The 455123-nt window shown below is 67.1% G+C and carries 437 protein-coding genes, 8 tRNA genes, 3 rRNA genes, 1 other RNA gene and 6 pseudogenes (1 of these 455 only partly in view); 275 read left to right on the plus strand and 180 right to left on the minus strand.

Features of this window, described 5'->3' with window-relative positions; genetic code table 11:
* Positions 1–30 precede the first annotated feature (30 nt).
* The gene (locus JOF55_RS15200) at positions 31–1215 is read left to right on the plus strand and encodes an ROK family protein (RefSeq protein WP_310274777.1); all 1185 of its coding nucleotides are present in this window, start codon (positions 31–33) and stop codon (positions 1213–1215) included.
* A gap of 45 nt (positions 1216–1260) precedes the next feature.
* Here JOF55_RS15200 and JOF55_RS15205 read toward each other — a convergent pair whose 3' ends face one another.
* Both JOF55_RS15205 and JOF55_RS15210 read right to left on the minus strand, forming a co-directional pair.
* Positions 1261–2469, minus strand: coding sequence for an Rv3212 family protein (locus JOF55_RS15205; protein WP_310274779.1), 1209 nt, complete (start codon positions 2467–2469; stop codon positions 1261–1263).
* Positions 2470–2611: 142 nt separating this feature from the next.
* The gene (locus tag JOF55_RS15210; protein WP_310274781.1) at positions 2612–4417 is read right to left on the minus strand and encodes a DEAD/DEAH box helicase; all 1806 of its coding nucleotides are present in this window, start codon (positions 4415–4417) and stop codon (positions 2612–2614) included.
* A 633-nt stretch (positions 4418–5050) separates the two neighbouring features.
* Here JOF55_RS15210 and JOF55_RS15215 point away from each other — a divergent pair.
* Positions 5051–5740 (plus strand): ferritin-like fold-containing protein, encoded by a 690-nt coding sequence (locus tag JOF55_RS15215; protein ID WP_310274783.1) that lies wholly within the window; start codon positions 5051–5053, stop codon positions 5738–5740.
* 106 nt (positions 5741–5846) lie between these two features.
* On the plus strand, positions 5847–6074 hold the full coding sequence (locus JOF55_RS15220; RefSeq protein ID WP_310274785.1) for a DUF3107 domain-containing protein: 228 nt from the start codon (positions 5847–5849) through the stop codon (positions 6072–6074).
* 64 nt (positions 6075–6138) lie between these two features.
* Here the strand turns inward: JOF55_RS15220 and JOF55_RS15225 are convergent, their stop codons facing one another.
* Both JOF55_RS15225 and JOF55_RS15230 read right to left on the minus strand, forming a co-directional pair.
* Positions 6139–6477: a DUF4873 domain-containing protein gene (locus tag JOF55_RS15225; RefSeq protein ID WP_310274787.1), complete on the minus strand. Its 339-nt coding sequence runs from the start codon at positions 6475–6477 to the stop codon at positions 6139–6141.
* A gap of 17 nt (positions 6478–6494) precedes the next feature.
* Entirely contained in the window at positions 6495–7280 is a 786-nt protein-coding gene (locus tag JOF55_RS15230) for a TetR/AcrR family transcriptional regulator (RefSeq protein WP_310274789.1), read from the minus strand.
* Positions 7281–7358: 78 nt separating this feature from the next.
* Between JOF55_RS15230 and JOF55_RS15235 the strand changes: the two genes are divergently transcribed.
* From JOF55_RS15235 to JOF55_RS15245, 3 genes are all read left to right on the plus strand, one after another.
* Positions 7359–8258, plus strand: coding sequence for an AurF N-oxygenase family protein (locus JOF55_RS15235; RefSeq protein ID WP_310274791.1), 900 nt, complete (start codon positions 7359–7361; stop codon positions 8256–8258).
* On the plus strand, positions 8255–9166 hold the full coding sequence (locus tag JOF55_RS15240; RefSeq protein WP_310274793.1) for an alpha/beta fold hydrolase: 912 nt from the start codon (positions 8255–8257) through the stop codon (positions 9164–9166). The genes JOF55_RS15235 and JOF55_RS15240 overlap by 4 nt, the downstream gene beginning before the upstream one ends.
* A gap of 126 nt (positions 9167–9292) precedes the next feature.
* On the plus strand, positions 9293–9655 hold the full coding sequence (locus JOF55_RS15245; RefSeq protein WP_310274795.1) for a hypothetical protein: 363 nt from the start codon (positions 9293–9295) through the stop codon (positions 9653–9655).
* A 192-nt stretch (positions 9656–9847) separates the two neighbouring features.
* Here the strand turns inward: JOF55_RS15245 and JOF55_RS15250 are convergent, their stop codons facing one another.
* Positions 9848–10483: a TetR/AcrR family transcriptional regulator gene (locus tag JOF55_RS15250; RefSeq protein ID WP_310274798.1), complete on the minus strand. Its 636-nt coding sequence runs from the start codon at positions 10481–10483 to the stop codon at positions 9848–9850.
* 479 nt (positions 10484–10962) lie between these two features.
* On the opposite strand from JOF55_RS15250, the gene JOF55_RS15255 reads away from it, so the two are divergent.
* From JOF55_RS15255 to JOF55_RS15275, 5 genes are all read left to right on the plus strand, one after another.
* Positions 10963–11799 (plus strand): DUF3152 domain-containing protein, encoded by an 837-nt coding sequence (locus JOF55_RS15255; protein WP_310274799.1) that lies wholly within the window; start codon positions 10963–10965, stop codon positions 11797–11799.
* Positions 11800–12033: 234 nt separating this feature from the next.
* Positions 12034–13236, plus strand: a complete 1203-nt coding sequence (gene moeZ, locus JOF55_RS15260; RefSeq protein WP_310274801.1) for an adenylyltransferase/sulfurtransferase MoeZ — start codon at positions 12034–12036, stop codon at positions 13234–13236.
* A gap of 137 nt (positions 13237–13373) precedes the next feature.
* Positions 13374–13604 (plus strand): hypothetical protein, encoded by a 231-nt coding sequence (locus tag JOF55_RS15265; RefSeq protein ID WP_310274804.1) that lies wholly within the window; start codon positions 13374–13376, stop codon positions 13602–13604.
* Positions 13605–13719: 115 nt separating this feature from the next.
* Positions 13720–14526 (plus strand): TIGR02569 family protein, encoded by an 807-nt coding sequence (locus tag JOF55_RS15270; protein WP_310274806.1) that lies wholly within the window; start codon positions 13720–13722, stop codon positions 14524–14526.
* A gap of 25 nt (positions 14527–14551) precedes the next feature.
* A complete protein-coding gene (locus JOF55_RS15275) occupies positions 14552–15385 on the plus strand; it encodes a uroporphyrinogen-III synthase (RefSeq protein ID WP_310274808.1) in 834 nt (277 codons plus the stop codon).
* 19 nt (positions 15386–15404) lie between these two features.
* On the opposite strand, the gene JOF55_RS15280 is transcribed toward JOF55_RS15275, so the two are convergent.
* Positions 15405–15695 carry an MGMT family protein gene (locus tag JOF55_RS15280; RefSeq protein ID WP_310274809.1) on the minus strand — a complete coding sequence of 97 codons (291 nt, stop codon included), beginning with the start codon at positions 15693–15695 and terminating at the stop codon, positions 15405–15407.
* Positions 15696–15826: 131 nt separating this feature from the next.
* Here JOF55_RS15280 and JOF55_RS15285 point away from each other — a divergent pair, with 131 nt between their 5' ends.
* From JOF55_RS15285 to JOF55_RS15295, 3 genes are all read left to right on the plus strand, one after another.
* Positions 15827–19048 (plus strand): ATP-dependent helicase, encoded by a 3222-nt coding sequence (locus tag JOF55_RS15285; protein ID WP_310274811.1) that lies wholly within the window; start codon positions 15827–15829, stop codon positions 19046–19048.
* Complete coding sequence (locus JOF55_RS15290; RefSeq protein ID WP_374727284.1) at positions 18991–22416, plus strand: ATP-dependent helicase; 3426 nt, start codon at positions 18991–18993, stop codon at positions 22414–22416. The genes JOF55_RS15285 and JOF55_RS15290 overlap by 58 nt, the downstream gene beginning before the upstream one ends.
* 108 nt (positions 22417–22524) lie before the next feature.
* Complete coding sequence (locus tag JOF55_RS15295) at positions 22525–23139, plus strand: hypothetical protein (protein WP_310274815.1); 615 nt, start codon at positions 22525–22527, stop codon at positions 23137–23139.
* A gap of 64 nt (positions 23140–23203) precedes the next feature.
* On the opposite strand, the gene JOF55_RS15300 is transcribed toward JOF55_RS15295, so the two are convergent.
* The gene (locus tag JOF55_RS15300) at positions 23204–23743 is read right to left on the minus strand and encodes a hypothetical protein (RefSeq protein ID WP_310274816.1); all 540 of its coding nucleotides are present in this window, start codon (positions 23741–23743) and stop codon (positions 23204–23206) included.
* Positions 23744–23939: 196 nt separating this feature from the next.
* Here JOF55_RS15300 and JOF55_RS15305 point away from each other — a divergent pair, with 196 nt between their 5' ends.
* The gene (locus JOF55_RS15305) at positions 23940–25028 is read left to right on the plus strand and encodes a potassium channel family protein (RefSeq protein ID WP_374727514.1); all 1089 of its coding nucleotides are present in this window, start codon (positions 23940–23942) and stop codon (positions 25026–25028) included.
* Positions 25029–25123: 95 nt separating this feature from the next.
* Entirely contained in the window at positions 25124–25576 is a 453-nt protein-coding gene (locus JOF55_RS15310; protein WP_374727515.1) for a hypothetical protein, read from the plus strand.
* 67 nt (positions 25577–25643) lie between these two features.
* Here JOF55_RS15310 and JOF55_RS15315 read toward each other — a convergent pair whose 3' ends face one another.
* Complete coding sequence (locus tag JOF55_RS15315) at positions 25644–26663, minus strand: neutral zinc metallopeptidase (RefSeq protein WP_310274821.1); 1020 nt, start codon at positions 26661–26663, stop codon at positions 25644–25646.
* Between the two features lie 408 nt (positions 26664–27071).
* Here JOF55_RS15315 and JOF55_RS15320 point away from each other — a divergent pair, with 408 nt between their 5' ends.
* The 4 genes from JOF55_RS15320 to nudC all read left to right on the plus strand — a co-directional run bounded on the left by JOF55_RS15320 (position 27072) and on the right by nudC (position 32806).
* Complete coding sequence (locus tag JOF55_RS15320; RefSeq protein WP_310274822.1) at positions 27072–28781, plus strand: DUF2207 family protein; 1710 nt, start codon at positions 27072–27074, stop codon at positions 28779–28781.
* A 328-nt stretch (positions 28782–29109) separates the two neighbouring features.
* Positions 29110–30438, plus strand: coding sequence for a M16 family metallopeptidase (locus JOF55_RS15325; RefSeq protein WP_310274824.1), 1329 nt, complete (start codon positions 29110–29112; stop codon positions 30436–30438).
* Positions 30435–31802, plus strand: coding sequence for a M16 family metallopeptidase (locus JOF55_RS15330; protein ID WP_310274826.1), 1368 nt, complete (start codon positions 30435–30437; stop codon positions 31800–31802). The genes JOF55_RS15325 and JOF55_RS15330 overlap by 4 nt, the downstream gene beginning before the upstream one ends.
* A gap of 50 nt (positions 31803–31852) precedes the next feature.
* Positions 31853–32806: an NAD(+) diphosphatase gene (gene nudC, locus JOF55_RS15335; protein WP_310274827.1), complete on the plus strand. Its 954-nt coding sequence runs from the start codon at positions 31853–31855 to the stop codon at positions 32804–32806.
* A gap of 50 nt (positions 32807–32856) precedes the next feature.
* On the opposite strand, the gene JOF55_RS15340 is transcribed toward nudC, so the two are convergent.
* The 4 genes from JOF55_RS15340 to JOF55_RS15355 form a co-directional block, all read right to left on the minus strand.
* A complete protein-coding gene (locus JOF55_RS15340) occupies positions 32857–34461 on the minus strand; it encodes a sulfurtransferase TusA family protein (RefSeq protein WP_310274828.1) in 1605 nt (534 codons plus the stop codon).
* Between the two features lie 14 nt (positions 34462–34475).
* Positions 34476–34838 (minus strand): DsrE family protein, encoded by a 363-nt coding sequence (locus JOF55_RS15345; protein WP_310274830.1) that lies wholly within the window; start codon positions 34836–34838, stop codon positions 34476–34478.
* Between the two features lies 1 nt (position 34839).
* On the minus strand, positions 34840–35052 hold the full coding sequence (locus JOF55_RS15350; RefSeq protein ID WP_310274832.1) for a sulfurtransferase TusA family protein: 213 nt from the start codon (positions 35050–35052) through the stop codon (positions 34840–34842).
* A gap of 112 nt (positions 35053–35164) precedes the next feature.
* Positions 35165–35920: an alpha/beta fold hydrolase gene (locus tag JOF55_RS15355; protein ID WP_310274834.1), complete on the minus strand. Its 756-nt coding sequence runs from the start codon at positions 35918–35920 to the stop codon at positions 35165–35167.
* Between the two features lie 195 nt (positions 35921–36115).
* Here JOF55_RS15355 and JOF55_RS15360 point away from each other — a divergent pair, with 195 nt between their 5' ends.
* Together JOF55_RS15360 and JOF55_RS15365 are read left to right on the plus strand one after the other, a co-directional pair.
* A complete protein-coding gene (locus JOF55_RS15360; protein WP_310274836.1) occupies positions 36116–38212 on the plus strand; it encodes an ATP-dependent DNA helicase UvrD2 in 2097 nt (698 codons plus the stop codon).
* 558 nt (positions 38213–38770) lie between these two features.
* Positions 38771–39145, plus strand: a complete 375-nt coding sequence (locus JOF55_RS15365) for a WhiB family transcriptional regulator (protein ID WP_310274838.1) — start codon at positions 38771–38773, stop codon at positions 39143–39145.
* Between the two features lie 309 nt (positions 39146–39454).
* Here JOF55_RS15365 and JOF55_RS15370 read toward each other — a convergent pair whose 3' ends face one another.
* On the minus strand, positions 39455–40765 hold the full coding sequence (locus JOF55_RS15370; protein ID WP_374727285.1) for an ABC1 kinase family protein: 1311 nt from the start codon (positions 40763–40765) through the stop codon (positions 39455–39457).
* 204 nt (positions 40766–40969) lie between these two features.
* A complete protein-coding gene (locus JOF55_RS15375) occupies positions 40970–41119 on the minus strand; it encodes a DUF5679 domain-containing protein (RefSeq protein ID WP_310274840.1) in 150 nt (49 codons plus the stop codon).
* Positions 41120–41394: 275 nt separating this feature from the next.
* Between JOF55_RS15375 and JOF55_RS15380 the strand changes: the two genes are divergently transcribed.
* Positions 41395–41961: a M48 metallopeptidase family protein gene (locus tag JOF55_RS15380; RefSeq protein ID WP_310274842.1), complete on the plus strand. Its 567-nt coding sequence runs from the start codon at positions 41395–41397 to the stop codon at positions 41959–41961.
* A gap of 69 nt (positions 41962–42030) precedes the next feature.
* Here the strand turns inward: JOF55_RS15380 and JOF55_RS15385 are convergent, their stop codons facing one another.
* A complete protein-coding gene (locus JOF55_RS15385; protein ID WP_310274844.1) occupies positions 42031–43497 on the minus strand; it encodes a zinc-dependent metalloprotease in 1467 nt (488 codons plus the stop codon).
* Positions 43498–43644: 147 nt separating this feature from the next.
* Between JOF55_RS15385 and JOF55_RS15390 the strand changes: the two genes are divergently transcribed.
* Positions 43645–44670, plus strand: coding sequence for a YlbL family protein (locus JOF55_RS15390; RefSeq protein ID WP_310274846.1), 1026 nt, complete (start codon positions 43645–43647; stop codon positions 44668–44670).
* Positions 44671–44734: 64 nt separating this feature from the next.
* On the opposite strand, the gene JOF55_RS15395 is transcribed toward JOF55_RS15390, so the two are convergent.
* Positions 44735–45277 carry a PPA1309 family protein gene (locus JOF55_RS15395; protein ID WP_310274848.1) on the minus strand — a complete coding sequence of 181 codons (543 nt, stop codon included), beginning with the start codon at positions 45275–45277 and terminating at the stop codon, positions 44735–44737.
* A gap of 233 nt (positions 45278–45510) precedes the next feature.
* On the opposite strand from JOF55_RS15395, the gene JOF55_RS15400 reads away from it, so the two are divergent.
* The 3 genes from JOF55_RS15400 to JOF55_RS15410 all read left to right on the plus strand — a co-directional run bounded on the left by JOF55_RS15400 (position 45511) and on the right by JOF55_RS15410 (position 48858).
* On the plus strand, positions 45511–48417 hold the full coding sequence (locus JOF55_RS15400) for a UPF0182 family protein (protein ID WP_374727516.1): 2907 nt from the start codon (positions 45511–45513) through the stop codon (positions 48415–48417).
* Positions 48418–48568: 151 nt separating this feature from the next.
* A tRNA-Met gene (locus JOF55_RS15405) sits at positions 48569–48645 on the plus strand.
* 136 nt (positions 48646–48781) lie between these two features.
* A tRNA-Met gene (locus JOF55_RS15410) sits at positions 48782–48858 on the plus strand.
* A gap of 172 nt (positions 48859–49030) precedes the next feature.
* Here JOF55_RS15410 and JOF55_RS15415 read toward each other — a convergent pair.
* Positions 49031–49225 (minus strand): hypothetical protein, encoded by a 195-nt coding sequence (locus JOF55_RS15415; RefSeq protein WP_310274852.1) that lies wholly within the window; start codon positions 49223–49225, stop codon positions 49031–49033.
* A gap of 389 nt (positions 49226–49614) precedes the next feature.
* On the opposite strand from JOF55_RS15415, the gene JOF55_RS15420 reads away from it, so the two are divergent.
* The 9 genes from JOF55_RS15420 (at position 49615) to JOF55_RS15460 (ending at position 56939) form a co-directional block, all read left to right on the plus strand.
* The gene (locus JOF55_RS15420) at positions 49615–50112 is read left to right on the plus strand and encodes a PadR family transcriptional regulator (RefSeq protein WP_310274853.1); all 498 of its coding nucleotides are present in this window, start codon (positions 49615–49617) and stop codon (positions 50110–50112) included.
* 97 nt (positions 50113–50209) lie between these two features.
* Complete coding sequence (gene prfB, locus JOF55_RS15425; protein ID WP_310274854.1) at positions 50210–51319, plus strand: peptide chain release factor 2; 1110 nt, start codon at positions 50210–50212, stop codon at positions 51317–51319.
* 170 nt (positions 51320–51489) lie between these two features.
* The gene (ftsE, locus tag JOF55_RS15430; protein WP_310274856.1) at positions 51490–52179 is read left to right on the plus strand and encodes a cell division ATP-binding protein FtsE; all 690 of its coding nucleotides are present in this window, start codon (positions 51490–51492) and stop codon (positions 52177–52179) included.
* Positions 52180–52300: 121 nt separating this feature from the next.
* Positions 52301–53203 (plus strand): permease-like cell division protein FtsX, encoded by a 903-nt coding sequence (gene ftsX, locus JOF55_RS15435; protein ID WP_310274859.1) that lies wholly within the window; start codon positions 52301–52303, stop codon positions 53201–53203.
* A 21-nt stretch (positions 53204–53224) separates the two neighbouring features.
* Entirely contained in the window at positions 53225–53701 is a 477-nt protein-coding gene (gene smpB / locus JOF55_RS15440; RefSeq protein WP_310274861.1) for an SsrA-binding protein SmpB, read from the plus strand.
* A gap of 5 nt (positions 53702–53706) precedes the next feature.
* Positions 53707–54633, plus strand: a complete 927-nt coding sequence (locus JOF55_RS15445) for an amidohydrolase family protein (protein ID WP_310274863.1) — start codon at positions 53707–53709, stop codon at positions 54631–54633.
* A gap of 289 nt (positions 54634–54922) precedes the next feature.
* Positions 54923–55292: a transfer-messenger RNA gene (gene ssrA, locus JOF55_RS15450) on the plus strand.
* 199 nt (positions 55293–55491) lie between these two features.
* Positions 55492–56325, plus strand: coding sequence for a class I SAM-dependent methyltransferase (locus tag JOF55_RS15455; RefSeq protein ID WP_310274865.1), 834 nt, complete (start codon positions 55492–55494; stop codon positions 56323–56325).
* Between the two features lie 422 nt (positions 56326–56747).
* Positions 56748–56939 carry a DUF397 domain-containing protein gene (locus tag JOF55_RS15460; protein WP_310274866.1) on the plus strand — a complete coding sequence of 64 codons (192 nt, stop codon included), beginning with the start codon at positions 56748–56750 and terminating at the stop codon, positions 56937–56939.
* Positions 56940–56969: 30 nt separating this feature from the next.
* Here JOF55_RS15460 and JOF55_RS24490 read toward each other — a convergent pair.
* A pseudogene (locus tag JOF55_RS24490) lies at positions 56970–57062 on the minus strand (cobalt ABC transporter ATP-binding protein); the annotation flags it as partial.
* A 21-nt stretch (positions 57063–57083) separates the two neighbouring features.
* Positions 57084–57437: a histidine triad nucleotide-binding protein gene (locus JOF55_RS15465; protein ID WP_310274868.1), complete on the minus strand. Its 354-nt coding sequence runs from the start codon at positions 57435–57437 to the stop codon at positions 57084–57086.
* Between the two features lie 143 nt (positions 57438–57580).
* On the opposite strand from JOF55_RS15465, the gene JOF55_RS15470 reads away from it, so the two are divergent.
* The 5 genes from JOF55_RS15470 to JOF55_RS15490 all read left to right on the plus strand — a co-directional run bounded on the left by JOF55_RS15470 (position 57581) and on the right by JOF55_RS15490 (position 61984).
* A complete protein-coding gene (locus tag JOF55_RS15470) occupies positions 57581–58450 on the plus strand; it encodes a GNAT family N-acetyltransferase (protein ID WP_310274870.1) in 870 nt (289 codons plus the stop codon).
* 219 nt (positions 58451–58669) lie between these two features.
* Positions 58670–59938 carry an MFS transporter gene (locus JOF55_RS15475; protein WP_310274872.1) on the plus strand — a complete coding sequence of 423 codons (1269 nt, stop codon included), beginning with the start codon at positions 58670–58672 and terminating at the stop codon, positions 59936–59938.
* A 132-nt stretch (positions 59939–60070) separates the two neighbouring features.
* Entirely contained in the window at positions 60071–60304 is a 234-nt protein-coding gene (locus JOF55_RS15480) for a DUF6158 family protein (RefSeq protein ID WP_310274874.1), read from the plus strand.
* Positions 60297–61697: an NAD(P)/FAD-dependent oxidoreductase gene (locus JOF55_RS15485; RefSeq protein ID WP_310274876.1), complete on the plus strand. Its 1401-nt coding sequence runs from the start codon at positions 60297–60299 to the stop codon at positions 61695–61697. The genes JOF55_RS15480 and JOF55_RS15485 overlap by 8 nt, the downstream gene beginning before the upstream one ends.
* A gap of 215 nt (positions 61698–61912) precedes the next feature.
* A tRNA-Ala gene (locus tag JOF55_RS15490) sits at positions 61913–61984 on the plus strand.
* Here the strand turns inward: JOF55_RS15490 and JOF55_RS15495 are convergent.
* Positions 61976–62755 (minus strand): IS982 family transposase, encoded by a 780-nt coding sequence (locus tag JOF55_RS15495; protein ID WP_374727517.1) that lies wholly within the window; start codon positions 62753–62755, stop codon positions 61976–61978. The genes JOF55_RS15490 and JOF55_RS15495 overlap by 9 nt on opposite strands.
* Before the next feature lie 63 nt (positions 62756–62818).
* Here JOF55_RS15495 and JOF55_RS15500 point away from each other — a divergent pair, with 63 nt between their 5' ends.
* Positions 62819–63052, plus strand: coding sequence for a nuclear transport factor 2-like protein (locus tag JOF55_RS15500; RefSeq protein ID WP_310274880.1), 234 nt, complete (start codon positions 62819–62821; stop codon positions 63050–63052).
* Between the two features lie 345 nt (positions 63053–63397).
* Here JOF55_RS15500 and JOF55_RS15505 read toward each other — a convergent pair whose 3' ends face one another.
* Positions 63398–64045 carry a TetR/AcrR family transcriptional regulator C-terminal domain-containing protein gene (locus tag JOF55_RS15505; RefSeq protein WP_374727286.1) on the minus strand — a complete coding sequence of 216 codons (648 nt, stop codon included), beginning with the start codon at positions 64043–64045 and terminating at the stop codon, positions 63398–63400.
* 51 nt (positions 64046–64096) lie between these two features.
* Here JOF55_RS15505 and JOF55_RS15510 point away from each other — a divergent pair, with 51 nt between their 5' ends.
* The 5 genes and pseudogenes from JOF55_RS15510 (at position 64097) to JOF55_RS15530 (ending at position 69227) form a co-directional block, all read left to right on the plus strand.
* The gene (locus tag JOF55_RS15510; protein ID WP_310272369.1) at positions 64097–65056 is read left to right on the plus strand and encodes a hypothetical protein; all 960 of its coding nucleotides are present in this window, start codon (positions 64097–64099) and stop codon (positions 65054–65056) included.
* Between the two features lie 36 nt (positions 65057–65092).
* Positions 65093–66284, plus strand: a pseudogene (locus tag JOF55_RS15515) (FAD-dependent monooxygenase).
* 101 nt (positions 66285–66385) lie between these two features.
* The gene (locus JOF55_RS15520) at positions 66386–67165 is read left to right on the plus strand and encodes an SDR family NAD(P)-dependent oxidoreductase (protein WP_310274885.1); all 780 of its coding nucleotides are present in this window, start codon (positions 66386–66388) and stop codon (positions 67163–67165) included.
* A 359-nt stretch (positions 67166–67524) separates the two neighbouring features.
* On the plus strand, positions 67525–67665 hold the full coding sequence (locus JOF55_RS15525) for a hypothetical protein (RefSeq protein WP_310274887.1): 141 nt from the start codon (positions 67525–67527) through the stop codon (positions 67663–67665).
* Positions 67666–67865: 200 nt separating this feature from the next.
* The gene (locus tag JOF55_RS15530; RefSeq protein ID WP_310274889.1) at positions 67866–69227 is read left to right on the plus strand and encodes an FAD-binding oxidoreductase; all 1362 of its coding nucleotides are present in this window, start codon (positions 67866–67868) and stop codon (positions 69225–69227) included.
* Positions 69228–69379: 152 nt separating this feature from the next.
* Here the strand turns inward: JOF55_RS15530 and JOF55_RS15535 are convergent, their stop codons facing one another.
* Positions 69380–69940 carry an MFS transporter gene (locus JOF55_RS15535; RefSeq protein ID WP_310274892.1) on the minus strand — a complete coding sequence of 187 codons (561 nt, stop codon included), beginning with the start codon at positions 69938–69940 and terminating at the stop codon, positions 69380–69382.
* Here JOF55_RS15535 and JOF55_RS15540 point away from each other — a divergent pair.
* Together JOF55_RS15540 and JOF55_RS15545 are read left to right on the plus strand one after the other, a co-directional pair.
* Positions 69930–70370 carry an MmyB family transcriptional regulator gene (locus JOF55_RS15540; RefSeq protein ID WP_310274894.1) on the plus strand — a complete coding sequence of 147 codons (441 nt, stop codon included), beginning with the start codon at positions 69930–69932 and terminating at the stop codon, positions 70368–70370. The genes JOF55_RS15535 and JOF55_RS15540 overlap by 11 nt on opposite strands.
* Positions 70371–70695: 325 nt before the next feature.
* Positions 70696–71061, plus strand: a complete 366-nt coding sequence (locus tag JOF55_RS15545; RefSeq protein WP_310274896.1) for an amidohydrolase family protein — start codon at positions 70696–70698, stop codon at positions 71059–71061.
* Between the two features lie 204 nt (positions 71062–71265).
* On the opposite strand, the gene JOF55_RS15550 is transcribed toward JOF55_RS15545, so the two are convergent.
* Positions 71266–71856, minus strand: coding sequence for a TetR/AcrR family transcriptional regulator (locus tag JOF55_RS15550; protein ID WP_310274898.1), 591 nt, complete (start codon positions 71854–71856; stop codon positions 71266–71268).
* Between the two features lie 110 nt (positions 71857–71966).
* On the opposite strand from JOF55_RS15550, the gene JOF55_RS15555 reads away from it, so the two are divergent.
* Positions 71967–72983 carry an NADP-dependent oxidoreductase gene (locus JOF55_RS15555; RefSeq protein ID WP_310274899.1) on the plus strand — a complete coding sequence of 339 codons (1017 nt, stop codon included), beginning with the start codon at positions 71967–71969 and terminating at the stop codon, positions 72981–72983.
* A 4-nt stretch (positions 72984–72987) separates the two neighbouring features.
* On the opposite strand, the gene JOF55_RS15560 is transcribed toward JOF55_RS15555, so the two are convergent.
* The 3 genes from JOF55_RS15560 to JOF55_RS15570 form a co-directional block, all read right to left on the minus strand.
* Positions 72988–73113 (minus strand): hypothetical protein, encoded by a 126-nt coding sequence (locus JOF55_RS15560; protein WP_310274901.1) that lies wholly within the window; start codon positions 73111–73113, stop codon positions 72988–72990.
* A gap of 45 nt (positions 73114–73158) precedes the next feature.
* On the minus strand, positions 73159–73458 hold the full coding sequence (locus JOF55_RS15565) for a putative quinol monooxygenase (RefSeq protein WP_310274903.1): 300 nt from the start codon (positions 73456–73458) through the stop codon (positions 73159–73161).
* A gap of 161 nt (positions 73459–73619) precedes the next feature.
* Complete coding sequence (locus JOF55_RS15570; RefSeq protein WP_310274905.1) at positions 73620–74693, minus strand: alkene reductase; 1074 nt, start codon at positions 74691–74693, stop codon at positions 73620–73622.
* A 118-nt stretch (positions 74694–74811) separates the two neighbouring features.
* On the opposite strand from JOF55_RS15570, the gene JOF55_RS15575 reads away from it, so the two are divergent.
* From JOF55_RS15575 to JOF55_RS15585, 3 genes are all read left to right on the plus strand, one after another.
* Entirely contained in the window at positions 74812–75180 is a 369-nt protein-coding gene (locus JOF55_RS15575) for a MerR family transcriptional regulator (protein WP_310274907.1), read from the plus strand.
* Positions 75181–75682: 502 nt separating this feature from the next.
* Positions 75683–77806, plus strand: a complete 2124-nt coding sequence (locus JOF55_RS15580) for a putative bifunctional diguanylate cyclase/phosphodiesterase (RefSeq protein WP_310274909.1) — start codon at positions 75683–75685, stop codon at positions 77804–77806.
* A gap of 670 nt (positions 77807–78476) precedes the next feature.
* A complete protein-coding gene (locus tag JOF55_RS15585) occupies positions 78477–78989 on the plus strand; it encodes a general stress protein (protein WP_310274911.1) in 513 nt (170 codons plus the stop codon).
* A 27-nt stretch (positions 78990–79016) separates the two neighbouring features.
* Here JOF55_RS15585 and JOF55_RS15590 read toward each other — a convergent pair whose 3' ends face one another.
* Positions 79017–79697, minus strand: coding sequence for an ABC transporter ATP-binding protein (locus JOF55_RS15590; protein WP_310274913.1), 681 nt, complete (start codon positions 79695–79697; stop codon positions 79017–79019).
* A complete protein-coding gene (locus JOF55_RS15595; RefSeq protein WP_310274915.1) occupies positions 79694–80791 on the minus strand; it encodes an ABC transporter permease in 1098 nt (365 codons plus the stop codon). Before JOF55_RS15595 ends, JOF55_RS15590 begins: the two co-directional genes overlap by 4 nt.
* 189 nt (positions 80792–80980) lie before the next feature.
* Here JOF55_RS15595 and JOF55_RS15600 point away from each other — a divergent pair, with 189 nt between their 5' ends.
* A complete protein-coding gene (locus JOF55_RS15600; RefSeq protein WP_310274917.1) occupies positions 80981–82246 on the plus strand; it encodes a sensor histidine kinase in 1266 nt (421 codons plus the stop codon).
* Positions 82228–82878 (plus strand): response regulator, encoded by a 651-nt coding sequence (locus JOF55_RS15605; protein ID WP_374727287.1) that lies wholly within the window; start codon positions 82228–82230, stop codon positions 82876–82878. The genes JOF55_RS15600 and JOF55_RS15605 overlap by 19 nt, the downstream gene beginning before the upstream one ends.
* Before the next feature lie 96 nt (positions 82879–82974).
* On the opposite strand, the gene JOF55_RS15610 is transcribed toward JOF55_RS15605, so the two are convergent.
* Together JOF55_RS15610 and JOF55_RS15615 are read right to left on the minus strand one after the other, a co-directional pair.
* Positions 82975–83460, minus strand: a complete 486-nt coding sequence (locus JOF55_RS15610) for an STAS domain-containing protein (protein WP_310274921.1) — start codon at positions 83458–83460, stop codon at positions 82975–82977.
* Between the two features lie 341 nt (positions 83461–83801).
* The gene (locus JOF55_RS15615; protein WP_310274924.1) at positions 83802–84794 is read right to left on the minus strand and encodes an aldo/keto reductase; all 993 of its coding nucleotides are present in this window, start codon (positions 84792–84794) and stop codon (positions 83802–83804) included.
* 114 nt (positions 84795–84908) lie between these two features.
* Here JOF55_RS15615 and JOF55_RS15620 point away from each other — a divergent pair, with 114 nt between their 5' ends.
* The 5 genes from JOF55_RS15620 (at position 84909) to JOF55_RS15640 (ending at position 89396) form a co-directional block, all read left to right on the plus strand.
* Positions 84909–85292: a type II toxin-antitoxin system PemK/MazF family toxin gene (locus JOF55_RS15620; protein WP_310274925.1), complete on the plus strand. Its 384-nt coding sequence runs from the start codon at positions 84909–84911 to the stop codon at positions 85290–85292.
* 104 nt (positions 85293–85396) lie between these two features.
* On the plus strand, positions 85397–85726 hold the full coding sequence (locus JOF55_RS15625) for an Rv0250c family protein (protein ID WP_310274927.1): 330 nt from the start codon (positions 85397–85399) through the stop codon (positions 85724–85726).
* Positions 85727–85753: 27 nt separating this feature from the next.
* Entirely contained in the window at positions 85754–86557 is an 804-nt protein-coding gene (gene sdhC, locus JOF55_RS15630; protein WP_310274929.1) for a succinate dehydrogenase subunit SdhC, read from the plus strand.
* 97 nt (positions 86558–86654) lie between these two features.
* Positions 86655–88583, plus strand: coding sequence for a fumarate reductase/succinate dehydrogenase flavoprotein subunit (locus JOF55_RS15635; RefSeq protein WP_310274931.1), 1929 nt, complete (start codon positions 86655–86657; stop codon positions 88581–88583).
* A gap of 54 nt (positions 88584–88637) precedes the next feature.
* Positions 88638–89396, plus strand: a complete 759-nt coding sequence (locus JOF55_RS15640) for a succinate dehydrogenase/fumarate reductase iron-sulfur subunit (protein WP_310274933.1) — start codon at positions 88638–88640, stop codon at positions 89394–89396.
* A 100-nt stretch (positions 89397–89496) separates the two neighbouring features.
* Here JOF55_RS15640 and JOF55_RS15645 read toward each other — a convergent pair whose 3' ends face one another.
* The 3 genes from JOF55_RS15645 to JOF55_RS15655 form a co-directional block, all read right to left on the minus strand.
* The gene (locus tag JOF55_RS15645; protein ID WP_310274935.1) at positions 89497–90315 is read right to left on the minus strand and encodes a bifunctional allantoicase/(S)-ureidoglycine aminohydrolase; all 819 of its coding nucleotides are present in this window, start codon (positions 90313–90315) and stop codon (positions 89497–89499) included.
* Positions 90316–90529: 214 nt separating this feature from the next.
* Complete coding sequence (locus JOF55_RS15650) at positions 90530–91420, minus strand: SDR family oxidoreductase (RefSeq protein WP_374727518.1); 891 nt, start codon at positions 91418–91420, stop codon at positions 90530–90532.
* A gap of 172 nt (positions 91421–91592) precedes the next feature.
* Positions 91593–92222, minus strand: coding sequence for a DUF305 domain-containing protein (locus JOF55_RS15655; protein WP_310274939.1), 630 nt, complete (start codon positions 92220–92222; stop codon positions 91593–91595).
* Positions 92223–92639: 417 nt separating this feature from the next.
* Here JOF55_RS15655 and ctaD point away from each other — a divergent pair, with 417 nt between their 5' ends.
* The 3 genes from ctaD (at position 92640) to JOF55_RS15670 (ending at position 96476) form a co-directional block, all read left to right on the plus strand.
* The gene (gene ctaD / locus JOF55_RS15660) at positions 92640–94418 is read left to right on the plus strand and encodes an aa3-type cytochrome oxidase subunit I (protein ID WP_310274941.1); all 1779 of its coding nucleotides are present in this window, start codon (positions 92640–92642) and stop codon (positions 94416–94418) included.
* Between the two features lie 172 nt (positions 94419–94590).
* Positions 94591–95826, plus strand: coding sequence for a phosphoserine phosphatase SerB (serB, locus tag JOF55_RS15665; protein WP_310274943.1), 1236 nt, complete (start codon positions 94591–94593; stop codon positions 95824–95826).
* Positions 95827–95837: 11 nt separating this feature from the next.
* Complete coding sequence (locus tag JOF55_RS15670) at positions 95838–96476, plus strand: Pr6Pr family membrane protein (RefSeq protein ID WP_310274945.1); 639 nt, start codon at positions 95838–95840, stop codon at positions 96474–96476.
* Positions 96477–96578: 102 nt separating this feature from the next.
* On the opposite strand, the gene JOF55_RS15675 is transcribed toward JOF55_RS15670, so the two are convergent.
* The gene (locus JOF55_RS15675) at positions 96579–97319 is read right to left on the minus strand and encodes a TetR/AcrR family transcriptional regulator (protein ID WP_310274947.1); all 741 of its coding nucleotides are present in this window, start codon (positions 97317–97319) and stop codon (positions 96579–96581) included.
* A gap of 14 nt (positions 97320–97333) precedes the next feature.
* Positions 97334–98656 carry a cytochrome P450 gene (locus tag JOF55_RS15680; RefSeq protein WP_310274948.1) on the minus strand — a complete coding sequence of 441 codons (1323 nt, stop codon included), beginning with the start codon at positions 98654–98656 and terminating at the stop codon, positions 97334–97336.
* 225 nt (positions 98657–98881) lie between these two features.
* Here JOF55_RS15680 and JOF55_RS15685 point away from each other — a divergent pair, with 225 nt between their 5' ends.
* A complete protein-coding gene (locus JOF55_RS15685; RefSeq protein ID WP_310274950.1) occupies positions 98882–99706 on the plus strand; it encodes an aminoacyl-tRNA hydrolase in 825 nt (274 codons plus the stop codon).
* A 25-nt stretch (positions 99707–99731) separates the two neighbouring features.
* Here the strand turns inward: JOF55_RS15685 and JOF55_RS15690 are convergent, their stop codons facing one another.
* From JOF55_RS15690 to JOF55_RS15705, 4 genes are read right to left on the minus strand one after another with little or no spacing between them, the layout of a single operon-like run.
* Positions 99732–101510, minus strand: coding sequence for an IucA/IucC family protein (locus JOF55_RS15690; RefSeq protein WP_310274952.1), 1779 nt, complete (start codon positions 101508–101510; stop codon positions 99732–99734).
* Between the two features lie 58 nt (positions 101511–101568).
* The gene (locus JOF55_RS15695; protein WP_310274954.1) at positions 101569–102861 is read right to left on the minus strand and encodes a lysine N(6)-hydroxylase/L-ornithine N(5)-oxygenase family protein; all 1293 of its coding nucleotides are present in this window, start codon (positions 102859–102861) and stop codon (positions 101569–101571) included.
* The gene (locus JOF55_RS15700) at positions 102858–104654 is read right to left on the minus strand and encodes an IucA/IucC family protein (RefSeq protein WP_310274956.1); all 1797 of its coding nucleotides are present in this window, start codon (positions 104652–104654) and stop codon (positions 102858–102860) included. Before JOF55_RS15700 ends, JOF55_RS15695 begins: the two co-directional genes overlap by 4 nt.
* Entirely contained in the window at positions 104651–106105 is a 1455-nt protein-coding gene (locus JOF55_RS15705; protein WP_310274959.1) for a pyridoxal phosphate-dependent decarboxylase family protein, read from the minus strand. Before JOF55_RS15705 ends, JOF55_RS15700 begins: the two co-directional genes overlap by 4 nt.
* A gap of 507 nt (positions 106106–106612) precedes the next feature.
* Here JOF55_RS15705 and JOF55_RS15710 point away from each other — a divergent pair.
* Complete coding sequence (locus JOF55_RS15710; protein WP_310274961.1) at positions 106613–107239, plus strand: TetR/AcrR family transcriptional regulator; 627 nt, start codon at positions 106613–106615, stop codon at positions 107237–107239.
* Positions 107236–107901: a VC0807 family protein gene (locus tag JOF55_RS15715; protein WP_310274962.1), complete on the plus strand. Its 666-nt coding sequence runs from the start codon at positions 107236–107238 to the stop codon at positions 107899–107901. The genes JOF55_RS15710 and JOF55_RS15715 overlap by 4 nt, the downstream gene beginning before the upstream one ends.
* Before the next feature lie 244 nt (positions 107902–108145).
* Here the strand turns inward: JOF55_RS15715 and JOF55_RS15720 are convergent, their stop codons facing one another.
* From JOF55_RS15720 to JOF55_RS15755, 8 genes are all read right to left on the minus strand, one after another.
* On the minus strand, positions 108146–108751 hold the full coding sequence (locus JOF55_RS15720; protein WP_310274964.1) for an energy-coupling factor transporter transmembrane component T family protein: 606 nt from the start codon (positions 108749–108751) through the stop codon (positions 108146–108148).
* On the minus strand, positions 108748–109422 hold the full coding sequence (locus tag JOF55_RS15725) for an energy-coupling factor ABC transporter ATP-binding protein (protein WP_310274966.1): 675 nt from the start codon (positions 109420–109422) through the stop codon (positions 108748–108750). Before JOF55_RS15725 ends, JOF55_RS15720 begins: the two co-directional genes overlap by 4 nt.
* Positions 109419–110549, minus strand: a complete 1131-nt coding sequence (locus tag JOF55_RS15730) for a thiolase family protein (protein WP_310274968.1) — start codon at positions 110547–110549, stop codon at positions 109419–109421. The genes JOF55_RS15725 and JOF55_RS15730 overlap by 4 nt, the downstream gene beginning before the upstream one ends.
* Positions 110546–111931: an AMP-binding protein gene (locus tag JOF55_RS15735; RefSeq protein WP_310274970.1), complete on the minus strand. Its 1386-nt coding sequence runs from the start codon at positions 111929–111931 to the stop codon at positions 110546–110548. The genes JOF55_RS15730 and JOF55_RS15735 overlap by 4 nt, the downstream gene beginning before the upstream one ends.
* Before the next feature lie 5 nt (positions 111932–111936).
* Positions 111937–112497 (minus strand): biotin transporter BioY, encoded by a 561-nt coding sequence (locus JOF55_RS15740; RefSeq protein ID WP_510184017.1) that lies wholly within the window; start codon positions 112495–112497, stop codon positions 111937–111939.
* A 320-nt stretch (positions 112498–112817) separates the two neighbouring features.
* On the minus strand, positions 112818–114818 hold the full coding sequence (locus tag JOF55_RS15745; RefSeq protein ID WP_510184018.1) for an ATP-dependent DNA helicase: 2001 nt from the start codon (positions 114816–114818) through the stop codon (positions 112818–112820).
* Positions 114819–115095: 277 nt separating this feature from the next.
* Positions 115096–115650 (minus strand): nicotinamidase, encoded by a 555-nt coding sequence (locus JOF55_RS15750; RefSeq protein WP_310274975.1) that lies wholly within the window; start codon positions 115648–115650, stop codon positions 115096–115098.
* A gap of 39 nt (positions 115651–115689) precedes the next feature.
* Positions 115690–116997: a nicotinate phosphoribosyltransferase gene (locus JOF55_RS15755; RefSeq protein WP_310274977.1), complete on the minus strand. Its 1308-nt coding sequence runs from the start codon at positions 116995–116997 to the stop codon at positions 115690–115692.
* 74 nt (positions 116998–117071) lie between these two features.
* Between JOF55_RS15755 and clpS the strand changes: the two genes are divergently transcribed.
* The 13 genes from clpS to JOF55_RS15820 all read left to right on the plus strand — a co-directional run bounded on the left by clpS (position 117072) and on the right by JOF55_RS15820 (position 126065).
* Positions 117072–117365 carry an ATP-dependent Clp protease adapter ClpS gene (gene clpS, locus JOF55_RS15760; protein ID WP_310274980.1) on the plus strand — a complete coding sequence of 98 codons (294 nt, stop codon included), beginning with the start codon at positions 117072–117074 and terminating at the stop codon, positions 117363–117365.
* A 16-nt stretch (positions 117366–117381) separates the two neighbouring features.
* On the plus strand, positions 117382–117945 hold the full coding sequence (locus tag JOF55_RS15765; protein ID WP_310274982.1) for a DUF2017 domain-containing protein: 564 nt from the start codon (positions 117382–117384) through the stop codon (positions 117943–117945).
* Between the two features lie 141 nt (positions 117946–118086).
* Complete coding sequence (locus JOF55_RS15770; protein WP_310274984.1) at positions 118087–119157, plus strand: P1 family peptidase; 1071 nt, start codon at positions 118087–118089, stop codon at positions 119155–119157.
* Between the two features lie 92 nt (positions 119158–119249).
* Entirely contained in the window at positions 119250–119705 is a 456-nt protein-coding gene (locus JOF55_RS15775) for a M67 family metallopeptidase (protein ID WP_374727288.1), read from the plus strand.
* 95 nt (positions 119706–119800) lie between these two features.
* Positions 119801–120079 (plus strand): MoaD/ThiS family protein, encoded by a 279-nt coding sequence (locus JOF55_RS15780; protein ID WP_310274988.1) that lies wholly within the window; start codon positions 119801–119803, stop codon positions 120077–120079.
* Between the two features lie 28 nt (positions 120080–120107).
* Entirely contained in the window at positions 120108–121058 is a 951-nt protein-coding gene (locus JOF55_RS15785; protein ID WP_310274990.1) for a PLP-dependent cysteine synthase family protein, read from the plus strand.
* A 113-nt stretch (positions 121059–121171) separates the two neighbouring features.
* A complete protein-coding gene (locus tag JOF55_RS15790; RefSeq protein WP_310274992.1) occupies positions 121172–121777 on the plus strand; it encodes a rhomboid family intramembrane serine protease in 606 nt (201 codons plus the stop codon).
* Positions 121774–122595, plus strand: coding sequence for a glutamate racemase (gene murI, locus JOF55_RS15795; protein ID WP_310274994.1), 822 nt, complete (start codon positions 121774–121776; stop codon positions 122593–122595). Before JOF55_RS15790 ends, murI begins: the two co-directional genes overlap by 4 nt.
* The gene (locus tag JOF55_RS15800; protein WP_310274996.1) at positions 122592–123359 is read left to right on the plus strand and encodes an MBL fold metallo-hydrolase; all 768 of its coding nucleotides are present in this window, start codon (positions 122592–122594) and stop codon (positions 123357–123359) included. Before murI ends, JOF55_RS15800 begins: the two co-directional genes overlap by 4 nt.
* A 10-nt stretch (positions 123360–123369) precedes the next feature.
* A complete protein-coding gene (locus tag JOF55_RS15805) occupies positions 123370–123789 on the plus strand; it encodes an Imm1 family immunity protein (RefSeq protein WP_310274998.1) in 420 nt (139 codons plus the stop codon).
* A 72-nt stretch (positions 123790–123861) separates the two neighbouring features.
* On the plus strand, positions 123862–124617 hold the full coding sequence (rph, locus tag JOF55_RS15810) for a ribonuclease PH (RefSeq protein ID WP_310275001.1): 756 nt from the start codon (positions 123862–123864) through the stop codon (positions 124615–124617).
* Positions 124614–125219: an RdgB/HAM1 family non-canonical purine NTP pyrophosphatase gene (gene rdgB, locus JOF55_RS15815; RefSeq protein WP_310275003.1), complete on the plus strand. Its 606-nt coding sequence runs from the start codon at positions 124614–124616 to the stop codon at positions 125217–125219. The genes rph and rdgB overlap by 4 nt, the downstream gene beginning before the upstream one ends.
* 87 nt (positions 125220–125306) lie before the next feature.
* The gene (locus JOF55_RS15820) at positions 125307–126065 is read left to right on the plus strand and encodes a sulfite exporter TauE/SafE family protein (RefSeq protein ID WP_310275004.1); all 759 of its coding nucleotides are present in this window, start codon (positions 125307–125309) and stop codon (positions 126063–126065) included.
* Between the two features lie 163 nt (positions 126066–126228).
* Here the strand turns inward: JOF55_RS15820 and bcp are convergent, their stop codons facing one another.
* Positions 126229–126696, minus strand: a complete 468-nt coding sequence (gene bcp, locus JOF55_RS15825; RefSeq protein ID WP_310275006.1) for a thioredoxin-dependent thiol peroxidase — start codon at positions 126694–126696, stop codon at positions 126229–126231.
* A gap of 155 nt (positions 126697–126851) precedes the next feature.
* On the opposite strand from bcp, the gene JOF55_RS15830 reads away from it, so the two are divergent.
* The 3 genes from JOF55_RS15830 (at position 126852) to JOF55_RS15840 (ending at position 128893) form a co-directional block, all read left to right on the plus strand.
* A complete protein-coding gene (locus JOF55_RS15830) occupies positions 126852–127700 on the plus strand; it encodes a helix-turn-helix domain-containing protein (RefSeq protein ID WP_374727521.1) in 849 nt (282 codons plus the stop codon).
* A complete protein-coding gene (locus JOF55_RS15835) occupies positions 127701–127892 on the plus strand; it encodes a DUF397 domain-containing protein (protein WP_310275009.1) in 192 nt (63 codons plus the stop codon).
* 155 nt (positions 127893–128047) lie between these two features.
* Positions 128048–128893 (plus strand): class I SAM-dependent methyltransferase, encoded by an 846-nt coding sequence (locus JOF55_RS15840; RefSeq protein WP_310275011.1) that lies wholly within the window; start codon positions 128048–128050, stop codon positions 128891–128893.
* Here the strand turns inward: JOF55_RS15840 and JOF55_RS15845 are convergent.
* Positions 128869–130434: a PH domain-containing protein gene (locus tag JOF55_RS15845; protein ID WP_310275013.1), complete on the minus strand. Its 1566-nt coding sequence runs from the start codon at positions 130432–130434 to the stop codon at positions 128869–128871. The genes JOF55_RS15840 and JOF55_RS15845 overlap by 25 nt on opposite strands.
* Positions 130431–130946 (minus strand): PH domain-containing protein, encoded by a 516-nt coding sequence (locus JOF55_RS15850; protein ID WP_374727522.1) that lies wholly within the window; start codon positions 130944–130946, stop codon positions 130431–130433. The genes JOF55_RS15845 and JOF55_RS15850 overlap by 4 nt, the downstream gene beginning before the upstream one ends.
* 528 nt (positions 130947–131474) lie before the next feature.
* On the opposite strand from JOF55_RS15850, the gene JOF55_RS15855 reads away from it, so the two are divergent.
* The 9 genes from JOF55_RS15855 (at position 131475) to JOF55_RS15895 (ending at position 139355) form a co-directional block, all read left to right on the plus strand.
* Positions 131475–132002, plus strand: coding sequence for a hypothetical protein (locus tag JOF55_RS15855; RefSeq protein ID WP_310275017.1), 528 nt, complete (start codon positions 131475–131477; stop codon positions 132000–132002).
* Between the two features lie 397 nt (positions 132003–132399).
* The gene (locus JOF55_RS15860; RefSeq protein ID WP_310275020.1) at positions 132400–132810 is read left to right on the plus strand and encodes a hypothetical protein; all 411 of its coding nucleotides are present in this window, start codon (positions 132400–132402) and stop codon (positions 132808–132810) included.
* 583 nt (positions 132811–133393) lie between these two features.
* Positions 133394–134137, plus strand: coding sequence for a GntR family transcriptional regulator (locus tag JOF55_RS15865; RefSeq protein ID WP_310275022.1), 744 nt, complete (start codon positions 133394–133396; stop codon positions 134135–134137).
* 254 nt (positions 134138–134391) lie between these two features.
* Entirely contained in the window at positions 134392–135381 is a 990-nt protein-coding gene (locus JOF55_RS15870; RefSeq protein WP_310275024.1) for a phosphotriesterase family protein, read from the plus strand.
* 45 nt (positions 135382–135426) lie between these two features.
* Positions 135427–136380 (plus strand): phosphotriesterase family protein, encoded by a 954-nt coding sequence (locus JOF55_RS15875; protein WP_310275026.1) that lies wholly within the window; start codon positions 135427–135429, stop codon positions 136378–136380.
* A gap of 34 nt (positions 136381–136414) precedes the next feature.
* Positions 136415–137530 (plus strand): FAD-dependent oxidoreductase, encoded by a 1116-nt coding sequence (locus tag JOF55_RS15880; protein WP_310275028.1) that lies wholly within the window; start codon positions 136415–136417, stop codon positions 137528–137530.
* Positions 137531–137635: 105 nt separating this feature from the next.
* Positions 137636–138577 carry an alpha/beta hydrolase gene (locus JOF55_RS15885; RefSeq protein WP_310275030.1) on the plus strand — a complete coding sequence of 314 codons (942 nt, stop codon included), beginning with the start codon at positions 137636–137638 and terminating at the stop codon, positions 138575–138577.
* Between the two features lie 99 nt (positions 138578–138676).
* A complete protein-coding gene (locus JOF55_RS15890; RefSeq protein ID WP_310275032.1) occupies positions 138677–138943 on the plus strand; it encodes a type II toxin-antitoxin system Phd/YefM family antitoxin in 267 nt (88 codons plus the stop codon).
* Positions 138933–139355 carry a type II toxin-antitoxin system VapC family toxin gene (locus JOF55_RS15895; protein WP_310275034.1) on the plus strand — a complete coding sequence of 141 codons (423 nt, stop codon included), beginning with the start codon at positions 138933–138935 and terminating at the stop codon, positions 139353–139355. The genes JOF55_RS15890 and JOF55_RS15895 overlap by 11 nt, the downstream gene beginning before the upstream one ends.
* A gap of 57 nt (positions 139356–139412) precedes the next feature.
* On the opposite strand, the gene JOF55_RS15900 is transcribed toward JOF55_RS15895, so the two are convergent.
* The gene (locus JOF55_RS15900; RefSeq protein ID WP_310275036.1) at positions 139413–140354 is read right to left on the minus strand and encodes an MBL fold metallo-hydrolase; all 942 of its coding nucleotides are present in this window, start codon (positions 140352–140354) and stop codon (positions 139413–139415) included.
* Between the two features lie 208 nt (positions 140355–140562).
* Between JOF55_RS15900 and JOF55_RS15905 the strand changes: the two genes are divergently transcribed.
* Complete coding sequence (locus JOF55_RS15905; protein WP_310275038.1) at positions 140563–142293, plus strand: CocE/NonD family hydrolase; 1731 nt, start codon at positions 140563–140565, stop codon at positions 142291–142293.
* A gap of 45 nt (positions 142294–142338) precedes the next feature.
* On the opposite strand, the gene JOF55_RS15910 is transcribed toward JOF55_RS15905, so the two are convergent.
* Entirely contained in the window at positions 142339–143517 is a 1179-nt protein-coding gene (locus tag JOF55_RS15910; protein ID WP_310275040.1) for a cytochrome P450, read from the minus strand.
* A 289-nt stretch (positions 143518–143806) separates the two neighbouring features.
* On the opposite strand from JOF55_RS15910, the gene JOF55_RS15915 reads away from it, so the two are divergent.
* From JOF55_RS15915 to JOF55_RS15925, 3 genes are all read left to right on the plus strand, one after another.
* Entirely contained in the window at positions 143807–144724 is a 918-nt protein-coding gene (locus JOF55_RS15915) for a LysR substrate-binding domain-containing protein (protein WP_310275042.1), read from the plus strand.
* Between the two features lie 145 nt (positions 144725–144869).
* Positions 144870–145082, plus strand: coding sequence for a ferredoxin (locus JOF55_RS15920; protein ID WP_310275044.1), 213 nt, complete (start codon positions 144870–144872; stop codon positions 145080–145082).
* Entirely contained in the window at positions 145079–146239 is a 1161-nt protein-coding gene (locus tag JOF55_RS15925; RefSeq protein WP_310275046.1) for an NAD(P)/FAD-dependent oxidoreductase, read from the plus strand. Before JOF55_RS15920 ends, JOF55_RS15925 begins: the two co-directional genes overlap by 4 nt.
* 182 nt (positions 146240–146421) lie before the next feature.
* Here the strand turns inward: JOF55_RS15925 and JOF55_RS15930 are convergent, their stop codons facing one another.
* From JOF55_RS15930 to JOF55_RS15945, 4 genes are all read right to left on the minus strand, one after another.
* Positions 146422–147099: a methyltransferase domain-containing protein gene (locus JOF55_RS15930; RefSeq protein WP_310278388.1), complete on the minus strand. Its 678-nt coding sequence runs from the start codon at positions 147097–147099 to the stop codon at positions 146422–146424.
* On the minus strand, positions 147093–147287 hold the full coding sequence (locus JOF55_RS15935) for a hypothetical protein (RefSeq protein ID WP_310278511.1): 195 nt from the start codon (positions 147285–147287) through the stop codon (positions 147093–147095). Before JOF55_RS15935 ends, JOF55_RS15930 begins: the two co-directional genes overlap by 7 nt.
* Positions 147288–147666: 379 nt before the next feature.
* On the minus strand, positions 147667–148137 hold the full coding sequence (locus tag JOF55_RS15940) for a hypothetical protein (protein ID WP_310275048.1): 471 nt from the start codon (positions 148135–148137) through the stop codon (positions 147667–147669).
* A 306-nt stretch (positions 148138–148443) separates the two neighbouring features.
* A complete protein-coding gene (locus JOF55_RS15945) occupies positions 148444–148617 on the minus strand; it encodes a hypothetical protein (RefSeq protein WP_310275050.1) in 174 nt (57 codons plus the stop codon).
* A 285-nt stretch (positions 148618–148902) separates the two neighbouring features.
* Between JOF55_RS15945 and JOF55_RS15950 the strand changes: the two genes are divergently transcribed.
* Together JOF55_RS15950 and JOF55_RS15955 are read left to right on the plus strand one after the other, a co-directional pair.
* Complete coding sequence (locus tag JOF55_RS15950; protein ID WP_310275052.1) at positions 148903–149706, plus strand: helix-turn-helix domain-containing protein; 804 nt, start codon at positions 148903–148905, stop codon at positions 149704–149706.
* Positions 149707–149733: 27 nt separating this feature from the next.
* Entirely contained in the window at positions 149734–149943 is a 210-nt protein-coding gene (locus tag JOF55_RS15955; protein WP_310275054.1) for a DUF397 domain-containing protein, read from the plus strand.
* A 234-nt stretch (positions 149944–150177) separates the two neighbouring features.
* Here the strand turns inward: JOF55_RS15955 and JOF55_RS15960 are convergent.
* A tRNA-Leu gene (locus JOF55_RS15960) sits at positions 150178–150251 on the minus strand.
* Between the two features lie 211 nt (positions 150252–150462).
* Here JOF55_RS15960 and JOF55_RS15965 point away from each other — a divergent pair.
* Positions 150463–150684, plus strand: coding sequence for a DUF3618 domain-containing protein (locus JOF55_RS15965; RefSeq protein ID WP_310275056.1), 222 nt, complete (start codon positions 150463–150465; stop codon positions 150682–150684).
* Between the two features lie 61 nt (positions 150685–150745).
* Here JOF55_RS15965 and JOF55_RS15970 read toward each other — a convergent pair whose 3' ends face one another.
* From JOF55_RS15970 to JOF55_RS16015, 10 genes are all read right to left on the minus strand, one after another.
* Positions 150746–151354 (minus strand): TetR/AcrR family transcriptional regulator, encoded by a 609-nt coding sequence (locus JOF55_RS15970; RefSeq protein ID WP_374727523.1) that lies wholly within the window; start codon positions 151352–151354, stop codon positions 150746–150748.
* A 201-nt stretch (positions 151355–151555) separates the two neighbouring features.
* Positions 151556–151876, minus strand: a complete 321-nt coding sequence (locus JOF55_RS15975) for a hypothetical protein (RefSeq protein WP_310275061.1) — start codon at positions 151874–151876, stop codon at positions 151556–151558.
* Positions 151877–151995: 119 nt separating this feature from the next.
* Positions 151996–152589, minus strand: coding sequence for a nucleotidyltransferase family protein (locus tag JOF55_RS15980; protein WP_310275063.1), 594 nt, complete (start codon positions 152587–152589; stop codon positions 151996–151998).
* Positions 152582–153685: an XdhC family protein gene (locus JOF55_RS15985; protein WP_310275066.1), complete on the minus strand. Its 1104-nt coding sequence runs from the start codon at positions 153683–153685 to the stop codon at positions 152582–152584. Before JOF55_RS15985 ends, JOF55_RS15980 begins: the two co-directional genes overlap by 8 nt.
* 47 nt (positions 153686–153732) lie before the next feature.
* Entirely contained in the window at positions 153733–155199 is a 1467-nt protein-coding gene (locus tag JOF55_RS15990; RefSeq protein ID WP_310275068.1) for an NCS2 family permease, read from the minus strand.
* A 278-nt stretch (positions 155200–155477) separates the two neighbouring features.
* A complete protein-coding gene (locus JOF55_RS15995; protein WP_310275070.1) occupies positions 155478–155975 on the minus strand; it encodes a nucleoside deaminase in 498 nt (165 codons plus the stop codon).
* A gap of 140 nt (positions 155976–156115) precedes the next feature.
* Positions 156116–158440, minus strand: a complete 2325-nt coding sequence (gene pucD, locus JOF55_RS16000) for a xanthine dehydrogenase subunit D (RefSeq protein WP_310275072.1) — start codon at positions 158438–158440, stop codon at positions 156116–156118.
* The gene (locus JOF55_RS16005; protein WP_310275074.1) at positions 158440–159846 is read right to left on the minus strand and encodes an 8-oxoguanine deaminase; all 1407 of its coding nucleotides are present in this window, start codon (positions 159844–159846) and stop codon (positions 158440–158442) included. Before JOF55_RS16005 ends, pucD begins: the two co-directional genes overlap by 1 nt.
* Entirely contained in the window at positions 159843–160343 is a 501-nt protein-coding gene (locus JOF55_RS16010; RefSeq protein ID WP_310275076.1) for a (2Fe-2S)-binding protein, read from the minus strand. The genes JOF55_RS16005 and JOF55_RS16010 overlap by 4 nt, the downstream gene beginning before the upstream one ends.
* Positions 160334–161251, minus strand: coding sequence for an FAD binding domain-containing protein (locus JOF55_RS16015; protein ID WP_310275077.1), 918 nt, complete (start codon positions 161249–161251; stop codon positions 160334–160336). Before JOF55_RS16015 ends, JOF55_RS16010 begins: the two co-directional genes overlap by 10 nt.
* Positions 161252–161552: 301 nt before the next feature.
* On the opposite strand from JOF55_RS16015, the gene JOF55_RS16020 reads away from it, so the two are divergent.
* The 4 genes from JOF55_RS16020 to JOF55_RS16035 all read left to right on the plus strand — a co-directional run bounded on the left by JOF55_RS16020 (position 161553) and on the right by JOF55_RS16035 (position 166026).
* On the plus strand, positions 161553–163079 hold the full coding sequence (locus JOF55_RS16020; protein ID WP_310275079.1) for a PucR family transcriptional regulator: 1527 nt from the start codon (positions 161553–161555) through the stop codon (positions 163077–163079).
* 285 nt (positions 163080–163364) lie between these two features.
* Positions 163365–164603: a type III PLP-dependent enzyme gene (locus JOF55_RS16025; protein WP_310275081.1), complete on the plus strand. Its 1239-nt coding sequence runs from the start codon at positions 163365–163367 to the stop codon at positions 164601–164603.
* A 76-nt stretch (positions 164604–164679) separates the two neighbouring features.
* Positions 164680–165087: an adenosylmethionine decarboxylase gene (gene speD, locus JOF55_RS16030; RefSeq protein WP_310275082.1), complete on the plus strand. Its 408-nt coding sequence runs from the start codon at positions 164680–164682 to the stop codon at positions 165085–165087.
* Positions 165088–165147: 60 nt separating this feature from the next.
* Complete coding sequence (locus tag JOF55_RS16035; protein WP_374727524.1) at positions 165148–166026, plus strand: spermidine synthase; 879 nt, start codon at positions 165148–165150, stop codon at positions 166024–166026.
* Positions 166027–166090: 64 nt separating this feature from the next.
* On the opposite strand, the gene JOF55_RS16040 is transcribed toward JOF55_RS16035, so the two are convergent.
* Together JOF55_RS16040 and JOF55_RS16045 are read right to left on the minus strand one after the other, a co-directional pair.
* Positions 166091–166789: a spermidine synthase gene (locus JOF55_RS16040; protein WP_310275086.1), complete on the minus strand. Its 699-nt coding sequence runs from the start codon at positions 166787–166789 to the stop codon at positions 166091–166093.
* Positions 166790–166833: 44 nt separating this feature from the next.
* The gene (locus JOF55_RS16045; protein WP_310275087.1) at positions 166834–167979 is read right to left on the minus strand and encodes a hypothetical protein; all 1146 of its coding nucleotides are present in this window, start codon (positions 167977–167979) and stop codon (positions 166834–166836) included.
* Between the two features lie 115 nt (positions 167980–168094).
* Here JOF55_RS16045 and rbsK point away from each other — a divergent pair, with 115 nt between their 5' ends.
* Positions 168095–169018: a ribokinase gene (gene rbsK / locus JOF55_RS16050; RefSeq protein WP_310275088.1), complete on the plus strand. Its 924-nt coding sequence runs from the start codon at positions 168095–168097 to the stop codon at positions 169016–169018.
* Between the two features lie 133 nt (positions 169019–169151).
* Here rbsK and JOF55_RS16055 read toward each other — a convergent pair whose 3' ends face one another.
* Positions 169152–169532, minus strand: a complete 381-nt coding sequence (locus tag JOF55_RS16055; RefSeq protein WP_310275089.1) for a histone-like nucleoid-structuring protein Lsr2 — start codon at positions 169530–169532, stop codon at positions 169152–169154.
* 366 nt (positions 169533–169898) lie between these two features.
* Here JOF55_RS16055 and JOF55_RS16060 point away from each other — a divergent pair, with 366 nt between their 5' ends.
* Positions 169899–170426, plus strand: a complete 528-nt coding sequence (locus tag JOF55_RS16060; RefSeq protein ID WP_310275091.1) for a histone-like nucleoid-structuring protein Lsr2 — start codon at positions 169899–169901, stop codon at positions 170424–170426.
* Between the two features lie 97 nt (positions 170427–170523).
* On the opposite strand, the gene JOF55_RS16065 is transcribed toward JOF55_RS16060, so the two are convergent.
* Positions 170524–170742 carry a hypothetical protein gene (locus JOF55_RS16065; RefSeq protein ID WP_310275092.1) on the minus strand — a complete coding sequence of 73 codons (219 nt, stop codon included), beginning with the start codon at positions 170740–170742 and terminating at the stop codon, positions 170524–170526.
* Positions 170743–171401: 659 nt separating this feature from the next.
* On the opposite strand from JOF55_RS16065, the gene JOF55_RS16070 reads away from it, so the two are divergent.
* The 5 genes from JOF55_RS16070 to JOF55_RS16090 all read left to right on the plus strand — a co-directional run bounded on the left by JOF55_RS16070 (position 171402) and on the right by JOF55_RS16090 (position 180631).
* Positions 171402–172924: ribosomal RNA gene (locus tag JOF55_RS16070) — 16S ribosomal RNA — on the plus strand.
* Positions 172925–173233: 309 nt separating this feature from the next.
* Positions 173234–176321 (plus strand): 23S ribosomal RNA (locus JOF55_RS16075).
* Positions 176322–176415: 94 nt separating this feature from the next.
* A 5S ribosomal RNA gene (gene rrf / locus JOF55_RS16080) occupies positions 176416–176532 on the plus strand.
* Together the 16S, 23S and 5S rRNA genes form the textbook arrangement of a ribosomal RNA operon.
* Positions 176533–176742: 210 nt before the next feature.
* Entirely contained in the window at positions 176743–177495 is a 753-nt protein-coding gene (locus tag JOF55_RS16085) for a type 1 glutamine amidotransferase (RefSeq protein ID WP_310275093.1), read from the plus strand.
* 67 nt (positions 177496–177562) lie between these two features.
* A complete protein-coding gene (locus JOF55_RS16090; RefSeq protein WP_310275094.1) occupies positions 177563–180631 on the plus strand; it encodes a bifunctional [glutamine synthetase] adenylyltransferase/[glutamine synthetase]-adenylyl-L-tyrosine phosphorylase in 3069 nt (1022 codons plus the stop codon).
* Between the two features lie 135 nt (positions 180632–180766).
* Here JOF55_RS16090 and JOF55_RS24495 read toward each other — a convergent pair.
* Positions 180767–181208: pseudogene (locus JOF55_RS24495) on the minus strand (transposase); the annotation flags it as partial.
* A gap of 174 nt (positions 181209–181382) precedes the next feature.
* On the opposite strand from JOF55_RS24495, the gene JOF55_RS16105 reads away from it, so the two are divergent.
* Complete coding sequence (locus tag JOF55_RS16105; RefSeq protein ID WP_310275096.1) at positions 181383–182318, plus strand: NADP-dependent oxidoreductase; 936 nt, start codon at positions 181383–181385, stop codon at positions 182316–182318.
* 87 nt (positions 182319–182405) lie between these two features.
* Entirely contained in the window at positions 182406–183272 is an 867-nt protein-coding gene (locus tag JOF55_RS16110; protein ID WP_310275098.1) for an SMP-30/gluconolactonase/LRE family protein, read from the plus strand.
* Between the two features lie 99 nt (positions 183273–183371).
* Here JOF55_RS16110 and glnA read toward each other — a convergent pair whose 3' ends face one another.
* Positions 183372–184796: a type I glutamate--ammonia ligase gene (gene glnA, locus JOF55_RS16115; RefSeq protein WP_310275100.1), complete on the minus strand. Its 1425-nt coding sequence runs from the start codon at positions 184794–184796 to the stop codon at positions 183372–183374.
* 190 nt (positions 184797–184986) lie between these two features.
* Here glnA and JOF55_RS16120 point away from each other — a divergent pair, with 190 nt between their 5' ends.
* Entirely contained in the window at positions 184987–185448 is a 462-nt protein-coding gene (locus JOF55_RS16120; protein ID WP_310275103.1) for an RDD family protein, read from the plus strand.
* Between the two features lie 58 nt (positions 185449–185506).
* On the opposite strand, the gene JOF55_RS16125 is transcribed toward JOF55_RS16120, so the two are convergent.
* On the minus strand, positions 185507–186232 hold the full coding sequence (locus tag JOF55_RS16125; RefSeq protein ID WP_310275105.1) for a DUF4191 domain-containing protein: 726 nt from the start codon (positions 186230–186232) through the stop codon (positions 185507–185509).
* A 298-nt stretch (positions 186233–186530) separates the two neighbouring features.
* On the opposite strand from JOF55_RS16125, the gene JOF55_RS16130 reads away from it, so the two are divergent.
* On the plus strand, positions 186531–187796 hold the full coding sequence (locus JOF55_RS16130; RefSeq protein ID WP_374727525.1) for a molybdopterin-dependent oxidoreductase: 1266 nt from the start codon (positions 186531–186533) through the stop codon (positions 187794–187796).
* A gap of 1 nt (position 187797) precedes the next feature.
* Positions 187798–188346, plus strand: coding sequence for a hypothetical protein (locus JOF55_RS16135; protein WP_310275109.1), 549 nt, complete (start codon positions 187798–187800; stop codon positions 188344–188346).
* Between the two features lies 1 nt (position 188347).
* Here JOF55_RS16135 and lipA read toward each other — a convergent pair whose 3' ends face one another.
* Both lipA and tnpB read right to left on the minus strand, forming a co-directional pair.
* Positions 188348–189349, minus strand: coding sequence for a lipoyl synthase (gene lipA / locus JOF55_RS16140; protein ID WP_310275110.1), 1002 nt, complete (start codon positions 189347–189349; stop codon positions 188348–188350).
* Positions 189350–189481: 132 nt separating this feature from the next.
* Positions 189482–190915 carry an IS607 family element RNA-guided endonuclease TnpB gene (gene tnpB / locus JOF55_RS16145; protein ID WP_310275112.1) on the minus strand — a complete coding sequence of 478 codons (1434 nt, stop codon included), beginning with the start codon at positions 190913–190915 and terminating at the stop codon, positions 189482–189484.
* A gap of 321 nt (positions 190916–191236) precedes the next feature.
* On the opposite strand from tnpB, the gene JOF55_RS16150 reads away from it, so the two are divergent.
* A complete protein-coding gene (locus JOF55_RS16150; RefSeq protein ID WP_310275114.1) occupies positions 191237–192184 on the plus strand; it encodes an LLM class F420-dependent oxidoreductase in 948 nt (315 codons plus the stop codon).
* 94 nt (positions 192185–192278) lie between these two features.
* Here JOF55_RS16150 and lipB read toward each other — a convergent pair whose 3' ends face one another.
* The 4 genes from lipB to lpdA form a co-directional block, all read right to left on the minus strand.
* Positions 192279–193028 (minus strand): lipoyl(octanoyl) transferase LipB, encoded by a 750-nt coding sequence (lipB, locus tag JOF55_RS16155; protein WP_310275116.1) that lies wholly within the window; start codon positions 193026–193028, stop codon positions 192279–192281.
* A gap of 24 nt (positions 193029–193052) precedes the next feature.
* Positions 193053–193937 carry a TIGR01777 family oxidoreductase gene (locus tag JOF55_RS16160; RefSeq protein ID WP_310275118.1) on the minus strand — a complete coding sequence of 295 codons (885 nt, stop codon included), beginning with the start codon at positions 193935–193937 and terminating at the stop codon, positions 193053–193055.
* A 121-nt stretch (positions 193938–194058) separates the two neighbouring features.
* Complete coding sequence (sucB, locus tag JOF55_RS16165; protein ID WP_310275120.1) at positions 194059–195828, minus strand: 2-oxoglutarate dehydrogenase, E2 component, dihydrolipoamide succinyltransferase; 1770 nt, start codon at positions 195826–195828, stop codon at positions 194059–194061.
* An 81-nt stretch (positions 195829–195909) separates the two neighbouring features.
* Complete coding sequence (lpdA, locus tag JOF55_RS16170) at positions 195910–197280, minus strand: dihydrolipoyl dehydrogenase (protein ID WP_310275122.1); 1371 nt, start codon at positions 197278–197280, stop codon at positions 195910–195912.
* A 251-nt stretch (positions 197281–197531) separates the two neighbouring features.
* Between lpdA and JOF55_RS16175 the strand changes: the two genes are divergently transcribed.
* The gene (locus tag JOF55_RS16175; RefSeq protein ID WP_310275124.1) at positions 197532–197882 is read left to right on the plus strand and encodes an oxidoreductase; all 351 of its coding nucleotides are present in this window, start codon (positions 197532–197534) and stop codon (positions 197880–197882) included.
* Positions 197883–198056: 174 nt separating this feature from the next.
* On the opposite strand, the gene JOF55_RS16180 is transcribed toward JOF55_RS16175, so the two are convergent.
* Positions 198057–199553: a leucyl aminopeptidase gene (locus tag JOF55_RS16180; RefSeq protein WP_310275126.1), complete on the minus strand. Its 1497-nt coding sequence runs from the start codon at positions 199551–199553 to the stop codon at positions 198057–198059.
* Positions 199554–199793: 240 nt separating this feature from the next.
* On the opposite strand from JOF55_RS16180, the gene JOF55_RS16185 reads away from it, so the two are divergent.
* The 4 genes from JOF55_RS16185 to JOF55_RS16200 all read left to right on the plus strand — a co-directional run bounded on the left by JOF55_RS16185 (position 199794) and on the right by JOF55_RS16200 (position 203812).
* Positions 199794–201047: an APC family permease gene (locus JOF55_RS16185; RefSeq protein ID WP_310275128.1), complete on the plus strand. Its 1254-nt coding sequence runs from the start codon at positions 199794–199796 to the stop codon at positions 201045–201047.
* 92 nt (positions 201048–201139) lie between these two features.
* The gene (locus JOF55_RS16190; RefSeq protein ID WP_310275130.1) at positions 201140–202243 is read left to right on the plus strand and encodes a branched-chain amino acid aminotransferase; all 1104 of its coding nucleotides are present in this window, start codon (positions 201140–201142) and stop codon (positions 202241–202243) included.
* Positions 202244–202427: 184 nt separating this feature from the next.
* Positions 202428–203516 carry a WD40/YVTN/BNR-like repeat-containing protein gene (locus JOF55_RS16195; RefSeq protein ID WP_310275131.1) on the plus strand — a complete coding sequence of 363 codons (1089 nt, stop codon included), beginning with the start codon at positions 202428–202430 and terminating at the stop codon, positions 203514–203516.
* 11 nt (positions 203517–203527) lie between these two features.
* Positions 203528–203812 (plus strand): MoaD/ThiS family protein, encoded by a 285-nt coding sequence (locus JOF55_RS16200; protein WP_310275133.1) that lies wholly within the window; start codon positions 203528–203530, stop codon positions 203810–203812.
* A gap of 11 nt (positions 203813–203823) precedes the next feature.
* Here JOF55_RS16200 and cobS read toward each other — a convergent pair whose 3' ends face one another.
* From cobS to JOF55_RS16225, 5 genes are all read right to left on the minus strand, one after another.
* Positions 203824–204567 (minus strand): adenosylcobinamide-GDP ribazoletransferase, encoded by a 744-nt coding sequence (gene cobS, locus JOF55_RS16205; protein ID WP_310275135.1) that lies wholly within the window; start codon positions 204565–204567, stop codon positions 203824–203826.
* An 11-nt stretch (positions 204568–204578) separates the two neighbouring features.
* Positions 204579–205691, minus strand: a complete 1113-nt coding sequence (gene cobT, locus JOF55_RS16210) for a nicotinate-nucleotide--dimethylbenzimidazole phosphoribosyltransferase (protein WP_374727526.1) — start codon at positions 205689–205691, stop codon at positions 204579–204581.
* A gap of 99 nt (positions 205692–205790) precedes the next feature.
* The gene (gene cobU, locus JOF55_RS16215) at positions 205791–206339 is read right to left on the minus strand and encodes a bifunctional adenosylcobinamide kinase/adenosylcobinamide-phosphate guanylyltransferase (RefSeq protein ID WP_310275137.1); all 549 of its coding nucleotides are present in this window, start codon (positions 206337–206339) and stop codon (positions 205791–205793) included.
* A gap of 116 nt (positions 206340–206455) precedes the next feature.
* Positions 206456–207442, minus strand: coding sequence for an aldo/keto reductase family protein (locus JOF55_RS16220; RefSeq protein ID WP_310275139.1), 987 nt, complete (start codon positions 207440–207442; stop codon positions 206456–206458).
* Positions 207443–207491: 49 nt separating this feature from the next.
* Complete coding sequence (locus JOF55_RS16225; RefSeq protein WP_310275141.1) at positions 207492–208139, minus strand: DUF3043 domain-containing protein; 648 nt, start codon at positions 208137–208139, stop codon at positions 207492–207494.
* 247 nt (positions 208140–208386) lie between these two features.
* On the opposite strand from JOF55_RS16225, the gene JOF55_RS16230 reads away from it, so the two are divergent.
* Positions 208387–208749, plus strand: coding sequence for a HesB/IscA family protein (locus JOF55_RS16230; RefSeq protein ID WP_310275143.1), 363 nt, complete (start codon positions 208387–208389; stop codon positions 208747–208749).
* A 74-nt stretch (positions 208750–208823) separates the two neighbouring features.
* Here the strand turns inward: JOF55_RS16230 and JOF55_RS16235 are convergent, their stop codons facing one another.
* Complete coding sequence (locus JOF55_RS16235) at positions 208824–209036, minus strand: RNA-binding S4 domain-containing protein (protein ID WP_310275145.1); 213 nt, start codon at positions 209034–209036, stop codon at positions 208824–208826.
* A 232-nt stretch (positions 209037–209268) separates the two neighbouring features.
* On the opposite strand from JOF55_RS16235, the gene JOF55_RS16240 reads away from it, so the two are divergent.
* On the plus strand, positions 209269–210759 hold the full coding sequence (locus JOF55_RS16240) for an FAD-binding oxidoreductase (protein ID WP_310275147.1): 1491 nt from the start codon (positions 209269–209271) through the stop codon (positions 210757–210759).
* A 55-nt stretch (positions 210760–210814) separates the two neighbouring features.
* Here JOF55_RS16240 and asnB read toward each other — a convergent pair whose 3' ends face one another.
* A complete protein-coding gene (gene asnB / locus JOF55_RS16245) occupies positions 210815–212743 on the minus strand; it encodes an asparagine synthase (glutamine-hydrolyzing) (protein ID WP_310275148.1) in 1929 nt (642 codons plus the stop codon).
* A 330-nt stretch (positions 212744–213073) separates the two neighbouring features.
* Here asnB and ctaC point away from each other — a divergent pair, with 330 nt between their 5' ends.
* The 3 genes from ctaC (at position 213074) to JOF55_RS16260 (ending at position 214885) form a co-directional block, all read left to right on the plus strand.
* Positions 213074–214006: an aa3-type cytochrome oxidase subunit II gene (gene ctaC, locus JOF55_RS16250; protein WP_310275150.1), complete on the plus strand. Its 933-nt coding sequence runs from the start codon at positions 213074–213076 to the stop codon at positions 214004–214006.
* Positions 214007–214050: 44 nt separating this feature from the next.
* Entirely contained in the window at positions 214051–214449 is a 399-nt protein-coding gene (locus JOF55_RS16255; RefSeq protein WP_310275152.1) for a cytochrome c oxidase subunit 4, read from the plus strand.
* Positions 214450–214603: 154 nt separating this feature from the next.
* Entirely contained in the window at positions 214604–214885 is a 282-nt protein-coding gene (locus JOF55_RS16260; RefSeq protein WP_310275154.1) for an Lrp/AsnC family transcriptional regulator, read from the plus strand.
* A 25-nt stretch (positions 214886–214910) separates the two neighbouring features.
* On the opposite strand, the gene trpD is transcribed toward JOF55_RS16260, so the two are convergent.
* The 3 genes from trpD to JOF55_RS16275 form a co-directional block, all read right to left on the minus strand.
* Positions 214911–215972: an anthranilate phosphoribosyltransferase gene (gene trpD / locus JOF55_RS16265; RefSeq protein ID WP_310275156.1), complete on the minus strand. Its 1062-nt coding sequence runs from the start codon at positions 215970–215972 to the stop codon at positions 214911–214913.
* A 17-nt stretch (positions 215973–215989) separates the two neighbouring features.
* Positions 215990–216400: a response regulator transcription factor gene (locus tag JOF55_RS16270; protein ID WP_310275157.1), complete on the minus strand. Its 411-nt coding sequence runs from the start codon at positions 216398–216400 to the stop codon at positions 215990–215992.
* Between the two features lie 109 nt (positions 216401–216509).
* The gene (locus JOF55_RS16275) at positions 216510–216971 is read right to left on the minus strand and encodes a hypothetical protein (RefSeq protein WP_310275159.1); all 462 of its coding nucleotides are present in this window, start codon (positions 216969–216971) and stop codon (positions 216510–216512) included.
* A gap of 85 nt (positions 216972–217056) precedes the next feature.
* On the opposite strand from JOF55_RS16275, the gene ctaE reads away from it, so the two are divergent.
* From ctaE to qcrB, 4 genes are all read left to right on the plus strand, one after another.
* The gene (gene ctaE, locus JOF55_RS16280; protein WP_310275161.1) at positions 217057–217668 is read left to right on the plus strand and encodes an aa3-type cytochrome oxidase subunit III; all 612 of its coding nucleotides are present in this window, start codon (positions 217057–217059) and stop codon (positions 217666–217668) included.
* Positions 217669–217793: 125 nt separating this feature from the next.
* Entirely contained in the window at positions 217794–218600 is an 807-nt protein-coding gene (gene qcrC, locus JOF55_RS16285) for a cytochrome bc1 complex diheme cytochrome c subunit (protein ID WP_310275163.1), read from the plus strand.
* Positions 218597–219823 (plus strand): cytochrome bc1 complex Rieske iron-sulfur subunit, encoded by a 1227-nt coding sequence (gene qcrA / locus JOF55_RS16290; RefSeq protein ID WP_310275165.1) that lies wholly within the window; start codon positions 218597–218599, stop codon positions 219821–219823. The genes qcrC and qcrA overlap by 4 nt, the downstream gene beginning before the upstream one ends.
* Entirely contained in the window at positions 219820–221490 is a 1671-nt protein-coding gene (gene qcrB, locus JOF55_RS16295) for a cytochrome bc1 complex cytochrome b subunit (protein WP_310275167.1), read from the plus strand. Before qcrA ends, qcrB begins: the two co-directional genes overlap by 4 nt.
* Before the next feature lie 92 nt (positions 221491–221582).
* Here the strand turns inward: qcrB and JOF55_RS16300 are convergent, their stop codons facing one another.
* A complete protein-coding gene (locus JOF55_RS16300) occupies positions 221583–223316 on the minus strand; it encodes a DEDD exonuclease domain-containing protein (RefSeq protein ID WP_310275169.1) in 1734 nt (577 codons plus the stop codon).
* Between the two features lie 86 nt (positions 223317–223402).
* Here JOF55_RS16300 and JOF55_RS16305 point away from each other — a divergent pair, with 86 nt between their 5' ends.
* From JOF55_RS16305 to JOF55_RS16315, 3 genes are all read left to right on the plus strand, one after another.
* Positions 223403–224779 (plus strand): NYN domain-containing protein, encoded by a 1377-nt coding sequence (locus tag JOF55_RS16305; protein WP_310275171.1) that lies wholly within the window; start codon positions 223403–223405, stop codon positions 224777–224779.
* Positions 224780–225305: 526 nt separating this feature from the next.
* On the plus strand, positions 225306–226355 hold the full coding sequence (locus JOF55_RS16310; RefSeq protein ID WP_310275172.1) for a C40 family peptidase: 1050 nt from the start codon (positions 225306–225308) through the stop codon (positions 226353–226355).
* Positions 226356–226483: 128 nt separating this feature from the next.
* The gene (locus tag JOF55_RS16315) at positions 226484–227797 is read left to right on the plus strand and encodes a hypothetical protein (RefSeq protein ID WP_310275174.1); all 1314 of its coding nucleotides are present in this window, start codon (positions 226484–226486) and stop codon (positions 227795–227797) included.
* Positions 227798–227867: 70 nt separating this feature from the next.
* On the opposite strand, the gene JOF55_RS16320 is transcribed toward JOF55_RS16315, so the two are convergent.
* Complete coding sequence (locus tag JOF55_RS16320; RefSeq protein ID WP_310275176.1) at positions 227868–229676, minus strand: AMP-dependent synthetase/ligase; 1809 nt, start codon at positions 229674–229676, stop codon at positions 227868–227870.
* Positions 229677–229969: 293 nt separating this feature from the next.
* Between JOF55_RS16320 and JOF55_RS16325 the strand changes: the two genes are divergently transcribed.
* The 4 genes from JOF55_RS16325 (at position 229970) to JOF55_RS16340 (ending at position 233151) form a co-directional block, all read left to right on the plus strand.
* The gene (locus JOF55_RS16325) at positions 229970–230758 is read left to right on the plus strand and encodes a metallophosphoesterase family protein (protein ID WP_374727289.1); all 789 of its coding nucleotides are present in this window, start codon (positions 229970–229972) and stop codon (positions 230756–230758) included.
* Between the two features lie 145 nt (positions 230759–230903).
* Entirely contained in the window at positions 230904–231350 is a 447-nt protein-coding gene (locus tag JOF55_RS16330; protein WP_310275178.1) for an SRPBCC family protein, read from the plus strand.
* Positions 231351–231399: 49 nt separating this feature from the next.
* Positions 231400–232626 carry an ArsA family ATPase gene (locus tag JOF55_RS16335; RefSeq protein ID WP_310275180.1) on the plus strand — a complete coding sequence of 409 codons (1227 nt, stop codon included), beginning with the start codon at positions 231400–231402 and terminating at the stop codon, positions 232624–232626.
* Between the two features lie 3 nt (positions 232627–232629).
* A complete protein-coding gene (locus JOF55_RS16340; RefSeq protein ID WP_310275182.1) occupies positions 232630–233151 on the plus strand; it encodes a hypothetical protein in 522 nt (173 codons plus the stop codon).
* Between the two features lie 91 nt (positions 233152–233242).
* Here JOF55_RS16340 and JOF55_RS16345 read toward each other — a convergent pair whose 3' ends face one another.
* A complete protein-coding gene (locus JOF55_RS16345) occupies positions 233243–233707 on the minus strand; it encodes a DUF308 domain-containing protein (protein WP_310275184.1) in 465 nt (154 codons plus the stop codon).
* A 276-nt stretch (positions 233708–233983) separates the two neighbouring features.
* Here JOF55_RS16345 and JOF55_RS16350 point away from each other — a divergent pair, with 276 nt between their 5' ends.
* The 4 genes from JOF55_RS16350 (at position 233984) to JOF55_RS16365 (ending at position 238043) form a co-directional block, all read left to right on the plus strand.
* Positions 233984–234742: a lysophospholipid acyltransferase family protein gene (locus JOF55_RS16350; protein ID WP_310275186.1), complete on the plus strand. Its 759-nt coding sequence runs from the start codon at positions 233984–233986 to the stop codon at positions 234740–234742.
* Positions 234743–234891: 149 nt separating this feature from the next.
* Entirely contained in the window at positions 234892–235395 is a 504-nt protein-coding gene (locus tag JOF55_RS16355; RefSeq protein WP_310275187.1) for a polyadenylate-specific 3'-exoribonuclease AS, read from the plus strand.
* A 93-nt stretch (positions 235396–235488) separates the two neighbouring features.
* A complete protein-coding gene (locus JOF55_RS16360) occupies positions 235489–236526 on the plus strand; it encodes a 6-phosphofructokinase (RefSeq protein ID WP_310275189.1) in 1038 nt (345 codons plus the stop codon).
* Positions 236527–236654: 128 nt separating this feature from the next.
* A complete protein-coding gene (locus tag JOF55_RS16365) occupies positions 236655–238043 on the plus strand; it encodes a class II 3-deoxy-7-phosphoheptulonate synthase (protein WP_310275191.1) in 1389 nt (462 codons plus the stop codon).
* A 57-nt stretch (positions 238044–238100) separates the two neighbouring features.
* Here the strand turns inward: JOF55_RS16365 and mptB are convergent, their stop codons facing one another.
* The 3 genes from mptB to JOF55_RS16380 all read right to left on the minus strand — a co-directional run bounded on the left by mptB (position 238101) and on the right by JOF55_RS16380 (position 242105).
* A complete protein-coding gene (gene mptB / locus JOF55_RS16370) occupies positions 238101–239681 on the minus strand; it encodes a polyprenol phosphomannose-dependent alpha 1,6 mannosyltransferase MptB (RefSeq protein WP_310275192.1) in 1581 nt (526 codons plus the stop codon).
* 118 nt (positions 239682–239799) lie between these two features.
* Complete coding sequence (gene pknB / locus JOF55_RS16375; RefSeq protein WP_310275194.1) at positions 239800–241839, minus strand: Stk1 family PASTA domain-containing Ser/Thr kinase; 2040 nt, start codon at positions 241837–241839, stop codon at positions 239800–239802.
* Complete coding sequence (locus tag JOF55_RS16380) at positions 241836–242105, minus strand: hypothetical protein (RefSeq protein WP_310275196.1); 270 nt, start codon at positions 242103–242105, stop codon at positions 241836–241838. The genes pknB and JOF55_RS16380 overlap by 4 nt, the downstream gene beginning before the upstream one ends.
* 132 nt (positions 242106–242237) lie before the next feature.
* On the opposite strand from JOF55_RS16380, the gene JOF55_RS16385 reads away from it, so the two are divergent.
* The gene (locus JOF55_RS16385; RefSeq protein WP_310275198.1) at positions 242238–242606 is read left to right on the plus strand and encodes an Rv2175c family DNA-binding protein; all 369 of its coding nucleotides are present in this window, start codon (positions 242238–242240) and stop codon (positions 242604–242606) included.
* A gap of 46 nt (positions 242607–242652) precedes the next feature.
* Here JOF55_RS16385 and JOF55_RS16390 read toward each other — a convergent pair whose 3' ends face one another.
* Both JOF55_RS16390 and JOF55_RS16395 read right to left on the minus strand, forming a co-directional pair.
* Positions 242653–243783 carry a polyprenyl synthetase family protein gene (locus tag JOF55_RS16390; RefSeq protein ID WP_310275200.1) on the minus strand — a complete coding sequence of 377 codons (1131 nt, stop codon included), beginning with the start codon at positions 243781–243783 and terminating at the stop codon, positions 242653–242655.
* A 173-nt stretch (positions 243784–243956) separates the two neighbouring features.
* Complete coding sequence (locus JOF55_RS16395; protein ID WP_310275202.1) at positions 243957–244694, minus strand: DUF3153 domain-containing protein; 738 nt, start codon at positions 244692–244694, stop codon at positions 243957–243959.
* A 111-nt stretch (positions 244695–244805) separates the two neighbouring features.
* Between JOF55_RS16395 and JOF55_RS16400 the strand changes: the two genes are divergently transcribed.
* The 4 genes and pseudogenes from JOF55_RS16400 (at position 244806) to JOF55_RS16410 (ending at position 248258) form a co-directional block, all read left to right on the plus strand.
* Positions 244806–246488: a DUF885 domain-containing protein gene (locus JOF55_RS16400; RefSeq protein WP_310275204.1), complete on the plus strand. Its 1683-nt coding sequence runs from the start codon at positions 244806–244808 to the stop codon at positions 246486–246488.
* 151 nt (positions 246489–246639) lie between these two features.
* Complete coding sequence (tnpA, locus tag JOF55_RS16405) at positions 246640–247038, plus strand: IS200/IS605 family transposase (protein ID WP_310275206.1); 399 nt, start codon at positions 246640–246642, stop codon at positions 247036–247038.
* Positions 247039–247042: 4 nt separating this feature from the next.
* Positions 247043–247108: pseudogene (locus JOF55_RS24500) on the plus strand (hypothetical protein); the annotation flags it as partial.
* Between the two features lie 151 nt (positions 247109–247259).
* Positions 247260–248258: an RNA-guided endonuclease InsQ/TnpB family protein gene (locus JOF55_RS16410; protein WP_374727290.1), complete on the plus strand. Its 999-nt coding sequence runs from the start codon at positions 247260–247262 to the stop codon at positions 248256–248258.
* A 60-nt stretch (positions 248259–248318) separates the two neighbouring features.
* Here JOF55_RS16410 and JOF55_RS16415 read toward each other — a convergent pair whose 3' ends face one another.
* On the minus strand, positions 248319–248897 hold the full coding sequence (locus JOF55_RS16415; RefSeq protein WP_310275208.1) for a GNAT family N-acetyltransferase: 579 nt from the start codon (positions 248895–248897) through the stop codon (positions 248319–248321).
* 459 nt (positions 248898–249356) lie between these two features.
* On the opposite strand from JOF55_RS16415, the gene JOF55_RS16420 reads away from it, so the two are divergent.
* Positions 249357–250274: a hypothetical protein gene (locus JOF55_RS16420; RefSeq protein ID WP_310275210.1), complete on the plus strand. Its 918-nt coding sequence runs from the start codon at positions 249357–249359 to the stop codon at positions 250272–250274.
* A gap of 57 nt (positions 250275–250331) precedes the next feature.
* Here JOF55_RS16420 and JOF55_RS16425 read toward each other — a convergent pair whose 3' ends face one another.
* Entirely contained in the window at positions 250332–250499 is a 168-nt protein-coding gene (locus tag JOF55_RS16425; protein WP_310275211.1) for a hypothetical protein, read from the minus strand.
* Between the two features lie 56 nt (positions 250500–250555).
* On the opposite strand from JOF55_RS16425, the gene JOF55_RS16430 reads away from it, so the two are divergent.
* The 4 genes from JOF55_RS16430 (at position 250556) to JOF55_RS16455 (ending at position 254548) form a co-directional block, all read left to right on the plus strand.
* Positions 250556–250750, plus strand: coding sequence for a DUF3046 domain-containing protein (locus JOF55_RS16430; protein ID WP_310275213.1), 195 nt, complete (start codon positions 250556–250558; stop codon positions 250748–250750).
* Between the two features lie 215 nt (positions 250751–250965).
* Positions 250966–253125, plus strand: a complete 2160-nt coding sequence (gene recA, locus JOF55_RS24505) for an intein-containing recombinase RecA (RefSeq protein ID WP_374727291.1) — start codon at positions 250966–250968, stop codon at positions 253123–253125.
* A gap of 11 nt (positions 253126–253136) precedes the next feature.
* Entirely contained in the window at positions 253137–253808 is a 672-nt protein-coding gene (locus tag JOF55_RS16450; protein WP_310275214.1) for a regulatory protein RecX, read from the plus strand.
* 44 nt (positions 253809–253852) lie between these two features.
* Complete coding sequence (locus JOF55_RS16455; protein WP_310275216.1) at positions 253853–254548, plus strand: HAD family hydrolase; 696 nt, start codon at positions 253853–253855, stop codon at positions 254546–254548.
* A 57-nt stretch (positions 254549–254605) separates the two neighbouring features.
* On the opposite strand, the gene eda is transcribed toward JOF55_RS16455, so the two are convergent.
* Both eda and edd read right to left on the minus strand, forming a co-directional pair.
* The gene (gene eda / locus JOF55_RS16460; RefSeq protein WP_310275218.1) at positions 254606–255229 is read right to left on the minus strand and encodes a bifunctional 4-hydroxy-2-oxoglutarate aldolase/2-dehydro-3-deoxy-phosphogluconate aldolase; all 624 of its coding nucleotides are present in this window, start codon (positions 255227–255229) and stop codon (positions 254606–254608) included.
* Positions 255230–255271: 42 nt separating this feature from the next.
* Positions 255272–257128, minus strand: a complete 1857-nt coding sequence (gene edd, locus JOF55_RS16465) for a phosphogluconate dehydratase (RefSeq protein ID WP_310275221.1) — start codon at positions 257126–257128, stop codon at positions 255272–255274.
* Positions 257129–257309: 181 nt separating this feature from the next.
* Here edd and JOF55_RS16470 point away from each other — a divergent pair, with 181 nt between their 5' ends.
* Complete coding sequence (locus JOF55_RS16470; RefSeq protein ID WP_310275223.1) at positions 257310–257957, plus strand: transporter substrate-binding domain-containing protein; 648 nt, start codon at positions 257310–257312, stop codon at positions 257955–257957.
* A gap of 60 nt (positions 257958–258017) precedes the next feature.
* On the opposite strand, the gene JOF55_RS16475 is transcribed toward JOF55_RS16470, so the two are convergent.
* The 4 genes from JOF55_RS16475 to JOF55_RS16490 form a co-directional block, all read right to left on the minus strand.
* Positions 258018–258893: an amino acid ABC transporter permease gene (locus JOF55_RS16475; RefSeq protein WP_310275224.1), complete on the minus strand. Its 876-nt coding sequence runs from the start codon at positions 258891–258893 to the stop codon at positions 258018–258020.
* Entirely contained in the window at positions 258890–259540 is a 651-nt protein-coding gene (locus JOF55_RS16480; protein ID WP_310275225.1) for an amino acid ABC transporter permease, read from the minus strand. The genes JOF55_RS16475 and JOF55_RS16480 overlap by 4 nt, the downstream gene beginning before the upstream one ends.
* A 60-nt stretch (positions 259541–259600) precedes the next feature.
* Positions 259601–260512, minus strand: coding sequence for a glutamate ABC transporter substrate-binding protein (locus JOF55_RS16485; protein ID WP_310275226.1), 912 nt, complete (start codon positions 260510–260512; stop codon positions 259601–259603).
* Between the two features lie 81 nt (positions 260513–260593).
* On the minus strand, positions 260594–261322 hold the full coding sequence (locus JOF55_RS16490) for an amino acid ABC transporter ATP-binding protein (protein ID WP_310278400.1): 729 nt from the start codon (positions 261320–261322) through the stop codon (positions 260594–260596).
* Positions 261323–261626: 304 nt separating this feature from the next.
* Between JOF55_RS16490 and miaB the strand changes: the two genes are divergently transcribed.
* Together miaB and JOF55_RS16500 are read left to right on the plus strand one after the other, a co-directional pair.
* On the plus strand, positions 261627–263129 hold the full coding sequence (miaB, locus tag JOF55_RS16495) for a tRNA (N6-isopentenyl adenosine(37)-C2)-methylthiotransferase MiaB (RefSeq protein WP_310275228.1): 1503 nt from the start codon (positions 261627–261629) through the stop codon (positions 263127–263129).
* A 47-nt stretch (positions 263130–263176) separates the two neighbouring features.
* Positions 263177–263641, plus strand: a complete 465-nt coding sequence (locus JOF55_RS16500) for an Rv2732c family membrane protein (protein ID WP_310275230.1) — start codon at positions 263177–263179, stop codon at positions 263639–263641.
* 65 nt (positions 263642–263706) lie between these two features.
* On the opposite strand, the gene JOF55_RS16505 is transcribed toward JOF55_RS16500, so the two are convergent.
* Positions 263707–265035, minus strand: coding sequence for a DUF349 domain-containing protein (locus JOF55_RS16505; protein ID WP_310275232.1), 1329 nt, complete (start codon positions 265033–265035; stop codon positions 263707–263709).
* A gap of 353 nt (positions 265036–265388) precedes the next feature.
* Here JOF55_RS16505 and JOF55_RS16510 point away from each other — a divergent pair, with 353 nt between their 5' ends.
* From JOF55_RS16510 to JOF55_RS16530, 5 genes are all read left to right on the plus strand, one after another.
* On the plus strand, positions 265389–266138 hold the full coding sequence (locus JOF55_RS16510; protein ID WP_310275234.1) for a class III extradiol ring-cleavage dioxygenase family protein: 750 nt from the start codon (positions 265389–265391) through the stop codon (positions 266136–266138).
* Positions 266139–266140: 2 nt separating this feature from the next.
* Entirely contained in the window at positions 266141–267073 is a 933-nt protein-coding gene (gene miaA / locus JOF55_RS16515) for a tRNA (adenosine(37)-N6)-dimethylallyltransferase MiaA (protein ID WP_310275236.1), read from the plus strand.
* 10 nt (positions 267074–267083) lie between these two features.
* Positions 267084–267989, plus strand: a complete 906-nt coding sequence (dapF, locus tag JOF55_RS16520) for a diaminopimelate epimerase (RefSeq protein ID WP_310275238.1) — start codon at positions 267084–267086, stop codon at positions 267987–267989.
* Positions 267990–268060: 71 nt separating this feature from the next.
* Complete coding sequence (gene hflX / locus JOF55_RS16525) at positions 268061–269560, plus strand: GTPase HflX (RefSeq protein ID WP_310275240.1); 1500 nt, start codon at positions 268061–268063, stop codon at positions 269558–269560.
* Between the two features lie 104 nt (positions 269561–269664).
* Complete coding sequence (locus JOF55_RS16530; protein WP_310275241.1) at positions 269665–270660, plus strand: SdiA-regulated/phytase-like domain-containing protein; 996 nt, start codon at positions 269665–269667, stop codon at positions 270658–270660.
* A gap of 30 nt (positions 270661–270690) precedes the next feature.
* Here JOF55_RS16530 and lexA read toward each other — a convergent pair whose 3' ends face one another.
* Positions 270691–271449, minus strand: coding sequence for a transcriptional repressor LexA (gene lexA / locus JOF55_RS16535; RefSeq protein ID WP_374727292.1), 759 nt, complete (start codon positions 271447–271449; stop codon positions 270691–270693).
* Between the two features lie 370 nt (positions 271450–271819).
* Between lexA and nrdR the strand changes: the two genes are divergently transcribed.
* The 4 genes from nrdR to JOF55_RS16555 all read left to right on the plus strand — a co-directional run bounded on the left by nrdR (position 271820) and on the right by JOF55_RS16555 (position 279979).
* On the plus strand, positions 271820–272305 hold the full coding sequence (gene nrdR / locus JOF55_RS16540; RefSeq protein ID WP_310275244.1) for a transcriptional regulator NrdR: 486 nt from the start codon (positions 271820–271822) through the stop codon (positions 272303–272305).
* 175 nt (positions 272306–272480) lie between these two features.
* On the plus strand, positions 272481–276632 hold the full coding sequence (locus JOF55_RS16545; protein WP_310275245.1) for a vitamin B12-dependent ribonucleotide reductase: 4152 nt from the start codon (positions 272481–272483) through the stop codon (positions 276630–276632).
* A 279-nt stretch (positions 276633–276911) separates the two neighbouring features.
* Positions 276912–278747, plus strand: coding sequence for a Xaa-Pro dipeptidyl-peptidase (locus JOF55_RS16550; protein ID WP_310275246.1), 1836 nt, complete (start codon positions 276912–276914; stop codon positions 278745–278747).
* Between the two features lie 116 nt (positions 278748–278863).
* Positions 278864–279979 (plus strand): DUF4192 domain-containing protein, encoded by a 1116-nt coding sequence (locus JOF55_RS16555; protein WP_310275249.1) that lies wholly within the window; start codon positions 278864–278866, stop codon positions 279977–279979.
* A gap of 29 nt (positions 279980–280008) precedes the next feature.
* On the opposite strand, the gene galE is transcribed toward JOF55_RS16555, so the two are convergent.
* The 3 genes from galE to JOF55_RS16570 all read right to left on the minus strand — a co-directional run bounded on the left by galE (position 280009) and on the right by JOF55_RS16570 (position 282923).
* Positions 280009–280971 (minus strand): UDP-glucose 4-epimerase GalE, encoded by a 963-nt coding sequence (galE, locus tag JOF55_RS16560; protein ID WP_310275251.1) that lies wholly within the window; start codon positions 280969–280971, stop codon positions 280009–280011.
* Positions 280972–281043: 72 nt separating this feature from the next.
* Entirely contained in the window at positions 281044–282231 is a 1188-nt protein-coding gene (gene galK, locus JOF55_RS16565; protein ID WP_310275252.1) for a galactokinase, read from the minus strand.
* On the minus strand, positions 282228–282923 hold the full coding sequence (locus JOF55_RS16570; RefSeq protein WP_310275254.1) for an iron-dependent transcriptional repressor DtxR: 696 nt from the start codon (positions 282921–282923) through the stop codon (positions 282228–282230). Before JOF55_RS16570 ends, galK begins: the two co-directional genes overlap by 4 nt.
* A 101-nt stretch (positions 282924–283024) precedes the next feature.
* Between JOF55_RS16570 and JOF55_RS16575 the strand changes: the two genes are divergently transcribed.
* The 5 genes from JOF55_RS16575 to JOF55_RS16595 all read left to right on the plus strand — a co-directional run bounded on the left by JOF55_RS16575 (position 283025) and on the right by JOF55_RS16595 (position 289288).
* Positions 283025–283891, plus strand: coding sequence for a sulfurtransferase (locus JOF55_RS16575; protein WP_310278403.1), 867 nt, complete (start codon positions 283025–283027; stop codon positions 283889–283891).
* A gap of 71 nt (positions 283892–283962) precedes the next feature.
* The gene (locus JOF55_RS16580) at positions 283963–285138 is read left to right on the plus strand and encodes an acetoin utilization protein AcuC (protein WP_310275256.1); all 1176 of its coding nucleotides are present in this window, start codon (positions 283963–283965) and stop codon (positions 285136–285138) included.
* Positions 285139–285157: 19 nt separating this feature from the next.
* A complete protein-coding gene (locus JOF55_RS16585; RefSeq protein WP_310275258.1) occupies positions 285158–287839 on the plus strand; it encodes a bifunctional acetate--CoA ligase family protein/GNAT family N-acetyltransferase in 2682 nt (893 codons plus the stop codon).
* Positions 287840–287951: 112 nt separating this feature from the next.
* Positions 287952–288431: a hypothetical protein gene (locus JOF55_RS16590; protein ID WP_310275260.1), complete on the plus strand. Its 480-nt coding sequence runs from the start codon at positions 287952–287954 to the stop codon at positions 288429–288431.
* 125 nt (positions 288432–288556) lie between these two features.
* Positions 288557–289288 carry a tyrosine-protein phosphatase gene (locus tag JOF55_RS16595; protein WP_310275262.1) on the plus strand — a complete coding sequence of 244 codons (732 nt, stop codon included), beginning with the start codon at positions 288557–288559 and terminating at the stop codon, positions 289286–289288.
* Between the two features lie 180 nt (positions 289289–289468).
* Here the strand turns inward: JOF55_RS16595 and JOF55_RS16600 are convergent, their stop codons facing one another.
* The 3 genes from JOF55_RS16600 to JOF55_RS16610 all read right to left on the minus strand — a co-directional run bounded on the left by JOF55_RS16600 (position 289469) and on the right by JOF55_RS16610 (position 292721).
* Positions 289469–290440 (minus strand): sigma-70 family RNA polymerase sigma factor, encoded by a 972-nt coding sequence (locus tag JOF55_RS16600; protein ID WP_310275264.1) that lies wholly within the window; start codon positions 290438–290440, stop codon positions 289469–289471.
* A 341-nt stretch (positions 290441–290781) separates the two neighbouring features.
* Positions 290782–291207: a D-aminoacyl-tRNA deacylase gene (dtd, locus tag JOF55_RS16605; RefSeq protein WP_374727293.1), complete on the minus strand. Its 426-nt coding sequence runs from the start codon at positions 291205–291207 to the stop codon at positions 290782–290784.
* Positions 291204–292721 carry a DUF7782 domain-containing protein gene (locus tag JOF55_RS16610; protein WP_310275267.1) on the minus strand — a complete coding sequence of 506 codons (1518 nt, stop codon included), beginning with the start codon at positions 292719–292721 and terminating at the stop codon, positions 291204–291206. The genes dtd and JOF55_RS16610 overlap by 4 nt, the downstream gene beginning before the upstream one ends.
* Positions 292722–292803: 82 nt before the next feature.
* Here JOF55_RS16610 and JOF55_RS16615 point away from each other — a divergent pair, with 82 nt between their 5' ends.
* Together JOF55_RS16615 and JOF55_RS16620 are read left to right on the plus strand one after the other, a co-directional pair.
* Entirely contained in the window at positions 292804–293151 is a 348-nt protein-coding gene (locus tag JOF55_RS16615) for a DUF3099 domain-containing protein (RefSeq protein WP_374727294.1), read from the plus strand.
* Between the two features lie 117 nt (positions 293152–293268).
* The gene (locus JOF55_RS16620) at positions 293269–293520 is read left to right on the plus strand and encodes a DUF3039 domain-containing protein (RefSeq protein WP_310275270.1); all 252 of its coding nucleotides are present in this window, start codon (positions 293269–293271) and stop codon (positions 293518–293520) included.
* A 27-nt stretch (positions 293521–293547) separates the two neighbouring features.
* Here the strand turns inward: JOF55_RS16620 and JOF55_RS16625 are convergent, their stop codons facing one another.
* Complete coding sequence (locus tag JOF55_RS16625) at positions 293548–294618, minus strand: YihY/virulence factor BrkB family protein (RefSeq protein ID WP_310275272.1); 1071 nt, start codon at positions 294616–294618, stop codon at positions 293548–293550.
* Between the two features lie 285 nt (positions 294619–294903).
* Between JOF55_RS16625 and JOF55_RS16630 the strand changes: the two genes are divergently transcribed.
* On the plus strand, positions 294904–296658 hold the full coding sequence (locus JOF55_RS16630) for a DEAD/DEAH box helicase (protein WP_374727528.1): 1755 nt from the start codon (positions 294904–294906) through the stop codon (positions 296656–296658).
* A 137-nt stretch (positions 296659–296795) separates the two neighbouring features.
* On the opposite strand, the gene JOF55_RS16635 is transcribed toward JOF55_RS16630, so the two are convergent.
* The 3 genes from JOF55_RS16635 to ppgK form a co-directional block, all read right to left on the minus strand.
* Positions 296796–296990, minus strand: coding sequence for a DUF7455 domain-containing protein (locus JOF55_RS16635; RefSeq protein ID WP_310275275.1), 195 nt, complete (start codon positions 296988–296990; stop codon positions 296796–296798).
* Positions 296991–297618: 628 nt separating this feature from the next.
* Complete coding sequence (locus JOF55_RS16640) at positions 297619–299037, minus strand: RNA polymerase sigma factor (RefSeq protein WP_374727529.1); 1419 nt, start codon at positions 299035–299037, stop codon at positions 297619–297621.
* Between the two features lie 187 nt (positions 299038–299224).
* Positions 299225–299986, minus strand: coding sequence for a polyphosphate--glucose phosphotransferase (gene ppgK, locus JOF55_RS16645; RefSeq protein ID WP_310275278.1), 762 nt, complete (start codon positions 299984–299986; stop codon positions 299225–299227).
* Positions 299987–300049: 63 nt separating this feature from the next.
* Between ppgK and JOF55_RS16650 the strand changes: the two genes are divergently transcribed.
* On the plus strand, positions 300050–300880 hold the full coding sequence (locus tag JOF55_RS16650; RefSeq protein WP_374727530.1) for an inositol monophosphatase family protein: 831 nt from the start codon (positions 300050–300052) through the stop codon (positions 300878–300880).
* Between the two features lie 69 nt (positions 300881–300949).
* Here the strand turns inward: JOF55_RS16650 and cei are convergent, their stop codons facing one another.
* Positions 300950–301681 carry an envelope integrity protein Cei gene (cei, locus tag JOF55_RS16655; RefSeq protein WP_310275280.1) on the minus strand — a complete coding sequence of 244 codons (732 nt, stop codon included), beginning with the start codon at positions 301679–301681 and terminating at the stop codon, positions 300950–300952.
* A gap of 536 nt (positions 301682–302217) precedes the next feature.
* On the opposite strand from cei, the gene JOF55_RS16660 reads away from it, so the two are divergent.
* On the plus strand, positions 302218–302520 hold the full coding sequence (locus JOF55_RS16660) for a DUF4193 domain-containing protein (RefSeq protein WP_310275282.1): 303 nt from the start codon (positions 302218–302220) through the stop codon (positions 302518–302520).
* A gap of 151 nt (positions 302521–302671) precedes the next feature.
* On the opposite strand, the gene JOF55_RS16665 is transcribed toward JOF55_RS16660, so the two are convergent.
* Complete coding sequence (locus tag JOF55_RS16665) at positions 302672–303178, minus strand: DUF3093 domain-containing protein (RefSeq protein WP_310275284.1); 507 nt, start codon at positions 303176–303178, stop codon at positions 302672–302674.
* Between the two features lie 24 nt (positions 303179–303202).
* Between JOF55_RS16665 and dut the strand changes: the two genes are divergently transcribed.
* The 4 genes from dut to JOF55_RS16685 all read left to right on the plus strand — a co-directional run bounded on the left by dut (position 303203) and on the right by JOF55_RS16685 (position 305724).
* Positions 303203–303697 carry a dUTP diphosphatase gene (gene dut / locus JOF55_RS16670; protein ID WP_310275286.1) on the plus strand — a complete coding sequence of 165 codons (495 nt, stop codon included), beginning with the start codon at positions 303203–303205 and terminating at the stop codon, positions 303695–303697.
* Positions 303698–303701: 4 nt separating this feature from the next.
* Positions 303702–304337 carry a DUF3710 domain-containing protein gene (locus JOF55_RS16675; protein ID WP_310275287.1) on the plus strand — a complete coding sequence of 212 codons (636 nt, stop codon included), beginning with the start codon at positions 303702–303704 and terminating at the stop codon, positions 304335–304337.
* A 209-nt stretch (positions 304338–304546) separates the two neighbouring features.
* Positions 304547–304924, plus strand: coding sequence for an OB-fold nucleic acid binding domain-containing protein (locus tag JOF55_RS16680; RefSeq protein WP_310275288.1), 378 nt, complete (start codon positions 304547–304549; stop codon positions 304922–304924).
* Positions 304921–305724, plus strand: coding sequence for a DUF3159 domain-containing protein (locus JOF55_RS16685; RefSeq protein WP_310275289.1), 804 nt, complete (start codon positions 304921–304923; stop codon positions 305722–305724). Before JOF55_RS16680 ends, JOF55_RS16685 begins: the two co-directional genes overlap by 4 nt.
* A 67-nt stretch (positions 305725–305791) precedes the next feature.
* On the opposite strand, the gene JOF55_RS16690 is transcribed toward JOF55_RS16685, so the two are convergent.
* Together JOF55_RS16690 and JOF55_RS16695 are read right to left on the minus strand one after the other, a co-directional pair.
* The gene (locus tag JOF55_RS16690) at positions 305792–306463 is read right to left on the minus strand and encodes a potassium channel family protein (protein ID WP_310275290.1); all 672 of its coding nucleotides are present in this window, start codon (positions 306461–306463) and stop codon (positions 305792–305794) included.
* A complete protein-coding gene (locus tag JOF55_RS16695) occupies positions 306464–307129 on the minus strand; it encodes a potassium channel family protein (RefSeq protein ID WP_374727295.1) in 666 nt (221 codons plus the stop codon).
* A gap of 312 nt (positions 307130–307441) precedes the next feature.
* Between JOF55_RS16695 and JOF55_RS16700 the strand changes: the two genes are divergently transcribed.
* From JOF55_RS16700 to JOF55_RS16720, 5 genes are all read left to right on the plus strand, one after another.
* On the plus strand, positions 307442–309448 hold the full coding sequence (locus JOF55_RS16700) for an APC family permease (protein ID WP_310275292.1): 2007 nt from the start codon (positions 307442–307444) through the stop codon (positions 309446–309448).
* A complete protein-coding gene (locus tag JOF55_RS16705) occupies positions 309445–310791 on the plus strand; it encodes a class I SAM-dependent RNA methyltransferase (protein ID WP_310275294.1) in 1347 nt (448 codons plus the stop codon). Before JOF55_RS16700 ends, JOF55_RS16705 begins: the two co-directional genes overlap by 4 nt.
* A gap of 88 nt (positions 310792–310879) precedes the next feature.
* Entirely contained in the window at positions 310880–312820 is a 1941-nt protein-coding gene (gene dxs, locus JOF55_RS16710) for a 1-deoxy-D-xylulose-5-phosphate synthase (RefSeq protein WP_310275296.1), read from the plus strand.
* Between the two features lie 123 nt (positions 312821–312943).
* Positions 312944–313648, plus strand: coding sequence for a response regulator transcription factor (locus JOF55_RS16715; RefSeq protein ID WP_310275298.1), 705 nt, complete (start codon positions 312944–312946; stop codon positions 313646–313648).
* A gap of 3 nt (positions 313649–313651) precedes the next feature.
* Positions 313652–314836 (plus strand): sensor histidine kinase, encoded by a 1185-nt coding sequence (locus JOF55_RS16720; RefSeq protein ID WP_310275301.1) that lies wholly within the window; start codon positions 313652–313654, stop codon positions 314834–314836.
* On the opposite strand, the gene JOF55_RS16725 is transcribed toward JOF55_RS16720, so the two are convergent.
* The 6 genes from JOF55_RS16725 to JOF55_RS16750 all read right to left on the minus strand — a co-directional run bounded on the left by JOF55_RS16725 (position 314808) and on the right by JOF55_RS16750 (position 321758).
* Entirely contained in the window at positions 314808–315035 is a 228-nt protein-coding gene (locus tag JOF55_RS16725; protein ID WP_310275303.1) for a hypothetical protein, read from the minus strand. The genes JOF55_RS16720 and JOF55_RS16725 overlap by 29 nt on opposite strands.
* Before the next feature lie 111 nt (positions 315036–315146).
* Positions 315147–317267, minus strand: a complete 2121-nt coding sequence (locus tag JOF55_RS16730) for a 3-hydroxyacyl-CoA dehydrogenase NAD-binding domain-containing protein (RefSeq protein ID WP_310275304.1) — start codon at positions 317265–317267, stop codon at positions 315147–315149.
* On the minus strand, positions 317264–318448 hold the full coding sequence (locus tag JOF55_RS16735; protein WP_310275306.1) for a thiolase family protein: 1185 nt from the start codon (positions 318446–318448) through the stop codon (positions 317264–317266). Before JOF55_RS16735 ends, JOF55_RS16730 begins: the two co-directional genes overlap by 4 nt.
* Positions 318449–318695: 247 nt before the next feature.
* A complete protein-coding gene (locus JOF55_RS16740) occupies positions 318696–319940 on the minus strand; it encodes an HRDC domain-containing protein (RefSeq protein ID WP_310275308.1) in 1245 nt (414 codons plus the stop codon).
* Positions 319941–320028: 88 nt separating this feature from the next.
* Positions 320029–320682, minus strand: a complete 654-nt coding sequence (locus JOF55_RS16745; RefSeq protein ID WP_374727296.1) for a response regulator — start codon at positions 320680–320682, stop codon at positions 320029–320031.
* A 497-nt stretch (positions 320683–321179) separates the two neighbouring features.
* On the minus strand, positions 321180–321758 hold the full coding sequence (locus JOF55_RS16750; RefSeq protein ID WP_374727297.1) for a DUF3000 domain-containing protein: 579 nt from the start codon (positions 321756–321758) through the stop codon (positions 321180–321182).
* Between the two features lie 331 nt (positions 321759–322089).
* Between JOF55_RS16750 and hemE the strand changes: the two genes are divergently transcribed.
* From hemE to JOF55_RS16775, 5 genes are all read left to right on the plus strand, one after another.
* Positions 322090–323184, plus strand: coding sequence for a uroporphyrinogen decarboxylase (gene hemE, locus JOF55_RS16755; RefSeq protein ID WP_310275311.1), 1095 nt, complete (start codon positions 322090–322092; stop codon positions 323182–323184).
* A complete protein-coding gene (hemG, locus tag JOF55_RS16760; RefSeq protein ID WP_310275313.1) occupies positions 323181–324608 on the plus strand; it encodes a protoporphyrinogen oxidase in 1428 nt (475 codons plus the stop codon). The genes hemE and hemG overlap by 4 nt, the downstream gene beginning before the upstream one ends.
* 42 nt (positions 324609–324650) lie before the next feature.
* The gene (gene hemQ, locus JOF55_RS16765) at positions 324651–325346 is read left to right on the plus strand and encodes a hydrogen peroxide-dependent heme synthase (protein WP_310275315.1); all 696 of its coding nucleotides are present in this window, start codon (positions 324651–324653) and stop codon (positions 325344–325346) included.
* Positions 325347–325419: 73 nt separating this feature from the next.
* The gene (locus JOF55_RS16770; RefSeq protein ID WP_310275317.1) at positions 325420–325656 is read left to right on the plus strand and encodes a FitA-like ribbon-helix-helix domain-containing protein; all 237 of its coding nucleotides are present in this window, start codon (positions 325420–325422) and stop codon (positions 325654–325656) included.
* Entirely contained in the window at positions 325653–326054 is a 402-nt protein-coding gene (locus JOF55_RS16775; RefSeq protein ID WP_310275319.1) for a type II toxin-antitoxin system VapC family toxin, read from the plus strand. The genes JOF55_RS16770 and JOF55_RS16775 overlap by 4 nt, the downstream gene beginning before the upstream one ends.
* 38 nt (positions 326055–326092) lie before the next feature.
* Here the strand turns inward: JOF55_RS16775 and msrB are convergent, their stop codons facing one another.
* The 4 genes from msrB to JOF55_RS16795 all read right to left on the minus strand — a co-directional run bounded on the left by msrB (position 326093) and on the right by JOF55_RS16795 (position 328906).
* Positions 326093–326518, minus strand: coding sequence for a peptide-methionine (R)-S-oxide reductase MsrB (gene msrB / locus JOF55_RS16780; protein WP_310275321.1), 426 nt, complete (start codon positions 326516–326518; stop codon positions 326093–326095).
* 76 nt (positions 326519–326594) lie between these two features.
* On the minus strand, positions 326595–326909 hold the full coding sequence (locus JOF55_RS16785; protein WP_310275323.1) for a hypothetical protein: 315 nt from the start codon (positions 326907–326909) through the stop codon (positions 326595–326597).
* A gap of 147 nt (positions 326910–327056) precedes the next feature.
* A complete protein-coding gene (locus JOF55_RS16790) occupies positions 327057–327332 on the minus strand; it encodes a hypothetical protein (protein ID WP_310275325.1) in 276 nt (91 codons plus the stop codon).
* Positions 327329–328906, minus strand: a complete 1578-nt coding sequence (locus JOF55_RS16795; protein ID WP_310275327.1) for an alpha/beta fold hydrolase — start codon at positions 328904–328906, stop codon at positions 327329–327331. The genes JOF55_RS16790 and JOF55_RS16795 overlap by 4 nt, the downstream gene beginning before the upstream one ends.
* Positions 328907–329206: 300 nt before the next feature.
* On the opposite strand from JOF55_RS16795, the gene JOF55_RS16800 reads away from it, so the two are divergent.
* Positions 329207–330139 carry an EamA family transporter gene (locus tag JOF55_RS16800; protein WP_310275330.1) on the plus strand — a complete coding sequence of 311 codons (933 nt, stop codon included), beginning with the start codon at positions 329207–329209 and terminating at the stop codon, positions 330137–330139.
* A gap of 50 nt (positions 330140–330189) precedes the next feature.
* Here the strand turns inward: JOF55_RS16800 and JOF55_RS16805 are convergent, their stop codons facing one another.
* The 8 genes from JOF55_RS16805 to JOF55_RS16840 all read right to left on the minus strand — a co-directional run bounded on the left by JOF55_RS16805 (position 330190) and on the right by JOF55_RS16840 (position 334307).
* Positions 330190–330816: an Asp23/Gls24 family envelope stress response protein gene (locus tag JOF55_RS16805; RefSeq protein WP_310275331.1), complete on the minus strand. Its 627-nt coding sequence runs from the start codon at positions 330814–330816 to the stop codon at positions 330190–330192.
* Positions 330813–331349, minus strand: a complete 537-nt coding sequence (locus JOF55_RS16810) for a DUF6286 domain-containing protein (RefSeq protein ID WP_310275333.1) — start codon at positions 331347–331349, stop codon at positions 330813–330815. Before JOF55_RS16810 ends, JOF55_RS16805 begins: the two co-directional genes overlap by 4 nt.
* Before the next feature lie 4 nt (positions 331350–331353).
* Entirely contained in the window at positions 331354–331767 is a 414-nt protein-coding gene (locus tag JOF55_RS16815; protein WP_310275334.1) for an Asp23/Gls24 family envelope stress response protein, read from the minus strand.
* Positions 331764–331943 (minus strand): hypothetical protein, encoded by a 180-nt coding sequence (locus tag JOF55_RS16820; protein ID WP_310275336.1) that lies wholly within the window; start codon positions 331941–331943, stop codon positions 331764–331766. Before JOF55_RS16820 ends, JOF55_RS16815 begins: the two co-directional genes overlap by 4 nt.
* A gap of 67 nt (positions 331944–332010) precedes the next feature.
* Positions 332011–332331 carry a hypothetical protein gene (locus JOF55_RS16825; RefSeq protein ID WP_310275338.1) on the minus strand — a complete coding sequence of 107 codons (321 nt, stop codon included), beginning with the start codon at positions 332329–332331 and terminating at the stop codon, positions 332011–332013.
* The gene (locus tag JOF55_RS16830; RefSeq protein WP_310275340.1) at positions 332328–332675 is read right to left on the minus strand and encodes a hypothetical protein; all 348 of its coding nucleotides are present in this window, start codon (positions 332673–332675) and stop codon (positions 332328–332330) included. Before JOF55_RS16830 ends, JOF55_RS16825 begins: the two co-directional genes overlap by 4 nt.
* A gap of 102 nt (positions 332676–332777) precedes the next feature.
* Complete coding sequence (locus JOF55_RS16835; RefSeq protein WP_310275342.1) at positions 332778–333299, minus strand: Asp23/Gls24 family envelope stress response protein; 522 nt, start codon at positions 333297–333299, stop codon at positions 332778–332780.
* Positions 333300–333554: 255 nt separating this feature from the next.
* Positions 333555–334307 (minus strand): pyrimidine reductase family protein, encoded by a 753-nt coding sequence (locus tag JOF55_RS16840; RefSeq protein WP_310275344.1) that lies wholly within the window; start codon positions 334305–334307, stop codon positions 333555–333557.
* Between the two features lie 34 nt (positions 334308–334341).
* Between JOF55_RS16840 and zapE the strand changes: the two genes are divergently transcribed.
* Positions 334342–335397: a cell division protein ZapE gene (gene zapE / locus JOF55_RS16845; protein ID WP_310275346.1), complete on the plus strand. Its 1056-nt coding sequence runs from the start codon at positions 334342–334344 to the stop codon at positions 335395–335397.
* Between the two features lie 22 nt (positions 335398–335419).
* On the opposite strand, the gene rocD is transcribed toward zapE, so the two are convergent.
* From rocD to JOF55_RS16860, 3 genes are all read right to left on the minus strand, one after another.
* A complete protein-coding gene (gene rocD, locus JOF55_RS16850; protein ID WP_310275348.1) occupies positions 335420–336658 on the minus strand; it encodes an ornithine--oxo-acid transaminase in 1239 nt (412 codons plus the stop codon).
* Positions 336659–336793: 135 nt separating this feature from the next.
* Positions 336794–338386, minus strand: a complete 1593-nt coding sequence (locus tag JOF55_RS16855) for a serine/threonine-protein kinase (RefSeq protein ID WP_310275350.1) — start codon at positions 338384–338386, stop codon at positions 336794–336796.
* A gap of 117 nt (positions 338387–338503) precedes the next feature.
* A complete protein-coding gene (locus JOF55_RS16860) occupies positions 338504–338956 on the minus strand; it encodes a peroxiredoxin (protein WP_310275352.1) in 453 nt (150 codons plus the stop codon).
* A 197-nt stretch (positions 338957–339153) separates the two neighbouring features.
* Here JOF55_RS16860 and JOF55_RS16865 point away from each other — a divergent pair, with 197 nt between their 5' ends.
* The 3 genes from JOF55_RS16865 (at position 339154) to JOF55_RS16875 (ending at position 341431) form a co-directional block, all read left to right on the plus strand.
* Complete coding sequence (locus tag JOF55_RS16865; protein WP_310275354.1) at positions 339154–339726, plus strand: type 1 glutamine amidotransferase domain-containing protein; 573 nt, start codon at positions 339154–339156, stop codon at positions 339724–339726.
* A 111-nt stretch (positions 339727–339837) separates the two neighbouring features.
* The gene (locus tag JOF55_RS16870) at positions 339838–340980 is read left to right on the plus strand and encodes a baeRF2 domain-containing protein (RefSeq protein ID WP_310275356.1); all 1143 of its coding nucleotides are present in this window, start codon (positions 339838–339840) and stop codon (positions 340978–340980) included.
* 127 nt (positions 340981–341107) lie between these two features.
* Positions 341108–341431 carry a DUF2795 domain-containing protein gene (locus JOF55_RS16875; protein WP_310275357.1) on the plus strand — a complete coding sequence of 108 codons (324 nt, stop codon included), beginning with the start codon at positions 341108–341110 and terminating at the stop codon, positions 341429–341431.
* Positions 341432–341510: 79 nt separating this feature from the next.
* Here the strand turns inward: JOF55_RS16875 and JOF55_RS16880 are convergent, their stop codons facing one another.
* The 3 genes from JOF55_RS16880 to JOF55_RS16890 form a co-directional block, all read right to left on the minus strand.
* Complete coding sequence (locus JOF55_RS16880) at positions 341511–341717, minus strand: DUF397 domain-containing protein (RefSeq protein WP_310275359.1); 207 nt, start codon at positions 341715–341717, stop codon at positions 341511–341513.
* 136 nt (positions 341718–341853) lie between these two features.
* A complete protein-coding gene (locus JOF55_RS16885) occupies positions 341854–342063 on the minus strand; it encodes a DUF397 domain-containing protein (protein ID WP_310275361.1) in 210 nt (69 codons plus the stop codon).
* A 20-nt stretch (positions 342064–342083) separates the two neighbouring features.
* A complete protein-coding gene (locus JOF55_RS16890; RefSeq protein WP_310275363.1) occupies positions 342084–342935 on the minus strand; it encodes a helix-turn-helix domain-containing protein in 852 nt (283 codons plus the stop codon).
* Positions 342936–343379: 444 nt separating this feature from the next.
* Here JOF55_RS16890 and JOF55_RS16895 point away from each other — a divergent pair, with 444 nt between their 5' ends.
* The 4 genes from JOF55_RS16895 to lysS all read left to right on the plus strand — a co-directional run bounded on the left by JOF55_RS16895 (position 343380) and on the right by lysS (position 345870).
* Entirely contained in the window at positions 343380–343715 is a 336-nt protein-coding gene (locus JOF55_RS16895) for a hypothetical protein (RefSeq protein WP_310275364.1), read from the plus strand.
* A 66-nt stretch (positions 343716–343781) separates the two neighbouring features.
* Positions 343782–343925 carry a hypothetical protein gene (locus JOF55_RS16900; RefSeq protein ID WP_310275366.1) on the plus strand — a complete coding sequence of 48 codons (144 nt, stop codon included), beginning with the start codon at positions 343782–343784 and terminating at the stop codon, positions 343923–343925.
* Positions 343922–344377 carry a hypothetical protein gene (locus JOF55_RS16905; RefSeq protein ID WP_310275368.1) on the plus strand — a complete coding sequence of 152 codons (456 nt, stop codon included), beginning with the start codon at positions 343922–343924 and terminating at the stop codon, positions 344375–344377. Before JOF55_RS16900 ends, JOF55_RS16905 begins: the two co-directional genes overlap by 4 nt.
* Before the next feature lie 278 nt (positions 344378–344655).
* On the plus strand, positions 344656–345870 hold the full coding sequence (lysS, locus tag JOF55_RS16910) for a lysine--tRNA ligase (RefSeq protein ID WP_374727531.1): 1215 nt from the start codon (positions 344656–344658) through the stop codon (positions 345868–345870).
* A 30-nt stretch (positions 345871–345900) separates the two neighbouring features.
* Here the strand turns inward: lysS and JOF55_RS16915 are convergent, their stop codons facing one another.
* Entirely contained in the window at positions 345901–346107 is a 207-nt protein-coding gene (locus JOF55_RS16915) for a zinc-ribbon domain-containing protein (protein ID WP_310275372.1), read from the minus strand.
* 386 nt (positions 346108–346493) lie between these two features.
* On the opposite strand from JOF55_RS16915, the gene JOF55_RS16920 reads away from it, so the two are divergent.
* From JOF55_RS16920 to JOF55_RS16930, 3 genes are read left to right on the plus strand one after another with little or no spacing between them, the layout of a single operon-like run.
* Positions 346494–347414 carry a metal ABC transporter solute-binding protein, Zn/Mn family gene (locus tag JOF55_RS16920; protein WP_310275373.1) on the plus strand — a complete coding sequence of 307 codons (921 nt, stop codon included), beginning with the start codon at positions 346494–346496 and terminating at the stop codon, positions 347412–347414.
* A complete protein-coding gene (locus JOF55_RS16925; protein ID WP_310275374.1) occupies positions 347411–348175 on the plus strand; it encodes a metal ABC transporter ATP-binding protein in 765 nt (254 codons plus the stop codon). The genes JOF55_RS16920 and JOF55_RS16925 overlap by 4 nt, the downstream gene beginning before the upstream one ends.
* Positions 348172–348987: a metal ABC transporter permease gene (locus JOF55_RS16930; RefSeq protein ID WP_310275376.1), complete on the plus strand. Its 816-nt coding sequence runs from the start codon at positions 348172–348174 to the stop codon at positions 348985–348987. Before JOF55_RS16925 ends, JOF55_RS16930 begins: the two co-directional genes overlap by 4 nt.
* Positions 348988–349046: 59 nt before the next feature.
* On the opposite strand, the pseudogene JOF55_RS16935 reads toward JOF55_RS16930, so the two are convergent.
* From JOF55_RS16935 to JOF55_RS16945, 3 genes and pseudogenes are all read right to left on the minus strand, one after another.
* Positions 349047–349166, minus strand: a pseudogene (locus tag JOF55_RS16935) (IS481 family transposase); the annotation flags it as partial.
* Between the two features lie 6 nt (positions 349167–349172).
* Positions 349173–350300, minus strand: coding sequence for an outer membrane protein assembly factor BamB family protein (locus tag JOF55_RS16940; RefSeq protein ID WP_310275378.1), 1128 nt, complete (start codon positions 350298–350300; stop codon positions 349173–349175).
* A 249-nt stretch (positions 350301–350549) separates the two neighbouring features.
* Positions 350550–351008: an SRPBCC family protein gene (locus JOF55_RS16945; protein ID WP_310275379.1), complete on the minus strand. Its 459-nt coding sequence runs from the start codon at positions 351006–351008 to the stop codon at positions 350550–350552.
* Positions 351009–351394: 386 nt separating this feature from the next.
* Between JOF55_RS16945 and JOF55_RS16950 the strand changes: the two genes are divergently transcribed.
* Positions 351395–351811, plus strand: coding sequence for a hypothetical protein (locus JOF55_RS16950; RefSeq protein WP_310275381.1), 417 nt, complete (start codon positions 351395–351397; stop codon positions 351809–351811).
* A gap of 23 nt (positions 351812–351834) precedes the next feature.
* Here the strand turns inward: JOF55_RS16950 and JOF55_RS16955 are convergent, their stop codons facing one another.
* The 4 genes from JOF55_RS16955 to JOF55_RS16970 all read right to left on the minus strand — a co-directional run bounded on the left by JOF55_RS16955 (position 351835) and on the right by JOF55_RS16970 (position 356083).
* Positions 351835–351963 carry a hypothetical protein gene (locus JOF55_RS16955; protein ID WP_310275383.1) on the minus strand — a complete coding sequence of 43 codons (129 nt, stop codon included), beginning with the start codon at positions 351961–351963 and terminating at the stop codon, positions 351835–351837.
* 502 nt (positions 351964–352465) lie between these two features.
* Positions 352466–353668 (minus strand): CU044_5270 family protein, encoded by a 1203-nt coding sequence (locus JOF55_RS16960; RefSeq protein WP_310275385.1) that lies wholly within the window; start codon positions 353666–353668, stop codon positions 352466–352468.
* The gene (locus JOF55_RS16965) at positions 353665–354171 is read right to left on the minus strand and encodes a SigE family RNA polymerase sigma factor (protein WP_310275387.1); all 507 of its coding nucleotides are present in this window, start codon (positions 354169–354171) and stop codon (positions 353665–353667) included. Before JOF55_RS16965 ends, JOF55_RS16960 begins: the two co-directional genes overlap by 4 nt.
* A gap of 679 nt (positions 354172–354850) precedes the next feature.
* Positions 354851–356083, minus strand: a complete 1233-nt coding sequence (locus JOF55_RS16970; RefSeq protein ID WP_310275389.1) for a serine hydrolase domain-containing protein — start codon at positions 356081–356083, stop codon at positions 354851–354853.
* Positions 356084–356236: 153 nt separating this feature from the next.
* Between JOF55_RS16970 and JOF55_RS16975 the strand changes: the two genes are divergently transcribed.
* The 3 genes from JOF55_RS16975 to JOF55_RS16985 all read left to right on the plus strand — a co-directional run bounded on the left by JOF55_RS16975 (position 356237) and on the right by JOF55_RS16985 (position 358547).
* Complete coding sequence (locus tag JOF55_RS16975; RefSeq protein WP_310275391.1) at positions 356237–356770, plus strand: hypothetical protein; 534 nt, start codon at positions 356237–356239, stop codon at positions 356768–356770.
* Positions 356760–357470 carry a dienelactone hydrolase family protein gene (locus tag JOF55_RS16980; RefSeq protein WP_310275393.1) on the plus strand — a complete coding sequence of 237 codons (711 nt, stop codon included), beginning with the start codon at positions 356760–356762 and terminating at the stop codon, positions 357468–357470. Before JOF55_RS16975 ends, JOF55_RS16980 begins: the two co-directional genes overlap by 11 nt.
* Before the next feature lie 216 nt (positions 357471–357686).
* Entirely contained in the window at positions 357687–358547 is an 861-nt protein-coding gene (locus JOF55_RS16985) for a 3-hydroxybutyryl-CoA dehydrogenase (RefSeq protein ID WP_310275395.1), read from the plus strand.
* Here the strand turns inward: JOF55_RS16985 and JOF55_RS16990 are convergent.
* A complete protein-coding gene (locus tag JOF55_RS16990) occupies positions 358532–359191 on the minus strand; it encodes a GntR family transcriptional regulator (RefSeq protein WP_310275397.1) in 660 nt (219 codons plus the stop codon). The genes JOF55_RS16985 and JOF55_RS16990 overlap by 16 nt on opposite strands.
* Positions 359192–359495: 304 nt before the next feature.
* On the opposite strand from JOF55_RS16990, the gene JOF55_RS16995 reads away from it, so the two are divergent.
* The 8 genes from JOF55_RS16995 (at position 359496) to JOF55_RS17030 (ending at position 368320) form a co-directional block, all read left to right on the plus strand.
* On the plus strand, positions 359496–360713 hold the full coding sequence (locus JOF55_RS16995; RefSeq protein WP_310275399.1) for a CaiB/BaiF CoA transferase family protein: 1218 nt from the start codon (positions 359496–359498) through the stop codon (positions 360711–360713).
* Positions 360714–360760: 47 nt separating this feature from the next.
* Positions 360761–361954 (plus strand): acyl-CoA dehydrogenase family protein, encoded by a 1194-nt coding sequence (locus tag JOF55_RS17000; RefSeq protein WP_310275401.1) that lies wholly within the window; start codon positions 360761–360763, stop codon positions 361952–361954.
* A 75-nt stretch (positions 361955–362029) separates the two neighbouring features.
* Entirely contained in the window at positions 362030–363211 is a 1182-nt protein-coding gene (locus JOF55_RS17005) for an MFS transporter (protein ID WP_310275403.1), read from the plus strand.
* 147 nt (positions 363212–363358) lie between these two features.
* Positions 363359–364444 (plus strand): S-(hydroxymethyl)mycothiol dehydrogenase, encoded by a 1086-nt coding sequence (locus JOF55_RS17010; RefSeq protein WP_310275405.1) that lies wholly within the window; start codon positions 363359–363361, stop codon positions 364442–364444.
* The gene (locus tag JOF55_RS17015; RefSeq protein WP_310275407.1) at positions 364444–365055 is read left to right on the plus strand and encodes an MBL fold metallo-hydrolase; all 612 of its coding nucleotides are present in this window, start codon (positions 364444–364446) and stop codon (positions 365053–365055) included. Before JOF55_RS17010 ends, JOF55_RS17015 begins: the two co-directional genes overlap by 1 nt.
* A gap of 115 nt (positions 365056–365170) precedes the next feature.
* Positions 365171–366421, plus strand: a complete 1251-nt coding sequence (locus JOF55_RS17020) for a sensor histidine kinase (protein WP_310275408.1) — start codon at positions 365171–365173, stop codon at positions 366419–366421.
* A gap of 20 nt (positions 366422–366441) precedes the next feature.
* Positions 366442–367146 carry a response regulator gene (locus JOF55_RS17025; RefSeq protein ID WP_310275409.1) on the plus strand — a complete coding sequence of 235 codons (705 nt, stop codon included), beginning with the start codon at positions 366442–366444 and terminating at the stop codon, positions 367144–367146.
* 106 nt (positions 367147–367252) lie between these two features.
* Positions 367253–368320 carry a Gfo/Idh/MocA family oxidoreductase gene (locus tag JOF55_RS17030; RefSeq protein ID WP_310275411.1) on the plus strand — a complete coding sequence of 356 codons (1068 nt, stop codon included), beginning with the start codon at positions 367253–367255 and terminating at the stop codon, positions 368318–368320.
* Here the strand turns inward: JOF55_RS17030 and JOF55_RS17035 are convergent.
* Positions 368262–368588: a hypothetical protein gene (locus JOF55_RS17035; protein WP_310275413.1), complete on the minus strand. Its 327-nt coding sequence runs from the start codon at positions 368586–368588 to the stop codon at positions 368262–368264. The genes JOF55_RS17030 and JOF55_RS17035 overlap by 59 nt on opposite strands.
* Positions 368589–369065: 477 nt before the next feature.
* On the opposite strand from JOF55_RS17035, the gene JOF55_RS17040 reads away from it, so the two are divergent.
* Complete coding sequence (locus JOF55_RS17040; protein ID WP_310275415.1) at positions 369066–369521, plus strand: hypothetical protein; 456 nt, start codon at positions 369066–369068, stop codon at positions 369519–369521.
* Positions 369522–369542: 21 nt separating this feature from the next.
* Here JOF55_RS17040 and JOF55_RS17045 read toward each other — a convergent pair whose 3' ends face one another.
* Positions 369543–370334 carry a cupin domain-containing protein gene (locus JOF55_RS17045; RefSeq protein WP_310275417.1) on the minus strand — a complete coding sequence of 264 codons (792 nt, stop codon included), beginning with the start codon at positions 370332–370334 and terminating at the stop codon, positions 369543–369545.
* A gap of 64 nt (positions 370335–370398) precedes the next feature.
* On the minus strand, positions 370399–371445 hold the full coding sequence (locus tag JOF55_RS17050; RefSeq protein WP_310275419.1) for an LLM class F420-dependent oxidoreductase: 1047 nt from the start codon (positions 371443–371445) through the stop codon (positions 370399–370401).
* Positions 371446–371726: 281 nt separating this feature from the next.
* On the opposite strand from JOF55_RS17050, the gene JOF55_RS17055 reads away from it, so the two are divergent.
* On the plus strand, positions 371727–372101 hold the full coding sequence (locus JOF55_RS17055) for a phage holin family protein (RefSeq protein ID WP_310275420.1): 375 nt from the start codon (positions 371727–371729) through the stop codon (positions 372099–372101).
* A 95-nt stretch (positions 372102–372196) separates the two neighbouring features.
* Here JOF55_RS17055 and JOF55_RS17060 read toward each other — a convergent pair.
* Both JOF55_RS17060 and JOF55_RS17065 read right to left on the minus strand, forming a co-directional pair.
* Positions 372197–372268, minus strand: a tRNA-Val gene (locus JOF55_RS17060).
* A 49-nt stretch (positions 372269–372317) separates the two neighbouring features.
* Positions 372318–372773, minus strand: coding sequence for a TIGR02611 family protein (locus tag JOF55_RS17065; protein ID WP_310275422.1), 456 nt, complete (start codon positions 372771–372773; stop codon positions 372318–372320).
* 755 nt (positions 372774–373528) lie between these two features.
* Here JOF55_RS17065 and JOF55_RS17070 point away from each other — a divergent pair.
* The 4 genes from JOF55_RS17070 (at position 373529) to JOF55_RS17085 (ending at position 374461) form a co-directional block, all read left to right on the plus strand.
* Positions 373529–373954 carry an SsgA family sporulation/cell division regulator gene (locus JOF55_RS17070; protein ID WP_310275424.1) on the plus strand — a complete coding sequence of 142 codons (426 nt, stop codon included), beginning with the start codon at positions 373529–373531 and terminating at the stop codon, positions 373952–373954.
* A gap of 245 nt (positions 373955–374199) precedes the next feature.
* Positions 374200–374271 (plus strand) — tRNA-Gly (locus JOF55_RS17075).
* A gap of 45 nt (positions 374272–374316) precedes the next feature.
* Positions 374317–374388, plus strand: a tRNA-Cys gene (locus JOF55_RS17080).
* A gap of 1 nt (position 374389) precedes the next feature.
* Positions 374390–374461, plus strand: a tRNA-Val gene (locus JOF55_RS17085).
* 50 nt (positions 374462–374511) lie between these two features.
* Here the strand turns inward: JOF55_RS17085 and JOF55_RS17090 are convergent.
* Positions 374512–375441, minus strand: coding sequence for a proline dehydrogenase family protein (locus JOF55_RS17090; RefSeq protein WP_310275426.1), 930 nt, complete (start codon positions 375439–375441; stop codon positions 374512–374514).
* 13 nt (positions 375442–375454) lie between these two features.
* Complete coding sequence (pruA, locus tag JOF55_RS17095) at positions 375455–377083, minus strand: L-glutamate gamma-semialdehyde dehydrogenase (protein ID WP_310275428.1); 1629 nt, start codon at positions 377081–377083, stop codon at positions 375455–375457.
* A gap of 167 nt (positions 377084–377250) precedes the next feature.
* Here pruA and JOF55_RS17100 point away from each other — a divergent pair, with 167 nt between their 5' ends.
* From JOF55_RS17100 to JOF55_RS17120, 5 genes are all read left to right on the plus strand, one after another.
* Positions 377251–378957, plus strand: coding sequence for a PucR family transcriptional regulator (locus JOF55_RS17100; RefSeq protein ID WP_374727532.1), 1707 nt, complete (start codon positions 377251–377253; stop codon positions 378955–378957).
* Between the two features lie 66 nt (positions 378958–379023).
* Positions 379024–379476: a universal stress protein gene (locus JOF55_RS17105; RefSeq protein WP_310275432.1), complete on the plus strand. Its 453-nt coding sequence runs from the start codon at positions 379024–379026 to the stop codon at positions 379474–379476.
* 3 nt (positions 379477–379479) lie between these two features.
* Positions 379480–380436, plus strand: coding sequence for an adenylate/guanylate cyclase domain-containing protein (locus JOF55_RS17110; protein WP_310275434.1), 957 nt, complete (start codon positions 379480–379482; stop codon positions 380434–380436).
* A gap of 122 nt (positions 380437–380558) precedes the next feature.
* Positions 380559–381941 (plus strand): FAD-binding oxidoreductase, encoded by a 1383-nt coding sequence (locus JOF55_RS17115; protein ID WP_310275436.1) that lies wholly within the window; start codon positions 380559–380561, stop codon positions 381939–381941.
* A 23-nt stretch (positions 381942–381964) separates the two neighbouring features.
* Positions 381965–383194 carry a class I SAM-dependent methyltransferase gene (locus JOF55_RS17120; protein WP_310275438.1) on the plus strand — a complete coding sequence of 410 codons (1230 nt, stop codon included), beginning with the start codon at positions 381965–381967 and terminating at the stop codon, positions 383192–383194.
* A 25-nt stretch (positions 383195–383219) separates the two neighbouring features.
* Here the strand turns inward: JOF55_RS17120 and JOF55_RS17125 are convergent, their stop codons facing one another.
* Positions 383220–384656 (minus strand): lipase maturation factor family protein, encoded by a 1437-nt coding sequence (locus JOF55_RS17125; RefSeq protein ID WP_310275440.1) that lies wholly within the window; start codon positions 384654–384656, stop codon positions 383220–383222.
* Between the two features lie 179 nt (positions 384657–384835).
* Complete coding sequence (locus tag JOF55_RS17130) at positions 384836–386197, minus strand: FAD-dependent oxidoreductase (RefSeq protein ID WP_310275442.1); 1362 nt, start codon at positions 386195–386197, stop codon at positions 384836–384838.
* 442 nt (positions 386198–386639) lie between these two features.
* Between JOF55_RS17130 and JOF55_RS17135 the strand changes: the two genes are divergently transcribed.
* From JOF55_RS17135 to JOF55_RS17150, 4 genes are all read left to right on the plus strand, one after another.
* Positions 386640–387449 carry an SAM-dependent methyltransferase gene (locus JOF55_RS17135; protein ID WP_310275444.1) on the plus strand — a complete coding sequence of 270 codons (810 nt, stop codon included), beginning with the start codon at positions 386640–386642 and terminating at the stop codon, positions 387447–387449.
* A 45-nt stretch (positions 387450–387494) separates the two neighbouring features.
* Positions 387495–389621, plus strand: a complete 2127-nt coding sequence (locus tag JOF55_RS17140; protein WP_310275446.1) for a putative bifunctional diguanylate cyclase/phosphodiesterase — start codon at positions 387495–387497, stop codon at positions 389619–389621.
* Between the two features lie 130 nt (positions 389622–389751).
* Positions 389752–391782: a threonine--tRNA ligase gene (gene thrS / locus JOF55_RS17145; protein WP_310275448.1), complete on the plus strand. Its 2031-nt coding sequence runs from the start codon at positions 389752–389754 to the stop codon at positions 391780–391782.
* Between the two features lie 77 nt (positions 391783–391859).
* Positions 391860–392426: an HIT family protein gene (locus JOF55_RS17150; protein ID WP_374727533.1), complete on the plus strand. Its 567-nt coding sequence runs from the start codon at positions 391860–391862 to the stop codon at positions 392424–392426.
* A 174-nt stretch (positions 392427–392600) separates the two neighbouring features.
* Here the strand turns inward: JOF55_RS17150 and JOF55_RS17155 are convergent, their stop codons facing one another.
* Positions 392601–393140, minus strand: a complete 540-nt coding sequence (locus tag JOF55_RS17155) for a YceI family protein (protein WP_310275452.1) — start codon at positions 393138–393140, stop codon at positions 392601–392603.
* Positions 393141–393325: 185 nt separating this feature from the next.
* On the opposite strand from JOF55_RS17155, the gene pgsA reads away from it, so the two are divergent.
* Positions 393326–393934 carry a phosphatidylinositol phosphate synthase gene (gene pgsA / locus JOF55_RS17160; RefSeq protein WP_310275454.1) on the plus strand — a complete coding sequence of 203 codons (609 nt, stop codon included), beginning with the start codon at positions 393326–393328 and terminating at the stop codon, positions 393932–393934.
* A gap of 2 nt (positions 393935–393936) precedes the next feature.
* Here the strand turns inward: pgsA and JOF55_RS17165 are convergent, their stop codons facing one another.
* Positions 393937–394245 carry a hypothetical protein gene (locus tag JOF55_RS17165; RefSeq protein ID WP_310275456.1) on the minus strand — a complete coding sequence of 103 codons (309 nt, stop codon included), beginning with the start codon at positions 394243–394245 and terminating at the stop codon, positions 393937–393939.
* A gap of 162 nt (positions 394246–394407) precedes the next feature.
* On the opposite strand from JOF55_RS17165, the gene JOF55_RS17170 reads away from it, so the two are divergent.
* From JOF55_RS17170 to JOF55_RS17180, 3 genes are all read left to right on the plus strand, one after another.
* Entirely contained in the window at positions 394408–395283 is an 876-nt protein-coding gene (locus JOF55_RS17170; protein WP_310275458.1) for a helix-turn-helix domain-containing protein, read from the plus strand.
* Positions 395283–395573 (plus strand): DUF397 domain-containing protein, encoded by a 291-nt coding sequence (locus tag JOF55_RS17175; protein WP_310275460.1) that lies wholly within the window; start codon positions 395283–395285, stop codon positions 395571–395573. The genes JOF55_RS17170 and JOF55_RS17175 overlap by 1 nt, the downstream gene beginning before the upstream one ends.
* Positions 395574–395748: 175 nt before the next feature.
* Positions 395749–395949 (plus strand): hypothetical protein, encoded by a 201-nt coding sequence (locus tag JOF55_RS17180; RefSeq protein WP_310275462.1) that lies wholly within the window; start codon positions 395749–395751, stop codon positions 395947–395949.
* Between the two features lie 52 nt (positions 395950–396001).
* On the opposite strand, the gene JOF55_RS17185 is transcribed toward JOF55_RS17180, so the two are convergent.
* Positions 396002–398134: an elongation factor G-like protein EF-G2 gene (locus JOF55_RS17185; RefSeq protein ID WP_310275464.1), complete on the minus strand. Its 2133-nt coding sequence runs from the start codon at positions 398132–398134 to the stop codon at positions 396002–396004.
* A gap of 277 nt (positions 398135–398411) precedes the next feature.
* Here JOF55_RS17185 and pdxS point away from each other — a divergent pair, with 277 nt between their 5' ends.
* Entirely contained in the window at positions 398412–399335 is a 924-nt protein-coding gene (pdxS, locus tag JOF55_RS17190) for a pyridoxal 5'-phosphate synthase lyase subunit PdxS (RefSeq protein ID WP_374727298.1), read from the plus strand.
* A gap of 83 nt (positions 399336–399418) precedes the next feature.
* Here pdxS and JOF55_RS17195 read toward each other — a convergent pair whose 3' ends face one another.
* On the minus strand, positions 399419–400039 hold the full coding sequence (locus JOF55_RS17195; RefSeq protein WP_310275466.1) for a helix-turn-helix domain-containing protein: 621 nt from the start codon (positions 400037–400039) through the stop codon (positions 399419–399421).
* Positions 400040–400117: 78 nt separating this feature from the next.
* On the opposite strand from JOF55_RS17195, the gene JOF55_RS17200 reads away from it, so the two are divergent.
* The 12 genes from JOF55_RS17200 (at position 400118) to JOF55_RS17255 (ending at position 412300) form a co-directional block, all read left to right on the plus strand.
* Positions 400118–400873: an AzlC family ABC transporter permease gene (locus JOF55_RS17200; RefSeq protein ID WP_310275467.1), complete on the plus strand. Its 756-nt coding sequence runs from the start codon at positions 400118–400120 to the stop codon at positions 400871–400873.
* Positions 400870–401178: a branched-chain amino acid transport AzlD family protein gene (locus tag JOF55_RS17205; RefSeq protein WP_310275469.1), complete on the plus strand. Its 309-nt coding sequence runs from the start codon at positions 400870–400872 to the stop codon at positions 401176–401178. The genes JOF55_RS17200 and JOF55_RS17205 overlap by 4 nt, the downstream gene beginning before the upstream one ends.
* A gap of 70 nt (positions 401179–401248) precedes the next feature.
* On the plus strand, positions 401249–401965 hold the full coding sequence (gene pdxT / locus JOF55_RS17210; RefSeq protein WP_310275471.1) for a pyridoxal 5'-phosphate synthase glutaminase subunit PdxT: 717 nt from the start codon (positions 401249–401251) through the stop codon (positions 401963–401965).
* 52 nt (positions 401966–402017) lie between these two features.
* A complete protein-coding gene (locus tag JOF55_RS17215; RefSeq protein ID WP_310275473.1) occupies positions 402018–402770 on the plus strand; it encodes a YebC/PmpR family DNA-binding transcriptional regulator in 753 nt (250 codons plus the stop codon).
* Positions 402771–402941: 171 nt separating this feature from the next.
* Positions 402942–403538 (plus strand): crossover junction endodeoxyribonuclease RuvC, encoded by a 597-nt coding sequence (gene ruvC / locus JOF55_RS17220; protein WP_310275475.1) that lies wholly within the window; start codon positions 402942–402944, stop codon positions 403536–403538.
* Positions 403535–404140: a Holliday junction branch migration protein RuvA gene (ruvA, locus tag JOF55_RS17225; RefSeq protein ID WP_310275477.1), complete on the plus strand. Its 606-nt coding sequence runs from the start codon at positions 403535–403537 to the stop codon at positions 404138–404140. Before ruvC ends, ruvA begins: the two co-directional genes overlap by 4 nt.
* A 60-nt stretch (positions 404141–404200) precedes the next feature.
* Complete coding sequence (gene ruvB / locus JOF55_RS17230; protein ID WP_310278416.1) at positions 404201–405283, plus strand: Holliday junction branch migration DNA helicase RuvB; 1083 nt, start codon at positions 404201–404203, stop codon at positions 405281–405283.
* Positions 405284–405434: 151 nt separating this feature from the next.
* Positions 405435–405833, plus strand: a complete 399-nt coding sequence (gene yajC / locus JOF55_RS17235) for a preprotein translocase subunit YajC (protein ID WP_310275479.1) — start codon at positions 405435–405437, stop codon at positions 405831–405833.
* 368 nt (positions 405834–406201) lie between these two features.
* Positions 406202–407884, plus strand: a complete 1683-nt coding sequence (secD, locus tag JOF55_RS17240; protein WP_374727299.1) for a protein translocase subunit SecD — start codon at positions 406202–406204, stop codon at positions 407882–407884.
* 4 nt (positions 407885–407888) lie between these two features.
* The gene (gene secF / locus JOF55_RS17245) at positions 407889–409190 is read left to right on the plus strand and encodes a protein translocase subunit SecF (protein WP_310275482.1); all 1302 of its coding nucleotides are present in this window, start codon (positions 407889–407891) and stop codon (positions 409188–409190) included.
* A gap of 7 nt (positions 409191–409197) precedes the next feature.
* The gene (locus JOF55_RS17250; protein ID WP_310275485.1) at positions 409198–409752 is read left to right on the plus strand and encodes an adenine phosphoribosyltransferase; all 555 of its coding nucleotides are present in this window, start codon (positions 409198–409200) and stop codon (positions 409750–409752) included.
* Positions 409753–409990: 238 nt separating this feature from the next.
* On the plus strand, positions 409991–412300 hold the full coding sequence (locus tag JOF55_RS17255) for a RelA/SpoT family protein (RefSeq protein ID WP_310275487.1): 2310 nt from the start codon (positions 409991–409993) through the stop codon (positions 412298–412300).
* Positions 412301–412388: 88 nt separating this feature from the next.
* Here JOF55_RS17255 and JOF55_RS17260 read toward each other — a convergent pair whose 3' ends face one another.
* Positions 412389–413231, minus strand: a complete 843-nt coding sequence (locus JOF55_RS17260; RefSeq protein ID WP_374727534.1) for a peptidylprolyl isomerase — start codon at positions 413229–413231, stop codon at positions 412389–412391.
* A gap of 252 nt (positions 413232–413483) precedes the next feature.
* Here JOF55_RS17260 and JOF55_RS17265 point away from each other — a divergent pair, with 252 nt between their 5' ends.
* Genes JOF55_RS17265 through JOF55_RS17280 form a run of 4 tightly spaced genes read left to right on the plus strand, consistent with a single transcriptional unit; the run spans position 413484 to position 416600 of the window.
* On the plus strand, positions 413484–414197 hold the full coding sequence (locus tag JOF55_RS17265; RefSeq protein WP_310275490.1) for an MBL fold metallo-hydrolase: 714 nt from the start codon (positions 413484–413486) through the stop codon (positions 414195–414197).
* A gap of 22 nt (positions 414198–414219) precedes the next feature.
* A complete protein-coding gene (hisS, locus tag JOF55_RS17270; RefSeq protein WP_310275492.1) occupies positions 414220–415482 on the plus strand; it encodes a histidine--tRNA ligase in 1263 nt (420 codons plus the stop codon).
* Complete coding sequence (locus JOF55_RS17275; RefSeq protein WP_310275494.1) at positions 415479–416114, plus strand: hypothetical protein; 636 nt, start codon at positions 415479–415481, stop codon at positions 416112–416114. The genes hisS and JOF55_RS17275 overlap by 4 nt, the downstream gene beginning before the upstream one ends.
* 15 nt (positions 416115–416129) lie before the next feature.
* Positions 416130–416600, plus strand: a complete 471-nt coding sequence (locus JOF55_RS17280; protein ID WP_310275497.1) for a hypothetical protein — start codon at positions 416130–416132, stop codon at positions 416598–416600.
* A gap of 52 nt (positions 416601–416652) precedes the next feature.
* On the opposite strand, the gene JOF55_RS17285 is transcribed toward JOF55_RS17280, so the two are convergent.
* On the minus strand, positions 416653–417726 hold the full coding sequence (locus JOF55_RS17285; protein WP_310275499.1) for a hypothetical protein: 1074 nt from the start codon (positions 417724–417726) through the stop codon (positions 416653–416655).
* A 485-nt stretch (positions 417727–418211) separates the two neighbouring features.
* Here JOF55_RS17285 and aspS point away from each other — a divergent pair, with 485 nt between their 5' ends.
* The 11 genes from aspS (at position 418212) to JOF55_RS17340 (ending at position 432414) form a co-directional block, all read left to right on the plus strand.
* Positions 418212–420029, plus strand: coding sequence for an aspartate--tRNA ligase (gene aspS / locus JOF55_RS17290; protein ID WP_374727300.1), 1818 nt, complete (start codon positions 418212–418214; stop codon positions 420027–420029).
* A gap of 272 nt (positions 420030–420301) precedes the next feature.
* Positions 420302–421510 carry a phosphotransferase family protein gene (locus JOF55_RS17295; RefSeq protein ID WP_310275501.1) on the plus strand — a complete coding sequence of 403 codons (1209 nt, stop codon included), beginning with the start codon at positions 420302–420304 and terminating at the stop codon, positions 421508–421510.
* Positions 421511–422000: 490 nt separating this feature from the next.
* Positions 422001–423542, plus strand: a complete 1542-nt coding sequence (locus JOF55_RS17300) for a SulP family inorganic anion transporter (protein WP_310275503.1) — start codon at positions 422001–422003, stop codon at positions 423540–423542.
* A gap of 33 nt (positions 423543–423575) precedes the next feature.
* Positions 423576–424988: a replication-associated recombination protein A gene (locus JOF55_RS17305; RefSeq protein ID WP_310275505.1), complete on the plus strand. Its 1413-nt coding sequence runs from the start codon at positions 423576–423578 to the stop codon at positions 424986–424988.
* Between the two features lie 133 nt (positions 424989–425121).
* Positions 425122–426087 carry a 2-hydroxyacid dehydrogenase gene (locus JOF55_RS17310; protein ID WP_310275507.1) on the plus strand — a complete coding sequence of 322 codons (966 nt, stop codon included), beginning with the start codon at positions 425122–425124 and terminating at the stop codon, positions 426085–426087.
* A 181-nt stretch (positions 426088–426268) separates the two neighbouring features.
* Positions 426269–426673, plus strand: a complete 405-nt coding sequence (locus JOF55_RS17315; RefSeq protein ID WP_310275509.1) for a DUF948 domain-containing protein — start codon at positions 426269–426271, stop codon at positions 426671–426673.
* Complete coding sequence (locus tag JOF55_RS17320) at positions 426670–427032, plus strand: hypothetical protein (protein ID WP_310275511.1); 363 nt, start codon at positions 426670–426672, stop codon at positions 427030–427032. The genes JOF55_RS17315 and JOF55_RS17320 overlap by 4 nt, the downstream gene beginning before the upstream one ends.
* A gap of 88 nt (positions 427033–427120) precedes the next feature.
* A complete protein-coding gene (gene alaS, locus JOF55_RS17325; protein ID WP_310275513.1) occupies positions 427121–429805 on the plus strand; it encodes an alanine--tRNA ligase in 2685 nt (894 codons plus the stop codon).
* A gap of 38 nt (positions 429806–429843) precedes the next feature.
* Positions 429844–430311 (plus strand): Holliday junction resolvase RuvX, encoded by a 468-nt coding sequence (gene ruvX, locus JOF55_RS17330; protein WP_374727535.1) that lies wholly within the window; start codon positions 429844–429846, stop codon positions 430309–430311.
* Between the two features lie 11 nt (positions 430312–430322).
* The gene (mltG, locus tag JOF55_RS17335; protein ID WP_310275515.1) at positions 430323–431543 is read left to right on the plus strand and encodes an endolytic transglycosylase MltG; all 1221 of its coding nucleotides are present in this window, start codon (positions 430323–430325) and stop codon (positions 431541–431543) included.
* Entirely contained in the window at positions 431530–432414 is an 885-nt protein-coding gene (locus JOF55_RS17340) for a shikimate dehydrogenase (protein WP_310275516.1), read from the plus strand. The genes mltG and JOF55_RS17340 overlap by 14 nt, the downstream gene beginning before the upstream one ends.
* A 72-nt stretch (positions 432415–432486) precedes the next feature.
* On the opposite strand, the gene JOF55_RS17345 is transcribed toward JOF55_RS17340, so the two are convergent.
* On the minus strand, positions 432487–432756 hold the full coding sequence (locus tag JOF55_RS17345; RefSeq protein WP_310275517.1) for an HPr family phosphocarrier protein: 270 nt from the start codon (positions 432754–432756) through the stop codon (positions 432487–432489).
* Between the two features lie 74 nt (positions 432757–432830).
* Positions 432831–434177 (minus strand): PTS transporter subunit EIIC, encoded by a 1347-nt coding sequence (locus tag JOF55_RS17350; protein ID WP_310275518.1) that lies wholly within the window; start codon positions 434175–434177, stop codon positions 432831–432833.
* Between the two features lie 226 nt (positions 434178–434403).
* On the opposite strand from JOF55_RS17350, the gene JOF55_RS17355 reads away from it, so the two are divergent.
* From JOF55_RS17355 to nusB, 10 genes are all read left to right on the plus strand, one after another.
* A complete protein-coding gene (locus JOF55_RS17355) occupies positions 434404–434640 on the plus strand; it encodes a PTS sugar transporter subunit IIB (RefSeq protein WP_310275519.1) in 237 nt (78 codons plus the stop codon).
* Positions 434637–435089, plus strand: a complete 453-nt coding sequence (locus JOF55_RS17360) for a PTS sugar transporter subunit IIA (protein WP_310275520.1) — start codon at positions 434637–434639, stop codon at positions 435087–435089. Before JOF55_RS17355 ends, JOF55_RS17360 begins: the two co-directional genes overlap by 4 nt.
* A gap of 107 nt (positions 435090–435196) precedes the next feature.
* Positions 435197–435847: a prepilin peptidase gene (locus JOF55_RS17365; protein WP_310275522.1), complete on the plus strand. Its 651-nt coding sequence runs from the start codon at positions 435197–435199 to the stop codon at positions 435845–435847.
* An 80-nt stretch (positions 435848–435927) separates the two neighbouring features.
* Positions 435928–437133, plus strand: a complete 1206-nt coding sequence (aroC, locus tag JOF55_RS17370) for a chorismate synthase (protein ID WP_374727301.1) — start codon at positions 435928–435930, stop codon at positions 437131–437133.
* Positions 437133–437666, plus strand: coding sequence for a shikimate kinase (locus JOF55_RS17375; protein ID WP_310275526.1), 534 nt, complete (start codon positions 437133–437135; stop codon positions 437664–437666). The genes aroC and JOF55_RS17375 overlap by 1 nt, the downstream gene beginning before the upstream one ends.
* 52 nt (positions 437667–437718) lie before the next feature.
* Positions 437719–438834 carry a 3-dehydroquinate synthase gene (aroB, locus tag JOF55_RS17380; protein WP_310275528.1) on the plus strand — a complete coding sequence of 372 codons (1116 nt, stop codon included), beginning with the start codon at positions 437719–437721 and terminating at the stop codon, positions 438832–438834.
* Complete coding sequence (gene aroQ, locus JOF55_RS17385) at positions 438831–439262, plus strand: type II 3-dehydroquinate dehydratase (RefSeq protein ID WP_310275530.1); 432 nt, start codon at positions 438831–438833, stop codon at positions 439260–439262. Before aroB ends, aroQ begins: the two co-directional genes overlap by 4 nt.
* A gap of 17 nt (positions 439263–439279) precedes the next feature.
* Complete coding sequence (locus JOF55_RS17390) at positions 439280–440389, plus strand: M24 family metallopeptidase (RefSeq protein WP_310275532.1); 1110 nt, start codon at positions 439280–439282, stop codon at positions 440387–440389.
* Between the two features lie 103 nt (positions 440390–440492).
* Positions 440493–441053 (plus strand): elongation factor P, encoded by a 561-nt coding sequence (gene efp / locus JOF55_RS17395; protein ID WP_310275534.1) that lies wholly within the window; start codon positions 440493–440495, stop codon positions 441051–441053.
* A 57-nt stretch (positions 441054–441110) separates the two neighbouring features.
* Positions 441111–441596, plus strand: a complete 486-nt coding sequence (gene nusB / locus JOF55_RS17400) for a transcription antitermination factor NusB (protein ID WP_310275536.1) — start codon at positions 441111–441113, stop codon at positions 441594–441596.
* 57 nt (positions 441597–441653) lie between these two features.
* On the opposite strand, the gene bldD is transcribed toward nusB, so the two are convergent.
* Positions 441654–442142 carry a transcriptional regulator BldD gene (bldD, locus tag JOF55_RS17405; protein WP_310275537.1) on the minus strand — a complete coding sequence of 163 codons (489 nt, stop codon included), beginning with the start codon at positions 442140–442142 and terminating at the stop codon, positions 441654–441656.
* 291 nt (positions 442143–442433) lie between these two features.
* Here bldD and pyrR point away from each other — a divergent pair, with 291 nt between their 5' ends.
* From pyrR to JOF55_RS17445, 8 genes and pseudogenes are all read left to right on the plus strand, one after another.
* Positions 442434–443060, plus strand: a complete 627-nt coding sequence (gene pyrR / locus JOF55_RS17410) for a bifunctional pyr operon transcriptional regulator/uracil phosphoribosyltransferase PyrR (protein ID WP_310275539.1) — start codon at positions 442434–442436, stop codon at positions 443058–443060.
* Entirely contained in the window at positions 443060–443992 is a 933-nt protein-coding gene (locus JOF55_RS17415; protein WP_310275540.1) for an aspartate carbamoyltransferase catalytic subunit, read from the plus strand. The genes pyrR and JOF55_RS17415 overlap by 1 nt, the downstream gene beginning before the upstream one ends.
* Complete coding sequence (locus JOF55_RS17420; protein ID WP_310275542.1) at positions 443989–445410, plus strand: dihydroorotase; 1422 nt, start codon at positions 443989–443991, stop codon at positions 445408–445410. The genes JOF55_RS17415 and JOF55_RS17420 overlap by 4 nt, the downstream gene beginning before the upstream one ends.
* Positions 445410–445967 carry a PH-like domain-containing protein gene (locus JOF55_RS17425; RefSeq protein WP_310275544.1) on the plus strand — a complete coding sequence of 186 codons (558 nt, stop codon included), beginning with the start codon at positions 445410–445412 and terminating at the stop codon, positions 445965–445967. Before JOF55_RS17420 ends, JOF55_RS17425 begins: the two co-directional genes overlap by 1 nt.
* Positions 445964–447076, plus strand: a complete 1113-nt coding sequence (gene carA / locus JOF55_RS17430; protein WP_310275546.1) for a glutamine-hydrolyzing carbamoyl-phosphate synthase small subunit — start codon at positions 445964–445966, stop codon at positions 447074–447076. The genes JOF55_RS17425 and carA overlap by 4 nt, the downstream gene beginning before the upstream one ends.
* Positions 447076–450420 carry a carbamoyl-phosphate synthase large subunit gene (carB, locus tag JOF55_RS17435; protein ID WP_310275548.1) on the plus strand — a complete coding sequence of 1115 codons (3345 nt, stop codon included), beginning with the start codon at positions 447076–447078 and terminating at the stop codon, positions 450418–450420. The genes carA and carB overlap by 1 nt, the downstream gene beginning before the upstream one ends.
* Positions 450417–451262, plus strand: a complete 846-nt coding sequence (gene pyrF, locus JOF55_RS17440) for an orotidine-5'-phosphate decarboxylase (protein WP_310275550.1) — start codon at positions 450417–450419, stop codon at positions 451260–451262. Before carB ends, pyrF begins: the two co-directional genes overlap by 4 nt.
* 48 nt (positions 451263–451310) lie before the next feature.
* Positions 451311–451583: pseudogene (locus tag JOF55_RS17445) on the plus strand (IS5/IS1182 family transposase); the annotation flags it as partial.
* Positions 451584–452021: 438 nt separating this feature from the next.
* On the opposite strand, the gene JOF55_RS17450 reads toward JOF55_RS17445, so the two are convergent.
* From JOF55_RS17450 to JOF55_RS17475, 6 genes are all read right to left on the minus strand, one after another.
* Positions 452022–453257 carry an SGNH/GDSL hydrolase family protein gene (locus tag JOF55_RS17450; RefSeq protein WP_310275552.1) on the minus strand — a complete coding sequence of 412 codons (1236 nt, stop codon included), beginning with the start codon at positions 453255–453257 and terminating at the stop codon, positions 452022–452024.
* A 129-nt stretch (positions 453258–453386) separates the two neighbouring features.
* Positions 453387–453956, minus strand: coding sequence for a hypothetical protein (locus JOF55_RS17455; RefSeq protein WP_310275554.1), 570 nt, complete (start codon positions 453954–453956; stop codon positions 453387–453389).
* On the minus strand, positions 453943–454335 hold the full coding sequence (locus JOF55_RS17460; protein ID WP_310275556.1) for a methyltransferase domain-containing protein: 393 nt from the start codon (positions 454333–454335) through the stop codon (positions 453943–453945). The genes JOF55_RS17455 and JOF55_RS17460 overlap by 14 nt, the downstream gene beginning before the upstream one ends.
* An 88-nt stretch (positions 454336–454423) precedes the next feature.
* Positions 454424–454882, minus strand: a complete 459-nt coding sequence (locus tag JOF55_RS17465) for an MvdC/MvdD family ATP grasp protein (RefSeq protein ID WP_310275558.1) — start codon at positions 454880–454882, stop codon at positions 454424–454426.
* Positions 454864–455001: a hypothetical protein gene (locus JOF55_RS17470; protein ID WP_310275560.1), complete on the minus strand. Its 138-nt coding sequence runs from the start codon at positions 454999–455001 to the stop codon at positions 454864–454866. The genes JOF55_RS17465 and JOF55_RS17470 overlap by 19 nt, the downstream gene beginning before the upstream one ends.
* 4 nt (positions 455002–455005) lie before the next feature.
* Positions 455006–455123, minus strand: partial view of a hypothetical protein gene (locus tag JOF55_RS17475; RefSeq protein WP_310275562.1) — the 3' portion only. 170 nt of this gene lie beyond the right edge of the window; the window shows 118 of its 288 coding nt (coding positions 171–288); its start codon lies beyond the right edge, outside the window — the gene reads right to left on this strand; it ends in the stop codon at positions 455006–455008.

Here is a 455123-nt window from a genome sequence, read left to right on the forward strand (position 1 = left end):
TACACCCGACGACCGCGAAGAGAGGACCTCGTGACCGCTTCGACCACGCAGGGCCGGGACCCGGCCAGCCTGCGGCGACACAATCTCCGGACGCTCCTGCGTCACCTGCATCTGCAGGGGCCCACGAGCAGGGCTGAACTCGGCGAGGTCACCGGCTTGACCCGGAGCGCCATCGCCGATCTGGTCGGAGAGCTCACCACGCGTGGCCTCGTCCTCGAGGAGGGTGCGGGCCAGCCGCACACGCAGCGCGGGCGTCCCCCGCTGATCGTGTCGCCGCGTGACGAGTCGGCCTACGTCCTTGCCGTCGTCGTCGACGTGGACACGATCGGAATCGGCCGGGTGGGGCTCGGGGGAACCATCCTCGAGGAAGCGGAGACGCAACACGAGCACGTCTCCGGGGACCCCACCAGGAGCCTGGATCAACTGACGGGATTGGTGCAGGAGTGGCTGGAGTCCACCGAGACATCACCGGTCGCGATCGGTGTGGCCGTGCCGGGGATCGTCCGTGCCCGCGACGGGTTGATCGCACGGGCGCCGAACCTCGGATGGCGCAACCTCAGCCTCGGTGACGAACTGCGCCACCGCACCGGCCTGTCGTTGCCGATCGTGATCGGTAACGAGGCCGGACTGGCCGCCCTTGCCGAACACCGGCGCGGAGCAGGGCGGGAATACAGCGACCTCGTCTACGTATCGGCAGGAGTCGGTCTCGGTGGCGGAATCATCACCGGCGACCGATTGCTCACCGGCCATACCGGATACGGCGGCGAGGTCGGCCACATGATCACCCATCCCGGTGGTCGGTACTGCCACTGCGGTGGGCGAGGTTGCTGGGAGACCGAGGTCGGTGCGGATGCTCTGCTGCGGCACGCGGGCGTGCACGATCCTGCCGACCGCCATGCCGCCCTCGACGCGTTGTTCGTCGGTGCGGACCAGGCCGAAACACCCGCGCTGGAGGCGTTTCGCGCGCTCTGCACTCCGGTGGCGACCGGCCTGGCCAACCTGATCAACATTTTCGAACCCGAGCGCATCATCCTGGGCGGTCTGCTCCGGTCACTGATCCGGCATGCGGGAGACGAACTGAGAACGGCTCTCGACGACCTTCGAGGGCTCCCGGAACTCGATGTCGACCTGCAACCCGCTCAGCTCGGTGAGCACGGCCGACTTCTCGGCGCCGCGGAGGCCGCGGTCAACAGTTTTCTCGCCCGACTCGATTGACGCGCAGGTCGGCCCGTGCCGGGGAGAGCCCGTGCGCGGGCGAAATCAGCGCAGGGCCACCAGGGTGTTTCCGCGCTGTTCCAGCAGAACGCCACCGACGGACCCGAGTTCGATCTCGCCTCGGTGTTCCTGCCGCTGCACGGGGATGATTCGTTGCCGTGCCCCGGTGCGGGGATCGTGTACGGCAATTCCGTTCGGCACCGGGAGCAGCAGCTCGCCCGCGACGATGATGCCTGCCCCGCGCGTGTCCGCAACCGTCCAGACGGGAGCCAGTGTGGTGGGGTCGAGAGCCACGGTGCTGCTTCCGGCATGCCAGTAGACCCTGGCGGCACCGGTCGTGGATTCGACCCGGACATTGGCCTCCGGGGGCGAGGGCGGGGGCAGGTGCACGGGAAATCTCCCGCGAACATCCCCCGAGGTGTCGTAGACGACCAGCTCGGAGCGGTCGTACAGCGCGACGGCCACCCGCTTTTCGGCGACCGCGACGACGCTTGCGTTCGACCCGGCGACGACGGTGCTGAACACGGTTTCGGGGTTCTCGCCGTCCTCCGGGCGAGCCTTGAGTACGGTGATGCGATCACCCGGCGCACGAGGACACTCCTCGATGACGCCCACTCTCTCGTGGCCGACCGCGATCGAGGAGTAGCGGCACTCGGGGCGTTGCAGGTTGTTGTCCGGATTCTTCAGTGCGTGCGGAATCCCGTACTGCTGCGTGCGCACGAGGTCGGAGCGCCAGGTCTCGAAGACTCGGCTGCCGGTAGCGGTGATGTAGGTGCCGTCGGACAGCAGCCGGGTGCCGAAGGGAACATCGCTGTTGCGCTGTGGACCACGCTTGCCTGTCGACCCCTCCAACGAGGTCACCTCGCTGCAGTTGTGCGACTTGCGGTACACCGCGATCGCACGGCGCCACTCGGAGCCGACAGTACACAGCGGCAGGTCCCGCGCATAACGCCAGCGAACCTCACCGGTGACCGGATCACGTCCCAGAACCTCGCCGTTCGCGGCGGTCACTGCGGTCGGACCAGCCACGACCGGCTGCGGAGTGGCCGGGCTGGGAGCCCGCCACGCTTCCCGCAGCGTTGTCGGAACCGCAGCGGGCGGGTGGACCTCGGCGGCGGGTTCGGCCGCGGGTTGCGAGATCGTCGCCCGGGCGTCGCTGTGCCACCAGACCACGGCCGAAGCGATCAGCACGGCCACCACGATCAGCACCACTGCGGTGAGGTCGGCTCTCGTGCGCCGCTCCGGCCGTACCACTGTGACTCCCGGCGAACAGATTCGTTGATGGCTGTCTCACCCGAGCTTAGGGTTCGTTTCACCGGTGTGGGCGGGTGGTCCGAGGATCACCCGCTCGAACGGAAGAACCCGATCCCGTGTCCCGCTTCGCGTGGGAGACGGGTCACTCGCTCGCGGCGCTGCTTCCCGCAGTGCCACTGCTCGCAGTGCCGTTGTCCGCAGCGCTGCTGTGCGCGGTGCCCGCGGTGGTGCGCCCGGAGCCACCTCGCCGCCTGCGACGACGGCGGGCGGGTCGTTCCGCGCTTTCCTGAACGTCCTGGCCACCCTGGTCGCTCGGCGCTTCCGCGGACTGCGTCGCTCCATCGGTATTGACGCCGCCGCGAGTGCGGCGCCTCCGGCGGCGGCCTGCGGGCCGTGTGTCACCGGACGACTCTCCCCGGGACCCGTCGCCGTTGTCGCCGACCGTGTGCTCACGGCCGGAGCCACCGCGGGTGCGCTTGCGTGAGCGCTTGCGCGGGGCAGCCGTGCCCTCTTCGGCCTCGGCAGCGAGTCCGGCGCGCTTGCGCTGAGCCAGCGGCAGCCGCCCGGTCGCATCGGAGGGCACATCGAGATCGCTGTAGAGATGCGCGGAGGTCGAGTAGGTTTCGACGGGCTGTGGCATGCCCAGGCCCAGCGCGTCGTTGATCACCTTCCAGCGCTGTTCCTCGTCCCAGTCGACCAGGGTGATCGCCACGCCCGCGCGGCCCGCCCGGCCGGTGCGACCGATCCGGTGCACATAGGTCTTCTCGTCATCCGGGCATTGGAGGTTGATCACATGCGTCACCCCCTCGACATCGATGCCGCGGGCTGCGACATCGGTGGCGACCAGGGTGTCGACCTTGCCGGAGCGGAAGGCGCGCAATGCTTTCTCCCGGGCGCTCTGCCCGAGATCACCGTGGACCGATCCGGCGGCGAAGCCGCGCTCGTTGAGCTCGTCGGAGAGTTTCTGTGCGGTGCGCTTGGTGCGGCTGAAGATCATGGTCAGACCACGGTCGCGTGCCTGCAGCGCGCGGGCCAGCAGTTCGGTCTTGTCCATCGCGTGCGCGCGGTAGACGAACTGCCGAGTGCGTTCGTGAACAGCCCCCTCGTCGGCCTGCTCGGCTCGGATGTGGGTGGGTTGCTGCAGGAACGTCCGGGCCAGTGTGATGATCGGCCCCGGCATGGTGGCCGAGAACAGCATGGTCTGCCGCTGCTCGGGGACCATGCCGAGAATGCGCTCGATGTCCGGGAGAAAGCCCAGGTCGAGCATTTCGTCGGCCTCGTCGAGGACCAGGCCGCCGACCTTGCCCAGAACGAGATGCTGCTGCTCGGCAAGATCGAGCAGGCGTCCCGGCGTGCCGATGACCAGGTCGACACCCTGCTGGAGGGCCTCGATCTGAGGCTCGTAGGGGCGCCCCCCGTACACCGCGAGGGTGCGGATGCCGAGGTGCTTGGCCGCGTCTTCCAGGTCCCGCGTGACCTGCACGCACAGTTCACGGGTCGGTACGACCACCAAGGCCTGGGGGGTTCCGTCACCGGGGGTACGCAGCCGTTGCAACAGGGGTACCCCGAAACCCAGGGTCTTGCCCATACCGGTACGGGCTTGGCCGATCAGATCCTCGCCGCGCAGCGCCAACGGGAGAGTGAGTTCCTGAATGGCGAAGGTGTGCTCGATGCCCGCTTCGTCGAGGGCGCGCACGATCTGCTCGTCCACGCCGAGCTCGGCGAAGGTGGGGGTGTCCGGTGTGGGGGGTTGTTCGGCGTGCAGCGGGCGGGCATGTCGGACATCGACGTCCTCGGGGGTGCCGCTCTCGCTGTGCTCCAGCACGTTCGGATCGGGTGCTGTGGTTTCTGCTGTAGTTCCTGCCGGGGTCCCTGCCGGGGGAGCAGTGCCGCTGCTGCCCGCGGGAACCCGTTCGTTGCTGACCGTCAGAATGATCGCCTCTCTCATACCTGCGCGCACGCGGGGCTCAAGCCCGGTTGTGGTGGTGAGCCCGGCAGCCGCTCGGATCCCTCGCGACCGCGCGCGGCGCTCCTGGTCACCCACGTGACGGTGCGCGCCTTCGTTCGAATCAGCGGTGCTTGCCCGCTGTCAGGTCTGTCATTGTGTCGACGTCGTAGCGCGGGAACGCCGCCGTCGCGCAAGGCGGCAAGAGCCCCCTGTCGTGCGGGCCGCGTTCGCGCCTGCAGTGCTGTCCCCTGCGGCGATTTTCCCCGCAGCTTCCCCCGCAGCTTCCCCCGCAGCGACCCGCGGAACCGTCCCGCCGTAACTGCCGGGTGGGTCCTGTGCCGTTCGGCATCGAGGTTGCCGGACGACTGCCCCGGAGCCACCTCGGGACGAGCCGTCCTGCGTGCGCACGTCCGGAGGAATCCTTCCCGAGAACCGGGCCGGGACGTACTGCTGGGCCGGGACGTACTGCTGCGAGAGCTACTGCTCCGAGGCCTACTGCTCCGAGGCCTACTGCTCCGAGGCCTACTACTGGGTGACGCCAATACTCCTCCTTCCGCCAGAGTACCCGCTCTGATGCGATACACCGGGATGGAGGCGGCTGCGCGCGGCGCGGATCCGGTTAGGCTCGCGGTCATGAGTGAGGCTGACGAGAGTGTTGCGGCGTCCGTCGGGGCATCCGACGAGGGCTCCGAGCAAGGCGTTGTCGATCTACTCGCGGCGTTGGCCTACGGCGAGCTCTCGGCGTTCGACCGGCTGGCCGAGGATGCGCGTGCGGCACCGACACTGCAGGGGCGGGCGGCGTTGGCCAGTATGGCCGCGGCCGAGATCGGCCACTACCGACTCCTGGAGGAGAGACTCGCCCAGCGCGGTGTGGTCGTCGAGGAGGTGATGCAGCCGTTCGTCGGGCCTTTCGACGCCTTCAACGCCTCGACAGCCCCGCATTCGTGGCTGGAATCGCTGGTGAAGGCCTATGTCGGCGACGGACTGGCCGCGGACTTCTACCGTGAGGTCGCGAAATGGCTCGATCCCGAGACACGGGAACTCGTGCTGACGGTGCTCGCCGACACCGGGCATTCGGCGTTCGCCGAACGTGAGGTGCAGGCGGCGTGCCTCGAGGACGGCTCCCTGCGCGACAAACTGACCCTGTGGGGGCGTCGGCTGCTGGGTGAGGCAGTGTCGCAGGCGCAGCGGGTGGTGGCCGAGCGCGACGCTCTCGCGGAACTGATCATCCGAGGCTCCGGTGACCTCGCCGGTATCGCGGCGCTGTTCAAGCGGCTGCAGAACAACCACACCAAGCGGATGAGCCGCCTCGGTCTGGGGTGATCGGTCCGGGGGCGGTGATACCTGCTCGTGCCTGCGTCGCGAGCGCCGGGGCGTGGGATAGCCTGGGGGTGACGTAGTCGTAGACGAGTTTGCACGGAGGTTCGGCGTGGAGGTCAAGATCGGCGTCGTGGACAGCTCGCGCGAGCTGACGATCATCAGCCGTCAGTCCCCGGACGAGGTCGAGTCGCTGGTCGCCGACGCGCTGGCAAAGACGGACGGTCGGCTGTCCCTGAGCGATGAGAAGGGGCGGCGCTACATCGTTCCGTCCGCCAAGATCTCTTACGTGGAGATCGGCCCGTCGGAGCCGACCCGAGTCGGCTTCGGCGTCAGCTGAGCACCGCTTTCACGAAACGGGTGGGGCTCCCCGCAGGGCAGCCCCACCCGTTTGCGCGAGATGTTCAGGTGGTTTCCCGAAGCTCGCCGAGGTCCGTGGCCGGCGCGTACGGCGGATACCCGAGCCCGCTGATCCGGTAGCGGTTCCACGGGTCGGGATCGGCCAGCGTCGCGACCGCCTGACCATCCGGTGTGCGCAACACCACCTCCGTCTTCCGGCCGCCGGTCAGTTCGTCGACCTCGGGGTTGGCGGCCACCCGTCCGTACCAGTGGAAACGGCCGTCGATCGGCTGGAAGTGCCCGCGTAGCACGACCTCGACGGTGATCTCCCGCTCCTCGGTGAACACCACCGCAGGACCCCGGTAGTCGTCCTCTTCGTGCTCGTGCGCCGGGCTCTCCTGCATGTTGCCTCCTTGCGGCTTCAGCCCTGGTGGGCTCGTCCTTCGGCGTCTTCGGAGCCCTCGGTGTCCTCGCCGGTGATCACTCGCAGGTCGGGGCTCAGCTCCAGCGGTTCGTCCGGGTCGAGCACGATCCCTCCGGATCGCAGTACGCCGTCGATGGCGAACCAGATGATCCGGGTGAGGTAGTCGGTGAGGTCTTCTCTGCTCATCGACTGGCGATCCAGCCACCAATCACCGCTGGCCTGGACCATGCCGACCAGTCCGTGGCTCCAGGCCTCCACGCCGCCGGAGTCCAGGTTCAGCGAGCGCAGGTATTCGCCCAGCAGCCGCGACAGCGAGTTGGCGATGACCGTCTTCTCCGTGGTGACCGGATCGTCCTGCACCGGCCGGTCGGCGAAGGTCCGCCGCACCACGAAGCGGTACAGCTCGGGATACTCCTCGATCACTCCGAGATAGGTGCTGATGATGCGGCGAATGCGCTGGTGGATGCTGCCGCCCTCGTCGAGGGTCGGGCCGATCCGCTGCATCAGCAGTTCCGTTCCCCACTCGCCGACGGCCAGGTAGAGGTCGCTCTTATCACTGAAGTGCCGGTACAGCACGGGTTTGCTGACCCCGGCCTCGGCCGCGATGTCGTCCATGCCGACCTCGGCGCCGTACTGGCCGATGGCGCGCACGGTCGCCTCGACGAACTCGGCGCGGCGCGCCTGGCGGTGTCCGCGCCAGCGTTCGCGCCGCTTGTCACCGCGGGGTGGTTCGTTCCGCGGTTGCCCGTTGGCGGCCTTGACAGGCCGGGAGATGTGGCTCACGCTACCCAAGGTAACTGTTACTGGAAGTAACACGCAATCCGGCATACACCGCTGTTTTTCGGAAAGTGATGGCTTTCGATGAACAAGACGCTTCAGGTCAACGACCGTGCGAAGACCGCAGCCCGGTTGCTCAAGTCGTCGGCCAAGAGCAGCTATGACCCCGAGGTCGATATCGACTGGGACGCGCCACTGGCCGAGTCACAGCCCTACATTCCCGTCAAGCGGAGTTCGCTGTACGGCACGTCGCTGTGGGAGCAGCTCACCGAGCAACAGCGGATCGAACTGACCAAGCACGAGTTCGCCAGCATCGCCTCGAACGGTCTGTGGTTCGAGATCCTGCTGATGCAGATGCTGCTCAAGGACGTCTACAGCAGGGACCCGCGCACCGCTCACGCCCAGTACGCGCTGACCGAGGTCGCCGACGAGTGCCGTCACTCCACGATGTTCGCCCGGGCGTGCGAGCGGGTGGGCGCACCCGCCTACGGGCCGATCCCGATCCTGCACCACGGCGGCAGGATTCTGCCCGCCGTGCTCAAGGGGCCCTCGGCGTACGCCTCGATCCTGGTCGCCGAGGAGATCCTCGACCGATTCCAGCGGGATCAGATGAACGACCCTGAGGTCCAGCCGCTGGTGCGCATGGTCAACCGCATCCACGTGCTGGAGGAGGCCCGCCACGTCACCTTCGCGCGGGAGGAGGTCACGCGCGGAATGCGGGAGTGCAATGCCGCGCAACGCGCCTATCACCAGTACTGGACCGCGCTGGTGTCCTTCTGCATCGTTCGTGCGCTGATCAACCCCCGTGTCTACAAGGCCGTGGGACTGCGCCCCAGGACCGCGCATCAGGCCGCGCTGAGCAATCCGCATTGGCAGGACACCGTGCACTGGGGTGGCGAGAAGATCATGTCTTTCCTGGACGAGGTCGGGCTCGTCGGCAAGCCCGGGATGAGCCTGTGGAAGAAGGCGGGGTTGATCCGGTGACCGTCGAACAACACGTCGCTGCCGCACCGACTTTCACGGCCGGCGACGGAACCGACCTACGGGTGCACGAGGACGGTCCTTCGGAGGCACCGATCACGGTCGTGTTCGTGCACGGTTGGACATTGAGCAGGCACAGCTGGGATCGCGTGGTGGCGGAGTTGCCCGTCGCGGCGGGGATGTCGGTGCGCAGCATGAGTTTCGATCTGCGCGGGCACGGGGATTCCGATCCCGCACCGGCCGGGACGGCGACGATCCGGCAGTGCGCGGACGATCTCGCCGAACTGCTCGCCGATCGGGTGCCGGAGGGACCGGTCGTGCTCGCCGGCCACTCGATGGGCGGTATGACGGTGATGGCACTGGCCGAGCGGCACCCGCAGCTGTTCGCCGATCGGGTGAGCGGTGTCGCGCTGGTGGCCACCTCCAGTGGCGACCTTGCCGCGCCGTCTCTCGGTCTGCCGAAGCCTCTCGCGGCGCTGTTCAACGCGGGCGAGCGCGCGGTGCGGTCCCGGCTCGCCGCCGCGCGTGGTCGGGCGGTGACCAAGCGTTCGCGGTGGATGCGTCCCGGGCTGCGCTGGCTGCTGTTCGGAGCGGAACCGGCCCGCGCCGATATCGCCGCGACCGCGGACTGGGTGGCGGCGTGCCATCCGCCGAGCATGGCCGGTTTCCGTGCCTCGCTGGCCGACCACGACCGGGTGGAAGCGCTGGCGGCGCTGCGCTCGATCCCGGTGGTGGTGCTGGCAGGTTTGGCCGATCGGCTGTGCCCGTATCCGCACGCCCGGCGCATCGTCGAGACACTGCCGCACGCCGAGCACCTGGTCTACGCCGGTGCCGGACACATGCTGCCGCTGGAGCGGAGTGACGAGGTGACCGCGAGGATCGCCGATCTCGTTCGTACGGTGGTGCGGTGACCTGCTGTCGCTCGGACCTCCCGGCCCGGCCGGTATCCCGGTGAGGTCCGCGCGGCACCGTTCTCGTCGGGGTTCGTTCGGTACCGTGGTCGGGTGCATCGTCCGCATCTTGACGAGAGGACCCCCGTGGGACAGCACACGAGTGACGGCATCCACCATCACGGCTACGTCGAGGACGCGCCGCTGAACACCGCCCTGTCCGCGCACGACCGCCTTTCCCGGCTGGATGTGGCGGAGGTGCTGCACACTCCGGAGGAGGTGGCGCAGTGGTTGGCCACCACGTTGCGCGCGGCCATGGGCAAGTCCGAGGACGATGTGGCGTTCAGCGACGAGTGGGACCAGTGGGTCAAGTACGCTCAGGCGGGTGAAACCGTCACCACCGGCCTGCGTCATGGCCCCACGATCAGCGTGGTGGCGGTGCCCGAGGACGACTGCCGGTGCGAGGCGACTCCCCTCGTTCCCGTCGGTGGTAAAAAGCGCAGCCGGTGACGTGGATCCTTATCCTGCTGCTCGAGTGATCGGCCTGGGCAGGATGACCAGTTCCGGCGTTCCGGTTCGATGCATTGCAAGGCAGTAGGCCACGTGGCGTAGGTGGCTACTCGATGTGGCCTGCATCGTCGCAAGGCACGAACCGGGGCGGCGGTTCAGGACCACAGTGCCCGGTCATAGTAAAAGCGATCTTTATCCCTGTTGGAGGGGGAAACCGGCGAGCCCTTTCCACGCGAGGGTCGACATCAGGTGCACGGCCTCGTCCCGGGAGATCGAGTTCGGAGTGTCCAGCCAGTCGCGGGCGGTGACCTGGCTGAGGCCGACCAGTCCGACCGCGAGCAGGCGTGCCCGTTCGTGATCGAGACCTGCGTCGGCGGTGACGGCTTCGGCGACCGCGTCGACGCATGCGGACAGCGCGCCCTCGACGGCCTGCTCGACCGCGGGTTCCCCGCGCAGGTCGGACTCGAACACGAGGCGGAACGCCTGGTCCTCACCGTCGACGAACTCGTAGAGGGCCCCCACGGCGGCGCGCACGCGGTGCTTGTTCTCCGGGGTGGACTCGATTGCTTCCCGGACGCGCCGGACCATCTCGGAGCCGTGGGTCTCCAGCAGCGCCAGATACAGTTCCAGCTTGCTGGGGAAGTGCTGGTAGAGCACGGGCTTGCTGACTCCGGCCTGCTCGGCGATGTCGTCCATCGCGGCAGCGTGGTAACCGTTGGCCACGAACACGTGCTGAGCTGCCGTGAGCAGTTGTGCCCGGCGCGCGTCACGGGGCAGCCGTACCCCACGGGCAGGCTGCTCGGTGCTCTGCTGCACGGTCTCGGTCATGCGTGTCCTCCACCGGATGCTGCGGACCCGGCCGGGGCCGTCCGTGCCGGGGTTCCCCCAACTTTACTTGTCGGTAAAGGAGGATGGGCCGTTGCCCGAGGATTGCCGCGCTCGTCAGGAGCTTTCGGCTGCGGCGGTTCGTCGCTTTCGGTGACCATGTCCGCCGGATCGGTGACTGTACGTACCCGTACTCCCTGTTTCGGGCAGTTGCTGTGGCACCCTGGAGCATGCCCAGGGTCGAGGACCGATCGAGTGGCGACCCCACCGCTCGGCGTGGCCGGTGCCCGACGGCCGCCCGGAAAGGCCGGACCGAAAATGGGGGAACAGTGGATTCGCAGCATCGAAATCGAAAGCGGCCCCGAGCGGAGCCCCTGGCGGCATCCTGGCACCCGGCGAGTTCGGCCGAGGCGGAGCGTGCGAACGATTCGCGACGGCGCCCGCAACGCCGGAAGGGACGGTTCTCGCAGTACGGCTGGAGTGTGTTCGCCATTCCGGTGATGATCGTCCTCTCCGCGCTGGCGACGTTCCAGGCCGCCGAACCCCCGCGGGGGAACGCGGGCAAGCCGGAAGCCAGTGCCGGTGCCACTCGGACGAAGGCGAGCACACCACCGGTCGTCACCGAGGCACCGAAGGGCAAGTCCTACGACTCCGAGTTGTTCTCGGCGGAATTACCACCGGGAGCACCGATCCCCAAGAACGGAACGGGCACCTTCGACGTGGTCCCCGGGACCTCCTCCCGTGTCGGCTCCGGGGAGTTGTATCGCTACACGATCGAGATCGAGCACGGGGTCACCCTGACCGAGGGCAACGACACGTTCGCTCGCCTGGTCCAGCAGACGTTGTCCGACCCCCGTAGTTGGACCAACCCGAGAGGCGGGGGAATCTCCCTGCAGCGCGTGGACGAGGAGGGGCCGCCTCCGGACTTCCGCGTGACCCTGCTCAGCCAGAACACGGCCAGGGAGACCTGCGGCTACAGCAGCGGACTGCCTTACGACAGCTCGTGCCGGATCGGGGAACGGGTGTACATCAGTGCCGCCCGGTGGGTGCGGGGTGCCGTCTCGTTCGACGGTGACATCGGTACCTACCGGCGTTATGCCATCAATCACGAGGTCGGCCATGTCTTCGGCAACGGGCACGCGGCCTGCCCGGAGCAGGGTGTACTGGCGCCGGTCATGATGCAGCAGACGTTCAGCGTGGCCAACAACGAGTTGCACCGGCTGAACGAGCGGGTATCGCAAGGTACCGACATCCCGGCCAACGGCTTGGTGTGTGAACCGAACGCCTGGCCGTTCCCACTGGGCAAGCATGCGGAATGAACGAGGACAGGCGGCGGGGCGAGCACCGCTACCGCGGCACAGCACAGTCCGCGGCCCACGCGTGGTCTCCCAAGGATTGGGAACACTTGGGGGCGGGAATGCGGACCGGTCGGTCTTGCGTTGCAGACTTCGTGAGGCGCTCGCCTGCGGCGGGTACCCTACGAAGGTTCGGGACCGAACTGTCACCAGCACAGGACCCGAGCGAAGCAAGCACCACTGAGGAGGAGCTCGGAGATGTCCGGCGAGGCAACGCAGGGTAGTCCGGCCCAGGATGCGGCGACACTGCCGCCGCTCGTCGAGCCGGCGGCGGAGCTGACCAAGGACGAGGTCGCCCGCTACAGCCGCCACTTGATCATCCCGGATGTCGGGATGGCGGGCCAGAAACGTCTGAAGAACGCAAAGGTTCTGGTCATCGGTGCGGGAGGGCTGGGAAGCCCGGCACTGCTCTATCTCGCCGCCGCCGGTGTGGGCACCCTCGGCATCGTGGAGTTCGATGCCGTGGACGAATCCAATCTGCATCGCCAGATCATCCACGGTCAGTCCGATCTGAACCGCTCGAAGGGCGAGTCGGCCAAGGACTCGATCCTCGAGGTCAACCCGCTCGTGCAGGTCAACCTGCACGAGACGCACCTGACGTCGGACAACGCGCTGGATATTTTCCGCGACTACGACCTGATCCTGGACGGCACCGACAACTTCGCCACCCGGTACCTGGTCAACGATGCCGCGGTGCTGCTGGGCAAGCCCTACGTGTGGGGCTCGATCTTCCGTTTCGAGGGCCAGGCCAGCGTGTTCTGGGAGAAGCACGGCCCGAACTACCGTGACCTGTACCCGGAACCGCCGCCGCCCGGGATGGTGCCCTCCTGCGCCGAGGGTGGCGTGCTCGGTGTGCTGTGCGCCTCGATCGGATCGATCATGGTCAACGAGGCGATCAAGCTCATCACCGGGATCGGGGAAACCCTGCTCGGCCGGCTGATGATCTACGACGCGCTCGAGATGAGCTACCGCACCGTCAAGATCCGCAAGGATCCCAACGCCGATAAGGTCACCGAGCTCATCGACTACGACGCGTTCTGCGGTGTGGTCTCCGACGAGGCTCAGCAGGCAGCAGCGGGGAGCACCATCACTCCTCGCGAGCTCAAGGAGAAGTTCGACGCAGGGGAGAAGTTCGACCTGATCGACGTCCGGGAACCGCACGAGTACGAGATCGTCAAGATCGACGGTTCGACACTGATCCCCAAGGACCGCATCCTGTCCGGTGAGGCGCTCGCGGAACTTCCGCAGGACCGCCAGATCGTGCTGCACTGCAAGTCCGGCGCGCGTTCCGCCGAGGCGCTCGCGGCGCTGCAGAAGGCCGGCTTCTCGGATGCCGTGCACGTCGGTGGCGGTGTCCTCGGCTGGGCCAACGAGGTCGACCAGAGCCTGCCGACCTACTGAGGACCGCTTTCACCATCACCTGGCACCGGTCGGGGCTTGTGCATCCGGCGCAAGCCCCGACCGGTGACGCAGGATGGCCGGTGTGGACGGCTTGCCACTGTATGGCGCAAGTGTGCGAGCGGTACCATGATCGTTCCATGGCGCGAATGAATCTTCACGGCGTGCCGGACGAGGTCTATGCCGCTCTCGTCAAGGGAGCCGAGGAAAATCGTCGGCCCTTGAACGCTTTTGTCGTGGAACGACTCGCCGAGGTTGCCAACGTCGTCAACATGGCGGATTATGTCGCCTCCTACACGCCGCCCGTGGGCACAGGTGTGACCGTTGATGACGCTGTCGCCGCCGTACGAGAGGTGCGCGACGCGTCATGATTCAGGCTGCGTCGGGAGGCCGGTGCCGCTTCGACGTCATCGCGTAAGCGCGCATCGGGCGACGCCCCGGAGCGCCTGCCACGCTCAACGCTTCCGTGCGGGTAGCGTCTGCCTCGTGAGTGCAACGCCGGAGCCGCCACCGCCGCATGTGCGCGCGGCGTTCGGAGCGCGCCTCGAAGAACCGGAACTGCTCGAGGGTGGCCTCGCTTGGCGCTGCGGTGCGGATGGCGAGGTCGTTCTCAAACCGGTTTCCAGCACCGCTGAAGCAGCGTGGGTGGCGCAGGCCCTCGATTCCCTCGCGCCGGAGGAGGTTCGGCTGGCCAAACCGCTGCGGTCGACCGATGGACGCTGGGTGGTCTCCGGCTGGGCGGCGACCCGGCACATCGATGGCCGACCGGAACCCCGCCATGACGAGGTCGTGGCGATGTCGCTTCGGTTGCACGCCAAGAGCCGAGTCCTGGCATATCCGCGGTTCCTGGACGCTCGCCAGGATATTTACGCCTTGGCCGATCGAATGGCCTGGGGCGAGGTGGAGTTTCCGCTGCAGGCCGACAAGGGCGGCAGGCTCTACGACGTTCTCGCCGGTTCGCGCCGCGAGATCCGATTGCGGCCACAGGTGGTACACGGGGACCTGTTCGGCAACGTGCTGTTCGCGGGGAACGCACCTCCCGGAATCATCGACTTCGCACCGTACTGGCGCCCTGCGGAGTGGGCGGCTGCGGTCGCCGTGATCGACGCGCTCGCCTGGGGCGGATCGGATGCGGCGATCGTGGAACGCTGGTCGCATCTGTCCGAGTGGCCGCAGGCGCTGCTGCGGGCGCTGCTGTTCCGGCTCGCCGTGCATGCGTTGCATCCGCGTGCCACGACGGCCTCGCTCGGGGGGTTGGAGTACGCCTCCCAAATGGTCCTCGAAGTCCTGTGAACGCAGCTCGTGCCACGATGGGTGCGTGAACGAGGCGACAACGGAGCAGCCGCTGGCGGGCTACACCGTCGGAGTCACGGCCGAGCGCAAAGCCGATGAACTCGGGGCTCTGCTGACCAGGCGGGGCGCGCACGTGATGCAGGGTGCGGCGATGCACACCGTGCCGCTGCCCGAGGATGGTGAACTCGCTGCAGCCACGACCGAGGTGCTGGCGGCCCCGGTTGATTTCGTCGTCGTCACCACCGGTGTCGGCTTCCGGGGGTGGCTGGAGGCTGCCGAGGAGAACGGTGTCGGAACGCGGCTGCTGGAGCAACTGCGCCCGGCACGGCTGCTGGCGCGTGGTGCCAAGGCGCGCGGCGCGATCCGGGGTGCCGGGCTCACCGTCGCGTGGAACGCTCCCTCGGAGGAATCCACCGAAGTCCTGCACCAGCTGCTGGAACACGATCTCCACGGCACCCGCGTGGTCGTGCAGGTGCACGGAAATCCGATGGTCGAGTTCCGGGCGAAGTTGAGCGAGGCGGGCGCCGAGGTCGTGCCGGTGGCGGTCTACCGGTGGACGGATCCGCTGGACCTCGATGCGCTGGACCGGCTGATCGGTGCGGTCATCGCCGGTGAGATCGATGCGCTGCCGTTCACCAGCGCCCCCGCGGCCGCGAACCTCCTGGATCGGGCGGACCGCATCGGGCAGGGCACGTCCTTGCGGGAGGCGATGCGCTCGCGCGTGCTGCTCGCGTGTGTCGGCCCGGTCACCGCCGCTCCGATCGCGCAGGAGGGTCTGCCGTACTCCGTGCCCGAGCGCGCGCGGACGGCCTCGCTGGTGCGGCTGCTCGCCGAGGAATTGCCCGCTCGCGAGGTGTGAGCCGCCGGATGTGCGTCGTTCAATCCGTGCCCCAGCGGTAACGGCGCATGTCCACGCGACCGTTGTCGGCGAGTACCCCCTCGGCCCGCAAGTGTTCGAGCTGCCGGTGCCGGAGATGCTCGGCGACGGTGCCGTTGGAGCGCAGAACTCGATACCAGGGCAGGTCGGCACCGTCCTCGGCGAGGATGCGGCCGACCAGGCGGGCCGAGCGCAGCCCGGCGAGTTCGGCGACGTCGCCGTAGCCCAGCACCCGCCCCGGCGGGATCGATGCGACGACCGACCGAACCTGCTCCAGCGTCTGCTCGTCCATGGGCGCAGTATCCCAGCTTCACAGTGCTGCCCGGCCGCCCAGGGAACGGATGCGGACGGCAGCGACACGAACATCGCTCGTAACCGGCCCGCCTGCCCCGCAGTGCCTGCGGTGCATGGTTCCATCGGGATGTGCCGATCTCGGATGCGCCCACCCTCGTTCGCCGTGCCGACTCCGGCGGGCAGCGACCGTCCTGGGACGCGGCGGGGCGGCGGGTCCTGGAACACGACGGTGGTTTCCTGCGGTTGCTCGGTGGCCCCGGAACCGGGAAGACCACGCTGCTCGCCGAGGTCGTTGCCGAGCGCATACTGCGCCGGGAGGTCTCCCCGGAGAACGTGCTCGTACTCACCCCGAGCCGCCGGGCGGCAGCACGACTGCGCTCGGAGATCACCCGACGGATCGGCCTTGCGGGGGAAGGGAACGCGCGGGAAGGGAATCCGCACACCGCGCAGGAGCCGCTCGTTCGGTCGGTGCACTCCTATGCGTTCGGGGTGCTGCGGCTGCAGGCCGCACGTGACGAGCGGCCACCGCCGAGACTGCTCAACGGTCCGCAGCAGGATGTGCAGATCCGCGAGCTGCTCGACGGTGACATCGAGGAAGGCGCCGACTACTGGCCGGAGGCTCTGCGCTCGGCGCTGCCCACGGACGGTTTTCGCGACGAGCTGCGGGAGCTGTTGATGCGCGCCGCCGAGCGTGGCTGCGGACCGGCGGAGCTGCGTGAGCTCGGTTCCCGCCATGGTCGTCCGGACTGGGTGGCCGCGGGCAGGTTCGGTGAGCAGTACGAGCGCGTCACGCTGCTGGCAGGCGGGTCCGAAGGGCAGGGCGGTGCACCGGCTCTCGACGCTGCCGGGTTGGTCTCCGCTGCCTTGCTGGCTTTCGACACCGACACCGATCTGCTGGCGCAGGAGCAGGACCGGGTGCGGCACCTGCTCGTCGACGATGCGCAGAACCTGGATCCGCAGCAGTTCCGGTTGTGCGATCGGCTGGGGGAAACGGCGTCGGAGTTTCTGCTGGCAGGAGACCCCGACCAGGCCATTTACGCGTTTCGGGGCGCCGATTCGGAGGGCCTGCGCAATGCCGACCCCGACGGTGGCCGCACCCGGGTGCTGACGACCGACCATCGGATGTCCGCATCGGTGCGGGCCGCGGTGCATCGCCTGGCTTCCTGCCTGCCGGGTGCCGGGCCGCAGCGCGACACGGCCGGTGCACGGTCGGAGGACGGCGGCGAGAGCCACACCGGCTCGGTGCAGGTGCGGTTGCTGGCTTCGCAGGCACAGGAGGCCGCGTGGGTCGCCGATCAGCTTCGCCGCGCGCATCTGCTCGACGGTGTGCCGTGGTCGCGGATGGCGGTGATCACGAAGTCGACGAAACTCTCGCTACCGGTCCTGCGTCGCGCGTTGCTGGCCGCCGGAGTGCCTCTTGCGCTCCCCGTCGACGATGTGCCGCTGGCCCAGCGCGGCATCGTGCGTCCTCTGCTGACACTGCTGCGGTGTGCCGTACGGCCCCGGACGCTCGATCCGGAATCCGCCGAGGAACTTCTGACGTCCGCGCTGGGCGGTGCCGATCCACTCGCGTTGCGACGCCTGCGCCGAGGCCTGCGGCGGTTGGAGCTGGCCGCAGGGGGAGATCGGCCCAGCGGTGAACTCCTCGTCGAGGCCCTGCACAGTGCGGACCGGCTGGCGGCACTGGAGGATGCCGCCGCCGAACCGGCACGCCGGATCGCGGCACTGCTGCGCACGGGAGCGGAAGCCGATGCCGCGGGCCGAGGGGTGGAGGAAACCCTGTGGCAGGTGTGGAAGGCCTGCGGTGTCGAGCAGCGGTGGCTCGCCCGTTCCGAACGCGGCGGGAGCTCCGGTGCTCAGGCCGACCGGGACCTCGATGCCGTGGTGGCGCTGTTCGACGCGGCCGCGCAGTATGCCGACCGACTGCCCGGAGACGACGCCGCGGCCTTCGCCGCGCACTTGACGGACCAGCACATCTCCGGCGACTCCCTGGCCCCCTCGGCTCCTTCGGGTGACGCGGTAACGGTGACGACCGCACATGGAGCGGCAGGCCGGGAATGGGACGTCGTCGCCCTCCCCGATGTCCAGGAGGGCGTCTGGCCCGATCTTCGGCTGCGCGGTTCGCTGCTGGGGGTGGAGCGACTGGTCGATGTATTGTCCGGAGTGGACGCCTCCGATCGGGTGTCGGCCACGGCGCCGATACTGGCCGACGAACGGCGCCTGTTGCTGGTGGCGGCCAGCCGTGCGCGCCGCCGTGTCCTGGTCAGCGCGGTGCGGGGAGAGGACGAGCAACCTTCGCGTTTCCTGGACGAACTGGAAGGCGTGGTCAGCGATCCCGATGCGGTGGAGCGTCCGGTGCTGCAGCCCGAGCGTGGCCTCGCGCTGCCCGAGCTGGTCGGTGAACTGCGGAAGGTCGTCTGTGACGGCGAGACCGATCGGCGACGACGCGAGCGTGCTGCCACTCAGCTCGCCCGCCTCGCCGATGCCGGAGTTCCCGGTGCGCACCCGGACACGTGGTACGGGCTGCCGGACAGTTCCAGTTCGGTACCGCTGGTCGACGGGGACGAGCCCGTCCGCGTTTCACCCTCCACGGTGGACACGCTGACGAAGTGCCCGTTGCGGTGGATGATCGAACGGCACGGTGGGCAGGATGCGGCCGAACTGGCCTCGGTGACCGGGACACTGGTGCACTCCCTCGTCGAGTCCGCGGCGGGCGGCGCCGACGCCGAACAGTTGCGCCGAGCCTTGGACAAGGCGTGGGAGTCGGTCGATGCGGGCGCCCCGTGGTTTTCCCGGCGCGAGCGGCAGCGCGTCGAGCGGATGCTCGATGCGTTCCTGACCTGGCTGGAATCCTCGCGCGGTGAACTGACGCAGGCAGGCGTCGAAACCGACCTCGACCTCAAGATCCCCGCGAGGGAAGGCGGGCCGTGGTTGCGGTTGCGCGGCCGGGTGGACCGGCTGGAGACGGACTCCGGCGGGCGTCCGGTCGTGGTGGACGTCAAAACCGCGAAGACCCCGGTGAGCAAGAACGAGGCGAAGGAACACCCGCAGTTGGCGGTGTATCAGCTCGCCGCCGCGCTGGGTGCCTTCGGGGATACGGCCGACGATGTGCAGCCGGGTGGGGCCCGGTTGCTCTACGTCGCGAAACCGGATGCCGAGGGCGCGGCCACCGAGCGAGGGCAAGCAGGACTCGACGAGGACCGGATGCGGGTGTGGCTCGACGTGGTCCACAACGCCGCCGCATCCAGCACCGGGCCGGCGTTCGCGGCGCACGAGAATGCCGACTGCCCACGATGTCCCGTGCGCACCAGTTGTCCCATGCACCCGGCGGGAAGGCAGGTCGGCCAGTGATCAGCCCGCAGCGAATCGCGGAGGCACTGGGGCTGCACCCGCCCACACCCGAGCAGGCCGCCGTGATCGGGGCGCCTGCCGAACCCGCCCTGGTGGTCGCGGGTGCGGGCGCCGGCAAGACCGAGACGATGGCCGCCCGCGTGGTGTGGCTGGTGGCCAATGGCCTGGTCACCCCGGAGCGCGTCCTCGGTCTGACCTTCACCCGCAAGGCGGCGCGGCAACTCGCCGATCGTGTCCGAGCCCGGCTCCGGCGCCTGGCCGGGTCGGGACTGTTGGACGAGGTCGACCCCTCCGGGGAGCTGCGTGCTCTCGTGCTGGCCGGGGAACCGACCGTGCTGACCTACCATGCCTATGCGGGCCGCCTCGTCGGCGAACACGGGTTGCGTGTGCCGGTGGAGCCCGGCGCACGGTTGCTGACCGAGACGGCAGCATGGCAACTGGCGCACAGCGTCGTGTCCACGTGGACCGAGGACCTGGACACCGACAAGGTTCCGGCCACGGTCACCGAATACGTGCTGTCCCTGGCCGGAGAGCTCGCCGAACATCTGACGTCGCCGGAGCAGGTGGTCGGGCACGCCGAGCGGCTGTGCCGGATCGTGGAGTCCGCCCCGCCCGGCAAGGGCCAGCGTGCCGCCCCGTCCCAGGAGTTGCAGAAGGTCCCGGCCGCACAGCGGCTGCGCACGGCACTGCTGCCGCTCCTGGACGAGTACGGTCGCCGCAAGCGCCGCGAAGCCGCGATGGATTTCGCCGACCAGATGTCGTTGGCCGCGCGGCTGGCCGACGAACATCCCGAGGTGTCCGCGGGGGAACGGGACCGCTTCGGGGCCGTGCTGCTGGACGAGTATCAGGACACCGGGCATGCGCAACGCGTGCTGCTGCGGGCACTGTTCGGTCGGGCGGAAACGCCGATGCCGGTGACCGCGGTCGGTGACCCCGCTCAGGCCATCTACGGCTGGCGTGGTGCGAGTGCGGCGAACCTGCCGCGCTTCGCCACCGACTTCCCGTGCCGCCGCACTCCGTCGGGTGACGAGGCGGGTGATTTTCCCGACCATCGCCCGCCTGCCGCCGAGCTTGCACCCGCCCGGCGGTACGGACTGATGACCAGTTTCCGGAACCCGCCCGAGGTCCTGCGGCTGGCCAACGCCGTGTCCGAGCCGTTGCGTGCGGCGGGCCTGGAGGTCGACGAGTTGCGCGCGCGGGACGGTGCGGGACCGGGAGACATCCGGTGCGCACTGGTCGATGATATTCGCTCCGAGCGGGACTGGCTGGCTGATCGTGTTGCGGCGCAGTGGCAGGAAACCCTGGACAGGACGGGGAAGCCACCCACTGCGGCGGTGTTGGTGCGGCGTCGCGCCGATATGGCCGACCTCGCGGCGGCACTGCGCGCACGAGGGCTGCCGGTCGAGGTGGTCGGCCTGGGAGGGCTGCTCGACGAGCCGGAGGTGCGGGATCTGGTCAGCGCACTCCGGGTACTGGTCGATCCGCTGGCAGGTACCGCGGCGATGCGGCTGCTGACCGGCGCGCGCTGGCGCATCGGTGCGGCCGACCTCGCCGCGTTGTGGGAGCGTGCGCAGGAACTCGGTACCCGATCGGCGGGTGCTCGATCGGAGACCCCGCTGTCGGAGGAATCCGCGCCGGAGGACGCCGATGCCACCGTGGCCGAGGCGTTGCCGGGGGAGAGCGCCGAGCAGGCGGGCCTGGTGGACGCACTCGACGATCCCGGCGAGCCCGAGCGCTACTCGCAGCCGGGGTTCCGGCGGATACGCAGGCTGGGCGGTGAACTCGCCGCGCTCCGGCGGCGGCTCGAACAGCCGCTGCCGGAGCTGGTGGCCGACGTGGAGCGCACTCTCCTGCTCGACATCGAGAGCCTGGCCCGGCCGGGCGGGGTCGGCCGAGCTCACCTGGATGCGCTGGCCGGCGTGGTCGCGGAGTTCGCCACCGCGAGTCCCGCTGCGACCCTGCCCGCGCTGCTGGACTACCTGGACTCCGCCGAACGGGCCGAGGACGGTCTCGAACCGGGCGAGGTGGAAGTCGCCGAGGACCGGGTACAGGTACTGACCGCCCATGCCGCCAAGGGACTGGAGTGGCAGGTCGTGGCCGTTCCGCATCTGGTCGACGGCGTCTTCCCCGGAAAGCGCAAGTCGTCCTGTTGGTTGCGTTCGGTCACGGAGCTGCCCGCCGAGCTGCGCGGGGATGCCGAGGACCTGCCGCGCCTGGACCTCGGTCGTCTGGAGGGGATGGACCGCAAGGAGCTCACGGCCGAGCTGGACCGGCACGACGCGGATTTCGAGGAACGCAGGCTCACCGAGGAGCGGCGGCTGCTCTACGTCGCGTTGACGCGTTCGGAGCACACCCTGCTGGTTTCGGGGCACTGGTGGGGCGAGGGCAGCGGAAAGCCGAAGGGACCCTCGGGATTCCTGCGGGAGTTCGCGGAGGTTCTCGGCGGAGAGTCGGCGCCGGGGATCGTCGAGCACTGGGCCCCGGCGCCGGACGGTGCTACCGCGAACCCGTTGACGGAGGCCACACGCAGCATCGAGTGGCCCGCCGACCCGCTCGGCGAGCGCAGGGACGCGGTCGCAGGTGGGGCCGATCTCGTGCGTGCGGCGCTGGCCGACCCGGGTATGACCGAGGGCGCCGATCCGGCTGATGCCGGACTTTCGGCGAGCGGTGAGCTCTCGGCGGAGGGTGAGGCCGAGCGCTGGGCGCGCGATGTGGACGTACTGCTGGCCGAGCGCGACGCCACTGCACGGCAACGGGACGAGGTTGCGTTGCCCGATCACCTGTCGGTGAGCCGGCTGGTCGAACTCGCCGACGACCGCGATGCCTTGGCCCGACGACTGCGCCGCCCGCTACCACTTCCGCCGAACCCCACGGCACGTCGAGGTACGGCTTTTCACGCCTGGTTGGAGCATCGGTTCACGTCCACGGCACTGCTGGATATCGACGAACTCCCCGGTGCTGCCGACGATTCGGCCGCATCGGACAGTACTGTGGAGGAACTGCGGCAGGCGTTTCTGGCGGGCTCGTGGGCCGATCGCACTCCGCACCGGGTGGAGGTGCCGTTCGAAACCCGGATCGACGGGGTGGCGATCCGGGGCCGCATGGATGCGGTGTTCGCCGACCCGGACGGGGGTTGGACGGTCGTGGACTGGAAGACCGGTGCGGTGCCGGGCGAAGATCGGGTCCCGGTGCTGTCGGTGCAGCTTGCCGCGTACCGGCTGGCGTGGTCGGAGCTGTCCGGAGCACCGTTGGACGAGGTCCGTGCTGCGTTCCACTATGTGCGCCACGATCGAACGCTGCGTCCCGCCGATCTCCTCGACGCCGATGGCCTGCGTGCTCTGCTCGCCTCGGTCCCGGCAGCGGAGTAAGCAGGCAACGAACTCGAAAAATGCAGTTTCGCGCGAAACTGCAAAAAAACCACACGTTCGGGTGGCATAGCTTGTCAGGGGATGTGCAGGCACAGGAGCATGCCCGCGATGTCACAGAATACCGAGTGGAAGCTCCGTACCCCTCCGCAGACCGAAGTGTGGGTGGATGAGGACGTCCTGGCGATGCGCGCACCGCTGGTGCGAGTTCACCGGGACGACGAGGGAACGTGGTTGTTCGACGGTCCCGGACAACCGCCTCGCCCCGCCTCGGCGACTCACCTGAGCGCGGTCGTGGGTGCCTGGCCGCATGTGGGCGCGCTGACCGAACTGGACAGCGGCGACTCGGTCGTCTGGTCCTGGGAGCGGCACGGCTGGACGGGCGAGTTCGAGTGCCGCTGCGGTAGCTGCGTGCAACCCGTGGCCGCCGATCTGGACCGCAGCACCTGGCCGTCCGAACTGCATCCGGAACGCCTCGCCAGCGTCGAGAACACCGCACTGGCCGGTCAGGTCACGCTGACCGACATCGTCGCCACGCCAGGGGGACTCGCGTTGCTCGGGCCCGGAAGCCAACGCCGAACCAGCGAGGAAATGGCACCGGTCGCCCTGGCCAACGTCATCCGCCGCTGGCCGCACACGATGCAGGCACTCCGCGCGGTGCGCGACGGCTATGGCATGCGCTGGAATCCCGACGCACTGAACTGGAACGAGTACATGACGGCCTGAGTGCTTGTCCGACACCCGCCTCGAGTGCTCACCCGGCGTTCTCGAAGACTCGGGGCTCGAACCTTCAGGAACCGGTGGCGTTTTCGCGGCTGCGGCAATCATGTTCGAGGACTTTGAAGTACAGGACCTCCAGCAGCCAGCGATCGAACAACGAGAATCCGAACTCGGTCGATCGGTCCTCCGGGGCCAGTACCAGCTCGCCCGGCCCGTCCGGTCCCGATCGGACGACTCCGATGCCGTAGTAGTCGAGTTCGGTCAACGGCCATGGGCGGTACGGGTGGTCACCGGGCAGCACGACCGTACACGGTGCGAGTGTCATGAGTGTGCCGCAGGCGCGCAGCGCCCGCCTGGCTTTCGAGACCGGTACGAGAACTCCCAGTAGATCGACTCCCGGTACGGGAAGGTGATCGTGCATGCTCGGTTCGGACCACGAACGAAACCACGATGGATCGGCCTGCGGCTCCCAGCCGTGTGTGCTGCGCCAGTAGTGCACATCGGGGCGGAGGCGCGTCATGGCACCGAAGCGAGTTCCGAAAACCTCGATGTCCGGGATCAGACACCCGTGCCACCCGAGTGCGCGGGCCGCATGCTCAAGCTCCTGCACCGGAGCATGGTAATCCGGAAGGTTGCGGATTCAACAAGTCCTGGGATCGGATGATGTCGGACTCGTTACCGATCGGTGTCGTGCGTCCTTTCGCGGGATCCGGCCCGGAAGCGTTACCGTTCTGCGTCGTGAATGATCCCCGTAGGGGCGGTACGTCCGGGAAGGTGCGTGTGCCGTGAAACGCCGCGTGACACGCATGGGGGCCGAATCGCTTGATGTCCGCAGTGACGAGGACACCCTCACCGACCGGCTGACCGACCGCCCTGATCACGCCCTCGTGGGTGTGATCAGGATGCCGGAAACCACAGTCGGGCCCGCGCAGTCGATCATCCGCCGGATCATCGGTGCGAGTCTGGCGTTGGCGATCACCGTGCTGCTCGTCTACCTGGATCGAGGGGGTTACAGTGATACCGACGGCACCCCGCTGAGCATCCTCGATGCCCTCTACTACGCGACCGTGTCGCTGTCGACGACCGGGTACGGTGACATCGCCCCGGTGAGTATGTCGGCTCGTCTGGTCAATGTGCTCGTCATCACGCCGCTGCGCGTGCTGTTTCTGATCGTGCTCGTCGGGACGACACTGGAAGTGCTCACCGAGCGCTCCCGGCAGGCACTGAAGATCCAACGCTGGAGGTCCAAGGTGCGCGACCACGTGGTCGTCATCGGGTATGGAACCAAGGGACGTTCGGCGGTCACGGCCCTGTTGGGAGAAGGTGCCGAAGCCGGTTCGATCGTCGTGGTCGACACGAACTCGACCGCGCTGGAGGCCGCCTCCTCGCTCGGACTGGTCACCGTCAACGGTTCGGGTACCCGCTCGGATGTGCTCCGCGTCGCCGGGGTACCCCGTGCCCGGGCGATCGTGGTGGCCCCCGAACGTGATGACACCGCCGTGCTGGTCACCCTCACAGCACGCGAACTCGCCCCGAAAGCGCAGTTGGTGGCGGCAGTGCGGGAAGCGGAGAACGTGCACCTGCTGCGGCAGTCCGGCGCGGATTCGGTCGTGGTCTCCAGCGAGACCTCCGGCAGGCTGCTGGGGATGGCGACGTCGACCCCCTCCGTGGTGGAGATGTTCGAGGACCTGCTGTCGCCGGATATCGGGCTGGCGATCGCCGAACGTGATGCCGGACGCTCCGAGATCGGCGGTTCACCTCGGCATCTGTCCGATATTGTGCTGGGCATCGTGCGTGATGGGCAGCTTTACCGGGTGGATGCGCCGGAGGCCGATGCGATCGAGGAAGGCGATCGCCTGCTCTACGTCAAGAAGGTCGCGAGCGGGCAGGAGTAGGCGGTCGTCCATCGCCGAAGCGGGCAATGTGACATGCGCCGGTCGTGTTCTGGGAGTATCCGGGAGTGGGGCGACGACGAGGCTCGGCATCCGTGATGTTGATTCTGCTGGTTCTGGGGATGGTCGGGATGGGCGCGGTTGCCGTGTCCTGGTGGCCCCTGCCGAGCGTGCTCGGCGATGGTGGTGCCGCCGCCGAGTTGCGCCCTGCCACGGCGACGGTGCTCGAATCCGCCTCGTGTGCCGCGTCCACGAAGGGTGACCTGGTCGAAGTGCGCATCGGCGGACAGCGGATGCGGGTTCGATATGACGGGTGCGGTCACCGACCGGGACAACGGCTGTCGGTACGGGTTCCCGTGGCGGCGAGCGGTGGCGTCGTGGACCGACCTTTCGTGGCTCGGCCCGCCGCCCCGGCGGAGGCAGGCGGCGCGGAGGTGAGCAGCCTGCGTGAGCGATTGAGCTGGGTACTGCTCACTCTCGCCGGGGTTGCGGGCAGCGGTTACGCGCTTCTGCTGCGCTGGATGCGAGCGGAGTCCCTCGATCGTTCTTGAACGCCCATCCGGGCGAAGTCCGGGGTGTTTTCACGGATGACGCATGCCGCACCTCTCGACAGCCCGATCAGCTCACGTCGGAGGCGGGTGCGGCCCACGTGTTGCACTGGGCGGTGTTGTTGCGCGAGTATCCCGTTTCCATCCAGCCGCCGTAGTGCTCGGGGGTACCGTGGTCCCGGGGCTTGCCCGGCCGGTCTCCCCGCTCGTAGTGATTTCTGATCGAGTTCCAGGCGGCCTCCGTGGTGATCGAGTCCGTGCGTTCTGCGCTGGCGAGATACTGCCCGGAGAAACACTGTGCTTGCAGTTCGGAACGGCGGCTCAGTGCCAGCGCGCGCGGTGTGTCGTAGCCCCCGCTGTCGTAGGCTTTCTGCTGCCAGGCCCGAGCGATGCCACTGATGTTCTGGATGTGGTGGCCGTACTCGTGGGCGAACACTCCGAGGTAGATGGCGGGTCGGTTGCCCAGTTGGTCCGTTTGCAGCCCCCTGAACGGCATGTAGATCGTGGTGTTGCTGCTGCAGTAGAACGCTGCGACGTTCTGGCTCCTGCTGACCGACCCGCACGGGCTGCTCCAGCTACCGCCACTGGGAAAGGCCAGATTGGGCGGGGCGAAGGGCAGGTCCGCTTGCCGCATCACGGGGCGCCACGCTTGGTCGAGGCAGGGCAGCGCCGCCTTGAAATAGCGTTGTGCGCCTCGGGGTGTGCTTTCCCACGCGGGCAGGTCGCACGGTACGTCGGGGACTGCCATCGCCACGGTGGCTACCGGATTGCTCGCCGTCTCGTACACCGGTTGTGGTCCACTGGGGACGGCCGTCGTGGTGGTGTACTCGTCATTGGTGGAGTTCCGGTCGCTCGTGCTGCCGTGGTCGTCATTGGCGAATGTCTCGGTCGTGTCGCTGCCATCGGGTGCTCCGGTGCTGTAGTCACCGGTGCTGTAGGCGTAATCCGAGGCACTGCTCCGGTTGGCGGAGGTGAGGGCGACCATTCCGGTCGTTCCGAGGACGAGCAGGAAGGCTCCGGTGAGGACGGCAGCGACGATGGCTGCGCTGTTGGAGCGTTTGGGGCCGTTGGAACGCGCGGGTGGTGGCATTCCGGGGGCGTAACCAGGTCTGCCCGCCTCCCACTGCTTGCCCACAGGCGGTCGCGGCGGGCCCGAGCGGGGCGGGACAGGAGTGGGCGGCGGCGTCCCCGGTGATGCCGTGGCCTGTGGTGGAGGGAGTGGAGCCCGCCCCTGCTGCGGGATCGTGCCGGGCGGGGGTGGTGGTACCGGCCGGGGCGGCCGGGACGGCGGCGGTGCGAGTGGACTCCCCGGCTGATCCAGTGGCCGAGCAGCCGGGGGCGGAGCCACCGGACGGGTGGGCGGGTGACCTCCGTGCGGCTGCTGCTGTGGCGGCCTGGGCGGCTGCGGCGCTCGCGGGCCTGTCATCCGAGAAATTCCCCTTACCGGTTCCGTCGATTGTGGAACGAACTTTAATCGCCGTTGGATACCGTGTGGTCCGTGTTGAGAAAACGGGACCTGGTTACTGTCACCGCGGCTTTGCTCGTGATGTTTGTGGGAGCTCTGCCCACAGTGGCCTCGGCGCAGGAGGAACCGGCCGCACAGCGGGAGAAAGTGGTTCTCGACGTCGACCTGAAACTGGAGCGCGATGGCAGGCTCTCGGTGACCGAGGAGGTGACGGTCCCCGAAGGCACGACCGTGCATCGCTCCGTGCCGCTGCGCAGGCCCGTCGACGACGGCGTCGAACGGGTCTTCACGGTCGGAAACGCGCATGTGGACGGGCATGGGAGTGCTCGCGCCGACGGTGCGACGTTCACCACCACACTGCGTCCGGGAATGTCCACAGTGACGTACTCCGTGGGTGGTGCCGTCGCCGAGGACGCGGGCAGGCAGGAAGTCCGCTGGTCGGTTGCGAGCGGTTGGGATGTTTCGGTGGCTAAGGTCGAGGTTTCCTTCATCGCACCGCGGCCGGCGCAGTCGATCGAGTGCCGGGTCGGGCCGGTCGGAAACGGCGATGCGTGCGACCAGTTCCAGATCGCGCATACCCGCGCCGTGCGGGCCACGCATTTCGACCTCGGAGCCGGACAGCGCATGACCGTGTCCGTCGCGTTGCCGCCGGAAACCGTGGTCTCGAATGCTCGGTTCGAGCAGACCTTCAGCATGGCGCGGGCGTTCGCGCTGACCCCGGCCAGTGGAGCGGGACTGGCCGGTCTCGGGCTGTTGCTGATCGGCGGCTTCGGGCTGCTCTGGTACACGCGGGGACGCGATGCGCGTGTGCTGTCCGGTGACGTCGGACCGGTCGAGGTGCTGTTGGCCGATGCCGATGGCGGCGTCACGTTCGCCTCTCCGGACGGTGTGCTGCCCGGACAGGTGGGCACCGTCATCGACGAGCACGTCGACGTGGTGGACGTGACCGCCACGGTCGTCGACCTCGCCGTGCGCAACTACCTGTGGATCGAGGAACTGCCCGGCGAGATGCAGGCCAAGGACTGGCGCATTGTCCGGCTCAACCCGCCCGACGACTCCCTGCGACCGTACGAGCGAGTCGTGTACGAGCTGCTGCTCGGCACCGAGCACGGTCCGCAGGCGCTCCGGCAGGTGCTGCTGTCCGACCTGAGGTCCGGCGAGGTACCGGACCTCGGCAGGGTGCGTGATGAGTTGTACACCGATGTGGTCGACAAGAACTGGTTCTCGCGGCGGCCGGACGCGGAACGCAACCTGTTCTGGTGGGCCGGAGTCGGCCTCGCGGTGGCCGGTGTGGCACTCACGGTCGTGCTGGCGCTGACGACCGCCCTGGCACTGCTGGGTATCGGTGTCGTGCTCGGCGGGATCGCCCTGACCGCCGGTGCTCGTCTGATGCCCGCCCGCGCCAAGCGGGGGAGCGCGCTGGTGGCGCAGATGCGCGGGCTCGGCGATTACCTGCGGAACGTATCGGTGGATTCGGTCCCGGAGTCGGATCGGGAGATGGTGTTCTCGCGCTCGCTGCCCTACGCGGTGGTGCTGGGCGAGACCGAGCGCTGGCTGTCCGAGTTCGCCGAGCTCGATCCGGGTGCGGACGGTACTCCGGGGCTGTACTGGTACGGCGAGCTCGTCGAGCAGGCCGGGCACATCGTGCCGGACCTGCGTCGTTTCCGCACGCACTTCCCGATGCTGGTGTCCGCGATGGATGAAGTGCTCGCCCGGGCGAGCCGCCTGCGTACGGTGCAGTAAGAGGCTCCGGCAGTAGGAACTGTCGGGCTCGCGGTGCCCAGGCGGCGCCTCGCGGCGTTGTCGTGGAGTCAACGTGGCTCCGCCACGCCTCCTTCCTCCGTCTTGCGAGGCATCCACCTGGCCACCGCTCCCTGATCCAACGCCCCGCTGCCGAAGCCTCCAAGACGGCCTGCGGCTATTCGGTGAGCGGGGACGGTGCTTCGCGCCGGATGCCGCGTGGAGGTCCGTACGCGTTCATGAGCCGCCCGAGCCGGTCGCCACCCGGCGTGTCCGACACGCGAGTCAGGGCGCTCCGTGCTGCGTGACCGTCCCCACGTACGCTGAAGGCATGGTCGAACCACAACTGCATCGCGTCACCCTGGCCAATGGGCTGCGCGTGGTGCTCGCCCCGGACTCCGAACGGGGATCGTCCGCGCAGGGCGGACCTCCGGTGGTCGGGGTCAGCGTGCACTACGACGTCGGTTTCCGCTCCGAGCCCGAAGGGCGCACCGGCTTCGCGCACCTGTTCGAGCATTTGATGTTCCAGGGCAGCGAGAGTCTGGAGAAGCTCGAGCACTTCCGGCACGTGCAGGGCTCCGGCGGTATCTTCAACGGTTCGACGCACCAGGACTACACCGACTACTTCCAGGTGCTGCCGTCGAATGCGCTGGAACGCGCCCTGTTCCTCGAAGCGGACCGGATGCGCGCACCGAAGATCACCGAAGAGAACCTGCGCAATCAGGTGGACGTGGTCAAGGAGGAGATCCGGCTCAACGTCCTCAACCGCCCCTACGGCGGGTTTCCGTGGATCCTGTTGCCTCCGGTGCTGTACTCGACCTTCGCCAACGCCCACAACGGCTACGGCGACTTCACCGATCTCGAACAGGCCACCGTCGATGACTGCGCCGCGTTCTTCGACACCTTCTACGCACCCGGCAATGCCGTACTGACCATCGCCGGGGACATCGACGTCGATCACGCCATCGAGCTCGTGCAGAAGCACTTCGGCGACGTGCCCGCACGCCCGGTCACGGCGCGGCCGTCGTTCGCCGAGCCGTTCCCCTCCCGGGAGCTGCGGGATCAGCACACCGATCCGCATGCGCCGTTGCCCGCCATCGCACTGGGGTACCGCCTGCCGGATCCGGTGAGCGAGCTCGACACCTACCTGGCCAATGTGGTGCTCGCGGCCGTGCTGTCCGATGGTGACGCCTCGCGCCTGCAGCAGCGGATGGTGTACCAGGACTCCCTGGTCGTCGATGTCCACGCCGGGGCGGGTCTGATGGGCGCACCCCTGGATGCGCGTGATCCCGACACCTTCACGGTCACCGCCATTCACACGCCCGAGGTCGGTTCCGACCGCGTGGTGGGTGCCATCGACGAGGAACTCGAGCGCATCGCCGCCGACGGCCCGAGCGCCGACGAGCTCGCGCGGGTGACCGCGCGCTGGTCCGCGGGCCTGTACCGGGAGCACGACCGGTTGACCTCGCGCACTCTCGACCTGGGCAGTGCCGAGCTCATCCACGGGCGTGCCGAGTTGATCTCCGAGCTGCCGGGTCGGGTGCAGGAGATCACCGCGCAGGACGTGGCCGCGGCCGCGAAGGCGCTGCGCCCCGACGCGCGGGCGGTGCTGGAGATCGAACCCGCAAGCGAGGAGAACTCCGACGGAGGTGCGGTATGACCCGGGCAACACATCGAAGTGCCGAGGAGATCGGCCGCACCGAGTTCGGCCCGCGGCCGTTGCCGTCACTGGCCGAGCCGCGCAGCGGACACGAACCGGCCACTATGGACACGGTGTTGGACAACGGGCTGCGGGTGATCGTGGCGCGGCATGGTGCGGTACCGATGGTGGAGCTGCGCATGCGGATTCCGTTCGCCGGCCAGGACCGGATGCACCCGGCGCGCGCCGAGGTGCTTGCGGAAACCCTGCTCACCGGCACGCAGCGGCGCAGCCGTGTGCAGATGGACACCGACCTGGCGGCCGTCGGTGGCGATCTGCACGCCACGGTGGATCCCGAACGGCTCAGCATCGGCGGGGACGCGCTGGCCGACGGGATGAGCACCTTGCTGGACGTGCTGGGTGATGCGCTGACCGGTGCGGTTTATGCCGACGACGAACTCGCGGGCGAACGTGACCGGCTGGTCGAGCGCATCGCGGTCGCGCGTTCGCAACCGCGCATGATCGCGCGGGAGGAATTGCAGAAGCACCGTTACGGTGATCACCCCTTCGCCCGCGAGGTCCCCGAGGCAGGCGACGTCGGCCGGGTCACCGCCGAAGAGGTGCGTGCACTGCACCGGCAGGCCGTGGTTCCGCGGGGTGCGACTCTGGTCCTGGTCGGTGACATCGACCCCGAACGGGCCGTCGACGAGATCGCACGCAGCCTGTCGGGCTGGCGTTCGGAAGCCTCGGCGTACGAAATGCCCGCCCTGCCCACGGTGCAGGGTGGTGATGTTCGCCTGGTGCATCGGGACGGGGCCGTGCAGTCGCAGTTGCGGCTGTCCGCTCAGGGACTGACCCGGACCGACCCGCGCTACCCTGCGCTGCAGATCGCCAACCTCGCCTTCGGCGGCTACTTCTCCTCTCGACTGGTGGAAAACATCCGCGAGGACAAGGGCTACACGTACGGCGCGCACTCGGCGTTCGAGTTCACTCCCGGTAACGGCAGCATTCTGGTCGACGCGGACACCGCCAGTGAGGTCACGGCAGCGGCACTGCTGGAAACCCGCTACGAACTCGGCAGGCTCGGTCTGGTCCCGCCGACCGAGTCCGAAGTGGAATCCGCACGGCAGTACGCGATCGGCGGTCTGCTCACGTCGACCTCCTCGCAGTCCGGGCTGGCCTCCATGCTCGCCACACTCGCCACCTCCGGCCTGGGGCAGGAGTGGCTGACCGCGCACCCCGACCGGCTCCGGGCCGTCACCGCCGAGGAAGTCGCCGAGGCGGCGTGGTTCTGGGCACCGACCGCGTTCACCGGCGTGATCGTGGGAGACGCGGAGAAACTGAGTGGCCCGTTGCGGGCGCTCGGTGGCGTGACAGTGGCGTGACCCGGCGGGACGGCGGGTTCTCGGACAGGACATCCTCGAGTGGGCAGACCATGACTTCGCAGGCACAGGCAGGTTCCGCGGACGGTGCGGCAGCGGCGTTCACGCAATTCCAGTTGGACACCGACCCGCTGCTGTCCCGGGCCACGGTCGACCGGACCGAGATAGTGCGCGACGCCTCGGAGGGGGACACCACGTGGTGGTCCCACGGCCGGGTCCTGCTGGTGGATGCCCGGGGACGTGCCGAGGTGACCGGTGATGACCGGCTCGTGTACCACTCGGCGACCGAGTTCGGCGATCGCCCCGTGCCGGGAGCGATCCTGCTCGGTGTCCAGGATCGGGTGGTGTACTGGGCGCTGCGTACCGAACGCGATGGGCGGCAGGAAGGCTGGCGGGATCTGCGCACGGCGGGTGGTTTGCTCGGTGACACCGAAGCGGGGCTGCTCACCACCGCGGTCGGCCTGCTGGCTTGGCACGATCGTGCGCGCTACTGCGCAGTGTGTGGAGCATCGACCACCCGGATACGGGCCGGGTGGGCACGGCGATGCACCGGTTGCGATCACGAGGAGTATCCGCGCACCGATCCGTCGATGATCTGCCTGGTCCACGACGGCACCGACCATGTGTTGCTGGCGCGCCAGACCGGCTGGCCCGCCGAGCGGTACTCGGTGCTGGCCGGATTCGTCGAGGTCGGAGAATCCCTGGAGGCCTGCGTCCGCCGTGAGGTGTTCGAAGAGGTCGGTGTCGGCGCGAGCGATGTCCGTTATCTGGGTAGCCAGCCGTGGCCGTTCCCGCGATCGCTGATGGTCGGTTTCGCGGCCATCGCCGACCCTTCGGAGCCCCTGCGCCCGGCTGCCGGAGAGATCGACGATGCCCGGTGGGTCCGTCGTGATCATGTTCGCGCGGCTCTGGACGCCGACGGTCCGGTGCAGGGCTTGCGGTTACCGCCGGGGATCTCCATCGCATATCGGATGCTGCGCGGCTGGGCCACCTGGCCAACCGAGTGAGCCCAAGGCGTGTCCGGTTGGCCGCGGTGGGGTTGAAGTTGGGGAAAGCTTCAACCCTCTCCCCGGGCACGTCTCAGGGTGTCGCGTACTCGGGTGAGCACGGACAACTTCGCCGCTGCGGCGTCGGCGGTGACGATCGGGTTGTCGGCGAAAGTGGCGAAGCCGCAGTCGGTGTTGAACAGGACCCGTTCGGTGCCGAACACGTTGATCGCCCGCTGTGCCCGCTGCTCGACTTCTTCGACGCTCTCGACCCGCGGGTTTTTCTGGTTGATCAGGCCCACCCCGATCCGGCGATCGGCGGGCAGGTCGGCGAGGGTCTCGACCTCTCCGGCCCGGGACGTGCACAGTTCCAGCACCGCTGTCCCGACCGGCACGTCACCGAGCAGTCCCAGCAGCGGCCGGTAGTCGCCTGCGAGTGCTTTCGTCTCGTCCCCGGTCCAGTTGCCCCGGCAGACGTGCAGGGCCAGCCGCTCCGGTGGCAGGTCCGCGACGACCTCCTGCAGCAAGTCCCTGGCGAAGGCCAGTTCCGTGCCGGTTTCCTGCCGTTCGCCGAGCGCGCCGCACATGAACGTGCGCCCGCCCTGCCCGACGTGGCCGTGCACCACCTCGGTGAGTACCGGCTCGTCGAACTGGACGAGTGAGACACCTGCCGCGAGCAGGTGGTGGGCCTCCTCGCGCAGGATGCGCACGATGTCGCGGGCCAGTTCCGCGCGGCCGTCGTAGGCGCGGTCGGAGACGCACTCCATCCACATGGTGCGGGTCAACAGGTACGGGCCCGGCAGGCTGACCTTGACCGGTGTGTCGGTCAGCGTCCGGACGAACTCCGCCTCGTGCGTGGCCAGTGAACGTCCCCGGCCCAGTGGGCCGAACACGGCCGGATGGCGCACCTCACCGGCGGGAACGTCGAGGGCATGCAGCTCGCGTTCGAACTGCTGCGGGTCGTCGACATAGGGCAGCAGGTCGGTGATCGGGATCAGTTGGCAGTTCTCCAGCAGCCCGCCGACGAAGCTGGAGTAGTTGTCCCGCCGCTGTTCCCCGTCGGTGACCACGTCGACCCCGGCAGTCACCTGGTGTTGGACGGCGAGCCGGACGGCATCGTCGGCGTACTCGGTGAACTCGGTGTCGTCGATCCGGCCCTGGAGATGTTCGTGCAGTGCCCGCAGCAACCATTTCGGCCGTGGCCAGCTGCCGACGCCCATGACCGACAGCGGCTCGATCGCCGGTGCGGCGGCGGGTTCGGGCAGCCGCTCGGGGAGCGTGGGGGACACGACCGGCTGTGTGACGGCCATTCGTGGCTTGTGCCGCTTGCGGCCCTTGCCCGCCTTTCCGTCGCCGGTGGCGGCCACGGGTACGGGAGTATCGCCGACGGGGACGGCCCTGCTGTTCTCCGCAGGCGGAACGAATTCCCCCTTGCTCACCAGGAAGCTGCGTTGTCCGCCGTCGTGGTGCAGGCTGACCAGCTCGTTGCCGGTCAACCTGCACCAGGAGGGCAGGTCCTCCTCGACCGACGCGTGCTGCGAGCGGATCTCCAGTAGTTGACCGGAACGCAGCGGGTCGATGTGCTGCCGGATCAGCAGGAGCAGCCCGTTACCGCAGTCGAGGTCACCGCCGTCGAAGCTGACATCGGGCGGGTAGGGGTGTCGCGCGTCGGCCATGACGAGTCGGCCGATCAGTAGGAGACGCTGGGAGTGCCGTCGGCGAGGAACTCCACCAGCTTGGCCCCGCCGACGATCTTCGCGCCCTTGACGAGCGCGTTCTCGTCGAGGGCGCGCTTGTTGAAGCAGGGTGAGCAGACCAGGATGGTGCCGCCGGCACCGACGAAGTTGTCCATCAGTTCCTTGAGCGGTGCGAAGCCCTCCTCGTGAATGTCGTCGGCGGCTCCCTCGACCGCCAGGTTCACGCCCTCCGTCGACAGGAACACCACCGTCTCCTGGTCGGAGCCGACAGCGGCGTTGGCGATGACGAAGGCCACCGTGGCCTTGTCCGTGTCGTCGCGGGCGTGGGTCAGCGACACGCAGAACTTCCCGGCCATGTCACGCTTCCTTTCGAGGCTCGATGACGTAGCGCGGTGGGTGTGCCTCCACCAGCCGGTGTCCGGTCAGTCGGCACCAGGCGGGCAGGTCCTCGGAGACTCCCGGGTCCTCGGCGAGCAGTTCCAACGACGACCCGGGCGGGAGCGTGGCCAGTCGCTGTTTCAAGCCGACGATGAGCTCCCCGCACCCCATCCGTCCCGCATCCCACCGCATGACACCGAATCTAGCGCTCGAATGCATACAGCATCCAGTACGACACGCAAGGTCGGTCATCTCCGCTGCCCTGCGATCTCCGTATCGGTGGCCGTGCTGGCACCGTCCGCCGTCATCGCCGGAGGAACCCTTCGCAGTGGGAGACCAGCGCCAGCGGGACCTCGTCGGGGGCGTAGTGCCCGGCGTCGGTGAAGATCTCCAGCTCGGCCCGGGGATACCACTCGAGCCAGGTGTCCTTCATGACCTCGGGCGACAGCGCGGGATCGTGGGCGCCTGCCAGAACGAGCACCGGTGTGGTCCGGCCCTTGACCCACTCGTGAATGTCCGTCTGTGACCAGGAGTCGAGGTAGCTGCGGAAGGCGGTCTTGTCGGTGCGTCCGGTCGAGCGGTGCACCATCGCGTCCAGCCAGGCCGCGGGCAGGCGATTTCCGGTGGTGAGGTCGAGGATGGCTCGACGCTGCTCCGGCGCCTCGGCCGCCCCGGTGAACAACTGCCGGCTCTGCTCGTCGAACGGCACCCCGGAGGCGGGCACCGGCGAGATACCGATGAGTGCCTCGAGGCGCTGCTCGGCAGCGATCAGGACGTGCTGGGCCACCATGCCGCCCATCGAATGACCGATGAGCGAGAACCGGTCCCAGCCGAGTGCGTCCGCGGTGTCCAGGACATCCTGCGCCGCTTCGGCGACCGTGTAGTTCCCGGTGGTGTCCCGGGCCTCTCCGTATCCCCGGTAATCGACGAACGCGTAGCTGAACGTGTCGGTGTCCAGGTACGGCAGGATCGGGCCGAAACTCGTGCGGTCACCGAGCCAACCGTGCAGGACCATCACCTTGTGCGGGCCGGAACCGATCAGGTCGTGGGGCAGTTGCATCTCGTCTCCTCGATCGGGCACTGCGTGCGCAGTGGCCGCGTAGGCGGTGCCGGACAAGCGGTATGTGCTCCGGGCGACGATCAATACTGTGCTTTGGCTCACGATCCTGGTCAAGGGGGGGCAGGTGCCGACATGCGGATGGGTACGGCGGGGTGTGGGCCGGTCCGGTCTTCGGGTTCTGCGAAGATGCCGGGCATGGCCGAACAACCGCGACTGCTGAAAGGGTTGGACCCGGAGCAGCGGACCGCGGTCACCGCCCCACGCGGACCGGTGTGCGTGCTGGCGGGCGCGGGTACCGGCAAGACCCGTACGATCACCCACCGCATCGCCCACCTCGTGGAGCGTGGCTTGGTCGTCCCCCAGCAGGTACTGGCGGTGACGTTCACCGCTCGCGCGGCAGGCGAGATGCGCACGCGCCTGCGCGCGCTGGGAGCTCCCGGTGTGCAGGCGCAGACCTTTCACGCGGCGGCATTCCGGCAGTTGCGCTACTTCTGGCCGCGAGTCCTCGAGGGGCAGATGTGGCCGTTGACGGACAACAAGTTCCGGATCGTCATGCAGGCCGCGAACCGGTTGGGCCTGTCCACCGAGAAGGAGTCCGTGCGCGACCTCGCCGCCGAGATCGAGTGGTCGAAGGCATCCCTGATCGGCCCCGATCAGTACCCGGCGGCCGCGGCACGGGCGGGACGCTCGGCGCCGGTGGCCCCGGAGCAGATCGGCAGGGCGTTCACGACTTACGAGAAGCTCAAGAACCATGCTCAGGTTCTCGACTTCGACGACCTGTTGCTGCACACGGCGGCGGTTCTGGAGGAGCACGCCGAGGTCGCCGAGGAGTTCCGCGCCCGCTATCGCTCCTTCGTCGTCGACGAGTACCAGGACGTCAACCCGCTGCAGCAGCGTGTGCTCGATGCCTGGTTGGGCGGTCGGGACGATCTGACCGTCGTCGGTGACGCGAACCAGACGATCTACTCCTTCGCAGGGGCGGCACCCACGTGGTTGATCGGATTCTCACGCCGTTTTCCGGAGGCCACCGTGGTGCGGCTGGAACGCGATTACCGTTCCACACCGCAGGTCGTCTCCCTGGCCAACGCGGTGATCGATGCCGCACGCTCCCGACCGGCCGGAACCCGGCTGCGGCTGACAGGTCAGCGCGCCGACGGGCCGGATCCGCAGTTCGCCGAGCACGATGACGAATCGGCCGAGGCCGAGGCGGTGGTCCGCAGGATCGCCGCTCTGGTTCAGCAGGGCACCGCCCTGTCGGAGATCGCCGTGCTGTTCCGCGTCAATGCCCAGTCCGAGGTTTACGAAAAGGCCCTCTCGGACGCCGACATCCCGTACCAGGTGCGGGGCGGTGAGCGCTTTTTCGCGCGTGCCGAGGTGCGGCAGGCGATGACCGCGCTGCGGAACGCGGCGGCGCGGGACGATTCCGCATCCGGTGATGACCTGCCGACACTGGTGCGTGCCGTACTGTCCGAGGTCGGTCTCACCACCGAGCCGCCGGCGGGGGGATCCGCCCGTGAGCGGTGGGAGTCGTTGAACGCACTGGTCGAGCTGGCAGCGGAACTGGCCGAGACGGTGCAGCAGCCGGACTTCGCGCGCTATGTCACGGAATTGGAGATGCGTGCCGAGGCACAGCATCCACCGACGGTGGAAGGCGTGACACTGGCGTCGCTGCACGCGGCCAAGGGCTTGGAATGGGACGCGGTGTTCCTGGTCGGGCTCGTCGAGGGCACGCTGCCGATCCAGCACGCCGACGGAGACGACGCGGCGATCGAGGAGGAGCGACGCCTGCTCTACGTCGGAGTCACCCGCGCGCGTGAGCATCTGCACCTGTCCTGGGCGCTGTCCCGGGCGAGCGGAGGACGGCGCCACCGCAAGCGCAGTCGATTCGTCCACGGTCTGGTTCCCGATGGGCATCCGGCCGCGCTTCCGGGCACGACCACGCCGCGCGCACGGGAGTCGAAGCCCAAGCAGACCGTCAAACCACGGTGCCGTATCTGCGCGACACCGCTGGCGAGCACCATGGACATCAAGCTCGGGCGGTGCTCGAGCTGTCCCTCCGATGCGGACGAGGACCTGCTGTCGCAGTTGCGGTCCTGGCGCAGCGAACGGGCCAGGCAGCTCAAGGTGCCCGCCTATGTGGTGTTCACCGATGCGACCCTGCTGGCGATCGCCGAACAGCGTCCGGCCGACGAGTCCGCGCTGGTCACGATCTCCGGCATCGGTGCCACGAAACTGGAGCGCTTCGGATCCGACGTTCTCGCCCTGGTGCAGGGCAGCCAGCGGGGTCCCTGACCGCTCTCCGAGCCGCTTCTTTCGATTCGCGTCGATACCCCTGACCTGCGGCGAAGCGATTTTTTCACTCGTTCGACGTGCTGCTGCGAAAAATCGGTTGCGCGTGGTGGCTGTGTGCCAATAATCTTCGAGCCGGATCGCGGTATTGACGCGCCCGGCGCGGAGCACGGAAAGGAGGTGGCCACGATGTCCGGCATTTCGTTGTTCGGCACTTTTGGTCCTCTCATGTCCGGAGCCACCGTGCTATGGAGCGTTCGCAACAGCGAAGCCCCCCGTTGCCGTGCCTTCGTGCGCCCACGTGGTGGTGCACGCGCATGGTTCGAGATGACCAATGATCCTTGCCGGTCCGCCCGGGAGCGAAGTCCCTGATCCACTGGATCCAGGAGTATTTTCCGCTCACGAAGGCCGCGGACCCGCATCTCGGGTCCGCGGCCTTCTTTTGTGGACACCTCGCACCCGATCCACTCGTGTCACCGGAGAAGTCCTATGGGGACAGAAAAGCACCAAAGACCGACTCGAACGACGACCGACTCGAACAACGCCAGGAGGAATCCACTGATGTCGGCCCCGAGCGTCCCGGTATCCACAGAAGACGGAACCGAGGAGTGTGGTGCGGCGGTCGCCGCGCTGCTCGATTCCACACCGTCGGAGGAACCCGTCCTGCCCTGTCGCCGTGACCCGGATCTCTGGTTCGCCGAGAGTCCCGGAGAACTCGAAAAGGCGAAGAATCTGTGTACCGATTGCCCCGTCAAGCAGGAATGCCTGGCCGGAGCGCTCTCCCGGGGCGAGCCCTGGGGAGTGTGGGGTGGCGAGATCCTCGATCGGGGAGCCGTGGTCGCACGCAAACGCCCGCGGGGGCGTCCGCGCAAGTCCACTTCCGCGAGGGCAACCGATGCGCGTACCGCGCGAGGCGAACAGGAGCAGGCGGCATGAAATCCCTCCCACACAACCTCCCGACTGTCGAAGCGAATCGTAGAAAGGCGATCCGAATGCTGATCACCGAGGAATTGATCCGAATACGATGTCAGGAGTCACTGCGTGAAGCGGAACACCGACGGTGGATCCGCCGTTGGCGTGCGGGACGCTGGTGGCGTTGGCTCTCGCGCTACGCGGCTCACCGGGCCGACCGGGCGCTGCGGTAGTAAGGAAGTCGGGGTGGAGGCCGTGCCGGCGTCATGGCTCCACCCGGCGGAGTCCCGGTTTTTCGAAAAGCCGGGACTCCGCCGGAGCGAACGGGCACGTCTATTCGGCGAACCCGGGTTGCCACGTTGCGATGATCTCGCGGGCCCGTACCTCGGCGTCGAGTTGGCACAGGATTCCGGTGGCACCGAGAGTGACCCGGTGGATCAGCAGGTAGTCCGGCGGCAGGTTCAGTGACCGGCCGGTGCGGAAGTCCGGGCTGCGCAGATCACCGACGCGATCGGCCTGCTGCTGCATCCACGAACGGGTGAAATGGAAGGTCTCGGTGCGTACCGGATCCACGAATGGTCCGAGGTAGGCTTGCACGTCCTCGGCCCGGAGGGTGGAGTCGGTGTGGACGAAGCGGTCGGTACGCAGCAGGTCCAGTAACTCCTCGGATCGATCCTCCAGAGCCAGGCGCAGCATGCGCCCCATCGTTGTGGGGAGCCCGTCCGGTAGCCGGGACACCGCACCGAAGTCGATCACGCACAGTCGCCCGTCGGGCAGCAGTTGGAAGTTGCCGGGGTGTGGATCGGCGTGCAGCAGACCCGATCGCGCGGGAGACGAGAAATGAAACTCACTGAGCAGGCGGCCGGCCTCGTCCCGCTGTTCGCGTGATCCCTCGGCAATGATGCGGGAGAAGGGCATTCCCGTCACCCATTCGGTGACCATGACCTTGGGTGAACTGGCCACGACCCGCGGAATGCGGATCCGGTCGTCACCGTCGAAAGCCGCCGCGAAGACACGCTGGTTCTCCGATTCGGTGCGATAGTCGAGTTCCTCGACCATCCGATCCTGCAACTCCCTGAGCAGCGGCTTGATCTCGGCACCGGGGGCCAGCGACTGAAACAGTCGGGAGAACCGCATGAGCTGGCGTAAGTCCGAGCGCAGCGCCTCGTCGGCACCCGGATACTGAATCTTGACGGCGACCTCGCGGCCATCGTGCCACCGTGCGCGATGCACCTGGCCGATGCTCGCGGCAGCCGCCGGTGTCTCGTCGAACTCGGTGAACCGTTCGTGCCAGGTGCTACCGAGCTGCTCGTCGAGTGTGCGCCACACGCTCTTCTCGGACATCGGCGGCGCAGCCGCCTGTAGTTTGGACAATGCCTCGCGGTACGGCTCGGCCATCTCGTCCGGGACGGCCGCCTCGAACACGCTCAGGGCCTGTCCGAACTTCATCGCACCGCCCTTGAGCTGCCCGAGCACGGCGAACAGCTGTTCCGCGGTGCGAGCCGACACTTCGGCGTTGATCTCGTCGGCATCGTGGCCGGTGAGCCGCCGCCCCCATCCGGCGGCCATTCTTCCCGCGACACCGAAGGGCAGACCAGCCAGCTTGGCGGTTCGCTGTGCCGCACGGCGGGGCATATCAGTCACGGATACTCCCTTCCAGCGGGCAGGAGCGCACAGCTCATGCCGGTCCCCGGTTCCAGCTTTTCGGGGACCCGCTCACATGCTAGAGGTTTCCCGTGGTCCGTGGGCCATGATCGTCAACGCGGATCGCGCGGGCGAACCGGGAATGTGGTGTGGGTGCGTGGTGCACGCGGGTGATCCCTCGGCGAGATCACCCGCCTGCGGAACTCATGCTTTGCCGAGAATGCGCGTCATCTTCGTCCCACACACCGGGCAGGTGCCCTTGGCCATCCGCCGGCCGTTGGTTTCCGAGACCTCGCCGGAAAAATCACGCTTTGCCCGACACTTCACGCAGTAGCCGTTGTACGTCTCGGCCACGGCAGCCCTCCTTCTGGTCGTCATCCAGCATCGTTGCCGGCTGTGGAGCACGGATCCGGGCCGCGCTGGGCAAACGGTACCCGTGGACGCATCGGTATGCATGCATATGGCGCATCGCATGTTCGGCTGAATGGACCAGTTCCGCGGATACTACTCTGGGTAGCGATACCTGGGATGGTTTTCCACGTGGAGCAGCCTCCGAATCGCGACCCCGGCATGCGGCCTCGCTCACAGGGTCCTCCGATCATCGGGGCCACTCGCTAAGGTCACCTCCCGTGACCGAACCGCAGGTTGAAGTGCGCCGCAGCAAACGTCGGCGGCAGACGGTCAGCGCCTATCGGGACGGCGACAAGGTGATCGTGCTACTGCCGGACAGGATGAGCCGGACCGAGGAGAAGCGCTGGGTGGCCGACATGCTCAGTCGCCTGCAGCGTAGCGAGACACGGCGACGGTCACCGGCGCGCGAATCGGATGAGGCACTCGTCGAACGCTGCCGTCAACTGTCGGAGAAGTATCTCGACGGTCGTGCCGTGCCCCACGGTGTTCGCTGGGTACGGCCGATGCGGACGCGATGGGCCTCCTGCACGCCGAGTGAGGGCACCATCCGGGTGAGCCGGCGCCTCCGCGATGTGCCCGGCTGGGTGCTCGACTACGTGCTCGTGCACGAACTCGCGCACCTGCTGGTTCCGGGGCACGGTGCCGACTTCTGGGCGTGGGTACGCGGCTATCCGAAAACCGAACGGGCCATCGGGTACCTGGAGGGACTGTCCGCCGCCGCGCATCTCGAACTCGACCTGGACGGCGATGTCGAAACCCCACTCGGCAGCAAGTCCGACACCTGAGCCCGGATGTACAGTTTCGCGCGAAATCACATTTTTGCGGTTTCGCGCGAAACTGCAATTTTATGGGGCTCAGCGGTCCTCGTCGCTGTCGCCGCGGTCCTCGTCGCTGTCGCCGCGGTCCTCGTCGTGCGGCGTGTCGTCGCCTTCTTGGGTGCCCTGCTCCTTGGCTTCGGCACGACGGATGGCCGCAATCGGGTCATCCAGATCCTCGTTGCTCGTACCCCACCTGTCGGCGAAGTCCAGCGGTTCGTCGAGGTCTTCCGCACCGGGCAGCAGATCGGGGTGATCCCAGACCCGGTCACGAACGGCGATGCCGTGCCGCTCGGTCAGCAACCGCCACAGCGTGCCTGCCGCACGCAACCTGCGTGGCCGTAGCTCCAGGCCGACCAGCGTGGCGAATGTCTGCTCCGCAGGGCCACCGCTCGCGCGGCGGCGGCGGATGGTCTCGCTCAGCGCTTCGGCTCCCGGCAAGCGTTCGCCGATCGCATCGGTGACGACGACATCCACCCAACCCTCGACCAGCGCCAGCAGGTTCTCCAGACGGTTGAGCGCAGCCTGCTGCTCGGGGGTGGTCTGTGGTTCGAGCATGCCGGAGCTCATCAGCTCCTGCATCGAACTCGGGTCGGTCGGATCGATCCTGCTCGCCAGGTCCTCCAGCGAGGAGGTATCCATCCGAATCCCCTGCGCGTATTCCTCGACCGTGGCCAGCAACCGCTGCCGCAGCCACGGCACATGGCTGAACAGGCGGTGGTGCGCCGCCTCACGCGCAGCGAGGAAAACGGTGATCTCACCCACGGGCCGATCCAGCCCTTCGCCGAACCGGCCGACATTGGCGGGCAGGAGTGCGGCGGTTCCCTCGGGGCCGAGCGGAAGTCCGATATCGGTCGACGTCAGCACCTCGCCGCCGAGTTGGGCCAGTGCGTTCCCGAGCTGGGAACCGAAGGTGAGCCCACCCATCTGGCCGAGCATGGACAGCAGCGGCCCGGCGGCCTGCTTGGCCTCCTCCGGCATCGCGTCCAGCCACGCGCTGGACACCCGCTGCGCGACCGGATCGCACAGCCGTTGCCACGTGGGGAGGGTCTTTTCCACCCAATCCACCGACGACCAGACCTGCACAGCATGAGTACCGACCGGCAAGGAGGTCACCGGGTCGAGCCACATTTCGGCGAGGCGAATGCTCTCCTCGATGGACTTGACCTGCTCCTGGCTCGGACGTTCGGTGGTCTGGTTGCTGTGCAGCTGCTGCACGGCCAGCTGCTTGGCCAGGTCGTAGTTGACCGGACCTTCGCCCCCACCGCCGGATTGGCTAAGGACCTGGCCGAGCTGAGTCAGCATCTGGCCGAGCGCTCCGATGTCGAAATTGGGCATGCCGCCCGGGCCGGGCATACCGCCGAAACCGGGTATCTGGTTACCCGAGTTTCCGGAATTCCCGGCACCACTGCCGGAGCGCCCTTCCGACGAGTCGCCCTTGTCGCGATCATCGGGATCCTCGTTGTTGGGATCGTGGGGGCCGAACCCGAACGGCACATCACTCATGGTTCCACCGTACGCGGAAGACTCCGCCGGACAGTAGCCGTCCGGCGGATTGCTCGCCCTCGGCGAAACGGAGGCATCCCGGCGCGCGGCGTTTCGTGCTTACCGGCGGCCACGGTTGCCCGGGCCGGACACGTAGGGTGTCATGCCGTGAGCCGCCGAACATGGACGCTGCTGACCAGTGTCGCCCTGGTCGTCGTTTTCGGGTTGTTGGGCGCGTTTGCGCGCGTACCGTACGTGGCACTCGGGCCGGGCCCGACGTACAACACGCTCGCCGCCGAGGGAGGCGTGCCGGTCGTCCGGATCGGCGAGGAGAAAACGTACCCGACCGCAGGCCACTTGAACATGACCACGGTGTCGGTCACCGACCAGCTCTCGCTGTTCGGGGCCCTGGGACTGTGGGTCAGCGGTCGCTATGCGCTTGCTCCGCGCGAAGTGTACTTTCCGCCGGGCAAGACCGAAAAGGAGATCGAGCGCAAGAACACCAGGGCGTTCCGGCATTCCCAGACCGCTGCCGAGACGGCGGCGCTGCGCTACCTCGGTTATCCCATGAAAGTGGTCGCGGACAGGATCGTCCGGGGCAGCCCGGCCGACGGGGTCATCGCACCCGGTGACCGGCTGATCGCCGCGGACGGTGACCCGGTGACCGATCCGCCGTCGTTGAGTGCGGCGCTGTCGGACACACGACCGGGTGAGCGAGTGCAGATCACCTTCCAGCACCAAGGGCAGTCGCCCCGCACCGTGACCGTGCAACTCGCCGAGCGTCCCGACGACAAGCCACAGGGTTTCCTCGGGGTCAATCCGGTGGCCCGCCCGGATGTCGACTTCACCATCGACATCAGCCTCGCCGATGTCGGCGGCCCGTCGGCGGGACTGATGTTCTCCCTGGCGATCGTGGACAAGCTCACCCCGGGACCGATCAATGGGGGTCGATTCGTCGCGGGCACCGGTGAAATCAATGCGCAGGGCGAGGTCGGGCCGATCGGTGGCATCGGATTCAAGATGGTCGAGGCCAGGGAGGCCGGGGCGACCGTGTTCCTCACGCCCGCCGAGAACTGCGCGGTGGCCGAACCGCAGGCGCCGGAGGGGTTGAAGCTCGTCAAGGTCTCCACGCTGACCGACGCGACCGAGGCACTGGCCGCCATCCGCGCCGGTCAGTCCCCGCCGACGTGCTGAACCGACGTGCTGAACAGCGCGGCGGTTCGGCAACCGTCCCGGCAGGCTCGGGGAACCACTCCGCTCAGGCGAACGTTTCGCGGAGGGCGTGCAACAGGTTCGGTGCGAGTGAGGTGTCCTGGAGGAGCTCCCCCTGGTCCTCGCCGGTGTCGCTGTCCTCGCCGGTATTGCGCAGACGCATCACACAGGCCTCACCGCCCTCGCGGAGAACACCCGCGACCAACCGCGCCTCCTGGCGGTCGGGATGCTCGGCGGCCGCCGCCTGTGCGGCCTCGCCGTCGCCGGGGAGTTCGTCCTCCGCTTCGGGGGGCAGGACGACGATCTCCTGCACCAGTGCACAGCCTGCGACCTGTTCCGGCCAGCTGATTCGTGCCAGTGCTTCGGCGAGGTCCTGGGCAGGGAGTTCGTCCTGGGCGATGGGGGTGAACACCGATTCGGGATCGAGTTGTTCGGCCAGGTTCGGTTCGGCGGCGAGGAGCTCGCGAGTGGGCACGAGCGCGAACATCCGAGGTGGTTGGTCCCACCCCGTCGTGCCTGCGAACTCTTCGATCTCGCGCACGACCACGGGCAGGCCCGCAGCCCTCTCGTCGGCTGATGCGGTGGACATTCATCCATGCTCGCACCGATCGGATACGGGCCTTCCGCAGGACCGGCCGGTGACGTGCTGCCGGTGACGCGGTGAATGTCTTTTTCACCCGAATCCACGGGCGCCGTCCCAGGCGACGAAAACAAGGTCGTAGAGTTGACCGCACGGGGTGACCCGGTGCGTAGCATGTGCTCGCACCCCCAGTTCGAGGATCGTCGTCAGGAGAGTGCGCTGTGGCCACAAGGCCGGTCGGAATGCCGAAACTGTCCCGACGTAGCAGGATCCTGCTGATCCTGGGAGCCGTTGTGCTCGTCGCGCTGATCGCCGGCTCGCGGTTGGTGGGTACGTATGTGGATTGGCTGTGGTTCGGCGAGGTCGGTTACCGCGGGATCTTCACCACGATCGTGCTGACGCGCATTGCCGTGTGGGCAGCCGTGGGCGCTTTCATCGGTGGGATTCTGGCGTTCAACCTGTGGTTGGCCTACCGCAAGCGGCCGGTGTTCGTGCCGATGGGCGGCCCGGAGGATCCGCTGGCACGCTATCGGGCGGTGGTCACCGAGCGCTCCAAGCTGATCGGCATCGGCCTTCCCGTCATCGTGGGAGTGATCGCCGGGCTCGCGGGTCAGGGCTACTGGAAGACGGTCCAGCTGTTTTTCAACAGCGCCTCGTTCGGCAGGACCGATCCCCAGTTCGGTCATGACATCAGCTTCTACACCTTCGAACTCCCCTTCTACCGCTGGCTGCTGGCCCTGGGCTTCGTCGCAGTGGCGCTCTCCTTCATCGGGGCCCTGGTCACGCACTACATCTTCGGCGGTATTCGACTGGCCGGGCGGTCCGCTCAGGTGTCGGTGCCCGCGCGGGTCCAGCTCGCGGTGCTGGCGGGAATCTTCGTGCTGCTCAAGGCGGTCGACTTCTTCTTCGACCGCTACGATCTGCTGCTTTCGCAGCGCAGTGACCTGTTCACCGGTGCCACCTACACCGACTTGCACGCGGTCATGCCGTCCAAGCTGATCCTGATGTGCATCGCGCTCTTCTGCGCGGTCGCGTTCTTCGCCGCGGTGTTCCTGCGGAACCTGCAGATCCCGGCGCTGGCAACGGTCCTGCTGGTGCTGTCGAGCCTGGTCGTCGGTGCCCTGTGGCCGGCCCTGCTGCAGCAGTTCTCGGTCGAACCGAACGCCAAGCAGCGCGAGGCACAGTCCATCCAGCGCAACATCAATGCCACGCGGCAGGCCTACGGCATCACCAAGAACAAGATCAACGAGGTTTCTTACAAGGGCACCAGCAACGTCTCGGCCGAGGAGGTCGCCCAGGACGAGGGCACCATCTCCAACATTCGGTTGCTGGACCCGACCCTGCTCTCGGAGACCTTCACCCAGCTGCAGCAGCAGTACAACTTCTACGGTTTCCCGGACGAGCTGGACATCGACCGGTACCGCAATGCTCAAGGGGAGTTGCAGGACTACCTCGTCGCGGTACGCGGGATCAACACCGACGGGCTGGCTGCCAACCAGCAGTCCTGGATCAACCGGCACATGGTCTACACCCACGGCAACGGCTTCGTCACCGCCCCCGCCGACCGTGTCGACTCCGTGCCCGGTGAAGGGGCCGATGTGGGCAGCTACCCGGTGTTCTCGATGAGCGACGTCTCCAACAACGGCAAGGGCCGGATTCCGGTCGACCAGCCCCGGGTGTACTACGGGGAACTGGTCCAGGACTACGCCATCGTCGGTGGTGATCCGGGTGCCGCGCCGCGCGAGTACGACACGCCCAACTCGAAGTACACCTACAAGGGCGAGGGTGGCGTCGCGATCGGCAACTGGTTCAAACGGCTGACATACGCCGCCTACTACGGTGAGCGCAACATCCTGTTCAACCAGGCGATCGGTTCCGAGTCGAAGCTCATCCACAAGCGCAATCCGCGCGAGCGGGTCCAGGAGGTCGCTCCGTGGCTCAAGCTCGACGGCGACTCGTACCCGGCGGTGATCAACGGCGAGGTCAAGTGGATCCTCGACGGCTACACCACGCTGAACAACTACCCGTACTCGCAGCTGACCTCGTTCGGTCAGGCGAGCAGCGATTCGCAGGGTGGTCCGCCACAGCCGGATCAGCAGATCAACTACATCCGGAACTCGGTCAAGATCACCGTGGATGCCTATGACGGGACCGTCACCCTGTACACCGTCGACCAGCAGGATCCGGTTCTGAAGGCGTGGAAGGGGATCTTCCCGGGACTGGTCAAGCCCGAAAGCGCCATCAGCCCCGAGCTGCGTCAGCACTTCCGCTACCCGACAGATCTGTTCAACACGCAGCGCACGATGTTGACCCAGTACCACGTGGACGACCCCGGTGCCTTCTACTCCAACCAGGGCTTCTGGCAGGTTCCCTCGGACCCGCACACCAGCGGCGGCAACAATTCGGCGGACAAGCAGCCGCCGTACTACGTGCTGGCCCAGAACCCCACGCAGAACAGGCCGACCTTCCAGCTCACGAGCTCGTTGACGGCCCTGCGCAGGCCGAACCTCGCCTCCTGGGTGTCGGTCTCCTCGGCGCCGGAGACCTACGGGCAGTTCACGTTGCTGCAACTGCCGACGAACACGCAGACACCGGGTCCCGTCCAGGTGCAGCGCCAGATGGAGTCGACACCGAAGGTCACCCAGGACAGGACCCTGTTCGACAACCCCGGTGTCCGCCCGAGGTTCGGCAACCTCCTGACGCTGCCGGTGCAGGGCGGGCTGCTGTATGTGGAACCGATCTACATCCAGCCGAGCAGCGAGAACACGTATCCGCAGCTGGCCAGGGTGCTCACCTACTTCGGTGGCAAGGTCGGCTACGCGCCGACGCTGGGGGAGTCGCTGGAGCAGGTGTTCGGTGCCGGTGCCGGCGAGCAGGCCGACACGGCGGCAGGATCCGGTGACGAGCAGCAGACGGAGAACGGGCAGCAGCCACCACAGGACGGGCAGCAGCCACCACAGGACGGGCAGCAGCCTTCGGGGCAGCCCGCCGACCCGGAGGTGGCTCAGGCGGTGAGCGACATCCAGGCCGCGCTGGATCGGATCCGTTCCGCGCAGCAGTCCGGTAACCTCGGTGAACTCGGTTCGGCGTTCCAGCAACTCGAGGAGGCCACCCGGCGCTTCGAGCAGGCTCAGGGCAGCGGCGGCTGAACCTGATCACCCTGGCCTCGGGCCGGTGTGGGTTGGTCGATTACCCACACCGGCCGTCCGAGCGGCTGAGAGTGACGTGGGTCATGGATGCGGCCCCGGAGTTGCACGGAGGTTCTTTCGTCTATTAGAGTGAAGATACAACGAAACACGGCGCGGGGTGGAGCAGTTCGGTAGCTCGCTGGGCTCATAACCCAGAGGTCGCAGGTTCGAATCCTGTCCCCGCTACCAGCCATCGGCCCTCGAACCTTCGGGTTCGGGGGCCGACTTCGTGAGTCGGCGGTGCCGGAGCTCCGCGGGTGAACCCACCCCCCTGCAGTGGGGTCCAATGGGTGTGGTGTAGAGTCATCATTACAACGAAACACGGCGCGGGGTGGAGCAGTTCGGTAGCTCGCTGGGCTCATAACCCAGAGGTCGCAGGTTCGAATCCTGTCCCCGCTACCAGCCACGAAGGCCCCGGGCATTGCTTCCGGGGCCTTCGTCGTTGTCGTCGGCCCTGTGTCCCGATGGACCGGCTCCCGCTGTCGAGCGGGAGCACGCGAGGAGGCGAAGCCTCCGGAGCGGGGCGAGCGGGCCGAAGGGATCGACGTTGTCGCCCCGCTGCGGATCACTGCGGTCAGCCGGCCCAGGATTTGGCGCAGCGCGGTGAGCACACGCGCCCTTCCCCGCCCCCGGTGCGGTAGAAGCGCATTTTGCGTCCGCACACGATGCACGGGTGGGTGTCGCCCTGCACGGGCATCACCGACTTGGCACGTTCGGTGACTTTATTGGTCACCTTCGTCCTGCCTGCCGCGAGCTTGGTTCGCAACAAACTTCGATGCACCTCGGATGCCTCCTTTGCCGATCTCCTGTGGCCGCTGACTGGTCGGCCAGGGGGAAGGGTGCCGGTATTACCGGCTGCTGTGCAGGCTTGGCGCGGGATTACCCCTCTTCGGCCCACCAAGAGCGCCCGTCCGGAGTACCCCCTCCGCGGGAGGGTGTTGTATGCGTGACTCCGGCGTGGATTCTTCGAATGTGTTTTGCCTCGGCTGTCGAGGTGTGTGGACAGGACGAGTTACGGGCAGGATGGATGGGTAGGGCGAATGAGGCGGGGCTGGGGCACAGCTTCCGTGCCCGGCCACTCGGGGCGGTTCAGTGCAGCACAATGGACAGAACTCGACCATTGTGGACAGCATCGCGCTCGCATGGCACCGTGGTGGTGTGACCGAGCTGAATGCGACATCCGCAGCCCTGCTGGGGCTGCTGCACGAAGGTCCGAAGACCGGTGGGCAGCTCGTGGCTGCCGCCGCCGAGCGCTTCGGCGGGTTCTTCAGCGTGACCCGCAGTCAGGTTTATCGGGAGCTGCCCGTGATGACCGATGCGGGACTGCTACGCCTCGGTAAGCAGGGACCGCGCTCCAGCCAGCAGTATGTCATTACCGCGGCCGGAAAGCGTGCCTTCAAGTCGTGGCTGAACACGGAACCGGGGCCGGATAATGTGCGCAGTCCGCTGATTCTGCGCCTCTACCACGCGGGCGCACTCACTCCGAAGCAGCGGGCCAACCTGGTGAACTCCGCTCGCGAGCAGTACACGCAGAAGCTCAGCGAGTCGAGGAGCACGGCCAAGGCCGCCAGCGACCCGTACGAGAAGGCGACCGCGGATTTCACCGTGGCCTATAATCGGGCCATCATCAAGCTGCTCGACGCCATCCCGGAGTGAGCACCGTAAGACGGTGCGAGTCTCCTGTCGGGCGCTCCACGGCGCTCCTCGCCCGTCCTCGTCGCAGGCACGAGCACGTCAAGTAGGCTGGAATACTGTGAATCCCGACGTCGCCGCCGATCTCAAGGACCTGTCCACCACGCTCGAGGGTATCGAGCGCGTGATGGACCTCGACACCCTGCGTGCGCGGATTGCGGAACTGGAGGAGGAGTCCGCCCGGCCGGATCTGTGGGACGACGTCGAGTACGCGCAGAAGGTCAGCAGTCAGCTCGTGTACAAGCAGGCGGACCTGCGTAAGGTGACCACCCTGCGCCAGCGCCTGGACGACCTGGGGGTCCTGTACGAACTCGGTGAGGACGAGGGCGACAGCGCCAGTCTTGCCGAGGCCAACGAGGAGCGTGAGCGGCTTCGCAAGGATCTCGCCGATCTCGAGGTTCGCACCCTGCTGTCGGGGGAGTACGACGAGCGCTCGGCGATGGTGACGGTCCGTGCCGAGGCCGGCGGCGTGGATGCCGCCGATTTCGCCGAGATGTTGATGCGGATGTACCTGCGCTGGGCGGAGCGGCACGGCTACCCGGTCGAGGTCTACGACACCTCCTATGCCGAAGAGGCCGGCGTGAAATCGGCGACGTTCCGAGTCGACGCCGCGTTCGCCTACGGCACGCTCTCGGTCGAGCAGGGGACGCACCGCCTGGTGCGTATCTCACCGTTCGACAACCAGGGACGCAGGCAGACTTCGTTCGCCGGGGTCGAGGTCCTTCCGGTGGTGGAGGAGACCGACCACGTCGAGGTCTCCGACAAGGACATCAGGATGGATGTCTTCCGCTCGTCCGGTCCCGGCGGGCAGAGCGTGAACACGACCGACTCGGCGGTGCGGCTCACGCATCTGCCGACCGGCATCGTCGTTTCCTGCCAGAACGAGAAGTCGCAGCTCCAGAACAGGGCGGCTGCGATGCGCGTGCTGCAATCCAAGCTCCTCGCACGTAAGCGCGAGGAGGAGCAGGCCGAACTCGATGCGCTCAAGGACGGCAGTGGTTCGGGCTGGGGCAACCAGATGCGCTCCTACGTGCTGCACCCGTACCAGATGGTCAAGGACCTGCGTACCGACTACGAGATCGGTAACCCCGACGCCGTGCTGGAGGGGCAGATCGACGGGCTCCTGGACGCGGGTATCCGCTGGCGGAGCCAGCAGAACCAGGCTGCCTGAGAGGTCTCCTGCCCACCTGCCGGTGCGGGTGCGTGTGGTTTCGCGCGAAACCGTCCAACGGGGCGAGTCATCCGCGGAACCGATCGGGAACTCGTCTCTGTCGGGAGTGGTACAACCACCAGCATGGGTGCGTCGAGTCCCCCAAATGGTCGCAGGTAAGCTCACGCCCCGTGATCCGGCTCGAACACGTGTCAAAGTCGTACAAGACGTCGACCCGTCCAGCTCTTGAGGATGTCTCGGTATCCGTGGACAAGGGTGAGTTCGTGTTCCTCATCGGCCCCTCGGGCTCGGGCAAGTCGACCTTCCTGCGGCTGCTGCTGCGCGAGGACGTGCCCAGCCGAGGCAGGGTGATCGTGGCCGACTGGAACGTCGCCAAGCTGCCGAGACGACGCGTTCCCCGCCTGCGCCAGCGCGTGGGCTGCGTCTTCCAGGATTTCCGACTGCTCAACAACAAGACGGTTGCCGAGAACGTCGCTTTCGCGCTCGAGGTCATCGGTAAGCCGCGGCACACGATTCGCAAGGTCGTACCCGAGGTTCTGCAGCTCGTGGGGCTGGATGGTAAGGCCGACCGGATGCCGCACGAGCTTTCCGGCGGCGAGCAACAGCGCGTCGCGATTGCTCGGGCGTTCGTCAATCGCCCGTTGGTGTTGATGTGTGACGAGCCGACCGGGAATCTGGATCCCGATACCAGCCAGGACATCATGCTGTTGCTGGAACGGATCAACCGCACCGGTACGACCGTGGTGATGGCCACCCATGATCATTCGATCGTGGATTCGATGCGTCGGCGCGTCGTCGAACTGAGCTTCGGCAAGGTCATCCGGGACGACGCGCGGGGCGTGTACGGCGTCGGCCGCTGAGCCCCGTTTTCCACCGGCCATGAGAGCCCGCCTTCTCAAGTTTCGAGACCCGGCCCTCTGCGGGGCCGGCCCACTGACGCCGACCAGCCCCTTCGGGACCGATACGGAAAGCTGACACACCATGCGCGCGAGCTTCGTATTCAGCGAGGTCGTCAACGGCCTTCGTCGCAATGTGACGATGACGATCGCGATGATCCTGACCACGGCGATCTCGCTCGGCCTGCTCGGCGGCGGTCTGCTCGTCGTCCGGTTGATCGATCGGATGCAGGAGACCTACCAGAACCAGGTCGAGGTCGTGGTGTTCATGACCGACGATGTCAGCGCCAACGACTCGACCTGCAGCAAGCAGCCGTGCGCGGGGATACTTTCCGACCTGAAGCAGACCTCCGGCGTGGAGTCGGTGAGTTATGAAAGCCGCCAGGAGGCTTTCGACCACTTCAACAAGTTGTTCGAATCCCAGCCCCAGCTTCGTGAGGTGGTGCGGCCCGAGGCACTGCCTGCTTCGCTGCGGTTGAAACTGGACGATCCCGCACGGTTCGCGGCCATCAAACAGGAGTTCAAGGGCCGCACCGGAGTGGACAGCGTCGTCAACCAGGCCCAGTACCTCAAGGACCTGTTCGGTGTCCTCAACGGTGTCCGCAACGCGACGTTCGCCATTGCGCTGATTCAGGCCCTGGCGGCGCTGATGCTCATCTCGAACACGATTCAGCTTTCCGCGTTCAACCGCCGTACCGAGACCGGCATCATGCGTCTGGTGGGGGCGACCCGCTGGTACACGCAGCTGCCGTTCCTGCTGGAGGCGGTGGTATCCGGCCTCGTCGGTGCGGTGCTGGCCGTCGGCGGGTTGCTGATGTCGAAGGTGCTGTTCATCGACAAGGTCATGGCGCCGGTGCTGGGCACCGGGGTGATCCCGCGGATCGGCTACGCCGATATCCTCTACGTCTCACCGATCCTGCTCCTGGTGGCCGGAGGGATCTCGGCGATCACCGGCTATCTCACCCTGCGCCTGTACGTGCGGTTGTGACCGGCGGCTAGAGTCGCGGGCATGGTTAAGGAACGCGGCCGCAAGCTGATCGCGCAGAACCGCAAGGCGCGGCACGACTGGTCGGTGCTGGACAACTACGAGGCCGGCATCGCGCTGACCGGTACCGAAGTCAAGAGTTTGCGGCAGGGGCGCGCCTCGCTGGTGGACGCGTTCGCCACTATCGACGACGGGGAAGTGTGGCTGCGCAACATGCACATCCCCGAATACGCCGAGGGAACGTGGACCAACCACGAACCACGTCGGACGCGTAAGCTGCTGCTGAATCGGGGAGAGATCGAGCGCCTGCTCGGCAAGACGAAGGAGAGCGGCCTGAGCCTGATTCCGCTGTCGCTGTACTTCTCCGAGGGCAAGGCCAAGGTCGAACTTGCGCTCGCCCGAGGCAAGAAAAAGCACGACAAGCGCCGGGACATGGCGGAGCGGGACGCCCAGCGCGAGATGCAACGTGCGATCGGTCGAGCGCGCAAGGGCATGCGGTAGTGCCGATGGAGCCGGACACGCCGTCCCATGACGAGGAGATCCGGCCGTGGCTGAGCAAGCTCGGCCTGCCCGGCCTGGTCGACATCCACACGCACTTCCTGCCGGAACGGGTGCTGCACAAGGTGTGGGCCTACTTCGACGCGGCCGGGACGCACTACGGGCTGGACTGGCCGGTGCAGTACCGCTACGACGAGCCGACCCGGTTGCGCGTGCTGGCGGATCTGGGGGTGGAGGCGTTCGCCCCGCTGGTGTATCCGCACAAATCGGGAATGGCCGAATGGCTGACCGAGTGGGCGGTGGATTTCGGTCGCGACACCGACGGTGCGGTACCGACCGCGACGATGTATCCGGAGTCCGGTGTGGCCGCCTATCTCGGCAGGGCCTTGCGTGCGGGGGTGCGGTGTGTGAAGGCGCACGTCCAGGTCGGTGAGTTCGATCCCCGCGATCCGCTGCTGGACGAGGCGTGGGGCCTGCTTGCCGAGGCGGCGGTTCCGGTGGTGGTGCACTGCGGGCACGGCCCGCTGCGGGGACAGCACACCGGGCTGGATGTCTTCGGCGAGGTTCTCGCCCGGCATCCGAACCTCGTGGCGGTGCTCGCGCACGCGGGAATGCCCGAGTACGGCGTGGCGTTGGACTTGGTCGAGCGGTATCCGAAGGTGCATCTGGACACCACGATGGTGGGGGTCGGGTTCACCGAAAGGATCGCACCGTTGCCGAAGGACTGGTCGGCGCGGCTGGTTCCGGTCGCCGATCGCGTGGTGCTGGGTTCGGACTATCCGAACATCCCGTATCCTTACGCGGAGCAACTCGCTGCGATCGGCGGTTGGGCGGCCGCCGATGATCGTCTTGGCCGGAACTTCCTTCGTGCTGTGTTGTACGACACACCCGCTCGGCTCCTGGGGCTGGAACACAGCGAAGGTGCCAGGCGTTGAACAAAACGTGAGCGCGGCAGGTCCGCGGGTAACCTCCGCTGTGGGGTTTTCGGTGGGGTTGCTCCGTGGCGGCTCTCCGCAAGAGGGCTGCGGTGCTCGCGGCGTGGATCGCAAGATCGCGCGGAATCGTGATACGTTCATTGGGTGATCCGGGAATGATTGCCGCCGTTGAGGCGTTAGCCTTGGTGGCAATCGCGGAGTGATCCGAAGGACGGGTCACGTGCGGGCCGATCCGGAAGGATTCGGTCCACCAGGAGAACCGGCCCGCCAGAAGAGTGGGCTCCGACAAGGGGGTGAACGGTTTCGACTCCGTACGTTGATCCGAGGGAAGCGTGCCGGTGCAGACGGGAGACCACCGAGAGCGTCGCCGTAAACAAATAAGCGCCGACAAGAGTCAGCGCGAGTTCGCCCTCGCCGCCTGAGCGAGTAGCGACTCTGTCGGACCGGGAACGCCTCCGTCCCGGATTCCGGCATCGACTAGGAGGCTCGACCGCCAGGTTCGGCCGCGGAGCCTGGTGGGACACCCTACAGCGGCTGGGCTTGTCACACCGGCTGGTTCGCGAGACCGGTGAAGCCGAGTAGAGACACAGCGAACTGCGCACGGAGAAGTCTTGGTGAGGCGACGGAGGACCCGGGTTCAATTCCCGGCACCTCCACCGACGAGGGAGCTGCCCGGCGGCGATGCCGCCGGGCAGCCTTTTTGTGTCTCGAGGGGGAGAACCTGATGGGCGTGTGCGATCGGTAGCAGCAGCTTCCGGACTGCGGCGAGAGCTCCTTCCCTGATTTGCGAAAACAGCAAAAATGTTTGTCAAATCGTTCCGCTCGGGCACATGGTCGATGCCAGGAGGTGTTCGACCGATGAACGACGTCGACTGGGCCGCGATGGCCGACATGATGGAGCTCGAGGGCGAGACGCACAGTCCCTACGTGCGGCAGGCATTCGAGGAGCTGAAGCATCTGGCACCACGGCGGGTCCTGGACATCGGCAGCGGGCCGGGGGTCGCCGCCTGCCGGTTGGCGGCGGTGTTCCCGCAGGCCGAGGTCACCGCAGTGGATGGGGAGCCGGAACTGCTGACCCGTGCAGCGGAACGAGCCGAGCGACTCGGCGTCCGCCTACGGACTCGGGTGGCCGAGTTTCCGGAGGGACTCGCCGAGCTGGGGCCGGCGGACCTGGTGTGGTCGGGGCAGGCCATGCACCACGTCGGTGATCAGCAGGGCGCGCTGCGGCAGTTGGCCCGGTTGCTCGAGCCCGACGGCGTGCTGGCCATCGTCGAGGGCGGCCTGCCGACCCGATGCCTGCCGCGCGACCTGGGCTTCGGGATTCCCGGGCTGGAGGCGCGGCTGGATGCGAGCATGGCGGATCGGTTCAACCGGATGCGGGCCGAGCTACCGGGCTCGGTGGCGGTGACCGAGAACTGGCCCGACATGCTGCAGGCCGCGGGCCTCACCGACGTGCGAAGCAAGACCTTCCTCGTGGACCACCCCGCGCCCCTGGCCGAGGGGCCACGGCAGTTCGTCCGGCGGTCGCTGGAGCGGCATCGCGAGATGCTCGGTGACCGCCTGGACGCCGAGGACGCGGTGACGCTGGAGCGGCTGCTCGATCCGGCCGACCCGGCAGGTGTCGACCAGCGTGCGGATGTGTTCCTGCTGACCGCGAAGACCGTGCACTTCGGCCGCCGACCGGAGCACTGATCTCGGGAGTCTCCGCTCCGCTGTCGAGAGGCGGAGGAGTTTGCCGGGTCGGGAGCAGCGGGTCGTCCGCTTCCGCGCGGTCCGGTCGCGGGACGTTGAGGTGTGGGGCGGTCGGTGCGCCGATCGCCCCGCACCGCCGGAGCGGAGTCAGACCGTGGCGGGTTCCTCGGTAGCGTCGAGCTCGGCCGTGGCCCTGGTGGCGACGTTGCGGAACTCGGCGAGATTGGTGCGGCCCAGTGCAGGACGTACTCGCCGTGTCGGCCGCAGTACAGGGTGGCCTGTTCGTTGAGACGGTCCACCTCGTACTGCGATGAGGCGGACACTGCGACCATGCTTCGTGTCTTTGACCGGCTTGGAGAGCTGGCCTTGAGCGCGGAGGAGTCGCGAAGACCGATCGAAACGATGCTGAAGGATGACTGAGAATGTCGTCGGACGGGCCGGACACGAGTTGGTTCAAGAGCTCGCGCAGCACGTCGGGAGGAGACAACTGCGTCGAGGTGCGTATCACGGACGCACGGTTCCTGGTGCGGGACTCGAAACACCCCGAGGACGCTGTGTTGAGCTTCGGTTCCGGCGCCTGGGCGGCGTTCCTGGACTCGCTGCGGCAGAGCTGATCTCTTCTCGTGGTGGCCTACGGCACCTCGGTCGAGGCGGAAGCCGTAGGGGAGTTCGAGGCGGTGTGCCGCGAGGAGGTCGGTGTCGGCCAATAGCTCCCGGGTGGGCCGGTCGGCGACCACCCGGGCAGGCCCTTCACCACATCACCCCGGGGGCCAGGTCATGACGCGCCCTCCGAGCAGATGGCAGTGCACGTGATGCACCGTCTGGCCGCCTTCGTCGCCGGTGTTGAACACCAGGCGGTAGCCGGAGTCGGCGATGCCGTCGTCCGCGGCGATGCGGTGGGCGTGCTCGATCAGCTCACCGAACAGTTCGCCGTCGGCCGCGGCCATCGCCGCCGCAGTGTCGTGGTGGGTTTTCGGAATCACCAGAACGTGGGTCGGCGCTTGCGGGTTGATGTCGCGGAATCCCAGTGTTCGCTCGGTCTCGCCGACCGTTTTCGCGGGCATCTCCCCGGCGACGATCTTGCAGAACACGCAGTCGGTCGTCTCGGTCACGGTTTCCCCTTCGTGTCGGGACCCGCCGGGCCCGGTCGAGCTCGTGGATCCGACCGGGCATCGTAGACGGCGGCATGGTTCTCCCGGATGTTGCCCGGGAGTGGGCTGACCGCTCGTGCTGCGGTGGTCGACAATGGGTCGGTGTGGACCCGCTGCACGATCCCGATGACGAAGAGCTGCTGCACCCCAGACAGGCTCGCGAACTTGCCGGTGTGATCGAGACCGCCCGGATGGCCTCGGGAGCCGTCCGCAACGGCAGTATCGGACGTGTCGGTGCCGCCCGTGTTGTGCTCAACAACGGAAACCCGCTGACCGGCGGCAACCATGCCTGCGCACTGTGGGGCACGTTGGCCGAGGTCGCGCGGACACTGCTGCACCTGGAGGAGACCTTCGCCGAGGCGGAACGGGCCGAAGCCGTCGTCTACGCCTCGCCGACCACGGTCGCCGAGATCGAGGGCATCGCCGACGACGCCGGATGGCGCGCCGTGGAGGAGAACGTGGCGCTGCTGTACCGCATGCGGCAGGAACCGGCCGCGGTCGGCCGGGGAGCGCAACCGCGCACCGCCCGCGAGGCGGACGTCTCCGGGATGGCCGAACTGCTGGCCGACGAGGCGGGTCTGTCTTCGTCGGGTGAGTCCCGGCTCGCTCGCAATCTCGGGCATCGGCTCGACGATCCGCGCTGCGTGCTGTCGGTGGTGGACGATCCCGGTGGGTCTCGGGACGCGGATGCCGCTCCGGAGGTGGAGCGGCTTGCCGGATTCGCGATGGGATTCGTCGAACACGGGGTCGGACTGGTCGAGCAGGTGGTGGCTCGGCCCGGCCGCAGAGGTCGGGGAATCGGCCGGACCCTGGTGGCCGATATCGTCGCCCACGTGCGCGAGCGCGGTGCACGGATGATCGCCGCACACGCCGAAGAGGGTGGATCGGCCGAGCGTTTCGCCGAGGTGTGCGGGTTCGAAGCGGTATACGCCGTGACCGCCTATGCACGGCGCGTGGACGAACTGCTCGACTGACGGCAGCTTGAGGACCGGGCGAGCTGCGCGGGAATTTTTCGGAGTCCTGCCGACTTCCCGTTGAGGCAACCCGTGCGTCGTGGATCGGTTCGGGTGGGTTCGGGCCCCGCCCAACCCACCGGATCGGGCCCGCGCGGACCTGGCCCGCGCGGACCTGGCCCGCGCGGGTCGGACCTGCGGACGGGCCTGCCGGGATGGTTCGACGGAAGAGGAGAAGCGGTGTCACAGGACTCGGTCGCGGCGCAGGATTCGGCCGCTGGTTCGGACACCGGAGACGCCGGAGACACCGGAAACCGGCTCCCCCGCGAACTCTGGATCCTGATCACCGGGGGGTTCATCGTCGCCGTGGGCATGGGCATCGTCTCGCCCGCCCTGCCGACGTTCGCCGCCAGCTTCAACGTCGGAGTGGCCGCCGCATCGCTGATCGTCAGTGCCTTCGCGTTCATGCGGCTCGTTTTCGCACCTGTCAGTGGCAAGCTCGTGTCCTGGTTCGGGGAACGCCGCATCTACGCCTGGGGCATCTTCATCGTGGGGCTGAGCACGTCCGCGTGCGCCTTCGCCCAGTCCTACTGGCAGTTGCTGGTGTTCCGGGGGCTCGGCGGGACGGGGTCGACGATGTTCACCGTCGCGGCCCTGGCGCTGCTGGTGCGCCTGTCACCGCCGCACCTGCGCGGGCGTGCGTCGAGCCTGTGGGGAACCAGTTTCCTGCTCGGCAGCATCTTCGGACCGATCATAGGTGGGGCGATGATCGGGTACTCGCTGCGGCTGCCGTTCTTGACCTACGGGGTGGCGCTGTACCTCGCGGCGCTCGTCGGGTGGCTGATGCTGCGCAACTCGACATTGGCCGCGCCGGACCGGAGCAGCGGAGCTCCCGAGATCACCGTTCGGGAAGCACTCGGACACCGCGCCTATCGGGCGGCGCTGCTGTCCAATCTCAACAAGGGCTGGGCCGTCCAGGGCGTGCGGATCGCGTTGGTGCCGCTGTTCGTGGTGGAGGCGCTGCAGCTGCCGCAGTCGATGGCCGGTGTCGCGCTGTCGGTGTTCGCCGCCGGAAATGCCGCCGTGCTGATCCCGGCAGGGCGCCTCGCCGACGCACGGGGGCGCAAACCGCTGCTGCTCGCCGGACTGGCGATCTCGGCGGTGGGCAGCGTCTCGCTCGGGTTCAGCAACTCGGTTCCGTGGCTACTGGGCGCTTCCCTGGTTGCCGGTATCGGTGCCGGACTGATGACCCCCGCCCAGAGCGCCGCGATCGCCGATATCGTCGGGGCCAAGAGCAAGGGCGGTCCGGTGCTGGCCGTCTTCCAGATGTCGGCCGACGTGGGCGCGATCCTCGGCCCGATCGTGGCGGGTGTGCTCGCCGATGTCCTGAGTTTCCAGGCGGCGTTCGCGGCGACCGGACTGATCGCCGTGCTCGCCCTGATGCTGTGGCTCGTCGCCCCCGAGACCCTGCCGCGTTCCCGAAGCACCTCCGAACCCGAGAAGGACTGACGTTTCCCGGAACTTCAGCCCTCCCGTGGATTCGGATCGACGCCGTATGTGTTCTTCGCCCCGAATCGGGGTAGACCCATCACGGGTACCGGATGGTGCAGCGAGGCAACCACTGGTCACACGGAGGACGAGATGGACACCGGAATCGACGCGACAGAACTCTCCGAGGAAGCACTGGTCAGGGAGCTCACGCACCTGCACCACACCCGGAACGAGACTTTCTTGCACGGTGCCCCCGATGCGCTGCGAGAACACACCGACCGAACCTTCGAATTGGAGCAGGAGTACTTGCGGCGGCATCCCGAACGCGATGTCGACCCTCGACGGACCCGCGCAGGAGCGAGAGGAGCCAAGGCACATGCCTGAGTCCGCGCCGCAGAGTTCCGGGTACGTTGCCGGGGACCGTGAACGTCCACGCATCGTCATCGTGGGCGGCGGGCACACCGGCCTGACCGCCGCGCTCCGGCTGCAGTCGCAACTCGCGGACGGCGAGGCGACCGTGACCGTCATCGACCCCCAGCCGCACATGACGTACCAGCCGTTCCTGCCCGAAGCCGCGGCCGGATCGGTCGAACCTCGCCACGTGGTGGTGCCGCTGCGGGAGGCCCTGCGCCGGTGCGAGGTGCTGACTGCCTCGGTGACCTGCATCGATCACTCACACCGGGAGCTCACCGCCACCCTGGCCTGTGGCCGGGAGGAACACATCGAGTACGACATTCTCGTCGTCGTTCCCGGTTCGATCTCCCGTGCCCTGCCGATTCCGGGGCTGGGCGAGGAAGGGGTCGGATTCAAGACCATCGGTGAGGCCATCTACCTGCGCAACCATGTGCTGTCCAGGTTGGATGCCGCAGCCACCACCTCCGACCCCGAGCGGCGGCGCAAGCTGCTCACCTTCACGTTCGTCGGCGGCGGCTATGCCGGAATCGAGGCGATGGCCGAACTGGAGAGCATGGCCCGCTATGCCACCCGGAACTACCCGACGATCGAGATCGCGGACATGCGGTGGATCCTGGTGGAGGCGATGGACCGGATCATGCCCGAGGTCAGCGAGCCGATGGGGGTCTACACCCGTCGCCGCTTGGAGGACCGCGGCATCGAGGTCAAGCTCAATACGACGGCGAAGACCATGGAGGGCGGACACGTCGTGCTCTCCGATGGTGATGAGTTCGACACCGACACGATCGCCTGGACCGCCGGGGTCAAGCCACATCCGATGCTGGAGGAAAGCGATCTTCCCCGGGATGGCAAAGGCCGTGTCGAATGCACCACAAAACTGCAGGTGCACGGGACACACGACGTGTTCGCGGCGGGTGACTGCGCCGCCGTACCCGACCTGACCAGCAGCCAGCCCGGAGCGCTCTGTGGCCCCTCGGCGCAGCACGCGGTGCGCCAGGCCCGGGTCCTCGCCGACAATATCGTCGCCTTGCTGCGGCAGCGCCGGCTCACCGACTATCGGCACAAGTATTCGGGCTCGGTCGCCGGCCTGGGGCTGTTCCAGGGCGCGGCCGAGGTGTACGGCATCAAGCTCAAGGGATTTCCCGCATGGCTGCTGCACCGGACCTACCACCTGGCGAAGATGCCGACCGCGTCACGTAAGGCGCGGATCGTCGGTGACTGGCTCATGGAGCTGCCGCTGCCACGCCAGGTCGTCGCTCTCGGTGGGTTGCACGAGCCCCGCTCGGAGTTCGTCAAGGCCGCCAATACGCGTGGCCTGCCGAGCGAACGAAGTCAGGTGAGTGAGCAGAGTCAGGCGGGCTGAGGCGAACAGGCTGAGGCAAGAGCGGCTCCGGTCCCACCGGCCGCTCCCACCGGCCTTGTCACCGGGGATTTCGATGTGTCGGCCGAGCCTCGGGCGGGCAGGGCGGCCGGATCGGGGACCCCCCTGGCGGGGCCGGTGGGAGCCTGTTGTACGGTATGCAGGCAAGCGATGAGACGGGACGCCAACCGCCACCGGACATCGCGAAAATCGAACAAGGGGCTGTGGCGCAGTGGTAGCGCATCTGACTGGCAGTCAGAGGGTCAGGGGTTCGAATCCCCTCAGCTCCACCCCAGACGGCTGGCTCCAAGGGCTCCCTGATCGTAGTCGATCAGGGAGCGCCGGGCGGGTGCGTCGGTTTTGTCGTTGTGCCAGATCGCAGTGGCGAAGGCCAGGATGCGCTGGAGCAGACGTGCCGTCATGCCTGATGGCGTGCGTCCTCCGTGTCGTTCCAGGTCCAGTCCGCCCTTGAAGGTTTGGTTGATCGATTCGATCGTTTGGCGCAGGGGTTTGAACAGCCGGGCGCCGGGGCGTTGTGCCTCGCCCTTGCGGGCCGGGCGCAGCATGTCCACGTCGTGTTCGGCGAGGGTGCACACCACGTGCAGGCGCAACCCCCAGAAGAAGCGCGAATGCGAGGCGCAGTAGCCGTACTCGGCCCATCCGGCCAGATCCGAGCTTTTCGCGGTCTCGCGCGAGCGGCCGCACTCCACCGGGGTGGAGTCGACGACCCACACATCCTCGGTGAACAACGTGGTGTCGGTGGTCAGCAGGCGCAGCACGGCCTGGATCAGTCCCGAGGCGGCACGCAGCCGCTTGTTGTAACCGGGCTGGCCGGGCAGGTACCGAAGCAGGTGCCCCAGGTGCGCCCGGGTATAGCGCATCCACCGCGCCTCCGAGGTATCCCCGAGCAAGGCCTGCGTGACCGCCAGAGTCACCAGTTCGGCATCGCTGAGCCGAGGGGAAAGCCCCAACTTCGGCCGCCACGTTCTGAGTTTTAAACGGTCGGCGTTGTCGCGGTCTTGCCGATTCGGTTCGCTTTTCGCGCTTCGATCACAGCCGATTTGGCACGTGTTCCGGTGCGCCGGGCGAACTACGCTGTTCTGAGCAATGCACCGTGATGCGAGATGAGATTGCCGAGGAACGCATGTGCCCGTACGTCGCAAGAGACGTTCCACGAGCTGACTGAGCACGTCCGCATCCACGACACAGGTGACCCCGAGGTCATCGTCGCGGAGCTCGCCTACGTCAGCGACGGCGACGGTGACGATCCACCGCTGAGCCTGCGCTGTTGTTTCGTCATTCGGGTCCGCGGCGGAGAGATCCGCGAGACCCGGGACTACGTGCTCGGGTCGGTCTAGCGCTGTCGGCTCGATCTGCACACCTTGAACGGCCCGCCTGCGCTGTCGCGTCCGGCACCCCAGCGATATTGTGGTGTCGTCGCTGGTAGTGAGTAGTGATCGAGTCCGGCGAACCTCTTGGCGCCCTGAAAGGGCATCTTCGGCGTGCCAGCGCATTCCGGCCATGCGCACAAGCTCGGCCAGTGGCACCGCCGGGGAGCGTGGTAGTGGTAATGGGCCTGTTCGCCGGTGACCGCGGTACGTCTCCCGCATATCTGCGCCACCGCGTCCAGGCCGTCGTCTACGCCTACCGCCATGGCCTGGTATGACCGCAAACCCGCCCCTGCCTATCGCCGTACCGGGCCGTCAGCGGCGCAGGCGGGCCGCGAGCCCGTCGAGAACGACGTCGAGCTGCCGTTCGAACCTCGGGTCACCGTCGTCGCGGAGGTGTCCGGCGGCCTTGACCAGTTCGGCATCGTCGCCCAGCCACGCGTCACGCTCGTCGAGCGAGTAACGGGCGGGGTCTGTGGTGGCCGACTGGTCCCGCTCTTGTTCCTCGATGACGAAGCCGACCACGAAGGCGGTGACCAGCTCAAGGGCGTCGTCCGCCTCGGCGAGCGTGAATCCGGCCGCTGTCAAGCGCGCGAGCCAGGGTTCCTTTGCCTTCACCACGTCCGGATCGGAGATCCGCGTGCCGCTGAAGATGCGGGCCCCGTCCCGGTGGAGCAGGTACTCCGAGCGCAGGACGCGGGCGTAGGTGGCTACGTCGTCACGCCAGCTCGCCCGGGGAGGGATCCCCGCGAGCGTGTCGGTGACACGGCGCATGACGACCGTGCTCATCTCGTCGAGCAGTTCCTGCTTGTTGCGGACGTGCCAGTACAGCGCAGGGGCTCGGACGTCGAGCCGGGAAGCGAGCGCGCGGACGGTGAGAGCGTCCATGCCCTTCTCGTTGAGCAGCTCGAGCGCCGCCGCCACGATGCACTTCCGCGTGATGCCCTTCGCCACGGTTGACACTTTAACAAAGTTCAGGAATGCTAGTAATTGAACTTTGTTAAGGAGATTGTTGTGCGTGCAGCAGTCGTCAACGCCCCCGAAGCGATCCCCGTCTGCGCGGACTTCCCGGACCTGGAACCGTGGCCGGGTCGGCGGCCGCTGCGGCTCGTGGGCGCGGGTCTGCATCACGTCGTCCGCGCACTGGCTTCCGGCCGCCACTACGGCAGCGAGCAGGCGTATCCCCTTGTGCCGGGCGTCGACGCCGTGGCTCGGACCGGTGGCGGGCGGCTGGTCTACACCGGTCTCGCCCGGTCGCCGTGGGGCACGATGGCCGAATGGCTGGCCACCCCGTTCGAGGTGGATGTGCCCGCCGGGGCCGATCCGTTCGCGGTCGCCGCGGGAATGAACCCCGCTATGTCGGGCTGGATGGCGCTGGCCGGCCGACGCGAGGAGGCGGGCGAGCTGGGCACCGTGCTGGTGCTCGGCGCGACCGGCTTGTCGGGCAGCCTGGCCGTGCGGGCGGCGCTGTCCCTCGGCGCGAAACGTGTCATCGCGGCCGGGCGTGACCCCGAGGCCCTCGAGCGGCTGTGCGGTCTCGGCGCTGTCACCGTTGCCCTCGCGGACGCCGCACCCGGTGCCTGGACGGCCGCTCTCGGCGCGGCCGTCGCCGAGGCGCAGCCTGCCCTCGTGCTCGATTTCGTGTGGGGTCCCGTCGCCGAGGCCGCTTTCGCCGTACTGGCAACGCCCGGCGCGGGCGATGGCAGCGCGGCCATCGACTACGTGCAGATCGGCTCGCTCGCCGGAGCCGAGGTGGCGCTGCCCGCGGCGCTGCTGCGCAGCCGACGCATCCGGATCAGCGGTAGCGGCGTGGGCTCGGTATCGAAGGCGCAGATGATCGGCCGACTTCCCGGGATTCTCGCCCGGTTCGCCGATGGCACCTTCGACGCGCCGTATCGCGTCTATCCGCTCAGCCGCGTCGGCGAGGCCTGGGCGCACCAGGGACGCGCCCGCGCCGTCATCGTCCCGGATTGATCGGATCCGATTCGAGGAGAAGGGGAGAGCGGCATCGTGCGCAAGCGCGGATTGGTCGTCGGGCTGGGGGTCGCGGGCATGTCCGCGGCGATCGGGTTGCGGCAAGCCGGCTGGACACCGGTGATCGTCGAACGGGCGCCGCAGCGCCGCACGGGTGGTTATTTCGTCGGCCTGATGCCGGAGGGGAAGCGGGCGGCCGTCGACCTCGGTATCGCCGAGTATCTGCACACCCGCAATCCGCCCGAGGGTGGGAAGGCGTGGTCGCTGACCCGGCGCGGGAACCGGGTACCGGGCGTGGGATTCCTGCACCAGCGGGGCGACCCGGCGGCAGTGGTCCGCGGCGACATCGAAGCCGCTCTCTGGCGAAGCACCTGCGGGGACGCGGCGGGCGAGCCCATCGACGTGCGGTTCGCGACGACACCTGTCGAGATCGACGACACCGGCAGCGACGTGCGGGTGCTGTTCGAGGAGGCGGGTACCGGCGCGCAGTACCGCGAGCACTTCGACCTGGTCGTCGGCGCCGACGGGCTGCGCTCGCGCGTGCGCCGCATGGTCTTCGGCCCGCACGAGGACTACATGACGAAGTGGGATGCGATGGTCTGCGTGTTCCCCCTGCAGGACCAGGTACCGTCCTTCGCGGCGACGGACAGCATCATCAGCGCCCGCGCAGGCCGTGCGGTGTGGGTGTTCGGGTTCGCCGACCGGCCCCCCACCGTCCTGCTGACCTACCGCACCGAAGACACCCGGCGGGAATCCACCGGATCCACGGCCCAGCGCCTGCGCACGGTCTTCTCCGAGATGGACGACCCCGCGGTGCGGCACACCCTGGCGGCCCTGGAAGAGACGCCGGACTATCTGTTCGACTCGGTGCACCAGGTGAAGATGCCCCGGTGGAGCCATGGACGGGTTGCCCTGTCGGGCGACGCGGCCTGGTGCCCGAACCTCTACTCGGGAATGGGAGCCACAGCCGCCCTCCAAGGTGGCGCCGAACTCGGCAGGGCACTGCTGCAGTCCCCGGACGATCCTCGATACCGCCCTGACCATCTGGGAAGCACGGTTGCGCCCGCCCATCAGGAAGCACCAGCGAGCCGCACGGTTGAAGCAGCAGATGTTCGTGCCGTCGAGCCGTCCCGTCGAGGCACTTCGCTCGGTGATCCTGCGCCTCGCGTGCACAGCGCGCGAGCGAAGGTTGGCGAAGGCCCGTGCCAGAACATGGGCATGGAGCTGAACCGCGAGAACTCCAAGCCTGGAATGTGTGCAGAGTAATACGAGCACGGTGATCACCCGCGTGGTGATATTCCCCGTGGGAAACAGGAGAGGAACGCAGCAATGAGCGAGCACAGCCACTCGGAGACGTCCGCACCAGACTCTTCATGGGCACTGGTGACTGGTTCGACAAGCGGAATCGGTCACGCGACGGCGGTCGGCCTGGCTCAGGACGGCTACTCGGTCATCGTCACGGGTCGAGACCGAGACCGGGCCGCCGAGACGCGTCGGTCCATTGAGGCCACAGGAGGCCGCGCGATCGATCTGGTTGCTGACCTCGGCGATTCCGCAGCGGTGCGCGGTCTGGTGGCGCAGATGCACGACGCCATCGACGGCCCGCTCGACGTCCTGGTGCATAACGCCGGCGGCGGCAGTTTCGCGCCGACCGAGTCCACCCCGGAGGAGGTGTACGATGCGGCCTTCAACGTCCACGCCAAGGCGCCGTTCATCCTGACGGGCGCCCTCGCCCCGGCGATGGCCGAACGTGGCCGAGGGGCCATCGTCAACGTGGGGAGCTTGAGCACCTCGATGGCCCCCGCCGGCACGTGCGCCTTCCAGGCCTCGAAGGCGGCGTTGTCCATGATGACCAAGTCGTGGACGGCGGAATACGGTCCTCGAGGGGTGCGGGTCAACTCCGTCGATCCCGGCTTCATCCTCACCCCGGTGAACGAGGGCGTCCGCGACATGTACGGGACCTACCTCGCCTCGCTGCCTGCCGGACGTGGCGGAGACCCCGACGATGTCGCGAACGCTGTCCGGTTCCTCGTGTCACCCAAGGCGTCCTACATCAACGGCGTGACGCTGACCGTGGACGGCGGAAAGACCGCTGTCGTGGCTATGTGACGTGTAGCGCCGTTTCCCGTGCGCAGCTGGGCGAAATTCGTTCCGTGCGAGCTACGTGCACGTGTCGATTGTGTGGTGACGATCTTGGGTCACCGGCCCCATAGCGTTCGGGAGATCCGCGGTGCCGAGACCGCGAATCCCGGAACGGCCGAGTCGAGCAATCATTCATGGAGTATCGATGTTCCGCAATGTCGGGTGAACCGCTGTCGCCGCACTGCTAGGAGCGAAATGAACGTTCATTCCGCGCAAGGGCGGAACTCGGGCCGGCAGGCGGCACGTACCCGCCTCGGCTCGCGGTGTCGGCAGCAACGGGGTTCCATGACTGAGCGGGGACGGTCGAACAATGGACCGAGGAACTGGTGGCCGCGATCAACGATTACCGCGCGGGCGGTTTCCTGTTCTCGTCGGTCGCCGACGGCACTGACGAGAAGGAGAGGGACAGTTCCCGGTGGGCGCACGAGATCGTGCCCGCCGTGCGCGCGGCAACGAGCACTGGGTGACCACGGAATAATGCCGTGCGGACACGCACACCCTGTCCGATCGCAGCGGCTGTACGCTGCCGGCCTTTCCAGTCGGATCATCATCGGCCTGCTGTCGTGCGTAGAGGCACCGCGCGACCTGCACTCACGAGGCGTGCTGGAGCGGACGGCGCAGGAAACAGCTCACAACAGTCCACAAGCGACAGAAAGTTGGAGAAGCGATGCCTTCAATCGATGCCATCCGGGAGTTGACACGTCAGCTCGCGGAGATGTGGGGAAGCAGCCGAGTTCATCTGCCCGGAGACCGTGAGTACGCCGATGCCTCGCGATTGTGGAACGCCGCCGTGGCGGTGCGTCCCGCACTGGTCGTACGCCCCCGCAGCAGCGCGGAGGCAGCGACCGCAGTCACCCTGGCCCGGGGGGTCGGCGTTGGCCTTTCCGTACGTGGCGGTGGCCACGACTGGGCCGGCCGCGCGCTGCGCGAGGAAGGACTCGTCCTCGACCTCGAACATCTGCGCGACGTGCACATCTCGGGCGACGCGGCTCTGTTCGGCGGTGGAAGCCGCGCCGTCGACGTCGTGGAAGCTGCCGCGTCGCACGGCATGAACCTCGCCACAGGCACCGCAGGTGTCGTCGGTATGGCCGGGCTCTCCCTCGCCGGGGGGTACGGTCCGCTCACCGGCACGGCCGGCCTGGCAGTCGACAATCTACTCGGCGCCGAGGTCGTTCTGGCGGACGGCAGCCTCGTCTCGACCGACGACGATCCCGAACTGCTGTGGGCGCTGCGTGGCGGAGGTGGCAACTTCGGCGTGGTCACATCAATGCGCGTCCGCCTCTACCCCGACCGCGGCCTCGTCGGCGGCACGATCGTCTTTCCCTGGAACGAGGCACAGACCGTACTCGCCCGCTACGCGGAACTGATCGACGGCGCACCTGACGGACTGAACGTCCTGATCGAGATGACCTGGATGCCCGACCTCGGACCCTGCCTCCTCGCGGTGCCCACCTGGTCGGGGCCGCCACAGGAAGCGGAGACTGCCCTCGCCGCCGTGGAACGACTGGGCACACCGGTGGCCAACACGCTTGCCCCGACCTCCCAGAAGGATCTGCTCGCACAGTTCGATCAGCACGTCCCCAACGGGATGCACTGGGACATCCGCACCCGCACCGTCGCCACTCTCACGTCCGAGCTCATCGCACTGCTCTCCGCCTGGATCGAGGAGCGCCCAGGGCCGGGAGCGGGAATCGGGCTGCGCCCGCTCCACGGGGCTGCTGCACGTGTCGGCGCCGATGACACCGCCTTCGGCCGCCGCGACAGCCACGTCGTACTCGAGATCTCCGCCGGCCGCGGGCCGGACGAAGACCCGGAGCCGTACCGGAAGTGGGTCGACGGCGTGAGTGCCGACGTGGCCTCCCACGCCCTCCCCGGCGGCTACCCGAACTTCCTCGTCCCGGGGCAGCACGAACAGATCGCCCACGCGTACGGCAGCCACGCGGACCGGCTCGTGGCCGCCAAAGACACCTACGACCCGGACCGCGTCTTCACCGCCACCCCACTTCCCTTGCTCGACGTGCCCGCGTAACGCGCCAGCCCCGTCATGTTCTTCGCGGTCCGCAAGTGGCCTGCTCGTCGGTCCGGACCGCGTCATCGCGAGCACCGACTGCGGTTTCGGGACCTTCGTCGGCTTCGGCCGTGCCGTATGAGACATGTTCTGACAAGGAAGATTCGGTTGCTTCAGCTGAGGTCCGCGAGCCGGGAGTGCAAACGGACCAGGATGAGGAGCCCAATGACCGTGATGATCAGAGCGGCGGTGATGATCGCCGCCCATTCGCCGCCGGCCCAGAGGGGGCCGGCGAGGGCGGAGCCGATCGCGCCGCCGAGGAAGTTGCTGACGACGACTGCGGTGTTCAGCCGGCTGCGGGCGGAACCGGGCAGCGAGATCATGCAGGTCTGCGACAGCACGAGATCGGACTGGAAGCCGACGTCGAGGATGACCACCACGATGGTCAGTGCGACGATGGAGTGCTGCGCAAGCCATACCCCCACCGGGCAGACGCCCACCGATGCGAGGGCGAGGCCGTTGGCGCGCACGGGACCAGCCGCGATCGTGGTGCACACCGGGCCGACCAGGCGCGGGTAGGAGATCCGTTCACCGCGCTCGAGAGGTGGGGTGATCGCGCGCAGCACCCCGGCCAGGATGAGGGCGATGATCAGGTAGATCGCCCGCCAGCCGAGCAGGTCGGCGACCAGGCCTTCCCCCGCGCGGGGCGGGAAGTACCGTCGAATGCATGACACCCGCTTGGACGTCCTGGCAGCCGACCAGCTCGGGTGGGCGGTCCACCCGCACGCGCAGGAGGCCGAGGGCGGCACGTTCAACCCCCTGAAGTTCCAGCTCCTTGACCCGCGAGCACTGACGTTCTACCGGGAGTGGGAGCTGTCCACGAACAACGCGGTCGCGTTGTTGCGCGCCGCGGCCGGACGCGACCCCGGGGACGAAGGCATCATCCAGCTCGTCGGTGAGCTGTCCACGCACAGCGAGCGTTTCCGGCAGTTGCGGGCCTGCTCGCATAACGTGCTGCGCTCCCGCGAAGGCGTCAAGAGATACCGGCACCCTCTGGTGGGCGAGATCGATTTCGATTTCGCGTCGTTCGACGTGTCCGGCGAGCCCGGCTTGCGAGGGCAGGCCTTCGATACGACCACTCATCACCAATCCCGATGGGAGTGAAGTTGGCGACAACGCTAGTCAACGCCCGGATCTTCGACGGCAGCACGGTGCGGCAAGAACGATCCCTCACCATGAACGACGGAGTGATCACTGCGATCGGCTCCGAGCCCGCCGCCCTCGACACGGTCGTGGACGCCGGTGGCGCAATGGTGCTGCCCGGTTTGATCGACAACCACGTCCACACCACTGTCGAGGAGTTGGGCACTGCGCTGCGATTCGGGGTTACTACCGCGCTCGAGATGCAGGGGTCCTGGACCCCGAGCAGCGTGCGGCCGTCGCCGCCGATCCCGAGGTCGCAGACCTCAGGTCGTCCCTCACCGGCCTCATGGCGAAGGACGGTCACCCCAGTCAGATCATCAAGGCTCACGACAGTCCGCACGGTGACGGGTGGTCGATGCCCTCAGCGTCCACACCGGACGAAGCCGCGTCACTGGTCGCGGCACAGGTGGCCGACGGCGCGGACTGCATCAAAGTGATGATCGAAGAGGGCACGGTCCCGGTGCATCCAGGACTTCCGGTGATGACGACCGACACGCTCCGTGCCGGCGTCGACCAGGCGCACCAACTGGGGAAGACGGTCATCGCTCACGCGATGACCGTCAAGGCCACAGAGCAAGCGTTCATCACGAGATGCAGCTGCTCGTCGGGACCGGGCGGCCGGTGGGCCTCCTGCCTGACCGCGAAGCGGTGAGGGTCGTCGCCTGGCTCGCCGAACGTCCTGGGATCGAGGTGATCTGCCGCATCCTTGAACGTGGATGCCGGGGCCGTGCCGGGAGCGCCCCTGCGCCCGCTGCGCGACTCGATGCCGGGGGACCTTGACCGCCTTGGCGAACTCGGCGTCGAACCGCTCTTTGCCGAGGGCGCGGCCGGGGCTGCTGGTCGGCGTGCGGCGATGTCAGCTCCGGGCCCGAGGGCGTCCCCCCTCGGGATCGTCACTTCCTGCGCTCATCAGAATCGCGCTCGCGACGACGTCGAAGAGGCGATCGGCGCGTGGCGCGAGCGAGGGTTGATCGCCGAGCCACGCGAGCGTGGCCACCAGCGCGAACAGATCCGTGCCGTCAATGTCGGTCCGCGCTACGCCCGCGTCCTGGGCACGGGTGAGGAGCCGCGCGCCGGCGGCGCGCATGGTAGAGCACGACGCATGGAGCGCGGATTCGGTGTCCTCGATGGCGGCGGCCATCAGCGATGTCGCGCCTCGGTACTCGGTTGCGCACGCGACACAGTCGCGTAGCCAGCAAACGAGGGCGTCCTCGGGCGAGCTCGACGTCTCGAGTTCGGTTGCCTTTGCTGTCAGCTCGTCGAAGCTCGTGCGCAGCAGGGCATCGAGCAGCGCCTCGCGTGTCGGGAAGTGGCGCAACAGCGTCGCGAGCACGACACCGGCCCTGCGTGCGATGTCGCGCAGTGACACGTCGACGCCGTGCTCGGCGATGGCGGTGCCCGCTACGGCGAGCAGGTGGTCGCGGTTCCTTTTGGCGTCTGCCCGCATGGCTCCCCTTGACTATCCGAACCATTGGTCCATATATTCGCACCAGCGGTCCGCTTACTCGGACCACTGATCCGAATAAGCCTATCCCGCAGCGCAAGCAGGAGAGAACGATGCCGACACACACGATGAGGGCGGTCCGGCTCCACGAGCACGGAGGCCCTGAGGTTCTGCGTTACGACGAGGTGCCGGTTCCCGAGGTGGGGCCGGGTGAGGTGCTCGTTCGCGTGCACGCGGCCGGAGTCAATCCTCCCGACTGGTATCTGCGCGACGGGATGTCCAATCTGCCTCCGGAGACGAGGCCGACGTTCGATCTGCCCGTGATTCCGGGGACGGACGTGTCGGGCGTTGTCGAGGCCGTCGCCGCGGATGTGGACGCCTTCACCGTCGGTGATGAAGTCTTCGGCCTCCTTCGCTTCCCCAGTTTCGACGGTCACGCTTATGCCGAGTACGTGGCCGCGCCTGCCTCGGACCTCGCGCTCAAGCCGGCCGGTATCGATCACGTGCACGCCGCTGGCGCGCCGATGTCCGGGCTCACCGCGTGGCAGTTCCTGATCGAGGTCGGGCACGATCACCCCTCGCCGTTCCAGGCGGCGAAGCATCGTCCGGTGCGACTCGACGCCGACGTGACGGTGCTCATCAACGGCGCCGCGGGCGGGGTGGGGCACCTCGCGCTGCAGCTGGCGGAGTGGAAGGGAGCACGTGTCATCGCGGTGGCATCGGGCGCGCACGAATCGTTCCTGGGCGAGCTCGGCGCGGACGAGTTCATCGACTACACCACGAGCCGGCCCGAGGAACTCGTGCACGACCTCGACCTCGTTCTCGACACCGTCGGCGGCCCCGACAGCACACGCTTCCTGCGGACGCTCACCCGCGGCGGGGCCCTGTTCCCGGTGTTCTTCGGTGAGTTCGACGACGAAGAGACCGCCGAACTGGGTGTCACGGTCTCGGGTACCCAGGTTCGTTCGAACGGCGCGCAGCTCGCCGAGCTCGGACGCCTGCTCGATGCGGGCACGGTCCGCGTTGCGATCGACAGTACGTTTCCACTCGCGGATACCCGAGCCGCGCACGAACGCGCCGCACGAGGACACATCCAAGGCAAAATCGTGCTCACGATCGCTCAGGAATGAGCCGTCACCCGTCAGCCACCGCAGCACAATCCCGGTGGGAGAGGTGGATCTCGACCTTGCAGAGCAGCTCGCTGTCCGGGAGACGCTGGCACGCGACGACCACATCGTCCTCGCAAAGGTAAGCGCGCATGAACCACAGCACCTCCCAGACCGAGCGGTTGCGCCGCCCTCGGATTCAGGCACGTGGGTCGCGTTCGTTGAGCGCATCGAACTTGCGCACCTGGTTGTGCATCCGAGGACCCCACTTCGTGAAGATCGCGATAACCTCTGGTGCGCTGAGGTGCCGGTCAAGCGCTTCCTGCGAGGACCACTCCTCCAGGACGGTGACAGTGCCCGTGGTTGCGTCGTCGACACAGAATGAGATGAGGATATTGCCGGGATTCGCCGCGGCGACCGGGTAGGTGGCTCGTGCGTCGGCGATGAATTCGTCGAGGTCCGCCGGGGATACCTGGACACGTCCGGCGATGATGATCATGAGTATTCCCTGGGAGTGGAGCGTACGAGGCTGGGCATGACATGCCGCGCGAAGAAGTTGTGCCGCTACGCGTCTCGAGCCGGCCGCCAAAGGCCGCCGGCGGCCGCAGAGCACGGACAACCGCCTGAGCTCAGCACGCTAAGCTGCGTTGTTTGGGGGATCTAGGCCGTGTGAGCGTAGGTGGGATACGTGATGTAATCGGCGTCGCCGCCCTGATACCAGGTGTCCTGGTCATCCTGTGCGATGGGGAGCCCGGAACGGAGGCGTTCGACGAGGTCTGGGTTCGCAATGAAGGAGCGGCCGAAGCTGACCAAGTCGGCGCCGAGGCCGAGCCAGTGATCTGCAGTCGTGCGGTCGGTCTTCACCGGTCCCATGGGAAGTACCGGGTTGACGATGAGCGACCCGGCCCACTGACGGCGCAGCGCCACCAGGAGCTCCTCCTCGGCGGTTGCCTCGAGGTGGATGTACGCGAGGTCGTACCTGGCAAGTTCGGTCAGCAAGGCGGTGTAGAGCTCCAGGACAGCGCTTTCGCGCGACCCCCAGAACTCGGCGCCGGGGGAGAGCCGGATCCCGGTGCGGCCGGCGCCGATCGCTGCGACGGTCGCCTCGATGGCCTCGACCGCAAAGCGAATGCGGTTGGTGGTTGAGCCGCCGTAACGGTCGCTGCGTCGGTTTGCGCTGGATGAGAGAAACTGGTGGATTAGGTAGCCGTTGGCGCCGTGCAGCTCCACGCCGTCGAAGCCGGCTTCCACGGCCCGTGCTCCGGCTTGGGCATAGGACTGCGCATGCTCAGGGACTTCCGCTGTCTCCAGGGCGCGCGGAAAGGGCGGGTCTTGGAGCCCTGCGGGGGTGAAAACCTTGCCCTCCGCCGGTACGGCCGAAGGGCCGACCGGCTGGTGACCGGTAGTGTCGGGATGCCCGACGCGACCTCCGTGCATGAGCTGACCAAAGATCCGCCCGCCGTTGACGTGGACGGCGTCGGTGACCTGCCGCCATGCAGTCACCTGCTTGTCGGCATGCAGTCCCGGCGTTCCGGGGTTGGCCTGGCCCACCAGGCTGGGCTGGATGCCCTCGCTGACGATCAGGCCTGCAGTTGCCCGCTGTGCGTAGTAGACCGCCATCGAGGCCGTGGGCAGGCCGCCCTCAGCGGCCCGGACCCGGGTCATGGGCGCCATCACAATGCGGTTGGGAAGATGCAAGTCGCGCAGTTCGTACCGATCGAATAGACCAGCCATCAAGCGTTCTCTCCTTCGTGAGTCGCATTCCACTTCGGTGGGAGCGCTGTTAGGCTAGAACCTGACACTGATGTCAGGGGCAAGGTGCGTGGTTCAACTCACGGGAAGGAAGGCTCCAATGCGGATCGGTGAACTCGCCAAGGAGACGGGGGTCAGCGTGCGATCGCTGCGTTACTACGAAGAGCAGGGCCTTCTCTCGAGCCATCGCAGCGGCTCGGGGCAACGGCACTACAGCGAAGACCAGGTCGCGCGTGTGGAGTTCCTCAAACGTCTCTATTCTGCGGGCCTCTCCAGCCGCACCATCGTGGAACTCCTCCCGTGCGCTGAGTCTCCGAGCGTCGACAACTCCGACGCGGCCTTCGCGCGGATGCTGCACGAGCGCGACCGGATCAGCGACCACATCGAGAATCTGATTCGAACCCGCGAATCCTTGGACGCGCTCATCGAGGCCAATCAGGCCCACCGAGACACGCTCGCGTGTCGGTGACGCAGAACAGGTATGAGCCTCGGTAACAGAAGGGGTCTGAAACCACCCTCTCGTTCTGCTCATCGGTCAGACCGCGGCGGCGCATCGCGATGCCCCGGCGGTGCAGGATCGCGCTGACGGTACGCCGTTCGATGCCGAAATGATCGCCCAGCTCGCAGACGGTCGAGCCGGGTCGGTAGCCCTCGATCAGCTGTCGCACTTGGTCGTCGTCGAGCTGGCGGGCACGCGCTGGCCGTCGCCGCTTCGGCGCCGGTGGGGCGGGCGCCGCTAGGTCGGGCAGCTCTTGCTGCAGCACTTTCAGCGCGCTGAACTGGCCTTTTGTGTTCGAGTGAGTTCCCCCAACCTCCACCGAGCAAGAGGGCCGCCGAAACTTTCCGGCGGCCCTCTTGCTCGTGCGACTCGGCCGTTGCTGCGGGCTTCTGTAATGTGTATGAACACCCGTTGCGGTGCACTCTATGGGTATCGATATCGCTATGACATGTCTATGCGCCACCGAGGAAACATGACAGAGCACGAGCATGACGAGGTCTCGGCCCACCGTGAACAGGTCGGTGGCATGCCATTGCCGGAAGGCACTGCGGAGCGGCTCACTCTCCTTCCCGAGAGTATGCGTGAGTACGCGATCTTCTCGCTCGATGTGAACGGATACGTCGAGAGTTGGAATTCCGGTGCCGAGCGTGTCAAGGGATACCGTGCCGAGGAGATCACCGGCAGGCACTTCTCGGTGTTCTACCCGCCGGAGCAGGCCGAATCCGGTTACCCGAGCTGGGAACTGACGCAGGCCACCGAAGTGGGCTTCTTCATCGACGAAGGCTGGCGTGTGCGCGCCGATGGCAGCCGGTTCTGGGCCCATGTCGTCATCACGGCGCAGCGCGAGCGCGATGGCACGCTACGCGGTTTCATCAAGGTGACCCGGGATATGACCGAGGCCCAGGACCGGCTGCAGCGATCGAGTCGGCGATTCACCGACTTGCTCGATCTCACTCCGGTGGGGATCGGTTTGTTCGACGCCTCTGAACGCCTGTTGGATGCCAATGGTGCACTGTGCGATCTCCTGGGATACCGGCGGCGCGACGTCTACGGCTTGACCGGTGCGGACCTGCTGCATCCCGATGACCGGGCCGGGGGACTCACCCCCGAAGGGCGGGGTCCGAATGCGTCCGTGGTCGGGCAGCGGTTTCCGCAGCGGGTGTTGGCCCGCGCGGACGGCCGACCGGTGCCCTGTGACGTGCACAGCGCGTTGTCGGTGCAGGACGACGGGAGCCGCTTCTGGCTGACCTCGTTCCAGGACGTCAGCGAGCGGATTCGGCACACCGAAACACTGCATCACCAGGCCACCCATGATGATCTGACCGGACTGCTCAATCGTCAGGGCATCAACGAGCTGATCGGCGAGATGCTCGATGATGCCCCCGATTCGATGGCCGTGCTGTTCTGCGACTTCGACAACTTCAAACGGGTCAACGACTCGCTCGGCCACGAGGCGGGCGACGAGCTGCTCATGGCATTGGCCCGGCGCCTGCGGAGCGGCTTGCCGGAACAATGCAGGGCGGCCCGGCTCTCCGGGGACGAGTTTCTGGTTCTCTGCTCGGATGTCGATGCCATCGGCGGCCTGGAGGAACTCGCGACGTGGATCTCGGAGTTCCTGCGCACGCTCGTGCCCGTGCGCGGGCAGTTGGTTCAGGTGTCGGCCGCCGTCGGTGCCGCGAGATTCGATTCCTCGATCATGGACGGCGAGGATCTGTTGCGGTTCGCCGATGCGGCGATGTTCCGGGCCAAACGCCAGGGTGCCGGGCAGGTGGCACTGGCCAGTCCCGACCTGGCCACCTCACTCGGCGGGCAGCTGCGCCTGGAGGAGGAGCTGCGCGAGGCCATCACCAACGACGGTCTGTCCCTGTACTATCAGCCGATGCTCGCCCGCGACGGCTCCGTGATGGCGGCCGAAGCGCTGGTGCGATGGTTCCATCCCGAACGTGGTCTGCTCACACCCGATGTCATCCTCTCCGTGGCCGAGCAGGGTGGTCTGCTGCGCGAGCTGGACCTCCGGGTACTGCGCACCGCGCTGCGGCAGGCGATGAGCTGGCCGACGTCGCATGGTCGTCCGGTGGACGTCGCGGTCAACCTGGCCAGCCTGCTGCCCGATGATCCGGACTTCGTCGACGAGGTCACCGAGATCGTCACCAAGAGCGGGATCGACTGGCACCGCGTGGTCCTGGAGGTGGTGGAGACCTCGCTGCTGGATCTGCCCTCGCGGCCCCGGAAGGGCATGGTCGAGCTGACCGAGCGTGGGATGCGGTTCGCCATGGACGACTTCGGCACCGGCTACTCCTCGCTGGCCCGCCTGAAGGACCTGCCGATACAGATCATCAAGATCGACCGCCGATTCATCTCCGGGGTGGAAGACGACTCCGCCGACCTCGCGATCACGCGGGCCGCGGTGGACATCGGGCGAGCCATGGGGCGCACCTGCGTGGCCGAGGGCGTGGAGACCGCCAGCCAGTTCCGGATACTCGGCGAGCTCGGGATGGATACCTACCAGGGTTTCCTGTTCTCTCGGCCGGTTCCGGCAGCGGAGTTCCGCGACCTGCTGGACAGTAGCCCGTTGCCCGTGCCCGACGAGCGGTGAGTGAACCGGTCACAACAGCTGGTGCCGGTGAGCTCGTGCGGTACCTTCGACACCCGCATGACGTCGATGGCCGGATCCCACTCCCAGGTGCCGATCCGGGCGGCCCATGCGACCTCGCCGAGGACGGTCGGTCCGAGGGCACCATAGATCCGAGACGTCGAGCAGCACCGTGACGCGCAGCCGCTCGTCCGCCTCGTGCAGCCAGCTCACCGTACGCACCAGGGAACTTCCGGTCCCCCGCAGTGCGGTGAAGTCGAGCCTTCCCGCACTGCCAGGTCCATCAGCGTCTGCCCGAGCAACGCAGCAGACGAGGCTCCCTCCCACCAACCGAGCAGCCCGTTCGGTCGTACGGATCACCCTGCCGTCCGGAATGCTGAGCAGCGCAGGAGCATCCGGCAGCGGAAGGAGCCGCACCCTCTCCACTCAGCCGGAGAGCTCACCACCCTCGACGGAGCCGACCGCATCCGAGCCCTTGTGCTCCGAGGTCACCGGTATCCCTTCCGGCGCGGCAAATCGCGAGAATTATTCACATATTCTCCGTCCCCGCATCCCCTACCGCGACAGTACCGGCTTTTGCCCACCAAGATGTGCAAACAGTTTCCGCGTGGGTACACCGGATGACGGCAGAGGAGTAACTCGGCGCGCTTGCGACGCGCAGGAGGAGATACCCATGGCTTCACCCGATTCCAGCCCCGCGGCCACGCACCGCCGGATCGTGGCGTCCTATCCGCAGTACCGGCAGGCCGAACGCGCGGTGGACCACCTCTCGGACAACGGATTCCCGGTCCAGAGCAGCGCCATCGTCGCGCGTGACCTGGAACTGGTCGAGCAGGTCACCGGCCGGTACAACTACCTGTCCGCGGCAGGCAACGGTGCGGCAGGAGGCGCGGTCACCGGGGCACTGATCGGTTGGGTGTTCGGCTTGTTCACCTGGGTGGCGCCGTTGATATCCGGGCTGCTCCTGGCGCTCTACGGTGCGATCCTCGGTGCGATCGTCGGCGCCATCATCGGAATGATCGCCCATGCCATGACCGGCGGTCGACGTGACTTCAGCTCCACACCCAACATGCGAGCCGGGTCCTACGACCTGCTCGTCGACAGTGACCATGCCGACGAGGCGACGAACATGCTGAGCGCGGCAGGAGCGCCCGGTACCGGGCAGAGCACGGCGGGTTCCGAATAGACCGAGCCTGCCCGGGCGGCGATCGGCTCACGGCACGCTCGGTGTCCTGAGCGTGCCGTCGACGAGCTCGACGACCTGGTCGGCATGCTGGAGATGGCCGCGATTGTGCGTGACCATCACCGTGGCGATATCGCGGGTGCGAGTGAGGTCGTCGATCAGGTCGACGACCTCGGTGCCCCGTGCCCGGTCGAGTGCGCTGGTCGGCTCGTCGACCAGCAGCACCGGCGGCTCGTTCATCAGTGCGCGGGCGATGTTCACCCGCTGGCGCTGGCCCCCGGAAAGCTGGTGCGGGCGCCGGTCGGCCAGCGCTGCCAGCCCCACCGTGTCGAGCAGGCCGCGAGCGCGAGCCCGAGCCGTGCGCGGGGGATGCCCGGCCATGTGCGCCATCACCTGAAGCTGTTCGCAGGAGGTCAGTGCGGGCAGCAGATTGGGCTGTTGGAAGACGAACCCGATGCTGTCCCGGCGCAGCGCCGTCCGTGCCGTGCGGGACAGCGCCGTGACCTCCGTGCCGCCCACGGTGACCTGCCCTTCATCGGGGGTGACGAGAGTGGCTGCCACGGACAGGAGACTGGACTTGCCGGAGCCGGACGGTCCGATCACGGCGGTGAACCGCCCGGACTCGGCGTGCAGGGTGACGTTGTCGAGCGCGGTCAGACGGGTTTGGCCGTCGGGATAGGTCAGGGTGATGGTGTCCAGGTGCAGGCTCATCGTGCGCTCCCGAGGGCGGTGAGGGGGTCGACGGTGGTGATTCGGCGTACGGCCAGCGCGGCACCGGCCGCACCGAGCAGGACCATGACGAGGGCGGGCAGAACCGTGGTGGTGAGGTCGAGAACGAAGGGGACGGTTCCGGCCGCGGCGGCACCGGCGCCCGCGGCGATGGCCCCGCCCGCTGCCGTTCCTCCCAGCAGCAGGAGCAGTGCCTGGCCGAGCGCGTCCCGTAGCAGGTAGCCCGTCGACGCACCGAGTGCCTTGAGCACCGCGATATCGCCACTGCGCTGCACCGTCCACACCGTGAAGAAGGCACCGATGACCAGTGCCGAGATCGCGAACAGAAAGCCACGCATGAGCTGCAACGAGCCGTTCTCCGCCGTGTAGGAGCCGATGGCCCGGAGTGATTCCTGTCGAGTGACAGTGCGGGTGCCTGCTGCGGCGTCGGCTGCGGCCGTGTCGACCTCGCCGGTGAACGACAGCGCGATCACCGTGGCTTGCGCCCCACTGCCTGCGGAACCACTGCCCGTGGTCCGGGGGGCGAGTTGCTGCCAGTCGCGCAGGGACGTCCAGACGACCGGTGCGTGGCTGTAGGAAGCATCGCCTTCGACTGCGGCGATATCGACCTTCAGCGTTTTGCCCAGGGTGACTCGGTCGCCGATGCCGACGCCGAGCTCCTCGGCAGCGGTGTGGGACAGCACGGCACTGCCCGGGGCGGGGCGTGTGGCCGGCCCCGGAAATCCGGCCGGATCCACACCGAATGCCGAGACAGCGGCCGTGGTGTCACCGGCCCGTGCCCGCGTCGTGGCGATGCCCACCGGTGCCGCCGAGGCCACACCGGTGGTTTGTGCCCACGAGCGCCACTGGTCCCGGTGCACGATCGAGCCCGCGAACGAGGGGTCCTGCCCGTCGGGCGGCTCGGCGAAGGCGATGTGGTCGGCCTGCAATCCCGTGATCGCCGAGATGTTCTCCCTGCCGAGCCCGGCGGTCAGTCCGGACAGCATCCCCACGAGCACGGTCATCAACACCACGACACTGCCCACGAGGGCGAATCTGCCCCGGGCGAATCTCAGGTCCCTCCATGCGACGAACATGACGTCGACTGCTCCTCTTCGGTGGTGGCTGCGATCTCCGGCGGTACCGGAGTGCCTCCACCGTCGCCGTCACGGCCCCGCCCCGGCATCGCACGCGGGATCGCCGCAGGCTCCTTCGCGGGATGGACGCCGAATCAACCCTTCGATCGATGAGCGGCGATATCACCGGGACTACGCTGGTGCACCGGTATGGATCCGGCCAAGTTCGCCCCGGCGCTGCGCGTGCTCACAGCGTGCCTGCATCTGCTCGTCGCCTGCCTGCTCATGCTGGCCGCCCTCCGGGCGGTGCTCGATACCTCGCCGTATGTGACCGGGATCGTGGCCGCCGTGGTCCTCACCGCCGCCGTGTACACGGGTGGTGCGGTGCTGAGCACATTTCGGCATTCGACGCTCGCCGCTGCGGCGTGGCTGGCTGTGCTCAGCGCCTGCTGGCTGGTGTTGCTGGCGCTGGCCGCCGACGGTGCCTGGCTGGCCTTTCCCCTGTTCTTCCTGCAACTGCACCTGCTGCCACGGCGTATCCGGATGGTGGTGGTGGCCGCGACCACGTTGGCCACGATCCTCGGGTTCGCCTGGCATCAGCACACTCTGACGGTCGGCACCGTGGTGGGACCGGCCCTCGGGGCGGCGGTGGCCGTGGCCACGGTCCTCGGGTACGAGGCGCTGCACCGGGAGAGTGAGCAGCGCCGCAGCCTCATCGAGGACTTGGTGGCCACTCGTGCGGAGCTGGCTGCCGCGGAACGCCATGCGGGTACGCTCGGGGAGCGTGAACGGCTCGCCCGCGAGATTCATGACACGCTTGCGCAGGGCTTGTCCAGCATCGTGCTGCTGCTGCGCGCCGCGGACCGAGCCATGCCTCGGGATGCCGCGGTCGCTGCGGCTCGGGAGCACATCGACCGCGCCACGACCACGGCCGGTGCCAATCTCGCGGAGGCGCGTCGTTTCGTTCGCGCGCTCACCCAGCCCGACCTCGAACACGGCTCGCTGGCCGCGGCGCTGCACCGGCTGTGCGAGAGCGGTTCCTCCGGGGCGACCATGACGTTCCGCCGCACCGGAACTCCGGTCGAGTTGCCGACTCCGGTGGAGGTGGCGCTCCTGCGCATCGCGCAGTCGGCGGTGAGCAACGTCGAGCGGCATGCCGTCGCCGACCGGGTGGAGGTGACGCTGAGCTACTTCGATGGCGCGGTCGCGGTCGATGTCGTCGACGACGGTCGGGGATTCGAGCCCGACCGTGCTCTCTCCGACGGGACCGCGTCCGACCGCGCCGTATCCGGCAGCGCCGTATCCGGCAGTGTCGAGGCCGCTGGTGCCGCGTCCGAAGGCGGATTCGGCGTGTCGGCGATGCGTACTCGCGCCGCGGAACTGGGCGGCACGATGTCGGTGGAGAGTGCCCCGGGGAAGGGGTGCGCGGTGGCGGTGACGTTTCCCCTCGAACGGGAATGCCGGGGGGACTCGTGACGGAACCGATCCGCTTGCTGCTGGCCGATGACCACCCGGTGGTCCGTGCGGGGCTGCGCGCGGTGCTGGAGGTCGAAACCGACCTGCGGGTGGTGGCCGAAGCCTCCACAGCGGACGAGGCCGTCGAGCTCGCAGCGGGCGGGGGAGTGGACGTGGTGCTGATGGATCTGCAGTTCGGTAGCGCCTCCTCCGGAGTTCGGGCCACTACGGCGATCACGGAGCGGCCGGAGGCCCCGCACGTGCTGATCCTGACCAACTACGACACCGAGGCCGACATCCTGGCCGCCATCGAAGCCGGGGCGATCGGCTACCTGCTCAAGGACGCACCGCCGGACGAGCTGGCGGCGGGGGTGCGGGCCGCCGCGGGCGGTCAGACCGCACTGGCGCGCCGGGTCGCCACCCGATTGACGAACAGGATGCGGTCGACGGGCACCGAACTCAGCTCTCGTGAGGTCGAGGTGCTGCAACTCGTCGCAGCCGGTTTGTCCAATGCGGACATCAGTAGGCGGCTGTTTCTGAGTCGGGCCACGGTGAAGACGCACCTGGTGCACATCTACACCAAACTGGAGGTGGATTCGCGTACGGCGGCGGTGGCAGCGGCGAGTGAGCAGGGCATCATCCGGAGCTGGTGAGCATGCGCAAGCCGGGTTTGCCGGGGAGTGGACGATGTCGGCCGGGCCGCCGCGGAAAGCGGAGAGCCCGGCCGACGTGTGCGCGGGGACGGCGTGTCAGCGCGGCCGCGGTACCTCCGTGCTGGGGCCTGCGGTCGTCGCCAGCGCACTGGCGACCGTGGGAGCACGGACGAAGCGCTCGGTGACCTCCATCAACTCCAGGAGCCGATCCACCACGCGGTTTCCGGTGACCAGTACCAGCGCGATCCCGCGGCGCTGGGCACGCCAGCCCGCTTCCAGCAGGGCGACCACCCCGGCGGTGGTCAAAAACGACACGGCGGAGAAGTCCACCACCATCCTGTCGGCCGTTGTGTCGATCCGGCGGCGGAGCACGTCGGCGAATTCGTCGGCACCGGCGGTGTCCAGGGCGCCGCCGGCCGCGATCACCTGGGAACCGCTGTCGGACTGATGCACCCGCAGCCGCAGGGGGCGGTCGAGAGGCGGGTGAGACAACGGCAACGCCGGGGGCGGTCCCTGGTCGGGGATCTCCGTGGCGGCGATGTTCGACGCGTCGGCCGACATGGAATCTGAAACAGTTGCCATAAGGACTCGCTCCGTTGCAAGGATAAGGACATTCGGTCCTCTCGGAGATCGAATGTCTCAGGTCCGGATCCGCACGGTCGGTCCTCCGTGCGGACAGGGGTGGGTTTCTCGAACCCACAGCTTCACGATAGCCCTCGAAGAGTTTCTGACCAGGAGAAACAACCCGTAGTCTCACTCACAACACATATGGTGAGAGGACACCGAGATCAGCGCGTCGCTCTTGCGCTCGGTGGGGCGACAGTGCCCGTTTTCGTGCACGTGGGGTGACCGATCGGGAAGCCTCTCGAGGAAAAACCCGAGAGGAATTTACGGATGGCGAGTACTCCTTACATCGGCTTTCCCTAGATGTGGACGGTCTGCATCCCCCGCTCGTCATAGCGCTGCCCGGAGGCGACCCCACGGGGCGCGAGCTCCTCGATCGCGTCGAGGTCGGTCTGCGTGAGGATGACGTCCATGGCGGCGACGTTCTCGTCGAGGTACGTGCGCCGTTTGGTGCCGGGGATGGCCACGATGTCGTCGCCCTGGGCGAGCACCCACGCGAGCGCGAGCTGCGAGGCCGTCGCGCCCTTGCCCTCGGCGAGCTCGTGGACCCGGTCGACCACGGCCAGGTTGCGATCGAAGTTCTCGCCCTGGAACCTCGGGGCGCCACGACGCCAATCGTCGGACGGGAGGTCGTCGATGCTGCGGATCGTGCCGGACAGGAAGCCGCGTCCCAAGGGGGAGTAGGCGACGAACCCGATGCCGAGCTCCCGGCAGGTCGCCAGTACTCCGTTGTCCTCGGGCTCACGGCTGAACAGCGAGTACTCCGTCTGCACCGCCGTCACCGGGTGGGTGGCGTGCGCCGCGCGGATCGACTCCGGTGACGCCTCGGAGATACCCAGGTAGCGGACCTTGCCCGCCTGGACCAGCTCGGACATCGCGCCCCAGGTCTCGGCGACGGGAACGTCCGGATCGACGCGGTGCTGGTAGTAGAGATCGATGTGGTCGGTGCCGAGCCGCTGCAGCGAGCCGTCGATGGACCGGCGGACGTACTCGGGACGGCCGTTGACCCTTCCGGCGAGGTTGCCCTCGCTGTCGACCTCGTTGCCGAACTTCGTCGCCAGGACCACTTCGTCGCGGCGCCCTGCCAGTGCCTGTCCCACGAGACGCTCGTTGGTCCACGGCCCGTACATGTCGGCCGTGTCCAGGAAGGTCACGCCGTGGTCGAGCGCACGCAGGATCGTGGCCTTCGACTCCTGGTCGTCCTGACCGGAGTAGGCGAAGCTCATGCCCATGCAGCCGAGGCCCTGCGCGGTCACGGTCAGGCCCTGACTGCCCAAACTGCGCTGTTGCATCCGTGTTTTCTCCGTTTTGTCGTGTGGTGTGGTGCGAAGAGATCCCTTCGTACCTGTGAGGTTCCGGCAGTAGGAACTGTCGGAACCTCTGTGTACCCATGATCGCCTGTATCGATGCCGTACCGCACGAACCGGGGTGATACGGCAGGTGAATTCGGCTTCCCGCACCACGTTCGGGTCGATGATGACGGCGGACTGCCTCGATCCGGCTGGGCGATGTGTGAAGCAGCGCGGGCACTGTCCACGCAGCGGTTCGGTCGCCTGATCGGCACCGCCACCGAACAGACCACGGGGGCGATCACCGATCAGCTCGCACTGTGGCTGGAGTGCTATCGCCGGCTGCTGGCGGACGATGCCACCAGCATGACGGGCAGCAGCGTCGATGCGGAAGCCGGTTTCCGCCGCTGGGCTCTGTGCGTGTCCGGGCCCTGGAACAAGGCCGAGCTGTCGTCTCGGAAGAGCAATCCAAGCCGCTGTGACCTCGCCCCTGGGAGGTGAAGTCAAGAAAATCGGTCGTTCATCACGTGTGTCGCTTGTCACGATGGTGGATCGAGGGCAGAGTCAAGGGGACCGACACGACCAGGCACAGAAGAGGTGTTGGTATGTCCTCGACGACTGAGATGGGGGACGTTCTGCGTGCGCTCGCGCAACTGCGTACCGGAGTCGACGGCCTGCACGCCCGCTACGGCGACGTTCCCATGGTGCGCCGTATCGACAACGATCTGGAACGACTGGAGATCGATGTCTCCGAGCTGTCCACCGCCGCGCCCGCACCGCCACCTCAGCGAAGCGCACGGCATTCCACACGGGCGAGCTCGGGGAAAGCGGAGCAGCAGGATGTGGTCGAGGTGCCCGACACGCCGTACGACCCCTCCCTGTGGCGCGACGTCGACGACGAAGGAGTGGGCGGCAGACAACCACACGATCGCTGATACGTCCGAACGACAACGAGGTCTGTGATGTCCGCTCCCACCACCACCGCCGCCGGCCGTGCACGGCTGTCCGTACGCACCCTGCGCACCGACCGGTGGTGGCTGCCACCGTTGGCCACGTTCCTCGGCCTGTCGGCGTTCGTGGTGTACGGCCTGGTCCGCACGTTCATGAACCAGTGGTACTGGGTACCGGAATACCACTACCTGGCGCCGTTCTTCTCGCCGTGCCTCAGTGACAGCTGCGTGCCGGGGTCGAGCCACTTCGGTACGCCGATTCCCGCGCTCCCGTCGTGGATTCCGCCGCCGGTGTTCGTGCTGCCGTTCGTGCTCGGATTCCGTCTGACCTGCTATTACTATCGCAAGGCCTATTACCGTTCGTTCTGGGCGTCACCGCCTGCCTGCGCCGTCACCGAACCGCACAGCCGCTATACCGGTGAGACACGGTTGCCGCTGATCCTGCAGAACGTGCACCGGTACTTCTTCTACGCGGCGATCCTGGTCGCCGCGATCCTCACCTACGACACGGCGATCGCCTTCCAGGGACGTGCCGGGGGCTTCGGGATCGGACTGGGCACCATTCTGATGGTGATCAACGTGGTGCTGCTGTGGCTGTACACGCTCTCCTGCCACTCCTGTCGCCACCTCGTCGGCGGCCGGATCAACCATTTCTCCCGGCATCCGGTGCGGTACTGGATGTGGACGAAGGTGAGCAGGCTCAACGGCAGGCACATGCAGTTGGCCTGGGCGTCGTTGATCTCGGTGGCGCTCGTGGATCTGTACGTGATGCTCATCGCCGCCGGCGCCTTCGCGGACCCCAGATTGCTCAACTAAGCAGCGCACGCGCACACACATCGCAGGCGCACCGGCCCGAATACGGCACGGACACCCGAATACGACAGGCACAACCCGCGAGGAGTCGAGACACGACATGGTGGAGATCGAACGGCACGACTACGACGTGATCGTGATCGGTGCCGGAGGTGCGGGCCTGCGTGCCGCGATCGAGACACGGATGCGGGGACTGCGCACCGCGGTGGTGTGCAAGTCCCTGTTCGGCAAGGCCCACACGGTGATGGCCGAAGGCGGCATCGCGGCGTCGATGGGCAACGTGAACTCCCGCGACGACTGGCAGGTGCACTACCGCGACACCATGCGCGGCGGGAAATTCCTGAACAACTGGCGCATGGCCGAGCTACATGCCAAGGAGGCCCCACAGCGGGTCTGGGAACTGGAGACCTACGGAGCACTGTTCGACCGCACCGGGGACGGACGGATCAGTCAGCGCAACTTCGGCGGCCACGAGTACCCGAGGCTCGCGCACGTCGGTGACCGCACCGGGCTGGAGCTGATCCGTACGCTGCAGCAGAAGATCGTCTCCCTGCAGCAGGACGACTACACCGAGCACGGCGATTACGAGGCGCGTCTGCGGGTGTTCGCCGAGTGCACCGTGACCGAACTGCTGCTCGATTCCGGTCGAATCGCGGGTGCTTTCGGCTACTGGCGGGAGAACGGCCGGTTCATCCGGCTGCACGCGCCGGTGGTCGTGCTGGCCACCGGCGGCATCGGCAAGTCGTTCAAGGTCACGTCGAACTCCTGGGAGTACACCGGCGATGGGCATGCGCTTGCGCTGCGCGCGGGCGCTTCGCTGATCAACATGGAGTTCGTGCAGTTTCACCCGACGGGGATGGTCTACCCGCCCAGTGTCAAGGGCATCCTGGTCACCGAGTCCGTGCGGGGCGACGGCGGTGTGCTGCGCGACTGCGAGGGCCGCCGATTCATGTTCGATTACATCCCCGAGGTGTTCAAGGACTCCTACGCCGACAGCGAGCAGGAGGCCGACCGCTGGTACTCCGATCCGGACAGCAACCGGCGACCGCCCGAGCTGCTGCCGCGTGACGAGGTGGCGCGGGCGATCAACAACGAGGTCAAGGAGGGCCGTGGTACCCCGCACGGCGGGGTGTACCTGGATGTGGCCAGCAGGTTGTCGACCGAGGAGATCAAGCGGCGGTTGCCGTCCATGCATCACCAGTTCAGGGAACTCGCCGATGTGGACATCACCGCGGAGAAGATGGAGGTCGGTCCGACCTGTCACTACGTGATGGGCGGGGTCGAGGTCGATCCGGACACGGCCGCCTCCCGAGTGCCGGGTCTGTTCGCCGCCGGAGAGGTGGCAGGAGGAATGCACGGCTCCAACCGGCTCGGTGGGAACTCGCTGTCCGATCTGTTGGTGTTCGGCAGACGGGCCGGACTCGGTGCGCAGGAGTACCTGCAGCAGCTCGGGGCGAACCGGCCGGAGGCCTCGCAGTCGGACGTGGACGCGGCGGCGCGGCGTGCGCTGGCGCCGTTCGACGCCGGTGAATCCGCCACGGCGGAGAACGCCTACACGCTGCACGCCGAACTGCAGCAGGTCATGAACGATCTGGTCGGCATCATCCGGCGTGAGGACGAGATCCGGTCGGCGCTGGAGCTGCTGGCCGACCTCAAACGCCGGGCGGGCGACCTCGCGGTGCTGGAGGGCAACCGGCAGTTCAATCCCGGCTGGCACCTCGCCTTGGACATGGCCAACATGCTGCTGGTCAGCGAGTGTGTCGCGAAGGCGGCTGTGCGCCGTACGGAGAGTCGCGGCGGCCACACGCGGGACGATCACCCCGAGATGGATCCGACGTGGCGACGCACGTTGCTGACGTGCTCCTGGCGCCAGGACGAGATCGAGGTCACCGATCAGGAGCAGACACCGATACGGGAGGACCTGCTCGGGCTCTTCGAGCTCGAGGAACTGCGCAAGTACTTCACGGAGGACGAACTGGCCGGACTCCGGGACGGTTCACCGCCGAAAGCCGTGAGTCACGAGCCGTGAGCGTGAGTCGCAAACCGCGAGCCGCCAGACCGTGGAGGAGGAAGGACCGGCGTAATGGGATACCAGGCACATTTCCGGGTGTGGCGCGGCGATGCCGACTCCGGTGGGCTGCGTGATTACACCGTCGAGGTCAACGAGGGGGAGGTCGTCCTCGACATCCTGCACCGATTGCAGGCCACCCAATGCCCGGACCTGGCGGTGCGGTGGAACTGCAAGGCCGGAAAGTGCGGTTCCTGTTCGGCCGAGGTCAACGGGCGTCCGAGGCTGACGTGCATGACGCGGATGTCGACGTTCACCGAGGGCGAGACGGTCACCGTCACGCCGATGCGCACGTTTCCCGTCATCAAGGATCTCGTGTGCGACGTGTCCTACAACTACGTCAAGGCCAGGGAGGTGCCGTCCTTCCGACCTCCGGAGGGCGTGGAGCCGGGGGAGTACCGGATGCAGCAGGTGGACGTGCAGCGCTCCCAGGAGTTCCGCAAGTGCATCGAGTGCTTCCTGTGCCAGGACACGTGCCACGTCATCCGCGATCACGAGGAGAACAAGGAGGCCTTTTCCGGCCCCCGCTATCTGATTCGTGTCGCCGAACTGGAGATGCATCCGCTGGACAGCCACGAACAGGCCGGAGGTGACCGCGCCGAGGAGGCGCGTGGTGACCACGGTCTCGGCCTGTGCAACATCACCAAGTGCTGCACCGATGTCTGTCCCGAGCACATTCGGATCACCGACAACGCACTGATCCCGTTGAAGGAGCGCGTCGCCGATCGCCGCTACGACCCGATCCTGCGGTTCTTCCGCCGCAAGCAGGACTGAGTCGGAACAGCGCGGGATTTTTGCAGTTTCGCGCGAAACTGCAAAAATCCCGCGCTGTCGAGGGGCGTGCGCACGCTCCGTCGGCTGAGTGCCCGCGTTGTCAGGTCAGCTTGATCTGGCGGTTCACGTCCTTGTAGAGCAGGTACCGGAACTTGCCCGGTCCGCCTGCATAGCAGGCCTGCGGGCAGAAGGCCCGCAGCCACATGAAGTCGCCCGCTTCGACCTCGACCCAGTCGTCGTTGAGCCGATACACCGCCTTGCCCTCGAGCACGTAGATACCGTGCTCCATCACGTGCGTTTCGGCGAACGGAATGACGGCACCGGGCTCGAAAGTCACGATGTTGACGTGCATGTCATGGGCGAGATCGTCCGGGTCGACGAACCGTGTGGTCGCCCAGGTTCCGTTCGTGTCGGGCATCGGCGTGGGCTCGATGTCCTGTTCCTGAACGGCGAACGCCTTGGGGGTGTACCCCTCGAGCGGCTCGTATGGTTTGCGGACCCACTGGAAACATGCCCGCTCGTCGGACTCGTTGGCCACCGACCAGTTCGCCCCGGCCGGGAGGTAGGCGTACCCGCCGGGCGTGAGGTGGTGATTTTCCCCCTCGATGGCCACGTGCAGGTTACCTTCGAGGAGAAAGAGCACGGACTCGACGCCGCTTTCGGGCTCGGGCTCCGTGCTCCCGCCACCGGCCGATACCTCGACGATGTACTGCGCGAACGTGGTGGCGAAGCCCTGGACGGGCTTGGCGAGGATCCACGCGCGCGTACGGTTCCAGCCCGGCAGGTTACTGGTCACGATGTCGCGTAGTACGCCACGAGGGATGACCGTGTACGCCTCGGTCACGACGGCGCGATCGGTCAGCAGCGTGGACTGCGAGGGAAGGCCACCCTCGGGGGCGTAGTACGTCGGCTCGCTCAACGGGAACTCCTGTCCTGCTCGTGACGAATCCACGTGCTGCCGGGTGCGGTGCCACCGCCAGGGCGCATCGCGCACGGGATACTGCGACACAAGCAGGGTAGACGACCTGACCTCCTGGAGTACACCTTTTGTTGAAGTTGCTGCTGAGGAGGCTGCGAAAGAGGATGGTTGCACATCCTTGCCCGCCGGAAGCCGCGCTCCGGCGGTGACGACGTCAGCGCGTTTGTTCGTCACTCCTGCTCTGCAGTTGCTGGTTACGAGAGCTGAAGGACCGCCCCAGTCGCGCCACTTCCTGCTCCATCCGAGGCATGAGCTTTCGCGTCGTCGGCAGCATCAGGCGGCTCATGAGCCGGGAGGCAGGCAGGTTGCGCAGCCAGTGCATGAGCATGATCGAGCGCGGCACATAAATCCGGCGAGCGCGGCGCTCGATCCCGTCGGCGAACGCGCGGCCGCATTGCTGCACGGTCGTGGTGGAGCGCATCGGCCACGGCAGTCGCCGCCGCATCTCGCGGAAGGAGGGCAGGTCCTCGCCGGCATCGCGCACGAGGTCGGTGTCGATCCAGGAGGGGTGAGCGCTGCCGACCGCCACTCCGTGGTGGGCAAGCTCGGAGTTCAGTGCGCTGGCCAGGGCCTCGGCGCCGGCCTTGCTGGCGGTGTAGGCGCCCATCCCGCCGATCGGGGCGAACGCCGAGAGCGAGGAAACCACCAGCAGATAACCACGCCGCTCGATGACGTGCGGCAGCGCGGCCCGCGCGGTGTGGAACACACCGTTGATGTTCACGTCGATGGTCTTGGTGAAGGCGTGCGGATCGTGGTCGCGCACGGTGCCGAAAGGAGCCACCCCGGCGTTGGCGACCACCACGTCGATGCCGCCGAACTGTCCGACCGTCGCTTCGATTGCTGCTTCGATCGAGGTCGGGTCGGTCACATCGGCCTCGAACCAGGCGTGCCCCTCACCCAGTTCGGCCGCCACCGTTGCGAGCTCGCCGGGCTCCAAGCCGATCAGTGCGATTCGGGCTCCGCGGCGAGCCAGCTCCCGGGCGGTCTCCGCGCCGATTCCTCTCGCGGCACCGGTGATGACGACGACTTTGCCGGACAGCTGCATCGGCATGGGCACTCCCTCGACTCACGCTGACGGACGCTTCGACGGCGAGCGTCCGCTTCCTGAGTTACCCATAGTAGGTTACTCAAGCGTAAAGTAAAGGGTGTTTCCGTGCGGGCTGCGCTGACCGGCGTCGCGGGTGTGATCGGCGCCGTGGCCTACGGAGTGCCGCGCGTCAGATCTCGCTTTGAAGCTGCCGCAGCTGCTGGATCTCGGCTCGGCGGCTGTCCGCGATCTTCTCGGCCACCGAGCGCAATTGCGGGGCGTTGCCCTTGTTGATCTCAACCATGGCGGCGTCCAGGACATCCTGCTCGTGGGCCAGCATGGATTTGATCCACAGCGGCCCGAACTGGCCCTGCTGGGCCTCCTCCAGCTTGCGGAGCTGCTCGGTAAAGCCCACGTTCGGCACCTGCGCGTCCTCGCCCGGGCCGACGTCATGCGGCGAGACGCCGGACTGCCCGTGGTCACGCAGCCAGTTCCGGATCTCCTCGATCTGCGGCCCGTGGGTGCGCTCGAACTGATGCGCCAGTTCCGTGATCCGTTCCCGGCCTGCATTGGAGATGGCGACCTCCAGCAGCTGCAGATCCACCTCGCGAAGGGCGAGCATTTCCTGGGCGAACTGGATGTCGGTGTTGAGATTTCGGGTCTCGTCGCCGTCCTGGGGACTCTCCGCGGGCGCGATGGCGCTGGGCGGCGGTGGGGTTCCCGGGGCGGGCGGCATGGGGCTGGGGTCTTCCGACGGACTGCAGCCTGCGAGTGCGATGCCGGCAGCCGCCAGCGCGCCGATGATCGTGCTCTTGCGCACCGTTGCTTCGCCTCCGGGGTGGTGGTTGTGTCCGAGGGTCCCGCTCGATCGGCTTCCTGCGCCGATTGCCTCGATGCGTGCTGCGGACCACGGACCTGGGCTTTCCCGCAGGGGGTACCCACGGGACTGTTTCCTGTAGCCTAACCCGCCTTTTTTCGGGCAATCATGCGGATTCGTCCTGCCTCGCAGGCGCGCTCGAGCATGTCAGGTGGCTCTCATCCTCGGTGACCGAATGTGGCCCGATGTCTAGGGTGACTACGGCCCGGTCGCGGAACCGCGAAGCGGCCGGACTACTATCCGCAGACGGCAGCGATCGTGACCATCTTTCAGGTCGGGCTGCCGAGACAACTGACCGGCCCACCCGGGCCGGCGGGCTCGAACCGGGTCCGGAACGCATGAGGCAGTGCAGGAGGCACCGTGACGGCCGTCGCGCCACAGCCGATCGCCACGCGCCCATATCCGGTGCGCAATACGTCCAGGGGTTCCGCTGTGCTGCGGTTGCTCCGCACCACGGACCCCAAGCAGATCGGGATCCTTTACCTGGTCACTTCGATGTCCTTCTTCCTGGTCGGCGGCCTGATGGCCATGCTGATGCGGGGCGAGCTCGCGGTGCCGGGGCTGCAGTTTCTGAGTAACGAGCAGTACAACCAGTTGTTCACCATGCACGGCACGATCATGCTGCTGCTGTATGCGACGCCGGTTCTGTTCGGCTTTGCCAACTACATCCTGCCGCTGCAGATCGGCGCTCCCGATGTCGCCTTCCCCCGGCTCAACTCGTTCTCGTACTGGCTGTACCTGTTCGGCGGGCTCACCGTGGTCGCGGGCTTTCTCGCGCCCGGCGGTGCGGCCGACTTCGGCTGGTTCGCCTACACCCCCCTGTCGAACAGCATCTACTCGCCGGGTATCGGTGCGGACCTGTGGATCTCGGGCTTGCTCGTCAGTGGCCTGGGCACGATCCTCGGTGGGGTCAACATGGTCACCACCGTGGTCTGCATGCGCGCACCGGGCATGACGATGTGGCGGATGCCGATCTTCACCTGGAACATCCTGGTGACCAGCGTGCTGATCCTCATGGCGTTCCCGATCCTGACCGCCGCGCTGGCGGGATTGCTGGCGGACCGGCACCTGGGTGCGCACGTGTTCGACCCCGCCAACGGCGGCGTGATCCTGTGGCAGCACCTGTTCTGGTTCTTCGGCCACCCCGAGGTCTACATCGTCGCGCTGCCGTTCTTCGGCATCGTCACCGAGATCTTCCCCGTGTTCAGCCGCAAGCCACTGTTCGGCTACACCGGCCTGATCTATGCCACCCTGGGCATCGCCGCCCTGTCGGTGGTCGTGTGGGCCCACCACATGTACGCCACCGGCGCGGTGCTGCTGCCGTTCTTCGCCTTCACCACGTTTTTGATCGCCATTCCCACGGGCATGAAGTTCTTCAACTGGATCGGCACCATGTGGCGCGGCCAGCTCACCTTCGAGACGCCGATGATCTTTTCCATCGGCTTCCTGGTGACCTTCCTGTTCGGCGGCCTCACCGGTGTGCTGCTGGCCGCCCCGCCGCTGGACTTCCACGTTTCGGACTCGTACTTCGTGGTCGCGCACTTCCACTACGTGCTCTACGGCACCATCGTGTTCGCCACCTTCGCCGGGATCTACTTCTGGTTCCCGAAGTTCACCGGGCGGATGATGGACGAGCGGCTGGGCAAGCTGCACTTCTGGTTGACGTTCCTCGGTTTCCACACGACGTTCCTCGTCCAGCACTGGCTGGGCAACGAGGGCATGCCCCGGCGCTACGCCGACTACCTGCCCAGTGACGGGTTCACCACGCTGAACATGATCTCCACCGCGGGTGCGTTCCTCCTGGGCGTGTCGATGCTGCCGTTTTTGTGGAACGTGTTCAAAAGCTACCGCTACGGCGAGATGGCCACCGTCGACGACCCGTGGGGCTACGGCAACTCGCTGGAGTGGGCGACCTCCTGCCCGCCGCCGCGGCACAACTTCACCGAACTGCCCCGCATCCGCTCGAACCGTCCGGCCTTCGAGCTGCACTATCCGCACATGTCCGAACGGATGCGCCTGGAGGCCCATGTCGGCCTGACCGGCAAGCCCCTGGCTCACGCGGCGGCGCCCTCCGAGAACGCTGCACAGCTCACGGTTCCGCCGGAGCAGGGCGGCGACCGGGACCCGCGGGAGAAGTGACGCTCGACATAGCCCCACACCGCACTGTTGTGTAAAGGTGGGACGAGCTCGACGGTGAGCCCCGGTGGACGGCTACGGCCGTCCACCGGGGCTCGCTTTCGTTCGGGCGTGACTCCCGGGTGAACCTCGGGCGAGAACCACAGCGTCGAATATCGAAGGAGTGCCGTCAGTCGTGACCACGCCGAATCCCACCACCGTGCTGATGACCGTGACCGGCAAGGACAAACCGGGGGTCACCTCGGTGCTGTTCGCCGCCCTCACCAGGCACGGGGTGGATGTGCTCGACGTCGAGCAGGTGGTGATCCGTGAACGGTTGGTACTCGGGGTGCTGGTGTCCACCGATTACGACCCGGAGCAGCTGCAGGAGTCGGTCGAGCAGGCGATGGCCAGCGTCGGTGTGGGGGTGGACATCGAGATCGGCGCCGCCGACGGCGAGGCCGACAAGCTCGGGTCGACCCATGTCGTGGTCGTGCTCGGCCAGCCGGTGACCGCACGGAGCTTTTCCGAGGTGGCACGCAGGCTGGCTGCGATCGACGTCAATATCGACTCGATCCAGCGGGTGGCCGACTATCCGGTCACCGGCCTGGAACTTCAGGTCAGCGCTCCGGGCACGGGTGAGGCCGTCGACACCCTGCTGACCTCCGAGATGGCCGACGTGTCCGCCGGGCTCGGTGTCGATGTGGCCGTGGAGCGCACCGGCCTGACCCGCCGTGCCAAACGCCTGGTGGTCTTCGACGTCGATTCGACCTTGATCCAGGGCGAGGTCATCGAGATGCTCGCGGCCAAGGCAGGACGCGAGGAGGAAGTACGCCGCGTCACCGAGCAGGCCATGCTCGGGGAACTGGATTTCGCCGAGTCGCTGAGGCGACGTGCCGCCGTGCTGGAGGGATTGCCCGCCACGGTGATGGACGAGGTCGCCGCCGACCTGGAGTTGACGCCCGGGGCGCGGACCACGATCCGTACGCTGCGCCGTCTCGGTTTCCACACCGGTGTGGTCTCCGGCGGATTCACCCGGATCATCGACCAGCTCGTCGACGACCTGGGGCTGGACTTCAGCGCGGCCAACGACCTCGAGGTCGTCGACGGCAAGCTCACGGGCAGGGTCGTGGGGGAGATCGTCGACCGGCCGGGCAAGGCGCGAGCCCTGCACCGGTTCGCCGAGGAATTCGACGTGCCGATCGGGCAGTGCGTGGCCGTGGGAGATGGCGCCAACGACATGGACATGCTCTCGGCAGCCGGACTCGGTGTGGCGTTCAACGCGAAACCCGCGCTGCGCGAGGTCGCCGACACGGCCCTGTCGCACCCGTTCCTCGATGCCGTGCTGTTCGTGCTCGGGGTGACACGAGCCGAGGTGGAGGCCGCGGACGCGGAGGACGGCGTCCTGCGTCGCGTCCCCCTCGATGTGTGAGAGTTGTACCGGTGTTGGCATCCGAGGTATGGCCGGTTCGGCTGCTCCGCTTGCTGTTCGGAGGGCTCGCTGTGCTCGCCGTGGGAGCGCAGTTCGGACGTGAGGTCGTCCTGCCCGGCTTCTCCCCGGTGAACTTCTTCAGCTACTTCACGATCCTGAGCAACAGTGCGGCGGGACTGTTCCTGATCGGTCTGGCACTCGCGCCAGGCAGAAACCGAGCGCGCCTGGCCGAGTGGCTGCGCGGCGCGATGACCGTCTACCTGGCCACGACGGGCATCGTGTATGCCGTACTGCTCGACACGGGCGAACTCGGCCTCACACTGCCGTGGGTCAACGCCGTACTCCACCGGGTGATTCCGATCGTTCTGTTCGTCGATTGGCTCGCGGTGTGCCCGCAGTGCCGTGTCGACTACGGCAAGGCACTGGCCTGGATCGGTGTCCCGATGCTGTACCTGGTCTATTCGCTCACGCGGGGCGTGGTGGTCGACTGGTACCCGTACCCGTTCCTGCAGCCTGTGGAGGTCGGTGGGCCGGCGGGGGTGCTGCTGCACATCCTCGGCATCGCCGTGGGCATCGCCGCTGTTTCCCTGCTGGTGGCCTGGGCGGGCAATGTCCGCGTGCGGGCATCGCAGATGCGTGCAGCTGCGTAGGCGTGGTTTTTGCAGTTTCGCGCGAAACTGCAATTTTTGCTCTTTTCGGGGGACACCGATGTCGGATCGTGTAGTGGCTCGGACCGGCGGTTTCGTTCGTGGTCAGTGGGTGCTTCGCTCGGCTGCTGCGGGGCCGGGCCGATCCAGTCCTGCGGCGAGCTCGGTGATTGCCCGGTCGACCTCCACGCGCAGGGCCTCCATGGGTGGTGTGTCGCCCGAGCCTGCGGCTTGGTCGAGCCACCGGTCGAGGACGACGCGTAGCGCTGTCAGTGCCGCTGCTGCGCACAGCCCCGGGTAGACGGCGCTGCGGCCGGATCCGGGCTCGTGCGGGGCCTCGGCCGGAGGCGGCGTGGGGGATTCGGTCGGTTCGTCGTCGAGGTCGATGCGCTCGGTGATGGCGTCGGCGAGTGCTTTCTCCTGTGCGGCGAACACGGCCAGCTGCTGGGGTACCAGCGATGGTGACTGCCGGATCAACCGCAGTGCCTCGACGTGATCGCGACTGGCTGCGTCGCTCTGGTCCATGACGACGAGCACCGCTTCGCGGATCGCCTGCAGCACCGATTCGGTGCGCGGCCGGGCACGGAACTCCGCGATGAGCGCTTCGGCCCCGGCCGACGCGACGGCCACCACCGCTTCCTCCTTACTGGAGTAGTGGTTGAAGAAGGTTCGCAGAGCGATGTCGGCTTCGGCGGAGATCTGTTCGACGGTGACGTTCTCGACGCCGTGACGCAGGGACAGGTGCAGGGCTGCTTCTCGTACGGCGGTCCGGGTGGCCAGTTTCTTTCGTTCGCGGCGCCCCATCGCCGGTGCTGTGTCACCGGGAGCGGCGGTGCGGGGTGGCACGCTCGGCGGCATGGTCAGGTCCAGGTCACGGGCAGCGAGTGCACGCCGAAGATCAGCATGTCGTTGCGCAACGCCACCTCCTCGGCGGGCACGGCGAGTCGCAGCCTCGGCAGTCGGGTGAACAGCTCGCTGAGCCCGATGCGCATCTCGATGCGGGCCAGCTGCTGCCCCAGGCACTGGTGCACGCCGTGGCCGAAGGCCAAGTGCGGGGCGCGGGGTCGGTGCAGGTCGAGCCGATCGGGTTCGGACCACTGCTGGGGATCCCGGTTGGCTTCGGGTGTTCCCAGCACGACGGTGGCTCCGGCGGGAATGTCCACGCCGCCGAGAGTGACGTTCTCGGTGGCCACCCTGGTCACCCCGAGTTGGATGATGCTCAGGTAACGCAGCAGTTCCTCGACGGTGTTGTCGATGAGGTCGGGGTTGGCGCGCAGCGCGGCGAGCTGGTCGGGGCTCTCCAGGAGCGCGAAGGTGCCCAGACCCAGCATGTTCGCGGTGGTCTCGTGCCCGGCGCCGAGCAGGACGAGGGCGATGTCGACCAGTTGGGCGTCGGTCAGTGGCGGGTCGGCGTCGTGAATGAGCCCCGAGAGCAGATCGTCGGTGGGTGTCGCCCGCTTGTCGGCCACCAGGCGCTGGATGAACGTGTAGAGTTCGGCGCCGGCGCGTGCTCGCTCCTCGTCGCTGGTGTTGACGTTCAGTGAGGTGGCGGTGTGCTCCTGGAACTCCGCCCGGTCGGCGTAGTCGACGCCGAGCAGTTCACAGATCATCAACGATGGCAGCGGCAGCGCATACGCGGGCACGAGATCGGCCTCGGTGCCTGCGGCCTGCATGGCCGCGATGTGCTCGGCGGCGATCTCGGTGACCCGCGATTCCAGCGCCCGCATCCGACGCACGGTGAACTGGCCGGTCAGCAGCCGCCGCAGCCGAGTGTGTTCCGGCGGGTCCATGAAGATGAACATCCCGTCGCTGCGGCTCTCCACAGCCTGCGCCGCGCCGCTCTCGCCCGTCTGCACCTCGCCACGCTCCGCCGCTGCCGCCCTCTCGGCCACCTCGTGCGGCTGCATCCGGGTGGCGTCGCGGTGGCGGACTCTGTCGGAGCTGAAACGAGAATCGGCCAGCACGGCTCGAGCCTCTTCGAAGCCGGTCACCAGCCAGGCCTGGGCGCCGTTGAGCAGCGGCAGCGGCTGAACCGACCCGTCGCCACGCCGCCGCTCCAGACCGGGTGGCGGATCGAACGGGCACCGCTGCCGATCCACCATGTCCGCGGGCAGAAGACGACGCATCGCCGTGGGCGACTCCGTCGTGGAGTCGATCCGGGGAGCCTCGCTGTCGGCGCTCATCAACACGTCCTTTCCGGGGCGGCGGCTGCTCGACTGCTCGTGGCAAGAGCGCCACTCAGCTTACGCACAAATTTGCACAACGTGCACCAATGCGTAGCGTGCACACTTGGTCCGGCCGAGCCCACCACTCGTGGGACCGACGTGGCCGGCGGAAACACCGAGCGGAAAGCTTGCCGGACGCCCACCAGCGACAGGACGGGGAATCCGGTGCGGATAATCGTCGCCGTGACAGATGCCGCCTCCGTTCTCGAGCCGCTGACCGCCCGCTATACGTCCTGGTTGGAGTTGTCCGACGAGTCGACCGCCGACACCTCGGACGAGGACCCGGACGATGTCGTCCTGATGCCGATGGTGTTGCGGATCGAACGCAACGAGCCGCCCGCACGGACGGACCTGCTGCAAGCGGCGGCCTCGGCGGCCATCGCGGTGTGTCTGGACGAGCGGTGCAGGCCGGGAGGCGAGTGGCGCGATGCGGTGGGCACCTGGGCGGCCGGACGTATCCGCAAGGTAGCCCGGCGCGCTCGTGGATCGCACTGGAGCGCCGTGCAGTCCCTGCCCGGGCACACGATCACCGTGGGCACTGCGCAGGTGCGCGCGTTCCTGCCGATGCGGTTGTCCGAGATGCCCAAGGAGCTCACGCGCCTGCAGATCTCCGGTAGCGAGCTCGAACCCGACGAGCCGGAGTCGGCGGTGGACGGCGTGCCGGTTCTGTGGCTCAACCCCGATATCGAGATGAGCGCGGGCAAGTCGGCCGCACAGGTCGGCCACGCAAGCATGATCCTGGCGGCTCTGCTGTACGGCACGGGGGCGCACGGTGAGTTGGACCGGTGGGCCGCCGACGGTTTTCCCTGTGCGGTGCGGACCCCGGATGGGGCGAGCTGGCGTGCCCTGCATCCCGGGACGGAACCGGCGGCGGCGTGGCGCGAGCGCGGCGTCGCCGCCGTACGGGACGCCGGTTTCACCGAGATCGACCCGGGCACCGTCACCGTGCTCGCCCAGTGGCCGGGCGGCGTCGGTCAATTTCGCGAGAAATTGACCGACGCCGGGTGAACGGCCGATGCCGGCTCGGGGAGGATCACGGCCGATGCAGCGGGTTCGGCACGTGCCCGTGGACGGCCGCGTGCGGACGCTCCGGGCGGTCCCGATAGGCGTCGAGCAGCAGCCGGTTGCGGTTCAGGCAGAGCCGCTCGATCTCCGGAGTGAACAGGTCGAACATCGCGAAGCGCTCGGCGAGTTCGGGGAAACGCTTCTGGTAGGCGAGCACCTCCTCGCGCACCATCGTCCAGAACCGATCCTGCGGCACCCCGAGATGATCCTCGATCAGCGGTGCCAGGTAGCGGAAGTGGCCGACGAACAGGCCGCTCTGAATGAACTGGCGCAGGAACTCCGGGGGCTCGCGCAGTAGCGCCGCATCGACCTCGGCGGGCATGTCCGCCAGTTCGGGCAGCGGGGTGGCGCTGATGTTGACGTCGTCGACGAAGTCCTTGACCGCCAACCGGGCGGGTGCGTCGCTCTCGTCGAACACGACGATGGTGTTCTCGCCGTGCGGGGAGAACACCACGCCATACCGATACAGGAAGTGCAGCAGAGCGGGCAGCAGGGCCCCGAACAGTCGTTGCAACCAGGTCTCGGCGTCCAAGCCGGAACGCTCGATCAGTTCGGTGACGAACGCCCGGCCGCCGCGGTCGACGTGCAGGAGCGCGGCGAGGGTCCGGGCACGTTCTCCGGGATCGAGTTTGCCCTCCAGGGATTCCCGCCAGATGGTGCCGAGCAACTCCCGGTACTGGTACGGCACGTCGTCGATGTGCTCCAGCACGGGATGCTGCACGGTCACCGAGGCAACCTCGCCGAGCAGCACCGCGCGTGTGTCGTCCCGGAGGAACTCGTCGTTCTCGGCGATGCCGAGCACCCATGAGGTCACGGCTGGCGCGGCCACGGTGCGCTCGGTCGGAAGCCCTCGCCAAACCAGGGTGTTCAGGATCGACAGCGGCAGTTTGACGTAGTGCTGCTGCGGCCGGTCGAGGTTGGCGAAGGTGCGGATGGACTGCTGGGCACGGTAGCGGTCGGGGCCGGTACCGAGAGGCACGATCTGCTGTTCCGCGATCTGGGGGGTGAACATCGGCAGGATGACCTCATCCCACTGCCAGGGATGCACGGGCATCCGGACGTAGTCGCCCGGCTCCAGAGCACGGGAGGTCAGCTCCTCGGTGAACCGTTCCCGCGTGGCCTCGTCCAGCTCGCCGTCGAGCAGCGTCTCGCGGGGAAGTCCTTCGACCGACCGATGGTCGGCGAGCGAGTGGTGCACGGCGATCCACGGCAGCCGATGTTCCTGCCGTGCTTCGGGGGCGTAGCGGGCGGCGTCCGAGGCGGAAAAACCCATACGTCCCTTGTTCGGCAGCAGCCAGGGGTGCCCCGTCTGGTACCCCTCCAGATCGGCGTAACTCAGATCCGCCAGCTCGGCGGCCGTCAATGCGTCCGGACCGAGCAGCTTGGTGTCGGCGGTCATGGTCGCGGTCAGTTCGCGAGCGAGATGGCCTGCGGTGTCCGCGCTCATGCCGAGCGTGGTGTGGGCGTCGAGCAGGAACCGCAGCGGGTCCTCGGCGGGTTCCTCGGTACTGAAGGCGGTTCGCGTGATCGAGGCGGGCTCCACACGCCAGTGCGCGAAGGCACCTCCGCGAGCGGAGAACTCGTAGGAGACATCGCCGGGCAGGTCGAGGCGGTACCGACCCGACCGTATCTCGACCGGTTCGAGCAACTGCTCGTAGGACAACTCGGCCAGGGCCTTGGCGAGCAGCTCACGCCCGGCACGTCGCCAGGTGTCGGCGTTCAGTTCCGGAGGCACGGACAAAGACATCGCGGATCTCCTGTGCTGGGGCCTGTCGTGTCGGCCTTGGGTGGCTGGTTGTCGGAGTTCACTCGACGCCGAACGTGGTGAAGGCGCTCCGGCGGGCGAGCGGGTAGACGTTCCTGCCGGTGACGGCGTTGAGGATGACCGCCGCGCGGTGTGCTCCGAGACCGAGATCCGGAGCACCGACACCGTGGGTGTGCATCTCGGCGTTCTGCACATACAGACCGCCGGTCACCGTGTCGTCGAGCGAGACCCGGTAGTCGGCGGAGATCCGATAGCGTCCGGAGGCGTCCTGGTCGACGACATCGGCCAGTGGATCGAGGCAGGCGGGGCGCTGCGCCGAGTAGCCGGTGGCGAGCACGACCCGATGCGTGTTGACGGTGAACGTGCGGTCCTGCTCGACGTGGTGGCAGGCCAGTTCGATGCCACCGTCGCCGCGGTGGGCATCCGTGACGGCCACATTGGGCATCATGGTCACGTCCGGATCCCGGCCACCGACACCGCGCTCGTAGATGACGCGGTGGATCTCGGCCAGCGTTTCGGCGCTGCCGGCCTTGTAGAGCTGTCCTTGTCCGGCGAGCACGCTGTCCCTGGTGTGCTGCGGCAGTGAGTGGAAGTAGCGGGTGTAGTCGGGCGTGAAGTGTTCGAGCCCGAGCTTGGAGTACTCCATCGGTGCGAACGCGCGGGATCGGGTCAGCCAGCGCAGTCTCTGCTCCGGTGCCTGCGGTGCGCGCAGCAGGTCCAGGAAAACCTCCGCCCCGGACTGGCCCGAGCCGAGTACGGTGATGTCGGTGGCCTCGCGCAGCGACCCGGCACGGTCCACATAGGCGGAGCTGTGGAAGACCTCCTTGCCCGGCAGTCCGCGCATCGGTGCGGGAACGGTCGGTTCGGTGCCCACCCCGAGCACGACGTTGCGGGCGGTGAACGTCGCACACCGTGCGGTGTGCACGTCCTGCGTCTCGACCCGGAAAACCTCGTCGGTGCCGTCCCAGTGCACCGCCGTGACTCGCAGGCCGAAACGGCAGGACGGCAATGTTTCGGCCGCCCATCGGCAGTAGTGGTCGTACTCGCGGCGCGAAATGTGGAAGTCCTCGGTGAAGTAGAACGGGTACAGCCGCTCGTGTTCGGCGAGGTAGGCCAGAAACGACCACCGGCTCGTCGGATCCGCGAGGGTGACCAGATCGGCGAGGAACGGCACCTGCAGGGTGGTGCCGTCGATGAGCAACCCGGGGTGCCAGGAGAACTCCGGATTCTCGTCGAGGAAGACAGCCGAGATGTCCTCGACGCCGTCGGTCAGTGCCGCCAGGGACAGGTTGAACGGCCCGACGCCGACTCCGAGAAGGTCGTAGGTCGTCATGCGGTATCTCCCGCCTCCTGCGGTTCGCCCTCCTGGAAGGGGTTTGCGATGTCGCAGTACACGGACTGCGTCTCCAGCGGGCCGACGAGTTCGTCGAGCCCGTCGACCCGGGTGAGCAGGTTGGCCTTGCAGCGCAGCGTGGCCGAATGGACCAGCGTCCGGGCCGGTTGCAGGTAAGGAAACTCCCGGAGGCGCCGACGGAACAGGGCGAGCAACCGCCGCTCGTCGGCGAGCCCCTGCGAGCCGAACGCGCCGATGACGCCGAGGATGTTGTTGATGCCGATGTAGTAGCCCAGACGCTCGTCGATCACGGCATCGGCGCAGCGGTTGTCCCCGTCCTCGCCGACACCGGGCAGGAACCGTTCGAGTGCCTCGATGCGCCGTTCGGACAGGTAGTACCCCTGGTTGTCGCGGTACCAGCCGCCGCAGGGCCATCCGTCGGGATCGAGTGTCACGAGGGTGTTCTGCTGATGGGCCTCCAGTCCGAGACCGTGGGTGCCGTACAACCACAGCACGGGTGCGATCACGTGGTCGAAGTAGCGGTCGCACCACTGTTCGGCGATGTCGCCACGCGTCCTGCCGGTGCGCGTGGCGAGGTCCTCGATGATCGAGGTGATCTTCGAACGGCCCAGTTCGGGCCGTTCGGCCAGGAGGCCGGCGATACATCCGGTGCGGTCGATGGTGTTCGGATCGGTGTCGCCGAAGGGGTTGGAACGCACTACCAGTTCCAGCCCGCTTTCCGCCCGGCCCGGTGCCTCCACGGTCAGCCAGGCGGGATCCCGAACCACCCCGAAGGTCGGATGGGCCTGCGCGAGTTCGTCTCCGAGACCGGCCTCGAGCAACCGGTGTATCTCGGCGCCGCGGCGCAACTCCTTGCGCAGGTTCTCCCGTTTGGAATTGGTGATGGCAAGCCCGAGGGAGAATTTGAGCATGACCGGCGCGTGCGGGTGGTAAACGGTGCGAATCGACGCCGTGGGATACCACTGTGGACCTGACTGCCCGAGGTCGTGCAGCAGGCCGGCCTCGAGCAAGTGTCTGATCTGCGGCCGTGCGTGCAGTTCCCGTGCCTGCCACGGGTGTGCGGGTACGGGGATGGTGTTGCCGGGTGTCGCGGGGGCGAAATCCGCGAGCGATTCCCGGATATCACCGGAAGCGGAGACGATCGAGGGGGCGGCGGCGAACCAGTGCAACGCGAAACCGGCGCCCAGTTCGGGAGAAAACCGCTCGGCCTCGGTCTCGGTCCAGCCGATGCGGCTCTTCGGCGCGGGATGCAGCGGATGCCCGAGTACCAGTGCCTGCTCTGCTGCGAGGAACGGCGTGGTGCCCGCAGTGCCCGTGGTGCCCGCAGCGCCATTGGTACCCGCAGTGCCATTGGTACCCGCAGTGCCACTGTCCGCTTCTTTCCGGCGCGCTCTCAGGTGCCGGGCGATGCGCTGTTCGGAGTCGGCGACTCGGGCCACCAGGTCGCCGACAGCGTTTCCGGCCGCCGTCCTGCTCGTGGCGGCCTCGAGAGCCAGCAGCGTCGCGATGGTCACGGCGCCGACCGGTGTCCCCGTGCTCAGGGTTGTCGTCCCGAAGCGGTGGAAACCGGTGGGGGAGCGGTACAGAACCTCGGCGTGCAGGCAGGTGCCGCTGGTGGGCAGTTCCAGCAGCAGCGGACCGGCTTCGGGGACGGCGACTCGGGTTTCCCGGAGCCAGCAGCGAAGCAGCCCGTCCACCGCCGCGGCGCCCGCCATCTCGTCCGGATCCTGTCCCCGCACCGTGTGGATCGATGCGGTCGGTGCCGCGGTCATGCGCACTCCTTGTCTCCGGCGGCGACAACGGTTTCCAGCAGGGCGTCGATGTCGCCCTCCGTGGTGTTCGGGTTGAGCAGCGTGAGTTTGAGGTGGACCGCCCCGTCGAACTCGGTGCGGCCGATGACGGCACGGCCCTCGTCCAGCAGCCGCCTGCGCAGCCGGGCGTTGACCGAGTCCGGATCGCCGGCTCGGGGAAGATAGCGAAAGACCACTGTGGTCAGTACCGGATCGCTGTGGAGCGTGAGCCGAGGTTCGTCGTTCACCCGCGATGCCGCGTGCCCGGCGAGATCGTGGCAGCGGTCGACGAGTGCGCCGAGGCCCGTTCGCCCCAGAGCGCGTAAGGTCACCGCGACCTTGAGGGCATCGGCCCGGCGCGTGGTGCGCAGTGAGCGGCCGAGCAGGCTCCGGTAGCCTGCTTGCTCGTCGTCCTCGGAGTTGAGGTAGGCGACCCGGCGTTGCAGTGGATCGAACAGGGTGGCATCGCGGACGAGGAAAAGCCCCGCGGCAACGGGTTGCCACCCCAGTTTGTGCAGGTCGATGGCTACCGAGTCGGCGCGTTCGAGTCCGTCGAGCAGCGGCGCCAAGCGGTGCGAGAACACTGCTCCACCGCCATAGGCGGCATCCACGTGCAGCCACAGGCCGTGTGTCTCGGCGATTCCGGCGATCTCCGGAATCGGGTCGATGGTGCCGAGGTCGGTCGTGCCTGCCGTGGCCACGACGGCGATGGGAACGTCACCGGCATCGTCGATGGCGGCGAGAGCCGTGTGCAGGCTCTCCGGGTCCATCCGGCGCCTGCTGTCCAGGCCGACCTCGATGGCAGCGTCTTCGCCCAGGCCCAGTACGCCTGCGCTGCGTGCCACCGAGAAGTGCGCGTCGGTCGAACACAGGATTCTGGGCCGTCCCCGGCGGGAGGCCTTGCCCGCTGCCGCACGAGTGGCATGCTCGCGAGCCAGCATCAATCCGGTCACATTGGACTCGGTGCCGCCGGAGGTCATTGCTCCGGTGGCCGTCTCGGGGCAGTAGCCGATGAGGTGGGCGAGGGCGCGCACCACATCGGCTTCGACGGCGACACCGGACGGTCCCTGGTCCCAGGAGTCCAAGGAGGAGTTCACCGCACCGGCCACGACGTCGGCGGCTACCGCGACCGCCAGCGGAGGTGTGTGCAGATGTGCGGCGCATGCCGGGTCGGCCGGATCGATCGCGTACTGGGTGAACCATTGGCTCATCTCCGCCAGCGCCCGGGTTGCTCCCACGCCGGTGTTCGGGCAGCCCTCCCCGGTCACGGCGGTGCTGCCGGTGCGGAGTCCGTTCGAACCGGGTCCGCCTGCAGGTAGTGGCCCGTTGCGCTCGACGGTGCCTTTGCCAAGGCCCTCGAGCGCGGTGTCGATCAGCGGTAGCAGGTGCTCGGGCCCGCCATTACCACCGGCGAGCTGGGTGCTGCTCGTCACGCGCCTTCCCCCGTCACTGTTGCTGGGATCGTCACTGTTGCTGAAACTGCCGGGATCGCTCGCGGAATCCGCTGCATGGGCGGATCGCGTTGTCCTGAGCGGGCTGCTCTGATCGAGCCCGGCTGTCTTGATCGCGCTGTGTCGGTGTGACCGCGTCGGGTTGCTGAGGTGTGCCTTACCTATATTTGAGAAGCCTAACCATGGTTTCTTGGTCGCACAAGGCATCCGGCGTTACCCGAAAGAGTGCACTGTGGAGCGAGGCGCGTTGTGGGATGGGCGCAAGCGCCGATGGTGAACGGGATCGGCCGGGATGCGGCCGAAACCTGCCACGTCTTCTCGACCAGGACGTTGCTGAGCGAGCACCGTACAGCTCTGGCCGGCAAGAGAGCGGGTCGTGGAGGGGTCTCGCCGGCTGGGCTGGTCCACCGGCCGTTACGGGCACTGAAATCGACGTCGCATAGTCCTTTCACCTTGTCTTGATTTGACCAGCCGTACTACTATCTGAATATGCGGTCAGATAAGAGTACGGATGGCCAGGGAAGGACGTTCACTGAGCAGGCGCGTCGGTCTCAGATCGTGGAATGCGCGATCGCCACGATGACCGAGTTCGGCTACGTACGGTCATCGTTGGCCGAGATCGCGAAACGTGCCGGGATCAGCAAAGGGGTGATCGCGTACCACTTCGCCAACAAGGACGAGCTCACCGAGCAGGTCGTGTTCGAGCTCTACCGTCGAGCAGGGCAACTCATCGGCACGCGGGTCGAAAAGGCTCCGACCGCGGCCTCGGCATTGCAGGGGTACCTCGAAGTGAACCTGGCGTTCATCCAAGGGAATCCCGACCTCGTGCGGGTGTTGACCGACATCGTCATGAACTTCCGTGATGAGAACGGCCACTTACGTTACGGCCCTGACGACGCTGACGGTCTCCTTCAGCATTTGGAGGGCATCCTGCGCCGCGGCCAGGAAACCGGGGAGTTCCGCGACTTTTCCACTCGCCCCATGGCAATCGTGATCCGAGCCGCCATCGATGCTGCGTCCGGCAGGATCAGCATGGATCCACACTTCGACATCGGCGCCTACACCAGCGAACTGATCACCATGTTCGACCTCGCCACCGCGAAGGGCCCACGATGACAACGCTTCCATCGCAGCCGAGCCGCACCAGGCCACGTGCCCAGCTCGTCATGATGCTGCTCGACACCGCGGCACCGTTGGCCCTGTTCTACGGATTGCGGTGGGCCGGTGTGAACCAGTGGCTCGCTCTGATCCTCAGTGGCGCGCTCCCCGTCGTTACGATCAGCTATCGACTCATCACCGAGCGCCGTCTCGGTCTGCTCGCGGTCTTCACGCTTACCATCCTCGCCGCCGGCACGGCGATCGGCTTCGTCACCGGCGATCCGCGTCTTCTGCTGGCTCGTGAGAGTTACCTGACCGGGCTGGTCGGTGTCTGGATCATCCTCACCCTGTGGTTCTCCCGCCCTTTCATTCTGTCCGCGACCCTGCCGTTGCTGCCGGAGAAGACCGCCCGCTCCTGGGAACACGACTGGGAGCACGACCCCACATTTCGGCGAGTCATGCGGATCATGACGATCGCCTGGGGCACGGCTTTCCTCCTCGATGCGGCCGCTCGGATCGTCATGGCCTATACCCTGCCGATCGATCTCGTTCCCCTGCTTAGTGTCTTGTTGCTGGTCGCGATGCTGCTCGTCATCGTGCAGGCCAGTAAGGCCTATGGGCGACGCCTCATGGCCAAGCAGGAGTCCGAGGAAAATTCGCAACAGAGGAAGCGCTGGTGAGAATCGCAGCCGCCCACAGCGTCGGAGACGAATACTTGTCAGCATCGGACGCCGGCTGAATCAGCCTGCCGACCAGCGGTGATGTTCAATTCTCACCGGCTCTTGCCCAGACCCCGGAAGCCCCGGCATGCGCGTCCCACGCGACCGGACGGGTAGGCCGACTCCGTCCCGAGACCGGGACCCCACAGACGCAGAGAGAGCCCGTAGAGGAGCTCGTGCCGTCGACCACGCCCACGGGAGTGGCTCAGTCGTCCTCGACGCCGCGTGCCGCCAGTGCCTCACCGAGCTCGTCGGCATGGCGCAGGGTCCGGACGAGAAACGGCACCGCGAACGCAGGCAGGGAGCGCTCGGCGCTGCGTGCGCGCTGCGCTTCGCGCGTCTCGCCCGCGATCATCGACAATGCCGCGACGGCCTGCAGCGTCAGGCCCACCAGCAGCCCGATCCGCTCCGGCCGGAGCCCGAACCGCCGGATCGGCCGCAGACCGCGTTCCACGGCACCGACCAGGTCGTCGACCCTGGTCGTCAGGGTGAACAGGTTCGCGGCGCCCAAGGCGGCGAGCAGGCGCAGGCACACCACGGCGGCACTGTCGAACCCGAGCAGCCACCACTGCGCGGCGAACACGAACACCAGCACCGGAACCAGCAGGCGCACGACCTGCCAACAGCGCCGTGGGGGCAACCGAGCCACAAGATAGGCCAACGCCACGGCCAGCACGGTCACGCCGAGCCCCATCGGCGAGTGCACGACGAAGATCAGGACGGCGAAGGCCAGCAGGGCCAGGAACTTCCACCCCGCCGCCGCACGGTGCAGCACACTGGTGCCGGGTTGATAGAGGCCGAGAGGAGTCAACTGATCAGCTTCCGGTAGTACTGGAGTGCGGGTTCGGGGAGATCGTCGGCGGCGACCCGGCCCTCGTCCAGGACCACGACGCGGTCGAAATCGTCGAGCAGATCGAGGTCGTGGGTGGCCAGCACGATCTGCTGCGGAAGCTGCTCGAGCCGATCGACGAATCGCCGCTTGTTGCGCAGGTCGAGCAGCGTGGTCGGTTCGTCGCAGACCAGCACATCGGGGTCCAGTACCAGCATCGAGCACAGCGCCAGCAACTGCTTCTGCCCGCCGGAGAGCTGGTGTGCCGGGTGCTCCTCGTACCCGGCCAGGCCGTACCGGGCGAGCATCTCGGCTGCCCGACGTTCCCGCTCCTTTGCCGGTATTCCCTTTCTGCGCAGCGAGAAGGCAACATCCTCACCGGCTGTGGGCATGACGATCTGACTGTCGGGGTTGGTGAAGACGAATCCCACCCGCTTGCGGATCGTGCGGCCCTGCCGGGCCGGGTCCACGCCGTCGACGAGAACCCTGCCGCTGGTCGGATGCACGAGTCCGTTGATCATCCGGGCCAGCGTCGACTTGCCCGAACCGTTCGCCCCGACGAAGGCGATCCGCTGCTCGGTCAACCGCAGGGTCACGTCGTCGACTACGGCGTGATCGCCGTAGCGGTGCCCGACTCCTTCGAACTCGATCACTGTGCTCGCTCCCACATCGTGGCCACACCCAGTCCGCCGCCGGAGGAGATCGCGGCCAGGCCCGTTCGGGCTCCGTCCGCGAGCATCCGATGGAACAGCCGCACCACCAGCACGGCACCGGAGGCACCCCACGGGTGCCCGAGCGCGATCGCACCGCCGTCCGGCCCGGCCGTGCACTCGTCGATTCCGGCCGCGTCCAGGCAGGCCAACGTCTGCCCGGCAAAGGCCTCGTTGAACTCGACGACCTGCGGTGCTCTCCCGTGGTGCCGGAGCACCGCGCGCATCGCGGGTGCGGCACCGAGGCCGAGGCGGTTCGGGTCGACGCCCGAAGCCTGCTGGTCCACCAGTCTCAATCCGGGCAATCCGAGACGCCTGCGGTGGTGTTCGCTGGTGACCAGCACCACCGCCGCGCCGTCGCTGATACCGCAGGAGTTCGCTGCCGTCGTGGTTCCCTCGGGCGTGAAGGCCGGACGAAACCGGGCGAGCCGCTCGGCGGTGAAGCGCTGCCGGGGACGCTCGTCGGTACCGACTCCACCGACCTCGACGAGTTCCGCATCGAACCGTCCACGGCGCTGTGCCTCGACAGCACGGGCGTGACTGCGTGCGGCGAAAGCATCCTGGCGCTGGCGGGAGATACCTGCCTCGGCCGCTACCAGGTCCGCTGCGGGACCCATGTCCGGATCACCGAACCGTGCCGGGGCGAACGGGGCACGCGAGTAGAACCGGGGCGGTTCTGCCGCCGAGCGAGGGCGCCACGCCCGCCACGGAGCCGTGGACGGACTTTCGACGCCGCCTGCCAGGTACGCGTCCCCGATCCCGGCGCGAATCATGGCCGCGGCCGTGGTGATCGCGCTCAACCCGCTCGCGCACTGCCGATCGACCGTCATCCCCGGGACCTCCGCCCCGAGACCGGCATCCAGCGCCGCCACCCGGGCCGGGTTTCCGCCCGGTCCCATCGTGTTGCCCAGCACCACATCGGTGACTTCGTCGAGACCACAGTCGCGCAGTGCCGCGCTCAGCACGGCGGCGGCAAGCCGGTCGGGGCCGAGGTGCCGCAGCACCCCACCAGCCTCCCCGATCGGAGTGCGACGGGCCGCTATCACCACGGGAGCGCGTGGATCCGTCACGAGAGCACCTCCCCGGCCAGCGTCCCCCGGCGCAGGTGCTCGACCACCTGTGCCCGTGCGGGCTTGCCGGATGCTGTGCGCGGAAGCTCCGTGGTGGCCAGCCAGCGCCGGGGACGCTTGCTCGACTCCAGTCCTTCGCGGGCACGGGCGCGCAGCGTGCGCAGCGAGGGGTGTGTATCCGGGGGGACCTCCACGACGGCGGTCACGATCGAGCCGAACCGGGGATGTGGTGTGGCGGAGACCACCACATCGAGGACACCGTCCACGGCCCGCAGGACCGACTCGACCTCTTCGGCGGCGACGACCTTGGCGCCACTGGTGACCGTGGCGCCTGCGCGCCCCAGCACGGTCAGTGAGCCGTCCTCGTGCCGCACGGCCCGATCACCCACACTGGAAAAGCCGGTCTCGACGGGGCGGACCGTGCCTGCCTCGAGGTGACCGCTGAAGGCCAGCGTGGAACGGACCCACAGCGTGCCGGGGGTGCCCGCAGGGCACGAGCGGTCACCATCGCGGATGTCGAGGCCGACGCCCTCGACCGGGCGGAGCGGGGTGCGGTCTCGCCGCAGTGCCACCAGGGAATGTTCGGCGGAACCGTAGTACTCGATCAGCGCGCATTCCGGCAGGTTCCGCGCCAGCCGGTCCCGCAGTTCGTCGTCGACCCGAGCGCCCCCGCAGACGACCGTGCGCACCGCGCATTCCTCGCGCAACCACGGCTGCCGTTCGAAAACCGCCAGCAATGCCGACAGCATCGGCGGAACGAGATGGACCACCGTATGCCTGCGGCAGGCTCGGGCGGCCTCGGTGACCGACCAGCGTTCGAGCAGATGCACCTCGTGGCCGCCGTGCAGTGCGTGCAGCGCGGCGAACAGGAACAGTGACGAACTCAAGGGTCCGGGCACGAGCACGCTCTCGCCGTGCGGAGCGAGTCCGAGGTCGAAGGCGCGGAAACTGTCCAGCCACGAGCGCCGATCACGGACCAGCACCCGTGGTCTGCCGCTGCTGCCCGAGGTCGTGGCCAGGTAGAACGGCGTGGCGTCGGTCCCCTGTGGGGCCACCGGCCGGGGAGCGGACTGTGGCGTCCCGTCCACGACCACCTCCGGGCAGGCATCGCCGAGGACCGCCGCACGCTCCCGTTCCGTCCACGTCGGTTCGGTGAGCAGGGCCGCGGCCCCGAGGAGGTCCGCGCCGAGGAACCAGCACAGGCGCGTCGGTGCGTCGGCGTGTGCCTCGACGGCCACTCGCCCACCCGCACTTGCGCCCGCGGCTCGGAGGTCCCGGGCCGCGCTGTGCACACGCGCGAGGAATCGTGCACCGGTCAGGGTCTCGTGCTCGCCGGAGATCCGGGCGGCGGAGCCGGCGAGGATGGGGGGAGGTGCGTGCATGGTGGTCAGTCCTCGGCGTTGCGCGGGGAGCCGGTCAGCACGGCGGGGACCGCTCGGTGCACGGCGGCCGCGACCAGGGAGACGAGCACGAGCTTCGCGGCATCCCCGGGTACGAAGACGAGTGACTGGATCGCCGCGGCCCGCAGATCACCGGTGAACGCGGCCCAGTACGGGATACCGACGAGGTAGTCCACCGCCACACCGGCGATGTTGGCGAGCAGCAGGATCGGCAGGCCGGGCCGGGGCGCGGCGCGTTGCACGATCAGCCCCACCACGACCGCGGAGAGCACGTAGCCGACCAGGAATCCACCGCTCGGCCCGGCGAAGACGGCGATCCCACCGCGTCCCCCGGACAGCAGGGGCAGGCCGAGAGCGACGAGGGCGAGAAACAGCAGGACCGCGGCACCGCCTCGGCGTGCTCCCAGCATGCTGCCCGCCAGCAGCGGCCCCATGTTCTGCAGGACGATCGGCACGGCGGCGCCGCCGAGGTAGAAGCCGGGAAAGATGCCCAGTACCGCGATGAATGCGGCGAAGACCACCGTCCTGGCCAGTTCCGCTGCGGGCAGAGCCTTGCGGGGAGCCCGATCGCCGGGCGCGCGCTTACCGAGGTCGTGCTGGTCGGGATTGTGCTGATCGGGGGCGGTCGGTGATCCGGGCACGGGGTTTCTCCTCGTCGGTTTCGCCTGGTAACGCCGCTGCCCGCAGGGGCATCGAGGGACGCCGTGGCGGTGCGGCGGCGCCAACCTACCCGGGGCCGTCGATAAAACAGAAAAGATCACTTCCTGTTGTGGAGACCCCACAATCCCGTGGATTTGTGCAGTTTCGCGCGAAACTGCAATTTTTGGGTGTGGCCAACCGAACCGGGTGTGGCCGAGCTGCTGGGGGATCAGTCCGACTGTGCTGCGGCGTCCAGGCGACGGAGGGCACCCCGGACGACATCCGGATCCTGGGTCGTCCAGAACGGTGGCAGCGATGCCCGCAGGAAGCTGCTGTAGCGAGCGGTGGCCAGCCGCGGGTCGAGCACCGCGATGACACCGCGGTCGTTGGTGGAACGCAACAAACGACCCGCTCCCTGTGCGAGCAGCAGTGCCGCATGTGTTCCGGCCACGGTGATGAACCCGTTCCCGCCGTGTGCCGACACCGCTCGCTGCCGTGCGGAGGCCAACGGGTCGTCCGGACGTGGAAACGGAATCCGGTCCATGACCACCAGCTGCAGTGACGCGCCGGGCACGTCCACCCCCTGCCACAGCGACAACGTCCCGAACAGGCAGGTCCCCGGATCCTCGGCGAACCGGTTCACCAGCAGCGAGGTCGTGTCCTCGCCCTGGCACAGCACCGGCGTCGCAAGCCGCTCGCGGAGCGCCTCACCGGCTTGCCGGGCCGCCCGCATCGACGAGAACAACCCCAGCGTTCGTCCGCCCGCAGCCTGCACGAGTTCGGTCAACTCGTCCAGATACTCGGGCGGCAGCTCGCCGGGACCTCGTGGTGGCAAGTGACGGGCGACGTAGAGGATGCCGCTGCGCTGGTACTCGAACGGCGAGCCCACATCCAGGCCGCTCCATTTCACCTCACCGGTGTCCGACGGCGGTTCCTTGCCGACGGCCATATCCGCAGCAGGCTGTGCCCGTTGTTCCGGCGGGAGCCCCCACTGCCGTGCCAGGGTGTCGAACGAGCCGCCGAGCGCGAGAGTCGCCGAGGTCAGCACGGTGGTGCGTTGCCCGAACAACCGTTCCCGGAGTAGTCCGCCCACGCCCAGTGGCGCGACCTTCAGGGTGACCGGACGGTTGGTCTCGCCCGCGATCCAGACGACATCGCGCCGATTGCTCTCGTCCTCGTCGAAAGCCTCCAGCAACCGCACCGCGGTGTCGTGGATCTCCTCGGTCGGCGCCAACGCGAGTTTGCGTGCGGTGCTGTCCTCGAGGTCCTCCCTGCGCTCCGGTCCGAGCGCGGTGACGCAGGCCGCGGCCGCGTCCCGCACCGAGCTCAGGGTCCCGGCCAGGTCTCGTGGCATCTCGTCGAGCCGCTGCGGGTGCGCCTCGGACAGCACGAGCTCCAGGCCGTCGCCGGCCTCGTCCAGCCGATCGGCGATCTCCTGGTCGATGGCCCGTCCGCAGCGGCGTGCGGCGAGTTTGACCGCGTTCGCCGCCAGTTCACCGGTCGCCGCCGAGGTCACGCGGTCGACGAGGTCGTGTGCCTCGTCGACCATGACCACGTCGTGCTCGGGCAGCACCGGCCGGTCGTCCAGAGCGTCGATGGCCAGCAGCGCGTGGTTGGTGACGACGATGTCGGCACGGCCTGCTTCGTTCCTGGCGTGCTCGGCGAAGCAGTCGGTGCCGACCGGGCAGCGATGCGCTCCCAGGCATTCCTTCGCCGTGACCGATACCTGCCGCCACGCCTGGTCGGACACACCCGGCACGAGATCGTCCCGATCACCCGTCTCGGTTTCCGACGACCACTCCCGAAGTCGCTTGATCTGACGTTCCAGTGCCGAAGCCGCGAAGGGATCGAACAGGGCTGACTCGTCGGGCTCCTCCGGAGCGTTGCCGTGCAGCCGATTCAGGCACAGATAGTTGCGTCGCCCCTTGAGGATGGCGAACGTGGGCGTGCGTCCCAAGGCCCCGGCCAGGGCTGCGGTCAGCCGGGGAAGATCGCGGTCCACGAGTTGGCTCTGCAGTGCGATCGTCGATGTCGAGATCACGATCGTGGCACCGGCGACCACGGCATGGCGGATCGCCGGAACCAGGTAGGCCAGCGACTTGCCCGTTCCGGTGCCCGCCTGCACCGCGAGATGTTCCCCGGAACCGATCGCCTGTTCGACCGCTTCGGCCATCGCCGCCTGACCGCTGCGCTGCGTGCCGCCGACGGCGTCGACCGCGATCGTCAGCAGCGTCGAGAGATCGGCGACGTGGTCGGTGTCCGCCGCCTCCGCGTTCTCCGTACTGCCCGTGTTGCCCCCACCGTGGGCCTCGCCGTGGTCCCCACCGCGTGGACCGCCGTGGGGCCGACCGGTGCCACTGTCGGGGGGTCGCTCGTGAGCAAGTTCCGGGGGGAGCTCGTCGTGGTCGTCGAGCTCGAAGACATCGGGGTTGGACCATCGCGGCACGGAAGCGGGCACGTTCGCAGACGCTACCGCCCGGCGCCGAGGCCGAACGGCACGGCACGGGTCAGCGGACGACGGGCTCTCCGACGAGGGTCACGCCCGCCGCCCGCAGCTCTTCGAGCGCGGCGTCGACGGTCGTCCGGGAGACACCGGCGGTGAGGTCCAGCAGCACGCTCGTGGTGAACCCCTCGCGGACGGAGTCCAGCGCGGTGGCGCGTACACAGTGGTCGGTGGCGAGGCCCGTGATGGTCACCCGGTCCACACCGTGCTCGGTCAACCACCGGGCGAGTCCGTTGCCCTCGAAGCCGGAGTAGCCGTCGCTGTACTGCCCCTTGGAGAACACCGCCTGCACCGGGGCGATATCGAGCTCCGGGTGGAAGGCGGCACCCGCCGTTGCCGCGACGCAGTGCACCGGCCAGGAGCGCACGAAGTCCGGTTCGTCGCTGAAGTGCTCGCCCGGGTCGATGTGGTAATCCCGGGTGGCCACGATATGACCGTGGTGCACGGTGGCCATGTGGGCCGAGATGGCCCCGGCCACGCCCGCGCCACCGGGAACGGCCAGGGCACCGCCCTCGCAGAAGTCGTTCTGCACATCGACGACGATCAGTGCCTCGCTCATCTCGTCGGCTCCTCCCGTTGCGGGTCCTCGGATGGCACTTCAGGCGCCCCGGTCGGGGAACACCGTCGGAATCGCCGGTTCGCCCGCCGAGAGCTTCAGGCCTTCCCACGGCACGCTCACCAGCGCATGCCGCAGCCGCTGCCGATTGTCCTCCAGCGTGGGCAGATCATCGACCCGTTCGCCGTTGCGCATCAGCGGAATCGGAACGAACCGGTCGTGCGGCCCTGCCTCCGGGGGAGTGGCACCGGGGGTAGCCGAGTAGACGATCTCTTCGAGTGCGGTACCGGTGCCCTTGTGCGTGCGCAAAGCGCCCTTGCGACCACCGCGGGACTCCTTGTGCGAGCTGCGCTTGGCGACCGGCTTTCCCTCGACCTCGACGAGTTTGTAGACCAGACCCGCCGTGGGAGCCCCCGAACCGGTCACCAGCGAGGTTCCCACCCCGTAGCCGTCCACGGGTTCGGCGCGCAGCGCGGCGATGGAGTACTCGTCGAGATCACCCGAGACCACGATGCGGGTGCCCGTGGCCCCGAGCGAGTCGAGTTGCTCACGTGCCTGCCTGGCCAGGGCGCCCACATCACCGGAGTCGATCCGGATCGCGCCCAGTTCCGTTCCGGCGACCTCGACGGCCGTCTCGATCCCCCGGGAGATGTCGTAGGTGTCCACCAGCAGGGCCGTGCCGGTGCCCAGAGCCGCGACCTGGGCTTCGAAGGCGGAGCGTTCCGAATCGTGCAGCAGCGTGAACGAGTGCGCCGAGGTGCCGGACGTGGGAATCCCGTAGCGGCTTCCTGCCTGCAGGTTCGAAGTGGCCGTGAACCCGGCGAGGTAGGCGGCGCGCGCGGCGGTGACCGCGGCTGCCTCGTGGGCCCGTCGGGAGCCCATTTCGATGATGCGGCGACCGTTGGCAGCCGAGACCATCCGCGCCGCTGCCGCCGCGATCGCACTGTCGTGGTTGAGGATGGACAGGATCACCGTCTCCAGCAGCACGGCCTCGGCGAACGTGGCCTGCACCGTCAGCAGGGGGGAGCCGGGAAAGTACAGCTCTCCTTCGGGGTAGCCGTCGATCCGACCGCGGAAGCGGTACTCCCGCAGCCAGGAGAGAGTGTCCTCGTCGCAGACACCGTCCCGGGCCAGCGCCTGCAGTTCGGCGTCGCCGAAGCGGAATGCCTCGACCGCCTCGAGTACTCGCTCGATCCCGCAGGCGACGCCGTACCGGCGCCCGTCGGGAAGGCGTCGGGTGAACACCTCGAACGTGCATTCGCGGTCGGCGGTCCCGTCGCGCAGCGCGCCTGCGAGCATGGTCAGCTCGTAGTGGTCGGTCAGCAGCGCCGTACTGGCTGGATCGGTCATGCACGCAAGGTTACGGGTAGCCGGATGGCCCTGTGGCCGCTATCCATGCCGATATCCCGTGCGAAAATGGGAGCATGACCTCGCCCGCCGAAGTGGAGCACGCACAGCCCGAGCAGGAGGAATTCGCCTCCGAGGACAAGCCGTGGGTGACCGTGGTCTGGAATGATCCGGTCAACCTGATGTCCTATGTGACCTACGTGCTGCAGAAGATCTTCGGCTACAGCAAGGACCACGCCACCAAGCTCATGCTGGACGTGCACAACCACGGCAGGGCGGCGGTGTCCTCGGGTTCGAAGGAGAAGGTGGAGGCCGACGTGGCGAAACTGCACGCCGCGGGTCTCTGGGCAACGATGCAGAAGGACTCATGAACGGGCAGCGGATCCTGTGAACGGCTGGACGCGCAAGAACGGTCACCTGGTAACTCGCCTCGCCCCGCAGGAAGCTGCGGTGGTCCGTGGTCTGGTCGGCCAGATCAAGGACATGCTCACCGCGCGTGCGGATGAGGCGCCTGCGGACGAGCTGAGCGAGCTCACCGGTATCCGCACCGGGCCGACGACGCCCCCGGAGGACCGGGTGATGGGTCGATTGCTGCCCGATTTCTATCGGCGCGACCCGGAGACCGGGGAATCCGATGCGGAAGAAGCCGATGCCGCGGGGGCGATGCGCTCGCTGCACGAGCCGGAACTGCTGGAGCTCAAAACCGGTGTGGCGGCCACGGTGCTGGACACCTGTCCTCGGGACGGCGGCACGGTGAAGCTGACCGAGGAGCAGGCGGACAGTTGGATGTCGGCGATCAACGATGTCCGGCTGGCTCTGGGCACCGCCTTGGACATCGACGAGGACATGCCCGAGGAGCTGCCCGAGGACGACCTGCGCCGAGAGCACCTCAACGTGTACCAGTGGTTGACCTGGGTGCAGGACAGCCTGGTGGAGGCCATGACCTCGTAGGTGCAGGGTCGGGGCAGCTCGCTTCGGTGGTTTCGCTCGGCGTCGTTGCGGCCCCGCCCCTGCACTCGGGACGCAGCGGCGTTGCCGTCCGCTCGGGTGGCGACCGACATGGCGCGAACGCTCAGGTGTGGAGGAGACCCGATGACGGAGGAGCCGCGGCCCGGCCGGGCGAATGCGATCACCGATGTCGACGGCGTGCGAGTGGGGCATCACCAACGCCTGGACGAACGGTGGGCGACCGGGGTCAGTGCCGTGGTGGTTCCGGAGGGAGCGACCGCGGCGGTCGACGTCCGCGGCGGCGGACCCGGCACCCGAGAGACCGATGTGCTGCATCCCACCCATCTCGTGCAGCAGGCGCACGCCATCGTGCTCGCAGGCGGGAGTGCCTACGGCCTGTCCGCCGCCGACGGCGCCATGCGCTGGCTCGCCGAGCGCGGGCACGGCTTTCCCGTGGGTGAGACGCCGCACGAGGTGGTTCCGATCGTTCCCGCCGCCGTGCTGTTCGACCTGCCGATGGGGGAGTGGGGTAACCGGCCCGACGCGACATTCGGGTACACGGCCTGCGACGCGGCCACCACCAGTGAGACTCGGCAGGGCAATGTCGGGGCGGGAACCGGCGCGGTCGCCGGGAGCGTGAAGGGCGGTACCGGCACGGCCAGCGCCGTGCTGGGTGATGCGGCCCTGCCCGGCGGGGCCACCGTCGGTGCGCTGGTGGCGGTCAACTCCTCGGGGGCGGTGATCGACCCGGCCACGGGACTGCCGTGGGCGGTGGGACTGGAGTTGGCAGGGGAGTTCGGTCTGCGCCCGCCCGATGCCGCCGAGGTCGAAGCGGCGCGCGAGCGGGCGGGCAGCCGCCCCGCCCGCCGGGGGACGTCGGCGCGACCGCTGAACACCACGATCGGTGTCGTGGCCGTCGATGCCCCGCTGAGCAAGGCCGAGTGCCACCGCGTGGCCGTGGCCGCCCAGGACGGATTGGCGCGGGCGATCAGGCCCGCGCACGCAATGTCCGACGGCGACACGGTCTTCGCGCTGTCCACCGGTCGTAGCGCGCCGGAGACGGACGACCGGGCACGGTGGGCGAGCGCGCTCGACGGACTCTGTGCCGCTGCCGCCGATGTCCTGGCGCGCGCGATCGTGCACGCGGTGCTGGCGGCCGACCCCCTCGGCGACGTGATCCCCTACACGGGCCTCTACCGTTCGGTCCGGGAATGAAGCACCGTCTGAGAACGTTGCACGTGGAAAAGCCCCCGCCGGAGGAGTTCACATCGTGAGACCCCGGTGACTCACCCCGTAGGATGGTGTCTGTGCTGGTGATCCGACGCGACCTCGTGGACGCGATGGTCGCGCATGCTCGACGGGACCACCCGGACGAGGCGTGCGGTGTCATAGCAGGCCCGGAAGGGTCGGAACGGCCGGAACGGCTGATCGAGATGGCCAACGCCGAACGTTCGCCGACCTTCTATCGTTTCGACTCGGGCGAGCAGTTGCGAGTGTGGCGCGAGATGGACGCTTCCGACGAGGAACCAGTGGTGATCTACCACTCGCACACCGCGACCGAGGCGTATCCGTCTCGCACGGATGTCTCCTATGCCTCGGAACCCAATGCGCATTACGTACTCGTGTCCACCAGAGACCCCGAGGACCACGAACTGCGCTCCTATCGCATCGTCGATGGCGTTGTGACCGAGGAGCCGGTGGAGGTCGTCGAGTCGTACATGTTCGCCCACACCGGTGCCGACGAAGTCCCCGACTGTCGGTGATGCATTCCCCGCGTCGGCCGATCGGGTCGGCTCGGTGCGGTCGACGCGAGCAAGTTCGTCATTGTCAATCCTTGTAGTGCACAGGAGGTTCCGTCATGGCAATCAACGTTTCGATCCCGACGATTCTGCGTACCCACACCGGTGGTCAGAAGTCCGTCGAGGCCAACGGCAGTACGGTGGCCGAGGTCATCAACGACCTCGACAGCAGGCACGACGGTCTCAAGGACCGGCTCGTCAAGGAGGGCAACCTGCACCGCTTCGTCAACGTGTACGTCAACGACGAGGACGTGCGGTTCGCCGGTGGCCTGGACGCCAGTGTCAGCGACGGTGACAGTGTGACGATCCTGCCCGCCGTTGCCGGCGGCATGCGCTGAGCTCTGCTGCGCAGGGAGGAGGCTGACCATGGCCCGTTACGACTCGTTGCTGGATGCTCTCGGCGACACCCCGCTGGTGGGGCTGCCGTCGTTGTCGCCGTCCGAGGACGTGCGGCTCTGGGCGAAGCTGGAGGACCGTAACCCGACCGGTTCCATCAAGGACCGGCCGGCGTTGGCGATGATCGAGGCGGCCGAGAAGGAGGGCCGTCTCACGCACGGTTGTACGATTCTGGAACCCACTTCCGGAAACACCGGGATCTCGCTGGCCATGGCAGCCAGACTCAAGGGCTACGGCCTGGTGTGTGTGATGCCGGAGAACACCTCGGAGGAGCGCAGGCAGATCCTGCAGGCGTTCGGTGCGCGGATCATTTCCTCTCCGGCTGCGGGCGGCTCCAACCAGGCGGTGGTGGTCGCCAAGGAACTGGCCGAGCAGAACCCGGACTGGGTGATGCTCTACCAGTACGGCAACTCCGCCAACGCCGAAGCGCACTACCACGGCACGGGCCCGGAAATCCTGCGTGACCTGCCCAGCATCACGCATTTCGTCGGTGGGCTGGGCACCACCGGCACTCTGGTCGGCGTGGGGCGCTACCTGCACGACCAGAAGCCGGACATGCAGATCGTGGCCGCCGAACCCCGATACGGGGAACTCGTCTACGGATTGCGCAATCTCGACGAGGGGTTCGTTCCCGAGCTCTACGATGAGGACGTACTGACCCGGCGGTTCTCGGTCGGCTCCTACGACGCGCTGCGCCGCACGCGGCAGCTGCTGGACAGCGAGGGCATCTTCGCGGGGATTTCCACCGGTGGTGTGCTGCACGCGGCGCTGACCATCGCGGAGAAGTCGGCCAGGGCGGGCGAGTCCGCCGACATCGTGTTCATCGTCGCCGACGCGGGATGGAAATACCTGTCCACCGGCGCCTACACCGGCACCCTCGACGAGGCCGCACAGGGTCTGGACGGCCAGCTCTGGGCCTGACGTGAGGCGAAAACTCGGGGTTCGTCCCCGAGTTGCGCGGGGGCTCGGCAGCGTAATGTCGTGGTGTGGAAACAGTGCCGGAACCCTCGAACGGTCGTCGACGAGCCCGCGTCGTGCCCGCGAAACCGGCGCGCGCGGCTCTCGTGGTGGCCGTGTTCGTCGCCGTTCTCTACACGCTCGAGCTTCTCGACGTCCTCGTCACGGCGGTCAGCCTGGAAAGCAACGGTATCGACCCTCGTTCCGTGACCGGCCTGGACGGGGTGCTGTGGGCCCCGCTGCTGCACGACGACTGGGGTCACCTGCTCGCCAACACCGTGCCGATCCTCGTGCTCGGCTGGCTGACGATGGCCGGAGGAGTGCGGCAGTTCATCGCCGTGACCGCCGTCGTGTGGCTCTTCAGCGGCGTGGGCACGTGGTTGGTCGGTGCGGAGGGCAACCACATCGGAGCGTCCGGGCTCGCCTTCGGTTGGCTGGTTTTCCTGCTGGTGCGCGGCTTTTTCGCCCGCAGCTTCGCGCAGGTCGTGGTTGCCCTGGTGCTGTTCTTCTACTGGGGCGGCATGCTCTGGGGAGTGCTGCCGGGCCCGCCCGGTGTCTCCTGGGAGGCGCACCTGTTCGGTGCGTTCGGCGGGTTGCTGGCTGCCTGGTTGGTCGCCGGAAGTGACCGCAGCAGGCGCACCCGCACACACCGGACTCGTCCTCCTGGGACAATGAGCGCGTGACGGATGCGCCGATCGGGATTTTCGACTCCGGTGTCGGCGGGCTGACGGTCGCCCGCGCGGTCATGGACCAGCTACCCGGTGAGCGGCTGCGCTACGTCGGCGACACCGCCCACGCTCCCTACGGCCCGCTGCCGCTCGCCGAGGTGCGCAGGAACGCGCTCGCGGTTGCCGACGCGCTGGTCGACAGCGGGGTGAAAATGCTGGTGATCGCCTGCAACACCGCCTCCGCGGCATGCCTGCGCGATGCCAGGGAGCGTTACGACGTCCCCGTGGTGGAGGTGGTGCTGCCCGCTGTACGCCGGGCTGTGGCGACCACCCGCAACGGACGCATCGGCGTGATCGGTACCACCGCCACCATCCAGTCCCGCGCCTACGACGATGCCTTCGCCGCCGCCCCGGATGTGGCGCTGAGCACGGTCGCCTGCCCGCGCTTCGTGGACTTCGTGGAGCGCGGCACGACCACGGGACGCCAGGTGCTGGGGCTGTCCCAGAGCTACCTGGATCCACTGCAGCAGGCCGATGTCGACACGCTCGTGCTCGGCTGCACGCACTATCCGTTGCTGACCGGGGTTCTGCAGATCGCGATGGGGGAACAGGTCGCTCTGGTTTCCAGTGCGGAGGAAACCGCCAAGGACGTGGTGCGGGTGCTCACCGAGCACGACCTGTTCGCCGAACCCGCTGCCGAGCCCGTGCCCGCACACGAGTTCCGGTCCACCGGTTCGCCGGAGTCGTTCGCGAAACTGGCCCGCAGGTTCCTCGGCCCGGCGATGCCGGCCGATGCCGGACAACTGCTCGACGTGTCACGCTCGTCGGCGTGAAACTCACGGTTCTCGGTTGTTCCGGCAGCATTCCCGGCCCCGACTCGCCCGCCTCCGGCTACCTCGTCGAGGCCGGGGACACCCGCATCGTGCTGGATCTGGGCAACGGCACGCTCGGGATGTTGCAGCGGTTCGCCGATCCCTTCCTGCTCGATGCCCTGCTGCTGTCGCACCTGCACCCGGACCACTGCGCCGACGTCGGCGCGCTCACGGTCATGCGGCGCTACCATCCGGCGCCGCCCTACGAGCCGACACAGCGGCGCCTGCCGGTGCTGGCACCACCGGAAGCTCCCGACCGGCTGGCCGCGCTGTATGCGCCGTCGGCTGCCGAGCGCGCCGAAACCGACCTGTCGGACGTGTACGAATTCCGGGAGCTGCCGGTGGCTCCGGTGCGTATCGGCTCGTTCGAGGTGCGTGCGATTCCGATGACACATGTGTGCCCGACATGGGGCTTCCGGGTGACAGCGGGCGACAAAGTGCTCGCCTACACCGGCGATACCGGTCCGTGCGCGGAGGTCGCCGAGCTCGCCAGGGACGCCGATGTGCTGCTGTCCGAGGCATCGTGGGCGGACTTCCCCGAAGCGCCCGCCGGGCTGCACCTGTCCGGACGCCAGGCCGCCGAGACCGCGCGCGAGGCCGGTGCGCGGCGACTACTGCTCACTCATCTACAGCCGTGGACCGAGGGCCGTGCCGTTCTCGACGAGGCACGTGCGTGTTTCGAGCCCGCCGAGCTGGTTCAAGCAGGCCACACCTATACCGTTTAAAGGAGGGATTATGACCATCACCGCCGTATGGCCGATCAGTTCGTCCGAGGACCCGAACGCGGGAGACGGCCGGACAGTCACCGAACCGGAGGAGATCGATGACCTGATCAGGCGTTTGTCGGAGCCGAACGCGGGGCCGGCCACCATCTGGCACGAGGGCCGTGAACCGGCCGAGGCGGACACCGAAATGCTCGACCACGACGTGCTCGCGGTGGTGCACAACGGCTATGGCTACCTCGCCTACATCGATGCGGGCAACGACTTCGCGGTGCTCGACGGTGACGCGGACTCGCCCGGATGCGAGGGCGAGGACATCGATTTTCCGGAAGGCAGCGGTGTCTCCACGGGAGTGCTCGCCGAGGCGCTGCGCGAGTTCCTTCGGACCGGGCAACGCCCGACATCGGTGCACTGGCAGCCGATGGAGATCTGAGCTGCCGCGCACGCCGTGGCGGATCATCGAGCGGTGTGCACGGCTCATCGGGACAGGCCTTAGGGTGGGCGCGTGGCACGAGCTGACGGTAGGAGCGACGATGCGCTCCGGGATGTACGGATCACCCGCGGATACCAGGACTGGCCTGCCGGCTCGGTCCTGGTGGAGTTCGGACGCACCCGCGTGTTGTGCGCGGCCAGTGTCCAGGATGGTGTCCCGCGCTGGCGCGCCGGTTCCGGCCTGGGCTGGGTCACCGCCGAGTACGCGATGCTGCCCTCGGCGACCGGCACTCGCGGCGCTCGGGAGTCGGTGAAGGGCAAGATCGGCGGCCGCACCCACGAGATCAGTCGGCTGGTCGGGCGCTCGCTACGTGCCTGCATCGACATGGGTGCCCTGGGCGAGAACACGATCACGCTGGACTGCGACGTGATTCAGGCCGACGGTGGCACCCGCACGGCTGCGATCACCGGCGCCTACGTGGCGCTCGCCGATGCCGTGACATGGTTGCGGGCCTCGCGTCGGCTGTCGGACCCGAAGCCGCTGTCCTGTTCGATCGCCGCCGTGAGTGTCGGTGTCGTCGACGGCCGGGTACGGTTGGACCTGCCCTACGAGGAGGATTCGCGTGCCGAGGTGGACATGAACGTGGTGGCCACCGACCACGGCACGCTGGTCGAGGTGCAGGGAACCGGCGAGGGAGCCACCTTCCCCCGATCCACGATGGACAAGATGCTCGACTTCGCGCTGGCGGGCTCCGACCGGTTGTCGCAGATGCAGGCGGCCGCATTGGCCGAGCCGTATCCGGGGAAGCTGCCCGGAGGCAAGGCGTGAGCAGGCTGCTGCTGGCCACCCGCAACGCCAAGAAGCTGACCGAGCTTCGCCGGGTTCTCGAAGCCGAGGGCGTGACCGGTGTGGAGGTCGTCGGACTGGATTCGGTTCCCGAGTTCCCGGAGGCCCCAGAGACCGGCGCGACGTTCGAGGACAACGCCGTGGCCAAGGCGACCGATGCCGCTGCCGCAACGGGTCTGCCCGCCGTGGCCGACGACTCGGGGCTGACCGTGGCAGCCCTCAACGGCATGCCCGGCGTGCTCTCGGCGCGCTGGGCCGGTCGCCACGGTGACGATGCCGCCAATCTGGAGTTGCTGCTCGGCCAGCTCGCCGATGTGCCCGACGAGCGCCGGGCAGCGGCCTTCGTGGCGGCTGCCGCGTTGGTGACGCCGGGCGGTGGCGAGGTCGTCGTGCGCGGTGAGTGGCCCGGCAGCCTGACGCGCGAGCCGCGCGGGACCAACGGCTTCGGCTACGATCCGATCTTCGTCCCGGAGGGGGAGACCCGCACCTCGGCCGAGCTGACCTCGGCGGAGAAGGACGCCGACTCCCATCGCGGTCGTGCCCTGCGATTGTTGCTGCCGCACCTGCGGGAGCAGGCGGAGTAGATCACGAAAGGAATCGCCAGTGGTCCACTGTGATCCCCGCCGCCCCGGTGTGGGCAGGGTGAATCCGGGCAGCTAATTTCCTGGCTCGTGTTCACCGGATGGCTCGAACTGGCCCTGTTCGCCGTGATCGGCCTCTTCTCCGGAGCGATCAACGCGGTCGCCGGGGGAGGCTCACTGCTGGTCTTTCCCGCACTGCTGGCCACGGGGATGACGCCGCTGGTGGCCAACGTGACGAACTCGGTGGCCCAGGGCCCCGGCTTCGTCGGGGCGGCTGTCGGTCAGCGCAACGACCTGGTCGAGCAGCGGCAACGGCTGGTGTGGACCTCGATCGCTGCGGCGGTGGGCTCGGCGATCGGTTGCCTCCTGCTGCTGACGTTGCCCGGTTCGGTGTTCGACATGGTCGTGCCCGGACTCGTGGGATTGTCGGCGGTGCTGATGGCGTTCCAGGGCGCGCTCAAGAAGTGGTTGGGCAACCCCGATCAGGATGCTCCGGACCACACCACCCTGCTGACCGTGGGGATCTTCCTCGCCTCGATCTACGGTGGCTATTTCGGCGGCGCACGCAGCGTCATCCTGATCGTGATCCTGGCGCTCACGGCGCATGCTCCGCTGCGCAAGCTCAACGCCGTCAAAAGCTGGCTCAGCCTCGTGGGCAGTGCGGTGACCCTCGCCGTGTACGCACTGTTGGCGCCGGTCGCCTGGTCGGCCGTGCTGCTGCTCGTTCCCACGACGTTGCTCGGTGGTTACATCGGCAGCAAGCTCGCGCAGCGGTTGCCCGCCACGGCACTGCGCTACCTCGTCGTGCTGATCGCGGCGGCCGTGGCGATATACATGGCTTTCGACTGATCGGACACCGCGTCTGACGCCGTGCCGGGCTCTTGGGCGGCCTGCCCGGGGAGTCCGTTGGCTCCATGGCTTTCGCCGGGAAGGGGCGCCCCGCCGGGAAGGGCGCCTTCGGGATGTTTCATGGCGGGGCGATGTGCCCCGACCGACGGAAACGGTGTTCGGCTCAGACGCCGATCTCGCGACGCAAGCGATCGACATGGCCGGTGGCCTGGACGTTGTACATCGCTTTGTCGATCTTTCCGTCGGCGTTGACGACGAATGTCGAGCGAATCACACCCTGCACGGTCTTGCCGTAGTTCTGCTTCTCACCGAACGCACCCCAGGCCGTCATGACCGAGCGGTCCGGATCGGAGAGCAGCGGGAACGTCAGGGACTCGGCGTCCCGGAAAGCCGCCAGCTTCTCGGGCAGGTCCGGGGAGATCCCGAGTACCGCGAACCCGGCATCGTTGAGCGGGGCGAGGCTGTCCCGGAAGTCGCAGGCTTCCTTGGTGCAGCCGGGAGTGCTGGCAGCGGGGTAGAAGTAGACGACGACCGACCGGCCCCGGTAGTCCGACAGCGCCACGGTGTTGCCGTCGGCATCGGTCAGGGAGAAGTCGGGGGCGGCGTCGCCCGGTGCTAGTTGTTCGGTCATGTCTCGACGTTAGCCGATGCCGCCTGATGCCGGTTGCGCGGTGGGGTGGCGGTTCGGGTCGGCCGATGTCCTCTGTGGTGGTGGTCACCGGGTGCTGCCCGCCCGACGGCGAGATGTTGATGACGCACGGTGGCCGCAAGGGGACACTGGGCGGCATGACAGTCAGCCCCACCGTCCGCCGTCGCAGGCTCGCCGCGGAATTACGCCGTCTTCGTGCGGCACTCGATCTCACTCAGCAGCAGGCTGCCGCGCATCTGGGGTGTACGCAGGCGAAGATCGGGCGCTTCGAGACCGCCAAGCGTACGCCTTCCGTCGGCGATGTCTCGGCATTGCTGGACTTCTACGGCGTCGGGGACGCCGAGCGCGAACAGTTGCTCAATCTTACGCGTGATGCGCGCAAGCGCGGCTGGTGGCACTCGTACAGCGATGTTCTTCCGGAGTGGTACGAGACCTACGTCGGTTTGGAAGCCGAAGCATCGTCGATTCACACGTACGAGTCGGAGGCTATTCCCGGTTTGCTCCAGACGCACGAGTACGCCTACGCAATCACCAAGGCGACGCTCATTCGAGCGGATGAAGCCGAAATAGCCCGAAGAGTGGAATTGCGCATTCAGCGGCAGCAGCGAGTGATAGGTGAAAAGCCTCTCGAATTGTGGGCTGTGCTTGGTGAGGCCGCGCTGCGCAGGCGTGTCGGCGGACCGGGAGTATTGCGCAGACAGCTCGAGCACGTGCTCAAGCTCGTCGCGATGGCCAATGTGACGGTTCAGGTGATGCCGTTGGATGCGGGCGCGCATCCGGCCCAGGTTGGGCCATTTGTCATTCTGCGTTACTCCGATCACGCCGATCCGGACGTCGTCTACTTGGAAACGCACGTCGGTGGCCTGTATCTCGAAAGGGAGATCGAACTGTCCAACTATGTCACGATGATGGATCATTTACGGGCGCACGCGATAGACCCGGAAACCTCGCTGCAGGTCATCGATGAGCGAATAGGAGAACTGTAGATGTCCCACATCGGCAATTGGCGTACCAGCACCCGCACCCAGGGGCAGGGGCAGTGCGTCGAGGTCGGTTTCGGTGGTGCAGGCATCGGTGTGCGGGACACCAAGAACCGCGCCGCCGGACACCTCATCGTGCCGCCGCGGCAGTGGCACGCGTTCGTGCGTGACCTCAAGCGCGGCGTGTTCGAGTCCTGATCCGCGTTTCGGCCACGGCCACGGCTGGCGGCCACGGCTGCGGCCGCTTCCGTGGCCGGTGGTTCGACGGGGGCGGTACGGGGTCGTCGGTCACCGTCGATGGACGCTGTCCGCGCGCACTTCCGACCATGGAACGCAAGCGGTACAAACGGTGCATGGCGGACGGATTCGATGTCACGACCCGGTCGATGCTGCGGTCCAACGAAGCCAACTGGGATGCCCGGACACCGGTGCATCTCACCAGCGCCTTCTATGGTCTGGACGGGACCCGAACGCCCTTCGACTGGTTCGCCCCCTTCGAGTGGGAAGACCTCGGTGACCTCGCCGGGCGGGAGGTGCTGCACCTGCAGTGCCATCTCGGCACCGAAACCCTGGCCTTCGCGTACAAGGATGCGAAGCGCACGGTCGGGCTGGACTTCTCGAGCGAGTCGCTCGAGCATGCGCGGCGCATGGCATCGGAGGCCGGGGTGGACGTCGAGTACGTGTACGCCGATGTGTATGACGCAACGGAGGCATTGGACGGGCACCGCTTCGACGTGATCTACACGGGTAAGGGGTCCCTGTGCTACCTGCCCGACCTTGCCCGATGGGCGCGGATCATCACCGAGTTGCTCCGGCCGGGCGGCATCCTGTACGTGACGGAATTCCATCCGCTGCTCAACTCCCTCGGTCCTGTGTCCAAGCCGGGGGAGGGGGAGGAGCTGCTGCTCCGCAACGATTACTTACCGAGCCGTGGAGCGGTGGAACGCGAGGCGACCTACACCTACACGGACGGTCCCGCGCTCCAGGGCACGAGGGTCAGTTACGAGTGGATGCACGGTCTGGGTGATGTCGTCAACGCGGTTGTCGGGGCGGGTATGACCGTGTCCGGACTGCGCGAGAGCGACATGCTGCCGTGGCGGCGCTGGAAGCAGATGGTGCATGCCGACAACGGGTGGTGGCGTCTGCCGGACGGTGCTCCCCGCATTCCCCTGCTCTACGCCCTCCGAGCGACCCCGTGAGACGACTGCTGCCCGCAGTGGCGAGTTTCGAGGAACGGAGTCAGGAGGTCGGGAACGGCTTCCCCCGCGAAGGCCAGCCCGTCATGGGTGGCGATATCGCGGACCGCGTAAGCCCCTGAACCCGCGGAGGTCGTGGCCGCGATGGTGATCAGTCCGGAGCGCCGCTGAAGCGGGGACTGCTGCATACGCCACCCGATCACTCCGTCGCGGCGGAGTGCGACCGTGCGCCGGATGCCGGTACCGGATCGGGTGATCAGGTATTTCTCGTCGAGCGCATGGCCGAGGTTGCGGTAGGCATCGACGGCGAAGCCGACCGCGAACGGAACGGTCCCCAGCGCGGGGATCCACATCCACGAGGGCACCCGACCGATCAGCGCCCCGCACACGGCCGAGGTGATCACCAGTACGGCAGGGCCTGCCAGGGACCACGTCAGGCGTCGGCGCAGTGCGGCGCGCGGATGTGCCGCGGCCGGGCAACCGCCCGTGACCGGTTGGTCTTCCCGGAGGACAGCGGCGGCTACTCGCTCCGCTTCGGCACGAGGAGCAGGCGGTAGCAATGCCTTGCGATCCGGCTGTTTGCTCTCCTGCTGTGCGCTCAGCCCCGTGGCCACGGCATTGGTGCGGGCTCCGCCCACCCAGCGCAGGACCAGTGGTTCGAGGATCTCGATACCTCGGAGTCTGCGCTCCTCCAGCGACAGGGACCGGGTGGTGAGCAGGCCCCGGCGCACCCGCAGGGTCGCATCGCGCTCCCGCACCAGGCGAAAAGCCCACCACATCTCGAGCGACAACAGGAGTGATCCGAGCAGTCCGAGCAGCAGTAGTACGAGGGCGCCAACGGTGATACCGGCCCACAGCGGCACCGACCCGAACCGATCGACTGCTCCTCCGAAGACGCCCAGCGAGGTCAGCAGGTCGTACAGCGAGCCGAGCCCGGAGGCGAGGGCACCCCACACGATCAGCACGAGTGACACGGTCGTCACGGAGTAGCCCAGCCACACCGGGCGCAGCCGAGCCAACTCGGTGTGCGAGGGCTCGGAACCCACCGTGGAGGCGGCCGTGGTGGCACTGTCCGTGCCGACGGTATGGAGCAGTTCGCGACGAAGTGCCTCGGCGCGGGGCGTGGCGATCGCGTCCAATTTGAGTTCGCCGTCCTCGCCGGAATGCTGACCGGTGCCGACCTTCACCACCGAAAGGCCGAAAAGCCGGTGGGCCGGTTGCGCCGTGAGATCGACACTGCGGATCCGGTCGCGGGGGATGGAGCGGTGGCTGCGGGAAAGATTGCCCCTGCGTAACTCGAACCGTTGCCCGGTCACGCGGTAGTGCGTGAAGTACCAGCGCACCGCGGCACCCCCGCAGACCACGGCGGCGATCGCCAGCCAGATTCCCAGGGTGGTCAGCAAGGTGGAGGTGCTGGTGTCGCCGAAGCCGATGAAGACCGCGGCGGGCAGCATCGGCGCGAGTGCCAATGCCCCGACCGCCAGGATGCTTCTCGGGTCGAGCCGGTGCCACTGTCCGTGGGGCTCGTCCGGCGGGGTGGTCATGTGGCATCACCCGGCGTGGCCTGGGTAACAGCGGTGAGGTGTTCGACGAGCTCCGTGGCCACGTGCCGGTCGAGACCGTCGATGGTCAGTGGCCCGGCGGCGGAAGCCGTGGTGACGGTGACGCTGGACAGTCGGAACAGTTGTTGCAGTGGGCCCCGTTGGGTGTCCACGGTCTGGATCCGCGAGAGGGGAGCCACTCGCCATTCCTGGTTGATCCATCCGGCAGCGGTGTAGACGGCACTGTCCGTGGTCTCGTACCGATGTACGCGGTAGCGCCACTGCGGCATGATGACGACGTAGCAAAGCCCGAGGACGGCGACGACGATCAACGCGAGCACGAGCCAGTAGGTGGCCGGAGTGATCCACAGTGCCGCCAGTGCCAGCGCGATGAGCAGCGATGCCACGGACGAGGCCGCCTGAACCGTCCACCACAGAATGGCGCGCCGCTCGACGCGGTGGCGCGGCGGACGCAGACTCAGGTAGCCCGGTGGCACTGTCTGCGGGTCGGACACGGTCGCCTCTTTCTGCCGGACTCGTGATGAGGTGCTCACGGGTTACCCCTTCAGGGTAGGGCAACGAACGAAGCCTCCGAGTGTCCGCAGCATGTGTTGAGCGGGTACCGAGGAGTGGTGCCCGGATGGCGGGGAGGATTCGAAGAGATACGACACGACACGAAGCGGATCATTCATTTATGGATGTTTCCGGTGGGAAGTGAATTTCTCCCGAATGATTTTCCGTCCCGGTGATCGCGCCGGAGAGTGCACCCGGTGGAGTGAGGAGTGGCCTCCCCTGGGAGGGCGACATGGAAGTCGGCGAGGAGCACCCGGAGCGGACGGTTCCGGGCACGAGGGGCGTTCCACTGCCCACAGTGTTGATCGAACTCCACATCAACGTTGTTACTTGTGATTTGAGTCACATAAGATCGATTTGAGCGATCAGGAATTCGGGGAGATACATTCTCCTCCGGAGGCGATGCGGATTTTTCCGAATCGAGCTTCAATGGGATTTCACGAAAACGTGACACGAAAGGAATGATCGTTGTGCGTAATGTCTACCGTGGATTGATCGCCGGAGCGCTCGGACTTCCGTTGGCGCTGGGGATGCCCAGCGTGGCTTTGGCCGGTGACTACGACAAGGGTGGTACTGACGGGGGTTATCACAAGTCCGGTGAGGGCCACGGCAAGCCGGCCGACCACGGTGATGGTGGCAAGGACGGTGACAACGTGAACAAGGCCGCCGACCAGAGCTGGCCGAGTTCGGAACAGGTGCAGGCTCAGAAGAACACTGCCGGGCAGGAGCAGGAGAACGAGCAGACCAACTACAACAGGTTCTCGATCTACCAGTTCGTCCTCGGCGGTGAGGGCGACCCGATGCAGATGATCGTGCCCAAGCTCGACCAGGAGAACGAGAGCGAGACCGAGCAGAAGCAGGGTTTTGTGCAGGGCCAGATGTCCGAGCAGGGTCAGGACGTGGAGCAGAACGCCACGAACAGCAATGACTCCGGCACCGACGGGTCCTCCAACGGCGACGGGTCCTCCAACGGTAGCGGGGCTTCCACGAAGGTGTGAGTACGCGGCCTGAAGTTGCCGGTGGTGGGGCCCGTGTATGGGCGGGGATACCACCGGTGACAGGGGAAGTCGCCGCCGTGCCTGCGTTGCGACAGACGTCCCCCGGTGGCCGTGGCCACCGGGGGACGTCGATACGTGGTGGTTCGTAATGGAACTCTTCTCGCCTTTTTCGGTGCCTTCTCGGTTGTGCAATTTCTTTCTGATTCGGCATCCGGGCCGTTGCGGCTGACGGTGATCCGGATTGTTACGGGTTCGGCAGCGTTTCAGCACATGGAGTGAAGAGTCCCGACTCGCTGCGACACTCCCGGCCGGTCGTACTAAAAATGAAGTGGCAAGCGGGAATTTCGATGATCCGAAATCCCGATCTTGGATCGTTTTCGGGAAAGGAAGTACCTCTATGCGTTCGCTTACTCGTCTCGTCGCGGCCGGTGGCTTGGCACTCCCGCTCATGTTCGGCAGCGCCGGCGTGGCCTTGGCAGGAGGGGGGCACGACAAGCCCGAGCACGACAAGTGCGACCACTCCTGCTCCAAGGACATGGACAGCAGCTACGAGTACACCAGCTACGAGTACACCCTGTACAAGAACGTCAAGTACACGCACGTCGAGTACAGCTCCGACAAGTGGGACGACCACGACAAGGACTGGAACCACGACGGCAACGGCCATGACAACGGCAACGGCCATGACAACGGCAACGGCCATCACGACAGGGATTGCGACAAGGACCACGACAAGGACAAGGGTGACAACGGGCACCACGACAAGGACTGGAACGGCAACGGGCACCACGAGTACGCGAGCTGGTGATTCGCCCCTTCCTGTCGGATGGAAAGCAGTCGTTGCCGAAGCTCGAATTTCTCCGTGTGGTTTCGGTTTCGGATCGTGGCAACGACTCCTTCGGTAATCGTTGCCGAGCAGCATTCTCACCTGTCCGTGGGTTCTTGAATCCTCCAGTGGTCCGATCCTGAGCGCACCACGTACAAGAGCACGGACACGAGTACCCGCAGGTGGCCTCCGTCTCTCGGCGGGCGGGGGCCGCCTGCGGATTTTCTCGACGAGTCGACACCTTGTCGCCCGTGCTGATCGCCGGAACCGGGCCAACTCCCCGAGCGCCGACTCGCGGTCGACATCATGCACACGGATCATCGCAGCCCTTGGATCGGTCTTCCTGCTGTCGCAGCAGGAATGATCGGCCAAGGGCTGCCTTCATGATCACCGCCACGCTGACCCGCGCTTCCGGCGTACACCACGCCCCCGGACGCAACCAACCTCGTGGTTCGTCCAGCGTTGGAGGACCTGAAGACGGGCATCGCCCATGCTTGCGCCAAGCTGTGCTTGACTGCCTGGAGATGCACCCCGGTGACCAACGACGTGGAGGGCCTGAAGACTCGTGGTAAATGGCGAACTCGACCTCTCGTCCGGGGTTCCCCTGTATCGGCAGATCAAAGACATTCTGCGCACGGAGATCGCCAGGGGAGTCGCGGATCCTCAGGAACCGGTGACCGAGGCGCAGTTACTCAGCCGATTCGACGTGAGCCGGGCGCCCATCCGGCAGGCGCTCAAGGAGTTGGCGAGCGAGGGGTACGTCTACAGAAAGCAGGGTAGAGGCACCTTTCCGGTCCCAGGCGTCCGAGTGCATCGACCGGCCGATCTGCGGCCGGGGGCTTTGCATCAGTACCTCTCCGAGAGCGGGCTGCATCCGGCCTCGAAGGTCTCCGGCATCGAACGGGTCGTGCCGCCCGACCGGATTCGGCACCGCCTGGGGCTCGAAGCGCACGAGCGGCTCTTGCATTTCACTCGGTTGATCTCGGTCGAGAGTGAGCCTCTTGCCGAGGCCGACGTCTATATCCGGGTGCCCGAGGAGTTCAGCCCCACGGCTGCGGAATTGGAGGACACGGGCTCCGCCTTCGAGCTGTTGGAGAGAGAGTTCGGTATCACGCTCGAACGGGCCGATAACGAGGCCTGGGCGACGGTGGCGACCGCCGACCATGCGGCGAGCTTGGGTATGCGCGAGGGGAGCCCGTTGCTCGCCATCGAGACGACCTTCTACACGACGGGTGGCCTGCTCGCGGGCTACCGTTTCGCGGTCCACCGGGCCGAGAAGTTCAAGTACCGATTCGTCACGGGCGGGTGAGTCGCCGGAGGGGGCCGGGCGCGATGAGCGCTTGACTTTAGTATTATAAAATATCAATATGTAGGGAGTTTCACACTCACGAGGCAGTGGACTACGGCCCGTAAGGCGGACGTCAGGCTCCCCGGTGCACTGCCCTCCTTCGTTTACTGCCGCCTGCACCGAGTTCGGCGAGGAGTCAATGCACATGCCGCTGTGGACGCTCCTCCACAGCGCTCCACGCCGCGCCGGTATGACGCTGACGAAAGGAAGTGCCAATGACGGGCGCACAAACTGTCAGGAGCAATACCGTCAACACCGTCCTCGGCCCCGTGCCTGCGGACGAGCTGGGGACCGTCGCGGTCCATGAGGCACTGCTGTCCGTGGTCCCGGGCGCCGAGCACGCGTTCGACGTCACCATGGACCGCGCGGAAATCTTCGAGGTCCTGGCCAAGAAGCTGACGGACTTCCGCGACCACGGCGGGAAGACCATCGTCGACAGCACGGGCATGTTCCACGGTCGCGACGTGAAGCTGTACGAGGCACTCTCGCGCTCGACCGGGGTGCACATCGTCGCGTCCACGGGCATGGGACCCGAGGAGATGCTCGGCGGCTACTTCCTGACGCCGCAGACCAATCCGCCGACGCCGTGGCCTGCCGAGAAGTTCGCCGATCTCTTCACCAGGGAGATCACCGAGGGCATGGTGGTCCCGCGCGTGGAGCGGCGGGGTGCCGCGGGCCTCGTGGCCACTGCGGCCGATTCCGACGGCATGACCGCCACCGAGGAGAGCCTGTTTCGCGGCGCGGCCAGGACCGCCCTGAACACGGGCATCGGAGTCTCCATCCGGTACGGCAGCGACGCGGTCGGTGACCTCGACGTCGTCCTGGACGAGCAGCTCCCGGCCGACCGCGTCGTTGTCGGCGGGCTCGACCGCACCGACGCCCTCGCCGCCGGCGCCCCCATCGAGGTCGCCCGCCGCGGGGCCTTCGTCGCCCTGGACCACGTGGGCCTGGATGACGACGATGCCCACGTCACCGACCGCGAGCGCGCCGCCCTGGTGCTCGACCTCGTCCGGGCCGGCCACGGAGACCGGATCCTGCTGTCGAGCAACACGATCGGCGTGGCCAAGGGCCGGCCCGCCTACGAACTGCCGTACAGCTACGTCTCCTCGACGTTCGTTCCCCTGGCGAAGTCCCTGGGGCTCGGCGACACCGACGCCCGGCGCATCCTCGTGGACAACCCGCGCGACCTGCTGACCCTGCGCTGAGATGACGAGGGCGACCGATTCTTTGTGAGTCTTTGGAGTGAGATCATGTCAAGGGTAAACACCGTCCTGGGGTCGGTTCCCACGGAAGAACTGGGAGCCGTGGCCGTCCACGAGCACATCGGGTACGGCATGCCCGGCTCGGAACTGGACACGCAGTGGTGGAAAACGCCCGAGGAGCGGTACGCCGAGACCGTTCCGAAGCTGCGTCGGTTCCGCGAGTACGGCGGCGGGACCTTCGTCGACGTGACCGGCATCTGCAACGGTCGCGACGTCGACTACTACAAGTCACTGTCCGCCAAGACCGGGGTCCACATCGTTGCCTGCACGGGCTTCGTCGGCGGTGACACCGCGCTGCCGCACTTCGCTCGCGCGACCGTCGACTACCTGACCCGGCACTTCGTTCACGAGATCACCGTCGGCATCGCCGACACCGGCAGCCGCGCCGGCGTCATCAAGGTCGGTGTGAGCCGTGGCGGGCGCATGACGGAGCTCGACAAGCGCATCTACCGCGCGGCGGCCCGTGCCTCCGTGGCGACCGGCGTGCCGATCCTGACCCACCTGGCGATCGACCCCCAGCCCGCGGTCGACATCTTCGAGGAGGAAGGCCTCCCGCTGCACCGCGTGCTGTTCGGGCACGCCGATGACGGCCCGAACGCACCGAACACTCCGCACGAGTGGATCTTCGAACGGGGCGGCCGTATCGGCTTCGACACGTTCGGGTACGAGACCGAACTCGAGGACCCACCGTTCTGGGCCCGCCCGCGCCAGGAGCGTCTGGATCACTTCCTCAGCCTCGTGAACAAGGGGTATCTCGATCAGCTCCTGGTCTCGGCCGACGCGAACTGCAGCCCGCTCGGCTGGCCGGGCGTCAAGGGCCACACCGTGAACTACCTCTTCACCGACCTCATTCCCGACCTGCGCGAGGCCGGTGTCGATGACGCGACGATCAAAACCCTGCTCGAGGACAACCCCGCCGATTTCCTGACGATCCGCAACTGACCCGTGCCGAGGCCTGAGAAGAAAGAGACGAAGAATGCAGAATTCGGAGATCCGGAATCTGAAGGTCGCCGTTATCGGCGGCGGGTTCGGCGGTGCCGCCGCGACGGTGTTCCTCGACAAGCTGGGCGCTGACGTCCACCTCTACGAGCAGGCCCCCGCCACCGGTGAGGTCGGCGCAGGCATCGGCATGCGGCCGCCGACGGTGGAGGCCTTCCGCGCGTGGGGCATCTTCGACGCGATGGCGTCGGTGAGCTCGGCCAGCGACTACTTCGAGATCCTCACCGGCGCCGGTGAGCCCATCCTGCGCGAGGAGTGGCCCAAGAAGCACGAGTACGCCCAGGAGAACAAGACCCGCCTGATCCACCGCGCGGACTTCATCGACACCTTCATCAACCACATCCCCGCCGAACGACTCCACCTGGGCCACAAGATGGTGTCGGTCACCGACCACGGAGACAGTGCGACGGTGACCTTCGACAACGGCCGGGAGGTGACCGCCGACCTGGTGATCAGCGCCGAGGGCATCCGCTCGACGGTGCGCGCGCAGCTGTTCGCCGATGTCCAGCCGGTGTTCGCCCATGCCCACGCGCACCGTGCGGTCATCTCCGCCGATGACACGTACGGGATGGTCACCGACGACAACTTCCGGATGTACCAGGGCGACAACGGTTCCCTCGTCTACTTCCTGCCACTGCGTCACCGCAACCAGGTCTCCTTCGACATCACCGCGCCCTCGGACGACGACAGCTGGCGCCCGGACGTCACCGTCGACCAGATCGCCGGTCTGCTGGACGGCTTCGACGAGCGCCTGCAGCGGATCGCTCGGAACCTGGACCCGGCCGCGGTCACGAGCCGCGGGGTGTACGACATCGACCCCATCGACACGTGGCACTCGGACTCCGTGGTGCTCATCGGGGACGCGGCCCACGCGATGCTGCACCACCAGGGGCAGGGGGCCAACCAGACGGTTCAGGACTCCAGCGCCCTGGCCGAGGCCCTGCAGGAGTCCGACTCCGTGCAGAGCGCGCTGGCGCTGTACCAGTCGAGGCGCAAGCCCACCACCGACGCGCTCCAGCGCGTTTCCCGCGAGGAGTGGGACTCCAAGGAGGGCCTCAAGACAGCCTTCCCCGAGAAGGCCTCCATCGACTGAGCGTCCCGCCGCCTCCCAGGACGGAGGTCGGCGGATGGACCCGGCCAACCTCACCGGGTCCGTCCGCCACTGCCGAGGACGAGACGCAGAGAGGACGAAGAGGACATGACCCTGCATCCCGAGATCGCCAAGTTGCTCGCCACCCTCCCGACGCCGGACCACAGCGCACCGCCGGATCCGAAAGCGATGCGCGCCGCCGAGGCGGAACAGGTCCCGCCGCTCGAAGATCGCCTGCCTCTCCACGCCGTCACCGACGCCACCGCGGCGACGTCGTCGGGTGAGGTGCCCGTGCGGATCTACACGCCGGTCGAGGCGGACTCCTACGGCCTGTTGGTGTACTTCCACGGTGGTGCGTTCTTCTCGGGCAGCCTGGACACGCACGACGGCGTCGCGCGGTCACTGGCGAAGGAAACGGGACACAAGGTCGTCTCGGTCGGCTACCGCCTGGCCCCCGAAGCCGCATACCCGGCCGGCCTCCAGGACTGCTATGGGGTGGTCCGGTGGGCCGCCGAGCACGGCGAGGACCTGAAGTGGGACGGGGGGAACCTCGCCCTCGCCGGCGACAGCTCCGGCGGCAACTTCGTGGCGAGCGTCGCGGCGATGGCCCACGACGACGCCATCGCCAATCAGCAGAGCGACCGCATCACGCACCAGGTCCTGTTCTATCCTTCCGTGGACCTGGACTTCGACGTCGATCGCTACCCGTCGCTGCGGGAAAACGCCGAAGGCTACGGCCTCGAGACGGCCGGCCTGAAGCCCTTCAACTCGCACTACATCGACAGCGGCGCCGACCCGGCCGATCCCCTCGTTTCGCCGATCAAACGCGAGAATCTCACCGGGCTGCCTCCCGCCCTGGTTATCACCGCGGAGTACGACCCCCTGCGCGACGAGGGCGAACTCTACGGGCAGAAGCTGAAAGAGGCCGGCGTGGATGCCACGGTCAGTCGCTACGCGGGTTCCAACCACGGGTTCGTCGTGAACTTCGCCTGGATCCCGGAGTACTACCAGGCCTTCACCGAGACGGGTGAATTCCTGAACCGGCGCTGAGCTCGCCCGCCTCCCCTCCAACAGTGTCCCCGGTCTACAGCCGAGACTTGATGGTGGCACGGTGTAGCACCGCGCGGCACAGTCGAGTACTGTAAGCGCATGACGGTTGAGCATGAGATAACGCAACGGGACCTTCGGAGCCGGTCCGGCGAGATCATGGATGCTGTCGCGCACGGCGAGACGTTCGTGGTGACCCGCAGCGGTACGCCGATCGGTGAGTTGGTCCCGCTGCGGCAACGTCGCGTAGTCAGCCGTGCTGAGTTCGCTGCGATGTCGGAAAGTGCGATGGTGGTCGACGTCGAGCGGTTCCGCACCGATCTCGACGACGCTGTAGACGCCGAGATGCGGGACCCCTATGGACGATGAAATCCACGGGTTGCTCGACACCAACATTCTGATACTTCGTCGCCTCGTCGATCACACTGAGCTACCGGCCCGCATGTCGATCAGCAGCGTCACTTTGGCCGAGCTGTCTGCGGGACCCCACCACACCGGTGATCCGAGTGAACGAGCACGGCGCCTGGATGTCCTGCAACGCGCTGAAGCCGAGTTCGACCCGTTGCCGTTCGATACCGAAGCCGCGCGAGTTTACGGCCGTGTGTCGGCCGCCGTCCTGGAGGCAGGCCGCGTGCCACGGAGACGGGTCGCTGACCTGATGATCGCCAGTGTCGCCGCTGCGAATCGCCTGCCGCTGTATACGACCAACCCGGACGACTTCTCCGGACTGAAGCAACTGCTGAGCGTGAAGCCGGTTACTCGACCGATAATCAGCGCTTGATGCTGATGATCGTGATGTAGTGCGGCGCGGCCGACCGTAGACCGTTGTGGTCGTGGATCACCGAGCCGCGTCGAACTGCTTGCGGTAGCCGTGCAGCGTCGTGAAGAACGGGGACGGTTCCAGGGTGGGGTCCCCGGTGTAGCCGAGCTCCTCGGCCACCCGCTCGAACGGCGAGTACGCCGAATCGGTCTCCTGCAGGCCGTCGCACAGGGCCCGCTGGGCGGTGTCGGTAACGCGGGCCTCGATGTCCAGGCTCTCCTGCAGGGCCCGCCGGGACGCCTCGGTGTCCAGTTCGACGCCGTAGGACACTCCGTCCGCACCGCGGTACGGGTGGCCCAGGTACAGGTGCTGCGGGCGGACCTCGTCGCGCAGGTACCGCAGGCTCGAGCGGTAGGCGGCCGGATCCTCGTAGCCGGGGAAGCCGTTGGCGGCCCCGTGGATCTGCACGGCGTCGCCGACGAACACGGAGTTCTGTCCGTCCACGACGTAGGCGACGGATCCGGCGGTGTGACCGGGGATGTAGTGCACGGAGACGGAGACGTCCCCGCCGAGGGAGAGGGTCTCGCCGCCCTGCAGCAGCACGCTCGGCTCCATCTCGCCCGAGATGGCCTTGTCGGCCATTCTCGTCTGCTCCTCCTCGCCGTTCGGATCGTGCAGGTACTGCCTGCGCGCGTCGACGTACTTGTCCACGTGCGCGCGCCGCGAGCGCAGCAGGTGCGCGTCGGCCTCGTGGATGACGACCTGCGCGCGCCGACCGGTGAGCTCCCACAGGGCGTGCGCGCCGCCCAGATGGTCGATGTGGCCGTGGGTCAGCAGGATCCAGCGCACCTCCTCGATGCTGCGGCCGAGGTTCTCGAGGGCGGGGACCATGCCGTCGACAGGCGATGAGGCGATCCCGGTGTCGACGATGGCCGGTTCGGGTGCATCGATGAAGAAGCTGTAGAGGCCGAAACGTCCCCACGGCGACACCAGGGGGTGGATGTTGACGTCGTGCGTCATCGCTGTCTCTCCTTCGCTCGCCGGAGGCGGTTCCCGGTCTTCGATGACCGTCGGCTACGCCGTCGATCGTGGCAGCGCCGCGCGTGGACCGCGTCGACGATGTGGCCTTATCTACATTAATATAATAATATGTATAAGTCACGCTCTGGAGAGCATGTCCGCCAGCGGTACACCTGGTACTCGAACGTTGCAGAGGAGCTGCACACTCATGGCTGATTTCACGACGTGGGATGCCGGTGGGGAGACGATCAACATCCGCAAGGACCTCCGGGTCCCGATGCGGGACGGGGTCGAGCTCGCCGCGGACGCCTACCACGGCGCCGAGGACAAGCCGCGGCCTGCACTGGTGGCCCTGAGTCCCTACGGCAAGGAGTTGCAGGCCTTCGCCCTCACCATGCCTCCCCAGCGGCGCCCCAGCCCACTGTGGGACGGCTGCATCGAGGCCGGTGACATCGCACGCGTCGTCCAGGAGGACTACGTCCACGTCATCGGTGATCTGCGCGGCTCCGGTGGTTCGGGCGGCGAGATGATCGGCAACTACAACGCCGGCGGCGTGTCCCTGGGTCAGGACGCGTACGACTTCATCGAGTGGGTCGCCGAGCAGTCGTGGTGCGACGGCAACGTCGGCATGATCGGCATCTCCTACTTCGGGTCCATGCAGGTGCTGGCCGCTGCCGAGCGCCCGCCGCACCTGAAGGCCATCTTCGTCAGCGGTGGCCACTTCGACTTCTACGAGACCACCTACCACGGCGGCATCATGTGGTTCATGCCGCGCGCTGCGCGTGAGGGGCGCGGTGGTGACTCCGGTATCGCGCACACCAACGTCAAGTCCCGCATGCAGGAGATGTACTCCCGGGAGGAGCTGCAGAAGCTGGTCGAGGCGCGGCTGGAGGACCCGGACGTGGCCGCCTGGCCGAACCTGGTGCACGTGCTGCGCTACCCCACCAACCGCGAGTTCTGGTTCGACATCGTGCTGAACCACCTGGACGGCGAGTGGTACGAGGAGCGCAACCCCATCACGCTGGCCCCGAACATCGACATCCCGGTCTACCTGCAGATCGACCAGGGCCGTGGTTGGACCGTGGACGGCACCATCGAGTTGTTCAACGTGCTGAAGGGCCCCAAGAGGCTGGACATCGGACCGTACCCGCCGATGCAGTCGCGCCCCTTCGTCGAGGAGCACGACACGATGTTCCGGTGGTACGACTACTGGCTCAAGGGCATCGACAACGGCGTGCTGGACGAGCCGGAGGTCACCGTCTCCGTGGAGGGCTCGCGCGAGCGGGTGACCGGCAGCCAGTGGCCGCCGAAGGAGGTGGAGTACCGGTCGTTGTACCTGCGTCCGCGCCGCAAGCTGTCTCCCGAGCCCGAGCTGATGGGTGCGGAGTACGCCGCCCCGGACGGCTTCTACCAGGTGCCGCTGACGGTGACCGACAAGGTGGAGATCCTGAGCTGGAGCACCGAGCCGTTCGAGGAGAACACGGAGCTGATCGGCACCGGTGCCGCGCACCTCTTCGCGGAGATCGACCAGGATGACACGAACTTCATCCTGCGCCTGTGGGACACCGCCCCGGACGGCAACCGGCAGCTGATCACCACCGGCTACCTCAAGGCCTCGCACCGCGAGCTCGACGAGCGCACCACCGAGGGCAACCCGTACCACCCGCACACGCGTACCGTGCCGGTGGAGCCGGGGACGATCGAGGAGTACGTGCTGCGCCTCTACCCGTTCGCGAACACGTTCAAGCCGGGGCACCGCCTCACGGTGGAGCTCTCCAACGACGAGCCGCTGGCCGACGCGCACAACGCGCTGCTGCCGCCGGACGCCTTCCACCTGCCGGTGGGTCGCCCCGTCACGCACAAGATCTACCGCGACGCCGCCCACCCCTCCCGGCTCGTGCTGCCGTTCACCACACGCAACGCGGCGGAGAAGAAGTAGCCGAACCGGAGGGTCGATCCGACCTCGACGCTTCGCACGCTCCGATCAGGCGGCCTCCAGCTCGACCACCGGCAGCTTGTCGAGACTGCGGGTCGAGTTGTTGAGGCGGCGTTGCGGGGTGCCGACGGTGAGTCGGCGTACCCGCCGGGCCAGCGCGCCGATCACGGCGGACGCTTCGAGCCTGGCGAGGCCCTGGCCTGCGCAGCTGTGCGGGCCGTAGCCGAAGGACAGGTGGTCGACGGGATTCCGCCGCACCCGGAAGGTGTCCGGGTCCTCGTAATGGCGCGGGTCGCGATTCCCGGACCCGAACAGCACCGCGATTTGCGAGCCTGCGGGGATCATCGTCCCGTCGAGCTCGTAATCCTCCTTGACGCGCCGCCCGAAGGCGTGGATAGGGGCCTCGTAGCGCAGCACCTCGTTGAACGCGGACGGAATCAACGAGGGGTCGTCGCGGACGAGGTCGAACTGGTCCGGGTGCGCCGCGAACATCGCGATGGCGTTGCTGATCGCCGCGATGGTCGAGTCCATGCCCGCCGCGACGAGCTGGTGGACCATCATCCCGCAGTTCTCGTGCGGGATCTCCCCGCGTTCCCCAGCGGCGAAGATCGCGTGCCCCATGCTGCCCTCGACCAGGTCCTTGGCCTGGACGTTGTGCGCCCACTCGAACAGCTCGCCGGCCAGCGGGAAGCCGTCGATCGCTCGTTCGTTCATCGGGCCCAGCAGGTTGAACGCCGCCTCGCCCCAGCTGAGGATGTTGTCCCGTACGGCCCCCTGCACGCCGATGAGGTCCACCACGACCGCCAGCGGCAGCGCTCGGGCGAGGTCGTCGACCGCATCGAACGTCTCTCGCCGGACCAGATCCGCCACCATGTCGTCGGCCTTGGCCTCGATGTCGCCCTTGAGCCTGCGCAGCGCGCGGGGCGACAGGTTGTCGGAGATGACGGCGCGCAGCTGCTGGTGGTCCGGCGGGTCGGTCGCGAGGGAGGTCCCGACGAGGATCTCGTTCATCCGGTCGTTGAAGGCAACCGCGTTCGACGAGAAGACCGACCAGTTACCCATCGCCTCGCGGATCGGTTGGTACCGCGTGATCGCCCAGACGCCGGTCTTCTCCAGCCGGACCACGGACGCCTGTTCGCGCAGCTCGGCGAAGACGGGATACGGGTCGGTCAGGACTTCGTCGGAGAAAATGTCCACACCGGACGAAGATTGTGCTGTCACGGTCATGGAGGCACCTCACACCATGTTCGGATAATTGGGGGACATCAGCGCTGTTCGGCGATGCCCTCGACGGCGAGCGGAACGGCGGTCCAAGCTGCGCACCACCGGGTTATAGCGCCGGATCACCTCACCGGTCGGTTCGAAGCGCCGCACTCGCGGAGTCAGGGCTGGTGCCGAACAATGTCGCTGACTACCGCCTTCGGCGGTGTGCCTCCTCAGTGTCGGCTACATCCGAGCATCGAGGAAGACGAAACTTCTGAGGCCGCGCATAGGCGTTGGTTATACTTCAGCGGCTATGAACCCCGACACCGTGGACCTCAACCTGCTCAGGGCGTTGCGCGCGTTGTTGGAGGAACGCACTGTTACCGGGGCGGCCGAACGCATGGGGGTCAGCCAGCCGAGCATGTCGGCGTCGCTCGCCCGCCTGCGCCGTCACTTCGACGACGATCTCCTCGTCCGATCCGGGCGGCAGCACCGCCTCACACCGTTGGCTCGCCGCCTGCAACAGCGCACGCAAACAGCGGTCCGGGCTGCGGATCGCGTTTTCGAGTCACAGCCCGACTTCGACCCTGCCGGTTCCAAGCGGCAATTCCACATCATCGCCAGCGACTACGACACCTCCATGATCGCCCGGCGCCTGACCGGCCTTCTCGCGAAGGAGGCGCCGCGCACGCGGCTGGCCATCACGACGGTCACGACTCGTCACGTGGAGGGCTGCCCCGAGACATTGCTCGACTGCGACCTGTTGATGCTCCCGCACGGCATGATCACCGATGCGGCTCATCAAGACCTGTTCCGGGACGAGTGGCAGTGCATCGTCGCCGCGGACAATCCCGTCCTGGATGACCGGGTGACCGTCGAGCAACTGGAATCCTTCCCATGGGTCGCCGCGTACGAGACGGCCACCTCCTGGACGACGGTCGCGCGTGCGCTACGAACCCTGGGCATCGACTTGCACGTCCAGGTCACGATGCAGAGTTTCCTGGCCATTCCCGAGATGGTCGCAGGCACCGACCGGATCGCCGTCCTGCCACGACGGCTGGTGGAGCGGTTCCCGGCGGACGCCGGCGTCCGGGCACTGCCGTGCCCGGTCGACGCCGGGCCGCTCGTGGAAGCGATGTGGTGGCACCCCTTCTACGACGACGACCCCGAGCACGAGTTCCTCCGCGATGTGGTCCTGCGAGCGACGGCACCGCTTCGAGAGCCCGAGTGACTATAGACATGACCTATGTTCCGGATCGGAATATCGGTCTTCCTGGGTTCATGGGCGGCTTGGGATCGTGACGCAAGGCCCTTTTCGAGGCAGTACCGCTGTTCTTCTCGGGCCATCGTCATCGTCTGAGTCTGCGAGGTGTGTCATGAGCCGTATTGAATTCGACGGAGACCGTTGTGAGGGCCACGGTCTGTGCGAACAGACCGCCCCGGAGGTCTACCGGCTCGACGACGACGCGGAGCTGGAGCTGCTCGTGGATGAGGTCCCGCCGGAGTTGCACGCCAAAGCGGAGGCGGGTGCGCGCGTGTGCCCCGTAGCCGCTCTTCGCGTGGTGTCCGAGTCCGAGGGGGCCCAGTGAGCGCGTTCCCATTGCGACAAGTGGTGATCGCCGGTGGCTCGATCGCCGCGGTCACCGCCGCCCAGAACTTGCGCGCGCAGGGCTTCGAGGGCGACATCACCCTCCTGTCCGAGGAGATCCACGCTCCGTACTCTCGGGTGCCCCTGTCCAAGGGCGTCCTGTCCGGTAAGGAGACGCCGGACTTGGCCGCCCTACCGGCACTCGGTGAAGACATCACCGTCCGCCCGGGCGCTCGCGCCGCGCACCTGCGGCCCGAAGACCGGCGGGTGATCCTCGCCGACGGCGAGGAGGTGCCCTACGACGGGCTGGCCATCGCCACCGGCGCCCACGCCCGCAGGCTCGCCATACCCGGCCGGACCGGCGAACACGTCGTCCGCACCCTCGATGACGCCACCGCGCTGGGAGACCGGATCGGTGCTGCGGATTCCGTGCTCGTGGTCGGTGGCGGGTTCCTCGGCATGGAGGTCGCCTCCACCTGTGCCGAACTCGGACTGACGGTCACCGTCGTCGACCGCGACCCACCTCTGCGCCGGCTGCTCGGCGCGTGGCTGGCGGATCTGGTCGTCGACGCCGCGCGCGACCGTGGCGTGCGGTTCGTCCAAGCCCCCAACGGTGTCGGGCTGGTCGGCCATCCCGAGATCACCGGGGTCGACTGCGGCGACCGGCAACTGAACGCCGACGTCGTCGTCTCCGCAGTCGGCGACCTCCCCAACACCGAATGGCTGGCCGACAGCGGCTTACCCCTCGACGGCGGCCTCGTCGTCGACCCGCGCTGCCGCGTCACGCCGCACATCGTTGCCGCCGGCGACGTCACCGTCACCCGTAGGAACGGTGCGGGGGCCCGGCGCTCCCCGCACTGGACCAGCGCCGTCCTCCAGGGCCAGGCCGCCGCTCGCACGCTCCTGCACGGCGAAACTGCCCCCGTGCCACCACCGGACCCCTACTACTGGACCGAACAGTTCGGTCTCGATATCAAAATCAGCGGCGAGATCCCTGCGGGCACTGTGCCGACAGTCCTGGCCGGCGATCCCCGGCAGCGGTCGACGCTCCTTCAGTGGCACCACCAAGGCCGACCTGTGGCTGCGGTTTCGGTCAACCACCGCATTCCGATCGTCAAGCTGAAGAAGCTCGGCGCCCACGCGCCCGCCACCACCTGAACCGACCACTGCCGGCCGCGCGCAAGGACGCCCGGACCTGGGGACATTCGCCGCCTGTACGCCCCTCGGAACGGGTCGCTGAACGGACTTGCCCGAGCCAACCCGAGCCAAGGAGTGTCGAGGTACTGCTCTGATCTTCGCGTGTGGGGTGGTGATTCGACAGGCTGAAGCGGCTGCTTCGGCTAGATCGACACTCCCGACCACTGGTGCGGGCCGTGCGGCTCGTCGATCCACAGCCACTGGTGGTGGGGTGTGATGGTCAGCCCGAGCCGTGGCCAGTCGGGACGGTCATGGTCGAGCCAGGCTTGGTGGGCGTGCTCGACCGGATCCCAGAGCGAGGTCGGCCCGGTTTCGGTGACCCGGTGGCGGCCGTCGATAGGTGCGAGATCGATCGTGGCCGTCGATCCGTCCGGTGTGGACATGGTGGCTGCGGTGGGTTGCCGGGTTTGCGGGTCCAGTTGCATCCCGACTGCCACGTCTGTGGGGAGCCCGTGGAACCGGGCGAGCAGCCATACGACGCGGTGATCCCACCAGGGGCTCGGTGGTGCTGCGGTGGTGCGTGTTCGTGGCCGGTCGTCTTGTGGCGCTGTGATGGCCGCTGGTGGTGTGTCGCCGTGGTGGCGCATGGTCATGAATGCCGCCCACCGGTCGAGGAAACGCCCTTCGAGCCGATCGGGATAGCGGTGGAGGAGTGCGAGGTTTCCCGCGTGTGTGGTGGGTTTGACGTCGACCAGAATCGTGCCGCCGATGGTGAGCTGCTCGGTCCATGCCCAGGGCACGCGGGGTACCGAGCAGGTCGCGATGATCCGGTCGTACGGGGCCTGTTCGGGCAGTCCGTCCGCTTCGTCCCGTGTTACCAGAGTGGGGTGGTACCCGACATCGGCGAGGCGAGCGCGGTGTGCCCGTCGTGCACGTCGAGTGTTTCGAGCATGCGCACGATCAGATCGGGCTTGGTGCTGCTCGATGTGGCCTCGTGGTGGGTGCCGCGGTCGGCGAACCGGGTGATGATGAAGTCCAGCGCGCCGTAGTTCAATCCGAATGCGGACATGAGCGCACGAATGCTGCTTGGTGGGGATGGATTTTTCCTGTGCGTTATCCCTCGTGTGGCGTTGCGTCGAGGAGGGTGGCGGCGAGTGCTGCCACGAGTGACGGATGTCGTTTCGTCGGCACGGTCGCGTCGGTGTCCGGGTCGGTGGTCGGCCACGGGATCGGGTCCGGGTGTCGCAGTCGATGTGGTTCGACGTAGCCGACCGTGTGCGCACACGCCGGACATATGTCGCGTGTCTCGTCGACCGGAGGCGCGTGTCCGATCCTGCGATGCACCGGGCCGCGTACTCGGTGTCCACATGCGGCGATCGGCGCTGGTGTCGAGATTGCCACTGCATGCCACCGAGATTCGTGCACACCGGTCAGCCAGGCGTGTTTGTTCACGAGATCGCCTCGTCGGGCATTCGCGCACACCGACCACAGAGTGGCCACTGTGGACATTCTTCGAATGGTCCCCATCCGAGACAGCCGCACACGGTTTGTACGACGCTGTGCCCGTCGAGCCTGCCCGTGATCGGCCGTGCGGGCACGAGGTGGCGTACATGTTCACCGCGCAGCGCGACCGCGTAGCGCCCCGTGGATGCGCCCGTTCCGGCGGTGGGAAGCTGCGGTGCTGATTCGGCTCCGTTATTCGGTTCCCCGGTCTCGGTGACGCGGGCCGCCAGCAGCAGGCACGCCGTACAGGGTGCGCCGGTGAACATCTCGACGACGTCGGCGTCGGTGCGGGCGAGGGAGCGCCCGCAGGCGGCGCGGAGGTATGTCGCGTCGGGTGCAATCGGCAGCGGGAAAGCGTGCACGCTGCGGCTGTGCTCGTCGGTGCCGTGCCGGTTGCGAGCGAGGATCACGGTCATGCGGCAGGCCCCCTCGAGCGGAGGCCGGCGGTGGACGCGGGAGACGGTACCGTGCTCGCCGCCGGTATGACTTGCCGAAGCCGTTCGGGGGCGTGCTGACGGTACGACGAGTGCTCAGCGCTGCGTGCGCACTCGGGGACCGGTCCGCCCACGCGCGACCGGAGCGCACGGGCGGCGTCGCGCGCTTGGCGCCTGCGACGCCGTGACGGCACGGGTGAATGACTGCGCAACTCGTCGACGAGGTCGCGCACGAGCGGTACCCACACGAGCGCGGTGCAAGCCAGTACGACGATCCATAGCAGCGGATTAGACACGGCGATTCCCCAGGTGGACGTAGGAACGGTTTCGGCGGGCGCGGGTGGCGGAGTTGGCGCTCGTCGGGCGGGTGTCGGCGGCAATCGATGCGATGGCGCTGCCGATCGCGACGAGCGCGACGCTGCCGAGTACGAGCAGGACTGCAAGATGGCCCGAGTCGGGCATGAGATCACTCCCCGTGCGATCACATAGGAACGACCGAAAACACACGGTCACTGATCACTGACACTTTGGGAACTTTGTCACAGGAACGTTCCTTCATCAATATGCGCGCAGAAACGCAGGAGATGATCACTCGAAAGGACGAATCAGGCCGAGCCCGAGCGCACAGGCACGTTCCTAACCCGAGATGCACGTGACAGACTTGCGCACGTTCCGAGATCACCTGTGCGAGAGGCAGTCATGACGAAGCGCCCTGGACCGAGCGTGCGGCGACGGCAGCTCGGCGCTATGTTGCGACAGTTGCGAGTCAGCGCAGATCGCACCCGCAAGGATGCCGCTGAATGGCTTGAGATCGGCGAGCCGACCCTGAGCAAGATCGAGCTCGGACGCCAGGCGATCAAGGGTCCGCACGTACGACTGCTATGCCAGCTCTACGATGTTGACGCGGGTACGCTCGATAACCTGCTGCGCTTGGCGAAGGAGGCTGGACAGCGCGGCTGGTGGACCGCCTACCGTGACACCGTGCCTGACTGGTTTCGCTACTTCGTCGGGCTCGAGGGCGACGCCGCAGACTTGTGGAACTATGAGTCCGAGTTTGTGCCCGGCCTGCTGCAGACGTCGGCGTATGTGGAAGCGATCGGACGGGGAGCGCGCCCGGATATCAGCGATGCCGACGTGGCGCGATCGGTCGAACTGCGTCGCGAGCGGCAATCGAGGATCGACGGCGAGACACCGCCGCGCCTGCACTTCTATCTCAACGAGGCGGTACTGCGGCGCAGGGTCGGCAGCGCCGACGTGATGCGCGAGCAGCTCGAGCACCTGTACGCCTCATCCGAGCTCGAACACATCACGTTGCGCGTGGTGCCGTTTTCGGCGGGCGCACATCCGGCGATGTCCGGTTCGTTCGTGCTGATGCGGTTTCCCGATGAGGACTCGCCTGCGTTTGCCTACCTCGAGAACGAGCGGGGTGCGATCTACCAGGAAGACCCGGGCGATATAGCGCGGTATAGCCTCATGGTCGAGCAGCTTGGCGGCATGGCGCTCGACGCGGAGGAGTCCCGCGCCATGCTCAAGCGCTTGTCCGAGCAGTGAAGTGAGCACAGATGAAGGAGGTGCGGGATGCCCGCCCCGAACCTCACGGGCGCTGCCTGGCGCAAGTCCACTCGCAGCAATGCGAATAACGGCAACTGCGTCGAGGTCGGTTTCGCCGACAACGCACGCGGCGTGCGCGATACGAAAGATCGCTCGTACGGAACGCTGGCGTTCGGTGCCGAGCAGTGGTCGGCATTCGTCGCCACCGTCAAGAGCGGGCGGCTCGACCCGAGCTGAACCGCGAACGAACCGGAGGCCACCACGGCGAAGAGCCGCCCTCGTTGCACAGAGCAGTGATGGCGGCTCTTCGTCTGTGCAGCACATCGCCTCCCGGTGCCCATGTACCGGGGGGCGATGCCGTGTTGGCAGTTGGTAGTAACTGGAGATCGCGCCGTGTGCGGTGCTTCTGCGGTATGCGGCTCGCCGGTTCACATCGGGCTTCTGCTCCGCTGCTGGCCGGAAAATCACAAGTGAGGCCGGCGGGATTCGAACCCGCACTGGCTAGGACCTAAACCTAGTGCCTCTGCCAATTGGGCTACGGCCCCGATGGCCCCCAGCCTAGCGTGTGCCCGCGAGCGTGCTCGCGGTGGCCGTTCCCCGTGCCGGAGGAGTGCCCGGCGGGTGTCGGCGCGACACGGGCAACCACGGGTGAGAATCTTTGTGCGGTGTGATCTACCGTGTACGCAGCCAGGGTGCAGTAGTCGGGTGGACAGGCCACCGATGAACAGGCAGCCCGGTGAACGCAGAGGAGGACACGTGGCCCGTGACCCCGACGACATCCAGCGCGACATCGAGAAAGCCCGCGATGCGCTGGCCGCGACACTCGACGAATTGGAGACCAAGGCGAGCCCGGCACGCGTCGTCGAGTCCGGCAAGGCCAGTATCCAGGAAAAACTGAACGACCCGAAGGTGCGCTACGCGCTGATCGGCGTCGGCGCTGTGGTCGCGGTCGTCGTGGTGCGCAAACTGTTCCGCTGAAGCGGCCCGTGCGCCCACCGCGGAAGGCGGGTGAAGCGGCATCGTCCCGCGGCGCACGACCTCAGCGTAGAAGCGGGAGCAGCGCCTCGTCGAGCAGCCGGTCGACGAAGCGCTGGTCCAACGGATCGCCGGTGAGCATCAGGCGGTGGATCAGCGCGGCGCCGGCCAGCTCGACGACGGTGTCGATCGGTGCGTCGGCGCGGATTTCACCACGTTCGAGACCGCGATCGATGATGCGGCGCAGCACATCCCGCTGGGGAAGCAGGAAGGACTCGCGGAACGCCTCGGCCAGCTCCGGCTCGTGCGGCAGCTCGCCGACCAGTGCCTGTGCGGCCTTGCCGATCGGGCCGCCGAGGAAGCCTGCGAACGCACTCAGAAATTCCCGGAGGTCGCCGTCGATCGAGCCGTGGTCGGGTTCGGGGATGTTGCGCTGGACGAGCTGGGTGCACGTGTCGATGACCAGCTCCAGTTTGGATTCCCAGCGGCGGTAGATGGTTGCCTTGCCCGCCCTGGCATGGGCGGCGACCGCGTCCATGGTCAGCGCGCGGTAGCCGACCTCGGCCATCACTTCCAGAGCCGCGCTGCGCAGTGCGGCATCCCTGCTGGCATCGCGGGGGCGCCCTCTTCCCGGGGTGGGCTGTCTGCTGCTGCGGCCCGGAGCGGGGCTCAGGTGCGTGTGCTCCGTTCGCGCGCTGTCGGCTGCTGCCCTGTCATCGGGAGTCCTGGTGCCGGAAGTGTCTTCACTGGGACCGCCGCCGGTCGCTGCGCTGGTGGTATCGGCACTACTGGTGGGTGCGTTCACGGTGGACATCCTCGAGATTGGAATCCCTTTCCTCCACGGTGAACGCTACCGAGATCGCCCCGGTCGTGCTCATCGGGCCATGTGACTGGTGTGTCCCTTGTCGGCGGCAGCACTCGCCTGCTGTGCTGCCGCGAGAGTCGCCTCGTCGGACAATCCGTGCCTGGCTTGGAGGTAGGCGGTGCTGAATGCGAAACCGTCACCGTCGAGCAGGTGAATCACCACGCGCCCGGACTGGTTCGGGGCAACCTCCTCGATGAGTTGGTCGGCCTTGTCCCGCGCTGCGATCAATCCCGGAGCCCGAGCGGTGTGGGTCTGGCTCCCCGAGGTGACGGTGACCGACCAGTCGTCGCCCTCGGGCAGGTAATTGGCAGTGATGTGTCCGGTAGCCATGGTGCCTCCGCGTCGAGCATGCTCCATATCGTGTGACGTTGCACTTCCCGCGCCGGTGCCGTTGCCGGTCACCCGCGGCGCCGAAGGTGGCTCGGTCACCTCACGCGTGGCCATCGACTTTACGTGTTGTGCCGCCGTAAGTCTTCGGGGTGGTCGAGATCGAAGCCCTCGGCGATGTCGTCGCAGGCCACGAACGTCACCTCGTGGTGGCGGAGATACTCGCGCGCACCGGCGTCCCCGGTGGCGGAGGCGCGTATTCCGGCCCAGTGCTCCCGGCCCAGCAGGACGGGATGGCCGCGCACGCCCGCATAGCTCGCTGCCGCGAGCGCGGAGGAGCTCGCATGGGCCGCGACCCTGCGCGCGGCCTGCACCGTGATACCGGGCATGTCGACGGGCAGCACCAGTAACGCGGTCACATCGTCGTAGCGGTCGCTGCCCGCCAGTGTGTCGAGGGCTGTGTGCAGGGATGATGCCATGCCGCTTGCCCAGTGCGGGTTGGTCAGCAGCGTGGCCCTCGGCAGGTGCGCCCGCCGGGTCACCTCCTCGGCCGCCGCGCCGAGGACGACCAGCGTGGGCTCGCACCCGCTCTCGGTGAGCACACCTGCCGCGCGTTCGACGAGCAGGGTGCCGCCGTAATCCACCAGTGCCTTGGGTCGGCCGAGGCGACGCCCCGCACCGGCTGCGGGCACCACACCGGCCACCGCCTCACGCATGGGCGTGGATCGGTCCGGTGGTGTGTGCCAGCGGCCGAGTGCTCGCACCGGCGCGGGCGGCGATGATCTCCGCCGCGATGGACACCGCCGTTTCCTCCGGGGTGCGCGCTCCCAGGTCGAGACCGATGGGAGCGCGCAGGCGGCTCAGTTCACCCTCGTCCAACCCCGCCTCGCGCAGGCGGCCGAGCCGGTCGGCATGGGTGCGGCGGGAGCCGAGCGCCCCGATGTAGGCGGCACTGCTGCGCAGCGCCACCCGCAGGACGGGCACATCGAACTTGGCGTCGTGGGTCAGCACGCAGATCACCGCGCGCGCGTCGATGTCGGTCTCGGCGAGGTACTCATGCGGCCATCGCACGATCACCTCGTCGGCGTCCGGCATGCGTTCCGGGGTGGCGAACACGGCTCGAGCATCGCACACCGTCACGCGATACCCGAGGAACTTGCCCTGGCGGGCGAGCGCGGCGGCATGGTCGATCGCGCCGAAGATCAGCATCCGGGGCGGGGTGCTCCAGGACTCGATGAACACCGTGCGCTCCGCGCCGTCCTGCTCGGGACCGGAACCGCCGGGGGGCAGGCACACCTGGCGCAGGCCGGAGAGGTCCTGCTCGAGCATGGCCCGGGCTTGCACGGTGATCCGGTCGTCGAGCTCCCGATCGGCCGTGCTGCCGTCCCGATCCTGCGGCCACACGGCCAGGGTGGCACCGGTGTCCAGGACACGGGCCACCGCGACGTGCTCCCCGGCGACTCCCGCCCGCAGCACTGCCCGCAGGGCCGTGTCGCGGTGGGGGTCGACGGGCTGCACGTACACGCCGATCCGGCCACCGCAGGTCAACCCCACGGCGAACGGATCATCGGGGTCGTAGTCGAAGTCCGACCGCACCGGGCGGCCGGTGCGCAGCGTCTCCAGCGCCAGGGCATGCACCGATCCCTCGATGCATCCGCCGGACAGACTGCCCACCACGGCACCGTCGGAGCGCACCGCCAGGGCCGCCCCGGGACCACGGGGTGCACTTCCCTGCACCGCCACCACCGAGGCGATCGCGAAGTGCTCTCCCGCCTCGGCCCATGCGAGCAGGTTCTCGGCGATATCCCGCATTCGGTTACCTCCCGTGATCTCCCGAGCGGCCGGTGACGAAGCAGTCCTCAGCCGGCTCCGAGTAGCTCCTTGATTCCCTCCACCCCGAAGTAGAGGGCGAAGATGACGGACAGAACGCTCATGATCCAGCCGATCTCGCGGGCTCGGCCCGTGCAGATCTTGATGGCGCAGTAGGCGATCAGGCCGGCGCCGACACCGTTGGTGATCGAGTAGGTGAACGGGATGACCGCCACGGTGAGAAACACCGGGATGACGTAGTCGCTGTTGCTCCACGGGATGTTGGCGCACTGCGCCATCATCATGCCGCCGACGACCACGAGGGCGGGAGCAGCGGCCTGCGCCGGAACGACCGCCGCGAGCGGGGTGAACAGCATCGTCGCGGCGAACAGTACGCCGCTGACGACGCTGGCGAGGCCGGTACGGGCCCCCTCGCCGACACCGGCGGCCGATTCCAGGAACACCGTGTTCGGTGCGGATCCGGCGAGTCCTCCCGAGGCGGCACCGACACCGTCGACCAGCAGGATCCGGCCCATGCCCTGGACTTTACCCCGGGAGTCCATCAGTCCGGCCTCGTTGCCGACACTGGTGATGGTGCCCATCGCATCGAAGAAGCCGGACAGGACGAGAGTGAACAGGAAGACCGTTGCCGCCACGGCACCGGCGGAGACGAACCCGCCGAAGAGGTCGATGTTGCCGAGCAGACTGAAGTCCGGTACCGAGACCAGACTCGAGGGCAGCTCCGGCGCGATCCGTCCCCAGGCGCTTTCGGGGATGTCGAACACCGCGTTGACGATGATCGACAGCACCGTTCCGGCCGCGATGCTGATGAGGATGGCGCCCGGAACCTTGCGCGCCACGAGTACCACCATCAACAGCAGCGTCAGGCAGAACAGTGCGATCGGCCAACCGCCCAGGCTGCCCGAAGCGCCCATCTGGACCGGAACGGTGGTGCCCGCCGCATCCGGAACGCGGGTGACGAATCCGGCGCTGACCAGGCCGACCAGGGCGATGTAGAGGCCGATGCCGACGGTCAGTGCGGTTTTGAGCGGTAATGGGATCGCGTTGATGATCCGTTCCCGCACGCCGCTGACGGCCATCAGGATGATGCAGATACCTTCGAGTACCACCAACCCGAACGCCTGAGCCCAGGTCATCTCCGGCGCGATGGTGAAAGCCACGATGGGGATCGCGCCGAGTCCGGCGGCCATCGACAGCGGGGCGTTGCCGACCAGGCCCATCAGGATCGTCAGGACACCGGCGCACAGCGCCGTGGACGTGGTCAGGGCCGTGGTGCTCAGGGTGGCTCCGGTCGCGTCGGACGAGGAGCCGAGAATGAGCGGGTTGAGCAGCACGATGTAGGACATCGCGACGAAGGTCGTGAGACCGCCCCGCAATTCGCGGGGAATCGTGGAACCACGAGTGGTGATGCGGAAATATCGGTCGAGTGCCGAGCGCCGTGATCCCGCGGGTTCCGAATCGGACCCGATGGTCTCCGGTCTCAACTGCTGGGTCATGCGTCCTCCCATGCCGGTGGGCGCCCGTGGACCGTACTCGTCGCAACGAGCACGGTCCGGACTGCTCGTCGAACCGCAATGGAAAAATGCGGTCGACTGTTGATGGGCGTTTCAATCACATTGGTATCGATGACCGATCGGTGGTGTGCACCGAAATCGGGTACGGAGCAATTTCGACGGGAAAAAAGAATTGCCGAATTGCTCCAATGCGTCGCCGTATCGACCCGGTCGCCGATACGGCGCCGTCGTGTGCTGGTACCGACAGCGTAGTTGTCGCCTCAGTACTCGATGCGGTCGGCCTTGACCTGCCAGGCGTCGAAAGGAGCGGTGCGGTCGTCGGCGTGCACGCGGCGCACGGACGTCGGCCACACCGAGTCGGGGTCGCTGAACAGTTCGTAGAAAGCGCGATCGTCGAATCCGGCGACGGCGGCGTCCTCCCGGTCGGCGGCGTAAATAATGCTGTCCAGCCGTGCCCACAGCGCGGAAGCCATGCACATCGGGCAGGGTTCGCACGACGACACCAGAACACAGCCGTCGAGCTTGAAAGTGCCGAGCGTGCGGCACGCGTTGCGGATCGCGGTCACCTCGGCGTGTGCGGTCGGATCGAAGTTGGAGGTGACGAGGTTCGTGCCGGTGGCGACGACCTCGCCGCCGGAGGCGACCAGCGCCCCGAACGGCCCGCCGCCGGTGGCGACGCTGTCGGTGGCCAGCCGGATCACCTCACCCATCCACTGATTCTCGTGCTGGCCGGTTGCCACGTGGGTGTCCACGGACATGCGTGCTCCCTGCTGATCGATTCGTGACTGGTGGATCGGATTCGTGCTGCGGCACGTTCGCCTGTCGGGTCCGGGATTTCACGTGCGAAATCCCGGACCCGACAGGAACGGAGAAAGGGAACTCCGGCGGGAAATGCTTCCTACCGGGAGGTGCCTTCGATGATGTGCTCCGGCGCGACCGGAGTGTGGGTCAGTGCCTTTCCGGTGGCCGCGCGAATCGCGGCACTGATCGCCGGTGTCGTGGAGATCGTCGGTGGTTCCCCGACACCGCGCACCCCGTAGGGGGAGTTGGGGTCGGCACGTTCGATGACGTCGATGTTCATCGGTGGCATGTCCAGGATCGTGGGAATGAGGTAATCGGTGAACGACGCGTTGCGGATGGCGCCGCCCTCGACCCGGATCTCCTCCATCACCGCGAGCCCCAGTCCCTGTGCGGAACCGCCCTGGATCTGACCGATGACGGCTTCCGGGTTCATCGCCTTGCCGACGTCCTGGGAACAGTCGAGCTGAACCACCTTGACCAGGCCGAGCTCGGTATCCACATCGACCACCGCACGGTGCGCGGAGAAAGCGTGCTGGACCTGTGCCCGCTCGCTGGTGCCGAATTCCTCGTCCAGCGGATACGTCTCCCGGTGATGGTATTCCCGGGTCTCCTCGATCACGTCGTCACCGAGGACGTCGGCGAGATCGGCGAGCACACCGGTGGCAGCGGAGACGACCTTGCCGCCGGACAGCGACAGGTCCTCGGCGTCCTCGCCGAAACGTGTCGCCACGCGCTCGAAGAGGATGCTGCGGACGGCCGCGCAGGCATTGCTGACGGCGCCGCCGGTCACGTAGGTCTGCCGCGAGGCCGAGCTCGACCCGGCCTGGCCGACGTCGGTGTCGTTGGGGTGGATGTTGACCCGTTCCACACCGAGCTCGGTGCGGGCGATCTGCTGTTGCACGGTGACCAGGCCCTGACCGACCTCCGCGGCCGCGGTGTGCACCATCGCCAGCGGTTCACCGCCGATGACCTGCAGTCGCACCCGTGCGGTGGAGTAGTCGTCGGCACCTTCGGCGTAGCAGATGTTCTTGATGCACACGCCGTAGCCGATGCCCCGGACGACGCCCTCACCGTGGGTGGTGTTGGAGGCTCCGCCGGGCAGCTCGCGGATGTCGGCCGGGCCGGCGTCGCGCTCGGGCGGTAGTGGCAGTTGCCGGACCCGCTCGAGGAGTTCGGCCACCGGAGCGGGATAGTCCAGCACCTGGCCGGTGGGGGTGGTGCCGCCCTGGCTGAGGGCATTGCGGATGCGCAGGTCGACCGGGTCCATGCCCAGTGCCTCGGCGAGCTTGTCCATCTGTGCCTCGTAGGCCAGCGCGGGCTGCACCGCTCCCAGGCCGCGCATCGCACCGCACGGCGGGTTGTTGGTGTAGAGCCCCCAGCCCTCGATCCGGACGTTGGGCACGGAGTAGGGGCCGATGCCGAGCGTGGTGCCGTTGCCGACCACGACCGGTGTCTTCGACGCGTACGCGCCACCGTCGAAGTACAGCGTCGCCCGGACGTAGACGAGCTCTCCGTCGCGGGTGGCGCCGTGCTCGTAGTACATCTTGGCCGGGTGCCGGTGCACGTGGCCGTAGAAGGACTCCTCCCGGTTGTAGACCATCTTGACCGGCTTGCCGGTGTGCAGGGCGAGCATGCTGCAGTGGACCTGGATGGACAGGTCCTCGCGGCCACCGAACGCGCCGCCGACCCCGGAGATGGTCATCCGGACCTTCTCGGCGGGCAGTCCCAGCGCCCGCGCGGTCTGCTTCCGGTCGGAGTGCAGGTCCTGGGTGGCCAGGTAGAGATCCACGCCGCCGTCGGGAGCCGGGATGGCCAGCCCGGCTTCGGGACCGAGAAACGCCTGGTCCTGCATGCCGAGCGTGTAGACGTCGGAGACGACGACCTCGGCCTCGGCGTCGGGATCGCCCTTGATGATCGGCTGGTGACGGACGACGTTGCCGTCGGCATGCAACTTCGGCAACGTCGTGTCGTGCGCGGCGAGTTCGGGGTCGGTGATCGGCTCCAGCACCTCGTAGTCGACCTCGATGCGTTCCATCGCACGCCGTGCGGTCTCCGGATGGTCGGCGGCCACGAGTGCCACCGCCTCACCCCGGTACCGCACCACGTCGACGGCGAGCACCGGCTGATCGACGACCTTCAGGCCGTAGAGGTTCTCGCCCGGCACGTCGGAATGGGTCAGTACCGCGTACACCCCGGGCGTGGCCAGGGCGGGGCCGATGTCGATCGAATTGATCCGGGCGTACGGGTGCGGACTGCGCAGTGTCGCACCCCAGAGCATGTCCTCGGCCCACAGGTCGGAGGCGTAGGCGTACTCGCCGCGTACCTTCAGCGCGCCGTCCGGCCGCATCGGGGACTCGCCGATTCCGCCCGCGATGGCGTCGTCGAGGTCCTGGGGACTGCGTGCGGGGGCATGGTCGCTCATCACGCCACCTCCTGGTCGGTGTTGTGGTGCCGGGCCAACTGCGCACCGGCCCGGCGAAGTTCGTGGGTGAGATCGGTCTCCGAGGTGGTCACCAGGTGCCCGTTGTCGACCACCGGCTCGCCGCCGCACAGCAGACGTTCGAGCCTGGGCAGCGGTCCGAGCACCAGTGCGGCGACCGGGTCCTGGATGCCCGCGTGCCCGAGTCCGTCGAGTCGCCACATCGCGATATCGGCGAGCTTGCCCGGTTGCAGCGAGCCGAGCTCGTCCTCGCGGCCGAGGCAGCGCGCGCCTCCGCGCGTGCCCAGCCACAGCGCATCGCGGACGCTCAGCGACTGCGGCCCGTAGTGCGCACGGGCGGTCAGCAGGGCCTGGCGAAGCTCGTCACCGAGGCGTCCGGCCTCGTTCGAGGCCACCCCGTCGACCCCCAGCCCGACGGGGGAACCGGCATCCAGCAGGGGGCGCACCGGAGCGACACCGGCGCCGAGGCGGCCGTTCGAACTCGGGCAGTGCGCGACGCCCGTGCCGGTGTCGCCGAACCGCCGCACGGCCGCATCGGACAGGTGCACGCTGTGCGCGAGCCAGACGTCCGTTCCCAGCCATCCCAGCCGCTCGGCGTACTCGGCGGGGGTGCAGCCGAACTCGGCGAGACACTGCTCGTGCTCGTCCAGCGTCTCGGCCAGGTGCGTGTGCATCCGGACACCGTGGGACCGGGCGAGTTCGGCCGAGGAACGCATCAGTTCGGCGCTGACCGTGAACGGCGAGCACGGGCCCACGGCGATGCGCACCCGCGAACCGGGTGCCGGATCGTGAAAGCGCCCGATCGCGTCCTCGGTACCGCTCAGCGCCGAGTCGACATCCTCGACGATCGAGTCCGGTGGCAGACCACCGTGGGACCGTCCCCGGTCCATCGATCCCCGGACCGCGTGCAGCCGGACCCCGACGCGCTCGGCTGCGGACACGACCGCGCCGAGCACGTCGCCACCGTCCCGCGGGAAGACGTAGTGGTGGTCGGCAACAGTGGTGCATCCGGACAGCGCCGTCCAGCCGAGCCCGGCCGAGGCGGCCGCGTGGGTGATCTCCTCGTCGAGCCCCGCCCACACGGGGTAGAGCGCGGTGAGCCAGTCGAACAGCGTCGCGTCGGCCGCGTATCCGCGCGTGGCCCACTGGTAGAGGTGGTGGTGCGTGTTGACCAGGCCGGGGGTGAGCAGGCAGCCGCTGCCGTCGATACGGCGCGCAGGCGCGTCCTGGGGCGGTGCCGTGCCGGGACCGACGTCCAGGATGCGGTCGTCCTCGATGACCAGGTAACCCTCGGAATGCTCGGTGCCGAGATGCGCCCCGAGTCGTTCCGCGGCGTCGACGGTGACGACCGCCGCCCCCTCGATCACGATCCGTGAGTTCCCGTTCATGCGTCGGCCTTGTCCGGTCGCGTGTTGTCGGAGGAGGAACGGCGGTCGGCGGCCAGTCGCACCGCGTCCATGATCTTCTCGTAGCCGGTGCAGCGGCACAGGTTGCCCGCCAGCGACTCGCGGATTTCGGCGTCGGACGGCTCGGAGTTGCGGTTGATGAGGTCGTCGGCGGCCACCAGCAGACCCGGGGTACAGAATCCGCACTGCACGGCGCCTGCGTCCACGAACGCTTCCTGCACGGCATCGAGCTTGTCGCCGTTGGCGAGTCCCTCCACGGTGCCGACCTCGCGCCCGGAGACCTGTCCGGCCGCCACGAGACAGGCGCAGGCCGGGACGCCGTCCAGATAGACGGTGCACGAGCCGCACTCACCCTGCTCGCAGGCGTTCTTGGAGCCCGGCAGGCCGAGGCGCTCCCGCAGGACGTAGAGCAGGCTCTCGCCTTCCCAAACGTCGTCGGCCTCGCGTTGCCTGCCGTTGACGGTGAATGTCAGGCGCATTCCGACCTCCCGGTGTGGTCGTTCGACGGGTGATTGCTCGAGTGCTGACGGCGGTGCTCGTCCCAGACCCAGCCCAGTGTCCGGCGAGCCATGACGCTCAGCGCGTGGGTGCGGTACTCGGCGGTGCTGCGGACATCGTCGATCGGCGAGGCCGCACGAGCGACGAGTTCGCCGAAGTGCCGCACGACCGAGTCGGCCAGCGGCCGGGGCGAGGTCCACTGACCGGAGTCGGCCAGTTCGGCGGACAGGAAGTCCTCGGCTTCGGGTGCCCGGCGCGGGGTGGGTGCGGCCGAACCGAGACCGGTTCCCACGCGCTGCTGCTCGGGATGCAGCGAGAGGGCGAAAGTGCACACCGCGATGACCATCGCGTTGCGCGTGCCGATCTTGGAGAACTGCTGCGCACCGGTTGCGGGGGCGATGTGCACGGCCGAGATCAGCTCGTCGGGGGCCAGCGCGTGGCGCTTGACGCCGGTGAAGAACTCCTCCATCGCCAGCATGCGCACTCCGCGCACCGACTCCACCTCGACTTCGGCGCCGGAGGCCAGCAGCGGTGGGTGCCCGTCTCCGGCGGGTGAGGCCGAGGCGAGATTCCCGCCGAGCGTGCCTCGGTTGCGGATCTGCGGGGATCCCACGGTGCGTGCCGCGATGGCCAGGCCGGGGAGCCTGTCGCCGAGTTCGTTGATCAGCCGCGTGTAGGGCAGGCCGGCACCGATTCGCAACCGGCCCGCGTGTTCGGACCAGTTCGCCAGTTCGTCGATACCGGTCATATCCAGCAGGGTCGCGGGGCGCCGGTGATCGAAATTGATCTCGACCATGATGTCGGTGCCGCCCGCGATGGGGGTCGCGTCGGGATGGTTGGCCTTGGCTTCGAGTGCGTCTCGCCAGGACGCCGGACGGAGGAAGTCCACGTTGTTCTCCAGAGGGGGCAGCCCAGCAGCCGGACAGCCCGGTACCGGTTACGGATGTGAGTAAGTACACAGGTGTGAACGGGGAATTGACTAGCGGTGGAATCCATGAAAGCGGTCGGGGATGACCCGATGGCGTTAGTATTTTCCTACAAGGAACCGTCACCTCCACCGTCACCGACACGCCGGACTCCCCCGGCGCGCGACGTGGGGCCCGTCTCCGGGAGAACGGACCCACCCGTCGGTGCCGCGGACGTCGGTGCGGTCGTGCCCGGGTGACCGCCCAGTGCTGTACGGTGCGCGGATGCTGCTACGTGATCTCCTGGACGACCCGGAGCTCGGGCTGGCCCTGCTGGCAGGCCGAGAACAGCTGGACCGGCCTGTTCGCGGGATCTACATCACCGACCTCATCGACCCCCGGCGATACCTGCACGGCGGGGAACTCGTGCTCAGCGGGTTGGTGTGGCATACCGGCCCCGCCGACTCGGAAAGGTTCGCCGCTGCCCTGTCCGACGCGGGCGTGGCCGGTCTGGCCGCGGGCACGGCCCGTCTCGGCAGAGCTCCCACCGACCTGGTCGAAGCGTGCGCCCGGTACCAGGTCCCGATCTTCGAAGTGCCGCTGGCAGTCAGCTTCAACACACTGTCCGAACGGGTGTGGCGTGCCGAGCAGCAGGCCTCCGTGCCCGGACGTGAGCTGGTCGGCGCCGTGGCCGCGGGGGCGGATCTGGACCGGGTGCTCGCGATGGCCACCGCGGAGCTCGGAGCGAACTGCTGGGTGCTCTCGGCCGCCGGAGCGGTGATCGGTGGGGCCGGTGCACTGGACGAGAGCTCCCGGCGCGCCCTCATCCGCGAATTCCTCACGCCCGGAGTGCTGCCTCGAACGGTGCACCTCCCCTCCGACGAGTCCGGTGCCTCGTTCGTGCTGTGGCCGGTCGGTTCCGATACCGAGCCGCGCGCCGCTCGGTGGTTCATCACGATCCTCGAGGAACAGCAGCACCGGAGCGCGAAACGGGAGGGAATCGTTGCCGACCTCGCCACGGCGGTCGCACTGCTGCGCTCGCGGCGGGACGAGGGACGCCAGGCCGCGAGTCGCTCGGTGCAAGCCGCATTGCACCGGTTGCTCGACGGATCGGCGAGTCCCCCGGAGGTCATGGCACGCCTCGAGGCCGCGGGCCTGCCCACGGGCGAACCCCTGCGCGTGGTCGCGCTCGATGTGGAGGGGCGGAGCGAAGCGGCGACGACACTGCTGCACGAGATCGCCGCATCGACCGAAATCGCATCGGTGACCGCGCCCGTGGACACCGGAGCGCTCGCCTTGTTCGCAGGCGACCGCAACGGACTCGCGGGAATCGACCGGAGCCTGCGGCGCACGGTGGAGGACATCGAAAGCGGCATGGGCGTGCCGCGCCTGACACTGGGCGTGAGCGACATCAGCAAGGCGACCGGGTTGCGCGGCGCCGTCGAAGAGGCACGCTACGCACGAAGCCTGGCCGAACACCGATCGGACCGGTGCGGCATCGCCACCGCGGGCGAGCTCGCCACACACCAGGTTCTGCTGGCCTCGGCAACCGACGATCTCCGCCGTTCCTACCGGCAGCGGGTCCTGTCGAAGCTCATCACCTATGACGAGGTGCACCATTCCGACCTCGTGAACACGCTGTGGGCATTCCTGGAATGCTCGGGCTCCTGGTCGCGTTGTGCCAAACGGCTACATGTCCACGTCAACACGCTGCGATACCGCATCAAGCGAGTCGAGGAGATCACCGGCCGCGATCTGGGTGATTTCGCGACCCGGGTGGATTTCTACCTCGCGCTACAACTGGATACGTGAGCCCCACGCCACAGCACGCGGGCGTACGGCTCCACCGCACGAAAAGCATCTCGCAGGCGAGCACATGGCCGCACGGGGTCCCCACGGAGCAGTTCGTCGTGTCAGTTGTCACAACCGCGTCCGCTGTCCGGGGGAAGCTGGGTTTCCGGTTCGAAATCCGCCGCCCTTAAGCGGTACTGTTCTTGGTCGGCACACGGCAGCGCCCGCGACACGGACCTGGCGCGGATCAGTCGGGAGCCGACCTGTGGAAACCATTCGCACGGTTGAGGATCGGAGGTACCGGGATTGACCGACCTGTCCGCCACCACCGGTGTGACGGACCGCCCGAGCGGAACCGGTGCCGCCTGGGATCTCGTATCCGGGGGCCCCGCATACGAACGGATCAGTGACTTCCTGAGCAGGCAGGCCCCCGAAACCCCGTGCCTGGTGCTGGACCTGCCCACGGTTCGCCATCGTTACGCCGGGCTGCGGTCGGCGCTTCCCGATGCCCGGATCTGCTACGCGATCAAGGCCAACCCCGAGCCGCGGGTGGTGGACGAACTGGTCGGCCTCGGTTCCTCGTTCGACGTCGCAGGCCTCGGAGAGATCGAGCTGTGCCTGGCACGGGGAGCCGCACCCGAGTCGATCTCCTACGGCAACACCATCAAGAAACGGCGTGACATCGCGCGCGCCTACGAGCACGGCGTACGCCTGTTCGCCACCGACAGCGAACCGGACCTGGACAATATCGCCGCGGCCGCGCCCGGCTCCCGTGTCTTCTGCCGGATCCTGGTGGACAACAAAGGATCCCGTACCCCGTTCGGCCGCAAGTTCGGCTGTCCGCCGGAGACCGCCGTGCGGTTGCTGGGCCGCGCCCGAGAACTCGGGCTCGATCCGTACGGCGTGTCCTTCCACATCGGATCGCAGCAACTCGACCCGGATGCGTGGGAGCACGGGATCCTCGCCGCACGCGAGGTCTTCGAGGGGCTGGCCGGCCGGGGCATCGCGTTGCGCATGGTCAACCTGGGCGGTGGCCTTCCCGCCGCCTACACCCAGTCCGCGCCGCCGCTGCAGGAGTACGCCACGCGGATCGAGGCCGCGCTGGATCGGCATTTCGGTGCCGACCGTCCGGAGTTGCTGGTCGAACCCGGCAGGCATCTCGTCGGAGACGCCGGTGTGCTGCGCAGTGAGGTCGTGCTCGTCACACCCGAGACCGGCAGTGACCGCCGCTGGATATACCTGGACGTGGGCCGCTACAACGGACTGGCCGAGACCGAGGGCGAGGCCATCACCTACCGGTTGCGGACCTCCCGGGACGGCGATCCCGTCGGACCCGTCGTGCTGGCAGGACCGACCTGTGATGGCGACGACGTGCTCTACGAGAGCACGGAGTACGAACTCCCGGAGACACTACGCGCGGGTGACTGGGTGGAGCTGCTCAGTACAGGCGCCTATACCGCCAGTTACTCCTCGGTGGAGTTCAACGGATTCGCGCCGTTGCCCACTCATTGTGTCGACGGTGATGAGCGAACCGAGCGACCCTGACCGCCGCAGGTGCGGCGGTGGGGCTATTGCCCGAGTTTTCCGAGGCGAAATCTGCGAAATGTTGGGAGGTCGATAGATGTCAATTGACGCCGGAACCCTGCAGGCCGAAACCGTCGGTTTGTTCGCCGGACAGCACGTCCTCGCCGAATTGGAGGGCGTTGATCCGGGTCTACTCGACGACGAGCAGTTCCTGCGGGACACGTTGCACAGTGCACTGCATCGCTCGTGGGCAACAGTGTGCCAAGTGATCGCGCAACGCTTCGAACCACAGGGCGTCACGGTGCTGGCACTGCTGTCGGAATCCCACGCTTCGCTGCACACGTATCCGGAAGATGGTTCGATCTTCATTGACGTGTTCACCTGTGGCAACCGTGCTCAGCCGGAGCAGGCGGTGCAATTGCTGGCTGAGGCACTGCGCCCGTCCTCGGTGACCACGCAGACAATCCGGCGCGGCCGTGACCACGACACCGACTTCGTCTCGTAGACGGTGTCGGTGACCACGGCCGGGGCGCGCGCCACAGGGACGTCGGACAAGGAGCAGGAGTTGATCGAGCTCGACGGGCAACAGTGGGTCCAGGAAACGCTGGGCGCCGATATGCGGCGCCTTTGGCGGGTGGACGAGGTGTTGTGGGAGGGCGATACCGCCTATCAGCACGTGCTGATCGGCCGCACCGGGCAGGGAATCTCCCTGTTCTGCGACAACGATCGCCAGAGCACCGAGTTCTCGCAGATCGTCTACCACGAGGCGATGATGGTGCCGGGCTTTCTGCTGGCCGAGAAGGTCGACAGCGTCCTGATCGTCGGGTCCAGTGAGGGCGTGGCGAGCAGGATGGCCGTCGATGCCGGGGCCAGCCGCGTGGATCATGTCGACATCGACCAGGAGTGCGTCCGCGCTTGCGCCGAACACCTGCCGTATGGCTACACCCCGGCCGAGCTGGCCGAGGTGGAGCAGGGCGAGGGGCCGGTCCGGCTGCACTATGCGGACGGGTGGAGCTTCCTGGACCAGGCACTCGGTCGGGGGGACCGCTACGATCTGATCGTGGTCGACCTGCCCGACGAGAGTGCGGATGAGGCCGACAGCCAGCACAACCGGTTGTACGGGGTTGATTTCATCCGTCGCTGCCATGCGGTCCTCTCCCCCGGCGGAGTCGTCGGATTCCAGGCGGGCAGTCCCACGGTGTGGCGCAACACCACGCTCGTGCGGGCCTACAACCGCTTCCGATCCGTGTTCGACACCGTGACGTACTTCGGTTCGGACGAGCACGAGTGGGCGTTCCTGTTCGGACGGGTCGAGCAACTCGACGATCCGATCAACGTCATGCTCGATGCGCTGCCGCAGTGCTCGTACGAGCCGGTCTCGGTGGACGATGCCAGCCTGATCGGTTCCACGGTGCCGCCGTACTCGGTGCGTCACCAGGATTAGAGCGCGGCCGGGTTGGTCGATTTCTCGAGAAATTGACCAACCCACCCACTTCCCTGCGGAAAGGTCATCGCCCGCCGCGCCTGCCGACGTAGAGGTGATACGTCGTCGGATGACCGCCGAGGGTCACCGGAATGGTCAACTCCTCCACCGCTGCGAATACTTCCCGCATGACCGTGTCGAGCTCGGGTGCAGGATCGGCGGACCAGATCGCAGTGATCCCGTGCGGTGCCAGAGTCCTGTGGCAGGCAGTGAGGAAGTCGCGGCGATACACCGCAGCGTTGGCCTCGTAAACCAGGTAGCCGGGACCGTTGTCGACGTCGAGCAGAATGGCCTCCCACGAGGAGGAGACCTGCTCGGCGATGATGTCGGTGATCTCTCCGGTTACGAGTTCGACGCGCTCATCTCCGATCGCCGCCGCCGTATCCGGAACGAATCCCCGACGGTGCCAGTCGACGAGCGCAGGCTCGATCTCGGCCACGAGCACCCGGGTGACCCGGCGGTCGGCCAGCACCTCCCGCAGCGTGAATCCGAGGCCGAGACCGCCGATCAGCGTCCGCACCGGTGCCGTTCCCGACCGGACGTGGGCAGCAGCGTAGTAGGCGTCGAGGGTCGTCGTCGCCAGCAGCCGCTCCGTCGACGTGTGCACGGTGTCCATCACGAACACCCCGTTGACCCGTAGCTCCAGCGCCCCGTCTCCGCTGCGCCGGGTCAGGACGATCTCGCCGCGCTCCGAAACCGCACGTGCCACCCGGCCACTGTCCATTTCTCGGCTCCTTCGTCGGATCCGGGTATCCGGGGGCAGTGACTTCAGGGAAGGTAGGGGTGCAGTCCGTCGGAATTCTCGAACGGCTCTTGTGCCCGCACCTGGAACCACTGCTCGAAGGCGAGCCCGCGCACGCGCAACGCATCCTCGACCTCGATGATGCGGGCCTGCGATATCTCGGTGGAAGGCTCATCGAATTCGGCACCGGAGACCAGTGGGAAATCCACCTCGTAAAGCTCCTCGTGACCGGTATCGGCGAAAGCACGACCGGTGAAGGTGGCGAACAGGGGCTCGCTTTGCTCCCACTCCAGCAGTTCGGCCGCTTCCAGCACCACCCGCGCCTCATTGACCAACAAGCGCAACGCGAGGGACTCGGCGACACAGCGGGGTGGTGTCCAGGATCGTTCGGTCAGCCTGGCCGCAACCGCCGCCGACGACAGCAGCAGTGCACGGGTGAACCGCGAATCGTAGCGGTGTTGGTAGCAGGGCGGCAGCTCCTCCAGCACCAGCAACCCGACGGCCTCGCGCACGGTGGCGTCGTTGATGGTCAGTGCGAGTTCGTCGTAGAAGAGCTCGTCGGTGACCACGCTCACGGCGTGGATCAGCGCGCCCGCGGCCAACCGGGTGGTTTCCTGGTCTGCCTCGCCGGAGGGCGCGAAGGCGGTCGAGTCGAACGCGCGCAGCCGGGGAGCGAGCTCGATCAACCTGTCCCGCCAGCTTCCGCCGTCCGGTGCGGCGGTGCCCGGCATGGAAGTCTCCGAGTCCCCCAGAGCTTCGTCGACCGCGGCTTCCAGGGCTGCCTCGATCTCGTCCCGAGGCTCCTCGGAACTTCCGGAAGCCGCCGCGAGGCTCTGATTGAACTCGTCCTCGGTGATGCGGACCTCGGACTGCGCGACGGTCCAGTTCACGAGCTGCTCACTCTCACCGATCAACTCGTCGAGTACCTGCGCCGCGGCCTCCTCGGCGGCACGCAGCGAGGGGGCGTCCAGCGCGAGCATGACCGTCACGCCTTCGGCGGAAGCGTTGATCCGGTAATCCAGGACGTCGATTTCCTCGCTTTCCGGACCTGTGACGCCTTCGACCTGGCCGAGTTGACGGTCGAGCAGAGATACCACTCCTTCCTGCTGCAGCTCGTCCAATACCGTGGCCTGAACCGGCGGTTGAAGGGCCGCCGTGACTACGTAATCCACCCTGTTTCGCCTTTCGACCGGTTGTCGGGCATGGTACGTGTTCACCGATGCGTTCGTTGCACTACGGCTCACCGATACGGACTCACCGCTATCGGCAATCGCGAGGGGGATGATCATGGATGGTGCGGCACCGACCGTGACGGTGTTCGGAAGCTGCAATATGGATCTGGTTGCCTATGTCGAGATTCCGCCACGAAGCGGGGAAACCGTGCATGGGCGGGAATTCCGGGCCGTTCCCGGCGGCAAGGGGGCCAACCAGGCCATCGCGGCCGCACGGGTCGGAGCACACACCGCCATGATCGGGGCCGTGGGTACCGACGAATTCGGAGCCACGATCGGTGAGGCCCTGCGGGAATGTGCAGTGGACATCCGTGGATTACGCGAGGTCTCGGGGCATAGCGGTACCGCACACATCGTGGTTGATGACGAGGGTGGGAACTCGATCATCGCGATCCCGGCGGCGAATGGAACCGTCACTTCGCTGGCGCCCGGTGACGAGGAACGGATCGCCGCTTCGCGGAGCCTGCTGCTGCAGTTGGAGATCCCGCTCGAGGGAGTGGTTGCTGCGGCCGAATCAGCCCGGCGCAACGACGTTCCGGTCGTGCTGACCCCGGCGCCCGCGGTGGAGCTCCCCGCGAGCGTCCTGTCCCACATCGACCTATTGGTACCGAACGAGCACGAGGCCGCCGTGCTGACCGGGTGTCACGAGCCGGAACGGGCGATGCGAGTTCTGCTGGAGCAGGTTCCCGAAGTCGTGATCACGATGGGTGATCGCGGATCGTTCTACGGCAACAGAGCCGGCGACCGCATCGACATGCCCGCTTACCCGGTGCGAGCAGTCGACACCACTGCCGCGGGAGACACTTTCGTCGGAGTGCTCAGTGCCGCCGTGGCCGCGGGGGCGGAAAGACGAGAAGCTCTGCGGCGAGCCGCTGCGGCCTCGGCATTGTCCGTGCAGCGAAATGGTGCGAGCAGTTCGATGCCGACAGGACGGGAAGTGAATGATTTCCTGGCTGCCACGGCACACGATCAGGAATGATGACGTTCGGTGTCCTGCCGGATGCAGGATGCGCATACAAGTGCTGCTTGTCCGCTCCGGATGGTTCCGGACACGGGCGGCCGGGATATGTGCTCGGGGCCGAAACCCGACCGCCCGTGCGGCAATGGTCGCTTTACTGCGCCTTGTCGTAAGCGTCGACGATCTCCGCAGGAATGCGACCGCGATCGGAAACCTGCATGCCCTGCTGCCTGGCCCATTCCCGAATGGCCTGATTGCGTTCGCGGTCAGCCGTATTGGGAGCCGAGGTCGGCTTGGCGGACTTGGCTGCCTTGCCTGCCTTGGCCTCTTTGCCCGCTTTGCCGCCGCTACGCTTGCGACCACCGGTCCGACGGCTGCTGGCGACATAGGATGCCAATGCATCACGGAGCTCGGCGGCGTTGTCGGCCGACAGGTCAATCGCGTAGTTGACGCCGTCCAGGCCGAACTCGACGGTGGACTCGGCTTCCGAACCGTCGACGTCGTCCACGAGTTGAACGGTGACCTTCTGCGCCACTGGTGAACCTCGATTCCGGATCGCTTTTTTCGGTCGCCATACACCTTACGACGAACAGCGCGAGAACAATAAACGAGTACTGCGATATTGCGCCGGTGGCTGCCCGCATGGACGGCGCCGACCGTGTCGGAAGCCGGAGTATCCTGGCGGTGCCGAGATATTGCGTGAGATTGCTCGCTTCATTCCGGTCGTCGCCATCGGTAGTTTCGTCCGGTTGAAGACCCGACCGTAAGTTGCTCGTTGGGTAGTGGGCGGCGTTCACGGGTGCTTCACGGTCGGCTGTGTGCTTGTTCTATCGTGGAGTACGAGACACCTGCGAGGCGACGTGATATAACGGAACCAGGATTGCAGGAGTCTCGCCTGCAAGTGTCGCGGATCGAGACGGGCACGTTCCCGAGACAGGTGATCATGGCCGAGCGGATTCAGGTCGAACTCGTCGACGACATCGACGGGTCCCGAGCGCAGCAGACAGTCACATTCGCGTTGGACGGCGTCGCGTATGAAATCGACCTGAGCGAACGACACGCCCAACAGTTGCGTGCGGTGTTCGCGCGCTATATCGAACGTGCCAGAACCGCAGAGCAGACCTCGCGTAAGACTCGTCAGCAAGAGCAGGAAGAGCGCCGGGCACGGCAGACGAACCGCCAGCTCACCGAGCAGATCCGCGGAGCAGCGCAGCGCTCTCGTGACCGTATGAACGAGCAGGCGCAGGCCAAGGCTGCCGCCAAGCAGGATTCCTCCGAAGGCGGAAAGGCCGAGGAGGAGTTCGTGGCGCAGGAAGAGGAGCCCACGCTGTTCAGTCAGCACGAAAGCTCCGAGCGGAAAACGGACGAGTCCGCCGACGCGCGGGTTCCTGCCGTCTCCCTGCCGCACTTCCTGTCGGCAGCGGACTGAGTCGGGGCGGCTGAAACAAGCTGCACCGCGCCAAAACAAGCCGCACCGCGCCAAGCAGGCACGGTGCGGCACGGACTGCGGAAGCCGCTGTCTGCGGTCAGTCCTCGGCGCGGTGTCTGCGGCCACCGCTACGCCCGGACTTCTGTTGTGATTGGTCCTCGGCGTGTGTCGTCGATTGCTGCTCGGCCTGCTCGTTGAGCGAGGACACGAACTCGGGCGGGGCGCTCGTGTCCCAGTGGTCCGCTTCCGGATCGATCAGTGTCTTCTGCAGTTCGGTGTAAATCGGTGTCGAGTCCACTACTACCCCCGTTCTCACGGTCAACTCCCGAGATTACCCCCGCAGGACCGCAAGATCCGAAGGACGGCTGGTGATCACTCGAACGGCGGTCTCCCGTACGGCGGAGGCGCCGGCGCGGTCGCCATGCGATCGGTATCTCCGTTGATGTGGTGTTAATGGGGGGTTGTGCTGGTGTTTTGTGGGTTGCGGGGGGTGGGTGTGCGGGGTGGGTTCGGGGATGTGTAAAGTTTTCGCTGTCAGCACGGAACGAGCCGGTGTGAGTCGGGTCGGGTGTTGGTGGGGTCGTGAAGTGATCTCCCACGTTGGTGGTGGAGTGAGCGGCCTTGCTCGGTCCGGGAAATTGGCCTTGGCGGGTTGCCCTGTGTGGGGCCTGTGCGGGGTTGTTTTCGGTCGGGTGGAATAATAGGTGAGCGGTTGCTGCGATTGTGTCCGTGTTCGGTGTTGCTTCGCTGGGTCTTGAGAGATGTGGGGCCCGGTTGTTGGGGTGGCATTCGGATGGGGTATAGTGGGTAGCCGCGATATCATGAGGATGGCCTGCCGTGTGGTGGGTGTGTTCTTTGAGAACTCAACAGTGTGCCGATGGTTTTGTGTTTGATGCGGACCGTTTTTTCGGTTTTGTTTTTTTGGGGCATGCCCTGTTGTGGGGTGTGTTTCTGCTGGGGTTGTTGAATGATCCTTTGTTGGAGAGTTTGATCCTGGCTCAGGACGAACGCTGGCGGCGTGCTTAACACATGCAAGTCGAACGCTGAAGCTCTTGTTCGCAGGGGTGGATGAGTGGCGGACGGGTGAGTAACACGTGGGCAATCTGCCCTGTACTTGGGGATAAGCCTTGGAAACGGGGTCTAATACCGGATAGGACATGTCATCGCATGGTGGTGTGTGGAAAGCTCCGGCGGTACGGGATGAGCCCGCGGCCTATCAGCTGGATGGTGCGGTAACGGCGTACCATGGCGACGACGGGTAGCCGGCCTGAGAGGGTGACCGGCCACACTGGGACTGAGATACGGCCCAGACTCCTACGGGAGGCTGCAGTGGGGAATCTTGCGCAATGGGCGAAAGCCTGACGCAGCAACGCCGCGTGGGGGAGGACGGCCTTCGGGTTGTAAACCTCTTTCGGTCCCGACGAAGGTGACGGTAGGGGCAGAAGAAGCGCCGGCTAACTACGTGCCAGCAGCCGCGGTAATACGTAGGGCGCAAGCGTTGTCCGGATTTATTGGGCGTAAAGAGCTCGTAGGCGGTTTGTCGCGTCGGCCGTGAAAACCTGTTGCTTAACGGCAGGCGTGCGGTCGATACGGGCAGACTTGAGTTCGGTAGGGGAGACTGGAATTCCTGGTGTAGCGGTGAAATGCGCAGATATCAGGAGGAACACCGGTGGCGAAGGCGGGTCTCTGGGCCGATACTGACGCTGAGGAGCGAAAGCGTGGGGAGCGAACAGGATTAGATACCCTGGTAGTCCACGCCGTAAACGTTGGGCGCTAGGTGTGGGGACTGTTTCCACGGTGTCCGTGCCGTAGCTAACGCATTAAGCGCCCCGCCTGGGGAGTACGGCCGCAAGGCTAAAACTCAAAGGAATTGACGGGGGCCCGCACAAGCGGCGGAGCATGTGGATTAATTCGATGCAACGCGAAGAACCTTACCTGGGTTTGACATGCCTGGATCGCTCTGGAGACAGGGTTTCCCTTTTTGGGGCCGGTGCACAGGTGGTGCATGGCTGTCGTCAGCTCGTGTCGTGAGATGTTGGGTTAAGTCCCGCAACGAGCGCAACCCTTGTCCTGTGTTGCCAGCAATGCGGTTGGGGACTCGCGGGAGACTGCCGGGGTCAACTCGGAGGAAGGTGGGGATGACGTCAAGTCATCATGCCCCTTATGCCCAGGGCTTCACACATGCTACAATGGCCGGTACAGAGGGTGGCCAACCCGTGAGGGGCAGCGAATCTCTTAAAGCCGGTCTCAGTTCGGATCGGGGTCTGCAACTCGACCCTGTGAAGTCGGAGTCGCTAGTAATCGCAGATCAGCAGTGCTGCGGTGAATACGTTCCCGGGCCTTGTACACACCGCCCGTCACGTCACGAAAGTCGGTAACGCCCGAAGCTCATGGCCCAACCGGTTTGCCGGGGGGAGTGGTCGAAGGTGGGACCGGCGATTGGGACGAAGTCGTAACAAGGTAGCCGTACCGGAAGGTGCGGCTGGATCACCTCCTTTCTAAGGAGCACTGGTACTCGCACATGCCGGCGTGTCCTGTCCCGGTGTGGGCAGGGTGGTGGCCGGGTGTGGGTGCTGCCTGGTGGGTGTGCCCGGATGTGGTGCGCACCGGGTGGTGCTGTCCGAGAGTGTGGAAACGTCGAACATGGAATGCTGCTGGGGCCTGGGTGGTCTCGGTGTCGGTGCACTGTTGGGTTCTGAGGGAACATGCCGCTGGTGCTGCCCCTGGTTGGGGTGGTGGTGGGTGTGTTGCCGTGGTGGTTGTTGTTTGAGAACTGTATAGTGGATGCGAGCATCTTGATACTTGGTGTGTAAGTGTGTAAGGGCGCACGGTGGATGCCTCGGCATCAGGAGCCGATGAAGGACGTGGGAGGCTGCGATAAGCCTCGGGGAGCTGTCAACCGAGCTGTGATCCGAGGGTGTCCGAATGGGGAAACCCGGCCGGAGTGATGTCCGGTCACCGCTGTCTGAATGTATAGGGCAGTGGGAGGGAACGCGGGAAAGTGAAACATCTCAGTACCCGCAGGAAGAGAAAGCAATAGCGATTCCCCGAGTAGTGGCGAGCGAAACGGGATGTGTGGCTAAACCGGGTGCGTGGCAAGCCGGCAGGCGTTGCGTGCTCGGGGTTGTTGGGAGCATCTGGTTGGGGCTGCCGCCTCAGCGGGGAGTGTATGCATGGCCAGCTGAATGCGTTGGAATGCGCAGGCGTAGTGGGTGAGACCCCCGTCGGTGAAAGTGGTGCGTGCTCCCGGGTGTGATCCCGAGTAGCACGGGGTCCGTGGATTCCCGTGTGAATCGGCCAGGACCACCTGGTAAGCCTGAATACTCCTGGTGACCGATAGCGGAGAGTACCGTGAGGGAATGGTGAAAAGTACCCCGAGAGGGGAGTGAAAGAGTCCCTGAAACCGTGTGCCTATAATCCGTCAGAGCCGTTCGCGGTGATGGCGTGCCTTTTGAAGAATGAGCCTGCGAGTTAGTGGTGCGTGGCGAGGTTAACCCGTGGTGGGGAAGCCGGAGCGAAAGCGAGTCCGAACAGGGCGTGGTAGTCGCGTGCTCTAGACCCGAAACCGAGTGATCTACCCATGGCCAGGGTGAAGCCCGGGTAATACCGGGTGGAGGCCCGAACCCACCAGGGTTGAAAACCTGGGGGATGAGCTGTGGGTAGGGGTGAAAGGCCAATCAAACTCGGAGATAGCTGGTTCTCCCCGAAATGCATTGAGGTGCAGCGTCGTGTGTTTCGTCGTGCAGGTAGAGCTACTGGATGGTGGAGGGCCCTGTGTGGGGTACTGACGTCAACCAAACTCCGAATGGCATGGCGTGGATAGCGCGGCAGTGAGTCGGCGGGGGAAAAGCTCCGTCGTCGAGAGGGAAACAGCCCAGAACACCGGCTAAGGCCCCCAAGTGTGTGCTTAGTGGGGAAGGATGTGGGACTGCCCGGACAACCAGGAGGTTGGCTTAGAAGCAGCCATCCTTGAAAGAGTGCGTAATAGCTCACTGGTCGAGTGGTCCTGCGCCGAAAATGTAGCGGGGCTCAAGCACACCGCCGAAGCCGTGTCGCCGTGACTGTGTCATGGTGGGTAGGGGAGCATCGTGTGGACGGTGAAGCGGCGGCGTAAGCCAGTCGTGGAGACCATGCGAGAGAGAATGCGGGCATGAGTAGTGCAAGCAGAGTGAGAATCTCTGCCGCCGGATGACCAAGGGTTCCTGGGCAAGGCTGATCCGCCCAGGGTGAGTCGGAGCCTAAGGCGAGGCCGACAGGCGTAGCCGATGGATAACGGGTTGATATTCCCGTACCCGCCGACGCGCGTCCCATACCGGTGTCGGTGTTCTCGGTGCTATCGGTGCCGGCCTGTTCCGCTGTGCGGGACGGTGTCCGGTGCTCATGGTGGCGAGGCCCGGCGGTCCGGTCAGTGATGGGGTGACGCAGCAGGGTAGCCCATCCCGGGCGATGGTAGTCCCGGGGTAACGGTGTAGGGCGGTGCACAGGCAAATCCGTGCACCGGTGCCTGAGACCGGAGGCCGAGCCCGTGTGGCGAAGTGGGTGATCCCGTACTGCCGAGAAAAGCCTCTAGCGAGTGCGTGGGTGGTCCGTACCCCAAACCAACACAGGTGGTCAGGTAGAGCATACCGAGGCGAGCGAGCGAACCGTGGTCAAGGAACTCGGCAAAATGTCCCCGTAACTTCGGGAGAAGGGGAGCCATGGCCGGTGTAGGAGCGTTGCCTCCGAAGCTGGTGGTGGCCGCAGAGAGTGGGCCCGAGCGACTGTTTACTAAAAACACAGGTCCGTGCGAAGTCGTAAGACGAGGTATACGGACTGACGCCTGCCCGGTGCCGGAACGTTAACAGGACTCGTTAGTGGGTGCGCCCGCGAAGCGGAGAATGGAAGCGCCGGTAAACGGCGGTGGTAACTATAACCATCCTAAGGTAGCGAAATTCCTTGTCGGGTAAGTTCCGACCTGCACGAATGGCGTAACGACTTGGGCGCTGTCTCGACCACGGACTCGACGAAATTGCAATACGAGTAAAGATGCTCGTTACGCGCGGCAGGACGGAAAGACCCCGGGACCTTTACTGTAGCTTGGTATTGGTGTCTGGTTCGGCTTGTGTAGGATAGGTGGGAGACTGGGAAGCTCACACGCCAGTGTGGGTGGAGTCGCTGTTGAAATACCACTCTGGTCGTTGCGGGCGTCTAACCTCGATCCGTGATCCGGATCAGGGACAGTGCCTGGTGGGCAGTTTAACTGGGGCGGTTGCCTCCCAAAGGGTAACGGAGGCGCCCAACGGTCCCCTCAGCCTGGTTGGAAACCAGGTGGCGAGTGCAAGGGCACAAGGGGGCTTGACTGTGAGACCGACGGGTCGAGCAGGTGCGAAAGCAGGGCCTAGTGATCCGGCACTGGCTGGTGGAAGCGGTGTCGCTCAACGGATAAAAGGTACCCCGGGGATAACAGGCTGATCCTGCCCAAGAGTCCATATCGACGGCATGGTTTGGCACCTCGATGTCGGCTCGTCGCATCCTGGGGCTGTAGTCGGTCCCAAGGGTTGGGCTGTTCGCCCATTAAAGCGGCACGCGAGCTGGGTTTAGAACGTCGTGAGACAGTTCGGTCCCTATCCGCCGCGCGCGTTCGGAGACTTGCGAGATGCTGTCCCCAGTACGAGAGGACCGGGACGGACGAACCTCTGGTGTGCCAGTTGTTCCGCCAGGAGCACGGCTGGTTGGCTACGTTCGGCACGGATAACCGCTGAAAGCATCTAAGCGGGAAGCCGTCCTCCAGATGAGGTCTCCCCCCGACCTGGATCGGGTAAGGCCCCCACCAGACGAGTGGGTTGATAGGCCGGAGGTGGAAGCCTGGCAACAGGTGCAGCCGACCGGTACTAATCGGCCGAGTGACTTACCCACCCAGGGTGCGCATCCACTATACGGATCTGAAACAACAACCACCCCCCATAAACTCCACACACTGGCCATGGGCTAGACTGTGTGGCCAGAACGAGTCGGTGGTCATAGCGGCGGGGACACGCCCGGTCCCATCCCGAACCCGGAAGCTAAGCCCGCCAGCGCCGATGGTACTGCACCCCCACGGGTGTGGGAGAGTAGGACACCGCCGACCCCCACTTCGGAGGGGCTGTGCACACCGCATTGCGCGGACTGCACAGCCCCTCCGATTTTTTCACGTCCCGACCAAAACCGATTGCGAAGGCAACGGTACGGCGAGAACCTCGGCCGATGAACGTCGAGCACCACGATTCGATGGATGTCGCCGAACTCGCTCTCGGATGGTGGGTGAGATGAGTCTCCGGCGATCCGTACCCTGACGCACATGGGTGGTGTGCGGATTCTCCTTGTCCAACCGTCCGAGCAGGGTCCTCCTCAACAGCTGGGGGAGTGGCTGACTGCGGCCGGTGCGGAACTTGACGTTGTCCTGCCCGCTGCACAGGAGCTGCCGGAGAGCGTGGATGCGTATTCGGCGCTGGTGGTGCTGGGCGGTGGGATGGGTGCGCTCGATGACCTCGAGTACCCGTGGCTCAGCGGTGTTCGAGCACTGTTGAGTCAGGCAGTCGGTCGACGGATGCCGGTGCTCGGCATATGCCTGGGGGCTCAGTTGCTGGCAGCGGCGACCGGAGGCCGGGTCAAACCGGTACGCGACGGCCCCGAAGTGGGCACGCTGCTGGTGGCCAAGCGTGATGCTGCTGCCGAGGACCTGCTATTGGGACCTCTGCCGCTGACTCCCGACGTCTTGCAGTTCCACCGGGACGAAGTGGCCTCCCTGCCTCCGTCCGCGAAGCTGCTGGCTTCCTCGCCGAAGTGCGAGAATCAGGTATTTCGAGTGGGTGATTGGGCATATGGTCTGCAATTCCACATCGAGACGAGCACGGATACGGTTCTGGAGTGGGCGCGCGATATGCCCGATCTCGCCGAAACCGCTCGCTCCGGTCAGTTCGATCGTGATCACCTCGACGCCTTCCACGGTGATCTGGCCGAGACATGGCAGCCGGTGGTGGAGCGCTTCGTCGACCTGGCCGGGCAGTCCCCGGACGAACGTCCGGGCAGCCGCTCGCTGCCGCTCGTGTGAGCGTGATCGCAGGAGGTAAGTGCGGTGACGACTCGGCTCGGCCGACGTCACGGATTACGGTTCGGATATGACCCAGAGCGGCTCCCAGCGTCCGGGATCGATGCCCTCTCCGGCCAGGTACGGCTTCAGCGACGTGCAACGTGCGGAGACGCAGTTGCGGGCTGCAGGCTGGTGGTCCGATTCCGGGCCTGTGGCGGAGGCGGAACGGGTCGTCTCGGCACTGTCGCGAGCGCCTGATCCCGATCTCGCACTGCACTCGGTCGAGCGGTTACGCGAGGCAGTGGGGATGACGTGGCCCGAGTTGTCCGCGGAACTGGTCACCGACAAGGGGCTACGCGGGCGTCTGTTCGCAACGTTGGGTGTCTCCGGTGCCTTCGCCGACCACCTGGTGGCACATCCCGGTGATTGGCGCCGACTGCGTACCGGTTGTCGGCAGAACATGCGCGATGTCGACGAGTACACCTCGGTGCTGCTGGAATCGGTCGGTGCACGCGGCAGTGGAGTCCCCGGAACACCCGGTGGGCCGGTCGCGTCGTTGCAGGGGAAAGCCGCCACGAGTGCGCTGCGCGCTGCTTACCGCGGGCTGTTGCTGGAGGTGGCTGCGGCCGATCTCGCCGCTGTCGTCGAACCCGGTGTCGCCTCGACCACCTACGAGCAGGTGGCGAGCTCGCTCTCCGATCTCGCTGTCGCGGCACTGCGAGCCGCCCTGTCCGTTGCGGCGGCCGAACTTTCCGAAGACGATTCGGTCGCTCGGCTGGCGGTGATCGCGATGGGCAAGTGCGGGGGGAGGGAACTCAACTACGTCAGCGACGTGGATGTCGTCTTCGTGGCCGAATCCGAGGAGGACGTCGCCCCGGCGACCCGGCTGGCCAGCATGATGATGCGTGTGGCCGGGACCGCGTTTTTCGAGGTCGACGCGGCATTGCGCCCGGAGGGTAAGGCGGGTGCTCTGGTACGTACCTTGGACGGGCATCTCAGCTATTACCGTCGATGGGCCCGTACGTGGGAATTTCAGGCGCTGCTCAAAGCTCGCCCGGTGGCGGGTGACGGTGATCTCGGCATGCGTTATCTGGAAGCCGTGCAACCGCTGGTGTGGACTGCGGCGGAGCGGCAGGACTTCGTGTCCGATGTGCGCTCGATGCGGCGCCGGGTCGAGGAGCACGTTCCGCCGGAGCACGCCGAACGTGAAATCAAACTCGGCAGGGGCGGGCTTCGTGACGTGGAGTTCGCCGTGCAGCTGCTGCAGATGGTGCACGGGCGCAGTGACGACTCGGTGCGCACGTCGGCCACTGTGGAGGCGCTGCGAAAGCTGGGCGACAACGGCTACGTCGCGCGCACGGATGCCGCGGACCTGGCGGACTCGTACCGCTTTCTGCGCATCCTGGAGCATCGCCTGCAGTTGCGCCGCTTGCGGCGTACGCACTTGCTTCCGGGGTCGGATGACGCCAACGCCCGGCACGTTCTCGCCAAGTCGGTGGGATTGCGCTCCAGTGGCCGCAAGGACGCAGGCGCTGTTCTGCTCACCGAGTTCCGCAGGCACAGTAACCGGGTTCGGCGATTGCACGAGAAACTGTTCTACCGCCCGCTGCTGGAGGCGGTGGCGAAGGTTCCTTCGGCGGCGCTGCGGTTGACCACCGATGCCGCGGTCGACCGGTTGAGCGCTCTCGGTTACACCTCGCCCGAGGGCGCGTTGCGGCACATCGGAGCCATCACGGCCGGAGTCTCGCGTCGCGCGAGTATCCAGGGCACTTTGCTGCCGATGCTGCTGGATCTGCTCGCCGAGACTCCGGATCCGGACGGCGGGCTGCTCGCCTACCGGAAGGTGTCCGAGGCTCTGGCCGAAACGCCCTGGTATCTGCGCTTGCTGCGTGATGAGGGTGCGGTGGCCGAGCGGTTGGCGGTATTGCTCGGCACTTCCAAGCTGGTTCCCGAACTCCTCGTACGCGCCCCCGAGGTATTGCGGTTGCTGTCCGATGTGTCTGCCCTGGCGGGCCGGAATCCGCGGGAGGTGGCGGATTCCTTGCGTAGCGCGGTTTCGCGGCACGGCGACCCGGAACGTGCGGTCGCTGCGGCACGCTCGCTGCGGCGGCACGAGATGCTTCGTGTCGCCTGTGCCGACCTGCTCGGTCTGATGAAGCCCGAAGCGGTGTTCCGGGCACTGTCGAGTGTGTGGGCGGCGGTTCTCGAGGCCGCACTCGACGCGTCCGTGCGTGAGGTGGCCCGACGTCCCGAATGGGCCGGTGGTGGACTGCCGCCCGCTCGGATCGCCGTGATCGGTATGGGGCGGTTGGGTGGCGCCGAACTCGGCTATGGATCCGATGCGGACGTGATGTTCGTGTGCGAACCGGCCGAGCATGTCGAGGAATCCATGGCGTTGCGGTTCGCCACCACCGTCGTGGAGCAGATACGCAGACTACTGGGCAAGCCGAGCCTGGACCCGCCCTTGGAGGTCGATATCGAGCTACGTCCGGAAGGACGAAGCGGTGCCCTGGTACGTACGCTGGACTCCTACCTCAACTACTATCAACGGTGGGCCAAGGTGTGGGAAGCGCAGGCGTTGCTACGTGCTCGTCCGGTGGCGGGGGACGAGGACTTGGGGGAGCGGTTCTGCCGGTCGATCGCCACGATCCGCTACCCGCGGGGTGGTCTGGACGGTGCGAATATCCGCGAGATCCGCCGCATCAAGGCTCGTGTCGATGCGGAACGTTTACCGCGAGGAGCGGACCCGACCACGCACACCAAGCTGGGGCGCGGTGGGCTCGCCGATGTGGAATGGACACTGCAACTGTTGCAGCTGCGCCATGCCGACGAGTTTCCGGAATTGCGTACCACCTCGACCGTGGAAGGTCTCCGTGCGGCGATGGGGGTCGGCGTGTTGGCCGAGAGCGACGCCGACGAGCTGATTGCCGCGTGGATGCTGGCGATGCGTGCCCGCAATGCGGTGATGCTGGTGCGGGGAAAGTCCGGTGATCAGTTGCCCAAACAAACCAGGGAACTGATCGCCGTGGCAGCGGCTCTCGGTTACCCGACCGGAGTGGACACGGGGGAAGTGCTCGATGATTATCTCCGTGTCACCCGGCGTGCGAGGGCAGTGGTCGAGCGAATATTTTACGAGGAATCTCCCGGAGTCTCTTAGTAGGGTTTTGTCAAGTGTTTGATCGTTGCTGGTCAGGGGGTTTCCAGCTGTCCGGGGCGGTTTGGTGGCAGGTGGGGCAGGCGCCGGTCCAGACGGCCAGCAGGGTTTGCAGGTGTCGCAGGACTGCGTAGAGGGTCAGGCCGGCGCAGGGGCTTTTGGGTCGGCCCGCAGCTGGGTGCAGATGGCCTGTGCCAGGCTGACCAGGGTGACGTGGCGGTACCAGCCGGGCAGGCTGCGGCCTTCGAAGTGATCCAGGCCGAGGCCGGTTTTGAGTTCGCGGTAGTCGTGTTCGACGCGCCAGCGCAGCTTGGCCAGCTGCACCAGTTCGCGCAGGGTGTCTCGGCGGGCAGGTTGGAGATCCAGTAGTCGGTGGATTCGGGCTCTCCGGGTGGCCATTCGACGATCAGCCGGGCTGCGGGCAGGTGCCAGGCTTGACCGCGACCACAGAGGACAGGCCGCGTTCGGCGAGCCCGAAACGAAAAGCGGTGGCATCGCCGTAGCCGCTGTCGGCGACCACCGGCCGGGCCGACAGGTTCCAGTCCTCGGGGGTTTCGTCGAGCATGTCCAGCGCCAGCCGCCGCACCGCGGCATCCGGGCCGCGAACTCCTCGATCCGTGGGGCCACGGCCTGCATCTCCTCCGGTGTCTCCCACCATCATCCCACCCAACAGAAACGAGTTAACAAAGTCCTACTAGTACTCGAAAGAGGTCTCCGGCAGGCGACGCGTTCCCGCCTGTGGGATGTTGCTCGTATGCAGGCTGTTGCGTTGACCGAGTTCGGTGAGCCCGAGGTACTGTCCCTCCAGGAGCTGGATGATCCGCTGGTGGGGCCGGATACGGTCCTCGTCGAGGTCCGTGCGGCCGGAGTGAACCCGGTGGATTACATGATTCGCCGTGGTTATTTGCAGGGTGCGTACCCACATCACATGCCGCTGATTCCCGGTTGGGACGTTGCCGGCGTGGTGCGCGCGGCGGGCCCGGCGGTGACCGGGTACCGACCCGGTGACGAGGTGGTCGGCTATGTGCGTAAGGATCACGTCCAGAACGGGACTTACGCCGATATGGTCGCAGCGCCCGTGCGAACGCTCGCGCACAAGTCTCGTTCGCTGGATTTCGAACGGGCGGCGGGGATTCCCCTGGCCGGTCTGACTGCGGTGCAGACGTTGCACGCTGCCGGAGCCGGGCGTGGTGACATCGTCCTGGTGCATGCCGCTTCCGGTGGGGTGGGACACCTCGCTGTGCAGATCGCCACCGCGATGGGCGCGTCTCGTGTGATCGGCACGGCCTCCGAAGGCAATCACGAGTTCCTGCGGGAGCTCGGTGCGGAGCCGCTGACCTACGGTGAGCGCCTTCCCGAACGGCTCGCCGAGCTCGTCGGTGGCGAGGGCAAAGTGGACGTGGCATTGGACTTCGTCGGTGGGCAGGCGCTGGCGGACTCCCCTTCGATCGTGCGCAGTCCCGAGCGGCATGTCTCGGTCATGGACCCCGACACTGTGCTGTCCCAGGGCGGTCGGTACGTTTTCGTGCATCCGGACTCGCAACAGTTGACGTGGCTGGGCGAGCTTGCCGACAACGGGCAACTTCGCGTCGAGGTCCAGCAGACCTTCCCGTTGGAACAGGCCGCTGCAGCACACCGAGTGCTCGAGGACGGTCACGTACGCGGCAAGCTGGTGCTCACTCCGGCGTGATCGCACTCCTGCGGTGGTAGCCATTCGCTCGGGCGTGGTGACATCATGCACGGGTTCTGCCGCGTGGTTGGACACCGGGAGTGCACGATGTCCGAAGAGTTCGAACTGCTCGTTGACCGGCAAGCACTGCATGGTCAGAGTCCGGTGTGGATGCGTGCGTTCAATGCAGTGCGCTGGGTGGATGTGCTGCGACGCGAATTGCACACCTACCACCGGAATTCCGGTGGCGATGACGTGAACGTGTTGTCCGCAGCGGTGACGTCCCTCGCTGTGAGCCGGAGCGGACAGGTGATCACGGCGGCCGGGCACGGTTTTGCCCGGCTGTCCCGGTCCCGCGCCGGTTTGCACCCGGTTGCCGAAGTGCCCTGTGGTGACCGGATGAACGAGGGGGCCTGTGACCCGGCGGGACGTTTTCTCGCCGGCACCGCCACCTACGACCGGAGCGAGCGGGGAAACGCGTTGTACGTGCTGGACTCCGATCGGGCCCGGCCCTTGGTGGATGGGCTTACCGCACCCGGTGGACTGGACTGGAGCCCCGACGGCGGAACGATGTACCTCGTCGATTCCGCGCCGCGGGTGATCTGGATGTACGCCTACGATGCCAAGCGCGGTCGTCTCGGTGCGGGCCGTCGGTGGGTCGTCTGTTCCGAGTCGGAAGGGAACCCGCGTGGAATCGTGGTGGACCGTGAAGGGTGTGTCTGGGTGGCGTTGGACGGCACCGGCAGGATTCATCGCTACCGGCCGAACGGCGACCTCGAGACAGTGCTGTGGGCACCCACCGCCCGGATCACCGGGCTGGCGTTCGGTGGTCGTCGGCTGGACGAGATGTACGTGACCTCGGCATGTGTCGGTTATCACGAGCGTGACCTGCGTGCCGACCCCTATGCGGGTGCGTTGCTGCGGTTCCGCCCCGGATCTGTCGGCCTGCCCACAACCGCCTGGAACGGCCATTGAGCGAGCATCCCGGGGCGGTCGATTTCGCCCGGGAGATCGCCCAGCGGGGCCGGTGGCAGGACGAATCTCCGCCACCGGCCCCGCTGTCGACCGGCAGGATCACACGTCGAAGTAGAGGGCGAACTCGTGCGGGTGCGGGCGCAGCCGGATCGGGTCGATCTCGTCCTCCCGCTTGAGCGCGATGAAGTTCTCGATCAGGTCCTCGGTGAACACGCCGCCCTCGAGCAGGTAGTCGTGGTCGGCTTCGAGCTTGTCGACGGCCTTGGACAGCTCATCGGGCACCTGCGGAACGTTCTTGGCCTCCTCGGGCGGCAGCTCGTAGAGGTCCTTGTCGATCGGCTCGGCAGGCTCGATCTTGTTCTTGATGCCGTCCACGCCTGCCATGAGCATCGCCGCGAAGCCCAGATACGGGTTACCGGACGGGTCCGGGCAGCGGAACTCGACGCGCTTGGCCTTCGGGTTCGTACCGGTGATCGGGATACGCATGCAGGCGGACCGGTTGCGCTGCGAATAGACCAGGTTCACCGGTGCCTCGTAACCGGGGACCAGCCGCCGGTAGGAGTTCACCGTGGGGTTGGTCAGCGCCAGCAGGCTCGGTGCGTGGTGCAGGATGCCGCCGATGTAGTAACGCGCGGTTTCCGACAGGCCCGCGTAGCCGGACTCGTCGTGGAACAGCGGGCTGCCGTCCTGCCACAGCGACATGTGGCAGTGCATGCCGGAGCCGTTGTCACCGAACAGCGGCTTGGGCATGAAGGTGACGGTCTTGCCGTTCCGCCATGCGGTGTTTTTGATGATGTACTTGAACAGCTGCAGGTCGTCGGCGGCGTGCAGCATCGTGTTGAACTTGTAGTTGATTTCGGCCTGGCCGCCGGTGCCGACCTCGTGGTGGGCGCGTTCGACCTCGAAGCCCGCCTTGCTCAGCTCCGTGGTCATCTCGTCGCGCAGGTCGGCGAAGTGGTCGTACGGCGAGACCGGGAAGTAGCCGCCCTTGTAGCGGGTCTTGTAACCGCGGTTGCCGCCTTCCTCGTTGCGCCCGGTGTTCCACCAGCCCTCGATCGAATCGACCTCGTGGAACGAGGTGTTCGCGGACTCGGAGAAGCGCACCGAGTCGAAGATGTAGAACTCGGCCTCGGAGGCGAAGAACGCGGTGTCGGCGATGCCGGACTCCGCCAGGTACTGCTCGGCCTTGCGCGCGATGTTGCGCGGATCCCGGCTGTAGGGCTCCAACGTGAACGGGTCGTGCACGAAGAAGTTGAGGATCAGTGTCTTCTCGATGCGGAACGGGTCGAGCCGCGCGGTGTAGGGATCGGGCAGCAGCAGCATGTCCGACTCGTGGATCGACTGGAAACCGCGAACCGACGAACCATCGAAAGCCAGCCCTTCGATGAAGGTGTCGTGGTCGAACGCCGATGCGGGTACGGTGAAGTGCTGCATGACCCCCGGCAGGTCACAGAACCGGACATCAACGAACTTCACGCCCTCGTCGGAAATGAAGCGCAGGACCTCGTCTGGATTCTTGAACACCCTCGATGGCTCCTTCGTACGCTTGCTTGTACCGCTCACCGGCGACTCTTGCGGTCACCGACTCGACATCTACGCTAGGACGCCGGTGTTGCCTGGTCGTCACTCCTGTGTTTCGTCGACGTTAACGCGATAGCGACCTGCTTCAGCTGCACTTGCAGGGGCTTGCTCGAGCAGGCCGTATCCTGAAGCCGTGGGTAGAGTGACGGGTTCCTGGCTGTCCGGCCCGAGGGCCGCGTACGGTCACCAGGATGACACCGACCGGCAGCGGTGGCGAGGCGAGCGGCTGGGCCTGCCGGAAAGCGGATCGGGTGCGGCGGCCCCCACCGGTAGGCGGGCACTGGGCTTCTTCATCGATCTGGGGCTGGCCGCGCTTGTGGCCGGTCTGTTCACCGCACCGGAGTTACCGGGCAACTGGAGCCTGCTGGCCTGGATCCTCATCACGATCGTGCCGGTGGGCTTCTTCGGATTCACTCCCGGCATGGCCGTGACCGGAATCTGGGTCTCCCGACTGGACGGGGCCATGGTGGTCGGTGTACCACGCGCCTTGCTGCGCTGTTTGCTGACGTTGTTGCTGGTTCCCGCCGTGCTGTGGAACTTGGACGGCCGATCCTGGCACGACCGGCTCACCGGGACCGTCGTGCTACGCCGCTAGAGCCCTCCGGCCGAGGCCGAAGTTTCCGGGAAAGTTTCGGCCCCGGTGCGCCGGTGGCTCAGCGGCGGCGGGTCGCACGTTGCATGCTGCGCATTTTCGCGCCCTGGGGAGTCGGTCCCTTGGGCATCGAGTTGCCCCGACCGGCCAGCGCGGCGAGACGCTTCTCCAGGGAGTCGGCTTGCCCCGCGTTGATGTTGCGAGGCAGTTTCATGATGCGCGACTGCAGCTTGCGGATCGGCACCTGGCCTTCCTCGTTGCCCACGATGAACTCGTAGATCGGGGTGTCGCCCACCAGACGCGAGATCCGCTTCTTCTCCTGGGACATCAGGTTTCGCACCCGGTGCGGTGCCCCTTCGCCGACGAGCACGATGCCGGGGCGTCCGATCACCCGGTGCACGGCATCGAGTTGACTGGTACCGGAGACCGCCTGCGACAGGTGCCACTTGCCCCGGAGGTTCTCCAATGCCCAGCCGCCCGCACCGGGCTGCCCCTCGGCCTTGCGGTAGACATTGGCCTGCACCCTCCTGCCGAAGATGATGACCGCCCCGAGAACGCCGAGTGCGATGCCCACCGGCAGGAAGTACCACTGCAGGCCCCAGACCAAGCCGAGCAGGAACGCCACCAACGCGACCCCGACGAACACCGCCAGCATCAGCGGAAGCAGCAGCCGATCCTCCCGGCGCTGCATCTTGAACGCCTCGAAGAACTGTTTGCGGCGTGCGCTGGATGCCTGCCGCTTCTGCTTGGCCGCCTCTTTCTTGGCGGCCTTGTCCTGCTTGGCCATGCCCACCAGGATACGGCGCACCCCCGAGCCACCGTCGAGACGGTGACGAATGGTGCGCAACGGGAGAGTCCCGAGCGCGCTGTGCCCCTGCGGAAGTATGCCAAGGTGACCGTGTCCGTGCGAGGGTGATTGCGTCCGCAGGCTTGAAGACCGGCCGTGACCACCGGGAGCGGAGCCATTGACCACCCCACAGTCCGGGCAGCCCGGCGATTCCGCCGAGTCCGCGCAGACGGGTGCGCACTCGGTTGATCCCGCCGACCGCCAATCCGAGTCCTTTCCCCGCTGGTGGTGGCGCGGCATGGCGCGGTACCGACCTCCCGGCTTCGGCCGGTCACGCCTGTGGCGGAGCCCCTTGCGCGGGCCCTGGTTGACCTCGGTGTTCGGAGCGGTCCTGCTGGTCACCCTGCCCGCGGTCACTCTCACCGGCCTGGTGTCCTACATCGCCTACGCGCCGCAGTTCGGACAGGCGATACCGGTCGAGGTCGGCTGGCTGCGCCTGCCGTTGTTCACCTGGCCGACGCACCCGTCCTGGCTTTACGGGCTGAATCAAAGCGTGCATGTGCTGCTCGGGCTCGTGCTGATCCCGGTGGTCCTGGCCAAGTTGTGGTCGGTCATTCCGAAACTGTTCATCTGGCCGCAGGCCCGGTCCGTGGCACAGGTCGTCGAACGACTCTCGCTGCTGCTGCTTGTCGGCGGGGTACTGTTCGAGATCGGCACCGGTGTCCTCAACATCCAGTACGACTACGTCTTCGGTTTCAGCTTCTACACCGCGCATTATTTCGGTGCCTGGGTGTTCATCGCCGGCTTCGTGGTGCACGTGGCCATCAAGCTGCCTCGCCTGATCACCGCGCTGCGTTCGCGCTCGCTGCGCGGGGAGCTGCGAACGTCCCGTGCGCAGACCCGTCCCGAGCCACTCGACGTGGACGGGTTGGTCGCGGTCAGGCCCGATGCCCCCACGGTCAGCCGTCGCGGAGCATTGGGACTGGTGGGCAGCGGTTCCCTGCTGGTCGCCGTGTTGACGGTCGGTCAGAGTATCGGCGGGTGGGCGCGGCAGTTCGCTCTGTTGCTGCCCCGTGGCCGCTCCTACGGCGACGGACCCAACGGCTTCCAAATCAACCGCACCGCCGAGGCGGCGTTGATCGGTCCTCGGGATGTCGGGGCGGGATGGCGCCTCGTGCTGACCGGAGGCCCCGAACCGGTCAAGCTCGATCGTGCGGCGTTGCTGGCCATGCCGCAGCACACCGCGAGACTGCCCATCGCCTGTGTCGAGGGTTGGATGACGACCGAGACCTGGACGGGGGTGCGACTGCGCGATCTCGCCGCGCTCGCCGGAGTCGCCCATCCCGGCTCGGCGTACGTGCGATCACTGGAAGCCGTCGGTGCCTTCGACCGGGCGACCCTGCAGCCCAACCAGGTCCGCGATCCCGACTCGTTGCTGGCCCTCCGGGTCAACGGTGCCGACCTGTCGCTGGACCACGGCTACCCCGCGCGAGTGATCGTCCCGGCGCTGCCGGGGGTGCACAACACCAAGTGGGTGCGTTCGATCGAGTTCAGGAGCCCTTGAGGTGCGTCGAATCCGGACCGGGTGGCTGTGGCTCTACGGGGCGAACCCACTGCACCTGCTGCTGTTGCTGGCCGGCTGCACTCTCGCGGGCTATGCGGTGAGCCTGGCCGAGTCGGCACCGATGTTCTCGCGCATGCTCGTCTGGTTCGGTGCCGCCGTCATCGTGCACGATTTCGTGCTCTTTCCCGTGTACGCGCTGGGGGACCGGTTCCTCACCGGCGGATCCCGCGCGCTGCGGCGGTCGCAGCGCATGCGCCCGCCGGTCTCGCCGGTGAACTACGTCCGATTGCCCGCACTCGGTGTCGGACTCCTGTTCATCCTGTTCTACCCCGGCATCCTCGAACGGTCCTCGGCCACGTACATCGCCGCCACCGGGCAGACTCAGGAGCCGTTCTCCCATCGCTGGCTGCTCCTCACCGCGGTGATGTTCGGTGCCGGTGTTCTCGCCTATGCAGCGCGCTTGGGCTATGCGTTCCGCCACCGAAGCGGTGCCCGGGACACGAGTCGGGGCCGCGACCATTCTCCTGGCCGCGGCCCCGACAGCGAGTGAATCAGCGGCTCAGCAGGCTGCTGGCCTCCTGAGCGGCGGGTTGTGCCTGGGCAAGATGGGCGAGGTTGTCCGACAGGGGCATCCCACGATGCTGGGTGGCCTTGGCGAACAGGCGACCCGCCCGGTAGCTGGAGCGAACCAGGGGACCGGCCATGACGCCGGGGAAACCGATGCGCTCGGCGGCCTTGGTGTGCTCGACGAACTCCTCGGGCTTGACCCAGCGGTCCACCGGATGATGCCGGGGGCTCGGACGCAGGTACTGCGTGATCGTGATGATGTCGCAGCCTGCTTCGTGCAGATCGCGCAGCGCGGGCTCGACCTCGTCGGGGGTCTCGCCCATACCGAGAATGAGATTCGACTTCGTCACCAGCCCGGCCTCGCGGGCTTCGGTGAGCACCTGCAACGAGCGGTCGTAACGGAAGGCGGGCCGCATCGTCTTGAACATCCTCGGCACGGTCTCCACGTTGTGCGCCAGGACTTCCGGACGCGATCCGAACACCTCGGCGAGCTGGTCGGGCTCGGCATTGAAGTCCGGAATCAGCAGCTCCACGCCGGTACCGGGATTGAGGTCGTGGATCTGTCGCACGGTCTCGGCATACAGCCACGCGCCGCCGTCGTCGAGGTCGTCGCGGGCCACCCCGGTGACCGTCGAGTAGCGCAGGCCCATGGCCTGTACCGACTCGGCCACCTTGCGGGGTTCGGTGGTGTCGAGTTCGGCGGGCTTGCCCGTGTCGATCTGGCAGAAGTCACAGCGGCGGGTGCACTGGTCACCTCCGATGAGGAAGGTGGCCTCGCGGTCCTCCCAGCACTCGAAGATGTTGGGACAGCCTGCTTCCTCACAGACGGTGTTCAGTCCCTCACGCTTCACCAGGCTCTTCAGTTCCTGGTATTCGGGCCCCATCCGGGCACGAGTCTTGATCCAGGACGGTTTCTTCTCGATCGGGGTCTGACTGTTGCGCACTTCCAGACGCAACAGTTTCCGCCCCTCCGGCGCCACAGTCACGGCCACAGGTTACGCCCATCGGGTGGGGGCTCGGCAATGGGCGAGGTCACGCTGAGAAATCTGGGAGAGTGCTTGCCTGCCGCGTTCGGCGTTGCGGCACGCAAGAAGCAGGTGAGCCGTTCAGGAATTGTGTCAAGCTGTTCCTGAGCTGTTGCCTTGCGGCGCAGCGTTGGCCCCGGCTGTGGCTGGGGTCTTCCCGTGGCGGTACCCGGTGCCCGCCTCGGGGGTGGGCGGGTGTGGGTTTCCAGCGGGCGTGTTTTGCGTCCCGGCGCGACTCTCCGTGGACGGTGCCACTGTTTCGTCCGCGAGGCGGGCGAGGTTGCGGGCGGCGTTGAGATCGCGGTCGATATGTAAACCGCAGGCCTGGCAGTGAAACATCCGCTCGGACAGGCGCAATGTGGCTTTCACCGCGCCACAGTCCGAGCAGGTCTTGTTGGAGGGATACCACCGGTCGGCGAGGACCAGTGTGGAGCCGCGCCAGGTGGTCTTGTATTCGATCTGGCGGCGGAATTCGGCCAGGCCGGCATCGCTGATGGCGCGGGCCAGGTGGTGGTTGGCCAACATGCCCGCCACGTGCAGGTCTTCGAGCACGATCGTGCCGAAGGTGTTCGCCAGCCGGGTGGTGAGCTGGTGCAGGGCTTCGCGGCGCAGGTTCGCGAGGCGCGCATGCAGCTTCGCGATCTTGGCCCGGGTTTTTCGCCACCGAGTCGAGGGTTGCTGCCTGGTGCGCCGGTCGGGGCCGTGTTGCCGGGCCGCTCGGCGCTGCAGGCGCCGCAACTCCCGCAGCGCCACGGCCAGGTGTTTCGGAGGGGCGATGACCTCTCCCGTGGACAGCATTGCCAGGTTTGTCACCCCCCAGGTCCACCCCGACCACCGTCTCGGGCTGGGTCGGGGCTGGGTCCTGGCGCTGGATCTCCACGGAGAACGAGACCCACCACCGGCCCTGCTGGTACGAGATGGGCGCCGAGCGGATCCGGGCGTGGCCTCGCTCGACGTGGCGAGCCAATTTGCGCGTCGACTCATGCGCACGGTGCCGATGCGGGGCAGTGTCACGTGCCTGCGGTCGGCCTCGGCCAACCCGAAGGAGCCCGTGGTGAACCGGCAGGAGGCCCGGCCCCGCTTGGCGGCGAACCGGGGAAACCCCACCGGCTTGCCCCGGCGGTTGCCCGCCCGGCAGGCGTGCCAATTGGCCAGCGCGGTTGCCAGGTTCGCCAGGCCCGACGAGTAGGCTTCCTTGGAGTTCTCGGCCCACCACGGCGCGACCGTGTCCTTGACCTGATTCCACAGCTTGCGCACCCCATAGGCCGACCACGGCACCGCCGGAGTCAACTGCTCGTCCGAGAGTGCATAAGAGCGTTCGGCCTCCCGCTGGGCCAGATTCGCCCCAATCAGGTCCAGTGCCCAGTTGAACGCGAACCGCTGCGCCCCACAATGCGACGCCAACGCCTGCTGCTGCGGCGGCGTGGGATCCAACGCGAACCGATACGCCTGCACCACCCGACCCGACTCGCCGGCAGAACCCTCCTCCTGGTGCTGCCCGGCGGGAACGCACACGCGACCGGTCACACCGTGATCATGCCCATGCCCACTGGCCGGTGTCATCACCCCAGCGAGTGAAACACCAGTTCGACAACCAACAGCGCCACCACGCACAGAGCAACACAGAACACCCCACCCCGACACACCACCACCAACAGCCCCCAACCCCTTCGCGGCCAGGAGCCGGGCACTGTGCAGGCCCAGGCCGGAATTCGCGCCGGTGACCAGCACCGTGCGGCCGGACTGATCGGGGATGTCGTTTTCGGTCCACGTGGGCATGCCTCATCCGTACCCGATCGGAGACGTCACCTCGCAGACGTGGTGGGACCGTAATTAGTCTCAGGACGTGTGAATGAGGATTTCAAACTCCGGGTTTTTACCGAGCCCCAGCAGGGCGCCACCTACGATGACCTGTTGCGCGTGGCCAGAACCGCCGAAGCGGCCGGGTACGATGCGTTCTTCCGATCCGATCACTACCTGAAGATGGGGCCGATCTCCGGTGAACCGGGTCCTACCGACGCGTGGTTGACCCTGGCCGGTCTGGCCCGGGAGACGACGCGCTTGCGGCTGGGCACGCTGATGAGTGCCGCGACTTTCCGGCTTCCCGGTCCACTGGCCATCTCCGCGGCCCAGGTCGATCAGATGTCCGGCGGCCGGCTCGAGTTCGGACTCGGCAGCGGCTGGTACGAGCAGGAGCACACCGCTTACGGCCTTCCGTTCCCGGCCCTGCGGGAGCGGTTCGACCGCTACGCCGAGCAGTTGGAGATCATCACCGGCTTGTGGGACACCCCGCAGGGGGCCACGTTCGATTACCGGGGCACCCACTACCAACTGGCCGATTCACCGGCCTTGCCCAAGCCGGTGCAGCGGCCGCGCCCACCGGTACTGATCGGCGGGGCGGGCAAGAAGCGGACTCCGATGCTGGCCGCCAGGTTCGCCGACGAGTTCAACCTGCCCTTCGTCGACGTTGCCACGGCGGCCGAGCAATTCGATCGGGTCGGCCGGGCATGCACGGAGCTCGGCCGTGATCCCTCGGAAATCGTGCGATCGGCGGCGCTGGTGGTGTGCGCGGGCAAGGACGAGGCGCAAATCGCCCGTCGCGCGGCGGTGATCGGCCGCGAGGTCGACGAGCTCCGTGCCAACGGCCTCACCGGCACTCCCGCCGAGGTCGTGGACACGATCGGGGCGTGGCGCAGGCGTACCGGGATCACTCGTCTCTACCTGCAGCTTCTCGACGTCTCCGACCTCGACCAGCTCGAACTCGTCGCCTCGGAGGTCGTACCGCAGCTCGACTGAGGACACTCCGGGTCGCCTTCGGTCGCCACCGCCGCCGTCCGGCAACGCCGGATGCGGCGGTGGCGCCGCGGAGACTGCGGAGTGGCGGGTTTCGTCAGCGCAGACTCGGATCCAGGGCGAGCGTGACCCCCGCTGCGGTGGGTTCCTCCGCACGATCGATGCTGCATTCGGTGACCGGCAGGGTGCCCTCCAGCGCGTCGAGGACATCCTGGCGGGCCAGCGGTAGTGCCTCGGCGACGGCGACGTCACGGCCGAGTTCCTGCGACAGCGAGGTCACACCCGCGTCGCTGATGCCGCAGGGCACGATCCGGTCGAACTCCGCCATGTCCGCGTTGCAGTTGAGTTCGAACCCGTGCATGGTCACGCCCCGCTGCACCCGGATCCCGATCGCGGCGATCTTGCGTTCCGGTCGGCCCTCCACGGCGGGAAGCCATACCCCACTGCGTCCCTCGACACGTCCGGCGTGGATTCCGAAGCGCTCGCACACCCGGATCAGTGCCTGTTCCAGGCGACGGACGTAGTCCACGACGTCGATCGGATCGGCCAGTTGCAGAATCGGGTAACCGACGAGCTGGCCCGGGCCGTGCCAGGTGATCTTCCCGCCACGGTCGACGTCGATCACCGGAGTGCCGTCCTGGGGACGGTCCTCGGGTTCGGTGCGCTTGCCCGCGGTGTAGACGGACGGATGCTCCAGGAGGAGCAGAGTGTCCCGCCCGGAGTCTTCGGTGCGTTCGGCGGCCAAGTCCCGCTGCAGCTCCCACGCGGACAGGTAATCGATGGTGCCCAGTTCGCGCACCTCGACAGTCTCGGACGAGGTGCGGCAGGAGATGTCGGTGCGACTCACTCGCGACAGGTTACTCGAAGTCCCTCAGCCGGTGACAGCGGCTGTGAGGGCGGCCTCCACCGACGGATGCTGAAAGGTGAATCCGTGCTGCTCCAGCACGGTGGGCAGGGCGCGCTGGCTGACCAGCGCACCTTCGTCGGCGAACTCGCCCAGCGCTGTCCGCAGTGCGAAAGCCGGAACCACCCAGGGTGTGGGTCTGCCCATCGTGGCACCGAGTGCCTTGGTGAATTCTGCGTTGGTCACGGGAGCAGGCCCTGTGAGATTGACCGGGCCGGAGACCTCCGGGTTTTCCACCGCGAAGCGAATCGCGGCCACTTCGTCGTCGAGCGAGATCCAGGGCATGTACTGGCGCCCGTCGCCGAGCTGCCCGCCGAGCATGCACGCGAAAAGCGGCTTGAGCTGTCCCAGCAATCCCCCGGCAGGGGAGAGGACGAGACCGGTGCGGATGCGGACGACGCGGGTACCCGTCGCCGGTTCGGTCGCTGCTTCCCAGCGTCTGCAGAGGTTGGCGAGAAACCCGGCCCCCGGAGGCGATGATTCGGTGACGATCCGATCACCGGAGTCGCCGTAGTAGCCCACACCGGAACCGTTGACCAGAACCGGGACGCCCTGCTGGGCGACGGCCCGCGCGAGCACCGAGGTGGACCGGGTCCGCGAGTACACCAGGAGACGTTTGCGCTGGGGTGTCCAGCGTTTGTCGCCCAACCCCGAGCCGCACAGGTTCACCACGGCATCCGCACCGTCGAGCGCGTTTGCGTCGAGGGTGCCCGCATCGGGGTCCCAGCGGCGCTCGTCCGGAGCCTTGGGTTGACCACGCACCAGCCGGATCACCTCGTGCCGTGCCTGCCGCAGTGCGGGAACGAGGCTGGTACCGATCAATCCCGACGAACCGGCGATCACCACGCGCATACCCCGATCATGGCGCAATGATCGCTGCGGCGCACGAATTTCCGGCCGAGTTCTTCTCGAGACGGCAACGGGGCCGCCCACCGGTTGCGGGTGGACGGCCCCGTTGCGGGTTCCGCTCGCTTTACAGACCCAGGTCGGCTTCGAAGGCGCCGTCCTCGAGGCGCTGCTTGAGCGTGTTGAGGAACCGGGCGGCGTCGGCGCCGTCGACCAGGCGGTGATCGTAGGACAACGCCAGATACACCATCGAGCGAATCGCGATGGTGTCCCCGTCGACCTCGTCGGAAACCACGACAGGACGCTTGACGACGGTTCCGGTGCCGAGCATGCCCACCTGAGGCGGGTTCAGGATCGGGGTGTCGAACAGCGCGCCCCGGCTGCCGGTGTTGGTCAGCGTGAAGGTCCCACCGCTGAGCTCGTCCGGCTTGACCTGATTGTTGCGGGTGCGTTCGGCGACGTCGCTGATCTTGCGGGCCAGTCCGCCGAGGTTGAGGTCACCGGCGTCGTGGATCACCGGGCTGAGCAGGCCCCGGTCGGTGTCCACGGCGATCGACAGGTGCTCGGCCCCGTGGTAGGTGATCTCCTTGGCTTCCTCGTCCACCGAGGCGTTGAGCTTCGGGTGCAGCTTCAGCGCCTCGACGGTGGCCTTGGCGAAGAACGGCAGGAAGGACAGCCTGACTCCTTCGGAGGCCTCGAAGCTGTGCTTGGCACGGTCTCGCAGCCGGGCGATCCTGGTGACGTCGACCTCGATCACCGTGGTCAACTGCGCCGCGGTCTGCAGCGACTCCACCATCCGCTGGGCCAGCACCTGCCGCAGCCGCGACATCTTCTGCGTGGTGCCGCGGAGAGCCTGGGCCTCTTCGGAGGGCTCCGGCGATGTGGCGGGGACACTGCTCGGTGCAGCCGCCGTTGACGGCGCGGAGGCCGGAGCCGGTTCGGCCGCGCGAGTCTGCTTCTCCTTGACCGCCGCCTGGACGTCCTGCTTGCGGATGCGCCCGCCGACACCGGTTCCCTGCAGAGCGGTCAGGTCGATGCCGTGCTCGTTGGCGAGCTTGCGCACCAGCGGGGTCACGTAGGGACCGCCACCGCTCGGTGCCTCGGCAGCCTGAGCCGATTGCTGTTGCTGCGGCTGGGATGGGGCCGGAGCCGGCTGCGCGGGCTGAGCCGGCTGCGCGGGCTGAGCCGCTTGTGCCGGTTGGGCGGGTTGTGCCGGTTGGGCGGGTTGAGCCGGGGTCGGTTCGGGCTCCGGGGCGGCAGCCGGTGCCGCACCCTGCTCACCGATGACGGCGAGCTTGCCGCCGACCTCGACGGTGTCGTCCTCACTCGCCGAGATTTCCAGCACCGTGCCTGCTGCGGGGGAGGGGATCTCGGTGTCGACCTTGTCGGTGGAGACCTCCAGCAGGGGCTCGTCGACCTCGACGGTGTCTCCGACTTGCTTGAGCCACCGGGTGATCGTGCCCTCGCCGACGCTCTCGCCGAGTGCAGGCATCTGAACATCCGTGCCCTGCGCCGCACCGGACTGCGCCGACCCAGAGGGAGCGGCCGTGGCGGGTTCCGGTGCCGCCTGCGGCTCCGCGGCTTGGGGCTCGGGTGCGGGCGTCTGCTGCTGGGCTTCGGGGGCTGCGGCCGGTTGCTCCGGCTGGGCGGCACCCTCGGAACTGTCGCCGATCAGAGCCAGTTCGCCGCCGACCTCGACGGTGTCGTCCTCGTTGGCGACGATGTTCTGCAGGACACCTGCTGCGGGGGAGGGGATCTCGGTGTCGACCTTGTCGGTGGAGACCTCCAGCAGGGGCTCGTCGACCTCGACGGTGTCTCCGACTTGCTTGAGCCACCGGGTGATCGTGCCCTCACTGACGCTCTCGCCGAGTGCCGGCATCTGGACGGAGAAGGCCATCTGTTGCTGACTCCTCGTAGTGTGGCGGGGTGCTTGACTGACCTGTGCTGACGGGGCCTGTACCGGTTGGCGACTCCACCGTCAGCCGTGTACGTGCAGCGGCTTGCCTGCCAGCGCGAGATGGGCTTCGCCGAGAGCTTCGGTCTGGGTCGGGTGGGCGTGCACCAGCGGGGCGACGTCCTCGGGCAGCGCTTCCCAGTTGTAGATCAGCTGACCCTCGCCGATGAGTTCGCCGACCCGCTCGCCGACCAGGTGCAGGCCGAGTACCGGCCCCTCGGGTGCCCGGACGACCTTGACCGCACCCGCGGTCTTGAGGATCTGGCTCTTGCCGTTGCCCGCCAGGTCATAGGTGAACGTCTCGACCTGGCCGTACTGTTCCTTCGCGGCGGTCTCGGTCAGGCCGACCGAGGCCACCTCGGGCTGGCAGTAGGTGACCCGGGGGATACCGGCCTCGTCGATGGCAGGCGGGTTCTGGCCCGCGATGTCCTCGGCGATGAAAATGCCCTGTTGGAAACCCCGGTGCGCCAGTTGCAGACCGGGCACGACGTCCCCGACAGCGTAGACGCCCGGCAGGTTGGTGCGCAGGCGCTCGTCGGTGCGCACGAAGCCGCGCTCCATGGTCAGCCCGGCCTCCTCGAAGCCGAGGCCGGCGGTGTTGGCTCCACGGCCGACCGCAACCAACAGCAGGTCGGCGTCGAGTTGGTCGCCGTTTTCCAGGCTGACGCTCACGCCGGACTCGTTCTGCTCGGCTCCGGTGAACTTCACTCCGGTCTTGGACTTGATGCCGCGCTTGCGGAAGGCCCGCTCGAGTTGCTTGGACAGGTACTCGTCCTCGTTGGGCACCAGGTGCGGCAGGGCCTCGACGATGGTCACCTCGGCGCCGAAGGAACGCCACACGCTGGCGAACTCGACACCGATCACACCGCCACCCAGTACCACGACCTTGTCCGGTACATAGTCGAGATTCAGCGCCTGCTCACTGGCGATGATCCGGCCGCCGAACTCCAGTCCGGGCAGCGTCTTGGAGTACGAACCGGTGGCCAGCACCACGTTGGTGCCGGTGTAGCGGGTGCCGTCGACCTCGACGGTGTTGGCGTCGACGAGTGTGCCCGCACCCTCCACATAATTGACCTTGTGTGCTTTGACCAGCCCCTGCAGCCCCTTGTGCAGTTTGCTGACGATGCCGTTCTTGTAGGAATTCACGCCATCGATGTCGATGCCCTCGAACGAGGTCTGCACACCGACCTGATTCCCGTCGCGAGCAGCGTCGGCGATCTCGGCGGAGTGCAGCAGCGCCTTGGTGGGAATGCAACCTCGGTGCAGGCAGGTCCCCCCGAGCTTGTCCTTTTCGATGAGAACGACGGACAGGCCCAGTTCGGCCGCGCGGAAAGCGCAGGCATAGCCGCCCGAGCCGCCCCCGAGAATGACTAGATCGGCGGACGTGTCGGTCACTTTGCACTCCTCGACAGGCATCATTGATTCAACTCGCTTGCGGCGCTGCAGGCCCGTGCGGAGCCCGGCACCGGGGTTCATCTTGTCACCACGGGGTGCGGTGATGCGATGTGGGCTTCGAGTGTTTGCCCCCACACCGGCAAAGATCACAGCCGGCGCACACTTCGCGAACGGATTTCGCGCGCAGCGCGGTTGTGCATGTCCGAGCTGGCAATATCGAGGAGGGGAGCCGGGAGAAGGAGGCGAGTACGGTGGGTCTGTTCAAACGCCTGCGACGTCGGCGACGCAGGACGGCTGCGAACTCGGTGACTTCGGAGGACACCGAGTATCTGCGTGCCTGGGCCGAGCAGCGTCGTGGGGTGGAGGGATTCCTCGAACCACCCACCGTGATGACGCAGACGACACTGGTGCTGGTCGCGCACGACGGGGAGTGGACACGGCGCCGGGTGCGCAGTGCCGACGCGGCTCATCGGTTCACCAACAAACTGGGGATCCCGTTCTACGAGGTGTCCAAGACCGGGTATCCGCAGCGGATGCGTGACTACCAGGCAAGGCAACGCATCCTGCGGAAGCGGGAGCGCCGCAGGTCTCTGGAGGAATGAGCGCGGACTGTCGGCTCGCGGCGCGGTTCGCAGCAGTCGCGGTGGCTTGCGGCGGCATCACCGGTGCCGCATCGCCGGTGGTGTCGCACTTCGACCGGCTGGGACCGGCCGACCCGGTGAGCCGTTTCCACGCAGAACGGCTCACCGGGGGAGTGGAACGGTCGGGCGGGTGGATCAGCCGTTGTCGGCGATGTCGGCCAGCACGGCGGCCATCGTGCGCACCGGCACACCGGTGCCGCCCTTGGGGGTGTAGCCCCACGGCTGGTTGGTGTTGAAAGCGGGACCGGCCACATCGATGTGTGCCCACGGGAGTCCCTCGGTGACGAACTCGCGCAGGAAATGCCCGGCGGCGAGCATCCCGCCCCAGCGGTGTCCGCTCACATTGGCCAGGTCCGCCAACCGCGAGTCGAGATCGCTGCGCAGCTCGTCCGGCAACGGCATCGCCCAACCGGCCTCGCCGGTGGCCTGGGACAGCTCGGCGACCCGGTCGCGAAACTCCTCGCTGCCCATCACGCCGGGAGTCCGTTTCCCCAGCGAGACCACCTGTGCACCGGTCAGGGTCGAGGTCTCGACCAAGTAGTCGGGGGACTCCTCGCAGGCGCGAGCAATGGCGTCGGCCAGAATCAACCGGCCTTCCGCGTCGGTGTTGAGGACTTCCACGGTTTTGCCGCCGTACATGGTCAGCACGTCGCCGGGCCGGTAGGCGCTTCCGGAGGGCATGTTCTCGGCCATCGGCACGGTCGCGGTGATTTCCAGCGGATAGTTGAGCTTGGCGGCCAGCACCATCGTGGCCACGACCGCGGCGGCCCCCGACATGTCCGAGGTCATCTCGTCCATGCCCGCGGCAGGCTTCAGCGAGATCCCTCCGGTGTCGAAGGTGATGCCCTTGCCGACCAGTGCCACCTTCTTGGCGCCTTTCGCGCCCTTGTGGCGCATCCGCACCAGCCGCGGCGGGCGCGACGAGCCACCGCCGACACCGAGGATGCCGCCGTATCCGTGCTTGCGCAGGTCGTCGGCATCGGAGATCTCCACCTCCAGGCCCGCCGAGCGGCCCAGTTCGCTCGCCCGCTCGGCGAAGGAGGCCGGGAAGAGATCGTTCGGCGGTGTGTTGATCAGGTCGCGGGCCGTGTTGACCGCCTCGCCGATGGCGGTGGCTCCCTTGAGGGTGGCCCTGTTCGCCTCGTCCTTCGCATCGTCGGAGACCAGGAGATCCACCTTGCCGACAGGGTCGTCGCCGGGCTCGGATTTGTACCGGGTGAAGGAGTAGGAGCCCATCACCGTGCCCTGCACGGCGGCCGAGAGGTCCAGCACGGACAACGTCGTGGCGGCATGGGACACCCCCGCGAGCGAGCGAGCGGCGGCGCCGGAAGCACGCCGGACCGCTTCGGCGGTGAAGTCGCCATCCCGGCCGGGTTTGCCCAGCCCCGTTGCGATCAGGACGTCCGCTTTCAGCGAGTTGCCTGCGGGTACTTTGACGACCTCATCGGCCTTGCCGGTTGCTCCCAAGGCCGCGAGCGCCTTACTCAGATCCCCGTCGAAGGCGGCGGCGACCTTCTCGGCGCCCGGTGCCGGCTCCGGGCCCTGCGAACCCTGAACAGTACCGATGACCAGCGCCTCGACGGTCAGTTTGGAAGCCGCGCCGTCGGTGAGGGCAAGCTTGGGCGTTGTCACGTGCGGATCCTCTCGAGCCGTGCTGCATGCCGTTGCGGCTCTTTCGCAGCAGCACGCAGCGTTGATGGATTCACCCCGCACTCTAGAACGCTCGGCGACCGGTTACCGGATCCGGCGGCTTCCGGGCATGGGACCAGGCTCGATGAACCGCTTCAGGATGCACCGCTTTAGACTGTGGCACTGTCGTCCGTCAGCCGACAGGCGGCTGTCCGGGACACCCGCATCTGCGAGAGTGATCGCGTGGCGCAACAACTGGAGCTGCCGCGGCGGCTCGCGACCGGTACCGGTGCGATCCCGCTCGGACTCGGCGGGATGCTGGGCGCGGGCCTGTTCGTCGGATTGGCCCCCGCTTCGGCGTTGGCCGGTGTCTGGCTGCTGCTCGGAGTCCCGATCGCCGGGCTGACGGCTGTGTGCTGCGCACTGTCCACGGCCGAACAGTCGGCCGTGTACCGCGGTCCCGGTGCTGCCTACGCTTGTATCCGGTCGCAGTTGGGCATCGCTCCGGGGCGAATCGCGGCAAGCACGTACTTGCTCGGCCAGATCGCGGCGATGGCGGCCATCGCGAGTGCTGTCGGTGCGTACCTGCCCACGTCGAGCCCGGTCATCGCTGCCGTGGCAATCCTGCTCACCGTGGTGGCCGCGACCGCGGGGCTGCGCATCCGGGGTGGTGCCGCGTGGTTGTGGCTCTGCCTGACCCTGACCGTGTCGGCCCTCGTGGTCGCGGCGTGCTGGGCAATCGCCCCGCTGCCGCCCACCGGAGTTCCGGCGGGCGGCAACACGCCGGGCCCCACTCCGATGGGGATTCCCGCTGCGGCAGGGATACTGCTTTTCGCCTTCCTCGGCTTCGAGCGACTCACAGCACCTGCCGAAGAGCGCGACCGATACGGCCGCCCCGCTGTGCGGCGTGGGCTCATCGTGATGTTCACGATCGCCGGCACCGTCGTGGTGATCGTGAGCGCCTCCGTGATCCACCAGCTCGGAGCGGCGCGGCTCGCGCTGTCGCCGACGCCGATGATCCGTGCGCTGCAGGCGGCCGATGCCGCCGCGCTCACCTCCCTCGTCGGTGTCGGAGTCGCGCTGGCGATGTTGCCCGTGCTGCTCGGTGTGCTCGAGTTGTTTCGGTCCACGGCACTGGCTGTGCTCCAGGACGGTGATCTGCCCGCGTCGCTCGGCCGGAGGGCAGGCAGTGGCACGCCCTACCTGCTGGATCTCGCAGGCGGAATCGCCGCGGCCGGACTCGCGTTTCTGGTCGAACCCGCTCAGGCGATCGCCCTGGCCGCATGCTGCGTGCTCGTGCACTACGCATTCGCCAACGCCGGTGCACGCGTGCTTCTGGTGGAGGACCGAACATGGCGGATGCGGATGACCTGCCTGGGGGTGGGGCTGTGCGTGATCCTGGCGATGAGCATGCCGGTGCCCGCCATGCTCGGAACCCTGGGGGCCGCGGTGCTGGGGCCCGTACTGGCGGGAGTGCTCTTCCGCCTCCGGCGGTGAGCGAAAGCGCTACGAGGCAATCGAGAAACTAGGAGGACCAACTTTTGGTGATCCGGTTTCCACTGCTCGAGAGGGCACGATACGGTACGCACATGAATGAAGAGCTGTCGTTTTCCCGGACCACCAGCCCCCAACCGGTCACCGCGCAGCGCCGGGCCGAAATACTGGCCGATCCGGGTTTCGGACAGCACTTCACCGACCACATGACCACGATTCGCTGGAACGGCGAGCGAGGCTGGCACGATGCTCGTCTCGAGCCGTACCACTCGCTCGAACTCGATCCGGCCACCACGGTGCTGCACTATGGCCAAGCCATCTTCGAGGGGCTGAAGGCCTACCGCCAGCCGGACGGCTCGGTCGCCTCGTTCCGGCCGGAGGCGAACGCCACACGGTTCCGCGATTCGGCGCGGCGGCTGGCCATGCCCGAGCTGCCGGAGGAGCTCTTCCTCGACTCGCTGCGCGAACTGGTCGCCGTCGACAGCCAGTGGGTGCCGGAGAAAGGCGAGAGTTCGCTGTATCTGCGGCCGTTCATGATCTCCACCGAGGCCAGTCTCGGGGTCAATCGGCCGTCGAGCTCGTATCTGTACACCCTGATCGCCTCGCCCGCCGGGTCGTACTTCGCAGGCGGGATCAAGCCGGTCACGGTGTGGTTGAGCCACGAGTACGTTCGGTCGGCGCCCGGCGGAACCGGCGCGGCCAAGGTCGCCGGTAACTACGCGGCCTCGTTCCTCGCCCAGGCTCAGGCATCCGAGCAGGGTTGCGACCAGGTCGTGTGGCTGGATGCGGTCGAGCGGCGTGTCGTCGAGGAAATGGGCGGGATGAACCTGTTCTTCGTGTTCGGCTCGGGAGCGGACGCTCGCTTGGTGACGCCCGCCCTGACCGGAAGTCTGCTGCCGGGGATCACCCGATCCTCGCTGCTGCGGCTGGGTGAAGAGCTCGGCATGGCGGTCGAGGAGCGGCGGATCACGACCGAGGAGTGGGAGAAGAAAGCCGAATCCGGCGAACTGACCGAAGTCTTCGCCTGCGGTACCGCCGCCGTCATCACCCCCGTCGGGCACGTCAAACACAGCGAGGGGGAGTTCACCATCGGAGACGGTCGGCCCGGTGCGGTGACCATGTCCCTGCGCGAGAAGCTCACCGGTATCCAACAGGGCGTGCTTCCCGACACCAACGGTTGGATGACCAAGCTCGACTGAGCGCGACCTCTTCGGCAGCCGACGGCGCTTCCCGGTCGGGAAGCGCCGTTCTCCTTTCGCATGTCGATTGCGGGCTGCGGCCTTGCCCTGTGCTGGTCTTCCCCCGGAACCGCTGTCGAAAGCTGTTGTCAGGGAGGCCGAGTAGCTTCCTCGGCGAGATACGAAACACACCGAGGAGGCATCCATGGCCACGACCGTGCTGCTGGTGATCGGGACGAGGAAGGGGCTGTGGCTGGCAACCAGCCGGGATGGCCGCGACACGTGGGAGGTGACCGGTCCGCACCTGCCGATGACCGATGTGTACGCCGTGGCCATCGACACGCGCCGCCACCCGCGCATCCTGGCCGCTGCCACCAGTGAGCACTTCGGTCCCAGCGTGTTCACCAGCGACGATCTCGGTGCCCGCTGGCAGGAACCGGAGCACGCACCGGTGGCTTTCCCACCGGACACGGAGGCCGCGCTGACCAGGGTGTGGCAGATCGAGCCCGGGCCCGCTGACGAGCCCGACGTCGTCTACGCCGGTACGGAACCATCCGCGCTGTTCCGCTCCGAGGACGGCGGCCGCAGGTACGAGCTGGTCCGCGGACTGTGGGACCACCCGCACCGCAAGGAGTGGTTCCCGGGCGGCGGCGGCCAAGCCGTGCACACCGTGCTCGCGCATCCCCACGATCCGCAGCGGATGCTCGTGGCGATGTCCACCGGTGGCGTGTACCGCACCGAGGACGCGGGGCGGAGTTGGCAACCGAGCAACCGGGGCATCCGGGCGTATTTCCTGCCCGACGAGTACCCGGAGTTCGGCCAGTGCGTGCACAAGGTCGCACGGAACCCTGCGGTGCCGGAACGGTTCTTCCTCCAGCACCACCACGGCGTGTACCGCAGTGACGACGGAGGTGGTAGCTGGCGCTCGATCGCGGAGGGATTGCCCGCCGACTTCGGTTTCCCGGTCGCCGTGCACCCGCACCGCCCCGAGGTCGTCTACGGCTTCCCGCTGGTCGCCGACGCCAGGCGCTTCCCACCCGAGGGCCGTTGCCGTGTCTACCGCAGCGAGGACGCCGGTGACTCGTGGAGCGCCCTGTCCGACGGGCTGCCCGTGGAGGGATTCTGGTCGGCGGTGATGCGGGACGCGCTGTGCCTCGATGATGCCGATCCGGCCGGGGTGTATTTCGGTTCCCGCTCCGGCGAGGTCTATGCCAGCGCGGACGAGGGGGACAGCTGGCGCCGGATCGTCGAGCACCTGCCCGACGTTCTCTCGGTCCGCGCGGCGACGGTGTGAGGAGGTGACCGATGCGAGTCACGATCCTGCTGCCGCAGGTGTTGCGTGCGAGCGCGGGCGGTACCGCGCGGGTGGAACTCGAGATGGCCGCCGATGCCACGCTGGGCGGTGTGCTGGACGAACTCGGTGTGCGGCATCCTGCTCTCGAGCGGCGGTTGCGCGATGAAAGTCGAGCGCTGCGTCGCTACGTGAACTTCTACATCGGTGAGCAGGAGTGCCGGGGGCTGGCGGGGACGGCAACCCGGCTCGACGAGGGTGCGGAGATTCGGGTGATCCCGTCCGTGGCGGGTGGGTAGCCCGCCTCCGATCACGCGAATGTGCACACCGCCAACACCATCGTGGTGGACAGCTCGCTGCCCGCGCCGAGGACGTCACCGGTGACGCCGCCGACCCGGCGGTGCACGTGCCGGGTGAACCACCACAACGCGCCCGCGGTCAGGATCACCGCCAGCACGCCGATCCACCACGCGCCCTCGACGGCGAACGCACCCAGCGCTGCCAGCGCGCCCCACCAGCAGGCCACCACCCAGGCCGGTTGGGAGCCCGCCACCAGGACGCCCAATCCCTCGGGGCGCGCGGCCGGTACCCCACGGCGACAGCAGAGCACGAACGCGGCCCGCCCCGTTGCCCAGGCCAGCACCACGGCCGACCAGTCGGCCGTACGGGCGAGTTCGGCCAGGCCGACCACCTGCGCCCCCAGCACCAGGATCAAGGCGACCACGGCGAACGGGCCGGTACTGCCGTCGCGCATGACCGACAGTGCGCGCTCCGGTGGGCCGTAGCAGCCGAGGCCGTCGACGGTGTCGGCCAGGCCGTCGACGTGCATACCCCGGGTGGCCAGTACGAGAACCGCTGCCGTGAGCAGTCCCGCGAGCAGGGGAGGGGCCGACAGTGCCGTCAGCCCCCAGAGCACCACGGCGCCGAACACGCCGAGCAGGGCACCGACCAGGGGAGCCGCCATGATTGCCCGGCGCCCGATTCGAGTATCCACAGTGCCGACCCGCACGGGCAGCACGCTGAGCAAGGACAGTGCGAGCCGTAAACCTTCCATGCGAAGCGGCGTCAGAACGGTTTCTCGGACTGCTGATCGGCGGGCGGTCCGGATGCCTCCGCGGCGGTGGGGCCACCGATGCCTGCCTCGGCGAACGTGGTCATCTCGGCGAGAGTCCGCACTCCTGCCGTGATCACCGGCAGTGCGGTCAGGGCGCCGGAGCCTTCACCGAGCCGCATGCCCAGGTCCAGCACCGGTGCGAGATCGAGGTGGTCGAGTACCAGCGACGCGCCCGGTTCGACGGAACGGTGCCCGGCCAGCCACCACTGGCGGGCACCGGGAGCGAGCTCCTCGGCCACCATCGCCGCCGCGCCCACGACAACACCGTCCAGCAGCACGGGAGTGCGCCGCACCGCGGCCTGCGCGAGGAAACCCGCCATGGCGGCGATGTCGGCTCCCGCCGAGGTACGCAGCAGGGCAACCGGATCGTCGACGACCCTGCGTGCCCGGCGCAGCGCATCCCGGATCGCTGCTGTCTTACGCATCCAGGCGTCGTCGTCGATGCCGGTACCGCGCCCGACCACGGCCACCGGCTCACTGCCGGTGAGCACCGCGATGAGCACCGCAGCCGGAGTGGTGTTGGCGATGCCCATGTCCCCGGCGATGAGCAGGTCGGCGCCGCTGTCCACCTCCTCGTCGGCCACCGCTCGTCCGGCGGCCACGGCCGCGTGGGCCTGCTCGGAGGTGAGCGCATCCGTACGGTCGATCGATCCGGAACCGCGGCGGACCTTGTGCGCGCTGACGATCTCCGCGGTGTCGCCGTCGACGGCCATGTCCACCACACGCACACCGGCACCGGTGGTCGCGGCGAGTGCGTTGACCGCCGCACCGCCGGTGAGGAAATTCGTCACCATCTGGCCGGTGACCTCGCTGGGGTAGGCCGATACGCCATTCGCTGCGATACCGTGGTCGCCCGCGAAGATCACGTCGCGTGGCCGGGCGAAGGGATGCGGCGGGCAGGTGCCCTGCCGGGCGGCGACCCACACGCCGAGTTCCTCCAGTCGCCCCAGCGAACCCGCAGGCTTGGTGAGTTGCTCCTGCCGGGCCACTGCCGCTCTCCTCGCTTGCTCGTCGGGAGCCTGTACCGCAGCGAACTCGATGTGGCGCTCGGGCACGGGCGGCAGGGCGCTCGACTGGGGAGCGTCCGCCGGGGAAGTGCTCGAATGGGGGGCATCGGGCACGGTGGACAAGCCTTACCTCCGGTAGTCGTTCGGCCGCTTCGCTCAGCGCAAGCGGAGCGGCACTCCTGCGACGAGCAGGATCACCTCGTCGCACACCTCGGCGAGTCGTGCGTTGAGGGCGCCGAGCTCGTCGCGGAAAAGTCTTCCAGACCTGGTGGCGGGGACGATGCCCAGCCCGACTTCGGCGGAGACCAGTACCAACCGGGCGGCACAATCGTCGACGGCGCTCACCAGGGCATCGCAGTGCCCGGCGACGACGCCCAAGCTGTCCGGATCCCGTTCCCAGGCCTGCGCATCGTCCAGGGTGCCGGTCAACCACGTCGCGAGATCGTCGACCAGCAACGCCGGATCCGACGGTGCCGCCGCGTGCAGGATCCGACGCAGGTCATCCGGTTGTGGGGCTTCCGAGGTGCGCCAGTCGGACGGTCGGCGCGCGACGTGTGCGGCGATCCGTTCGGCCCACTCGGCGTCGTCGGGATCGTGCCGCGAGGTCGCCACGTAGGTTGCCGGTTCCGCCGCAGGCAGCAGCCCCTCGGCATGGGCCGACTTGCCCGACCGTGCACCTCCGAGTACCAGTGTGTGCTGTGCCACCGATGCCCTCTCAGAGCCCGTCTTGGAACTTGGTCAGGTGGTCCCTGAAACGCCGGAGCGGGTCACCCTGCTCAGGCTGATCACCCGAGCGAAAGAGCCAGATCAAAGACAGGCACTCAGGGAGCGGTGGTGTGGCGCGGATCGGTTTCCGGCAGGTTGTCCAGGACCTCGTCGATCTTGTCGAGAACGTCCTGGTCCAGCGTGACGCCCGCGGCACCCGCGTTGTCGACGACCTGCTCCGGGCGGGAGGCCCCGATGATCGCCGCCGAAACATTGCTGTTGTTCAGCACCCACGCCACCGCGAGCTGGGCCATCGACAGACCCAGGTCGGAGGCGATGGGTTTGAGTTGCTGAACCCGCTGCAGCACGTCATCGCCCATCCACCGCGAGATCATCGTCGCTCCGCCTGCCTCATCCGTGGCACGTGAGCCCACAGGCGGCTGTTGGCCCGGCAGATATTTACCGGTGAGTGCTCCCTGCGCGATCGGGGACCATACGATCTGCCCCACACCCTCGCGTTCACAGGTGGGGATCACCTGGGACTCGACGACCCGCCACAGCATCGAGTACTGCGGCTGGTTGGAGACCAGCGGGACACGCAGTTCCCGAGCCAGTTCCGCGGCTCGCGTGATCTGCTCGGCGTTCCATTCCGAGACACCGATGTAGTGCACTTTGCCCTGCCGGACCAGGTCGGCGAAGGCGGTCATCGTTTCTTCCAGCGGTACCGTCCGGTCGAAGCGGTGTGCCTGGTAGAGATCGACGTAATCCGTCTGCAGCCTGCGCAGCGAGGCGTGGCAGGACTCCATGATGTGCTTGCGCCCGAGACCGCGATCGTTGCGACCCTCACCGGTGGGGAAGAAGACCTTCGTGAAGATCTCCACACTCTCCCGTCGCACACCGGACAGCGCACGGCCGAGGACGGACTCCGCCCGGGTCCCCGCGTACACATCGGCGGTGTCGTAGGAGGTGATCCCGGCGTCCAGGGCGGCGCGGACGCACTGCTGCGCCTGCTCCTCCTCGACCTGGGAGCCATGGGTGAGCCAGTTGCCGTAGGCGATCTCGCTGATGTTCAGGCCGCTGCGGCCGAGGCGACGAAACTCCATACCCGAACCCTAGATCGACCGGAGCGGTCGGACACGCGACGGGTGGTGTTCAGCCGACCTTGGCGGGCTGTTTCGGACTGACTCGCGGGCGTGGCACACGCAGTTTGCGAATCTGCATGGCTCGGGTGAAGGCATACCAGCCGAGACTGAACGGGCGGTCCTTGGTGTCCGGGTACTTCGCGCGGACACTCCTGTTCACGAGCCGGCCGAGTACCGTGCCCTCGAAGACCATCGTGAGCAGGAGTACCAGGCAGGCCAGCGTCGCGTACTGCTGGACGACCGGATTCGGCACCAGGGTGGTGGCGAACACAACGAGCACCAACGGCATGAACAGGCCCATCAGGTGCCGGCGCGAGTCGACGGTGTCGCGGACGTGGGCCCGCACCGGCCCGCGATCACGTGGCATGAGGTAGCGCTCGTCACCGGCCATCATGCGTTCGCGGCGCTCGGCGGCGGCCTTGCGGCGCTCTGCCTTGTTCTGCTTGTTGCCGCGCATGCGTTTGATGGCCTCGCGCTGCGTCTGCGGCGGTGGCGGCACGGGACCCCGGCGTTTGCTCTCGGCTTCCCGGCGCTTCGGAGTCGCCCGTCCCTTACCGGGGGTGCGGCCGGGGACGTGATCCTCCGCCGACTGCGCACCCTCGGTTTCGGACTCGGTGGTGGCGGTCTGTTCGGTACTGTTGCGACGAAGGAACCTCACACCTCCAGGGTATGTGACGCCGGTACCGTCGGTGAACACGACCACCATCGTGGTGGGTGCCGCCCGCGGTGCGCACACGTCACACCAGTTCACGGCCGATTTGTGTCACCATGTGGGGTAGCAGGACAGGCTGTAAGCATTCCCGCTGGGTGCGCCCGTGGGAATAGCTCGGGCCCGCGTGATGTTCCACGTCACGGGGACCCCCGGGCAAAACCCGCAAGCGGCCGGAAAACCACAAGGGAGAGCCATGACCGCCCAAGACACCATGGAGACCGAGGCGCCTGCGCACGGCGTCACGCTGACCGACTCGGCGGCCGGTAAGGCCAAGACACTGCTGGAGCAGGAGGGACGCGATGACATGCATCTGCGTATCGCCGTCCAGCCCGGTGGCTGTGCCGGACTGCGTTACCAACTCTTTTTCGACGAGCGCACGCTCGACGGTGACGCGGTGCGTGACTTCGGCGGTCTTGACGTAGTCGTCGACCGGATGAGCGCACCCTACGTGCAGGGTGCGGTGATCGACTTCGTCGACACGATCGAGAAGCAGGGCTTCACGATCGACAACCCCAACGCGGGCGGCTCCTGCGCCTGCGGTGACTCGTTCCACTGACGTTCCATCGAGGCGGTTCCCGGTGACCGATACGGTCTTCGGGAACCGCCTTCATGCTGTTCACTCCCGACCGGTCAACTCCTGACGAGGCGGATCTCCTCGTCGCCGACCGCGATCCGGTCCCCGACGGATACCTGACGCCCCCGTCGTGTTTCGACGGTCTCGTTGACCCGTACCTCCTCCTCTTCCAGCAGAGCCTTGGCGTCCGCCCCGTGCTCGGCGATCCCGGCCAGCTTCAACAGTTGCCCGAGTCGGATCGTGCTGTCACGGATCTCCACTTCCTGCATGACAGCGATTGTCCTCGCCGAAGCAGGAGCCACCTCGGCGGTGCTCGGCCGAGGTCGGTACCGGGAATGGGAGACCCGCCTGGGCCCGTCGGTGATTTTTGCGTGAAATCCCTGGCCAGAGCCTTACATCGCTCTACACTGAAAGTGGCGGGCGACACGAACGAAAAATGATGTTCGGTACATCGATCGAACCGGTGGGGCCTGCTCTTGCTGAACAGTGCCGAGGGCAATCATGACAAAGCATACTTTGCATCGCGCTCCCATCGAGCAACTCCGCAGTCACTTCGGCGGCGCCGTTGTCACTCCGGGGGACCCCGGTTATGAGGCCGCGCGGAGCATCTTCAACGCGATGATCGAAGCACGACCGCAGGTGATCGCGCAGTGTCGGGACACCCGCGATATCCGAACGGCTCTTGAATTCGCCCGGCACCACGATGTGCGGATCGCGGTGCGCAGTGGCGGCCACAGCGTGGCCGGAGCGAGTCTGATCGACGAGGGTCTCGTCATCGACATGCGCCGGATCAACGCCGTCTCGGTCGATCCGGAGGCCCGTACTGCGAAGGTCGGTGGTGGTGCCGTGTGGGGAGACCTCGATCGAGCCGCCCAGCTACATCACCTCGTGACCACGGGCGGCCGAGTGTCGACGACCGGTGTCGCCGGCCTGACTCTCGGCGGCGGCTCGGGGTGGATCGAACGCAAGTACGGACTGGCCTGTGACAACCTTCTCTCCGTCGAGCTCATGACGGCCGACGGTCGTGAAGTCGTGGCCAACGAGGAGGAAAATCCCGAACTGTTCTGGGCTCTGCACGGAGGTGGTGGCAACTTCGGTATCGCCACCTCGCTGACCTTCCGGCTGCACCCGGCTCCGGATTTCGCGATGGCGCTGATGCTCTGGCCGGGAGACGAGGGCCGCCGGGTGGCCGGCCGCTACCGCGACTTCGCGATGGGGGTGCCCGAGGAGATCGGCAGCGGCCTGCTCTACCTCACGGGCCCACCGGAGCAGTTCGTCCCGGAGAGCATGGTCGGCACACTGTGCTGTGCGGTTCTGGTCACGAATCTGGGTACCGAGGAAGACCTGCGCGAGCGGATCAGGCCACTGCTGGATCTGAACCCGCCCGGCCAGGTCATCACGGAGATTCCGTACGCCGACCTGCAGTGCATGCTCGACGACCCACCGGGGTATCGCAATTACTGGTCGGGCGAGTACCTGCGCGAGTTGCCGGACGAGGCGCTGGATCTCTTCTGCGCTCGGGCGGAGGAGATGCTCGTGCCTTCGCCTTCGCAGCAGGCGTTGGTGCCCTGGGGCGGCGCTGTCGCGCGCGGCGACGGCACCGGTGCGATGTCGGGCCGCACGGTTCCGTGGGTCGTGCATCCGCTCGGGATGTGGGAGAACCCGGCGGACGATGCCGCGGCCAAGCGCTGGGCACATGGTATCCGCGACGATCTCCTCCGGTGGACGACCGGGGCGGTGTACCTGAACTTCATCGGCGATGAGGGAGCGGATCGGGTGGTCGCCGGTTACGGCCGGGACAACCATGAGCGCCTGAGCAGGATCAAGGCCGAGTACGACCCCGGCAACGTCTTCAACCGTTGGCACAACGTGCGACCGGCTCCGGCCGTGGCTCCGGACATGGCACCGGCTGTGGACGTGGTGGTTCCGGAGGTCATCGCACCGGGGACGGTGACTCCGGAAACCGGCACGCCGGAATCGGAATCGACCTGACCTTTCGGCTCTGCGGGTGCCGGGAGCCGCACGGCTCACGGCACCCGCAGAGCGGTCAGAGCTTGACCGGGTAGTGCGGTTCGGGGACCCGGGGCGACAGCCTGCCCTCGACGAAGATGCCGTGCCAGATCATGAACACCAGCAGCGCCCACAGCCTGCGACTGTGGTCGAGCACCCCGGAACGGTGCTCCTCGAGCAGCTGGAGGACCGCCGTCTTGTTCAGCAGCGCTTCGGTCTGCGACTCCTGGATGATCGTGCGCGCCCAGTCGTGCATCTCGTCGCGCAACCAGTGCTTGATCGGTACCGGGAAACCGAGCTTACGACGGTTGAGCACGTGGGAAGGCACCACCTTGGCCAGGGCCTGGCGCAACGCGTGCTTGGTCGTTTCCCGCGTGATCTTCTGCTCGAGCGGAATGGTGCTCGCGACCCGGAAGACCTCCTGGTCCAGAAAGGGGACTCGGAGTTCCAGCGAGTTCGCCATCGTCGTCTTGTCCGCTTTGGTCAGAATGTCCCCGCGAAGCCAGGTGAACAGATCCACGTGCTGCATCCTGGTCACCGCATCCCAGCCCTCCGAGGCGCGATAGGCGGCTGCGGTGACATCGGTGTGCGAGACGTCCGGGTCGAAGTTCCGCAGGACACTGCTGAGCTGGTCATCCCGGAAGATTCGGGCGTTGCCGTAGTAGCGTTCCTCCAGGCTCAGCGAACCGCGCCGCAGCAGATCCTTGCCGCGCACCCCTTCCGGGATCGCGGTGGATACCCGCCCGAGTGCCTTACGCAGCGAATCGGGGACGCGCTCGAACGGCGCCAGGGACAGGGGCTCGCGATAGATGGAGTAGCCACCGAAGAGCTCGTCGGCACCCTCGCCGGAGAGCACGACCTTGACGTGCTGGCGGGCTTCCCGGGCGATGAACCACAGTGGCACGAGTGCGGGATCGGCCACCGGATCATCCAGGTACCAGATGATCAGCGGCAGAGTCTCCATCATTTCCTCGGCGGAGACCGTGCGCACCACATGCTTGACACCGATCGCGGCTGCCGATTCGGCGGCCACGTCGACTTCGGAGTACCCCTGGCGCTCGAACCCGGTGGTGAAGGTGACCAGGTCCGGATTGTGCTCCTTGGCCAGGGCGGCAATCGCCGTCGAATCGATACCGCCGGACAGGAACGCTCCCACCGTGACGTCGGCGCGCATGTGCTTGGCCACCGAGTCGCGCATCGCGTCGACGATGTCGTTGTGCAAACGGTTCGCGTCGGCATCGTTGTTGATCACTCGCGAGGTGAAGTTGGGCGCGAAGTAGCGCTCGGTGACAAGTTGGCCACCGGGGGAGACGGTGAACGAAGTGCCGGATTCGATGCGCCGTACCGATCGGTGCAGTGACGCCGGTTCGGGGACGTACTGCATGACCAGGTAGTGCTGCAGGGACCGGGGATCGACGTCGGTCGCGAAGCCCAGCGTGGTGGCCAGGCTGAGCAGACTTTTCTTCTCGCTGGCGAAGGCCACGCCGTGCGGACCCACCGCGTAGAACAGTGGCTTGATGCCGAAAGGATCGCGCGCGCCGAAGACGACGTGGCGCTCGTTGTCCCAGACCAGGAACGCGAACATTCCGCGCAGGCGCCCCACCATCGAGGTGCCGAGATAATGGTAGGCCGCGACGATGACCTCGGTGTCGCCGTCGGTGGCGAACCGGGCGCCGTGCTGTTCGATCAGCTCGGCACGCAGTTCCAGATAGTTGTAGATCTCACCGTTGAACAGGATCGTGTAGCGCCCGGGGCGCTCCGGTGGTCCCCAGCTCAACGGTTGGTGGGAGTGTTCCAGGTCGATGATCGACAGCCGGTTGAAGCCGAAGACGACCTCACCACCGTGCCAGGTGTCGCTCTCATCCGGTCCTCGATGCCGTTGGCACGGTAACGCACCGGCCACCGCGTTGACGGCGTTACCGGCTTTCTCTTCAGTGGGACAGACCAGTCCAAGCAGGCCGCACACGCGTCTCGCGCACCTCTCGTGTCGGCGGTGTCGTCGAATGCCCCGGAGTTGGGCGCTTCCCAGTATGCCGATCCACTCGTGTTCGGCCACATGCGCGGGGGCATCTCGGATCTTCGTCGGCGGTGAGCAGTGGTGACGGGTGGGCCGACCTGGCGATCTCGGCGAGTCGGTACCACCATGACTACGGCAAGAGCCGACCCCGGAGCAGTATCGCGACTACTGCTGGGCTAGGCTCGCCGCAGTATTCCGGCGGCCGATCTCCCACCCGGTGCGGACGGGTGGATTGCCAGTGCCGTACCGGTGAGTTTTACATCGAGGAGGCGTCGCGCAGTGGGCCTGAAGGACGGGACCCGAGTGCCACGGCTGGTCAAGGTCAGTGGATTGATCGGCCTGGTGTGTGTCGTGGCCACGGGCTGCACGCCCGACCAGGTCCTGCGATTCGGTTGGCCAGGGGGTGTGACCCCGGAGGCCGAGGCGATGCGCCAGCTCTGGACCTGGTCGGTGATCGCCGCCCTCGCGGTCGGCGTGCTCGTGTGGGGTTTGATCTTCTGGACGGTGACCTTTCACCGCAAGAAGAGTGACGAGCTGCCTCGCCAGTTCCAGTACAACAACCCGCTGGAGATCATCTATACGGTGATCCCGTTTTTGATGGTCGTCGTGCTCTTCTACTTCACGGCCACGACGCAGAACTACGTCATGGCCGAGGAGGAGAACCCGGACGAGGTCGTCGACGTGGTGGCGTTCCAGTGGAACTGGGAGTTCAAGTACCCCGAGTACCGCACCCCGAGCGGACAGCCGGTGTCGACCATCGGCACCAGCAGCAGGACACCGCTGCTGGTCCTGCCGACCGATTCGAGCATCGAGTACCGCCTGCACTCGGAGGACGTGATCCACTCGTTCTGGGTGCCGAAGTTCCACTTCAAGCGGGACACCTTCCCGCGCCCGGACAAGAACAACCAGGACAACGTTTTCCAGAACACGATCGAGCAGGAAGGCTCGTTCGTCGGGCGCTGTGCCGAGCTGTGCGGGACTTATCACTCGATGATGAACTTCGAGGTTCGAGCCTTGTCCCCGGACAAGTTCGAGCGCTACATGAATCTGCGGACGCGGATCAACCCGGCGACGAACCAGCCCTACACGGCGCCGGAGGCGTTGCGCAGGATGGACTGCGGAAAGTTGTGCACGCCGTACACGGTGACCACGAGCCCCTTCGACACCAACCGTGGGGCGTCTTCCGATGCCACGACGGCCGGTAGTAACTGAGGAGTGCCCTCTCCCAGGGCGTACGGCGTGAGAGCGAGGACTCCATGAAGGTCGAAGCGAAGATCTTCAATATCATCACCTTCTTTTTCTTCCTGTCGGCGATCGTCTACGGCTTCTGGGCACAGGAGCCCGTGGGGACGGTGGCGCTGATCCTGGTCGGTGCGTTGTCACTGCTGATCGGTAGTTACTTTCAGTTCGTGGCCAGGCGCATCGATCCACGTCCGGAGGACAATCCGGATGCCGAGATCAGTGACGGTGCCGGCGAGCTCGGTTTCTTCAGCCCGGGGAGCTACTGGCCTTTCGCGGTGGCTGCCGCGGCCGGATTCGCCGGCTTGGCACTGGCCTTCTTCCATGTCTGGATGCTGGTGTTCTCGGTCGGCGCTCTGCTGATCACCGTCGCGGGCCTGGTCTTCGAGTACCACACCGGCCCCAACCACGAGTGAGCGCACCCACGAGGGGGCACGCACAGCATCCCCGCCGGTATCGGAATCCGGGGATGCTGCTGCTGGACCGGACGGCGTGCCCGTCCGGTCGTGACATGTCCGTGGTCGGCGGCGGTATGATCTTCTCGCCCGTATCGCCAGCAGGAGGTTTGCCGTGATAACCGCGATTGTGCTGATCCGGACCGCCGCGGAACGTCTGACGGAGGCGGCACAGGAGATCGCCGACCTCGAAGGCGTTGCCGAGGTCTACTCCTGTGCCGGTGACGTTGATCTGATTGCCATGGTGCGCGTCCGCGACCACGAGGAGATCGCCGACATCGTGCCCGGCCGGATCAACAAGGTGAACGGTGTGCTCGACACCGACACGCACATCGCCTTCCGCTCGTACTCCCGGCGCGACACCGAGGCGACCTTCTCTCTCGGTATGGAAGGCTGAGGCAGTACGCGCGTAAAGCCCTCCGTCAGGAGTCGGCGAGAGTGGCGCGAAGCTCGGTGGAGCGTGCTGCCCATCGCCGAAGCAGATCGGCTGCGGCGCCGGAGTCGATGCCTGCCGCGGCGCGCTGCATCCCCTCTCGCAGTTGGTTCCGCAGATCGGGCTCCGGACCGTCCTGGGCGACGAGTGCACCGGCTGCGTTGATCAGCACAGCATCCCGCACAGGACCGCGCTCCCCGGCGAGCAGACGCCGTACTGCCTCCGCGTTGACCTGCGCGTCGCCCCCCTGCAGGTCTTCCGGCGAGCCGAGTGCGACACCGAGCTCGACCGGATCGATCCGCTCCTGACGGACGGTGCCGTCGTGCACGACCCATGCCGTGGTCGACGTGGTCGTGGTGATCTCGTCCAGTCCGTCATCGCCACTGACCACGAGGACGGAGTCGCCGCGTCCGGCGAAGACCTCGGCCATCACCGGGGCCATCCTCCGGTCGGCACACCCGATCAGACCGACCGAGGGACGCGCCGGGTTCGTCAGCGGCCCGAGCACATTGAACGCGGTGGGGATGCCGATCTCACGGCGCGGGCCGGAAGCGTGCTTGAACGCCGGATGGAACAGCGCGGCGAAGCAGAAGCCGATGCCGAGCTCCTCCACACAGGTGCGCACGCCGTCGGGCGGTAGGTCGATGGCAACCCCGAGCTCCTCGAGGACGTCGGCGGTACCGCACTTCGACGAGGCCGCTCGGTTCCCGTGTTTGACCACGGTCGCCCCCGAGGCGGCAAGCACCAGTGAGGTCATGGTCGAGATGTTGACCGTCCCGGCGCGGTCGCCGCCGGTGCCCACGATGTCGGCCGTGCGCGCGGAGATGTCGAGCGGCCGTGCGTGCGCGAGCATCGCGTCGGCCATACCGCGGATTTCGGCAGGAGTTTCCCCCTTCGCGCGGAGCGCGACGGCGAACCCGGCCACCCGCGCCGGTGTCGCTTCTCCGGTCATGACGAGATCCATCGCCCAACCGGTGTCCTCTGCGGTGAGGTCCCTACCCCCGACCAGCCGGCCGAGAAGTTCCGGCCAGCTTCCTGTCGTCGCTGCCACTGTCACCTCGTGTTCGACTAGCCGTGTACGACCGGCAGGGCGTGCGAGCGCAGCACCTCTGCGACCGTTTCCGCGGCGGAAATCGGATCCAGCGGATGCACGAGCACAGCGTCGGCCTGAGACCAGGTGGCCAGCCACCGGTCGTCCTTGCGGCGGACGGTCACGATGATCGGCGGGCAGCCACTGATCTCGTTCTTGAGCTGCCGGGAAACTCCCATACCACCGGTCGGCTGTGCCTCGCCGTCGAGAATCAGAAGATCCGCGGTGCCTGCGTCGGCCGCGCTGAGTACATCGGCCACTGTCGCCGCTTCATGATAGTGCACCCTGTTCAGGTCAGGGGCCGGGCGCCGCCCGATCGCTGTGGTGATCGCCGCACGGACTTCGGGCCGATGGCTGAACACGAGGATGGTCGTGGCCGGTGCGCTCATCAGCACTCCTTGAACAACTGGAGGGTTCGGCTGGACGGCGAGACAGGATTCCTCGAATCATATCCGCTGTACAGGTGCGCACAGTAGTACACAGGCGCGCAGGAATCGATCAGTTAGCCTGCCCTGGTTGCAGAGCGTCCCAACCGAGTGCACGACCCCGGAACCGTTGAGCGAGTCCGGCCATGCGCGCGCTTGCCTGTGCGCAGTGCAACGCGTCGAGTCGCTGCACACGCAGTGCGATCACGGTGGTGGCCTGTTCACCATCGCTCGTGTTCGCAGGTTCTTCGGGAATGGGACCGTGCACGCTTTCGCGCACCGTCCAGCCGTCCTCGTGCAAGAGTGTGGCCACGCTTTCCGTATCCGTGCTGGGCAGGCTCAGATAGTGGCGCAATACCGCTGGTCGGTCGGGTTGCCAGTGGGGAGCACGGGCGAGTGCGGTGGAGGCGGCTTCGGCATCGTCGAACGCCTCCACGACCACGTGCAGGTCCGGATCGTCGACGTCGATCACGGGAGGTTCGGAGGAGCGTGCGCCGCGGCCGAGACGCGCGAGCAATTCTCGAATCCTTCTCACTCTGAGTGACCTCCACATCGCGCTCCGATCAACGGTCCGCTCCATGGCGGACCCGACCGGGCAGGCCGAACACATGCAAGACATAATGCGTCGCGTGACAACGGCAGCGCCCTCAATCAGTCAACGCGTGCACTCGCTGAACCGCCCGAACATGGTCAGCGTGGGCACCATCGTTTGGTTGGCCAGCGAGCTGATGTTCTTCGCTGGGCTCTTCGCCATGTTCTTCACGGTGAAAGCTCAGAACGAGGGCCCGTGGCCACCACCGCCCGCGGAGCTCAACGTCAGCTACGCTCTTCCGTTCACCATCATCCTGGTGGCGTCCTCGTTCACCTGCCAGTGGGGCGTGTTCGCGGCGGAGCGTGGCGATGTCTACGGTCTGCGACGCTGGTACATGGTCACGTTGATCATGGGCACGATCTTCATGCTCGGCCAGGCCGGTGAGTACTACACACTCGTCACCGAGCATCACACCACGATGGCGACTTCGGCCTTCGGAACCGTGTTCTTCATGACCACCGGGTTCCACGGGCTGCACGTGATGGGTGGGCTGGTCGCGTTCATCTTCCTGATGATCCGGACCAAGATGAGCAAGTTCACGCCGGCTCAGGCCATCGCGGCCATCGTCGTGTCCTACTACTGGCACTTCGTGGACATCGTGTGGATCGGTCTGTTCGCGGTCATCTACCTTCTCCCGTGACGTTCGGGGCAGCACGGTGACAGCGGTGTGGAAGACGACGATGTGGAGTACGGCGAGGTCCGGGAAAGCGTGATGGTGTATCCGCTGAAACACCCCGACCATGACAGCAAGGGTTTTGCGCACTCATGACCACCAACAAGAAACGCACCCGCGCGGGCTCGAAGTTCCGGCGGCGGCTCTCCGGTGTGCTGGCGCTGGGAACTGCCCTGGTGGGCGCCGGCGCCCTCTATACCGCTCTGCTCCCGGAGCCACAAACCGCCAGCGCGCAGGGAAACCCGGCGTTGGTCAGGCAGGGTAAGCAGCTGTACAACAACGCCTGCATCACCTGCCACGGTTCGAATTTGCAGGGCGTCGAGGACCGTGGTCCGAGCCTGATCGGCGTGGGCGGCGCGGCCGTGCACTTCCAGGTCTCGACCGGACGGATGCCATTGGTGCGTCAGGAAGCGCAGGCTCAGCGCAAGCCGCCGGAATTCTCGCCGCAGCAGATCGACGCGCTCGCCGCCTATGTACAGGCGGTCGGTGGTGGCCCCAGGCAACCGGCGGAAACGGGTGAGGCGCTGCAGGGCAGCGATTCCGCGCGCGGAGGCCAGCTCTTCCGCTTGAACTGCGCGTCGTGTCACAACTTCACCGGGCGCGGGATCGCACTGTCCGCCGGTAAGTCCGCGCCGTCGCTGAACCAGGCGACCGAGCAGCAAATCTACGAGGCGATGCTCACGGGCCCGTCGAACATGCCCACCTTCTCGAACCGGCAGCTGACTCCGCAGGAGAAGGAAGACATCATCGCCTATGTCGAGTCGGTCACCCAGGGAAGGAACAACCCGGGTGGGAACGCCCTCGGCGGCTACGGTCCCGCTCCGGAGACGGTCGTCGCCTGGGTGGTCGGATTGGGAAGCCTGATCGGCCTCACTCTGTGGATCGGAGCCAGGGCATGAGTGAGCAGCACAACAGCCACAACGAACACGCCGACAACGAGCGGACCGCCGACGAGCAGCCTGCCGATGAGCAGGCCGTCAACGAGTACGCAACAGGCGAACACCAGCGGCCCAGTCCGACGGAGGCCGAACTGGCCGAAATGAGCCGTGACGAGAAGGTGCGGCTCGGTGTGGCCCTCGACGATGTCGAACTCGTCGAGTACCGCGACGAGTGGCCCATCAAGGGAACTCGTGCGGAGCGGCGTGCCGAGCGGGCCGTGGCGGCGTGGTTCTCCCTCGCGGGTCTGTCGGCGCTCGCGTTCATCGGAGTCTTCGTCTTCTGGCCGTGGCGCTACCAGAATCCGCTGATCGATCCGCGCGGGCACTTCATCTACTCGCTGTACAACCCGCTGATCGGTTTCTTCCTCGGGTTGTCGATCTTCGCGGTCGGTATCGGCGTGATCCTGTACTCGAAGAAGTTCCTGCCGCACGAGGTCGCCGTCCAGCAGCGCCACGATGGCCACGGCTCCGACGAAACCGACCGCCAGACCGCGACCGCGTTGCTCGCGGACGCCGGAAGTCGCAGCGGTATCGCACGGCGCTCGATGATCAAGCGCACGGCCGGCTTCGGTGTCGGTGCCTTCGGTCTCGGCACCGGCGTGCTCGTGCTCGGCGGCATGGTCAAGAACCCGTGGGCCGAGACCGGCCCCGACTCGCTGCTGCACACGGGATGGATGCAGACCGAAGGCGAGAAGGTCTACCTGCGGCGCAACACCGGTGATCCGCACGATGTGTCGCTGGTGCGTCCGCAGGATCTCGCGCCGGGGAGTTTCGAGACGGTCTTCCCGTTCCGGGAGTCCGAACGCCACAACGAGGAAGCCCTGCTGCATGCGCTGCGCAGGTCGGACAACCCCGTCATGCTGATCCGGCTGCATCCGGGAGCAGCTCCTGTCGAGCGCAAGGGCCAGGAGACCTTCAACTACGGCGACTACTACGCCTACTCGAAGATCTGCACCCATCTCGGCTGCCCGACCTCGTTGTACGAGGCGGAGACCGGCCGGTTGCTGTGCCCCTGCCACCAGTCACAGTTCGACGTGGCACACAGCTACGCCAAGCCCGTATTCGGCCCGGCGACGCGTTCCCTGCCACAGCTTCCGATCACGGTGGACACGGAAGGGTATTTCGTGGCCAGGCACGACTTCATCGAGCCCATCGGCCCGGCGTACTGGGAGCGTAACTCATGAGTTCGATCACCACCCCCACCAAATCGGACAGTGCCGCCTACCGCTTGGCCGGACGTCAGGCCGACGAGCTCGACAAGCGGTTCCAGATGGCCGCGGGGCTGCGCCGTCAGATCAACAAGGTCTTCCCGACGCACTGGTCGTTCCTGCTCGGTGAGGTCGCGCTTTACACCTTCATCATACTGCTTCTGACGGGGACGTACCTGGCGTTTTTCTTCGACCCGTCGATGGCCGAGGTCGAATACCAGGGCGCGTACGCCAACCTGCGTGGCGTGGAGATGACGCGTGCCTTCGCCAGTACGCTCGACATCTCCTTCGAGGTTCGTGGCGGTATGTTCGCCCGTCAGGTGCACCACTGGGCGGCCCTGCTGTTCATGGCCTCGATCGTGGCCCACATGTTCCGGATCTTTTTCACCGGAGCGTTCCGCCGTCCCCGTGAGACGAACTGGATGATCGGCATCCTGCTGTTCATCCTGGGCATGTTCGAAGGGTTCACCGGTTACTCGCTGCCGGACGACCTGCTGTCGGGTACCGGCGTTCGCATCGCCTCCGGGATCACGTTGTCCGTGCCGGTCGTGGGCACATGGCTGCACTGGATCCTTTTCGGTGGCGAGTTCCCCGGAACCGAGCTCATCCCGCGCTTCTACATGATGCACATCTTCCTGCTCCCGGGACTGATCCTCGGGCTGATCGCGGTGCATCTCGCGCTCGTGTGGTATCAGAAGCACACCCAGTTCCCCGGTGTACGCCGCAAGGAGACCAACGTCGTCGGTGTGCGGATCATGCCGATGTTCGCGACCAAGGCGGGGGGCTTCTTCGCGGTCGTCACCGGCGTGACGGCGATCATGGGTGGTGTCTTCCAGATCAACGGGGTCTGGAACCTGGGCCCCTACATCCCGTCGCAGGTTTCGGCCGCGTCCCAGCCCGACTGGTACATGATCTGGACGGACGGTTCGAGTCGTCTGTGGCCGGCATGGGAGATCTACCTCGGCTCGTTCACCATCCCCGCGGCATTCTGGCCGACCGCGTTCTTCATGGGCGCGATCTTCACGGTCGCTCTGCTGTACCCGGCGATCGAGCGCAAGCTCAGCGGGGACACGGCACACCACAACCTGCTTCAGCGGCCACGCGATGTTCCCGTGCGCACCAGCCTCGGCATGATGGCGATCACGTTCTTCATGGTGCTGATGATCTCCGGCGTGAACGACATCATCGCGTTCAAGTTCAACATCTCGCTGAACGCGATGACGTGGATCGGCCGTATCGGTCTGCTGATCGCCCCGCCGATCGCGTACTACATCACCTACCGGATCTGCCTCGGTCTGCAGAAGGCCGATCGTGAGGTCCTCGAGCACGGCATCGAGACCGGCATCATCAAGCGGTTGCCGCACGGTGAGTTCATCGAGGTGCACCAGCCGCTCGGGCCGGTGGATTCGCACGGTCATCCCGAGGAGCTGGAGTACCAGGGTGCTCCGGTGCCGAAGCGGATGAACAAGCTCGGTGCCGCGGGGCATCCGGTCGAGGGCAGTTTCCTCAAGCCCGATCCCGTCGATGAGACGGTAGCGCTCGAGCGTGCTCGCAGCGAGGAAGCCGAGCGGGAGAGGATCGAGCAGGAGGAGCGCGAGCAGGGCGAGCTCGTGGCGGGCAAACCGCAGCAGCCTTCCGAGTGAGTTGATCCGATCACGGCGAGGGGCCCGGCACCATGCTCTCGGTGCCGGGCCCCTCGCCGTTCGAAGTTTTGCCCGAAACTTCAGCCCGCTCCTCAGTCGGCGGCGGGGTAGGGCGTGCGTGCGTCTGCGACACGATCGAGCCAGGTGCGCCATCGGCCTGCGGCGCCTGCCGGTTCCGACCACGGTGTGACGCATCGGACCATGCGGGTGTCTCCTGCCGTCAGCCACCGGTAAACGACGTGGATTTCATCGGCAGGAGCCCCCAGCAGCGGCCCGTCGCCGGGAACGACCGTTTCGGCGGAAGCCTGCAGCGCGTCCACGACCGGCATCGGTGGGGTTCCGCGTTGCGCCGTTCCCGCCGCGGCGAGCCGACCGTGTCGTACCACCGCGAAGTTCCATCCGCCGAGGCCGTCGGGACGGGCGGCAACCAGCTCGGGAATCGCGGCGAGCGCGGCCAGTCGCTGCCCCCGGTCGAGGGAACGTACCAGGTTGGCGAGCCGGTCGCGGTGGGTTGCGGCATCCTCGAACCGTTGAGCCGCGGACAGCTGATCCAGTTCGGCGCGCAGATGCTCCAGGAGCGCGTCGCCCCGTCCGGTCATGACATCGTGTACCGAGATCACCTGAGGGGCGTACTCGTCGACGCTCTGATACCCGGCGCAGGGGGCGCCGCAGTGCCCCAGGTCGTACACGGCGCAGGGACGGCCTCGCTGCTCCTTGGCGGGAATGCGCTCGGTGCATCGCCGCAGGCTGGTGACGGATTGCAGGGCCTCCACCGCCTCCACGGCGGCCCGGCGGCCTCGGAACGGCCCGATGGCCTGCGGCTTCGGTGTCCGTACGATCGACAGCCGGGGAAAGGCCTCGTCGGTCAGGATCACCCACCATGCGCGCTGCGGGAACTTGGAACGCCGGTTGTAGGGCGGCTGATGGGCTCCCAACAGCCGCAGCTCGCGGACTTCGGCCTCCAAGGGATGCGAGCACTCGATGTGATCCACCCGGTCGGAAAGGGCGACCATCTCCTTGACCCGGCCCCGCCGCTCACCGGCCGTGAAATACTGGCGGACCCTTCGACGCAGGTCGGTGGCGGTGCCGACATACAGCACCTCGTCGTTCGGCCCGCGGAAAAGGTAGGTACCGGGAGCGCTCGGGAGAGCATCGGCGAGGTGGCGTTTGCGTCGCTGCTGCGGGCTGACGTCGGACAGGTATCCGAGGAGCTCTTCCAGCGAGTGCACGCCCAGCGGCCCGACGCGCTCCAGCAGACTGTGCAGGACGTCGACGGTGGTGCGGGCGTCGTCGAGAGCCCGGTGCACCGGCTCGGTCCGAGTGCGCAGCACCCGCGCAAGCGTGGCGAGCTTGTGGTTGGGGGTCTCCTCTCTGCTCAGGACCCGTCGAGCCAGCTGAACGGTGCACACGCTCGTGGGCTTCGGCCACACCAGTCCGAGCTGTGCACAGCCCGCACGCAGAAATCCGAGGTCGAATGTCGCATTGTGGGCGACGAGGACGCTGCCCCTGCTGAATTCGAGGAATGCGGGCAGCACCGATTCCAGCGTGGGTGCCTCGGCGACCATGGCGTCGGTGATACCGGTGATCGATACGACGGCGGATGGGATGGGCTGTCCTGGGGCGACCAGTGTGGAGAATTCGCCGAGGACCTCGCCACCCCGGACCTTGACCGCTCCGATTTCGGTGACGGCGTCCTGACCGCTCCTGCCGCCGGTGGTCTCCAGGTCGACCACGACGAAGGTGACCTCGTGCAGTGGCAGCCCGAGCTCGTCGAAGGAGAGCTGCCTGCGGGGAAGCCGGGCGTGCTCTCGAGAGGTCTCCGTCATCTTCGCGCACCGTACGCGCCTGTACCGACAGTGCCATGCTACCGGTGCGTTCCCGCAGCCAACCGAGCGGCGATTAACCTGGGAGAGTGATACCGCCGACGACGGGTGACGGCAACGAGGCACCCTTTCCCGACGAGTCTGCTGCCGACAGTGCACAGCAGACCAGTGGTGCTGTCGCCCGGGTCGACTGGGAGAACCTGCCCGGTCCGGTGGCTCACCGACTGGCCGAGTTATCGGCGGCGGCGCTGGGCACGCTGCGCCACTCGGACATTCCCGCGCAATTACGGCCCGTCGTGCGGTTCGCGGCAGCCAAGCGGGCGAAACTGGGATTGGTGCCCCTGGTCGCGGCGTTGCGTGATTCGGCCGTGTTCCGCACGGCGGTGGTGGATTGGTGCCGGACACACCGGCCCGAGGCACTCGATCTCGAGCATGGTGACCCTGCCGTCGTGGCCGCGGCCGCGCTCCTACAGGACTCGGCTGTGGCCACGCACTACGTGGAGCTGGTCGGCTACCGCACCGAGCGTGGGCAACTGCGTTCCGAACGGGACTCGGCCCTGGCCCGTTCGGACAAGCTTGCCGGTGAGGTCGAGCGCTTGCGCAATGAGCTGGCCGAGACCAAGCTCGCAGCCGAACGTGCCGGAGACACCGATGATTCCGAGGCGGACCGGTTGCGCAAGCGACTCCGCGAACAGGGCGTCCGTCTCAAGGAGGCCAGGCAGGAGGCCGAATCCGCGCGGGCCGATCTGGAACGCGTCCGGCAGGAGTCGGCGGCCGCGATCGCGGAGACCACCGCACAACGAGACCGCGAGCAGGCGAAGGCTCAGGAGGAGCGTATTCGCGCGGAGCGTGCTGGGGCCGAGGCCGAGACCGCTCGCCGATCGGCGCGGGAAGCCAGGCAGGGCGACGAGATGCGGCTGGCACTTCTGCTGGAGACGATGGAGGGTGCGCTGGGAGGCTTGCGTCGGGAACTGGGCGCCACCGGGCGCGGCCCCAAACCGGCTGATGCGGTCTCGGGAGTGCGGGCGGATACCGGAACTCCGCCGCACGTACCCGACAGAGCCGCACTGGAGCGCCTGCTGGCGCTGCCTGCGATCCATCTCATCGTGGACGGCTACAACGTCACCAAGACCGGCTATCCGGAGATTCCGCTTGCCGATCAGCGGGACCGGTTGGCTCATCAGCTCGCATCCCTGGCCGCGCAGACCGGGGTGGAGGTGACCTTGGTTTTCGACGGTGCCGATGTGGTCGCGGTCCCCGCGGCCGGGCCGCGGGGGGTTCGGGTGCTGTTCAGCGAGCCGGGTGTCCAGGCCGACGACGTGATCCGTGGCCTGGTGGAGGCGGAGCCGCCGGGACGGCAACTGATCGTGGCCACGTCGGATCAGGAAGTGGTCACCTCGGTGCGGCATCGCGGGGCCTACGCGGTGGCTTCCTCGGTGCTGCTCGCGCGTATCAACCGGACGTAGGACGTCGTCGAGAAGTGCTGTGCATGGGCACGACGTGATCGTGAAGTGCTCGCTCGCCGTACGTCGTGCGGTCACTGCGGAGGACAACTCGGCGACGGTCTTCGACCGCTCGGCGCATGAGAGTGATCTCATAGCCGGTCACGTGTCGTGCCCGGTGGAATATCGAAGGAGGTCTCCGTCAAGGGCGCGGTTTTCGAGCACGGGGCGGGACCTGCATTTCGGCTACATTCAGCGATCGAAGTTCCTCCTTTCGGGGCTCGATGCCGAGAGGTGTGGTTCTATCGGACCCACTCTGGACGCCTCGGCTCACCTCTCGTAACCTAGCCGAGACTTCGTGGCGATCAGCTACTCAAACCGGGTGGCTCCGCGAAGTCACCGCCGTCTCGGCTTGTCGGGGAGCCGAACCGGGGGCTCGTCTCGTGGACGAGTCCGGTCCGGGTATGCCCAGCATGCCCGTCGGTGGGCCGCATCGTGGCTCGAACCTGTGACCGCATCCCGGTCAGGCGGTCGGAGCAGTGAAGGAGCTATGCGCGAGGTGGCGTCGCACCGAACGAAGCGCTCGATGCGCGGAACTTTCACCGTGACGGCGGTTGCCGCCGCGATCACCATGACCTCCGCGCCGGCCATCGCAGATCCGCAACTTCCCGACAGTGCCCCGGAAGCGGTCGAGCAGCTGCGCAAGCTGTCCCGCGAGGCGGAGAAGCTCACCGAGAAGTACCACCGGGCACAGGACGATCACGATGCGCGGCTGGCCGACCTCAAGCGGGCCAAGGCCGCTGCTGCCAAGGCGACGAAGGTCGCCGACCAGGCACGCGCCGAGGAAGAGAAGTTCCGCGTCAAGGTCGATGAACTCACCAGTTCGGCCTATCAAGGGGCCCGGCTCAACCAGCTTTCCGCGCTGCTGGTCAGTGAATCCCCCGGCGAGTACCTCGACCGCGCGGCCACCATGGACGCCCTGGCCAAGGACAACAGCGAGGCGATCCGGGCGCTGGCAGCCGCCACGGACAAGGCCGAGGCAGCCGAGCGGCGTGCTGCCGAGGCGAAGAAGCGCGCTGCCAAGGCGGCAGCCGATGCGGCCCGCATCGAGAAGGAGATCGCCGAGAAGAAAGCCGCCATGGAGGAGCAGGTCGCCGAGGCGCGCGATCAACTGGAGGAGTTGACCAGCGAAGAGCAGGCGGCGATCCCCGGTGGGAACACCGACTACGAGTTCCAGGGAGGTGCCGGTGCTGCTGCGGGAGCGGTGCAGGCAGCATTGAGCAAGCAGGGTTCACCCTATGTCTGGGGTGCGGAGGGACCGAACAGGTTCGATTGCTCCGGCCTGATGTACTGGGCCTACAACCAGGTCGGAGTGTCGATTCCGCGGTCCAGCAGTGCCCAGGCACAGACCGGCAAGCCCGTTTCGGCGAGCCAGCTCCAGCCCGGTGACCTCATTTTCTACTACAGCCCGGTGAGTCACGTGGGGATGTACGTGGGCAACGGCAAGGCGGTGCACGCACCGACCGCCGGTTCCACGGTGCATGTGACGGATTATCAGGACATCGCACCGGTCAACCGCATGCGTCGCGTCGCGGGTTGAGCTCGGCATTCGGTTCGAACCGGCACTTTGCGGGTGCGCCGGTTTTCCGCGCCATGGTGGGGAGAATGTCCGGGTGAGTGCGCCTGCGTGGCCTGCCCGCGCCACGCAGGCGACTTACCATCGGCTCTGTGCGGGCCTTCAGGACGTGGCGAGGGTGTTTTCTCGTTGCGGTCCTGACCGGAATCGCGATGATGGCCTGGACCCCCGTGCCGCCCCGGGAACAGGCCGTCGATCCCCCCGAAAGGCGGGGCCGGGGCGGCCGTATCGCGGCGACTTCGCGTCAGCACGACATCACCGTGCTCCTGCGCCGACGCGCCGAGGCGCTGCGCACCGGAGACGAGGCCGCCTTCATGACATCGGTCGATCCGAAGGCGTCGTCACGATTTCAACACCGGCAACGCATGCTCGTGCGGAACCTGACGGAAGTACCGCTGGCGAAGTGGACTTACCGGCTTGAGGCTGCCTCCACAGTGCCTCCGCCGGACCCCGAGACCCTTCCTGCCCCTCCCGACGAGCTGTGGGCTCCACGCGTGACCCTGAACTACGCCCTGGCCGGAGTCGATACCGTGCCCGTCACTCGGGTGATGGGCTATCTGTTCGCTCGGCGAGGTGACTCGTGGTACCTGACCAGCGATACCGCCCTGCGGTCACGGGGACGTTCGACCTGGCGTGGACCGTGGGACCACGGCATGGTGCGTGCGGTACCGACGGAGTCGGGATTGGTGCTCGGCCACGATTCCAACCGGGAACTCGTCGATCGAGTGGCCGGGATGCTCGATGAGTCGATCGCGGCCGTCACCGAAGTATGGGGCACCGAGTGGTCCCGCCGGATCGGTGTCGTGGTACCGGGTTCCCGTGCGGAACTACGCGCGCTGGTCGGCCCCTCGTTCGGATTGGACGGGATCGCGGCCGTTGCGGTGACCGATGAGGTGGACACCACCACCGGGCGTGTGGAAGGGGCGCGAGTGATCCTCAACACGCGCATGGCGGGTCCGTTGAGCGATACCGCCCTGCGCGTGGTGCTCAAGCACGAGATCCTGCACATCGCCGCCCGGGCCGACACCGTCGGCGGCGCCCCGATGTGGATGCTGGAGGGATTCGCCGATTACGTGGGCTACCGCGGTAGCGGGATTCCTCCGGAACGGATCGTGCCGGACCTGATCCGTCGGCTTCGTACGGAAGGCCCGCCCACCGCGTTGCCGTCGGATCGTGATTTCCGAAGGTCGGGCAACCGTCTGGACGTGAGCTATCAGCAGTCGTGGTCGGTGGTGCGGTTCCTCGTCCAGGAATGGGGCGAGCAGCGCGTGGTCGAGCTGTATCGCCGTATCGCCGGGTCACGGTCGTCCGAAAAGGCGGCGGAGGCGCTGCACGACATGACGGGGATGACCAGAGCCGAGTTCGTCGACAACTGGGGCCGGTACTTGCGCCGTACTTTCGGCTGAGGCGCTCTGCGCCGGTGACCGTGGACCCGATCCGGGGTACCCGACCACCGGCGCAGCACCGTCCGATATTTCAGGAGTAGATCGCTTCGATGTCGGTGGCGTAGTTCTCGGCGACCTTGTTCTTCTTGACTTTCAGGCTCGGCGTCATCTCCCCGCGAGCCTCGGTGAAGTCATGCGGCAGGATGCGGAACTGTTTGATCCGTTCTGCCTGGGACACGGTCTCGTTGGCGCTGTCGACGGCCTTCTGCACCTCATCACGGAGCTCCGGATCATCGACGAGGTCGGCGGTCTCGAGGTTCTCGGAACGACCGTGATTGGCCAGCCACGACGGCAGGAACTCGGAGTCGATGGTGATCAGGGCGCCGATGAACGGCTTCTGGTCCCCGACGACGAGGCACTGGCTGATGAGCGGATGCGCCCGCAGATGGTCCTCCAGCGCCGCCGGGGCGATGTTCTTGCCGCCTGCGGTGACGATGATCTCCTTTTTCCGGCCGGTGATCCGCAGGAAACCGTCCTCGTCCAAAGAACCGAGGTCACCGGTGTGGAACCAGCCGTCCTCCAGGGATTCATCGGTCGCGGTGGGATTGTTCCAGTAGCCTCGGAACACCACGTCACCCTTGATCAGGATCTCGCCGTCCTCGGCGATCCGAATGCTGGTGCCCGCCAGTGGCCTGCCGACCGTCCCGATCTTGTAGGCGTGCTCGACATTGACGGCTGCCGCGGCGGTGGTTTCGGTCAGGCCATAGCCTTCGAGGATCGGCACCCCGATGCCCCGGTAGAAGTGGGTGAGCCGTTCCCCCAGGGGAGCGCCTCCGGAGACGGCTGCCACGCACTGGCCTCCCAGCGCGGAACGCAGCTTGCCGTAGACGAGTTTGTCGAATACGAGATGCTTGATGCGCAGGCCGACTCCCGGTCCGCCCTGCTCCTGTGCCTGGCTGTAGGCCACGGCCGTGGCCTCGGCGGCGTCGAAGATCCTGCCTTTGCCCTCGGAGTGGGCCTTCTGCTTGGCGGTGTTGTAGACCTTCTCGAACACGCGAGGCACGGCCAGCACGAAGGTGGGGCGGAACGAGCCGAGATCGTTGACGAGTTCCTTGACGTTGCCGGTGTGGCCCAGCGTCAGCCGTGAGTACACGCAGGCGATGGCGATGGCACGCGCCAGCACGTGGGCCATCGGCAGGAACATCAGCATCGAGTTGCCCGGTTGCATCAGCTGCGGGAACGCATCGACATCGGAGCGAACCTCGGCGAGCAGATTGCGGTGCGTCAGTTCGCAGCCCTTCGGGCGACCGGTGGTCCCCGAGGTGTAGATGAGGGTGGCGAGGTCGTCGGCCTTGACCGATCGGCGGCGCTCGTCGACGTCGGTGTCGGTGATGTCGGTGCCCAGGGAGGTGAGCTCCTCCACCGCCGGGGCAGCACCATCGGGAGTCGGGCCGTCGATCTGCCAGACATGGCGCAGCTCGGTGAGCTTGTCGACCACCGTGTCCACTTCGCTGCGGTGTGCCTCGGTTTCCACGATGACGGCCTTGGCCCCGGAATCCGACAGGATCCACTCGGCCTGGTCGGCGGCCGAGGTCTCGTAAATGGGCACGGTGGCACAGCCGGCTGCCCAGATCGCGAAGTCGAGCAGGCTCCACTCGTAGCGGGTCTGTGACATCAGGCCGATCCGGTCACCGGGCTGCAGACCGCAGGCCATGAGCCCCTTGGCCACGCCCAGAACCTGGGTGGCGAATTCGGCGGCGGTCACATCGACCCAGGTGCCCTCCACTCGGCGCCGGAAGCTCACGGTGCCACCGAAACGTTCCGCATTGGCCCACACCATGTCGGTGAGGTTCTCGTCGTCGGCCACACTGGTCGTGGCGGGGACGCTGAACTCTCGCACTCGAAACCTCCGAAAACACGCCAAATTGTGAGGAACAACCTAACCCTGCAAGCTACCGATCGGTAGCCCCGTTTCCCGTATCGGGTCGGATCACCGGTCAGGCCCTGGTGTGCGCCGGGCTCGACAGCACTGTTCCGCATTATTTCCTGTGGGGCGAGAGCTCGAAACGCGGCCCATCCGGTGTCGTGGTTCGCCGGTCGGGTGGTCCGGGGGAAGGTGGTGGAGAGTGCGCTGCCCCGGCCGTCCTCGCTACTTTCGGGTACGGACGAATCGGACTGGTGAACGGAGCCGGCTTGCGGGTGCATGTGGTATCGGATGTCCACGGCAACGTGGAGGGACTCAAGCGTGCCGGTGAGGGCGCCGACGCGCTCGTCGTGCTCGGGGACCTGATCGACTTCGTCGATTACCACGATCACGGCAAGGGCATCCTCGGCGCGGTGTTCGGCGCGGAGAAGGTGGCACATTTCGCCGAGCTGCGCCGTAGCCACCGTGGAGCCGATGTGGGGGCTTACGCCCGCTCGTTGTGGGCGAGCCTGTCCGATCCCGTCAAGGTCGTGGAGGAGGCCGTCCGCGAGCAGTATGCGGAGCTTTTCGGTGCGATGACCGCACCCACCTATGCCACGGCAGGCAATGTCGACGTGCCGCACCTGTGGCCGGAGTTCGCCGGCCACGGAATTCATGTGCTGGACGGCCGCAGCGTCGAGATCGGTGGTCTGCGCTTCGGTTTCGCCGGTGGGGCATTACTGCCGCCGGGAGGAGTGCTGCGCCGCGACGCGCCATGGGTGCCGCACCTGCGTTCCGCGGCCGAGTTCAACGAGGTACTGGGCGAGCTCGACCCGGTCGACGTGCTGTGCACCCATGTCCCTCCGAACGTGCCCGAGCTGCTCTACGACGTCGTGGCGCGCCGTCCGGAACACGGATCGAGCGGGGCGCTCGAGCGGATCGGGCGGGATCTGCCCCGATGGTCGTTGTTCGGTCATGTGCATCAGCCGCTGGCGCAACGGATGCGGATCGGCTTCACGGAGTGTGTCAACGTCGGCCACTTCAAGCACACCGGAAAGCCGTACGTGTTGCGATGGTGAGCTGTGTCGCAGTGTCGGTCGACTGCCCGGGACTTGTCCGGGACGGTCCCGGCAGGCGCACCGGGGGCCGAGGGCGACATCCCGATAGGGCAGTAATCACCGGCCTTCACGCCGGATACGGGTCTCGACCTGTAGCCTGCCCGGCATGGTCGAGAAGTCCACCCAGTCCATTGTGATCGAGGCTTCTGCCCCGGAGATCATGTCGGTGATCTCGGATTTCGCCGCGTACCCGGAGTGGGCCGAGGCGGTGAAGGAGACACAGGTGCTGTCGACGACATCCGCTGGGAAAGCGGAGAAGGTTCGGTTCGTCCTGGACGCAGGCGTGGTCAAGGACACCTATGTTCTCGTTTACGACTGGAGCGACGACGGATTGTCGGTCAGCTGGACCCTGTCCGAGGGACAGGTGCAGAAGGCTCAGCAGGGCAGCTACACATTGCGCCCCGAGTCGGACCAGCGCACCGAGGTGACCTACGACCTGGCCGTGGACCTGGCGATTCCGATGATCGGCATGTTCAAACGCAAGGCCGAAAAGATGATCATGGATACGGCGCTGAAGGAGCTGAAGCGCCGTGTCGAGTCCGCACATCAGTGACCGTTGTCCGCCGTGCGGCCGACGGATGCCTGCGTGGGAGAGATCAACCGTGCGAAGCCTTCTGTTCACCGGAAAGGGCGGCGTGGGTAAGACGACCCTCGCCGCGGCCACCGCGGCACGGTTGGCCGTACGGGGCAACAAGGTGCTGGTGGTTTCCACCGATCCGGCGCATTCGCTGGCCGACGCGCTCGGCACGCGACTCGGTCCGGAGCCGGAAGAGGTACCGCTGCCGGACTGCGCTGACAGCGACCTCCGGATGCATGCCGCCGAGGTACATACCCGCACGCTCGTCGACGATGCCTGGGGCGAGCTCCGCGAGCACCTCCGGACATTGTTGCTCGGGGCGGGTGTCACCGAACTGAACACCGAAGAGCTCACCGTTCTTCCCGGAGTGGAGGACCTGCTGGCTCTCGGTGAAGTGCACCGGCTGGTCTCCTACGGTGTCTGGGACACCGTCATCGTCGACTGTGGTCCGACCGCCGAAACCCTGCGACTGCTGGCGCTGCCCGAGGCGTTCACCGGTTACCTCGAACGGCTCTTTCCGACGCATCGGCGTGCCGTGCGCGGACTGCTGGCGGGGATGGCGGGGAGTGACAACCTCGAGAGATGGGACGCGGTGGCGGATGCGCTCGGTCGGTTGGCCGGACGGCTCGGCACGCTGACCGAGTGGTTGGCCGCTGCGGGGACCAGCGTCCGGCTGGTGTTGACTCCCGAAGCCGTCGTGGCCGCGGAAACCCGCCGCACGCTCACGGCGTTGGCGCTACAGCGGATCCATGTCGACGGCCTGGTGGCCAACCGGCTGGTGCCGCACCCGGGATCGGCGCGGGGCACCGCAGCGAACTGGTTGCGTACCCGCCGCAACGAGCAGGACACCGTCCTGGCCGAGCTGCGCTCCGGTGCCGGTGTTCCGCTGCGCGTGGTGGAGCATCGCGCGGGGGAACCGGTGGGATTGCGCGCACTCCTCGAACTCGGAGCGGAACTCTACGGCGACTCCGATCCGCTCGACGGTGCCGGGCGGGCTCCGGAAATGGAGGTCACCGGTGGTGGCCGTAGTCTGGACTCGGAGTATGCTCTGCGAATTGCGCTGCCGTTGCACGATGGGGCCGACCTCGATCTCGCCCGGGTCGGTGACGAGCTTGCGGTGACCGTGGATGGTCGTCGCAAGCTGATCGCATTGCCCGCGGTGTTGCGGCGTTGCACCGTGACCGGGGCGAAAGCCGGTGATGACGGGGTGACCGTGGCCTTCCGGCCCGACCCCGAGTTGTGGATGCGGTGAGCAGTGGATCGGACACGACAGGAGACTTCCGCGGAAGGTGCCGCTCACGGTGCCGGACACGGTGGCCGGGACAGAACGGGCGAGGAGTTGCGGTGGCTGCTCGATGCCCTCGCATTCCGAGCCGAGGAGTACCTGCTGGGGCTGGGCCGTGGCCCCGATGAGCAGGCGGGAGGAGCCGATACGGCCGCCGATGAACGGCTGCGATGTTCCTCGGCGGGCACCTGCGAGTGGTGCCCGCTGTGTGCGGCGATGTCGTTCCTTCGTGGGGACCGGCCGGAACTGGCCACGCGGATGTCCGAGCACCTGGCCGGACTCGTGACCGTGCTGCGCCGGATTCTCGCCGAGCAGGACGACTCACCTCGAGACGCCGAACGGACTCGTCCGGAAACCGCGAACGGTTTCTCGCCGGAACCCGGCCCCGACAACGATGCGCCTCCGGTGCAGCGGATCGGCGTACAGCGAGTACACGGAAGTGTCCTGCGTCCGAGTGAAGGAGAAGTCCGCGCCGAAGGACACGGGTGCTGACCGTCGGCGTTGACGGCACACCGGGATGTGCCCGGCACCGGAGACCGGCGAGGTGGACCCCGGACGAAAACGCACTAGCCGTGCTGCGAATTCAGAGCTGGGCGCCGTCGTCCCACGCGGAGTCCGGAGGCGTGGGACGTATCCGCAGAAGCAGCCATCCGATGCCTGCACTGATCGAGATCAGCCCGGCCGGTAGTGCGATGGTGCCGAGCCACCCGGCCAAACCCGGTACCACCAGCAATCCCACCCCCAGCATGATCAGGACGATGCCGCCCACGGTGCCCGCTTTCGGCGCGGGCAGCGGTGGCGGATCCGGGGGCTCGAAGTGGCCTTCGTCCTCCTCGGGGGGTGACCAGTTCCGTGGCCCGTGCGGCTCGTCCGCCTCCGACTCGTCCGCCGGGAAGCTCGCCGGATCCGCCGTACCGGACTCCTCGGTGCGTGTGTCACCCGTCGGCCATCGGGGCAGTGGGGTATCGCGTTCCAGTTCGGCCACGATCTCCGCGAATGCCGCGTCGATGTCGTCGGGGCCGTCGGCGTTGCCATGGCGCGTGTTCATACGACTTCCCTGGCGCGCTCGCGGTGGATCCTGTGGACGCACTCGACGCTACCGGCGAACCCGCCCGGGGCACCGGCAAGCCCTGGTCTGCTGACAACCGGATCCGTGGGCAATCCGGGCCTGTTGGCAACCCTGGCGGCACGTCTTGGTCGCGCGTGGTCCTAGGATAACTGTCCGGTCGGTGCGATGTCGGCGATATTGATCCCACATTGTGCGTACCCAACGGGCTCCGTACGCTAAAGCAGCGTACTCGGGGCGTCAGGAGGCAACGGCACAGTGCTCTACTGGGTATTGAAGCACATCTTTCTCGGTCCGCTCATGAAACTGTGGTGTCGGCCGAAGATCGAAGGGCGGAAATACGTCCCCGAGTCCGGGGCGGCCATCCTGGTGAGCAACCACCTGGCGGTGGCCGACTCGTTCTTCATGCCACTGAAGATGTCGCGACGGGTGACCTTCCTGGCCAAGCGGGAGTACTTCACGGGCCGGGGACTCAAGGGCGCGCTGAAGAGATACTTCTTCTCCGGGATCGGACAGGTCCCCATCGATCGCTCCAGCGGCGCCGCCGCGCAGGCAGCCCTCGACACCGGCGTGCGGTTACTCCGGGAGGGAAGACTGCTCGGCGTGTATCCGGAAGGGACCCGCTCACCCGACGGCCGTCTGTACAAGGGAAAGACCGGAGTGGCACGGATGGCGCTGGAAGCCAACGTGCCCGTCATTCCCATCGCCATGATCGGTACCGACCGGGCCAATCCGATCGGGTCCACCATATGGCGCCCGTTCCGCATCCGGGTGCGGGTCGGAAAGCCGTTGGACTTCTCCCGCTACGAGGGTCTCGCCGGTGACCGCTTCGTGGAGCGTTCGATCACCGACGAGATCATGTATGCGCTCATGGAGCTGTCGGGTCAGGAGTACGTCGACGTCTACGCGGCGAAAGCCAAGGACGACCTGGAGACGCAAGGGCGGGTCATCACGAAGCGGGCGGATCCGTCGGATCGGCAGGAGGCCGATCGGCTCCCGGAAACCAAAGCGGGCTGATGCGCCCGGCCGATGCCGCGGTCCTGCCGATGGAGCACTCGAGCTCCTTCCCACCGGCGGTATAAGCGGGCAGAGCATAAGAGGCTCCGGCAGGGCACACCCGGGCGGGGCGTGTCCTGGTTCGTTCGAATGGCGCATATTCTTGACCGGTGCGGTTTTTCTACGACTGCGAGTTCATCGAAGACGGGCTGACCATCGAGCTGATTTCGATCGGTGTGGTCGACGAGACGGGCCGCGAGTTCTACGCGGTGTCCACGGAGTTCGATTCGACCCGGGCCGGTAGCTGGGTGCGTCGGCACGTGTTGCCGCAGTTGCCGCCACCGTCCTCGGACAGTTGGTGCTCGCGCGCGCGGATCCGCGAGGATCTGTACGCGTTCCTGACTTCCCGCGGGTCCGATGTCGAGTTGTGGGCGTGGTACGCCGCCTACGACCACGTCGCGTTGGCCCAACTGTGGGGTGCGATGCCCGCTCTGCCGTCGCAGCTGCCGAAGTTCACCCGTGACCTGCGTCAGCACTGGGAAGCCGTCGGCAAGCCGAAGTTGCCGCCCGCCCCCTCGAATGCCCACGACGCTCTGGCCGATGCCAGGCACAACCTGCGGCGATGGAACGTGATCGAGGAGCGTCGCCGCGAGCGTGGTTACCCGGTGCGCTGACCTCGCCACTTGCTGCACCGATCCAGCCCATGACAGGCTCTCTCCCGGAGACCCACGTCACATCCACAGGGATGCGGGTGAGGAGGCGGCCGGATGGCGACTGGCAAGCGTGTCGGTGTACTGACCGGTGGGGGTGACTGTCCGGGACTCAATGCGGTGCTGCGCGCGGTCACCCGTAAGGGAATCGAGGTCTACGGTCACGACATCCTCGGGTTCCGCAACGGTTGGCAGGGTCCACTGGAGGGGCTGGTGACGCCGCTGGGCCTGGACGACGTGGAGGCCATTCTGAGCCGGGGCGGCACGATTCTGGGGTCCTCGCGCACCAACCCGTACAACGACGTCGACGGCATCGACAGGCTCAAGACCACCCTCGCCGACAACGAGGTGGACGCACTGATCGCGATCGGCGGTGAGGACACCCTCGGCGTCGCCGAACGACTCCACGGGGAAGGCGTGCCCGTCGTCGGTGTCCCCAAGACCATCGACAATGATCTCGACGCGACCGACTACACCTTCGGCTTCGACACCGCCGTGCATATCGCCACCGAGGCGGTCGATCGGTTGCGTACGACGGCCGAGTCCCATCATCGCGCCTTGGTCGTCGAGGTGATGGGGCGGCATGCGGGATGGATCGCACTGCACGCAGGCCTGGCCGGGGGCGCCAACGTGATCCTCGGCCCGGAACAGCGATTCAGCGTCGAGCAGGTCTGCGCATGGGTGCAACGGCGCTTCGAGCGACAGTACGCGCCGATCATCGTGGTTGCCGAGGGAGCTGTCCCGCAAGATGGCGAAGAGGTACTGCAGGCCGGTGAGAAGGACGCCTTCGGCCATGTGCGCCTCGGTGGTGTCGGAACCTGGCTGGCCGAGGAGATCGCGCAGTGCACCGGCAAGGAGTCGCGTGCCGTCGTGCTCGGACACACGCAACGCGGGGGGACCCCCACCGCCTACGACCGGGTACTCGCGACCCGGTTCGGCTTGCACGCGATCGACGCTGTCCACGACGGTGACTTCGGCACGATGGTGGCGCTGCAGGGAACCGGGATTCGGCGGGTCCCACTCGCCTCGGCCACCTCGGCACTCAAGACCGTGCCGCCGCAGCGCTACACCGAGGCTCAAGCGCTGTTCGGTTAGGGCCTGCTTCGAAAGCCTGCTCGGATGTTCGCCGAATCGACATGCGCTGCGTGACTGCTGTCTCCCGGTTGTTGGGACAGTCACTCCCGCTGTGTGGTGCGGGAGGGTAACCGCCTACCCTGGTCAGCGTGAATTGGACTGTCGACGTACCGGTGGATACCCTTCCCGAACTGCCACCGTTGCCGGCCGAGATGCGCACTCAGCTCGATGACGCGCTTGCCCGGCCCGCGGCGCAGCAGCCCGAGTGGCCCGATCCGGAACAAGCACGCAATGTCCGGTCGGTGCTGGAAAGTGTGCCACCGGTAACCGTTCCCTCCGAGGTGCAACGGTTGCGGGAGAATCTCGCGGCGGTCGCCAGGGGCGAGGCATTCCTGCTGCAGGGGGGTGACTGCGCCGAGACGTTCGCCGACAACACCGAGCCGCACATCCGCTCGAGCATCCGCACGCTGCTGCAGATGGCCGTGGTGCTCACCTATGGTGCGAGCATGCCGGTGGTCAAGGTCGGGCGGATGGCCGGTCAGTACTCCAAGCCGCGTTCGAAGCCGACCGATGCCCTCGGACTGCCGAGCTACCGCGGTGACATGGTGAACTCGTTGACCGCCACGGAGGAGGCGCGAGTCCACGACCCGTCGCGGCTGATCCGTGCCTACGCCAACGCGAGCGCGACGATGAACCTGTCGCGGGCGCTGACCAGCGGGGGTATGGCCGCGCTGACGAAGGTGCACGACTGGAACAAGGACTTCGTGCTCAATTCGCCTGCCGGGGAACGCTACGAGTCGGTTGCCGCGGAGATCGACCGGGGCCTGCGGTTCATGTCGGCCTGTGGCGTGGATGACTCCAGCCTGCACTCCGTGGACTTCTACTCCAGCCACGAGGCGCTGGTGCTGGACTACGAGCGTGCGATGCTGCGGCTGGACACCAGCGGTGACCAACCGCGCCTGTACGATCTCTCCGGGCATTTCCTGTGGGTGGGCGACCGCACCCGCCAGCTCGACGGCGCGCACATCGCCTTCGCCGAGATGATCTCGAATCCGATCGGGCTGAAGATCGGCCCGAGCACGACTCCGGAGCAAGCGGTCGAATACGTGGAGCGACTCGATCCGCACAACGAGCCGGGGCGGTTGACACTGATCAGCAGGATGGGCAACGGCCAGGTGCGTGATCTGCTCCCGCCGATCGTGGAGAAGGTCACCGCGTCCGGGCACCAGGTGATCTGGCAGTGCGACCCGATGCACGGCAACACCCACGAGGCCAGCACCGGATACAAGACCCGCCATTTCGATCGGGTCGTGGACGAGGTGCAGGGCTTCTTCGAGGTGCACCACCGGCTCGGCACGCACCCGGGCGGTATTCACACCGAACTGACCGGTGAGGATGTCACCGAGTGCCTGGGTGGCGCGCAGGACATTTCCGATACGGACCTGTCCGGTCGGTACGAGACCGCCTGTGATCCTCGGTTGAACACCCAGCAGTCACTGGAGCTGGCGTTTCTCGTGGCGGAGATGCTGCGCAGCTGATCGCCGTGGCGGCTGGTGCCGCGGCGACGCTGTCGGGTATGCGCGGGCGGTTCGCCATCAACGTCCGTTCGTGCCGGATCGGATCGCGGCGCCGTGGGAATGGTTCCCCCCGAAGGTCTCGCCGAGTCCCAGCGGATCGAATCGGATCAGCGATACGGCGGCCAGCAGTGCGAAGCCGACGGCCGCTGCCATGGACGGCCAGTGGTACAGCCCGGTTTCACCGTCGGGGTAGTAGGCGAGCACCAGCACCACCGAAGCACCGGCCGCCACGGACAACGTACGTCTTGTCCAGGGCAGCGCGGCGGCGAGCGCCATGCTCCACGACAGGTACCAGGGGAACATGGTCGGGGCCAGCATCGCGCCTGCGAACAGGACGAGTGCCGCACGCTGGACTGCATCCGCACCGCCGTCGCGTGCCTGCCACCACTGCCAGAGCAGGAGCACCACAAGTGCCAGCCCGCCGAGGGTTCGGCATACACCGATGAACACACCGGCGTTGACGTCGAGGAATGCTTCGGTGGTGCTGTGCAGAAGCTGACCGAGTCCGGTCGGTACGGATGTGTACGTGGTGATCAGCGACGGTGCCGACAAGCCGTGCAACCAGCCCATCCCGACCTCGGCCAGTGCCGTACAGGCGCCGAAGACCGCGCCGTACAGCAGCACAGCGGGAACCACCGCCTTGACGAACCGGTGCAGGCGAGGTCCGCTCAACCGGCTCGCCCACACCCAGACGAGGAATGGCAGGACGAGTCCCGCAGTCGCTTTGATCGCCATCGCCAGTGTCACCAGCGCGATTCCGGAGGCGTGCCTGCCCTGCAGAGCCAGGAGTGTGCCGAGTGCGAGCAGGCCGATCATCAGCAAGTCATTGTGCGGGCCGCCCACCAGGTGCACCACGGTGAGCGGACCGGCTACGGCGAGCCACAAGGCGACCGGGAGGTTGCCTCCGAGATACCGGACCAGGCCGGGCAGGGCATGGATCAGCATGGCGAGGCCGACGAGCAGAAGCAGGCGCATCAGGATGACGCCTGCGATCACGTTACCTCCGGCCAGCAGTACCACGCCCTTGGACAGGCCGATGAACAGCGGGCCGTACGGAGCCGGAGTGGTCTGCCAGAACGGGTGCACGTTGTCCGGAATCGGCCCGGTCAGTGCCGAAGGCCCCACCGAGTACGGATCGAATCCGTGCAGGGCCAGCAGTCCTTGGGCGAGGTAGCTGTAGACGTCCCGCGTGAACAGCGGTGGTGCGATCAGCAGCGGTGCGATCCAGGCGGCGGCAGCCAGCAGCACACTGCGGGAACCGACCTGGGCTGCGAGTACACCGCGCCCCAGCCGCACCCACGCCCACACCAGCAGGCCGAAGCCGAGGTAGACGACGGCGCTTGCGAGGTACTTGCCGTGACCGTAGCGGAAAGCGGAGAGAGGCCCCGATCCGAGAATCGGGTCGTGCACGAGAGTGCCCCCGGCCCCGATCGAGCCCAGCAGCACAAGCACCGTCCCGATCGTGCCGAGCAGAACGGTGCGCAAAGGAAGCGGTCCGCGCGGTGCGCGGCCGCTGCTGGGAGCATCGTCGAGCGCGGTGAGATCGGCCCAGCTGGACCATGGAACCCGCGCCGACACCGGAGCACGACTCGGGGGCATCGTGTGCACATAATCCCACACGGCGGTTTCACCCGATATTCGAGTGGCCCTATCGTGTGCTTCTCGCGGAAAGGCCGCGAGGAGCTTCCCGCGCTCGCGGAAGTGCGGTGTGCGGACGCTACAGCGCGGTGACGGTGATGCTGGAACCGGGCTCGACCTTGGTTCCGGCCAATGGGAACTGGCCCAGCACTCTGCCGTTCTGCCGATTCAAAAACGACTTCACCTCGAGCTGTACCCCGAGGTCGGAGGCTTTCTGCTGTGCCTGACGCACGCGCATGCCCGTGAGGTCCGGCACGGTCACCGCGTTCGACAGCACGACTCCGACCCTGGGAGTGCCCTGTAGCTTCACCTTCGTTCCGACGGTGGGTTTCGTGCTGAGGACGTGGTTGGTGCTCACCTCGGAGGAGAATTTCCTCCCCGCCACGTACGGTTCGAATCCGGCCTGGCGCAGCGCCGCGAAAGCCTCCTCCTTGCTCGACCCGCGCACGTCGGGCACCGCCACCGGCGGTGGTCCCTTGCTGACGATGATCGTGACCGTGGCACTGGTCGCCACCGGCGTTCCCGGAGCGGGATTCACACCGATGACGCGCCCCTTCGGTACCTCGGCGTGGTACCGATTGGCCGAGGAGTCCAGCTCCGGGTCGAGTTTCGCATTGCGCAGCATGCTTTGTGCTTCGCTCACCGGCGTGCCGGGGGGTACTTCGGGAACTTTCGGTTTGCCCCGGGAGACGACCAGGCGGACTTCGTCTCCCCGCGGTGTGCGGGACCCCTCAGCCGGCGACGCACTGATGACCGTGCCCGCGGCGACGGTGTCGTGATAGGAGCGAGTGACCTCCGGAACCAGTTCGGCCTGGCGCAGAGCCCGCACTGCCGTTGCTTCGGTTACCCCGGTGAGCGGCGGGACCGTGACGTAGCGGCCACTGCCGAGCCACCACGCGGTGCCACCGACCAGGGCCGCCAACAACAGAACCACCAGCGTCGAGACCGCGAATCTCCGGCGATTGCGACGGCGTGACCGGGCAGGATCGGCACTGTGGTCGTCGGACCGCTGCTCCTCCACGGCGCTCATGTCCTGTGCCCGCTCGGGATCGAGCATGGACCGCGACAGTGCGCGAGTGCCCTGCGGCCCTCCCGACCGGGTGTCTTCGTGTGCGGGCAGCACCATGGCAGTGCCGTTCGCGGTCCTGTCCACCGGTGGAAAGCGGTCGGTGGCGGGTTCGTCGTCGTCATCGTCGATGTCGTCGGCCTGCCGCTCGGTGACCGGGACCGGTACCGCCACCGGCCCCATGCCCGAGTGGTTTCGCAGAGCCCGGAGTTCGGTGAGAAATGCCGCGGCGTCGGCAGGCCGGACCGAGGGATCCCGGCGGGTGGCGCGCAGCACCAGATCGTCGACGGCGGCCGGGAGTTCGGGTACATGCTCACCGGGAGCGGGCACGTCGTCGTTGACGTGCCGGTAGGCCACGGACAGGGCTGTATCGCCGGTGTACGGCGGCTCGCCGGTCAGCATCTCGTACAGCACGACACCGGCCGCGTAGACGTCCGTGCGTGCGTCGGCCGCTCCTGTGGTCACCTGTTCCGGGGAGAGGTACGCGACGGTCCCGAGAATAACGCTGCCGCTGGTCGTTCCCGCCGAAGCCGCCGCGCGCACGAGTCCGAAATCGGTGACCTTGACCGAGCCTCCCGGCCCGATCAGCACATTCTCCGGCTTGATGTCCCGGTGGACCATGCCCGCCTCATGCGCCGCGGCCAGTGCCGAGAGCACCGATTCCAGCACGCTCACCGCGACGGGCAGTGGCAGCCTGCCCTGCTCGCGGAGGAGATCGCGCAGTGTCCCGCCCTCGACCAGTTGCATCACCAAGTACACGCGATCGCTACCGGTGTCCTGGTCGACTCCCTGGTCGTAGACGGCAACGACATCGGGATGGTGCAGGCTGGCGGCAGCGCGGGCCTCCCGTTCGAATCGCTCGATGAACGAGCGATCGCCGGAGTACTGCGAGTCCATCACCTTGAGGGCCACAGGCCGTTCGAGACGGGTGTCGAGGCCGCGATACACCGCTGACATCCCGCCTCGCGCGATCAGCGAGTCGACCCGATAGCGGCGTTCCAGCATGGTCCCGACGAGGTCGTCGCGTCGGTCGCGCCGAGTCTCGGCGGTCATACCGTGCTCACCGTGCACTGCCGTGTCAGGAATACCTCCAGGAGTGTGGTGCCGGGGAATGCTCGCCGCCGGGCACCGCCTGAACCCACCGCGAGAGGTGCGCAGGACACATTGTGCCGCCGCAACACCTCGGCTGTGCCATCGGCCGCGGTATCGGCCGCGGCATCGGCCGCGGCATCGATCACGTCGCCGATCGCGCTGCGCGGACCGACCGGCGGACCGACCGGTGGGCCGGCCGGTGGCTTCCGAAACACACCCTCGGTCACAGTACCGATCGTAGGAGAAACCATGTCCCCGCCGGTGCACGGTACGTGAGTCGGCGGTCGTGGTGTGGTGGCCGGTGACTGTGGCGACGCGGTGGCTGGCAATGTGGCGCGGTGACTGGCAAGGTGGGGGATGTGAGTGCTGTCCCAGCTGCCCCGGATGTGCTCGCCCCCGACGTGGAGGTGATCCCGCTGCCCGACGTCGCCGAGCGACTCGGCCACGCGGTGACCCGGGTGCACCAATTGATCCGTGATGGTCATCTGCTTGCAGTGCGCCGAGAGGGGGTGCTGGGAGTGCCGAGCCCCTTCTTGACCGACACCGCAATCGTCAAGGGACTCGGGGGAACGATCACCCTGCTGCGTGACAACGGCTACGGCGAGGACGAGATCCTCCAGTGGCTGTTCACCGCCGATGACACGCTACCGGGCACGCCGATCGATGCTCTGCGTGGCGACCGCGGTCGCGAGGTGAAGCGCCGTGCGCAGGCCATGGGCGGCTTCTAGCGCGTGTTTCAGCGGCCCTTGACCGGGCCTTGGAGCAGTCGTTTCATCAGGCATTGCGGTCGGTCACGGCGATCGCCAGTTCGGCCAGCCGTGTCGCGGCGGGCTCGGGCAGGTCGGTGTTCCGCAGAGTGGACATGGCCTCCTCGGTGAGCTCACTGATCCGCTCTTCCACGGCGCGTACGGCACCGAGCCGTTCGAACACCTCCCGCGCCTGTCGGACGCGTGCGGTCGTCAGTTCCATGTCACCCAGGACGGAACTCAGCACACCGAGTGACTCGTCATCGCCGAGCTGCCGCGCCCTGGTGAACGCCTCGGCCACCAGGAGGGTCCGCTTACCCTCGCGCAGGTCGTCCCCGGCCGGTTTACCGGTGATCTCGGGATCGCCGAACACACCGAGCAGATCGTCGCGGAGCTGGAAGGCCACGCCGAGGTCGGCACCGAAACGGCTCAACGCAGTCAGGGTGGCCCTGTCGGCACCACCGATCTCGGCCCCGAACTGCAACGGACGTTCCACGGTGTAGGAGGCGGCCTTGAGCTCGTCGATCCGCAGTGCGGACGCCGGGCTCTCGTCGCCGCGAGCCTGGCCGAGGATGTCGAGATACTGCCCAGCGAGCACTTCGGTGCGCATGGACTGCCAGGGCTGCAATGCCCGCACCATGGAGTCGTTGGGGAGTCCCGCGGAACGCATCATGTCGTCGGCCCAGGTCAGCGCCAGGTCACCGAGGAGTACCGCGGCTGCGGTGCCGAACCGGCGCGCGGAGCCGTCCCAGTGCTCGCTGCGATGCCTTTCGGCGAACTCGACGTGGACGGTGGGATTGCCGCGCCGGGTATCGGAGGCGTCGATGAGGTCATCGTGCATCAGGGCGCACGCCTGAATCAGTTCCAGAGAGCTGGCCGCCCGGAGCATCGCGGTCGCCTGCGGCCCCTCCGCGGAACCACCTGCCGCGCGCCAGCCCCACCAGGCGAATGTGGGTCGGATGCGCTTGCCTCCGTCGAGGACGAAGCGAGCGAGCTTCCGAGCGGCCTCGGCAAAGGCGGGATCGAGGCCACGACATTCGGTAACCCGGATCTCCAGATAGTCGGCCAGTGTTTCCTGCACGTGGCCGGGCAGGTCGATGTCCACGGTGACGACGTCCTCGGTGACGGCTTGCTCGACGGCCAGATCCTGTGCGTGCATCCGACCATCGTCCGCGATGCCGCATCCGGAGGGCACGAAGGGGTGTGGCTTCGGTTGTGGAACCGCGCCGGACGCTCACAGCCGGTAGGAGACCGCTGTACACAGCGAATACGGCGAGGCGCCTTGGTGCGGCATCGGGATGTGCACAGCATGGACAGCGGTACGGCTGTCGGCTACGAAATCTCCTCGAGAGCCTCCCGACGCATCCGACGATGACTGAACAGGGCAAGTACCGCGACCAGCAGGGCCACCCCGATGGCCACAGCGCCGACGAAGGTGGTCCAGCCGAGCCAGACGGTGCCTTCGCTGGTGTTGGAGAACTGGAAGGTGGCCGAAATCCGAGTGACCTCTCCGGGCTTCGGTCGCCAGCTCACCAGCCCGGAGCTGGCATGACCATTGGTAGTGGTGATCTCGCCCGGCGTGTTGATCTCGAGCAGTACGGAGGAATCGGTCCTCGCCAAGGGCGTCAGGTCCACTGATCCCTGCACCATGACCAGCGATCCCGTACGGCTGAGGTCGAAACGATACCGGGACTCGGCGTTGCTCAGTGTTCTGCCGAGCCGCTCCACCTCGTTGAAGGTCAGCCGCGTGAACGAGAGCTTCGTTCCGGATCGCCCCTTGTCCTCGTACGGCGATACCTGCACGCGCTCGGCCAGGCCCCGTGGCGGTCGCAGCCGCAACGGCTCCTGCCCGGCAACAGTGGGCACCGTCACCAGGACCTGCCCGGACACTCGGTCGTTCTCGGAAATGGTCAGGGACACGTTCGCGTTCAGACAGCCACTCACCAGTACCGCCACGAGTGTGCCGAGCAGCAGCACCATCATCCGACGCCGATGTCCGGCGCGCCGAAACCCGCAGCCCGGAAGCCTGCCGCGCCGCTGTCCGCCGATTCCCCGTGTTGCCTCCCGCACCCTTCTGATCGTGCCATCCGAGCACGGATTTCACCGGGTGCGATCGGGTGGCACGCACCGATGCGCAATCGTGGTCGAAGATCGATCGCACAGCGCGATAGCGTTCCCGGTATGCCATCCGATCAGCACGGTGTCCACCAGATCAGCGACCGGTTCGTGGAGGAACTGGCCGAACTCGACCCGATCACGGCAACCGCTCTCGGGATTCCGGGCGAGGACGAGAAACTGACCGATTACTCTCCGGACGGGCATCGTGCGCGTGCCGAACTGGCACGTCGAGCGGTGACCGACGCGGCCGCGGCCGAGCCCACCGATGAATCGGAACGGGTCGCACAGGCCGTGTTCCTGGAACGAGTCGGCCTGGACGTCGAATTGCACGATGCGGGTGCCGACATGTCCTCGCTGAACGTGATCGCCAGCCCGGTGCAGGATCTGCGCCAGGTGTTCGACCTGATGCCCACCGACACCGCAGAGCAGTGGCGAACCGTTGCCCGGCGCCTCTCGGCGATGCCCTCGGCGGTCCGCGGACTGAAAGCAGGACTGGCCCGGGCCGCTGCGGACGGCAACGTCGCGGCGGCGCGACAGGTCAAGCGTGTCGCCGAGCAGTGTGAAACCTGGTCCGGTCGCAGTAGCGGAAAGTCGTTCTTCGCCTCGCTGGTGGCGCGGGCCGATGGCGTCGACCCGCCCCTGCGTGGAGAGCTGGAGACCGCTGCCGGACATGCGGCCGGGGCCTATGCGGACTTGGCGGAGTTCCTGCGCACCGAGCTGCTCCCGCAGGCACCCACCAAAGACGCGGTCGGTGAACAGCGGTACCGGCTGTGGTCGCGCTTTTTCACCGGTGCCGAGCTGGACCTGCGGGAGGCGTACGACTGGGGCTGGCGTGAGTTCGCCGCGATCGAGGCCGAGATGAAGCAGGTCGCCGACCGGATCAAACGCGGGGCGACCCTGGCCGAGGCCGCGGCGGCCCTCGACGCCGACCCGTGCTACCGGGTTCACGGCCAGGAAGCTTTTGCCGGATGGATGCAACGGCTGTCGGATCAGGCGCTACGGGACCTGCGCGAGACCCAGTTCGAGATCCCCGAAGAACTGATGAACCTGGAATGCCGCATCGCTCCGCCCGGCGGCGGTGTCGGTGCTTACTACACCGGCCCGACGGACGACTTCTCGCGCCCCGGCCGGATGTGGTGGTCGGTACCCGCCGACAAGGAGGAATTCCCGACCTGGCGAGAGGTCTCGACCGTGTACCACGAAGGCGTCCCCGGCCATCATCTCCAGGTCGCCACGTCGGTGCATCAGTCGCAGCGCTTGAACAAGTTCCAGCGGCTGGCCTGCTTCGTGTCCGCACACGGTGAAGGTTGGGCACTGTACGCGGAGCGGCTGATGCGCGAACTCGGATACCTGGCCGACGACGGCAACCTGCTCGGCATGCTCAATGACCAGTTGTTCCGCGCCGCCCGGGTGATCGTGGACATCGGTATGCACCTGGAACTGGAGATTCCGAAGGGGACGAATTTCCACGAGGGCGACCGGTGGACCCCCGAGCTGGGCCTGGAATTCATGCTCACCAGGACCATCACGGATCCCTCCCACGTGCGGGACGAGATCGACCGGTATCTCGGCTGGCCGGGGCAGGCACCCTCGTACAAACTCGGTGAACGTCTGTGGCTGGCGGCTCGCGATGATGCCCGCGAGCGCCATGGTGCGGCGTTCGACCTCAAGGCCTTCCACCGGGATGCGTTGCGGATGGGGGCGATGGGGCTGGACACCCTGCGACGGCAACTCGCGTTGCTGTGAGTGCGGCTGCGGTCGGAACCCGTGATCGGTTCTATGTAGCGCGCAGGCCCCCGGCTTTAGCCGTGGGGTTAGCGCATTAAACGCACGACCAACAGCACCATACGGGCTGCCCGAGCGACAATAGGTAGCGACGTGCTGTTTAGCGTCAGTCGTGGCCGTTACACCGCGCTCGAACTCGAACGTGACCTTCCAATGCGCGTTCCACGTGGTGTGGTGCCCGAAATACCGCCGGAACATCATCGGCGGACGCATGGAGCAACGGCTGAAACAGATCATCCGCGAAGTCATCGACGAGAAGGGATCGTGGCTGGTGGAACTCGAAACGATGCCGGACCACGTGCACCTTCTGGTCGAGGTGGACCCGCAGTACGGGGTGCACAAGCTGGTCAAGGCCATCAAGGGCCGGTCGTCGCGGGAGCTGCGGCAGGAGTTTCCGCGGCTGCGGGCGAAACTGCCGACGCTGTGGACGAACGCCTACTTCGTGGCCACGGTCGGCGGCGCACCGTTATCCACGATCCGTCGCTACGTCGAACAGCAGAAGAAGCGGTAAGCCGATGCTGACGGGACGAAAGTACAAGCTGCTCACTGACGATCAGGCCGCGTACGCGGAGCAGATCGGGAACGTGTGTCGGTCGGTGTGGAACACCGGCCTGGCCCAGCGGCGCGAGTACCGTCGGCGCGGCGCGTGGATGAACTACCACCCGGCAAGCCGGAGAACTGGCCGAGGCCAAACGCGAACGTCCGTGGCTGGCGGAAGCGCCGTCGCACGTATTGCAGCAGACGCTGAAAGACCTGGATGCGGCCTGCCGGGATCACGGCACGTTCCGGGTGCACTGGTGCTCGAAACGCCGTTGGAACCCGTCGTTCCGGTTCCCGGCTGGCAACCACATCACCGTGGAGCGGTTGGGCAAGCGGAAGGCCCGGGCGGAGCTGCCAAAGCTCGGCTGGGTGTCGTTTCGCTGGTCACGCCACCTGGACGGGCAGGTGCGGTCGGTCACGTTATCCCGCGACGGACGGCACTGGTTCGTGTCGTTCCTCGTGGAGGATGGCAAGCAGACACCGCAGCAGCACCCGAGTGAGAGCGTGGTCGGGGTGGACCGGGGTGTGGCCGCTGCGGTGGCTTGCTCGGACGGCACCATGCGGGACCGCCAGTTCGCCGCACCCGGCGAGCAGCGTCGGTATCGGCGGTTGCAGCAGAAACTTGCCCGGCAGCAGAGGGGGTCCGCGAACCGGCAGAAGACCGTGGCGAAGATGAACCGCATCAAGCGCCGCGAACGCGACCGGCGTGACGACTTCACCGCCTGGACCGGCAGCCGTCTCGCCGGCCTGCACGGCACGGTGGCGTTGGAGGACCTGCGGACCCGTAACATGACCGGCATCGCGAAAGGCACCGTCGAACAGCCTGGTTCGCAGGTGCGGCAGAAGGCGGGGTTGAACCGGGCCATCTTGGACAAGGGGTGGCACGAGCTCGAACTCGCGTTGCGCAGCGCGGCGCGGTATACGGGCGCGAGGACTGTGGAGGTACCGGCTGCGTACACGTCGCAAACGTGTTCTCGCTGCCGCCGTGTGGACCCGGTATCGCGTGAAAGCCAAGCGCGGTTCCGGTGCACCACCTGCGGACACTGCGAGAACGCGGACGTGAACGCAGCCAAGAATGTATTGGCCGACGGGCTGTCGGTGTCAGCCTGTGGAGACTCGCCGTCGGGTGGGTCTGTGAAGCAGGAACTAGCGGGAACCCGTGAGGTATTACCGCACCGACCCGCCGCGTAACGCGCGAGAGTTGGAATCCACCGGCTTTAGCCGTGTGGAGGACGTCAAGGTTCCGGCCGCTCAGCCCGAAGCTTCGAGGGGCAACTTGCGCCCGAGAACGGCAAAGGGGCGCGGATCACCGGTGAAGCGATAGTCGCGGAGGAGATCGGTGAAGCCGACCCGGCGGTACAGTGCCCAGGCCCGGGTCGGCCCTTCCGGAGTGGACAGCAGCACCGCCCGCCCTTCGGCACCGTCGAGCAGCCTGCGCAGGATGGTTTCGCCGAGTCCGCCGCCCTGACTGTCCGGCCGCACGTGCAGCTCGGTCAGCTCGAAGTAATTGCTCATCCACGCCTCGACGTGCGCGGCGGGGAAAGCGGTGAGCATCCCCCGGTGCACCTGCTCGTGCCACCATTGGCCCGGGGCGCCGAGATAGCCGTATCCGATACCGATGAGCTCGTCGTGCGAGTCGAACGCACCGATACAGCGCCAGCCCGGTCGCAGCATGTGCGCCGACCACATGGGGGCGCGCTGTTGCGCGGTGGCGGTCGGATAGCCCATTGCCGTGACGTAGAGCTGTACGGCTTCGGTGAGACGGGCACGAAGCTGGTCGGTGGACAGTTCCACCACTCGGTCACATCGGGGAGAGGGCGCAGCGCTCACGGTTCGCACACTAAGGGGTCGGCCCGAACCATGTGCCGTCCGGTCGGGTGAGTGCTGTGGCCGCGAGGAACGCGACGCCGAGTAGCCGGAACCGACGTGCACATCCGAGGCATGTCATTCGAACTGGTGATCTATGGCGGAGCTCTTGAATCGTGTCCGCAGCGGACGCTAATCTCAATGTGTTCGAACTGAAGTTCGACCGGCCAACCACGGTCGACCCGAGCGCAGGGCTTCGACACACCTCCGAGACGAGGTGGGCGATGCTCTGGCGGCGGTTCGAGCGCGGTCCGGCGGTGGTGTGGGGGAAGCACACCACCGCCGGGCACCGCCGGCTTCCCCACGGCTGAACAAGAACGTGCTGGTGCTCCCATGCGACCGACGGTGCGAAAAAGCGCTTTCCGACCGGACGGGCCCACCACCAAGCACCCCGCCAGGAACAACGACTCGCCAGGAATGCCGATGCCGGTCTCCACCCCCCAGCCGATCCCGGAGCAACGCCGCCACGGTCGCCGCACCCACGGCGCCCTACGCCACCACGAGCACAGCTTCACCCGGAACAACGCCACGAACCGGCCCCCACTGGTCGACCACGGGCGGATGCTCGATCTGCTCGAGTTCGAAGGACGGTTACTGGTCGCCGCCACACACGATGCGCATCCCGACTCGCCGGCTGCCGGAGTCTGCGGACGCACCCTGGCGGAAACCGTTCGCCACGCCGGTGACCAGTGCGAGGACACGCTGACCCGGATGGGCACCACCGCCTCCACAGCCTCTGCCGTACCGAAAGCACCGAGGAAGACAGCACCGAACAGGACACCGCCCACGGACGGCAGCAAGCGCGAACTGGCGGGGCGCTTCACGGCCAGGCTGGCCGATCTGCTCGCCGAGTTCGGTACGCGACCGCCCACCGACCCCTGCCCGACCTGGTGGCCCGACGATCCCAGCATCACCTTCTGGATCCGTCGCATGCTGCACGCGACGACCATGAACCGTGTGGACGCACAGACGGCCGCAGGGATACCGGTGACACCGGTAGCAGCCGACGTCGCCTGTGATGGCATCGACGAAGCACTGCGGCTCTGGTTCGGCTATCGCCTGGGCGTGCTCGGAGTGACCCCCTCCGACGCCTGGTCGCTCAGCGTGGTCACACACGACTACCACTGGAGGGTCGAGGCCGACCGCGAGCACACGACGGCCATGCGTGCAGAGCCGAACAGTGGCAGCGCGGAAGACGGTGCAGACGGTGTGATCACCGGTGCAGCCCCGTCGGTCTACCTGTGGCTATGGGGTCGCCTGCCGAACCGGATGATCGGCATCACCGGTGATCACGACGCCATCGCCCAACTCTGGAGCCTGCTCCGGCTGGCCACACGGTGAAGAACGTGAACCCGCCTACGGGCAGCCGGTCAGGCAGCTCTCCGCCCATGGGCGGGGTCAGCGCTTGCGCTGATCCCACAACCAGCGCACCGCGAGAACGAGCACGGACAGCAGAATGACGATGAAGACCAGCCGCCCCGCCCACGAGGACAGTCCGGTCGGGTCACCCTGCAGGAAAAGCGAGTCGCCCCGCAGGAGGAGCGGGTCACCGCGCAGGAGGAGCACACCACCAGATTACCGGTCCTCTAGCCTGGTGGGAGGCCTCGCCGACCTGGAGAATCATGCGTCATACCGTTTTCCGCCGCCGAATGATCGAAGAGTTCGGTGAGATCCGCGCCGACACACTGGCCCAGGACTTCGTCCTGTCCTCGCTCGACCAGCGCACCCCGAACCAGGCGCTGGAAGCCGGGGTGGAACCCAAACGCGTGTGGCTCGCGCTGTGCGAGACGTTCGAGGTACCGCCCGAACGTCGCTGAACGGGGCGGACGAGGGCCGCTGAATCGGGGGTTACCGAGCCGATGCCCTCCTCTCGGCGTGTCGCTTACCGCTTCGAACACGCGTTCGTCTATGATGTATCCACAGGGGGCCGGGTTGTCCACAGATTCGCAGACCCGCAGGTGGAGTGTCGGCCCCAGCCCGTAGCGTCGGTTTCGACACGACAACGTTCGACTCGATCGAGGTGGACCCGGAGATGGCAGCAACATCCGACAAGGGCCCCGACAAGGGGAAGGCCCTGGAGCTCGCCCTCGCCCAGATCGACAAGCAGTTCGGCAAGGGATCGGTGATGCGGCTCGGCGAGGATTCGCGGCCACCGGTCGCGGCCATCCCGACCGGGTCCATCTCGCTGGATGTGGCACTCGGTGTCGGAGGCTTGCCGCGCGGCCGGATCGTCGAGATCTTCGGCCCGGAAAGCAGCGGTAAGACCTCGGTGGCCCTGCATGCCGTGGCCGGTGCGCAGAAGGAGGGCGGTACCGCCGCGTTCATCGACGCCGAGCACGCTCTCGACCCGGAGTACGCGAAGGCGATCGGGGTGGACACCGACTCCCTGCTGGTCTCCCAGCCCGACACCGGTGAGCAGGCGCTGGAGATCGCGGACATGCTGATCCGCTCCGGCGCACTGGACATCATCGCCATCGACTCGGTGGCCGCGCTGGTTCCGCGCGCCGAGATCGAGGGCGAGATGGGCGACAGCCACGTCGGTCTGCAGGCCCGTCTGATGAGCCAGGCACTGCGCAAATTGACCTCGGCTTTGTACAGTGCACAAACCACAGCCATTTTCATCAACCAACTCCGCGAAAAAGTCGGGGTGATGTTCGGATGTATGCATTACTCCACTCGGGTGACGCTTGCGGACGGTTCTCAGGAAAAGATCGGCAAGATCGTCAACCAGAAGATGGACGTCGAGGTGATGTCCTACGATCCGGAATCAGATCGGATCGTTCCTCGCAAGATCGTGAATTGGTTCAACAACGGCCCGACGGACGAATTCCTTCAATTTACCGTCGCCAAGTCCGGCAAGAACGGTCGGTCGCAGTTTGCCGCCACAGCCAATCATCTGGTTCGTACACCCGGTGGTTGGCGCGAGGCCGGGGAGTTGATGGCCGGAGACCGGCTGCTGACCTCGGAAGAGCATGTGCTCGGCGATCAACAGTGGCAGGTTGTACTCGGGTCCTTGATGGGCGACGGCAGTCTCTCGCCGAACCAACGGGACCGTCATGGTGTGCGGTTCCGGACGGGACACGGCGCTCAGCAGACTGCATACCTCGATTGGAAGACGGAACTGCTCGGCAACGTCGCGCACAGCCGTACCGAGAACACCAAGGGCGCTGCCTTCGCCGACTTCACGCCGCTGCCGGAGCTTCACGAACTGTACGAGGCGGTGTATTTCGGTGACGGCAAGAAGCATCTTTCCTGGGACTACCTCAAAGCCCTGACTCCGTTGGCTCTTGCTGTTTGGTACATGGACGACGGATGTTTCACCCTGCGCTCGAAGAGAGCGCAGGAGCGCACGCACGGAGGTAGTGGCCGGATCGAGATCTGCCTCGAAGCGATGAGTCCGGGCAGTCGGGAACGGATCGTGGAATATCTGCGCGACACCCACGATCTGGATGTCAAGCTCACCAACCGTGGGCAGCGTGGAGTGTCGGTACTCCAGTTCTCCACTGCCGCCACAGCGAAATTCCAGGAATTGATCGCACCGTACGTGCATCCGTCAATGGAATACAAGCTGCTGTCTCGTTACCGAGGGCAGTGTGGTGTGCAGCCGACTTTTGTCGATCCGGAGATGCGATTGGTCCCGGCGCGGATCCTCGATATTCACGTCAAGCCCGAGACCCGAGGTATGAATCGGTTCGATATCGAGGTCGAAGGAAATCACAATTACTTCGTCGACGGTGTCATGGTCCACAACTCGCCCGAGACGACCACGGGTGGTAAGGCGCTGAAGTTCTACTCGTCGGTGCGGCTGGACGTGCGCCGGATCGAGACGCTGAAGGACGGCTCTGACGCGGTGGGCAACCGCACTCGGGTGAAGGTCGTCAAGAACAAGGTCAGCCCGCCGTTCAAGCAGGCCGAGTTCGACATCATCTACGGGCACGGCATCAGCCGCGAGGGTTCGTTGATCGACATGGGTGTCGAACAGAGCTTCATCCGCAAGTCCGGGGCCTGGTACACCTACGAGGGCGACCAGCTCGGTCAGGGCAAGGAGAACGCTCGCAAGTTCCTGCGGGACAATCCGGACGTCGCCAACGAGATCGAGAAGCGGATCAAGGAGAAGCTGGGCATCGGGGCGGCGAATCCGGAATCGGAGGCATCCGAGTCCGATACCGAGGCCGCTCCGGTCGATTTCTGATCCTGTCCGTCATGAGCACCGAGGATTCGGGACACCGTGGAAGTGATCTCCGCCGACGCTTCCACGGTGACCGGGACACCGGCACCGATCGGCTACCGGATGAGGGCAGTGCTCCGGGCGAGGGCGGTGCCTCGGAGGGGCACGGGCAGCAGAGCTCGCAGTCGTCCGGAGCTCCCGAGCAGCTCGCTCGGGACACCGTGTACCGGCTCCTGGCGGCGCGGGCCCGAAGCCGCTCCGAGCTCCGGCAAGCGCTACTGCGCAAGGGGATCGAGGATGACATCGCCGAAGGCGTGCTGCAGAAGTTCGAGGACGCGGGGCTGGTTGACGATGCCGCCTTCGCGGAAAGCTGGGTGCGCCAACGGCACGAGTACCAGGGACTCGGGCGCAGGGCGCTGAGTGCCGAGTTGCGCCGTAAGGGCGTGGACGATCAGGCGGTCGTCGAAGCTTTGTCCGGTGTGGACGCTGATGCGGAGGCGCAGCGAGCGCGGGAGCTGGTGCGGCGCAAGCTGCGCGGAATGCGTGTCGACGATCCCACCACGAGGACTCGTCGTCTGGTGGCGATGCTGGCACGCAAGGGCTACAGCGAGGCGCTGGCTTTCCGCGTCGTCCGGGAAGAAACCGAGGACTCCGATGTGGACGCTATGGAGATGGACGGTTCGGAGTTCGGCGACCGGGACGGATGATCCGATGTTTGGTCGGTGCGGTCGGTGGCTCGTAGGGTCGCTGGGTGACGAGTTTGACCACAGCGCCGGGTGCGCGCCACATCGTGTGGGACTGGAACGGCACGCTCCTCGACGATAATGCCGCCGTGGTCTCGGCGGTGAACAAGGTCTGTGCCGCATTCGGTTGCGAGCATATCGATCTCGATCGGTGGCGTGCGGTGTTCGGTCGCCCGCTGCGGCGGGCCTATGAGCATGTGCTGGGGCGGGTGCTCGATGAGCACGACTGGGCGCGGATCGATGTGCTGTACCACGAGGCCTACCGCGAGTTGCTGCACACCTGTGGTCTGGCCCGCGGTGTGCCCGGTGCGTTGCGGGAGTGGATCGGTTCGGGGCGTACCCAGTCGCTGCTGTCGATGTGGTTCCACGAGGAGCTGCTCGCGCTGGTGGAGGACTTCGGGTTGAACGCGTTGTTCACTCGTGTCGATGGGCTGCGCGCCGAGATCGGGGGCGGTTCGAAGGCGGGGCATTTGACCGAGCACGTCACTGCGCTCGGGATCGATCCTGCCGAGATCGTTCTCATCGGTGACGTGGCCGATGATGCGTACGCCGCCGAGCAGGCGGGTGCGGATTGCGTTTTGTTGACCACCGGTGTGATGGCGCGGCCTGCTCTCGAAGCCACGGGTTTTCCGGTGGTCGACTCGATCGCCGAGGCACTCGAGACGATCGGTGCCGAGTCCGCTGCCCGGGGTAGGGACGGTTGATCTTGGTGGGCGGAAGTTTTTCCCGGAAACTTCCGCCCCACCCGCAGTCCTGTTCGTTCAGCCGAGTTCGACGGCTTGCCGGGCCAGTGCCTCGACACGGCTCCACTCGCCTGTGGTGAGCGCGTCGCGGGGAGTCAGCCAGGAACCGCCGATGCAGCGCACGTTGGGCAGTGTGAGGTAGTTCGGCGCGTTCTGCGGGGTGATTCCCCCTGTCGGGCAGAATCGCAGGTCCGGTAGCGGCCCGGTGAGGGCCTTCAGGTAGGGCACGCCGCCGCTGGGTTCGGCGGGGAAGAACTTCAGTGCCCGTGCGCCGCGTTCGGCCAGGCGCAGTGCTTCCGAAACGGTGCTGATGCCGGGCAGGCCGGGCAGACCGGTGTCGTCGACCTCGTCGAGGAGCCGTTCCGTGCAGCCGGGGGTGACCAGGTAGCGGGCACCGGCTTTGGCTGCTTTTTCCGCTTGTCCCGGTTCGGTGATGGTTCCCGCGCCGACGACGATGTCGGGAACTTCGGCGGTGATCCGTTCGATGGCGGGCAGTGCCGCTGGTGTGCGCAGGGTGACCTCGATGGTGCGCAGTCCGCCGCGCAGCAGGGCCTGTGCGGTGGGGACGGCGTGCTCGGCATCGTCGAGGACGACCACGGGGATGACGGGGCTGAGATCGAGGATCTCGGTGGCAGTGTTCATGGTGGAGTTTTTCCGTTCGGTTGCCCTCGGTTCGGGGATGAGTCAGGCCGACACGTCACTCGGCGAGGGTTGGGGCTCGAGTGGGGGGAAGACGCTCGCGCCCTGGTCGGCGCGGCCGACCGTCCGGCGGAATGCCGCGAACAGTTCGCGTCCGGTGCCGAACTGGCCGGAGGTGGCTCCGGAGGCGGGGTGCCGGGAGGCGAGTTCGTCGTCGGGGACCAGTACTTCGAGGGTGCCGTGGTCGCTATCCAGTCGGACGATGTCGCCGTCTTGCAGTTTGGCCAGGGGGCCTCCCGAGGTGGCTTCGGGGGTGACCTGGATCGCGGCCGGGGTCTTGCCGGAGGCGCCGGACATGCGGCCGTCGGTGACCAGTGCGACCTGGTGTCCTCGGTCCAGGAGCACGCCCAGGCCGGGGCTGAGCCCGTGCAGTTCGGGCATGCCGTTGGCTTGGGGGCCCTGGTTGCGGACCACCACGACGACGTCGTGGTCCAGTTCGCCCGCCTGGAATGCGGTGGTGAACTGGTGCTGATCGTCGAAGACCCGTGCCGGTGCGGTGACGTTGCGGTTCTCCGGCTTCACGGCCGAGACCTTGATGACCGAGCGTCCGAGGTTGCCGTCGAGGACGCGCAGGCCGCCGTCCGGTGCGAAGGGCTCGGCCACGCTGCGCAGGACGTCGGTGTCCAGGCTGTGCCGGGGGCCGTCGCGCCACACCAGTTCGTCGTTTTCGAGGAAGGGCTGCTGCCGGTACCGGTCGAGTCCGTGGCCTGCCACGGTGTGCACGTCCGGGTGCACCAGTCCCGCGTCGAGTAGTTCGCCGACGAGGGTTTGTACTCCGCCTGCGGCGGTGAAGTGGTTGATGTCGGCGGAGCCGTTCGGGTAGACGCTGGCCAGCAGTGGTACGACGGCCGAAAGGTCGGCGAAGTCGTCCCAGGTCAGTTCGATTCCTGCGGCGGCGGCGATCGCGACCAGGTGCATGGTGTGGTTGGTGGAGCCGCCGGTGGCCAGCAGTGATACCACGCCGTTGACCACGGCTCGCTCGTCCACGATCTCGCCGATGGAGGCCGCGTTCTCGTCGCGCGTGGCTTGGACGACGCGGCGCGCGGCTTCCTCGGTGAGGGCTTTGCGCAGCGGTGTGCCGGGGGCGACGAAGCTGGCGCCGGGAAGGTGCAGCCCCATCATCTCGACGACGAGCTGGTTGGAGTTGGCGGTGCCGTAGAACGTGCAGGTGCCGGGGGAGTGGTACGAGGCGGATTCGGCTTCCAGCAGGTCGTCACGGGTGGCCTTGCCTTCGGCGAAGAGTTGGCGGATGCGGCTCTTCTCGCTGTTGGGCAGGCCGGAGGCCATCGGCCCGGCGGGGACGAGCATGGTGGGCAGGTGGCCGAAGGAGAGTCCGCCGATGAGCAGGCCGGGCACGATCTTGTCGCAGATGCCGAGTAGCAGGGCGCCGTCGAACATCTCGTGGGACAGGGCGACGCCGGTGGCCATCGCGATGACGTCGCGGGAGAACAGGGACAGTTCCATGCCGGTGCGTCCCTGGGTGATCCCGTCGCACATGGCGGGCACGCCACCGGCGAACTGGGCGACACCGCCGGCGGCTCGGGCGGCGTCCTTGAGCCAGTCCGGGAACTCCGCGTAGGGCTTGTGCGCCGACAGCATGTCGTTGTAGGCGGACACGATCGCGACACCGGGCCGGACCAGGCCCTTGACGGACTGCCGGTCGGTTCCGCTGATCGCTGCGAACCCGTGGGCGAGATTGCTGCAGCCCATGTTCGCACGGGCAGGGCCGTCGCCCTTCGCTGCCTCGGTCCGGTCGAGGTAGGCGCGGCGGGTGTGTTCGCTGCGTGCCGCGATGCGGTCGGTGACCTGCTGAACTACCGGATGGATGGGCGCGTGCGCCATTCCTCGCCTCCTGCCGTGTTGGGAACAAAGCACATGAGAGCGACGACGCTGGCGCCTCCGGTGGCTGGACCTCTTCGACTCTATCGTGTGTGGCACAGGTGTCAAAATCGGTCAAGTGAACGACTTCGGCGGCCCGGTGATGTCTGGACAACGGCTCGGCGGATCGTGAGGATGATCGTCCATGGGGAGTCGTGTGGTTGCGGTGGTGGTGTCCGCGGGGATGCTGCTGGTGGCGTGCGGGCAGGTGGGCGGTCCGGAAAAGCAGACGCCGGAAAACTCGGCTCCGACGCCGGTTTCCGCGCGTCCGGAGGTCACGAGGGTGGCCCCGTCGTCGGCCGACCCGGTGGAGGTTCGGGGCTCGCCGACGATCGCCGGGATCCGCAAGCGGGGCACGCTACTGGTGGGGCTGCGCTCGGACGTCCCGAAGCTCGTGCAGCGCGACAGTGGCGAGTACACCGGTTTCGATGTACAGGTGGCGCGGATACTCGCCGGGGGCTTGGGGCTCGATCCCGAAACCCAGGTGGCGTTCCGGTGGCTGCCGCCGACATTGCGCGTGGAGGCGGTTGCGGGCGGCAGCGTGGACATCCAGCTCGGTGGTGTCGATCCGGGAGCGTCCCGTGTGGCGAGGGTGGGACCGTACGCGCTGACGGGGCCGCGGGGAGCGGCCACCGCGCACTTCCTCGCTGTCCCGCCTCGCGATGCCGCGCTGCGCGAGGAACTTCGGCGCATCCTCGCTCGGGCCGTGGCCGAAGGGCGATGGCGACGCGCCTATGAGTCCACCCTCGGCGAGGCAGGGGTTCCCGCACGGCCACCGGACCTGGGTCCCTGAGCGGGTGTGCCGGTTTTCCGGCACACCCGCATACCTCCACCAGGGCTTACCGGACGTTGGCTAGTTTCCGGTGGCGGCACCCACCGGTTCCTGCTTCTTCGCCGGTGTGGTGGTTGTTCGGCGGCCCCGGCCGAGACGCCGCTCGGTGAACACCGCCAGCCGGCTCAGCGAGTGGTTGATGGCGATGAAGACCAGCGCGATGACGAAGTAGACCTGAATCGGGTTGTCCAGGTTCTGGATCACGTACTTGCCCTGTTGGACGAATTCCGGGTAGCTGATGACGTAGCCCAGCGAGGTGTCTTTGAGGACCACCACGAGCTGGCTGATCAGAGCGGGCAGCATCGCCCGGAACGCCTGCGGCAGCAGCACCGTGAGCAGCACCTGGCTGCGCCGCATCCCGATGGCGTAGGCGGCCTCGCTTTGACCCTTGGGCAGCGAGAGAACGCCCGCACGGACGATCTCGGCGATGATCACCGAGTTGTAGGCGGTCAGGCCGATCACCAGGTACCACAGCAGCGGCAGGTCCAGGCCGTAGTCGGGAAGGACTCGTGCGGCGAAGAAGATCGTCATGACGACCGGCACGCCACGCAGGAGTTCGACCACGCCGACGACCGCCCACCGGTACCAGGCGGCGCTGGTGATTCGGGTCAGCGCCAGTGCCGTGCCGATCACGAGCGAGAGCGCGATCGAGAGCGCCGCGGCTTGCAGGGTGTTGACCAGTCCCTGGGCGAGCAGGTTCCACACCGGCCCGAATGTGGCGTTCGTCGGGTCGATCAGCGGTCCCCACTTGTCCACGGTGAACTGCCCCGCTGCGGCGAGTCGCAGCACGGCCCAGACGGCGACACCGATCAGCACCGCACTCACGGCGATACTCGTGAACAGGGCGCGACGCTTGGCGCGGGGACCGGGGGATTCGTACAGCACCGAGGTCGTCATCGGGCGACCGCCACCTTCCGCTCCAGGATCCCGAGCAGGAGACCCGCGGGAATCGTGATGATCAGGTAGCCGAGTACCACACCGGTCAGCACCGGCAGTGCCGCTTCTCCTTGGGCGGAGGTGAGGTTCTCCCCGACGGAGAAGAGGTCTCCGCCGATGCCGAACGCACCGGCGATCGCCGAGTTCTTGATCATGGCGATGAGGACGCTGCCCAGCGGGGGGATGACCGAGCGCACCGCTTGCGGCAGCACGATCAGCGACAGGGACTGGCCGAAGCCGAGTCCGATGGCGCGGGCCGCTTCGGCCTGGCCCGGGGGCACGGCGTTGATTCCGCTGCGGATGGCCTCGCACACGAACGCCGAGGTGTACAGGGCGAGCCCGAGCGTGCCGAACACGAAGTAACTGCCGTTGATGCCGAGTTCGGGCAGCCCGAAGGCCATGAAGAACAGCACCACCAGCAGTGGGCAGTTGCGGAATACGTTGACCCAGGAGGTGCCCACTGCACGCAGCGGAGCCAGTGGTGAGACGCGGAAGGCGGCCATGATCGTACCGAGCACGAGGGCGAGCAGCCCCGAGTACAGGCAGATCCGCAGGGTCGTGGCGAGGCCGTTCAGGTAGAGGGGGAGGTTGTCGGTGATGACGCGCACGGTTCACTCCGGCCTTGCGGGGGCACCGGCTGTGGCCCGCGCCCCCGCTGCAGGTACGGGTCAGCTGCAGGTGTTCAGCTCGGGTAGCTGGGGGGTGTCCTCGGAGACCTTGCCCGCGGTGGCCTCCCATGCCTTCCGGTAGGTGCCGTTCTGTGCGGCTTCGGTGAGTGTTTTGTTGATGAACTCGCAGAAGGCGACGTCACCCTTGGTGATCCCGACACCGTAGGGCTCTTCGGTGAAGGGTTTGCGGACCAGCTTGAACGCGCCGCCGCTTTCGTTGACGAGGCCGAGCAGGATGACGTTGTCGGTGGTCACGGCGTCCACCTGACCGGTCCGCAGGGCATCGGCGCACTTCGAGTAGACGTCGAAGAGGACGAGGTTGTCCGGGTCGATGTACTTCTTGATCTCCTCGGACGGTGTCGAGCCACGGGCCGAGCAGACCTTGGCGCCGGCCTCTCGCAGTGACTTCGGGCCGGTGATCTCGGTGTTGTCCGCCTTCACCATGAGGTCCTGGCCTGCCTGGTAGTACGGGCCTGCGAAGCTCACGCGCTGCGCGCGCTTGTCGTTGATCGTGTAGGTGGCCACGACCATGTCCACGCGGCCCTGCTCGATATAGCCTTCACGGCTCTTGCTCGGGGTCTTCACCCAGTTGATCTTGTCCGCGGGGATGCCGAGTCGGCCCGCGATGATCCGGGCGATTTCGACGTCGAAGCCCTGCATCGTGCCGTCCAGACCCTTGAGGCCGAACAGGGGCTGGTCGAACTTCGTGCCGACGGTGATCGTGCCTTGTTTGCTCAGTTTCGCCATCGTGGTGCCCGGCTCGAACGATGGGTTCTCGGCGACGGGTGCCTGGAACCGATCTTTTCCGCTGTCGCCGAGCTGATTGGTCGAGCCCGAGCCACAGGCGGTGAGCACGAGCCCCAGCGTCGCCGCCAGGACGGCGGTTACCCGGGTTCTCCTGGATGATCGCATGTCGTGTCCCTTTCTGTGTCCGACGGACAGCCGCTGTGGCGGCTGCGGCCTTCCGTGCGTGTACTCGGTCCGCGCGTGTACTCAGTGGGTGAGGATCTTGCCGAGGAAGTCGGTGGCACGGCTGCTTTTCGGGGCCTGGAAGAAGTCATCCGGGGTGGAGTCCTCTGCGACCTCTCCGTCGGCCATGAACAGCACGCGATGTGCTGCTCGGCGTGCGAATCCCATCTCGTGGCTGACGACGAGCATGGTCATGCCCTCGGCGGCCAGACCGGTCATCACTTCGAGGACCTCGTTGACCATCTCGGGATCGAGCGCGGAGGTCGGTTCGTCGAACAGCATCACCTTCGGCCGCATCGCCAGGGCTCTGGCGATCGCCGCCCGCTGTTGCTGGCCACCCGAGAGTTGTGCCGGGTGCTTGTCTGCCTGGTCGGCGATGCCGACGCGCTCCAGCAGTTGCATCGCTTCTTCGCGGGCGGCGGCCCTGCCGACCTTGCGGACCTTGATCGGGCCCAGCGTGACGTTGTCGAGGATGGTCTTGTGCGCGAACAGGTCGAACTGCTGGAAGACCATGCCCACGTCGGCGCGCAGCTCGGCCAGTGCGCGTCCCTCGGCGGGCAGGGGGGTGCCGTCGATGGCGATGGAGCCGGAGTCGATGGTCTCCAGGCGGTTGATGACCCGACACAGCGTCGATTTGCCGGAGCCCGAGGGGCCCAGGACCACGACGACCTGGCCGCGGGGTACCTCCAGGTCGATGTCCTTGAGTACGTGCAGCGCACCGAAGTACTTGTCGACCGCGGACACCCGGATCATCGGTGTATCCGTGGCAGCTTCGGTCATTCGTTCTCCAGACCGGGTGGGATTGTCGAACACGATGGCGGCAACTTAAGCCGCGATCGAGTGGAGAGTCCAGAAAAAATGGATCATCGTAGGTTGCAACTCGATTACGGTTCGGCTCGTGCGGAGAGAGCCGGGTGTGGTCCGCGGGCACCGGATCCGGCTGGGTGGCTTCCCGCATCTCGCTGTCCGGAGTCGCCGGGCGAGGAGGTGCGCGCGGTGGAGTGAGCGCGATCGTAGCCGGGTAGCAGGGGTGAAATTCCGTATCTGAGCAGGGGATATGGTGTCATATGTGACCACGAGCAGCGGTGTAAAGACGTACGAGGTTCGCACATACGGCTGCCAGATGAACGTGCACGACTCCGAGCGGCTCTCCGGGCTGTTGGAGGACGCGGGGTATGTGCGCGCGAACCAGGAGGCCGACCCCGACCTGGTCGTGTTCAACACGTGTGCAGTGCGGGAGAACGCGGACAACCGGCTGTACGGCAACCTGGGGCGGCTGCGCCCGGCCAAGCAGGAGAACCCCGATATGCAGATCGCCGTCGGGGGCTGCCTGGCACAGAAGGACCGGGGCGAGATCGTCCGGCGCGCGCCGTGGGTGGACGTCGTGTTCGGCACGCACAACATCGGGTCGCTGCCGACGCTGCTGGAGCGCGCTCGGCACAACCGGGAAGCCGAGGTCGAAATCCTCGAATCACTCGAGGTGTTCCCCTCCACCCTGCCCGCGCGCCGCGAGTCCGCCTACTCCGGCTGGGTATCGGTGTCGGTCGGATGCAACAACACGTGCACGTTCTGCATCGTGCCGTCCTTGCGCGGGAAGGAGAAGGACCGCCGTCCCGGTGAGGTCCTGTCCGAGGTGCAGGCGCTGACCTCCGAGGGCGTGCTCGAGGTGACGCTGTTGGGGCAGAACGTCAACGCCTACGGCGTCGAGTTCGGCGACCGCTACGCCTTCGGCAAGCTCCTGCGCTCCTGTGGTGATATCGAGGGGCTGGAGCGTGTCCGCTTCACCTCCCCGCATCCGCGGGATTTCACCGACGACGTCATCGAAGCGATGGCCGAGACACCGAACGTCTGCCATCAGTTGCACATGCCGTTGCAGTCCGGTTCCGACCGAATCCTGAAGTCCATGCGCCGGTCCTACCGTTCCGAGCGCTACCTGAACATCGTGCGCAAGGTGCGGGAAGCGATGCCCGACGCGGCGATCACCACCGACATCATCGTGGGCTTTCCCGGCGAGACCGAAGAGGACTTCCAGGCCACCCTCGACGTGGTGCGCGAGTCGCGGTTCGCCAGTGCCTTCACGTTCCAGTACTCCAAGCGCGAAGGTACCCCGGCGGCCGAGCTGGACGACCAACTGCCGAAGGAGGTCGTGCAGGAGCGCTACGAGCGTCTGGTGGCGCTGCAGAACGAGATCTCCTGGGAGCTCAACACCGAACTCGTGGGTTGCAGCGTGGAATTGCTCGTCGCCGAGGGGGCGGGCCGCAAGAACGCCGAGACACACCGCTTGTCCGGGCGTGCGCGGGACGGGCGTCTGGTGCATTTCACGCCCACCGGCGCGGTCGATGACGAGATCCGTCCCGGCGACATCGTGCACACCACCGTGACGCGTGCGGCCCCGCACCACCTGATCGCCGACGGCGAGGTCCTCGCGCACCGGCGCACTGCGGCGGGGGACCACTGGGAGAAGGGGCAGCGCCCCAGGACCTCCGGTGTCAGCCTGGGGCTGCCTTCCTTCGGGGCGCCCGCGGAGGAGCCGACGACCGAACGAGGATGTGCGTGTTGAGCGACCACGACACCGGTGAATCCCGGGAGCAGGATGGAGGGAGCCCCATGTCCCCCACGGCTGAGCGAGAGTTCCGCGCACAACTGTCGAGGACCGAACGGGACCTGGGACGCAGTATCGATCCGGGGCAGCGAGCCCTGGTGATCACCGGAGTGATGCTGGTGCTCGTGCTGTGCTCCCTGTTGCCCTGGATCGGTGGGGCGAGCGGCTGGCAGGTGCTGGTGGACCGTGTCGATCCCGCCATGAACGTGGGCCTGCTTCCGCGGCTGTTCTCGATCAACGCCGGTATCGCGGGCATTCTGCTCAGCGCGTTGGCACTGACGACCCGGCGCTGGGCGGCCTCTTTCGTGGCGGCCTTCGCCTGTTCGGTCGTGGCCCTGGAAGGGCTCATCGCGATCTGGGCGCGGCAGACGGTACCGCAAGCGGGGCCCGCCGTCGGACTCGTCATCGCGGTGATCTGTATGTTCGTGCTGGCCGGGCAATGGTTGCGGATTGCCTGGTCACGCCCCTGACCGTGTCGGTGTGACGGCCCGGGCCTCTCCCCTTCGCGCGGAAAAGAGGCCCGGGTCTGCCACGGTCAGCGGTCGGCCAGTGCGTGCTCGGCTGTGGTGAGCCACTCGCGCCACTGTTCGGCCTGCTGTTCGGCTTCCCTGGCGCGGCGCTCGTTGCCGGAAGAGCGCGCCTTGCTTGCCTGTTCCTCGAACTGCTCGACCTTTTCCCGGAACTGTTCGACCCGCGCCTGTGCCTCGGGGTCGGTGCGGCGCCACTGTGCGTTCGAAGCCGAGCGCACCCGGTCGGCCACCGCGCGTAGCTTTCCCTCGAGCTCGCGCATCCGTTCGCGGGGTACTTTGCCGATCTCGTCCCAGCGCTGCTGAACACGATGCAGCTGGGACTGTGCGGCCGCCAGGTCGACCGACGGGTCGATCTGTTCGGCCTCGGCGAGAAGTTGCTCCTTGAGCCGGGCGTTCTCGGCGAACTCGGCATCGCGTTCGGAGAACGCCTCCGAGCGCCGTGTGAAGAACGTGTCCTGCGCGGTACGGAAGCGCTGCCACAGCGCCTCGTCGCTGTCCTTGGGGGCGCGTCCCGTGGCCTTCCAGTCGGCCATGAGTTGCTTGTAGCGGGTGGCGGTGGCGCCCCAGTCGGTGGAGTCCGTCAACGACTCGGCTTCCTCGACCAGTTTCTGCTTGTGTTCCTTGGCGACTCCGCGCTGCCGGTCGAGTTCGGCGAAATGGGAACCGCGTCGCCGGTTGAAGGTCTCGCGGGCCTTGGAGAACCGGCGCCAGAGCTGTTCGTCCGTTTTACGGTCCACGCCGCGGATGGTTTTCCACTCGTCGAGGATCGCCCGGAGGCGATCCCCCGCGCTCTTCCACTGGGTGGCTTCGGCTCCGATCCGTTCGGCCTCGACGACGAGTGCCTCCTTGCGGGCGGTCGCCTCCGCACGTGCCTGCTCGCGCTCCGTCTTGGCACGCTCGACGGCCTGCTCGGCGTGCTCGATCACGTGCTGCACCCGAGCGGCCAGCGTGTCGAGATCGCCGACGACGGAGGCGTCGGCAAGGCTGTCGCGGAGATGCTTCGCACTGGTCAACGTCTGCTTCGGCTCCCCGGCGTGGGTCGACAGCCGGGTTTCCAGCAGTTCGGCCTCGGTGCGCAGATCGTCGAACTTCCGCGCGAAGTGGGCGAGCCCCTCGGCGGCGTCACCGGCCTGCCAGGAACCGACCGCACGCTCGCCGCCCGCGGTGATGACGTACACGGTTCCGTCGGAGTCGACCCGTCCCCACCGGCTCGGGTCGCTGGAGGCGGTGGGGACGGCTGGGGGAGCCGTGTGGGATCCGGTCCTGCCGGTGGCCGAGTTCGTGGTCGTCGTCTCGGTGACGGCGGCCTCCGGCGTTGTTTCCTGATGTCTCATAGCCGGCTTCCTCCTTGCGTGCCCGCTCCGATGCCCGTGCACGACAAACACGGGCGCCCCGTGTGGACGGGGCCCAGCAAGCGTCGATCCGGTCCCCTTGCGGACCGGTCTCCGCTGGCGCATTGAAACAGTTCACCGCAGCGATCGCCTACTCCCAGGCCGTTGGGCGACCCGGGGCGAGGTCGTGCGACGCTCCCGTTGCGACCCGGTGCTCCGAGTGTGCCCTGCACCATGCCATTGTCGCCGGTGGCTCGTGTAGCCCTCGATGGTGGTCGGCGTGCGGGCCGCCGTGTGTGGCTGCCGGGGCTCCCTGCTCGCTGCTCCATTGACCATGACCTCTACCGTGCACGGGCGTGATAACCCGCATCGCTGTGGTGCCGTATCCGCCGCTGTTGGTACCCGAGCTGACCGTGCGTGCCAGCGCGGAGACCGAGCGGCTCAGACAGGCCTGTTTGCGTGCTGTGTCCAGTCTGACCGACTCGGCCCGCACGTGGGTGGCGGTGGGAGTGAATCGTGGTGATCCACGTCTGCTGGAGCCTCATTGCGCGGGAACCTTCGCCGGCTACGGTGTGGACGTCACGGTAGCGCTGGATGCCTCCGCGACGGACACCAGTGCGCCGGATCCGCTGCTGCCGTTGCCTGCGCTCGTCGCGGGGTGGCTACGGGAGCAAAGCGGGGCCGAGCAGGTGACGGCACACCTGCTGGCAGCGGACACCCCACCCGAGGACAGTCGTGCCTTCGGCGCCCGTCTGAGGACCCCCGGAGATCGAGGAGGTGTTGGGGAAACCGGGGACTTCGGGCTGTTGATTCTGGCGGAAGGCGCTGTGTACACCGTCGGGGCCCAGCCCGCGGAAGGGGTCGAGCAGCTCGACGAGCAGGTGCGGCGGGCACTGGCCGACGTCGATCCCGCGGCGCTGCTCGGCTTGGACACCGAGCGGTGCCACCACGCGGGTATGGAGGGACGTGCGGCCCTGCAGGCACTGGCGGGGGCGGTGGAACCGGAGCCGGGCGCGTGGTCCGGCGATCTGCTGTACTCCGCCGCACCATACGGGGTGAGTTACCACGTTGCGGTGTGGTCCCGTAGCGATGCCCGGAGTCGGTAGCCATGCCCCTTGCATCCTCGCCGCGCCCGGTGGCCGTCGTCGGCCCGACCGCCACCGGTAAGTCGGAATTGGCGATGCAGTTGGCCGTCGAGCTGGGCGGTGAGCTGATCAACGCCGACGCCCTGCAGCTCTACCGGGGCATGGACATCGGCACCGCCAAGACACCGGTCTCCGAGCGTCGGGGGATCGGACACCACCTGCTGGACGTGCTCGATGTGACCGAAACCGCTTCCGTGGCCACCTACCAGCAGCAGGCCCGCACCGTCGTCGAGGAGCTGCTCGCCCGGGGGGTGACTCCGGTGCTGGTGGGTGGCTCCGGGCTCTACATCCAGGCGGTCCTCGACGAGCTGAACTTTCCCGGAACCGATCCGGAGGTACGTGCCCGCTGGGAGCAGGAGCTGCACGAGCACGGCGCCGCAGCGCTGCATCGGCGCTTGGCCGAGCTCGACCCGCCTGCCGCCGAGTCGATTCTGCCGAGTAACGGCAGGCGGGTGGTGCGGGCGCTGGAGGTCATCGAGATCACGGGGAAGCGCTTCTCGGCGAACCTTCCGGCGCCGGGACCGCCTCGGTACGGGGCGGTGATGGTCGGCCTCGATCGGCCGATTGCCGAGCTGGACGAGCGGGTGGATGCGCGAGTGGCGCGGATGTTCGACGCGGGACTTCTGCATGAGGTGCGCCGCTTGGAACGGGCCGGGCTTCGCCGGGGGCGCACCGCCTCCCGCGCTCTCGGTTACCAGCAGGTACTCACCGAACTCGATGGAGCCGGTGACATGAGTATGGCCGCGGCCGAGACCGCCAAGCTGACCCGCCGGTTCGTTCGCAAGCAGCGCTCGTGGTTCCGGCGTGATCGCCGGATCCACTGGTTCAGCGCCACCCGGCAGGGGCCGACGGGGCAGGAACTGACGGGACAGGTGCGGGCGCTGCTGGACACGTAAACTGGCGACCGTGCAGCTTGATGCAGGGGCCCAATTCCACGAGGGAGACCGGTTCCCCGAGGGGAGCCGGTTCGCCAAGGGGCCCGAGTTCGCCAAGGGACACGGCACCGAGAACGATTTCGTCGTCCTGCCGGATCCACGGGATGAGCTGAAACTGACCGAGGCACGAGTGCAGGCGTTGTGCGATCGGCAGCGGGGTCTGGGGGCCGACGGTGTCCTGCGGGTGGTCCGGTCCGGTGACGTCAGCGACGCTCCCGCCACGGTCCCCGGTGATGTCTGGTTCATGGATTATCGCAATGCCGATGGCTCGATCGCCGAAATGTGCGGCAACGGTGTGCGGGTGTTCGCTCGGTACCTGGTGGAGGCGGGGCTTGCACGATCGGGTGAGTTTCCGGTGGGTACTCGTTCCGGCCCCCGTATCGTCACGGTTCATGCGGACGGGCGCGTCAGCGTGGACATGGGAGCGGCCTCGGTGGTCGGCGAATCGACCGTGACGGTCGACGGGCACACCTGGCACGGATTCGCGGTGGACCTCGGCAATCCGCATCTCGCCTGTGTGACGACCGCCGGGCTGGACACCATCGACCTGTCCACGGTGCCGTCCTATGACACCGCCTTCTTCCCGAACGGCGTCAATGTCGAGTTCGTGCACCGCAGGAGCCCGGAGCGGGTGCGTATGCGCGTTCATGAGCGGGGAGTCGGTGAGACTCGGTCCTGTGGGACGGGCACCGTTGCCGCCACCGTCGCAGCGTTGCACGCGGATGGCGACGACACCGGCCGCCGCATCGTCGAGATTCCCGGCGGCACCGTCGAGGTGGAAATAACGGAGACGAGCAGCACGTTGACCGGTCCGGCTGTGCTGGTTGCCCACGGGTGGCTCGACGCCGAATGGTGGCAGCACGTCGGCGGCGGCTGACCGACGGCGGGCAACACGAGCCGACGAAGCGATAAAAATCCCTCGCGCACCGTGGAACAATGGATGGTGATATGAACAAACCAGCCTCGCGGCCATCCCCTTTCGAGCCTTCCGCCTCCGAGCTGTCGGTGCTCGACGCCGAGACGGCCGAGGAGACCCGGCAAGAGCAGCTCTCCTCGGAGGAACCGTCGATCGGTGAAATGGAGCGGGCCGACCGTGCCTCGCTGCGGCGAGTCGCGGGACTGTCCACCGAACTCACCGACATCACCGAGGTCGAGAACCGGCGACTCCGTCTGGAACGAGTGGTGCTGGTCGGTGTGTGGACCGACGGCAGCTCCGAGCAGGCCGAAGCCTCGTTGACGGAGCTGGCGCAACTGGCCGAGACAGCCGGTTCGGAAGTCCTCGAGGGACTCGTCCAACGCCGTGACCGCCCGGACCCCTCCACCTATGTCGGTTCCGGCAAGGTACGGGAGTTGCGGGACATCGTGGCCGCCAACGGGGCCGATTCGGTGGTCTGCGACGGCGAACTCGCACCGGGGCAACTTCGGCAGCTCGAGGAGAAACTCAAAGTCAAGGTTGTCGACCGCACGGCGCTGATCCTGGACATCTTCGCTCAGCACGCGAGTTCCAAGGAAGGCAAGGCTCAGGTCGAGCTGGCGCAGCTGCAGTACTACCTGCCTCGACTGCGCGGATGGGGCGACAAGATGTCCCGGCAGGCCGGTGGGCGCGCCGGCGGCGGCAACGGCGGTGTCGGTACCCGCGGCCCCGGTGAGACCAAGCTGGAAACCGATCGCCGCAGCGTGCACAAGCGGATCACCAAACTCCGCAAGGAACTGGCCGCCATGCGCACCATCCGCAGCACCAAACGTGCTCAGCGCATGGCCAACGCGGTACCCAGTGTGGTGATCGCCGGCTATACCAATGCGGGTAAATCCAGCCTCCTCAACGCACTGACGGGCACAGGCGCGCTCGTGGAGGACGCGTTGTTCGCGACACTGGACCCCACCACCCGCCGCGCACGAACACCGGATCGCCGCGAGTACACGCTCAGCGACACGGTCGGGTTCGTCCGCCACCTGCCGCACCAGCTCGTCGAGGCGTTCCGCTCCACCCTCGAGGAGGTCAGCCGGGCCGACCTGCTGCTGCACATCGTTGACGGATCGGATTCCGCACCGTACGAGCAGGTCACCGCGGTTCGGGACGTACTGGCGGAGATCTCCGGTGAGCACGGCGAGCCGCTACCGCCGGAGTTGCTCGTGGTGAACAAGACGGACTCGGTGGATGCCACCAGGATCGCCGAACTCCGCAGACTTCTGCCGGATGCGGCATTCGTGTCCGCGCAGACCGGGCAGGGAATCGAGTCACTGCGCGAGATCATCGCCGACTGGCTTCCGCGGCCGGACGTGTTCGTCGATGCACTGGTGCCCTACTCCCGCGGCGAGTTGGTCTCTCGTGTGCACTCCGAGGGTGAGCTCGTCGACGAGGAGCACACGGCCGAGGGCACCAGGGTTCGTGCGAAGGTGCGGGTGGACCTGGCCCATGCACTGGAACCGTTCGTGGGCGCCGGATGAGTATCCGGCTGCGCGGTGGTGCCGTTGCGGCGGTACTACTGTCGCAGGTGTTGTGGCCGGGTGCCGGTGCAGCGGCTGTCGCTGCACCGGGTGTCGCTGCACCGATGTCGCGCCTGCCCTCGCCGGTCGAACGGTGCCGTATCACCGATGATCGACTCTCGGAACTGTCCGGACTCGTTTCGGACGGTACCTCCTGGTACGCGGTCGGTGACGGCGGCAGTTCGCTGAAGGTCCATGTCCTGGACCCGCAGAACTGTGCCGTACGCGATGTGCGTACGGCCGGCATCGACCCCTACGATGTCGAAGATCTCGCCCTCACCGCGGACGGGGACCTCTGGCTCGCCGATACCGGAGACAACAGTCTTCGCCGGGACACGGTGGCGCTGCATGTGATGCCCGCGGGCGGTGGTGCTTCCTTGTATCGGCTGACCTATCCGGACGGGCCCCATGATGCGGAAGCATTGATGCTGGGTTCGGACGGTGTCCCCTATATCGTCACGAAGGAACCGCTCGGATCCGCTGGGATCTACCGGCCCACTGCCGAGCTGGTCGCAGGGCAGACCGTCCCCCTCGGGAAAGTCGGATCGCTCACCGTTTCTGCGACGCAAACGCCGGGTGGCCCCATGGCGGGCAGTATCGATTCCGTACTGGTGACAGGAGCAGCGATGAGCCACGACGGAACCGTGGTCGCCGTGCGTACCTATACGGATGCGTACCTGTATCCCGCATCCGGTGGTGGGATAATCGCCGCTTTGCAACGGGAGCCGCTGCGGGTGCCTCTACCGCATGAGCCTCAGGGAGAAGCTCTCGCCTTCGAACCCGATGGCACGGTTCTCTCCGCCTCGGAAGGCAGTCACCCGGTACGCGCCATTCCGGGTGCCGTTCAAGCGGCGAGAGCCCACGGCATGCGCGGCAGCTCTTCCACACCACCGCAGCGCACCACGTCGAGTGCACAGGCGCCTGAAGGTACATCGGACGGGATGGCTTCCGCACGCGGTGATCGGCATGGGCTGTCGGCCACGACAACGCTGCTGATCGCGGGTGGGCTCGCTGCCGTGATCGTGGCAGTCGCGGGTCGGCTCCGTCGTCGTACACGCTGATTGCGGTGGCCGTGCCGCCTTGGTTCTGGTTCAGAGGCGGCGCAGCACGGCGACAACCTTGCCCAGGATCGTCGCGTCATCCCCCGGGATCGGCTCATAGGCGCTGTTGTGTGGCAGTAGCCAGACATGCTCCTCGGTACGCTTGAACGTCTTGACGGTGGCTTCTCCATCGATCATGGCCGCGACGACATCGCCGTTGTCGGCATCGGGTTGCTGGCGCACCGTGACCCAGTCTCCGTCGGTGATCGCCAGGTCGATCATCGAGTCCCCGACGACCTGGAGGAGGAAGAGCGCACCCTCGCCGACGATCTCCTTGGGCAGTGGAAAGACGTCATCGACGGATTCCTCGGCCAGGATGGGACCGCCTGCTGCGATCCGGCCGACCACCGGTACGTAGGAGGGGGCCACCTGACCGGCGAGTTCGGAGCCCCGGTCCTGGCCGTCCGCAACCAGGACACCAACCGTACGCGGCCGGTGTGGATCGCGACGGAGATAACCCTTCCGCTCGAGTACGCGGAGTTGGTAGGCCACCGATGAGGTGGAGGTGAGGCCGACGGCGTCACCGATCTCACGAACGCTCGGCGGGTAGCCGTGGTCGCGCATCCAGGCGCGGATCGATTCCAGTACCTTGCGCTGGCGTGGACTGAGCTCGTCCGCTGTGCTCGCCTGCTGTGGCAGGTTCCGTACTTCGGCTTCCGCTTCCCCGGTCGTTTGCAAGTCGGGTACGTCATGTGCTCGGTTCTCGATCGAACCGGTAGCATCCGTTGCCACCACTGCCTCCTGCCGCATGAAGAGCACCACCTGGTGTGTGGTTTCCACAGTAGAGGCGACAGGGGCGACGATCAAACACCTGTTCGAGTTAATTTTCTCGCGGAAGCTCGCATGCCGTGCTGATGTGTCGACGAGTCGGCTGCAGTGCTGAGCTGCTGCTTCACCTGGGTTGGGGGCCGTCGACACGCCCGGGCGTGCTGGTTTGCTTCCGAGTCCGCTCAGGATTAGAGTCGACCACAACATCTAGTAGTTGCACTGCTGTAGTTAATCCATAGCTTGGGTTCACCCGCTCATCTGTGCCGGTCTCCAGGGCTCTGGCCCCAGGGCACTGGAGACCGACCGCGGGAGTCGGCGGTGGCTCTGGCATTGCGGAAGGGGGTGAGTACCGGTGCGATGCCCGTTCTGTCGGGGTGAGGACTCGCGGGTCGTCGATTCGCGTGAGGTCGAAGAGGGTCAAGCCATCCGTCGTCGGCGGTCCTGCTCACAGTGTGGCCGTCGGTTCACCACCATCGAGGAGCTCGTGCTCACGGTGGTCAAGCGTTCCGGTGTCACCGAGCCCTTCAGCCGCGAGAAGGTCGTTCGCGGTGCCCGCCGGTCCTGCCAGGGACGCCCGGTCGAAGAGGATGCGCTTCAACAGCTCGCACACCAGGTCGAGGACACGATCCGTTCGTCGGGAGTGTCCGAGGTCCCCAGCCATGAAGTGGGATTGGCGATCCTCGGGCCGCTGCGCAAGCTGGATGAGGTGGCCTACCTGCGCTTCGCGAGTGTGTATCGCGCCTTCTCCTCGGTCGAGGACTTCGAGAAGGAGATCGTGGATCTGCGCGCCGCGCGAGGTGAGCAGCAGGGCGAGCAGGAAGAGGACGACAGTGAGTAAGTCGCGCGGACGTGTGTCCCGGCGCGGGTCCGCGCGCACGAAGCGGCAACGTGCCGGACGGCAAGGGGAGGCCCCACCGGGGCCGACCCAGCAGGACGAGGTACGCCCGAACCGGACGGGGAGCCCGGTCGGGGGCGGTCCACGTGGAGCGAGCAACAAGGGAGAGAGCCAGGTCATGACAGAGACCGTCGACAGCCCGGCCGCTGCGGGGGAATCGGACGCCGGTTCGCGCCAGGGTATCCGGATGCAGCGCGTCTACACGACGGAAGGCGTTCATCCCTACGACGAGGTGACGTGGGAACACCGCGACGTGGTGATGACGAACTGGCGGGACGGATCGGTCAACTTCGAGCAGCGAGGAGTGGAGTTCCCCGATTTCTGGTCACTGAACTCGGTCAACATCGTGACCAGCAAGTACTTCCGCGGTGCTCTGGGTAGCCCGCAGCGGGAGAGCAGCCTGCGTCAGTTGATCGACCGCGTGGTTCGGACCTACGTCCGCAATGGTGTCGCGTACGGCTATTTCGCCGACGAGACCGATGCGGAGATCTTCGAACACGAACTGACCTACATGCTGCTGCACCAGGTGTTCAGTTTCAACTCGCCGGTGTGGTTCAACGTGGGCACCGAATCGAGCCAACAGGTCTCGGCCTGCTTCATCCTGTCGGTCGACGACACGATGGAGTCCATCCTCGACTGGTACAAGGAGGAAGGACTGATCTTCAAGGGGGGGTCCGGGGCAGGACTGAACCTCTCGCGAATTCGCTCGTCGAAGGAGCTGCTCAGCTCGGGTGGTACGGCTTCCGGTCCGGTGTCGTTCATGCGCGGCGCGGACGCCTCCGCCGGAACCATCAAGTCCGGTGGTGCGACCCGGCGTGCGGCCAAAATGGTGGTGCTCGACGTCGATCACCCCGACGTGGAGGAGTTCATCGAGACCAAGGCCAAGGAAGAGCACAAGATCCGCGCACTGCGCGACGCCGGCTTCGATGTCGACCTCGGCGGCGCCGACATGTCCTCGGTGCAGTACCAGAACGCGAACAACTCGGTGCGGGTCAGCGACGAGTTCATGCGTGCGGTGGAAAGTGACGGCCGGTTCGGCCTGCGGGCGCGAACGGACGGCTCCGTGGTCGAGACGGTCCAGGCGCGTGACGTGTTCCGGAAGATGGCCCGGGCAGCCTGGGAGTCGGCCGATCCGGGGATTCAGTACGACGACACGATCAACGACTGGCACACCAGTCCGGAAACCGGACGGATCACCGCGTCCAACCCGTGCTCGGAGTACCTGCATCTGGACAATTCCAGCTGCAACCTGGCCTCGCTGAATCTGATGAAGTTCCTGCGGGAGGACCTGACGTTCGACGCGGAGCTGTTCGAAAAAGCCGTCGAATTCGTCATCACCGCGATGGACATCTCGATCTGCTTCGCGGACTTCCCGACCGAGTCCATCGGGGACACCACACGCAAGTTCCGCCAGCTCGGTATCGGATATGCCAATCTGGGTGCGCTGCTGATGGCGACGGGGCACGCCTATGACTCCGATGGCGGCCGCGCGTTGTCCGCGGCCATCACGTCGCTGATGACGGGAACGGCCTACAAGCGCTCCGCCGAGCTGGCCGGTGCGGTCGGCCCCTATGCGGGTTACTCGCACAACGCCGAGGGGCACCAGCGCGTCATGCGCAAGCACGCGGCTGCCAACGATCTGATCCGTACCTACCACCACAACGATGTCGCCGTGCACCGGCTGGCCACCAAGGTGTGGCAGAAGGGCCTGGAAATCGGTGCGCACAATGGCTGGCGCAATGCGCAGGCCTCGGTACTGGCTCCGACCGGCTGCCTCACCGCGGACACGATGGTCACGACGGATCGTGGCCTGGTGCGGCTCGGTGAACTCGGTGACGAGTACGGAAGCCAGTGGCAGGACATCGAGATGAACGTCTCGACCGACGAAGGCGCGCGCCAGGCCACGAAGTTCTTCGTCAATGGCGAGGAGCCGACACGCCGGGTCGTCACGACGGATGGCTACGGGCTCCGGGGAACCCTGGCGCATCGCATCAAGGTCGTTGATCCGGACTCGGGGGAGTGGCAGTGGAAGCGCATGGCCGACATCACCGAGGGTGATGTGGTGCCCATGCAACTTGGTACTCAGGTCGGTGAGCCGCGCGAGGTTCCACTGCCGGTACTCGATCAGGCTTACTATGCGGGCGACCGCGGAGTCCGGGTGCCGGACTTGGTGGATGCCGACCTCGCGGAGCTGGTCGGGTATTTCATGGGCGACGGAAGCTTGCACGCCAAGGGAATCAGGTTCTGCGTCGCCGACAGCGATCTGGATGTCGTCGACCGCTTCCGGGTTCTCGGCAAGGGGCTGTTCGGCATCGAACCGACTGTTACCGAGCAACAGGGCTACCAGGAGGTGATCCTGCAGTCGGTCCGACTGGCACGGTGGTGGGAAGCTGCGGGGTTTGCCAAGACACTGCCGGATCCGGAGCACACCGGAAAGGGATGGAATCCGCGCATTCCGTCGGCAATCCTGGAGAGTAACGACCCCGAGGTGTACGGAGCATTCCTGCGGGGCCTGTTCGAAGCGGACGGAACCGTTCAGGAAGGTGTGCCGTCCGTTTCCACCTCGTCCGAGTCCTTTGCGGGTGAACTGCGTACGTTGGCACTGACGCTGGGACTGGCTACGACCACTCGGCAAACCACCAGCGGTTGGGGCAGTGATCAGTTCCAGGTCCGGTTGCGCAATGCCGAGCACGCCGCAGCGTTCGATGAGTTCGTCGGTTTCATGGGTAACCGCAAGAACGCGAAGGTCTCGTTCGGTGGTCAGCAGTCCGGTAACAGCGACCGCATTCTGCTCCCCCGTGAGGTTTGGGACGCTCTTGTCCCGGTGGGACATGATCTGCGCAGTGCCGTCGTCGGTTCGCTCGGCAAGAGCGGCGGCGTATCGCGGACGCTGGCTAAGCAGATCTTCGCCGAGACCGGGGATGACAGGCTCGCTCACGCACTGGACTACCTCTTCGAAACGGTGTCGCTCAACGAGGACGGGGGCGTGCAACCGACCTACGACCTGTCGGTGCCCGATAACGTCACTTATGTGGCGAGCGGCTTCGTCAGCCACAACACCATCGGCTTGATGATGGACTGCGACACGACCGGGGTCGAACCGGACCTGGCACTGGTCAAGTTCAAGAAGCTGGTCGGTGGCGGCTCGATGCAGATCGTCAACCAGACGGTGCCTCGAGCGCTGCACGCGCTGGGCTATCAGCAGGAGCAGATCGAGGCGATCGTCGAGTACATCGCCGAGCACGGTCACGTCGTCGACGCTCCGGGACTGCGGCCGGAGCACTACGAGGTGTTCGACTGCGCGATGGGCGAGCGTTCGATCGCCCCGATGGGGCACGTGCGCATGATGGCGGCCGTCCAGCCGTTCCTGTCCGGATCGATTTCCAAGACCGTGAACATGCCGGAAGAGGCCACCGTCGCCGACGTCGAGGAGGTCTACTTCGAGGGATGGCGGCTCGGGCTCAAGGCACTCGCGATCTACCGCGACAACTGCAAGGTCGGTCAACCGCTGTCGGCCGGTAAGGGCGAGAAGGCCGATGGTGAGAAGGCGGTGGAAAAACAGATCGAGTACCGCCCGGTCCGCAAGCGCCTGCCGAAGAAGCGTCCGAGCGAGACCGTGTCGTTCACCGTGGGCGGTGCCGAGGGATACCTGCATGCCGGTTCCTACCCGGACGACGGACTCGGCGAGATTTTCGTCAAGCTCGGCAAGCAGGGATCGACGCTGGCGGGTGTCATGGACGCCTTCTCGATGTCGATTTCCGTGGGGCTCCAGTACGGCATTCCGCTGGAGTTCTATGTCTCGAAGTTCCAGAACGTGCGTTTCGAACCGGCCGGAATGACCGACGATCCGGACGTGCGGATGGCCAGCAGTGTGCTGGACTACCTGTTCCGCAGGCTGGCGCTGGATTACCTGCCGTACGAGAAGCGGGCCCAGTTGGGCATCTTCACCGTCGAGGAACGCAACGCGCAGACATCCGGTTACGACGCGGGCCGGTCCGTGGACAGCGATGCCGAGCTGGACACCATGCGCTCGACGGTGGATTACTCCTCCTCGAACTCGACGTCGTCGAACTCCTCGTCGTCGAACTCGACATCATCGGACTCGGAGAACGAGGACGAGCAGCGAGTGGGGAGCTCGACGGAGCTTCTGGAACTGCGGCTGGGCAAGGCGGCCGATGCGCCGCTGTGCATGACCTGCGGGACGAAGATGCGGCCCTCCGGGGCCTGCTACCTCTGCGAGGGTTGCGGCGCCACCTCCGGCTGCAGCTGATATCGGGCATGATCCGTGGAGTGTGATCTCCGGTTCACACGGTGGGGAGCCGACGTAGGGTCGCCTCCCCACCGTGGATCGCTCACGGCACGGAGTCGGTCGGCATGGAGCCGGACGGTGCTGTGGCCATTGCGGACGGTTTTCCCAGCAGGGCGGAGAACTCGAACACACAGCCGTTGCCGAACCATGTGTCGTAAAGCCGCCACACGTGGTGATTGACATTGCTTTCGCGGGTGGCAGGGTGAGATTCGACCTTGTTCGGTTCTTGCGGGAGTCTCCATGTGGCGCGTTCGAACGGCCCTGCTGGCGGCGGTTTTCGTCTTGCCCCTGACCGGATTTGCGGCCACGGCCGCGCCGCAATCGGTGCCGTCCGGCCCCGTATTCACCAACGGTGCGGCACAGCCGGTTTTCGACCCGTCGAAAGCGATACGGGAAAATCTGTTCGTCACCGCGCCCGTCGACAGTGATCATGACGGTCGCGACGATCGGGTTCACGTTCAGGTGGTCCGTCCGAAAGCCACCGAGCAGGGCTTGCAGGTCCCCGTGGTGTACCGGGCGAGTCCGTACTTCGCCGGTGGCAACGACGTGGACAACCACAATGTCGACCGCGAGCTCCACGTGCCGGACCGGCCGGGTCATCCCCGTTCGCACGGGGTCGGACGCCCCAGCAGGCGGGGCGCTGACGAGCGCCCGGCCATCGCGAGCGCAGGCGCCGCTGCCACCGATATCACCTGGGCTTACGAGCAGTATCTGCTCGCTCGTGGCTACGCCGTGGTCTATGCCGAGTCACTCGGCAGTGGACAGTCCACCGGATGCCCCACGACGGGCGGGAGAAACGAGACGATCGGTGCCAAGTCGGTGATCGACTGGCTGAACTCGCGCGCACCCGCACACGATGCGCAGGGCGATCCCGTTTCGGCGGACTGGACCACCGGCGAAGTCGGCATGATGGGGGTGTCCTACAACGGCACATTGCCCAATGCCGTGGCCACGACGGGCATCGAGGGACTCGAGACGATCGTGCCCATCGGCGCGATCTCGAACTGGTACGACTACTACCGAGCCGATGGTGCCGTGGTTGCCCCGGATGGATACCAGGGTGAGGACGCCGACGTGCTCGCGAAGTTCGTCCACACCAACGGTCTTTCGTGCAAGGACGTGATCCGGCGGCTGGCTGCCGAGCAGGATCGCCGGACCGGTGACTACAGCCGTTTCTGGGACAAGCGCAACTATCTCGACGACGTGGAGAACGTGCGTGCTTCCGTGCTCATGGTGCATGGACTCAACGACTGGAACGTCAAGACCAACCAGGCGGCACAGTGGTACGAAGCGCTGCGTCAGAACGGCGTCGAGCACAAGATCTGGTGGCATCGCTCGGGGCACCGGGATCCGATCAGCCTGCGCAGGGACGCGTGGCTGCGGACGCTGAACCGATGGTTCACCCATTACTTGTACGGCGTGGACAACGGTGTCGAGGAGGAACCGCGGGCCACGATTCAACGCGAGGACGGTAGCTGGGTTCGGAAACCGGAGTGGCCGGCGCCCGGAGCTCGCGAGGTGGCGCTGCAACCGAAGCCGGGCGGTGACCAGCGTGGCGGGCTGGGCTTGTCTCGCGGTAGGAACGGCAAAGCCGTCGAGATGCTTCGTGACGACGCGAGCAAGCTCGCCGAGGAGCTCGCCGCGGCACCGAGCTCCCCGCATCGGCTCGCGTACTTCACCGAGCCGACCAAGCAGCCATTGCGGGTGAGCGGCACCGCGTATGCGCACTTGGCGCTGACGTTCGATCGTCGGGCCGCCAACGTGACCGCGATGCTGGTGGACCTGGCGCCGGACGGGACCACAGCACCGATCACTCGGGGCTGGACCGATCCGCAGAACCGGCACTCGATCGACCGAACCTCGCCGATCCGGCCGGGCAAGGAGTACCGGATCGAGGTACCGATGATGCCCGCGGATTACGTGCTGGCCACCGGCCATCGGTTGGGTCTCGTGGTGCTCTCCAGCGATCACGACTTCACCCTCCGCCCGAGTCCCGGCACGGGACTGTGGCTGGATCTCTCGTCGAGTCGGCTACGGGTCCCCGTGGTGACAACCACGCAGCGGTGGCGTCCATAAGCCCTCGCCGGGGAGGTCCGGGGCAAAGTTCCGAGTTGTCCACAAGGGGCATTTCTGTCCACAGAGTGCGGATTTGTCCCTGTCGCAACCCGGAGTGGCACGCCGATCGTGGTGGTATGACAACGCCACTGCACAGCACAGTCAAACTGACCGATCCCGGTGACGTCCTGGCCGCCATCCCTCATCTCCTGGGATTTCATCCGGTGGATTCGCTCGTGGTGATCACCGTGCATGCGGTTCCGGGATCCGTGCGACTCGGGATGAGTGTCCGTGTCGACGTGCCATCCCCGCAGGATCGTCACCAACTCGCCGAACACCTCGTGAAAGGGCCGCTTTCCCGCCATGGTGCGGACGCGGTGATACTCGCCATCGTGGGCGGGAGTGGAGACCCCGACACGGGTTCGCTCGACGGCGATCACGGCAGCGCGGCTCCCGCAGCGCATCGATACGGGACCGGGTCGAATCACCGGAAGTTTCCGCACAGCGAGCTGGTCGGAACACTGCGTGACGTCCTCGCCGACGCGGAGTTGCCCGTTGTGCAGGCCGTCTGGACGGCCGGGATCGAAAGGGGAAACAGCTGGCACTGTTATGACGAACACCGGTCCGGTGTGATTGCCGATCCCACGAGCTCGTCACTGGCTGCTGCCATGGCGGCAGCAGGCTCCGTGACTTTTGCGAGCCGCGAGGAGCTCGCCGACCTTGTTGCTTCCGAGCCTGCCGACAGCATTGCGCGCCGGGCCGCGCGCTTGGACGCCGCGTACGAGGATACGGAGCAGGAGCGTGCCAGTGCCGAATGTGCTCATCATGACCTGGAGTGCGTGTTGGCGGCGATACGGCGCACCGCCGAAGGAGCAGCACTGACCGAGGACGATCTCGTCCGGGTATTGCTTGCCCTGTCGGACAATCGTATCCGGGACGTCGCCCTGAGCACCGCGCTCACCGAGTGGGCAGGAGCTGCCGAACAGCTGTGGCTGACTCTTGTCCGCAAGGCCCCTCCGCCGGAAATGGCCGAGGTCGCAGCGCTGCTTGCCTTTTCCGCCTACCTGCGCGGCGATGGTGCGCTCGCGGGAGTCGCCTTGGAAAAGATCGAGGCGTCCCGCCCGGAACACCGACTGGGTGTTCTGCTCCGGCAGGCCCTCGAAGCGGGAATCCCGCCCTCCGAGGTCGCGATCATCGCCAAGGACGCAGCCGAGGACGCCCGGACACTCCTCGAAGAGGGCGGCTCTTGGTGAGCCCGCGTCTCAAGGCCTGCCTCGAGAGATCAATCCCGGTGATGCGCATGGGCGAACTCCCACGCATGTCGCACTATCGTGTCGAGCTCCGCTCGATGCGGCTGCCAGTTCAGCTCCTGCCGAGCCCGTTCACCGGAGGCGACCAGCGAGGCCGGATCCCCTTCGCGGCGCGGGGATACCCGGGCCGGAATCGGATGGCCCGTCACCTGGCGACACGTATCGACAACCTGCTTGACCGAGAACCCGGTTCCGTTGCCGAGGTTGTAGATCCGGTGCCTGCCGGGTTGGGCGAGCTCGAGCGCCCGCAGATGCGCATCCGCAAGGTCGGCGACATGAATGTAGTCACGCACACAGGTGCCGTCCTGCGTCGGCCAGTCATCCCCGAAGATCTGCACGTACTCTCGCTGCCCCAGTGCGACTTGCAGCACGATCGGAATCAGGTGTGTTTCCACGGCATGTCGCTCACCGTACGCACCGTACGCACCGGCGACGTTGAAGTAGCGCAGGCTCGTGGCGGCCAGCCCGTGCGCGGTCGCGTAGGACTCGATGGCGTGGTCCATGGCGAGCTTCGTGGCACCGTAGGTGTTCGTCGGCTGTGCCGGGGTGTCCTCGGGAATCGGAATCGTGTCCGGTTGCCCGTAGACGGCCGCTGTGGAGGAGAACACCAGTCGAGTGATCTCATGCTTGCGCATGGCCTCGAGCAGCCGCAGCGTCGTCACCACATTGCCGTGCCAGTACTTCGAGGGATCCTGCATGGATTCGCCAACCAGCGATTTGGCGGCGAAGTGCAGGACGCCGTCGAACCCCTCGGCCAGCAGGCTGTCCGCAACATCGGACAGCTCCGCCTCGACGAATCGGCAACCGCCGGGGACGGCGTCGGCGTGGCCGGAGGACAGGTCGTCGACCACCACGACCTCGTGCCCGGCCTCGCACAGCCGTGCCGCGCAGACACTGCCCACATAACCGGCCCCACCGGTCACCAGGAGTCTCACCCGTGTTCTTCCTTCCTCCGATTATCACCGCAGCTGGTTACTCTCCGCCATGGCGGGAGAACCCGGACGATCCTAGCGACGCACTTGATCACGCCCGGCACCGGAGGCCGGAGTGGTGGTGAACAAACGGGGCGCGGGCAATTCGTGATTTCGGAATGCTTCGAGGATCGTGCGCTCGATGTCATCGCGGTGTTCGGGATGTATCAACGCGATGGCGGACCCGCCGAATCCGCCCCCCGTCATTCTGGCGCCGACAGCACCGGACTCCAGTGCCGCGTCCACCGTGAGATCCAGTTCCGGGGACGAAACCCGGTAGTCGTCGCGGAGGCTGATGTGCGAGGCCGTCAGCATGGCACCGATCGCGGTGAGTTCGTTCGAGCGCAACTTGTCGACGGTGGCGAGTACACGATCGTTTTCGGTCACGACGTGCCGGACGAGTGGCTGCAGTTCACCGGGCAGTCGCCGCAGAGCCGAATCCAGATCGGTTCCCGCGATGTCCCGCAGCGCCTCGACTCCCAGAAGTTCAGTGGCACGTGCACAAGCACGCCTGCGCTCACCATAACCGGACTCGCTGTGCGAATGCTGCGACCTGGTGTCGATGACCAGCACTTCCAAACCGGCAGCGCTCGCGTTGAAGGGAACTTGCTCCGTCTTGCCGGAACGTACATCGAAAAACAGGGCGTGCGCCTGCGTACAGGTCAGCGAGGCGGTTTGGTCCAGAAGCCCGGTGGGGGCACCTGCGAACTCGTTCTCGGCGCGTTGCGTCCACCGGGCGAGTTCGGACATGCTCGGCGCGTCGGCCCCGTCCGGGCTACGGCCTGCGGTGTCCAACAGCGCCAAGCCGACCGCGCACTCCAGTGCCGCGGACGACGACAGGCCGGCACCGGTGGGAACATCTCCCATGATCATCAGGTCGGCGCCCGGCAACCGGATCCCGGCTCCGTTCAGTGCCCATGCCACCCCCGCGGGGTAGGCGGCCCAGCCGTCGGGGCTACCCGGCGTGAGATCGGCGAGGGCGACGGGCCCGGAGCGCTGTACTCCGCCGTCACTTCCCACGGTGGCCATCGACAGCTGTCCGTCACCGCGGGGCGATACTGCCACCGCCGTACGCTGTGGCAGCGCGAAGGGCAGCACATATCCATCGTTGTAGTCGGTGTGATCCCCGATCAGGTTCACTCGTCCGGGAGCCGACCAAATGCTGTCCGGGGTGTGTCCGTACTCGGCGACGAAGGCGTCGGCCGCGCGTGTGGCCGCGCTCACCGAGCACGAACCAAGAGCGCATGGGCGATGCTGGATGGCAACTGGCTGCCGCCCTTGCTGCCTTGCACCTCGATCGTCTTGTTGACTCCGACGACGGAGACGATGTCGATCTCGTTGCCGGGGACGATGCCCGCCGACTTGAGTTCGTTCATCAAGTCCGGATCCAGTTGCACGTGTTCGGCGATCCGGCATACGAGGGCTCGCCCGCCACCATGGCGGGCGATGGCGTCGACACGCTGCAGATCCGCCTCCGCCGGTGGTGCAGGCTCACCGACCCCCAGCTCATCCAGGCCGGGGATCGGGTTTCCGTACGGTGACGTGCTCGGGCTGCCCAGCAAGTTGACGAGCTTGACCTCCACGGCTTCGCTCATGACATGTTCCCAGCGGCATGCTTCACTGTGGACGTGCTCCCAGTCGAGCCCGATGACGTCGACGAGGAGGCGCTCGGCAAGGCGGTGTTTGCGCATCACGCCGATGGCGCGGGCCCGACCCGACTCGGTCAGCTCCAGATGGCGGTCCTCGGCGACGGACAACAACCCGTCGCGCTCCATCCGCGCCACCGTCTGGCTCACCGTCGGCCCGCTTTGCTCGAGCCGTTCGGCGATACGGGCCCGGAGCGGGACAAGCCCCTCCTCCTCGAGCTCGTAGATGGTCTTAAGATACATCTCGGTGGTATCGATGAGATCGTTCACGCCAGCTCCCCATTCAGTCCCACCCCTCAATGTTAGCCGCATGGGGCAGTGGACAGTCAGTGCGTCAGCGCCTGCCCGCCCTTACCTTCCGAGAGGTGACGATGCATCCTTTGCTCAGCGTTTCTGCCCTCGGGGTTCGATTGCAGCAGGAGTCCCCGCCGACCCTGCTGGACGTTCGGTGGCGACTCATGGGGCCGCCGGGAAGGCAGGATTACGAGCAGGGGCACCTGCCGGGTGCGGTGTTCGTCGATCTGGACTCCGAACTGGCCTCGCCCCCCGGGGCCGAGGGGCGTCATCCATTGCCGGATCCGACACGGCTCGGAGAACTGTTGCGTGCTGCGGGAGTCGACCGGGATCGCTCGGTTGTCGTGTATGACGACGGCGACGGTTCCGCGGCGGCGCGTGCCTGGTGGCTGCTGCGGTGGGCGGGCCATGAGCAGGTATCGGTCCTCGACGGCGGATACGCGGCCTGGGTGGCGGCAGACCTGCCCGTGACCGCGGTCGAACCACGGCCGAGCCCGGGAAGTTTTCGCGTGCGGCCCGGATGCATGCCCGTCCTGGATGCGCAGGGAGCTGCACGCCTGGCTCGGGAGGGATATCTGCTGGACGCCCGGGCTCCCGAGCGCTACCGGGGCGAGCACGAGCCGGTGGATGCCAGGGCCGGCCATGTTCCGGGGGCGATCAACGCGCCTTTCACCGACCATGTGGTGCCTTCGGGGCAGGAGTCTGCGGGGCAGTGGCGTTCGCCCGCCGAGCTCGCCGAGCGTTTCGCCCGCATGGGCGTGGAAGGCACCGCACCGGTCGGAGCGTACTGCGGATCGGGGGTCACGGCGTGCTCGGTGCTGCTGGCGCTCGAACACGCCGGAGTGAGCACTCCGGACCACCCGGCAATGCTCTATGCGGGTTCGTGGTCGCACTGGTCGCGCGATCCGGAACGCCCTGTTGCCACGGGGCCGGAACCGGGATGACTCGAGCATCTCGGGCCCGTGCACTCCCGAGTGCCCTGTGTGTGGCATCGGAAAGCATGTAGCGTCCCGGCATGGGCAACCAGCACGTGGTGGTGTGGGACGAATCCGTACTCGAATACGACCTCGGTGGCGAGCATCCGTTACATCCCGTCCGGCTCGACTTGACGATGCGGTTGGCACGTGCACTCGGCGTACTCGACGGTGTGGACGTGCTCGCGCCGGAGCCCGCCACCGAGAAGGACCTCCTGCGGGCACATGCCCCCGAGTATCTTGAGGCCGTTCGGTCGGCACCCACGGTCGGCTGGGAGGTCGGACACGGGCTCGGTACGGCCGACAATCCCATCTTCGACCGGATGCACGAGTCCGCCTCGCTCATTGCGGGCGGCTCCCGGCTGGCGGCCGAGCAGATCGTCTCCGGCAGGGCCGACCGTGCCATCAGTATCTCCGGGGGACTACACCACGCGATGGCCGATCACGCCTCCGGATTCTGCATCTACAACGACTGCTCGGTGGCCATTGCCTGGATGCTGGCCAACGGAGTGGAACGGATCGCGTATCTCGACATCGACGTGCACCACGGCGATGGGGTGCAGGCGGCGTTCTACGACGATCCCCGAGTCCTGACCATCTCACTGCATCAGCATCCGAGGACGTTGTGGCCGAGTACCGGTTATCCGACCGAGACCGGGGCTTCCGGTGCCGACGGGAGGTCGGTGAACATTCCGTTGCCTCCGGGAACCGACGATGCCGGTTGGCAGCGAGCCTTCCATGCGGTGGTGCCCTCCGTACTGGATGCCTTCCGACCTCAGGTGCTGGTGACCCAGTGCGGTGCCGACCCGCATCGAGAGGACCCGTTGGCCGATCTCGCGCTGTCGGTGGATGGCCAGCGGGCCATCTACCGGACGCTGCGTGACCTGGCACAACGATGTGCGGGAGGCAAGTGGCTCGCTCTCGGAGGTGGCGGTTACTCGCTGTTCCGCGTCGTTCCGCGCGCCTGGACGCACCTGCTGGCGACGGTGCTGGACCACGAACTCGATCCGGCGACGTCCCTGCCCGCGGACTGGGTGGCACACACCGCACGCGTCGCGGGCAACGTGGCGATACCGACGTCGATGACCGACGAGTGTGCAGCAGGATTCGTGCCGTGGGATGGGACGGTTGATTCGCCGGTCGATACCGCGATCCGCGATGCGCGCCATGCTGTTTTTCCCCTACATGGTCTCGATCCCCTCGACAGGCGAGATTGAGAGGCGCGAAGTGGACGGTATGCAGCAGGAAACCCCTCAGCCACAGCCGCCCCCGGAGAGCTATCCGCGGCAGTGGGAAGCCGATGTGGTGCTGTCCGACGGCGGTACGGTCCACCTACGCCCGATCACGCCGGAAGACGCCGACCAGATCGTCGCCTTTCACAGCAGGCTCAGCGATCGGACGCGGTATTTTCGCTACTTCGGTCCCTACCCTCGGATGCCCCAGCGCGACATCGAACGGTTCAGCCGGGTCGACTACGTCAACCGCGTGGCACTGGTCGCCCTGCTCGGCGACGACATCGTCGCCGTCGGCCGTTTCGACAGGCTCGAGGAGCAGCAGGACTCCGCCGAGGTGGCTTTCGTCGTCCAGGACGCTCACCAGGGGCGAGGGCTGGGGTCCATCCTGCTGGAGCACCTGGCCGCCGCGGCCAGGGAATGCGGTCTCGGCCGATTCGTGGCCGAAGTCCTGGCTGAGAACTCCCGGATGGTCCGCGTCTTCCGGGACGCAGGTTATCGGGTCAAGCGGGCGATGGAAGAAGGTGTGGTGCACCTGGAGTTCCCGCTCGACCTCACCGAGGAATCGCTCGAGGTGGCCAGGGCCCGAGAGCAGGCGGCCGAAGCGCGCAGCGTGCACAACCTGCTGCACCCGCGTTCGGTCGCGGTCATCGGTGCCTCCACCGACCATTTCAAGATCGGCCATGCGGTGCTGACCAATCTTCTGACCGCCGACTTCACCGGTCCGGTGTACCCGGTCAACCCGGAGCACCGCGCGGTACGCGGGGTTCGCGCGTACCCCTCGGTGCTGGATATACCCGATGATGTCGACCTCGCCGTGGTCGCCATCCCGGCTTCCGGGATCGACGAGGTGCTCGATGCCTGTCTGGCCAAGGGCGTGAAGGCGTTGCTGATCGTGAGTTCCGGGTTCAGCGAGAGCGGGCCATCCGGTCGCGACGTGGAGCGGCGGATGGTACGAGCCGCACGGGTGCACGGGATGCGCGTGGTCGGGCCGAACGCGCTGGGAGTGGTCAATACCGACCCCGGATACCGGCTCAATGCGAGTCTGGCTCCCCGGCTGCCGGGGCGTGGCCGTACGGGCTTCTTCGCCCAATCCGGTGCGCTCGGTGTGGCGATCCTGGCCGCTGCGACCGAACGGGGACTGGGCCTGTCCACGTTCGTCTCCGCAGGAAACCGCGCCGACCTCTCCGGCAATGACCTGTTGCAGTACTGGCAGACGGATCCGTCCACCGACGTGGTGCTGCTTTACCTCGAGTCGTTCGGTAATCCTCGCAAGTTCGGGCGACTGGCCCGCAGGCTCGCCCGCACGAAACCCATCGTGGCGGTGAAGTCGGGGCGTAACGCGGTGCGGGCGGGCTTGGCGGCCACCTCTGTGCAGGTGGACGAGGCCAGCGTGCAGGCATTGTTCGATCAGGCCGGCGTGATCCGGGTCGAGTCGGTGGCGCAGATGTTCGACACCGCACTGCTGCTCGCGCATCAACCGTTGCCGGTCGGGGACCGAATCGCCATCGTGGGCAACTCGTCCGCCCTGGGCATGCTGGCTGCCGATGTCGCTTTGGCACAGGAATTGCGACTGGCGGGCGAACCCGTCGATGTGGGCGCTGCGGCCGGACCGGAGGAGTTCGCCGGTGCGGTACGGGAAGCGGCCCTGCGTGATGACGTCGATGCATTGGTGGCCGTGTTCGCGCCGCCGGTGGCGGTCCCCGGAGCCACCTACGCGCGGGCTCTCCGCGAGGCGTTGCACGAGGCCGACACGGCGGCCACCAAACCGGTGGTGACGACCTTTCTGGCCGCTGAGGGCGTGCCCGACGAACTCATGGTGCCCGGTCCGGACGGCTCTGCCGGACACGGTTCGGTGCCCTCCTACCCGAGTCCGGAGCGTGCGGTGCTCGCCCTGGCCAGAGCCACCCGGTATGCGCAGTGGCGTGCTGCTCCCCAAGGAGACTTCGTGCGGCCGGCGGGGATCGACCCCGAGCGTGCCCGTGCGCTGGTTGACGAGTGGATCGCCGAGGGAGCGAAACGGCTCGACGATGAGCGAGCCGTGCAACTGCTCGGTTGCTATGGCATCCACGTCACGCCGTTCCGGTTGGTCCGGAATGCCGACGACGCCGTCGCGGCTGCCGAGGAACTGGGCCTACCCGTGGCACTGAAGTCGGCGGGCCAACAGCTGCGGCACCGTATCGATCTGGTCGGAGTACGGCTGGACCTGGCGACCTCCGAGGCCGTGGCGGCTGCCTACCGGGACTTGCGGCGGGTTTCCGGCATGGACGAGGTCTATGTGCAGCGCATGGCTCCCAAGGGCAATTCCTGCGTGATCAGTCTGATGGACGATCCGTCGTTCGGCACTCTGGTGTCGTTCGGACTATCCGGTGTGGTCAGTGATCTCCTCGGCGACCGGGCCTACCGCGCGGTGCCGTTGACCGATGTGGATGTTTCCTCGCTCATCCGGACCCCGCGGGCAGCGCCCCTGCTGGATGGCTATCGAGGTGGTGAACCGGCCGATCTCGACGCGCTGGAGGATCTGGTCCTCCGGGTCGCGATCCTGTCCGAGGATTTGCCGGAGGTGCACGAACTGGTTCTCGAACCGGTTCTGGCCTCCTCGGAGGGCGCCTACGTCGCCGGTGCCGTTCTCGGTGTGGGAGATTCCCCGTCGTGGTCGGATAGCGGTCCGCGTCGTCTGCGGTGATGCGGTGAGGTGGCCGCCCGGCTTGCCACGCCTCGGCGGCACCGGAGGAGAAATTACCGATTCCGCCGAAAATGGGCGCAACCTTCACCTCGCCCGACCCCGTCTGTAAGGCATGAGACGCCTACACACCGCAGTGGGCGCGGGCGTCCTGCTCCTAGCGGTAACCGCCTGCGCCGAACAACAACAGGAAGTGGGATTCGGCGGGCAGCCGTCCGTCCCGTCATCGGCAGAGCAAGGACAGCAGACCGGTTCGGTCACGCCGAAACCGACCGAGCAACGTATCGTCGTGCCCCCCGAGAACATCGATGCGACCGCGCTCCCGAAGGGGTACCCCCGCGAGGTGTGGACGCAGGGCGGCGGCATCGTCGTGGTCGCCACCGGGCAGGAGGGCGGCTGCAGCAACGTCCATGCCGAAGTCGCCGAACAGACCGGGAAGAAGGTCAGAGTCGTATTCGTCGAGGAGATTCCGGAGCCGGCCGGTATCTGCACGATGGATATTCGCTATCCGGCGGTGACGGCCGAGTTGGATGCTCCGCTGGGGGAGCGCACAGTCGTGCTGGAAGAGCGCGAGGTCAAGGTGCCACCCAAGTAACCCCCGATGTCGGGTGAATCCCCGGCGTTGTCCGGGAGGTCTGGTTGTGCTGCTCGGTACCTGGGAGGCTGGCGGTCGAGTGGCTCGCTGTAGCGGCCACGCGAGCAGAGGAGGACGCGTTTCTCATGACCGACCGGGAACCGAACGCACTCGACGGGCTGGTCAATCTCCGGGACCTGGGTGGTTTGCCCACCGAAGGGGAGAAGACCACCAGACCCGGTGTCCTGTATCGCAGCGACGCACCCCATGCCGGGGACCGTGTACCGGAGGGGATGCCGCAGTGGCCACCGAAGGCAGTGGTTGATCTGCGTGACACGGTGGAAGAGGAGGAGCGGGAACATCCACTGGCGTGGTCGAGCAGCGTTCACCGGATTCCGGTGATGGAGGATCTCCGTTCCGGAGCGGGACGGGGAACATCGCTGAGTCTGCGTGCCCTGTACGAATACCTACTCGACGGAGCTTCGAAGAGACTTCTGGAAGTGTTCCGCGTCGCCGTGGATACGGAGGGCCCGGTACTGATCCATTGCGCGGCGGGCAAAGATCGCACCGGGGTGGCCTGCGCGCTGCTGATGCGTGCTGCCGGAGTCCGGTCGGATGCCGTTGTCGCCGATTACGTCCGTACGGACCGGAACATGCAGCACGTGCTACAGCGACTCGACGTCTCGCCGGTTTTGCCGCCGGGTGTGGAGGAGGCGGCCGTCGACGAGTTGATCTCGGCCCCGGCCGCGGCGATGGAAGCGGTGCTGGCACGGCTCGACGAGCACCAGGGCGGTGCCGCCGGCTGGTTGCTGGCTCATGGCGCAAGCAGGAACGAGATCACGCGGTGGCAGCAGCGTTTTCTGAGCACACCTGAGTGAGTCTCGCGCGGCTGCGTGGAGCCTTGCGGTATTTGCCGTCCGGAAAAGGGCGGGCGGATCCTCGATGTGACCCGCTCGCCCTTTCGTGGCGCCACCGGATGCCCACTGTGCAGGAACCAGCAGGGCAAGCGGATGACCCGAGCGGCCCGTGTCCGTCTGTGGCCCGGCGCTGTCTCCGAGTCAGCTCGCGTAGGAACGCAGCCGATCGGCCCGATCGCCCTGCCGCAGCTTGGACATGACCTCGCGTTCGATCTGGCGAACGCGCTCTCGCGACAGCGCGAAAGCCTTGCCGATCTGGTCCAGGGTGCGCGGCTGGCCGTCCTCCAGGCCATAGCGCATCCGAATCACCTGCTGCTCACGCTCTTCCAGGGTGTTCAGTACCCGGCGCAGGTCATCCTGGAGGAAACCGGAGATGACGGCGTTTTCGGCATCGGCAGACTCGACGTCCTCGATGAAGTCGCCCAGGGGAGCGTCCTCCTCGGCCCCGACCGGCATGTCGAGACTGACCGGGTCCCGGGAGTGGTCGAGCAGGTCGACCACCTTCTCCACCGCGATCCCCGCCTGCTCGGCGAGTTCCTCGTCGGTGGCTTCCCGGCCGAGCTTCTGGTGCAGGTCTCGCTTGATTCGAGCGAGCTTGTTCACCTGCTCGACCAGGTGCACGGGCAGGCGGATCGTGCGGCTCTGGTCCGCCATTCCCCGGGTGATGGCCTGGCGGATCCACCAGGTGGCGTAGGTGGAGAACTTGTAGCCCTTGGTGTAGTCGAACTTCTCGACCGCGCGAATCAGGCCGAGGTTGCCCTCCTGGATGAGGTCGAGCAAGGGCATGCCGCGGCCGGTGTAGCGCTTGGCGAGGCTGACCACCAGGCGCAGGTTGGCTTCCATCAGGTGGTTCTTGGCCACGCGTCCGTCGCGAACCACCGACTTCAAGTCGCTGCGCCGTTCACGTGAAAGGTCCTCGGAGGTGTCCAGGATGTGCTTGGCGAACACGCCTGCTTCGATGCGCTTGGCGAGGTCGACCTCCTGCTGGGCGGTCAGCAGTGCAGTGCGCCCGATTCCGTTGAGATAAACCCGTACAAGGTCGGCGGACGGGCCCTGGTTGTCGACGTCCACCTCGGCGGCAGCGTCCGGGCTGATGGTCTGCGGGACGGTCATTGAGCTCCCTCCCTGGCGGGCTGGCTTGGGGCCATGCACCGACGCGGCCTTGCGTGGTGCGAAGGACGGGTACGCTCGGTGTCAGGATCGAAAACCGCGCACCGCCCCAGGCTTCTGATTGATCAGGCTTCTGGTTGTTCGGGCTTCTGGCTGACCAAGCTTTCGGTCAATCGGCTTCGGGCTCATCGGCTTGTGTAGGGGTCGGCTTGTTGCGAGGCCGACTACCTGGAAAACGAACATGGACCCGAATTCGTTCCCGGACGTCTCAAACAGGAGACGTCGCGGGCGTCACATTCGTTGCGTACTAAAACCTGAAGGTTCCCTGAGAAACAGTATGTGCCTTATGTTTCAACCAATAGAGTGAAAGGGCCGTCATTGGCGCTCTGCACGGTCATCATCGCGCCGAATCGGCCGGTCTCCACCCGTGCGCCCCGCCGTCGCAACTCGTCGACGACTGCGTCGATCACCGACTCGGCCTGTTCGGGACGCGCCGCCGAGGTCCACGACGGCCTTCTCCCCTTACGGGTGTCGCCGTAGAGCGTGAACTGGCTCACGACGAGGAGCGGTGCGTCGGCGGTGGCACAGGACTGTTCGTCGCGCAGCGCTCGGAGTTCGTGCAGCTTGCGTGCCATGGCGGTGATGTGTTGCTCGCCGTCGGAATGGGTCACACCCAACAGAACCAGTAGACCCGGCTCATCGATCCGGCCGACGACGGTGTCCGCCACGCTGACCGAAGCGTGGTGTACGCGCGTGACCACCGCCCTCACCGCTCGGACTCCGACCATTCCGCAGGGTGCAACATGCCATGGCGGACCAGCTCGCGCAGCATCGGTACGGCCGCACGGGCCAATTCGGCGGGGTCTTCGCCGTGGGCGGCTGCCAGCAGTTCGACGAGGTCGCCAACCGGGAGTGCGCCATGACAACCGGCGACGAGCCGGACTCCGAGCTCGTCGATCTCGTGTTGCCAACCCGGCCCGTCCGTACGATGCAGCCGATTGACGAACTCGCTCCACCCGTCTTCCCCGAGCGAGGAGACCTGCTCCAGTACAGTGCTCGAGGCGGTCACCAGGCGGGAGCCCAGCAACGCCTCGGCGGAATCACGGCTGCGCAGCCAGTCCACGCGTTGCAGCCATGCGTCCGACTCCGGGCCGAGCGGGTCGTCGAATGCGTGCCGCAGGTCTTCGCACACGACCTCTCCCCGCGCACCGCCGGTGCGCCGTAGCGTCACGAAGCCGAAACCGACACCTTCGACGTCGTGCGCGTCGAACCAGTCCAGCCATGCGGACGCCTTCTTCCGTCCGCTGGGCGAGCGAGGGTCGTAGCCGGCGTCCCGCAGCCAGGTGCCGACGTAGAGTGCCGGATCGGCGACATCGCGCTGCACGAACCAGGCATCGACATCCTCCGACGGCAGCCACCCGGTGACCCGTTCCTGCCAGTCCTCACCGCGGCGGTGGACCCAGGAGGCGAGGAGTTGACCCGTGCCGCCCTCGTTGAGAAAGGACGGCAGGTGGCCGACCACCGTGGCGCTGGCATCGTCACCCTCGAGTCCGGAGTCGCGGTAGACGAAGTCGGTCCTGGCCGGGCCGACCACGAACGGAGGGTTGCAGACCACTTGGTCGAAGCGCCTCCCCGCGATGGGTTCGAACCACTCCCCCTCGAGGAGTTCGGCATCGATCCGGTTCAGGCGCAAGGTTGCCGCCGCCAAGGCCAAGGCACGCCGGGACACGTCGGTGGCGGTGATCCGCTGTGCGTGTGTGCTGGCATGCAATGCCTGCACACCACATCCCGTCCCGAGATCGAGCAGAGAGTCGACACGGCGGCGTGACGTGGCTCGGACCAGGCTCATGGAGGCGTGGCCGACTCCGAGGACATGGTCGGTTCCCACCGGAGTCGAGGCGGGGCGCAGGTCGGAATCCAGATCCGAGATGACCCACCAGGAGCGTTCGGCCGCCGCGTGCGGGCGGACGTCGAGACCCGCGTGTACGGTCTTTCCCCCTCCGACGAGCAGCCCTGCCGCCGTTGCCTCGTCCAGGCTCAGCGGATGCAGGGCTTTCTCCACCGCTGCCGTGCTCTCGGCCTCGCCGAGCAAAAACAGACGTACCAGTGTGCCCAGGGAGCCTGCGTCCGCCGTGGCCCGCAGAGCCGGTTGGGGCTCGCCGCGGCCGAGTGCGGCGTGGGCCTGCGATCCGAGGAGTTCCATGACGCCGTCGGCGTGATAGTCGGCCGACAGGAATGCGTCGCGGAGCCGGTCGATGCGGTCCGGGGAGAGATCGGGAATCACGGGACCGATCCTCACACGCCGGACCTGTACGCCGCTCGGCACGGTCCGCCCGAACTGTCGTCCTGCTCGGATGGGTGCGACGATGGAGGTTGGAGGTGGTGTCGTGAATGGTTCGCAGCGCGACGACGACACCCCGGTGCTGATCACCGAGGCCGAGCCGTCGTACGACGATCAGCAAGCGGCACGGCGCCGTAAGTACGCGATCATGATGTCGCTGCGGATTCCGTGTCTGATCCTGGCCGTCTGGGTGTATCCGATCTGGTGGCTCTCGCTGATCATTCTGGCGTTGTCCATTCCGTTGCCGTGGATGGCGGTGTTGGTGGCCAACGATCGGCCCCCACGGCGCAACGAGAAGGTCAACCGATACCGGCACGAGCGATCCCATCGCTCCCTGGAAGGCCGGAATCGTCAGGTGATCGACAGTTCGTGACGTCGGGCATGGTCGTGTTGTCCGGGGAGGGCCCGGTAACAGCGTCCTCGGGTATCGGGTCAGGCGATATCGGGCCGTCGGGCTCCGTGGGCCGGCGGAATGCGGCATCATGGAGTCATGAGCACGATGACGCTGCCGGATACCGATACCCGGCCGGAAAACACCGAGCAGACCAGTGATGACCAGCCCGAGGTCTTCCACTACGTGTTGAAGGACAAAATCGCCGAGAGCGCGGTCATGGGAAGCCATGTGGTCGCACTGTGCGGCGAGGTGTTTCCGGTCACCAAGTCCGCGAAGCCCGGCTCGCCGGTATGTCCGGACTGTAAGAAGGTCTACGAGTCGCTTCCCCCCGGTGGTGGGGACGAGTAAGTCGGCGGACAGGCGCGGCGGCACCGGTCACCCGCCGCGCTGATCCGGGTGGTCCTGCTCCGGGTGGCTGCGCCCCGATTGTTCGGGTCGCTTCGACCACGCCGCATGGCCCTCCTCGGTGCGGAGGCGTTGTGCGGCGCGTTGCATGTCGAGCTTGCGGCGGCGGCGCCGTTCCCGCCTGGTTCCGGCTGCGGGCCACATCTCCTGGATGGTGCTGTTGAAGTAGGCACCGCTGATGATCGCGAAGCCGATGAAGAACGCGAACAGCAGGAACGCGATCGGAGCGGCCAGCGCACCATAGGTATAGCCGGTGCCGGTGACCCAGGTGATGTAGAGCCGTAGGCTCACACTCGAGCACAGGAACACCAGCATGGCCAGCAGGGCACCGGGAAGCCCGCGATGCCAGGGCAGCTTTCGCGGCAACGAGACCTTGTACAGGGTTGCCAGACCCAGCATCAGCACCATGCCGGTGGCGGGGTAGTAGAACATCCGGATGAGCGTGGCGATGTTGTCCTGCCATCGGTCCGGAAACAGCGTCGGGAGCCAGGCAGGACCCAAGGCGATCACCGGCAGGACGACCACTGCGATGACCAGGGTCGCCAGGTACAGCAGAAGCGCGAAGATGCGCTGCCAGACGGCGTTGCGGACGAGGTATTGGCCGTAGGCCCGCGTGATCGAGTCGATCAGGGAGGCCAGGGCCGAGGAGCCTGCCCACAGTGACAGCAGGAAGGCCACCGATACGATCCGGGTGCGGCTCTGCGTGAGAATATCGGTGACGGTGGGGCCGATGATCCCGTGCACGACATTCGGGCTGAACACCGTGCGGGAGAAGCCGACGATCCTGCCCTGCACGGCGCTGACGACTGCGGGACCGAACCATTCGTCGAGGAACCCCAGGCTGCCGAGTAAGCCGAGAAGCAGCGGGGGCAACGACAGTGTCTGCCAGAAGGCGGCGGCAGCCGACTCCGAGAAGATGTTGTCGTCCCAGGCCTTGGACATGGTGCGAGCCACCAGGCGCAGCGATCCCCGTGCCGGGGATTTCCGGAGGGGTGCTGCGTGGCGCACCCCGCTGCTGTCGTTCGGACTCGCTGGACCCATCGCATTCCTCGGGATGGTGCATGTGCAGGCTCGGTGAATGCCGACACCGGTGACACGGCCGGTGGCACGAAGTGTCGTCGGTGTCTCATTGTCCGACCGCACCGACCCGTCGGGCTGGATGATGCCTGCGGGGGCGGTAGGCTGCGAGAGCCCGTCATCGCAGACTCGGCGTCTCCCGCATGAGGCGCCGGGCCGGGTCCTGTCGGTGTGGCAGGAGCCTACCGTGGGAAATTGTCCGGAAAGGAGCGGCGATCAAGCGTGTCCGGGACGCAACGTGAACAATCCGTGCGATCCGTGCTCAGCGACCCGTCACAGGCACCGGCACTGCCGCTCCGCGACTGGCAGCGGCGCGCGCTCACTCGGTACCTGGCGAGCAACCCGCAGGATTTCATGGCGGTCGCCACCCCGGGTTCGGGCAAGACGACTTTCGGGTTGCGGGTGGCCGCGGAGTTGCTGGCCGACCGTACTGTCGACTCGGTCACCGTGGTTGCGCCCACCGAACACCTCAAGCACCAGTGGGCCCTGGCGGCAGGGGGCACCGGGATTCCACTGGACTCGAACTTCAGCAATGCCGACGGTGCCACCTCGAACGATTACCGGGGCGTGGTGGTCACGTATGCGCAGGTGGCTGCGCACGCGAACCTGCACAGAGTGCGTACGGAGCGGCGCAGGACACTCGTGATCCTCGACGAGGTGCACCATGCCGGGGATGCGAAGTCCTGGGGCGATGCCATCCGGGAAGCTTTCACACCTGCGGTGCGACGCCTCGCCTTGACCGGTACACCGTTCCGCAGCGATGACGCGCCGATCCCCTTCATCAACTACGAACCGGACGCGGACGGTTCGATGCGAAGCAGGGCCGATCATTCCTACGGTTACGCCGAGGCGCTTCGGGACGGCGTGGTCCGTCCGGTGATCTTCCTGGCTTATTCGGGTGAAGCGCGCTGGCGCACGAATGCGGGTGACGAGTTCACCGCGCGCCTGGGAGAGCCCCTTACCGCCGAGCAGACCGCACGGGCTTGGCGAACCGCGCTCGATCCGGCAGGGGAGTGGATCCCTTCGGTGTTGCAGGCGGCCGACACCCGGCTGACGCAGCTCCGCCGGGACGGGATTCCGGACGCGGGTGGTCTGGTCGTCGCCTCCGATCAGGCCAGCGCCAGAGCCTATGCCAAGACACTGCAGCGGATCACCGGTACCGAACCGGTGGTTGTCCTGTCCGACGATCCGAAGGCTTCCGGCCGGATCGCCGAGTTCGCCGATTCCGACGACCGCTGGATGGTCGCGGTGCGCATGGTCAGCGAAGGCGTGGACGTCCCGCGGCTGGCCGTGGGTGTCTATGCCACGAGTGCCTCGACCCCGCTGTTCTTCGCTCAGCTCATCGGACGTTTCGTGCGGGCCCGACGTCCGGGGGAGACCGCGAGCATTTTCCTGCCGAGCGTGCCCGTGCTGTTGGAGCTGGCCAGCCAACTGGAGGCCGACCGCGACCACGTGCTGGGCAAACCGCACCGGGAGAAGGACGGTTGGGACGAGGAGTTGCTGGCGGAGGCCAATCGGGAACGGGACGAACCCGGTGAGGAGGAGAAGCCCTACACGTCGCTCGGCGCGGATGCGGAACTCGACCAGGTCATTTACGACGGTTCCTCGTTCGGCACTGCCGCGTTCGGAACCACCGAGGACGAGCAGGACTATCTCGGTCTTCCCGGGCTGCTGGAGCCCGACCAGGTCCGAGCCCTGCTGCGGCAGCGACAGGAGCAGCAGCTTACGGAGGTCGGCAAGCGCGAGGCGGCCCACAAGGCCCATGAAGCCGCGAAGAGCGCCGAGCAGCCCGAGAAGCCCGCATCGCGTCCGCAGAGCGTGCAGGAGCGTTTGCAGGGCCTGCGCAAGGAACTCAACACTCTCGTGTCGTTGCACCACCATCGGACGAAGAAACCGCACGGTGCCATTCACAACGAACTCCGGCGGGTCTGCGGTGGCCCCCCGACGGCGATGGCCACGATCGAACAGATCGAGGAGCGTATTGCCACCCTGCGCTCCTGGTAGGGCCGGTTCTGCTCCTGGCGGGGCCGGTTCTGTTCGGTAGGTCCGCGTAGGTGCTCCTGAGCTCGCCGGTGCCGAGCCCGGCCGAGACAAACGTGCCCGGCCGGGGCGAAACCCGGCCGGGCACGTCTGTCGAGTACTCAGAGCTCGATCTGCTCGTCCTCTTGCAAGTCGGCTTCCATCTCATTGAGTCCCGACTTGAATTCACGGGCGTGGTGCCCGCAGAACAACAGCTCCCCGCCGGACGGTAGAACGGCGCGAAGCTTCGCAGCGGCCCCGCAGCGGTCGCAGCGGTCGGCGGCAGTCAGCTCGGGGCGGGTGAGCGTCTCAGGCATCGGAATCTCCCTCCGTCCCGGCGCCGGGATTCCCCGACGCCTCGATCCTGCTGCGACCACCGGTGACCCGCCGGCGACGGGGCCGGTGCTCGCTAGCTCCACTCTTACAGACGTTTGAGGCTGCGTCAGTGTTCCAAGCGCAGTTCGCGACGGTCGTCACTCGGAACTACCCGAATGCAGCAATGCTGATCGCGTATTGTGATCAACAGCGGAAAAGACCTTGTGACCAGGGAAAATATAGATCGTCACGACGGCCGCTCGGAAAAATGAAGTCCGCCCCAAGAGCCAATCGAGTGTTTCATGACACATTTCAGGAGATCGGAGCGGTTGCCGTTCCGCTGAAAGCGAACGGGGTTCGTCGCCCTGTGGAGAGGATTTATCCACATGATGGGACGGCAAAACCATCGAACGGAGCGTCCGCATCAGTGTGCACCCTCGGGACTCGCAGACTCCGAGTAGCGGTTCGATGACCGAATGAAACGAGGCGAGTCCGCACCGATGCAGGTGATGTCGGCCCGTGGTCGGCCGTTATTTTTGCACAGGAACAGCCGTCGCGACAGGATTCGGCCCCCACCTCCACCGAGGCCGATGCGGTGAAAGTGGGGGCCGAATCCGGCAAGCTCCGAGCTCAGTCCAGGTAGTCCCGCAGGACCTGCGAGCGCGACGGATGACGCAGTTTCGACATCGTCTTGGACTCGATCTGCCGGATGCGCTCGCGGGTGACGCCGTACACCTGGCCGATCTCGTCGAGGGTGCGTGGCTGCCCGTCGGTCAGCCCGAACCGCAGTCGCACCACACCGGCCTCGCGCTCCGACAGCGTCTGCAGGACGGACTGCAGCTGGTCCTGCAGCAGGGTGAACGACACCGCGTCCACCGCCACCACGGCCTCGGAATCCTCGATGAAGTCGCCGAGCTGGCTGTCGCCTTCATCGCCGATGGTCTGGTCCAGGGAAATGGGCTCCCGGGCGTACTGCTGGATCTCCAGCACTTTCTCCGGGGTGATGTCCATCTCCTTGGCGAGTTCCTCGGGGCTGGGCTCGCGGCCCAGGTCCTGCAGCAACTCACGCTGGATCCGACCCAGTTTGTTGATCACTTCGACCATGTGGACGGGGATCCGGATGGTCCTCGCCTGGTCGGCCATGGCGCGTGTGATGGCCTGGCGGATCCACCAGGTGGCGTAGGTGGAGAACTTGTAGCCCTTGGTGTAGTCGAACTTCTCGACCGCGCGGATCAGGCCGAGGTTGCCCTCCTGAATCAGATCCAGGAACGCCATGCCACGGCCGGTGTAGCGCTTGGCGAGGCTGACCACCAGACGCAGGTTCGCTTCCAGGAGATGACTCTTGGCACGTTCACCGTCCCGCACGATCCAGCGCAGATCCCGCCGCATCTGCAGGGCGAGGCTCTCCTGGGCCTCCTCGGACTGGCGCAGCCGCTCCGAGGCGTAGAGCCCTGCCTCGATGCGCTTGGCGAGCGCCACCTCCTCCTCGGCGTTGAGCAGTGCGACCTTGCCGATCTGCTTGAGGTAGGCCCGGACCGAGTCGGCGGAGGCGGTCAGCTCGGCGTCCTTGCGCGCCTGTCGCAGCGCCTCCGACTCCTCCTCGTCCCAGACGAAGTCGGGATCGGCCTTGCCGTCCTCATCTTCCGGGACGGTCGGCTCTTCGGGAATCTCCACCTCGACGTCGGTCAGGTCACCGACATTCGCCGAGGTCAGGTCTGTCTCGATCGGTTCGTCGATCTCCAGGCTCTCGCCATTGCCCTGGGCCGAGTCCGGCTGCTGCTTGGCCGTCTTCGACGAGGACGCCTTCGTGCCCTTCTTGGCGGCGGCCTTGCGTGCGGTCGACTTCGCGCCGGCCGAACCTTTCGACGTCCCCTTGCCGGAGGTCGCCGATTGCTGTGGCTCGTTGATCTCGGACTGCGCCGCCATCTCCGGTTCCGGAGCAGCGGACGCTTGGGCGGGCTCTGCACCGCCGGCGGATGCAGCGGAGCTGGAGCGTCGGGTTGCGGTTTCTGCGGCTGCCACGTACGCCCTTTCGCGACGGTCGATCAGGGCTGGCCGGGGACGCGAAACCTCGGCCGCCAGAGGTCGGGAACAACCCACCGTCCGAGCCTTCCGAAGCGTTCCGGGAGACCGTGGATTCGGCGGGCCGTGTTCCATTGTAACTGCGTGAGGTGAAGACGGTTCCGCTGCAAGGCGGAGTTGGTCGACTGCCCGGCCACCCGAATGGTGGTTATGATCAATGTTGGGTGCCGCTCGCAGCGGCGGAAGCAGCTCCCACGATACCGGCATCGTTCTTCAGTCCGGCGGCCACGAGCGGGGTGCGCGTCTCCAGCAGCGACAGCCACTTGTCCGCGTCCTTGCTGACCCCACCACCCGCGATGATCAGATCGGGCCAGAGGAAACTCTCCAGCGCCTGGACGTAGCGGCTGACCCGGGGGACCCATTCGGCGTAGGAGATCCCGAGTGTGTCCTTGACCGAGGCGGCGGCCTGTGTCTCGGCGTCGTGCCCATCGACCTCGATGTGCCCGAACTCGGTGTTCGGGACCAGCTTGCCGTCGAGGAACATGGCGCTGCCGATGCCGGTGCCGAAGGTCAGCACCACCACGAGGCCGTTCCGCCCGGCGCCTGCACCGCAGTGCATCTCCGCGAGCCCGGCGGCGTCGGCGTCGTTGAGCAGCATGATCTCGTGGCGTTGCCTGCCGAGTCGCTCGGCGAGAAGCGTTTGGGCGTCTGTATCGATCCAGCACTGATCGACGTTCGCCGCGGTCAGTGTCGTGCCCTCCTTGACCACGCAGGGCAGTGTGATGCCGATCGGGCCATTCCACTCGAATTTCTCGACGATCTCCGCGACGGAGTCGGCTACCGCATCCGGGGTGGAGGGCTGGGGGGTTGCGATGCGCAGGCGTTCCTCGGTCAGGACTCCGCTGTCGGTGTCCACCGGGCATCCTTTGATGCCGGAGCCGCCGATGTCCACGCCGAGACCGCGGGCAGTGCCCATGCCTGATCCTTCCTATTCGATTCAGGACGAGGTGTGCAGACCTTAACCGCGCTGTGTTGCGATGTGTTCGTGGGATTCGGATTCGAGTATGACGCGCAGACGCTGCGAATGGTTGCCGTGGAGGTCGCGGAGCAGACCGCCGATCTCGTGCGCAGCATCCGAGATGAAGCGGTGGCGCAGGGCCCGGTGGAGACGAAGAGCACGGAAACCGACGTGGTCACGACCGGGGACCGGGCTGCCGAACGCCTGATCCGGGACAGGTTGGCCACCCTGCGTCCGGGTGTTCCGGTGCTCGGCGAGGAGGAGGGCGGCGAAGCCGCTACGGACGGGTTGCGATGGGTCGTCGATCCGATCGACGGGACCGTGAACTACCTGTACGGCTTCCCGTGGTACGGGGTCTCGATCGCCGCTCAGGTGGACGGGGAATCCGTGGCGGGTGCCGTGGTGGAACCGGCTTCCGGACGTGTCTGGAGTGCTGCGCGAGGACACGGTGCGGAACTCGACGGTAGGCCCTTGCGGATATCGGGAGCCGATCGCGTGGAAATGGCCTTGATCGGGACCGGCTTCAGCTACTCCGTCGAGCGACGGCGCACTCAGGCGGCAGCCGTCGCCCGGTTGCTCGGTGAGATTCGCGACATCCGGCGCTCGGGTGCTGCTTCGCTGGACCTGTGTGCCGTGGCCGCAGGATGGCTGGACGGCTACTACGAGCACGGTTTGCAACGCTGGGACTGGGCCGCCGGTGCATTGATCGCGACCGAAGCCGGTGCTCGGCTCCGGCTTCCCGGCACAGGTGCCGGTGACGGCCTCGGTGACGACGCGATCCTGTGTACAGCGCCCGGAATCACGGAGGAGTTCACGGCGGCACTGAAGCGCTCCGGCGCCGCCGGGGCCTGATCGGCGGGACTCGCTCGGCAGGTGCGGTCCGGGCAGTTGCGCACCTGCCCGTGGGGGCGCCGGAGATGTTCAGCAGTGCACCTCGCGGGCCCGGGACAGCAGTGCGTTGCTGATGTCAGGAGTGCGGGCCTGTTGCGGGGTGCCATCCTGTTGCGGGGTGCCGCCCTGCGGATCGTGCTGCCTGCCCCAGGCCTTCAGGCGCTGCAGCACCTGCTTGGCTTCCTGGGTCGTTTTGATGCCATCGAACTCCGTCCCGAGGGCGAGGTCGACCGCGGCGTCCGTGCGCTGGTCCCGAACCAGTTGTGCGCACGGCACGATCAGGCTGAGCGTACGAGCGGCCCCGACCCCGGCCTGGCCGAACCGGATCTGGGCGTGGCACTGCATGTTGAGGTTGCTGTAGATCGGATCGTTGGCGGGTTCTCCCCCCTTGCCGAAACCGAGATTGCCCAGTTCCTTGCTGATCAGTGTCGCCTGGTTGCTTTCGCCGTTGCTGTTGAGTACCCGGACCTGCACATCCTGCGGGGGGATGGGCGCGACCGTGTTGAGCGCGTCCCGGGGGAGCATCTTGCCCAGTTCGGGGGTGTCGGACGTGGTCGACGCCGCCGGGGAAGGCGCTGTGGTCGGCGGACTGGGCGGAGCGCATCGGGTGGCCATTTCGATGGTCTCCGTCGTGCCGAAGACCCTGCTCCACAGCACCCCCGACAGGACCACGAGGACAGCCAGCACCACGAGAGCCGGTAGCGGTCGCCGTCGCTTGTATCGGGGGCCCCGCTGCCCCTGCCTTGAGCTTGCGGCAGACACGTTTCTGCGACCCTCCCCTGATCGGCGCCGTGTTTCGGCGAGTAACGATGTCGTGGTGATCAGCCTAGGCGTTGTGGCGGTGTTGCGCGTTTCTCGACGAGGGGTTGTGTCGGAGTTGTTGTCCGATCCCCGTCGTGGTCACGGCTCCATTGCGATCGTGGCCTCTCGAGGCCATAGGCCCCGTCGTGCTCGTGGTCGCCCCTGCGCCGCATGGCATCACGGGGCGGTGGCGTCGGCAACCTCTGCGCCGGATGTGGGGAGCCGACGTGAGGGGACCACTCGAGCCTGATGCAACGAACACCACACATACGGGTGACCCGATGCGTATCGGCGCCGTAAATGAGCTACCCTCTCCGCGCTCCACGCTGTGACGGACGGGAGCGATCCGCTCGTTTCGGGAACGGCGTTTCGGGGGAACTTGGAGCGCAGCAGGACGAGACCTCCGTCACGTGAGCCTGCGGGCACAAATTCAGGCCCTGGAACGTTAACCAGCGGCACACCATTGCACATCTTCACAAACGCAGGGGTGAAATACGATGGCGACCGACTACGATGCTCCGCGCCGCAGCGACTCGGAGGAGCTCGCTGAGGACTCGCTGGAGGAGCTCAAGGCCAAGCGCAACGATGCGCAATCCGGCGTCGTCGACGCCGACGAATCGGAAATGGCGGAGAACTTCGAACTGCCGGGTGCCGATCTCTCCGGCGAGGAGATGACCGTCAAGGTGCTGCCGAAGCAGGCGGACGAGTTCACCTGCTCCAGCTGCTTCCTCGTGCACCACCGCAGCCGGCTGGCCGAGGAACGCAACGGTCAACTGGTTTGCCGCGACTGCGCGGCATGACGCCGGTGACGGCATCAAGCCGCCTACGGATGAGACCGGGCACACGCGGGGTGCGGGTGCTCGGTCTCTCGTTTCGGAGGCTGTTTCCGCTGTGCTCGGCAAGACCTGTGCTCGGCGGGTGGGAAATTCCGTGCCCACTCGGTGGATCGACTCAGTGGGGTGTGAGGACCTCGGTGAGCTCCTTCGGACGCCGCGTGCTGACGATCCAGTAGGGCGTGGGGTCGTTGTCGTCGTCGAGCCAGATGCGAACGGCACTGCGCGCCCACGGACGGTGCACGATGAATGCCGCGGGATCGAGCTCGGGCCCGAGGGCCCGTTGCTTCTCCGATGGGTTGATGACCTCGGCGTCGGCGATGAACCGCAGGGGCAGGCGTGCGTCACCGGCCACCAGTTCGCCGCCGGTGACCTCGATTCGGGTGCGACTCAACCACAGCAGCACGGCCACGGCCGCCGGGATCAGGACGGCATAGGGCAACCAGGCCCGGAACCCGGGGTAACCCAGGTGCACCTCGGCAGCCAGCAGGACGGCCGCGGCGATCGGCAGCGGCCATATCCACCACGAGGCGTACAGACGTTCGCGGAACGTGGAAGCCTCCTCGGTGCTGCTCGACTCGCCCGCCAGGCCCTCGGAAGCGACTGCTTCTGAACTCTCCGACACGTCTTCAGGGTAGTCTCGCCGTCCGTGTCGAGCGTAAAGGTCCTGCTGACTCGTGTTGACCCCGATGTCCCCGTGCCCACGTATGCCGAACTCGGTGATGCCGGTGCCGATCTGGTGACCACGACCGATGTGGTGTTGGCACCGGGCAGGCGCGCCCTGGTGGGGACCGGTATCGCCCTCGCTCTTCCGGAGGGGTATGCCGGTTTCGTGCATCCACGTTCCGGACTGGCGGCCAGGATGGGGCTCGGTGTGGTCAATGCTCCCGGCACCGTGGACGCCGGATACCGCGGTGAGGTCAAAGTGTGTCTGATCAACCATGATCATCACGCGGACGTGTCGCTGCGTCGGGGTGATCGCATCGCGCAGTTGGTGGTACAGCGGGTGGAGCATGCGATTTTCGACGAGGTCGATGAGCTGCCAGAGTCTCGGCGAGGCGCCGGTGGTTACGGATCCACCGGCGGACACGAAGCGTTGAGGGCGCCGGTGGACTCCGGAGCCGAGCGCAGGACGGAGGTCTGAGGACATGTTCGGTTGGGGTCGCCGCCGCGAGCGGCGTACGCAAGCCGATGAAGAGGATGCGCTTGTCGAGGACGACGGGCATGTCGCGGCCGACGTGGAGATCGGTGGCCCCTACGATGTTGCCGATGCGCCGTCCGACGAGGTCGAACGTCTCGACCTGGGCTCGGTGCGTCTACCGGTACCCGAGGGCAGTCAGCTGCAGGTGGAGGTCGATCCGGCCGGACCGGTGCGTGCGGTGCACTTGTTGACGCACGTGGGACGTCTCACCGTCAGTGCTTTTGCCGCGCCCAAGACGAGCGAACTCTGGCAGGAGGTCCGCAAGGAACTCGGCGAACAGCTGCGCTCCGACGGGGCGAAGGTGCGCGTCGAGGACGGTGAATGGGGACCGGAATTGATGGCCGACACCTCCCAGGCCGTACTGCGGTTCGTGGGTGTGGACGGTCCGCGCTGGCTGCTGCGCGGAGTGGCCGCTGCTTCCGCGGAGAACATCGATGCTTGTGGGAAGCTGCTGTACGCACTGATCGACGAGACGGTGGTGGTACGAGGTGCGGAACCGATGCCGGTGCGCACCCCGCTGCCGATCGAACTTCCCGAGGAGATAGCCAGGCACATCGAGCAGGCGCAGGAACAGGACGAGTAGCGGGATCGGCCGCCGTCGCGCCTGCGGAAGCCCGCCGCGAAGGTTCCACCGCGAAGGTGCAGCCTGGTGCATTCCGCCGAGTAAATGAGTCCGATCGTGGGTATCGAGGTCGAATTCCCGTCGGGATGGCGACCGTGACTGTCCCGGCGGGCTACGCTGGATCCCGGACGGGCTGCGAAGCCGGGCCCCGAGGCGCACAGGAGCGCTAGATGAGCAACACCAGAGGTGGTTACCTTCGCCGCCTCGTACGTCGCCTCACCAGCGACGTTGCTGAACTCGACGCCGATGATCTCTCGGAGAGGTCGCAGGCGGTGGGCGCGCAACGTGCATGTGATTGCCAGTGCGGCCAGCAGGCCGTGGTGCTGGGCAGGCTGCGGAGTGTGGGACTGGCGCCGAAGGCGTCGGCTCCCACTTTGGAAGCCGAGTTGTTCGACGGCACCGACGGGGTCACGCTGGTATGGCTGGGCCGTCGCCGGATCAGCGGAATCGAGCCGGGGCGGACAATCAAGGCACGGGGCCGGATCGCCGTCCGGGACGGCCACAAGGTTCTCTACAACCCCTACTACGAGTTGCAGAACACCGCATGAGCGAAACCAGGCCATTCGAACCCGACGATCGATCATCGCACGTGGACGACGATGCCGGGGAGCGGTCCGCCGGATACGCATCCGCCCTGGGCGGTTCCCCGGGCAGCGGTGCGCGGAGCGGGGACTCCGAGGCGAAGGATGCGCAGCAGACCCTGCTCGAGCAGATGGGCGGTGTCAGTGGTCTCGCCTACTCCGCCGTGCCGATCATCGTGTTCGTGGTGATGAATTCCTTGACGAGCATGGTGCCTGCGATCTGGACCGCGATCGGGGTCGCGCTGGCGATCTCGGTCGCACGAATCGTACGCAAGGAACCGTTGCAGCCTGCGATCTCCGGTGTGATCGGGGTTGCCGTGTGCTCGTTCATCGCCTATCGAACCGGTGATGCCAAGGGTTTCTTCCTGCTGGGTATCTGGACCAGCCTCGTCTACGGAGGGGCATTTCTGCTCTCGCTGCTCGTGCGCTGGCCGCTGATCGGCGTTGCCTGGTCCGCGCTGAACGGGCTGGGATTCTCCTGGCGCCACCAGCGCAAGGCCCTGCTCGGTTACGATCTGGCGACGCTGGCCTGGACGGTGGTGTTCGCCGCCAAGTTCATCGTCCAGCAGTGGCTCTATGTCGCCGACGAGACCGCCTGGCTTGCCTTCGCTCGCATCGCGATGGGCTATCCGCTCACCGGTTTGGCACTGATCGTGACCGTGTGGGCGATTCGACGGGCCGCCAGGGTTGCCGACGAGGAGAAGCCCGCGGATTCCACACCTCGGGGTGAAGCTCCCACGGCACGGCCACGCCCCTCGACCGGATAAGAGGCACCGGCGACGGTGCTGCTGCTCGCAGGCCGCCCCGGCTGCTCCTGCCCGACCGGAGCGGTGGTCAGGAACGCTCCGGTCGGTTGTGGACCGTGGCGAGGATCTGCTCTTCGACGTTCTCGGTGGCCACGAACAGCATCTCGTCACCGGCTTCGAGCGGATCGTCGGGTTGGGGAACGATCACCCGGCCGCCACGCAGAATCGTGACCAGCGCCGCATCCGTGGGCAATGTGAGGTCACGAACCCGCCGCCCGGCCAGCGGTGTGTCCTCCGGCAAGGTCATCTCCACGAGATTCGCCTGTCCCTGGCGCAGGGTCATCAGCCGAACCAGTTCTCCCACGTTCACCGCTTCCTCGACCATCGCGGCGAGCATGCGTGGAGTGGAGACCGCGACGTCCACGCCCCAGGCTTCGGTGAACAGCCACTCGTTGCGGGGTTCGTTGACACGGGCTGCCACACGCTGCACGGCGAATTCGGTCTTGGTCAGCAGGGAAACCACGAGGTTGACCTTGTCGTCGCCGGTGGCAGCGATGACCACATCGCAGCGCTCGACGCCTGCCTCTTCGAGGGAGGCCAGTTCGCAGGCGTCGGCGTGGACCCACTCCGCGCGCGGAATGCTCGCAGGCTGGTGATTGTGACTGCTTCGCTCGATCAGCATGACCTCGTGGCCACCGTCGAGCAGTTCCCGTGCGATGGATTGACCGACCGCGCCGGCCCCCGCGATCGCGACGCGCATTTATTCGTTCTCCTCGGGTGCTCGCTGGGCTGTCGCGGTGACGTCGGTGACCGTGCCGGACAACGCCGCGACGTAGACCGTGTCATCGGCTTGCACGATCGTGCCCGGCTCGGGCAGGACGCCCGTACCGAAACGCATGATGAACGCCACACGGGATCCCGTCGCTCTCTCCAGTTCGGAGACGCGGTGACCGATCCAGTTGTCGTGCAGCGGCAGCTGTAGTACCGCCACCGTGCCCGAGGGTTCACGCCATTCCGTTGCCACTCCCTCGGGCAGGAGCATGCGCAGGAAGCGATCCGTGGTCCACGGAACGGTGGCCACGGTGGGAATCCCCAGCCGTTGATAGACCTCGGCACGCTTCGGGTCGTAGATCCTGGCCACGACGTGGTCCACGCCGAACGTTTCGCGGGCGACCCGTGCGGAGACGATATTGGAGTTGTCCCCGTTCGACACGGCCGCGAATGCCGCGGCCTTCTCGATTCCCGCTTCGACCAGGACATCCCGGTCGATGCCGTTGCCGGTGATCCGGTATCCGCCGAAATCTCTGTTCAGGCGGCGAAAAGCCTGGGCGTCCCTGTCCACAACGGCAACGGTGTGATCGAGTCGTTGCAGGGCCGCCGCCAGGGACGCCCCGACCCGGCCGCAGCCCATGATCACCACATGCACGACCCGTCTCCTCGTCGCAGGTTGGTTGCCGGCGATGACCTGCTGTGGCCATCGATGCCACTGTGACGGTACCCGCCCGCCTCGCGAAGTGACCGTCACTGCGCGGGACGGTCTGCGTAACGGTCACGTCCGGCCACCGGCGCTTCGCGGCGGCGCCGGTTCGAAAACCGTGCTGTGGCGGAGCACGGGCTGATGCACCGTATCGGGTGACAGGGGATTACGTCACCAGGTGGGTGGGCGGTGATGTGACGTGAGCGGAATCGATGCCGCCGTGCCACGAGCTCGCCACGGCCGGGGCTTACGCTCTTGCCCGTGTCCAAGCTCGCAATCGCGGCGAAGCGCTTACTGGTAGGGCAACCGTTCCGCAGCGACCGGTTGTCCCGCACTCGGCTTCCGAAACGGCTGGCTCTTCCGGTGTTCGCCTCCGACGCCATGTCGTCGGTCGCCTATGCACCGGAAGAGATCTTCCTGGTGCTGTCGGTGGCGGGGCTGTCCGCCTACAGCCTCACCCCCTGGATCGGTGCGCTGGTGGCGCTGGTCATGCTCACCGTGGTCGCCAGTTATCGGCAGAACGTGCGGGCTTACCCGTCCGGGGGCGGCGACTACGAGGTGGCCACCGTCAATCTGGGGCGCCGGGCGGGGTTGACCGTGGCCAGCGCGCTGCTCGTGGATTATGTGCTCACCGTCGCGGTCTCGATCTCGTCGGCGGCGGCCACCATCGGTGCGGTGGTCCCGCTCGTGGCTTCGCACAAGGTCGCGTTCGCGGTGCTGGCCATTGTCGTGCTCACCGCGATCAACCTGCGTGGCGCACGCGAGTCCGGGGGCTTCATGGCCATCCCCACCTATGCGTTCCTCGTCGGGGTCCTCGGGATGATCGGTTTCGGCCTGTTTCGTGCACTGGTGTTGGATGAGCCGATGCGTGCCGAGAGTGCGTCGCTGAACATCCAGGGAGAGCCGGGGCAGGCTGCAGGGCTGGCTTTCGTTTTCCTGGTGATGCGTTCGTTCTCCCAGGGAGCAGCGGCGCTGACGGGGGTCGAGGCGATCAGCAACGGTGTCCCCGCTTTTCGCAAGCCCAAGTCGCGCAATGCGGCGAGCACGCTGCTGATGATGGGCACCATCTCGGTGATCATGCTCATGGGGCTGATCTTTCTCGCCCGGATCACGGGGGTCCGGATCGCGGAGGACCCGGAAGAACAGATCGTCAACGCGCCCCCCGGTTACGAGCAGGACACCATGCTGGCCCAGATCGCCGAGGCGGTGTTCGGTGCCTTCCCGCCGGGTGTCTACTACGTGACCACCGCCACGGCGATCATCCTGATCCTGGCCGCGAACACCGCGTTCAACGGATTTCCGGTACTGGGTTCGGTACTGGCGCAGGACCGCTACCTGCCGCGGCAGTTCCACACCCGCGGGGACCGTCTTGCGTTCTCGAACGGCATCGTGTTCCTGGCGGTCTTCGCAATCCTGCTGGTCGTTGCCTTCGATGCACAGGTCACGCAACTGGTGCAGCTCTACGTCGTGGGCGTGTTCGTGTCCTTCACGGTGAGTCAGATCGGGATGCTGCGACATTGGAACCGGCAGCTGCGTACCGAGACGGACCCCGCCGAACGGCGCCGAATGCGGCGTTCGCAGGGCATCAACGGTTTCGGCCTGGCCATGACCGGTTCGGTACTGGTGATCGTGCTGTTGACGAAATTCGTCCACGGAGCCTGGATCGCCATTGCCGCGATGACGGCCCTGTACCTGCTGATGACCGCGATCCGGCGGCACTACGACCGGGTTGCTCAGGAGCTGCAGGAACACGTGGAACCAGCCGTTCTGCCCTCTCGGAACTACGCGATCGTGCTGGTTTCCCAGGTGCATCTGCCGACCCTGCGGGCCCTGGCCTATGCCAGAGCCACTCGCCCGGACACCCTGGAGGCGATCACGGTCAACGTCGACGACGAGGAGACCAGGGCGTTGCGGGCCGCATGGGATGCGGAGAACCTGCCCGTACCCCTGAAGGTCGTCGAGTCCCCTTATCGGGAGATCACCCGCCCTGTGGTCGACTATGTCAAGCGCACTCGGCGGGAGAGTCCCCGCGATGTTGTGACGGTGTTCATTCCGGAATATGTCGTCGGGCACTGGTGGGAGCATCTGCTGCACAACCAGAGCGCATTACGTCTCAAGAGCAGGTTGCTGTTCGAGCCCGGTGTGATGGTGACCAGCGTGCCGTGGCAGCTGGAATCCTCGACTCGGGTGAATTTCCGTGCGCCCGCGCCCCGGCGGTCGGTGCGCTGGGGAGTAGGGCAGGACGAGAAGGGCAACGGTCGGCGATGACGGAGAACACGGAGAACACGGAGAAGACGAAGTTGGACTGGACCGGCAGGCGTCTGGAGGTCGAGGTCGGCTCGGTCGCTCACGGCGGTCATTGCGTGGCACGCCACGAGGGCCGGGTGGTCTTCGTCCGGCATGCTCTGCCCGGCGAACTCGTACTCGTGGAGGTCACCGAGGACAGGGGCGGGAGCTTCTGCAGGGCGGATGCGGTGGAGGTGCGTGCGGCTGCGCCGGGCCGGGTGACTCCGCCGTGTCCGCTGGCCGACATGGCCAGGGGCACCGATCGCTGCGGTGGCTGTGACTGGCAGCATGCCGATGGGCCGACCCAGCGGGAGTTGAAGTCCACTGTCGTCACCGAGCAGTTGCGTCGCATCGCCGGTATCGAGCATCCCGTCGAGGTCCGGGAGCTCCCCGGTGGATTGCTGCGCTGGCGAAGCCGGGTACGACTGGCCGTGAATCACAGCGGTCACCCGGGTCTTCGTGTTCACCGCAGCCACCGGATCATCCCGCTTGCGGACTGCCCGATCACGATGACCGGTGCCCTCGACGATGTTGTCGCACACCGGTGGCCGCAGCAGTCGGAGCTGGAAGTCACCAAGGACGCGGCCGATGAGGTTCATGTCACGGCACACGGTCGCGAATCCGGTCGGCACAAGCGAGGCCGCGGGAAGCCCGTCTCCAGGCGTGTCCGAGGTGGTGAGGTCGCCCGCGAGGAGGCGGTGGACAGATCGTGGGATCTCGCCGCACACGGGTTCTGGCAGGTTCATCCGGCCGCTGCCGACGCGTTCGCCACCACCGTGGCGAGAATGGCCGAAGTACCGATCGGGGGACACGCCTGGGACCTCTACGGCGGTGTGGGCCTGTTCGCGGCCGTCCTGGCCGAGCAGGTCGGCCCCGAGGGTTCGGTGCTGATGATCGAGTCCTCGCGGCGTGCGGTCGAGGACGCATCGGCCAACCTGAGTGACCTGCCGCAGGTCGGTTTTCGTGCGGGGCGGGTGGAGAAGCTCATCACGGCGAGCGATCTCGCACGCCCCGACGTCGTGGTTCTCGATCCTCCCCGCAAGGGTGCGGGGCGCGCGGTCGTCGAAGCGATCTCGGCCCACCGGCCGAGGAGGATCGTGCACGTGGCCTGTGATCCGGCGGCGCTGGCACGGGACCTCGGGTTGTTCGCCGAGCGCGGTTACCGCCTCGCCGACATCGAGGGGTTCGATGCCTTCCCGATGACCCACCATGTCGAGTGCATCGCGGCGTTGGAACGTATCGACGAGGATCGCTTCTCATGCCACGGAGTGGAAGCGGCGGAGCACGGCGGTTCCTCGTCGGGTACATGCGGGACGGCTCCGTAGACTGGCGGGCAGTCGCATGGCGCCTCCCGCGGCGAGAATGGCATGCGCGACAAGCCGATTGGTCCGGCGTAATGAGCGAGGTGGAGCGGTGACGCTGCTGGAATCCGTGCACGGTCCGGCCGATATCCAGTCCCTGGAGCACGGCGAGCTGGTCGAGCTGGCTGCCGAGATCAGATCATTTCTGGTGGACAGGGTGTCGCGTACGGGAGGCCATCTCGGTCCGAACCTGGGTGCGGTCGAACTGACGCTGGCTGTGCACCGGACCTTCGACTCTCCCCGGGATGCCATCGTTTTCGACACCGGCCACCAATCCTATGTGCACAAGATCCTGACCGGCCGCCAGGACGGCTTCGACCGGCTGCGCAAACGTGGGGGGCTGTCCGGCTACCCTTCGCGGGCGGAGAGCGAACACGACATGGTCGAGAACAGCCATGCCTCGACCTCGCTGTCGTACGCGGACGGTCTCGCACGCGCGTTCCAGCTCAGCGGCGCCGATCGGCACGCGGTCGCGATCGTCGGCGATGGTGCCCTCACCGGGGGCATGTGCTGGGAGGCGCTGAACAACATCGCCGCCGACCAGGAACGCCCGCTGGTCATCGTGGTCAACGACAACGGCCGCTCGTATGCGCCGACCATCGGCGGGCTGGCCGAGCATCTCGCCTCGCTGCGCCTGCGCCCGGGTTACGAACGTGCTCTGCAGAACGGCCGCCGCACGGTACGGAACCTCCCCGTGGTCGGTCGGCCGCTCTACACCGGTCTGCACGCCGCGAAGAGCGGTATCAAGGACGCCCTGAGTCCGCAGGTGATGTTCTCCGACCTGGGAATCAAGTACCTCGGTCCGGTGGACGGACACGACATGCGGGCGATGGAACACGCGCTGGCGATGGCCAAGAGTTTCGGAGGCCCGGTGATCGTGCATGCGGTCACTCAGAAGGGGAACGGGTTCGCCCCGGCGGAAAATCACGAGGCCGACCAGATGCATCAGGTCAAGGTGATCGATCCGCACACCGGTGCCCCGGCCGCGCCCACGCCGAAGAACTGGACCAGTGTGTTCTCCGAGGAGCTGGTCCGCATCGGTGGTGAGCGCAGCGACATCGTGGCTCTTACCGGGGCGATGCTCGGTCCGACCGGTTTGGACAAGTTCGCCGAGCACTACCCGGATCGCTGCTTCGACGTGGGCATCGCCGAACAGCACGGCATGACCTCGGCCGCCGGGATGGCCATGGGCGGATTGCACCCGGTCTTCGCGGTGTACTCGACGTTTCTCAACAGGGCCTTCGACCAGCTACTGATGGATGTCGCACTCCACGAGCAACCGGTGACGGTCACGCTGGATCGGTCCGGCATCACCGGCGATGACGGTGCGAGCCACAACGGTATGTGGGACCTGTCGATACTCGGGGTGGTGCCGGGCATCCGGGTTGCCGCTCCGCGTGACGCGGTTACCCTGCGTGAGGAGTTACGCGAGGCAGTGGCCGTCGAGGACGGTCCCACCGTGGTGCGCTTCTCGAAGGGGTCCGTGGTCGAGGAGGTACCGGCGGTCGAGCGTGTCGAGGATGTGGACGTACTGCGGCGGCCGGGTCCGATCGAGGACTCCGACGTGCTGCTGGCCGTCGTCGGATCCTTCGGCGAAATGGGTGTGGCCGCTGCCGAACGACTGGCCGCGCAGGGAATCGGCGTCACCGTGGTCGACCCTCGCTGGGTGCTACCGGTTTCCCGGACCGTGGTCGATATGGCTTCCCGCCACCGGTTCGTGGTCACTCTCGAGGACTGTGGCAGACACGGTGGTTTCGGTTGGTCCTTGGCGGCGGCTCTGCGAGATGCCGAGGTCGATGTGCCCCTGCGTGATCTCGGTATCCCGAACCGATTCCTGGATCATGCCTCGCGGGGCGAAATCCTGACCGATCTCGGACTGACGGAGCAGGATGTCGCGCGTCGCATCACCGAGTGGGTCGCCGACCGCCTCGGCGGTTCGCTCGACGGCACCAGCACGCATGCGGCCGCAGGCGGTGAACTTCCTCTCGAGTAGCCGACGGCTACCGGCTTTCGCGCTTCGAGTGGTGCGTGCCCCGACAGCGCTCCGCCCGTGGCCTTGCGGACATGCCCTGCCGGTATTCGGCTGTCGAAGTGCGGAATGTGGCACGGTGAATACGTGCGGATCCTTGTGGTGGAGGACGAGCAGCCGCTGGCGGATGCCATCGCTCGGGGGCTGCGCAGAGAAGGTTTGGCTGTCGACATCGCCTACGACGGCAGCAGTGGGCAGGAGAAGACGTCGATCACCAGGTACGATGTGATCGTGCTGGACCGGGACCTGCCCCACATGTCCGGCGATGAGCTCTGTCGGGAGATCGCGGGCTCCGACGAGGTCACCCGGGTACTCATGCTCACGGCCAGTGGCACGGTCGAAGACCGGGTCGAAGGATTGTCGTTGGGGGCCGATGACTATCTGGCCAAGCCGTTCGCCTTCGCCGAGTTGACCGCGCGTGTCCGAGCCTTGGGCAGACGTTCCACACCTGCGGCCCCTCCCGTGCTCACGGCGTGGGATCTCTCACTTGACCCGGCCGCCCGCAAGGCACGCCGTTCGGAGGGCGAGGTCGAGCTGACGCGCAAGGAATTCGGCGTGCTCGAGGTCCTGCTGGCCGCGGGCGGTGCGGTGGTCAGTTCGGAGGAACTGCTGGAGCGGGTCTGGGACGAGCATGCCGACCCGTTCACCACGACCGTGCGGGTGACGATGATGACGCTGCGCAAGAAGCTCGGAGAGCCGAGCATCATCGAGACGGTCGTCGGATCCGGTTACCGGGTCCCCACGGCAGGCCGTAGCCGGGGTGCGGATTCCGTGTCCGAGCACGAGGGTTGATCGATGCCAGGGGGCACCGCGCTCCGGGAATCGTCGACGGCGAGCTCGCGGTCGGGACGGCCGGTGATCCGCCGGGGACCGGGGCTTCGAGCGCGTCTGACGTTGCTCGCCACGGCTCTGGTGGCCGTGGTCAGTGGCCTGCTGCTGTGGCTGGGGTGGGTGTTGACCGGCAGTGTCGTCTCCGCCGTGCCTCGACTGCCGAGCGGGAGCATGGTGCGCGTCGACGGTGCTGTTGTGCCTGCCCAGGAGCTGGGTGCCGCGTTGCGGGAGTCGGCTCGGGAACAGGTTCTGCTGGCCGGTGTTCCCGCTTTCGTGGCCGTGGTGGTGGCGGCGGCTGTACTCGCGTGGACGGTGACCGGCCGTGTACTGCGGCCGCTGCACGAGGTCACCGACTCCGCGCGCCGCTTGTCCGCCGAGTCCCTGGAGCAGCGCATCGAGCTGAGCGGGCCGCGTGACGAGGTCGCCGAGCTCGCCAACACCTTCGATGCCATGCTCGACCGCCTTCAGGTGGCCTTCGAGTCGCAGCGGCGGTTCGTGGCCAACGCCAGCCATGAGTTGCGCACTCCGCTCTCGGTGATCCGCACCGAACTCGATGTGACGCTGTCGGACCCCGTTGCCGATGCCGCGGAACTGCGGCGGATGGCGGGGGTCGTACGGGACGCCACGGCCAGGGCCGAGCGACTGGTGGAGGCCCTGTTACTGCTCGCGCGCACGGAGGGGGTGGAACTCGCGGCGCGGGAGCCGGTCGACCTCACCGAGGTCGTGGGGCGTGCGGTGCGCGGGGTCTCCGACGAGGCCGAGCATCGTGGTCTGCATATGCACCGTTGTGCGGAACCGGCCTGGGCCACGGGGGACCCGGCTCTGCTCGAACGGGTGGTGGGCAATCTGCTGGAGAACGCGGTGCGCCACAACATCGATGGCGGCTGGGTGGAGGTCTTCACCAGCAGCGGCCCGCAGCGGGCCTCGTTGCGGGTGATCTCTTCCGGGCCCGACGTGGACTCGGAGCAGGTCGAGGCGCTGTTCGAGCCGTTCCGCAGGGCAGGAACGCAGCGTACCGCGCGAACCGGTACCGGGCTCGGACTGTCGATCGTGCGAGCGGCGGTTGCCGCCCACGAGGGCAGGGTGTCGGCCGAGCCCGTGCACGGCGGTGGCCTGGCGGTCACGGTGGATCTCCCCGTCGCGCCGTGAGGCTCGGGCCGGTTCGGACGCGCAGGGCGGCCACGTCGATCTCCACCGGAGCAGGACTCGCGGTAATGGTGACCGGGATCTCGTCGGCCTTGGCCGTCAGTTCGGGCGTGGAACCTCCGCGCTCCAAGCGGTAGGCGACGAGCTCGGTGGGGCCGCGCCCGTCCGGTGCCACGCTCCAGAAGAACGGCACACCGGCCATCACCTCATCTCGATTCCGGTCTTCATCATGCCACGCCCGACCGACACCGGGGCACGCGCGGCAAAGGGCCGGGACGAGCTACGCCGTCCCGGCCCTTGAACAGCACGCTGCTCAGGAGTTCGGCACGTCGGCCACGCCGGGTTCCAGGAACCGCTTGCCGTTGACCCGCTCGGACACGCCGGAGCGGTCGAGGTACGGCGTGATGCCGCCGAGCCAGAACGGCCAGCCCGCACCGAGGAGCAGGCACAGGTCGAGGTCCTGGGCCTCGGCGACCACACCCTCGTCGAGCATGATCCGTGCTTCTCCGGCCAGTGCCCGCAGGGCGCGGTCACGCACCTGCTCCTCGCTCGAGGGATTCTCGCCCTGCTGCCACAGCTCGGCGACCTCCGGGTCGACGACCTGGTTGCCGTTGTCGTCGGACTGCCACACGGCGGTCTTACCGGCGTCGACGAAGCGCTGCAGGTTGTCGCTGAGCCCGAAGCGGTCGGGATAGGCGGCGTGCATCGTTTCGTTGACGTGTTGGGCGATGGCCGGACCGACGAGCTGCAGCAGCACCATCGGACTCATCGGCAGGCCGAGCGGGTTGAGCGCTCGGTCGGCGACCTCGAAGGGGGTGCCCTCGTCGACCGAGGCGATGATCTCGCCGAGGAATCGGGTCAGCAGCCGGTTGACGACGAACGCCGGAGCATCCTCGACCAGGACGCAGGACTTCTTCAGCTGTTTGCCGACCGAGAATGCCGTGGCCAGTGACGCGTCGTCGGTCTTCGTGCCACGCACGATCTCCAGCAGCGGCAGCACCGCCACCGGGTTGAAGAAGTGGAAACCGACGACCCGCTGCGGATGCGACAGGTTCGCGGCCATCTCCGAGATCGACAGCGATGAGGTGTTGGTGGCCAGGATCGCTTCCGGGGAGACGTACTGTTCGAGTTCGCCGAACACCTTCTGCTTGACCGACATCTCCTCGAAGACGGCTTCGAGGACGAAGTCGGCATCGGCGAAGGCCTGCTTGTCCAGCGAGCCGGACACGAGCGCCTTGAGCCGGTTGACCTCGTCGCCGGAGAGGCGGCCCTTGTCCGCGAGTTTGTCGATCTCGCCGTGCACGTAGGCCACGCCCTTGTCGATGCGTTCCTGATCGATGTCGGTGAGCACGACCGGCACCTGCAGGCGGCGCAGGAACAGCAGGGCGAGCTGTCCCGCCATCAGCCCGGCGCCGACCACGCCGACCTTGCCGATGTCGCGGGCCAGCGATTTGTCCGGTGCCCCTGCGGGTTTCTTGGCCCGCTTCTGCGTCAGGTCGAACGAGTACAGACCCGCGCGCAGTTCATCGGACATCAGGGCGTCGGTCAGCGCCTCGGTCTCGGCCGCGTACCCGGAGTCGAGGTCGTTGCCGCGGGCCAGGTCGATCAGGTCGACGGCACGGTCCACGGCGGGGGAGGCACCGTGCGTCTTGCCCGCGACGATGGATCGGGCCCGGCCGATCGCGTCGTCCCATGCCTGTCCGCGGTCGATCTCGGGTCGCTGCACCTGCACCTCACCGGAGACAACGCGCCCCGCCCACCGCAGGGACTCCTCCAGGAAGTCGGCAGCATCGAGTTCGATGTCGAAGATGCCCATCTTGGTGGCCTTGCCCGGGTTGAGCATCTTGTTCTGGTTCAGCGCGTTTTCCACGATGACCGTGACGGCCGCGTCCGCGCCGATCAGATTGGGCAGCAGTTGCGTCCCGCCCCAGCCCGGGAACAGGCCCAGGAAGCATTCGGGGAAGGCGATCGCGCCCGCGTTGGCGGCCACGGTGCGGTAGTGGCAGGACAGCGCCAATTCCAGTCCACCACCGAGTGCCGCCCCGTTGACCAGGGCGAAGGTCGGGATCGTCGATTCGGTCAGGCGACGGAAGACGTCATGGCCGGTCTTGGCGACATAGTGCGCCTGGTCCCGCTCGGAGATCTCGCCGACGCCGGAGAGGTCCGCACCCACCGCGAAGACGAAGGGTTTACCGGTGACGGCGATGGCTGCGGGCGCGGCGTCGAAAGCTTCGTCCAGGGCGGCGTTCAGGCTTGCCAGGCCGCCTGGGCCGAAGGTCGAGGGGCGGTTGTGGTCGTACCCGTTGTCGATGGTGATCAGCGCGACCCGGCCCGCCACACCGGGCACGTCGATCAGGCGGGTGAACGCCCGGGTCACCACCTCGTTCGGGAAGTCCGGGGTCTGCGCGGACTGCTGAGTGGCTGCCGTGGTCACTGTGTACCCCCGTTGTAGTGCGGATTCTCCCAGATCACCGTGCCGCCCATACCGAAGCCGATACACATGGTGGTGATGCCGTAGCGGACGTCGGGATTCTCGGCGAAGTGGCGGGAGAGCTGGGTCATCAATCGGACGCCGGAGGAAGCCAGCGGGTGGCCGCAGGCGATCGCGCCGCCCCACGGGTTGACGCGGGGATCGTCCTCGGCGATGCCGAAGTGGTCCAGGAAAGCCAGGACCTGCACGGCGAAGGCCTCGTTGATCTCGAACAGTCCGATGTCGTCGATGGAAAGGCCTGCGCGCTGCAGGGCTTTCTCGGTCGCCGGGACCGGTCCGACCCCCATCACCTCCGGCTCCACGCCTGCGAAGGAGTAGCCGACCAGGCGCATACCAACCGGCAGGCCGAGTTCGGCTGCGCTGTCCTCGTCGGCGATGAGGCAGCCGGTGGCGCCGTCGTTGAGCCCCGCGGCGTTACCGGGGGTGACCCTGCCGTGCGGCCGGAACGGAGTTTTCAGGCCGTACAAGCTCTCCTCGGTCGTGCCGGGACGGGGAGGCTCGTCGGTGGTGGCCAGGCCCCAGCCGTGCTCGGTGGAGCGGGTGGCCACCGGGGCCAGATCGGCGGCGATCCGGCCTGCCGCCGCGGCGGCTTCGTAACGCTGTTGGCTGCGAGCGGCATAGGCGTCCGTGCGCTGCTTGGTCACGTCCGGATAGCGGTCGTGCAGGTTCTCGGCGGTGGAGCCCATCACCATCGCCGAGGGGTCCACCAGCTTGTCCGAGACGAACCGAGGGTTGGGGTCCACGCCCTCGCCCATCGGATGACTGCCCATGTGTTCGACACCGCCTGCGATGGCGAAGTCATAGGCGCCGAAGGCGATGCTGCCCGCGGTCGCGGTCACCGACGTCATCGCTCCCGCGCACATCCGGTCGATGGCGAAGCCGGGTACGGACTTCGGCAGGCCTGCCAGGAGCGCGGCGGTTCTTCCGATCGTGAGGCCCTGATCGCCGATCTGGGTGGTGGCGGCGATCGCGACCTCGTCGATGCGCTCGGGCGGGAGGTCGGGTTGCCTGCGCAGGAGTTCCCGGATGACCTTGACGATCATGTCGTCCGCGCGTGTCTCGGCGTACATGCCCTTCGGGCCGGCCTTGCCGAACGGCGTTCGCACGCCATCGACGAAGACCACGTTCCGAAGGGCACGCGGTGTCCCGGATGGCCCGGGACTGCTGGTGCCGGCTGGTGCCGACGCAGGTGCGGCCACGGCGTGCTCCTTCTCGGTGGGGTCTGGACATCGGCCGGCCGACGATCGGGCGCTCGCCGCGCGAACCATGTCTCTACCGGCCGGTAACCCGCACCCTAGCGCTTATTACCGATGGGTAACCAACGGGACCCACTGTCGGGTGTCCCACAGTGGGGGTGAAGGAGCTCGCTTCTCAGATGGCCGGCGTGTCCAATGCGGTGCTGAGTGCTTCAGCGGTCAAGGAGATCTGCCATTCCCGGGCTCCCCTGGCCCGGAGTGTTCGCGCTACCGTTTCCGGATCCGGATTTTCCGGAGGATCCCAGCACGTGCGTCGGAGCAGATCCGGCAGGATGAGATTCTCCATCGGCAGGCTGTTTGTCTCGGCGATCTCGGCGAGTGCCGTGCGGGCGGCCGACAGTCGGGCAGCGGCGGCCGGATCACGGTCGGACCATCGGTTGGCCGGAGGCGGACCGTCGTTCGGAGGTGTGGGATCGGGGAGTTCGCTTTTGGGAAGGCTCCTCGCCGCGTTCAGGGCTCGCATCCACATCGAAGCGCGGCGTCGCTGCTGCTTGCCCCCGAATACCGGGAGTGCGGTCAGTTCGGCTTCGTTGGCCGGGTTGGTCTGCGCGGCCTGCATGATGGAGCTGTCCGGCAGTACTCGACCGGGAGCGAGATCGCGCTCTCGTGCCAGGGCGTCCCGTGCCTGCCACAGGGAACGCACCGCTGCCAGTTGACGGGGCTGCCGTATCCGGTGAATCCCCGAGGTGCGGCGCCAGGGCTCGGGCCGAGCCGCAGGCGGTTCGGCGGTACGGACCGTCTCGAATTCCTCGTGGGCCCATTCGAGCTTGCCCTGCCCGTCGAGTTCGGCGCGGAGTGCGGAACGCAGAGCGATCAGCAGTTCCACATCCAGGGCGGCATAGACGAGCCAGTCCCGTGGTAGCGGACGACGTGACCAGTCGACCGCGCTGTGCCCCTTCTCCAGCTGATACGACAGCATCCGTTCGACCAGCGCACCGAGCGAGACACGGTCGAAGCCCGCCAGTCGCCCGGCCAGCTCCGTATCGAACAGGCGACCCGGGTACAGACCGAGTTCGGCCAGGCATGGCAGGTCCTGTGATGCCGCGTGCAGCACCCATTCGGTGTCCGACAGTGCCGCCACGAGTGGGCTGAGTTCTCCCGCGAGGGGGAGCGGATCGACCAGGACGGTGCCCGATCCCTCTCGGTGCAATTGCACCAGGTAGGCACGTTGCCAGTACCGATAGCCCGAGGCTCGTTCGGTGTCCACGGCGACCGGACCCTGACCTGCAGCCAGGGCGGCCGCCGCGGTGTGTAGTGCTTCCGGAGTGTCGACCACCGACGGTGTACCGTCGGCCGGTTCGGTCAACAGCACCGGCTCGGACCGGTCGGACCCGGTGGGTTCGGAGTGGGCAGCATCCACGGGTATCAGACAATACGTGTCCCGACGAACCGTGGAGCCACCTGGCCGACCTTACCGGGCCCGACCGGCTCGGGATCGGGTTAGCCGCTCATCGGATCACCCCGGCACGCATAGCCAGGGCCACCATCTGGGCCCTGTCGCCGGTACCCAACTTGCGGCCGATCCGCGACAGGTGGCTTTTCACCGTGAGTGCGGACAGGTTGAGGGCCTCGCCGATCTCCTTGTTGGATCGACCGTCGGCCACGAATTGGAGAACTTCGACTTCGCGCCCGGACAGTTCCCGCGGTGTGTTGTCGGTCCCGGGCACTCTCGTGCCCGCGGCCAATACGGGAGCCACGCTGGGATCGGCGTAGACGCCACCGTCGAGAACGCGGCGCACCCCGTCGGTGACGACCATCGGCGAGGCCGACTTCAGCAGGTACGCCTGCGCACCCGCCTGAAAGGCGGCCCGGACCGCATAAGGGTCGTCGGACGAAGCGAGCACCACGATTCGCGACCAGCCCTGGGTACGAAGTTCCGTCACCAGGTCTATGCCTGTCCCATCGGGGAGTCCGAGATCGAGAATGGCGAGGTCGCAGGGGCCTGTTGCCAGAGCACGAGCCCTGGCTTCGGCCATCGATGCGGCCTCGTGCACCGTGCCGGCGCCCATCTGCAGCAGCCGGGAGGAGATGGCCTCCCGAAGCAACGGATGATCGTCCGTCACGAGTACCGTGAACAGCTCTTCCCGCGGATGCGGGACCATGTTGGCCGGTAAAGCACCGGCCGGCGTGGTACGAGCGGCCTGACCTAAGCCGACGGCAGCCACGTCACTACCTCCCTGGAGTCGGTCGTGCCCCCCGACCGGCACCGGGACTCTCGACCAATCAGCCGCGCCACTGATCGACCGAAAGTGGTGTCGTCAGGAAGTAGCGTAACCGTCCAAGCGGATCAGCGGGGCGATCATCGGCAGATGTGTCCCGATCGAGTTGTGACAAGAACCCGATTCAGTAACTCGATCGGGTGGAAATGCGCGACCCTGCTAACGCCGGAGCGTGTTCGAGCGATAAACCTAAATTGTCGTTCGCAGAAGGGAGGCGTTCTCATGGTTTCCGCGTCCGAAGCGCGTTCCGATGAGACGTCTCGGGCGCCCGGGGAGGACGGCGGCGAAGTCGGTGCCCCGTCGGCTCCGGTCACCGAAGGTCCGCCTGCCGAGCATCGGACCCGAATGTCGGACACCGGGTGTGCGCGCGCAAACGCGAATCAGACCGGGCGGTGGCCCTCACCTTGCCGGGACCCCAGGACTGCGATCCCCACCGGAGGGAGCCCGGCAGCCGTGCTCATCAGCTCGTGGAAGGCCATGGCATGGGCATCGAGTTCCGGACCGGGAGCCGTCCATGATCCGCGCAATTCGAGGTCGTGACTGTGCTCCGGACCGGCGATGTCGCCGAAGCGGGCCGAGGAAGTCAGTGTGACCGTTCCGCCCAGCGCCGTATACGAGGCCCCGGCATTCTCGAGCGCGTCGGTCAACCAGGACCATCCGACGGCGGGCAGGAGCGGGTCGGTGGCGACCTCCGGGTCCAGTTCCGCTCTGAGGTAGGTCACGAGGCGCCAGACCCCGTCCCAGGACTCCTGCCCCTCCGGGTCGTGCAGCAGGACCAGCCGAGACGTGGCCAGCTCACCAGCTGGGCCGGTCGCTTCGGCCGCGAGCGCGTATGCCCACGGCGCGAGACGCTTGGGCGGACGCACCTCGCTGATCTCGACCTCCGGCCGGGGAGCGGGCGACGTCAACGCGGCAACTGCCTGCCGGAACACCTCGGGCACCGCCGACATCTCCGTCACGCCCAGCAACTGTAGGACCTTGCGAGCCCGCGATGTCGGAGGCACGCCCACGGTATCGACGGTGCGGCTTGACCGCCCTGCTCTCCGTGACCGGAGCAGCATGCAAAAATGACCTCTGCGCGCCTGTTCGGCGCACGGGTGCTCATCGGCGAGGCGACCCACTGCGGCCGGTCCCCATGGCTGTTCCCAGTGGTTGTTCCCCGGAGTTGTTCCGGGGAGCTGTTCTCAGCGGCTGATTCCGGCACCGGACGCCGGACACGGTCGCTGCCCGGATGATCGGGTACCGGATCATGCAGCCCAGTTCAGAGACTCCAGTTCAGAGACCTTTCACATGACGAATCCCGCATCCGTCTCGGCCCGCCGGGACCTTGGCGACACCCCCCTGCTCGTCGCAGCCCGAGGCGGTACGCCCGACCACACGCCGGTCTGGTTCATGCGCCAGGCCGGGCGTTCTCTACCCGAGTATCGACGGGTGCGGGAGGGGACTCCCATGCTGCAGGCATGCCTGACGCCCGAGCTGGTCTGCGAGATCACAGCGCAGCCCGTGCGGCGCCACGGTGTGGATGCGGCCATCCTGTTCAGCGACATCGTGCTGCCCTTGTACGCGTCGGGAGTCGGCCTGGACATCGTTGCCGGGACGGGCCCGGTGGTGGCCGAACCGATCCGCAGCGCGGCCGATGTGACGGCGTTGCCGCAGCTCGCCCCCGAACAGGTCGACCCGGTCGCGAGGGCGATCGGGCTCCTGCTCGAGGAGCTGGGACGGGTTCCGCTGATCGGGTTCGCCGGCGCCCCGTTCACCCTGGCCTCCTACCTGGTGGAGGGTGGGCCGAGTCGCAACCACGAGCGGACGAAGGCACTGATGCACTCCGATCCGGACACGTGGCACGCGCTGCTGGGCAGGCTGGCCGAGATGACGCTGACCTTTCTGCGAGTGCAGGTGGCCGCGGGAGTGGACGCGGTGCAGCTGTTCGACTCCTGGGCGGGTGCGCTCTCGCTGCGCGACTACCGGGAATTCGTCCAGCCGCACACCCGGCGGATTTTCGACGGGCTTGCCGAAACCACGGGCGGGCAGGCGGTGCCGCGCATCCACTTCGGTGTCGGTACCGGTGAACTGCTCGGTGCGATGAGTTCGGCAGGAGCCGATGTCCTCGGTGTCGACTGGCGGGTGCCGCTCGATGTCGCGGCACAGCGAGTGCGCGACTCCGCCTCCGGTTCGGGCGAGCCGGTGATTCAGGGCAATCTCGACCCGGCCGTACTGTTCGCGGGTCGGGAAGCCGTGGAACGGGAGTCACGCCGCATCCTGGCCGAAGGCCGAGCGGCGGGTGGCCACATCTTCAATCTCGGGCACGGGGTGCTGCCGGACACGGACCCGGATGTGCTCACCAGGGTGGTCGAGTTCGTTCACTCGGTGAGTTCGCAGTCGTGACGGGTGGCGAGCGGCGCAGGATCGTCGTCATCGGCGGCGGTGTGTCCGGTCTGACCGCGGCGTATCGGCTGCGGCGGACATGGGGGCAGGAAGCCGAGATCGTCCTGGTGGAGCAGGCCGAGCAACTCGGCGGCAAGCTCGGCACGGTCGACTTGGCGGGATGTTCCTACGACGTCGGTGCCGAGGCTTTCCTGGTACGGCGGCCGGAGGTGCTCGCCTTGGCCGAAGAGCTGGGCCTCCGGGATGACGTGGTGCATCCCGGCCCGGCCTCGGCCACGGTCCGCGCAGGCGGCCGGAGGTGCCGTATACCCACCGGAACCGTCATGGGGGTTCCTGCCGCTGCCGAATCCGTTCGGCACCTCCTCTCGGACGAAGGCGTGGCGGCGGTGCGAGCGGAGGCCGATCTACCGCCACTGCATCTCGGTGGCGCGGACGTGTCCGTGGGCGAACTGCTGCGCAACCGTGTCGGTGACGAAGTCGTCGAGCGCCTCGTCGAGCCGCTACTGGGCGGTGTGTACTCGGGGAGTGCCGATGGGCTGGGACTGCGTGCGACGATCCCCGCACTGGCTGCCGCTTTCGACGCGGGTGCGGAGTCGATCAGTGCGGCGGTCACGGCCGCGCTGCCGCCGCCGAGCCCGGAGGGGCAGGCCAAGCCCCCCGTCTTCGGGGCGTTCCGCGGTGGCTACCGGAGCCTGATCGAGCGGCTCGGGCAGCGAAGCTCGGCGCAACCGCGCCTGGGGCTGCCGGTGCGCTCGGTGGTGCCCGCAGGCACCGGCTGGAAGCTGGAAATCGGATCGGCTCCGTCTCCCGAGGTGCTGGATGCCGACGCCGTGGTGATGGCCGTGCCTGCTCCCTCGGCGCGGCGGTTGCTTTCCGATGCCGCTCCCGGCGCAGCCGAGCATTTTGCGACGGTCGAACTGGCCTCGATGGCCGTGGTGGGGATGGCGCTGCCCCCGGAGACGCGACTGCCCGAGGACTCGGGTGTGCTCGTGGCGCGGGGGGAAAGGCATGCCGATGGGACTCCCTTCACCGCGAAGGCCTTCACCTTCTCCAGCCGTAAGTGGCCGCACCTGCGGGGCGCCAACGGCGAGGTATTGGTGCGCGCCTCGGTCGGCCGCTTCGGACAGGTTGCCGAGTTGCGTATGGACGATGGTGAACTGCTGCGCAACGTGCATGCCGATCTGGCCGAGCTGACCGGGATCCGGGCGGAACCGGTCGATTCCGTGGTCGCTCGCTGGGGTGGCGGACTGCCACAGTACGGGGTCGGTCATCTCGACACCGTCGCCGGAATCGAGGATGCCGTGGCCGCGGTGCCGGGACTGGCGGTGGCCGGGGCGACTCTGCACGGTGTGGGCGTTCCCGCGTGCGTGGCCACGGGAGAGGCGGCAGCGGCCGAGATCACCCGCCACCTGTCCCTGCAGTGACCTGTTTGGCAGGCTGCGGCGCGGCGGTGCGAAACTGGAGGCATGGCCCGCCTGAACTACGCCGAACTCAACGACACCATTCGCTACACCATGTGGTCGGTCTTCCGGATCGAGCCGGGCGCCCTGCCCGAGGACCGCGAGAAGGCCGCGTTGCGCACCCGGGAGTTCCTGGACGGTCTCGTGGATTCGGATGTGGTGGTCCGTGGTGTGTACGACGTGTCCGGTCTGCGTGCCGATGCGGACTTCATGATCTGGTGGCATGCGTCGGCGATCGAATCGGTGCAGGCGGCCTACACCGACTTCCGTCGCAGCACCCCGCTGGGGCAGGCCGCCCAGCCGGTGTGGAGCAGTGTCGCCGTGCACCGGCCCGCCGAGTTCAACAAGAGCCACATTCCGGCTTTCCTCGCGGGCGAGGAGCCGAAGGACTACATCTGCGTCTACCCGTTCGTGCGCTCCTACGAGTGGTACCTGCTGCCGGATGAGGAGCGTCGCGAGATGCTCGCGGGCCACGGCAAGGAGGCGCGCGACTATCCGGACGTGCGGGCGAACACCGTCCCGGCCTTCGCGCTCGGCGACTACGAGTGGATCCTCGCCTTCGAAGCCGATGAGATGTATCGCATCGTCGACCTGATGCGGCACCTGCGGGGCACCAACGCTCGCCTGCACGTGCGCGAGGAAACGCCCTTCTACACCGGGCACCGGATCGACGTCGCCGGCCTGGTCGCGAAGCTGCCCTGACCGGGAGCCCCTGAACGAGTGGCATGGGTAGCGCTGTTTTGGCGCTACGCTGATTTGGCGCTACCATGTTGTCATGGCGACGATTCAAGTCCGGGATCTTTCGGAAGATTCCTACGAGATATACCGTAAGCGCGCGCGAGCTGCGGGGCAGTCCCTGCAGGCTCATGTTCGTGATGTGCTCGAGACGGAAGCTGCGAAGACTCCGAAGGCGGAAGTCTTGGCTGCGATGGAGGAAGCACGTCGTAACAACACCGGCTCCGGCGTCACCATTGAAAGCATCCTGGCCGATAAGGACGCCGATCGCCGATGACCGATGCGGTTCTGGATGCTTCAGCGCTCGTGTTCGGACTGACGAGTGAAGCGCCGTCGGCTTCGGTGCTTCGGCAACGGTTTGTTCACCTCGATTGCCATGCTCCGCATCACATCGATGCCGAGGTGGGCAACGTGTTGCGCCGTAAGGAACGTCGCGGGGAATTGGACTCGCAGGCAGCCCTCACAGCCTTGCGGGCAGTCAGGCATATGGTCGATCAGCGCTATCCCCATGCGGGTCCGTTGGCCGAAGCAGCATGGAGGCTGCGTGACTCGATCACTTTCTACGATGCGCTGTACGTGGCTTTGGCGATGAACCTGGGCGCGCCCCTGATTACAGCCGATAAACGTCTCGCCGGGGCGCCCGAACTCTCCTGTGAGGTCGAAGTCGTGGGGTGATGTGTTCCTTGTTCACCCCACGATGTGCTCCGGCGCGCTCACTCCTCCTGCGGGACGAGACGCAGGGCCACGGAGTTGATGCAGTAGCGCTGATCGGTGGGCGTGTTGTAGCCCTCGCCCTCGAAAACGTGACCGAGATGGCTCAGGCAGGAAGCACACAGCACCTCGACCCGGACCATGCCGAGTGACCGGTCCTCGCGCAGGATCACCGCATCGGAACTGCGCGGATCGTAGAACGAGGGCCAACCGCAGTGGGATTCGAACTTCGTCCCGCTGCGGAACAACTCCGCCCCGCAGGCGCGGCACTCGTACACGCCGACGGTCTTGTCCTCGACATACCGGCCACTGAACGGAGGTTCGGTGGCTCCCTGGCGCAGGACCGCGTACTCGTTCTCGTTGAGTTTCTCGCGCCACTCGCGGTCGGATTTCACGACTTTCGGGGTGGCTCCCACGACCGGATCCATACTTCCACTCTAGACGAGAACAGCTCTGCAGGCTCGCTTCGGTGATTGCTTCGACCGATGCCGGACGAGGCACGTCTCAGCCTGCGAGGGTACCCAGTATGGGCACGATGGTGTTCCAGAGGGTGATGCCCACCCCGACCAGTATCAGGAAAACGACGATCACCACAGCCAACCGACGATGTCCCCCGGCACGGTTGGCGCTCTGCGCGAAGTCCTCGACACCCTGCAGCATGCCTTCGACCGTGGCTCGGGATTGCGGTTGTTCCACCCGATCGAGGTGCTCGGCGAACGCCTGCACCTCGGGATCACGCGGATCGAGCCCGATCAGGTCGTCGGCGAATCGGCCGGTGGGCTCCTCCGGCTCGTCACCTTGCAGGCCACTTCGTGCCATGGCTCCACGGTAACGCGTTGCCCGGGGATTCCGCGCCGATGAGCTGCGCCGGTGTGCCCCGCAGACAGCGAGAGCGGGCTCGGCGGGATGCTCCCTCGGGGATACCGAGTGAGTTTCCCGGCACACACTGTCGCCCGACCGGCGGTATTACGGGTCGTCGGGAGTGCGCATCATCAGCATGATGGTGTTCACCCCGACACGGGAGGCCTTGATGGTCCGGATCGACGACACCCACGTGCACATCAACCTGGGCGGCTGCAACTGCTGCAGCAATTGCAGCGGGCCATCGTGCGGGTGCTGCTCCAGCTGTAGCTGAGGCCGTCGACACGTGCCGTCCGGGGTAGCAGGCCCCCGGACGGCACGGCGACGTGTCTTGGGCGAGGACGTACCGCAGCGCCACAGCCGACATCGCGGGGAGCTCATGCCGGACATGCCGTGTTCTCGGCCGGAAGGGTGCCGTGTACCAGGAACCGGCTGATGTTGGTGGTGACACAACGGGAGCGGCCGAGCGCCCCGTGCCCGGTGCCCTGCCAGTTGACGGTGATTCCGGCGGCGAGTTGATCGGCCATGCGGGTGCTGCTCAGCGCCGGAGTAAGCGGATCGGTGGCCGTGGCAACCACGGGTATGGGAGGCAGCGTCGGAGAGTCCGGAGTGGGCAACGATCGCTGCGGCACGGGCCAGAGCGAGCACTGGATGAGCCGTTGTGCGAACGTCCCGCCGAAGAGGGGAAACCGATCGACCCACTCGGCGGCGATGTCGGTGCCGCGCTGTGGGGGGACTCGCAGCGTGGTGTCGTTGCACCGCGTGATGATCCGGGAATCGAGCCCCGGTGGATGGGTTGCATCGCCGTGCACCAGCGGGGACACCATGCGTGCGATTCCGGTGCCGTCGCCACGGTCGGCGGCTTCGAGAGCCCGAACAAGTTCGCCCCAGCGTTCCGGGGCGGCGAGGCCGAGCAGGATCGCTCGCACGAGTTCGCCTGCCGTCACCGGTGAATCGGCCCCGGGAAGCGGTGCTGCACGGGTTCGTTCGATCAGGTCCTCGACCGTCTTGCGCGGATCCGGGCCCAGGGGGCAGGAGCCATCCGTGCCGCATTGGTCGGCGAACGCGTCGAACGTTTTCTCGGCCGCGCGTGCCTGCTTCTTCGCTCGACCGATCGCATCCAGTGTGGGGTCCGGGGCACCGTCGAGTGCCATGCGTCCCACGGAGGCCGGGTAGCGCTGGGCGTAGGTGGTCAGGACCCGGGATCCCTCGCCTCGCCCGATGGCATGCAAGTGGGGCACGCCCAACTCGATGCGGAGTTCCTCGAGATCGGCTGCGGTACGCCACGTGTCATAGGCCTGCGCTCGCTGCTCGAGTTCGAGGAGACATTCCTGGCTCGCGGAGCGCACCGAGTCGAGCAAGCGGTCGACTGCCGTCCGGTCGGTGGCCTGCGGATCGAATCCGACGATGGCCTCCCGCTCGGCCGGTGGAATGCATTCGGCGGGGTCGGAGCGTCCGCTGCCACGCCGGTCCACTCCGATGATTCTGAAGGTGGCCAGCATCTCCGGCGGAAGTTTCAGAGCCAGCCGTGCGGCGAAGGTCGTACCGGGGACTCCGCGGATGTCGTTGACGACGACGAGGGGAACCGAGCCGCTGCCGACTCCCAGCAGGGAGATCCGCGCGGTCCCACTACCCGGCGAGCCAGGCGGACTCAGGTCGGTGAGCAGCCGGGAACACGAGAAGGTCATCCCCTCCGGCAGGGTCGGCACACCGATGTCGAGACGGGTCTGCTCGGTGCACTCCCGCCAGTTCAGCGATCCCCGGGGCGGCGGACCCAGCGGTGGTACGGGCGCGGGCTTCGGAGCCGCCGCTGCCGGAGGGACCTGCTGCTCGGAGCCCCGATAGGCCACTGCCGGTCGCTCGGAGGGGCCCGCGGAGCAAGCCGTGATGAGGACGAGCGCCAGGGGCACGAGGAGGGCACCGAGCCGGTGAGTCCGGTGAGTGGTGCGCGGCACGGGTACTCCTTGTTGCCGAAAAGACGTGTTGTGACCGTGCGAGGACGGTGGTGTACGCAGCGTCCCGATGGGGCGGGACACTGCTTCGCTGCTTCGGGTCAGCATCGCATGATCGGCGTGAGACTGGAGTGAGAGCGGTCGGCCTGCACGGTTTGTCGAAGGGCGACGCCGAGTACCGTGCGCCCGGGGCCGTTTCCGACACCGACGCGGCACCAGCGGCCCTTTCGAACGTAGAGCTCCCCTCGAACGGGACACGAGGGCAGGCGAGCACGGAGAGGAACCGGCACGAACGTGACGCACATGGATGAGGCTTCGCCGGGTCGGCGTCTGTCCAGGGGCCGCACCCACACCGCAGGGCGTGCTTTCGACGTGGTGCCGCCTCCCGTGTTCGTGGTGGTCAGCATGATCAGCCTGCAGGTGGGGGCGGCATTCGCGAAGCAACTGTTCGCCTTGGCCGGGGCTTCCGGGGTGAGCACCCTGCGACTGACGTTCGCCGCAGTGGTGCTGCTGGTCATCTGGCGCCCCTCGTTGCGTATGGACCGCAGGACGCTGCTGGTGGTCATCGGCTACGGGGCTGTGCTGGCTGCGATGAACATGAGTATCTACCAGGCGTTCGCGCGGATTCCGCTGGGTGTGGCGGTGACCATCGAGTTCCTCGGACCGTTGTCGGTGGCGGTGTTCGGTTCACGCCGCAAGCTGGACGTCCTGTGGGCCGGGCTCGCCGCGGTGGGGGTCCTGCTGCTGTCCCGGATCGAGGGTGGCCTGGACCCCGTCGGAGTGGCATTCGCCCTGTTGGCAGGCGCCTTCTGGGCGAGCTACATCCTGATGGGAGCGAAGCTGGGAAACCACACCACCGGAGGATCGGGGCTCGCACTGGGAATGGCCGTCGGTGCGCTGGTGGCGATGCCGTTCGGCATTGTGGGCTCCGGTGCCGCTCTGGTGCAGCCCGCCGCGCTCGCCGTCGGTGTGCTGGTGGCGTTGATGTCCTCGGTGCTGCCGTACTCGCTGGAACTCGAGGCGTTGCGACGGATCCCTCCGCGCGTGTTCGGGGTGCTGATGAGCCTGGAACCGGCGGTTGCGGCGCTGGCAGGCTTGATCGTGCTGGAGGAGGCGCTCGGTGCTGTGCAGTGGCTGGCGGTCGGATGTGTGGTGCTTGCCTCGGTCGGGGCGACCCGTGGTGGCGGATCGGAGCCGCAGCACGGTGCGGACTCGCGGGACACGGGCGCGAACTGAGCACGGTCCCGGCCGCAGTACGCGCCCGTGCGGTTCGGGTTCGACGGTCCTCAACGCACCCGTTGCCGAGGCGCTCGATCCAGTTCGAGGCGGATGGCCGTGGGCACGATGGAGGTATCCAGGGTCTGTCGGGCCTTGGCCAGTACCTCCTGGTCCAGCTGCTCCCAGACACGGCGTATATCGGTCCCCTGCTGCAGCGACAGGACCAGGCGGAGACTCGGATCCCGGGGGGTTCCCGCCATTCGCACGCGAAACCGGGTGACACCACCGATCGAGCGAACATCGCTCCGGATCGCCTCGGTCAGCGCCGCGGCCGTGACGGTGGTGCTTCCGGAGGGAGTACTGCCCAGCCGCAGCTGCGGCCTGCCTTCGAACCGCAGAGCACGCTTGGCCCACCAGATCCCGATCCCCAGAAGGACGAGGCCCAGCGCGATCGCGGCCGCGGTCGCGGCTCGGGGATGGGTGCGTAGCCATTGGGCCGCGATGGGGTCGAGCACCGTGCGCTGCGCTCGGAAAATGCCGAGCAGGCCCGCGCCCACAAGCAGCGCGAACGTGCCGCCGAGCAGCGCCAGCACACCGATCACGGCCGTCACGCCACGTTCGAAGCCCAGTGACCGCCCGGTCGGCGTCGAGCTGGGATCCGCATCGGACTTCCTGTCGAGCTGATGAGCGGTCATCGGCGCTCCTTCGCGGGACGTACCGTGACCGAGATCTTCGGCGTGGTGCGCAACGGCAGATTCCGCACCGATTCCTCGGCGAGTTCGGTGAGTCGATCGTGGAGTTCGCCTGCCTGGGTGTGCTCACTCGTGGCCCTGACCCGGATCCGTCCACGGGTGGCGGTCACCGAGGCCGTGGCGACACCGTCCTGCTCGCGGACCTGGTGGCCCACGACTCGCGCCAGGGACCCGGGGGTGGTGGTGACGGTGACTTCCGGAGCGGGGTCATGGAGCCGGATGTCGTTGCGGCCGGCTTTCCCGGCGAGGACCAGCAGGATGATCCCGACCAGGGCGACGATCGCGGCGGTGCTGCGGACGGGTACGTCGTTCCAGGCCAGCTGCCGCAGAGCGGTCCTGATCGAAGGCCAGGGGACCAGCAGGTAGTCGGGGCCCGGTCGCAACCACGCCCAGGCGAGTTCGAGCACCAGCAGGGCTCCGGCCGCTGCCAGGGCCAGGCCGAGTAGTGTCGTGATGAGGCGGACCAGTGCACGCATGCTCTCACTCCACTCGTGGCGCGGGTGCGTCCGGCACCAGTGCCGAGATGGTCACGTCGATCGAACGGACGTGGCAGTCGGCGATTCGGCTCAGTTCTTCGTGGACGCGCTCGCGCACCAGGCGCATCGTTTCGCCCACCGGAGTCGGGTATCGCAATGCGAGGTCCAACCGGACGCGGAGTTCGCTTTCCGGGCCGGACAGCCGGGCACTGGCACCGTGCTCGCCGAATCCGACTCCGGCAATCCTGCGCCGCACGCGGACGATGCCGGACACGCCGTCGGCAGCGTGTTCGGCGATCTTGCGGAGCACGGCACGGTCGATGGTCAGCCGACCGCGCTCGGCCTGCTCGGTCTGGTCGCTCCGCTCGGGCGGGGAGTCGTCGGGAGCGTCGAGTGCCGGGTCCACGGCCGAGCTCATCGGTCCCGCCCGCGCCCGAAGAGATCACCGAGGTCCATCTCGCCGTCGACGAACCGGCCGATGATGAGACCGATCGCGCCGACGACCAGCGTGATCAGGAACGCGACGAATCCGCCGATGGCCCCCGCGAGTCCGAGGACGAGCCCGGCGATCAGTCCGGTATGCGTTGCGTTCATGAGAGAGCCTTCCTGGAATCTGTGTGAACCGCTGTCATGTCGGCGCCGGACGTCGGTGACGTCGGCCTTACCGAACTCGAGGAGCTCGCCTCTTGCGGGCACACCGGGTACGGAGACGTTGCACCAGGCCACGTAAACCTCGGGGGCGGGCCACCACGACGATGGGTGCGTCGCCACGGTCGGACGTTCCTGCCGGATGCTCCGCACCCGGCCGTTCACGGTCTCGCGCGGCACGGAGTTCGGCCAGTCCGGCGGCGAACACGTCCGGATCACCACCGACATCGGGATGATGCCTGCGGACGAAAGCGCGCAGCGCCGCTTGCGCGGTCGCGGCGGCGTGCTCCTGTTCGCCGGAATCGTGTGCGGGTTTTCCGGTGGTCATGGTCATGAATCCGCTTCCCGCTCGGTGCCGTGCTCCTCTTCGGTGGTGACGACGTCGCTGACCGTGATGTCGATGGCGACATCACCGGCCACCATCGCGACCCGATGTCGCAGTTCGGAGATGATCTCGGGCAGTGGCCGGTCCAGCCGCAGCGTCACCGAGACCTCGATGGGCTCGCCCGGTGCTCCCGTTCGCACACCCGTGACCCTGCGGCCGGGCAGGGGGGTGGCGATCACACCGAACTCACCACCGTGCAACCTGAGTACGGAAGGGTGCTGCAGGACCGTCTCGGCCACGCGGTCGGCGAGCTCCGCCCGAGTCTCGTTCGAGCTGTTGTGTGCTGCCGTCATCGGTGGTGTCCTTCACGGCGTGTGCGGCGGCCGCGGTTTCCGCCCATGCACGGGCCCGAGCATGTCCGGAGGGGGTCCGGTGGGCCGGGCGTGCCGGAACGGTTACTCGACCCGGGACGGTGTGGAGTTCTCACTGCCTTCGCCCTCCTCGGAGGGCAGATGAATGTCGTTGACCGCAATGTTGACCTCCGTGGCTTCGAGGCCGCACATCCGCTCCACACTGTTGATGACATTGCGGCGCACGGCCCGGGCCAGGTCCACGATGGAGACCCCGTATTCGACGATGATGTCCAGGTCGATGGCGGCCTGTTTTTCGCCGACCTCGACCTGAACACCGGAGACGTTCGACGTTCCGCTGCCACCGGGGATACGTTCCCGCAGCGCACCGAAGGCGCGCGAGACTCCGCCGCCCATTGCGTACACGCCGGAGATCTCGCGTGCGGCGATTCCGGCGATCTTCTGCACCACCGACGCCGCAATGGTGGTTTTGCCCTGCGATGTTTCGTCGGCCAACCGAGCCGGGGCATCGCCGGAGCGGGTTTCGGGAATGTTCGTGGCCGCCTGGCTCGTCTGCTCGGAGTCGGCGCGGGAAGCACCGGCCGATGCGCCACTGGTCTGAGTCATGAAAAGCTCCTTTCGGTGCACACCGTCTCGCGATCGCCGGTGCAGCGCAGGACTCGGCCGACGATCCGGTACCCGATCGGACGCCATGATGACCGCAATCGTGTGCTTCCTGGAACGAACTCACTCGAACGGGGGAAAATCATGTCGGACGGCCACCCCTGCCCACCGTGCCGGATGCCGCTGCACCGGATGCTGTTGCACCGGATGCTGCTGTTGCGGCCGCAACGAGCCTCCTGCGGGCAGCGACGCCATCGATCACTCCGGCATTCTCCCGTAGCGGAGCAGCAACAGCGAGTCGTCGGCGTGCAAGGCGGAGAGGAGCCGCATGCCGCGCGGGTGCTCGGCGGGTGTCCCCGTGGCGATCCTGCTGGCGCTGCCACTGGTCAACAGCGGTGATACGGACAGACACAGCTCGTCGACCAGGTCATTGGCGATGAGATCGCCGAAGAGCGTCGGACCGCCCTCGCAGCCGATGCGGCGCAGTCCGCGCGCCTCGAGTGCGGCCAGGGCTTCGGACAGATCCACCTTGGCGTCGCCGGTGATGACGAGATCGGCGCCCGCCTCGAGCAGGGCGGCCCTGCGGTCCGCGGGCGCTGCCCGGCAGGTGAGCACGATCGGCGGTACCACGGCGTTGGTCAGCAACGGCGAGTCGGGAGGTATGGAGCAGTGGTTGCTGACCAGGGCGATAGGAGGTACGTCGGAAAGCCCCAGGCGCCTTCTGCGCTCGGTGCGGTCGTCCTTGCGTTTGATAGCCCGGTAGCCCTCGATGATGGCGGTGCCCGCACCGACCAGCACCACGTCCGAAAGGTCCCGGATGAGTCCGAGGACACGTTGGTCCTCGGGACTGGACAACCCTCGCGAGCTGCCGTGAACCGTCACCGCGCCATCGAGGCTGGAGACGAAGTTCACGCGTACCCATGGTTGCTGGAGCGCTTCCGGGTAGGCGTAGAACGTCTCCAGGTCGCCGTCCACCTGCTGCGCGCCGTCCGCCGGCCAGAGCCTGTCCATCCGGCCATCTGAACACGGCGGTTAGAGTTCGGGTATGACACCCCCGCGCTTGACCGATCGCCGCCCCGAAATCAGTGCGGACGAGTTGGTCGACGCGATGGCCCCGCCGCCGCGTTTCGACGAGGTCCGCTTCGACACGTACATCCCCAATCCCGACGAACCCAGTCAGGCCGCGGCCGTGGCCGCCTGCCGCGAGTTCGCCGAGAAGGTGACGGCAGCGAACCGGAGCGGGCGGGGATCGCTGCTGCGTTCGCTGTTCGGTGGCGGAAAGGCCCGCTCGCCGAAGACCTCCGGTACGACCGGGGACAAGCTCGGGATGTATCTCGACGGTGGCTTCGGTGTCGGCAAGACCCACCTGCTGGCCTCGACATGGCACGCCGTGCCCGGGCCGAAGTCCTACGGGACCTTCGTCGAACTGACGAACCTGGTCGGTGTGCTCGGATTCACCGAGACCGTCCGCCGGTTGTCGCAGCATCGGTTGCTGGCGATCGACGAGTTCGAACTCGATGATCCGGGTGACACGATGCTGGTCACGCAGTTGGTGTCGAAACTGACCGATGCCGGGGTGCATGTGGCGGCCACCTCGAACACGCTGCCGGATCAACTGGGGGAGGGGCGGTTCGCCGCAGTGGACTTCCTCCGCGAAATCCACGCGATGTCGGCGCGCTTCGGCGTCGTGCGCGTGGACGGCCCGGACTATCGGCATCGTGGTCTGCCGGACGCGCCGGAACCGATGGACGACGACGAGCTGGTCGAGGAGGCCGCGGCGACCGACGGTGCCACGCTCGACGAGTTCGACGATCTCTGCGGGCAGCTCGCCGGACTGCACGCATCGAAGTACGGGCGGCTCGTCGAGGGAGTGAGCACGGTGTACCTGCGTGGTGTGCACGCCGCCCCCGACCAGGATGTGGCACTGCGGCTGGTGGCGTTGGCCGACCGGCTCTACGACCGCGCGATACCGGTGCGTGTCTCCGGTGGGACATTGTCGGCACTGTTCACCGAAGAGATGCTCAACGGTGGCTACCGCAAGAAGTACCTGCGTGCGATCAGCCGCCTCACGGCGCTGTCCCGCAATCTCGCCAAGTCGTAGTCCGGCCGGTTTCCGAGAAACGTCACCCGCGCTGGAGAACCGCCGCGATCGCGTCGAGACCGGTGTCGAGCTCCTCGGTACTGATCACCAGCGGTGGCGCGATGCGCAGCGTGCTGTCCTGGGTCTGCTTGCACAGCACACCCCGCTCGGCCAGTGCCAGACTGGCCGAGCGTCCGCTCGGGCCGCCCTCGGCGATGTCCACGCCTGCCCACAGGCCGCGCCCCCGCAGTTCGGACACTCCGGCACCGACGAGCTCGCCCAGCCGCGCATGCAGCTGCGCTCCGAGCTCGCGGGATCGGCGCTGAAACTCCCCGGTTGCCAGCAACCGCACCACCGCCCGGCCGACCGCGCAGGCCAGCGGATTGCCCCCGAAGGTGGAGCCGTGCTCGCCGGGGCGGAGCACGCCGAGGACGTCGCGCCGCCCGACCACGGCCGAGACCGGCAGGATACCGCCGCCGAGAGCCTTGCCCAGCGTGTACAGGTCGGCCGCTACACCGTCGTGCGCGCTGGCCAGCAACTCACCGGTCCGCCCGAGCCCGGACTGGATCTCGTCGGCGATCAACAGCACCCCGTTGTCGTCGCAGAGCCTGCGCAATGCGCGCAGATACCCCTCGGGAGGCACGACGACCCCCGCTTCGCCCTGGATCGGCTCGACCAGGACCGCTGCCGTGCGTTCGGTGATGGCGGCTTCGACAGCGGCGGCGTCGCCATAGGGGGTGACCGTGAACCCGGGGGTGAAGGGGCCGAACTCGGCGCGTGCCTCCCGGTCGGTGGAGAACGAGACGATGGTGGTGGTGCGACCGTGAAAGTTCGATCCGGCCACGATGATCTCGGCGCCGTCCTCCGGCATTCCCTTGACCTGGTAAGCCCACTTCCGTGCGACCTTGATGGCCGATTCGACGGCCTCGGCGCCCGAGTTCATCGGCAGCACCATCTCGGTACCGGTCAGCTCCGCCAGTTCACGGCAGAAGAGTCCGAACTGATCATGATGGAAGGCACGGCTGGTCAACGTCACCCGGTTGAGCTGTTCGGTGGCCGCCGCGATGAGGTCCGGATGCCGATGGCCGAAGTTCAGCGCCGAGTATCCGGCCAGGAAATCGAGATAGTGGCCACCGCCCACGTCGGTCACCCACGAGCCGGACGCTTCCGCGATCACCACCGGCAGCGGATGGTAGTTGTGCGTGCTGTAGTGCTCGTCGAGAGCCAGGAATTCGGACGTGTCGGCGGGGAGGGAACTCACCCGGGACGGAGCGGCAGTCATGCCCACAGGCTAGGTGGCCACGGTCATCGCTTCCATCGGAGACGCATTGCTTTCTGCGGTACTTCATTGCGTCGTTCGGGGAGAAGGCAATGGATTCTTGCCCAGCACAGCCGGGTGGGATCCGGTTTACACCGGTCAGAGCTGTCTGGCGTCGTAAGTTCCCCGAGAGTACTGCTGCAGGGCGAGGCGGAGTCTCCTGGCTTCCTGGCGCCTCCGCCACCAGCCGCCGGTGGTACCGATCCGGAACATCCGTGCCCCGCCCCGGTAGGGCCGCACGCGGTGCCACCAAGTGGCTCTCGGTGGTGTCGTTCCATCGACCACCCAGACTGCGACCGCCTGTTTCGCTCCCCGCCCGGCGATGCCGACCCGGCTGACGTGCTCCCACGGGACCTCCTGGTACAGCCCCAGCCGGGAGATACGCAGGCCGTCCCCGTTGATCTGGAGGTGTAACGGAGGCCGGAGGGCCCTCAGCAGCGACAGTCCGCCGCTGAGGAGCAGGCAGAGAATTCCGAGCAGGAAGACGAGCCGGGAGCTCCCCTCCAAGTGGATCGGTTGCACCAGCGAGAAGGCTCCGTAGGCGATCAGCAGCACGAAAGCAGCCGAAACCAGGGCCGCGGCACGGCCGCCCGTGCGGAAGACGGGCCCCGGACTGTCCTTGCGCACCAAGGGGCGCTCCGGCAGGGGCGCCTGTACTGCGGTGTTTCGGGACGGAGCCCGCGAAATCGAGCCGGGAGTACGCGGTGCCCCGTCCGGCCGGTCCGCTCGCTGACCCGGTGGTTGCTGCTCCGGTGGTTGCTGCTCCGGTGGTTGCTGCTCCGGTGGCTGCCACGTCTCGGGCGAGGTGGACCGTATGGTTTGTTCCAGCCGGGCGGTGTGCTCGGTGATCGACTTCGTGATCGGTGCGGGCAACCACTGCTCACCCCGTGGGACGGAGCCGCCGATCCGGTCGAGGATCGCGGCAGGGCCGGGTCGGTTCTCGGGCCTCTTGGCCAGGCAGGCCGCGATCAGCGGCCGTAGCCCCGGGGGAACCTGCTCCAGGTCGGGCTCGGTGTGCACGACTCGGTAGAGCATGGCCGCGGTGTGCTCATTGCCGAACGGGCCGGATCCGGTCGAGGCGAACATCAGCACGGCACCCAGGGAGAACACATCACTGGGAGGCCCGACCTCCCCGCCGAAGGTCTGCTCGGGCGAAAAGTACCCCGGCGTTCCGAAGAACACGCCGGTCGCGGTCATGGCGCTGGCCGTCATCGCGCGGGAGATTCCGAAGTCGATGACACGCGGACCGTCCGGCCCCAACAGCACGTTGGCGGGCTTGAGATCGCGGTGCACGAGCTCGGCCGCATGGACGGCCTGGAGCGCTTCGGCCAACCCGGCGGCGAGTCCGTGGACGGTGTGTTCGGGCAGGGGACCGTGCTCGGCAACGGCCTGTTGCAGCGTCGGACCGGGGACGTACTCGGTGGCCAGCCACGGTTGCGCGGCATCCGGGTCGGAGTCGACCACCGCAGCCGTCCAGAACCCGCCGACCTTCGCCGACATTCGCGCTTCTCGACGGAACCGCTCCCGAAACTGCGGGTCCTCGGCGAGTTCGGGCCGGACCACCTTGACCGCCACCGCACGGCCGCCACGGGAGCGCGCGAGGTAGACCGCTCCCATCGCTCCGGCACCGAGGCGGGTGAGCAGCCGGTAGTCCCCGACGTGGCTCGGCTCGGCGCTCAACGGTGACTGCATACCAATCCCTTCCCCCCGGGGACGGGGCGCGCAGTTTTGCCGAAAACTGCTACAGCCCTGCTCGCCGCGCTCCCGATACTCGGCCACGGCGGAAGCGCAAGATCCACCGGATACAACCTATCGGCGTCCGCGCAGGATGTTCAGCGCGCGGTCGGCATGGGCTGCCATCCGCAACTCGCTGCGGACGATGCCCAGTACTTGACGATCGCGGTCGATGACGAAGGTGTGGCGCTTCACCGGCAGGGGACCGAACCGGCGCTTGACTCCGAAGTGATCGGCGACCGACCCCGCTGCGTCGGACAGCAGCGGGAAGCCCAGCGAGTTCGCCTCGGCGAACTTCTGCTGCTTGTCGACGGAGTCGGCGCTGATACCCACCGGCTGGGCCTCCAGGGCGGCGAACTCGACGGACAGATCACGAAAGTGGCAGCTTTCGGTCGTACACCCCGAGGTCATCGCGGCCGGGTAGAAGAACAACACCACCGGCCCCCCGGTCAGCAGTGTCGACAGGGCGCGTGTGGTGCCGTGCTGGTCGGGTAGTTCGAAGTTGTCGGCGAACTCACCTTGCCGCATCGGTGCTCCTTGACGGATCTGCGTGCGCGTCGCTGGCCGTGAACCTACATGGTCACGTTCGTTTCGGTGCCGCTGGAGCGGGTCGGCTCCCTCCGGCGTTGGTTTGAGTGCTCGCGTGGTCGGGTAGTCAGCAGAACGACCGTTCGAGCGTGTTCGGGCGGTTTCGCGAGATCGCGAGACGACGCGAAGGAGATCTCATGAGCGACAACCTCGGTGGCCTCAGGATCGCCTTCCTGGTGGCCCCGGAAGGCACGGAGCAGGTGGAACTCACCGACCCCTGGAGGAGCGTGCAGGATGCGGGCGGTCAGCCGGAGCTCGTGTCCGTACAGTCCGGGTCCATCCAGGCGATGAACCATCTCGACAAGGCGGACACCTTTTCCGTCGACAAGGTGATCACCGACATCAGCGCCGACGACTACGACGGGCTGGTACTGCCGGGAGGTGTCGCCAACCCGGATGTACTGCGGCAGGACTCCGATGCCGTGCGCTTCGTGGGGGAGTTCTTCTCGAAGCAGAAACCCGTGGCGGCGATTTGCCACGCACCGTGGATCCTCGCCGAGGCCGATGTCGTGCGGGGACGCAGGCTGACCTCGTATCCGAGCCTGGCCACGGATCTGCGCAACGCGGGCGCCGACTGGGTCGATGACGAGGTCGTCGTCGACGCGGGTCTGGTCACCAGCCGCAGCCCTCGCGATCTCCCGGCTTTTTGCAACAAGGCCGTCGAGGAGCTCTCGGAAGGCAAGCACCGCCAGCAGGCCCGCAGCGCCTGAAGCGGTGCTGCCTTGCCGAAAACGGTGGCCGCAGAGTGATACCGCAGGGTGATACCGCAGGTGACATCCAGGGTGCGGCGGCCACGAACACCGGATGTGGAGAGCCAATTCATGAAGCTCGGATATCTGCAGGACGTGTACGAACAGTCGGGTCCGTTCGCCACGGTGTATCTCGACACTTCCTCGGATGTGGAGAACGCCCCGAAACAGGTCGAACTCCGGTGGCGTTCAGCCAGGGAGTACTTGGCCGACGAGGGAGCGGACGAGGCGACCCTGCAGGCGATCGCGGAGAGAGTCGGTGGGCACCAGTGGCGTGAGTCGGGACCGCGCGGGCAGGTCATCGTCGCCGCTCAGGGGCGCGTGCTGCTGGATGACGAGTTGCCTCACCCGCCCGAGGAATTTCCCGGTGACGAGCGGGTCTTCTTCGGACCGCTGCCGCATCTGATGCCGTACCTGCGGATGCGCGGCGCACGCATTCCCTACGTCGTCGCGGTGGTCGATCACTCCGGTGCCGAGGTCAGCGCGGTCAACGCCGCACGGGAGAGCGACAGCACCACGGTGGAAAGCGGCGGCGTTCCCCTGCGCAAGACGCACGCCGGAGGAGAGGGCAACGAGCAGCGGTTCCATCACAGGGTCGAGGAAAAGTGGCAGCGCAATGCCGCCGAGGTGGCCGACGAGATCAACGATCGGGCACTCCGGACCGGTGCCGAGGCGATCGTGCTCGCCGGTGATGTGCAACAGCGCAAGCTCGTGCACGACCAGTTGCACAAGGGACTGCAGGACAAGGTGATTCAGACCGCGGCGAGCCACCGGGACCGCAAGGCCTCGGACGAGGGCCTGCAGGAAGAGATCTCCGCGACTCTGCACTCGGCCGTCGAGTCGCGGGTGGCCGAAACCGTGCAGGAGTTCGAGCGTGAGCGCGGGGAGCACGACCGAGCGGTCGAGGGCTGGAAAGCGACCGTGGGGGCTCTCCAGCGCGGCCAGGTCCGGACGTTGCTGCGCGCCTCCGCAACCGGGAACGAGCCGGTGGACACGGTGCATATCGGGCCCGGAGCCAACGAGATCGCCCTGGATGAGAAGGCTCTTCAGGAGATGGGGGTCGCCTCCAGCAGCAGCGCCCCCGCCGACGCGGCGATCGTGCGGTGCCTGATCGGAACGGATGCCGAACTGATGCTGGTCGATACGGACAAGGTCGATCTCACCGAGGGGATCGGTGCGGTGCTGCGCTACAGCGATCCCAATACGCCCAGCTAGCGGGTGGGCGTCCGGTTGGCCCTGGTGGAGTCGGACGCTTCAGGAAAACCGGCCTCTCCGGCACGGCACGAGGGACGCGCGGTTTTACCGAAAACCGCCACAGTCCGGAAATCACACGGAGGAAGTCATGACGACCGATCGCAAGGCTGTGGAAGCGACGCTGTCGGCAGCGGACTTCCCGGCGAGCAAAGAGGACATCGTCTCCTACGCCGAGAACAACGGTGCCGACGAGGCCACTGCACGTGCGCTGCGGGCGATGCCGCTCGGCGACTACGCGAACGTGGCCGAGGTGGTCCGATCCGTTCCCCTGGACAAGGGGATCGAGGAGGGCCAGTCGGATTCCGACAAGGCCCAGCAGGAACGCAAGACCCAGAGCGGGCTCGCCGAGCACGAGACGCAGACACCCACCAACCCGATCGTGGAGGAACTGGGCGAGAACCGCGGTAGCTGAGGCACCTCGGCGATGACGAGTCCCGGAGGAAGTCCCGCCACGTTCGGCGTGGCGGGACTCGTTGGCTCCGCCCGGCGGCTCAGCCGTCGAAGCGGCCGTGCTGGACGATCGTGCGGAAGCTGTTCCACTGGGAGCGCGTGAACGCGAGCGTGGGGCTCGCCTCGCCGAGCTTGGTGTCACGCACGCCGGTTGCGGACGGAGCGATACCCACTTCAATGCACGCGCCAGTGCCGTTGCTGCGGGTGGATTTACGCCACCGAGCCCCGGTGAGATCGGAGAAGGGCATTGCTGCTCCCTGGTGGTGCGTACGAATGATGAGCGGAGTGTAGCGATGCTCGTTGCTCACACGGCAGCACCTGTTCGAGGGATTTGCGGCAAACCGCCACCTGAGCAGGGCAGTCTCGATGGTCATGCTCGGCGGCTCAGCCGCCGAACTGACCGTCTTTGATGGTGCCCACGAAAGCGGCGAACTGTGCCGGGGGCAGAGCCAGGACGGGACTTGTCTCCCCGAGCTTGCTGTCGCGGATCAGTGCCGAGCCGGGAAGATTCTGAGCGACCTCGACACAGTTACCGCCGTTACCGCCGCTACGGCTGGACTTGCGCCATACGGCGCGGTGAAGGTCTGCGCTCATGCCGCGCCCCTCTCCGAGTGTTACGTCTGTAGTTCCTCAGCCGCCTGTCGCATCAGTGCGGCACTGTCGGCCGGACTCAGTGCGATGGCTCTCAGGCGGTCGAATGTCAGGGTATACGTGTCAACGTCGGCCTGACGATCGTGGTAGGCCGCCGAGGTCAGACTCTCGGTGTAGGCCAGCGAAGGGGCCACGTCGTCGGGGAACCGGAGCAAGACAAACGGAAAACCTGTCGCGGGGTGAGCCCCGGCCGCATACGGGATGACCTGGATTTCCACCTCGGCTTGCTGCTGAATATCGAGCAGCAGCGTGAGCTGCTCGGACATCACGGAAGGGCCGCCGACCACGCGCCGGATAGCAGCCTCGCTCATGACGACGACCAGGCGCGCGCCGTCCTTGAGCAGCCGTTCCTGCCGCTCGGTGCGGACCTTGAGCCGGCTCTCGATCTCACTCTGCGGCATTCCGGGATTACCGCTGTTGATCAGAGCATGCGCGTAGCTCTCCGTCTGAAGCAGTCCGGGGACCAGCTCGACCTCGTAGGTACGGATCTCCGCCGCTGCCGACTCCAGCCCGACGAAACGTTGAAACCACCGGGGGACCGCCCCTCGGTAGCTTTGCCACCAACCGCGCTGGTTGGCCCCTTTCGCCAAGCTGTGGATCTCGGCGGTGTCCTCCTCGGTGGCACCGTAGGCCGCCATCAACGCGTTGCGTTCGGCGACCTTGGTCGGCACGTCGCCGTACTCGATTTTCCTGATCTTGCTTTCCGAGCACTCCAGGAGGGCGGCGGCTTCCGCTGTGTTCTTGCCTGCCGCGATACGGAGCTCGCGCAGTGCTTGACCCAGCGCCCTCCGGCGTGCTGTGGGGCTCTCCTTCATGCCTCGCATCCTTCCCGCGTTCCGGCCAAAACGCGATCACCCGAATGGACGACTAGTAATGGTTACCGGTAATGGCTATGGTTCTCAGTAGCTGATCATGAAGGCTGGTAAAGGATACCGACAGAACAGAGAAGATGATCGAACATGGCAGTACCGCGCACCAATCCGGGTATGGGATCGCATACCGGATTTGCCCGCCGGGATCGGACATGTGCCACGCGACGTGTGAGCGGTCGTCGGTGCTGTCCGGAGCGTGCACGAGCCGTGCCGAGGTGAGCCGAGTACTCCGGAGTTTCCAAAAAGACCGCTCGCCCGGTGGACGTTGGATCACACGGCCCGCAAACCGTGCAGGACCACCGGGCGAGCTGCCTCCCCGCGCGTGCTTGGCGGCGGGCGCGGGGAGGCCCCCTTCATCAGCGTTCCCCACTGACAAGGAGTGAGATCATGATACCTGCTGCGACCCGCGAGGAAACCACTTCCGCGCGCTGCGCCCCGGAACAGCGAGGTCCGGAACAGGGCGATACGGAAACCGGCGTGCGTTATGTGCGCTACCGCCGAGGCGAGGTCGGTGAGTCCCGGCGCAGCATCCACGTGGCGATGTGTATGCCCGACGGGTTGCTGGCCTCGGCCTGCGGGCAGACATTCCAGCCCGGCCGGATGGAAGACACCACGCGAGGCATGCCGTGTCTGACCTGCGTGCATCGACTGGCCTCGGCCGAGCGCACCCGGGCGTCGACTCGGTTGGTGGACGAGCACGGCGAACACGGCCTGCCCCGGTGACCGCTCCCGGCCACTCCCGTGCCTACTCCCGCCTTCCGCGAATGACCAGCAGCAAGGACACATCCCATGGACCTTCTGATCTTTCTGGCCGGTATCGCCGTCCTGACCGGACTGGGCATGCTCCTGGCCTGGCCCCGCCACGACGACCTCGACCCCGGTGAGCACCGCCGCGAGCCCGCACGGCAGTCGGCGCGCCGGGGAAAAGCATGAGCGCCCCGGAACCGGCCCCGCCGGAGGCGCACGTCTGGATGTCCGGTGTCCGGGAGGCCGGGTGGCACGCCGTAGCGGTATCCGCCAGCGGTGGCGCACCGATGGCGGCCTGCGGGCACCGCCTGTCCGTGCCCGTCCATCACAGACTCGGGGACACTCCGCCGCAGGACGGGATACGTGTCGTCTGTCCACCCTGCACACATGCTCTGGAAAGGGAGGAACACCGAGTGCCCCGTGTCTCCGCGCGCATCGACTGGCCCACAGTGGACCCGGATATCCGGTGGCCGGAGACAGACCCCGACGAGCCGGAAACCCCGACACGGCGACGTCCCTCACTCGACACGGCCCTGGCACTGTTGCTGACCCCCGACACGCCGGCCCCGGACCGCACTCCCTTACCGAAGGCCGGTGAGTCGGCGAGTACGCCCGACGTGCTGCGGCCCGCCGCATAGACCGAACCCGGCGCGGTGTCGCGACCCCGACCCCGGCATCGCGCCGCGCCCATCCCGGCGCGGGACAACGGCGTCCCCGTCGGGGGATGGGCGGTCCTCGGTGCGGCACCTTCCCGCCGCACCGAGTTTTCCGGCCGGGACGAGCATCCCCGAGCGCCTGTGCTCGTCCCGGCCGGTCCCGCACCCTCCCGGATTTAGAGCCGGAAAACTTGATCGATTTGGATACACTGACGGCCGTGAGTGAAGCGAACACCTCCTACGAGGGCCTGCCCGAACAGATGCGGGTGCGCCGCGGAAAACTGGATCGGCTGCGCGAGTCCGGTGTCGACCCCTACATGGCGCGCTCTCCTCGCACCACTGCGATTGCCGAGGTCCGCGAGAAGTACGGGCACCTCGGCACCGACGAGCACACGGGGAAGCAGGTGGGCCTCGCCGGGCGAGTCATGCTCTACCGCACCGGAGGTAAATTGTGCTTCGCCACGATCGCCGACGCTTCCGGTGATATCCAGATCATGCTGGCTCTGGACCGGCTGGGCGACGACTCACTGGCGGCGTGGAAAACCGATATCGATCTCGGCGATCACATCGGCGTCGAAGGTGAGGTCATTACTTCCCGCCGAGGTGAACTCTCGATCATGGTCGAGAACTGGACATTGACGGCCAAATGCCTCCGGCCTCTGCCGGAAAAGCATCACGGCCTCACCGATCCCGAAGCGCGGGTGCGGCAGCGCTACGTCGATCTGATCATCAACCCGGAAACCCGCCGGATGGCGGTTCAACGTCCCGAGGCAATACGTGCGCTGCGCTCCGGTCTGCACGAGCAGGGGTTCGTGGAGGTCGAAACCCCGATGCTGCAACAAGTACACGGGGGAGCCACCGCGCGCCCGTTCAAAACCCACATCAATGCTTATGATCTCGACCTGTACTTGCGGATCGCGCCGGAGCTGTTTCTCAAGCGGCTGGTCGTCGGTGGACTGGAAAAGGTCTTCGAGATCAACCGCAACTTCCGCAACGAGGGAGCGGACTCCACGCACAATCCCGAGTTCACGATGCTGGAGTTCTACCAAGCCTATGCCGACTACACCAGCATGGCCACGCTCACTCGCGAGCTGATTCAGCAAGTGGCCTGTGCGGTCCTCGGCGACACCGTGGTCACGCGCGGCGACACCAAGATCGACCTCAGTGGCGAGTGGCCCTCGGTGCGGCTTCACGATGCCGTGTCCCAGGCTCTGGGGGAGGAAATCACCCCGCGGACTTCCACGGAATCGCTGATTCGGCTCGCCGAGGCGCACAACGTTTCCCACGATCCCCAGTGGGGACCGGGAAAGCTCGTCGAGAACCTTTTCGAGGAACTGGTCGAACCCACCCTGATCCAGCCCACGTTCGTGCAGGATTTCCCCGTGGAGACCAGCCCACTGACGAGGCAGCACAAGGACGATCCGCTGCTGACACCCCAGTGCCGACATCATCGGCGAACTGCTGCGTCCGGATGATTGCTCCCCTTGCGAGAGGCGGGACTCGGCTCAGGCCTCGACGGCGGCGCCGCAGATGCCGCAGGTCTCGAGCCGGCGGCGCTTCCAGCGTGCGATCGGGATGAAGAACACCGTGAACTGCTTGAACTCCCGCGTGCGCGTCCACTGCGTCGTGTTGTGACAGCGCGGGCAGGTCCGGGTCTCCCCGGGCCCAAGATGCTGCTGCTTGGTGCCGAGGCCGAAGATGAAAAGCACCATGCCAGCGTAGGAAGCGATTCTCCGGAGCCGGTCATCGGCACGGTCATCGCCGTGCCGGGCCGCGTCACAGCATTACGTCCTGATAAGTCGGTACTCGATCGGCGTGCTGGAGTACCGTGAGGGCTGTTGGCATCGGCGAAACGAGCCCGTTCTGCAGGGGTCACCACCTCGGCCCAGCGCCCTGGAACCTTTCGTGATCTGCACCGACGGCCGCTATCGCATGTGGTACCGGGTGTCGGTAACAGGCGTAGCGACCTGAGAACTACGCCCTGTAGTCCTTCCCACACCTCGGCCGCCTCGATTGACATCCTTATTGAAAATGGTTTTCATGGTCTTTACGAACAGGCCAGCAGGACCGCTCGCGCCACGCACGAGGACCGGCGGTTGTGCACGAGGAATGGATGCAGTCGATGAGCGCGAGAGACCGGTTGAACGCGGGATTGGTGGTGCTGGTGAGTGCTGTGCTCACCGCTGCTTGTGGCAGCGGGGGCAACGTCCGCGAAGCCCGGAGTGAGGATGGCTCGAGGCCGGTGCAGGCCTTTGTGAGCATCCTTCCGCAGCGCTACATCGTGGAACAGATCGGCGGCACGCTGGTGGATACACAGGTACTGCTGCCGCCCGGTGCCTCGCCGGCTACCTATGCCCCCAAGCCCTCCCAGTGGACGAAGCTGGCCGATGCGGACGCGTACTTCGCGGTGGACGTGCCGTTCGAGCGCGCGATGAGCGATCGCATCCGGACCGCTGGCGGGGACGATATGCGCTGGGTACGGACCTGGAAGGATGTCGACCGCGGCAAGCTCGACAACGGCGAACCGGATCCGCACATCTGGTTGTCTCCGCGTCGGGTGGCGGTGCAGGCGGCGACCGTGGCAGACGCGTTGAGTCGGATTGACCCTGCCCATGCTGATACCTATCGAAAGAATCTCGCCCGGTTCCAGGCCCGTGTCGACGACCTCGATCGCCACATCGAACGCAAGCTCAAGCCTTATTCCGGCAGCACGTTCATGTCCTTTCACCCAGCGTGGAAGTACTTCGCCGAGGATTACGGCCTGAACATGATTACGATCGAGGCCGGCGGCAAGGAGCCCAGCGCCGGAGAGCTACGGCATCTGATCGGCCGGGCCCGCAAGCTGGGCATTGAGGTGATATTCGTCCAGCCGCAGTTTTCCCAGGCCGACGCCCGCACCATCGCCGCTCAGGTGGGAGCCGGGGTGGAGCCCATCAACCCGCTGCCGGCCGACTGGGAACGCCAGCTGCAGCACGTGGCCACGGCCTTGGCCACCTCGTTCGAGGGCGCTCAACGGTGAGCACCGCGGAGCCCGCTGCCGCGCTTGTTCTGGAGGGCGTCAGTGTCGCCTACGGCACCACACCAGCACTGCGGGATGTCGATCTGCACCTGCGGGCTGGTGAGCTCGTAGCGTTGGTAGGCCCCAACGGCGGCGGCAAATCGACTCTGCTCAAAGTGGTGGCTGGTTTGCTGTCCCCATCGCAAGGCAGCGTGCGGATCGACGGTCAGCCTCCGCGCCACCGTCGACACCGCATCGGCTACCTTCCGCAAACCGAGCTGTTCGATCCCAGCTTTCCGGCCTCGGTGTGCGACGTGGTCGCCATGGGGCGGCTGCGGTCCTCCTGGCGACCCCAGTGGCTGCGTCGCTCCGACCGCGTTGCCGTTGAAGCGGCATTGGCGCGCGTGGGCATGCGGGGCCTCGCGAGACGACCCATCGGGCAACTCTCCGGCGGGCAGCGCCAACGGACGCTGCTGGCCCGGGCCCTGGTCGCCGATCCTGACCTGCTGATACTCGACGAGCCCGAAGCCGGTCTCGACCCGGAATCGACCGCCGGCTTATACGAGCTGCTGAGCTCACTGGCCGGGCAGGCGACCATTCTGGTGGCCTCCCACCATGTCGACACCGTCGCCGCGCAGGCCCTCCGCATCCTCCGCGTCGATCAATGCCTCAGCGCATCGACCAACGATGCCGACCAGAGCACCAGCAGTGATCCGGAAGCGCTGACAAGCCGCGAGCGCGGCACCATACACGAGCACAGCAATGCGAGATTCACACCATGATGCAGGTTCTGCAGCTGGAATTCATGCAAAACGCGCTGATCGCTGCGGTACTGGCCAGCATCGCGTTCGGTATCATCGGCTCGCTGGTGGTGGTCAATCGCGAAGTGTTCATCGCAGGCGGTATTGCCCATGCCGCCTATGGCGGAGTGGGGCTCGGGTTCCTGCTCAGCTTGGACCCCTCCTTGACCGCGATGGGATTCGGTTTCGTCGCCGCCCTGGCCATGGGCATAACTCGGCGCTTCACCCGGCAGCGCAGCGACACCCTGATTGGCATGCTCTGGGCCGTCGGTATGTCGCTGGGTGTCATCTTCATCAATAGCACCCCCGGCTACACCGCCAACGCGAAAAGCTACCTGTTCGGCTCCCTGCTGGCCGTCTCCGGAAGCGACCTCATCGTGATCGCGTCCGTGACTGCGGCCATCGTCGCGTTCGCCGTGCTCTACTACCGCCCGCTGATGGCCTATTCGTTCGACCCAACCTTCACTCTTGCCCGCGGACTGCCCACCTTCGCCCTCGAACTGGTATTGCTGGCTGCTATCGCGCTCACCGTCGTGGTGTTGATGCAGGTCGTGGGATTGATCTTGCTGATCGCCATGCTGACCATTCCCGCCGCTTGTGGCGCATTGTTCGCCCACAGCCTGCGCAGCATGATGATCGCAACCATCTCGATCGGAATCGTGACCTCCGTCGCCGGCTTGGCCGCGTCCTACACCTTCGACCTCACATCCGGCCCGGCAATCGTGCTGACCGCCTCGGCCGCTTTCGCTATCGCCCTGCCCACCCAACGGCTCATCGGCTGGACGAAGGCGTGAGACTGGTGATCTCGTTCTGAGACCCCGTGCCACCCGGCGGACGGACCACCGAAGAGACACGTGCCGACGGCGACCTGGAATCGCTCCGCGGCCCGGGCCGGCGGCCAGCCGTCGTCGACGGCACACCGGACCAGCCGCATCCTGCCTGTCTCGGTCAACGGGGCGTTACGGCGACACACGAGGACCTATCCACTGGTGGGGTAGGCAGTAAGTTGTCCGTATTGGGTTTCGACGATCCCGACCACGCCGTTGACGATCACTGGCGAGGCACCGGGCCGGGCATTGCGGTCCTTGCCGGTGCGGGCGTCGAGCACCGTCGAGCCGTTGTAGTCGGTGGTGGTATACACCGCGCCATGCCAGACTGCGGTCACCCTCGGAGCGAGCTGCCCGTGCGCCGGAAGCTGCCAGAGCCGCTTTCCGGTGGTTGCGTCAATCGCGAACACCTGACGAGTCTTCGTCAATGTCTCGCGGGAGCACACCAGGACCTCGACCTGATCAAACAGGCAATACGCCGTCGCACCGTCACCGGTTCTACGGTCGAGTTGGGCACCAGTGGCAGGGTCGACGAGAGCGAAAAACGGGTCGGCGGTCTCGTAGTCGATGCCGGATATGGCAAGCAGGGAACTGCCCGCCGCCTGCGCCTGCATCTCGCGCGAGGTTATCGTCATCGTCCGCCACCGAGTCCGGCCGTCTTGGACGGCCCACGCGGTGAGCTGCCGGCGCCCGCGGTTGGGCGCGACACCGACGACCTGGTTTCCCGCGAGTGCCAGCGCATGGGCGTTTTCGTGGGTCCATCGCAGTGTGCGGGTGGACAGATCCACCGCGTGGACGGTGCCCGGAGTCGATACGTTCGCGGGTGGAGCCACATTGACGATCGCCGTCGTGCCCTGCACCCCGACCACCTGGGAAAGCTGGCGAGCGGAACTGTCATCGGACAGGGGCAACGTCATGCGCCAGGCCAGCGTGCGGGTGGTCGTGTCCACTGCGACCAATTCCACCGCCCGGTGCTCCGGTGTGGTGCCGTGTCCGGGAACAATCACCACGAACGTGGCCAGCGCCTGCGTCTTCCCTTGCACCTCGGTGATCACGGGTGCCGCGGCGACCATCTGGCCGACCCCGTGAAACGCCGGTTGTGGTGGATGCTGCGGGCGAATCGCGGCCAGCCGGCGGCCCGTGCGGGTGTCGACGATCAGCAGGGCCTCCGGGGTCATCAGGTAGGCAGTGGTTCCCTGCAGCGCCACCGGTCGGGTGTGCTCCTCAACCGCGGAGGCCGCCTCGGGCAGCGGCACCGCACCGGCCCGATTGAACTGCATCGGGGGATCGAACACCTTGGGGGCGGGCGGCTTTGGCGTGGTCGACGTAGCGGAGGGCTCTGGTGGGGCCGGCGCGGGTGGCTGTCCTGCGCACCCAGCGAGCACGAGCATCCCCACCGCAGCACACACCGCGAGGCAAGGCGCCCTCAGGCGGCCTGACATGGTGCAGCTTCCCCCGAACCCCCTGCGCGATACCACCGGAGAGACCCTACCAGCGATCTTGACCATGATGGAGCGCACTTGTAGGGGTCATGCACGCTCGGCGAGGTCGGCGAGCCGATCCAGCGAGGCTTGAAGCTTGTCCGACGTGGTCGCCAGAGCGCGTGGGAAGCGCTTCTCGTCTGCCAACCGGGTCCAGTCGTAGGTGTGGGTCACCCGCGTGCACGCCGCGTCGATCGGCTCAAGCTCCCATCTCCACAGGTGCCCCGGAGGTTGCTGCCCCGGCTCGGCGGGTCGCCACGCGATGCGCCGGCCATCCTCGAACTCGACCACGTGGTTCTCCCGGACACTGCCGTGCGTGATGGTTACGGTGAACACCTCGCCCACGGCCCGGACTCGCTGCCCGCCGGGAGCCTCGGCCACGTTGTCGTTGCCGTCCCAGGCAGGCTGCTGGGCCGGGTCGGCGATGAGCTCGAAGATCCACTCTGCTCCGGCCGCCACCTCGCGGCTGACACTGACTACGTGACTTGCCTCGCTGTTGTCGCCCACGCACTCATGCAAACACACAGTAAGCAGATGCCACTATGGCGCAGGAATACTGAACGCGCAGGGACTGCAATGTCCGGTTGTCGATCGGTATGCGGACGCGGCGCAGCTTGATCGGTCATGGAATGCACTGTGTGGGTGGAGCTGCTCGCAGACGCCGGTGGGTGATTGCGCGGGATCGGGCGGGAGATCGCTGAGCTGCGGGAACGTGCCGCTTTGCGGACCGGGGGCAATGTCGGGAGCAGCGGGCCTTCACGGCATGGAAGGCTGGTGCCGTGCAAGAGCCGGAGCGCGAACCACAGCCGGGTGTCAACCCCCGCACGCCAGGCAAGAAGCCACCGCCCGCTGCCCTGCGCGGTCCGGACCGGTACCGATCACGGCCCGGATCCATGGGTCCGGATCAAGGTGTACCGACCGCTCAACGTCTTGTTACTCTCGCCGACGTCGACGACCAAGCCGGGGACCGGGTCTCGGTGTCGGCGTTTCATGCGGTGGAGCTCGTCGACGGGAGTCGTGTGTTGTTGCTGGACGATCGAGGTTGGGGATCGTCAGCGACCTGGGCCGCGAGTTCGGTAGCAGACATCCGGGAAACGACACGCACGGTGGTCGGGCCGTACGAACCGCCCGAGGGTCGTTCGTACGAAGCTGAGGAAGCACTGCACTGGGCTTCCCTGCAGCAGATCGCCCAGCGGCAGGGCTTTGCCGTCGACGCGCACGAGCTCAGCCGGCTGCCGCACGATGTTGTGCTCACCGAGCGACTGCGCGCCCGCGTAGGTCGTGGCCCGGGCCTGCACGCATCCGACTGACTGTCCTGCAGCTCACGGGATCGCTAGCCGCACACCTGCCAATCCCCGTCTGCGCAACGGTTCGCCGCGGCCTGCAGGCTGCGGTAACCGCGCATGACCACGTGACTGAAGTGCGTCCAGCAGCCGCCCGGAGTGGCCGGCGAGTCGATCACTTCCCTGCCCTCCTCGTCGCGTCACTCCCGCACGTTCACGGCGGCCTTTGCGACCTCCTCCAGCCACCCGGGCTTATCGCCCCGGCCGATGGCGTGATCTTTGCCGGGGCGATCGATTGTCGGCGCTGCTTGCCCAGGCTTGGGAAACCCGACCGTCCGGGACGGCCCATCTGACGTGATCGGCCGCCAGGACAGCAAAAAGTCCCCGCGGCCAGTGCGGTCGCGGGGACTGTGATGTTGCTGGTCCTCTTTCGCTGGGGGTCTTCACTCGTGATATTGCGCTATGGTGTTGGCTGCGGGTGCGTAGTTCGCAGAGCTCTGGGGGCGGGTTCGATCGGTGTTGGTGCTTTTGTGGTGTTGTGGATCAGGGACCGGGCCCACCGTCTGGCTTCGGTGCGGGTTCTGCTCCATACCGTGGCCTGTCCGGTGTTCGGGCTGAGCACGGTCCGGCCTGGCCCGGAGTTGACGATGAGTTCGTCCGGTGTCGGTGTGTTCATGGGGCTCACTTCGGGATGGCGAACTTCGGTTTGTCGGTGATGTTCGTGGTCACGGCCGCGGAGTAGAAGACCGTTCCTTTCGGGGCGGTGAGGTTGGCCGGGAGTGTGAGCTCGTCGCGGCCACCGGGTTTGACCAGGACCTGCCGCTGGCCGATGTATTGGTAGTCGGACTTGTTGAAGATGATCTCCTGCCGGATGTGGCCGGTGGAACTGACGCGGCCGACGGCGATACCGGGTTGGCCGTTGAAGGTGGTGGTCTCCTCGGTGACGGTGACGCCGGGGATCTTCAGGGCCGCGCGGTAGAGGGCAGCGCGTAGCTCGGACGGCACCAAACCGCTGGTCAGCACCCCGGAGAGGCGTCGGAACTGGGTGTCGGCACGGCTGTCGTTGAACACCACGGCCGATTCGCCGTGTCCGGTGGCCAGCGCATCCAGCAGTGCTTGCGGCTCATGGGGGAGCGAGGCCAGAAACTTCGGGGTCGGGTCCAGCCACGTGGCGGGTTTGTCCTCGATCGGCGTGCGGTGACTGTCCTTGGAGTTCCGGTCGCCGACCGCGCTGCCGGGATGTCCGGGTTCGATCGGGTGCATGGTGCGGCCGGTCTGCTTGCCGTGGTGACTCGGGCCTGCGAAGTACCGGGTTGTCGTCTCGAACCGGTCGGGATAGTGGTTTTTGACGTAGCGCTTGTCGTCGGCACTGCGAAACTTCGTCGCGATCGGCCCTGTCCGGGTTCGATACATCATGCCCTGGGCCTTGGAGGGTATCCACACCTCCTCGCGAGTCTTCTTCCGGAAGGCAATGAACGCGTCGTCCGGAACGGGAGTGGACGTGTGCTGCCCCTCCTTCGCGGGGATGCGGGCCAGCCGCCAGTGCTCTGTCGTGATGTGGGTGTACTGGCCGGGGCCCGGCTTCGCGGTGTCCGTGTTCTCGGCCGCGGTGTGCAGCACGTGAGCTACCGTCTCCATACGCGCGGTCTCGGGCGCGTCGCCGGCCGAGCCGAAGCCGGCCACGTTCAGGCCGGCGCCTGCCACCACCACGGCGACCGCGGCGGCCCCGGCCGTGCGGGCGCGCCGAGCACCCCGAGCGCGCCTGCCGCGCCGCAGCACACTTTGCCAGGCCCGGCCCTGACCGTCCGGAGACAGCCCCGGCTCGGAGGACGCATCCCCCAAAGCCCGGAGATGGGTGATCAGGTCTTCGTCGTCGATGTTCACAATGCCACCTCTTCGATGTCCGATCCGGTGAATAGGTCCCCATAGGCCTTGCGCAGGTTCCCGAGTCCGTGGGCAGCCTGGCTTTTGACCGTGCCGGGCGAACAGCCCAGCGCCGCGGCGACCTCGTCGATGGGAAGGTCGTAGACGAATCGCAGCACCAACACGGCCCGTTGCCGTGGAGGCACCCGTAACAGGGCAGCCCGCAAGCCTTGACGCTCGAGCTCGCTGTGCTCCTGCTCCACCGGACGCTCCGGCACGTCGGCCATAGCGTGCTCGCGGCCACGTCTCCCGCGACGGGTATTGATGAACAGCCGCGTCACGGTCTTACGCAGGTAGGCCTGCGCGGTCGCCCGCCGGACCCGGCGCCAATGCGAATACATCCGCACGAACGCCTGCTGCGCGATCTCCTCACTCTCCGCGTGATTCCCACAGAGGGTGTAGGCATACCGGCACGCGGAGGCGAACTGCGCGGCGAAAAACTCGGCGAACTCGCCGTTTCCCACCGCCGCGGACTGTCCATCATCGTCTGTGCTCGCATGCCGCACCGCAAGTCCCTCCCAGGGCCAATACCCGATCTGCTCGACTGCTCTGCCCCCACTACAAGCAGGCGGCCAGCCAGGTTGTACGACGCCAACAAACCCACCCGAAAAGTGACCTGAACCACTGACATCGACGGGCACGGCAACGTGTGCGCATGCGCCGCCCCGCAGGCAGTGGGCCGGTAATGCGGCGGTTCGGTCGCCGGGCCGGTGCGGGATGGCGCATGGCCGGAGCGGTGGAGCGGAAGGAGCGCATTGCCACCATCCGCCGGGACGCTGTCGTCGAGGTGTATGCCCGGGTCGAGGTGTTGCCGGGTGAGCACCGTCGCCGCGAGCCGGATGGAGTGTCGTTCCGGGGCAACCGGGGCGGGTACGGTCGTGGCTCGTTTCGTTGCCGGGTTTTCCCGGCGGCGTGGCAGTCGTCGATCGAGGGGAAGTGTGTCCGAGGCACCAAGCTCGGATTCCGGGAGCCACGGGGCCTTCCTCGCCGCCCTCGCGGCGCTGCTCGTGGCTCCGTCGGGGCCGTCGCGGTGTCTCCGACGGAACGGAACACAGGCGGGCCTGATCCGGTGAAACCCGGACCGGGCCCGGATCAAGGTGTACCGACGGCCCCTGCTCGGGGACGAGATCAGCCGACCCCTCCTCAGTCCACCAGTGCCTGGTAGACGAGCTGCTGCAGTTGGGAGCGGATCGGGTGCGTGCTGGAGGGCAGGAGCTGGGTCAAAAACACCACGGTGAGGTCCTCGCGCGGGTCCACCCAGAAGGCGGTGCTGGCCGCCCCGCCCCAGGCGTACTGGCCGACCGAGGCGACGACCTTGGAAGCGGTCGGATCGTCGTTGACGGAGAACCCGAGCCCGAATCCCTTGCCCGCATTGGCGACCTCGGAGAACGATCCCATGGCCAGCGTTTCCAGGTCGGCCCCGCCCGGTAGGTGGTTGCGGGTCATGTAGTCGACCGTGCGGCTGCTCAGCAGGCGGGCCCCTTCGAGCTGACCACGACCCAGCAGCATCCGGGTGAACCGGTGGTAGTCCCGTGCCGACGAGATCAGCCCACCGCCTCCGGAGAAAACCCCGGGGCGGTGATGGGCCACCCGCCCGAACTTGTCGTTGCGCACCGCCTTGCCCGCGCGGTCGGCCGTGTAGAGGCTCGCGAGCCGGTCGCCGTCCTGTTCGCCGACGCTGAAGGCGGTGTCGCGCATGTCCAGCGGCTCGAAGATGTGCTCCCGGAAGAACTCGTCGAGCGACTGTCCGGAGGCGACCTCGACCAGACGGCCGAGCACGTCGGTGGCCACCGAATAGTTCCACCGTCGGCCCGGGTCGAACAGCAGCGGGAACTCGGCCCATGCGGCACAGGCACCCGCGAGGTCGAGTCCGGCCGGGTGTCCCCACTCGAAGCCCTCGTCGCGATACATCTGGTCCACCGGGTGGATGTGGTGGAAACCGTAGGTGAGTCCGGCGGTGTGGGTGAGCAGATGCCAGATGCGGATCGGTTCGGTGGCAGGCCGGGTCTGTGGCTGCCGTGCGGAACCGTTGACGTAGACCCGCTGGTCGGTGAAGGCGGGCAGGAAGCGGCTGATCGGATCGGTGAGTTCGAAGGCGCCCTGCTCGTAGAGCATCATCGCCGCCACCGAGGTGATCGGTTTGGTCATGGAGTAGATCCGAAAGAGGGTGTCGGTCTGCATCGGCAGTCCCTTCTCGGTGTCGCGCATGCCGTGTGTGCTCAGGTGCGCGATCTTTCCCCGGCGTGCGACCAGGACCAGCCATCCCGGCAGCCTGCCGTCGGAAACGTACTCCGCGAAATGCCGGTCGATGCGCTGTAGACGCCGCGCGTCGAGGCCGACTTCGCTCGGTTCGACCTCGGTCTGTAGCTGGCCCACTGGGTACTCCTCGTCATCGGTGATCGCCTCTTTTCTACTCGTCGGTAACGCTACTGCGCCAGCAGCTCGGCAGGATCGCCGAGGTTTGGGCATGCGGTGTCCGGGTAACCATCGTCGGAGACCACCGCGCTCTCTGTGACAGGAAGAGGAACCATGTCGGATCCATTCGAGGGCGGGACACCGTCGCCGAACGAGGTCGAACCGGATTCCCGGGATCCGGAGGATCCGAACAACCTGCAGTCCGCCCAGACCCTGGACGAGGACGAGCTCGCCGCCGATCCGCTGGAAGAGGGTGTGGAACCTGCCGAGCACTGGTCCAGCGTCGCCGAGGCCAGGCCGACACCGCGGGAGCAGCGCCAAGGAGAAACCCACGACGAGCGGCTGGCCGAAGAGCGCTCCGAGGCCTCCCCCGGTGGGGTGGAGCAGCCGCTGACCGAGACGCGAGTGCACGAACTGGACGAGTCGGTCGACGACCGTGCCGCTGCCGAGATCGCCGACGGTGTGGACGAGGAGGAGTACGCGGACAGGCCCGTCGAGACCGAGCACGGCGCGGTTCTGGAGGGAGAGCAGGTGGAACCCACCGGTCGGTCCGCCATGACCAGGGAAGGCGCGGACGTGGCGGACGAGGAGGCCTCCGGGCGGATGCCGGAGGAGGACGCCGAACGGATCGAGGACAGTGGACGCTGACGGGCAGCCGACCGCAGGGGAGCGGGAAGTATCTCTTCCCGCCGTCGGTGGAGAAGGTGAGCAGCTTCTCGGGGACCTCGCCGTCCCGGAGGGCGCCCACGGTCTGGTCGTGTTCGCCCACGGCAGCGGCTCCTCTCGCCGCAGCTCGAGAAATCGCTGGGTCGCCGGTCAGCTCCAGCGGGTGGGACTGGCCACGCTGCTGATGGATCTGTTGAGCGAGGAGGAAGGGCGCCTGGATGCGCGCACCGCCCAGCTGAGATTCGACATCGACTTCCTGGTGCGCAGGATTCTCGGAGTGATCGACTGGCTTCCCGAAGATGCGGAGACCCGGTCGCTGCCGTTCGGGCTGTTCGGTGCGAGTACCGGCGCCGCAGCCGCACTGGGCGCCGCCGCGCACAGGCCCGAGGTCACCCGAGCCGTGGTGTCCCGCGGCGGGCGTCCTGATCTGGCGGGGGCGGACCTGAGCGGGGTGCGTGCCGCGACGCTGCTGATCGTGGGCGGTCAGGATACGGATGTCCTCGGACTCAACCGGGAAGCGGCCGAGCGGCTGAGTGCCACTCACGAGATCCACATCGTGGACGGAGCAACCCACCTGTTCGAGGAGCCCGGCGCTCTCGACGAAGTCGCGGATGTCGCTGCCGACTGGTTTCGCCGCCGCTTGGGGGGAGGATCGACGGCGCCGCCCTCGACGATGTCGTGAACTCGCCTGCGGCCGTGTCGGTTTACGGCGAAACCGCATGGCCTGCTCCCGGGGAGAGGGTCGAAGCTTCCGGGAAGACGTCACCCCCACGTCCGTGGCGTGTACCACCCTTACCGACCAGTAACCGGTAGTGGTTGGCATGATCTGCGGACAACCGAAGCGTCGGCTTGTGGGGTTGGCGGGCCGGACGTGGTGACGACCGAAGGGAGCAGTGTGGTGACGGAGATCCAGCGCGTCGGTGTGGTGGGAGCAGGTCAGATGGGCTTGGGCATCGCCGAGGTCAGCGCCCGGGCCGGACTCGACGTGGTGTTGACCGATGTCAGCGAGGAGGCCGCCAAGGCGGGGCGTTCACGGATCTGGAAGTCCTTGAACCGGGCGGTGCAGAAGCAGAAGATCAGCGAAGCCGACCGCGATGCCGCACAGGAACGCATCCGCTGCACCACCTCCCTGGCCGAGCTGCACGACCGCGGGCTGGTGATCGAGGCGGTCGCGGAGAACGAGGAGGTCAAGGCCAAGGTCTTCACCGAACTGGACCAGGTGGTCGGTGACCCGGAGGCGATTCTGGCCTCGAACACCTCCTCCATCCCGATCGCCAAGCTCGCCTCGGCCACGAAGCGGCCGGCACAGGTGATCGGTATCCACTTTTTCAACCCGGTGCCCGTACTCAAGCTGGTCGAGGTGGTTCCCTCGCTGCTGACCGGTGAGCAGACCACGCAGCGAGCCACCGACTTCGCCGCCGATCGGCTGGGCAAGGAGGCGATCCGGGCCCAGGATCGAGCCGGGTTCGTGGTGAACGCGCTGCTGGTTCCCTACTTGCTGTCGGCGATCCGGATGGTCGACAACGGAGTGGCCTCCGCGGAGGACATCGACAACGGCATGGAGCTGGGCTGTGCGCATCCGATGGGGCCGCTTCGGCTGGCCGACATGGTCGGCCTGGACACCGTGAAGGCGATCGCGGACTCGATGCACGCGGAGTACAAGGACCCCGGCTATGCGGCTCCTCCGCTGCTGCAGCGCATGGTCGATGCGAATCTGCTGGGCAAGAAATCCGGCAACGGTTTCTACGAGTACGGCTGATCCGTGTCGAGGGTGGCGCGGAGGGTGTCGACCGCATGCCTGCGATGGGCGGTCAGCAGTGCGGTCAGCTCCTCCGCGTCCCGCTGCTCGGCCGCCCGCACGATCTCCTCGTGTTCCCGGCGGACCCGCGCGCGGTTGACGTCGGAGTTGTAGTAGACGGCGCGGTAGGCGTCGGTGGCGTCCCAGAGCGTGCGTACGATCCGTAGCAGTCGCGGCATTTCGGCCGGTTGCAGCAGGGCGAAGTGGAACCGGCGATTGGCCGCGATCATTCCCACGAGATCGTTGTCGTCCGCTGCGTTGTCCACATCGCGCTGTGCGTCGGTGATGCGGCTCAGGTCCGTGTCGGTGAACTTTCGTGCGGCAACCGCGGCCGCCTCGGACTCCAGCAGCTCCCGTAGGCGGTACACCTCCAACAGATCCGCAAGGGACAACTCGGCCACCGAATAACCGCGGTGCGGCTCGTAGACGACCTGTCCTTCGGCCTCCAGCGTCTTCAGCGCCTCTCGGAGGGGAACGCGGCTGACGCCGAGCTGATGAGCGATCGTGTCCTGGCGGATCGGCTGCCGCGGTGACAACTGCCGGGAGACGATCGCTTTGCGGAGCTCGTCGAGTACGTACTCCTGGGTCGTGGGTGGCCGTGCCATCGCCGCTCCCGATGTTGGTCTGATGTGTGGCCCGTGCTGCGCGCACGCGGGCGCTGCTTCGCTCCGCCCGTGCCGGGCAGTGGCCGGACGATCCCGTCGGTGGAGGTTGACCGGCGCGACAGCGACTGTATATTGGATCCAAATTGACGACGCAAGCCATGTATCCGTCCCTGCTGTGACCGATCCGAACCGGAAGCAGGTCGGCTCGGGTCCGGCCATATCGCCCCTGGTGGTCTCCGCTCGGGTATGGCGGCGTTCCGGGAGAAGTGCCCGCAGGTGTACGCGGAAAGGTTGGGTTCTTTCGATGGCGCGGACGCTACCGCTGGACGGTGTGCTCGTCGCGGACTTCAGCCGGGTACTGGCAGGCCCCTACGCGACCATGCTGCTGGCCGACCTCGGAGCGACGGTCATCAAGGTCGAACGCCCCGGACGAGGAGACGACACCCGTGCGTGGGGACCGCCGTGGACGGCCCACAGCTCCTCCTACTTCGAGTCGATCAATCGCGGCAAACGCAGTGTCACTCTGGATTTCGCCGATCCACAGGACCGTGCGGCCGCTGTCGAACTGGCGCGCAGGGCCGATGTTCTGGTGGAGAATTACCGGCCCGGATCGCTGGCGCGGTACGGCCTGGATTACGAAAGCCTCCGAGACATCAATCCCGGTCTGCTGTACGCGTCGATTTCCGGCTTCGGGAGCGGGGACGGTGCGGATCTGCCCGGCTACGACTTCGTGGTGCAGGCGGTCGGTGGACTGATGAGCATCACCGGGAGTCCCGAGGGGCCTCCCACCAAAGTGGGAGTGGCCGTTGTCGACGTGCTCACCGGCAAGGATGCCGCGCTGGGCATCATGGCGGCCCTGCGCAGCCGTGCGGCGACCGGCCGGGGACAGCACATCGAGGTGAACCTGCTGTCGAGCCTGCTGTCCGGGCTGGTGAACCAGGTGGGTGGGTTCCTGGCTTCGGGGACCGATCCGGCGCCGATGGGCAATCGGCATCCGAGTGTCGCCCCCTACGAGACACTGCAGTGCGAGGATGCGCTGCTGGCCGTTGCCGTCGGCAACGACGACCAGTTCCGTACGCTCACCGGGGCGCTGGGCCTGGTCGGAGCGGCCGATGATGCCCGGTTCGCGACGAACGCGGCCAGGGTGGCGAACCGGGCCGAGCTGGTGAGCGTGCTGGAAAACGTTCTCGGGGCACGTCCCGCGGCGGCCTGGCAGGAGCGCCTGCAGCAGGTCGGGATCGCCTGTGGGCAGGTCAACGACCTCTCCCACGCGGTGGCCTATGCCGAGTCTCTCGGCCTGCGACCGATCGTCCGACCGGAGAGCGCGGACACGCCCCAGATACGAATGCCGATCGAATTCTCCGACTCCGGCTCCGGCTCCGGCTGTGCCGCGCCTGCCGCGCCGCCGGAACTCGGTGAGCACACCGAGGAGGTCCGTGCCTGGCTCGGACGGGACTCCTCGGATGGTCTGCCCGCCCCGTCCCGGTCTTCCACAGCCGGTCGCCCCGCCGACCCCGCGTAGGGCCCCTCGAGGCTCGTGCGGGATGTCCGTTTCCGAGGAGGTTATTGATGACTGCCGGTGGTACCCGCCCCGATTTCGATCCGCACGACCCCCTGGGCATCGACGACGAGCTCAGCACCGAGCAACTCGCGATCCGGGACAGCGTGCGAGCCTTGTGCCGTGACCACGTGGCGCCGTATGTCGGTGACTGGTTCGAACGAGGTGAATTGCCCGGCATCCGTGACCTGACGCGGGAACTGGGCAAGCTGGGAGTCCTCGGGATGCATCTGGAGGGCTACGGCTGTGCGGGCATGTCGGCGGTGGACTACGGCGTGGCCTGTGCGGAACTCGAGGCCTGTGACTCGGGCCTGCGGTCGCTGGTGTCGGTGCAGGGCTCGCTGGCGATGTACGCGATTTGGCGATGGGGTTCGGAGGAGCACAAGCAGCAGTGGCTGCCGCGCATGGCCGCGGGCGAGGCGATCGGGTGCTTCGGGCTCACCGAGCCCGACCACGGCTCCGACCCGGCCTCGATGCGGACCTCGGCACGTCGGGACGGTTCGGACTGGGTGCTCAACGGGCACAAGATGTGGATCACCAACGGCACCGTGGCCGATGTCGCCGTCGTCTGGGCCCACACCGATGAGGGAATCCGTGGCTTCGTGGTGCCCACGGACACTCCCGGATTCTCGGCCCCCGAGATCACCCGGAAGCTGTCCTTGCGTGCTTCGGTGACCAGCGAGCTGGTGCTGGACGAGGTGCGTGTGCCCGGCGACGCGGCACTGCCCGAGGCGATCGGCCTGCGGGGCCCGCTGAGCTGCCTCAACGAGGCTCGCTACGGGATCGTCTGGGGGGCGACCGGCGCCGGGCTCAGCTGTCTGGAGGTGGCACTGGACTACTCCCGCAGCCGTGAGCAGTTCGGCCAACCGATCGCGGGTTTCCAGCTGACTCAGGCCAAACTGGCCGACATGGCGGTTCGCGTCCACAACGGGCGACTGCTGGCACTGCACCTCGGGCAGCGCAAGGATGCCGGGACGTTGCTGCCACAGCAGGTGAGTTTCGGCAAGCTGGACAATGTGCGCGGTGCGCTGGAAGTCGCCCGCACCGCTCGTACCGTGCTGGGGGCGAACGGCATATCCCTCGAATACCCCGTGATCCGCCACATGACGAATCTGGAGTCGGTGCTGACCTACGAGGGCACCAGCGAGATGCACGCGCTGACCATCGGCCAGGCCATGACGGGGGTTTCCGCGTTCCGCGGCTGACCCGGACGGCTGGGTGGAAGTACGAGAGCCGATTTCCCGGCCGTTGCGGGCACGTGGCCGGGAGCAGGAGGGCGCATGGCGACGGCAATGGTGGGCCGCCGCTCGATGAGACGGGATCGTCCGAGCACGGTGCGCACGCTCGTGCCGGTGGCCGCTGTGGTTACTGTCGGGATTCTCCCCGTCTTCCTGGTCGGTGGCCTCGGTGTTCAGTTGCAACGTGAATTCGGTTTCGGTGCGGCTGCACTGGGTCTTGGTACGGCGGGCTTCTTCGGCATGGCCGCACTGGCATCCCGGGCCATGGGGTGGGTGGTCGAGCGCATCGGTACAGCACGCGCCATGCGATCGGCCGCTGCCGGAAGCTCGCTGTGCCTGCTCGGCCTGGCCACTGCCGAGAACGCCACCTGGCTGATCGTCGTCGCTTGTCTGGCCGGGTTGCCGAACTCGCTGGGCCAGCCCGCGTCCAATCTGCTGATCACACAGAACATCCCCGTGGGGATCCGGGCCACGGCGTTCGGAATCAAGCAGGCGTCGATTCCCGCCGCAACCCTGTTGGCGGGACTCGCGGTGCCCGTCGTGGCGCTGACGATCGGTTGGCGCTGGGCGTTCGCCCTGGCGGCCCTGGTGGGATGCTGTGCGGCACTGCTCGTTCCGAGCTCCCCGGCCGTCGGGCGCTCCGCAACCAAGCCGGGCAGCGAGGCCTCGCGCAACGGTGGGCGGGCTTCGCTGTATCTGCTGGCAGCGGCAGGCGGGCTGGGTTCGGCGGCGGCGAATGCGCTGGGGGCGTTCGTCACCACGACGGCGGTCCACGTCGGATTCGGTCCCGCGGCGGCGGGTTTGGTGCTGTCCCTGGGATCGGTGGCCGGGCTCACGGTCCGAGTGCTGGCCGGTGTGGCCACCGATCGGAGGAATCCCGACAGCCTGCGCGTCATCACGGTGATGTTGTTCGTGGGCTCGCTCGGGTACGGCCTGATGGCTCTCGACGTCACCGCTTCGTTCCTCGTGGGAGCGATCATCGGATTCGGTGCGGGCTGGGCGTGGCCGGGCCTGCTGAACTTCGCGGTCGCGCGTCTCAACCCGGATCGGGTGGCCGGCGCGACGTCGGTCACTCAAACGGGCGTCTACATCGGCGGGAGTTGCGGACCGTTGCTGTTCGGGCTTCTCGCCGAGCACGCCGGTCTGGGCGGGGCGTGGTTGACCGCCGCAGTGGTGGCCGTCCTGGCCGGGATGTTCCTGTTGGCCGCCCGTCGATGGTCATGACGGGGATGTGGCTGCCGTTCTTGCGTTGGTACCTACGGTGGCGGGCTCGATGATGAACCCGATCGTGAGTGATCGTGGCCAGCACTTGCCAAGCTCGTCGTGATCCGTAAGCATGGCTACGCGCTCTCGCGGTTGGAGGAGGTATCTGTGGCGACGGATGTTCGAGCTGTGGTGGCCACCGGGAAGGGCAAGCCGGTCGAGGTAACCACGATTCGGGTGCCGGATCCGGGGCCGGATGAGGCTCTGGTGCGGATCCAGGCCTGTGGTGTGTGCCATACGGATCTGCATTACCACGAGGGCGGCATCAGCGATGACTTCCCGTTTCTGCTCGGCCATGAGGCCGCCGGTGTGGTGGAGGCCGTCGGGCCGGGTGCCAGTGACCTGCAGGCAGGCGACTTCGTCGTGCTGAACTGGCGGGCTGTCTGCGGAGTGTGCCGAGCCTGTAAACGTGGCCGCTTGGAATACTGCTTCGATACGAACAATGCGGCGCAGCCGATGACGCTGACCGATGGCACCGAGTTGTCGCCGGCGCTGGGAATCGGTGCGTTCGCGGAGAAGACCCTGGTGCATGCCGGGCAGTGCACCAAGGTCGATGCGTCGGCGGCGCCGGATGTGGTCGGGCTGCTGGGATGCGGAGTCATGGCGGGCATCGGGGCGGCGGTCAACACCGGCCGGGCCGGCCCGGGGGATTCGGTGGCGGTGATCGGCTGCGGTGGTGTCGGCAGTGCCTCGGTGGCCGGTGCGGCCATGGCCGGGGCTCGGCGGGTCATCGCCGTGGACACGGATCCGAAGAAGCTGGAGTGGTCCCGTCAGTTCGGCGCCACGCATACGATCAACGCTGCCGAGGCCGATACCGTCGAGGCGATTCGCGAGGTCACCGACGGCTATGGGGCCGACGTCGTGGTGGAGGCCGTGGGGCGTCCGGAGACCTATGAACAGGCCTTCTACGCACGTGATCTGGCGGGCACGGTGGTGCTGGTCGGTGTTCCCACCCCGGAGATGCGTCTGGAGTTGCCGTTTTTGGACGTGTTCGCTCGGGGTGGGGCGCTGAAGTCGAGTTGGTACGGCGACTGCCTGCCCAGCAGGGATTTCCCGATGTTGGTGGAGCTGTACCAGCAGGGGCGGCTGCCGCTGGAGAAGTTCGTCACCGAGCGGATCCCGCTGGACGGGGTCGGAAGCGCCTTCGACAAGATGCGGCGCGGCGATGTGCTGCGTTCGGTGGTGGTGCTGTGATGGCTGCGCGGATCGAGCACACGACCACGTCCGGCACCTTTTCGCTGGACGGTCAGACCCACGAGGTGGACAACAACGTCTGGGTCATCGGCGACGACCGTGAATGTGTGGTCATCGACGCTCCGCACGATGCCGAGGAGATCCGGCGACTGGTCGGGCAGCGCGCGGTGCTGGCGATTCTGGCCACGCACGCTCATGACGACCATGTCCGAGTCGCTCCGGAACTGGCCCGGCTCGTGGGTGCTCCGGTGTTCCTGCATCCCGATGATCTGGTGCTGTGGCAGCTGACGCATCCCGACCGTGAGCCCGACCGCGGACTCACCGACGGGCAGGTGGTCGGGGTGGCGGGAACCGGTTTGCAGGTGCTGCACACCCCGGGACATGCGCCCGGTGCGGTGTGCTTGTACGCCGCCGACCTCGGGGTGGTTTTCACCGGTGACACCCTGTTCTCCGGAGGTCCGGGGGCCACGGGGCGTTCCTATTCCGACTACACGACGATCGTGGAATCCATCCGGGACCGGTTGCTGACCCTTCCCGACGAGACCGTCGTTCATCCCGGGCACGGTCCCAGCACGACCATCGGCACCGAGAAACCCGACCTCTCCCGATAGTCACCGCATCCCGACCGTCGGTGACCCGCAGCACTGTCGTTCCCGGAGCGGATCGTTGCCGAACGGCGTGGTGCCCGATGCGGATCTCCGCGGGAACGCACGCATACTGCGTGTCGTGTCGCGCGTGGCCGTATCCCGGACTTTCCTGATCGACCTGGCGATGGTGCTGACCTTCGCCGCTGCACATCTCCTCGTCCTCGCTCTCACGTCCCGCCCGTCCGGCGGGCTGTGGTGGTGGCCGTTGCTGCTCAGCGTTCCGGCCATGAGCTTGCTGCTGGTTCGGCGGCAACTGCCCTGGGCGGGACTGCTCGTCATGGTGGTCGTCACGATCGTGCTCAGTCATCTGGCGGTGCCGATCGGGCTGCTGAACCTGGCGATCCTCGTGGGGGTGTACTCGGTATGTCTGTGCAGCGGACTGCCCGCATCGCTGGGCGCGGCCGGGGTCGCCATGGTGTGGCCCGCGACCCGCTTGCCCTCCCAACCGGTGGACGAAGCCATCTTCACGGTCGTGGGCTCGGTGGTGAACCTCGTCATGGTCGTCGGGTGGGGACGTGCCATGCACGTGAAGCGGCAGCGTGCCGGCCAGTTGGAACAGACGGTGCGATTGCTGGACCAGGCCCGGGATCAGTTGGCTGCCGAGGCCGCCACGGTGGAGCGGGCACGGATCGCCCGCGAGTTCCACGACATCGTCTCGCACAACCTGTCCGTGGTCGCGTTGCGCGCGGGCGTGGCTCGGTCACTGGTGGACCGCAATCCCGAGCACGCACGGGAAACGCTGGCCGAGCTCGAGCAGACCTCGCGTTCCGCGCTCGGGGAGATGCGTTCCCTGCTGGGCGCCCTTCGCGAGGACCCGCTGCGGAAGGGACCGCAGTGGGACGTTGTCGAAAGCACGGAACCGGATGGACAGGACGCGGACCTGCAGCCCGCACCGGGTCTGCATCGGGTGGCGGCCCTGATCGAGTCCGTGCGGGGCACCGGCGTGGTGTGGCGCCTCGATCGGCGCGGGACGGTCCGAGAGCTCGGTTCCGGCGTGGAGATGACTGCCTACCGTATCGTGCAGGAAGCAGTGACGAACGTGCTCAAGCACGCCACCACCGGATACGCGCGGGTACTGCTCGACTACGGAAGCACGGCACTGCACATCGAGGTCACCAACCACACGACGAACCCGGCTACCCCGGCCGAAGTGGAGAATCCCCAGGGCAATGCCGCTTGTGCGGATGTGCCCGCGGCTTCGGGACACGGATTGATCGGCCTGCGTGAACGCGTGTCCCTGCTCGGTGGGGCGCTGACCGCGCACCCTATTGCGAGCGGTTTTCACTTGTCGGCTGTGCTACCGTGCTCGGAAATTTCGGACCCGGTTTGACACCGCGAGGAGGTCCGGTGATGGATGCTCCGGTCACGAACGTGGTCGTCGCCGATGATCAGGCGATGATTCGCGGCGGACTTGTGGCCTTGCTGTCCGCGGAACCGGACCTCCGTGTGCTGGCCGAGGCCGAGGATGGTCAGGCGGCTGTGGCCGCGGTCAAGCGGCGTCGGCCCGATGTCGTGCTCATGGACGTGCGGATGCCCGGCACGGATGGCATCGCCGCCGCTCGTGAGATCATCACGGCCACCGGAGCGCAGACCTCGGTGATCATGCTGACCGTCCACGATCTCGACGAGTACGTCTACGCCGCGTTGCGGGCGGGAGCAAGCGGTTTCCTGCTCAAGGACGCCCCACCGGAGGAGCTCGTCAAGGCCGTGCGCACGGTCGCTTCGGGGAACGCGCTGTTGGCGCCAAGCGTGACGCGGAGACTCCTGCAGCGCTTCGCGGCCCTGGGGATGCGGGACTGCTCCAGCGAGCTGGCGGCGTTGACCGACCGGGAACGCGATGTCCTGCTGCAGGTGGCGCGTGGTGGATCCAACGCCGACATCGCTCGCAATCTCGGTCTGGCGGAGTTGACGGTCAAGTCCCACCTGTACCACGTGATGCAGAAACTGCATCTGAGCTCGCGGACCCAACTGGTGATCACGGCCTACGAGACCGGTCTGGTATCCCCCGGCCAGGCGGGCTCGGTCGGGGAGACGGCCGCGGTGCACGATCACTGATCGTCACATGATCATTGACCGCCCTCCGAACAGGTTGAGCGGTACGCGCGTCGACGGTCACCCGTACCGGTGAGGAGCCGGACTCGCCGGTTGGTGTAATGGGCGCATGACTTCTCCGGCACACGAATTGCGGGTCGGCTTGATCGGTTACGGTCTCGCGGGTGCGGTCTTTCATGCTCCGTTGATCGCCGCGGAACCCGACCTGCGTCTCGATGCCGTCGTGACTTCGGATCCCGAGCGGCAACATCAGGTGCGGTCCGATCATCCGGATGCCGTGGTACACACGCGGATACGGTCGCTGCTCGACCGGGCCGACGAACTCGATCTGGTCGTGATCGCCAGTCCGAACAGCACACATTTCGAGTTGGCCTCGGAGGCACTGGATGCCGGTCTGCCCGTGGTGGTCGACAAACCGTTCACCACCACGGCCGCTCAGGGGCGTGCACTCATCGACAAGGCTCGGCGCAATGAGCTGATGATGACGGTGTTTCAGAACCGCCGCTGGGACAACGACATGCTCACCCTGGAGACAGTGCTCGACTCCGGTGCGCTCGGTACGGTGCATCGTTTCGAATCGCGCTTCGAACGGTGGGTACCGACTCCGAAATCCACCTGGCGAGATCAGGGACCGGCCGATGAAGCCGGGGGAGTCCTCTACGACCTCGGTAGTCACCTGATCGACCAGGCGCTGCGGCTTTTCGGGCCGGTGGCCTCGGTGTTCGCGGAATCCGACATGCACCGGCCCGGCGTCGAGGTGGACGACGACACGTTCCTCGCACTGGCGCACACGGGTGGCGTGCGCACACATCTGTGGATGAGCAAGCTCGCGGCCCAGCACGGTCCGCGTTTCCGCGTGCTCGGTGAGCGGGCCGCCTACACCAAGTACGGTCTTGATCCCCAGGAGAGCGCTCTGCGGGCCGGTCATCGGCCGGGAGACAACGGTTGGGGCGCGGAATCCGCGGAGCTGTGGGGAAGGCTCGGTGCGGGGGAGGACACCCATCCGCTGCCGACCGAGTCCGGACGGTACGAGGCGTTCTACGCGGGAGTGGTACGGGCGCTGCGCGACGGTGCGGCGCCGCCGGTGGACCCGGCCGATTCCGTGGCCGGGCTGGAGATCATCGAGGCTGCTCGCCGCTCGGTCGCTGCAGGGTCGATCGAGCGACCGGCTCACTGACCTCGTGCAGGTCCGGTCGAGTCCCCGTCCGCAGCGGATGACCGGCACCGGCTTGCCGCGGCCGTGCTTCCGGCCGTTCACCCGGAGCGCCTCGCAGGTAGAACGTCTGAGCGACCAGAAGGGCGATGCCGAGCAGAACGGTGCCGAAGAACACCCATACGGCCGTGGCGACGCTGCCGAACAGCCACAGACCGGCCGCGATTCCGCACGCGGCGCCGATGGCAACGGCGACTGTGTGAAAAAGCAGGTGAACAGTGTAGCCCTTCACGGCCGGGTACCTCCGGTTCGTCGAGCACGCCACGAGTGCGGTATCACGGGATCGCCCGGTAGCTCAGGTGCTTCCCGCCTCTCTCGAGTGCGTTCCCGCCGGGTGCAGGATGCCGATGGGTGCCCCGCAAGGGGCGTCTTGCTGAAGGTGTTTTGTTGGGGCATCCTGCCGGGCGCCTGTTGGCTGCCACTTTCGTGACGTGGGCGCCACAGACGATGGTAACGCCGCCGGGGGAGTCGTGTGGGATCGAGCCGCGCTACAACAGCGGGCGGTGTCGCACCGTTCGTTCGGGGCAAAAACCCCCGATCGTGTTAGGAAGCAAGCTGTGGCCAGCGTCAACGGCTCGTGCGACCTACGGTAGGTGGTGGAGTTCGGCGGAAGTCGACACGAGGCGAGATCGACTTCGTGAGCCGGTGGGGTACCGCTGCGTTTCGCGCGGCCTGCCGCGGCGGAGAAACCATTCGGGGGTGGTTGACGGTGAATACACTGGCCGTGTTCGCGGTTTCGGCAACGGGGGGCATCGGGATGATCGTGGGTTCCTTGGTTGCGATGTGCTGGGTCGAGCAACGCATGGTCGGTGGCAGGCCGCGCATGCGCCCACGGTCGCGCGCAGCGGCCCGATCGCAGCCGGCCCCTACTCGTGGGCAGCAGATCTCGGCGGGTGGCGCTGTGCCGGTGGGGGCATCGAGCACCACGCACGCCGAGGCTTCCCGAGGCGGTCCGAGCCGCACCGCGAAGGAGCGCACGCAACGGGTCGTGCGCGATTCCGGTGCTCCCCGGCCGGATCGGCCCAGGCAGGAAACGCCCGTTTCCCGGGCCGCGGGGCGCAAGCAGGGCCGCATGGCCATGGCGTCGGGTGCGCTGGCGATTGCCGCGCTCGCGTGCGTGGTCAGCCAGCGGCACGGCAGTCCCTCGGCGAACACGTCGAAGTAGGACGTGCTGTGCACCGACCCGTCAGAGCGTGCGGAAGTCCGCGAAGTCGAACCCGGGAGAGACAACGCAGCTGACCAGCGTCTCGACGTCGGCCGAGGCATCCGCTCGTTGCCAGGTCCCAGCCGGGACCACCGCCTGCGGTACCTGACCCGCGGCGAGGTCCGGCCCCAAGGTGATCGTCTCCTGCTCGCTGTGCGGTTGGGAACCGCGGCCGCCGCAGGTGAGAACCAGGGGACCGCCGCGGTGCCACAACCACAGTTCGTCCGAGGCCACGGTGTGCCAGGCCGAGCTGCGCCCGGCGGGCAGCAGGAAGTAGATCGCCGTCGCGGTCGGGCGCTCGCCCTGCTCGCCCGCAACGGGGGCCGCGACCGGACCGGCCCAGGTGCGCCGATACCAGCCGCCTTCCGGATGGGGCAGCAGGTCGAGCTCCTGGGCGCAACGACCACGCTGCTCGAATTCGAGGAAATTCCCGTGCACGTCACGGCGCGCGTAATGAACACCGAGCACCGCCGAACGTTCGGCGGGACCGTGGACATGCGGAAACAGGGTATCGGCGGAGACTCCTTCCGGAGGTGCCGGCGCTGCCTTCTCCCAGCGTACGGGCGCTGTCAGTGCGTTCTCGTCGAGTTCCAGCGCGATCACGGGTTCCTCGAGGGCACGGTAGAACTCGTTGGCCACCGCGAGGGTCGTCTCCGGATCGGGCGAGCAGTGCAGGAAACCCTCGTGCTCGAGTGTCGCCGAGGTGATCGGCGAATTCGGATCGGCGTGGTAGACGCTCAACGGCAGCAGGTGGAACAGAGTCGATGTGGTCACGTCCACGAGTGTCTCGTGCCGGGATTCTCGGCCTGCCCCCGCTCCGGTTGCTCGATCACCACGCTCAGACCTCCTCGGCCAGTGTCCGAATGCGCTCGATCAGACGGGCCCGTTCCTCGGCGGTGTCCGCCATCGGGGTGACGTTGAGAGTGGTGACGCCGGACTCCTTCATCGCCGCCAGTCGCTCCCGCACGTGACTTTCGGGTCCGATCAGCGACGTCTTGACCAGCAGGTCGGTGGGGACGTGGGCGGCCGCCTCGTCCTTCTTGCCGTCCAGGTACAGGTCCTGGATCTTTTCCGCCTCTGCCTCGTAGCCGTACCGCTGCGCCAGGCTGTTGTAGAAATTGCGTCCCTTGGCACCCATCCCGCCGATGTAGAGCGCCAGCATCGGACGCATCGAGTCCAGCAGATCGTCCAGGTCGTCACCGATGGCCAGTGGGGTCTGAACCACGGTGTCGAGTTCGGGCAGCGACTCGTCACGCTTGGCCTTCCCCTCGGCCAGCGGCTCCCCCCAGACTTCATGCGCCTTTTCCGGAACGTAGAAGATCGGCTCCCACGATTCGGCGATCTCGGCGGTCATGGCGACGTTCTTGGGACCGATCGCCGCGATCATGATCGGAATCCGTTCACGCACGGGGTGATTGATCAGCTTCAGGGGCTTGCCGAGGCCGGTGCCCTGCTCGGCGGGCAGCGGGATGGTGAAGTGTTTGCCCTCGTGGGTGAGTCTCTCGCGCCGCCAGATCTTGCGGCAGATCTCCACGATCTCGCGGGTGCGGCCCAGCGGTGCGTGGTAGGGAACACCGTGGAAGCCCTCGATCACCTGGGGACCGGAGGCGCCGATGCCCAGGGTGAACCGGCCGTCCGAGACGTAGTCGAGGCCTGCCGCCGTCATGGCGGTCGAGGTGGGGGTTCTGGTGTAGATCTGCAGGATGCCGGAGGCGATCTGAAGCCTCTCGGTGCGGGCGGCGATGAACCCCATCTGGCTGACCGCGTCGAAGGAGTAGGCCTCCGGTACGTAGACGATGTCCAGGCCGGCTTTCTCGTAGGCGGCCAGTTCGTCCACCGTTTCCTTGAAGCCCCCGCTGTAGTTCAGCGGCATCCCGATGCGCATGGTCGTCCTCTTTCGTCGATCGCCATCGGTGGTTCTCCGAGGCGCTCCGGCACGTGCTGCGCGTGTGCGGACACGGTGTCGGCCACCTCGGATGTTACCGCCGAGTATTCCTTTTGAGGAGCCCGATATCGACACGGACTTTCCCGGTGTTCCTGTGTTCCTGTGTTCCTGCGTCTCCCGTCACTCCGTGGCGATGATCGACGGCCGGTGCCTGCGGCGGGTCGTGCGGCCAGTAGCGTTGACGTCATCCACCGTCACCCGAGGCAGGAAGGTCACGCATCTTGGCACTGTTGGTGCACATTCTGATCACCGCGGTAGCAGTGTGGATCACCACCGCGCTCCCCGGAGTCACCCTGGGCGGCCAGGACCTCGGGACGCAGATCATCACCCTGGCTGTCGTCGCGGTCGTGTTCGGCGTTGTCAACGCGGTGCTCAAACCGATCGCGAAGACTCTGGGCTGCCTGCTCTACGTACTGACCCTCGGTCTGTTCGGTCTCGTGGTCAACGCACTGCTGTTCTGGCTCACGAGTTGGGTGGCAGGCCGCTTGGACCTGCCGTTCCACGTGAGCGGATTCTGGCCCGCGTTCTGGGGAGCGATCATCGTCACGATCGTCAGCAGCACGCTGCACGCCATCGTGCGCCGAGTCCGTGACTGAGGTTGCGGGAAATCGATCGGTACTTCCTGAGCACCGAACAAAAAGATCCCCGGCGATGCAACGCCGGGGATCTTGTGTGCCGATTCTTCGATCGGTGGGCGATGCTGGGTTCGAACCAGCGACCTCTTCGGTGTGAACGAAGCGCTCTCCCGCTGAGCTAATCGCCCGGTGTCGCACATCTTCCGTGGCGACGGAGAGAACACTACACGGTCGTTCTCACGGCGCGAAAAGGGGGGACCGCAGCCACTCCCACGGCAGTCCGAACCATCCGCCGACGAGCGCGAACGCACCGAGTAGCCACAACGTCGCCAGGACGATCAGGCAGGTCAGGCCCATCACGGCGAGTTTCACCGCCGGGTGCTGGCGGCCGAGCCACTGCACCCACCGGTGGTAATGGTGCTTGGCGAAGGTGTTGACGCGGTGCGCCCAGTGGAACTCGGTCGCCAGGATGCCCAGGCCGGCGAAGACGCACAGCCAGCCGGGGCCGGGATAGGGGATCATCAGGATCCCCGCGGTGAGCACGATGCCGCCGGTCGTTCCCAGGGCTCCCCGGTAAAGGGCGTTCAGCGCCGGCTTGGCACGGATCGTTTCCCTGCGTGCGTGCAAGCGTTCTCGTGCCGCGTGCAGACGGGGGTGCCGCGGTATGCGTTCGTCGGAGTCCGGCTCGTGCATGGCTTGGCGCGAATCCGGTTCGGCTGTACTACTCAGGGCCCACCTGCCACTGCCTGATGTGCTACATGGGGTTCAGCGTCAAGCGCTCCCTTTCGTTGTGGTCGAAGGGGCGGTACGCCGGGGTCTGTGCCATTCAGGATACGACGTGTCGGTGGTGTTGTCGGACACTCGGGAGGATCGATCCGCGCCGAGGCGCATTCGTTGCGTGGTTGCTCGCCGGTACTGGTCCGGTGAGCTTGCCGGGGAGAGCACGGTCCGCCCGGCCGAGTGCAGGCGCATGAATAGAGATGTGTCACAACGTGACAGCGGTCTCTTTTCCGCGCATCGGGGTAGGCGTGAACCAGCGGTGAACAGTTGGTGTCTGTAGCCCATCCTGGTGAATCCCTGTGGTGAGTGTCTCGTCGTGCTCGCGCGGATGGGCAGGTACGCGGGCGTGGATCACCTACCCTGGCATCAGCGCCCTGCGTGGCCGGTGGCCGAAGGAACCGGTCGAGAGCGAGGTCCTCCTTGCCGATGATCGTTGGGCGTCGACAACGGGCCCGTATCGGAGATGACCGGTGTCGGGCCGCGAAAACCGCGGTGGCGATCCTGCGGGGTCGAACACGCTGTGCAGTTTTCCGGTCGCCCAGCGAATTAATTTACCCCCGGACGGGTGATCTATCCGCGAGTTGCGAGCGAACGGGCCCGTGTAAGCGTCACAACTGTGTTGTTCGGTCCTTTTTTCGGATCGTCGTGAGACAAGGAAGGCGAGGACGATGCGTAACGATCACGTGACACTCCGCTCAACGGCAGTGTTCGATCTGCTGGCCCCGCAGACGCCTGCCGTGCCGGTGCAAGTGGAGCTGCGCTACGACACTCGCGACCCGTACGCCGTGGTTGCCGCGTTCCGTACCGGGCGTGCCGGCTGGGTCGAGTGGGTTTTCGCGCGCGACCTGCTGGCCGATGGGTTGATCGCGCACGCGGGCGAGGGAGACGTGGCCATTCGCCCCTCGGTCGACGATCCCGAGGTGGTCGTCGTGGAGCTGAGTTCGCCGTCGGGTCATGCCGTGTTCGAGGCTTCGGCACAGGAGTTGGCCGACTTCCTGGACCGTACGTACGACGTCGTCGTGCCCGGGAACGAGAATCTGTGGGTCAATGTCGACGACGCGCTGACGAGGCTGCTGCCGCACGACCTGTCCTGATCGAGCACCTGTCCGATCGGGCGGCTTCCGGCGGGCAAGCCCCGGCGTGACGAGGGGTTCATCGGCGATGGGACCCCGGTTTGATCGCCGTTGGAAGCGTGGGCTAGAGTTTTGGATGCAACGCGACGGAGCCGGTCAACCGGCAAGGCTCCGGCGTCGACCGGGCAGCGGTCGACCGATTTTCGATCGGTCGGAGTTTCGGTCGGCCGGGATCGAGCAGACCGGAATCGGTGGTCGTCGCGTAGGCGGACGTGGCGCAGCGGTAGCGCATCAGCTTGCCAAGCTGAGGGTCGCGGGTTCGAATCCCGTCGTCCGCTCTGGAAACTTCGGGTTCCAGCCGTTTCGGATGGAACTTTCGGCCCGGCGGAGTGGCCGAGTGGCTGAGGCAAGGGCCTGCAAAGCCCTGTACGCGGGTTCGATTCCCGCCTCCGCCTCGCGCGATTAGCTCAGCGGGAGAGCGCTACCTTGACACGGTAGAGGTCGCTGGTTCAAACCCAGCATCGCGCACTGTGGTCAGGCATGCCCCATCGATCGTCGATGGGGCATGCCTGACTTTTTTACTTTCCGCTGATGAGAGAGCGCAGGAAGAAGCCGAGGTTGGCGGGCCGCTCGGCGAGGCGGCGCATGAAGTAGCCATACCATTCGCCGCCGTAGGGGACGTACACTCGCATCCCCTCGTCCCCGGAAGCGATGCGCCGCTGTTCGGCTGGTCGGATGCCGTAGAGCATCTGGAATTCGTAGCTGTCCGGTGCCCGCCCGGTTCGCGTCGCCAGGTCGGAAGCGATGGCCACCATCCTCGGATCGTGGGTGGCCACCATCGGATACCCCGATCCGGTCATCAGCGTTTTCAGGCAGCGGACATAGGAGCGGTCCACCTCCTGCTTGTTCCGGAACGCCACGGAGGCGGGCTCGTTGTAGGCCCCCTTGCACAGCCGTACCCGCGAGCCCGGTGTGGCGAGGTCGCGACAGTCCTGTTCGGTGCGACGCAGATAGGCCTGCAGGACAGCGCCCACCCACGGGAAATCGGTGCGCAGGGTGGCAAGGATGTCCAGGGTGGCGTCCGTGGTGGTGTGATCCTCCATGTCCAGGGTCACGGTGGTGCCCGCGGCTTCCGCCGACTCGCAGATCAGGCGGGCATTGTCCAGCGCGATCTTGTCGCCGTCGGCGGGCAGGAGTTGCCCGATCGCGGACAGCTTCACCGACACTTCGGCCCTGCCGGCCAGACCGGCACGGTGCAGTGCACACAGCAGTCGCCGATATGCCTGCACCGTGTCCGTGGCCTGGGAGATGTTCTCGGTGTCCTCGCCGAGGTGGTCGAGAGTGACGGACAGGCCCTGATCGGCCAGTTCACGGGTGGCCCGCAGTGCATCGTCCGGTGTGGTCCCCGCGACGAACCGATCCACCACCGAGCGGGTGAGCGGATTCGTCTCCACGGCTCGCCGGACCCCACCGGAACGGGCTGCGGCCAGCAAGGTGCTACGCAGCATCGTGAAAGCCCTCTCAGTCCTGGTGGGGGTAGGTGTGGTGGGTCGGCGCGTCGAATGTTTCCTTGACCGCGCGGGGGCTGGTCCAGCGCTGGATGTTGAACATCGACCCGGCCTTGTCGTTGGTGCCGGAAGCGCGACCACCGCCGAAGGGCTGGCGGGCCACGATCGAGCCGGTGGGCTTGTCGTTGACGTAGAAGTTGCCCGCCGCGTGCCGCAGCTTGTGATGCGCCTGTTCGATCGCACTGCGGTCGGTGGCGAAGACCGCACCGGTCAGGGCATAGGGGCTGGTGGTGTCGACGGTCTCCAGGATCTCCGAGTAGCGGCTGTCGTCGTAGACGTGCACCGCCAGGATCGGCCCGAAGTACTCGGTGGTGAACACCTCGTCCTGGGGGTCGGTGCCCACCAGGACCGTCGGCTCCACGAAGTAGCCGACCGAGTCGTCGTAGCCGCCCCCGGCCAGGATCTCCAGCGCGGGCTCCGCGGCGGCGCGGTCCAAGGCCGCCTTGTGCTTGGCGAATGCCCTGGAGTCGATCACCGCACCACCGAAGTGGGAGAAGTCGCTGATGTCGCCGTAGCTGATGCTGCGGGTGGCCTCGACGAGCTCCTCGCGCAGGCCGGACTCCCACAGCGAGCGCGGCAGGTAGGCCCGGGAGGCCGCCGAGCACTTCTGCCCCTGGTACTCGAAAGCGCCGCGTACCAGCGCGGTGGTGATCGGAGCCGGGTCGGCCGAGGGATGGGCGACGACGAAGTCCTTGCCTCCGGTCTCGCCGACGATGCGCGGATAGGTGCGGTAGGTGTCGATGTTGTCGCCCACGGTCTTCCACAGCTTGCGGAAGGTCCCCGCCGAACCGGTGAAGTGCAGGCCGGCCAAATCGGGGTCGGTGAGGGCGACCTCGCTGACCGCGCGGCCGTCGCCGGTGACCATGTTGATCACTCCGGGAGGCAGGCCCGCGGCTTCCAGCAGGCGCATCGTGAAGTGGGCGGCGAACTGCTGCGACGGGGTGGGTTTCCAGACCACGGTATTGCCCATCAGGGCCGGGGCGGTGGGCAGGTTCGCCGCGATGGCGGTGAAGTTGAACGGAGTGATCGCGGTGACGAAGCCGTCCAGCGGGCGGTACTCCATGCGGTTCCACTCACCGGGCACGGAGTTCGGCTGCTCGGCCAGGATGCGCCGGGCGTAGTGCACGTTGAACCGCAAGAAGTCGATGAGCTCGCAGGCGGCTTCGATCTCGGCCTGGTGCACCGACTTCGACTGGCCGAGCATGGTGGCGGCGTTGATGGTGTCGCGCCACGGTCCCGACAGCAGGTCGGCCGCCCGCAGCATGACCGCGGCACGTTCGTCGAACGGCGTCGCGCTCCATTCGGCAGCGGCGTCCTTCGCGGCGCGGACGGCATCGGCCACGTCGTCGTTCGTGGCGTGGGCGCACGTACCGAGCACGTGTGCGTGGTTGTGCGGCTCGACCACGTCGAAGCGTTCACCGCCTGCCATCCGCTGCTTGCCCGCGATGGTCGTGGTCAGTTCGATCCGTTCGGACTGCAGCTCGGCCAGGCGCTTCTGCAGCGACTCCCGCTCCGCCGAGCCGGGGGCGTAGGACTTGACCGGTTCGTTCTGCGGGACCGGCACCGAAGTGATGGCATCCATGACCGCGCGTCTCCTTGTGCGAAGTCCTGTCGAGCAGGACACGAGTGAATCGGGAGCGAGTTGCTGTGTTCTGTTGACCGGGAGCTTAGGAGCTTGTGGCCCTGCATGATTTGTTCAACCGGCTACCGTTGACGGCCATGGATTGTTCTGTCGAACAACACGGTGCGATGGACGGAGCTGCCGTGGATGGAGCTGCCGGATCCGGTCGAGCAGCCGCTGTGCCATTGCGCCGGCTCCTCATCGCCGTGGCGGAGCCGCTGGTCGATGTGCTCGCTGCGCCTCGCGGATTCGACGTGGACGTGCGTGATGTCGTCATTGTCGATCCGGACGAGGAGTCCGGCACGCGCTCGGGCGACCTCGTGCTCGTCATCGGCGCGCGTGGTCGCTCCGCGGTCCGGTCGGTACGCGCGGCTGCTCGTGGGGGTGCGGCAGCGGTGGCGGTCAAGGTGGACGCCGATCAGGACGCGCGCGCCCTGCGCGAGACCGCCATCGACGGAGGAACCGCCTTGCTCGGGGTACGTCCCGAGGTCCGTTGGGAACAGCTCGAAGCCCTCGCTCGTTCCGCCGTCGACAACGCACGGCTGACCGCTGAGGCGGATGTGGGAGAGTCTCCGGGGGATCTGTTCTCCCTCGCCCAGACCGTCGCGACCATGACCGAGGGCATCGTCAGCATCGAGGACACCGCGAGCCGCGTGCTGGCCTACTCCCGTTCGGACGACGAGGTCGACGAGCTGCGCCGACTGTCGATCCTGGGGCGTCGTGGCCCGGAACCCTTTCTGGCGATGTTGCGTGAATGGGGTGTCTACCGGCGCCTTCGCTCCGGTGAGGAAGTCGTGCGAATCGACGAGCGCCCGGATTTGGGGATCCGGCGCCGGATGGCTGTGGGGATTCACGCAGGTACACAGCCACTGGGCACGATCTGGGTGCAGGAAGGGGTGCGCCCGCTGAGCGAACGAACCGACCGGGCGCTGTTGGGGGCCGCGCGCGTGGCGGCGCTTCAGCTCATCCGGCACCGCACGGAGACCACTGCGGCACCGCGCTTCCGCGAGAACCTGCTGACCGGATTGCTCGACAGCCGGATCGACGCCGAATCCGCGGCAGGCAGTATCGGCGCCGACGCCCGTAAGCCCGGCGTCGTCGTGGTGTTCACGCTGCGCCCCGATGAACGGGCCGGTTCCGCCGACCGGTCCGAGATCGAGCTCCAGCGTGCGGAGATGACCAGCCTGATCTCCGTGCACGCTGCTTCGTATCGGCGCAGCGCCCTGGTCACCACGATCGGTTCCCGCGTCTATGTCCTGTTACCCGACCTGCCCGATCGGTCGGCGGAGTCCGCGGTGGTGGGACTGACCAGGGAGATCGTGGCAGCGGCGAAGAGTCACCTGCGCGCGCGGGTCCAGGCGGGCATCGGTTCGGTGGTTTCCACGCTGGAGGAGGTTGCCGTGTCGCGGACCGATGCGGACCGGATTCTCGATGCGATGGCCCACGATGTGGAAGCCGAGGTCGCCACCATCGCCGATGTGCGATCGCGAGTACTGGTCAGCGAGGTACTGACGTTGATGCAGCACCACGAGCGGGTGCGTGACCCTCGAGTGGTGCTGCTGACCAACCATGACGTCGAGCACGGGACGGAGCTCGCCCGTTCGGTCCTGGCTTACCTGGAGGCCTTCGGCGAGGTGCGCAGGGCGGGCGGTTGGCTGCACATTCACCCCAACACGCTGCGCTACCGTATTCGGCGTGCCTGCGAACTCAGTGGTATCGACCTCGCCGAGCCCACCGAACGCCTGAGTGTCCACCTGCAGTTGTTGCTGGCCCAGCGGCACGGAGGTGCGGCACTGCGCTGCTTCCGGGAAGCATCGGATGCGTGGCACGCGTGACGGCAGCTCGGCACGATCGTTAATGTTCACGTCCGCGAGTCCCGATGCCACTGGAGGGCCGGATCGATGTCCAGCTATCGCACCGTCGTCGTCGGAACGGATGGCTCCCCGCCCTCGATGCGCGCGGTCGCCCGTGCTGCGGAGGTGACGCGCGATTCCGCGGCCGAGCTCGTGATCGTGTGTGCCTACTACCCGAGCAGCGAGCGGGAGGTGGAACGCGCCCGTGACGAACTCGGCGACGAAGCGTTTCAGGTGATCGGCGCGGCCCCGGCCGAGCAGACACTGCGGGAGGCCGGTGAGCATGCCCGTGCGGCGGGCGTGGACAGCATCAAGACGGTCCCTGTAGTAGGGCCGCCGATCAACTCGTTGATCGAGACGGCGTACGAGCATGCGGCCGACCTTCTGGTCGTGGGAAGTCGTGGGCTGAACACGCTCAAGGGACGCATCCTCGGGTCGGTCCCCTCGGAGGTGTCGCGGCGCTCGGACTGTGATGTACTCGTCGTTCGAACGGCGCGGTAGCCCGTGTCCTCCGAGAATCCGATCGAGCGAGTTCTGCTCGGCGGCGAACCCCGGTACCGCAAGGCGGAAGTGGCCGAGGCGACCGGGGTTGAGCTGTCGCGGGCGGAACGGCTCTGGGAGGCCATGGGTTTCGCGCACGTCCCCGACGATGCGGTGGTGTTCACCGAGTCCGACGTGACGGCGCTGCGCACGCTGCTCCAACTGGTTTCCGCCGAGGTCATCACTTCCGAGGTGGAGACGGCGGTGGCGCGGTCGCTGGCGCAGACCATGTCGCGGTTGGCGGAATGGCAGGTCGGAATCTTCAAGTCGGTTCTCGGGGAGAAGTTCGCCGACGACGTCGAGACGACCGCGCAGTTCGCGCAGGCGATCCTGCCGGTGATGGACCAGTTGCAGGGATACGTCTGGCGTCGCCACCTTGCCGCTATCGCGGGGCGGGAGCTCGAGGAGACCGATGCTCGAACCGACGAGCCGACGAGCCTGGTGGTGGGGTTCGCCGACATCGTCGGTTACACCAGACTCGTCCGCGACTTCAGCGAGATCGAACTCGCCGGGCTGATCGACGACTTCGAGGACCTCGTCACCCGGCGAATCGCCGAGAACCACGGCCGGATCGTGAAGACGGTCGGCGACGAGGTTCTTTTCGTCGCCGACACGGCGGCGAGTGCCGCCGAGATCGCCCTGTCGCTGAACGAGGGGATCACCGCGGAACCCAGGCTGCCGCCACTGCGCATCGGGTTGGCCAAGGGCAGAGTGCTGGCGCGGTTCGGTGACGTCTACGGGTCGACGGTCAACATCGCCAGTCGCCTGACCACGCTGGCTCGACCCGCTTCCGTCCTGATCGACCGGGAATGTGCCGACGCGCTCCGGGACCACCGCGAATTCTCCCTGGCCTCCATCGGTCCCACCAAGGTGCAGGGCTTCCGAGGCCTGCGTGCCTGGGCACTGCGCCGCGCCGCCTGACTCGGAGCCGCCTGACTCGGATTCGCCCGACCCACTCCGCCGGGCCCGCCGCACACTGCTGTGATCGATTACTCACGGGGAGATGCTGCCGACATCCGGTGATGGCCATAAGGTCGTGAGCCATGGGAGCCGATCGGGGAACAGCCACTACCCGCAGCCACTCCGCCGAGATCGAGGCCCTGGCGGCACAGTACGCACGGATCCCGGACTCGGACGAGGTGCGCTTGGCCAAGCCCACCTCGAACCTCTTCCGCTTCCGCTCGCCGTCGCGTTCGCCCGGCCTCGACGTCAGTGGCCTGAACCGGGTGCTCTCGGTGGATCCCGACAGCCGTACGGCCGATGTGCAGGCGATGACCACCTACGAGGACCTGGTCGACGCGACGCTGCCGTACGGATTGATGCCGCTGGTGGTTCCGCAGCTCAAAACGATCACGCTCGGGGGTGCGGTGGCCGGGCTGGGCATCGAGGCCTCCTCGTTCCGCAACGGCTTACCGCACGAATCCGTACGGGAAATGGAGATCCTCACCGGCGACGGACGGGTCGTGCTCGCACGGCCGGACAACGAGCACGCGGAGCTGTTCCGGGGATTTCCCAACTCCTACGGTTCGCTCGGCTACGCGCTGCGCCTGGTGATCGAGCTCGAACCGGTCGCGCCGTATGTCCGGCTCCGGCACGTGGGCTTCGACAGCGTGGCCGACTGCGTGGCCGCACTGTCGGAGATCTGGCGGACCCGGTCGTTCGAGGGCAGCCGGGTCGACTTCGTGGACGGCACCGTGTTCGACGCCGCATCGGTGTATCTGACGCTGGCGACGTTCGTGACCGAAGCACCCGAGCCGAGCGACTACACCGGTCGGCGGATTTACTACCGCTCGATCAGGCAGCGCACTGTCGATCACCTGCATGTACGGGACTACCTCTGGCGTTGGGACACCGACTGGTTCTGGTGCTCCCGTGCCCTGGGCGCCCAGCATCCGCTCGTGCGTCCGTTCTGGCCGCGGCGCTACCTGCGCTCGGATGTGTACCGCCGGATGATCGCCGCCGACCGGCGGTTCGGGTTGTCGGCTCGGCTCAACCGCCGGCGGGGACGACCTCCGGACGAGCCCGTGATTCAGGATGTCGAGATCCCGCTCGAGAGACTGGCGGAATTCCTGGAGTTCTTCCGCCGGGACATCGGGATCAGCCCCGTCTGGCTGTGCCCGGTCCGGTTGCGCGATCCCGACGGCTGGTCGCTGTATCCGATGGACCCGCGGACCCGCTATGTCAACGTCGGTTTCTGGTCCACCGTTCCGGTGTCACCGGGGCAGGACGGTTCGGTCCACAACCGGGCCATCGAACGCACAGTGACCGAATTGGACGGGCACAAGTCGCTGTACTCGACCTCCTACTACGACGAGGACGAGTTCTGGCGGTTGTACAACCGGCCTGCCTACCAGCGGCTCAAGGACCACTATGACGCATACGCCCGGTTGCCCGGGCTTTACGACAAGTGTGTGCGGGGTAGCTGACACAGCAGAGAGGAGAATCGGTTATGGATGTGGCGGGGGTGGTGCCACGTGTCCTGGGAGAGGACCTGCCGGTCGAGTTCCGTGCCTACGATGGCAGCCGCGCCGGGCGTGCCGGTGCCGACATCCTGCTGGAGATCCGCTCGCCGCTGGCGCTGTCGCATCTGGCGGCCTCGCCCGACGAACTCGGGCTGGCACGGGCCTACGTCACCGGGCATCTGGAGGTGCACGGTGACATGTACACCGCGCTGACCCGCTTCCCGGCCATCAGCCTGGAGGCGGTGCCCGGCCGTGTCCGGCTGGAGCTCATGCTCAAGCTCGCCGCGCACCGGCTGTGGTGGCCCGTTCGCCCGCCCGCGCACGAGGCGCGCCCGCATGGCCTGCGGCACTCCAAGAACCGGGACAGCCAGGCCATCTCCCACCACTACGATGTGTCGAACCGTTTTTACGAGTGGGTCCTGGGCCCGTCGATGACCTACACCTGCGCGGTGTTCCCCGACGCGGCGTCGACGTTGGAACAGGCGCAATTCGCCAAGCACGATCTGGTCGCCCGCAAACTCGGCTTGTCCGAGGGCATGCGTCTACTCGATGTCGGTGCCGGCTGGGGCGGCATGGTGCTGCACGCCGCCGAACACTACGGGGTACGTGCCCTCGGCGTGACCCTGTCCCGCGCACAGGCGCAGTGGGCACAGAAGGCCATCGCCGAGCGGGGACTCGCCGACCTGGCCGAGGTGCGCCACCTCGACTACCGCGATGTGGCCGAGTCCGACTTCGACGCGGTGAGTTCCATCGGGCTCACCGAGCACATCGGGCATGCGCAGGTTCCCGGTTACTTCGCCTTTCTCCGGGGCAAACTCCGTCCGGGCGGGCGGTTGCTCAACCACTGCATCACCCGTCCCGACGGCTCGCACTCCGCACGGACGGGCAAGTTCATCGGCCGGTACGTGTTTCCCGACGGGGAACTGGAGTCCCCTGCCGCGGTGATCTCGGCCATGCACGACAACGGCCTCGAGGTCCGGCACGAGGAGAACCTGCGCGAGCACTACGCGAGGACTCTCGCCGCGTGGTCGGCCAATCTCGAAGCGCAGTGGAGCGACGCGGTTCGTGAGGTGGGGGTTGAGCGGGCGCGGATCTGGCGCCTGTACATGGCCGCGTCGCGGTTCGGGTTCGAGCAGAACAACATCCAGTTGCACCAGGTGCTGGGGGTGCGCCTCGACGGCACCGAGGCACACCTACCGCTTCGTCCGGACTGGTGAAGAGCCGTTCCAGAAGAACCGACCGCTATCGGGTGTCGGTGAGCGAGACCGGGGGAACGTAGTCGCTGACGAAAGTGCGGACCCACCAGTCCCCGGTGGCGCGGCGTTCCTCTCGCGTACTGAAGCGATAGTGGAACATCCGGGCACGGACGAACGTCGGTGGCTGTTCCGGGAAGGGATTGTGCCGCAGCAGATTCAGCAGCTGCCGGTCGTTGCGCAGCAGCGCCTTCATCAATCCGGGAATCCACGAGCGTCCGTAGCTCGGGGAGATGGCGCAGAACCACATGAGCCAGTCCAGGCGCAGGTGGTAGGGGGCGATCTGCGGAGGACGCCGCGACGGGTCACCGGGCTTGCCGCGGAACTCGTACTCGCGCCAGTCCGACGAGTCGTCGGGATCGGAATCCGCCGTACCATCGATGATCACTTCGTAGCGCGTGCGGGTGACGCTGCCGAAAGCGCCGTAGGTGTTGCCCAGGTGCAGCTTGTTGAAGCTGCGGTTCATCACCTGTCGTCGTCCGAGCATGTTGCGCACCGGCCAGTAACCGAGCACGATCATCAGGGCCGTCATCGCCAGCACGGTGGCCCGGTGCCAGAGTGGCGTGGGGGTGAGTTCGGGCATCCCGACCGGCAGCACCCGCCCCAGCAGTGCGTCGTTCATCGCCGCGAAGGCCAGCACGATGGTGAGTGCGTTGAGCCAGGCGAAGTTGCCGCTGAGCATCAACCACGCCTGCGTGGCGATGATGATCAGCGCTGCCACATTGGCGGCGGGCTGTGGGGCGAACAGGACGAACGGCACGATCAGCTGAGTGCCGTGGTTGGCGACCACCTCGACCTTGTGCAGCCGGGGCGGCAGATGGTGGAAGGCACGGCTGAGTGGTCCGGGCATCGGTTGGGTCTCGTGGTGGTAGTACAGCGCCGTGAGATTGCGCCAACTGGGATCGCCTCGAAGCTTGATGAGGCCGGCCCCGAACTCGACGCGGAACAACAACCAGAGCAGGAGCCACAGCACCGGCGCGGGCGGCGTGGTACCGGACGGCCCCAGGAAGATCGCGAGAAAACCCGCTTCCAACAACAGGGATTCCCAGCCGAACGCGTACCAGATCTGGCCGATGTTGACGATGGACAGGTAGAGGAGCCAGAGCAGGCCCCACACGACCATCGAAGCCCACAGGGGCAGCTTGTTCACCAGACCGAGCACCGTCGCCGCGCTCGCGAGGACGCCGCACCACGCCAGCACCGCGAAGAACCGGTCGGAATAGTGCAGGTGGAACAGGCTCGGCGCACGACGAAAACCGGCCGAGGCGAGAAACCGCGGCACCGGAGTGAGTCCGTGCTCGCCGAGCAGCGGGCGGAACTGGTTCACGGCGGTGAGGAAGGCGAGCAGGTAGACAAGACCCAGCAGGTGCTGAACGATCGCCCTCGCCAGCCGGTAGTCGGGAGCCCAGAACCACTCCCAGGGCATCCTCGTGCCTCCGTTTCGTGCGCCTTCGTTCTGGGCGCCTGCGCCGTGTGGGAAGGGCTGAAGTTCGCTTGGACTTCGGCCCCTCCCCAGGCCACCGGAGACATCCTAAAGCGCCGAGCCGGAGCCATCAGGGCGAAATCCACCCCGATCGGGTGAGATGCGGGAGCCGCCTCCCGCGGTTACCGGTCGTCCCGCGAGATCGCGACCATCTCCTCGCGGCCGACGACCTTGATGCGCTCGCGGTCCCGAGCCTGCCCCAGCGACCGCTCGTGCGCGTCGAGCCGATTCCACCCGTCCCACGTGGTGTAGGGGACACCACGCTCGTCCAGAAGCTGCAGGATGTCGGACGGTTCCGGCTCGGCGTGCCGGAACCCGTCGCCGGCACCGGCGGTGTCGGCCAACAGGTTGTTGATGGTTTCCAGCGCGTCGCCCTTGGTGTGCCCGATCAGCCCGACCGGCCCGCGCTTGATCCAGCCGGTGGTGTAGACACCGGGGATGTGCTGTCCGTCGAGGTCCAGCACCCGACCGCCCTCGTTCGGCACGGTGCCCGTGTCGTGGTCGAACGGGACGTCGGCCAGCGGGGAGCCGAGATAGCCCACGGCACGGTAGAGGGCCTGTACGGGCACGGTTTCGAACTCGCCGGTGCCCTGCACGTTGCCGTCCCCGGTGAGTTCCATGACCTCGGTGCGCAGGCCTTCGACACGGTCGGTACCCAGTACTTCGGCCGGACGGCGCAGGAAGTGGAAGTGCAGGCGGCGCAGCGAGTCCGTACTGCCGTCGCGCAGGGCCCAGTCCTGCAGCGTCTTGACCACGGTCTTGACCTGGTTGTTGGTGCGGATGGATTCCTCACTGGCCTCGTCGAGCTCGAAACCCTCCGGGTGCACCACCAGTTCCATTCCCGGCTGGTGATCCAGTTCCCGCAGTTCCAGCGGAGTGAACTTGGTTTGCGCCGGTCCCCGCCGTGCGAACAGGTGTACGTCGGTGACCTGCGAGGACTTCAGAGCTTGGTAGACGTTGTCCGGGATCTCGGTGTGCAACAGGTCGTCGGCCTGCTTGGCCAGTACTCGTGCGACATCCAGCGCCACATTGCCCGCACCGACGACCGCGACGCTGCGGGCGTCGAGAGTCCAGTCGCGCGGGGCCTCGGGATAGCCGTCATACCAGGAGATGAAGTCCGCGGCCCCGTGGCTGTGTGGCAGGTCGATTCCCGGGATGTCCAATTCCCGATCGTCCTTGGCGCCGGTTGCGAAGATGACCGAGTCGTAGTGGTGCCGCAGATCGTCCAGCTTGCAGTCGACGCCGTAGTCGATGTTGCCGAGGAAACGGATGCCGGGTTTCTCCAGAATGCGATGCAGCGCATCGACGATGCCCTTGATGCGTGGGTGATCGGGGGCCACCCCGTAGCGAACGAGACCGTACGGTGCGGGCATCCGGTCCAGCAGGTCGATGTCGGTGGGGGTTTCCGCCTTGGACAGGATGTCCGCGGCATACACACCGGCCGGTCCGGAACCGATGATCGCTACTCGCAGTGGGCGGGTCACTCACGTCCTCCTGGTCCGTATGGGTGCCTGGTCCGGCCCGGAGCTCGGCCGGGATTGGTCGGCCGGGACAGCCGGAGTGGCTGAGCAGTGTCATGGCGCGTTACAACGCCCTCCCCACCCAGCTTAGGCATACCTAACCGGCAATCCCGTGATGTGAACCGGTGACTGCCCTTACAGGGATGGCGAGACGGGGATCGAGCACGGAGTGCACACGATGACGAACACGTTGTGTGTGTTTTTTGACACGCTCGGTATATACGGAAAGCTCCACGGACCGTGAGTGACCGGATGCGGGTGGTCACAGTAGGATCAGAGTTGATCTCTCGGCGGTGCTTGTCGAAAACTTCGGGCGCGGGCGACTCCGCCGTAGGGCGAAACGCCGCAGACAGCCGGCGCCTGCACCGCCGTGCGGGCCGCTCGGCCGAGGAGAAGGGAACATCCCATGGAGGACCGACCAAGCTGGTTACCCAAGGACGTCGATCTGGAAAAAGCCAGTGCGGCCCGTTGCTACGACTACTACCTCGGCGGCGCGCACAACTTCGCCGTGGACCGCGAGCTCGCCCAGCAGGTCGTGGCGAAGGTGCCGCAGATCAAGGCGCTGGCCCAGGACAACCGCGCTTTCCTGCGCCGGGCGGTGCGCTACTGCGTCAGCCAGGGGATCCGTCAGTTCCTCGACATCGGTTCGGGGATCCCGACAGTGGGTAACGTCCACGAGATCGCTCAGGAGGCCGACCCGGAGGCTCGGGTGGTCTACGTGGACAACGAACCGGTGGCGGTTGCCCACAGCCGGTCGATTCTGGACGGCAACGAACGCGCCGACGTCGTGCAGGGCGACCTGGCCGACGTGGCGGGAGTCCTGGCGTCCTCGCCGGTCGAGCGACTGCTGAACTTCGACGAGCCCATCGCGGTGATGATGGTGGCGTTGTTCCACTTCGTGCCGGACTCGGCTCAGCCGAAACGGATCGTGCAGCAGTACAGCGAGCGGATGGCCCCCGGCAGCTACCTCGGTTTCTCGCACCTGACGCAGGATGATTTTCCCGAGGCGGGACGGAACCTGATCGACTTGTACGCCAACAGCAGCAACCCGGGAACGCTGCGCTCGCGTGCCGAGGTCACGGGCTTGCTGTCCGATTTCGAGCTCGTCGATCCCGGCGTGGTCCACATCCCGGAGTGGCGACCCGACAGTCCCGAGGACCGGTGGGAACAGCCCGAGCGATCGCTGGGGTACGCAGCACTCGGATACAAGGTGTGAAACGTGGGTGACGGATCCGGTGGGGGTGACCGAGGGAGGCGGTCCATGACCGAACAGCGGGATCGGCGCGAGTTCGTCCGGCAGTGGACGCAGTCGGTCCTCGGCCACACTTACGTGCCGAAAGCCCGCCCCGAGGTCCAAGCTTTCCTGGACGAGTGCACCGGGAAACTCCTCGACTCGCTGGTGAGCGAACCGTTCTCCACCGGCCCGGCAACCGAGGTCGGTACCCGACTCGTCGATGTGCACATCGTCGACGGCAAGGCGCTGGAAGGCACCCTCGAACTCGTCGCGACGGACCTGCCGAAACTGGTCGAGCACCTCGACGGCGAAGTCCTGCTGTCCCGGATGATCGCACTGATCGGTGCGATCGGCCGGGGCTTCGCCGGGGGACTGCGCGTACGCACCCTGTCCGAGCAGGAGGTCATCAAGCAGGCGGTGCTGCAAGCCAGGGATGCCGCCGAGGAGGCGCTGCGGGCCAGCGAGGCCCGTTTCCGTGCGGTGTTCACCTCCTCGGTTCTGGGGATCGCCATCGTCGCCCTGGACGGCACGATCGAGGACGTGAACCAGGCCATGGCGAGCATCTTCCACACCTCGGGGGAACAGCTGGTCGGTGGCACCGTGTTCGACCTCGCCGACGAGGACTGGCTGCGGGATCTTCGGGAAGCCGAGGGACTGCTGGTTACCGAGGTCGAGCAGCAGTTCCGGCTCGACACCCGCTTCAGCGCCCACGACGAGAGCGTGGTGTGGACCGAGGTCTCGGGGTCCCTGGTGCACGACGCCCACGGCCATCCGGAGTACCAGGTGCTGCTCTACGCCGATATCACCGACCGGCGCATGCTCCAGGAGCAGTTGCACCGCCAGGCCATGCACGACCCGCTGACGGGACTTGCCAACCGGACACTGCTCAAATCGCGCATGGAGGCGGCACTCGCCCCGACGGAGGCCGGGCGGCGCGTCGCGCTGTGCTACCTCGACCTCGATGGATTCAAAGCCATCAACGACAGCCTGGGGCATCCCATCGGAGACGAGCTGCTGTGCGCGGTCGCACACCACCTGCAGGTGACCTGCGAGGAGGAGGGAGCGCTCGCCGCCCGGATGGGGGGTGACGAGTTCGTGGTACTCGTCCCGGACTCCCCCGGAGTGCAGGCCGTGCTGGAACTGGTCGAACGGATCCTGCGCGAGATCACCAGGCCCGTGCGGTTCTCCTCGCACGAGCTCACCGCCTCGGCCAGCGTCGGCGTCGTGGAGCGTGCGGTCGCCGGAACGGGATCGGAGGAATTGCTCAGCGATGCCGATCTCACCCTGTACCGGGCCAAGGCCGAGGGTAAGGCGCAGTGGGTCCTGTTCGATCCGGAGCGCAACGCCGCCGCGAAACGGCGTTTCAAGCTCTCGGCCACCCTGCCCGCGGCACTGGAGAACGACGAGTTCTTCGTGGAGTACCACCCGGTCGCATGGCTGGAGGACAACGGTCTCGTCGCGGTGCACTCCCGGGTGCGCTGGGATCATCCCGAGTTCGGTGAGCTCGATGCGGCGAGCTTCCTCGACATGGCCGAGGAGACCGGCGCGATCACGCGCCTCGGTAACTGGGTGCTGCGGCAGGCGTGTGAGCATGCCGCGCGCTGGACACGGACTCTCGGAGTGGCCGCCCCGGTGGTCGGCGTGGACCTGTCACCACGGCACTTCCGCGATCCCGAACTGGTCGCCGGGGTGCAGCGGATTCTGATCGAGACCGGGGTGTCCGCGCGGCAGCTTCGTCTGGGGATCCCCGAGTCCGCGCTGTTCGACGAGCAGGGCGATCCCGTGGACGTGCTGGACATCTTCGCGGAGATGGGCATCGGTCTGGTCGTGCAGGATTTCGGCAGCGACTACACGCGGCTCGCCCGGTTGCGGGGGCTGCCGGTGCAGGGAGTCGAGCTCACCGGAGACTACCTGGACGGTCTGGCAGACCCCGCGGGCCCGGATCCGTTGAACGAACACCTGGTGCACAGCCTGGTCGCCTCGGCACGGTTGCTGGACTTGGACGTCGTCGCCGTGGATGTGCGCACCGAGGAGCAGGCGAGGCGGCTGCGCAAGATGGGTGTGCACGTGGCGCGGGGAGACCACATCGGTGCCGCGGCCTCGGCGATGGAGATCGAGATCATGATCTCCGAACACGGTTATCCTGTCTCGTAGGCAGCGATCGCCTCCTCGCGGCGACCGGATGGTCCGGGATGCGTCACCCGGCGACGGGAGTCCCGATAGCATTGGGGGCGAAGTACGTCCACGCAGGCATCAACCCAAATCAGGTTCTCGAGGAGTGACCGTGTCCGTATTGCCACCCGAAGCCCAGCAAGCCCTCCGGGTGAAGGTGCCTGCGGGCACTACGGCCGGACACGCCATCCACGAGGCAGGGCTGCCCTCCAAAGGGGAAGACGCGATCGTCGTGGTCCGCGACGCCGGTGGTGCGCTGCGTGATCTCGACTGGGCACCGGAATCCGACGTCGAGGTGGAGGCCGTCGGCGCCAACACCGAGGACGGTCGCAGCGTGATCCGGCACTCGGCCGCGCACGTGCTCGCACAGGCGGTCCAGCAGCAGTTCGACGAGGCCAAGCTGGGCATCGGCCCTCCTGTCAAGGACGGCTTCTACTACGACTTCGACGTGGCGCGGCCCTTTACGCCGGAAGACCTGCAGGCGCTCGAGAAGCGGATGAAGCAGATCATCAAGTCCGGTCAGAAGTTCTCCCGCCGCCGCCTGGACTCGGTCGAGCAGGCCCGCGGTGAGCTGGCCGACGAGCCGTACAAGCTGGAGCTGATCGACCTCAAGTCGGGTTCCGAGGAGGTCGACACCAGCGAGGTGATGGAGGTCGGTGGCGGTGACCTGACCGTCTACGACAACATCGATCGCCACGGCGATACCGTCTGGGGTGACCTGTGCCGCGGCCCGCACGTACCGCACACGCGCTTCATCCCCGCCTTCAAGCTGATGCGCACCGCCGCGGCGTACTGGCGCGGGGACCAGAACAACCAGCAGCTGCAACGCATCTACGGCACGGCATGGGAGTCGAAGGAGCAGCTCGATACGCACCTGGAGTGGTTGGCCGAGGCCGAGCGCCGCGACCATCGCCGGATCGGGGCGGAACTGGACCTGTTCTCCTTCCCCGAGGAGATCGGCTCCGGGCTGCCGGTGTTCCATCCCAAGGGCGGTGTGATCCGTCGTGAGATGGAGGAGTACTCACGGCGCAGGCACGAGGAGGCGGGCTACGAGTTCGTCAACTCGCCGCACATCACCAAGGGCGGGCTGTTCGAGACCTCCGGTCACCTGCCCTACTACGCGGACACGATGTTCCCGCCGGTGGCCTTCGAGGGCGAGGACTACTACCTCAAGGCCATGAACTGCCCGATGCACAACCTGATCTTCCGGTCGCGCGGCAGGTCCTACCGGGAGCTGCCGCTGCGGCTGTTCGAGTTCGGCACCGTGTACCGCTACGAGAAGTCCGGTGTGGTGCACGGACTCACCAGGGTTCGCGGGTTGACCATGGACGACTCGCACATCTACTGCACCAAGGAGCAGATGCCGGGCGAGCTGCAGTCGCTGCTGTGGTTCGTGCTCGACTTGCTGGCCGACTACGGGCTGAGCGACTTCTACCTCGAACTGTCCACGCGGGACGACTCCCCGAAGTTCATCGGCGACCCGCAGGAGTGGGCGGACGCAACCGAGACGTTGCGCCGGGCTGCGGAGGAATCCGGGCTCGAGCTGGTGCCCGACCCCGGCGGCGCGGCGTACTACGGGCCGAAGATCTCCGTGCAGGCCAAGGACGCGCTCGGGCGGTCGTGGCAGATGTCGACCATCCAGCTCGACTTCAACCAGCCGAAGCGGTTCGGGCTGGAGTACACCGCCTCCGACGGGTCCAAGCAGCAGCCGGTGATGATCCACCGCGCGCTGTTCGGGTCGATCGAGCGGTTCTTCGGCGTGCTCACCGAGCACTACGCGGGCGCGTTCCCGGCCTGGCTCTCTCCGGTGCAGGTTGTGGGCATCCCGATCGCCGATGAGCACACCGAGCACCTGCGGGGGGTCAGCGAGGCTCTGCGGGCGAGGGGAGTGCGGGTCGAGATCGACAGCAGTGACGACCGGATGCAGAAGAAGATCCGTAACCACACCACCCAGAAGGTCCCGTTCCTGCTGCTGGCAGGTGGCAAGGATGTCGAAGCGGGCGCGGTGTCCTTCCGCTTCCGCGACGGCACGCAGCTCAACGGAGTGACGGTGGAACGCGCGGTGGATGCGTTGACCCGGTGGGTCGACCGCCGGGAGAACGCCTCGCCGACCGCGGAGAATTTCGAGGCGGAGCTGGCGTGACGGATCGGCACGACTCGAGACCCGGCTCGGGAGAACCGTCTCCGGACAACGCGGGCCAGGTGGCCCCGGGGGCGGACATCCCGACTCCCGGGAGTACCGAGGTTTCCGAGCAGCAGGGCATCGGTGTGCCCGATGCCCTGCAACGTCTGTGGACTCCGCATCGGATGTCCTATATCCAGGGGGAGAACAAACCGAAAGGGGAGCACAGCGACGGCTGTCCCTTCTGCCTGCTGCTCGACGGGCAGCAGTCCGACGACGAGACGCTCATCGTGGCCCGGGACGAGCTGGTCTTCGCGGTGCTCAACCTGTACCCGTACAACCCCGGCCATCTCATGGTGCTGCCGTATCGGCACGTGGCCGACTACACCGACCTGACGGCGGCGGAGACCGTCGCGGTCGCCGAGTGCACGCAGCGTGCGATGCGGGTGATCCGTAGCGTCTCGGCGCCGCACGGATTCAACATCGGTCTCAACCAGGGGCCGGTGGCCGGGGCCGGAATCGCCGCACACCTGCATCAGCACGTGGTTCCGCGCTGGGGCGGGGACTCGAACTTCATGCCGGTGATCGGCCATACCCGGGTGTTGCCGCAGCTGCTGGGGGACACTCGCCGGTTGCTCGCCGATGCGTGGCAGCGCGTGGCATAGGCTTCCCGGCCGCTCCGGTGCCGACTGCTCCGGTGCCGGTCGCTGCGGCTGCGGTCTTTTCCGGCCTGCCGGTTACTCCGACCTGCCGGGCACGGAATTTTTGCAGTTTCGCGCGAAACCGCATTTTTGTGATTTCGCGCGAAACTGCACACACGCACGGTGCGGCGCGGGCGCTCAGTTGCGCAGCGTCGCCTCGATCTCCAGTGTGATCTTGACCTTCTCGCCGAGCATGGCGCCACCGTCGGGGCCGACACCGAAGTCGGTCCGGTTGATGGTGGTGCTCGCCGACAGGCCGAGCAGCTTGCCGCCCTGGCCGTCGTCGGTGAAGCCGCCGAGTTCGGTCGCCAGTGATACCGGCTTGGTCACGCCGTGCAGAGTCAACTCGCCGTCGATGACCCAGTCGTCGCCGTCCTCGCGGATGGCGGTGGAGCGGAAGGTCAGCGTCGGGTGGTTGTCGACGTCGAGGAAGTCGGCGTTGCGCACGTGGGCGTCGCGGTCACTCTGGCCGGTGTTGATCGACGCGGCATCGATGGTCGCGGTCACCGAGGACTCCAGCGGATTCTCGGCAGTGACGATCCGGCCCTCGAACTTGTCGAAGCGGCCACGCGACCTCCCGACGCCCATGTGGCGAAGCGTGAACTCGACGTCCGAGTGCACGGCGTCGATGTCCCACGTGCCCGTGACGTAACCGGGGATCTGGGTGGTGGCGGTCATGGACAGCCTCCTTGGTAGTCGGTGTCGTCCCGCCCCGGGAACGAAGTTGAAGCTTCAATCATTCCCGCTGTGTCCGACGTTACTTCACGAGGTGGTTCGCAGGACCGTGTCCGCAGACCGCGATCTCCGGCGGCTAGGCTGCTGATGCGACACAGACGGTGCACAGCTGGCGGACACTTCTCACGATGCTCAACATCTTCGCGCGGGCTCCTGTTGCCCGGATCAGCGACCCGGTCGGTGCGTGGCTGGTGCGGCGCGGACTGTCCCCGAACGCCGTGACGGTAATCGGGACGGTGGTCAGTGTTATCACGGCACTGTGGTTCTTCCCGCGAGGGCAGTTGTTCATCGGCACCGTGGTGGTCACGCTCTTTCTGCTGTTCGACCTGCTCGACGGCGCGATGGCCCGGGCTCACGGGACGGTGACGAGGTTCGGCGCGGTTCTCGACGCGAGTTGCGACCGCATCGCCGACGGGGCTTTGTTCGGCTCGCTGGTGTGGTGGGCGCTTGTCGTGACCGATCACCACGCGCGGGGAGTGGGATTGCTGATCTGCCTGGTGAGCGCACAGGTGATCTCGTATGTGAAGGCCAGGGCCGAGGCACACGGACTTCGCGCCGATGGTGGACTGGCCGAGCGGGCCGAACGCCTCGTCGTGGTGCTCGTGGGAACCGGTCTGTACGGGCTGGGTGTGCCCCATGTCCTCGACATCGCGGTGTGGACTCTGGCGGCGGTGTCGCTGTTCACCATCGGTCAGCGCCTGTACGCCGTCCATCTCACGAGTCGCACGCTGGAGTGAGGTCAGGCAGGCACCAGCTCGCTCTCACCGGACCAGCAGAGATAGTCCTCGGTAACGTCGGCGTCCTCGGCGATGAGGTCGTCGTAGGCGTCGAGGTTGGGACGTTCGTGCTCATCGAGCGGCGTGATCGCGGCGTGATACATGCCGAAGGCCTGATGGTTGCGCGTCAGCATGGCAAGCGCCCAGTCGTGCAGCCGTCGCTGCGAGGTCGCGGCATCTTCGTGGCTGATCGGCTCGAAGCACACCAGTTCTTCGTAGGAACCGATCGAGTCCGGATTGACGATCCGGTGCAGCGCGAGGACGTAACGCATGGTGATCTCCCCATGGGGCGGTGGTGACGGACATTGGCGATAGGCTGAGCCTGCCGGATCAGCACGCAGCAAAATATACTTAGCAAATTTTGCTGACATAAGCACTCATTCGGGTGATGTTGACGGTGCCCGGGTCGGAGTTGTGAGGCGAAAGGGACGGCCGTGAATCACGTGGAGCTGCCGGAGATTCCGACGGTCAGTCCGACCGTCGGTCGACGCTGGCTTGCAGCGGAGATCCGTCGGCTCCGTGAGGCGGCCGGTTTGAAGCAGGGCGATGTCGCCAAGCGTCTGCGCTGCGGTACGGCGAAGATCGCGCACATGGAGAGCATGCGCAACACCATCAGCGGTCCCGACCTGGAGCTGATGCTCTCGTTGTTCGGCGTACCCGCGGAGCGTGTCGACTGGTATCTGCAACTGGCCGACTTCGCCAAGGAAAGAGGCTGGTGGGATGGTAACCGAGCCGTTCCCGGCTGGTTTTCGCTTTACATCGGACTCGAATGGGGTGCCGGTGAGATTCGCGAATGGGAGATGGGCTTCCCACCCGGTATCTTGCAGACCCGCTCCTATATCGAAGCCTTGATTCGTTCCGAGGACGGTCCGTCCGAGGTCGTGCTCCAGGAACAGGTTGCGGCGCGTCTGCGGCGACAGGAGGCGTTCAAGCGGACCGAACATCCGCTGACCGTGCACGCGATTGTCGACGAGGCTGCGCTGCGACGACGTGTCGGTGGGCCGAGGATCATGCGCGAGCAGTACGAGTACTTGGCCGAGGTGCAGGCCACGGCGAATGTCACGGTTCAGGTGATGCCGTTTGGTGCCGGGCAGCATCGCGGGCATCTTGGTTCTTTTCAGTGGCTGGGGTTTCCGCGTGCGGGTGATCCGGGCGTGGTGTACGTGGAGAATCAGCGCGGCGGCCTGTACCTGGAGGAAGTCGAGGAGATCGCCACGTTCAACGGCGTGTTCGAAGCTCTTGCGGAGCAGGCGCTTTCTCCACCGGACTCCACGAAGTTCCTGACCGATCTTGCCAAGGAGACAGTGTGATGGACTCGCACATCCGGGATGCGACGCTGCTGACCGATGTGGCGTGGCGCAAGAGCACCCACAGCGGGCAAGGCGGCGGTCAGTGCGTCGAGGTGGGTGCGGTGCCCGATCTGACCGACGTGGTGTGGCGCAAGAGCACCCGCAGTGGCCCCAATGGGGGTTCGTGCGTCGAGGTGGGTGCGCTCCCCGAGCAGTCCGTGACTGCGGTGCGGGACTCGAAGGATCCGGGTGGCCCCGCCCTGCTGTTCGGTTCCGCCGAGTGGGCAGTGTTCGTGCGCAGCCTGCGCTGACGGTGTCCGCGCTGCCGAGCTGCGCTGCCGGGGGCATCCCCGCGTTGTCGAGATCGCGGGGAAGGGATCTGGCCGGAGCCTTCCGGGTTATGCGGCGGTTTTCGGCTGTATCGTTCTCCGTGATCACCTGATCGTGTAATGGTGAACTGGTGTTCGAGTGTTGAGAATGAAAGGCATGAAACCAGAGTTGGATCTTCCCCGGGCGAATCCCTGCGAATCGGGTCTCACCGACGTGCCGAGCATGCGGGCACCGGCAGCCTGTTCGGACGGCGAGCTCCTCGCGGAGATCCGCGAGTGCGAGGCGGTGGTGCGCCGGGCACTGGCGGAGCAGTATGCCCTGATGGCCGAGGTCGAACGCCGTGGCCTGTACGGGTAGGCCGCAGTTTCCCGGAGGGTTCAGCCGGAAACTGCGGCCGGCGAGAGCCCGCTCACCCGGGCATCGGATCGTAGCGGCTGAAGGTGCGGGTGAAGCTGGCGCTGCCCGAACTCAGCGAACGGACGTTGACCGCATAGCGGGCGAGCTCGCTGGCGGGGACATGCGCGCGTACGACGGTCCAGCCGACGTCCTCCGGTTCGGTACCGACGACTTTGCCGCGACGGCCGGACAGGTCACCCAGAACCGCCCCCAGATGTTCGTCCGGGATGTGTACCGCCACCTCGTCCACCGGTTCCAGGGTGACCAGGCCCGCCTGCTCGGCGGCTGCTTTCAACGCCAGCGCTCCGGCCGCCTGGAAAGCCGCGTCGGAGGAGTCGACACTGTGCGCCTTGCCGTCGGTCAGGGTCACTCGTACATCCACGATGGGGCACTCGGCTTCCAGGCCCCTGTCGAGTTGCCTGCGCACGCCCTTCTCCACGCTGGAAATGAATTGTTTGGGTATCGCGCCGCCGACGATCCGGTCGGCGAACTCCATCCCCGACCCCCGGGGTAGCGGTTCCACTTCGATGTCGCACACGGCGTACTGGCCGTGGCCGCCGGACTGTTTGACGTGGCGGCCGTGCCCCTGGGCCGGGCACGCGAAGGTCTGCCGTAGCGGCACCCGCACCGGTTCGGTGTCGATCTCGGCGCCTCCCTCACGCAAGCGCTGCAGGACCACATCGGCGTGTGCCTCGCCCATGCACCACAGCACCACCTGGTGCGTCTCGGTGGCTCGGTCCAGCCGGAGAGTGGGATCCGCGGCGACGACCCGGTTCAGGTTGCGTGCCAGCGTGTCGTCGTCGCTGCGGGTGCGGGCGGTGACCGCGATCGGCAGCAGCGGCTCCGGCATCGGCCACGGCGCCAGCAACAGCGGGTCGGCCGGGTCGGACACGGTATCGCCGGTCTCGGCCGAGACGAGCTTGGTCACCGCGCACAAATCACCCGCGATACAGCGAGGTACCGCACGAAGACTCGATCCCAAGGGGGAGTACAGGTGCGCGACGCGTTCGTCCTCGTCGTGATCGGGGTGCCCCCGCTCGGTCATGCCGTGCCCGGAGACGTGCACCGGCCGCTCCGGCAGCATCGTGCCGGAGAAGACCCGCGCCAGCGAGACCCGTCCGACGTAGGAGTCGACCGAGGTGTGCACCACTTCGGCGGCGAGAGGTCCCGCCGGATCGGCGGCCAGTGTCCGGGGATTCCGGCCCTGGGAGTCGGTGAACTCGGCAAGCACGTGTTCCAGCGGCGACGGAAACCCGCGGACGATCCCGTCCAGGAGTTCGGTCAGACCGAGCCCCGTCTCCGAACACACCGGCAGGACCGGATGCAGGCCGCCGCGGGCGACGGCCGATTCCAGGGACCGGATCAACGTGGCTTCCTCGATCTCCTCCCCCGCGAGGTAGCTGTCCATCAGGGCCTCGTCCTCGCTCTCGGCGATGATGCCCTCGATGAGCTCGTTGCGGGCTGTGCCGAGCCGTTCCCGCATGCGTTCCCCGTCCGCCGCGGCGCTCGCCCCTGCAGGAGTGTCTCCGGGAGCGGCGGTCAACACCCCGGTCAGTCCCCCGGTCAGCCCCGGTGCTCCCCTGCCGCCTGCCTGTGGTGTGCTGTCCTCGCGTGGCAGGTACAGCGGCAGGACCCCTGCCCCGAAAGCTTCCCGGCACGCTGCGATCGCGGCATCGAGATCCGCACGGGGCTGGTCGAGGCGGGAGATCACGACAGCCCGCGGCATGGCGACCCGCGCGCACTCCTGCCACAAGGCTCGCGTGGCGGGATCGACTCCTTCGCCCGCTGCGATGACGAACAGGGCCGCATCCGCCGCACGCAGCCCCGCACGCAGTTCGCCGATGAAGTCGGCGTATCCGGGGGTGTCGACCAGGTTGATCTTGGTATGGCCGTGCTGCAGTGGCGCCACCGCGAGGCCGACGGACCGTTGCTGCTCGATTGCCGCAGCCTCGTGGTCACAGACCGTGGTGCCCTCGGTGACCGATCCCTGCCTACCGATCGTCGACGTGGTCGCCAGCAGCGCTTCGACGAGGGTGGTTTTGCCTGCGGAAGAGGGGCCGACGAGTACGACATTGCGAAGGGCGGCCGGATCCGCAGGGGCCGGTGCCGCAGGGCTCCCGCCGGTGCTGCTCTGCTTGTTGCCCATGGGTACTCCCCGCCCGAATCGCCATCGGTCACCTTGATTGTGGTACCGATCACACACCGATCGGGCGAGTCGTGCAAGGGCGCTCACCGCCATGGCGCAGAGCCGAACCGCTTCGCGGTGACGCAAGCCTCGTCCACTTGCCCAAGTGGACTACTCAGAAACCCCCGCAGTGGACCGTGGGAGAGGGCCAATTCGTTCCTAAGCTGGATACGGCAGGGTATTTCAGCCCCTGCTGTATCAGGACTGCGATACCGACGACGGAGAGGAAAGGTCGAACGTGACTACCGGCCCCACCCCAGCCAACAATGCCGCCCGCGACGCTGTGACCGGCACCGATGGGGTGAAACGCGGTATGGCCGAAATGCTCAAGGGCGGAGTGATCATGGATGTGGTGACTCCGCAGCAGGCCGCGATCGCCGAAGAAGCCGGCGCCGTGGCCGTGATGGCGCTGGAGCGCGTGCCCGCCGACATCCGTTCGCAGGGCGGCGTGGCGCGCATGTCGGACCCGGACATGATCGAGCGCATCGTGGAGTCCGTGTCGATCCCGGTGATGGCCAAGGCCCGTATCGGGCATTTCGTCGAGGCACAGGTGCTGCAGTCGGTCGGTGTCGACTACATCGACGAGTCCGAGGTGCTCACCCCCGCCGACGAGGCCAACCACATCGACAAGTGGCCGTTCACCGTGCCGTTCGTGTGTGGTGCCACCAATCTCGGTGAGGCGCTGCGGCGCATCTCCGAAGGTGCGGCCATGATCCGCTCCAAGGGCGAGGCGGGCACCGGCAATGTCGTCGAGGCCACCCGGCACATGCGCCAGATCCGTGCGGAGATGCGCCGGTTGTCGGTCTTGGACAGCGATGAGCTGTACGCGGCTGCCAAGGAGCACCGGGTTCCGGTGGAACTCGTGCGCGAGGTTGCCGAAACGGGCAAGCTCCCGGTCGTTCTGTTCACCGCCGGGGGGATCGCCACTCCGGCCGACGCGGCGATGATGCGGCGGCTCGGTGCCGAGGGTGTTTTCGTCGGCTCCGGGATCTTCAAATCCGGCGACCCGGCCCGCCGTGCCGAGGCCATCGTCAAGGCGACCACGTTCTACGACGATCCGGACATGGTCGCCAAGGTCTCGCGCGGACTCGGTGAGGCCATGGTCGGCATCAACGTCGACGATCTTCCCGAGGGCCAGCACTACGCCCAGCGCGGCTGGTGACCCGGCACCTGCGGTGACCCGGGGAGGCCGGTGCCGAGTGCGGGGTCCGGGACCGCGTGTGCGCGGATGAGCCGGTTGTCGGCTCAGGCATGCTCCATGACCAGGACTGCCGTGGTTTCGGGCTCCAGCGCTTCGTACAGATGCGGAACGTCGCCGGAGAAGGAGATGTAGTCCCCCGGCCCGACCTCGACGGGGTTCTCCTCCGGCCCGGTGCGCATCCTGCCCGCCGTGACGATCACGTGCTCGACGGCTCCGGGAATGTGGGCGGCGGCGTGCCGGGCAGCTCCGGGTTCCAGCGTCAGCAGATGCAGGTCACGGCGGGCGCCCGCCGGGCACGCCGACAGCAGTGCTGCGGCGAACGGGGACTGTTCCGACCGCACGACGGAGGCCTGGCCGGACCGGATGATCCTGACCTGCGGTGCGGGCGGATCGACGAGCCTGCTGAAGGGGATACCCAGGGCCACGCCCAGTGCCCACAGGGTCTCGACGCTGGGATTGCCACTGCCCGCCTCGAGTTGGGACAGGGTCGACTTGGCGACCCCGGCGCGCTTGGCCAGTTCGGACAGGGAGACTCCGGCACGGTCGCGCTCACGACGCAGCGACTCGGCGATGATGTCCAGCGGGGCGGATCTGCCGGGATCGGATCTGCCGGGATCGGATCTGCCGGGATCGGATCTGCCGGGATCGGTTTCGGCTTCGGTCATCGGCACTCGCTTGTGTTCGGCATAGCGGTCATTACGTTCGGTTTGACGAACGAGTCTCTGGTGTTCAGAATAACGAACATGAGTTCGCTCAGTCGAACGCGTGGCAGCCGTGGGGGCCTGGGCAGCGCGTTTCTCGGGAAGATGCTGTCGATGGCGGTGGCCATGTCGCTCGTCGGCTGCTCACTCGGCGCCATCGCGGTGAGCAAGGGAATCCCGCTGTGGCTGGTGACCCTGATGGCGGCGTTGGTGTTCGCCGGGGGGTCCGAGTTCATGGCGGTCGGACTGATCTCCGCAGGAGCGGCACCGATCACGGCGGTGGTGGGTGGTCTGATGCTCAACGCCCGGCACTTCCCGTTCGGTCTGGCGATCGGTGATGTATTGGGACGAGGATTGCTCGCCCGCTTGCTCGGCAGTCACATCATGGTCGACGAGGCGGTCGCGTTCGCGCTGGCCGAGCAGGACCCGCAACGACGGAGACGCGCCTACTGGATCGCCGGTCTCACCGTGTACGGCGTCTGGGCTCCTTCTGTCCTCCTCGGCGGTCTGCTCGGGCAGCGGGTCGGCGACCCGGCCGCCCTCGGGCTCGATGCGGCCCTGCCTGCCGCATTGTTGGCACTGGTGATGCCCTCGCTGCGGGACCGTCCGACCCTGCGGGCCGTCGTGGTCGGTGCGGCCGTTGCGGTGGTGGCGACACCGCTACTGCCGGAGGGACTACCCGTGGTGGCCGCGCTGATCGGTGTGGCCGCAGCGGTGCCGACACCGAAGAGCAAGTCCGCGGCAGCCGGAACAGCGGGAACACCGGAAGCGGGAACACCGGAGCGGGGGAATGCATGACCGTCGGTGTGGTGTTGATGCTGGCAGCCGGAACCTACGCGCTGCGAGTGGCAGGCCCGCTACTGCGGGACCGAGTGCGGTTGTCTGAGCGATGGCAACGGTTGCTGTCGATCGCCGCGATCACGCTGCTCGGTGCGTTCGTGGTGACCAGCGCCTTGTTCGAGTCGGGCGGTTTCGCGGGATGGGCACGCGTGGCAGGGGTCGCCGTCGGCGGCGTGCTCGCCTGGCGTCGAGCCCCCTTCGTCGTCGTCGTGCTCGCCGCGGCAGCGACCACTGCAGGCCTGCGTGTCCTGCTGCCCGGATGATCAGGTCCCGTGCCCGCCCCTCACCGGCCCCGGACATTGTCGACCTGCGTAGATCCAGGAGAATGACGACGTGACCACAACACAACCGGTGATCGGTGTGCTCGCTCTGCAGGGAGGCGTGGCCGAGCACCTGGCGGCGTTGGAGCGTGGCGGCGCGGTTGCCGAACCCGTCCGCCGTCCGGAGGAACTCGCCGGCGTGCACGGCCTCGTCCTGCCCGGCGGTGAGTCCACGACGATGACCCGCCTGCTCGATACGTTCGAGCTCTTCGAGCCGATCCGGGAGCGCCTTGCGGCAGGAATGCCCGCATACGGTTCCTGTGCGGGTATGGTGCTGCTGGGCAGTCGGGTTCTCGACGATCGTTCGGGGCAGGATGGTCTTCGTGACGCCTCTTCGGCGGCTTCCGTGCGTCCGCTGGCGGCGCTCGATGTCGTGGTGCGGCGTAACGCCTTCGGCAGGCAGGTCGACTCGTTCGAGACCGACCTGGACTTCGAGGGGATCGACGGAGGTCCTGTCCATGCCGTGTTCATCCGGGCACCCCTGATCGAGAAGGTCGGCTCGGACGTGCAGGTGTTGGCCACCGTGGCTCCGGCAGAGCCGACCCCACCGGAGCGGGGTCGGCAGGAATCGTCCCGGTCGGAGCCGGACGTCGCGGCGGCGGAGACATCCGCCGGTACGATCGTTGCGGTTCGGCAGGGACCCGTGCTCGCCACCGCCTTTCACCCGGAACTGGTCGGTGGGGACGAGCGCGTGCACCGCCAATTCGTGCACATGGTCCGCGCGTGCTGAGAGCATTCACCGCTGCGTGGGGATCGTGCTGTCGTAGAAAGACGGAGGAGAGATGAGCGGCCACTCCAAGTGGGCCACCACCAAGCACAAGAAGGCCGCCCTCGACGCCAAACGCGGCAAGCTTTTCGCGAAGCTGACCAAGAATGTCGAGGTCGCCGCGCGTACCGGCGGGGGAGACCCGGAAGCCAACCCGACTCTGTACGACGCCATGCAGAAGGCGCGCAAGAACTCGGTGCCGCAGGACAACATCGAGCGTGCGCGCAAACGTGGCGCCGGCGAGGAAGCAGGCGGCTCGGACTGGGAAACGGTGATGTACGAGGGGTACGCGCCGAACGGTGTCGCCGTGCTGATCGAGTGCCTGACCGACAACCGCAACCGGGCGACCGGGGAAGTGCGCACCGCGATGAATCGCCACGGCGGTTCCATGGCCGATGCGGGTTCGGTGTCCTACCTGTTCACCCGCCGGGGCGTGGTGGTCCTGCCGAAGAACGGACTGAGTGAGGAAGACGTGCTCGGCGCCGTGCTCGATGCAGGAGCCGAAGAGATCAACGACCTCGGTGAGAGCTACGAGGTGCTGTCCGAACCGAGCAACCTCGTCGACGTGCGCAAGGCACTCCAGGCCGAGGGCATCGAGTACGACTCGGCGGACACCAACTTCCTGGCCTCGGTCAATGTGCCACTGGACGCCGACGGGGCGCGCAAGCTGTTCAAGCTCATCGACGCCCTGGAGGACTGTGACGACGTGCAGAACGTCTTCGCGAACTTCGACGTCAGCGATGAAGTGATGGCAGAGGCCAGCGCGTAGAAGTTCGCGATCGCGGCTGTGCTGGATTCCACGTCAGCGATGAAGTGATGGCAGAGGCCAGCGCGTAGAAGTTCGCGATCGCGGCTGTAGCGTGTCGGTGTCGGCGTGCGGCTGCCGGAGCGGTAGGGTTCGAACGAATGTTCACGAACTCCGGCGGGAGAGGACGACGGCGTGCGCGTGCTGGGTGTCGATCCCGGGCTGACCCGGTGTGGGGTCGGTGTGGTCGAGGACGGCCGAGCGCGCGAGGTGACGTGCCTGGCGGTGGGGGTCGTACGCACCCCCGCCGAGGATGAACTGTCCACCCGGCTGATGGCGGTGGCCGACACGGTCGAGCAGTGGATGCACACACACCGGCCGGATGTCGTCGCCATCGAGCGGGTGTTCAGCCAGCAGAATGTGCGTACCGTGATGGGAACCGCCCAGGTATCCGGTGTCGTCGCGCTGGCGGCGGCCCGCCGGAGCCTGCCCGTCGCCTTCCACACGCCCAGCGCGGTCAAGGCAGCGATCAGCGGATCGGGGACCGCGAACAAGAAGCAGGTCACCGCGATGATCACGAAGATCCTCGGGCTGGAGACCGCGCCCAAGCCCGCCGACGCGGCGGACGCGCTGGCGTTGGCCGTGTGTCACCTGTGGCGGGCTCCGATGGCGGGCCGCCTCGCCGAGGCCGAGGCAAGAGCCGCCGAACTGGCACGTCACCATCGTGCCAGGTTGAAAGAGGCGAACCGATCCCGTAACTCGGCCGGACGAGCAGGAGGACCGCCACGATGATCGCCTCGGTTCGGGGCACCGTGTTGTCGATCGGCTTGGATCATGCCGTGGTCGAGGTCGGCGGAATGGGATACGCGGTGTACGCCACGCCGGTGACCCTGGCAGGCCTGCGTCGCGGCGAGGAGACCCACCTGGCGACATCCCTGGTGGTTCGCGAGGACTCGTTGACGCTGTACGGCTTCGCCACGACGGAGGCCCGTGATCTGTTCGGCCTGTTGCAGACCGCGTCCGGAGTCGGACCGAGGCTGGCCCTGGCCACGCTCGCGGTCCTGGATCCGGAGCAACTGCGCCAGGCACTTGCCGACGGCGATCTGGCACTGCTGACTCAGGTGCCCGGTATCGGCAAGAAGAGCGCCGAACGGTTGACCCTGGAGCTTCGGGACAAGGTGGGCGGAGCGGCCGAGCCCGGCTCGGAGAGCGCGCAGGCCGGTGCAGCGGGCGGCAGGCAGTTGCGTTCGGAGGTTTGCGACGCCCTCGTCGGGCTGGGCTTCTCGGCCAAACAGGCCGAGCAGAGCGTGGAAGCCGTGCTGGCCACGGACGGGGCGGAAGCCGATACTTCGGCGGTACTGCGCAAGGCGCTGGCGAAGCTGGGGCCGAAATGACAGGCATGAGCGCTGCGGGGCGGCTCCCGTGCCGCTGTGAACGACGGTACTGGTGACGCGATGCACGACGATTCACCCGATGTGGGACCCGTGGGTGCGGAGGACGGTGCGGAGGTGGCGCTGTCACCGCATCAGGTGTCCTCCGAGCAGGACGTCGAGAACAGCTTGCGACCGCGCAAGCTCGAGGATTTCGTCGGTCAGCCCAGGGTGCGCGAGCAGCTGCAACTGGTCCTGCACGGGGCGCTCGGCCGGGGAGAGCAGCCCGACCACGTGTTGTTCTCCGGTCCTCCGGGACTGGGCAAGACGAGTCTGGCCATGATCATCGCATCCGAGTTGGCAGCGTCCATCCGGGTGACCTCGGGGCCTGCGTTGGAGCGTCCGGGCGATCTCGCCGCGATGCTGTCCAACCTCACCGAGGGCGATGTGCTGTTCATCGACGAGATCCACCGGATCGCGCGCCCTGCCGAGGAGATGCTGTACCTGGCGATGGAGGACTACCGCGTCGACGTCGTCGTCGGCAAGGGCCCCGGCGCGACCAGCATCCCGTTGGAGATCGCCCCGTTCACACTGGTGGGGGCGACGACGCGTTCCGGTTCGTTGACCGGCCCGTTGCGGGACCGGTTCGGCTTCACCGCGCACATGGAGTTCTACGCGCCGTCCGAACTCGAAGAGGTCATCCGGCGGTCGGCGGGAATTCTGCACGTGGACCTGCGTGCGGACGGGGCGCACGAGATCGCGCGGCGTTCCCGGGGAACCCCCCGTATCGCGAACCGTCTGCTGCGCCGCGTTCGCGACTATGCCGAGGTCCGGGCCGACGGCGCGGTCACTCTCGACGTCGCACGGGCCGCGCTCGAGGTCTACGACGTCGATGAGTTCGGCCTGGATCGCCTCGACCGTGCCGTGCTCGGGGCCCTGGTGCGCTCGTTCAGCGGAGGACCGGTCGGCGTGTCGACGCTGGCTGTGGCTGTGGGTGAGGAGCCCACCACGGTCGAGGAGGTGTGTGAGCCGTACCTGGTCCGGGCGGGGATGCTTGCACGGACTCCGCGAGGGCGGGTCGCCACCGTGGCCGCCTGGCAGCATCTCGGTGTCGTGCCGCCCCCCGATACTCCCGGTGAAGCCACCCCGAGCCTGTTCGACGAGTAGTCGTCGGTAGTAGGCTGCCCGCCATTACCGGTGGAGCTGGCACACTGGTGGTGAAACATCCGAACAATTCGGACGCTGTGTGGGTCCGCGGGCTCATGGCTGTGCAGTCGTGGTCGTTCGCGCGCACGGAGTGTCCGCCGGACGGAGCACGATGGAACAACTGATTTTTCCCATTCTTCTCGTCGGCATCGCCTTGATGCTGTTCTTCCAGATCCGCAAGCAGAAGCGGTCGATGCAGCAGCAGCAGCAGCTGCAGAACTCGCTGGCGGAGGGTGACCGCGTCATGACCACCTCGGGCCTGTTCGGCACCGTCGTGACGACCTCGGACGATTCCATCGAGTTGGAGATCGCGCCGGGCATGACCACGACGTGGCTGCGCCAGGCCGTCCGCGAGAAGGTGAACACCGACGACAGTGCCGACAGTGCCGAGGACGTCTCCGATGACGAGACATCCGGCCGGGAAACCGACGAGGGGCCGAGCGGTGACACCTCGGACGACCGGTCGGAGGAGCAGGCCACTGAATCGGTTGAGAAGCAGAAGGCCCACTGAGGACTGCTGCCATTCAGGCGGGTAATCGGGGCACCGGCGAAGACGTGATGTCGGATGCGCGTGTGCCCGTCGTGTGATCAATACAGGCCATGCGCTCACTGGTACACGCGTGCGAGTCACGGCGTGGCCCAGTGAACGTGCATGGCATTTCTTCCGGTGCCTGACCGGATGCCGACCGTGCCGGAAAACCGGCGCACCGCTCTCCCCGGCGCAGCAGGGCGCGGATGGCGCCTGCCAGACTGAGAGATGCAGCATGGTGCGACCGCCGTGCGGCGTCAGGATGACCTTTCACGATGGTCGGTGCCCGGTGGGGCGCCCACCGACTGCTGAACTTCGATACAGACTTCGGATGAGGAGACAGACGCACCGTGGCACCTCCGGCCGGGCAGATCCGCCCAGGGCGTTATCTCGCAGTTTTTGCGCTGATCCTGGTGGGTATATACGCCCTCGTCTTCTTCACCGGGGATCGGAAACCGACCCCGGAACTGGGCATCGATCTGCAGGGCGGCACCCGGGTCACCCTGACCGCTCGGACGCCCACCGGCCAGCCTCCCACCCAGGAATCGTTGCAGCAGGCCCGGCAGATCATCGAGCAGCGCGTCAACGGCCTCGGTGTCAGCGGTTCCGAGGTCACCATCGACGGGCAGAACCTGGTCATCACGGTTCCGGGCCAGAATGGCGAGCAGGCCAAACGCCTGGGCCAGACTGCCGAGTTGAACTTTCGCAAGGTTCAGCAGGCCGTCCCGGTTTCCGCCTTGCCCCAGAGTCCGGGAAAGACACAGGGGCAGGGGAGCACCTCCGGGTCCGGCGGCTCCGGCTCAGCGGGTTCCGGCTCGGGCCCTGCGGGCACGACGCCGCAGTCGTCGAGCAACGGCACCGCGGCGGCGCAGCAGCCACCGCCGGATGACCCCGATTCCCGAGCCGCGGCCATCGAGCAGGCCAAGAAGACGCGGCAGAGCACGAATCCCCAGGTGCAGGCGCAGGCTCTGCAGGCGCTGAACTGCAGTGCCCCGGATCCGTTGCGCGGCAATGCCGACCCGCAGAAACCGCTGGTGACCTGTAATCAGGAAGGTACCGAGAAGTACGTTCTCAGTCCGGTGTTCCTCGAGGGGCAGCAGGTCGAGACCGCCAGTGCGGTACCACCGAACCAGCAGTACCCCGGCTGGACGGTCAACCTCCAGTTCAAGGGTCAGGGGGCGCAGAAGTGGGCCGATTTCACCTCGGCCAACGTGGGCAAGCGAGTCGCGTTCGTCCTCGACACTCAGGTGGTCTCCGCTCCGCAGGTCCAAAGTGCCCAGCTCGGCGGGCGAACCACCATCAGCGGTAATTTCACCCAGGAGAGCGCCACGAACCTGGCCAATACGCTCAAGTACGGTTCGCTGCCGCTGGCCTTCGACCAGTCCACGGCCGAAACGGTCTCACCCACACTCGGCATCGCCTCGATGGAGGCAGCCCTGCTCGCCGGGGGGCTCGGCCTGATTCTGGTTGCCGTGTACTGCCTGGCCTACTACCGCGTTCTCGGCCTGCTGACGATCCTGTCGTTGGTGCTGTCCGGCGCGGTGGTCTACGGCGTGCTGGTGCTGTTCGGCCGCTGGATCGGGTTCACGCTGGATCTGCCCGGTATGGCCGGATTCATCATCGCGATCGGGATCACGGCGGACTCCTTCATCGTCCTCTTCGAGAGACTCAAGGACGAGATCCGGGAGGGCAGAACCTTCAGATCGGCGGTCCCGCGTTCCTGGGCGAGGGCACGCCGGACGATTCTCTCCGCCGATGCGGTGAGCTTTTTGGCCGCTGCCGTGCTCTACATCCTCGCGGTCGGCCAGGTGAAGGGCTTCGCATTCACGCTCGGGATGTCCACGGTGCTCGACCTGATCGTGGTCTTCCTCGTCACACACCCACTGGTGGTGCTGGCCTCGAAGAACAAATTCCTGTCCAAACCCGGGGTGTCCGGGCTGGGTGCGGTCCAGCGGATGGGTGAGCGGGCACGAGCAGCTCGCAAGCGGAGTCCGAAGCAGGGGCCCTCGGCCACGACCCCGAAGGAAGCCTGAGGCAATGAGTACTCCCGACAGCGAAAGCAGCAACGGCACCACTCCGCCCAACGGGGCGGAGAGCACAGCGAGCGCGGAGAGCACAGCAAGTACGGCCGAACGCGGTGGCGTATTGCATCGCCTCTACACGGGCACCGGTGCTTTCGACATCATCGGCAAGCGCAAGCGCTGGTACATTGCCCTGGGCCTGCTCGTGCTCGTCTGTATTGCCTCGATCGGCTTCAAGGGTTTCAACCTCGGCATCGAGTTCACCGGTGGTACCAAGATCTCGATGCCCGCTGCGGGAGCGCAGGGCCAGATCACCGCCGACGAGGCCGAGGACGCGTTCCGGGAAGCCCTGGGGTACCCGGCGGATTCCGTGCAGCTGGTCGGCAGCGGCGACAGCCAGACGATCCAGATCCGCACCGACAAGCTCAGCGTCGAGGAACTCACCACGGTCAAGCAGGGCTTGGCCGAGGACCTGCAGCCGCTGGGAGTCAACGGTCAGCCGACCGTGGAAGCGATCAGTGACAGCGCCGTCAGCGGGACCTGGGGCAGCGAGATCACCAAGCAGGCCCTGATCGCGCTCGGCGTGTTCCTCGCGCTGGTCACGGTGTTCCTCGCGTTCTATTTCGAACGCTGGATGGCCGTGGCCGCTCTGATCGCCCTGCTGCACGACGTGCTGGTGACGGCGGGGCTGTACTCGCTGATCGGTTTCGAGGTCAGCCCGAGTACGGTGATCGGTCTGCTGACCATCCTCGGTTTCTCGCTGTACGACACGGTGGTCGTGTTCGACAAGGTCAAGGAGAACACTCGCGGTCTTCTCGGGCTGACGCGCCGGACCTATGCCGAGGCTGCCAACCTGGCGGTCAACCAGACGCTGATGCGCTCGATCAACACCTCGGTGATCGCGCTGCTGCCGGTGCTGGGCCTGCTGCTCATCGGGGCAGGCCTGCTGGGCGTCGGTGTGCTGCGGGATCTCGCCCTGGTGCAGCTGATCGGCATGATCGCCGGTGTCGTCTCGTCGCTTCTGCTGGCCACTCCCGTGCTGGTGGACTTCAAGATGCGCAATCCGAAGTACCAGGCGCAGGCGGCGAAGGTGCGCCAGCGGCGGGAGCGGAACTCGACGGAGACGTCCTCCGGTACGGAACAGGCCGCGGGCTCCGCCCCGGACGCCTCCGTGCTCGATGCCGACTCGCGGCGCGAGCGGGAAATGGTCGCGGCGGTCAGCGCCCCCGCCCGGACCGGCAAGGGTCCGGGCGAACGCGGAAGTGGCAGCCGCTCCGCGGGCGGGTCCGGACGTCCCACCGGCAAGAAACGACGTTGAGGAACTGATGACCACGAACGATTCCTTGCAGGTCAGTAGCGAAGTCGATGCCGACCTCGGTCGTGCGGCCGGGTTGGTGCGGGAGGTTCCGGACTTTCCGGAACCCGGTGTGCTGTTCCGCGACATCGGTCCGGTGCTGGCCGACCGGGAAGCCTTCCACTCGGTCGTGGATGCCCTCGGCCGGGTACACGCCTTCGATGTGGTCGTCGGGATCGAGGCGCGCGGCTTTCTGCTGGGCGCGGCAGTGGCTCATGCCCATGGAACGGGCTTCGTCGGCCTGCGCAAACCCGGCAAGCTCCCGGTTGTGGCCGACCGGGTGGACTACGCGCTGGAGTACGGAACGGCGGCACTGGAACTGCCCGCCGATGCCCTCATCGCCGGGCAGCAAGTGCTGGTCGTCGATGACGTGCTCGCCACCGGAGGGACGTTGGCCGCGGCGCGGCAACTGGTGGACAAGGCCGGTGCCGAGTCGGTGGGTGCGTCGCTGGTGCTGGAGCTGTCGCAGCTGGGTGGCAGGCGGACCGTGCCCGATTGGGATGTGCGGACCCTGTTCACCGTCTGAGGCGCAGGTTATCCGAGTGAACGGAACTTTCGTCCCGTCTGTGCGGGCGAAGGGTTCCGCTCACGCATGACTTTCCCGGATGAGGTGGCCCTCCCGGGAAGGGTTGCTGGCCGTGCAGCGTTATGCTCGGTGTCCGGGTCCTGGCGCAGGGACTCCTCGATGGTGACTTCCTGACGGTGATTTCCCGACAGCACCGGACCCGGGACAGGCAGTATCCCCCAGTGCCCGGGAGCGTGCGGTGAGCCAAGAAGTCGAGTCTCCTGCTTCAGCGACCGAGTCGGCGACTGCGCCTCGTCCGGCCTCGGCGACCCGGCGTGTGCGCGCGCGTCTGGCCCGCCGGATCACGGCCCAACGCCCGGCGCAGGTCAAGCAGGTTCTCGAACCCTTGGCCGGGGTGCATCGGGAGATGCACCCGCAGGCCGACCTCGGGTTGCTGCAGCGGGCCTATGACGTCGCCGAGGACAAGCACAGCCACCAGCAGCGCAAGTCCGGCGACCCGTACATCACACATCCGCTGGCCGTGGCCACGATTCTCGGCGAGCTCGGCATGGACACCACCACGCTGGTGGCCGCGCTCCTGCACGACACGGTGGAGGACACCGACTACCCGCTGGAGCGGCTGGAAGCGGACTTCGGCGAGGAGACCGCGCACCTCGTCGACGGGGTCACCAAGCTGGACAAGGTCAAACTGGGGGCGGCGGCGGAGGCCGAGACCATCCGCAAGATGGTCATCGCGATGGCGCGTGACCCGCGGGTGCTCGTCATCAAGCTGGCCGACCGGCTGCACAACATGCGCACCATGCGGTTCCTGCCGCCCGAAAAGCAGGTGCGCAAGGCTCGCGAAACCCTGGAAGTGCTCGCGCCGCTGGCGCACCGGCTGGGGATGGCCACGATCAAGTGGGAGCTGGAAGATCTGGCCTTCGCCATCCTGCAGCCCAAGAAGTACGACGAGATCGTCCGCCTCGTGGCCAATCGTGCCCCCTCCCGGGACACCTACCTGCGCACCGTGACCGACGAGCTGTCCGGTCAACTGAATACCGCGCACCTGTCGGCCAAGGTGGAAGGGCGGCCCAAGCACTACTATTCGATCCACCAGAAGATGATCGTCCGGGGCCGCGACTTCGACGACATTCACGATCTGGTCGGAGTGCGCATTCTGGTCGACGAGGTGCGCGACTGCTACGCGGCCATGGGCGTGGTGCACGCGCTGTGGCAGCCGATGCCCGGAAGGTTCAAGGACTACATCGCCCAACCCCGGTTCGGGGTGTACCAGTCGCTGCACACCACCGTGATCGGTCCGGAGGGCAAGCCACTCGAGGTGCAGATCCGCACCCGGGAGATGCACCGTACGGCCGAGTACGGCATTGCGGCGCACTGGCGCTACAAGGAGACCAAGGGCCGCAACGGCGGCGGTGCCGTGGTCGAGGTCGACGAGATGGCCTGGATGCGCCAGCTGCTGGACTGGCAGCGGGAAGCCGCCGACCCCGGCGAGTTCCTCGAATCGCTGCGCTACGACCTCAACACCCGGGAAATCTTCGTGTTCACCCCCAAGGGCGACGTGATCACACTTCCGTCGGGGTCGACACCGGTGGACTTCGCCTACACCGTGCACACCGAGGTCGGGCACCGCTGTATCGGTGCTCGCGTCAACGGCCGACTGGTCGCCCTGGAGCGCAAGCTGGAGAACGGTGAGGTCGTCGAGATCTTCACCTCCAAGGCCGAGGGCTCGGGGCCGAGTCGGGACTGGCTGTCGTTCGTCGCCTCCCCGCGGGCCAAGACCAAGATCAAACAGTGGTTCGCCAAGGAGCGCCGCGAGGAGTCGATCGAGTCCGGCAAGCAGTCGATCGCCAAGGAAGTCCGCAGGCTCGGACTCCCGGTGCAGCGGCTGGTCTCGGCCGACTCCATCGGGGCAGTGGCCAAGGAGCTGCACTACGTCGACGTGACCGCGCTGTATGCGGCGGTGGGGGAGCGGCAGGTTTCGGCCCATCACGTGGTGCAGCGGCTGGTCGCCTCGGTCGGCGGGGTGGAGCAGGCCGAGGACGAGATCGCCGAGCGGGCCACACCCTCCACGCTGGAGCGCAGGCGCAGCACCGGTGACTCCGGTGTGGTCGTCGAGGACACGGCCAATGTGTGGTCGAAGCTGGCGAAGTGCTGTACGCCGGTGCCCGGTGACGAGATTCTCGGCTTCGTCACCAGGGGCGGGGGCGTCAGCGTGCATCGCACCGACTGCACCAACGCCGATGACCTGCGCAAGTCCCCGGAACGGCTGGTGGAGGTGCACTGGGCCCCGTCGAACTCGTCGGTGTTCCTGGTGGCCATTCAGGTCGAGGCACTGGACCGGCACCGGTTGCTCTCGGACGTGACCAAGATTCTGGCCGACGAACGGGTGAATATCCTCTCGGCGTCGGTGACCACCTCGAACGACCGGGTGGCGGTCAGCCGCTTCTCGTTCGAGATGGGCGAGCCCAAGCACCTCGGCCATGTGCTGAAGGCCGTCCGCAACATCGAAGGCGTCTACGACGTCTACCGCGTGACCTCGGCGGCCTGAACGGTCGCGGCATCCGACGGCTGTAGCGAGTGGGGCGGCCCGTACGGACCGGCCGCACGGAAGTGAAATCCCGTGCGGCCGCCGTGGCTCATGCCTTGACCGTGACCTGCTTGAAGGTGATCTTCTTGTTTGGGTGGCCGCCGCCGGCCCGCTTGAAGGCGCCGTCGTGGCCGGCGCGGGCAACCTCGTCGACGACCTTCAGGCCTTCTTCGGAGATCGTGCCGAACACGGTGTAGTTGGGCGGCAATTTCGCCGTGCCGTAAACCATGAAGAACTGGCTGCCGTTGGTGTCCGGGCCTGAATTGGCCATCGCGAGATATCCGCGCCCGTACTTCAACTGCGGGAAAGTCTCGTCATCGAATGCGTAACCGGGGCCTCCGGTGCCCTTGCCGGTAGGATCGCCGCACTGCAGCATCTGCAGACCTTGGGTGGAGAGCCGATGGCACGAGGTGTTGTCGTAGAAACCCTGCTCGGCGAGGTGGACGAAGCTGTTCACCGTGCACGGAGCCAGTGCCCGATCCAAGGTGATCGGGATGTTGCCGAGGTTGGTGTCGATGGTGGCTTGCACGGTCCCGGTGGAGGATACCTTGCCGTCGGCGGGCGGCTGCACCGGTTTGGCCGGTTCGCCGTTGGGCCGATATTTACAGGAAACCGGGTCGGGAAGCGGCGTGGGGCGTGATGGCGGCGGTGCCGTGGTGCTCGGAATGGTGATGTCGGGCTTCTTCGTCGATCCGGGTTGCTGTGCCGCGGCCTTCGTCTCGCTCCCTCCGGTCCTGGCGAAGTAGAAGACGCCTGCCACGACCGCGACCACCACGACGATGGTCGCGGTCACCGCGATCGTCCTGCGCCTCTTCGCTCGTTCCGCCCGGTGCGCCAACTGCCGCTCTAGTTTGCGCTTGGCAGCCTGGCGACGTTGCTCGTTACTGGGCAACTGCTCCTCCCCGAAGTCTGCGATCATGGTGACGTGCCGTGTCCGGCCCGGACTGTGCCGTGCCGACCGCCGGCCGGTGGTGCTGGTCGATGTTGCGGGTGGATGGTGTCGCCGGGAGTCTAAACGGGGACTGTGTGACCGAACTCGGTAACCGCACGGCTAAGCTGGGCGTGCTGGAGTGATCCGGTCGTGCTCACAAGGCTGCGCGGCCGGTCGTATGCTCGTGCTCCCGGTAGGAAAGGTAGCGCTTTCGTGCTTGTCGTCGGTTTCCCGGTCGGACAGCTGCAGGCGAACTGCTACGTGCTCGCCCCGGCCGAGGGAGGGCAGTGCGTCGTGGTCGATCCGGGTCAGGACGCCGTGGAGTCCGTGACGGAACGGCTCCGCAGGCACCGGCTCACGCCGGCCGCAGTATTGCTCACCCACGGGCACTTCGACCACGTCTTCTCGGCGGCGGACCTGTGCCGGGCCCACGACATCCCGGCGTGGGTGCATCCGGCCGATGCCTACATGCTCACCGACCCCGGAGCCGCCCTCGGTCCGCAGGGCCGCCAGCTCTTCGACGGGGTGGAGGTGAGCGTTCCCCCCGACGTCCGTGAACTGACCGATGGAGCGAAGCTGGACCTGGCCGGGATCCGCTTCGAGGTCACGCACGCCCCGGGCCATACCGGCGGGTCGGTGATGTTCGGCGCCGAGAGTGACGAGGGCGGTCGGCTGCTGCTGTCCGGTGACACCCTCTTCCCCGGCGCCATCGGACGTACCGACCTGCCCGGCGGCGACCACGAGCGGATGCTGGAAACACTGCGCAACAGCGTGCTGCCGCTCGAGGACGAGACAGTGGTGCTGCCGGGCCACGGACCGACCACCACCATCGGTCGCGAGCGCGCGGGCAACCCGTTCCTGCAGGACCTCGTCGAGGCCTCCACGAGCAGCGGTCCCGCTGTCGGCGACTCCGACCCCAGCCTGTGACGAGGACTGTGAACCACCACTGATGACTACCTTCAACGCCCCCAAGGGAATCCCCGAGTACTACCCGCCGGAGTCGGCGGGGTTCGTCGCCGTGCGGGAGACCCTCGCCGAGGCGGTGCGCCGCGCCGGCTACGGCTACATCGAGTTGCCGCTGTTCGAGGACACCGCGCTGTTCGCCCGGGGTGTCGGCGAGTCGACCGATGTGGTCAGCAAGGAGATGTACACCTTCGCCGATCAGGGCGGACGCTCGATCACGCTGCGCCCGGAGGGCACGGCGGGAGTGATCCGGTCCGTGATCGAACACGGTCTCGATCGTGGTCAGCTTCCCCTCAAGCTCTACTACAGCGGCGCGTTCTTCCGGTACGAGCGGCCGCAGGCCGGCCGGTACCGGCAGTTGCAGCAGCTCGGTGTCGAGGCGATCGGAGTCGATGACCCCGCGCTCGACGCCGAGGTGATCGCCATCGCCGATGAGGGCTACCGCAGGCTCGGCATCACCGGGCACCGTATCGACCTCACCTCGCTCGGGGACAGCAGTTGCCGCCCCGAGTACCGGGCCAAGCTCCAGGAGTTCCTGCGTGGGCTGCCGCTGGACGAGGAGACGCGCAGGCGTGCCGAGCTCAATCCGCTGCGGGTGCTGGACGACAAACGCCCCGAGGTTCGGGAGATGGTGGCCGACGCGCCGCTCATGGTCGACCACCTCTCGGCGTCGGCCAAGGAACACTACGAACAGGTCAAAGGACACCTGTCCGACCTGGGAGTGCCGTTCACCGAGAATCCGTGGCTGGTGCGCGGCCTCGACTACTACACCAAGACCACCTTCGAATTCGTGCACGAGGGACTCGGCTCCCAGTCCGGCATCGGCGGTGGGGGCCGCTACGACGGGCTCATGGCCGAGCTGGGAGGTGCCGAACTGTCCGGGGTGGGCTTCGGGCTCGGACTGGACCGCACCCTGCTGGCGTGCGAGGTCGAGGGCCTGACTCCCGGCGACCCGGCACGCTGCGACGTCTACTGCGTCCCGCTGGGCGAGGCCGCCAAGCGGCGACTGGTCGAGACGGCCGGTGATCTGCGGCGCGCGGGCGTCCGTGTCGAGATGGCCTACGGCGGCAAGGGACTCAAGGGAGCGATGAAGGCCGCCGACCGCTCCGGAGCTCGTGTCGCGCTCGTGCTCGGAGAGCGTGACCTGGAGTCCGGTACGGTGCAGCTCAAGGAGCTGGCGAGCGGCGAGCAGCGCACGGTCGGAGTGGACTCGGTCACCGACGAGGTCCGGGCGGAACTCGCGCGATGACCGATGAGGAGGCCGTTTCGCTCGACCTGCTCGAGCGTGCCGCGATCCGCAAGCGTGCCCGCAATGTTGCTCTCGCGGCGGTGGTGGTCGGTGCCGCTTGTGGCGGGATCGTCGGTCTGTTCTTCGGTCCCCTCGGGTTCTTCATCACCGGTGGCGTCCTTGCCCTGCCGCTGTTGCTGCTGGCTTATGGTGACTCCCGCAAGACGTACTGGTTGCGCGGTACCGAGCTCGCGGCTCGTGCTTTCGGTACGCGCGTGGTCGACCTGCGCACTGCGCGGAGAATGGATGTGCTGGTCACCGACCTGCGAGGGATGCGGACGGTGAGCCTGCTGGTGAGCGGCCCGCCGAAGGGCAAGGCGCTCAACATCGCCGTGGCCATGTATGCCGGGACCGGCGGCAAGGAGCTCGGGGTCTACTCGCTGCGGCGGCTGGCCGATGCGCTGGCGAGTATCGGTGATACCCGCGCACTGGTGCTCTCGGATCTGCTGGTGGCGCAGTTGAAGTCGGAGGCACGGGGTGACGCGGCTGCCGAACGGCCGTTGTATCGGCTCGCCTCGCTGGCGCCGCAGGGTCGAATGGCCCAGACTCTTCGGTCCGACGACGTGGCCAGGTTCGTGACCAGCCTGGGCTGACGAAAGGAGCGTTCGTTGTCCCGGCCTCCCCCGGAAGCCAAGGACCGGTATCGCCGCGGCCTGATGACCTCGATCGTCAACAACAGTTCCGCGTTCGGCTTTTCCGTGATGATCACCACGACCTACGGGATGCTGGGGACGTTTCACGGCAGCCCTTCGGCGTTCGAGGTGATGCTGTTCGCGTTGGGTGCCGTGGTCGCCGTCTCGGTGATCGAGGCCGTGGCCTCGAACGGCTTCCGCCGCAGGCCACGCACCCATCCTGCGGAGGTCATGCTGCTGGGGACGGCGGCGAATCTCCTCTCGGTGGCTGTCTCGCTCGCGGTCGCCTACGCTGCGGGCAGGTGGCTTGTCGAGCCGCTGGTGTGGTCACTGGCTCCGTTGCTCGCCGCGGCGGTGTACGTACTGGTGGAGTCCGCGGAACTGGCGATCGCCGAAGGTGTCCAGCAGCGGGTGTTCGGCGACCGGGGAGCCGAGTCCGATGAGTAGCACCGCCTTGCCGCCACCGGCCCGTGAGGCGGAATGAGCCCGAGATCGGTTCTCAGCGGGCGTGGATGCCCGGTTCGGTCAGACGTGGTGGTACTACGGCTTCGGCGGATCGAGGACCGGACGAGGGTGCTGTGGCCGGTTCCCATCGGGCACAGAACGAAGCCTGGCCGAGGTCGAGTACGACGGCGTGCGTGCGGCCGTACTGGTCCACCGTGAGTGGTTTGGGCCTGTCGATTTCCTGGCCGTCCGGGTGAGCCACGTAGCTTTCGCAGTTCAGCGGCGGTCTGTCTGGGTCGAACTGCAGCTCGAGCAAGTACTCCCGGATGGGCAGGCGGAACCGACGAGAGTAGGTGTGGTCCTGATTCCTGTTGCGGAGGCTCTCGGGTGCGGGAACCACCTCGTACTCCATGAGTACCGTCTCGCCGCGTTCGAGCGTGCGATCGAACAGCAACTCCGCGACCACCACTCCTCGGTCGTGGTCGGTGCGGACCCGACCGAGTCGACAGGAGCGCAGCGCACGGATGGTCGGCGGGGTCACATCGGTTCCCTCGCTGTCGAAGACCGTCACCCAGCGATCGACGCCGTTGCGCTCCGCTTGGACGAGTTGGCGCATGCGCGCCTTGACCTGGGCGCCGTCACCGTCGATGTGGACCACGTCGTGCTGGCTGAGCCGGGTGAGGTTGCTGTCGTGGCTGGTGTCGACCTGGGCGAGCAGTTCCACTGCGGAGGCGCTGTCCGACCACAGACTGGTCAGCGGTGGCGTGTCCCCGGTCCCTCGGGTGCGTCCGCGTGGCCGTGGCGGGCCCAGCAGCGCCGAAAGCGCGCCGTCGGGCACTCCCAGGACGTTTTCGAGTTGTTGCAGGGCCAGCAGGGACTCCGGTCGTTCGGGGCGGCGGCGGCCGGATTGCCAGTAGCTCAATGCGGTGATGCTGACGGGGGTACCTCGGGAGTTCAGGCGGTGCTGGATGCGCTCGAGACTGAGTCGGCTGCTCCGGATCGCGGTGCGCAGTGCCTCCTCGAACGGCCCGGTGCGCAGGAGTCTCGACAGTTGGGTGGGATTCGGGTGCGATCGCGCATTGCCCGCGCTCGGCGCAGTCGGCGGCATTCCTGGCTCCGGACCGGCCATTGTTACTCCTCGTGTTTGTCTGTTTTGTCACAGACGTTAAATGAATTCATCTCGCAGGTGCAACGATGACGGAGAAATGGCGATTCTTTGCCACGATGCTCCGTGCCCCTGCGTCCGTATCGGGGATGTCCTCGGTATACGAGTCGCCCTCGGTGCGCGGGCGACCCCGGCCGTTTTCCGGAAAGGGCCGAGGTCGGATGGTCCCGGTAAATTGCCGAGGAGTACGAAAAATTGCGGTTCCTTACTCCGGTCGGAGCCCGTACTCGTCGCCCGTTCGTACCCGTGCCGTCCCCGGTTCGCTCCTGCGGTGGAGTCCGTGCCGGTTCGGTTTCGGTGGTGCACGCCGCCGGTGTGGGAAACCTGCTGGACGGTGCGGTGGCGACATTGGATAACCTGGGTGGCCTCCCGCATCGGAAGGGCGTACCGGCAGCAGGTGTGCAGGAAGGCCCTTCCCGTCGCTTCCATCGAAGAGGAGATCAATACCCGTGATGCGCACGCACGAGGCCGGATCACTCCGCACCGGTCATGCCGGGCAGTCCGTCACCCTGAGTGGCTGGGTGGCGCGTCGCCGTGATCACGGAGGAGTGATCTTCATCGATCTGCGGGATGCCTCCGGCGTCGCGCAGGTTGTTTTCCGCGAGGGCGAGATGGCCGAGCGCGCGCACCGGCTGCGCGCCGAGTTCTGCATTCGCATCACCGGAGAGGTCGTCCGTAGGCCCGCGGGCAACGAGAATCCCGAGATCGGTACGGGCGAGGTCGAGATCACCGTGACCGACCTGGAGGTGCTCTCGGAGTCCGCGCCGCTGCCGTTTCCGCTGGACGAGCATCTGGAGACCAGCGAGGAGGTCCGGCTGCGGTACCGGTATCTCGACCTGCGGCGTCCGGGACCTGCCCGGACCATCCGGATGCGCAGCGAGGTCAATCGGATCGCGCGGCAGGTGCTGCACGACCGTGAGTTCATCGAGGTCGAGACTCCGACGATGACCCGCTCCACCCCGGAGGGCGCGCGCGACTTCCTGATCCCGGCACGGCTGCAGCCGGGCAGTTGGTATGCGCTCCCACAGTCACCGCAACTGTTCAAGCAGTTGCTGATGGTCGGTGGGCTGGAGCGCTACTTCCAGATCGCTCGCTGTTACCGGGACGAGGACTTCCGGGCCGACCGGCAACCGGAGTTCACCCAGCTCGACCTCGAGATGAGTTTCGTCGACCAGGAGGACGTCATCGAGGTGAGCGAGCAGGTCATCACGTCGCTGTGGCGTGAGCTCGCCGACCACGAGATCGAACGGCCGATCTCGCGCATCAGCTATGCCGACGCGATGGCCCGGTACGGGACGGACAAGCCCGACCTGCGTTTCGGCGTCGAACTCACCGAACTCACCGACTACTTCCGGGACACGCCGTTCCGGGTCTTCCAGGCCCCGTATGTCGGCGCGGTGGTCATGCCCGGCGGTGCCGACCAGCCGCGCAGGCAGCTGGATGCCTGGCAGGAGTGGGCCAAGCAGCGTGGTGCCAAGGGGCTCGCCTATGTGCTCGTGGGTGAGGACGGCACGCTGTCCGGCCCGGTCGCCAAGAACCTGTCCGACAGCGAGCGCGACGGTCTCGCCAAAACCGTGAGCGCGTCCCCCGGTGACTGTGTGTTCTTCGCCGCAGGTCCACGTTCGTCCTCGCGGGCTCTGCTGGGCGCGGTACGGCTGGAGATCGCCGACCACTGCGGCCTGGTCGATCAGCACGCCTGGTCCTTCGTGTGGGTCGTGGACGCCCCCATGTTCGAATCGGTGGCCGACACCGACGACGTCACGGTGGGATCCAGCCGTTGGACGGCTGTGCACCACCCGTTCACCGCGCCGAACCCCGAGTGGGCGGACAGTTTCGACCAGGACCCCGAGAACGCGATCGCCAGTGCTTACGATCTCGTGTGCAACGGCAACGAGATCGGTGGCGGCTCGGTCCGTATCCACCGGCCGGAGATGCAGGAGCGAGTCTTCGACGTGCTGGGGATCTCGGAGGAGCAAGCCAAGGACAAGTTCGGGTTTCTGCTGGAGGCCTTCAAGTACGGCCCCCCGCCGCACGGTGGTGTCGCCTTCGGTTGGGACCGGATCTGCATGCTGCTCGCCGATGCCGATTCGTTGCGAGAGGTGATCGCTTTCCCCAAGAGCGGAGGCGGTTTCGACCCGTTGACCGGTGCACCCGCTCCGATCACGGCCGAGCAGCGCAAGGAGGCCGGTGTGGATGCCAAGCCCGCTGCCGGTCCCGCGGACAGCATCTCGGTCGAACCACAGGGCATGGTGGAAAAGCAGGGCTGAATCGAGGCGAGCAGCGCGTGCGTGCTGCTCGCCCCACCGGCGTGCGCTTCGGTTGATGCCCGGTTGTAGCACCGTTGGATGAATAGTGTGCACGCTTGGAGGTTGCCGACTCGTTCGTGTCGGCGTACCCGTAGGGAGGGGACGGTGTGCGCGCCGTCGACACCGCGTGTGTGCAAGTGATGGCCGGTCGTGTGTCACTTGACCGGTGAGGTCGATCCGAAATCGCGTGAGCGCGGTTCGAAACCGTGTGAGAGCGGTAGGGTCTGGAGACGATGAGCGTGGAAATCACCACCGGCCCGCCGGAGGTTCGTGTCCCCGCGAGCTCGGAAGTGACCGACACCGTCGGTACTGCGGAATCCGTGCTCGCCAGCAGGACGGGTGCACCGGTCCGGCTCGCCGACGCCGAGGATCTCGGTGGTAGCGACCGTTCGGTCGTCATGCGGGTACGAGTCGCCGAAACTCCGTTCGAACTCCCGCGCACGCTCGTGGTCAAGCACTACGGGGCTCCTTCGCCCTCGGGGGAGCGTTCCGATCCGTTCGCGCACGAGGCCGCGAGTTGCCAGTTGGCCACCGCCCTTCCACCCGAGATCCGTGTCGGTCCGGAGCTGATCGCCCAGGACAGTGACCGGCGATTGCTGGTGCTGGAGGATCTCGGGCGCGGCTCGACGCTGGCCGATGTCCTGTTCGCCGACGATCCCCGGGCGGCCGAGCGGGCCCTGCTCGCCTGGGCGAGGTCGCTGGGGCGGCTGCACACGACGATGGCGGGCCGCGAGGCCGACTTCGACGCGCTGATGCGCAGGATCGGTGCGACTTCCTGGACGGACCCGGTCGCCGACGATATCCGGCAAGCGCTCTCGGAGTTGCCGGAACTGCTCGAGCAGACGCTCGGTGTGACGACGCCGCAAGCCGTGACCGACCGGTTGGCCGGGGCGGCGCAACTGCTCGGGCCCGGGAAGTACCGCTCTTTCAGCCCCTCGGATATCTGCCCGGACAACAGTCTGGTGACCGGCAACGGGGTCCGCTTCCTGGATTTCGAGTGGGCCTGTGTGCGTGATATCGCGCTGGACGCCGCCTATCTCCAGTTCCCGTTCCCGTCGTCGTGGTGCTCGTATGCGATGCCGGAAAGCCTGGCTGAGAGCATGCTCGCGACCTGGCGCTCGGAGGTTGTCGAGGTATGGCCGGATCTGGACGAGGACGAGGTGCTCGGGCCGAGGCTCTTCGACGCCCAGATGCTCTGGGTGTGGGTTTCGACGTGGTGGTTCCTCCCCCGCTCCGGGCAGTCCGATACGCCGATTGCCGCCCACATGCCCTCACCTCGGCGTAGCACGGCTCTTGCCGACCGGTGGCAGCGGTTGCGTACCGACGCCGAATCCGTGGGAGTTTCCGAGGTCGCCGAGTACGCGAGCAGGGTGGTGGAGGCGCTCGTGGAGCGCTTCGGCTCCGGTGCGCTCGAGCTGCGCACCTATCCGGCATTTCGTTGACGCGACTGTCCGTGTCCGTGACCGGGCGTTGCGAACCACTTTGCCGTGAACAACGAGTGAATTGTTTCCGACCGATGCGGTAACGGATCCGGGTGGAGCGCGCGGCGGAATTTCATCGTCGATGCTCGTGCGCCCGAATTCTTTTCTTCGATAATTCATTCGAGTTAAAAATTGTCGTCCGAATGGGTGATGGAATCCGCACGGTGCGGCACCGGATGCAGGATCCGCGTCCTGTGCCGATGAAGTGATCATCGGATACCGTGCGTACGGAATTTCGATGGTCGTACCTGCGATCCGGCCTGCCGTTGGCGGGTGTCCGAAAAGCAACGTGCATTCGAATTCTCCGGAGGTGCCGGTAGGTGGACGGACTCGCTCGGCGACGAGGGCAGGGCACTGCCTGCACACAGAGCTTTGCGTAGCGAGCCCACCAGGCCGTGAACGCGCTCGGAGGCATGTGCGGACGGCCTTTCCCGATCTCAGGGAGTCAATCGTGACAACGCGACTCGAATCACCCCCCGCAGCGGAGGCCCACGGTCGTCGACCGTGGTTCACGAGGGGATTCACCAAGGAAAGCCTCGCTGCCGATGTGGCTGCGTCTTTCGTGGTGTTCCTGGTGGCGCTGCCGTTGTGCATCGGTATTGCCGTCGCCTCGGGCGTGCCCGCCGAACTGGGCATCATCACTGGTGTGGTCGGTGGCCTGGTGGTCGGCTTCCTGCCCGGAAGCACCATGCAGGTCAGTGGCCCCGCCGCCGGCCTGACCGTGCTGGTGTCCTCGACGGTGGCCGAGCAGGGCCTGGCCATGCTCGGTGTCATCGTGCTCGGCGCGGGCCTGCTGCAGATGCTGCTGGCGATGAGCAGGCTCGGCACTTGGTTTCGGGCCATCTCCCCGTCGGTGGTGCAGGGAATGCTCGCCGGGATCGGCGTGGTGCTCCTGCTGGGCCAGATCTACCCGGCCGGTGGATTCGAACAGCCCATGAGCACTGCCGGGAAGATCGCGGGTATCCCGGCGTTGGCCACCGCGATGGTGAGTACGCCGGTCGGTCTCAGCGGGCTGAGCATCACCGTCTTCACCTTGGTGGTCATGGGACTCTGGAATCGACTGCCCCAGCGCATTCGGATGGTGCCCGCGGCACTGGTCGCCGTGGTGGCCGCAGGCCTGGTCGCCTCCGTGTCCGGTCTGCCGCTGAGCACGATCGAGATCGGAGCACTGTTCGAAGCGATCGACGTCCCCTCGTTCGGTGCTTTCGAGGGGCTGGCCGACACGGCCGTGCTCGGCGCGATCCTGACCTTCGCGCTGATCGCCTCGTGCGAGAGCCTGTTCAGTGCCGCCGGGATCGATCGGATGCACGACGGTGCGAAGACCCGGTACAACAAGGAGTTGATGGCCCAGGGCGCTGGTAACACGGTCTGTGGCCTGCTCGGTGCACTGCCGCTGACGGCGGTGATCGTGCGCAGTTCGACGAACCTGCGAGCGGGTGCGCGCACCAAGCTCTCGCGGGTCCTGCACGGCGTGTGGATGTTGCTGTTCGTGGTCCTGTTGCCGGGCGTCCTGTCCTACCTCCCCAGTGCGGCGCTGGCGGCGCTGCTGCTCCACGCAGGCTGGAAGCTGATCGCGGTCCGCCACGTGGCGGAGCTGGTACGCACCCACCGCTCCGAGGCGTTCGTGCTGGTCCTGACCGCCGTGCTGATCGTGCTCACCGACCTGCTGGTGGGCACGCTGACCGGGATTGCCGTCGCGATCGTCAAGAGCGCGTGGGAGATGTCGCGGCTGTCGATTCACTCCAGCCACTCCGAGGACCATATCCAGATCGAGATCGGCGGCAACGCCACGTTCCTGCGCCTGCCTCATCTGCTGGACCACCTGGAGCAGCTACCGCTGACCAGCCGCGCGCACGTCGATCTGAGTTCGGTGCGTCACCTCGACCGTGCCTGCGAGCAGGCCGTCGAGAACTGGGTCGCCCAGCGTCGCAGAAGTGCCTGCGCGGTGGAGGTGGCCATGCCCGCTCATCCGAGTTGGAGGCTCCGGCAGTAGGAACTGTCGGGGTCGGCGGGTAGCGTCGGGCGCGTGAGTGACGGCCTGTTCGACAGCGACCTGTTCGGTGGGCAATCGCCCGGTGGGGATTCGTCCGAGACGGACCTGTTCGGCGCCGAGGTCGACGATCGTGCGGGCGAACGACTTGCCGAGAATGCGCCACTGCCGGTGCGGATGCGGCCGCGGTCCCTGGATGAGGTGGTCGGTCAGGACGAGCTGCTCGGTCCCGGAGCGCCGCTGCGCAGGCTGGTGGAGGGCGCGGCCCCGGCCTCGGTCCTGCTGCACGGGCCGCCCGGTACGGGCAAGACGACACTGGCCGGCCTGGTGTCCCGGGCCACCGGACGGCGTTTCGCCGCACTGTCGGCCCTGTCGTCCGGAGTCAAGGAAGTTCGTGCGGTCATCGAGGAAGCCCGGCGGCGGCTCGGCCGCTCCGGTGAGGCCACGGTGCTGTTCATCGACGAGGTCCACCGCTTCTCCAAGACTCAGCAGGACGCGTTGCTCGGTGCGGTGGAGGACCGGACCGTGCTCCTGGTCGCGGCGACCACCGAGAACCCGTTCTTCTCCGTGGTCTCTCCGCTGCTGTCGCGGTCGTTGGTGCTGCAGCTGCGCAGCCTGGACGATGCGGATGTCCGCGAGCTGGTGCGCCGGGCGATGACCGAGGAACGTGGTCTGCGGGGAGCTTTCCGCCTTGCCGAGGACGCCGAGGCGCATCTGGTCGCGCTCGCAGGCGGGGACGCTCGCCGTGCTCTGACGGCGCTGGAGGCAGCGGCGGAGGCCGCGGGTTCCACCGGAGCCGAGGTGATCGACCTGGCCACGGTCGAGGCCACGGTCGACAAGGCGGCCGTGCGCTACGACCGCGACGGCGACCAGCACTACGACGTGGTCAGCGCGTTCATCAAGTCGATCCGCGGTTCGGACGTGGACGCGGCGCTGCACTATCTGGCCCGCATGGTCGAGGCGGGCGAGGATCCGCGGTTCATCGCCCGCCGTCTCGTCGTGCACGCCAGCGAGGATGTCGGCATGGCCGATCCCACGGCACTGCAGACTGCGGTGGCGGCCAGTCAGGCCGTGCAATTCATCGGGATGCCCGAGGGGCGTCTCACGCTGGCGCAGGCGACCGTCCACCTGGCCACGGCTCCCAAGTCGAACGCCGTGATCACTGCGGTGGATGCGGCGCTGGACGACGTGCGTGCGGGCAAGGCGGGAGCAGTGCCCGCGCATCTGCGGGACGGCCACTACGCGGGCGCGAGCAGGCTGGGGAACGCGCAGGGTTACCGGTACCCCCACAGCAGGCCCGAAGGTGTGCTGGCGCAGCAGTACCCACCGGACGAACTGGTCGGCAGGAACTACTACGAGCCCAGCGGCCGTGGTACCGAACGAGCGCTCGGTGAACGGCTGCCGAAGTTGCGCGACATCGTGCGCGGGCAGGCATCGGATACGGAATGAGTCCGGATACGCTCGGCCGCACCCCGAGGGGCGAACGGACACGACGGGAGTCGTCCGCAAGTGCGGAACGGGCGCGATCGCCGCGCAGCGAGTTCGACCCGCGCGAGTGCACGTGAGACGAAGGAGGCAACTGGTGGAGTGGCGGATCGTGGTGACCCGCTCGGTTCCGGAACCGGCATTGGACCTGCTGCGCGAGGTGGGGGAGGTCCATGTTTGCGAGCAGGAACGGCCGTTGCGGACCTCCGAGTTGCACGAGGCCGTCCGGGGGGCACATGCGATCGTGACGATGGTGCACGACCGCATCGACGGTGCTGTGGCCGACGCTGCGGGCTCTCGGTTGCAGGTCGTGGCCAACGTCGCGGTCGGCTACGACAACGTCGATGTCGATGCTCTTGCCCAGCGTGGTGTCACCGTCACCAATACTCCCGGCGTGCTCGTCGATGCCACGGCCGATCTGACTCTCGGCCTGCTGCTGATGCTCACCCGGCGCCTGGGTGAAGGCGAGCGGCTGCTGCGCTCGGAGACGCCCTGGTCCTGGCATATGTCGTTCATGCTCGGCACCGGCCTGCAGGGCAAGACGCTCGGCATCGTCGGGCTCGGCCGGATCGGGCAGGCGGTGGCCCACCGAGCCCGCGCCTTCGGCATGGAGATCGCCTACACCGGCCGCAGCCGCGCGGACCCCGACGTGGCGGCCGCGCTCGGGGCCCGCTACCTGCCCCTGGAGCAGCTTCTGGACGAGGCCGATGCGGTGTCCCTGCACTGCCCGCTGACAGAGGCCACCCGTCACCTCGTCGACGAGAAGGTGCTGGAACGGATGAAGCCCTCGGCGGTGCTGATCAACACCAGCCGCGGCCCGGTGGTCGACGAGCAGGCCCTCGCCCGCGCGTTGGGGAGGCGGTCCATCGCCGGTGCGGCGCTGGACGTGTTCGAGCACGAACCGAAGGTCGAACCCGATCTGCTCGATCTGGACAACGTGGTGGTGGTGCCGCACCTGGGGTCGGCCACGACCGAGACGCGTACCGCGATGGCCGTGCTGGCCGCCCGCAACGTCGTGGGGATGTTGGACGGCACCGGGCCGAGCACCCCGGTGAGCGCCTGATCGGCGGGCAATTTCGCGAGAAATTGGCGCCCGTCGCTTCGAGGGGTGGTCCTATCGAAGGCGACCAGCCAGCCGTGCACGTTGTTGCGTCGAGGACGCGGTAGCCTGACCGGGATCATCACACTGAGGCCGGTGTGTCGGCGTCAGTGGCGCAACAACCATGTGGAACCCGGGAGGGCACGTGACGCCCACGCAGATCGCCGCGCTGGTCGCAGCGGGCGCGTTCGTGCTACTGGTCGTACTGTTGGCGATTCCGCTGATCAAACTCGGCCGCACGCTGGACGAGGCGACCAACGCGATCCGCAAGGCGCACGAGAACTCCGATCCTCTGTTCACCGGTGCGAACACCACGCTGACCCACGTCAACACCCAGTTGGAACGGGTCGACGGCATCACGGCGAACGCCAAGGCGGTCAGTGGCAACGCCTCTGCGTTGTCCTCGCTGTTCACCGCTACACTGGGTGGCCCGTTGGTGAAGGCAGCCGCTTTCTCCTACGGCGTGAGCAAAGCCTTGCGTGCTCGCCGCAAGCGTAAGGACGAGCCTGCGGGCAAGCACTCCCGCCGAGGTAAGGGGGGTCGCAAGTGAGGCGCTTGTTCTGGTTCGGTGCCGGTGTCGCCGCCGGGGTCGCCCTGAGCCGCAAGGTCGGGGAGACGGCGCGCAAAGCCACGCCGGAGGGAATGGCCGACCAGCTCGGCAGTGCGGTACGCGAGTTGGCCGGGGCGGTCGGCTCGTTCGGCGCCGAAGTGCGTGCCGGTATGACCGAGCGGGAGCGCGAGCTTCACGAGAGCGTCACCGAACGCAGTGGCGTGGACACCGGGCGCCGCCAGCGCCGGATGGAGTTCGGCGGCACGCTCTGGCCCAACGGGACAGGATCGAGCGAAACGCAGTCGGGCGGCGACGGCGGTCGTCCGGCGGCCCGGCGAGCTCGCCGGGCGGGGCGCTGAGGGTTCCGCGCGAACACGCGGGCAACCGCCCACAGGCGTCTCGCCGAGATCGAGACCGGCCGTCCGCATCCTTGCAAAGGACACCATCGTGCAGACCCACGAGATCAACAACCGCTTCATCGAGCACTTCCGCAACACCGGTCACACGGTCGTCCCGAGTGCCTCGCTCATCCTGGACGATCCGAACCTGCTGTTCGTCAATGCCGGGATGGTGCAGTTCAAGCCGTACTTTCTGGGAGAGGTCCCCGCGCCGTACCCGCGGGCCACGAGCATCCAGAAGTGCGTCCGCACCGCCGACATCGACGAGGTCGGCAAGACCACCCGCCACAACACCTTCTTCCAGATGGCGGGCAACTTCTCCTTCGGTGACTACTTCAAGGAAGGAGCCATCGAGCACGCCTGGCAGCTGATCACCGCCTCGCAGGACTCCGGTGGCTATGGTCTCGAACCCGACCGGATCTGGGTCACCGTCTACAACAACGACGACGAGGCCGCCCGGCTGTGGAACAAGGTGGCCGGGCTTCCTGCCGAACGCATTCAGCGGCGCGGGATGGACGACAACTTCTGGTCGATGAACGTGCCGGGGCCATGCGGTCCCTCCTCGGAGATCTACTACGACCGCGGCCCCGCCTACGGCCAGGAGGGCGGTCCGCTCGTCGACGAGAGTCGCTACATCGAGATCTGGAACCTGGTCTTCATGCAGGACCAGCGCGGAGAGAGCACCGGTCCAGGCAAGAGCGATTTCTCGGTTCTCGGTCCACTGCCCGCGCAGAACATCGACACCGGTATGGGAGTGGAACGGGTCGCCTGCCTGCTGCAGGGTGTGGAGAACGTCTACGAGACCGACCTCGTCCGCCCGGTCATCAACATGGCCGAGGAGCTTTCGGGGCGTCGCTATGGTGCCGATCCGAACGACGACGTGCGCTTCCGGGTCATCGCCGACCACGCGCGCACGGGCGTGCTCCTGGTCTCCGACGGGGTGACCCCGAGCAACGAGACCCGGGGCTACGTGCTGCGCAGGCTGCTGCGCCGGATCGTGCGTTCGACGCGCCTGCTGGGCGTGCACGAGCCGGTGCTCGGCGAGTTCGCCCAGGTCGTCCGCGATGCGATGGCACCGAGCTATCCCGAGCTGACCACCGAGTTCGAGCGCATCGACTCGGTGATGCGCAATGAGGAAGAAGCATTCCTGGCCACGCTGTCGGCCGGGTCGAAGATCTTCGACATGGCGGCCACCGAGACGCGCAGGGCCGGGAGTACGCAACTGCCCGGCTCGAAGGCGTTCCAGCTGCACGACACCTACGGTTTCCCGATCGATCTGACCCTGGAGATGGCCGCCGAACAGGGGTTGTCGGTGGACGAGCAGGGTTTCCGGGACCTGATGAGCGAGCAGCGCAGGCGAGCCAAGGAGGACGCCAGGGCGCGCAAGACCGCGCACGCCGACACGTCCACCTACCGCTCGCTGCTGGACGAGCACGGAACCACCGAGTTCATCGGCTACACCGATTTGCAGGCGCAGAGCCGCGTACTCGGTCTGCTGGTCAACGGGGCACCGGTGCCCGCTGCGGGAGAGGGTAGTGAGGTCGAGCTGATCCTGGACCGCACACCGTTCTACGCCGAGGGCGGTGGCCAGATCGCCGACACCGGACGGTTGGTCGGTCCCGGGGTGGAGCTCGAGGTCACCGATGTGCAGCGCGCGGTGCCGGGACTGTTCGCGCACCGTGCGCGGGTCGTCGCCGGTGAGGTCGGTGTGGACACCAAGCTCGAAGCCGGGGTGGATGTGGATCGGCGCCGCGCCATTGCCCGGTCGCACTCGGCGACCCACCTCGTGCACGCGGCCGTCCGCAGTGCCTATGGCAAGCGAGCCGCCCAGGCGGGCTCACTGAACTCCCCCGGCCGCATGCGGTTCGACTTCACCGCGCCCTCGGCGGTCTCGGCTCCGGTGATGTCCGGTGTCGAGGAGGAAGTCAACGAGTACCTGCAAAACGATGTCGAGGTACAGGCCTACAACACGACGATGGACCGTGCGATGGAGCTCGGCGCGGTCGCGTTGTTCGGCGAGAAATACGGTGACCAGGTCCGCGTGGTCGACATGGGCGACTACTCGCGTGAGCTGTGCGGCGGTACTCACGTCGGCAGCATCGCTCAGCTCGGCGTGGTCAAGCTCGTTTCGGACTCCTCGGTCGGCTCGGGAGTGCACCGGGTCGAGGCACTGGTCGGCATGGACGCGATGCGCTACATCAGCAAGGAGCACATGCTGGTCAACCAGCTCACCGAGCAGTTCAAGGTGCGTGCCGAGGACCTGCCGGATCGCATCGAGGGCATGGTCACCCGGCTGCGCAACGCCGAGAAGGAGCTGCAGCAGCTCCGTGTCGCCCAGGTCCTGCAGTCGGCGGGTGAGTTGGCCGGGCGCAGTGTCGATGTCAACGGCGTCAGCCTGGTCGCCGAGCAGGTACCGGACGGGGTGGACGGCAACTCGTTGCGCGCACTGACCGGGGAGGTCCGCGGGCGTTTCGCCTCGCGGCCCTGTGTGGTGGCGCTGTTCTCGGCGGATCCGGAATCGTCGAAGGTGAGCTTCGTGGTCGCGGTGAATCGCGACGCGCAGGACCGCGGTCTCGCGGCGGGCAAGCTCGTGCCGTCCTTCGCCGAACACGTCGGTGGTCGTGGTGGCGGCAAGGCCGACATGGCCCAAGGCGGTGGTTCGGAACCGGCCGGGATCACTGCGGCGGTCGGTGCGCTGCGCCGGGAACTCGAGCAGGTGGTGGCGCACGGGTGACTGACCACAGTCGGGAACCGGCCCGCGGTCGGGAATCGGTGGGGCCGCACCATCCGGATGAATCGGCCGATGCGGGCCCCGGGCGGCGACTGGCCGTGGACGTGGGGGCGGTACGGGTGGGGATCGCCGTGAGCGATCCGAGCCCCGTGCTGGCCACCCCGCTGGTTACCCTGAAACGTGATGAAGCCGGGAGTACGGATCTGGCCCGGCTCGCAGAACTCGTCACCGAGTACGAGGTTGTCGAGGTCGTGGTCGGGCTGCCGAAAACCTTGGCCGACAGGCACGGGAGCGCTGCCGAGGCGGCGCAGTCCTATGCCGAGGCGCTTGCGTCGAGAGTGTCACCGGTTCCGGTTCGGTTCAGTGACGAGCGGCTCACCACCGTCACCGCCAGTCGCGTGCTCACCGAACGGGGCGTGCGCGGCAAGCGCAAGCGGGCCGTGGTCGACCAGGCGGCTGCGGTGGAGATCCTGCAGGCATGGTTGGACGCCCGCGGCCGGAGCGGATGAGAGGATCTTGCGTGAGCGATGATCTCGGCCTGTTCGCCGACGACGCCGGTGATCCGCAGCGGTATGGCCGTAGAGAGGCCCGTGCGGAGCGGGACCGTTTCCGGCGTCGCCGTCGCCGCCGTATCGTGACGGCCGTCGCGGGTCTGTTCGCTCTGCTGATCGTGGGCGGCGGTGCCCTGTACGGGACGAGTCAACTGTTGAAGATCGGCAGTTACGAGAACTACGAGGGTTCCGGCAGCGGCGAAGCGGTGATCGAGGTCGAGCGCGGTGACACCATCAGCGCGATCGGACGGACGCTGGCCGAGCATGACGTCGTGGCAAGTGCCACGGCATTCGTGGAGGCCTCCAGGGGCAATGCGGAAATCGGTGGTATCCAGCCCGGCTTCTACTTGATGAAGAAGAAGATGTCCGGGGCCAGCGCGGTGCAGCGGATCCTGTCCGACAAGGCCAGTGTGGGCCGGGTGGAAATCCGCGGTGGCATGCGCTTGGAGGACCAGACGAGGCCGAATGGTGACGCCGTACCGGGGATCCTGTCCCGCTTGGCCGAGGCCACCTGCGTCGGATCGGGTGGTCCGGACACATGTGTGACCAGCAAGGAGATGCGCACCGCGGCTGCGCAGGCCGATCTGGCCGAACTGGGAGCGCCGGAGTGGGCGGTCGACCCGGCCTCGGCCGCGAAGGCCGAGCGGCGGCTGGAGGGGCTGATCATGCCCGGCATTTACCACGTCGAGCCGGGAAGCAGTGCCGAGGAGGTGTTGAGTTCGGTGCTGACGGCATCGAAGGCGAAGCTCCAGGCCGCGGGGATGCCCGACACCGCAGAGGGAACCGGGTTCTCGCCGTACGAAATCCTCACGATGGCCTCGCTGATCCAGAGTGAGGCCATCAAGAAGGACTTCGGCAAGGTCTCGCGAGTGATCCGAAACCGGCTCGAGACGGACATGCCGCTGCAGTTCGACTCGACGATCAACTATCCGCTGGACAAGCCGACGCTGTTGACCGACCCCAGCGACCGCGAACGTCCAGGCCCGTACAACACGTATCTGAACACGGGGTTGCCGCCCACGCCGATCTCCTCGCCGAGCGAGGAGGCCATCGACGCGGCCGTGAACCCGACGCCCGGAGAATGGCGGTACTTCGTGCGGTGCTACAAGGACGGTACGTCGTGCTTCTCGGAGACCAACGAGCAGCACAATGCCGCTAGGAGGAAGGCGGAGGCACGTGGTGCTATCTGACGAAGTGCTCTCCGAGCAGGCACCGGCCACGGTCGTTCGCGCGGGTGTGGTCGGCTCTCCCATCGAACATTCGCTGTCACCGGTGCTGCACGGAGCCGCCTACACCGCCCTGGGTTTGGAGCACTGGACCTACGAGCGGATCGAGCGCGATGCGGACGGCCTGAGGAGGCTGGTCGATGAGCTGGGTCCCGAGTGGGTGGGGCTGTCGGTGACGATGCCCGGCAAGCGTGCGGCACTGGAGATGGCTTCGGCGGCCACCGATCGGGCGGTGGCGGTCGGGGCCGCCAATACCCTGGTGCGACGTTCCGATGGGGGTTGGTACGCGGACTGCACCGACGTGGACGGCGTGACCGGCGCGTTGCGTTCGGCGGCAGGCTTCACGTCCGGCCGTAGCGGGTTGCTGCTCGGGGCGGGCGGTACGGCTGCTGCGGCACTCGCGGCTTTCGCCGAACTCGGGTTGAGCGAGGTCACGCTGGCCGTCCGTGAACCCGCCCGCGCCACCGGAGTGCTGGACACCGCCGAGCGGGTCGGGCTGCGGGTCCGGACCGAACGGCTCGACTCCCTCGATCTGTCCGTGGCTTCCTCGGCTGCCGACGTCGTGGTCTCCACCCTGCCCGCGGGCGCGGTGGATGCGCACGCCCGGGAGTTGACGGGTGCGGCGTGCCTGCTCGACGTGATCTACCACCCCTGGCCGACCCCGTTGGCCACCGCGGTGCAGCAGGCCGGGGGAATGCTGGCTACCGGACTGGACATGCTGCTGCATCAAGCGTTCGGCCAGGTCGAACAGTTCACCGGGTATACCGCGCCACGGGAGCGGATGCGTGCTGCGATGCACACGGCGACGGGTGGTGCTGTGCCGCTCCCGCTGTGATGGGCGGATGCGTTCGCGAGCACGGCACACCGGAGGGTTGCCGGGCAGGCAGGGCCGTGTATTCGTGGTGGACTACTCCTCGTCGAGATCGGTGCTGATGAGTTCGACGATCCGGTCCAGGGCCGCGTCGGCGCCCTCGCCCTCGGCCGCGAGCACGACCTCGTCGCCATGGGAGGCGCCGAGCGTCATCAGCCCCAGGATGCTGCCTGCCTCAACCGGAGGGCAGCCGTCCTTGCAGATGGTGATGTTCACCGACTGTGCTGCCGCGGCCTTGGCCAGCACGGCGGCCGGACGCGCGTGCAGGCCCACCTTGCTGGCCACGGTGACCCATCGTTGCGGCATGGTTTTCCACTCTCGTCGGTCCGACTTTCCTTCGCACCTTCGCCGACAGCGGTGCGCTTTCGTCGCCTGCGGTCTCAGGTGGTGCCCGCACTGCCCGTATCGCTCTCGTGCGTTCCGGTGGTTCCGGCGTGGCCGTTGCCGGGCGGGGGCGTGCGGTCCGGTTCGCTGTCGTCCGAGGCCTCTCCTCGGGTTCCCGGCTGTTCACCCGATTCCTGTTCGTCCGGACTCTGCACACCCTGGTCGTCGTCCTCGCGCCCGGGGGTGGGCAGGTTCCACTTCGTGATGATGAACCGGAACAGGAAGTAGTAGACGACCGCGTATCCGAGTCCGATCGGGACCAGCCACAGCGGCCTGGTCGCGATGCCGAAGTTGAGCAGGTAGTCGATGGCTCCGGCTGAGAAGAAGAAGCCGGAGTGGACGTCCAGTGCGTTGACCAGAGCCATCGACGTGCCGGTGAGCCCGGCGTGGACCAACAGCAGCGGCCAGGCCACGAAGATGAACGAGAACTCCAGCGGCTCGGTGACCCCGGTGAGGAAGGAGGTCAGGGCGCCCGCGAGCATCACGCCGCCGACGAGCTTGCGCTGGGCGGGTTTGGCGCAGTGGTAGATGGCCAGGGCGGCTGCGGGCAGGGCGAACATGAAGATCGGGAAGAAACCGGTCATGAAGGTCCCGGCCGTGGGGTCACCGGCGAAGAACCGGGCGATGTCGCCGCGTTGTCCCTGGTAATCGCCGGTGAGGAACCAGACCACGGAGTTGGGGATGTGATGCAGGCCGACGGGCACGAGTAGCCGGTTGACGAAGCCGTAGATCCCGCCACCGGTTACCGCGCTGCCGGTGACGGCCTTGCCGAAGGCGGTCAGGCCTGCGTCGAAGAGCGGATAGATCAGTCCGAGGAGCACACCGGTGGCGAGCATGGCCAGCGAGGTGACGATGGGCACGAACCGGCGTCCACCGAAGAACGCGAGATAGGGCGGAAGTTTGACCCGGTGATACCGCTGCCACAGGAAGGCCGCGGCCAAACCGGCGATGATGCCGCCCAGAACCCCGTAGGGACCTTTGTTGTAGACGGTGCCTGCCTCGGTGCCGGTCATCTCCCAGAGCACGCCCGCCAGCACCAGGTAGCCGACCGCGCCCGCCAGTGCGGTCGATCCGTCGGCCTTCCTGGCCATGCCGACGGCCACACCGACCGCGAACAGCAGTGGGAGGTTGTTGAACAGTGCGCCCCCGGCGGCACCGATCACTCCGGCCACGGTGTCGAGACCGGGAATGGCACCGAGCAGGTCGTCCTGTCCCAGGCGCAGCGGCAGTGCTGCGGCGGGCAGGACCGCGATGGGCAGCATCAGGCTCCGCCCGAACCGCTGTAGCAGTGCGAAGCTCCTGCTTCTGCTACCGCTCGTTGCCGTGGGAGTTCCGGCGCTCATGTTGCCTCCCCGGTGGAGAGATTCACGCGAACCTGTGCCCGCGCTCCGAAAAAGTTGGTACTGTCCGGTCTAAACCACTTGGCAGTGACCATGCGACGTGGATCACCCGGTGTCAAGCGAATGCTTTTCACACTCGTCGGACGCCGGTGGTGAAAGATCCGTGTCCGGCTCTCTCGCCAGGCAGGAGATCGCGTGCACGGGGGTGCGGAAAGGTAAGGAGGTTGGGGTGGTCGAGGACAAAGCTGCCGCGATCCTGGCCGCGCTCGGCGGCGGGAACAATGTGGTCGAGATCGAGCCGTGCATCACGCGACTGCGTTGTGAGGTCGAGGACGGTTCCCGGGTGGACGAGACCGCGCTGAAATCGGCGGGAGCACACGGAGTCATGCGCCAGGGTTCGGTGGTACAGGTCGTGGTGGGACCGGAAGCCGATACCCTCGCCGGGGACATCGAGGACCTGCTGTGAGTATCGAGGTCGTCAGCCCGGTCAGCGGCCTGGCCGCACCGCTCGGTGAAGTCCCCGATCCGGTGTTCTCGCAGGCGATGGTGGGTCCCGGGATGGCGGTCAAACCCCGGGGCGGGCGCAGTGCTGCGGTGGCTCCGATCGCGGGCACTGTGGCCACCTTGCATCCGCACGCCTTCGTGATCTCGGCCGGGGAAGGTATCGCCATCCTGGTGCATCTGGGTATCGACACCGTCAAGCTCACCGGCGAGGGGTTCACGGTGCACGCCGCGCAGGGCGACACCGTCCGGGCGGGGCAGCGGATCGTGAGCTGGGACCCGACCGAGGTCGAGACCCACGGACTCTCCTCGGTGTGCCCCGTGGTGGCGCTGGAGGCCGGCACCGAGATGCTCGGTGATCTGCGTGAGGACGGCCAGGTCCTGGCCGGTGAAGCGGTATTCACGGTGGAATAGCACGGTGGGATGGCACGGGTGTCGTCATGGCACGGGTGTCGTCCGACACGCGGGCGTTCACGGGGTGAATGGGCGCCATCGCGGGCTGCGCCCGCAATCCTGTGCGCATGTTCGGGACGGGAATCACGGTTGCATTCCTCGGTGGTATCGCGGGCCTGGGAGCGGGCCGGTGCGGGACGGAACTGCTCCGGAGGCTGCGGCGCGGAGTACGGCCGCCTGCGCTGTGCTGCGAAGGCGGTGTCGCGCTGCTGTGGGCCCTGGTGGCCGTCAGAATCGTGGCGGGTGCACTACCCCTGTGGTGGGCGGCGGTGCCGCTGTTGGTGGGCTGGCTCGCCGTGGTGCTCACCACCTGCGATCTGCTCGCGGGTCGCTTGCCGGACGCGCTGACGTTGAGCGCCTACCCCGCCACGGCCGCCGTGCTGGGACTGGCTGCTTGTGGCGGTGGGGTCCCCGGGATGGCTTCGCGAGCGCTGCTCGGCGTGGTGCTGTTCGCGGGCTCGTACGCGTGCGTACGGCTGGTGTCGCCGAGTGCGATGGGGGCGGGTGACGTGAAACTGGCGGGCAGCCTCGGGGCCGTCGCGGGTGCGGTGTCCCCGGGTGCGGTCCTGCTGACCATGGCCGCTGCCGCCGTGGTCACCATCGCGGCGGCAGGTGTGGCCCGGAGGGCGACCGTCCCCCACGGTCCCGCCATGCTGCTGCCCGCGTGGCTGGTCACGGCCTTTCCCTCGGCGACGTCCTGGCAAGCCGGTGCGTGGTGATGCGGCCCGAAGCATCCGCGCCGACAACCACCAACCCCCGGAGGGGACCGGGTTCCCCCGACCGTGGCAGGATTCCGGGTGTGCTGCGCTGGATGACCGCCGGAGAATCGCATGGCCCCGCCCTGGTTGCGGTGCTGGAGGGGATGGTGGCCGGAGTCGAGATCACCACCTCCGATATCGCCACCCAGCTTCAGCGTCGCAAACTCGGCTTCGGCCGGAGCCCGCGGATGAATTTCGAGGCGGACGAGCTGGAGGTCATCGGCGGGCTCCGGCACGGCCGTACGCAGGGCGGACCGATCGCGATTCGCATCGGCAACACCGAGTGGCCCAAGTGGGAACAGGTCATGGCCGCGGATCCGGTCGACCCCGAGGCGCTGGCCGCACTGGGACGCAATGAGCCCCTGACCCGGCCGCGGCCGGGTCACGCCGACCTGCCCGGTATGCAGAAGTACGGCTTCGACGAGTCGCGGCCCGTGCTGGAGCGGGCCAGCGCCCGCGAAACCGCCGCGCGAGTGGCCGTCGGCACCGTGGCGCGGCATTTCCTGCGCCAGACGCTCGGAGTGGAGCTGGTCAGTCACGTGGTCGGTCTGGGCGGTGTCGACGCCGACAGTGATCGGCTCCCCGGCCCGGAGGACCTCCCGGCCATCGACGACAACCCGGTGCGTGCTTTCGGCGACACCGTCACCGACAGGATGATGGCCGAGGTCGATGCGGCGAAGTCCGACGGCGACACCCTGGGGGGTGTGGTCGAGGTGATCGCCTACGGACTGCCACCGGGTGTGGGATCGCACGTGCACTGGGATCGCAAGCTCGACGCACGGCTGGCCGCGGCGCTGATGAGCATCCAGGCGATCAAGGGTGTCGAGATCGGCGAGGGCTTCGCCAATGCACGGCGGCGCGGCAGCCGGGCCCACGACGAGATGTACCCATCCGGCGGGGCGAACTGGGTGAGCCGGGCAAGCAACCGTGCAGGTGGTCTCGAAGGCGGGATGACCAACGGAGAGCCCCTCATCGTGCGCGCGGCCAAGAAGCCGATCTCCAGCCTGCCCCGCGCGTTGGCCACGGTGGATGTGCGCACCGGTGAACCCGCTCAGGCGATGCATCAGCGTTCCGATATCACCGCCGTTCCGCGCGCCGCCGTGGTCGCCGAGACAATGGTCGCTCTCGTACTGGCGGAAGCCGCGATGGAGAAGTTCGGTGGGGATTCGCTGGCCGAGACCCGGCGTAACGTCGAGGGGTACCTGACCTCGCTGGCCGAACGTGCCGACGACCGGAAGGGGCAGTGATGGGCCCGTGCGCCGTCCTCATGGGGCCACCCGGAGCGGGCAAGACGGTGGTCGGTCGATTGCTGGCGGACCGGCTCGACGTGTCGTTCCGGGATACCGATGCCGACATCGAACGGATCGCGGGCAAGGCCATCCCGGAGATCTTCACCGCCGATGGCGAGTCGGCGTTTCGGGCGCTGGAGGAGAAGGCGGTCGCCACGGCGCTGGCCGAGCACGATGGTGTGCTGTCCCTGGGTGGCGGTGCGGTGCTGTCGGAAAGTACCCGCGGGCGCCTGGTCGACCAGCCGGTGGTGTTCCTGTCGGTCGGGTTGACCGAGGGAGCGCGCCGGACCGGGTTGTCCACGGCCCGGCCACTGCTGGCCGGAGTCAATCCTCGCGCCACGTTCAAGGCGTTGCTGCAGGCGCGGCTGCCGCTGTACCGGGAAGTGGCCACCTGTGAAGTGGCCACCGACGAAATCGATCCCTCCGGAGTGGTCGACCGGGTCATCGCGGACCTGCACCCTGCGCGCGCCGTCCGCTCGTCCGACGAATAGTCACGAACCACGCGCCGGTAACGCGGCGCCACGAATGCGGGAAAGGATGACGATGACCGAGCCAGTGCGGATCCGCGTCGATGGTGGGCAGCCCTATGAGGTGGTGGTCGGTCACGGCCTGCTCGGTGAACTCGTGGACTCGCTGCGGGATGCCTCCGTGGTCGCCCTGGTACATCAGCCCAGTATCACGGCGACCGTGGAAGCCGTGCGTGACGAGCTCGACGGGGCGGGCGTGGACGCGCACCGCGTGGAGATTCCGGACGCCGAAGAGGGCAAGAGCCTGGCGGTCGCGGGCTTCTGCTGGGAAGTCCTCGGCAAGATGGGCATGGACCGCAACGGGGTCGTGGTCTCCTTCGGCGGTGGTGCGGTGACCGACCTGGCAGGCTTCGTCGCCGCGACCTGGATGCGCGGCGTGCGCGTGATGCACGTCCCGACCACGCTGCTGGGCATGGTCGATGCGGCGATCGGCGGCAAGACCGGTATCAACACCGAGGCGGGCAAGAACCTCGTGGGGCTGTTCCACGAACCGAGCTCGGTCATGGTCGACCTGGCCACCCTGGAGGGGCTGCCGGAAAACGAGCTCATCGCGGGCATGGCCGAGATCGTCAAGGCCGGGTTCATCGCGGATCCGCAGATCCTGGAACTGATCGAGTCGGACCCGCAGGCGGCTGTGGATCCGTCCGGTGCGGTGCTCGCGGAGCTGGTCAGCCGGGCCATCCGGGTCAAGGCCGATGTGGTCTCGACGGATCTGCGGGAATCGCACCTGCGGGAGATCCTCAACTACGGGCATACGCTCGCCCATGCGATCGAACGGCGGGAACGCTACCGCTGGCGGCATGGCGCCGCGGTGAGCATCGGCCTCGTGTTCGCCGCCGAGCTGGCCCGGTTGGCCGGGCGCCTCGATGACGAGACCGCCGATCGGCACCGGCGGGTGCTGGACCTGCTCGGGTTGCCCACCACCTACGATCCGGACGCGCTCAACCAGCTCCTGGAGCTGATGCAGTCGGACAAGAAGACCCGTTCGGGTGTCCTGCGTTTTGTGGTACTCGACGGGCCGGCCAAACCCGGAAGGCTGGAGGGTCCGGACCCGTCGCTGGTGGCGGCGGCCTACTCGGCGCTGGCTTCCGGAGGCGGCCGTCAGGGTTCGAACCAGGAGGTTTTTCTATGAGGGCGCTCGTGCTCAACGGCCCCAACCTGGGACGGCTGGGAACCCGCGAACCCGGCGTCTACGGCAGTGCCACGCATGCCGACCTCGTCGCGCTGTGTGAGCGTACCGCGCGGGAGCTCGGGATCGAGGTCGAGGTGCGGCAGACCGATCACGAAGGCGAGATGCTGGGCTGGTTGCACGAGGCCGTCGATCAACGCCTGCCGGTTGTGCTCAACGCGGCTGCCTGGACCCACTATTCGGTGGCCGTCCGGGACGCTGCTGCCCAGCTGACCGAGCCGCTGATCGAGCTGCATCTGTCGAACGTGCACAAGCGCGAGGAGTTCCGGCACCACAGCTACCTCTCGGACATCGCCACCGGCGTCATCGTCGGGCTGGGAGTGCGGGGTTATGCGCTGGCACTGCGGTGGCTGGCCGAGCCCGATGCCTGAGTTCTAGGCTGCTCCGCATGCCCGAATCGCACGGACACCGACGTACTGCCCTGCGTGCCCACCTTCGCGAGCGCGAGGTGGACGCGATGCTCGTGACGGACCTGCTCAACATCAGGTACCTGACCGGCTTCACCGGATCCAACGCGGCGTTGCTGGTGCACGCCGAGGACGAGGCGACCGCCGAACGGCGCACCGTGCTCTGCACCGACGGCCGGTACCGGACCCAGGCGGGTGAGCAGGTCCCCGACCTCGACCACCTCATCGACCGGAGCAGCGCCCCGGCATTGGCCCGGCGTGTCGAGTCCGACATCGCTCACCACCGCCGGGTCGGATTCGAGAGTCAGCATGTCACCGTCGACGAGCTGGACGTGCTGGCCGAAGCGGCGGCTTCCGCGGAGCTGGTCCGCACGCCCGGCTTGGTCGAGCAGCTACGTCTGATCAAGGACGAGACCGAGGTCGAGGCGCTCCGAAGGGCCTGTACAGCCGCCGACCGAGCACTCGCCGACCTGATCGAGCGGGGTGGGCTGCGCCCGGGCCGAAGTGAACGGGAGGTCGCCAGGGATCTGGAGGCCCGGATGCTGGATCACGGTGCGGCAGCTCCGTCGTTCGAGACGATCGTGGCCGCTGGTGCGAACTCGGCCGTGCCGCACCATCGTCCCGATGACACGGTCCTGGCGAACGGCGACTTCGTGAAGATGGACTTCGGCGCCCTCGTCGACGGCTACCACTCGGATATGACCCGGACGGTCGTGCTGGGGTCACCGGCGGAGTGGCAGCGAGAAATTTACGATCTCGTCGCCGCAGCACAGGCCGCCGGGCGGGAGGCGGTCCGGACCGATGCCGACGTGCGGACGGTGGACAGCGCCGCGCGTACGGTGATCGCCGACGCCGGATATGGTGAGCAGTTTCTGCACGGACTCGGCCACGGTGTCGGGCTGCAGATTCATGAGGCACCGGCCCTGTCCCAGCGCGGGAACGGTACGATCGGAAGCGGGATGGCGGTCACCGTTGAGCCCGGTGTGTACTTGCCGGGACACGGCGGCGTCCGCATCGAGGACACGCTGGTCGTGCGTCCGAGCACGCCGGAGCTGCTCACCCTGACGACGAAGGAACTCGTCGCCATCTAGGCAGCGGCATGCGTGCGCCCGAGCGCCGGCGAGCGGCGCACGTCGGCTTCGTAGCAGGCGACACGACACACCCGCAGTCATCATCACAGGAGAGACCCCGACCGTGGCCACCACGAACGACCTCAAGAACGGGCTGGTGCTCAACCTCGACGGCCAGCTCTGGTCCGTGACGAGTTTCCAGCACGTCAAGCCCGGCAAGGGTGCGGCTTTCGTGCGCACCACTCTGAAGAATGTTCTGTCCGGCAAGGTGGTGGACAAGACCTTCAACGCAGGGGTGAAGGTGGACACCGCCAATGTCGACCGCAGTGAGATGACCTACCTCTACAACGACGGCGCCGATTACGTGTTCATGGAGCCCGACACGTATGACCAGGTCGGAGTATCGCCGGAGGTGGTCGGCACCGCGGCCGATTACATGCTGGAGAACAGCACCGTGGTCGTCGCCCGTCACGAGGGCGAGCCGCTCTACGTCGAGCTTCCCGCATCCGTGGAGTTGCGGGTCTCACACACCGACCCGGGGGTGCAGGGCGACCGTTCCACGGGCGGCAGCAAGCCCGCCGAGTTGGAAACAGGGGCGGAGATCCAGGTCCCGCTGTTCATCGAGACCGACGAGAAGATCAAGGTGGACCCGCGCGACGGCCGTTACCTCGGTCGCGTCAAGTGATGGGTTTCGTGACCGCACTCGCGGACCGGGACCACACAGCCGGAAAGAGAGTGTGAGTTGGGCACGCGAAACCAGGCCCGCAAACGCGCGGTGGAAGTTCTCTACGAGGCCGACCTGCGTGAACTCGATCCGCAGGAAATCCTGGCCGAACGGGTCGGTTCGACCGAGGTTCCGGCCGTCCAGGAGTACACGATCAGCCTCGTCTCGGGGATCGCGGAGCATCGCCCGCGCATCGACGAGCTGATCGTCGAGCACGCCGAAGGCTGGACGTTGTCGCGCATGCCCATCGTGGACAGGGCCGTGCTGCGCCTGGGGCTGTTCGAACTGCTGTGGGGCGAGGACGTTCCCGCGCCCGTGGCGATCAACGAGGCCGTGGAACTGGTCAAGGCACTGTCCACCGATGATTCACCGCGCTTCGTCAACGGTGTTCTCGGCCGTCTGGCGGGGATCAGTGATCGCTTGCGCCGTTCCTTGTCCGGTGCGGAACACAGCACCGACGAGGAGCGCGAGCGCGGTCTTGAGCAGGGCGCTGACCAAGGCTGATCAGCCCCACACCGGTGGCCCCGCATCCATGCGGAAGATGGATGCGGGGCGGGACCGTCACTCCTCCCGTGCCGGACGGGCTTCGGGCGGGAGTACTCCCCAGTCGATGAGCTGCTCGGTCAGCTCACCCGGTGTCATGTCGTAGATGATGGCCAGCGATCGCAGGTCCTCGGTGCGGATCGACAGGATCTTGCCGTTGTAGTCACCGCGCTGGCTCTGGATGGTGGCGGCGTACCGGGCCAGCGGTCCCACCTTTTCCGCGGGCAGCTGCTGCAGTCGCTCCAGGTTGATGACGACCTTTGTCGCCGGCTCGGCACCGGAGGGAATGCGGCCCTCCGGCAGGAGCTCGGCCACCGGCACGCCGTAGAAGTCGGCCAGCTCGGCGAGCTTCTGCACGGTCACCGCTCGGTCACCACGTTCATAGGACCCGACGACCACGGCCTTCCACCGTCCGCCTGACTTCTGCTCGACACCGTGCAGCGAGAGACCCTGCTGCTGGCGGATAGCGCGGAGCTTGCTGCCCAGCGCCTTGGCGTAGTCGCCCATGTGGCGTTTCTCCGTTTCATTCGCCCCGTCAGCCTAGTGTAGTTGCCGGGGAGGAACGCTCAGTATTGATACGGAGAGTAATATTCGCTCGTGTACGTCACCAGGTCAAGTTGGTCTTGGGGTAAGGGTGGTGCGCGTCGCACTACACCTGCCGTCGGATTGACCAACCGGCGCTGATAACGTACAGGGTAAGCCCGGCAGCTGCCGGGCTCCAGGTTTTTCGACGAATCGGGCTTTTCGACGACCCATCCTTTAAGGACCCGTCCGGTGAGGCGGAGAAGGAGGTCCACCGTGGCGCCACGCCAACAGGCGGGCGCGGCGGACCCGGCAGGGCAGCGGGAGCTGCTCTCCGCCGGTGACGTTGCGCGTACGATCGCCAGGATCGCACATCAGATCATCGAGAAGACAGCCCTCGACACCGGCAATGACAACGTCATTCTGCTCGGTGTGCCGACCAGGGGTGCGCCGCTGGCCGAGCGGCTGGGTTCCCGCATTGCCGAATTCAGCGGTGTGACCGTGCCCACCGGGGTGCTCGACATCACGCTCTACCGCGACGATCTCAGGCAGCAGCCGAACCGCCCGCTGGAACCCAGCAGTGTTCCGGACGGCGGCGTGGATGGCGCTCTCGTGGTGCTCGTCGACGACGTGCTGTTCTCCGGCCGCACTGTCCGCTCCGCGCTCGACGCACTGCGCGACCAGGGCCGCCCGCGCGCCGTCCAGCTGGCCGTGCTGGTCGATCGCGGGCATCGGGAACTGCCCATCCGAGCCGACTACGTGGGCAAGAACGTGCCGACCGCACGCAGCGAGGATGTCGCCGTGCGGCTGACCGAGGTCGACGGAACGGACGGTGTGCTGCTGCGCCGCCCGGAGCAGGCGGGGCGCCAGGAGCACGGGGAATCCCGGGGGGAGAAGCAGTGATGCGGCACCTGTTGTCCGCCGAAGGACTCGATGCCGACACCGCCACGGGGGTGCTGGACACTGCGGATGCCCTCAAACGAACGCTGTTCGGGCGGGAGGTTCGCAAGCTGCCGACCCTGCGCGGGCGCACCGTGGTGACCATGTTCTACGAGAACTCCACCCGGACACGGGTGTCGTTCGAGGTCGCAGGCAAGTGGATGAGCGCCGATGTGATCAACGTGTCGGCCTCGGGGTCGTCGACGAGCAAGGGCGAGTCGCTGCGGGACACCGCGCTGACCCTCTCGGCGGCGGGAGCCGACTGCGTGATCGTGCGGCACCCCGCCTCCGGTGCCGCCCACCGGCTCGCCGGGTGGCTCGACGAAGCGGGCACCCAGGTGGTCAATGCGGGCGACGGCATGCACGAGCACCCCACCCAGGCACTGCTGGACGCGGCGACACTGCGGGAACGGCTGGGGGAGGTGGCCGGACGGCGCATCGCGATCGTCGGTGACCTCCTGCACAGCAGGGTCGCCCGCTCCAATGTGCATCTGCTGCGCACGCTCGGTGCGCAGGTGGTACTCGTCGCGCCGCCGACGCTGACTCCCAGCGGCGTGCAGGACTGGGGCGCCGAGATCAGCCACGAGCTCGACCCGGTGCTTGCCGGTGTGGACGCGGTGATGCTGCTGCGCGTACAGGCCGAACGCATGCACGGCGGATTCTTCCCCTCGCAGCGGGAGTACTCGATCGCCTACGGCATGAACGAGGCCAGGCTGGGCATGCTGCCGGAGCACGCGGTGGTGCTGCATCCCGGGCCGATGCTGCGGGGCATGGAGATCGCGCCGGATGTGGCCGACTCGCCGCGCGCGGCCGTGACCGAGCAGGTCCGCAACGGGGTCCATGTCCGGATGGCGGTCCTGTATCACCTGCTGGCCGGAGAGGAGATGGCGGCGTGAACCGCAGGAAAGACGAAGGCAGCCCGTCCGGCGGCGACATGGCCGATGCACGGAGCGGCGATGGCCGGGGAACCGATGGCCGGGGACTCGACGACGGGGAGGCCGGTGACCGGGTCCTGCTCAGGGGAGTACGTCCCTACGGCGAGGGAGAACCGGTCGACCTGCTGGTCGCAGGTGGACGCATCGCCGAGATCGGTACGGACCTGAGCACCGACGCCGACGAGATCCTGCATGCGGACGGAGCCATCGCCCTGCCCGGATTCGTGGATCTGCACACGCATCTGCGCGAACCCGGCCGGGAGGACGCCGAGACCGTCGAGACGGGATCGGTGGCCGCGGCGCTCGGCGGCTACACGGCGGTGTTCGCCATGGCCAACACCGATCCGGTGGCCGACAACGCCGTGATCGTCGAACACGTGTGGCGCCGGGGCCGTGAGGTCGGCCTGGTCGATGTGCATCCCGTCGGGGCGGTGACCGTGGGGCTGAAGGGCTCCGAACTGGCGGAACTGGGCACGATGGCCCGCTCTGCGGCCGGAGTGCGGCTCTTCTCCGACGACGGTCGCTGCGTCGACGATCCGCTGCTGATGCGCCGGGCCTTGGAATACACCAGGGTGTTCGGCGGGGTCGTGGCCCAGCATGCCGAAGAGCCTCGGCTGACCGTGCAGGCACAGGCGCACGAGGGTGCCCAAGCCGCACGCCTGGGGCTGACGGGCTGGCCCGCTCCCGCGGAGGAATCGATCGTGGCCCGCGACTGCATGCTCGCCGGGCACACCGCGGGAACCCTGCACGTCTGCCACGTGTCCACCTCGGGAACGGCGGAGTTCCTGCGGTGGTGGCGCTCCCGGGACAGCACCGCGGCGGTCTCGGCGGAGGTCACGCCGCACCACCTGCTGCTGACCGACGAACTGCTCGGCAACTACGACCCCGTGCACAAGGTCAATCCGCCCCTGCGGACGGATGCCGACGTGCGCGCGCTTCGGGAGGCGCTGGCCGACGGAACCGTCGACTGCGTGGCCACCGACCATGCGCCGCACGCGGAGCAGGACAAGGACTGCGAGTGGTCTGCGGCACGTCCGGGCATGCTCGGCCTGCAAACCGCGTTGGGCGTGGTGATGCACACGATGGTCGAGCCCGGCCTGCTGGATTGGCGCGGGGTGGCACGGGTGATGAGTGAGCGTCCCGCCCGCATCGCCGGCCTCGCCGATCAGGGGCGTCCGGTGGCCGAGGGAGAACCGGCGAATCTCGTGCTGGTCGACCCCGGTTCTCGCTGGACGGTGCGGGGTGCCGATCTGGCCAGCGTGTCGGCGAACACACCGTTCGAGGGCATGGAGCTTCCCGGACGGATCAGGGCCACGATGCTGCGCGGGCGCATCACCGCGCACGAGGGCAAGGTCGAACGCGCGGAGATGGAACGCTGATGGCACGTACGCTGTGGGTACTGGGCCTGGTCGTGCTGGCTGCGCTGGTGCTGTACGGGATGCGCCGAGGGTGGTTGCACCGGGCACGGCGCCAGGCCGAGGAGCTCGCCGAGTTCCCGGCCGAGCCGGTCGGCCTGTCCGACGAGCCGGAGTTGCTACCCGCAACCTACGGCCTCTATGTGGGCACGACGAAGGCGGGCAGCTGGCAGGACCGCATCGCGGTGGGCGATATCGGTCACCGTGCCAACGCCACCGCACGCTTGCGGAACTCCGGATTGCTGCTGCAACGCTCCGGTGCCGATTCGCTGTGGATTCCGGCCGCATCGCTGCGTGCGGCCAGAGTGGACCACAAGCTCGCCAACAAGGTCGTTCCCGGCGCGGGAATGGTGGTGGTGACCTGGCAGCTCGGTCAGCAGCGGCTCGACACCGGCTTCCGTGCGGAGGACAAGGGAGTGCAGAACAAGTGGGTCGCGTCGATACGGGCACTGGTGCCCACCGACGAGACCGCTCAGCCGAGACGAGACGAGACCGCGGGAACGCGGCAGGAGGAAGTATGACCGCGGCGGCTCTGGTGCTTGAGGACGGCCGGATTTTCCGGGGAGAGGCGTTCGGCAGCGTGGGTAGCTGCATGGGCGAGGTCGTGTTCAGCACGGGCATGACGGGATATCAGGAAACGCTGACCGATCCCTCGTATCACCGCCAGATCGTGGTGGCCACGGCCCCGCAGATCGGCAACACCGGCTGGAACGACGAGGACGACGAGTCACAGCGGATCTGGGTGTCCGGGTACGCGGTGCGGGACCCGGCGCGGGTGCCGTCGAGCTGGCGGTCGAGGCGCTCGCTGCCCGAGGAGCTGGACCGCCAGGACGTGGTGGGCATCGCCGGTCTGGACACGCGCACGCTGACCAGGCACATCCGGGAACGCGGTGCGATGCGTGCGGGCATCTTCTCCGGTGACCGGCTGCGCTCGGACGAGGAGTTGATCGCCGAGGTCGCCGCGAGCGCGGAGATGGTCGGAGCCGACCTGGCCGGCGATGTCACGACGACCGAACCGTACGTGGTGCCCGCCGAGGGGCAGCGCCGGTTCACGGTGGCGGCGCTGGACCTGGGGATCAAGTCGAACACGCCGCGGATGCTGGCCGAGCGGGGCATCGAGACGCACGTGCTGCCGCTGTCGGCCTCGATGGACGATCTGCTGGCGGTCTCGCCGGACGGGGTTTTCCTGTCGAACGGGCCCGGGGATCCGGCCACCGCCGACCACGCGGTGGAGCTCACGCGGCAGGTGCTGGACCGGCGGATGCCGCTGTTCGGGATCTGCTTCGGCAACCAGATCCTGGGCCGCGCGCTCGGCCGCGACACCTACAAGCTGCCCTACGGTCACCGGGGGATCAACATCCCGGTGATCGACGCCGAGACCGGCCGGGTGGCGATCACCGCGCAGAACCACGGTTTCGCGGTGGAAGGAGAGCCGGGCGAGCGGTTCGACACCGACTTCGGCCGGGCCGTGGTCAGTCACCACTGCGCCAACGATGGTGCGGTGGAAGGGCTGCGCCTGCTGGAGACCCCGGCGTTCAGTGTGCAGTACCACCCCGAGGCGGCTGCGGGTCCGCACGACGCCGCGCCCTTGTTCGATTCCTTCGCACGACTGATGAGTGAGGCACGCTGATGCCGAAGAGGACTGACATCCACCACGTACTGGTCATCGGCTCCGGGCCGATCGTGATCGGCCAAGCGTGTGAGTTCGACTATTCCGGGACGCAGGCCTGCCGGGTGCTGACCGAAGAGGGCATCCGGGTCAGCCTGGTCAATTCCAATCCGGCCACGATCATGACGGACCCGGAGTTCGCCGACGCCACCTATGTCGAGCCGATCACCCCGGAGTTCGTGGAGAAGGTCATCGCCGCCGAGCGGCCGGACGCGCTGCTGGCCACCCTGGGTGGCCAGACGGCGCTGAACACCGCGATGGCGCTGGAGGAGCGCGGGGTGCTCGAGGCCTACGGGGTCGAGCTGATCGGCGCCGACATCGAGGCGATCCAGCGCGGCGAGGACCGGCAGCGGTTCAAGGACATCGTCCGCTCGGTCGGGGGCGGCGTGCCGGAGAGCCGCGTGTGCCACTCGATGGACCAGGTGCGCGACTTCGTCGCCGAGCACAGCCTGCCGGTGGTCATCCGGCCGAGCTTCACCATGGGCGGTCTGGGCTCCGGGATGGCCCACACCCACGAGGAGCTGGAGCGGATGGCCTCGTTCGGGCTGACCGAGTCGCCGGTGCACGAGGTGCTCATCGAGGAGAGCGTGCTCGGGTGGAAGGAGTACGAGCTGGAGCTGATGCGCGACCACGCCGACAACGTGGTGGTCGTGTGCTCCATCGAGAACGTCGATCCGATGGGCGTGCACACCGGGGACTCGGTGACGGTGGCCCCGACGATGACGCTGACCGACCGTGAGTACCAGCACATGCGCAACGTCGGCATCGACGTGCTGCGTGCCGTGGGCGTGGACACCGGCGGCTGCAACATCCAGTTCGCGATCCACCCGGAAACCGGGCGGATGGTGGTCATCGAGATGAACCCGCGGGTGTCGCGGTCCTCGGCGCTGGCGTCGAAGGCCACCGGCTTCCCGATCGCCAAGATCGCGGCGAAGCTGGCCATCGGCTACGCGCTGGACGAGATCCGCAACGACATCACCGCCGAGACCCCGGCGAGTTTCGAACCGACGCTGGACTACGTGGTGGTCAAGGCACCGCGCTTCGCCTTCGAGAAGTTCCCCGGCGCGGACACGCGGCTGACCACGACGATGAAGAGCGTCGGCGAGGCGATGGCGCTGGGACGCAACTTCACCGAGGCGCTCGGCAAGGCGATGCGGTCGATGGAGACCTCCCGGACCGGCTTCTGGACGGGACCGGAGGCCGGTGGCGCCACCCTGGAGTCCACCCTGGACGAGCTCGGCTCGGGCCACGACGGCCGCCTTTACACCCTGGAGCGGGCGCTGCGGCAGGGCGCGAGCGTGCAGCAGGTGCACGAGGCCTCCGGGATCGATCCGTGGTTCATCGACCAGATCGCTTCGCTGGTCGAGTTGCGTGCCGAACTGGTCGAGGCCTCGGTGCTCGACGCCGATCTGCTGCGCCGGGCCAAGCGGGCCGGGCTGTCGGATCGGCAGCTCGCCGCGCTGCGCCCGGAACTGGCCAGCGAGGACGGGGTCCGCGCGCTGCGGCACCGGCTCGGGGTGCGCCCGGTGTTCAAAACCGTGGACACCTGCGCGGCGGAGTTCGCCGCCCGCACGCCGTACCACTACTCGGCCTACGAGCTGGACCCCGCGGCCGAGTCGGAGGTCGAGCCACAGCACGACCGCCCCAAGGTGCTCATCCTCGGTTCGGGGCCCAACCGGATCGGGCAGGGCATCGAGTTCGACTACTCCTGCGTGCACGCCGCGATGGCCCTGCGGGGCGCGGGATTCGAGACGGTCATGGTCAACTGCAACCCGGAGACCGTCTCGACCGACTACGACACCTCGGACCGGCTGTACTTCGAGCCGCTGACCTTCGAGGACGTTCTCGAGGTCGTGCATGCCGAGCAGGCTTCCGGCACCGTGGCCGGGGTGATCGTGCAGCTCGGCGGGCAGACCCCGCTCGGGCTGGCCCAGCGCCTGTCCGATGCGGGAGTGCCGATCGTAGGCACCCCGCCGGAGGCCATTCACCACGCCGAGGACCGCGGCGCCTTCGGCGACGTGCTGAACACGGCCGGGCTGCCCGCGCCGAGCTACGGCACGGCGACCTCCTTCGAGGGGGCCAAGCGCATCGCCGACGACATCGGCTACCCGGTGCTGGTGCGGCCCTCCTACGTGCTCGGCGGGCGCGGCATGGAGATCGTCTACGACGAGGCCTCGCTGGAGAACTACATCGCCCGCGCCACCGAGGTCACCCCGGAACACCCGGTGCTGGTGGACAACTTCCTCGACGACGCGATCGAGATCGACGTCGATGCGCTGGCCGACGGCACCGACGTCTACCTCGGCGGCGTGATGGAGCACATCGAGGAAGCCGGTATCCACTCCGGTGACTCCGCCTGCGCGTTGCCGCCGATCACCCTGGGGCGCCAGGACATCGAGAAGGTGCGGCGCTGCACCGAGGCCCTCGCGCAGGGCCTCGGCGTGCGTGGGTTGCTCAACGTGCAGTACGCGCTCAAGGACGACGTGCTCTACGTCCTCGAAGCCAACCCCCGCGCCTCGCGCACCGTGCCGTTCGTGTCCAAGGCCGCCGCGGCACCGATGGCCAAGGCCGCCGCGCGCGTCATGCTCGGGGCCAAGATCGCCGAGCTGCGCGGCGAGGGCATGCTGCCCGCCGTCGGGGACGGTGCCGACCTGCCCACCGACGCGCCCGTCGCGGTCAAGGAGGCGGTGCTGCCGTTCCACCGTTTCCGCACGCCGGAAGGTCACGGCATCGACTCCCTGCTCGGTCCGGAGATGAAGTCCACCGGGGAGGTCATGGGCATCGACACGTCCTTCGGACAGGCCTTCGCGAAGTCCCAGACCGGTGCCTACGGGTCCTTGCCCACCTCCGGACGGGCCTTCGTCTCGGTGGCCAACCGCGACAAGCGCTCGATGGTCTTTCCCGCCAAGCGCCTGGCCGATCTCGGCTTCGACATCCTCGCCACCGGTGGCACCGCCGACGTGCTGCAGCGCAACGGCATCGGCTGCACCGTGGTCCGCAAGCACAACGAGACGGCCGACGACGTCGGGACGGAAGCGGGCGAGCGCGACGTGATCGACCTCATCAAGGCGGGTGAGGTCGACATGGTGTTCAACACGCCCTACGGCAATCCGGGGCCGCGCGTCGACGGCTACGAGATCCGCACCGCCGCGGTCTCCCGCGACATCCCCTGCATCACGACCGTGCAGGGCGCCGCCGCCGCCGTGCAGGGCATCGAGGCCGGTATCCGGGGCAACATCGGAGTGCGGCCGCTGCAGGCACTGCAGGCAGCCCTGCGGACGCACCAGAGCGGTGATGTGCGGTGACGGCGGTGCAGGCGGGCTTCGGGCAGCGTCTTGCCGACGCCGTGGCCGCACGCGGTCCGTTGTGCGTCGGCATCGACCCGCATCCCGCGCTGCTGCACGCGTGGGGCCTGGATGAGACACCGGCCGCGCTGGAGCGGTTCGCGATGACCGTGGTCGAGGCGCTGGCGGGCGAAGTGGCGGTCCTCAAGCCGCAGTCGGCGTTCTTCGAGGCGTACGGGTCGCGCGGGATCGCCGTCCTGGAACGCGTGGTCGGCGAGGCCCGCCGGGACGGTGCGCTGGTGCTGCACGACGTCAAGCGCGGTGACATCGGCTCGACCATGACCGCCTACGCCAACGCCTACCTGGACGGGAACTCACCCCTGGCCGCCGACGCGATGACCGTCTCGCCCTACCTGGGCTTCGGCTCGCTGGCTCCGGCGATCGGCATCGCCGAGCAGACGGGGCGTGGGGTATTCGTGCTGGCCAGGACGTCGAACCCGGAGGGCACCGGGCTGCAGCGTTCGGCGAGTGCGGAGGGCCGTTCGGTCGCGCAGTCCGTGGTCGACGCGGCGGCGGGCAACAACGCCGGGGTGGAACCGATGGGCCACGTGGGCGTGGTGGCGGGGGCCACCCTGCGTGGTGGCGAACTGGATCTGTCGGCGCTGAACGGTCCGATCCTGGCGCCGGGGCTCGGCGCCCAGGGCGGCACCGTGCAGGGGCTGCGGGCGGTGTTCGGCTCGGCGCTGCCGAACGTCCTTCCGGCCGCGGCGCGGGAAGTCCTGCGGCACGGCCCCGATGTCGGCGAACTGCGCCGCGCCGCCCGTGGCATCCGCGACGACCTCGCCGCGCTGCTGTCCCGGTGAGTGCGTCGTTGTGGCAGTGAGAGCGCCACAACGGCGCATTCACCGAGGAGAGGACTCCCAGGGCATTGCCCCGGGAGTCCTTCTTGTGTCGAAGACTGCGCCTGCTTCCCGGGCCCGGCAGGCCGCATCACACCCAGTCGGGTGCCGGCCGATAAGGCCTATTCCAGCCGCGTCATCCGTGTTGAGTTGCGCCGCCGCGGCATCGTCGCGGTCAGCCCCGAAGGCCGTGATCAGCGCGCCAACCGTGCCCGGAAAGGCTCGGCCGGAGGACGGCCACCCGCCTTCGACGCCCAGGCCTGCAAGCAGCGCAACACCGTCGAAGGGCAAGACCCGCCGCGAGGATCTCCGCTGCCTCAAGCGCACATCGCTCGCGAGATCCGCCAGATCCACCGAGCACACCAACCCGCGCCACCTCCTGCAACGGCTTGACATCCATAGGGGGATCAAACGCGACGACATCCACCAAGGCCCCCGGACGTGACCGGCATCCGCATTTGGCTCCGCGAGCTCACCCCAAGATCACCGGACTGGTTCCAGGGCCGGTCCGGCTGATCGTGCCTCCGGGTGGGGCTGGTCAATTTCGCGAGAAATTGGTCGACCCCACCGCACATGATCCACCAGACGGAACCTGGGCGGTGTCTCTTCGGTCGGGCGGCTCTTGTTCTGGTCCTGCTCGGCAGGGAGATCCGACTGGCGACGAAGATCCACCTGGCTGCGGAAGGGCACGTGTTGTCCGCTGTCGTTGGTCATCACGCCCGGTCAGCGGGTGTCTCGGGCGCGCTCGGCGGCGAATGGTCCGCTGGTGTGGAAGGCCAGCTCGGCGAAGCGCTCCCCGATGCGGCGGTGTGTGACGGCGTCCGGGTGGAGCTGGTCGGGCAGCGGCAGCTCGGCGAAGTCCGCCTCGCCGTAGAGGTCACGGCCGTCGAGGTAGTGCAGATGGGGGTCGTCGACCGCCCGCTGCTGCACGATGCGGGAAAGCTCGTCCCGGATGACGCCCAACGTCAGCTTCCCGGCGGCGCGCTCGGCGGGGTCGCCCGCGGCCCGGAACTGCAGCTTCCCAGCGCCGAGGTCGCTGAAGTCCGGGACGCTGGGGCCGGGGGTGTCCTCGTGGACGGGGCACAGAATGGGCGAGACGACCAACAGCGGCGTGGTGGGGTGGCCCTCGCGGATGGTGTCGAGGAAGCCGTGCACCGCCGGGGTAACGGCACGCAGCCGCATCAGGTCGGTGTTGACCAGGTTGATGCCGATCTTGATGCTGATCAGGTCCGCGGGGGTGTCGCGCAGGGCGCGGGCGGTGAACGCATCGAGCAGGGCACTGCCGCCCAGGCCCAGGTTGATCAATTCCACATCGCCGAGGGAGGCGGCCAGCGCGGGCCAGGTCGTACTGGGGCTGGCGGCGTCGGAGCCGTGGCTGATCGAACTGCCGTGGTGCAGCCACACCCTGCGGCCCCCATCCGGTACGGGCTCGACGGGGGTGTCGGTGCGCAGAGCAACCAGCTGGGTGATCTCGTTGTGCGGCAGCCAGATCTCGACGTCCTTCACGCGGTCGGGCAGACCGGAGAACCGGACGGTGCCGACCGGTCCGGGCCGGGTCTCGGCGGAGCCGGTGGTCATGTCCACGGTCAGGACGTTGCCGCCGGTCACACTGGCCCGGTCGGCCAAGTGGCCGTCGATGAGCAGGTCGTACACGCCGTCGGGACGGGGCGGGGCGCCCTGGTGGACCGTCTTGGTGGCCAGCGTGTCCAGCTCGACGGCCGTGGCCCGGGTGCGCAAGACCAGCCGCACGCCGGAGGGCTGGGCCTCCACCATGGCCAGCTGCCCGTCGGCGCACTGCGCACGGGCCCGCGAGGGCAGCCGGTGCGGCAGCACCCCGTGCTCGGTGCTTTCCAGGTCGAGTGCACCGTGCAGGAGGTCCGCGGTGACGGGCGTGGTGATCCAGTCCCTCGGCCGGGGCGCGGTGGAGGAGCCGGGGATGTCGTCGTGCTGGTGGTCCACGATCTCATCCTGTCAACCGGATCCGGTGATCCGCACGTGATTTTCCGGCCCACCGTCTTCATGGCCGACGGTCGTCAGGCGATCAACGCCGATCACCCATCGGCTCAGCACCGTATGAGCGCGTAGCGATCACGGAATCCCACGGTGTTCGGGGATGTTTCCCTCCGACCTCGCCGATACCGGTGGCAAGGGCTCCAGCGTGCGTACGATGCACTCCGGTGTGTCGAGCCAGAGCAGGTGTGTCCCGTCGGGATGGACGGTGAGTCCGTAGCGGGTGATTTCGGGGCGCCCGTGCTGTTCCCACTGGGTGTGGAGTTCGATCATGGTGGCATAGAGGCTGTGCCCGTGTTCGGCGCTGTCCGCGTGATCCACGCCTTGTGGAGTGAGCCGTGCCCAGGAGTGGTCGTGGGTGTCGATCCAGCGGTGTTCATGGCGGCCGCTGTCGTGGGTCAGCCCGAGGTGCTCGACGGTGGGAAGGACCAGTGTCCGGAGCGCTTGGAACGGGCGTGCGGTGAGCCCGTCCGGGATCGTGGCCGGATGATGGCTGCGGTTCCGCTCGGCAGGGCCGCGGGTGATGGTGAACAGCTCGGTTACTGCGGGATTGACGGCCTCGGCGGTGGGGCGGCGTGCCATGAAGGCGGCGTAGTCGACGAACGGGCCGTGCTGCGGTGCCCCCGCAGCACCGTCACCGGTGAGCACGCAGGGCCGCGTTGTAGCCGGTGCCGGTACCGACTTCGAGTACGCGGTGTCTCGGCTGTGCGTCGAGGTGTTCGAGCATCAGCGCCATCAGGCTCGGGGTCGTGCTGGACGAGGTGGCGGTCCCGCCGGTGTCCTGCTGCGTGATCAGCGTGGTGTCCGAGTGCACGGCGGCGAGCGCGGCTGCGTGGTGTTCCGGGGCGGTGAGGTCGTACTCGACGAGGCCGTGTTCGTCGGGCACCGAGAATCGGTCGACGAAGATGTCGCGGGCAACGGTGCGAAACGCGGTTTTCCATCGCGCGGTGGTCAGCAGTCGGCGGGCGATGAGGTCGTTGACCAGTCGGATGCGCAGCGTGTCGGGGCTTGGGGAGGTATGAGTCATGTGGTTCCTCGGCAGAGTTCGTCGGCGATCGCCTCGGTGATGGGGAGTCGAGTGTGTCCGGCGATCCAGCCCCATTGACCGTTCGGATTCAGATCGCCGATGAATGTCCACTGCTCGTCGGGAGTAACGATGAAGTCGGCAGCGGCGTAGACCAGCCCGAAGTGGCCATGAGTCGATGAATGGCGGCGGAGACGTCGGCAGGAACGTCGACAGGGGTGTAGAGGAGCTGATCGGGAGGGTAGGTGCGCCAGTCCAGCGCGGTACTGTCGAGGGGAGCGTCGAGCCGTACGGTGAACAGTCGGTGGCCGACGATGGTCATGCGTACTGCGTAGGCACGGGGCACGCGAGCTTGGAACAAATGCGTCGTCCGGCGCACCGATTCGGTGATGTCATCGGCGGTGACCGTGCCCGCCCACAACACGACGTGCTGCCCGCCTTCGGTGCCCGGCCCACCGCGCAGCGGTTTGTAGATCACACCCTTTTCGGAATGATTGACGCAGAAATCGCGAACCTGTTCGGGATCGTTGGTCAGTAATGTGTCGGGCACGGACAGGCCGCACTCGACTGCAGATCGAATCGTGCCGTCGGTACGTCGCGACGGGCGAGAGCGGCGATGACAAGATCGGCGGTGATGTCGTAATAGCGAGTGATCACCACGACAGTCATGCATTCAGTCCTTATCCACGAACCACTGGCTGTCGTACCGGGTATCCGTGCTGGTGCCGCAACGGAGAATGTGGTTCGTTGCCACCACGGCCGGAGTGTTTTCGGGGATGCCGCTGGTCGGC

It is taken from the genome of Haloactinomyces albus, assembly GCF_031458135.1.
In the GTDB taxonomy this organism is placed as follows: domain Bacteria; phylum Actinomycetota; class Actinomycetes; order Mycobacteriales; family Pseudonocardiaceae; genus Haloactinomyces; species Haloactinomyces albus.

Bases quoted from the DNA above. Each gene is read 5' to 3' on its own strand.
- JOF55_RS15870 (WP_310275024.1), top strand. From the start codon at position 134,392: ATGACGGGCGCACAAACTGTCAGGAGCAATACCGTCAACACCGTCCTC.
- hemE (WP_310275311.1), top strand. From the start codon at position 322,090: ATGACGAATCCCGCATCCGTCTCGGCCCGCCGGGACCTTGGCGACACC.
- JOF55_RS16830 (WP_310275340.1), bottom strand. From the start codon at position 332,675: ATGACGGCAGCACACAACAGCTCGAACGAGACTCGGGCGGAGCTCGCC.
- JOF55_RS16680 (WP_310275288.1), top strand. From the start codon at position 304,547: ATGAGCAACACCAGAGGTGGTTACCTTCGCCGCCTCGTACGTCGCCTC.
- JOF55_RS16270 (WP_310275157.1), bottom strand. From the start codon at position 216,400: ATGAGCGCACCGGCCACGACCATCCTCGTGTTCAGCCATCGGCCCGAA.
- JOF55_RS17180 (WP_310275462.1), top strand. From the start codon at position 395,749: ATGAAACCAGAGTTGGATCTTCCCCGGGCGAATCCCTGCGAATCGGGT.
- JOF55_RS15305 (WP_374727514.1), top strand. From the start codon at position 23,940: ATGGGGGCCGAATCGCTTGATGTCCGCAGTGACGAGGACACCCTCACC.
- JOF55_RS16220 (WP_310275139.1), bottom strand. From the start codon at position 207,442: ATGGAGTTTCGTCGCCTCGGCCGCAGCGGCCTGAACATCAGCGAGATC.
- JOF55_RS16550 (WP_310275246.1), top strand. From the start codon at position 276,912: ATGTGGCGCGTTCGAACGGCCCTGCTGGCGGCGGTTTTCGTCTTGCCC.
- JOF55_RS17250 (WP_310275485.1), top strand. From the start codon at position 409,198: ATGACCACGAACGATTCCTTGCAGGTCAGTAGCGAAGTCGATGCCGAC.
- JOF55_RS17000 (WP_310275401.1), top strand. From the start codon at position 360,761: ATGACTGCCGGTGGTACCCGCCCCGATTTCGATCCGCACGACCCCCTG.
- JOF55_RS16810 (WP_310275333.1), bottom strand. From the start codon at position 331,349: ATGCGTGCACTGGTCCGCCTCATCACGACACTACTCGGCCTGGCCCTG.
- JOF55_RS15550 (WP_310274898.1), bottom strand. From the start codon at position 71,856: ATGCGGGCAGACGCCAAAAGGAACCGCGACCACCTGCTCGCCGTAGCG.
- JOF55_RS16190 (WP_310275130.1), top strand. From the start codon at position 201,140: ATGAATGAAGAGCTGTCGTTTTCCCGGACCACCAGCCCCCAACCGGTC.
- JOF55_RS15935 (WP_310278511.1), bottom strand. From the start codon at position 147,287: ATGTCCGCATTCGGATTGAACTACGGCGCGCTGGACTTCATCATCACC.
- JOF55_RS17200 (WP_310275467.1), top strand. From the start codon at position 400,118: ATGAGTTCGCTCAGTCGAACGCGTGGCAGCCGTGGGGGCCTGGGCAGC.
- JOF55_RS16915 (WP_310275372.1), bottom strand. From the start codon at position 346,107: ATGGTGCTTTTCATCTTCGGCCTCGGCACCAAGCAGCAGCATCTTGGG.
- JOF55_RS15880 (WP_310275028.1), top strand. From the start codon at position 136,415: ATGCAGAATTCGGAGATCCGGAATCTGAAGGTCGCCGTTATCGGCGGC.
- JOF55_RS17205 (WP_310275469.1), top strand. From the start codon at position 400,870: ATGACCGTCGGTGTGGTGTTGATGCTGGCAGCCGGAACCTACGCGCTG.
- JOF55_RS15235 (WP_310274791.1), top strand. From the start codon at position 7,359: ATGAACAAGACGCTTCAGGTCAACGACCGTGCGAAGACCGCAGCCCGG.
- JOF55_RS16230 (WP_310275143.1), top strand. From the start codon at position 208,387: ATGACCGCCCAAGACACCATGGAGACCGAGGCGCCTGCGCACGGCGTC.
- qcrB (WP_310275167.1), top strand. From the start codon at position 219,820: ATGAGTTCGATCACCACCCCCACCAAATCGGACAGTGCCGCCTACCGC.
- JOF55_RS16805 (WP_310275331.1), bottom strand. From the start codon at position 330,816: ATGACCGCTCATCAGCTCGACAGGAAGTCCGATGCGGATCCCAGCTCG.
- JOF55_RS16855 (WP_310275350.1), bottom strand. From the start codon at position 338,386: ATGCAGTCACCGTTGAGCGCCGAGCCGAGCCACGTCGGGGACTACCGG.
- ctaE (WP_310275161.1), top strand. From the start codon at position 217,057: ATGCGTCGCGTGACAACGGCAGCGCCCTCAATCAGTCAACGCGTGCAC.
- JOF55_RS16360 (WP_310275189.1), top strand. From the start codon at position 235,489: ATGGCGACTGGCAAGCGTGTCGGTGTACTGACCGGTGGGGGTGACTGT.
- JOF55_RS15955 (WP_310275054.1), top strand. From the start codon at position 149,734: ATGCCCGCCCCGAACCTCACGGGCGCTGCCTGGCGCAAGTCCACTCGC.
- JOF55_RS15585 (WP_310274911.1), top strand. From the start codon at position 78,477: ATGGCTTCACCCGATTCCAGCCCCGCGGCCACGCACCGCCGGATCGTG.
- JOF55_RS15650 (WP_374727518.1), bottom strand. From the start codon at position 91,420: ATGCAGCTGTCCGGCAAAGTCGTCGTCATCACCGGTGCCGCGAGAGGA.
- JOF55_RS15990 (WP_310275068.1), bottom strand. From the start codon at position 155,199: ATGACCCAGCAGTTGAGACCGGAGACCATCGGGTCCGATTCGGAACCC.
- bcp (WP_310275006.1), bottom strand. From the start codon at position 126,696: ATGACCGAACAACTAGCACCGGGCGACGCCGCCCCCGACTTCTCCCTG.
- JOF55_RS17285 (WP_310275499.1), bottom strand. From the start codon at position 417,726: ATGGCCGGTCCGGAGCCAGGAATGCCGCCGACTGCGCCGAGCGCGGGC.
- JOF55_RS17115 (WP_310275436.1), top strand. From the start codon at position 380,559: ATGGGAGCCGATCGGGGAACAGCCACTACCCGCAGCCACTCCGCCGAG.
- JOF55_RS17120 (WP_310275438.1), top strand. From the start codon at position 381,965: ATGGATGTGGCGGGGGTGGTGCCACGTGTCCTGGGAGAGGACCTGCCG.
- JOF55_RS15570 (WP_310274905.1), bottom strand. From the start codon at position 74,693: ATGGCTGGTCTATTCGATCGGTACGAACTGCGCGACTTGCATCTTCCC.
- JOF55_RS16725 (WP_310275303.1), bottom strand. From the start codon at position 315,035: ATGGCCGGTGTGCCGTTCTTCTGGAGCGTGGCACCGGACGGGCGCGGC.
- JOF55_RS15345 (WP_310274830.1), bottom strand. From the start codon at position 34,838: ATGGCCGGGAAGTTCTGCGTGTCGCTGACCCACGCCCGCGACGACACG.
- JOF55_RS16875 (WP_310275357.1), top strand. From the start codon at position 341,108: ATGACGACCGATCGCAAGGCTGTGGAAGCGACGCTGTCGGCAGCGGAC.
- JOF55_RS15680 (WP_310274948.1), bottom strand. From the start codon at position 98,656: ATGAGCGCCGACAGCGAGGCTCCCCGGATCGACTCCACGACGGAGTCG.
- JOF55_RS15400 (WP_374727516.1), top strand. From the start codon at position 45,511: ATGCCGAAACTGTCCCGACGTAGCAGGATCCTGCTGATCCTGGGAGCC.
- JOF55_RS16500 (WP_310275230.1), top strand. From the start codon at position 263,177: ATGTCCCCCACGGCTGAGCGAGAGTTCCGCGCACAACTGTCGAGGACC.
- JOF55_RS16200 (WP_310275133.1), top strand. From the start codon at position 203,528: ATGCGAGTCACGATCCTGCTGCCGCAGGTGTTGCGTGCGAGCGCGGGC.
- JOF55_RS17100 (WP_374727532.1), top strand. From the start codon at position 377,251: ATGGACGGAGCTGCCGTGGATGGAGCTGCCGGATCCGGTCGAGCAGCC.
- JOF55_RS15265 (WP_310274804.1), top strand. From the start codon at position 13,374: ATGGCGCGAATGAATCTTCACGGCGTGCCGGACGAGGTCTATGCCGCT.
- JOF55_RS15350 (WP_310274832.1), bottom strand. From the start codon at position 35,052: ATGCGGTGGGATGCGGGACGGATGGGGTGCGGGGAGCTCATCGTCGGC.
- JOF55_RS17070 (WP_310275424.1), top strand. From the start codon at position 373,529: ATGCGTAACGATCACGTGACACTCCGCTCAACGGCAGTGTTCGATCTG.
- lysS (WP_374727531.1), top strand. From the start codon at position 344,656: ATGCGGGTGCGCCGCGGAAAACTGGATCGGCTGCGCGAGTCCGGTGTC.
- JOF55_RS15875 (WP_310275026.1), top strand. From the start codon at position 135,427: ATGTCAAGGGTAAACACCGTCCTGGGGTCGGTTCCCACGGAAGAACTG.
- JOF55_RS16345 (WP_310275184.1), bottom strand. From the start codon at position 233,707: ATGAACACGCGCCATGGCAACGCCGACGGCCCCGACGACATCGACGCG.
- JOF55_RS16905 (WP_310275368.1), top strand. From the start codon at position 343,922: ATGAGCGCCCCGGAACCGGCCCCGCCGGAGGCGCACGTCTGGATGTCC.
- recA (WP_374727291.1), top strand. From the start codon at position 250,966: ATGGCAGCAACATCCGACAAGGGCCCCGACAAGGGGAAGGCCCTGGAG.
- JOF55_RS16590 (WP_310275260.1), top strand. From the start codon at position 287,952: ATGAGACGCCTACACACCGCAGTGGGCGCGGGCGTCCTGCTCCTAGCG.
- JOF55_RS15780 (WP_310274988.1), top strand. From the start codon at position 119,801: ATGGCAATCAACGTTTCGATCCCGACGATTCTGCGTACCCACACCGGT.
- miaA (WP_310275236.1), top strand. From the start codon at position 266,141: ATGCCCCTTGCATCCTCGCCGCGCCCGGTGGCCGTCGTCGGCCCGACC.
- JOF55_RS17155 (WP_310275452.1), bottom strand. From the start codon at position 393,140: ATGACCGCCACCACCCAGATCCCCGGTTACGTCACGGGCACGTGGGAC.
- miaB (WP_310275228.1), top strand. From the start codon at position 261,627: ATGGTGTCATATGTGACCACGAGCAGCGGTGTAAAGACGTACGAGGTT.
- JOF55_RS15250 (WP_310274798.1), bottom strand. From the start codon at position 10,483: ATGACCGAGACCGTGCAGCAGAGCACCGAGCAGCCTGCCCGTGGGGTA.
- speD (WP_310275082.1), top strand. From the start codon at position 164,680: ATGTCAATTGACGCCGGAACCCTGCAGGCCGAAACCGTCGGTTTGTTC.
- JOF55_RS17275 (WP_310275494.1), top strand. From the start codon at position 415,479: ATGACCGATGAGGAGGCCGTTTCGCTCGACCTGCTCGAGCGTGCCGCG.
- JOF55_RS17090 (WP_310275426.1), bottom strand. From the start codon at position 375,441: ATGCTGCGTAGCACCTTGCTGGCCGCAGCCCGTTCCGGTGGGGTCCGG.
- JOF55_RS17185 (WP_310275464.1), bottom strand. From the start codon at position 398,134: ATGGGCAACAAGCAGAGCAGCACCGGCGGGAGCCCTGCGGCACCGGCC.
- JOF55_RS15310 (WP_374727515.1), top strand. From the start codon at position 25,124: ATGTTGATTCTGCTGGTTCTGGGGATGGTCGGGATGGGCGCGGTTGCC.
- JOF55_RS16575 (WP_310278403.1), top strand. From the start codon at position 283,025: ATGCATCCTTTGCTCAGCGTTTCTGCCCTCGGGGTTCGATTGCAGCAG.
- JOF55_RS16010 (WP_310275076.1), bottom strand. From the start codon at position 160,343: ATGCGCCTGACATTCACCGTCAACGGCAGGCAACGCGAGGCCGACGAC.
- JOF55_RS16930 (WP_310275376.1), top strand. From the start codon at position 348,172: ATGATGCAGGTTCTGCAGCTGGAATTCATGCAAAACGCGCTGATCGCT.
- JOF55_RS16105 (WP_310275096.1), top strand. From the start codon at position 181,383: ATGCAGGCTGTTGCGTTGACCGAGTTCGGTGAGCCCGAGGTACTGTCC.
- carA (WP_310275546.1), top strand. From the start codon at position 445,964: ATGACCGCGGCGGCTCTGGTGCTTGAGGACGGCCGGATTTTCCGGGGA.
- JOF55_RS16885 (WP_310275361.1), bottom strand. From the start codon at position 342,063: ATGAGCGCAGACCTTCACCGCGCCGTATGGCGCAAGTCCAGCCGTAGC.
- JOF55_RS17295 (WP_310275501.1), top strand. From the start codon at position 420,302: ATGAGCGTGGAAATCACCACCGGCCCGCCGGAGGTTCGTGTCCCCGCG.
- JOF55_RS17215 (WP_310275473.1), top strand. From the start codon at position 402,018: ATGAGCGGCCACTCCAAGTGGGCCACCACCAAGCACAAGAAGGCCGCC.
- JOF55_RS17050 (WP_310275419.1), bottom strand. From the start codon at position 371,445: ATGCGCATCGGGATGCCGCTGAACTACAGCGGGGGCTTCAAGGAAACG.
- JOF55_RS17195 (WP_310275466.1), bottom strand. From the start codon at position 400,039: ATGACCGAAGCCGAAACCGATCCCGGCAGATCCGATCCCGGCAGATCC.
- JOF55_RS16470 (WP_310275223.1), top strand. From the start codon at position 257,310: ATGGGGAGTCGTGTGGTTGCGGTGGTGGTGTCCGCGGGGATGCTGCTG.
- hisS (WP_310275492.1), top strand. From the start codon at position 414,220: ATGACTACCTTCAACGCCCCCAAGGGAATCCCCGAGTACTACCCGCCG.
- JOF55_RS15520 (WP_310274885.1), top strand. From the start codon at position 66,386: ATGAGCGAGCACAGCCACTCGGAGACGTCCGCACCAGACTCTTCATGG.
- JOF55_RS16310 (WP_310275172.1), top strand. From the start codon at position 225,306: ATGCGCGAGGTGGCGTCGCACCGAACGAAGCGCTCGATGCGCGGAACT.
- JOF55_RS16085 (WP_310275093.1), top strand. From the start codon at position 176,743: ATGGGTGGTGTGCGGATTCTCCTTGTCCAACCGTCCGAGCAGGGTCCT.
- JOF55_RS15785 (WP_310274990.1), top strand. From the start codon at position 120,108: ATGGCCCGTTACGACTCGTTGCTGGATGCTCTCGGCGACACCCCGCTG.
- JOF55_RS15215 (WP_310274783.1), top strand. From the start codon at position 5,051: ATGAGTGAGGCTGACGAGAGTGTTGCGGCGTCCGTCGGGGCATCCGAC.
- JOF55_RS15910 (WP_310275040.1), bottom strand. From the start codon at position 143,517: ATGACCGTGACAGCACAATCTTCGTCCGGTGTGGACATTTTCTCCGAC.
- JOF55_RS16450 (WP_310275214.1), top strand. From the start codon at position 253,137: ATGAGCACCGAGGATTCGGGACACCGTGGAAGTGATCTCCGCCGACGC.
- JOF55_RS15340 (WP_310274828.1), bottom strand. From the start codon at position 34,461: ATGGCCGACGCGCGACACCCCTACCCGCCCGATGTCAGCTTCGACGGC.
- JOF55_RS16595 (WP_310275262.1), top strand. From the start codon at position 288,557: ATGACCGACCGGGAACCGAACGCACTCGACGGGCTGGTCAATCTCCGG.
- JOF55_RS17365 (WP_310275522.1), top strand. From the start codon at position 435,197: ATGTTCGGGACGGGAATCACGGTTGCATTCCTCGGTGGTATCGCGGGC.
- carB (WP_310275548.1), top strand. From the start codon at position 447,076: ATGCCGAAGAGGACTGACATCCACCACGTACTGGTCATCGGCTCCGGG.
- mptB (WP_310275192.1), bottom strand. From the start codon at position 239,681: ATGCCCCCGAGTCGTGCTCCGGTGTCGGCGCGGGTTCCATGGTCCAGC.
- JOF55_RS17025 (WP_310275409.1), top strand. From the start codon at position 366,442: ATGGATGCTCCGGTCACGAACGTGGTCGTCGCCGATGATCAGGCGATG.
- JOF55_RS15460 (WP_310274866.1), top strand. From the start codon at position 56,748: ATGTCGTCGGACGGGCCGGACACGAGTTGGTTCAAGAGCTCGCGCAGC.
- JOF55_RS15920 (WP_310275044.1), top strand. From the start codon at position 144,870: ATGAGCCGTATTGAATTCGACGGAGACCGTTGTGAGGGCCACGGTCTG.
- JOF55_RS15845 (WP_310275013.1), bottom strand. From the start codon at position 130,434: ATGACCACCCCGCCGGACGAGCCCCACGGACAGTGGCACCGGCTCGAC.
- clpS (WP_310274980.1), top strand. From the start codon at position 117,072: ATGACCTCGCCCGCCGAAGTGGAGCACGCACAGCCCGAGCAGGAGGAA.
- JOF55_RS15735 (WP_310274970.1), bottom strand. From the start codon at position 111,931: ATGCACGCACCTCCCCCCATCCTCGCCGGCTCCGCCGCCCGGATCTCC.
- JOF55_RS16020 (WP_310275079.1), top strand. From the start codon at position 161,553: ATGCTGCTACGTGATCTCCTGGACGACCCGGAGCTCGGGCTGGCCCTG.
- JOF55_RS16090 (WP_310275094.1), top strand. From the start codon at position 177,563: ATGACCCAGAGCGGCTCCCAGCGTCCGGGATCGATGCCCTCTCCGGCC.
- JOF55_RS16940 (WP_310275378.1), bottom strand. From the start codon at position 350,300: ATGCAGTTCAATCGGGCCGGTGCGGTGCCGCTGCCCGAGGCGGCCTCC.
- JOF55_RS16895 (WP_310275364.1), top strand. From the start codon at position 343,380: ATGATACCTGCTGCGACCCGCGAGGAAACCACTTCCGCGCGCTGCGCC.
- smpB (WP_310274861.1), top strand. From the start codon at position 53,225: ATGGTTAAGGAACGCGGCCGCAAGCTGATCGCGCAGAACCGCAAGGCG.
- JOF55_RS15710 (WP_310274961.1), top strand. From the start codon at position 106,613: ATGCGGTCAGATAAGAGTACGGATGGCCAGGGAAGGACGTTCACTGAG.
- JOF55_RS16790 (WP_310275325.1), bottom strand. From the start codon at position 327,332: ATGAGCTCCCCGCGATGTCGGCTGTGGCGCTGCGGTACGTCCTCGCCC.
- JOF55_RS16110 (WP_310275098.1), top strand. From the start codon at position 182,406: ATGTCCGAAGAGTTCGAACTGCTCGTTGACCGGCAAGCACTGCATGGT.
- JOF55_RS16330 (WP_310275178.1), top strand. From the start codon at position 230,904: ATGGTCGAGAAGTCCACCCAGTCCATTGTGATCGAGGCTTCTGCCCCG.
- JOF55_RS17105 (WP_310275432.1), top strand. From the start codon at position 379,024: ATGTCCAGCTATCGCACCGTCGTCGTCGGAACGGATGGCTCCCCGCCC.
- JOF55_RS15545 (WP_310274896.1), top strand. From the start codon at position 70,696: ATGGCGAAGGACGGTCACCCCAGTCAGATCATCAAGGCTCACGACAGT.
- JOF55_RS16900 (WP_310275366.1), top strand. From the start codon at position 343,782: ATGGACCTTCTGATCTTTCTGGCCGGTATCGCCGTCCTGACCGGACTG.
- JOF55_RS15770 (WP_310274984.1), top strand. From the start codon at position 118,087: ATGACGGAGGAGCCGCGGCCCGGCCGGGCGAATGCGATCACCGATGTC.
- JOF55_RS15385 (WP_310274844.1), bottom strand. From the start codon at position 43,497: ATGAGTGATGTGCCGTTCGGGTTCGGCCCCCACGATCCCAACAACGAG.
- JOF55_RS17345 (WP_310275517.1), bottom strand. From the start codon at position 432,756: ATGCCGCAACGATGGGTCACCGTGGCCAGCAAGGTGGGCCTGCACGCG.
- JOF55_RS15900 (WP_310275036.1), bottom strand. From the start codon at position 140,354: ATGACGCACGACGTCAACATCCACCCCCTGGTGTCGCCGTGGGGACGT.
- JOF55_RS17125 (WP_310275440.1), bottom strand. From the start codon at position 384,656: ATGCCCTGGGAGTGGTTCTGGGCTCCCGACTACCGGCTGGCGAGGGCG.
- JOF55_RS15540 (WP_310274894.1), top strand. From the start codon at position 69,930: ATGCATGACACCCGCTTGGACGTCCTGGCAGCCGACCAGCTCGGGTGG.
- JOF55_RS15610 (WP_310274921.1), bottom strand. From the start codon at position 83,460: ATGGCAACTGTTTCAGATTCCATGTCGGCCGACGCGTCGAACATCGCC.
- JOF55_RS15315 (WP_310274821.1), bottom strand. From the start codon at position 26,663: ATGCCACCACCCGCGCGTTCCAACGGCCCCAAACGCTCCAACAGCGCA.
- JOF55_RS17135 (WP_310275444.1), top strand. From the start codon at position 386,640: ATGGAGGACCGACCAAGCTGGTTACCCAAGGACGTCGATCTGGAAAAA.
- rbsK (WP_310275088.1), top strand. From the start codon at position 168,095: ATGGATGGTGCGGCACCGACCGTGACGGTGTTCGGAAGCTGCAATATG.
- JOF55_RS15860 (WP_310275020.1), top strand. From the start codon at position 132,400: ATGCGTTCGCTTACTCGTCTCGTCGCGGCCGGTGGCTTGGCACTCCCG.
- ruvA (WP_310275477.1), top strand. From the start codon at position 403,535: ATGATCGCCTCGGTTCGGGGCACCGTGTTGTCGATCGGCTTGGATCAT.
- JOF55_RS17390 (WP_310275532.1), top strand. From the start codon at position 439,280: ATGCCCGAATCGCACGGACACCGACGTACTGCCCTGCGTGCCCACCTT.
- JOF55_RS15555 (WP_310274899.1), top strand. From the start codon at position 71,967: ATGCCGACACACACGATGAGGGCGGTCCGGCTCCACGAGCACGGAGGC.
- JOF55_RS15835 (WP_310275009.1), top strand. From the start codon at position 127,701: ATGTCCCACATCGGCAATTGGCGTACCAGCACCCGCACCCAGGGGCAG.
- JOF55_RS15530 (WP_310274889.1), top strand. From the start codon at position 67,866: ATGCCTTCAATCGATGCCATCCGGGAGTTGACACGTCAGCTCGCGGAG.
- JOF55_RS15295 (WP_310274815.1), top strand. From the start codon at position 22,525: ATGTCACAGAATACCGAGTGGAAGCTCCGTACCCCTCCGCAGACCGAA.
- JOF55_RS16005 (WP_310275074.1), bottom strand. From the start codon at position 159,846: ATGAACGGGAACTCACGGATCGTGATCGAGGGGGCGGCGGTCGTCACC.
- JOF55_RS16745 (WP_374727296.1), bottom strand. From the start codon at position 320,682: ATGGTCCCGCATCCGCGGGAAGAGCTGTTCACGGTACTCGTGACGGAC.
- JOF55_RS16785 (WP_310275323.1), bottom strand. From the start codon at position 326,909: ATGGCACGAAGTGGCCTGCAAGGTGACGAGCCGGAGGAGCCCACCGGC.
- JOF55_RS16870 (WP_310275356.1), top strand. From the start codon at position 339,838: ATGAAGCTCGGATATCTGCAGGACGTGTACGAACAGTCGGGTCCGTTC.
- JOF55_RS16125 (WP_310275105.1), bottom strand. From the start codon at position 186,232: ATGGCCAAGCAGGACAAGGCCGCCAAGAAAGAGGCGGCCAAGCAGAAG.
- JOF55_RS16235 (WP_310275145.1), bottom strand. From the start codon at position 209,036: ATGCAGGAAGTGGAGATCCGTGACAGCACGATCCGACTCGGGCAACTG.
- JOF55_RS15485 (WP_310274876.1), top strand. From the start codon at position 60,297: ATGCCTGAGTCCGCGCCGCAGAGTTCCGGGTACGTTGCCGGGGACCGT.
- JOF55_RS16690 (WP_310275290.1), bottom strand. From the start codon at position 306,463: ATGCGCGTCGCGATCGCGGGGGCCGGCGCGGTCGGTCAATCCATCGCA.
- JOF55_RS15210 (WP_310274781.1), bottom strand. From the start codon at position 4,417: ATGAGAGAGGCGATCATTCTGACGGTCAGCAACGAACGGGTTCCCGCG.
- JOF55_RS15615 (WP_310274924.1), bottom strand. From the start codon at position 84,794: ATGCAACAGCGCAGTTTGGGCAGTCAGGGCCTGACCGTGACCGCGCAG.
- JOF55_RS16990 (WP_310275397.1), bottom strand. From the start codon at position 359,191: ATGGCACGGCCACCCACGACCCAGGAGTACGTACTCGACGAGCTCCGC.
- aroQ (WP_310275530.1), top strand. From the start codon at position 438,831: ATGAGGGCGCTCGTGCTCAACGGCCCCAACCTGGGACGGCTGGGAACC.
- JOF55_RS15915 (WP_310275042.1), top strand. From the start codon at position 143,807: ATGAACCCCGACACCGTGGACCTCAACCTGCTCAGGGCGTTGCGCGCG.
- JOF55_RS16950 (WP_310275381.1), top strand. From the start codon at position 351,395: ATGGGTCCGGATCAAGGTGTACCGACCGCTCAACGTCTTGTTACTCTC.
- JOF55_RS15595 (WP_310274915.1), bottom strand. From the start codon at position 80,791: ATGTTCGTCGCATGGAGGGACCTGAGATTCGCCCGGGGCAGATTCGCC.
- JOF55_RS16040 (WP_310275086.1), bottom strand. From the start codon at position 166,789: ATGGACAGTGGCCGGGTGGCACGTGCGGTTTCGGAGCGCGGCGAGATC.
- JOF55_RS16195 (WP_310275131.1), top strand. From the start codon at position 202,428: ATGGCCACGACCGTGCTGCTGGTGATCGGGACGAGGAAGGGGCTGTGG.
- JOF55_RS17415 (WP_310275540.1), top strand. From the start codon at position 443,060: ATGCGGCACCTGTTGTCCGCCGAAGGACTCGATGCCGACACCGCCACG.
- JOF55_RS15640 (WP_310274933.1), top strand. From the start codon at position 88,638: ATGGGATACCAGGCACATTTCCGGGTGTGGCGCGGCGATGCCGACTCC.
- JOF55_RS15580 (WP_310274909.1), top strand. From the start codon at position 75,683: ATGACAGAGCACGAGCATGACGAGGTCTCGGCCCACCGTGAACAGGTC.
- JOF55_RS17165 (WP_310275456.1), bottom strand. From the start codon at position 394,245: ATGCGTTACGTCCTCGCGCTGCACCGGATCGTCAATCCGGACTCGATC.
- secF (WP_310275482.1), top strand. From the start codon at position 407,889: ATGAGTACTCCCGACAGCGAAAGCAGCAACGGCACCACTCCGCCCAAC.
- JOF55_RS15480 (WP_310274874.1), top strand. From the start codon at position 60,071: ATGGACACCGGAATCGACGCGACAGAACTCTCCGAGGAAGCACTGGTC.
- JOF55_RS16720 (WP_310275301.1), top strand. From the start codon at position 313,652: ATGCCAGGGGGCACCGCGCTCCGGGAATCGTCGACGGCGAGCTCGCGG.
- zapE (WP_310275346.1), top strand. From the start codon at position 334,342: ATGACACCCCCGCGCTTGACCGATCGCCGCCCCGAAATCAGTGCGGAC.
- JOF55_RS15500 (WP_310274880.1), top strand. From the start codon at position 62,819: ATGAGATTGCCGAGGAACGCATGTGCCCGTACGTCGCAAGAGACGTTC.
- JOF55_RS15455 (WP_310274865.1), top strand. From the start codon at position 55,492: ATGAACGACGTCGACTGGGCCGCGATGGCCGACATGATGGAGCTCGAG.
- JOF55_RS15695 (WP_310274954.1), bottom strand. From the start codon at position 102,861: ATGACGACCTACGACCTTCTCGGAGTCGGCGTCGGGCCGTTCAACCTG.
- JOF55_RS15890 (WP_310275032.1), top strand. From the start codon at position 138,677: ATGACGGTTGAGCATGAGATAACGCAACGGGACCTTCGGAGCCGGTCC.
- JOF55_RS16545 (WP_310275245.1), top strand. From the start codon at position 272,481: ATGACAGAGACCGTCGACAGCCCGGCCGCTGCGGGGGAATCGGACGCC.
- JOF55_RS15325 (WP_310274824.1), top strand. From the start codon at position 29,110: ATGGTCGAACCACAACTGCATCGCGTCACCCTGGCCAATGGGCTGCGC.
- JOF55_RS16390 (WP_310275200.1), bottom strand. From the start codon at position 243,783: ATGCACGCACAGGATCTGGCCGTCGAGCAAGCCGTCACCGAGGACGTC.
- JOF55_RS17140 (WP_310275446.1), top strand. From the start codon at position 387,495: ATGACCGAACAGCGGGATCGGCGCGAGTTCGTCCGGCAGTGGACGCAG.
- JOF55_RS15280 (WP_310274809.1), bottom strand. From the start codon at position 15,695: ATGGACGAGCAGACGCTGGAGCAGGTTCGGTCGGTCGTCGCATCGATC.
- JOF55_RS16975 (WP_310275391.1), top strand. From the start codon at position 356,237: ATGTCGGATCCATTCGAGGGCGGGACACCGTCGCCGAACGAGGTCGAA.
- JOF55_RS15940 (WP_310275048.1), bottom strand. From the start codon at position 148,137: ATGACCGTGATCCTCGCTCGCAACCGGCACGGCACCGACGAGCACAGC.
- JOF55_RS16890 (WP_310275363.1), bottom strand. From the start codon at position 342,935: ATGAAGGAGAGCCCCACAGCACGCCGGAGGGCGCTGGGTCAAGCACTG.
- JOF55_RS16660 (WP_310275282.1), top strand. From the start codon at position 302,218: ATGGCGACCGACTACGATGCTCCGCGCCGCAGCGACTCGGAGGAGCTC.
- JOF55_RS16635 (WP_310275275.1), bottom strand. From the start codon at position 296,990: ATGCCTGAGACGCTCACCCGCCCCGAGCTGACTGCCGCCGACCGCTGC.
- qcrC (WP_310275163.1), top strand. From the start codon at position 217,794: ATGACCACCAACAAGAAACGCACCCGCGCGGGCTCGAAGTTCCGGCGG.
- JOF55_RS17015 (WP_310275407.1), top strand. From the start codon at position 364,444: ATGGCTGCGCGGATCGAGCACACGACCACGTCCGGCACCTTTTCGCTG.
- JOF55_RS16600 (WP_310275264.1), bottom strand. From the start codon at position 290,440: ATGACCGTCCCGCAGACCATCAGCCCGGACGCTGCCGCCGAGGTGGAC.
- JOF55_RS16880 (WP_310275359.1), bottom strand. From the start codon at position 341,717: ATGCCCTTCTCCGATCTCACCGGGGCTCGGTGGCGTAAATCCACCCGC.
- JOF55_RS15980 (WP_310275063.1), bottom strand. From the start codon at position 152,589: ATGCGTGAGGCGGTGGCCGGTGTGGTGCCCGCAGCCGGTGCGGGGCGT.
- JOF55_RS16775 (WP_310275319.1), top strand. From the start codon at position 325,653: ATGACCGATGCGGTTCTGGATGCTTCAGCGCTCGTGTTCGGACTGACG.
- JOF55_RS16475 (WP_310275224.1), bottom strand. From the start codon at position 258,893: ATGACGACCTCGGTGCTGTACGAATCCCCCGGTCCCCGCGCCAAGCGT.
- JOF55_RS16485 (WP_310275226.1), bottom strand. From the start codon at position 260,512: ATGCGATCATCCAGGAGAACCCGGGTAACCGCCGTCCTGGCGGCGACG.
- JOF55_RS16820 (WP_310275336.1), bottom strand. From the start codon at position 331,943: ATGAACGCAACGCATACCGGACTGATCGCCGGGCTCGTCCTCGGACTC.
- JOF55_RS15445 (WP_310274863.1), top strand. From the start codon at position 53,707: ATGGAGCCGGACACGCCGTCCCATGACGAGGAGATCCGGCCGTGGCTG.
- JOF55_RS17425 (WP_310275544.1), top strand. From the start codon at position 445,410: ATGGCACGTACGCTGTGGGTACTGGGCCTGGTCGTGCTGGCTGCGCTG.
- JOF55_RS15700 (WP_310274956.1), bottom strand. From the start codon at position 104,654: ATGACCGCGGCACCGACCGCATCGATCCACACGGTGCGGGGACAGGAT.
- JOF55_RS17470 (WP_310275560.1), bottom strand. From the start codon at position 455,001: ATGACTGTCGTGGTGATCACTCGCTATTACGACATCACCGCCGATCTT.
- bldD (WP_310275537.1), bottom strand. From the start codon at position 442,142: ATGGGCGACTACGCCAAGGCGCTGGGCAGCAAGCTCCGCGCTATCCGC.
- JOF55_RS16505 (WP_310275232.1), bottom strand. From the start codon at position 265,035: ATGAGACATCAGGAAACAACGCCGGAGGCCGCCGTCACCGAGACGACG.
- JOF55_RS15360 (WP_310274836.1), top strand. From the start codon at position 36,116: ATGGCCGAACAACCGCGACTGCTGAAAGGGTTGGACCCGGAGCAGCGG.
- cobS (WP_310275135.1), bottom strand. From the start codon at position 204,567: ATGGAAGGTTTACGGCTCGCACTGTCCTTGCTCAGCGTGCTGCCCGTG.
- JOF55_RS15950 (WP_310275052.1), top strand. From the start codon at position 148,903: ATGTTGCGACAGTTGCGAGTCAGCGCAGATCGCACCCGCAAGGATGCC.
- JOF55_RS15895 (WP_310275034.1), top strand. From the start codon at position 138,933: ATGGACGATGAAATCCACGGGTTGCTCGACACCAACATTCTGATACTT.
- JOF55_RS15625 (WP_310274927.1), top strand. From the start codon at position 85,397: ATGTCCTCGACGACTGAGATGGGGGACGTTCTGCGTGCGCTCGCGCAA.
- JOF55_RS15985 (WP_310275066.1), bottom strand. From the start codon at position 153,685: ATGCGGGATATCGCCGAGAACCTGCTCGCATGGGCCGAGGCGGGAGAG.
- JOF55_RS16430 (WP_310275213.1), top strand. From the start codon at position 250,556: ATGCGTCATACCGTTTTCCGCCGCCGAATGATCGAAGAGTTCGGTGAG.
- rocD (WP_310275348.1), bottom strand. From the start codon at position 336,658: ATGACTGCCGCTCCGTCCCGGGTGAGTTCCCTCCCCGCCGACACGTCC.
- hflX (WP_310275240.1), top strand. From the start codon at position 268,061: ATGAACAAACCAGCCTCGCGGCCATCCCCTTTCGAGCCTTCCGCCTCC.
- JOF55_RS16240 (WP_310275147.1), top strand. From the start codon at position 209,269: ATGACAAAGCATACTTTGCATCGCGCTCCCATCGAGCAACTCCGCAGT.
- pruA (WP_310275428.1), bottom strand. From the start codon at position 377,083: ATGGATGCCATCACTTCGGTGCCGGTCCCGCAGAACGAACCGGTCAAG.
- JOF55_RS16675 (WP_310275287.1), top strand. From the start codon at position 303,702: ATGTTCGGTTGGGGTCGCCGCCGCGAGCGGCGTACGCAAGCCGATGAA.
- JOF55_RS15905 (WP_310275038.1), top strand. From the start codon at position 140,563: ATGGCTGATTTCACGACGTGGGATGCCGGTGGGGAGACGATCAACATC.
- pucD (WP_310275072.1), bottom strand. From the start codon at position 158,440: ATGAGCGACCATGCCCCCGCACGCAGTCCCCAGGACCTCGACGACGCC.
- JOF55_RS16860 (WP_310275352.1), bottom strand. From the start codon at position 338,956: ATGCGGCAAGGTGAGTTCGCCGACAACTTCGAACTACCCGACCAGCAC.
- JOF55_RS15690 (WP_310274952.1), bottom strand. From the start codon at position 101,510: ATGTCTTTGTCCGTGCCTCCGGAACTGAACGCCGACACCTGGCGACGT.
- JOF55_RS15590 (WP_310274913.1), bottom strand. From the start codon at position 79,697: ATGAGCCTGCACCTGGACACCATCACCCTGACCTATCCCGACGGCCAA.
- pknB (WP_310275194.1), bottom strand. From the start codon at position 241,839: ATGACCGCCGAGACTCGGCGCGACCGACGCGACGACCTCGTCGGGACC.
- JOF55_RS16835 (WP_310275342.1), bottom strand. From the start codon at position 333,299: ATGACTCAGACCAGTGGCGCATCGGCCGGTGCTTCCCGCGCCGACTCC.
- sucB (WP_310275120.1), bottom strand. From the start codon at position 195,828: ATGGCCTTCTCCGTCCAGATGCCGGCACTCGGCGAGAGCGTCAGTGAG.
- JOF55_RS16840 (WP_310275344.1), bottom strand. From the start codon at position 334,307: ATGGACAGGCTCTGGCCGGCGGACGGCGCGCAGCAGGTGGACGGCGAC.
- aroB (WP_310275528.1), top strand. From the start codon at position 437,719: ATGACCGAGCCAGTGCGGATCCGCGTCGATGGTGGGCAGCCCTATGAG.
- JOF55_RS16815 (WP_310275334.1), bottom strand. From the start codon at position 331,767: ATGAGCTCGGCCGTGGACCCGGCACTCGACGCTCCCGACGACTCCCCG.
- JOF55_RS16615 (WP_374727294.1), top strand. From the start codon at position 292,804: ATGGAGGTTGGAGGTGGTGTCGTGAATGGTTCGCAGCGCGACGACGAC.
- pgsA (WP_310275454.1), top strand. From the start codon at position 393,326: ATGCTCAACATCTTCGCGCGGGCTCCTGTTGCCCGGATCAGCGACCCG.
- JOF55_RS15290 (WP_374727284.1), top strand. From the start codon at position 18,991: ATGTCCCGTGCGCACCAGTTGTCCCATGCACCCGGCGGGAAGGCAGGT.
- JOF55_RS15330 (WP_310274826.1), top strand. From the start codon at position 30,435: ATGACCCGGGCAACACATCGAAGTGCCGAGGAGATCGGCCGCACCGAG.
- JOF55_RS16160 (WP_310275118.1), bottom strand. From the start codon at position 193,937: ATGCGCGTGGTGATCGCCGGTTCGTCGGGATTGATCGGTACCAGCCTC.
- JOF55_RS15605 (WP_374727287.1), top strand. From the start codon at position 82,228: ATGCCGGGGGGACTCGTGACGGAACCGATCCGCTTGCTGCTGGCCGAT.
- JOF55_RS15365 (WP_310274838.1), top strand. From the start codon at position 38,771: ATGTCGGCCCCGAGCGTCCCGGTATCCACAGAAGACGGAACCGAGGAG.
- JOF55_RS15635 (WP_310274931.1), top strand. From the start codon at position 86,655: ATGGTGGAGATCGAACGGCACGACTACGACGTGATCGTGATCGGTGCC.
- JOF55_RS16825 (WP_310275338.1), bottom strand. From the start codon at position 332,331: ATGACCATGACCACCGGAAAACCCGCACACGATTCCGGCGAACAGGAG.
- msrB (WP_310275321.1), bottom strand. From the start codon at position 326,518: ATGGATCCGGTCGTGGGAGCCACCCCGAAAGTCGTGAAATCCGACCGC.
- lexA (WP_374727292.1), bottom strand. From the start codon at position 271,449: ATGCGGCAGGAGGCAGTGGTGGCAACGGATGCTACCGGTTCGATCGAG.
- JOF55_RS16685 (WP_310275289.1), top strand. From the start codon at position 304,921: ATGAGCGAAACCAGGCCATTCGAACCCGACGATCGATCATCGCACGTG.
- nudC (WP_310274827.1), top strand. From the start codon at position 31,853: ATGACTTCGCAGGCACAGGCAGGTTCCGCGGACGGTGCGGCAGCGGCG.
- JOF55_RS16300 (WP_310275169.1), bottom strand. From the start codon at position 223,316: ATGACGGAGACCTCTCGAGAGCACGCCCGGCTTCCCCGCAGGCAGCTC.
- JOF55_RS15355 (WP_310274834.1), bottom strand. From the start codon at position 35,920: ATGCAACTGCCCCACGACCTGATCGGTTCCGGCCCGCACAAGGTGATG.
- ppgK (WP_310275278.1), bottom strand. From the start codon at position 299,986: ATGGGCACTGCCCGCGGTCTCGGCGTGGACATCGGCGGCTCCGGCATC.
- JOF55_RS17175 (WP_310275460.1), top strand. From the start codon at position 395,283: ATGGACTCGCACATCCGGGATGCGACGCTGCTGACCGATGTGGCGTGG.
- JOF55_RS17460 (WP_310275556.1), bottom strand. From the start codon at position 454,335: ATGACTCATACCTCCCCAAGCCCCGACACGCTGCGCATCCGACTGGTC.
- ftsX (WP_310274859.1), top strand. From the start codon at position 52,301: ATGCGCGCGAGCTTCGTATTCAGCGAGGTCGTCAACGGCCTTCGTCGC.
- JOF55_RS15840 (WP_310275011.1), top strand. From the start codon at position 128,048: ATGGCGGACGGATTCGATGTCACGACCCGGTCGATGCTGCGGTCCAAC.
- JOF55_RS15560 (WP_310274901.1), bottom strand. From the start codon at position 73,113: ATGCGCGCTTACCTTTGCGAGGACGATGTGGTCGTCGCGTGCCAGCGT.
- JOF55_RS16420 (WP_310275210.1), top strand. From the start codon at position 249,357: ATGCCGGTCTCCACCCCCCAGCCGATCCCGGAGCAACGCCGCCACGGT.
- JOF55_RS16555 (WP_310275249.1), top strand. From the start codon at position 278,864: ATGACAACGCCACTGCACAGCACAGTCAAACTGACCGATCCCGGTGAC.
- JOF55_RS15830 (WP_374727521.1), top strand. From the start codon at position 126,852: ATGACAGTCAGCCCCACCGTCCGCCGTCGCAGGCTCGCCGCGGAATTA.
- JOF55_RS15995 (WP_310275070.1), bottom strand. From the start codon at position 155,975: ATGTCCGTGGACACCCACGTGGCAACCGGCCAGCACGAGAATCAGTGG.
- JOF55_RS16770 (WP_310275317.1), top strand. From the start codon at position 325,420: ATGGCGACGATTCAAGTCCGGGATCTTTCGGAAGATTCCTACGAGATA.
- JOF55_RS16625 (WP_310275272.1), bottom strand. From the start codon at position 294,618: ATGGGTCCAGCGAGTCCGAACGACAGCAGCGGGGTGCGCCACGCAGCA.
- JOF55_RS15620 (WP_310274925.1), top strand. From the start codon at position 84,909: ATGCCGTACCGCACGAACCGGGGTGATACGGCAGGTGAATTCGGCTTC.
- JOF55_RS16130 (WP_374727525.1), top strand. From the start codon at position 186,531: ATGGCGCGGTACCGACCTCCCGGCTTCGGCCGGTCACGCCTGTGGCGG.
- JOF55_RS16865 (WP_310275354.1), top strand. From the start codon at position 339,154: ATGAGCGACAACCTCGGTGGCCTCAGGATCGCCTTCCTGGTGGCCCCG.
- JOF55_RS16800 (WP_310275330.1), top strand. From the start codon at position 329,207: ATGGATGAGGCTTCGCCGGGTCGGCGTCTGTCCAGGGGCCGCACCCAC.
- JOF55_RS17350 (WP_310275518.1), bottom strand. From the start codon at position 434,177: ATGAGCGCCGGAACTCCCACGGCAACGAGCGGTAGCAGAAGCAGGAGC.
- JOF55_RS16530 (WP_310275241.1), top strand. From the start codon at position 269,665: ATGTCGCGCCTGCCCTCGCCGGTCGAACGGTGCCGTATCACCGATGAT.
- JOF55_RS15600 (WP_310274917.1), top strand. From the start codon at position 80,981: ATGGATCCGGCCAAGTTCGCCCCGGCGCTGCGCGTGCTCACAGCGTGC.
- JOF55_RS16580 (WP_310275256.1), top strand. From the start codon at position 283,963: ATGGGCAACCAGCACGTGGTGGTGTGGGACGAATCCGTACTCGAATAC.
- JOF55_RS16400 (WP_310275204.1), top strand. From the start codon at position 244,806: ATGCCATCCGATCAGCACGGTGTCCACCAGATCAGCGACCGGTTCGTG.
- eda (WP_310275218.1), bottom strand. From the start codon at position 255,229: ATGAACACTGCCACCGAGATCCTCGATCTCAGCCCCGTCATCCCCGTG.
- JOF55_RS16585 (WP_310275258.1), top strand. From the start codon at position 285,158: ATGCAGCAGGAAACCCCTCAGCCACAGCCGCCCCCGGAGAGCTATCCG.
- JOF55_RS15715 (WP_310274962.1), top strand. From the start codon at position 107,236: ATGACAACGCTTCCATCGCAGCCGAGCCGCACCAGGCCACGTGCCCAG.
- JOF55_RS15575 (WP_310274907.1), top strand. From the start codon at position 74,812: ATGCGGATCGGTGAACTCGCCAAGGAGACGGGGGTCAGCGTGCGATCG.
- JOF55_RS17065 (WP_310275422.1), bottom strand. From the start codon at position 372,773: ATGCACGAGCCGGACTCCGACGAACGCATACCGCGGCACCCCCGTCTG.
- JOF55_RS15750 (WP_310274975.1), bottom strand. From the start codon at position 115,650: ATGAGCGAGGCACTGATCGTCGTCGATGTGCAGAACGACTTCTGCGAG.
- JOF55_RS15755 (WP_310274977.1), bottom strand. From the start codon at position 116,997: ATGACCGATCCAGCCAGTACGGCGCTGCTGACCGACCACTACGAGCTG.
- JOF55_RS16490 (WP_310278400.1), bottom strand. From the start codon at position 261,322: ATGATCCGGGTGTCCGCGGTCGACAAGTACTTCGGTGCGCTGCACGTA.
- JOF55_RS16995 (WP_310275399.1), top strand. From the start codon at position 359,496: ATGGCGCGGACGCTACCGCTGGACGGTGTGCTCGTCGCGGACTTCAGC.
- hemQ (WP_310275315.1), top strand. From the start codon at position 324,651: ATGGCCCGCCTGAACTACGCCGAACTCAACGACACCATTCGCTACACC.
- JOF55_RS15565 (WP_310274903.1), bottom strand. From the start codon at position 73,458: ATGATCATCATCGCCGGACGTGTCCAGGTATCCCCGGCGGACCTCGAC.
- JOF55_RS17375 (WP_310275526.1), top strand. From the start codon at position 437,133: ATGGGCCCGTGCGCCGTCCTCATGGGGCCACCCGGAGCGGGCAAGACG.
- JOF55_RS15225 (WP_310274787.1), bottom strand. From the start codon at position 6,477: ATGCAGGAGAGCCCGGCGCACGAGCACGAAGAGGACGACTACCGGGGT.
- JOF55_RS15945 (WP_310275050.1), bottom strand. From the start codon at position 148,617: ATGCCCGACTCGGGCCATCTTGCAGTCCTGCTCGTACTCGGCAGCGTC.
- JOF55_RS15395 (WP_310274848.1), bottom strand. From the start codon at position 45,277: ATGTCCACCGCATCAGCCGACGAGAGGGCTGCGGGCCTGCCCGTGGTC.
- JOF55_RS15885 (WP_310275030.1), top strand. From the start codon at position 137,636: ATGACCCTGCATCCCGAGATCGCCAAGTTGCTCGCCACCCTCCCGACG.
- JOF55_RS16620 (WP_310275270.1), top strand. From the start codon at position 293,269: ATGAGCACGATGACGCTGCCGGATACCGATACCCGGCCGGAAAACACC.
- JOF55_RS15975 (WP_310275061.1), bottom strand. From the start codon at position 151,876: ATGGCTACCGGACACATCACTGCCAATTACCTGCCCGAGGGCGACGAC.
- ruvB (WP_310278416.1), top strand. From the start codon at position 404,201: ATGCACGACGATTCACCCGATGTGGGACCCGTGGGTGCGGAGGACGGT.
- sdhC (WP_310274929.1), top strand. From the start codon at position 85,754: ATGTCCGCTCCCACCACCACCGCCGCCGGCCGTGCACGGCTGTCCGTA.
- qcrA (WP_310275165.1), top strand. From the start codon at position 218,597: ATGAGTGAGCAGCACAACAGCCACAACGAACACGCCGACAACGAGCGG.
- JOF55_RS16705 (WP_310275294.1), top strand. From the start codon at position 309,445: ATGACGGAGAACACGGAGAACACGGAGAAGACGAAGTTGGACTGGACC.
- edd (WP_310275221.1), bottom strand. From the start codon at position 257,128: ATGGCGCACGCGCCCATCCATCCGGTAGTTCAGCAGGTCACCGACCGC.
- JOF55_RS17030 (WP_310275411.1), top strand. From the start codon at position 367,253: ATGACTTCTCCGGCACACGAATTGCGGGTCGGCTTGATCGGTTACGGT.
- JOF55_RS15805 (WP_310274998.1), top strand. From the start codon at position 123,370: ATGACCATCACCGCCGTATGGCCGATCAGTTCGTCCGAGGACCCGAAC.
- moeZ (WP_310274801.1), top strand. From the start codon at position 12,034: ATGTCCGGCGAGGCAACGCAGGGTAGTCCGGCCCAGGATGCGGCGACA.
- JOF55_RS16255 (WP_310275152.1), top strand. From the start codon at position 214,051: ATGAAGGTCGAAGCGAAGATCTTCAATATCATCACCTTCTTTTTCTTC.
- JOF55_RS17005 (WP_310275403.1), top strand. From the start codon at position 362,030: ATGGCGACGGCAATGGTGGGCCGCCGCTCGATGAGACGGGATCGTCCG.
- yajC (WP_310275479.1), top strand. From the start codon at position 405,435: ATGGAACAACTGATTTTTCCCATTCTTCTCGTCGGCATCGCCTTGATG.